Raw genomic sequence first — 359,647 nt, 5'->3', positions numbered from 1 at the left:
TTCTTCTGAATTAAAATTAGCCATAAAAAACACCCCGTAAAAGTTAGATTGATGTCTAACTTTTACGGGGCAGTTCACTTGATCAATGCCTCTGTTTGTTTAAGTACCATTACTTTCATTCAGAAAAAACGCCAATATGACAGCTTGTAATTTATATTTTTTGAAACTTTTTTTGGATCGGATACCATACAATATGAAATAAAATATGTACAATGATTGCGGAAAAAATGCCTGCCTCCAAAAAAGCCCATCCAGTAAAGACACCGACCCATATATTTCCGAGAATCGTATAGATATACATGGATGGCTTTGGTTCCGATGATACCATCTTAATTGAAGGTAAATGAACCAGGGAAAAAGTATACTTGAAATACCAATTGCGATAACCAGAGCAGTCCTATTTAACGGTTCGACAATAAATTGTAAGAGCCATAAAAGTAAACTCATTATTCCCCAACGGAAAATAATTTCTTCAACGAATCCTCATATATGCCAGGCACACAAATAGCAACTGATAATATAAACAACTCTAAAAAGGTCATTCTTCTCCTCCTTATGAAAGATGCCTATCCAGTTACTATCCATAAAAGTGTCTTAATCCTTCTTCCGCTAACCTGCCCATTTACTTCAATAAGAAGTTCCGTTAGTTGAAGAGTACCCTTAAATAGATGTTCAATTGAAAAATTGATGAATGCCAAATTTCAAAGCAAAAATAGAGATATCTACAGTGTTTTTTTAAAAATTCATTAAGTATAGATGCCAGTCTTTCTGGAGCCTCTATATTTATTTCGTAACCCGCATCCATAACTGTCGCAATTTCTGGCTTTGGGATTTGTTCTGCTAGTTTCTTTGCTGCTCTTTTATTTGCTTTATCCTTTTCTCCACATAAAACTAAGGTATTGCATTGAACCTTTTTAAGTTTTCTAATTGCTTATTCAACAATCGCGCTTAGATTGTGGCGAATCTTAACTCAACATGTAAGTTCAATCATAGGATTGCTAATTATTTCATCTATCTAATAAGTTCCTTTTTGTAATAATAATCCATAATATGGATAAATAATAAATGATAATTGTTGCTATTATAATATAAGATAATGTTGATACTGAAGTGGGCGCCCATACAATAACAAACTCCCAAGTCATTCCCAATAATAATTCAGGAGCTATCTTCATAAGGACGAAAATCGCTGTTACAAATAAAGAATGGAAAATTAACAGAAATAGTCTCTTCCCTTTTAATGATGACCAGGATCGTTGTTTTCTTTTAAATTTCCATAAGTTTCTTAGTAATAAAATACTAAAAACTATTCCTAGAAAGCCTATAATTAAACATAGAATGGTTACGACTCTATCTAACTTTTGATATCCGTCAGTATGATTCAAGTTAGGGTTATTCCCTTCCCATAAATCCATCACACCTTGACCTATTTCTGTTGTAAATGTTGTATCCATATTCGATAAAACTGCTACCCCTATTTGTTCATCAGGATGCATGATAAAATAAGATGAAAATGTTGGATTTGCCCCCTCGTGCCATATGTATTGTTTATCATTCTTTTTCTCAACGCTCCATCCACTTGCATAATGGGTGTCTTGAGCCATAGGCTTTACTGACTGATCAGGGATGTGCGATTGTTCGATCGTTTGTTTGCTAAACTTATCGTTTTGGATGGCTCCTAACTGTAGATTTAGCCACTTTGCAATATCGTTTGTATTGCTGACAATATAACCAGCAGGTATATTCCCACGATAAATAGGTGGTGTATATTCTTGCTCTCTCATGAATCCAATCTTATAACCAGTTGCCAAAACATCGGACTGTACTTGATGTAAGCCAACATAGGAATTATTCATCCCAATTTGTTTTAATATTTGTTCTTTTATATATAAATCATATGGTTGTTTTGTAACATTCTCAATAATAAGTCCTAATACATCATAATTAATCGTTGCATATTCGAATGAACTGCCTGGCTGACGATTTAATGGTTCTTCAAGCAAGGTTTTTACAGTTAATTCAAGTGCCTTCTCTTGATTACTTTCAGGAATATGAATAATAGAGTTTGAAGCAATCCCGCTCGTATGATGAAGCAATTGATTTATTGTAATGACCTGAGGTTTTCCTTTGTATTCCAACTCTAGCCATGGGATATATTTACGTACCTCATCAGTTTTTTTTAATAACCCTTCTTTTTCTAATTGTAAAATGGCTAGACCTGTAAATGCTTTCGATGTTGATCCCAATTCAAATACGGTATTAGGCGTAACGGGTATTTTCTTCTTTACATCAGCGTACCCAAAACCTTTTTGATAGACTGTTTTACCCTTCTCCACAATAACTAATGATATTCCTGGAATTTGACTTATTCCCCTTTGTTCCTCAACAAATTGTTCAATCTTATCAATTTTATCATTTGAATCTGCATAAGTTATTGGAAGCAATGCATTTAGTCCTAGAATTATAGCGAGAACTAGAATTATTCTTCTCATTTTTTTCGCTACTCCTTTTAATATAATTTTCCATAATATATACAATGGCATAATTTTATCCATAACCTTGAGTAAATTTATATCTTTTTACTATTTATTAAATAACATAATGGAACAAAGCCCTTTCTTTTACCATTCAATTAAGCTGGCCACTTTATTAAAACCTTACAATACATTGCTAAATTAATAAGATAAATAACCATTTTGTCAGGTATGATATTTAGAACCTACCCCGATTGTTAAATACCTACCGATAAGTAAAATCTTTTAATAAACTTTGAATAGAAAGAAGATACAGATTTATAATTATTGATTTTTTGAGCTACCTCTTTTTCAAGTTTAAAAATTTCCATAAATTCATACCCCGTAATGTTGCATTTCTATGATTTAACTATTCGACAATCTTATTGAGCTAACCTGCCCTGTTTCTACAATAAGAAATTCAACATAAAAAGACATTAATCCTTCTTGGATCAATGCCTCTGTTTGTTTAAGTACAATATTCTACAAACTAAATATTTTTGAATGTTTAATATGAATGTTGACTAGAAATAGCAGCTTAGTTATTATACCCTATTTTTTCTTTTATCCATTAGTAGTAAAAGTGACAGCACCACTATACTAAATATCACTATAAACAGAAATGACAAGTATAGAGTCATGAATCCATTAAATGTCTCATCGAACATTAAAAGAGCGACGTCTTTGTCATACATACCACCCATGGATATATATCTAGTCACTTCAAGATAAACAACATGGAAGATGATACTCATCCATATTGTTCCTGTATATCTTCTATATAACTGTAGGGCAATTCCAAATGTGAAGAGCAATATAATATAATCTATAGTTATTATAAATGGCTCACTAAAGAATATTGACTCCAATGCCATCACCGTAACCGGAACACAAATGAAGATTAACGGCTGTAAAACTAACGAGATGATGAAGCGAAATTTCTTATGCAATTCTTCAAAGATTAGTCCACGGATAAAGATTTCTTCTGGAAATGCTTCATACATAAATGCTGTCACTGTATTGACTAAAACAGAAATTATAACACTTGTTGTCAGGTTCACGCTGACATTTTCAATTCCACCAAATAAATAAGCTGTTATAATTCCTGTTATGACTAATATAAAGGGCAATGCGATTCCAACGATCAATCTAGATGTTGAATTTACACCCTTAAAGCCAATATTTTTAATCAAGTCCGGTTTTTGTCTTTTAAATATATAAAGTACTATAAGCGTTAACCCCGTAAAGATTACTCCTTGTAAAAGCATGCTTATTTGTCGATCCATATCTTGAGTTTCCTTCAAATATTGCCCGACATTACCCGAAACAAAGAGAAATAATGAAACGAGTACAAAGTACAAAAGCAACCGACTAATACTAAATTTCATAGAATTCAATTGAATGCCCCTTTTTAATAATGATGTATTGTTATAAGCTATGTATTAACCAAGCTCTATATTTACAGTTTCTTAATGTTAGTGACTCAAAATCAAACTTTCTATGAATATCTAATTTTAGAAAGGATTCACTCAACCTTGTTCCATTGAATGACCGGATTGTTGAACAAAAGTTGAACTACACTCTAGAACTAATCCGCCCCTTTAGCCGCATTAGAAAAAACCGTCATTTTGACAGCCTAATCTTTCGTTATTACCCGAATTTGTATAAGTACGTTTAATTGGATAACTACCAAAAGGTAATTCCACCATCATAACCAATCTTTCACATATGTAATAAGTCCTAAAACGGCACCTAAACTAGAGGCAACAAACACAATAGCTATATTGTTAGATTTACTTTGACTAAACTTCCTATTACTCATTCTGATACCACCTCCCAGCAATTTACATTACTATACCATTTATATAATTATTTGTTTATCTATCTCCTTTTTTAACTAACCTACCCATTTTTCAAAAGATAATTATTCCAAATTTAACACCCTTTAATTTTCCAATAAATGTTATCATTTAAATGTAATTTTTTAAAAAGGAGGGAAACTTTTGACAACTACTACAAATGACAAAGCCATTATAAAAGAGATAACAATTGATGCACCTTTAAAATTAGTATGGTATGCGTGGACAATTTCTGAGAGGGTTTCTGAATGGTTCGCACCTGAAACCATCGTAGAAGCTAAGGAAGGTGGTGCATACGAACTTTATTTTATACCTGGAAATAGTACAGGTATGAATACGAAAGGTTGTATAATCACTAAACTCATTAATGAAAAAGAGTTGCAATTTACCTGGAAAGGTCCAGATCAATTCGAGAAATTAATGAACCAAAAGAATGAATTAACGAATGTTAATGTAAGGTTCAAATCACTTAACGATGATTCTACAAAGATAATTGTTGAACATACTGGATTTAAAGATAACGAAGACTGGAGCGAAGCCATTAACTGGCATCAAGCTGCCTGGTCAGGAGTTCTTGGCAGTCTAAAATCCGCCCTCGAAAAGGGCGAAGGGAATTTATGTTGCCAACCCCCAAAATAAATATTTACAAAAACCATCTATATTAAAGTATTAGATGGTTTTTTTACCGCCCTGTTTATTAGAAAGTATGAAAAACACTATTAGAATTCATAGCAAGCTCCTAAATTAGATCATCCATTTTACGGAAAATAATAAAAGCTTATTCAACTACTACCCCTTTTCTCCAATAAAGATTTAAATAAAATAAAAGCCTTCTGACCAATAGCTAATATCTATATCTCCGATTGAAGAAAAAAATCACATAAAGGCTTGCATATTTTTTGTGCAGACATACGAATTAGTAATTCTCTTACAGAAATCTTGTTAACCGTGTATGTTTCAATAATAAATTTAAACATATTATAGTCCAGATAATTCTCTTCCAGCTTTAAATTAACCTTTGGAAACTGTCTATTCATGGAATCATAGATGACTACTGCTATAGCAGGTTGTGATTTTATCACAGAGATATTTGGTATAAAAGTTAAAAGGAAATCGATTTCATCTTCACTTAATTCCTTTTGCTCTAACCATTCTGTTACTGTTAAATCATTCATATTGTTTACCCCTATATTGTAATTAGTTAGGTATATCCTTAAGATAACAATGTCCTTTTTGGATTTCCTTCTTCCGCTAACCTGACCCTTACCTTTCTTAAGGAGTTCAACAAAAAGCTGTATATGGAGGAATATGTTGATTCCTTGCATGTTTCATTTAAAACGAATAGAGCCATAATGCTTTCGACTCTCAAAAAGGAATGCAATAATACTTTCATAATAAGGTATAAATTTTTTTAGTTCGATCAGCTCTAAGATTTCCTCTTTTGAAGCCCATCTCACTGCTTGCACCTCATCAGTCTGTAACGTCAATTCATTCAAATCTAAGTCATATTCAATTAAATAATAATCATCAAATCCACGTTCAAAGTTAATTGTAAATTGTGGACGTATCTTTTCAAAGTCATAACGAATACCCAACTCCTCGAATAACTCTCTTGAAGCAGCCTGCTGACTTGTATCTCCTGCCACAGCACTACCGCCACAAGTAATATCCCAAAGATTCGACCACCCTTGCTTATAGGACTGACGTTGTTGAATGAGCATTTCTCCATTTGAATTAAATATACAAACGTGTATGACCAAATGGAACTCATCTGGTGTCATATCTTCTCCACGAGTTATTTGTTTGCCTATTTTATTACGGTGTTTATCATATAAATCCCATTTTTCCATCGCTAAGCTCCTTAATGTATTTTTGCAACGAGATTCTTAATTTTTTCAATAATATCCTAATTGTTGAACCAAAATGAACTACACTCTTCAACTAACCTGCCTATGCACTTCCATAAGAAATTCAACGCAATAAGGTATTAATCCTTCTAGGATCAACACCTCATAAGTTTTAATAATTATGAAATAGAAATGTTGTATATATAATCAAATAATCCACAAAGAAAAAAAGCTGTCTAAATGACAGCCCTGATTTTAAGATTTTCATCCGTTAATTTTAGTACATTACAGTCATTTAATGCTTTATCATCAATAAATTCCAATCTTAAGCTTCACTTTTCCATTGTCATTTTCATACACATCTAACACAAACATTTTATAATCGCCGTAATTCTCATCAAAGAAATCTCTTGCGCTTTTTGGCATATAACAAATTTCTTCATAGTCTATTTCTAACGTGTCTTTGTCCTTTTCAAAATCATAGCCCGTATTCACTTCATTACCTACGTTATAAATCTCTGTAGTAGCAAATTCATCCTTATGAGTGACAGTGAAAGTTTTAAGGGGTTTACTGTCCTTATAATAGTCCCATTCTGTTCGATCAGCTTCATTACAATACTTGCATTTTCTGTAGCCCATTTTTTCTGCTTCATCTGTTGTTATTGCTTTCCATCCTTTAAAATTTTCTTGATATTCAGCAGGCCAGTTTTTAAAACAATTAACGTGTGTATGATACGTTTTCCCGCCGTCAGATAACAAGCAAAGATGGGTGTCATTAAGTGTTAAGTTAAGGTTATATTCCTTAGTTGTTCCATCTGAAAATGTAACGGTAACGGTTTCTTTTTCCAGCTTTTCAATCGGGCTTGATTGTTCAACTGATTCAATAGGTTCAACGGGCGCTTGCTCTTGTTTTAAAATTTCAGCGTGCTGTGCAGTCTCATTTTTTGGTGGCATAACGGTCTGTATAGGTTCTTGTTTTATTGGTTCAGCCTCACGCGTCGTTTGTTGATCTCGATTTACTGGGCTTTCTTTTTGACGCTTAAAATATAGATACGCCGCCAAGCCCAAAATCAAAAGTAAAATACCAAGCATTTATCACATCTCCTCAAATATAATTACCATTTCGGTACATACTCGCACTGAAAATTTGTCCATGTTGAAAAAAGCAATTCTATTATTTAGATTCTCCTTTGATATCCTATCTTATGAGTTCTTTTATTAAGCCCTGTTTGTTTGATACTTCGTTGATCTTTACCAATCCAATTATATGCCCATTATAAAAAGGCATTGACCTTCTTGGATCAATGCCCTGTTTGTTTAAATACATTTATTCTCAACATCTAACAATTTAATCATTGTTTACAAGAATACATCCTTTTTTTTGCCTATAGAAGACATAGCAAAGATAAATGGTGTAAAAAATAAAAGAGTAATTGCAAGTATTCCGTATGCAGCACCTTCAAAACCTCTTACTTGAAAGCTAATGATAAAAATAACAACAGAAGTTATTAGGGATAATAAAGGTGGGATTTTTACATAAGAGCTTTGATATTTCTTAAGAAAATAAGTTATAGCAATAAGGATAAGGCCACTAATTACACCTAAACTAACCGGGACAAAGACTAACATAATAAACCTCCTATAAATTTCCATTTAAAGATAATTAATATTAACACAATAATCTGAATACTTAAAGTTGTTTTTTCCATACTCTTTGACCTATTTAGTGAAAAAGGGAAAATTTAAATAAACACATTAGAATACGAAACGTAATAACATAAAGATTGAATTATTAATACTCACCTCCTTTTAGCATATGTTTACAGCAAAGAGACTGGTATAATAAGGAAGGTGAAATATTGAAAAATCTGAATTTCGGGGTGTGTAAATAAATAAACAGAGAAGAGGTGGAATGGTTGGACGATAAAATTTATGATTTATCCAAACGAATAAGATATATGGAAGAAGAGTTAGTGGAGTTAAAAAAAGAGTTAAGGATCATACATAATGAAGTTAATCTTAATGTGGAAAACAAAAGTGAAAAGGTTGAGATAAAAAGAAATTACAAAAATCCTGAAATAAAACCAGAAAAAGAATTAATTAGCTTTGAAGCGATGATTTCAACTTGGTTACCCAGAATATTTATATTCGTGTTTATTTTAGGTGTTATTTGGGCTTTTATGGCAGCATCTGAAAACGGATGGATTAATCCCGTGGTTCGCGTAATAGTTGGTTTCTTATTAGCTGGATTCTTATATATGATTGGAGAAAGGCAATATAAAAAGGCGAAGAATACGTTAGGCATCGTATTGTTAGGCGGAAGTATAATTGTTTATCTTATATCTGTCTTCTCCGGTAATGTTTTGTACCACATTATCCCATTCTATGCGACTGTATGTTTATTAGCGCTCGGAATCTATATAGGAGTTTATCTATCAAGAAAATACAAATCTCAATCCTTGCTTACCATTATAGGAGTAGGTGCTTATTTTTACCCTTTCCTATTTGCAGGAGACAAAGGGAATGAATATGTATTTTATGCATACGAAACTGCTGTATTTATAGGATTAATACTAGAATCTCTTAGAGGGCAATATAAAATCACTTGGAATGTAGCAAACTATGCATTTATGTTCACTGTATTATTTTTTGGAATAGTAGGCAGTGGGGAAATTTCAATCTTAACGTTCCTAACGATCGCTATTCAGCATTTCTTTATTATTTATTTAACATTTAGAACAACCAACATATTTGATAAAAATATGTATATTCCAGCTATCACGATCGGTTCATTATTCATGCTCTTAATCGGAGTTGATGTGTTTGATCAAACACCAAGCTACCAATACACGTTCTATTCCATAATGGCCATCATATATTCTTTGCTTAGTTACGTAAAAAATAAAAATCACACTGAACTGAAAAACATTTTCTTTGTTACTTCGATGTTCTACTTATTTATACTGCTAAACGATATAATGATTGATCCATCATCAAAATTAATCTTATTTACGCTGCAAGCCATATTGGTTTATTATTTTGCTCAAATAAGGAAGAGTATTTTAGGGACAATAGCTAGCGTAATACTGCTATTTTCCGTATTAGTACAATTATTCGACAAGCCAGGAAATATGCTATCACTAGAAACTGTTGTTGCATGGATGATCATAATCAGCTTCTTCTTTGTTCTCTATATAAAAGAAGCAATCACAAAAATCTTCGACAGAAATATAATGAAATCCACCTTACCCTATATAATAGAAGTATTGCTGATCGTCTTTATAAGCAAAATGACATACTATTTCACAGACGGTTCTTCTCTAATGATGATGAATACCAGCTTATCATTATCCTGGATCATTATCGTTGGAGTAACATACGGATTATTTAGTTACTTCAAGGAAAAGGTTTGGAAAAACATCGGCTTACTATTCTTGTTTATTACGCTATTAAAAGTTACTTTCTACGATCTATCTGGTATAGATGTAGTTTGGAAGGCGATATTATTTATCATACTTGGCGTAATTGGGCTGCTTATTTCTAAGGTGTTTTATACAAAAAAATGAGTGGGATTTCCCTTTGCTTTCGTTTTAAAAAAAGGTTCAGTCAAAATTTCTGACTGAACCTTTTATGCTCATAATCGAGCCTATTGAATGATGACATTCATCATTGGGTTTAAATACTGATTAGGACTTTTCAGCTGATAGCTATTTGTACTGCTGGAATAATCAATAATAAGCTTTTCATCCAAAAAGATTTCATGATATTTATTTAACCATACAGGATAGGCGTTGGTTTCCCATTCTACTTCCTGAGAAGTAGTTTCTTTAACAAAATATAAATTGGTTACACCGCTTACTACACAGCCACAGCCTTCTGTTTCATACTTCAAGCAAAAAACGCCTTCTTGGTCTGTCAGCTTGTCTTTTACCTTTTCTAACGCTGCGTCTGTCCATGTAATTTCCATTGTTGTCCACCATGCTTTCTCTCTATTTATCTCATAGGTTCCCGTTTTCACTCAACCGGCAAACCTCTTAATAAGCTAAATTCATAATAAAAAAAAGCAGCATTCAATGAATACTGCCTCTATGTTTTAAAAATGAACGTTCAGTTTAATGAACTGCTCTCGTATGTTTTTGTATTAAACTTTGTAAAGCCGCCACTGCTTCATCGCCAGTATACGTACCTTTATAGCTGAAACCGTTTTCTTCGCAATATTTCTGCCCTAATGCTACAGCATCTTCTTTAGTCATTTCTTTTTTTAATTCTCCTATAACCATTCCATAAGGTGCTTGATAAATCGTGCTGTATTTTTCTTTTTCCATTTTCTTTTACCCCTTTTGTTTTGATATCCCATGGCAAAGTTATCAGAACCGAAATCGATGTTAAAATTTATTATCTGTATATTTCTCACTTCTAGGTCTATATACATAGTAAACTTTTTGTGGTAATTTGTCTAATATTTGCGTTTTCATTTACTCATTATTGGGTAATAGGGTTTATTTAGGAAGAAAGAGAAGAGCCATAACCAACATATGCACAACCTTATAGCGAATTGCTTGGCCATCAATCCTTCAATTGTACATCCACAATTTCCTGATAAAATACAAAACAAGCATCTCCATCCTCATCAACGAGATGAAGTTTTTGAGCCTGTTCATTGCAATAATGTATGCTTCCTTCCACCGTCCCGTACCGGCGACTGGCTGTACGGTAATAGCGGATCGCCACCGGCTTATTATATTCCAAGGCCTCCATAATTATCGTGTTCATCGCTTCCACTTGCTGTTCATCAAGCTCATTCCTTGTTTCATAGCTGTCCTCATGTGCCCATTCTCTAAGCATTGTTACATGCTCCGGCAGCATCATTGATGTCCATTTCATTTTTCCGCGATCTCGAATCATTCCCTGCAGCCTCCATTTCACTTGTCTGTTATGCTCTATGTCCTCCGACCAAAGTACTGCGATGCTTGGCCGTTCCTGCCTCTGTATACGATACGGCACGTAAAATCGCATTGGATCCAAATTTTTTACGCATTCGATCCATCACAAAGCCAAGCTCACGTTTGCGCCAGCTATCCTGGTCAAATAGACTGATTTGCATCTCTCGATCGGGGATAACATTTGAAAGTGTAATAGAAATTTTCCTAACTGTTTTGCCTGTATAAAACCGTTCAAACAAGGTTAAGCACATTTCATAAATATCCATCGTAATATTGGTCGGTGTTTCTCTTGTCATAGAGCGATGAAATCCACCTCCAAATTCATCCTGGCTATAATAAATCCCCAAGCTGACGGTTCTGCCCGCCATCCCGCTTGCACGTGTTCTTCTTGCTACTTCCTCACTTATTTCCAGAATGACATGCTTGATTTCCTCAGGCTTTTTATAATCACGCAGTAAAACCTGACCTTTTCCAAAGCTGATTTGCCCTTCCATAATCGGAGCACCGATATCCGATAAATCAACACCCCAGGCATGGTGGTACAATTGATTGCCCATAATGCCAAACTTCTTTTCAAGCGTCTCCAAATCATAACGCGCCAATTGACCGATTGAAAAAATCCCCATTCCATTCAGCTTCTTTTCCATCGGCTTTCCAATTCCCCACATTTCGCTCAAGGGGAATAAGGGCCATAATTTTTCTGGTACATCCTCATAGGTCCATTGGGAGATTCCTTTTTTCTTGGCCTCCAAATCAAGACACAGCTTAGCAAGCAGCATATTCGGACCGATCCCAATCGCGCATGGAAGCTGGAATTCCCGATCGATTTCATCCTGGATTTTTTCAGCAATTTCTACGATATCTCCCCATAGACGAGTCGTCCCATCCACCTTTAAGAAGCTTTCATCTACACTGTACGTATGAATCGCACTTTTAGGTACATATCGATTGAATAAACGGCTGATTTCAGTAGAGATACGTAAATACGTTGCCATACTAGGATTAACCTTTATAATGCGCGGATCATCCGGAATCTCAAACAATCTCGAGCCTGTCTTAATGCCAAACTCTTTCTTCATTTTGGGAGATGAAGCCAGCACCACACTGCCGCTCCGTTCCGTATCACTCACCACAGCCAAATAACATTCAAGCGGATCCAGTCCCATCATCACTGCTGAACAGCTGGCAAAAAAACTTTTCATATCCACGCACATAACATAATGATGCGGTAAAGTACTGTAATCAATCATGTTAAAACCTTCTTTTAAATAGAATGTATGTTCGTCTTTATTATATTCTTTATGATAAGCGAATATACGTTCGTGTTCAATGGAAAATTATTTACAATTTATGTATAAGAGCATGAAAGCGTGCAAATACTTTAAGACAACAGACATAGTTCACCAGAAAAATTTACGAAAACGTTTTAAAAACAGTCCCCAAATGCATTCATCTACTATTATTTTCACTTTTCTCCTTTTCAATTCGCTCATAAATAAGTAAATTCGAGCAATTATTTTGAGTTTAGCTCAATTATTACGAAAATCGCTCAATTCCACTCCATTTCCGCTCAATTATATGGAATTCCGCTCAATTAATATCAGTTCCCGCTCAATTCCGGTGAAAATCGGCTGGATTACTAGACTAATCCGGCTTATACAGCCGTTTAGTCACTCAATTTTGACTCGTAAGTCTCGAAAACTCTTAATTTTAGCCTTTTTACAAAAATAATAGAAAAATTGAGTAATAATCTATTTGAAGGGTCATATAGAAGGATGATGAATGAACTATGTTGGTTATTTCATCACGCAATGCTTTCAATCATATAGAAAAAATATGTTAGAGCCATAATCAGCAAATCCTAAAGCATAATGAATTCAAAATCTTCGAAAAAGGTATATAATAGCAGTGTAAGAGTGATTTTCATTGAAGTAATCTGATATATTTTCCAGAAAAATAAAAATAAAAGGAGAATGATCACATGATTGTTGTTCAAAACAAAATTAAAACCAAACCAGGTTTCGCAGAAAAAATGGCAGGCCGTTTCACTTCCGGTAACGAATTAGATAAATTCAAAGGATTTGTTAAAGTAGAGGTTTTACTTACAGAGGGCCTGACAGAATATGATGAGATGAGCGTCAATATGTACTGGGAAGATGAGGAAAGCTTCCTTGCCTGGAAAAACAGCGACTCCTTCAAAAAAGCGCACAAACGTCCGGAAGGCAAACCGGATGAAGCTAAACAGGACTCTCCTATGTTAGGAAGCCAACAAACTACATTTAGAGTAGCATCCGTAAAAGAAGCAGCTCCAATAAACTAATTTATACGAAAAGATCTTTCCATAAACACTTGGAAAGACCTTTTTTGTGAATGAACTGTTTACCTTTTTAGTAAAGTGTTTCTTTAAATTTCTCCGGCTTTTTTACATAGCCTTCAATGATAAATCCACATTCCGTGCAAATCATGTATTCGATCTCTGAACCTATACTCACTTTATTTTTGGGGTACATGACTCCATATCCGGTATGTTTCCCGATCCCCAGCTCTTTCTCACCACATTGATGACATTCTTTTACTTTAGAATGCTTCACGTTAGTCCCTCCACTCGAAAATCTCATATCATTTTCTCCATAAGGAAAACGCCACAAACTGCAGTACATTACTTTTCGCCGTTTGAGAAAATCTAGGCTAGGATTTTACTTTCACAAGACGATGCTCTTCAAAAAAAGCCAAAACCCTGCGATACACAGCGATTTCATTCTCCTTTTTAGAAAATCCATGTCCTTCATCCTCCATGACCATATAGGAGATATCCCTCCCCTTTTCCTTAAGAGTCTCCACAATTTGGTCTGATTCCGCCTTTACAACTCTTGGATCATTGGCCCCTTGGATAACAAGCATCGGCTTTGTCATCTGCTCAATATAGGTAAAAGGTGAGTATTCTATCAATTTCTCGCGATCTTTTTCGGGGTGGCCTACCCAAGTATCCATGATTGGTTTCCAATCTTCCGGCACTGAATTAATAAAGGAAAATAAATTGGATGGCCCACAAATATCTACCACTGCCTTAAAGTAATCAGCATGGCGTCCATGTAAAAGCAATGACATGTATCCACCGTAACTGCCTCCGATCAGGAAGATATCACCTTTCTTCGTATATCCACGGTCAATTAGCCAATCCAGACCAGCAATAATATCCAATCGAGCTCCTGCACCCCAGGCACGCTCTACCATTTTGGTGAATGTTAATCCATATCCAGTGGAACCACGGAAGTTAGGAGTAAAAATACTATATCCATTATCTAGAGCATATTGAAAGAATGGACCAAACCCTTTCCGAACTGCAGACTGTGGTCCCCCATGAACCCAAAGAATCGTTTCTCCTTTATCATTTTCTGGTTTTGCTTTATAAAATAATGCTTCTATTTGGAGACCGTCAAAAGATGGATACGTAATAATCTCGGGCTCTACTATTTCCTCCTTCTGAATACCAGATAGGGTATTGTCCGTAATTGTGACCCATTCATCCTCACCAACCTGCTTAAAAATATTTGCAAGTGTGTTTGAACTTTTTCCGAGCAAATAAAGGGAACCAGAATTAGAAACAACCTTTTTCGTTAGGAGGTCACATGGTGGGTTCAATTTCACCCATGCTTGATTCTCAATATGATAGGCATATAAATAATCCCGCACTCCTTTTTCAGCAGTAATATAGACTATTTTGTTTGTCTGATCGTATGTAAGATTGGTGAAGCTCTCCTGTGGCAATTCTTTAAGCTTAGTAAACTCCTTGGTTTCCAAATTAAAGCTTGCTAAATAAGAAAAATCCGCATCATAATCCGTGATTAAATAGACCTCCTGATCCGAAACGAAAACAGCTTCACTAACGGTATGCTCCTCATTTGTTGGCGGAGTCAGCAGGATATGTTCATCCGCTTTTTTCACATAATATAGAGAATTAGTATTAGAAAATTGTTTGGTATAGAGAATAACGGATTCATCCTCACTCACTTCCGCTAGAATGGTACTGCCTCCGTTCCCTTCCAATACTTTCGTCTCTTCCCCCGTGTTCATTTGTAAGCAATAGCTACTGAGGAAGGACGCATTTTCCTTGGTAGATGTATAGTACAATCGCTCGCCGTCCTTCGAAAGGAATGGATGAAAATTACGTGTATTCTCCTGGAAAACTAGCTCCTTCAAGGCACCGCCATATGTCGGCATGGCATAAAATTGAGTATTCTCATCACCGTCATGATCAAAGCCAGCTATAACGAATCTTCCTTTTGGGTCATACAGTAAATACTCAGATGGCTGATCATTGAAGGTCAGCCGAGATGGAAAGGCATTAGGCATATTCATCGCCCAAAGATTATACTTTCCACTAATATTAGTACTGATGATAATCTGTTTTTCATCCGGGCTGACAGCAAAATCAATTATTGAAACGGTTCGCAGCAATTGTTCTACATCTGGCTTTGGAAATGTAAACATAAACATACTCCTCATATTCATTTTTTGTGATACACAATCAATCTAACCAACTTTATGTAAAACATATGAAAGATAACGACTTACAGCGAATAGTTGTCCTTAAATCTTGGACTTAATTCACTCCAGACATCAAATATATGACCATCTAAATCATAAAAAACAAAATTCCTTCCTGGGTGCCCTCGATCTTCAATGTCCCCTACCCTTACATTCTTCTCCGTTAATTCCATATGAAGCTCTGTTAACTTTTCCAATCCATCTACTTCAAAGGTAATCGAAAAACGTTCACTTCCATGCTTGTCTATAAAATTAGAACTTTCGCCATCTGGTGCATGAACAAGGAAAAAACTTTGATTTGCAAGATTAATAATCGCTTTATCCTCATCTTTATAGCTTAATTCTGCTCCAAGCTTATCTACATACCATGCTGAAGACTCTTTAACATCCTTTACAGGAATATAAAATGTACCAACTCTTATTAACTTATTTTTCATGCCATCCTCCCTGTAATCAATCTGGTCATTACCAATCCTTCGCCATAATGATAAATCGATATGATTCTCCTCTTATGTCATTCATGAATTCTCCCACTTGTTGAAATCCTTCTCTTTCATACACTTTAATGGCCCGGTGATTAAAGTCGACTACGGCCAACTCTAAATGGTCATAGTGAAAAAGGGATCTCCCTCCCTTGCTCCACAATGGCATGGAAGAAAGCAGGGCCATGTCCTTTTCCAGTCATAGATGGCTTCATCTGAATTCCAACTGCCAGTATCTCCGCTTCGTCCTCATCACTTACATCAAAAAACTCGCAGTTACCTACAAGCTCACCACATTCATTTACTACCGATAATTCCCGTTCTTTTTGAACACTTTGCCTAAAGCCATCTATCTTTTCTTGCTGAATCGAATTATCGTAAAACGAATACATATCATCGTACGTCCATGATAAAAAGTCCTCTATATCCTCTTCGGTACGTTTTCTTAATAAATACTCCATCCTTTTTGCCTCTTATCTGATTGTATTAGGTTGCTATATTTCTTCGTTCATATTTTCAAAGAAGCCTAAACGATTTCCCCATGGGTCTGTAAATGTGGCCCATTTAACCGGTACTTCTTCACGGGAGTAGATTTCAAAAAAATCAATATGCAGCTCTTCTATCATTCTTTGTCTTTCCTTTTCTATAGATGTAACCTCAAGCCGAAGCGGACCACTTCCTTCTGCCGGTGTCCCTTTAGCGACTTGCAGCCAGCCCCCGGGAATTATCTCCCACTCCGCAAAATCATCATGCGGCACAAAATCTGGTGCCCTGTTCAAAAATACTTCATACCATCTCCTGCCTTGTTCAAAATCAGCCACACGGACCTGATAGGTCATTTCAGCTACCAAGAATATTTCACCTCCCTTAATAGTTCATAATATTGCGAAAATTTTATATAGAATTTCTGAGGAAATATACACATAGGTGATAAATGATTAATTTACTCTTAACTTAATAGATTCGTGCGGAAAGTACCTACATCAAAATGGTATAATATTCTAAAGTGAGGTGGATTTTATGTTGAACATCGGTGACATCATTTTTCAGTTAATCTCAATTTTAGTTGTTATCTTTTTTATTGTTATGATTATATCTTTCTTTCGTTCTTCAAAAAAACGGAAGGAACAGCTAGATCGAATTGAAAATAAATTAGATAAACTGTCAGAGCAATCAACTAAAAATCAGCTCGGTTTATAAGCCGGGCCTTTATGTTTTTCTTTGCGGGATCATTTTATAAAGCTATTACTAAACACAACCAAGACAGCTACTAGTTCTTTTTACTCAAATCAAAACGAGTTATTTCCTCCTTGCCCAAGGATACAATTAAAGTTGCCTCCAGTGCGTTCTCTTTTAAGTGTTCTATCTTGTCTACAGAAGGTACTGGAAGAACTTCCGCTGTTTTTTCTTCAACGCCTAAATCATAATGGATGGTGAATTCTCCTGTTTCTTTTACTTCAATAGTAGCAGTATAGGAATAGCCCAAGCCCAAGCCTGAACCATCATAATCTGCCGGTTCAAAAATATTAAAGCCCATCACTTCATTAGAGGCGGTTACTAATTTTTCGGCAGGTTCAATCCTAGCCTCCAAGCCTACTCCTTTACTTACGTCTCCAACCTTTTTATTCCCTACATTTTTAATCACAAATGTGTAATACAGGGACGTGGGCACGACTTCTTTTCCTGCGTTCTCACCTTCTTGCAGAATAGTGGAGCCTGTTTCATTTTTATCATTCACAATATCTGCTTCTGCACTGACCAGTTCTAGACGTGTGTTCGTGGAGCAAGCGCTAAAATGCTGATAAAGACAAATAGGAACGTAAACAACAAACTAAATCGTTTCATGCAACCTCCTTTTTCCTGCCTATATGTTTGATAGGCAGATCTTAGAATTCTTCACACATGGTTAGATGAATAGCGATTGCTGCCAGGAAACTGCTTGATCTTTTTCCAGGCTTCTACCGCATCTTTGGGCTACTTCCCTTGATTGTCCGGGTCAGCAAAATAGTCATGGATGAATTGATTGTATTCAAATTGTGGGGAAATTTTTTTCGTATAGGATGGATCTTTTTTTCGTTTTTCTTCCTCATACCAGGCATTCACCGCCTCACGGTAGGTTTTTCCAGTATAATTTTTAAAATATTCCTGGATGTGGGTAGTAAAATGAAATGTAGGAATGACCGTTTGAAAAAATGCTCTTACTTCTTGACTGCAACGGTGATTTTCTTTGATGATTGTATCGAGGCTTAAGATTTTTTCTGGTGTTTGTTGTTTTACATAGGCCTTTACTTTTCTAATCGGCTTTTTTATTTCTCCTGTTTCAAGAAAGGATTCGATTGGAAATCTCAATCTTTGAGCCTGAAACAGCAAGTCCATTTTCTCTTCAAAATGATTGCAACTCTTCCTTCAACCAATAAAAATCCCTAAAACTTTGGACACTACTACTTCTAGTAAGCTTAGGTCTCAGCAGGATTCACCTCCATATATATCCATTTAATTATAGAAAACTAGTACTTATAAATCAACGTACATACCGAAAATGAATTTTACTAAAATTAACAGGATAAATATATTAGCCACGTTTTTAATTATATGCTATAATCTAGTCAACCTTTAAAACTGTTATACTATTTTATGCTTTACTGTTTCAATTGCCTTGCTCTATTCGCCTTGAGCAGGGTATTTTTTTTATTTATTGATCTACAAAAAGCGAGAGCTAAATCCATGTTTGTAAGGAAGGCTGCTAATGCCTATAGGATTTTAACACGCTCACCTTTTTTCCCTAATAATACAGATAATTCAATAAAAATATACGGATAAGCTAAAAGTGTCAATTCAAGGAACCCATACCCAAATAACACAGAATTCCCATCTGCATAATAACCGCTATCAATCATATATTTACCGATTAACAAATAACTAATAAAAGATAAACTAACAACAGCAAGCCAATCACGTTAAATTTAAATTTGTAGATCGTATAGCCGTCACTGGTAAATAAATTAAAGCCAGGAAAATTAAAAAGAAAAAAATATACAATGGTTCATAAACTCCCACTAAAGCACCTCGTTTTATTAACAACTTAATTCAATCTAGATACCACAAGTCCTCTTCTAATTACCATAATATTGAAATAAGAGATACCCTATTTTAATCAATAGCATAACGCTGACCTTTAATATAGCCTTACATACAAAGAAAAACAGATCCTGTAACCAGGATCTGTTTTATTTATGTGTCGATCAGATTAGTTTTTTTGAACGTTAGTAGCTTGTGGTCCACGTTGACCTTGTTCTACTTCAAAAGTAACTTCTTGACCTTCGTCAAGTGTTTTGAAACCTTCACCTTGGATAGCTGAGAAGTGTACGAATACATCGTCTCCACCTTCGCGCTCGATAAATCCGAAACCTTTTTCTGCGTTAAACCATTTTACTTTACCATGTTCCATTTTTTGTTGCCTCCTAGTGTGCTAACACACAATTGTATTACTATCCTTGCTTTTCGATCGTAAGACGACAATAATTGTTCAACTTTCAACCGCATCAAACAAAAATAATTCTACCTAATAATAACAGGTTCTGGACGGAAGTGCAAACGATTACCTCAATTATTTTTAAATTTTTCTTCAAATCATGATTTTTTTGAAACTCTTTTGCGAAATTATACCTATTAAAGTGATGGTAAATAAAACAAATCATCAAAAATCACTTTTACAAAGAAGGTTCAACGTTCATTATATAATGGTATATAGTGAAGAAAAGGAGCTGGTAATAATGGATCAAAGCTATAAAGCGTTAATCGTAGATAAACAGGATGAACAAACAGCAATCAAATTTATACAAAAACCGTTACATACCCCACAAGATGGCGAAGTTCTCATAAAAGTAAAATATTCAGGTGTAAATTACAAGGATTGCCTAGCTACAATTCCCAATGGAAATATTGTGACTTCCTACCCGATGGTACCAGGCATCGACCTAGCAGGTACGATTATTTCGTCGACTGACACTCGCTTTAAGGAAGGTGATGAGGTAATTGCTACGAGCTACGAAATCGGTGTATCCCGTGATGGAGGATATGCGGAATATGCTTATATTCCTGCTGATTGGATTATCTCACTGCCACAAGGGCTCACTCTCAAAGAAGCCATGATCATTGGTACAGCTGGATTTACCGCTGCATTATCCGTCCAGCGCCTGGAGGAAAATAAGGTAACTCCTGATCAAGGTCCTGTAATTGTCACTGGAGCTACAGGCGGTGTAGGCAGTTTCGCGGTCTCCTTCTTAGCAAAACTCGGATTTACCGTTGAAGCCAGTACAGGAAAATTAGAGGAAGCTGAGTACTTAAGATCAATCGGTGCTGCGAATGTGATTTCAAGGGATGAAGTATACAACGGTAAGGTTCGCGCCTTAGGAAAACAGCGTTGGGCCGCTGGGGTTGACCCTGTTGGCGGGGAACCTTTAGCATCTCTATTAAGCCAAATTAAATATGGTGGTTCTGTTGCGGCTAGCGGACTGACGGCTGGCACGAAGATTCCCTCCTCCGTATTCCCATTTATATTAAGAGGGATTAATTTATTAGGCATCGATTCTGTACAATGCCCGATGAATACACGCCAACAAATTTGGGAACGTTTAGCTACGGATTTAAAGCTCAATCAGTATGAGAATCATATCCAGCAAGAAGTGACGCTCGAAGAACTGCCAAATGTATTTCCTGTCCTTCTAAAAGGTGAAGCACGCGGCAGAACAATCGTTGTGTTCCCGGATTAAAGGACTCTATTCAACACCAATTCTATCTACATTTATCAAGTTCTAAATTAAAGGCTGTTTTCGCATTGTTGCTCCTGACTTTAAAACGGTAAATATCCATTTTGTGGTACCATTAAACAAAGAAGCTTTTCAACAACCTGACAGGTCAATCCAATATCCATGTAGAACTATTTTTATTTACGTTTAAGGAGTGACACTAATGGAAACTTATAAGCCTGAGGTTGAATCGGATTTGGTAGTGATATTTACAGATGGTTTACCATTTATCCTTTTGATGATATTGAGTGTAATTGCTATTGTATATATCGTTAAGATGATTAAACATTATAAAATGGCCAAATATAAACAACGTCGTGACCGAATTGAAAAAAAACATAAATAAGGATGATTGACCTCTTTCTTAATAGTGTTAACTGGGACGAACTTATAAACAATCCTGAAAGACGAATAATATCTAAATTAATGTTACTAGACTTTGTTACTTATTTAAGAGTTAAGTTGGAGGAAAAGGTCCGTTCCATTCCACTAGATATGAATAATGGTATGCAGAATGAACCAATCAATTGAAAACAAATAAAAACCCAAAATAGTAGGCGAATATCCATTAAAATATCACCTACTTTTTTGGGTTTATCCTTATCTGAAATACTTATGTCCTAGCCTCTTTTAGTTAGGCTTTGTTAAATTTAAATGTTTATTTTTATATAATAGTTAGGAGAACCTTCGTTTGTCTTGGTCCCCTAAAATGTACTCTTAATTGAAATGAATTATCTTTAACTTCAAGAATTTCTTATCATAACGTGCTCGTTCAATTAAATGATTGTACCATTTTAATGCTTTTTCTGACTCGCCATTTTCAATAAAGCATTCAATAATTTTCTTGTAATTTGGACTAAATGGATACTGTTCGTTTTTACATAGATTTAGTGCAGATTCAAAATATTGGCTTGAAAGATTCGGCTCTTTCAAATCTTTATACATTAATCCAATATAAATATAGCCACTTCCTATTTCTAAATTTGAAAATGGTTGATTTGTAACTTCTTCCATAACTTTAATTGCTTTTCCTCTCAACCCAAATAATTCATAAAAATTAGCTTTTCTAACGTAACTGTCATATGTTTTGATATATATTCACCTTATCTCTTTTACTTTTCTTTATCAAACTGCAAAATTTGATGAGTGTATAAAATTGCTAAACGCCTTACTCATACTTGAAACCTCCGACACGAATGTTTGTTCTTATTATAGTAACATTTTAGGAAGGCATCAAATATTAACATCATTTATGCATGTGAACTATTAGAAAAAATTTCGGAACCAGTCGAAAAAGAACCAATGCGCTGGGTAGATTTTAATAACTTAGAAGAGCATCTTTTCCACGAACATCATTTATACTTAATAAAACAGTACTTAAATATTCTATAATCAATCACTATACATATATACTTCATGACTATATCTCCTTTTATTGACTCATCAAATTTGTTCCAACATTCCAGTTCTAAAGAAGTCGCGTCAGCTCCCACCTTAATTAACATTCTATTTTTCATTAATAATTTCCTTCTTGTTCAAACCGTACATCATGATTGCAAAAAAATTATCCGATTTTCCAACCGAGGAAATAAGTTGTTTAATTAGCACATTTTGCTAACAATTGTTATAATGTTTTGATGTGTAAGAAAAGTATCTAAAAATCACCTTTTGAATACATATCTTGCAAATATTAAAAAATAGGTGGTAAGAACCATGACAGAAAACAAACCATACAGAGTTTTGCTTTATTATTTTTATACTCCAATTGAAGATCCAGCTGCATTCGCGGCAGAACACCTTGCGTTTTGTAAGGGGATTGAACTGAAAGGCCGTATACTTGTGGCCAAAGAAGGAATTAATGGTACGGTTTCCGGTACCGTAGAACAAACAAATGCTTATATGGACAAAATGAAGAACGATCCTCAATTCGAGGGGATTGTATTCAAAATAGATGAAGCGGACGGTCATGCGTTTAAAAAAATGCATGTGAGACCACGTCCTGAGCTTGTTCATTTATCTTTAGAAGATGATATTAATCCGAACGAATTAACTGGACAATACTTAAGCCCAAAAGAATTTTTCGAGGGCTTACAGGATGAAAACACAATTGTTTTAGATGCGCGTAATGACTATGAATATGAACTTGGACATTTCCGCGGCGCCATCAAGCCAGACATTGAAACGTTTCGCGAGCTTCCTCAATGGGTTCGTGATAATAAAGAAATGTTTGAAGGAAAACGCGTACTAACCTATTGTACAGGCGGTATCCGTTGTGAGAAATTTTCCGGTTGGCTAGTAAGAGAAGGATTTAAAGATGTCGGCCAGCTCCATGGCGGGATTGCCACATATGGGAAAGATCCGGAAGTACAAGGTCAATTATGGGATGGACAAATGTATGTATTCGATGAAAGAATCGCTGTTCCAATTAACCAAGTAGAGCACGTAATCGTCGGGAGAGATCACTTCGATGGTGAACCGTGTGAACGCTACGTTAATTGCGCAAACCCTGAATGTAACGATCAAATTCTTTGCAGTGAAGAAAATGAGCATAAATATATGCGCAGCTGCACAGATGAATGTCGTGTACATCCTCGCAATCGTTATGTTGTAGAGCATAACTTAACTGAGGAAGAGGTTGCAGAAAGACTGCGTAAACTAGAATTAATATCAGCTGAATAATAAAGATGGAGACCTTTCAATTGAGAGGTCTCCTTTTAATTATACGATTATATGCTTTTCATCAGCGCCCTATTGTAATTACCCTATTCCGCTCTCAATCTCATCATAATAGCGAAAATTATTGTTCCTGCAGTACTTTTTGCGGGGCTAGCTTACCTAAGTTATCATAAATCTCAGCCGCCATAATCTTATAGCCTTTTTCGGTCAGATGGATTCCATCATCACTGATTAAATCCTTCAATGGACCTCTGCTTTTAATCGCATTTCTCACATCAATCAAGAAGACATCCATTTCATCTGCTATATTTTTTACGGTTCGATTATACTTACTGTGCCAGTAGGCTATTCCCCCCACCTTGCAGATCCATTGACTGACTTCTGTACCGAAACGCTTGGATATCGTCTGATAGTAACGAGCCGGATCCAATGGAGGCAACGTGGTTAAAACCGGTGTAATTCCGTTTGATTTTAATTTGATAATAAGCTCTTTCAAATTATTAGCATACCTTGATAGAGTTACTTTTGGCTGATGCTCGTCGTTCGGTTTAGCCGCTACTTCCTTCCAAACAAAGTCACAATCATTCCCGCCAATCCCAATAATCACATAGGTAGGTTCTTCTTGAATAACATCCTTTTCAAGTCTGGCTAAAAGTAAATCAGAGTTATCATTGAATACTCCCTTATTGATCACTTCTGCCTCGCTAATCTCTGAATTCAACTTATCCTCCGACATAAACTTTTGTAAATAAGCAGGATAATTATTTCTTAAAATTCTCAAACGACCCTTAACATAGGATACTCCCCTAGTTAAACTATCACCAAAGCATATTAATTTCATAGGCCATCCCTCATATCTTTTAGTATATTCTGTGTTGCAAAGCATGATGTTTCTTTGTTACTTTAATTATATCAAGAAAATTTAAAAAATTAATTGATTAATGTTTATATTCTTTTAGATAATTTGCCAATAAACAAATAGTAAATGAGTGAATGAATATGAATCCAACCATATAAGTAGATTCTTTTATTTAGCAGCCATTATTCTATGTATCATTCTCGGATTGGCTTCCCGTCTATACAGGTCGATGCTGCATCCATTTTTAGCTCAGCATGCCGGAGATGCTTTATGGGCAATGATGGTCTATTTTGGGTTTCGATTCCTTTTCGTTCAAAAGAAACCATTCACAGCTTTTTGGTTCAGTACCCTGTTCAGCTTCGGAATTGAATTCAGTCAGCTCTATCAACCAGCATGGATCAACCAAATACGAAATACTACCATTGGGGCTTTAATCCTCGGTAAGGGATTTCTGTGGATCGATTTACTGCGGTATACACTGGGCATTATGATAGCAGTAATCCTAGATTGGTTGAAAATTAAATCAAGTAAAACAAATGAATGATAAATTCAATCGGCTACCTTTCCTCCTTCCACTTGCAAAGTACTGATTCTTTCCATGCCAGTCATAATGGGTTTCGCACGTGCGATTAATGTTCGTGTTGCTTCGAGACCTAGCGAGGCTTGATGAGATTCTGCATCCCTCCAAACCTCATAAACAAATACAGAGTTTGGGTTATCTTCCGAACTATTAACTAAATAAACCTCACAGTCATCGAGGTTCTTCATCGATTCTGCCGCTTCCAGCAAAATGTCTACCATCGTGTCCCTCTCTCCCTCTGCCACCTCGAATCTGTTAAATAACCCAAATTTACTCATAACACAACCTCCCATTTATAAGCACTTCTATTGCTTAACCTGCTATAGACATCCTATATAATAATCTGTCTATGTGATAAATCCCCTTCCAGGATGATGTTAAAACCATCTTCTTCTATCTTTACAACAGTAAGACTCGTATCATGGATAAAAGGAGGATCCCATAGGCTTTCAATAGAGGCGTTTTTGAAAATAGAATAGAAGCATTTTATGACAACGGAGTGAGTAACAATCAGGATATTGCCTGACTCATATTCATGCTGAATTCGATTCAATACGTTCATCGCTCGTTCTTTAACCTCCTCAAACGTTTCCCCATTTAGAGGCTTATATAAATGAGGATTGTTCCAGAAAGCATCAAACTCCATTGGATAGGTAGCCCTGATGGCTCCTTGTGTTTCTCCCTCCCATTCTCCCATACTAATCTCTTGTAAATTTTCATCATAGACTAGCGGAATGTCCCGATCACCCTTAATATATGTTGCTGTATCTGCTGCTCTGCCACTCGGGCTTGAATAAATAGCTGTTAAATCAATATCCTGCAACCCTTTCCCAAGTGATACCGCATTTTGGACACCCTTTCCTGTTAAGGGTGAATCTAATCTTCCTTGCATTCTTTTCTCCGTATTCCAAACTGTTTCTCCATGCCTTGTTATATAAAGTGTAATCAAATTTCCCATCCCCCTAAATCAACTCTACTCTGCATTCTGTATAGTTTCTCATTGCTATTCTTGCAGATTCCTTCCTGGCAGTAAATCTACTTCATTTATTCTATCCTTCATTGCCAAACCCCTCTTGGAACCAGAAATAATATGTAACCCTCCATAGCTTAAAATGGTATTATTAGTTTATTATTTTAATATTTTCCATATCGGAGTGATACGATGCAGTTAACTATGAAAGCAACCAGTGATCATGTACAAGTCTTATCCTACCTGCTTGCTAAAAATCCAGCCTCCCAGTATGAACGGTCCAGTAAAGGACATTTAGTTCGTCTTTTTTATAGTAGATTTGAAGAAAAAGAAGTCGAGGTCACTATATTTGTTACACCCGATCCAATTGAGCTGTTGGATCACCATTCCAATCAATATGAAATCACACATTATATAAATGATCGTGAATTTTCCGTAAGCAGTATCTTCTGCTCGTTTATACGTAATGCTCTCGGAACTGCCCTGAATGGACAACCGAAAGAGGAATATAGACAATGGGTCAGCCATGCTTTTCCTTTCCAATTTACCCTTGGACCTGTTTCATCAGAACTAACGGATCAAGAAATAGAACGTTTATTTAGTCCGCTCGGGTTTGAAATCGCCATTACACATGGTAAAAATACGTCCTCTCCAACTAAATCGGCAAGAATGATCACCCTGGATGGATTAACAACCCTGCAAAATGCTTTAAGACAGCTATTTGTCCTCATCCCTGTGCTTGATAACTATAAGCACTATTATATAGACGAGAAGGAAGTTGAAAAGCTTCAACGTTATGGACAAGGATGGCTTGAGGATCATCCCATGAGGTCATTCATTTTACAAAGGGCCTTACGATTCAAAGAATTATATGAACCAACAGAGGCATCTAAAAAGCTGGATAAGGAGCAAAAAACTCCATCCAAACCATCTCTGGCTGCCCTTCGCTATGAAAAAATACTGAAAACAGTCAGTGAACTTGATGATAAAGGTACGATTGTAGATATGGGTTCAGGTGAAGGAAAGCTTTCTCTAAAACTAGGATTTTTGGATGGAGTTAAAGAAATCCTGGCAGTCGAGCCATCTGAACATATGACATTACAAGCAATCAAAAGGTTCGAAAAAGTGGAAGGTAAGGCAGGATTCCTTTCTCCCACACTGATTTGGGGTTCGCTTTTTTATTATGATGAGCGTCTAAAGAATAAGGATTGCATGATTTTATGCGAGGTCATTGAGCATATTGATGAGGCACGTTTACCCAAAATCATGAGAATGATCCTGGAGGATTATCGGCCAAAAACCCTTATGATCACAACACCAAATAAAGAGTACAACGCTGTATATGACTTACATGAACACTTCCGCCATTCCGACCATCGCTTCGAATGGTCGAGGCAGCAATTTGAGGACTGGTGCAGGATGAACGTTGCCAATCAGCCATACAATCTTCAGTTTCAAAAGATTGGCGATATTCATGAACAGTATGGCTCACCTACTCAAATGTGCATTTTCAAACGAAAGGAAGGCCAATCAGATGAACATTAACATACCAAGTGCCGGGATTATCCTTTTAGTCGGTCCGTCCAATTCCGGTAAAACAACTCTGTTATCCAAATTAATCAATGATCAAACACTCCTCACTTCCGAGGTTGTCAGTTCAGATACTTTCCGGCAAATCGTTGGGGATACCGATTTTATAGATTGGAAGAACCGCTCCAAAACAGAAGCAGATTATCTAGTGGAACACTATCATTCCATCTCAAAAAAAGCATTTGAGGTCATGTACTCTGTCATAGAGGCTAGATGTCAGTTAAATAAGCTAACTTTCATTGATGCCACTCATCTTAAGGCCGATGACCGAAAGAAATATATTGATATTGCCAGGAAGCACCACTTGCCCATCATTGCCCTCATACTGGATACGGATCAACAAACACTTCTTGAACGGGATGAAAAGCGCGAGCAGCCAAGAGGAAAACGACGAATTAAACAGCAATACCAGACCTTCAAAAGCGAAAAACGTTTTATCAAAAAGGAAGGCTTTCGAGCAATCTATGCAATTAAGGATATAAATGAAGTCTCTCTTCACAGGCTGGAAAATCCGCTATATATGGAGGTCGGCAGCGGCCTTGATCTAATTGGTGATATACATGGCTGCTATGAGGAAATGATTGAATTACTTGAAAAGATGGGTTATCAAGCTCAGGATAGTGGCTTATACATTCATCCAAATGGCAGAAGATTTGTGTCTGTTGGAGATATTATGAGCCGTGGCCCCTACTCGTTAAAGACGATGCGATTTTTCGAGTGTCATATTGAACATGGATTGGCATACATGATTGATAGCAATCACGGCTGGAAAATCGCCCGCTGGCTGGATGGGCGAAACGTTACCCTAAAGCATGGAGATGAGCAGACGGCAGACGAGTTTAAACAATTTGAAGACAAGTACGGCTCTGAAGAAGCAAATCTACTTAAAAATAAGATGAAGAAGATGCTGATAGAGGCCCCTTCCCATTATGTGTTTCTTCAAAATGATGTACCTGTACTGGTTTGTACTCATGCAGGGATAAAGGATGACTATATCGGCAGACAATCTCAGGAAATCAGTGATTTTTGCCGTTATGGAGATACGGACGGCTTTGATGAAGCTGGAAAACCGCGCCGGAAGGATTGGTTTGTTAATCATAACAGCAGTCCCCTCATTATATGGGGTCATGATCCGAAACCTCAGCCCCTGCGCATCAATAACACGATAAATATCGATCAGGGTGTTGTTTTTGGCGGCCAGCTCACTGCCTTCCGTTACCCGGAGGAAAAATTCGTCAGCGTAAAAGCCGGGCAGGATTATTCAAACAGCGACGACAGCCCTTTAATGGAATGGGAAAGAAATCGATTAAATCCGCCTAATATCGGCAGCTTTATAAACGGGTATTCTGTACTGACAGAAGAGTTCGGTGAAGTAAAATTGTATAAGGAGCATGTGAAGGCTGCGATTGATACAGTTTCCCATTTCACCATCCCTCTAGAGAAATTACTCTATATTCCGCCAACCATGAGTCCTACTCCAAAGCCCTCTCAGCTGCCGGATTATTTAGAGCATCCGAGGGAAGCGATTGATTATTATCGCAGTCATGGTGTTCAAAGAATGATTGCAGAGAAGAAGCATATGGGCAGCCGTGCTGTTTTATTACTATTTAAGGATCAGCCCTCCGCTCTTCATTATGTTGGATATGAAACGCTTGGCGTTATTTATACACGAAGAGGCCGACGTTTTTTTGATTCAATCACTGAGGAGAAAGTGGTTCATGAATTACATTCTGATTTGATCAATCATGGCTATTTCGAGAAATATGATACAGATTTTGTTTTGCTGGATGCGGAAATTATGCCGTGGAACCTGAAAGCGAAGGAGCTTATCCAAAACCAATATGCGCATGTTGCTGAAAATGCCATCATGGATCGCGATTCTCTCAAAAACAAGCTAGAACAGGCAGTATCAACCAATTCCGAGCTGCACGGATGGCTAAACGAATATACTGAAAAATTGGCAAATGCGCAGAATTTCAAGGAAGTATATGAAACCTATTGCTGGGAAGTCGAGGATATACACCAGATTCAGATTGCCCCCTTTCATGTCCTGGCTCACAGTAAGGATACTTTCTTTGACCAACCGCATCTATGGCATATGCACATGAATCGTGAATTCGCCGCTCTATCCAAATTCTTTATAGAAACCGAATTTAAAGTAATTGATAGCGAGGTGAGCGAGCAAGAAGTCATAGAATGGTGGAGGGAAATGACTGAGGAAGGACAAGAAGGCATTGTCATCAAGCCTGAAACTTATATTGCAAAGGAACGAGGCAAGCTGTTGCAGCCCGCTATTAAAGTAAGAGGCAGAAAATATTTATCAATTATTTATGGGATGGATTATTTATCCCCCGCTAATCTAGCACGCTTGAAAAATAGAAACACCTCCAAAAAACAAAAATTGGCGTTACGTGAATTTACTCTCGGAGTAGAAGGCATTCGCCGCTTTGTTAACGGAGATTCCCTGCAGCGCGTACATGAATGTGTCCTTGGTACGCTCTCTCTCGAATCAGACCCGGTCGATCCAAGACTGTAAGAGTCATAACGAAGGAAGATGAACCTGTTGTGAGTGACAGGTTCATCTTTATTTAATTAGCCAATGATATTACCTATTACAATTTGTATTTCCGATTCTACCATTCAGGAGTATAATGAGGGATACAAATGAAAGTTATAGTAGAAAGAAGTGTAAGTATGGAGAATCAAGCAAAAGAGAAAAAGCTCGGCATTTTAGCTGGCGGCGGAGCTTATTTTTTATGGGGATGCCTCCCGATTTATTGGAAATTAGCCGGTGATGTATCTGATTTGGAAATCCTGGCACACCGGATTTTATGGTCCTTTGTGTTCATGGTGCTGCTCGTCTTTTGTTTCGGAAAGACAAAGGATGTTTCTGGGGAAATCACCACCATCCTTAAACAGCCTAAATTGACGTTGGCAATCACGCTGGCAACCCTATTAATCTCAGCCAACTGGTTTATCTTTATTTTTTCAGTCAATAGCAATAATATCTTATCCGCCAGCATGGGTTATTATATTAACCCAATTGTCAATGTAATACTGGCAACCATCTTCTTAAAGGAAAGACTAAGCAATGGCGAAAAAATAGCTGTTTTATCTGCGGCAATTGGTGTGATTATTCTAACATGGAACCAGGGCTCTATCCCATGGCCTGCTATATGCATGGCAATGACCTTTGGATTATACGGGCTCATTAAGAAAATGGTTCAAATCAATCCATGGACAGGCTTAACACTGGAAACGATGATCATCGCACCGTTCGCACTCATTTATCTGTTATTCTTTGCCGAGCATTCCTTTTTATCGTACAGTACCCAAGTTGATTTAGTCCTTGTGGGAGCCGGTATTGTAACCGCAATTCCGTTATTGCTGTTTGCAGAAGGAACGAAACGAATCAGCTATACAATGATTGGATTTTTACAATATTTAGCTCCAACCCTCATGCTAGTGATGGCTGTCGTGATCTACGATGAAACATTCACCCTTATTCAAGGCATATCCTTCCTGTTTATCTGGATTGCCTTAATCATCTATACAGCATCCAATCTGTTCAGATCCGCAAAGAGCAGAAAAGCAGCAGCGAATTAATGTATTTCGTATGAATGGACCGGTGGAGGAAACTGAGATGTTACCTTCACCGGTTTTTCGTTTGCTGCGTAAGAGTGGCTTAACGTGCGATGCCCCCGTTGCTGGCTAAATAATGTTCCGGATGCTATTTTTCTATTGAATTCTAACTAGTTTGCCAGTTTTCAAGAGATAATTCCCTCTATTAGGCCGATATAAGGCATAGAATTCAAATAATCAAGCCGATTTCTATTATAATTGCGCGGATTATGAGCATAATTGAGCGAAACTTCTTATAATTGATCGATTATAACCATAATTGAGCGGAAACGGCTTGGAATTGAGCGAATCTCATTTTTATGAGCGAAATTATAAGCATTCGAGCGAAAATTTTACCGATTGAGCGCACATAACAGTGATTGAGCGAATCTATCAAACTATACTCTGATTCCCCCCTCTTTAGACGACAAAAAAAGAGATGTCGATCAGCCCCCGAAAGACTAATCGAACATCTCTTTTTAGTATCCCGCTTAAAAATAAGCCAGCTGATATTGTTCATAATACAGCTCAAGTTCATCTACAGTAGTTTTATAAAGAGGCAGCGGATCGGTTTCATCTCCATCAAAAATAAAGTCTAAATCCTGGTCGCTTACTTTTTTGAACATGAAGGACGTATCCTCCACATCTGTAACCACTTTAATATATTCCGAGTCGGAGTCTTCTATGTTCAGTTCCAATACAAGCTCTTCCTCTTCATCATACATAACAAGATACCCCATATTACGATCGGCACCCGTTATGATTTCGAAAAAGTATGGACCATATTCCTCTCCATACCCATCCAGCTTCTCCTCTTCCGTACCCTCTACTCCCCAAACTCCATCTATATCTGCGAGGGATAATGTCTTGCTGTAGACCAGCTGATTACCGTAATAAATCCTCGTATAGGATTCCGCATGGTCAAATGTCTGCAGTTCATCGGTGTCATTAACACTTACGGATTTTATTTGGCCATCCTCTGTATTGTAAACGACATGGTCCACATAGGACACGAAACCGGTGACATCATCCGCTATTTTCTTTCCATCCAGAATTAAAGAATGAGTAGCAGATAAATAAATAATTTTATCATCTACAATGGACCAGCAAAGCCGGCTGCTGGAATCCATCATCACATTAGGGGCAATTTCCTCAGGAACACCTGAATGTTTCACTTTATACATCGCCTGTGTCTCATCTAAATAATAGATATCGTCATTGAGTATAAAGAAGTCTACAACTCCCTCTGCAAGTAAATCAGATTTCTGATCTTCCATCTCCTTTATGAGCAATTGCTGATTACCATTTAAATAAATATAGGAATCATCCTTCATTTTATAATCGAGAACATCAGAAGCGACTCGAACTGCTTCATTTTCAGCAGATAGGCTGTAAAGCTCCCCTATATCACCCTGATAATCTGCTAAATAGGAATAATGCCCAGAATCATCAACCTGAAATCCCCCGTAATCATGGCTATCTGCATGAAGATGGACATTCTCAGTCTTTTCTAAATCCCTGATGTATAATTCACCATCATCCGTACTGATGAGTAACCTGGTACCCCCCTCTGATTCCTGGAAATTAACCACTCTTGAAGCGATTTTTTCTTCACCGCTATCTTTTGTAAAAACATATAAGTCCATATTTTCATTGATATAGAATAATCGTTTACCGTCTATAGATAATCTGTATTGGACAATATCTGAACGGACTTTCCGAGGTTTACTCTCATCAAAGATCACGTATAACTGACTATTTTCATCAGTCAAATAGGCAAGAGTGCTCTCATCAAAGGAAAGCAGATACGGTATTCTGCTGGCAGAAACCTGTTTAGCTATTCTTTTTTTCTGCCCATCTTTATAGCTGTACAAATCATCGTCACCATTTATATACATGAGCCCACGATGCTCATCCCGATAATGGATTGTATCCTCCCTAACATTTGAATCAACCTTTTCGATATCAGACTCATGTTCTTTCATATACAGGTCCGTACCTTTTAACATAATATACGCATCATCATTCACTTCATGCTCCCGATAAGTGGAAGTACCATTCTTGTCCGAACAACCTGTAAGAACAATCAATAAGCATAGAGAAAACAACATCGATGGTATCTTAATAGCCAAAGAACTCCCCTCTTCCAAATATATTAATAGATAAAAAAATTATATCATAATAATAATTATTATTTTAATATTATAAATAATTATAATATTACATTCTGGTTAGAAAGCAGAGGTTCCTGAAGAAATTGTTTGGCTTAGCAATGATCAGATGACCTACACCAGTCTTTATTAAAAGCCTATACACATTTTTTAATCATCTATTTCGTTACATTTAGCTTACTTTCCCCAGGCCGATGAACGATGTTTTTTGTTTTGAAAGAGTATGGTATAACTAACAATAGAGATAGAAAGAAGGAGTATAGATATGAAGTGGAATCAGCAAACCATTAAAATCAATAATAAACTAAGAATATTAGAATCCATTCGAGATAATGCACCTATATCAAGAGCTGATTTAGCGCAAAAACTCGGCCTGACAAAGGGCACGGTCTCCACCCTGGTCAACGAGCTTTTGGAAGCGAATATCTGTTATGAAACGGGTCCGGGGGAATCGAGTGGCGGCAGGCGTCCGGTCATGCTTCTCTTTCAACATTCCACTGCTCATGTGATTGGTATTGATATTGGAGTGAATTATATACTTGGGGTCCTTACAGACCTTAAAGGCAACATCATTAAAGAATTCAAACAGCCAGCTATGAATCCAAACTATGACGAAGCTGTACAGATTATAAATGAGTTAATTCGTTCTCTCCTCACTTCAGCTCCTGCTAGTACCTATGGAGTCGTGGGGATTGGGCTGGCTGTTCCAGGAATGGTAAACATAGATGGGGAACTTCTGCTCGCTCCTAATTTAGATTGGAAACAGAAGCAATTAAAGAACCAAATTCAGGACGAATTTAATCTGCCAGTCATAATCGAAAATGAAGCAAATGCAGGGGCCTTTGCGGAGAAAATGATAGGTCCCGGACAATCATCAAACAATACGGTTTATATAAGTGCCGGAATTGGAATAGGAGTTGGAATGATCTTAAACGGTGAACTCTACCGTGGATCCAATGGATTTGCCGGTGAAATGGGCCATATGATTATTCAATATGATGGATTGCCCTGCTCATGCGGAAGCAAAGGATGCTGGGAATTATACGCTTCTGAAAAGGCATTGATTAAAAAGGCTTCTACCCTACTCCCATCAAATAAAGAATGGACACTCGAAAAATTAATTGAACAAGCAGAGAGCGATAAACAGATCCAAGCAATCTTTACAGAAACAGCAAAGTACCTTGGAATCGGTATTGCCAGCATCGCGAACACGTTAAATCCCGAGCAAATCATTATCGGAAACCGCCTTGCTATGGCAAAGGATTTATTGAAAAATGAAGTTGAACATGTCGCACGAGAATGTGCACTGGATGCTTCCAAATCCCAGCTGCGGATTCAGTTTTCCAATTTATCCATCTATTCAGCTGCACTTGGAGTCTCAGCCTTCGCAGTTGAAAATTTTATCCAATTGGTTTGTAAACAATCAAAGGTTAACCTATAAGGTTGGCCTTTTTTATTGCCTCCCGTAACAAAGTTGATAAGAATGATCAAGTAGAAGTATATTCCACGGTTAGGCTGGCAAGAAAACACTTGGACTAACAAAAGCCATTCTAAAGAAAACTATACAGTCAAAAGAAAAGCACAGAAAAAAGAACTGTATGAACGGTCACCGCAAAGGATAAAGCCCGCAAATATCAGTTCTAAGGCAACTAAAAAGTCGCAAGACAATAACTCTATTATGTTGACGCAGACGCTTGTATGCGCCCTTTTTATGTACCTAAAAAGGAATATTTACATCCTTCTATTCAATAACCAACATGTTGGACTCATCAAATTGCCACATCTCACCATATGCCACTTCCCAATAATATCCGTCCGAATCTGTAAAATAACCGCCATATCCGCCCCAGTCTGTTTTTTCAGGCTGTTTCACAATTTTCGCGCCAACCTGCTCCGCTTTTTCCATAACACGGTCTACCTCCTCGGCTGATTTCGCATTATACCCTAGCGTAATTCCTGAAAAAACAGAAGTTAAATTTGGCGGATTATTCTTATCAAGATCACGCGCTAAATCCTCCAATGGATACAAAGAAATACAGGACCCTTCATTTTTAAAGAAAATTACATGTGGACTAGATTCCGGACCAATCATGGACATGTCAAAGCCCAATTCTTTATAAAATCGATGGGATTCTATAATATTCCGTGTTCCAAGCGTTACCAAGTTTAATCGATTCATTGTTTCTCCTCCTAAATGGTTTACTCTATTAGTTCGATATCTATTAGGCTTTTCCTGTTAAAAATAGATAAAAATAAAACCTGCTTCGCGAAGCAGGCCTTTTTTTCTTCCTTATGGATTTTTCACATTAAAGGTATCTCCATCCTCTAAATTCCCGGAATTAAATCCTTTTTAATAGATAAAATAATAATCACCGGATCCAACTATTGCAGAAACACCACTTTCTGTTTTATCTACAGCCAATACACCATCTACATATTCCAGTTCATTCAATGTACCATGTTCATGAATTGTAACGTTTACTGATTCAGGAAAAATGATTCTACCTGTAGTATTAGCAGGTATAGATACTTGTATATGATAGCCACTATCATGTTTTTCCCAACTGGATCTTATCGTTCCATACATCGTTTCAAGCTCTCCTTTAGCGTAGCTTAAACCGTCGTTTGGTAATGGATTAATTAAACTATTTTTATAGGCACATGAATCATTTTCCATATCAATTCCCGCTACTTTTCGATATAACCAATCTCCTATGGAACCATATGCATAATGATTAAAGGAGTTCATTTCATCGCTCCAAAAGCTGCCGTCTTCTTTTATTCCATCCCAATGTTCCCAAATCGTTGTAGCCCCTTTAGTAACTTGATAGAGCCAAGATGGATAATCCCGTTGAAATAATAATTTATAAGCAACATCGGTATATCCATGTTCCGATAAAACTAAATTCAAGTAAGGCGTTCCTACGAAACCAGTAGTTAAATGATAGTTTGTATCTTCAAGCAATGTGATTAATTTATTTATAGCTTTATCCTTTGCTGTCCCATCAATTAAATCAAACATTAATGGCAGTAGTTGTGCAGTTTGGGTTGAAACGGCAATTCTTCCTGAAGGAGTTATAAACTCATTGGAAAATTCTTTCAGTATGTTTTCATATAAAATTTTATATTCCTTTGCATCTGAAAGTTTACCAATAATTTCTGCAGATTTTTGCAGTAAATGAGTTGAGTAAGCATAGAACGCTGTAGCAATAAAATCTTTATCAGTCGCACCAATACTGCTATCAGGTTTAGAATCTAATGCTAGCCAATCCCCAAAATGAAATCCTGTGTTCCAGAGATACTCGTTTTCTCCTTCTTTTCTGATGTATTCTATCCATGCCTTCATGCTATCATACTGTTCTTCCAAAATACGAGTATCCCCATAACATTGATAGATTGTCCATGGGCATATAACGGCAGCATCTCCCCATGCAGCTGACTCATTTTCATCACCTTGTAAAACATCAGGAACAACGAATGGAACACTGCCATTTTCTTTTTGATCAGCCTTCAGGTCCTTAAGCCATTTTGTAAAAAAAGGAGCAACATTTCTTAAATAAGAAGCCGTTCGGATGAACATCTGTGCATCACCGGTCCATCCCAATCTTTCATCCCTCTGTGGACAATCTGTTGGAACATCTAGAAAATTTCCTTTTAATCCCCAGTTAATATTATGCTGCAATTGATTAATGAGTGGATCTGAACATTCAAAATAACCTGTTTCAGCCATGTCTGTATGCAAGACTACACCTATAAAATCCTCTAATTTAATGCTGTTTTCATTAAAACCAATCAGTTGCACATATCGAAACCCTTGAAACGAAAACGTTGGTTCATACGTTTCTACCTCGTCACCTTTACAAATATAACGAATAGTTTGTTTAGCTGTACGCAGATTGTCAACATATAAATTACCTTCATGGTCAAGAACTTCAACATGTTTTAGCTGTACTTCCTGTCCTTTGTGACCACGAATACTAAATCTGATCCATCCAACCATGTTTTGTCCCATATCAATTACCACTTCTCCTTTAGGAGTAGTAAATAACTTGATTGGATTAATATAATTTATTGCTCGAACAGGTTCAGTATATTGAGCAACTAGATGTGTTTTTGGATACGTGATAACCTCAACTGCCCCCCAATTATCATCATTATATTCCGCAGTACTCCAAGATGGATCATATTTTCTAGCATCATAGGTTTCACCATGATATATCTCAGAATAACGAATTGGCCCCTCGTTTACCTTCCAATTACCATTTGATATAATTTCTGTTGTTGTTCCATCCTCATAGGTTACCTTTAATAAAAACAACAAGGCTAATCGATTCCCATATATATGTCTTTTATGCTCCCAAGCCAGGTTGCCTTTAAACCACCCATTGCCAAGGAATGCTCCAACAACATTTTGTTCACCTTCATTCAGAAGATGGGTTACATCATAGGTCTGATATTGCAATCTTTTATTATAGCTGGTCCATCCTGGTGTAAAATATCTATCCCCAACTTTTCTTCCATTTAAGAATAAAGTATACAATCCTAAAGCTGTAGTATAAATTCTTGCTGACTTAACATTCTTTTCAATAACAAAATTTTTCCGTAATACCGGACATTCTTTTCTATCGGGCGAAAAAACAGATAAGGGTGGGCTAATCCATTCAGCAGTCCAATCATTTTCTTGAAGTAAACCCATTTCCCAAAAGGCCGTCTCTGACCATTCTGATTGTTCATCATTACTCCAAATTTTAATTCTATAATAATATCTTTTTTGAGAAGATACAGTTAAATCTTTTAATTCAATATGGATACTATCCGAGGATGTTATTTTACCTGAATCAAATACTAGTTGATCAAAACTTTCATTAAAAGACACTTGTATTTGATAGTCAGTTTGAAAGACTCCTCTTTTATCAGATGAAATTTTCCAGCTTAATCTTGGTTTATGAATATCCAATCCTATAGGATTATTTGCATATTCACAACTAACTTCTCTAATTAAAATCATGTTTTATCCACTCCATTATTTTTAGTTAAAAATCTCAATTGGACAAACTATTTAATTGCTCCTGACGTCATACCGGCAACAATCCGTTTATTAAAGAAGATAAATAAAATTAATGGCGGGATTGATATTAATAGAATATTTGTAAATAACAAATTCCATTGAGTGCTATATAAACTCATAAAGTTATATAACGTTAACTGTAAAGTTGCATTTTCAGATCCAGGAAAGAAATATAAAGGATTTACGAAGTCATTGTACACACCTACTGCAGTTAGTACGATAACCGTTGCTGATACTGGTTTTAGCAACGGGAAAATCACTGAAAAGAAAAGCCTGAACTTACCGCATCCATCAATCAGTGCCGCTTCATCCAATTGCCTTGGAATAGTAGCCATAAAGCTTCTATATAACATAATAGTAAATGGAAGATTCAAAGCTACCTCAACAGATACAATACCGGGTAAAGTCTTAAACAGCCCCAGACCGTCAAGGACCCAAATGGTTGGAACAACAGCCGGAGGGATAATTAAACCCGCTAATATTAGAAAATTGAACAAAGGCGTCCATTTGCTTGTTTTCCGATGTAAAACATACCCAGCCATTGCCCCGAATAAGATTAATAGTAGTATTGAAAGAACGGTGATAATCCCACTATTCATAAAAGCTCGAACAATCATACCATTCTCTGAAGCAAATACTTCTTTAATATTTTCTATTAATTGAAAACCTGATGGCCATGATAATGTCAACAGAGCTGCTTCTTTCGCACTTTTTGCTGCATTTACAAACACAAAATAGATAGGAATTCCGAAAATGATAAGTGTCAAAATCACAGCAAAGGCTTCCGTTAAAAATTGTAAGATTCCCCTTCTCTTCTTTAAAAACATGAAATGAGTATGTTTTTTAGCTGGCTGATCTTCAACATGAATGATAGGTTGACCTGAAGCATCTTTTAGTTGTTTATTCATTACAAATCAACCTCTTTTCTATTCAAAAATGTATACAGAGGAAAGACAAGTATAGAAACCAGTATGAACAAAATAACATTTCCAGCTGTTGATAAACCATAAAAACCGGCCTGATATTGTTTGTAAATGATAGATGCGATTAAATCCGTACTGAATCCTGGCCCACCTTTGGTCATAGCCCAAATTAGATCAAACGTTCTCAACCCGCCAATAAAGGAAAGAATAATGACGGTATTCATTGCTGGCCGACTTAAAGGTACAGTGATACTCCAAAATTTATGCCAAGCATTCCCCCCATCCATTTCCAGAGCTTCAAAGTAATCCTCAGGAATTGACATAATTCCAGCTATAAAAATAACCGTTGCTATTCCCACACCCTTCCATACATCAACTAAGGCTACTGATATAAGTGCCAGGCTCGCATTTCCTAACCAGTCAGGCCCAATAATGCCTATAATTTCAAGAGTTTTATTAATCGCTCCCTGTGATGGATGCATCAAGGATGAAAAAGCAATTCCCACTGCTATCGTACTTAGCAGTGCAGGAAAAAAAATCATTGACCGAATAAAACTGATTGTTCTAAGCTTTCTACTTAGAAAAACTCCCAATAACAAACCAATCACTACCTTTAATCCACTAGTGACAACAGCATAAACGATGGTATTTTTAAAGCCTATATTTAGAGAAGGCTCAGAAAGAAATGTTTTAAAATTCTCTAATCCTATGAATTTCCAATCTGTTAATGTCCACCATGTCATACTAAAAAAGAAGGATAGAATGGTTGGCAACAAAAAGAAGATAAAGTAGATGATGGCGGCTGGCACTAAAAAATAATAACTATATGTACGTGCATTAATCTTATTCATTTGCAACACATCCTCATTGAAATGATTTAAGTAATCCCGCTGTTAATAGCGGGATTACCATCCAAAAACCTACCAGCCTTCAATTCCTAATTGCTTAGCCTGCTTGGCAACATCTTTATCATAAGCCTTAGCCCCTTCGAGAGCTGATTTAATGCCACTTCCTACTTCTGTCGTGATCTGTTCCAAATTCGGACCCTTAATAGGTGATAAAAATTCAAGAGCTGGTGTGGTCTTGCCCTCTTCAAAATATGGTAGTATATCATTCACCATTGGATAAACATCATCTGGCAGTTCTACGTCTTTAACTGCTAAAGGACCATCAATGGAGACTGCAGACATATAAGCATCTACACCTTCTTGTGAAACAAAAACTTCCATCCATTTTTTAGCTAATTCTACATTTTTTCCGTTTTTATTGGCATAAATAGCAGGTGGCATCCATACAGTAAATCCATTTACTTCTGCGTTATCAGATGGCTGAGGAAATACCCCAATATCATCAATCGCTTCTGGATGATTTTCTGCAACTGTATAGATTAAACCAGACAGCTGAGGATAATGAACACCCGTACCTTCAGCCAGCATCTTTACACCAGCTTCATATTTTGTTGAAAGAAAATCTTTATTTAGAAATCCTTTTTCATAGACTTCCTGTAATTTTTCAAATCCTCGTAATGCTGCAGGTGTATCAGCTACTTTAGCTTTATTAGCTGTGTATAATTCCGGAAAATCAGATTCCTCGGCTATTACATTGTAATTATCTTCGAGGAAAATCATTTGGGAAGTTGATGTATCTTTATAAGTACCAATTACTGCAGTAAGACCAGCAGCTTTAATTTTTTCATTATTATTCATCAATTCATCCCATGTTTTAGGAATGGAAAGACCTAATTCTTTATAGACTCTCTTATTATAGAGCCAGCCCCCAACACCAACGGATGAAGACGGAATACCATAGACTGCTCCATCTATAGAAACAACATCCTTATATGAATCCATAATATTTTCTGCGAATGGTTCCTTACTGATATCCACAAAATTTTTCTTTGGATTTAATGCTTGTAACAAAGAACCGGAGTTATACAATAACAAATCTGACATATCCCCTGTAGCTAAACGAGTTTTTACTAAATTATCTCCTTCAGCACCGCTTGGGGACGACTCGAACACTGTCTTGATCCCATACTTCTCCTCAACTATATTAGCAATTGCCTCCACTCCCTTTTTTGTAGTTGAGTTTGGGATTAATAAAGTTACTTGTTTGGATTCAGATCCACTTGAGCTATCATTACACCCAGCCATTACGCTCACGATCAGTGCAATGATGATTAAGAATGATATCCTAACTTTCATGATAAAGCCTCCTTTTTTTGCTTCAGGCAAGATTGTTCCCTCCCTATTCCTTACAACTATTGTTCATAATAATTGTAAGGGCTTACACAAATGTTTCATAGTTCGCTTAATTTGTATTTATGTACTATTTTTTTTGAAATGGCCAAATAAAATAAACCCACCTCGTCGGTGAGTTTATATCCCCTGTTTTCTATAATCTCCTGGTTTTTCTCCAAAATATTTCCTAAATGTCTCTGAAAAGTGTCTATAGCTATGGTATCCCACTTTTTCACTTACCTCTGTTACTTTTTGACCGTCTGACAGTAACTTCTTAGCTTGCTCCATTCTTATCTGAGTCAAGTATTTAATATAGGGCATGCCTACTTTCTCTTTAAACAAAACACTAAAATAGGTAGAATTCAACCCTACATACTCAGCAACTTCCTGCAGGGTTAAATCTTTATAATAATATGTCTTTATATATAACCGAGCTTTATCTACTTGACTCATATTCTTAACAAGCTGCGAATCTTTTATTAAGGTTAGAATCATTCCCATTTGTTCATTCAACCAGTTGAACATCTCTTCCCTTGTGCCTAAATGTCTAATTTCCTGTTGTGGAAAATAATCTAACTTATTTAGCAATTCCAAATGAAGATTCAAATCTTCTGCAACTTTTAGGCATAAGTAAACTAGTTTTAAAATTTCACTTTCGATTAATTCCAGATGGCAAGTGGTCAAATATAATTGCTGAATAAACTCATTTACATGTTTATTCATTTCTTGAGATCTACCTAATTTAAGGTTTAATAAAATAGGTTCAATAATACAATCAAGATTAATCGATACATTCGAACTTTTTATCATTTCATCAAAATAAACAAACCCGGTCTTTGAATTAAATATTCCATATTTTAAGGCTCGAATCGCTTCATTATAACTTTTATCAAGGCTGCTTATTCTTGTATATGTATGTCCGACTCCAAACGTAATTTCTGGTGAAATATTCCTAATTCTGTTTAAGGTTTTGTTGAAATTTTCCGTCATATGATAAATAACCATACATCTATGATTTTCATTTCTGACTTGAACAAATATTTCTTCATCAGATTGTTGGATAAACGGAACCATTTCTTTATAATCATATGCAAGGGCAGTTAAGCCAACAATTTGGTTTGAATTTACTCCAAAAGCCTCCTCCCACTTACGAAGTGCCTGATTCCCTTCATACAAAATATCCATAGTAGCGTTCTCTAATCTAGTACTTTTATTAACTTTAATTTTTGATTCCATATTCCTTTGATTATTATAAATTTTTATGCAGCGCTGCAGAACCTCTTCAACCATCTCTATGGTTATCGGCTTTTCTAAGTAATCTATTACACCCAGTTTAATAGCTTTTTTTAAATAGTCGACATCATTAAAACCACTAAATACAATACAAATCGTCTCAGGGGATTCCTTGAGAACTTTTTCGATGAACTCCAACCCTGTACATCCCGGCATTCTAATGTCCGTAAATATAATATCTGGCTTATGTGTATGATATAAGTTTAAAGCCTCCAGCCCATTGTTCGATGTTCCTATTAGTTCAACATTATAACTTGACCAATCAATTAAATTTTTCAAGCCTTCGAGAACGATATATTCATCATCGCAGACCATTGCCTTAAGCATCAAGATCATCCTCCAGCCTATCTTTATATCTAATCTCGATTATCGTCCCAATATCTTTTTCACTTTTAATAGTTAACGAACTATGCGGTCCATAGTATAACAATAATCTTTCCTCTACATTATTCAATCCAAATCCTGGTTTAATGCTATGCAAATTCGAGATACCAACTCCATCATCCTCAATCGTAAATACAACATAGTCTTCATCCAACCGACCTGTCAGAATAACTGTACCAGTACCTAATTTTTGTTCCAATCCATGGTATACAGCATTTTCAATAATTGGCTGTAACAGTAGCTTTAAAATTTTCTTATGCATTAATGATTCTTCAACTTTTTCAATGTACTGGAATTTATCTTTATATCTTAAGTTTTGTATGGTCAGAAAATGCTTGATATGTGTCAGCTCTTCCTCGACAAATATGAAATCTTTTCCGTTACTTAAGCTGATTTTAAAACTTTCCGAGAGAGCCAGAACCATCTTGGCAATATCATCATTTTTTTGAAGAGTGGCCATCCAGTAAAGTGAGTCTAAAGTATTGTATAAAAAGTGGGGCTTTATTTGAGCTTGTAATACTTGTAATTCCGCCTCTTTTGCTTTTAATTTCGATTCAATTAATCTACTGTTTAATTTTTCATTTTCAGAAGTAACCTTTTTAAATGTTTCTCCAATTATCTCTATTTCATTTTTTTTGTGGGATAAGTCTTCACCCCAAATGGATATCATATTTTTTAAATTTATGACCGGCTTGGTCATTTTTCCTGATGCAACAAACGAAAAGAAGAATGATAGAATCACCATGATAAATGAAATGATTGCTGTGACCCACCTAATGTATGATGAACTGGCGTATAGATCATCATTCTTAATAATATTTACAATATTCCAACCTGTTGTCTCGTTTTTAATGCTACTCACTAAATATCCATTTTGTTCAATACCAATAAGCTTTTCTTCTAGATTTTCTGCTTGTACTTCTTTATAATCATTAGCCTTAGACTGAGTATACACTTGCTTAATTTGACCGATCTTTTCATCATAAATCGTGATACTATTAGCTCCTCTTTTTTTAAACATTCTATTAAAAATAGCTTTATCAACATTGACAACAAGCATCCCTAATATTTCCTCTTCAAATACATTACTGGAATTCAGAATGAGTTTTGCAGAAGAAAATGTATTCTCCGAAAGGCTATTAAGTACATTATGACTAAAAAACATGGACCTCCCTTTCGCTTCCGTTGTCAGTTTAAACCAGTCATTATACTGAATATATTTATATACACCCGGCTTATCGTACATCCCCATACTAATAGTATTTCCGTAACAAACTGAGCGTTGATTAGCATCAAATAAACAAATAGAGGATATATTCTGTGTATCAATAAAGTAACTATTTATTAATTTTTCCAATCTCTTCACTGTACTTTGATCCAATGATAATTCAGAATCTTTATCAACCAAGGCACCTTTTTTTAGTTCATTCTGAATCGTTGAATTCCAGGTAATGATTCTTTGCAAGTTAATAATATTAGTGAAAATTAAATCAGTAGTTTGAGAATAAGTCGCTAAATGATTTTCGGTAGCATTGATTTGATGATTTGCTAGTGTGTTTTTCGAAATATTCAAAGAAATTACACCAAGAATAACTAGAGGAATGGTTGATCCAATAACCATTATTAGAAAATAGGAATATCTTACTTCATTTAATTTACTCCAGCCCGCTATTTTTTTGACAAATTTAAACATACGTTCACCCCCAATAGGTCAAAAAAGGAAAACGCTTACAAAAATATTGTATATTCTGCATTACTGTAGTATATAATTATAACCGTTCTCCCAACCTTTTTAGGCCCCGATAGTAATACTTAAAAAATAATCTATATTCCATTTTTCATACGAACATTTTTATCTAAACATTCTCACCGATCCTCCACCAAAATATAGACAGCTTTCATTGATCAATGGATTCCAACTACTAGAGCCACTTATATAATTGTTTATAACCGGAATATGTTTTAAATTTTTTTGCGTAATCCATTGTACAGCCTGAGTCATTCTCGGAACGATTGTACTTTTAGGTATGATAGAAGCATTACTTCCCGTTAATAGACTTACTTATCAATCTGCTTTTTCGGCGAACTGAATAAAATAACAGTCACTGATACTCTAATGTAAATTCACTAAAACGTAATACCAATGTTCGACTTCTCTGCACAATAATATTTTCTGTATCAGTAGACAACTCCAGTTAATGAACGTCTATACTCTCTAATGGCCATTGATTTGTATAAATATAAGTCCAAATTCTCACCTAGGACGATTATGGACTCTACTGCACCGTTTCTATTGATACTTGATAGAAATTTGTATGAATATGTAGGTCGCTCCTATATTTCAAAGAACTCATAGTTAAGCAATTACTTACTTTTGATAAATATACCATAAGATACACTTCTTAATACAAAAAATTACAAAACGACTATATTTATATCTGTTGGCTTTTAATCTTTTAAATCAATAAACAAAATCGTTATCTGGATTATATATTTTATATTTTCCTGAATAGATGCTACTGGTTTACATTCAACTTACCCCAAAAATATACATGTAATACAAAATAGGTAAATGTCAAATTTAACAGAAATGAGTTCGATACAATAACGAACTCATTTCCAACCCGCTGACTAATGAAATAACCGTGTCTATCTTTTAAATGTCACCACAAAAAAAGAATTTCTCCCTTATGGATTTTTCACATTAAAGGTGTCCCCATCCTCTAAATTCCCGGATTTATATCCTTTTTTAAACCAACGCTTCCGTTGTTCAGATGAACCATGAGTAAAGCTCTCCGGAACCACATACCCTTGAGCTCTTTTTTGGATTGTATCATCACCAACGGCACTGGCTGCTGTGATAGCCTCCTCCATATCCCCTTCCTCAAGTAAATCCATACTCTCAGCATGATGAGCCCATACACCGGCTAAGTAATCAGCCTGCAATTCAAAGCGTACTGAATAGTCATTCGAGCTTGTACGCTGCTGATTTTTATCGGTTTCCAATAAGGTTTGTACATGGTGGCCGACTTCATGGGCGACAACATAGGCCATCGCAAAATCACCCGGTGCTTGAAACTCCCTTTTCAGCTCATTATAAAAGCTTAAATCTATGTAAAGCTTATGGTCTCCCGGGCAATAGAATGGACCGACAGATGACCCAGCCGTTCCACAGGCTGATTGAACACTATCATTATAGATAACAAGAGTAGGCTCTTCATATACCAAGCCCTCCTCTTTAAAAAGCTTAGTCCAAACCTGCTCAGTATCAGCTAAAACGACCGATACAAATTCAGCGAGCTCCTCTTCTTCCTGTGTTCCAACGTACTCTGTATTTGTAGTATTGGTAGATGTGCTTCCTCCCAGCTGATTTAATAGTTCAGTAGGATTTCCACCTAAAAATGTAATCACCAACAATAGTATAATACCGCCAATCCCACCGCCGATGATCCCTTTACTGCCCATGCCTCTGCGGTCTTCCACGTTTGTACTGGCTCTTCTGCCCTTCCATTTCATACAATTTCCTCCCAATCGTCTCTAATCCTATTTATTGCTTATACCCGTAATTGAATGGAAGTAATTCATGAGATTAGTAGATTAGCTTATTTCCTAATGTAATGAAGATGGGCCAAATCTCTCACTCTGTCCATAATTCCTAGTAATATTCTATTATTTTCTTTAGAAATTATTAAATTGAGTACTAATTTACAACAAAGGGTATATATTTTATATATAGAAAAGTACAAAAAATCAATAATAAAGGATGTTTAAAAATGAAAGCATTCAAAGTGGGGAGACCGGTATTTATTATTGAAAAAGGAGAAAAAGTAGAAGGAGTAATTGCTCAAATAGACAATGCCAAGCAAATAGCCACTGTCTATTTTAGAAAACCAGTTTATAACCTAAGAAAAAGAACATTCCGTTATGAATATTTGCATAGTTTAGACGAAACTGTCCTAACATCGGACGACTATTTAGACCTTATGAATCTGGCAAAGTCTTTGGGCCAAGAAGAGCTTTACGAAGATTTTATGACAGACTTAAGAAATCTTAATACACACTAACCCCGGCTTACTGATCTCACATCTTAAGATTTACACCTCTACTAAACAATCTACTATCATAAATAGAATTTATACTACCTTCTAAATTTAATAGAGATATTTCCCACCTTAGTTGGGCAAGGATTAGTAAGCTGGAATCATTATTATAAAGTGAATTTTTACATAAGACCGCCGTATAGATGGATCACCATTTATATAAAATTCATAAAATAAGAAAAACCAGCTTGAGTAAATCCACCCAAGCTGGTTTTCTATTAATTAGTATTCACTTACTCTGAAGGCTTAATGTTTTCTTTTCCAAACATACAAGCCGCTACCAGCGATAAGGAATACACCTAAAACCAACAGAATATTTAATGTAGATTGGCCAGTTTTAGGATTTTCAATGAAGTTTTGCACCACTTCCATAATAGTTGGTTCTTCTTGATCTGCAGCTGTGTCATCTTGAACAAATCCTAGAACCTCTTCATTTGTAGCTACTTTAACTGTTACAGAACCTTCCTCAACTATTTCCTCACCATTCACAACCACCTTCGCTACCGCAACGTTCGTTAATTCACCAACGTCCTCTGCAGTAGCCACATGTTTGACTGTAAAGGTTTTAGTTTCGTCTGCTTCCAGTTTTTCAATAACCGTATCGAGACCAACCATTTCGTCGACTACGTTCACATCAGCCAAGACGTGTTTGCCTGTGTTCGTAACAGCAATAGTGTATGTGATAGTTTCTCCGACTTTAACCTCTTCTTTATCCGCTTCTTTTTTCACATCAAGAGCGTAAGTAGGATCAACGATGACTGTTACTTCATCACTGATTGGATCCATACCGTCTACAATCGCTGTTATTACATTTGTATACGTTGTATCAGCAAGGTCTGTTTTCGGAATCACATAGTCAACTGTATACGTAGCTCTTTCGCCAATCTTAAGATTAATTGGACCTTTATAGCCTTCAAGTTCCAATTGTCCAATACTAGCATCGCCATTTTTACTGAAGATGCCTTCAAGTTCGATTCCTTCCAAATCAATGTCACCAGTATTCTTCACGGTGATTGTATAATGGATGGTTTCACCTTGTTTGTACTGTTGTTTGTCTGTTGTTTTGGACACTTCAAGACTAGGTGTTCCTTTGGTGTTTTCAATTGGCATTTCAACTACGGATTGATCATCAATTGTAACTGTCCATTTTTGTCCTTCTTTGAAAATGTATCCTTTAGGAGCCTTCGTTTCTTTTAATTTATATTCTCCATATGGCAAGTTCTCAAAGAACGCTACCCCTTCTTTATCAGTAGTTAGAGTTTGGACATTTCCATCTTTATCAGTAAGCGTAAATTCTGCTCCTTCCAAGACTTTCGTGTCATCTGCAGAATCGACTTTAACTACTTTCAAATCCCCAACCGGCTCATAATGATTAGTGAAGGTTACTACCCTTCTATTGTTTTCACTTACCACGATTTGAGCTTCAAGCGCTTCTACGGATTCTTCCGTACCGCTGACTTGATAGCTTGTTCCAAGATAGTTATAAGATTCGTTACTGTAAGCTTGATCAGGCTTAATCTCTTTGATGGTATACTTGCCAGGGTTCAAGCCTTTTAGTACCTTACTATCTCCGGCAAGTATGATGATTTCTTCAGAACCATCTGGGCCTGTAATAATGAAGGTAAACTCAGCAGCATCCAAGTGATCCTTAGATATTCCAGTCACCTCTTTATTCACCAATACGCTACCAAGCTCATAGCTGTTAGTGATGTCGAAATCCTTAACTGTTGCTTTGTATCCAGGAACTGGTTCCTCAGTCACAGTGTACTTGATTTCCTTACCATCAGCGTACTTATCAAGATCTTTGAAGGTATACTTCCAGTTGCCTGCCTCATCAGGTGTCACTGTTGCGCTATCGATTTTCTCTTCGTTAGCAAACAAGTTCACCGTAATAGATTCTGGACGTTTGCCATCCTGATCCTTGTTGTCATCCCATGTTTTTGTACCAGAGATGTTGAATTTCTCAGGTGTATGAGTGTTGGTGATGTTATAGCCATCAACGACTGTATCGTACTCAGCAACTGCTTCCTCTGTCAAAGTGTACTCAATTTCTTGGCCTACCTTACCTTCCTTATATTTCGGAAGGTTGGTGAAACTGTACGTCCACTCATCTTCTTCAGTCACAGTCTTGCTGCCAATTTTCTCACCGTCAGCCAATAGGTTCACTGTGATGCTTTCAGGGCGTTTTCCGTCTTGGTTGTTGGCATCATCCCATGTTTTTGTACCGGAAACGTCGATTGTTTCAAGTTCATGAGTGTTGGTAACCTTAAATCCTTCAGCAGCATCTCCCGTAATCGCATCGGTGTAGCCTTGTGGTACGTTAGACTCAACTACAGTGTAGGAAATCTCTTGACCACCATCCCTGTACACATCGAGTTGGGCAAAAACGCCAGTCCAATTATTTTCATCATTCAACTCAATTGTTTCGCCTGTGTCTTTACCGTCCGCAAATAGACTCATAGTGACTTTATTCGGACGAACTCCATCCTGGTTGTCCGCGTCATTCCAAGTCTTATTCACTTTCACTGAAGTCTGTTTCGGCAGATGAATGTTATATACTTTATAACCTTCTTTTGCATCTCCAGTGACAGTATCGGTGTAGCCCTTCGGCACTTCGGGTTCAACTACTGTGTAGTCAATTAACTCTCCACTTTCATTGTACTTATCTAGCTCAGTGAATGTGTGAGTCCAATCATTTTCACCATTCAATACAATATTCTTACCTGTCTTACTACCATCAGCCAACAGGCTCACCGTTACTTCCTCAGGGCGAAGTCCGTCCTGATTATCTGCATCGTCCCAAGCTTTGGTCACTTCTACTGAAGTCTGCTCAGTATTGGTTATTACATAACCCTGAGATGCGTTTCCAGTAATAGATACACGATAGCCTTCGACATCAGACTCAGCTACGGTATAGATGATTTTCTTTCCACCGTCCTTATATACATTAAGCTCAGTGAAAGTATTGGTCCAGTTATTATCAGGGTTCAACACAACAGTCTGGTCTGTTTCTTTTCCATCAGCCAGCAGACTCACCGTTACTTCCTCAGGGCGGTGTTTGTCCTCATTGTCCCCGTCATTCCAAACTTTAGTTACCGTAACAGAAGTTTGCTCAGGTGTATAGGTATTAATAATTGTCGTTCCTTCAAACTTGGTACTATAATCTTCAACCCTATTCTCAGTTAGGCTATAGGCAATTTCATTTCCATTTGCATACTTATCAAGATTATTAAAAGTATACTCCCAGTTGTCCTCAGCCGTTACTGTAACAGAGTTGAGCAGATTACCGTTTGCCAACAAGTTAATAGTGACAGATTCTGGACGTTTTCCATCTCGATTGTCTCCATCATCCCAGATCTTCTTACCAGAGATAGAGGTTTTCTCCACCTCATGGGTATTGGTCAACTCAAATCTCTTGGCAGCATCTCCACTAATTGAAACCTCATAGCCTTCAACAGCGGACTCGGCTACGGTGTAGGTGATTAATTCCCCATCCTCATTGTATTTATCAAGTTTGAGGAATTTATCTGTCCAGTTATTTGTATCATTTAACTGAACGGTTTTACCTGTTTCAGCGCCATTAGCTAACAAGCTCACCGTGATTTCGTCAGGGCGAATTCCGTCCTGGTCATCCTCGTCATTCCACGTTTTGGTCACTTCCACTGAAGTCTGCAAGGTATTGGTTAACACATAACCATCGCTCGCGTTTCCAGTGGTAGATACCCGATACCCTTCCACGTTTTCTTCACCTACGGTGTAGTAGATTTCTTTCCCATCCTTATCGTATTTATCAAGAGCAGGGAATTCATCTGTCCAGTTATTATTATCATTTAATTCAACGGTTTTACCTGTGTCCTTACCATTAGCCCACAAACTTACCGTTACTTTTTCCGGACGGAGGTTATCCTTGTTATTCGCATCAGACCAAACCTTGTTTGCTTTTACTGAAGTCTGCTCGATATTCGTTATCACATAACCCTCAGTCGCATTTCCAGCAATAGATACTCGATAGCCTTCGACTTCAGACTCAGCTACCGTGTAGTTGATTTCTTCCCCATTCTCATTGTATTTATCAAGTTTGAGGAATGTGGCTTTCCATTCATTATCACCATTCAATTCAATGGTTTTTCCCGTTTCATCCCCATCAGCCAGCAGACTAACTGATACTTTTTCTGGACGAAGCTTGTCCTTATTGTTGCAATCATTCCATACCTTCGTTACTTGAACTGAAGTCTGCTCCGTATTGGTTATCACAAAACCTATGTTTGCATCTCCAGTAATGGATGCTCGATAGCCTTCAACTTCAGACTCAGCTACGGTATAGGTAATTTTCTTCCCGCCGTCTTTATACACAGGAAGTTTGGTGAATGTGCTGGTCCAATTATTCTCAGGGCTTAGCTCAACAGTCTCGCCAGTCTCTTCTCCATCAGCCAGCAGCTTCACGGTGACTTTGTCAGGGTGGAGATTGTCCGCTTTTTGCCCGTCATTCCATGTTTTGGTCACCGTCACAGAAGTTTGCTCAGGTGTGTAGGAATTGGTAATAGTTGTCCCGTCAATATCAGTGCTGTAGTCTTCAACCGCATTTTCAGTTAGGCTATAGGTAATCTCATTTCCATTGGCATACTTATCAAGGTTATCAAAAGTGAATTCCCAGTTGGTATCAGCTGTTACTGTTTTAGTTCCAATGAGATCACCGTTGGCAAATAAGTTAATAGTTACAGATTCAGGACGCTTTCCATCCTGATCGTTGCTATCATTCCAAATTTTCTTACCAGAGATTGCGGTTTTCTCCACCTCATGGCTATTGGTTAACTCAAATCCATTGGCAGCATCTCCACTGACTGAAACCTCATAGCCTTCAACAGCAGACTCAACTACTGTGTAGCTAATCTCCGTTCCATTTTCAGAGTATTTATCAAGCCCATCGAAAGTAGCAGTCCAGTTGTTATTACTATCTAACTCAACAGTCTTGCCCGTCGCATTTTCATTAGCCAGTAAGTTCACCGTTACTTTTGTAGGTCGAATTCCGTCCTGGTTGTTTGCGTCATCCCAAGTTTTCGTCACTTCCACTGAAGTCTGCAAGGTATTGGTTAACATATATCCATCAGTAGCATTACCGGTGATAGATACCCGATATCCTTCCACATTAGACTCAACTACGGTGTAGGTGATTACTTCCTCATCCTTATTGTATTTCCTTAGGTTTTTAAAAGTAGCAGTCCAGTTATTTTCTTCGTTTAGTTCTACGGTCTTATCCGTATCTTGACCATCAGCAAATAACTTAACTGTTACCTTTTCAGGACGGAGCTGACCTTCATTCTCGTTATCATTCCAAACCTTGCTGACATTGACGCTCGTCTTCTCTGGTCCAGTAATGGTTGTTGTAACTTCATTTGTGACTGTATCATCGATTTGCCCAGAGTTACGAATAATATATTGATTTTCACTATCGAATAGTGATTCTTCCACATTAACCGTGGCTTTAAAGCTTATTTCAGCACTACTATTAGCTGCCATTTCTCCAATTGGGATTGTTAGAACTCTAGAATCTTTATCATAAGTAGCAGTATTGATACGGTTTCCATTCAAAGTTACTGAATCTGTGTCTAATGTTAATCCTGGATCAAGCGTATCTGTCAAAGTAACATCTGTTGCTCTCTTTTCACCTGTATTAGATGCAGTGAAGGTGTACGTTAGCTTATCTCCGTTTAACGCCTCAGTCGTATTGACACTCTTCTTTGCACTCACATTAGGTTCAAATTGAATAGATGTCGTAATTTTTAAGTTAGACTGAGTTGTGTGTCGTTCCATATAGAAAAAGTCAAAATCGTAATCTTCTTCTTCTTTAAGACCCAACTGATCCAACTTTATGGTGGCTGATTGTTCTTCGTGAACACCGCCCAAATCTATAACGCGCTTACCGTTTATAAAAACCCATACATCATCATCACCCGTAAACGTAAACTCTTCTCCACCTTTATAGGTGAACTTCGTATGCATTTCCAGAGTGAAATGATAATTATGGTTTCTACCTTCATTTTCTAACAAAAGTCCATCAATTGGATAAAACCGATTACTTGAATAACTATATGTTCGCTCACCTTCTTTTTTCAGCGGCAAATAGGTTGATAAAGTCTCGCTCTTCTCTGAGTCATTAAATAAATTATCAAACATAGAGTAGAGTTTAGCATCAGATAAATTGGGTGCCCCAGAATAAAACATTGATCTTGTATAGTCAAGCATATTCTGATTAAAAACTGGCTTTTTATCATCACCAATATCTACATTGACCAATTCTTTTTTACCGGAAGTAGAGTTTAAACTCATTTCGAATAGATACCCATCCGCATTAAAATCGCGAATCGTAATAGGTAACCGAATAGCTCCAGTGTCTGATAAATTTGCATTAGATTCATATGATTCTCCATCATTAGGTTTTATAAAACTTAAGGCACCATTTTCATCATCTGTAGATGTTGAGTTATCACCTTCAGTTGACTCCTCTTCACTGCCTGCACGGTCTTGAACAGTCTCTTCCATCTCATTTACCGCTTGAATAGCAGGAGCTTCATCTTTCGTAATTTCTTCAGTTCCTTTTTCATCTTTATCTTCAATTTCTTCCTCTGTTACTACTGCTGGTTCTTTTGATACATCAGTTCCACCCTCAGTTAAATCTGGGGTACTTTCTTCAGCAGTTACTCCTTCTTCCTCGGTTGTACCTTCTGTTGTTTCATCAGTTGTCACTTCTGGTTCTGGTGATGTGACCTGAATCGCAACAGATTGAGTACCTCCGTTCTGAGCAGTTAGTTGTGGCATGTAATCACCAGCTGCATCAGCTGATACTTGCACTTTCACAACTTGATTACTTTCTTCTTTCCAAGTAAAACTTAAGGATTGAGCATCTTTATTACTGATATCAATAGTGTCTTGACCTTCAGTAAATTCCTTAATACTCAAGCCAGTTGGTACAGAGAATGTTAATGTACCAGAATCTTCTCCACTGTCAGTAAGTGTCGCTGTTAACATATCTCCTTCTTGAGCAGATGGTTTGTCGAAACTGATTCCAACAGTTGTACTGTCAGCATTAACATACTGAGTTACCGGAGTTAAAATCGTTTGCACAAGAAGAAAAAGCAATGTCAGAATTGAAAATGCTCTTTTTCTCGTGCGTTTTTTCATGTAGTACCTACTCCGAGTCGATCTCATGATTCACACACCCTTATGAAGTTTTTTGGAGCAGCTTTTAAGCTCTATTTAATAAATTTCGCAAAACATCTCCCCTCATTTATATTATTTACTAGAATAATAGTGAAAATAATAACTATTCTAATAAACTATTCACATCATTATATTATCAATTTTCCAACAATTTAAACTAATGTAATTATTGACAATAGTTATATTAATATACAATTAGAGATATAGGATTAAGTTAATGAAACATGCGGAAAACATAGTGTCGAAGGGCTAGTTAGGAGGTTATGTTTTTTTAAAGGATTGATGAAATTTTTACAAATTAGTGACAAATAAACTTGGCATTTCAATCTCTTATAGATAGATTGCAAATTTTGATTCATTGCGGACTCCTTTTATACATGCAGACAAATAAAAAAAGCCTTATTAAAGGCTTTTCAAAAAGAGCTATCTATCCTTTTATACGCATCATTTAAAATACACGGTTATACTTTCTATACTGATAGATTTTTATATAGCAGCATTAATTGACTTACTGTGTCAACTTATTATCAATGTACTCTTTAAATTCCTGCAATTCCTTTTCCTCCGGCCTGTTGCCATCCATAACCTTCTGTACTGTTTCAGCTACCAGTTTAGGCAGTGTATTAATTGCCCACTCACCCGCTTCTTGTTTAGAAGTAATGATTCCTGCTTTTACATACCAATACACCCTAACCATATTTAGCACACAATACTTCGGATCCTTCTCTAAATTAACAAGACACTTCCGATAATCTTCCATTATGGATGAAAGATAATCACTTTGGGGAACTAGCGGGAAAACCTCTTCAATTGGAGGACCCTCAAGGCAAATCCCACGTCTATGAAGAATAGTAATATGAGCAGCTAAGTCTGGATCTTTTATGTCTGCCTGATTAAGATAGTAGTCTGCATCCTCTTCATACTTTTCTCTCCAATATTCACTGTAATGGAAATCATACGGACAAGGATGCTGCCAATTCCTTAGTTGATCTTTGTTTAAAAAACTGACTTCAATCGGAAATGGTTTTCCGGAATTGGATAGAAAATAAGTAACTAACTCTTTTTTAGCGTCTAAGGTTAGTGGATTTTCAGTCACTACAATAAGGTCGATGTCACTGGACTGCGGACTAAATCCATCCATAGCTAATGAACCATGAACATAGAACCCTTTAAAATTATCTTGAAGACTTTCTTTTATTTGCTTTAAAACCTTATAGACATAATCTTTTATTTCGGTTGTGCTAGTTTCCCATGAATAAATCATACTTACACCCCTCAATGAATTATTTACTCTTACTCTATTTTTTTGGTAATCTTGCTCACACTATCACATTATCTTTAATCAAAAAGCGAGTCAGACCGCATTTTCATGAAAATTTTTCCTTTCCATACTTACACAATAGTATAAAAACAAATAAATATCCATTAAAGATTGGATAATAAGGCTACCAAAAAACACAAATCGTCTATTACGGACACAAAAGGGCCAAACTATTTATGATTTAAATCGAAAAATCGATAGAAAGAGTTGGTATTACGTTCATTCAGGTATCATTCGAGTAAACATGAATGGGATTAACTTAAATAATGTTTGCTTCCATTCAGTTGCTCTAATGTTCTTATAGCTAAACTCGAAATTAGTTTCCCGCTACCTGCAAAGCTTCACCGTTTAACGTAAAAGCTGGATACTGTCACTCTTGCAGACCATCTACACCCATCCACATAAAGAATACCGTCTACACTCCCTTATAATACGTTTTTTTATTTCCACCCACTTTCTCCTGTCAATGGACAGGAAGGTTCAACTTTTGTTAAGGTGAATATGAAACTAAATAACCAAATCATAAATGATTAAAAAGGTAAATCAACGAATTAACAAATTCTATCAAGAGTTCATCATAATATGGACTCTTTTTTCTTAATTTTTTGTATTTATGAAAAGGACTCTATTTTATATAATTTTAAAAAGAATGTAGTGTTTAAATCATATAAAAATCTGTGAATTTAAAGGAAGTGTTACTATCTTTAGTGTATTTTCTACATTTAAGATACCAGGAGAAAAAAGCGAGGAAGTTATAGATATTTATAGAAACCGTTCTCGGAAAGTTGATGAGGCTCCCGGATTCATTGATTTTTTCCTCTTGCAGAATGAAAAACATCCTGATGAATTGACCGTTCAATTACTGTTTGAAGAGAAAGAGGATTATCTTAACTGGGTGAGGAGCAGCCAATTCAAAGAGATTCACGACTTAGAGAAAAAGTATCCTGATCAAGAATTAGCCGGTGTTATACCTATAGTGACAAAATATAAGGTGGTCTGCAAGTAATGAATACAACTCTATTCATTGAACAAGTGACAGAACGAATCTATGCACTCGATCCATCCTTACAGGAACGCTATGGCGATAAAGGAAAAGACAAATGCCGGGCAGATAACAAACATCATCTTGATCATCTGCAAACGGCCTTTGAATTAGATAATGCTAAGGTATTTACTGACTATACACTCTGGTTAAATGGGATCCTGCAAAAATACGGAATGAAGATACAAACACTGCTGGATAATTTCGTGATATTAAAAGAAGAGTTGGAGCAAATTTCTGATATGCAAGATATAAAAAAGAAAATGTACCTATCCTATTTAACAGATGCTATAGACATTCTTGAGTGCGAAAAAGCCAAAGAGGAGGCATAACTATATGCAATCGATTATCGATTTCACCAGCATCTTACTTTCTGGCAATTACAATAAAGCCTGGGATTATATTAAATCTCTTAAACATCTTTCAACTTTAGAAACTTATGATCAACTCCTAACACCTGCCATGCAGCGAATTGGAGACTTATGGGAAAACAATGAGATTACAGTAGCCGATGAACATATAGCGACAGCAACCTGCGATTTTGTTTTATCCAGATTGGCGTTTGAGCACAATCTTAACGCAACACCTACTAAAATGAAAAAAGCAATGTTCCTTTGTTTAGAAGGAGAGCAACATTATATTGGTCTAAAAATGGCTGCTCAATTATTCGAGGAAAATGGCTGGGAAACCAAATATTTTGGACCGAATCTTCCCCTTGAATATGCGCTACATACTGCCATCGAATGGGAGCCAGATGTCATCGGACTTTCCTTGACCATTGTAACCCATTTACCAAAGTTGAAATCATATACAGACAGCTTCAAGGCATTATCTATGCCTCCGAAAATCCTTATAGGCAGCAGATTGGGCAATAAATATGATTTAAAAACGTACTCGAGCGGAGATCCCATCATCGTAACGGATTTATCGGATATAGAGACGTGGCTAAAAGATTATTCTATAGGAGAGACAAAAAATGCAATGTATTGACACACCACTACCACTTCCCTATATAGTAGTAGACTATAACGGAAAAATTCTGCAATACAATTCTCTGTCATCTAATCTATTTAATTTGGACACCTCAGATATTTCAGGAATTATTGATGATGAAAGCATGAATAAGCTTGTCAAAGCAAGTTTATCGAATGAAAGTACGCAACAAATAGAAGTGAATGTTCATACGAAGGAGTCCTCGCTGGTCTTATTTGATGTATATCTGTCAGATGACTCAACCGGAAGAATGCATATTCTTTTTGTATCCAAGGAAAAGAGCAATCAATTATATCTTGATAAAATTATAGAATTGCAGGAAAGACTGGCACACACAGATTTTGAATTACTCGAGCAAAAAGAAAAACTGGAAGACGTACTGATGCGATTAAACAAACTTTCCGGGCCCTTTATCCCTCTGTCCAATAAAATGTGCTATATCCCTTTATTCGGGGACATAACATCTGAAAAAATCAACTTGATATCCGAGCATGTCCTCCACTCAGTCTTTAATGGAGAGTATCAAAATATTCTAATCGATTTAACCGCTGTTGGTGAAGTACAAGATGATGGTATCAAAAAATTAATCGACCTCATCCGTACGCTTCGCTTTATGGCAGGAAGCAAGATCCAGCTAATAGGCATTCAACCAAGACTGGCAAAGGTTCTCTCTACCTATGAACTTGAAAGTATAGTTGAATTCAAATCATCCCTGAAGTATATCTTACAGAATGAATATGCATGATGATTAACAGCATTTATTATAACCAGTCTTTCATGCCAATCTCCGAATAATTACTATAATCAAAGATACCCTTCAAAAAAAAGGTAGATCAGCAACAAATTATGCTAATCTACCTTTTTGAACAAACATATAACTATTAAATTTCATTTTTTAAAAAGAATAAGAGTATTGATATGTCTTCCCGTTCTCTATCTTAACTGTGACAACAACTTGGCCTTGGTTTTTGGGGATTCCAGTAGTAAATGTTAAACCCATTCCCCAACTACTAGATGGCGCAATCTCAGTATTTAGTCCAGCCTTGATTATGTCATCAGCAGATTTAGATGTAAATAGAGAGCCATTCTTATAAACTTGGACTTTCTCTACATATACTTTATCGGATGTGTCTAAGTTCATCAATTTAAATGAAATGCTCTTGATTACGTCATTAACACTTGATGATCCAAAGGATGAGAAATATAGAGTTGGTTTATCTGAAATAGTGATAGTTACGGTCCCACTCTTTCCATCGGCAGTTGCAGTAATCGTTACCGAACCTTCCGAGATGGTCTCTAGTATACCATCTTTACTAATAGTGGCAATAGATTCATCACTGCTCTTCCAGGTAACTTGTTGATTTGTAGCATCTGTTGGTGTAATATCCGCTGTCAACTGCTGCGTTTTACCTGTTTTCATTTTAGATGGTCCGTTGATAGTGATATTGGAGACAGGGATTTTTTGAACTGTCACAATTTTTGTGGCTTCCGCAGTGTTTCCTGCAGCATCGGAAACCGTATAAGTAACCGTGTATTCACCTTCTTTTTGTGTATCAACTGAACCAGCTGTCAATATTTTCGAAGTGATGTCACCATCGTTATTATCGGAAGCGGAAACGCCATTTAATACGTTAAATTCGGTATATAGACCGATGGTTACATCCGATACTCCCGAGAAAACTGGTTTAACATTATCAATCACAGTTACAGTCCTATCTGCAGTTACAGTATTTCCAGACTCATCTGACACTGAATATGTTAGCTTATAGCTTCCAGCCTTGTTGATATCGACCGTGCCATCCACTTTAATTTTAGAAGTTATATCTCCATCACTGTTATCTGAAGCGGTTATGCCTTTTAATGGATTAAAATCTTCTCCAAAATTAATTTGAATATCTTCCACACTGGAAAGAACAGGAGCAGTACTATCAATAACTGTTACAGTACGTTTTACAGAGACGTTGTTTCCAGATTGATCGGAAACTGAATACGTAAGAGAATAGATACCTGCTTTTTCTACATTAACTTCGCCTTCAACCTTAATTTCAGAAGTTAAATCCCCATCATAATTATCAGTTGCCGCAACACCTTTCAAAGAATCAAACTTTTGACCAAAAGGAATCTCGACATTTTCAACACCCTTGATAACAGGAACAACCTTATCAACAACCGTTACATTACGTTCTTTAGTTACTTTATTGCCTGCTTCATCAGAAACAGTATAAATCAGCTTATAGGGTCCAGTTTTATTGACATCAACTGTACCTTCAACTTTAATCTTGGAAGTTAAATCCCCATCGTTTTTATCAGAAGCAGAAACACCTTTTAAAATATCGAACGTTTCTCCAAGAGCAACTTGGGTGTTATTAACCCCTGTAATTACTGGCTTAACATTATCTACAACCTTAATGGTACGATAAGCCGTTGTTTTATTTTTAGCTTTATCTGTAATATCGTAGGTAAGCTTATAAGATCCTGCTTTTTTCGTATTTACCGTTCCAGATATTTTAATATTTTTAGTAATATTGCCATCAACATTATCCTTCGCAGTTACACCAGCACGTGGATTAAAAGAAGTATCTATGTTAATAGATTTATTCTTTGCACCAGATATAGTTGGTTTAACAGTGTCCTTTTTAACAGTAATCTTGCGTGTAACAGTTCTCTTATTTTTTGTCTTATCTGATACAGTATAGGTTAGTTTGTATGTTCCTATTTTGTTAGTATTAACTTTTCCAGTGACTTTGATTTTTTTAGTGATATTACCATCTGCATTATCTTTGGCAGTAACACCGGTAAGAGGCTTAAATGTTGAGCCAGCGTAGATCGCCTTATTGGAAACTCCGGAAATGGTAGGTTTGGTTGTATCTTTCTTTACTGTAATAGTTCGAGTGACTATTCTTTTGTTATTCGTCTTGTCTATAACAGTATATTTAATTTTGTATTTTCCGACTATTTTAGTGTTTACTTTTCCACTTACTTTGATTTTGGAAGTGAGGTTCCCATCGGCATTATCAGTAGCTTTGACACCTGTTTTGGGATTAAAAGAATACCCTTTGTATACGGTCTTATTTGATACTCCAGTGATTATTGGTTTAGTCGTATCTTTCTTAACTGTCACAACACGCTTTACTGTACGAGTGTTCTTCGCCTTATCAGTTACCTTATATGTTAGCGTGTATTTACCCGTCTTTTTTGTATTCACCTTTCCCGATATTTTGATACGGCTTGTGATGTTTCCATCAACATTATCTTTCGCTACAACCCCTTTTTTCGGATTAAACGAGTGGTTTAAGTAAGCGGTTGTATTCTTTGCCCCAGTAATGGTCGGTTTAGTCTTGTCGGTTGCTGCATTGACAAAATTCGGAGAAAAACAACTGAAAAATAGAGCTAAGCTTACTACAACCATTAACAACCTTTTTTTCTTGTGCATCTTAAACACTTCCTTTCTTCGTTTGGCAGGTAATTAAAATTATCCGTGCATCTGATAAAGTACATACCTGACTTGCTTTAATTATATCATTATAATTAATTATAGATATAATGTTATAAATACAACCACTATTCAGATTACTCTGTATACTAGAATATAAACAAAAAGTGAGATAGGTTATCCCATTCCACTTTTTACTTGCTGTCTTATTTAAATCACTTCAAATCATCCATCTTATCCGTCATTCATTGAGTGCTTTGAAAGCAAGCGGAAATATCCTAGTCATAAAATTAATAATACATTAAGAAATCGAGCGGATCTGTTTCTACTCTACCTCTTATTTTTGAATTCAGTTTCACTTTGAAGGCAAGCAATATGTTATACGAAAAATGAATCATAAATACGTCCAAATCGAGGATGTAGTAGCTACAGAGAATACAGGTGTACCCAGTATAGAAGTATTTCGTAGGAAAGTATCTCTTGCATATTTTAAGAGAATATCAGGATAGAGTTTCGAAGGATTAATAAATTTCCTCTCCATCTTCTTCTGACAGTAAGATATAGTTTTCAGATATGATATTATATAAAAAGATAAACGATAAAGGATGTATGACGAATGAAGAAAAAAGTTAAAGTTGTTGGCGCTGTTATGGAAAATGAAAAGGGCGAGATTTTATGCGCTCTACGTTCCCCTGAAATGGCATTACCAAATCTTTGGGAATTTCCAGGAGGTAAAATCGAAGAAGGTGAAAAACCTGAAGAAACACTAGTTAGAGAAATTGAAGAAGAACTTGAATGCCAGATTGAAGTAGGAGAATTAGTAGCAGATATTGTTCATGAATATCCTACCTTCATCATTAATCTCATTACATACAAAGCGAAAATTACAGTTGGTACTCCGATTGCAACAGAACATGCCGAACTAAGATGGGTACCACTTAAGGATTTAAGAACGTTAGAATGGGCACCAGCTGATGTTCCAACTATTGATGCATTATTAGCCTAGTAAACAAAACAAGGGAAGTGGTCATCCACTTCCCTTGTTTTTATACTTTTTCCGTAAACTCCGTATACAAACTAGCTGGAACTTCATGTTCGAGTTCCATTTTCACTGTGATAGGCTTTTCTCCCTCAAACTCTACCGTGTTCCCTTTACCAATATAAATATAAGGCTCGGTTTTCCCGTCGATCGTTTTATATTTCCTTACAAATAAATGAAGTGAAACCCCTCTGTCTTTATTATAGACGATGTTTTTGCCTCGATCAGATGTTGGGGCTGTGCTATTCGGTGTTTGCCATTGGAAATAGCGTTCATTAATAAATTCATCGTGATAATTAATACTTTCCTTAATATCCGCTTCCTTATGCAAATCAATAAACAGGAAGTAATCATTCCCGTTAGCTAGTAAACCCGATCCCCTAAAGGCACTATGACTCTTCCGATAGTTAGAAAGTAAAGCCGCATCAGCCATCTGATATTGTTCATACAGCTTGAAATGAGGGACTCCATAATACTCTTCTTTAAATTCCTTTTCATATCTGAAAATTCCATAATGGATGATATCTTCTATAAATGGTCTATATTTCTCATTTTCTAAAAGACGTTGATAAGCTGGAGTTTTCGTTAACTGACCATTCACCAGTGAAAACAATTTGAAATTACGCTTTTTCTGAGCTGGATCGTAATAATCTTGATTCCAGCATTCAAGCGCATGTAAGACACTATCCTCATTCACATCTTTCACATGCTTTAATATCTCTTGTTTAGCTTGGTCTATAGAAAGCTGATCATGATCTAATAAATATTTCGCTATCACAAATTCATACACTCGTTTAAGCGGAAGCTTACTAGATAGTTCTTTTAAGGCCCCTTCAAATGAATCATTTAATAGCAAATTCTTCAACTGTTCATTTTTTTCTACTTTGGCAACAAACTGCAAGTACGTCTTCTCTCGATCAATAAATTTAATAGGATTAGGAGAACCATCGTACTTCATATAATCCATTAAATATAAAGGAATATGACCATTATTCATTTTCTTAAATTCGAAATACTCTTCCTTCAAATACTGTAAGGAATTGAAGTTTTCCTTATCAATTTGTGCTAAGATCCGTTCCTGAGAAATTTTATCCATTTGGATATGCGTACAGCCTGGAATATTAGCAAAGCCCGTTGCAATCGCTACTTTCAAGCTTTCCTTATCATAATAGCGACTTCCATTTAACGCGATCGCAATCAAGAAGGTTTTACTATGGTTACCGATAAAATCTAACACCGTTAAGAAATTCTTATCCTTATATTTACGGAGCCCTCGACCAAGCTGTTGAATAAACACGATTGGTGAGTTTGTAGGACGCAGCATAAGAACTGTGTTAACAGAAGGAATATCAACACCCTCATTAAAGATATCGACTGTAAAGATAAACTCTAACTCATCATTGTCATCTTCTAGCCTATTAATAAGTGCTGCACGTTTATCTGATTTATCATCACCAGACAAACAAACACTTGGGTAGCCCCTCTTATTAAATTCCTCCGCCATAAACTTAGCATGCTCGACCGTTACACAAAATCCAAGTCCCTTTCTTGCTAGACCGTCAAAGCCATAAAAGTTCACTTTCTCAATGATAAAATCAACCCGTTGATTGACCTTTAATCGCTTCGTGATTTCAGCCACATCATCAATATCCACGTCGCTCAAATCAACTTCATCGATATCTGTGATCCCGAAATAGTGAAAAGGAATAACTAAATCATCATCAAGTGCTTCATGTAAACGAACCTCTAACGCCACATTATTATCAAACAGATCAAATACATTTTGCTGATCGCTTCTTTCTGGAGTAGCCGTCATTCCTAGCGTAAATTGTGGAGTGAAATAATTAAAAATCACTTGATAGCTAGGACTAGTCGCATGATGTGCCTCATCAAAAATAATATAATCAAACTCATCTGGACGATAATCTTGGTGGTACTTTGAGATCGTATTGATCGTCGAAAAAATATAATCGGCATCCTTTTGCTTGGTATTCCCTGTTAATAAGCCGAAGGATAGTTTTTCATTAGGTAGGAGCTTTTCAAATGTCTCCTTTGCTTTCTTTAAGATTTCTTCACGATGGACAATAAAGAGTAATCTCTTAGGCTTAAAGGCTTTAACATCAAAAGCAGACATATAGGTTTTCCCGGTACCAGTTGCCGCAATCACTAATGCCTTTCTCTCCCCATAGGAGCGAATCCGCTCTAAATTCTCCATAGCCCGTATTTGCATTTTATTAGGTGTGATATACTCTGCTTTCTCATAAATGAATGATTGATTATTCGTAAAATCACTCAACTTACTCAAAAAGTCCTCATACTTAGCAATAAATGCATCATCTGCTTGAGTACTACTATTCCATAGAACTTCATATTCATTTAACACATCCTGAAGAAAGTGTGTATCTTCCTTCACAATCATTTCCACATTCCATTCAATATTACTCTTCAATGCACTCTGGGTAATATTCGAGGATCCTATAATAATCTTATAATAAGCTTCATACTCAAATATATAGGCCTTCGTATGAAACCCGACTGTCTTATCCGTTTCAAAAACCTTCAAATGAATATTCTCAAATTCGTTAATTCTCTTAAGCGCCTTAGCTTCAGTGAAATTCAAATAAGTAGACGTAATAATCTGTCCACGAACGCCTCTATCTTCAGCTTCTTTAAAAGCCTCCAACAAAAGCTGCAACCCACTAAAATTAATAAACGCCACACTAAAATAAAACCGTTTACATTGATTTATTGAAGAAATAAGTTCATTTAATAAATTTCCTTTATCTGAATTAACAATAAGCTTTTTCTCGATTTTCATGGATGTCTCCTGACTTTAAGTATTATATAAACTAGCACTTTTACACTAAAAGGAATCTACAAGATATTTTAAGAAAAGAGGGCCATATTGCACAGTATTGATGAGAGGATACTATATAGATCTTAAACAAATAATTAATGAATATTAAAAGCGGTTGAATCGTTAAATAAACTCATATACTCTAGAGCAGACATATTTAATAAATATTTATAAAACTTTTTCATTTCAACTCGTGTAGAGAAATTAAAAGCAGATAATTCGCTGGTTAACTCAAATGTTATACCTTCACTCTTTCTCTCCATTAAATAAATCCTTAATACAACAATATTATTTTCATTTTCTGACAAGAAAGCCCAACCCAAGGTATGCACATCTGGCGAGACAATCACACCCTCAATATTGCACCTCTCGATAATATCATTTGGGAAATTCACACTTAAATCATTCATAAATATCCCCTTCCTTTAGAGCATTATTTTTAACCAAGGTAATATAAAATAAATACAGCGCAGCCTTATAAAAATGCATAGTTGAATTGATAGTAAAGGTATTCATGATATGTTATTCTGCAAAAGAACAATAATTTCTTTTTATAATATGAGAACTGTTAATTACTTCAATGATTTTTATTTATATAACTCTTCATCCTCACAATTATACTACAAAAAAGTTTTTATATGTAAAATTTTCTAGATTCGTCTATGCTAATTTTTCGAAGTTAGAATTAACATCATGTTTATATTATCCCTTAATCAAAAAAGTCAAAGAAAAAATTGTCAGTAGGACATTACCCTTTCCTAACAAGTATGTACTCGTAATGCATCTTGACAAAAACCTCTGCCTAAGTAATATGACAATAAAATACTCCCACTCAGGAATAAGATACACCTTTATTATCGCTTGTCCTATATTTCACTAATAATTTGATTTATTACTAGATTGAAAAATTATAATAGATAAAAAAATAATAAAAAAACTGGGAATCTATTTAAGTATTCTCCAGCTTTAATTCTTTCTTTTACTACAAACAATATCCGACACTTAACATGTCTTGTTTGAATAGTAAAGATTAAAATATAGTCTTTATTTATGTATTACTAAATGACTTCTTAGGTGAGTTTAAGTTATACTTAAGTTATGAATTAATACTAATGAGGTGATTTAAAATGTCAAAAAAATTAGGCCAACCTATTAAACTTGAAGAAAAACAAAGAAAATATACATTTCCTAATAACCAAATAGTTATATTAACAGACGTAATTGAGTTAATTGTTAGTGAATCAGGTAACCACAGAATTAAAACAAAAGATAAAAAACTTCATATTATACCTAATGGATGGATACACATTGAAATTGAGAGTGAAGATTGGACTGCATAACCCTTATTTTTTATTTAAAAAAACATATAAGTATGTGGTTATTAACCCTAGTGATATAACTGGAATAATTGTATACCAATTATTTATTGTGCCTGTTCTTAAGATAAATATTATTATACTAGCAGAAAGGCTTCCAAGAGATGTAAGACCTCCAAATAACCACTTCTTATATGGTTTTCTAATTATATCAAGATCTAGGTTAACATTAAATTCCTTATTTTCCTCATATTCAGTCGTAAAATTTAGATAAGTTCTTAACTGATTATATTCTATAAACTTTGTAAAAATATCAAGATAAGAAGAATCTATTTTAGTTCCAATTTTTGACCTACCATTATGATGAATAACATCATCATCATATCCAATTTTAATTTCATTTTTCCCCTCTGATAAATCATAGAAGAATAGTCTTAAAGAATATCTTCCTTCCTCTTTAACCACTATCCGGCTTCTAACCTTATCACTATTATTAACAATAATTTTTTTATCTCCATCCGATATACTATCTATATGGAAAAACAACACATCTTTCGGAAAATAATTTTCTACTTTTTTTATCAGATCAATCCATCTTATTTTTTTTAGTGATTTTATAGGTACTTTTGTAAGAAACGAACCTCTTGTTCTCTCTTCAATTAAGTCAATATCTTCTTTAGAGCAATCTTTAAATTCACCTAAACTTAGGTAAAAATTCACTTTATTTAGGTCATTAATAATTTCGATATCAACTATAGTGCATTCTCTAATTGGTATAAGTTGGTCCCCGTCTTCACTTTTATAATAGTAAAAAATCATTGCTTCTTTACCAGATAACACTTCATTATTTTCTATTTTTTCCCTTAGGTTGCGATCTAGATCTGATAATTTATAACGAAAAGGAATAATATATCCTTTTGGTAAAGCTATTGACCTATATACATCTTCTAAATACAAATCTCGATAATTCGAACTTAAAAAGATTATCTTATTTTTCATGTTTCCCCCTATGTTATTCTAATAGGTTATCTTGATCTCACGTACAATTTCAAATTCTCCATTTACATATTCCATTGACAATCCTTTAAGTTTCATTCCGTTTTTAACACAACTCATAATTTTCTTATAAAATGTCTCATCCTTTTTATTTAAGCTTATTTCCTTAGTTATAGAACTTAAACTTACTATATAATACTCAATAGAATAGCCGAGTCTTATTAATGATTCCAATTGATCAAGCTGTCTAGTTGCACGTTCGGACTTTATAAGAGGAAAAATACTCGAGCGCCTTGTAGAAATAAGACCTTTTATTTCAATTATTGTATTGACATGATTATCTTGATTAATATTTATTAAATCAGCTTTATAACCATTAACTTTATATTCTCTTTTTATACAAAATTGTTCTTCTTTTCCCGACATCTCCTTTACTAAGTATGAAGAAACAATATCATTTACCATATTTAAATTTAATAGAACATATTTATTATAATATTTTACAGCATATAATGAGTATTTTGTTCTACAACCCTTAGATCTATTTAATTTTAATAATACTGTTCTCCCTTTCAAATTAAGATAATTTTCCAACCGCGAAGAACTTGGAACATAGCATTCCTTTATTTCCCCATTAATTAAAACATCACATAAAAATCTATTTTTGTTTTCTCTGATAAACTGTCCCGTTAAAAATAAAGTATCCGTATTCATTAACAATTTCAAGCTCCTCTAAATCAAACAGTTATTTATTGTCTATAAAGCCCTTTAGGATCTCTCCTAAAAGGCTTTATTCATTATTATTAATTCAGATACTTTTTATCTAGATACTCTTGAAGTTGCTCTTCACTTATAAATAATCCTTGAAGTCTTCTTAAGTTACCATTAAGGGAATACAACATATCTCCTTTTCCAAGTAAATCCTCTGCTCCTGAAGCATCCAGAATTGTTCTAGAATCTTGATTTGCTGGTAAACTAAAGGAAATTCTTGTTGGTACATTAGCCTTTAGTCTAGATGTTACTATATCGGCACTAGGTCGTTGGGTTGCTATCACCAAATGAATTCCAACATTTCTAGATCTTTGTGCTAGCCTTATCATATTCCTTTCAAATTCCTCTTTGTTACCTTCTAGATCAGCAACAGATACTAAATCTGCATATTCATCAATAATAACTAATATTGGCTTTAAATGATTGTCTGGATTATTTAAATTATAGGTGAATATATCTCTGTTTCTAGATTGTCTAAGTAAATTTGTTCTTCTAGGCAATTCATTTTCAACTAGATCATTTAAAATTTCCACCGCATCTTCGGCCTCAATAATGACTTCTCCATTTCTTAAATGTGGTAGTCCTTCGAAGAAAATAAAATCAGTTTGTTTAGGATCAACTATTACAAGTTCTAATTCATTCTCATTATACTGGGATATAAGGCTAACAATTATACTATATAAAAATATTGTCTTTCCAGAACCTGTTGAACCTGCCGTAAGGAGATGCGGTGCTTTTGCTATGTTTAAAAACTCTATCTCACCACTAGGATCCTGACCCAAAATAACATTTAAGTTTCCTACATCGTTTTTAGGTAAAATATCTAAAAAGTTCAGTAAGCTCACCGACTCAGTTTCTTCTCTAGGAACATCTACATAGATATAATTAGTACCACGTTCATTGTCTATTAAGATCTCATTGGTAGCCTCAATTTCCCTAGCTATATCGGAACGTACTCTTAAAATTCTCTGAAGTGTTTCTCCTGGACGTAACCTTACTCTAAAGCGTACAAATCTAGAAGCAATAAGGGCTTTTGTTGGATCAACTTCCTGAACATCTATTGAGAAGTCCTTCATTGCCCTCTTGATAGCAATCGCGGTTGTTTCTATGAATTTTTTCAAATCATCATCTTGTGTTTCATTATTAGCAGTTCCTATGATGACAGTAGTATCTTCATCATTCGATGAGTAGTTACGTGCACTCTCTTTTTCATTATGATGATTAATCGTTTTTTCAGGCTTTCCAATATTTATCTCAATAGGTTTGTCTGATACCTTTTCCTTTGTTTGTTCTATTCCTATATCTGTCATTGTATGTTTTCCTACTGCTTTTTCTTCTGTAAAACTTTTAGTAACTGAATCAGTACTTTGATTATTTACTACTTGGATATCCCTATCATTTTGACAGTTTGATAAAATATTATCAATTACATCATCTTTAATTTCATATAATACTATGTCTTTTTCAGATACACACTTTATACCTTCCTTATTTGTTTGACCCTGAACATTGAAGCAGACATGAAAAAGACTTAATTTAATATTTACTTTAATATTTCCTGAAAAAAGATCATTAATAAAACTTGTCCACATCTTCTTTTTTGATTTATTTAATCCTAAGCTATGAAGAACCTTAAATACCTGATATCTTAATAGTTCTCTTCTTGAAACACTGGTTATTTTATCAGATTCAAAGAATATTTCGTGGATAATTTTGTAAACAGAATTTAATTGTTCAATAGCCTCTCCTTTAATTTCATTTATCTCTGTACCATCTTCAAATACTATGTTATCAACTGTATATGCTTTATAGGTTTTTACCTCTATAATTTCTATCTCAGCTTGAAATTCATTAACCCTTTTTATTCCTATTAAATCAGAAATTGTATTTTCATCTCTCTCACTTAACCATTTTCTTGCTAAATCAGCATCAAGACTCGCTAAGATACTATCTTGATTCATTTGCTTATACCAGAAAGAAGAAATGGCAGTACCTATAGCACCTTTACTATGATTTTGATCAAATGCTTGATTTGTAGATAAGGATGCTATATTTAATATACCTTTTTCATTTAAGGATTGTATTTCTTTTAATACTAATTCTAAACAACTAGCCTTAGGGTCATAGTTACCTATTTCTCTTATTATGCTATCAATACCACTAGTAAGTTTAGCCCAACTTTTAGAATAAACTCCTACTTCTCTATAAGATCCTGATTGATAGTAAATACAATTTTCCGATCCAATTGTACTTAATTCAAAATTTTTTAAATTTGAATCAGCTATGACAAGCCATTCCGATGCGCTAATTATTTTTTCAAGTATGTCTTTTATACTTTCTGTATTAGCTATTACAGTATTGTGCCACCCTCTAGGCCTATCATTTAACCTGGCAACTAACTCATGATGATCAGAAAATATATTGCCATCAGATGATGGAATTATTTCCAAACGATCTGTCATAGGATCATATTGAAACACCTTTGGTACACACAAAGGGTGAATTCTTAGATTTAGCCTGCTTTCAGTTTTCACTTCACTTACTGTTCTTTTACTTGGATCGAATAGAACTACCAAATGGTATTGCATTGGTTTAAACTTTGTCACCAATTTTTCTAAATCATATGTTTTTGAATGTATTCTCAAACTAAATGCATTACTTTCTCCAAACAATGATAATAAACCTTCATCAACTTTTTCGAGGTTTGTCCAGTGCTGCGATGTCTCCTTTGTTTTAAATAAGTCTACATGCGCTCCTCTTAACGTATGGTTATTAATTTGGTCCTTTAATAATTCAAGCACACTTTTTGAGTCTGGAGGATTAATAAATGCAATTCTTAAGCCATTTTTACTATGGGGATATAAACTAATGAACTTGGTTATTGTTTTTTTGACCGCATCTAACCCATCGGATACTTGGTTAACCTGTTGTTCACTGGAGTATATTGGCATTCTACCAACCTTTCCAACCTCTGCTATAACCTCATCTTTTGAATTAGAAATCATGCTACTAATGAATACAGTGATTAATGGGTTTGGAATATCGTCAGTAGCTCGAATTAAAAACTCTTTATCTAATTCACTTAGATTAGAAGAGGTCTCACGTAGTCTTCTTGTTAATTCAACATACTTCCATAGATAAAGAGGGTTTAATGGGGATAAAATTGAATGGTATTTTTCTCCCCCAAGAATATAAATCATATCAAGTGTATTAACTGTTGCAACTAATTCTTTTGTACCTGGTGCACTATATGATGAAAACTTATTAAAGTTACTCCTTAATACCTTTATAAAAAGTGTATAGGAATCTATATAGTCGATCAAATTATTATAAGTCTCATCAGACTCTACAATCTTCAATATAGGTGAATCAGCTAATCTATATGCATATTTAGAAATTAATTTTCTTTTTTGAATAAATGAGTCGAATAATGCTAAAACTTCTGTAGCTTCCTCGTTAAATTCCTCAGTTAATAACTGAAGCTTTTCTCTTATTTTTTCAATATAGTCTTCGCTAAATTGATATATTTTATTTTTACTTATAGAATTCAACACATCTGTAGGGGTTTTTGCTTCTGTCCTTATAATTCCTCCAAAAGAATCCTCACCTATAAATGCATTAATAAGGTTGAAAATCTCTGGAATAAAATCCACCTTTGATTGAATCCCATTTTCTGTTCCAACTGTAATCGTCTCTTTCTTTCCTTTTTCCCAGACCTTAAAATGCTCTTCTATTTGTTCCAGTATATCTTTAATTTGTTCCCCTTCACGCTCAATTATTAGGTCTACACCGACTGAATCAGGGTTAGTAGGAGTTTTAGTTTTCGGTTGGTCTTCTTTACCTTTTTTCTCCTCTTCACGTTTCCCTCCTTTTTTTCGATCCTTTTTCTGTTTATTTACATTAGTTAATAAATTTATTACCTCATTTAAAGTTAGATCTTTTAAATTTTCATTAGAGCGCGTCTTGTAAAAAGCTAATATATTTGCTCTTATTTTTGTTCCACCTGTAATTTCACTTGATTGTAAAGCTCTTTGATCACCTTTATCTAGTTGGCGAAGACGCTGAACAATTCTGTGGTTTTCAATCAGTTTACTCCTTATACTTTCGATATTGGTACTCTCAAAGAGTGATTCATCAATTAATAAACCTAACCTAAAAAATTGATAAACAGACTGCTTGGGTATATCCTCGCTTAATTGAATTAAATATTGATAATAATCCACTAATCTTTCTAATGATATAATACTTCTAATACTATTATGCCTAAAAGACTTCCATAGTCTTACAATATTATTATTAATTAATTTGAATTCTTCTTGAGCTACATCACACAAAGAATTATATAGCTCATTGATTTCTACTTTTTCAAACCATAATAATGAAGATAATTTAGGAACAAACCTTTTAACTATAACAACTCTCGTAGAAGTAATATCTTTGTTATGCCTAAACTTCTCTGCCTCTTCGACAGTATAGTATATATCTGAATTAGACCCAAAAATACGCTTTAATTCCTGTTGCTCATCTTGAGTAAATCCAACGAAAAAAATATACGGTTTCTTTAAATCTTTTTCATTTACTTTTGATAATAATGTATCTATAAAAATATCATAGCTATAACTAGGTAAGTCCATAAGTATAATTCCATGTGCTTCATTTCTTATCTTATTAACAACTGTACCAGCAAGCAACTCAGCTATTATACTTTGAATTGACATTATACTCTACTCCCCCTAAACACTTAGTATTGTTACACCATCTGCGTACCTTCTTGCATATCCCATGGATATATATATATCAGCTATTTTTTCAGCATTTATTGTCAATCCACCTGCTAAATCGCCAGGAATGTTTTGACTAAGGTTCCATCTAGCCAACTGTTTTAGATCATCATCTGGATTAGCACCAATAATAATTCCATAATGTTCCCACAGCCTCTTTCCATACTCAGATAGTTGAACTTTTTCACCTTTCTTTATAAGACTAAGGAGAATGATTTCAAGAATAATTGGGTCTGGTGAAAATCTCTTTCTACCTCTTCCTCCAGCTCTAGGTGCTAACAAACCAATTTTCCCCCCTAATGCAGAGATAAACACTGATGGATCAGTTGAGTAAACATCAGAAAATATTAAAAACCTAGTTGCTTTTATGAATGAATCAAAAACATTTTTATTCTGCTCATAGAATCCCATAAATAGCTTTTTATAATCTTCTCTTTTTTTGTCCTCAGAAGTAATATTTTTCTTTTTACTACTGTCGGCTAATGGAGTCTCTTCAATTTTCTCCAAAACTTCTTCTATAGAAAGCATGTGATATTGTTCTTCTCTAAAAATTAGTTCTAATGATTTTTCAAAATACTCTTCTATTCCAAGTCTAGAGAGTAAAAGTGTCTCCTGGCTTGCAACCTTTATAGTCTCATGCTTTCCATCTGCATCAAAAAGTAAAGGAATTCTATCTTCTTCTTTATATTTTTCTGAAATATCAAGCACCCTAGAGGATAAGTGAATTATTATTGCAAAGCAGGAAAATAACACTATTCTTTCTAAAAAAATTAATTTATTTCTTTTTTCACTTTCATTCGATGCGATGGTATCAAAAGCTTCTCTTAACCTTAATTCTATCCCTGATAGAACTATATCGCTTTCATTTAAACTGAATCCTTTACTTAATGAACTATCTATGCTTACTAGTGGCTGCGCTAGTCTACTAATTTCATCATCTTCGTTATTAAGATGTTCCTTTATCAATTTTAGGCAAGGTGAGACTTTACCATTTATTTTAGTATTTAATATCTTATACAAAAACTCAGGGATTCCAAATTCATTTTGAACAGCTTTAGTTACTTGAGATTTAGAAGCAATTGTCAACGTAGAAAATTTCAAGCTGGGCGTAGCAGCATTGTCTGCATTAAATATTAATTCAATAAAGTATCTTAGCTCGTTTAGCTCTTCCAAGGTAATGTCTTGGTCTAAAACATCTTCATAGTCTTTTTTTATTTTCTCGGCTGTATTAACTTCTTTTCCTTGACTAAATCTCTTAGACCATTCATTTAATGATTTTATATTATATTCTTCTCCTATAACATGCCGAAAAAGACCATTCGCTATATGCACTGGTTTTATTTGGTTAGAAACCGGTTCATATCCAATATGTTCAAGAACTTCCTTGCTATATCTTTTAAGTCTGTTGTTAGTCAATTTACTCACCCACGTTTTGGTTGATATTTATTATCTCTAATAGATAATTTATAAGAATAACTATTGGCCATGTCTCTAATAGTGAATTCATTTGATCGAATCCTGCTTTGGAATGATGCAAGTTCATTCATAAATCGATAAAGTTTAAATTTGTAATTGTCGGGTACTATTTGAGGAGGATATCCTTCACTTATAAGATATAGCATCCTATATAATTTAAGATCTATTTTTAGATCAACTGCTTCCTTATATTCCCTTGGACCATAAACTCTGAAAATAAAATGGTCTGGAGCATACTCTATGGTTTTAAGGTAGTCCGGAAGACCAGGTACTAACAGAACAATATCATTTAGAGAAAAACTCTTATTTGATATTGCTACCTCCGGATGATTCCTAAGTTCATATTTATGTGTAATCCACACTTTTAATTTTTCATCCTCAATTTCGTCCGGATTAAAGAATCTATTAATTGCTAATACGACCTGCTTTATCATATCTAATTCCCTATCACTTGCTTGCCTTAATAAGTCAAAAAAAGCAGTATATTCTGTTGGGATTAATTTAAACAAATCATCCCCTTGCTTATTTTCAAAGAAGAACTTCCTTTTTATTGAAATAAATAATTCATTTGCTTCTTCTTCAGTCTTAGCATCGATAGGGTTCTTTGAAGGTGGGTCAAAAATCCATCCTTCTTTCAACGTACCATTCCATAGACCTTCATCAATTTCTGGATGAGAAAAATGATACGGATCAAATTGTTTAATATTTTCGAATAATTCATTCTCTCCATTAAACATTAAATTAAAATATTTATAATCTTCTTCCTTCCTATTTTCACAATTTAACCCAGCAGTAATAATAAAGGAAAAGAACCCTAATACATCTCTCATTACAACATGTGTTCCAGTATTCCCAAGCATACTTAAAACTTTTATTAGCCTCTCTTGAACTATTGTGTTTCTTAGTGCATTGAGGTTATATGGCGCATCACATTTATTATTAGACATACAATCACTACATACATTGCTAATTTCAATAATTCTATTTAGAGAATTGGCCAATACTTCCTTTTTTAATAGATTTCTACTATTCAAATCTAAAATTATTACTTTTGAACTACCGTTATCTACTTTGAAATCATTGTTATAAATCACAGAATTATCCTTAAGTTCTAGTATTTCTTTATAATAAGGAAACCGTTCTTTTAGTTGATCTAACATGGAAATTAGTGGATATTCATTAACAGCTATTATACAAGGTCTATCATTATTAATTGCTTCATTTAAATTATCGAGAAATTCCTCATAATCTTCGACCTCATTTATATCAAGTTCAACAAAAGCATCATTTTCATCTAATAATTCCTTTAAAGATCTAATTAAATGAGTTTTCCCATCACCTGGGTTACCAGTCAAAAGTATAAATTTTTTCTTTTTGATATACTCTTTCAGAATATTTTCTGCAGCCGTTTCTACATGTATCTTCTTAATATCTTCCTCTTCAAAAACTTCAGCATAACTATTTCTATTGTTGTAAATTTTTGAGATAAAATCCATACTAAAATTCAATTAAACATCCTCCCCTCGTTAAATATAACTGCTAAGCAAAATAGACTCCTTCTTAAACCTAGAAATTCGACCTATCAAGTCCACATTATCGAGTCTATTTAATAGCCAGCGTTTTCTCCAATAGTTGATTATTTCTTCAGTATACTTATCCTCATTACCATCTAAAGGAAAATAATAGTTTAATTTATCTTCTTCCCCAGTTAAATATTCTTTAGAATTGGATGCTAATTCAATTCCATAAACAATCCTCTTAGTATGATGTTTTATGAATTGTTCTGGGATACCTAGGCTAGATAATCCAGTCCTCATTAATCTCATTCTCGGACTAGTTCCCTCACCAAAAACGTTATTTATTCTTCTTCCGCCTTCAATCTCATAGAGCATTTTATTAATCAATGTACTTGTTTGATTTGTAAAAAAGACTGAGCCAAATCCTTCTGTTTCACCTAATTTTTTGTATTCTAATTTACCATTAATTGCAGGTAATTTAATTCTGTTATATTGACTACTCCCCATATGATATAAAGAAGTAGTACCTAAAAATGCTAGTTGCGAATCTCTAACAACCTTTTCTCCCTTCATTCTCGAAGCAATTTCACTTACTTGACATGCATACCGTTGATTATAATCTCTAACTACTGATGGACTTATAGCTAACATACTTACTAACTTTCCACCCAGCAATTCATTATAAGGCGGGATAGATCCACAAACAATTATTTCCATAATATTTGAACCAATCTTCCTTTTACGGTTAGCTTGTAGCGCTATGTTTATCACTTTGCCACCTTTATAGGATATCAATTTCTTAAGTATCTCAACTGGATTATTAAAATCTTTCTCAAATTGTTGAATGATTAATTTGGAACTAAGAAGTTTAGATAGTTCTTGAGCCCTCTTCTTTTTAAATAAGGGCGATTGAGACTCTAATTGCCAATCCACGCTTCCAGTAGTTCTTTTATTATTAAATTGATTTCCCCTTAAGTATTCAACTAATTTTTCGAGTCTCATGATTACTTCTTCACTAGGATTAGTTATTTCATCAAAAGTTATGAGACCTTCAATATTAATTTCATTAATTGCCTCAAACAAGAATTTCTTGAGATTCAGGAGTATTTTTCTACTTTCTTCATTCACTCTGTCTTCAAACTCTTGTACTGTCTCAAGAGGAGTAACTTTTTTCACATTTCTTGTTAAGCCCATTTCCCCTTTCAACATGATTTCAAATTCCTCTACATGTTCCTTTATTTTCATTTTTTGTTTAATGCTATCTAACGTCCATCCAATGTAATTGTCTCTTTTTGTTAAATGTAAAACTGTATTTCCGAGCGCGGTAATACCAATAATCGGATGAAACGGTTGAGCGGCGTCTCTTATTAGATAGAACATTTTCCTTCCTGGAGTAGATTTGTATGGAATAGACCATGTATATCTAAAATATCTCCATATATCCATTAACTTATATCCAGTGAATGAACATCTTTCATTGGTTACTAACTGTATATACGGTGATATCACTGTTTTTGATATTTCATCTCGTTTATTAATATCTTTTTCTTCACTTATCTTTCTTAATCCTTGGCTTAACAGATTACTGTCACCTATTAGAAAAGTAATGTCAATTTCTTTGTCTTTATATCGTTTTTTCTTTTCCATTCTTCTTATAAATTTTTCTACACTGTCTATCTTGAGTTGCGCATTTCGTTCAGTCTGAAGTTGACGTCTTAGAAAAATTTTACTGTCATTGTTATTTGAACTGGGTGGAGCGAGTTCTATAAGATTATCCACTCTTAATCTTATTCTCCAACCTTGTGCTAGTAGATCTCTTAGTACTGATAATGCAGACAAAAATCTAAGTCCCTCTAAAGGATTATCGTTATTTATTATTAATTTCTGATTTTCATTTAAAATTTCGCCAAGTTTTATTGTTCTTCCATTAGGGAATTCCTCTAAAATCTCTTTTACTATTTTTAAAAATTTCATCTTATATGAATCTGCAAGAATCGGGTTAAATATAGTAAATTCGTCATTATCATTGTTTTCTTCTTTTAAATACTCATTATTTGTTTCCTGTATTATATTATAATTAAACATTTATTTATCCCTCCATAAAACAAACATACATTCCCTTAATATTCTACACATTTCTATGTCTATTATAAAGGAGAAAGAAAACTAACAAAGATCACTCACTATTATTATATAGTAAAAAAATATCTTTTTTTATAAATAGTTACATTTACCCAAAAAATAACAAACCATTATGCTGCAAACTAATTGTCTTATTATCGCTCGCAAAATTTCAAATACCTTATTGTTTATAAAAAAGACGGCACACAGGATATTCATTACCCTCTTTACCGTCTAAAATTGAAATAGCCAACACATTTAGAAGTTTGCTTTGTTTAAAAATCAATACGATACTACTTTCCAGGTGTTTTGAATGTTCATCTAATCACCAATAATTTTTCTTCTCAAAATAAACCTGCAACCGATAATCACAAATCTCTTTTGTAAACTCATACACCTTTCTTTCTTCTTTTTTATCTATATCAAACAGCAGAGAAAAAATTCCTTCTTCAAATTCAATTAGCCCTTTCGAACTCCCGCTCCACTTCCTCATTGGCATTTTTTCAATTAGTGAAGCAACTTTTCCTTCATCATAATTCCATAAGACTTTTGTAGTTTTATCATTAAAATCGATGTGTTTTCTGTATTCTTTTTCAGTTAAATAATAATGAAAAAAGGGAGCAACTTCTTTGGCATTTATTGGTTTCATCCATTCATTCGGGCCTCTTTTCAGCATGGCTAATAACAAAACCATCTTATAGCTCTTCGACATCCCAGTTGATTCTACCTCATAAAACCAATTGGCATATTGATCAACCACTTTTCTTTCTTCTTCAGTCAGTTCCTCAGCCCACTTTAAAAAAGCAAAATACGATTTAAACTCCTGTTTGAACAACTTGCTATCTTCGGAACCATGCATATGCATTTCCAAGTAAGTTGGTCTTCTACCGAGCTCTGTCTTCACTTGCAAGTAGCTATTCAACAGCTGTTCTTTTCGCGGCATTTTCTTTTTAGCCATTTCATCAATAAGCTTTCTTGCTTCCAGTTCTAAATGCATTTCACAACCCATTGGTAGAACTGGCAGTTGCTTATTCTTTTTCGTTTTTGATTCCTGAGGAAGATAAAACATGGACTGCTTAATATCTGCATTTCGATAGTTGGCAATTAAATCAATGATTATGCAATGGCTTTTCCCATCAGCCAAACGTAGACCTCGGCCGATCTGCTGGGTAAAAACAGTCAACGACTCAGTTGGTCGCGCAAACAACAGAGTATCTACTCTTGGGATATCAACACCTTCATTAAATAGATTGACCGTCATGATGGCATCTAGTTGTCCCTCGTTTAACTTTCTGATTGCTTTTTCACGCAATCCGGATGGTGAATGAGAATGCAAACTTACTGTGCGGTACCCTCGTTTATTAAAGTAGTTGGATAAGAAATCAGCCTGTACAATACTGGAACAGAAAGTTAATGTTCTCGATTGTTTATATTGTTCCCAAGCATCTAGTATCTTTTCTGCAATGCTTTCCTTTAGCTGAACTTCAGCCAGTTGTTCGGCATCATACTTATTTCCTAACCATCTGATTTGAGAATAATCTGTTTCATCATAGACACCGTAATAATGAAAAGGTGATAGCCATTCCTTTTGAACCGCTTCAATAAACTCAATCCGGTAGGCAACGTTACCATCACAAATTGCATAAATATCTCGATAATCATTTCGATCTGGTGTGGCTGTAATTCCAAGTAAGAAATTTGGTTGAAAATAGTCTAGTACTTTTTGATAGGAATGAGCCGCTGCGTGATGAAATTCGTCAACAATGATTAAATCGAATTCTTCGGGCGAAAATGTCTCTAAATGCCTTTTCCTGCTCAAGGTTTGTATAGAAGAAAAGATTACATCCGCTTCAGTATTTTTTTCCTTTCCATTATATATACCGGTTGTTACATACGGGATCACATTCTTAAAGGCGGATGATGCCTGGTTCAGGATCTCTTCCAAATGGGCAATAAATAAAATCCGTTTGAATTGCTTTGCAAAAAAGGCTGCCAAGTAGGTTTTACCAAGACCGGTTGCCATCACAATCATTGCTTTGTCATAGCCTTCTTCCTGTATTTTCTGTAATTCCTCCAGTGCAGGCTTCTGGGCAAAACGAGGAACAATGACATTATATACTTCAGGTGGTTTAATGACTTGACTAGAAGTAGTTGAATTCCCTCTAGGTATGTCCTCTTCAGGTAAAGTTAAATCAAGTTCTTCCTGCTGGGTCCATTTAGTCTGTAGCTGCGGATGTTGATTGTGGAATTCTGTGTATTCAGCTTGATACTTTTCCAGAGTGATTTCATTCAATGGTACCGTGGCTGGATTATGAAAGACCTCAAGAAATTTAGTGATAACTGACTCTACTGCATCATCTTCAGCTTCTCCGGCAACTGCCAGATTCCATTCAACACCTTTCGTCAAGGCAGATTTGGACATATTGGAACTACCAATATAAAAGATCCCTTCATCTTCGTTTTCAAAAATATAGGCTTTAGGATGGAAGGAGATCCCCTCACTCTTCCAGATCCTCGTTTCAATATCTGGATGAATATTCATCAATCTCCTTAACGCTTCCGGTTGCGTAATATATAGATAATCACCAGTACAAATTTTAATATCAGCCCCGTTTTCAGCAGCTATCTTTAATAGAGGCTCAAGCAGCTTAACACCTGAATTCATAACAAAGGATGTGAGGATATAACAAGATTTCGCCTGGCTGATACTCTGTGTAAGATGGTCTAGTAAATCATGGGTAATTAATTGAATCTTGCTCAATCTTCTACCTCGATTAAGAAAATTTTATCCTCGAATCCGCCACGTTTAGCTGCTTTTTTCACACGAACCTCTTCCACCTTATTGAAATCAGCTCCATGGCATTTGCTTAATGCATGAATGATCTCCAGCAAATCAGCAAGCTCCTCTATGGCACTCTCATCATCTTTCGCAGCCAAATACTCCTGTAGCTCTTCATGACTTTTCTTTCTTAATTCCTTAATATATTCTTCATTATCTAATACTCTCATCGAGAATGTTTTACCTGTTTCTTCTATTATATTTGGGATTAAATCACGGACTAGTTTGTTGTGTATAGGCATAGTCAATTTACTCCAATCAAAAAATTATATATATAAATAATATCATTTATTTAATCTATACGGGATTCTATATAGCAAAATAGAACCTCTATCTAATTGAAGGTTCTATTTTGCTCATAAATTCTCTTTATTACGCTTCATATCAGCAATTTGATTTACTTGTATATACTAAAAATAAGGGCGTATTTTATTTAATAAAAGCTAGTAAAACTAGCATTTGACTAAAATATGCCCTTCCCTTAGGAGCAAAATTATTATATTAATTAGACTCCGTCTTATGAATCAACCTTGAAGATTATTTTTCGTCTCTTATATTTTCATTTAAACAACATATTGCCTCTATTACTAACAAAACATCAAATTTTACCACTACAGTACACTTGAGTTATATTGTTGTACTTAAACTTATACTTCCCTTTTCTCATTTTATAAACTTTGACTGAAAAAAAGGATTATATCAGGCATAATAAACAGACCCCAGAATAGTATTTTCTTTAAAGAGTCAACTCTGTTCTGAAATCTTTTCAACTATTTATATTTACCCTTTTTCTCGGCAACTTCTTGATTCGTACGGAAGAATTCATTCGGCTCATAAATATTTTTAGTATCTTTCAAACGCTCTTTTAAATACAATTCTAGTTCTTTATTCGTACAATATACGAAGCAGCCTTTTTGACCTCTCGTCAGGAGCGTTCTATAAGTATTTCTTATAATCTCATCAGCAACCTTTGCAGCTTCCTCCGGTTGTTCTTTCATCATTTTCTTTATACCTTTTAATGAATTATCGGTTCGGGCTCTTTTCGTATAATCCGTTCTTACTTCATTACCTTCTACAAACAGGTCATCACCAATGATAACACCGACATAATCAAACTCTAACCCTTGAGACGTATGGATACATCCCACTTCATTGACGGATTCGGGATCAATAGCCCAACTATCGGAATTAGCCAAATTCCAGCTCATACTAAAACCATGTTCCAGTAATTCAATATCATGAATTTCCGAATTAGCCTTGCCTTCCTTCTTCCAATCCCAACAGTATCCTGCTAGTAAACGAGCTTTATTGTTAATTTTGTTCAATTTAAAGATTTCATCCTTCATAGCAACCGGGTCGCTGTATACTCTAAAGTCATAATGACTCCCCATAAAATGATCATTTGCCGTACGTCTTATTTGTAGAACATCATCAATCCAAGCCAAATAACCATCCGATCCGTTGCAACGGAATTGAGATTCTAATACGGCATAAGATACATCAGCATTATAGTATTCAGCAAATTTTTTTATCGTCGAGATACTGCCAGCATCCTTCAATGTAACACGTTGATGTTCATCGATAAAAAAGATTGATAACTTAGACGCATTTATGATTTCCTTCATTTGATTTTCACCAAGGTTGTTAAACATACCCGATTTCTCATTTAAACGATGAGCCTCATCAACAATTAATACATCAAAGCCATTTGAGGCTGCCTCAATATAACTGCCTGATCCCTTAAATAGATTATCAATATGCCCCTTGCGGAAATCCCCCTTTAGCTTCTTCGCATATACATTTCGAGGAGCCGCATTCTTGGTTACATATTGACACACCATGTTCTTAGCTGTTAACTCAACTAAAAGATTGATTGCTAATACGGATTTACCTGTTCCCGGTCCCCCTTTAACAATCAGCACATGCTTCGTATTGGTTCTTTGAGCTTCTGCTGCAAGGGTTTTGGCTGTTTCAAAGATAACCTTTTGATCATCAATCATTACGAATTCCTTGTTTCCCTTTAACATATTGACTAAGGAATCCTGTAATGATTTTGAAGGCCTAATCCGACCGTTTTCAATTTTATATAGATTTTCCTTATTATCGCCGAATTTTATATAGCGCTTAATAAATTCACGTAGCTTTGCAGCGTCACCTTTTCTAAACACTGGAGCTTTCTCAATATAATACTGATAATAATCATCTATTATGGGATCATTGTCTTCTTGTAGCTTTATATAATTATGCAAATAGGCACATGGATACAATTCCACCTGACCATCCTGGGCATTTTCATTATAATCTTCTATTAAGGCAGCATATGACCATGCTTGATAGGAAGGATGCGTCGTTTCTCTAAGGCCACCACCTAAAACGGTTTTGACAATCGCTTCCTTGCCTTCAACCTTCTCAGCTTCCTGCCATTGCTTTAATTCGACAATCACAATTGATTGATTCTCTTCTTCATCACTCCCAGAAATAAGAAAATCAACGCGCTTTGAAGTATAAGGTATCTTAAATTCAATTGCTACACCAGCATTATCTGGTATATCCGGATCTAAGAGCACCAAATGCATATTCTTTAGGGAATTATCCCATGACCTTAATTCACTCTTATTGATTCGACCAATTTTATCAGTATAATTTTTAACAATATTATCTACGAGTTTATCTTCAAATACATCTTGCATAAATTCACTTTTTAGAGCTTCATATACAATCATTAGAATCCACCTTTTCCCTCTATCAGATGTACACTGTTCATTATACTCAATATAGTATCATAAAATATTTATCCCCTACCAAGATACTCCCAGAATCAATCGCACAAAACTATACAATAAAAGAACTGTGATAACTTCTGCATTTAACATTGCAAACGCTAGAATTTTTTTTGCTTCATAATATAATTTGATGCAAGAACGTTAATAATAGGTTTAAACAACCTCCACACTCTGCCCAAAATTTACTAAGCCTCCTTGTAAAACATACGCATGAAAAAGCACCTCCTTTTTGCTACGTTAACCAGACCGGAGGTGCCGACTTTTTACATTCGATATTTGGTTTCAAGCTTATATTAAACCAAGGGTAGTTAAACGGTTGTTTCAATAATCATTTATAGTAACTACTTTTCTCTTTATCCATACTCCTTACTTAATTCTTTCTAATTTATGAATAGCTAATATATTGCCTTGTTTATCATATTCTACTTTTAAATCAGTTGGGTTTTCTATCAAATCATCAATCTTTGTCAATAATTTATTCCCTTTATTGATTTCATTCCTATTCTGAACAATCTTCTGTTTTAGGATATTCACCTCTTTTTGAAGATCTTGTTTTTTATTTTTAAGATATTCACTAGGTTTAAATCTGATATTGAATTTTACATCAAGAGAATTGATTTTATTATTAAGTATATTAATAAAATCCTTTTCAAGTTTTTCAATATCAGTCATATAGTATTCAATATCATCAATCCTTACCTCATATGATTGAGTGTCTGGCAGAATATCTGCTTTTAAACTCATACAAACATTCATTAATTCAATATTGCCATAACACAGTTCTAATGCCTCATTAAATCTTTTTGAGATTAATTTTATACTGTCTATTATGGTTTCTACCTTGAATGATGCCTGAGGTTGTACATTATTTATTTCATATATTAAATCATTAATGATATTTATAAAATATTGAATATCTCTATAAGTTTCGTTGATAATATTTTCAATAATATGGTAATTAGATGATTCAAATCCATATGATTGTTGAAGAATGTCAGGCATTAAAGACTTCAAATACTTAATATTACCTTGTATTTTCCCTCTTTTCTCTTGACTAATATTTCTTACTAAAAAATCGACTTTTCCATCTATCTTTGTTAACTGTTTATTTATCCTATCCAAATGTTCTTGTGAGGTTATAATTGTCATTGCACCAAAAGCTAGATTAGCCAATTGGGCAGGATTTACTTTTTTAACCTCCTTAATCTCTTCCCAACCATGTGCTCTTATTTTACCCCTATTATCCACAGCCATTGTTCTGAACTCATTAATGGAACCCTTCTTGTTCATTAGATGTAGTTCCCCAGTTTTAATTTTTCTCATAACATCGTTATTAAACTTTATAACAATTTGATTCTCCTTCTTTATAATTTCATTAGTATGTGGAGTTAATTTTATGATATTTTCAACTTGCTCTTTTAATTTATCAGTAAGCCTTATAGAATTTAGGGCCGGTTTATATTCTTCAATCATAGATTGAGAATAAGGTTTAATTTCCAATACGGACACATCTTCCTTAATTTCGTACTTTTTAGTTTCTCTATTATTTTCCGTAAAAACAGTACTAACACTAGCTTTATTTTCTACCTCTTTACTCCGTTTCATTAGAAATAAACAAATTAAAGAAATGGTTATTACTAAAAAAATTATTAAAAGTAAAAATGAATCCATATACATTCCCCTCTGCATAGAGTGTTTAATAATTTATATCCTTAGTTCAGTTAATTATTTTTATATTCCACATTGAATATAAAATATGTATCCGATAGATAATATATTTCTTTTATTCAACTGCTTCCATTTCTCCGTTCAAGAGCGCTTCCGTTTGCATCTCTCCAGAAGTCTGTAAATAATCATTCAATGTATTAAGATAAGTTTTGGTTTGTTCCTCACTATAAATATTATCATAATGGTTTCGGTGAGCATTTAAGTAGTTAGCACGCTCATGCACATCTGCAAAGTTGTTATTTTCCCACTGTGCTTTTTCTACCGGACCCATATTTGCCGGGTTTGCTTTTGCTTCTTCCTTAGCTCTCGCTTCGGCTTCGGCCTTTGCCTTAGCTGTAGCCTCCTCTTTAGCTTTACGTTCAGCTTCTTCTTTCTCTTTGGCAATTCGTTCTTGTTCTGCTACCAACTCTTCTTCAAATTTCACTTTCAAACCTTCCACTTTTAAAGTACGCTGACCTTCCAATGCAGTATCCTCCAACTCTGTTAGATCAACGTATTCATTATGAACCTCCCCTTTAACTGATTTGGCTTCCTGTCCACTACAACCACTGATGATCACCATCATGGCTACGCTTCCTATAATCACTTTCAAACATCTGCTTGTTGACATTGAAATCAATTCCTTTCTAGAAAATTTCTCAGCTTGCTTCATCTATCCAAAGACTAGCATTATGCAAGAGACTGTATACAATTCGGAACTGCTTGTTACGCTTTATTACTTCTATACCACTTATAATCATTAGAACTCGTGTCACTTTTTACCTACGTAACAAGTTGAATTTTTGATGTTGTAGTGACAAGCATTTATACATATAACTCGATGTAGCCTATAAGCTTATATGTTGAATCTAATCTTTTTCCTTACACAACAAAAATCGATTTGTATATTTTTCTAAAAATTTAAATAAAAATGGCAAGCGTTTTCTTAAAGTGTTAGTATATGTTCATCCAAGGTCTTCCATCTGGTTCAATCAAAGGCTAATCAATTAAAATTGGAGGGATTTTCAAATGAAAGTAACAATAATCGGTGCTGGAAGTGTTGTTTTTGCCAAAAGACTTATTTCAGATATTCTTAGTTATCCAGAATTAATAGGGACAACCTTCTCCTTAATGGACATAAACGAAGATCGATTGCTAACTGCAGAAAAAATGGCGCTTTCTTTAATCGAGCAAAATGGAAACATCGCAACAGTAGAAGCTCATCAAAATCGACGAGATGCATTAAAAGGTGCCAGCTATGTGATCAATCTCATACAGGTCGGTATGCATGAATCCACCTTAATTGATTTTGAAATCCCTAAAAAATACGGGCTAAAACAAACCATTGCAGATACACTTGGAGTAGGCGGAGTATTTAGAGCACTGCGGACCATTCCGGTTGTTTTAGATATCTGCAGGGATATGGAGGAGGTTTGTCCGGATGCTCTATTACTAAACTATACAAATCCAATGGCTGCACTTATCCTTGCCATTGAAAAAGCGACATCCATTAAAACAGTAGGTCTCTGTCATAGCGTACAAAACACCGCGGGAGAATTAGCTGGATATCTGAATCTTCCAGCAGAAGAACTGGAATATAAGGTTGCAGGAATCAATCATATGGCATGGTTCTTGGAATTAAAGCATAAAGGAAATGATCTGTACCCTGCTTTGTTTGAGGCAATGAAAGATCCGGCCATTTATAAAAAGGATAAAGTACGCTTTGAAATGATGAATAGACTGAACTACTTCATCACAGAATCAAGTGAACATCTTTCCGAATACACACCTTATTTCATAAAAAGAGATTCACTTATTGAGGACTTCTCTATTCCAATTGATGAATATATCCGACGAAGCGAAGCTAATTTAAAGCATTTTGAAGAAACAAAAGAGAAAATTGAAAATAATGTTCCCTTTAATACAGAGGAAAGTCACGAATATGGGGCTCCGATTATACACTCCATGGAAACGGGTGTTAACCGTGAAATATGGGGAAATGTATTAAATACTAATTTAATAACGAACCTGCCAACCAATGCCTGTGTTGAGGTCCCTTGCCTGGTCAATAAACGCGGAATTCAGCCAACCTATATTGGCAATCTGCCTCCACAGCTCGCCGCTATGAATATGACAAATATCAATGTACAGCAGCTGATTGTAGAAGCCGTTCTAACAGGTGATATTGATTATGTTTATCAAGCAGTTATGTTGGATCCTCACGCCTCCTCCGTCCTGTCGTTAGAAGAAATTTGGGATATGGCGTCCGAATTACTGGAAGCACATAAACAGCATTTACCGAAGTTCACTAAAGGGCGACATTTACATTATAAAAAATCAGTTACAGCTTGATAATAGAAATAATGACTAGAGAAGGAACATGAACTCATGTATCCTTTCTCTTTGTTATTGTTTACTCTAAATCTACTATGATTTAAAAGCTCAAATTATCCTATATATTTAGCCATAGAAAAACTGCATCCCAATTATTATATGTGTCTAACAATTGGGATGCAGGCACCTATAATACAATCAAGTGCTTTTCATAGTTCTTTATTATATCCCCAAGTCTTACTGGATTGGTCCCATAAATTCCGTAATAATAAGAATATGTTCTCTCAATTTGACTTTTTTCAAGTTTTCCACTTTTTCTGCTCCACCTAAACCTAATAAAGGAGTGTAACCAAAACACTCGTCAAAGTTAGGGGCACTGTATTTACTAAGCGCCTCAGGATAAGGCTGCCACTTTAATTCATCGTTCATGAAATTATTATCCTCTAAGTCCTCAAAAAAGAATTCAAATCCAGATGAAACAACATTAACATATCCTTTTCTAAAGTTTAGTAAATTCACATACTTACCTTTTTCCCATACTATAATATCACCCATTGCGGTTGTAAAGATGGGAATCGCCTGCTCATACCTTAAATAGCTTTTCTCTAAAGTATCTAAATAATCGTCTGGATTAATAACTTTTAAAAAGCCTTTTGAAAAAGTACCAAAACCATATTTTTTCCATGTTTCTATTAATTCCTCAGGAAGTATATCCTTATATTTTAATATAACATTTTCATCAACTGTTTCATGTTTTATAAAATCGCTAAATATAGTTTCCAAATTACATACCATCCTTTGATTATTGAGTTAGTTTAACATTTAAATAAGTATTCTTTAACTGCTCAGGTGTCATCCCCTTTGCAATTCCCCCAATTTGTTCATCAACGAGATCAATTCTATATTTCCATTGTGAACCTATCGAAGAATTTACTCTTTTATCCCCCAAACTTTATAAAAACCAAAAGCACTTGTATCTAAAAGGAAATCAAGTGCTTGCTTTTATACATTAATCTTAAAATAAAGAATAAAGTAATATTTAATTTTGTAATTGTAACTCCCTTAAAACTTTTGTACGTAAATCACTCGCAATATTCTCGTTATTGGAATGATCCAATAAAGAATTTATTTTCTGAATAAAGATATCCGAATTCTCTATACACTTCCCGAAACAGTCAATAAAATGGTCTACTAACGAGTCATCAACTAAAGCAATTGGTTCTGGGTAGTATTTAACCCCTTCTTTTTCAAATGCCTTTCTACTAGTATAAGCCACAGCATCAATAATACAGTTCCATGCTATTATATCTACTTCATTATCTGACATCTCTTGAATAATAGTTATACCATTATCCTCATTATCCAATAATTCATAAAGACTATCCCCTATATTTTCTTTATCTTTTACCCATCCCCAACATTTATATATAACTTCCTGAGCTAAAATTTGGTCTTCCTTTTGTGAAAATACCGACAAAACTTTCTCTGAAAGTCCAAGAAAAAATATTACTTTACCATCATCAGATAAACTTTCGAATTTTGTATTAGTCATGATTAACCTCCAACTAATCAATATACGGGAAAAGGATACATTTAGCCATGTATCCTTTCTCTTTGTATTGAATCACACAGTTTCCCAACTGAACAACATCTTTATCGTCTTCTTCTTCATTAGAAAGACCTTGGGACTTATATCTGTTTTTGCAAATTCAATCTGCATACTTCTTTCGCATATCCTCAAGTAATAAATAAGGACTTGTAAACATCTCAAATGTTTTTAATCCACTCCAATAAATACTGGACGGCTTTCTCTTCAGCCTTTTACATGCAAGTGCTTCGATTATCCAATTGCATTTTCATCAGATTCTTTCAATAGCTCTATTATGTCGACCTCACGTTTAGCCGACTCTGATAAGATTTATAGTCTTTTATTTTACTGTCCTCTAATTCCATCAATTAATATTTACAATTATACCAAAATGGAAATATCCATACAAAAAGCTCCGTGGAGCACACATTATTCCTTTGATATCGTTGCTTCTGAGCAGTCTTTGTTTATGAACCAATTATTATGTCTATGGTTATACTCTTTCAATCATACAAAAAAACTAGAAGAAATAGCCGCCTTTCTTCTAGTTCAAAAACATAAATATATTGAATGCAAATACGTATTATAAACAATTCTTACAACTATCCAACTCATTCTAAATATACTTTACATCTTCATTTTTATTAACATGTTTTCTTCTACTCTTATGGGTTGCTATATCTGCGTATCTTGTCGTAATTGGTAATCTACTATTTTTCTCCACGAAATGTAAAGTTATTTCTATTGAACTCTCTAAATCTATCCAGTTACCACATGAAATAAAAATGGGTTTTACATCTTTTCTCGTTCTTAACACCGCTCCATATACTTCTCCATCAACTTTAATATAAGTAAAACTCCCTTTTTCATTTTTAGGCATTTGAAAATCCGTATTTTTTATCTTTAGATAGCTTTTCGCAACACCTATCGTAGGTTTATTTAAATAAAACGAAGCATGTGTTGCGATTCCCATATTCCTATAATGAAGATAGCCATTTCCATCGAACATATAAAGATCTGGTTGACACTGTAGTTTTTTCACTGCTTTAACCACTAAAGGGAGTTCCCGAAAAGCTAGATATCCTGAAATATACGGCACATCTATTTGCCCCGAATATTCTACTTCTTCTATAATTTGTTTTGTAATATAGTCTATGACAACAATACAACAAACTCCATAATCTTTCTTACCTTCTGACCAATATGCAATATCAATTCCAGCCACAAAATGAATATCAGCTAAATGAAAATTATTATTTAATGAAATCATCGGAATCCATTTTTCTTGTTCCTTTTTGAACAACTCTTCTTTTCTCATTTTTCACTCACTTCACTAACATAGATTTGATAAAATTTCATTGTTTGTTTGTATCTTTCATTTCTTCCACTACTTTGCCGTCTATACCAAATTTTTTAAAACTAACTAACCTTCCTGAAACTCTATATTCTATTAATCTTATAACACCATTTTCATAAAATTCTTTTTGTACACCTTCTAGAGTATTTTTTTCTATATGTTTGAATTCTTTGACTTGTCCATTTGAATAAAAATTTACCATCTGTCCGTTCTTAATTCCATCCTCGACCATATAGTAATTTGCTAAATTACCATTTTCATAACAATCATAAATGATTCCAGTAAAAATATGCTCATTATTATCATGATCATATTCTACTATAAAAGAATCGTAGTCATCTCCTCCAAATCCAAAATTTTCTCCAAACTTCTTACCATTTTTCAAAACGTATTCTTGATTTAATATTTTATCTTCCATATTTAGAAACCTCCGATATTACTTCAAATTCCTTCAATAAATATGAACAATGTGGACAACACTTGAACATAATTCCACCAGGCTTATTCTTATTAATTCCTGTTCTTATAACATTTACAGTTAAATCTTCTATTCGTGCTTTAGGATTCATCTTTAATGCTTCATTTACAGCTAAAACCTCTGCGTGCGAGCCAGCTCCCTTACTTAGATGGCTATAAGAATCAAACACTTCTTTTGGCATGTTATCAAGTCGTTTTTGTAGTAAAGGCACTAAATCTGGAACTGCACCATCACTAGTATTTATGGCATAGTAATATTTCCTGGTTTTTTTATCATAAACACCTGCTAAAGCTGGTCCCATTTTATCTTTTCCAAAATTCGGGCGACCGTTGTATATTTGCTGAAGTCTTTCCAATTCACTTTTTGTATTAGCACGTAAATTAATTCGTTCATTAATTTGTTCAGGTGTTAACTTACCAAATTTTTCATGAAGTTTATCCAAATGATTTGCATATTTCCCTCTTTGAAGCTTTTCAGCTTTACCAGTACCTTCAGACTTTAAATTAATCCCCTCAAACCGACTCAAAAAATCCTTTAGATTAGTTTCGACCTTATGTGTGTTTTCAGCCGTTTCTTTGATTCGAATTACGGTACCGTCCGGAGTTACAGCTTGTCTTCCGAAGTTTAAATTATTCCTCGTCCAGGTAACGGAGGTATCAACCACTTTACCGACATCGACGAGATCTCGAGCCACTTTATTGATGGCAACATTTTTAGCATCATTTAAAGCATTTGTCGCACTCCGCAACCTGGTAGTGGCATAATTAGAAGCCGAATTGACCAGTCGCTGGACATGATGAGCACCGGCATTGATTTTAGCACCGGGCGTTCTTATTCCTAATTGTCCCACATGATCTCCCAAGCGGGCAAGTTCGGCTCCCTTGGCAAATTTCGATACTGCCCCAGCTGCAGGGATGATATCTAGCGGCGCTAACAGCCCACGAGTCCAGCGCTCGGATGTGCTCATTTCCCTGCCAGACACCCAGTCCTTCCCTGACACGGCGGAACTGACTTCCATAACGCCATAAGCCGCCCCTAAGGCAATCCCGGCTGGAGGACATACTAGTGATACTCCCACAATTACGACCAAAGCGGCAATCCCTGCCCAGAACTCTTTGTTTTCCTGTTTGTCCCTGATGGATTCATATTCAAAGGCCCGACTGTTGACCGCTGCCATTCGATACTCTTCTGCGGATATCTCCTGATCTGGATTGGCGACCTTCCATTCTTCAAACTGTTGTTTCATCTGATCCGCATAAAAGTTGCCACCGCTCAATAAATCATCGATGCCTACCTCCGTTTTCGGCACTTCCATTTGAGTAGTGCTTGCTCCATAGCCATACTGCACCATCTCTTTGGCGCCGATTCGATTCCCAGTGCTATAGTTCGAAATGGAAAGATCTCTTACCGCTTGGACGAAGTTATCCATGTCCTTATAGAACGGCTCATCAATCGTCCGGTCCACAATATCCCCGACTTTCCCGCTAAAGCGATGTAATACGGAGAAATCATCGGCTAGGCTATTATAGAGACTTTTTTGACTCGTATGCTGAAAGGAAATCGCTCCATCACCATCATATTTCGAAATATCTCTTTCTGCATCTTCTAGTACTTCATTGACATCTTTTAAATGATCGAACATTCCCTTCCCAAATCCATGACCCAACAAATCCCTCAATCCTGCTCGCATTTTCTCCCAATCGGCAGGAATATATTTCACATCCATTGAAGACCCCTTTCCTCAATTTAATAGGTCCTGGTTGTTTCTCTGAGATGATTCGTTCTGATTAGACAGTCTTCTATCTTTTATTCTCCATTTGGTAATTTATCCCTTCTAACCCCTCGCAAAATACCCCTTTTTACCTACTATATAAATAAAAGTTATAGGACAAACAACTTAGCATTGCAAAAAATCTGTTAAAAAGTCATTTTCATAAACGTTTGAACAACTCCATTCTTATAAACTTCAATATTTTACTCGGTTGCTCAGAATGAAGGGATGCAGTTCACAATCAAGTGCTTTTTACGCTATATATTCTTCATTGTTAGTAACTTTCTTATTATCCTTCTGAATCCTCATATAAAGTAATAATATAGGAACCAATACCCAGGATATCTATACGGTATCCAACCTGGAGCTTTCTGCTCTATAACCATCTAATCGCCATTCACGTATACTTTACATTCTGAGAAAAGACAAAGGATTGTTAAGAATTGTAAAATCGAATGCTGGTTCACATAGGATTTGTTTGCGTACTATAAGATGAATTAGGATTTTCAGAGTTAAATATCAATACCACTCAAATAAAAAAGCACCAATTCGGTGCTTTTGCAATGCAGCCAGCCGGACTTCCGGCATTACCACATCCCCTAATATCCTGTATTAATCATTCTGATAAAATCATCTAACGTATGCTCTTGAAGGATCATAATTCGAGGTAATTCCATTCTGTTACTTTTATCTGTACTAAGTCCTCCTCCTACTTTGAAAGCACCTTTGAATCCCAGTTCTTTCAGAATAGAAATTGTTTCGGCATTATAGTTTCCGTAAGGATAGGCGAATACATTTGTTTTCCTGCCCGTTAACTCTTTTAGAGCAATCGTGGCATCATCAATTTCTGCGTATTGTTCCTCCCTGCTTAAATCTGCAAGGTACGTATGTGTGACCGAATGGTTTTGGATATCAATTCCATTCTCCATAACGGTTAATATCTCTTCCGCAGTCATATTCCAGCTGCCATTCACCCAATCGGAAACTGTGAATTGAGTTGCCTTCATTCCATATTTCTGTAAGATTGGATAAACATATGGATAAAAATCATCTGAATTATCATCGAACGTCAGCAGAATTGGCTTTTTAGGCATAGCTGCTTTTTTATCAAGGATGTTGAAGTACTGCTTCATTGTTAATGTCCTATAGCCGTTTTTATGAAGATATGCCATATGCTTCTCAAATTCTTTGAGATTGAATTGATACGGATTGGCAGGATCCGGATTAGGCTTCACTACATGATAAAGCAAAACAGGGATTTTAACGTCATTTGATTGCTTTGCGCTTGCTGTTGATAAAAAGTATGAATTCACACTTAGTAAAAATCCCACAGCAAAAAACAGACCAATTACTTTTTTCATCAATGCTCACCCTTTCGCATATTAATCACAACGATACAGCCCTAGTTAATAATCTACTTATTACTTCTTATTTAATGGCTTCTTAAAAATGGATAAATCAATTGATTCAGCCATGGCTTTTAATCCCAGGTCATTGGGGTGCAAGGCGTCTCCACTGTCGAACTCTGCTAAAAGTTTTTCGGGATTTTCTGGATCAGCCAACACATAATCAAAATCAATCACCCCGTCAAATACACGGTTGTTGCGGATCCATTTATTCACTTCCTGACGAGTTCTCTCCCCTTCTTCGGTGTAATAATTCCCTTCATCATAGCCCTTGAAGGGTGTCAATGTACCGATATATATCCTGAGTCCGTGCTTATGAGCCTGTTTTGCAATTTCCTTCATTCCAGCAATGATTTTCTTCGCATCATACACATGCGGTTCATGACCGATATCATTGATTCCTTCTAACAGGATAATATCCGTAACCCCAGTTTGCGAGAACACATCTCTTTCAAGTCTAGAAAGGGCTTTTTCACCAAAGATAGGGGAATCTGTCAGTATTCGATTGCCGGAAATCCCTGAATTAAGGACGGAAAAGGTTTGATTTTTAATCTCGTGGTCTAGACGATCATTTAAAACATCCGTCCAACGGCGATTTTCATTTAAAGTCGATAAATAGCCATCCGTAATTGAATCACCTAACGCCACAATCACCCGTGGTTTCTTATTAGATTCAGCCCTTACATCCACTCCTGATAACCAAAACCATGAATCAAAGGTTTGTGTGAAGGAATCTCCGCTCACTTCGCTTGAGTAATCTCCTTCTTCTGAAATATAGGTTGTTTGATTAGAAGTATTATGCCAAGTCACTGGACCGCTATCACCACGGAGATGGACACTAATTGTTAAGTCCATTCCATCCTTAACCTTAAAAGGGATGGGATCACTGTAAACCATTTTTCCTTTTGGAATGGTGACAGATTTTTTTCGATCAAAAGTAAGAGGTTTCACTGATCCGGCAACTACTTCTGAACTTTTTTTCGTTTTCGCGATTGTAACCTTTGCAAATGTTAACGGTTTTTCACCAAATTCATTGGACAAACGAACCCTAACGGCAGAACCTGATGCATTGGGATGGATAACCATACGGATGGTTTGATTATTAAATCCTTTTCGTGAAATACCACCATCCCAATCAACTGTTTTCCAGGCAGCTACTTGGCTGGCAGACCATGCACCGACCCACTGTTCACCCTTTCCAGGCGTTTTAGCCTCTATCGGGGAACGTGTAACAGAGGGAAACAAACCAGCTACAATGACTAATATGACAATAATAAAAATAACGAGCTTTTTTCTAACCAACTGTTTATCCTCCTTAATCAGTGATTCTATAAGATTTTCTTCGCTTGGTATTCCCGCTTCCAAATTACCTTAGAAATGGTCTATGAATATGTTTTAGATGTTTCATGTCTTCCTTCTAAAAGCATCTCACTCCTCCTTAGCCATTTAATAGTCAAACAGTAAAGTAAGGACTTTCGAAATCGCGTAGTTAGTTGGTAATTATTCCCTTATACTTAGATTATAACTTCTTAAATCTAACTTTATCCACTTAACAAGCTAAGATATCAGACTTTACTGATAAAAGAGGAAAATAGAACCAGACTCCTTTGAGTATTTAATAGTTCTAAAGAATTTTCCACCTTCCAGCTTAATCTCAAGAGAGATGAATTCGATTCAGATATAACAAGTTTGAACAACCATGAGGCATCCTGAATTAATCTTTTATAATCTATCTATACCTATATTCTGAATAGTAAATGGACTAAGCAGAACCAAAAAATGCATTCACTCTCACCACATTGCTGCAGTAGAGTGAATGCATAGCATCATAATTTTTCATCTAACACAGGAACATTCAGTTTGCTAAACCTCATAATTTGATAGGCGTAAAATAATCCGACACCTGCTGTTGCTGATAATCCAATGATTATGGATAAATCATAATCCAGTCCAAACCCTTCCGGTGCAACCATCAGGTAAGTAAAAACTACGGCTGTCATAAACAAAGCTGGTAAGCCTGAGATCCAATGTAACTTCGCTTCTTTTAATAAATACGAGGTAGCTACCCATAGCATGACAGTCGCTACCATTTGGTTTGTCATACCTACATACCGCCATAAAAACTGATAATCAATGGTTGAAAGGTAAAAAGCCGGAACCGTGACCGCGACTGTTGCCAGAACGGCTACCGTTTTTGGAGTGCCTTTTACACGGGAGCCAAGGAAATCAAGAACAATCATTCGAGCTGACCGCAGGGATGTATCCCCTGTTGTGATCGGAAGAATAATCACACTCAGCACAGCCAGCAATCCACCTACAGTACCCAAGAGTCCAATTGAGATTTCATCGACAACTCCGCCTGGACCAACGGATGTCATAACCTCTCCAAGACCGCCGGTTCCTCCGTAGAAACTCATTCCAGCTGCACACCATATTAAAGCAATGATTCCTTCCCCAATCATAGCTCCATAAAATACTTTCCGGCCTTCTGTTTCTTTTTTCAAGGTACGTGAGATAATCGGACTTTGTGTAGAATGGAAACCGGAAATAGCACCGCAGGAGATTGTCACCATTAACAACGGCCATACGGGTAATTCCGTTGGATGCAGATTGGTAAAAGACAATTCAGGCATTTTAATATCTGAACTTATTAATGAGATTAAAACGGCACCTGCCATAATCAATAACACAGCACCGAATAAAGGATAGATCCGACCGATAATTTTATTGATCGGTAAAATTGCTGCTAAAAAGAAATATATAAAAATAATAATAACCGCCACTATGAATGTTATGCCTGTTTTAGCCGCAATAACAGCTGCAGGTCCCGCTGTGAAGGCAGCCGCTACTAAAATCATCAACACAACTGAAATAATGTCTGTGAATACACGCATAACTTTTCCTAAATATTTTTGGACGAGGGTAGGAAATTGCGCTCCTCCATGACGAACGGAGAGCATTCCAGCAAAGTAGTCATGAACAGCACCCGCAAAAATGCATCCAAGAACAATCCAAACCATCGCCACTGGACCATATAAAGCTCCTGTGATTGCCCCATAGATTGGACCCAAACCGGCAATATTCAATAATTGAATCGTCCAGCCCTTCCAAGCCGGCATCGGCACATAATCCATATTATCTGCTTTCGTATAGGCCGGTGTCGGGGTTTGGTCATTCACAACAAACACTTTTTCCACAAACTTACCGTAAACGATATAAGCCACTATTAATAGAGCAATTGAACCTACGAGTGTAAACATGAAGACCCTCCCAAAAAACGTTTTATTTACCAGATAACACGAATTATATACTAGATATTTTAATTCTACAATTATTTATCTGAAAATTATGTATATTTAGACAACAAACCTCTATTTCTTAATATGTCCATCTTTTCTATTGAAAAACTGTAATACGGAGAAATAATCAGATAGATTGTTATCGAGACTTTATTGATTCGCATGCTGAAAGGGATTACTGCATCCATATCATATTTTTGCAAGCTCTATTTATATGTTTTATAGGATAAATAACATACTATTGCACAAAAGAAGACCTGTTCAAAAAGTCATATTCCTAGACTTTAGAACAGGTCCTTCTTTACTTATTAGTCTCTTGCATAAGTAATAAATCCATCATTCATCCCTGAACGAACCACTCTGACAAAGCTATAATGTGCCGGACAAAGATTTATCCACTATGCAATCCAATGCAAATAATTATTTTAATCGCTTCACATTCAATAACTCTTCAATCGGCATTTCGTAAGCACGGTTACCTAATTCTTTTTTTAGCACTTCATTGGCATCATATTCTTCAGGTGTAAATGAATCCTCGCGGCCTTTTTTCAAATAGTCATAGAAAATAGGCGGTAAAAAGTCTTCTTTTAACGAAACTTCAACAGATTCCCCATTTTGTCTTGTAAAAATATAAGCATAGCTAGTCGGACGGTATGGATCGTATTGAGCAACTGGATAATTCACATCCACTGTATAGACCCCTCTCGTTTTACAACGAGTAATAAACTCGAATACATCACGGAATCCAGGTCCCCCGTGCCCCGATTGAACGGAAAGATCATTCCGATTCGGAATTTCATCTCCAAACAATTCCTGAAAGGCTGCTTCCACTACACGGAACCCAACCCCTAACGCCATATAAGCCGCATAGCCATGATACTTTTTAATATCTTCAAATGAAATTTCAATTAAATCATTGCGATCATAAATTTTAATTGTACGCATATTTAGTCCCCTATTCTTAGTTGTTCTCGCAAACTAATTATAGGTAATTTAGAAAAATCACACAAATTATACGCAGGCAATGATTTTTTCTTTTGAAATGCCTAAACAATTTCTTTTAAAGAAAACCTAATTATCAACTCCTTAGATGTCTTTCCAAGATCTTTTCTCATCTTATAATTGTTCTTGACCTTCTCCAAATTTATGTCACCCCACGATGGATTTAAAAATTTATTTTGTCATAGTTAATAACCAATATTAAATATAAATATTTGTAACATCCATTTTAAATCGAGAGAGACTAAAAAAATATAAATCTAACAAGCTATTATAAGCAAAATAGCAGTGGTTGCGTATAGCATGCAAATCAAATCCTTTCAGTAAAAACAAAAGAGACGACTACCGAAGTAATCGCCTCATACAAACTATTATTTTTTCATTGGTGTAAATGATGTACTAGCCTTATACGTTTTCTTATTATAGGTTGAAGTTACATCAACTTTAACTTTATATCCAACTGCAGCTTTTCCTATTTTTACGGAAAGAGGAGTACCTACTTTACCATCATAAGTAGTTTTAGTGCTCTTATAATGGAATACGGCTTTATATTTAGTACCTTTTGGTAAGCCTGAAGTGTTCAACTTTACCGTACCGTACTGTTTAGGTTTAGCGTTGTCAACTGAAGCTTTCATTTTATAAGTTGTAGATGTTGTTGTGCCACCACTAGCAGAAGGTTTTGTATTAAATGTGAGTTTACTTCCATCTGTGGTTGCAACAATAGATCCTTGCTTATCAGTACGATATACATCTACTTTATTTTTCTTCAGTCTATCCAAAATTGTTTTCGTAGGATGACCATAATTATTACTCTTCCCAACACTAATCACCGCATATTTTGGCTTAACTTTTTTTAAGAAATTCTCACTTGTAGATGTTTTAGCACCGTGATGGCCAACTTTTAAAACATCTGCTTGTAAGTTTTGCTTAGAGTTAATCATATCTGTTTCTGACTTTGTTTCAGCATCACCAGTAAATAAGAATGATTTTTTACCGTATGTGAGTTTTAAGACTGCACTCCAGTTATTCAAGTCAGATTTTCCATAGGTTTTAACAGGAGCAAGGAATGTAGCTTTTACACCTTTTAGCGGTACAGTTAATCCTTTTTTGACTTGCTTGATCTTTAAGCCTTCTTTTTTAACTGCTTTCAGGAAATCCTCATATACCTTTGTTGTATGAGCCACTTTCGGAGCATATACAGATTTAACTTTATAAGCGTTTAAGACATCATTCATGCCGCCCATATGATCAGCGTCAGGGTGAGTAGAGATTAATACTTCAATATCCTTAACCTTCTGTTTCTTCAAATAATCAATCGTCTTCTTCCCATTACCATTGCCAGCATCAATAACGATATCATCACCATTGGCAGTCTTAATATAAATAGAATCTCCTTGACCGACATCGATAAAATGGACTTTCATCTGCTTGGTTGCTGCATCTACTGGTTGAGTGATGAGCAAGGTTGATAAAGCAAGAGATATGGACATCAGCCAAGCAACAAGCTTTTTGTTCATTTAGAACGTTCCCTCCTTAATATATTATTTTGAAATAATATATTACTATTATAAAGGATAAATTACTAGATGATTTTTATTAGGGAGAGGGAATAAATAAAATAGCACCTGAAAACAGATGCTATTTATACGTATTATTTAATTTTTACATTTACAAAATACATGTATTTGTAGACCAAGTGTTTTGAACATCAGGCTCCATCTTTAATAGTTAACCTTTTAATATCAAAGATAATTCCCTAACGTTTAAACAGGTCCTGAATGAAATTAGAAGTCCATAGAAATAGGGTTGTAAACTTAATCTTTACTGACATCATCTAGACCCTCTTTAATAACTTTTTTGCCCTTTCAATTGCCTGTTTCATGTCTTTTACTGGATTCTTCATTAAATTTCCATGCCCGACTGCCAGTAAAGAAGGATTATAATCCAACAAATTTTCAACGGACTCGATTGCTTTTTCTTTATTCCAGGTTGCCATTGCCGGGAAAGGAAAACTCCAGCGTATATCACCAGCTACAGCTATTCCGCCTTTTGTTTGAAGGGCATCTCCAACTATTAAACTATGATCCCTAACATCTAAATACGACATCATTCCTGGGGTGTGACCCGGGGTATGAATGGCAACTAACGATCCAATCCGATCACCATCCTTTAATAGAGTATCCGGATTTGTCTTTATATTTTTGGGAATACCGCCTTTTATAGGCATATTCCCTTCACCTTCCTCTAGCGATACATCTCCTTTGAGAATTTTCAACTCTCGTCTAGGAATTAATACTTCAACGTCTTGAAGCTGCTGAGTAAGTCCATCAAGAGCTCCTACATGATCAGAGTGTGCATGTGTTAACACTATTTTCTTAATCGGCTTTCCTATCACCTTTGCTGTCTTTATAATTGCTTTTTTACAAAAGGGAAGTCCTGCATCGATTACTATCAAATACTCCTCTTCTTCGATAAGATAACAATTAACTGGAAAAAGATTTGGCATAAAGGAAAGCTGGTAAAGATTATTTATCTTTGTTAGTCTCATCAAATCTCCTCCGACTAATATTTTGGCATATGTAATGAATCTAAGGAGAAACAAGGTGGGTCATAAGAATTAGGAAAGAAACTTTTTGGGAGGTAAAATATAATTCCGGCGATTAGAACAAAATGTGAGCAGTACATCGTGATTTGCTGGGATAAGGAGAGTCTTGGACGAAAGATTTGCTCCATATCAGCGCTACGACTGAGGGAATCGCGGCAACAAGGGCCGTAAAAGTCTGGAGACCAACTTAATCCCAATGAAAGAGGTAATCAGACGGTAATAGGATGGCTCACATCTTTTCAGGAGACAGTTTGTGATTGTCTCTTTTATTCTATCTAGTCTATTAACGCCCAATCGTTGAATAACAGGACATACGTATTTGTCGAGAACATTTGTATAGATTTACTCGCTAGATTGATTAATTTTACTCAGAAAACTCAATGACCTGTCGCAACTCAATTTGACCTTCACCAAATCCTTGTGGATCAGGCATTCGCTTGGCCCATTCGATGGCTTCTTCCCTAGACTCCACATCAATGAGTATAAATCCCGCAATCAATTCATTCGTTTCCGAAAATGGCCCATCGGCGACCACTGGCTTTTCTCCCGGCTTAGGATATGAAAGGCGAATCCCATTTGAACTTGGATGAAGTCCCTTCGCCATAACCCGCACGCCAGCCTTTACTAATTCCTCATTGTAGGTTGACATGGCTTCCCTGAGTTCTTGGCTTGGAAGATTGCCAGCTTCTGAATTCTTTGAAGCTTTAACAATAATCATAAACAGCATGAAATAGCCCTCCTTCATTTATTAAGGGAAAATCCCCTGATTGTCATTGTTCATACAATGAATCTGCTCTTCGAAATCAATTACTATTAATATTCAATAAAGTCAAAGGATATCCCTTCGAACACGCTTGTTTATACCAGCGGAATAATCACCCCTCCATAAAGGAAAGCACACACAATCACAAAGGCGGGGTGGATTTTAAATTTGCCTAAAGCGAAAAAGGCCAGTGTGGCAATAAGGATGGAATGAACCCAGCCGATTGCCTGTAAGGAATCCACCGCCAGGCTGTAGGTTAGGAGCAGCATCATGATGGCGATGACCGGCTGAACAAGCAATGACATCCCCTTCACGACAGGTGATTGTTTATATCGTTTTAGCAACTTTAATAATAAAATCAAGGCAATGGCGGATGGAACGATCGTGGCAAGGAGGGCCGCTATAAAGCCTGGCCAGCCAACCACCTCAAAGCCGACGAAGGCGGCAATCTTTGTGGCGATGGGCCCTGGCAACGAATTACCGAGTGCGAGCATGCTTGAAAACTCCTCATTTGTCATCCATTCATTTCGGGTTACTATTTGATCATACATAAGCGGAATCGAAGCCGGACCCCCTCCATACCCAAGAAGGTTAGCGATTAAAAAGGCCAAGAATACATAATAAATGGATAAGATCATGAGCCAGACCCCTCTCTTTTCGATTCATTCGGTTCTTCTTTTCCATTCCTCGTTAACCGTCCCTTCACTTTAAAATGAAACGCTCCGTAAAAGAGGAAAATAGCAATGACGATCCCCGGATGGATTGAAATAGTTTGCAAGAGAACAAATGATAAAATAAAAAATAGAATCCCGAGCAGCCAGCCGAGTCCCTTAACCGCTTTTTCACCAAATTCATAAGCCATTTGTCCAAGCATCACAGCCACGACAGGCATAACAGCACCAATCATTTTCTGTAAAATCACAGAATCACTCAGCTGATTGATAAAAGCAACCAAAAAGACCATCGCCAAGCAGGTCGGCAGAACATGCGCCATTACACTGATGAAAGCCCCCATCCAGCCCTTGACCTGATAGCCTAAATAAGCGGCCATCTTCGTGGCAATCGGACCGGGAAGCGTATTGGCAATGGCCAGCGTATCACCGAACTCTTCATCGTCCAGCCAATGATACCGCGTAACCGCTTCGTACCTGATTAACGGAATAACGGAAGGTCCCCCGCCAAAGCCCAATATGCCCGTCCTCATCATCCCGATTATCAATTCCTTGTATGCATTTCTCATGAGCACATCCCTTTCCACTTCCAAATTACACATTCCTCTAAACGAACCAAACTGCTTATCTGTGTATCGCTATGTACTGTTTACGTAACGGTAAAATGGGTTTCCCAAATAACTTGAGAAACCCGTGGTACTTTAACTGCCTCGATACACTTGATATCCAAAAGGCGAAACAAGCAACGGGACATGATAATGGGAAGAGCCGTCCGCCACACCAAAACGTACGGCCACCTCGTTCAAAAAGGCTGGTTCCGGCAACTCCACCCCCTTCTCACGAAAATAATCCCCTATGTAAAAAACATATTCATAGGTACCGACCTGTAACCCATTTTCCTGTTGATAGGGCTGGTCCAAGCGCCCATCCTTATTTGTATAAAAGGTGTCTAGTAATCTACGTCCATTTTGTGCTTCGTAATAAAATAATTCAATTTTTGTATGTTCTGCTGGTTTCCCGTGCATTAAATCCAAAATATGTGTACTTAACCCACTCATTCCTGATCTCCTTTTCCTATCCGTTTTGGGCTGATGTTTGTTCATAGGTTACCGATGAATCCTTTAGATGCTCATGCGTGACGGTGAACACCTGGAATCCAAATGGAGGCCTTGGCTCTGTGTAAACCTTCCCTTCGGAGCCTGGAATGGATTCGACAACTGGATCCCATGTATGATTTTGAGATTCAAAGGTTACTTGTAGCAATTGCGGGAAACGTTTCAGGATTGTGCTGCCAATTTCATAGATTAAATTTTGAATGGATGGAGTCTCCATGCTGTGGAAAACGGAGGTAGAGATATCAATGATTTGCTCTGGAGCTACATATTTTTCCGGAATTGTTCCGAAAGCATCTTCTTGTTCTTTGTATACCCAATGTAAATTTAAATAGATAAATAGAGGTCTGTTACTATCCTCAGGAAGAGTCGTATATTCATCACGCACAAAACCTACAAAGGAATTCCCCTTCACTTTAATTAACTGCAAATCTAAAATGGAACTGCTTTGTTCATGAATCTCCATTCCAGACTCTGTCCGGACCACTTCCACAGAAGCACGTGAGCGTTCATTCCGTGATTGTTTAAAAACCACATTACTTGCTCGAATCCCATCTTTCGTGGATTCGGATACTGTTTCAAAAGGAATATCCTCTGCCAAAATAGATACATGGTCAATATGTGAATACTGATTCAAAAAAGCTTCTGATACATAGGCAGCAAATCCTTCTAATGTAGAACCAGTATATGTACCAAGATGTCTTTGAATGAAGTTTTTCATTGAATCTGTAGCGACTACAAGTGAATTATCCCCATCTACAAATGAAGGAATAAACGCTTTTCCGCCAATTGCCACCTTCACCTTTGTTCCAAAAATAATATTATCTCGTCCGCTAAACTCTGATTCTGGTATTTTTTTAATGCCTGTTAAGGGAGTGGCATATGTTCGATAAGCGAATACATCCCCTTTGCCATAGCTTAACGTTTTTTCTCTTAATTCGTTTTTCATCCTCATTTTCCTCCTTCACTGAATGATTTCGTCTAATCTAAATTGAGCGATTTTATATATTTCATGGAGTGCGGCTTGAAACTCCTCTTCTCGATCATGATTCACTCTTTCCTTCATTGCCCGGTAAATATCTTCCTTACCCCTACCGCGTACCGCTATGATGAAAGGAAAGCCAAATTTCTTCATATAGACTTCGTTCGTCTCCATGAATTGCCCATATTCTTCTTCATTCAAATGCTGTAATCCAGCCTGCTCCTGTTCTTCTGTTGAAGCCGCACTCATTTTAACCCGATTCCCCAAATTTGGATGGCTTTTAATCAGCTGCAGCTGTTGCTCAACTGAAGCCTGCTGAACAATTGCAATCATGTGATTATGCAGATCTTTTTTAGATGAAAACGGCTTGGCATCAGCTGCCTTCCTGGCAATCCATGCTGAATGTTCAAAAACATCCCCTAATATGGAGGTAAACTGATCTACATGGCTATTATTGAGCTGCTCTATTGTCCACATCCAACACACCTCTTTTTAAATCACCTTTTTCAAATCTTAGAAAAGTTAACATTTGATGTAATATATATTTACATAATAATCAGAATAATTTGTTGTGTCATTGGCCAATGTAGACAATTTTTATGAAGAATACTAGTTACTATACCTAATCTAAGAGTGATTTTATTTTTAAGGCTAACCGTATTCGAAGGGCCATATCGCTATCCTTTATGTCACCACCGATGAGATCAGCGCATTTTTCCAGCCGATAAACAACTGTATTCCGATGCACATATAAACGTTTGGCAGTTTCAGAGATTTGGCACTGTGTATCCATATAAACAGATAATGTTTGCAATAAGGTCTGCTCTTCTTCTTTACTGACTGATTCAAAGCCACGTAATGTATAGTTGTAAAAGCTGTTCAAATCCTCTTGAGGTACAGCCCTCAAGAGCTCAAGGATATCCTTCATCCGATAGGATTGGATAAATTCCTTTTTCTTTGAAAATATCCCATCCTTTAAGGCTGCCTCAGCTTCCTTATATGCATTCGGGACATACAATAAATTTTGACATAAGCTGCTCACGCCGAATGAAATCGTCTCATTATAATAGGTAGAAATATTTTGTTGTATCTCACCCAAAACGAGCTCGAGCAGACTGTTTACTTCATCGTAAAATTGATTGGCCGCATATAAAAGGATGCACTGCTCACCCTTTGTGAAAAAATGAATCGGTGTACGCGAATCAATTAATTCCTCTTCCACGAATTCAAAAATAAGTTCAATTTTTTGCTGGTGCTTCTTAAATCCAATCTGGGCATTCACCTGATCCAGCTTACCGACCACACAAATATATCGATCATTTTGATGAAGCGTAAATTCCTTTGCACGATTGATCACTTCCGTTTCAGAAGAAAAAGTCCCTTCCAAAAAATGATAGAAGAAATCATTACGAATACTTCTATTAAATTGATTCAATGCGGTTTCCTTCATCAAAGCAAAGGATAAAACATTCACTGCCTGTTCAATAATCAGTGAATTTAAACGGTCATCTCCCTTTAGCTCATCCGACACAAGCAGGTACCCTCCCCGCCCTTCTCCCATATAAACCGGGAACGCCGAAAACGTCTGTCTTGTCGTTAACATCGTAAACGAAAATTTTGTTTGCTGATTAATCGGAAAGATATAGCCCTTTTTTTGCATGGAGCTTAAAAACGCAAATACATTTGTTTGGGGAGCAGAATAAGATAACGGCTTCAGATGTTGATTGATCAGCATGATAGGGAAACCAATCAAATCCGATAAGCTCGAAAGCAATTGATTTACACCTTTTCCTCGCATGATCAATTGAGTGAATTGCTTATGTATCTCCATGGCATAGGTCAATTCGTCCGTTCGCTGGTCCAATATGACACAAAATGCTTGATAAACGATTTCACCCAGTGTGATTGAAGCCGGTATTTCTATAATTGGAATTTCCAGTGCATTCGCCCTTGCAAAGACCTCATCCGGAATTTCCTCTAGATATCGTTTTGTCTTTACCCCCAGAGCTGCACAATTTTTCTCCGCCATCGCTTCTACAAGTTTCCCTAGCAATAAGGGCTGATCCTTAAAGTGATAGCCGGTAGTAATCAGGAATTCATTCGGTCTTAAATACGAGATGATATCAGGGGCATCCATCATATTGACGGTTTCAACTTCCCTGTAGGAACCTTTTTCTCCGGCTAATATTTTCATATCCTTGAGTGCAGGAATCTTGGTTACATCGCCCACCTTCACAACTGGATCACCTCGTTAAAGTTTTCTGAATATTCATTTATTATAGCATGTGTTTACAAAATTAGTTAAAGTGCACGAAAACAATTTGAAAGTTGCACACTAATGCCAATGAAGTTTATCTGAATATTCAGTACCATGATAGTACAGTAATCATGTAAGGATTTATCACATGATATAAAGAAGGGACGTTAGATGATGGCTATGCAAATGAATAAAGATCGTGTAGTCGCATGGATTGAGTGGCTCGCTCATTTTGGTAAGACTGAATCGAATGGAGTAACAAGACTGCTCTATTCAACAGCCTGGGCAGAAGCACAGCATGCCCTGAAAGTGAAGATGAATAATATTGGACTGAACTCCTATTTTGATAGTGTCGGCAATCTGTTCGGCTGTTTACCAGGAACTGCCAGTGATGGCAAAACTATTTTAACCGGTTCGCATATCGATACAGTCATTGATGGAGGGAAATACGATGGCGCCTATGGAATTATCGCAAGTCTTCTTGCAGTGGAGTATTTACAAAACAAATATGGGAGACCTAAGAAAACAATCGAGGTTGTCTCATTTTGTGAGGAGGAGGGCAGTCGCTTTCCGATTACCTTTTGGGGATCGCGCAGTATCAGTGGTCTATATAGCATGGAAGATGCAGTCAACTTAAAAGATTCAGAGGGCACCTCTTTAATCGAAGCTATGGATGCTGCCGGGTTTAGCAGTGAACAGTACTCTTCCCCCGCTCGTACTGATATTGAAGCATTCATTGAAATACATATCGAACAAGGAATCGTTCTTGAAAAAAACAAAAATCATATAGGGATTGTCAGCCATATCGTCGGCCAGCGCCGTTTTACGATTACGATTCATGGAGCCAGCAATCATGCTGGTACAACGCCTATGAACTATCGGAAGGATGCCATCGCATTGGCAGCAGATTTCATCCATTTCACTACTAATTTAGCGAGCGTTGACTATTCCGATTTAGTCGCAACCTTTGGCAGGCTGCTCGCAAAGCCGAATGTTCCGAATGTCATTGCAAAAGAAGTTCAACTTAGCCTGGACATTCGCCATTACGAAGAGGACGCTCTCGACCAGTTCTGCGAACGAATCTTCACCTATTTAAGGGAGAAAGCTGCTAATTCCGACTTCAAATTGACGCTTCTTCAATGGATGGATGTAAAGCCAATTTCCATGAGTCCGGACCTCAACAAAAGCATTGAAGAAATTACGGTCTCTCAACATATCCCCTATCAATACATCGTAAGCGGAGCAGGACATGATTCACAGGTATTCGGCTCTATATGTCCGACCGCCCTTCTATTCGTTCCAAGCGCTGGCGGAATAAGCCATTCGCCAAAGGAATATACAAAAACAGAGGACTTAGAAAAAGGGATTGAGGTTTTGACAGAGCTACTTTATAAATTGGCTTATTAAACCGCTCTCCCTCATTTTTAACTAGACTTTAAGAAGGAGTGAAAGTATTGCGTTATTCTGACTTAAACACACCACTTCGAACGATCATGACACCAGGTCCTGTCGAGGTCGACCCCCGTGTCTTACGGGCCATGACGACACCGATTGTAGGCCAGTTCGACCCTTCCTTTACAAACATCATGAATGAAGTAATGGATATGCTCCGTCATGTTTTTCAAACAAAAAATCAATGGGCTTTTCCGATTGACGGTACCTCCCGCTCAGGAATTGAAGCCATTTTATGCAGCATTATCGAGCCCGGCGACAAGGTACTCGTCCCTATTTACGGGAGATTCGGTCACCTGCTCGTTGAAATCTGCAAACGGTACGGAGCTGATGTATATACAATGGACTGTCCTTGGGGTGAAATATTTGATCCTGAAGCCATCATCGCAGAAATTAAAAAAATCCAGCCAAAAATCGTGGCTATGGTGCATGGGGAAACCTCAACAGGGTGCCTGCAGCCTTTAAAAGAAATCGGGCTTATCTGCCGTGAACTGGATATTCTCTTCGTAGTCGATGCCGTTGCTACCATTGGCGGCGTTGATGTAAAAGCGGATGAATGGTGCATAGATGGCTTGATCGGCGGCACACAAAAGTGCTTGTCCGTACCTTCCGGCAGTGCTCCAATCACCTATAACAGCCGAATCGAACAGGTACTTCTTCGTCGCAAAAAGGTCGAGCAGGGGCTAGAGACGGCGGAGGATCGAAAAATGACACGGTCCGGCTTGATTATTGCCAGTAATTATTTTGATTTAAGCATGCTCCAGGATTATTGGGGTCCCAGACGCCTAAATCATCATACCGAAGCAACCTCCATGCTTTATGCCCTTCGCGAAGGCTTGCGACTCGTTCTGGAAGAAGGCCTTGAAGAGCGCTTCAGCCGCCATGCATTCCATGAAAAGGCATTGGTATCCGGCATTGAGGCGATGGGCTTAAAGCTGTTCGGGAATAAAGAAAATAAATTAAAGACTGTTACGTGCATTGAAATCCCAGCTGGTATAGATGGCGAATCAGTTCGCTCTATGCTTCTGAACGAATTCGGGATTGAAATAGCCTCCTCCTTTGGCCCCCTTCACGGGAAAATTTGGCGCATTGGAACAATGGGCTATTCTTGTCGCAAAGAAAATATTTTAATTGTACTTGCTGCCCTGGAGGCCGTCCTTATTTCCCATAATTGTAAAGTTAACCGGGGTGAGGCTGTACAGGCGGCTTTAGAAGTCTACGGTGCGCTGAAATCTACCCCTGAGTCCATTGCAAAGGCGGGAATCCAATGAGTTCATTTGATTTGATTATTCGCAATGGTTTGGTTGTGTTGGTTGATGGAGTACGAAAATTGGATATTGGCATCAAGAACGGAAAAATTGATAGGATAGCTCCTCAAATTAAAGAAATCGGATTGGAGGAGCGTGATGAAACCGGGCATTATATCTTCCCTGGCATGATTGATGTACATGTTCATTTCAGCGAGCCCGGGCGTGCACATTGGGAAGGCTTTGAGACTGGATCGCAAATGATGGCTGCAGGCGGATGCACCACATATTTTGATATGCCTTTGAATGGAATTCCTTCTACTGTAACGAAAGAAGCCCTGTTAGATAAAATCACGATTGGTCTTGAAAAATCCATCACCGATTTCGCTTTATGGGGTGGTTTGGTTCCTAGTAATCTTGGAGACTTAGAGGATTTAGCCAATAATGGGGCAATTGGCTTCAAAGCCTTCATGTCCGCAACCGGCAATGATGAATTCGAACGAGCAGATGATATCACGCTTCTTCAAGGTATGAAAACAATCGCTACTACCGGAAAAGTATTGGCACTGCATGCTGAAAGCGCACCGATTACCGATACATTAACAGCGGAAAAATTACAAAGTGGTCAAATCACCGCAAATGATTACTTGAAAACTCGACCGATATTAGCTGAAGCTGAAGCAGTTGAACGGGCCATCACCTATGCTGAATTAACCGGCTGCCCCCTCCATTTCGTCCATATAACCAGTGCAAGGGCAGTTGAAAAAATCGAAGCTGCAAAGAAACGCGGATTGAATGTCACGGTTGAGACTTGCCCCCATTATATTCTATTTAATCATTACGATTTAATCGAAAAAGGAGCAATCGCTAAATGCGCCCCCCCTCTGAGAGAGCCGGATGAGCAGAAAAAACTGATTTCATTACTGATTGAGGGAAAATTTGATATGGTATCCTCCGATCATTCCCCTTGCCCCTTTGAACTGAAGGACCCATCCACTCACACTCTTTTTCAAGCATGGGGAGGAATCAGCGGCGGACAATTTTCATTATTGGCCGTAATTGAGCTCGCTTTAAAATATAAACTCCCCTTCCCTCAGGCTGCACAATTAACCGCCAAAGCCCCTGCTGCACGATTCGGTCTATCCGAAACAAAAGGAGAAATCAAGGAAGGAATGGATGCTGATTTTGCGATTATTTCCACGACTAAAACTCACACAGTCGATGAAACTAATTTTTTCGCCAAGCACAAACAGAGCTTATATATGAACCATACCTTTCCATGCAGTGTAATGACGACCATCCAGAAAGGAAATGTACTTTTTGATAAGAGTAGCTTTTCAAAAGTGAAGCCCCATAAGGTTACATTCCACAAGGGCTTAGAGGACAACATACCTTGTTTGTAGAATATGTAATGAAATACATGCCGGGAGGAACGAAACGATGATGAATGATGATGCAGTTGTCGGGACAAAGTCAATGGTTGTCAGTCCCCATTATTTGGCCTCGATGGTCGGGGATGAAATCCTGCAAAAAGGAGGCAATGCCTTTGATGCAGCTGTGGCAGTCAGTGCCTGCTTAGCTGTTGTTTATCCCCATATGACCGGGATGGGCGGTGATTCTTTTTGGCTGCTTTATGATGCCAAGGAAGAAAAAATGGTGTCCTTTAATGGCAGCGGGCGTTCCGGCTCACAGGTGACAAGAGAAAGATACAAAGGGCAGGATGCCATACCGATACGGGGCATCGAAAGTGCCATTACAGTACCGGGCATGATTGACAGCTGGGATCAAATCCTTGGAAAGTACGGGAATCTCACCTTAGCGGATGTCCTTCAGCCTGCGATTGAATACGCCGAAAACGGCTTTCCTTTTTCAAAAAGTCAATACGAGAACACAGTCACACATTTCGACCTGTTAACGAGCCTATCAGATACAGCGAAAATTTTCGTACCGAATCATACAGTCCCTGCTATCAATGAAAAATTTGTACAAAAAGAGCTCGCCCGTACGTTGAAATTAATTGCAGAAAAAGGTCGGGATGAATTTTATAAGGGCGAACTTGCCGAGCATATCATTGCAAGCCTTCAGGAAAAAGGTAGTTTATTAACATTAGAGGACTTTTCCTCTCATCAGGGAGATTGGACGGAGCCGATCCATACGACTTACCGTGGCTATACCATGTACCAGGTCCCTCCTAATTCACAGGGATTTGTCGGATTAATGGCCTTAAATCTATTGGAGGATTTTGATTTTGGACATATTGAGCACGATTCCTATGAGTATTATCACATTCTCGTCGAAGCCTTAAAGCTTTGTTTCAGAGACCGCAATAAAGAACTGACTGATCCTGACTGCCATACAATCCCGCTTGAGCGTTTGCTTTCGAAGCAATATGCCAAACGAATCGCCGAGGAACTAGATTTGGAGGATACATGCGATATTGATACAAGACCGGTAGGCCGGGATACGGCACACGCAGCCGTCGTTGACAAGGACGGGAATGCAGTCTCCTTTATCCAAAGCCTATATTTTGAATTTGGTTCAGCCGTTGTAGCAGGAGATACCGGCATTTTAATGCAAAACCGAGGCTCGTTCTTTTCATTGGACTCATCTGAAGTAAACTGCCTGGAGCCAAGGAAGAGAACATTCCATACATTAATGCCAGCCATGGCATGTAAGGATGGAAAACCAGCCATTGTATATGGAACACAAGGTGGAGAAGGCCAACCGCAAACCCAAACACTTATTGCTACTAGAATGATTGATTATGGTATGAATCCGCAGCAAGCCATTACCGCACCGAGATTCGTTTGGGGAAGAACTTGGGGCGATCCTACACGGGAATTAAAAATCGAAGGACGTGTCAGCAAAGATGTAACAGACCGCTTAAAAGCTGCCGGTCATATCGTTAATGTAGTAGATGATTTTCACCAGGCAATGGGACATGCCAATGCCATCATAGTTGATGAACAGGGGTTTTTGCACGGTGGAACCGATCCAAGAAGTGACGGAGCCGCAGTCGGACGCTGATTTAAAGGTACATAATTACTAAAAGGAGGTCACCAATGGAGGATCAATGGAATGCTTTTATCAATAAGAATATCACCCTGCCCCCATTACAGTCCGGTCCTTTAGATTTTCATACGTTTGCCATTAAAGATGTATTTGCGATTAAAGATTATAGCAGTAGTGCCGGAAATCCTGATTGGTTGCGTACGCACCAGCCGGCTGCACAGAATGCATCGGTCATAGAACAGTTGCGATTCAATGGTGCCTCACTGCACGGAACTACTCAAACTGATGAGCTGATGTACAGTCTGAACGGAGAAAATGCCCATTATGGCACACCGGTAAATCCGAAATCTCCGGAGCGGATACCTGGAGGTTCCTCAAGCGGTTCTGCCGTTGCCGTTGCTTCTCGATCAGTCGATTTTGCCATCGGAACAGACACTGGCGGATCTATTCGCATTCCTTCCTCCTATTGTGGGATTTTTGGATTTCGCCCAACTCATGGTGCTGTTTCTATGAAAGGATGCATTCCGTTTGCCAAAAACTTTGATACGGTCGGTTGGATGGCAAATGACGCCGAAACACTACAAAGAATCGGTGAAGTATTACTTACCGATGAGAAAGCAGAAGATATCAGCTTCAGTAAACTGTACTATCCAATAGAAGCCTGGAGTCTGCTGGAAGAGCATATACGCACAGCCTTTAGCCCTGTTTTATCATCCTTGGACGAGAAAGTTGACCGTGCAGAATGGCTGGCGATTTCCGTTCATGGCTTGGAGGAATGGGCAGAAACATTCCGCATTATTCAAGGAATCGAAATATGGGAGGAACACGGTGAATGGATTCAACAAGAAAAGCCTGCTTTTGGACCAGGAATAGCAGAACGCTTCGAAATGGCCAGTACATTGAAAAAAAGCGATGCCATACAATGCCTTGAAACACAAAGAAAGATTCGTTCTTTCTTATCGAAGCTTTTGGACCAGGATGGTTTGATTGTCCTTCCTACCGCTACTGATGCAGCACCCTTATTGAACACCAATGATAAAACGATGCAGCGTATCAGAGTGAGAAACATGCAGCTCACGTGCATCGCAGGACTTGCGGGATTGCCGCAAATCACCCTGCCACTTGTATCGCTTGATAACAAGCCGATTGGTCTATCACTTATTGCCAATCACGGACAGGATATACCATTGTTAAAATGGGCCTCTTCCTTCGTGAAATCGACGGTAACAGGCTACGGATACTTATAGAAAAGACCCATTCTAATCATTTACTATTCTCTCATTAGCTTAAAAATAACTATTGTAGAGTTATGTTAAACCATTTATTTTTAGCTCTACTAAACAAGAGGCTTATTACATTTGATTCGTAATGAGCCTCTTAAAAGTTATTTAAAATTGAAGTGACAAGGAGATTAAAGCCAGGTAATTCTTATTGGACTAAAGCCCCCGATAGTTCAATTAGTATTTAGATAATCTAATACAATATCAACTCTTTCATTGACTGAATAATCCCCTTCAATTTTTAATACTGGACAAGATAAGTCTGCCATCCAATGCTCGTGCAATTTTTTACTTCTAACTTCCATTCCCGCACTATCATAAAGAGAAGCCCACTCTAAAAAAGTTTTCGATTGTTCATATTTGCTTCCGCCAATTAATATTTGACTTCCATAACGCTCATATTCCCTCTTCTTTAACCTTTCAAGTCTTATATCTTGCGGAACCCATAAGAATATAACAAGGTCAAAATAACTTTTAAAGTTATCACCCCAACCACACACTGCACCAGAAAGAATCCAGTTTTCATTAAGTAATAAATCTTTTTCAAGTATTTCTCTTCTTTTAGGTACTTCTCTTTGTTTAGTAAATTTAGTTGTCCAAAAGTAGTCATCGGTATCAAGATGTGTATGAGGTAAGACCTTTGATAATGAAGAACCGAGCGTTGAGGTACCAGAACCAGAAGCTCCCAATATGTGTATTTTTTCTTTCATTTTCCCCATCCTTAATCATAGGCTTCTTCAACTCTTCTGCCCCTTTAGTGGCATAGCAAATAGAGGTGATCACATAATTTGTTATGATAAAGATTTAACTTGATTGTTTGCATTTCTTTAAACGAATGTCGCGCCTTATTTCAAGAATTCCTATAATTCCACATACTAATACGCCAAACCCTAATATGCTTGTGAGAATCCAATTGTTTCCCCAACTAATAATTACACTACCTAAGCAACTTAGAGCAATAATGAATGCTCCATATTTTGCTCGCCATTTTTCTGATTTTAATGGTTTTTCACCTTTCAAAGTTATTCACCTCATACTAATTAGAAATTCTATGATTATTCTTCATCCCTAAGTATTTCATCAGTTTAAATCTAAAATCAAATCGTTAATGAATTCATAGCCTTCCTACAAAGCAAAGTTAAATTGCAAAGTGGATCGGTGAGTATGGATTATATTGATAATAATGGTGTGAATTTAGATGATGAATGGAATAAAGAGTTTTAGTCATAATAATAAGTAACGAAAAAAAGAGCTTCGTGGATTTTCAAAGTTCTTATTTTGTGTGCATTGATTGCTTGTCAGTTATTTGTAGTTTATTGAGAGAAATAGTGTTCGATAACCTTCCCCCTTTACATCCATAAGAAATTCACCAGCCAAAAAGGTAGGTATCCTTCTTGAAATACTACCTCCGTCATCTAATATCCATTCTTAAAATCATCTACATTCCAATTCCATTTTGCATTTATGGTATCCAAAAATTCTTGAATTCTTTCCTCTGATAAATCTTTTGCTCCGTTTAATTTATTGGCATATGATTTTAATACCCAAGTATCATCATAAGACTTTTTTGGTGCTTTCCATTGAACCCCAAATATATATTCCTTTTCATCTATCTTCACTTCAATTGACAGTATATTATGCCCCTGTAATATTAAATTTCGCATCTCCATAACCGTACCACCTCCATTAACAGATCAATATACGTATCCATTTCTACATTCGGCTAGCACACCCGGTTTCTATAATAAAAAATTCAACAAAAAGAGCATAAATCCTCCTTGATCAACACCCCTGTTTGTTTAAGTGTATTTACTAACAAAAACCCTATGAAAGACTATTTAACATTAAGAAATAAATCAAAATGTAAAAATGTTTTGACATTTAACAGGATAATGAATACAATATTAAATGTAAAATAGTTTTTACATTTTGCAAGGAGGGAACTGAATGATGGATTGGAGCCTTGTTTTGTTTTTAATGTTTTTTGCTATATGTATCATACTGATTGTGACGACTCTTGTGTCATTGCCTAAATTAGGTGATGAAAGGACAATTTACATTAAAATGAAAGCACAATCATACACGTTTACAGTTGTAATCGGTATAGTATTGTTAGAGATTGTTGAATCAATTTATATAACAACTTGGACAGACAGCTCTTACGAAGGTATAAGCCCGGTAAGTTTTCTTGTTACGATTTCGGTTATATATTTAATCTCATTACTATTCTCTAAGAAGAAATATGGTGGTTAAATGAAAAATCGTATTAGAGAATTAAGAAAATCAGTAAAGCTATCTCAGGAAGAACTGGCTAAACTTTGTAATGTAACAAGACAAACCATAAACGCGATTGAAAACGATAAATATGACCCTACTTTACAATTAGCTTTTAACATAGCCTCCGTACTGAATACCACAGTAGACGAGCTTTTCATAAATGATAAAGATAGAAAGTGATTATAAAGACCTTGTATCGAGGTCTTTTATTATGCACAATTCTTATTGAGCTAAATTGTCCCTTTAGCTTCACAACAAAAAAGTGCTGATCCTCATATACATAGTGATAATTGATAAACTGATTAGTTCCTCCCCAGAACACATACCAATCACCTTTTATCGGCATAATATATTTATTCCTTGTATATTTCTGATCAGTTTCAGGATGAGTGATAAAAGGAGCAAGAGACATACTGTAAATTGTATTATTTTCTCCGAAGGATACACTTATAACTTTTTCTCTGGCATTATCTAACCAAATATACTGTTTAATACCTTCTATTAAATTAGTAACCATTTCTAATGTATACGTTTCGACTCCAGCATTAAAATCTATTCCATATTCAATGAATTGTTGTAAAGGTACAATGTTTTTAAAATCAATTGTTGTTTGGTGATATAAGGTTGAATACATTCCTTTCAGAAAAGATTCTCCGAAATCCTCAGGTGAAACTTTAGATAATTCTGCTTGATTCTCCTTCAAACTAAACTCCTCCAATTCTTTATAAACCTACCTAATGTTGTTCTTATGCTGGAGATTTCCTTTAATAAATCTAGACTGTCTGGCAGTATGTACTTTTACAATATTCTTCATTCATTAGAAAAATCCTTCCTCCTCTAAACTGCCCGGTAGCTGCATAAAAAAAGAGCTGTTTACAGCCCGTGAAATAGGAGTAACAACCCTGTTGATCATTTATAAAAGTTCCTTATTTTTATTATAAGAGCGTTTTAATGAAATATAATTGATGAGGAACATCACTACACTTCCGAATAATATAAAGCCTATTAGTTCACTCCAAGCGCTAATACTTGAAGGCATATCAACCAATAGTAAATACAGTATAGTAAAAATAACAAAAAATGTAACTGTTTTAGTAAAAATAACTCTTAACTCTTTCCTATAAGCTACTTTTGTTGCAACCTCCGTATATTCAATACCAGCTGCAATATACCTTCCAAATATATAAAAAACGAATATGGATATGGCCAATAGTAAAATGATCTCTAAGTCTATAGAAACAAATTTGTTTAAAAACATTGTTAGTACAAGGAAAAGGAAAAGAAGTACCCCACCCTCCGCGAAGAAATATAGCATCCTTTTTTCCTTATATTCATCAACAGGCATTAAAAAAGAAATCCAGGATTTCATCAACTCTCTACCTCCCAAAATAATTCATCTAAGGTTTTATTAAGTTCTTTTGCTATTGCAACACAAAGATGAAGAGTCGGATTATATTCCCCCTTCTCAATCAATCCAATAGTCTGCCTCGTCACCCCCACTTTACTCGCTAATTGTTCTTGGGTCATTGAAATTTTCATCCGTGTAATTTTTACATTATTTTTCATACATTCCACCTTACCTATGTAAGATATAGTTTACATATGCAATTTATACCTTACATTAGATTTATATATAAAACAATATAAAATAAAGAAACAAGCTCTCTACAACCATTTGAGGTTTAACATTAAAAGGCATTAATCCATCTTCTTGTATCAACACCCCTCTAACTCTATTAGAAAATATAGAATTTAATCAGTTATTTTTGCCCATCCCATTAAGCAAAGCCCATGGGTAAGGTCTTTTATTTCCTTAAAGCCCGCATTTCTCTTTTTGAATCAAGATCCCAAAGTTAACATTCCCATGTCCTATTCCATACCTTATTAACTTCTTTTAAATTTGTATTATCGAAAGTTAATTTATAAATATCTGGTATATCCAGACCTTTCCAGAAATTAAAATCATATTTTCTATCAAAGTAACTCATTATAAGTACCATTAAATTCCCGTGTGTTCCTATTGCGATGTTTTTACCTTCATACGTTTTTAATACCTTCAATCCTTAAACACTTCTTTCCTCAGTGTATTTTTAATACACAATTCAGTTTCACCATATATAACCAATAGATAAAAAGAGAATTTTGAGTTCGTTTACATTTTGAAGCTACTAACCTACCTCTTTACTTCCATAGTTATTTCAACTTAAAAGGGCAATACTTCTTTTTGATTCAACAGCGTATTAGCCAATTAGAACTCCCTACCCAGAGTATCTAAAGTTAATACTTCCCTTTCGGATATACTTTTTTAAACCGTTCACATACAACTAACATATTTGGTGAAAATTCTAGATCGTATTCTTTTAATTCCTTAGTAAAAAAAATTTCATGTGCATCCCACCAAAAATGATAATCTCCCTCACCTTCTGCTAAAGAGAATTCCTCTGTTACCTCATTCATTGGGATAATTTCAACGGATTGAATTTCAGTGACGGCCACTGGCACATCCTGACCATCTAAAACAATATAAAATTCACCGATTTTAGGGAGCTCCTCTTTTTCTAACTCATAAAACACAAAGCCAGAAGTTGTTGCCGTCTTTTTTCCTTCAACAACTAAATCGGCCAACCAATCAGCGGAAGTCCCAAATTGAAAAGCCTCTTTGTATTCAATACCTCGCATATCTTCTTCAATGCAAAAGTCATTCCAAAATTGTTGTATCCTATTCATACATGATCATCCTTAAATTCAGTATTTTCTCTTTCGGTAATCGCTTTCATTACTTGTTCTCGAAACTTTTAACCAGTCTAATGAACCAGTACAAGATTATCCAAGGCAGAATGAACTTTGTAGCCCATTCTATTACATTAGGAAACAAATACGATATATTAATATTTAAAAATGAGAGTACTACAAAAAGTGCCAATAAAACTATGGTACCAATAATCAAATTTTTCATTATACCTACTCCCCCTTCTTATGGTTAAGGGAATATATTCGGGAAGATAAATACAAATACCTTTATCAACGAATCTGTCCTTAAAGAAAGAGCGCTATGTTTACTCAGCTCCTTAATGTAGTGAATATTCACCTTCGTCCAAGAATATTTAAATTAAATACTAACCTTGGATTTTATCACGCCTGAATCGATTACCAATCGAGGGGGCGACGTTGCTGCCAGCTTTTTAAGATCTTTATACAGTCATATTTTTTATTTCGAACGATAAATCTTTTACACTATGGACGTGCGTTTCTCTTTTTAATCTCATCACTTATTTCCATCAAGGTAAGCAAAATCAAAAAAAGCATCATAAAATTAACTAGTTCCTCTGTAAAAAATGCCAATATAGCAATTAACACAATCGAAAACCAGAAATATTTTCTGTTCATAAAATCATCCCCACTTTTCTTTATATACTTATAAATTCGACACTAAATAAGTGTCTTCCTTCTTCTGCTAACTTCTCCATTTAGGAGCAAAAAAAAGACTCAATCATTCATCTATATAAATTGATTGAGTCAATGAAAATAAATTTTTAATCCTTATCTTCTTTTAATGATTTACGTAATTTTTTTAGTTCTTCTGTTTGATCAATTATATTGTTATTCAAAACTCTTAAGGCATTATATATCGCAAAAATCCCTGCAAATAATAGACAAGCCAGCAATAAATCCATATTTCCCACCTTCTTTAGCTGATATTTAAAAGACTATATAGGATCATTGATATTTACGTAAAATATAGATTTGGTTTGGAATATTTCATGAATGCAGATAAAATAAAGAAAAACGAAAGGAATCAATCATATGAAAAATCAAATCGATGAATTAACTTTATTATTGTTATATTTAACCTCTTTTAAAGATGATTATGGATTAGGTGAAGCTCAAAGAAGTTGGAAGGGATATCCCTTTGAATCTCTAAATGAATTATCGGAAAAACGTTTCATTATCGATAGTAAACGTTCAAAATCTGTTTATTTAACAGATGAAGGTATCGAGGAAGCTAAGAAATTAATAGAGAAATATCATATAAAAGACCACTGAGGAAATTCTCTCTAAGGAGAATTCCTAAAAAAACCACTTTATTTCGCAATCCCCGCTGCTTCAACCTGTGTTCTTCTTTATTAATTTTTAGATGCCTTTATGATAAAGGTCGCAGGCACTAATTGGGCTCTTTGACTTGAATACCAACTTGAAGGGTTATCTGAATCGATGTTTTTAGGCAACACAACATCATCGATTACGTTTTCAATTGTGAAGCCAGTTTTTATCAGTGTATTAATATATGTACTTAGTTTGCGATGGTAGATTACAACGTTGTTATGCCATGCCTCATTGTATTCTGGACCCTCAATATTGTAAGATTTTCTAAAAATAAAGGACGACTGTGAATAAGTCAAACGATTGTGAATGGGATGCTCCCAACTAAAAATGAAAATACCACCTTGCTTTAAATAGCTATGTATATGTGACAATGTACGATGTAAATCAACTGTCCAACCCAAAGCATAAATAGAATAGGCAATATCGAAATAATCATGAGGTATTCCTGGATTTTCCTCCATTGGTGATTCAAATAATGATACTTTCCTCTGTTGATTGCACAATACGTTATATGCGGTATCTATTTGTTTTGTCGAAAGATCTAATCCCCATAGTTCTTTAGCACCTTGGTTACCCATATATTGCAACGAATGCCCACTTCCACACCCTATATCTAACACTTTACGATTTGTAATTGTATCAAATAATTTAAGGTGTGCTTCATTTAAAGAGTAGGGGCCATATTCAGGAAGAGCAGTTCTTCCAAAAAAACGTTCAGCTGACTTTTCCCAACTTGCTTTATTCATATTCAAAATTTCAGTCTTTGTATACAAGGACTCCACTTCCTTTAACTATTAAATAATTGAAACTTAATTCATTTTCTCTTTCAACTATTAGTTCTACAAAAAGGAATATAACCCCTTCTTTCGCTAATCTTCCCCCAATATTTTCATATGAAGTGCAACACAAAAAGACATTAATCCTTTTGGATCAATGCCGCTGTTAGCTCAATATTTATAAGCTTTCTTCCTAAACTAAGCTTTCTTCCCTATTTTATGATAAAGAGACATGATGATCCAAATAACAGTTGGTAAGGCGATTGCTCCGATAATCATTGCCGCTAATATGCTAACTGAACGGTCACCGGCGTATATCAATATAAAAACTGCTATTAGAAAGAAAAGGACTGGTATAGTTTTATAAAGATTAACTAATCCTTTCTTTTCTTTTATCTTCCATTTATTATTGTACGTTGCCATAACAGTCATAGCTGCTGGTATGGCAATGGCAGTAAAAACGATTGCGGTTGCAATAAGTATAAATTGCAATATGCCAGAGCTTATCATTGTTCCAACCCATATAAGTAGTGTGATTAAAACGACCGGTATCGAAAAATAACTTAAAGATCGAGCTGAACTTTCATACTTTTCAACAGCAGTGTCCCGGTCACTATAAATCGGTTTTGTATTGGGTTTTGCTCGAAATAAATGTATATCTCCTGTTGAGGCAACATGTGTCCATCCAGAGGCTGAAAAAAGGTCAAAATATTCATCATCTTCTTTTAAAGATCGATAATCGACACTGTAGATATAATCTGAGCTTTCTCCTTTTTTTAGTGTATAACCCATAAACTTAAAATCACTGACATGCCATCCCTTCAAAGAATACCGTCGTAATTTCTCCATGTCTTTATCCTCAGCAAAAGCTAATCCCTCTGACACTATATACTTTGTTTGCCTCATTCTTCTCCCTCCTTCAATCCCATTTCTGCTAATTGAATCATCTGTTTTCGTATTATTACATCTTCCTCTAATACTTCTCTGCCCTTGTCAGTAAGCAGATACGTTTTACGCCTTGAATCCGACCCATCATACAAATAAATCCATTCTTGTTTTAATAGCTTTTTGATAATCGTGTACATGGAAGCAGGCCCTACATTAATTGCCCCATTTGTTGTTTCTTCAATTAAATTCATAATTGCGTAACCATGCCTTGGCTTAGTTAAAGCAGCCATAATATAAAACATTGAATCAGTTAATTGTTCCGTTTTCTTCAAGGTATCACCTTCTATATCCTTTTAAGATATATCATAATGTGATATATCTATTTAAGTACAATATATCACTTTGTGATATATATGTCCATACTTATATCACAAAACGATATATTAAAGTTTGATAATTGACCTTTATAATCAAAAAGGGTCCATATAAATCGTGCTTTGTTTTCGAATATATAATTCTTAATGGAATATGACAAAGGAATGTATCAGAAAGTTTTGTAACACTGAGGATACATGATCTTTTTTCATTAGAGTTATTAATTGTGTTATTTCCCTTTTAGGAAGTGAGATCAGTGAAATTTTTGTATTAGATTAACTAAAAACCGACTCTAATTAAAATGAGTCGGTTTTCTATTTTGTATCATCTTAAACTAAAGCCCCCGTTAGTGGAACAAGTGTATGTTCTATTGGATTTTGACATTAGTAACCACAATACCAATTAAAAGCCATAAAAAATATATTGCAAATATGTAATAGAAATAACTGTCTGGAACTAAAGGAAAAAAAACAGATATAATACCAAGTCCAATTAATAATATGCCCGCATACTTTGAAAGTTTCTTTTTATCTTTTACTTGACCTTCCACATATCCTGCTAAAATATGAACTTTTCCCTTTCCCCAAATGAAATATGCAAGCAAAAAATGAAACCCTGCAATGATAAGACCAACATAAAGCTCCATCATTTCTCCTCCTTTTATCCGGCATTTGTATTATATGTCTTTATAATATTACTTCTTCCGCTAACTTGCCCCATTTGTTTCTTAAGCAATTCAGCAATAAAGGGCATTTATCCTTATTTGATCAAGCCCCCGTTAGTTCAATATGAAACTGTCCCAAATAGCTTCTTCCACTACAAAATATTCTTCATGGGAGTATGCAGCTAATATGCATTTATCCTTATGGTAAAACATTAAGTCTTCTGGCAGTTCAGGACTATTCCAATCAAACAGGGAATGACAACGCTCTTTCAAAAAGTCTCTTGTAGCATTATTCATTTTAAAATAATAAACATATGCTGTATCTTCAGAAAGTCTTGTAGTTTCCCATTCTTTTTGTATTCGTCTTTCGATTAAATGTTCTTCAATATCGATTATCAAATTATCAATAAAGGCAAGACGCTCTTCTTCAAATTTCAACAACCGCCCATCTTTCACAAAAGCAAAGCGATTCTCTAACAAAGTTAACGAAGTCGATGTACCAAAAGAAGATGTTTTACAATCAATAAAAATGGGGATTAGTCGATCGGTAGAAGAACAACGACCTAAGATAAGGAAAAAATCTATTTTAAAGACTTGGATTATGACAACTGCTGCTGCGGTAACCCTGATGTCTTCTAGCTTCATCGTCCCTTCTTTTTCAAGAGTGTTGGCGGATGCACCAATAATCGGAGGTTAGTATGCAAACTTTAACGATATGGTTGGGAGGAACTTAGAAAAGCAAAATCTGGTGAAGGAGCTCAATCAGACCTTTACAAGCAATGGTGTAGATGTTGCGTTAACAAGTGCATACTATGACGGATATCTAATTGGAATTACGTTTGATGTGAAAGGGAATCTCCAGGAGGATGTAGATGGCTATTATTATGCATTATATGAATTGTTTAATGGTGACCCGCTAGCCGATGAGACAAAGGAAACGACTACTTTGACAAAAACGAAAGATGGATATACAGGACATATCCGAATTGTTTATCCATATAAGGACCTGCCTAAAATTGATACCATTCCCATTTCCTTTGAAGAAATAGGAATGAACAAAGGCAATTGGCAATTTGATGTACCTGTGCAACAAAACCCAGTCGAGGAATACGTGTCTGAAAACAAAGAAAGCACGAATCCAGAGGGCGATGTGGTATTTAAAGTGGATTCCGTAAAATCCTTAATTCTCATATGTTTTATTGATTTTCATCTCTTCTTTCTTTGATATGGTTCCTTTGCCCAATCATAGAATGAAAGAAGTACGAATGCTATGAAACTCACCGCTATGTTTTCAACCCAATTAATCTCTTTTTTAGTAATATAATCCCAACTAATTGATATTACAAAATAGATTATGGGGAAGCTAATGTTCTGTTTAAAAATATTGATTTAGCCACCAACTTTCATTTATTCATTTTGTAGATAATTTTCGTTTGGTGTTCGCTGATAATAATATCTTTGTATCCCTGCTTAAATCGACGTCCCTGTTACTTGAATAAGATATTATATTTTCAATCTTGCTTTGATCTAAGAATTATTCTATTCTCACTATATTTTGAACAATAATACTTGCAATCTCAGATTTTGATAATGTCCCATCTACAATGAGGTCTGAATTCGGCTTTGTCGTATTTAACATATCTAGATACCCCTGCCTTCCTCTATGAATGTAGTTATCTAAATCCAGCATTATATCCTCGCCAGAACTATCTTTAAAGTCTCGAAGTATTCTCCGTGCCATTGCTATGTCCAGTGGCGTATCAATAAACACTGCAAAATCAATTAATTCTCTTGTTTTAGTATGTAAATAAGCAAATGGGAAATCTAAAATGATGTAATCTAGTGGTTCAATAACTAACTTCTTTATATCTCTAATGAGTGGCGATAAGTCCCAAGCATCAGGATTACAACCATTATCAATCCACTCAATAATATTATCAGGGCTATTAAAATCATAATCATCAAAAGATATTGTTTTACTATATTGCAACCGCTCTTTTAGGTATGAGGTTATTGTTGTTTTGCCACCACCCGAAACCGCAGCAATTGAAATCACAAACGGAAATTTCCTTTTCATAAATTCCTCCAACTTTTCGAATGTCTTATTTCGACTATTTCTGATTGATCTAATCTGTCCTGTTATTTTCATAATGATTTCGACAAAAAAGGGGAAGAATCCTTTTTTCGCTAACCTGCTCCTTTACTTGATTAAGGAGCTCCATATAAAAGTAAATCAATCCTTCTTGAAACACCGCCCGTGTTAACTCAAAATTTTGAACACTACGGAGCAAATTCGATTTGACCAGTAAGCAATAAGATGATGGCAATTAACCAGTAGATGATTTCAGATAAAGAAAGGATTAAGGCTATAATAGGAATTAGATTGTTTTCTGTTTTCTTCACTATCCCTGCTATAGATAAATAAACACCGAATATAGTAAGAGAAAGTATTATATAATCACCATACGTATTCCCTGTATTGGCTATTCTTGTAGCTGGTACAAAAACAATAAAGAAGCAAATTACCCCAACGATAAGAGAAACATAACTAAGAATACTGTACTTCTTAGTTACAGCAGTTTGGATTCCCAAATATACACGTCCTTTATAATATGAATTGTCTGTCAGTATATAATACTATTTATTCGTCACCTTCCATTTAAAGCCTTCTTCCGCTAAACTGCCCTTTTAGCCGCATAAAAAAAGAGCCAATTAAAAGCCCATAAAGTGGAGTAAATCCTATTAGTTCAATATTTCTTACAAACTTTGTGGAAGTTTTACTCTATATCCTGTATGTTAGAGCATCGCTTTTTAAGTTCAGTAATAAACTCTTTTTTATCCCTAGGTGAAATTTTTATACTTCCATAAAATGTTGTTTTATTGAAAATTTCAATCGCATCCCTTGATGACAATACTTTATGTCCTGAAAAAATTGCAGTTGTAGGTGATACCTTTGTTATATTTTTGTATGGAATTCGATATTTAAAAGGCCCACCTTTTATAAAAAGATAATCTTTTTCGAAAATATACTTAGCTGAAAAATTAGTCCATAAAAGAAAACTTATCACAAGGAGAAATGTTGAAATCAATACTATAACAGCTATTAAATTATTTCGAACTTCTTCAATGAATAATGGAAATAATGAGCCCGAAGCAATGATGAGTACCACGAGCATCATAAAATTAACAAAAAACGCATCTACTTTTGAACGAAAAACCATTGAGTAAGCGCACCTCCAAATTATATGTATGCAAGAAACTAAAGATTGCTCTCAAATATACTAATATTATACTTAATTGATAAATTTATAACGATCTCTTATCAACTTCATTATCTCAATAAGATAACCTTATTGAACTAACATGCCCCTTTTCTTCCATAAAAAATTCAACGTAAAAAGCATTATTCCTCCTTAGACCATTGCTCCCATAAGTTTAATTAAGTTTCTTCACAAACTTAATACGTTTTTATTCAATATAGGAATGCTCCCTGATATTTTGAGCGAAACTCTTAATATTCCTTACTTTCGAAAAGTATCAGCAACTATATTACTAAATTCTCTGAGGTAGTAAAGGTAATTATCTCCGCCATAGTTATATCGTTTGTTATACATCTTCGCAACGACCACTCTGTATTCAGGAATGACAAGGACAGTTGGACCTGTTATCCCTATTATTTGATAGGATCCTTCTGGAACCCTATCACCGAGCTCACTATGGGCAGCTGGAATTCCCTTTACATACCAAAACAAGCCATTTTGAGGAAGTTTATGATCTTTGTAAAAAGGGCTTTGGACTTGTATGGCAATTTCAATCACTTCGCTTGGAACAATTTGTTTACCCTCTGCAAACCCTTTGTTTAAATGAAGATTACCCCATTGGGCAAACTCCCGAGTAGAAGTATGTAAGTTTGACTCCGTTCCATCATCAAAATTCCCCAAATTGAATGAACCTTCCGAATCTGGATCATCAATTTGTTTAACTAATGAATCATTCTCTGTCGTTTGCCAGGCTGTTTCTTTAAAACCTAAAGGTGAAAATACCCTTTCTTCTAAAAGGTCTGGAAAATTCATATTAAATAGACGGTTTACCAGCCTCGTCATCATTAACACATTGATTCCTCTATAAGCCCAACCTTGCCCTGGTTCAAACTCTCGATAAATAGTACCATCCTCTTTTTCATGTAACCCGTGTGAGTAAGTGACTAATTGCCGTATTGTGGTTTTTCCGAGCAATTGTTTATCCATTTCCTTGAAGTAATCTATCGCGTAGTCATCAAGGCTTTTGATTTTCCCCTCATAAAGAGCATATGCAACGACTAAACCAAGGTAGCTCTTTCTTGCAGAAGCAACATTAAATTGCGAACATTGGGTAATTGGAGCTGATTCAGGAGAATTAGAATGATAACCATCATAGTGTTCCAGTATTACTTCGTTATCTTTTAAAATATATAATGAAGATGCACTGCTTCCGTTTTTTTTCTTTATTTCGTCTACCCAGTTAATTAAGTTTTCAAGTTCCTCCAAATAAAACATCTCCTTGATCTCCCGCTAAACTGCCCTTTACTACCATAAAGAGTTCAACGGAAAAAGACATTAACCCTTCCTGGTTCAAAGCTCCATTTTTTTTTGAAAACAAATTATTTTTAAATCTATTTATCTACGTTATTGCTTCTCTCATTATTCAGAAGATAAATCTTTTTAAGCGTTGAATTTATATTATTTAAAGCAATAAGAATAACACCCAGCATAACAAATGTTACTATTTCCCCAGTAAACCAGGATAGTATTCCTAAAATTACAGCATAAAGTATATATAGCGAATTACTCATGTATTCAATATCCTCCCAACCAAAATAATTTAGTTATTCAAAAATTCTGTTTAATTGTAAAATCAGATTGAATCCTTATTAAGCTAACTCGCCACGTTTCTACAATAAGAAATTCAACAAAAAGAGCATTAATCCTGCTTGGATCAACACCCCGATAGTTTACAATTATCAGCAACCTCTGTTAAGTTATCTAAAAACTTTGATTATGTGTAAAAATTATACTTTGACATCGTAAAAAGTATGGAGATTATTTCAAGTAAAATAAAAATGCCATTTGATATTTTATTTCAACTTATTTATTCATTGAGTTCATTAACTGGAAGAAGTATTCAGGTTTATGAGTCTTATTTAGGCTATACCAAGAATCTAATGTATCTGGTGCAAATACATCTAATTTTTTCAGTACTTCCATCGCAAATTCTAGTGGAGCTATTCCTGATGCAGTAACTAAATTCGCATTAGATACCACAGATCTCACCTCATAGAACTTTTCTCCTTTATAGTTAGGACATACCATTTTAGTGTATTCTAAATTATTACTTGTATGCTTTCTACTATTTAAGTATCCCATATTCGCAAGGGCCTCAATTGCACCACAAATTGCAGCAACAATAGTGCCAAGCTTTAAAGCTTGGCCAATCCTTTCCAAGATAGGTTGATGAATTTCTTCATTCCAAGTAGTCCCTCCTGGTAAAATTAAAAGATCTTTACTCTCAAGAGTACATTCATCAAGGGAAATATCTGGTTTTATGCTCAGTCCTCCCATAGTAGTAATCATTTCTTTATTAGCTCCTACTGTAATTACCTTTAAAGGTAATAAATCTTTTTTAAAATATCTTCCTGAGTTTAGTTCAGCAATTAAATATCCATATTCCCAGTCCGACATTGTATTAAATACATATAGAAAAACTCTTTTTGTTTGCATCTAATAACACTCCAATCATAAATTTTACACATCAAAAGCAATCTCACCTAAAAGAACATACGTTCCCATACAGATAATCGTATACCATATTTAACCAAAAGTCTATTTCTTATTCAACTAACCTGCTCCCTTAGCTACATAAAAAATGGCTACTCAATAGCAGCCTTAACTAAAGGATTCAATTTTCATTTTAATTTCTCAGGATTCATAATCTTTATTGACAACACATCTCCGCAATTCAAGCAAACATTGTATATTTTTCTCTGAACCGATAGTAATTTTTTTATCTAAGGGACGAAGATTAATATAATCTATATTTATTCAATACCACTTACTATTAAGTTAGCTCTTTCAAAAGGTTGATAGGTTTCAACATAAATGTCTTCTGATAGCATCCAATCATTTTCCCACCTATCACGTGCTGTTTCTCCGTCTCTTTCAAGACCTCGTGAAAGCCTTGTTTCTCGTGGGCATTCAACCCAAACCGTAAAATCATACTTATTAAAAAATTCCTGACGTATTGCGTAAACACCTTCTATTATGACAATCCCGCCAATCGGTACAGTATGCCATTCTGTTAAACCATCCATTGCCCAATCATATCGCTGATAATGGCCTTCTTTATTTTGAGCTATGGGTTCAAGAACCTGATTTAAAACACGCCTCCAATCATAATCTGCACCTATAGGCTTGTTCTTTGGAAGTGTTTTTAGAAGTTGAGAAGATGGTAAATAAAAATCATCCATATGCACAACAGTCGTATTTAATAATCTATCTTTCAGCTTACTAGCGAGTGTGCTTTTTCCAGAACCACCACAGCCGTCTATCCCAATTAACAAGGTTGATTGTTTTTGAGGAACTGAATTGATTATCCTAACCAATTGTTCAAAATCATTACTGCCTTTAAGAGTTTTATCATGCATAACATCACCACCCTAAATTGGAAAACTGTTTTGTTAATCCTTCTTCCGTTAATAGCCCCTTAGCTGCATAACAAAAAAGAGCTGGTCACAAGCTAGCTCAAAAAGGATTCACGAATTTTTCTTTATTTATTGTTTAATCTCATAAACTAGAATATCAAATAATTTTTCGTCAACATAAAGCAATATTGCCCATTCCCCCGGCTCTGGTATTTTCACACTTGAGGGTATATGTGCATCTGCCCCGTTATTTTCTCCACCAAGCCCCTTTGTCCAACCATCCGTTAAAATTTGGTGGACAGTTTCAGTTTCTTTATGAAATCCAACAACAGTTAACTTTGCCTGATTAACATTTTCAATTCCCCAAAGATGCCACATCCACTTTTGACCATCTAGGCTTGGCATATCTGCACCTATAACACCTGATTTGTTTTCATTTCCAACCATTCCTCTGTCACCAAATTCTACAGCTTTTCTATCCCAATCGATTTTTTCAAAATCACTTTCTCGAACAAAATCAGGAATATCATCAGGTAAAATTGTCTTACTATCAACTGTTTTTTCTGATGTACAACCTACAGCAATAAAAAACATACTTAAAAAGATCACCATCATAGTCATTCTTCTTTTCACAGAATCACTCCTTGGAAATTTTAGATTCTGATTTCTCTAACCCAACTTAATCTTCCACCATTAAAGAACCCCTCCCTTTTGATAGATTTATCTAGATTTTCGAATCATTTATTACCTTCAATTCTAATGTGTATGGAATAATTTGTAAAACTGGTTTTGGTAGATCAATTTTTATTCTTAACTTATGTTCACTATAAGACCAAAATGCCGCTTACCAAACTTTGATTCCATTGCCCAGTAGCATAACCCATAAGCTATCCTCATTATTTCTATAAAGAAAAAGACATCTTAAAGATATCTCTATTTCACTGCTATTTTTAGAACCATCAAATCCTCATCATAATATCGGCCATTATCCTTTAAGGCATTTCTTTCTTTACCATAAACCTCAAATCCCAATGACTTATATAATTTCTTTGCATAGTCATTATCAGATACAACCGTTAAATTGATTTGCTCCAATCCTTCAGAGTTCTTCGCTCTACTGATAAGTTCATTCATTAATAGTTTTCCTAAACCCTGACCTCGATTGCCTGGAGCTATGTACATTCCATAAACATTCCCTTTATGCCTGGTTTTGAGATTATCCTCACGCATAAAGGTAACAATACCAACTAAAGATTTTCGATTATCAAAGGCACCTAATATGTACTTGTCCCTTGTTGGTTTTATTCGTTCCTTTACCATTTCTAATGAAAATCTCTCCTCTCTTTCATAGTTTGAACCGTATGCTTCCGGGTTCATTTTTAATGCATTCAATCGCACTTTCTGATATAAATGAGCATCGGACTCTTCTAAAATACGAATATTTATCACTACTCACTCCTTTAACATGAAATTTGTATAATCCATTCTATTTGTCACTCCTAATCTCCTTCTTTTCTAAAACAACACTTTTAATCTACAAAAAAGCTTAAACCCTTAATCTTACTGGGCCTAAGCTTTGCAAAGTTTCACGTATCATTTCCTCTCCTTCTAGAAGGAAATATACTTCATGCACCTTTCATATTCAAGCCATCCCAAATGTAACTCCCTGTTCCTTTAGCAGCTTTCTATAAGCGATACTCAATCGGTCTCAAACTAGATGCAATTCAGCCTGGAGATCAAGCGGCAGCAATTCTAGTTTTTGATTTTCAACGATAATCCACATGGTCATTTGAAGTTTACTTCACCAAATTTCTTACTAATATCGGTCATTTCAACAGCATATAGAGGTTGTCTCAACGGGTATCACCTCCGCTTCCTATTTCTCTTTTTTGCTTAAGCATTGCACGGCTCTAATGATGCCACTGTATCCCGTACATCTGCATAAGTTTCCTGCCAGGCCTTCCTTAATTTCACATTCATTCGGAGAAGGATTCTCTGCCAACAGACTTTTAACAGCCATGATCATTCCGGATGTGCAATACCCACACTGAAAGCCGCCTTCCTGCAAAAAAGCTTGCTGAACCTCATCCAGGCCATCAGTTCCGACACCCTCGATGGTTTGGATTGTTTTCCCGTTCACTTGAAAGGCCATCAATAAACAGGAATTTGCCAATTCGTCGTCCACCAATACTGAACAGGCACCACACCTGCCAATTCCACAGGAAATTTTTGTACCTGTCAATTGCAGGTCGTTTCTCAGTATATCAATCAACATATCTGTCGGGTTAACCTCCAAATCGTATGAGTTTTTATTAACGGTTATATGAAGGGGCATTTTTTGTTGATCATTCACGTATATGAAGGTTTGAAGCTCATCTTTTTTTACACCCATTCAATCATCCCCCTTAATTCAATAGCTTCTAATAGTTCTTCAGAAGAAATCGGAAGTGTTCTGATCCGATATCCGATTGCATCATAAACGGCACTGATGATTGCCGGTGTAATCGAAATGGTCCCGATTTCACCAACACCTCTGGGACCGTAAATATCCCCTTCATACAGTTGTTCAATCGCAGTTATATTTGTCTCAAAAGGAACATCAGATATACCAGGAATTAAGTAGGTATCGAAATTTTTTGTTACATATTGTCCATCTATCATCTTGGCTTCTTCCATAAGCGTATAGCCCAGTGACATTACTCCTCCTCCTTCGATCTGGCCACGGTAACCATTCGGACTGACGACTGGCCCTGCAGCAATCACATGTTCCACCCCGGTGACCTTAATCTTTCCTGTTAAAAGGTCTACCTCCACATCCACTTTTATGCCACCGAATGAATATAAAAAATGGCCACCTGTTACGGCATCGGGTGTTGTCGGAAAATGAAAGCTCGTTAACACGGTGGAATCCTCAACTAATTTTTGAGCCAATTGTTTAAAGGTAATCAATGGTCCAGCATCACTATTTATCTGCCAAATACCTCCTGAGCCGATGTATAAATCCTCCACAGGTATCCCTGTAATGACAGAAGCATTATGGCAAAGCTTATTTTTGAATCGCTCCTTCATCCGTTGTACCGAATGCCAAACCATGCTTGTTCCCCGCGATGCAGTCGAGGAACCTGATACAGGTACGAGCGCTGTATCACCGATTATGATTTCAATATCATGTTTTTGACATCCGATCTCTTCCACTACAATATTTTCAATAACCGAGAGCAGCCCTTGTCCGCACTCTTCAAAACCAAAGGAGATTTCAATTTTCCCTTTTTGATTCAATCCTATTTTTCCTCCGGCCGCATCCAATCGACCGAACCCTAATCCTCCACCATGCATGGAAATGGCAATACCGCTGCCTTTTCGTTTCAAAGCGGAGTCAGCTTTTGACGTTTTTTCCTTTTCATACTTACTTTGCAGAAATTCAAGTACATCTGCCGCTCCACTTGTTGGTGCAATTCTCTGTCCTAGCGGACCCAAATCAGTCGCCTTCCTCAAATTGACCCTTCTGATTTCGAATGGATCGACCTGCAGAAACGAAGCGAGTCGATCCATTTGTCCCTCTAATGCAAATGTGATTTGATTGCCGCCAAAACCTCTGAATTCCCCAGACAAGCCATTATTGGTAAATACAGACCAACCTTCCGTGTCTATGTTTGGGATACTATAAGGGCCAGTAGCATGTTCAACGGCAAAATCAAGGATGGCGGGACCAAGGGTTGCATAAGCCCCCGTGTCTGCAATGATGCGAGTTTTATGGGCCAATATCCTCCCATTTGTATTCGTGCCAGTTTTCATTGATATTTTCATAGGATGTCTTTTTAAGCCTGCATGAATGGATTCCGTTCTGGTATTGTGGATTTTAACCGGACACCCGGAAACAAGTGCAAGCAGCGCCCCATATGGCTGAATATTTAATTCATCCTTTCCGCCGAATGATCCACCCATCGGACTTGATATAATACGAATCATGCTCTCCGGTAATCCTAAAATTCTCGAAAGCTGAAACCGATCCTTAAATCCGTGCTGAGTACCAGCATAAACAGTGATTCCTCCATCATCCTCAGGTACAACAACACCGCCTTCTGTCTCCATATAAGCATGCATTTGTCTCGGAAGCTCATAGGTTTCTTCTACAATCATATGGCAGTTCTCAAAGGCAGCCTCTGTATCACCATTTTGATAAGATGCGTGATGAAGAATATTACCTGCCGAGTGAAGCTTGATGACATCCTTCTGCATTGCTTTTTCCGGACAATCCAAGATTGGCAGTTCCTCGTATACTACTTCTATTAGCTTTACTGCTTCTTCAGCAATAGAAAGAGAACAGGCAGCCACTGCTGCCACTGCATCTCCCACGTAGCGCACCTTTTCCTCACACAGTACTGGCTGATCAGGTATGACAATTCCAAATCGGTTCATCCCTGGGACATCCTTATGTGTAATGACCGCCTTTACTCCAGGCAGCATCTCAGCTTTTTCGGTGTTAATGGAGGTTATTCTAGCATGGGGAAATGAACTTCTCAGTACTTTGCCATATAACATATTGGGAAAAGACAAATCCGTTAGATACTTTAGGCTACCTGTTACCTTTGATAAGCCGTCCGGTCTGACTCTTCCCTCTCGTTCCGCTTTATTGAACTTCATTCCTCCTCACCCCCTCCTATACAATTGCATCTGAGCGAAGTCCGTTTTTCAGCTCAGCAATTATAAGATTAGCAGCTACCTTTTTTCGATATTCAGCTGTCACAAAAGCATCGTTAACAGGCTTGAATTCATCACAAATCGTACGATATACCGCTTTCCAATCAATTTTTTCTGGTTCCTTCCCTCTTAACAATGCTTCTGTTCGTTCTAATAAAATCGGTTTATTATCTCCTCCGCCAGCCGCAAGTCTTACTTCACTGACTGTTCCTAAATCGGTTTTCACTATCATGCCGGATACAGTAACGATGGCAGCTATGAAGGATTCTCTTCTGCCTATTTTCTTGAAAAATGAATTCTTAGCAGGTGAATCAGACATAACAGGTATTACGATCTGTATAAGCAGTGCATCCTTATCCCTTTCACCTTGTTTAATCCATTCCCATAGATTGATTTTTTTCTCTCCATAGGGAGTAAAGAATATAAGGTCGGCTTTCATCGCCAATAATAAAGGGATAAGGTCTCCTATTCCCCCCATTATATTTCCACCAATAGTGCCCCGGGTACGAATAGCTGGAGAAGCAATTAATCGAACAGCATCATCAATTATAGGAAACACTTTTTTGATAATCGGATGCTTACGACACTGAGCTAAGGTGGTGAAGGCTCCTATAACCAACGAACTCTCTTCATCAAAAACGTGTACCTTTTTTAATGAAGAAATCGAATCTAAGCTAATAAGATGTTCAGGCCTACGATGATCGTTTTCCCACCCAATTTGCAGCAAAGTTCCTCCAGATATAAAACACGCATCCGAACCAAGCCGTCTCATTTGTTCCACTGCACCTTCCATGGTATGGGGCAACCAAACTGTTGGAGATTGCAATTTGGATTGTTCATTGTGATCAATCACGTATACCCTCACCTCTTTTCTCTTAAATGGTGATATATTGTTAGTTTCATTTACATTTCATGTTATATTAATTAACATATTAACAATTTCTCCATTTCCTGTCATTGTATGTTTTGCACTATTCTTTCTTTTTTTATAGTCAATTTAACTAAACTAAAGCATGAATTTATGGTTCTTCCCTCCCGCAAGCAAGCGGTAACCGTAATGAGAGGAACCCGAACTCTTTCCTGCCTATAAATACATACCATTAGCTAATACTGTGTAAGGATATCTAACATTCATTTCCAATTGTATCTTTACAGTAAGTGTTGCTATGAAGGGAATTCGTAAAGTAGCATTTAATGTGTAAGAACATGCAGCGATGATACATATTTCGGATAAGGCTTATCCCCTCCGCCCAACTGTCATCAAATCCTCCTTTACCATCAATTAATCATTCAGCAAATCAACTACGTTTTCTTACGAAAAGACGCTAATTTGTATTTACACAAATAGAAGGCCAATGGCTGCCAAGCAAACGTCAGCCATCATTTCCATGTGCATTCCACCTCCTTAACCGGAGTAATTATTTCTTTTATATGGAATATCCATGTACAAAATGACCATTATAAAATTGCAATGCAGGCAGAAATGACTCATATGCTTTTGACAACGAATCTCACAAGATACATTGCCTATAAATTAAATAAAAGAGGACCCTTTATTGGTTTCAAGGCCCTCTTCTTAATATCTCTGACTATGATTAAATGAAGCTATTTCTGGATTTTCACGGAAGTGTATACATCGGGGAGTGTTTCATAGTGTTTCCATAAACCTTTCTTACACCTTTGATGCACCTTACCGGGGCATAGGTGTGGGATAGATGCTTCATAGGTGTTTTTCCACACCTTTCTTACACCCTTGATGCACCTTTATCGGGGCATAGGTGCGGGATAGCTGTTTCATAGGTGCTTTACCACACCTTTCCGACACCCTTGACGCACCTTTACCGGGTCATAGGTGTGGGAAAGGTGCTTCATAGGTGTTTCCCTACACCTTTCTTACAACTTTGATACACCTTTACCAGGGCATAGGTGTGGGATAGATGCTTCATAGGTGTTTTCTCACACCTTTCCTACACCCTTGATGCACCTTTACCGGGGTATAGGTGTGGGATAGATGCTTCATAGGTGTTTTCTCACACCTTTCCTACACCTTTGATGCACCTTTACCGATCCACCATTTATCTATTACTTTTATGTACAAGCCCAATTCCAACATTCTCATAATCTTCTGGTGTATCAATATCCATTCCCCATATACTTTCTGAAAAATCAATTAATTTAAGACAGTCTTTATTACTATTGATGATACTTCGTCCACCTTCATCACCCTTTATGTTCGCAAAATGTTCAAACATGTTGCGGTTAAACAAAATTGGGTGTCCTTGCTTTCCTGCATAACGGGGTCTGACAATGCAAACACCATTATCCTTTTCATTCTCATATTCAGTTAATAACGATTGGACTACCTGTTCATGAACAAATGGCTGATCCCCAAGAAAGATGATGACTGCATCGACTTGGTTGGCCAATGTTTTTATTCCGAGCTTAAGAGAAGACGCCATCCCGCTTTTATAGTCTGGATTATAAATAAATGTAATTTGCGGGCAATCCATCATAACAGTTTGAATTTCTCCCATATAATGTCCTGCAATGACGACAATCGGATCTAATTTTTGTTGCAGTGCCTGTGCTATAGAGTGATAGATGATTGGAGCTCCGTTCAAGGGTAAAAGCAGCTTTGGCGTCCCCATTCTAGTCGACATTCCTGCCGCCAATATGATAGCTCCTGTTTTATTAGCCATGTATTCTCTCCTTGCCATGCAAAAATCGGGGGATGCGCGCTGCTCTTACACTCATTAATTCCGATACTATACTAATGGCTACTTCATCGCTTGTTTCTGCCCCGATATCCAAGCCGACTGGTGAATGGATTGGTCCGCTATCGAGCCGATAGCCGATGTTGGCAAGCATTTCATTCGTTCGGTAAATCGGTCCAAGCACCCCAATATATCGTGGATTTCTTTTAAGCGCGAGCCTTAAAGCCGCTTCATCCTTTGCTTGCTGATGATTCATTATAATCCACCAACTATCCTGAAGCTGTCCCTCTTCAATTTCTTCCGGTTCTTTAACGAGATGAACGGCATTCGGAAAGTTTTGATTTTGATTTAAATGCGAACGGATATCTAAAACGGTGACCATAAATCCGGCTCTTTTTGCCAAATCTACGACCGGTATAGCATCTCGACCTGCTCCTGCTATAATTAGCTGTTCGCTCGGTTTTATCGAATCAATAAAAAAACGCCTACCATCTTGCAGAAGAATTTCTGCTCGTGCTTGTCTATTTTTGACTATTTTTGCTTGATTGACCACTTCTGTAGGGATTGAATCATCCCCAAACAAATCTCCGTTTTCTTCCACTAACATAGATTTTCCAGAATTCATATCAACCAAAATGGTGAAGGCTTTTTCCTCAGACAACAATTCATTTACTTTTTTCCAAAAATCATCCTCTGGGAAAATAGGAAGAAATAAAAATTCCAGATTACCTTTACAGCCAATGCCTAAGCTCCAAATTTCACTTTCACTCAGGTCATATTGGTGAGTCATCGCCGTTTTTGTTTCGAATACTTTTTGTGCCCATTCGTATAAATCACTTTCCAAACAGCCGCCGCTGATTGTCCCGTACATTTGTCCATCAGATGTCATGACCATCTTCGTTCCAGGCAATCGATATGCCGAGCCTTTCACTTCCGCCAGAACGACTAAAACTACCTGTTCTCCGCGTTTCCAGGCTAAGGTAATTTGGTTAAACAGCTCTTGAAACTCATGTAATCGAGACATTCATCTTCCTCCTTAACCAAATTTCACAAAAAGTGGAAAGTTTATTAGATTATGATAGCAACCACACTATAAATATGTCAATTCTGTTAAAAACAGTAATTCTATTTGCAGGTTCATAGTTTTCTTAACCGCTTAATTGGGATACAGGAGATTTATACATAGTTATTTCCAGTACACTGCTGTCTCTTTTCTCATAAACAATTCATCTATTTCATATTTTATGTTTAACACTATTTATATAGGGAAAATAATTTTATTGAGGACTATTCCGGTTCAGAAGCAGTGGCTGAACGGTGCCTCAAATTCTTTATAATACTACGAATGGAGGAGACATGAAGAATATTTTTAAAATAGCCAGTGCATTTATGGGAATTATCATAGGTGCCGGTTTTGCATCAGGACAAGAAATTTTACAGTATTTTACTAGTTTTGGAATGAAGGGAACGATTGGAGCCTTTCTCTCGATCCTATTGTTCGGATATTTGGGAATGGTTTTAACTAAGCTGGGCAGCCGGCTTCAGACAGACTCACATAAGGAAGTTATTTACAAAATCAGTGGACGTTACCTCGGCGTTCTCATCGATTCTATCCTCGTATTTATCCTTTTTGGAATTGGAATTGTCATGATTTCTGGTTCAGGGTCTATTTTCAATCAGCAGTTTGGGTTGCCAAGTTTCGTTGGCATCATTATCATGACGATTCTTATTTTAATCACAATCCTTTCCAACGTAGACCGGGTTGTAAAAGTTATTGCTATGATAACTCCTTTTCTCATATTAGGAGTGGTCGTATTATTTATACATAGTATGATGACCATGGATTATTCTTTCTCGGAACTCGACTCTATAGCGAACGAACAGCCTTCAGCTACAAATCATTGGCTGGCCTCTATCATTAATTATGTTTCACTTGCAATCGCAATGGGAGCATCCATGACATTAGTAATGGGTGGTGATGAACCTAAGGAGAAAATTGCTTCGATTGGAGGATTGGCGGGAGGTATAGGGGTAGGCATATTAATTGTCTTGCATCATCTAGCCATCTTCGCAAAAATTGATGTTGTAGGGCACTTGGATATGCCCTCTTTAGGACTGGCCAATCAAATATCACCGCTTTTTGGAGTTCTCTATTCCATCATTCTATTCGGCATGATTTTTAATTCAGCTGTCAGTATGTTCTTTTCGTTTGGCACACGCTTCTTTACTCCAAAAACGAAAAAATACAACTGGTTCGTGATTATTTCCGTACTTGTTGCCTTTGCTGCAAGCTTCTTGGGATTCAAGCAGTTAGTTTCCTTTTTCTACCCACTGTTTGGATATCTGGGTATGATTTTAATTGTTGTACTCATTATCGCATCAATTAGAATGAAGCCTTTGAAGGATAAAACTGATTAATTTGTATTAGTTACGTGTCTAATAAAAGAATGAGAATTGCATTCTTCTGAAAAAACACAAAATCCACTGTAATAGAAAAAGAGATTCGTCAAATTTGATGAATCTCTTTTTCTATTTTGCTAATTTCACCTGTTAACTTCACCATTTACTTCCAATTATCAATTCAAATTTAACTGAGTATATTCGATTTTTCTTAAGTATCATCTGGAAATTATTAATTATAGATATTTCACCCTGAATATAGCATCTCTGCTTCCCCTCTAACCCTAACTAGCGGTTACTTCATTATAATTTTAAAAAGGATTGTCCCCTGCTATGTAGGTTTTCGGTCATTTAAGTTCACTCCTCTTTAATCTTCCGCTCATATTGGCCACGGGTTTAATCCCTAAAGAATTGGTTCCACTGATTATCATGCTATTATTCATTTTCATCCATATATATTAAAAATCTGACCAGGTATATAAATGATGTAGCACTATTTCCAATCTCTTCCTATAATAAAGGAAGGAAGATCAATAAACATAAGGTTGGAGGTGAATTATGAGGATTGAAATCCAGTTAGATAGTGAGTGTGAAGATCCCAAAATCGTTATACATGCTAGTGAGATGACAAATGAAATTTCAAGTTTACTTGAAAAACTTTCAGGCAATGAATACCAATCACTGATGGGTTATAAAGATAATGAAATTCTTTTAATACAAATGGACGATATCCTGCGGATTTATACTGAAGGTCAATATGTTTATGCACAAGTAAATAATAAAAAATTGCGCTTGCGACAAAGATTATACCAATTAGAAGAAATGGTCCCTCGCCAACAATTCATCAGAATTTCAAACTCTGAGATTGTCAATTTTGAAAAAGTTAAAAGCTTAGATATGAGTATAAGCGGAACGATCACTCTGAAATTCTATTCCGGCGATCAATCATATGTCTCGAGGCGTTATATTAATAAGATAAAAAAACATTTAGGAATATGAGGTGATGAAAATGAAGACAATTATCGTAAGAGGGGCAATAGGATTTCCGCTAGGCGTTTTTATATCAACCTTTATAACCCTTTTCATTTCACTTGGCATTGGGGATGGGACGTTTTATGCTGTAGTACCCAGCTTAATAGAGACCATGGGTACAGAATTAAATGCCTATCTACTGCAATTTATTTTAAGCGGATTATTAGGTGTTGCTTTTGCTGCAGGCTCTATCATTTTTGAACATGATAATTGGAGTCTTACAAAACAAACAACCCTACACTTTTGCATAGTTACCATCGCCATGTTTCCTGTCGCCTATTACTCCCATTGGATGGAGCATTCCTTTATAGGATTTTCACTTTACTTCCTTATCTTTGTGGTCATTTATTTAATGTTCTGGGTCATTCAGTATCTATTTTGGAAGCGAGAAATTAATCGTTTGAATCATTCATTAAATAAACCATAGACATCCACTATAGGATTACAGTTTTCCCACTAGCAATAAGACCTTCTAACTCCTATTAAAAGCAGTTTTAAAATCTATAAAAGCACCTCAATAAGATTTGTACATTTCCATTTATTCTTACAATAAGAAAAGGTGACCCTATTCTCAGGGACCAGTCGCTAGCTGTGTCTTTTAAGTATAACAATTAAGTTTCCAGTGATCTTTAAAGTTAGAGAAAATACGAAAAACAGCCTTTCATAAAAAAAGATGACCTCTAACACTTTTCTTTAGAGTCATCTTTTTTACGTTTATTAGCCAATTTCTTTCCCAATTTCTCTGCAAACGACCTCTCTCTATACTCTGTTTATATAATTTTCGTAGGCTTGAATCCATGTTTTTGCCATTAACATATTACCTGCAGAATTTGTATGAACTCCGTCAATAGTCAGTTTATAGTCAGTGCTCGATTGTAAATACTGGATAAATACCTCGTGAGTGGGTACAAGAATCGCTCCATAGTTTACTGCCAGTTTTCTGACTATTTTGCTGTAAGCTACTAATTTTTGGTTCCCTTCTGTTTCTGCATCTTCCTCTATGATTGTTGGTTCCATTAAGATGATTACTGCCTTCGTTTTTACCTTTAACTGAGTCAACAAATCGTTATAGATTTCTTCGAATTGCTCCGGATATACCTGTTCCTTTCCAGGATGATCAAGCTGGCGCCATACATCATTAATACCAATAGAAATAGATACATAGGCTGGTTCTTCCTCAACAACATCCTTTTGCCACCTGTCTGCCAGGTCAGTAATTCGATTTCCTCCAATTCCTCTGTTCAACACAGTAAATTTCTTTTTTGGATAGGAGGTAATTAAATAATCATGAATCAGACGTACATATCCAGTGCCAATATCCTCAGGATCTCCTTCACGTCCCCATTCTGTTATGCTATCACCTATAAAAACTATTTTATTACTATTATTCATGATCTATTTTTCCCCCATTCATTTATTCAAAAATTAATCCGTGTATAGTGAAAGTAAGTTCAGAGTACACAGGAATTAAATAGCACTTGCCTTTGTTTAATATCATTAATTACGTTCATTTTAAACTTTATAGATCTACTTGTATATCCTGGTAAATTTAAAACAAAAATAGATTAAATATCCTTGGCCGTGCGGATGAATGAATACTCGCAAATATACAATTATTGGTTTGACATTGTTCTACAGGGGAATTGTGTAATAAAAGAATGCATAAGGAGGAATAGAAATGCTAACATTTTTACCTAGTAAGGACCCTTCTACTATTGCTGTAGAAATGTATGGGAAATCGACTGAAGAAGATGCACGTAAATTAGATAACTTTGTAAAAGAAAATTTATTGGATGGTAAGGAATTCAATTTACTAGCTGTCATTGATAACGTCGATGGAGCCAGCCTTAAAGGTCTGGCAGAAGGAATCAAATTCGATACAAAACGAATGAATCAATTTAACAAGATTGCCATTGTAGCAGATCAGAGTTGGTCCAACATGATTGCAACGCTTAGTAATTTGGTACCGGGCATTGAAGCTAAGCATTTTGACTCCGATCAGCTCGATGATGCTTGGAATTGGATACTAGGTTATCAACAACAAAGTGACGATCCAACAAATGTCATTCTTTGAAAAAGACATTAGTTAACTCCCTTCAGTTTTTCAGGAGTTATTTTAGTTGATGTGATGGATTTAATAGCTAATTATAATCCTTTGATTCAGTTATAAATCAACGATCCTTAAAAGGGAGTAAACTTCTACTATATTACTTTCTTTTTTCTAATGAAAGCAGAGACTTCTTAACATTCATCAAAATTAGCTAAATTATGTAAATATAATGATATTTAATCCTAAATAATGGACAAACGGAACATTTATTTGGTAATTTATAAGTGTAGGATAATATGCCTAATAGTAGAAATTAGGCGCTGAGGGGGAATGCCATCATGGCACGTATGGAAGGTAAAGTTGCTATAATTACTGGAGCCGCTCAAGGTATGGGCGCGGCACATGCTCGTAGATTAGTAGAAGAAGGCGCTAAAGTAGTTCTAACAGACCTTAATGAAGAAAAAGGTCAAGCTACAGCTGCTGAACTTGGGGAAAACGCTTTATTTGTAAAACAAAATGTTACTAGTGCTGAAGATTGGGCAAAGGTTGTAGAAGAAGCTGAAAAAGCATTTGGAAAAGTCGATGTCTTAGTTAATAACGCTGGTATTACAATGGCAAAATCTATTTTAGACATGACTGAAGAAGAGTATCGCCGTATCGTTGATATTAACCAACTTTCTGTATTCTTAGGAATGAAAACTGTTATTCCAGCCATGCAAAAAGCTGGCGGTGGATCGATTGTTAATATCTCATCCATGAACGGAATCGTTGCTGGTGCTATCGGTTATACCGATACTAAATTTGCTGTACGTGGTATGACAAAAGCAGCTGCAATTGAATGTGCAAATTACGGTATTCGTGTAAACTCTATTCACCCAGGTGTCATTGCTACACCAATGGTTGTACAAGAAGATACAAAAGCAGCCGTAGAAGCATTTGCTAAACACATTCCTCTTAAACGTGTGGCTCAATCTGAGGAAGTTTCTAACTTAGTGCTTTACCTGGCATCTGATGAGTCCAGCTACTCAACTGGCAGTGAATTCATCATTGATGGCGGTTTAACAGCACAATAAAGTTTTAAGGCATTAATTTAATACTTATACCAAAAAGCCAAAACCATCTAGGTCTTGGCTTTTTGCTTTTTATTACTACTAAAAAGCAACAGGAAGTGAATCAATTCCCTTTGAGGAAAGGGCAAATTGCCATTGAATTTCCTCCTGAGGTACATTCAGTCTTAATTCAGGGAAACGTTTTAATAGGGTAGTAAATGCAATATCTCCCTCTACTCTTGCAAGCGGAGCTCCTAAGCAGGTGTGGACACCATGTCCAAAGGCTAGGTGATGATCTATTTTCCGCTTCACATCTAAACCTTCTGAATCAGTAAATACTTCCTCATCTCGGTTCGCGGCTTTTACCGTCACAAGAACCATATCTCCTTTTTTAATTTTTTTGCCGCTTATCTCTACATCCTCTTTTGCAAAGCGCGGACCCACACTTGTAGATGGACCGTTAAAACGTAATAATTCCTCTACAGCTGATGGTACTAAACTGAGATCGTTTTTTAATGCTTCAAGTTGTTCAGGATGCTCAAATAACAACATGGATCCCGTTGCAATTAAGTTTGATGTGGTTTCATGCCCAGCAAAAATTAATAAAGTAATCATTGAAATTAATTCTGATTCTTCAAGACGTTCTCCTTCTGCTTCAATAGCAATTAGCTGACTAATTAAATCATCAGAAGGATTGGCCCTCTTTTCTGCAACCAGGTTTTGAGTGTATTCTCCAAACTCCTGTAAATGGGCTGCTACAGTAGGATCCTGTCTCCCCCAGCCCATCCCCTTCGCAATTGCAGAGGACCAGATATTGAGTTTTTCACGATCTGCATATGGCACACCCAGCATTTCAGAAATCACATTAATTGGCAATGGGTAAGCATAGTCTTTTACAAGATCCATTTCACCTTTAGATTGAACTTTATCAAGGAGTTCATCTGCAATTTCTTGAATACGAGGTCGCAATCCTTCCATATATCTTGGGGTAAATGCTTTTGAGACCAACATCCGTAATCTCCGATGGTCCATACCATCAACAAAAAGCATTGATTTGCCGGTAAAAAATGTGTCAGGTGCTGATGTATCTACCTCGCTATAAATTTTATCTCTAAAACCTTTTTCTCCATCAATAGAGGAAGGATCTACAGTAAATTGTTTGTGGTTTTTAAGGATTTGGACTGCCTCATCCATATGTACAACCATCCAAGCTTGACGATCTGCTTCTCCCAAAGGGTTGGGAATAGACACGATCGGCCCAAGCTCGCGCATTTTGGCAAATACAGAAAACGGATCTTCATTACTCTTCCCACTTAATACACCCAGAACCTGGTTGGAAACCATTTCTTCTGTCTTATTCATCAATCTACCTTCCTTCCATTTTTTCTTTTAGCCTTACATATTCTTAATGATTGCAAGCTCTCATACAATACTCTATTTTTAGTACTCTAATTTGTGTACTATTTCTTAGGATACTATTACCATACTATAGAGTAAATGCGAGTAAAGTACTTTTTTAATATAGGTAGAATGAATGTGCAGCTTTAAAAAACCCTTGCGATTCATGTGTAAATATATCTCTTTTAAAATAAATACTTTTGCTCACCTAGATAAAAGGTCATGGGTTAAAAAACTTGAATTTATAAAAAAAGACCTGTACAAAAGCCTTAATAGGCATTTGTACAAGTCATAATAAGGAATTAGCTAAGCTAGATCCCATTTCATCAAATCAAATCGTCCCTCTCCACTAAAAAGAATTTCTTTTTCCTTTAGCTTAGGGAAATAACGGGCTGTGAATGTTTCTTCTCCTTCATTAATAAATATTTCTAATGAAGAGGTATCTATAAATATTTGCATCGTCTTTAGGTTATCCAATTTACACGTTCTTGACTCTATTAAATTTGTTCTTACATTTCTTCTTTGTAAGCTTACTTCACTTTTTTCTTGGTCATAGATAAAAATAGCCTCGTTGCGGAAGTTTATTCTAAACTCATTTCCTAACAATTGAATGGATTCTATTTTTAATTCCAAACAATCCCCTGCTAGAGTTGCAGACTTTCCATTTTTCTCATCTATAACTAGATTAGGAATATAAACTTGATTTTTCCGAAACTGATTTAATTCCATTACAGGAGTCTGATAAACTTTTTCGTTTTTAAGAGTCAGTACTCTTGGCAGTGTTAAGGCATGCAGCCATCTATGAGAAACCGTAGGATGATGAGCTTCTGCCTCATCGGTTATTCCCATCCAGCCGAACATAATTGTTCTTCCCTTATCATCAACAAATGTTTGCGGAGCATAGAAATCAAATCCTCGATCTAGTTCCGTAAAAGGACCATGCTTGAACAGATGGTTTTCATAATCTAATTCTCCTATGAAATACCCAGACTGAAATAGATTATTATATACATGTTCTATTGGCTCAATCCCTTGAGGAGAAGTGAGTAAAATATCCTTTCCATTTAAATGAATGAGATCTGGACATTCCCACATGTATCCGAAATCCTTTATATCATTCATCTCATCGCCAGCCATTTTCCCAGCTTCATTCCAATGATATAAATCCTTTGAATAATATAAAACAATTGCTCCCTTATTAGCTAATGTCTGAGCACCTACTACCATGTACCAGAGGTCACCATGCTTCCAAACCTTTGGATCACGAAAATGAGCCGTATATCCTTCTGGAAGATTTATAACAGGCCCATATTTAGTGAATTTTATGCCATCAGCTGAGACCGCAAGACACTGATACGTTTCGCGAGTGCCATCATCTTTCTTTACGTTTCCCGTATAAAAGAGGTAAAGCTCACCATCTGATTCAACCGCACTGCCAGAATAACAGCCATTTTTTTCATACCACTCACTTGGGGCAAGTGCAATCGGCTGCGCATCCCAATGAATTAAATCCTTTGATGTATAATGCCCCCAATACTTAGCTCCATGTGCTGTATCAAAAGGATTCCATTGATAGAAAACATGATAGATTCCTTTAAAATGTATTAAACCGTTCGGGTCATTTAACAGCCCAACTGGAGGCATCAAATGATAATTTAATCTATATGGATCTTGGTCAACCAATGGTTTATATTTACTCACTTCTTCATTTGCTTTTTGAATAAGGAGATGTTCTCTTTCTGACATAACAGAACCTCCTGCTGTGTATTTTTTAATTAAGAAAACAGGAAAAGGCAAGAGTAAATCCTGCCTTCTTTTTATGAAGCCTTTTCAATTTGTTCCTTCACTTTATCTGAATAACCGAACATCCAGGTAAGGATGAAAGCAACAGCAATGGAGACAAGGTTAACTAAAATATATTGAAGTATTTGTCCATTCAAATACAGCAATGTCCCTGGTATAACTGTAATAGCCATTCCTGTAGCTTTAAGTCCTAAAATCGATGCCAGAAATCCTCCTGCCGCTCCACCAATTAAACCCATGATAAATGGCTTACCATATCGCAAATTGACCCCAAATATGGCTGGTTCTGTGATTCCTAAAAATGCGGAGATGGATGACGGATAAGCGAGTGCTTTCAATTTAGTTGATTTTGTTTTAAGAGCTACAGCGAGTGCTGCTCCACCTTGGGCAGCAGTAGAACATGTAACAATTGCGTTATATGGGTTATTCTTAAATTCAGCCAACAACTGAATCTCTAGCATATTAAAAATATGATGAACCCCCGTGATGACAATCAGCTGATTAAGTCCACCCAATAGAATACCGCTAATTCCAAATGGCCAGGACAGAACCTCGGTTGCTGCTGTGAGAATTCCTTGCTCTACTACATGGAAAATAGGTCCAACTACGAATAAAGCCATAATACTCATAATCAGCAATGTCAAAAATGGTGTAACAATTAAGTCCAATGCTTCAGGTACCCGTTTTCTAATCAGCCTTTCCAATTTTGCTCCTATGATACCGGCGATGAAGGCTGGCAAAACAGAGCCCTGATATCCGACAACTGGAATAAAACCTAAAAATTGAAGAGGCTCAACACTTCCGCCTGCAACTCCCCATGCATTTGGCAGCGATGGGCTGACAAGCATTAATCCCAGTACCAATCCTATTATCGGAGTTCCGCCAAACACTCTAAATGTAGACCAGGCAATAAGAGCTGGCAAAAAGATAAATGCGGTATCTGTCAGTATTTCTGTATATAGTAAAAAGTTCTTTGAAACATCGGCCGGCTCCATTCCGAAAAAGGCAAGAACCTGTTCCTGCATAACTAAGCCGCGCAATCCCATAAATAAACCGGTGGCCACCAATACAGGGATGATTGGAACAAACACATCTCCAAATGTTCGAATCGCTCGTTGGAACCTTGTACCGCTTTTCACAGCTTCTTTTTTCTGATCTGAGACTGAGGATGTATCAAGTCCAAGCTGGGAAATTTCTTCATAAATTTTATTAACGGTTCCTGTTCCAAAAATGATTTGATACTGTCCTGAATTAAAGAAAGCTCCTTTAACCTTAGCAATATCTTCTACCTGTTTCTGATTGATTTTTTCTTTATCATTTACCATAATTCGAAGCCTTGTTGCACAATGAGCGATTGAATGAATATTTTCTCGGCCTCCAACTGCTTTAATAACCTCTTCTGCTATTTTGCGATTTTCAGACAATTCCTTCACCCCTGTTCAAAATATAGTATTCTTCTGTACGAAAGTTATGTTTTCTTTGTGGAATCGATTACATAAAACTCATCAGAAATAGTTAACGTGTTCTGATTAATATACCGTATTGAATTATTCTCCAAGATGAGCCTACCTTTTTTATACAAAGCTAGTAATCTTCTTTCATTAGCTTGAATCTACAGCCTAGTATACTTGTCCGTATATGGAATCGATTCCACAAAGCATAAAAAATATGTAATCGAAATATTTTGAAAACGATTACACATCTATTATATGCTTTCTCTTTCGACAAGTCTATATGTAATTTTCCTTTTTTCTCCATTAAGTACTTTTCTTTCTATCTCGCCCAATATCATCAAGGCTGATTCACGACCGGCATCTTCAATAGCAAAATCTACTGTGGTCAATGATGGGGTAATGAATCTCGATAGCTCGGATGCCCCCATACCAGCTACAGCAATATCACCGGGAATCGATAAGCCATATTGTTTAATTGTTTGCATCGCACCAATCGCAAGTCGATCTGTTACCGTTAAAACAGCTGTTGGTTTTATTCTGGACTCATTGATAATTTGCTTCATGCATTCAGAGCCTGATTCAACATCAAAAATCCCTTTTTGCACCCAACTTTTTTCAACTTCTAAATTTGCTTCTTTCATCGCATCAAGGTATCCTTTTTTTCTTGAGACACCAACGGCCTGATCCGTTTCATCTACTCCTATAAAGGCGATTCGTTTATAGCCTTTTTTGATTAAAAGATTCGTCATATCCTTTGAGGCCTGATAATCATCATATAAAACATTGGTTAAGCCCTCCACGGATTGACCGACCATTACAAAGGGAATGTTCAACTGATTGATTTCTGCAAGTAATTCCTCATTACAATTGGTTGCAGACAAAATAATGCCATCTACATGCCTTCCTTTTAAAAGTCTCAAAGATTCGATTTCTTTCTCGGGGTTTAAATTGGTATTCGAAAGCAAAATCTGATAGCCCTTATTTGAGAGGATCTCATCTATTCCAGAAACCAGTCTGCTAGATGTTTCTGTACTGATTTTTGGGAGGATTACCCCAACTGCTTTCGTCTTTTTCGTTCTTAGCGATTTTGCATTCTCACTCGGAATATAACCTGTTTTTTTAATGACCTCTTCCACTCTTTTTTTTGCTTCTTCACTTACATAACCGGAACTATTCAATACTCTTGAAACAGTTGTTCGAGAAACATTCGCCCTCTCAGCAATTTCCTTTATCGTAATCACAGACAGTTCCTCCTGACCCGTAAAAATCCACATAATTTCATTCCAACTATATCTTTTCTGGGGGTTATTGTCTATTCAATTTCTACACATTATAGAGTTATTAATTCAAGAAATTTAAAGCTAAATATCCGCCTTTGAAAGGCCTATTGTTATTAAAGATTTCACTTTAGATTTAACTTTCTAGCCAATATAAGTAAAAAACCTTGAAAGGCCAGTTATAGCCAATCAAGGTCAATTAATTTTTACTACTTCCAATTAATCCATAAGCCTCAATTAAATCAATATAATATTCATTATTATTGAGAAATTTCCTGAAAAATTCTTCTACCGATTCAGCTATTTGAATATCGAAATAAAATATTGGATTATTAGCTAATTGTAAATCTAATGAAATATATACACCCTCGTTCACTTCAAAAAAAATAAGTTTATCTACATCATCAAAAAGTTCAACTAAATCTGAATCCGATTCAAAAATACCTTCTCTTAATCTAATATCTGCTACAGCACCGGGTCCCAATATTCTATTAATTGCATTAGCACTTTGACCTTTAATAAAACCATAACCAACTTCTAAATATAATTGTTTTAAATCATCTGGAAAACTAATGCCCATTCTTTGTTCAGCTTTTAATATATCATCTTCAGATATCTTATATGTTTTATTTTCCAGTTCATTAATAAATCCAAAATCAGCCATATGCTATATATAACCAATTAAAGTTTACTCGTTTTTGCTTCTACAAACCACTCATTAAAAATATGACTGGCAGTTTTAACCTCATCATGTGTATATACTAAATCATATTTATATTCCGCTTTAAAATTTCCACTCTTAACATCGTATATTAATTTCATTTCTGTGGGCATGTCTCGATGATATTCTTTACACAACGTATTTATTTTTCCAATATCTTCATTCAAGATGTCTAATACCATAAAATTTCGATCTGCAGATACATCGTATTCTTCCTCACCATTTATTGCATCATTCAATTTATGAGGCTCTACGTACTTACCGTTAATCAAATAAAAAAAATCGCTCGCAGTAACCCCTTCCTCACGGGAAGCATAAACATACACTTTCTCAGCTTTCCCCTCCACATATTCCATACAAATAGATATCATATCTGCTTGCAATTCACTAAATTTGTCCTCAAATTCTTTCATACTGTTATTCACTCCTTAGATCAATTTTCAAGAACTCTAGAAAACCTTTTACCATCAATTGTATATATAACTTTGAATTTATTAGGACGTATATCACTACCAGAATAAACCATTTCCACATCAACCGTAACCTTTTTGGGAGGTATTTCTTTTAAAGCTGCAGCCCATTCATCTTCAATTTTCTTATATTGCTTTAAATTTACATCAGATAATTGCGACACCAGATTGTCAAGTTTAGGTGATCCACCAAACCTATCACCTGCTAAATGCCCAACATGATCTTGTCCTTTTACTTTACCTAATAAATCTCACAATGAATACACAATTAGATTACACAAAAACTAGTAAGCTACATGAAAAAGCACTTGTTCTCTCCTAGTTGTTTAATGCGATTCTTAAATAAATTCTGGTCTTTTGGAAATATCCATAAAAAAGAAACCTTGCATAAGTAATGAAAACTCAATCAAGGTTAGTAATCAGTTAGTTCATTTTATTAAATTATTTTCTTTTTTAATCTGTTCAAACCACAATCTAGCAATAGAACTTGCAGTTTTATTAGTATCATCATGTAGAGTTAATGATTTTGAGTTTTATCCCGACATAGAAATCTATGATATCAAATTCTGCCCTATGCTTAGCTGTTTCTATTGGCGACATTTTTTTATATTCTTTATTTCTTAAGGCTGCCTTCAACTTCTCTATTTGGTTTTTAGGTAACTCCCTACCTGTTCGTCCTTCTATATCTCTAATATATTTTTTTATTGTATCAGAATCTATTTTATTACCCGTACCCTTGCCAGCATCCACACCATCACTAACACCCAACCTACTACTCTCCCTATTCTCTAAGACATGAGTATTTTCAACCTTTCTATTAACATGTATCCCTGCGCCAAAGTCATCAGCAAGAACCATTGTTCTAGTAGAAAGGATGTTTTTGGTGGCAGTTATGGCTCTGTCTGCTGCTTGTGCCACTTCTATTACATCATTGGATGATTTGTCCTTTTACTTTCAGTAAATCTCACTGGCGAATACACAATTAAATTACACGCTCTGTACATAAACTAGTAAGCTATATGAAGAAAAAGCACTTGTTGTCATAACTAAGACAATCAAGTGCTTTCAAGAATACTTTTCCTCAAATTCTTTCATCTTTTCTATTAAGTCTAAATCCTGCGGTTCTTTATTTTTATTCACATATTTATGTTCGAAATATTTAACCCTATCTGTTGGACCAAAGCCACTATCATGCCAATTAGTATAATCAAAATGAATATTCAAATTACTTCCATTTTTAACTTAAATTAACTGAAAACCAAGGTTCTTGCTCATTATCTATAAAATGTTGTTGGAGGCTTACAGTTAATTCAAATAACTTGTGAAGTTCTTTATGATATATTTTTTACCCACATTATAATAATTAGGAATATAATGTGAAAAAACACACTGATTCTCACCTTTTGGGTTAAAAAAGAAGAAAACTCCTCCCTTCCTGTTGCCTAATAAGGCAATCAAGTGCTTTTAGTTAATTCTGTAACATCCTCCCTAATATTACTGTACTGGTCCCATAAATTCAGTAATAATGAGAATATGTTCCTTCAGTTTAACTTTTTTTAGATTCTCTACTTTTTCTGATCCACCTAAACCTAATAGAGGTGTATAGCCGAAGCACTCATCATAATTCAATTCACTATATTGTCTAAGGGCTTCAGGATAAGGTTGCCAAGACAAATCTTCATCTTTAAATTCCAAATCATTAATATTTTGAAAGAAAAATTCAAATGTAAACATAATTGTCTTAACCACACCATACCTGTAATTAAGTAGTCTAACATAACCATCTGACCAAATAACCAGGTCACCCATACCTGTAGCAAACAACACAACTGAATCCTTGTATCTTTGACTACTTTCTCTCAAGATCTCTATAAATTCCTCTGGATTTACACTTTTAAAATACCCTTGCATAAATGTCCCGAATCCATAATTTCTCCAAAAATCTATAATTTCATTTGGTACCAGTTGCTTATATTTTTCAATGATTTCACTCGGAACTTTATTATGCAATTTAAAGTCTTTTAAGTATTTTTCCATTTAAACTCCTCCCACTAATGTGTTAATTTCACATTCAAATAAGTATTTTTTAGTTGTTCAGGTGTCATACTTTTTGCTAATTCCTTGATTTGAGCATCAACAATATCAATCCTATACCGCCATTGACTACCTATTGATGAATTTATTCTCTTATCTCCCAAACCTCCTATTATCTCTGCCTTTCCTCCTGCTATCTGGTCTGGGTTGTGAAGTACAGCTTGAGTATCTAACCACTCCTTAGCTTGTTTCTTAGCTTTCGATAACGTCAATCCTTCTCTTTGTAGTTCATTTATCTTTTGTACATAAGCTTCTTCCCTAGCAGCTTGTTGTGCAGCGTTACCCTCAATTGCCCGCCCTTGTTCAATATACTTCTCACGATTTTTTAAATACTTATCAACAGTAAGTTCATTCATACCTTTTTCTTGGTCTTTCAATTGTCTCGAAAACTCTTCGGAGTTATGTTTATCATTTCTATTAAAATTAACTTCAACTTCTTTTATTCTTGGTATATCATCCAAATGCTTTATATTACCCTTACCAGCATCCACACCATCACTAACACTAAACCTACTCCTCACCCTATTCTCTAAGGCATGAGTATTTTCAACCTAACTATTAACATGTATCCCTGCTCCAAAGTCATCGGCGAGAACCATTGTTCTAGTAGAAAGGATGTTTTTGGTGGCGATTATGGCTTTATCTGATGCTTGTACCACTTCGATTCCATCATTGGCTAATTTATTTTTAACAGCATTTCCTGCACTATGTATTACAGACAAAATGGGGTTATCGTTCCATTACATTCTTTATCGAAATAAATTTTTCATTATCCCATATAGTTCTGCTTGGAGGCATACGCGGAACACACAAATAGATTACACATCAAAAAGCACTTGTCACTTTTCCAAGTAGTCAAGTACTTCATAGTAAAACTCTTAATAATATCTTATAACTCAACTATTAAATATTTTATAGAACGAACAAAAAGCAAATTTTCAATTTACTTCTCAAATTGGATTATTCGGATACTCATTAAAATATCTATTGATCAACTCTTTGCTCTCAATATTTTCTGGTACATTTCCTAAATATTTATACTCCCAGATAACTAACTGGTCATCAAAGCTATAATTTGTCTCAAACCAGTTGGTATAATCATAATGAATGTTAAATTTACCATTGTTATCCAACGATAAGGTAAATGAAAACCATAGCTCTTGTTGATTATCATCGAAAACTTTTCTTAGTTTGTCACTCAGCTCAAATAGGTTTATTTCCTTTTGCCTATACTGCTCTTTATTAACGTTAAATTCAAAAGGAATTTCTAAACTATATTTATAGTTTTGTTCATCTTGGGGAGTGTTATAGAAGAAGTAAGTGCCTCCTCCGGTTTCTGAAACTTGAGCATACATATAGAATTTAATCCATTTTTCTGGAATCATTTCATTAACTGTTTCGGCAATTTCTCTATATATTTGGGTCATTTCCTTTACCATAGTCAAACAATATCATCCCCTTGGTTGATTTTTAATAACTTTTTTATACTAACTAGTTCATCTTTACTTATTAGATGTAAAAAAGGAAAAACTCCAACTTTCTTCTTTATCTTTTACTTCACCATTAAAACTTTATATTCACAGATAAAACATACAAATCCTATAAAAAACCGTCATTTTGACTTTCAATTTAATCTTTTTCTCTTCTGTCTCCACTTAACAAGGGGCTATTCAAATAAAGTAAAAAACCTTGAAAGGCAGTTATAGGCAATCAAGGTCAATTAATTTTTACTACTTCCAATTAATCCTAATCCTCAATTAAATCAATATAATATTCATTATTATTGAGAAATTTTCTAAAAAATTCTTCTACCGATTCAGCTATTTGAATATCGAAATAAAATATTGGATTATTAGCTAATTGTAAATCTAATGAAATATATACACCCTCGTTCACTTCAAAAAAAATAAGTTTATCTATATCATCAAAAAGTTCATCTAAATCTGGACAGATTCAAAAATACCTTCTCTTAATCTAATATCTACTACAGCCCCGGGTCCCAATATTCTATTAATTGCATTAACACTTTGACCTTTAATAAAACCATAACCAACTTCTAAATATAATTTTTTAAATCATCTGGAAAACTAATGTCCATTCTTTGTTCAGCTTTTAATATATCATCTTCAGATATCTTATATGTTTTATTTTCCAGTTCATTAATAAATCCAAAATCAGCCATATGCTATATATAACCATTAAAGTTTACTCGTTTTCGCTTCTACAAACCACTCATTAAAAATATGACTGGCAGTTTTAACCTCATCATGTGTATATACTAAATTATATTTATATTCCGCTTTAAAATTTCCACTCATATAAAACTAATAAGCTATATAAAAAAGCACTTGTTGTCTATACCTAAGACAATTTCAAGTGCTTTCTAGATTACTTTTCCTCAAATTTCTTCATCTTCTCAATCAAATCTATGTCTTGCTGTTCTTTATTTTTATCTACATATTTATATTCAAAATATTTAATCCTATCTGTTGGACCAAAATTGCTATCATACCAATTAGTATAATCAAAATGTACATTCAATTTGCTAGCATCCTTAACTATTAATGAAACTGAAAACCACGGTTCTTGGTCATTCTCAATAAATATCTGTTGAAGGTTTACAGTTAGTTCAAATAACTTGTGAAGTTCTTTATTATATGTTCTTTTATCTATATTGTAATATCTAGGAATATAGTGTGAAAAAACATTCTGCTTCTCACCTTTAGGTGTAAAGAAAAAGAAAACTCCCCCATCCCTTTCTTTTACTTCTCCATTAAAATAGAAATTATCCCATTCAACAGGAATCATATCGCTAACCTGTTGAGCGATTTCATTATATAAATTGTTAAGCTTTGATTCAAAACTCATCTTCTCATCCCCCTGATTTATTTGCAATCTCACGTATAACTGGAAATTGACCTTCTATTTCATATTCAACAATGAAGCTATCTGGTCGCATAGAATAATTAGTGTAAATGGGTTCAATGCTAAGAGAGACTTTCTTAGGCGGAATCTCTTTCAGTGCATTAGCCCACTCTGTCTCCATTTCATACCATACCCCACCTCTTCTATTAATCTGACTGTTTTGTGGTATAAGATTATCTATATCTGCTGGTCCATTAAACTGCGCTCCAATTAAGTGACCACCATCATCATCTGGCAATCTATCTTTTCCTCCTACATTTGCCTGAGCATATTTATTTCTATCAGCCTTTTTCAATATGAGTTCAGGAGCCTCAACATTAATAATACGTCCAAAATCATCAGTAGTATATGTGTAATTATCATTTGTTTTATACCTAGTATTAGGGATAAGCTGTTTTTTACCATTCTGACCTTTTATTATGTGCTCTCCAAAGTCAATTTCCCTAACTTCATTAACACTACTACCTATACCCTTACCAGCATCCACACCTTCACTAACACTAAACCTACTCCTCACCCTATTCTCCAAGGCATGAGTATTTTCAACCTTACTATTAACATGTATCCCTGCGCCAAAGTCATCGGCGAGAACCATTGTTCTAGTAGAAAAAATGTTTTTGGTAGCAGTTATGGCTTTGTCTGCTACTTGTGCCACTTCGATTACATCATTGGCTAGTTTATTTTTAACAGCATTTCCTGCACTATGTATGACTGCTTGAGCACTTCTCAAACGTGTTGCTGTGTTCTGTGCAGCTTGTTCTGTTAAATTTCTAATGGTAGCTGGTGCAGAAGGGATTGCTTTTATTCCGTTCCTTACTCCTAATTCTCCCATATGCCCACTAAGTTGAGCAAGTTTAGCTCCCTTGGCAAATTTGGAGACAGCCCCTGCTGCAGGAATGATATCAAGTGGCGCTAACAAACCCCTTGTCCAGCGTTCGGATGTGCTCAATTCTCTTCCTGATACCCAGTCTTTCCCTGACACCGCGGTACTGACTTCCATCACTCCATAAGCCGCTCCTAAAGCAATTCCGGCTGGAGGGCATACTAATGAGACTCCTACAATCACGACCAATGCTGCAATTCCTGCCCAGAACTCCTTGTTTTCCTGCTTATCACGGATAGATTCATATTCAAAGGCGCGTGAGTTTACTGCAGCCATTCGATATTTATCCTCAGATATCTCCTGGTCTGGATTGGCAATCTTCCATTCTTCAAACTGTTGTTTCATCTGATCAGCATAAAAATTGCCACCGCTCAATAAATCATCGATGCCTACCTCCGTTTTTGGCACTTCCATTTGACTCGTGCCTGCTCCATAGCCATATTGCACCGTCTCTTTGGCACCGATTCGATTGCCGGTTGTATAGTTCGAAATGGAAAGGTCTCGCACAGATTGCACAAAAGTATCCATGTCCTTATAGAAGGGCTCATCAATTGTCCGGTCGACAATATCCCCGACTTTTCCGGTAAAGCGGTGCAAGACAGAGAAATCATCGGATAGGCTGTTATAGAGGCTTTTTTGACTTTTATGATGAAAGGAAATTGCGCCATCCACATCATATCTGGCAATATCCCTTTCAGCATCCTCAAGTACTTCATTGATATCCTTTAAATGGTCAAATACACCTGAACTAAACCCACGGCCCACCAAGTCACTAAGTCCCGCTCGCATTTTCTCCCAGTCGGCGGGAATATATTTCACATCCATAGAAAACCCCTTTCCTAAACTTTACAGATCCTTGTTGATTCTCTAGGATGATTCGTTCTCATTAGACAGTCTTCTATCTTTTATTCGCCAACTAGGAGTATTTCCCTTTCGTTGATTTACAAAATATATCTTTTTACCCAATAAACAAACTCCATTTATAAGGCTAATGACTTACCATTCTATAAAAAAAGACCTGCACTAAAGTCGTTTTTACAGACTTCCTGAGCAGGTCCTTCTCAAAATCTTATGTTTCATTTATAAAGTTAATTCGTCTTCTGTGCGCAAAAGTTATAAAAGCAATCACAAAGGTTTATGATTTTATCTTTACTGACTAGGACATTCACCCATTTTTTCGGAATATTCTCCATCCTGTGATACATGCCAGCCATCGTTCCTGTAATAAAAGCAACCGTATCAGTGTCACTGCCCAAGTTTACCGCTTCAAGAACGGCAGCTTCATACGTAGGATGCTTAAAAAAGCACCATAAAGCTGCTTCAAGCGAATGAACAACATAACCATCGGAGCGAATATCATCACGGTCTGCTTCGAGCAAGCTTAGATTAAAGATTCTTTCATATGAAGCAAACTCCTTTTGATAGGTATCCTCTGCTGCGAGCTCTTCTTGGCATGTATTTAACGCCATTTTCAAGGAATCTAAAGGTGCGTGATTGCCGTACATATTCGATAAAAACTCTACGTAAATAATTGTACCGAGTGTAGATCTTGGATGGCCGTGCGTGATATGCGCAATCCTCTCTATTTCCTTTTTCCTCGTTTGGAAATCAGGCTCTTTCGATAATGTGAATACGAGTGGCACTATACGCATAAGCGCGCCATTGCCATTATCATATTCCGTTTTTCCACCACATTGAACAGCCGGTACACCTTGCTTATACCGACTAATAGCATTTGCAGTTGCGATGCCGATATCGAACATTTCACCATATGGAGTCCAATACCCTTTTTCTTGGTAGGCAACAAACCGGTTCATCAAATCATTTTCATCTTTTTCTGCAATTAAATTTTCAATCAGGCACATCGTTAGTGATGTATCATCAGACCATGTTCCAGGAGGCATATTATAAGTACCATAGCCGATCATATCTGTAATGCCGGCATTTCTAGCTTTAAATTCTACCGGTACACCAAGAGCATCCCCAATAATCCCGCCTATAATGGTTGAATATATCTTATCTTTCATTGTATCTGCTGGAACTCCATCTACTTTTCTTGTCATATGGAATCCTCCCTCATACTGTCTTTTATCTCATTTTACCAAACTAACCTTTCTTCTATAACGGGATTTCCCAAAAACTTAATTCCATTTCCTTCAATTTGTGAAAATAGAATGAATATGTTAATATATCAGAATACTTAATTTTTGGATATCCCTCCAAACTACCATAAAAGAGGACTGATAAAATGAAACAAAGTTTATACCTAGCAGGTGCATTTGTAGGAGTCATTGTTGGAGCGGGATTTGGCTCCGGCCAGGAAATCATGCAGTTTTTCACGAATTTCGGCTTTTACAGTATACCTGCCATTTTGCTGGCAACTGTCTTATTTTCCTTTATTGCCATGCAACTTTCTCAACTGGGCAGCCATATGCAAGCCACCTCACATAAAGAAATCATCGAGGTTCTCTGCGGACGTTTTCTTGGTCAAGCACTGGATATAATTTTATCGTTCTTTTTATTTGGCGTTGGTGTAATTATGATAGCGGGCGCAGGATCAATTGTTGAAGAACAATTTGGGATTTCTGCCATTTGGGGCTCACTGTTTATGACGGTTATTACCGTCCTGACCATGCTATTGAAGGTAGAAAAAATCATCTCTATCATTAGCTCAATCACACCATTTTTATTAGTTATTATGATTTTTATATCAGGATACGCCCTAATTAAAAATGGAATCACTCCAATAGACATAGAGCGTAATGTTGATTTAGACAAAGCAGCGGCTTCAAATTGGTTCATGTCCGCATTACTTTATGTATCCTTTAATGTTGCTGTCGGTTTCTCTATGCTATCTGTTATTAGCGGTACGTTTAAAAATAAAAAACAGGCAGCTATTGGCGGAATCATGGGCGGTATCCTGCTTGGTGTACTCATGCTTCTGATTAACATAGGTATGATGACTGATATGGCTAATATGCAAATTGTAGAAATGCCTACTTTATTTTTAGCTAATAGTATTTCACCTTTAATTGGGAACCTGCTATCTATTATTCTATTAGCTATGATTTACAATACATGCGTGGGAATGTTTTATGCATTCACAGTGAGGATCATTCCTAAAGGACGCTTATTTCATCCTTCAGTTGTGATTGTCGGAGCAATTGGTTTTGGTCTTAGCTTTGCTGGGTTTACTACATTGGTAAACACTGTATATCCAATCATGGGTTATGTCGGATTTATTTTACTCGCAGCAATTGGCTGGTCCTGGATTAAATCTAAGCACCATGCTCCTGAAATCAATCGGATAAATTCAATAGCTGAAAAAGAAGAAAAAGCAGTATAAAACATTAAAATCCCCGTTCCATTTATGGCGCGGGGATTTTAATGTAATAAATGAATATATCCCTACAATCTCTCCAGTTTTATTGCTTTAAAGATTGGGGGATAGGATTCCATACCTTGGCTTATCCATACTTTCACCCTTTGTCCGTTTTTTAGTTCACCTCTATAATCACTTTGATGGATGGATAGACGACCAACGTCTTTATATTTGACGAGTATCTCCCGGATTGATAAATCCACGTCCTGATTCTCAAAACCTGGATCCAGCACAATGAAAACAGTATCACCTTTGCTAATGATAATCGTCCCTTCTTTTCCAGGTGAGTCGGTTTGTCGTTTAAGTTCATACATATAGAGGACGATGAGAAGCAATAAGGATAACCCGATATATAGGGCAACCTTGGTCGTAATCTTCAAGATTCCACCTCCCTTACCGATCTATTATCAATACCTTTATTCTATTATTCCTAAAATTCCCCTCTTCACTTTTTTAATTAAGTATATAATTTAATAAAGGGGGAGCTGTAATGAATTGTTTAGGCTGTAAATTAGCACATAAAGAAGAAAATGTTCATGTAGTTTTTGAAGATGATTATGTTTGTTGTATTTTAGATATTGATCCTTATAATGAAGGACATGTTTTGATTTTACCTAAAAAACATGTTCGATACTTTGATGAATTTGACGAACATACGGCAAGCTCCGTGATGATGGCAGCAAAGAGGCTATCAAAAGTGATAAAAATCTTGTTTAATCCTGATGGTATTACAGTCTGTCAGAACGGTGGAGTATTTGATGAATTAACACATTTTCATATGCATGTAGTTCCGCGGTATAAAGGACAAAATTTTGCAGATTTCTATTCTGAAGATGGAGAAACAATCGTAGAAAAGGAACATGACTTAGAAGAGATGAAAAGAAGAATCACTGAAATGCTAAAGGTTTTGGATTAATTTCCACTACCTTTTGGTTTATTCATTCCATTATACTACACCCCGTTTTTTTCTTCTTTTTTTAAACCAAACTAAACTTAATAGATTTTAGTATCATTCCTGCTATCTCTTCATCTGTGCCCACCCATTGGTGAGTAATTATGTTCACTTTCTCATTCCTTCTACGCTTCATTTTGTGTGATACTCTTTCTTGTTTATTCCCAAATGACATATACATTTTTTTTAAATATAATGATAGGCGAGGTGAAAATATGATAACCAGAAATGGATGTCTGTTGATTGAACAAGGATTAATGAGGTTTCTCCTATTGTGAAGGCAGCATACCCATTGCGATTCCACCTCATAGTTAATCTTAATTTTTCTAAATACCATTTAATCGAGTAGTCTAAATCACTTACCTCTAAAAATACGGTATCAATTCTCTTTACCAGTCCTTCCATTCTTCCACTCCTTCTAATTATTGACCATGATTAAATTCCATAAAAGAAAGTGTATTTCCTACCCAAAAATTTAAATGGCCTCCGAAAGTTAGAATTGAAATCTGACTTTTGGGGGCCGTTTCTAGATAGCCCTTTGAATTGAAAGAAACATCTGCTTTTTACTGCACAAATGAATCAGTCTTGTTCTTTAGCCCTCTGTGTATCCCTAATATTTTTTTGAACAGTTATGGCAGCGAATACGCTTAAGACAAATGACATACCATAAAATCCTTTTTCACTTAGATCAATACTTCCCGCATTATAAAGGCCGATGCCCATTAAGGCGATAGCAACAATTAGAGCAAACCAGCTAATTCCATAATAGATGGCTGTCACAGGTATATCCTCATCTCGATCTCTAACCGCTTTTTGTAATGATACTGCTGAATAAAGTCCAAATACTAATACTGCAAAATAATACCCTTTTTCATTTAATTCCATAGATGCATTAAATAACCCTATTAGATAAGCAACAACCCCAACTAATAATGCCGCCCAGGTAGCACCTTTAAAAGCTGCCGTCGGTTCCCCGGGATGTCTTTTCTTTTTGGAAACACTTTGTTCGTTATCTAATAAATACTCATTCTCATTAGACACTGAACCCTTCACCTCTTCTCTATATAAATAATAACTCTGATAAGCAGAATTCCGCCTCCATATCTATTATATAGAATATTCTTACAAATTAGTACATATTATCCTTTTAATTGTTCAGTACCTTCACAAGGACCTATTATAAAATACGAATATTCATCATCCTGGTAGAATAACCCAGCCTTTTAACCTCCATCAAAAGTAGTCATGCAAATAAAATAAAGTTGCAAAATAAAAAGTTCAACCAGTCTTGTTCTGGTTGAACTTCATTATTTTACAGCTTTATCTAAAAATCTCTGAGAATCTCACAGGCCTTATAATTTAACTGTCTCTGCTTTATTCACTTTTCTCTTATGGATTTTCTTCATTACAAATCTAGCAATCGGCTGCGCTACTATTAATTCAATCCAAAATGCCACACCGAAATTCCTAAACCAGCTCAAGAAGAAATTTTGAATTGGTTCTAGGCTGATTTGTTTTGAGCCAACCCATGTGCCGATAATGGTTAAAAGGACGGATAGAACAGTTACATTGAAAAATGTATTCATTAAAACTCTTGCATTGAATCCATCTGTTTTACCTATGAATTTAGGCATTATTTTACCAACCACAGGTCCAGCTACGAATCTCACCAATAAAACCACAATGATCCACATAATTGGAATGATCTTTAAGGTTTCAAGATAATTTTCTTTACTGAAACCACGTTCCAATCCCATAATAATTGGTGCAATCGTATTTACTGAGATGATTGAAATGATGAGCATAAATAATATGCCTTCTCTTGCGTTTTGTGGCAACCTATCTTCTCTATGCATATATACCCTCCGAAAATGAAAAATTCAGATGGCAGACGTATCAACAAGACATATATTTTTGGCATATCGACTACACCAATATCTCTACACACTGATTTAAACATATTACCATGTTAGGTAAAAAATTTTCAAGCACCAATTTTTTACTTATTTAAAGACTATTCGTCTTTCCCATTCGCTCTTTAATAGATTCCAATTATACAAGTGAACCATTTCAAGAGTTTAACTGCAAATCAATGGGAGATGTCTGAATTAGATTTGTAGCTTATTGTAGGATACTATATAGCCGTTTAAATCCTTGATTATACCTGATAATTCACCGGATGATTGATTTGCTTCATCTATAATAGCGGTTATTTCTTTTAAATCCTTTTCCGCTTTTAACGCTGAGTAAATCTTTTGCTCCAAGCTAAGTACTTCTTCATATTGATCAAGGGCTAGATTATATGTATTTAACAGTTTAATCAATGAGTTATGGAGACTCATATACGTTTCTTTATTTACTTTTTGATCTATTTTACTCAGTAGTTCCTCTGATTCCTTAATTTGTATTAATTGGTTTTCTACCAATGATTTGTCCTCGTCAACCATTAGTTTACACTGATTGATTGTCTCTTCAGCCTTACTTATTTGGTTTTCAGCCTTTTTTAGATTATCTGCTCCATTCTTTACTGTCATTTCGTATAGGGATTGCAGCTTATTATTTTCGGTATTAAAAAGCTCGCCATAATTCATATTAGACTTAAAATCCCATGCGACTTGATTATGAACCTTTAAATATTTTTCATCATACTTTTGTATTACTGGCAGAATTAAAACAGCCATTACCATAGTGATTACAATTATAGCTAGATATATACCTATTTTCTTTCTAATCATACGATTCCTCGACTTTATAATCTCTTATCTTTATGGAAGTTTGCCGGAAAGTGTTTTGACTCTTCGTATCTTTCAAATTCGTAGCCCGCTTCCTTTATACTTTTAATTATTCCTGGCAATGCCTCAATGGTACCTTTCTTTTCATGAATCAAGATAATTTCTTCAGATTCATTTAATTGCTTCAGAATTTCTCCTTTAATTTTTGAAGGATTCTCTTGCAGCTTCCAATCTTTTGAATCGATTGTCCAATCCCACATTTTTAACCCTGCGTGTGCAGCTTGATCTCGCAATTTCTTATTTAACCCTGGAGATGATCCATATGGACACCTGAATAAAATCGGCAAAATATTTACCTGTTCTTTGATCAATTGTTGCGTTTCCATCACTTCGTCTACAATTTTCCCCTTTTTGTACAATCTATTATAATCATGGCTCATTGAGTGCATTCCGATATAATCTCCTCGGTTGACATATTCCTTCGCCATATCCGGGTATTTCTTTATATTATTTCCGATCAAAAAATGAGTAGCAGGTATTTCAAATTGATCGAGTATAGCAATTAAATCCTTTGTATAAAGACTTGGACCGTCATCAATTGTTAAATAAACTACTTTTCTCTCTTTACCATTTAATCTTTTAGGCACTTTTTTTACGGTCCTTTCATATGTAACTATGTTCAGTTCTGGATGCCCAGATTGATCATTCGTTTTGTCAGCCAAACTGGAAGTCGGTTTGACCCAGCTCATTACGGTTATGGATAGCACAATAGTAACCAAGATTATTGCAAAATTACGCATTCTTTACTCTTCCTTTATAAATCTTTGTCTAACTCCTATTATATTACAATTCTTTTTCTTTTGTAATATTTTAGTAATATATCAGAAAAATAGATTAATTAAATAAAGCCACTAGCCTTTGTTTGGGTAGTGACTGTTTCATACTTATTTATTTTTTAGATAATCTCCCAAGTAAAAAAGCACCTGCTGTTATGGCAAGAACAGTATTGGTTTTTTTCGTGAAAACTTGTTTTGTTACAAGGCTAATGTTTTGAGGTCTTTCAGCTAAACGTCTCATAAAATAACCGTACCAATCCGTTCCAAAAGGAACATATGTACAAAATTGATATCCCTCTTTAGCCAACTCAATCTGCATATCTGAACGGAAGCCGTATAGCATTTGGAATTCAAATTTTTCAGTTGGAATTTGATGTTCTTTTACAAATTTCTTTACATGGTTTATTACGTTGTGATCATGTGTAGCAATCGAGGTAAACTTTCCATTTAATAGATGGTATTCAATTAAATTAATATAATTTTTATCAATTTCTGCTTTTGTTTGGTAAGCCAATTCGGCCGGTTCCTTATAGGCGCCTTTTACAATACGGAGCCGAAAGTTTTTATATTTTTGTATATCATGTTCAGCACGATAAAAATATGCTTGAATAACTGTTCCAACATTTTCATATTTTTCTGAGATATCATCTAACATATCAAAGGAAGCTTGAAGTCGTGAATAATTCTCCATATCAATATTTATAAAAATATCATATTTTGAAGCTGCTTCAACAATTTCTAAGAGAATGTCTCGACAGAAATCCATTTCTATATCCAATCCCAATTGAGATGGTTTTAATGAGATATGAGCATCAACTTCATTTTCATGAATGGCATCAATGACTTGAAGGATTTGATTCTTTGCATTCACAGCCTCTTCTCTGTCATCGACAAACTCCCCAAGGTTATCAACCGTACAAGAAATTCCATACTTATTTAACTCTTTTATACTTTCAATTGTTTCATCTATATTTGTACCGGCAACCACGGTTTGCGCACCCATTTTCAATCCGTATTTTTGAGCTGTACGGTTTAAGAATTGATTTTCTGAAAGAGCAATAAAGAAATCCTTAACGATCATTATGAACACCCCTTGTGTTAGATAAATAACATGAAATTATTAAAAAAAGGAATAAACGCTTATAAAACTAAAACTTATATTTTTATATAGCCTTTATTAAAGCGCTTACTTATTTTAATATATTCATAATATAGTAAATTCTGAAATATATCTATAAGAATACTCAAATTTTTACAATTGCTTCTTTCTTGCATAGGGGCTAGCTGAAGTTATCCAGCCATATGGCTGGATAACTTATTTTAGATTATTAACTGCATGTTCATTAAGGCTAATTAATCGCTTTTTATCTTAGTTCACCCGTACCCTATCATTTATAAAAATCCAACCATTCAGTCCAAAATGAATCCATTCCATTTTTAAATGATCCAAATTATTCCTATATCTCAATTTTTAAACCAAGATACATTTTTTCCAGTCGGATGGTATATATTTAACATCCATAAACTATCCCCCGAATTTTGCCCATATTTGCTCGGCCAAGGCTGAATCTGTCTGAATCATGGTATTAAGAATATCGAATACTAGTGAGGAGGCCCGGTAATAATGATCAAATAAATCCTGTATTTTTATATTCGCCTCTGCATATACTTCCATGGCCTCTTTTGCTTTTCCATCCGTATAAAATTTGACGCTTCCGAGTTTTTCAATATTAGGTAAAGCCCTGGTTTCAATTTCTGTGAAAATTTCGTTTAAGTAGGTGATTACTTCCATCAACTCATCCGGATTCATCAGAACCATCTGACTGGAGCCTCCGCCACCATCACTCATTTGTACATTAGGCATATTCTTCACTCCTCTTATACGGGAAGTCCATTTCATCAAACAACATCTTTAAAAACCAATATTGACTGGCATGATAATATTTCTTGTTGATGATATCCACCATAATTAGCTTTTCATCCTTCTTAAAGATAAACCATTGCTGGTAGTATTTCGGGTTAAATTTGTTTTTTGGCTCTTCCTCTAAATGAAAGAGTTCAAGATTCATAAACATACTTTCCGGTTCATACTCTTCCACCTCATGTCGTTCCTGATGCAGTAATTCCTTTTGCTGAAATTTCTTTTCTTCATCCTTCGGCTCTCTCAAAATAAGTGGAATTTCATCACTTAACATTTTCAATACAATCGCCTTTGAAAGAACGCGAAGCTGATAGTGCTCGCTTTCTTCCATTTCAATTAATAAAATTAATTCATCCTGATTCTTTTCCTGAAAAGCGAACATCAAATTATTAATTCGGACATATTTTTTACTTTGATGGTACATTTCTACGGCTTGTATAATAAATGCACCGCCGCGAGTAATTTTTCCTTCAGTCGTCAAGATTTCTTTGTCTATTAATCTCTGATAGGCCTCCTGAAAGACTCCATCCCCTTTTAGCTGATAGATTTCTTTCTCAGGTAATCCAAAGAGAGCTTTTCCTCCGAAGGCTGCTGCCAATAAATACAACTCAGGTGCTGTAAATATTTTCGTTGTCTCTTCACTCATAGATTTTTTACTTCCTTCACTGAGCTATCCTTCAGAAAATCATCCAGATAGCCGTCCAGATTATTTAATGCTTTTGTTTGTTTCTTGACGGTCCCCTTCATCTCCTGATGGTACTTTTCGATGATCTCAAGATAGGTTAAAAAGGAGTCCCGGGCTTTACCGTTCCATTCCGCTTTGTTTACATAGGAGAGGAGCTGCTTACAAGTTTCATAGGTTTGGTCAATTGATTGCTCTAATGCTTTTGCAGCTGTTTTGGCTTCATTAAGCTTATCTTCATGAATAATCACTTTCCCCATTAAAATAATCCCTCCAAAAACTCTTTTTCTCTCCTCAACTGTTCTTCCGCCTCTTCTGCTGCCTTCTGCTTATAATAGAGGTACTTATCATACGCTTTCTCTTTGGCACGAACTAATGACTTCCTTTTATCCTTATCATTGTTAAAGTACTTCAGTACTTTAGCATTCAATTCTTCCCTTTTAGTGTCGAAATCATTGGATGGAATTTTCGAGTTGGAAAGATTGGGTACCGAGCCATTATAGGAATCATAAGATGAATCGGCTTTAGAAACATGCTTGTCAAAATCCGATATAGCATCCTGCAATTTGGTATATAACCTCTCATAGTCATCTCTTTTCCCTTCAGACGGTGTTCTGACCAACCAATTAAACACTTACCTTCACTTCCTCTCTTTTTTGGTAAGGAGCAGCAATTTTTATTTTCTCGGCTTTGCCGTGCTTAATAAAATATGCCTCATAAGGTAGTAAGTTTTGCTCACGGTATGGTCGATTGATCACTTCCAGGATGTTTTGATCTGTAATTCGGCCAATTAATACACCAACTTTTTGTTTTTTCATAATGGTTATAATGTCATCGTACTTTCTATCGATTGCTCCAAAGACCGCACCGAGGATAAAGTAAATACCAACTCTTCCACCGTTTTCAATTAATTTGGCAAGTGTTGTTTGATTCATCATCGACATGGTATCGACTACGAAGACTGCATCTGTAATCAAAATGACCATCGGACGGAGCGTATTCAAGAATTCTTTCCTCGTAATATTTCCTCCTGCAGCTGTCTGAGCCTGACGGAATGCGTCTTCTCTCGCTTCAAATAGTTCCTGCAATTTTTCAGTCACGGAGTCCATTTCTCCTGCTTGATCGGCATATAAATCCACTCTATCTCGATATCTTCTAAAACTGCTAGAGGCATTATCAAACATGCCTACATCAATGGCATTGTTCCGCGGAATGCCTGATAGCAATGTTAGGAATGTATTTTCAACCGAGTCCATCATATCTCCGAGAACTAATGTATTCGAATCTTTTATGACATCGATTTCAATTGGTTCCACATTTTCAAAATCAACTGCAAACGGGATTCCTCCTCTTTGGAGCATTTCCATTGATTGTTTCTTTTGAATTAATGCTTCAAATTCCATAATCTCCGGAACCATTGGAATTGGAATTGGCAGGCTTCCACTCCAACCTTTAACCATCTCGGCACTTTCCCTATGTATCTCTTCAATGATTGCCAGTGCTTCTTCACCTCGTACAGGAAGAGCCGTTTGAAAGGCAGTAGGTTGTTCCAATTTAACTAAGCCTCGTCCTGGGATTTCCTCTATCTTTAAATCTGTTTTTCCGACAATACTTCTTGTCTCTGTTTCATCAATTAAATACAAAGGAATTTGATGCTTAATATTTGCCAGTATTTGCGCACGCAATACATTTTGCCTCCCTGCGCTCACAACCATATGAACACCGACACTGACGCCTTCCCTGGCAATCTGTGTAATAATTCTCTCCATTTCCTCGCGATAAGGTGCGTCCACGATGGAGTCAAATGTATCAATCAGCATGAGAATGGTTGGAACTTCTTCTCCGCTCGCCCTCTCATACATATGTATATTTGCCACTCCATATTGGCTGAGTTTCCGTTTTCTCTCTTTTAGCTCTTTCTCTAAGCGTCTTAAAAGCTTTCCAATTTTAATCTCTTCATCAACCATAAACGTATCTGCTGCATGTGGTAAATCCTTTAGTGGAAGCAATCCATTAGTACCTAAATCAATTAAGTAGATGTGAAGCCTTTCTGGATTATGCTGCCTTGCCAGGTCCATCGCAATCGTTTGTAAAAATGTTGATTTGCCGAAACCTGGACTGGAGAATACAGCAATATGTCCATCCCTTGAAAGATTCAACCTTAACGGCTCCTGAGACTGCATTTCAGGAATATCCAGGAAACCAAACGTAACTTCGAGCGGTTTCTTCTCTTCTGTCCAAGTTTGTCGATAGTCCAGTGGATGCAGATTAGACAAGAAAATTTTCTCCTCTAACGGAGGAAGCCACGGCTTCGGTAACTCTTCAATATCATGTCGAGTGGCATAATCTCTGATATGATCCACAACGGCATCCAATTCGGTCGGCACAGTAGTAATCTCTGTCTTTTTAGATAACCCGCTTAAATCCTGAGAAATAATATCGTATTGCCCGAGTTCATTAATAGCGTAGATGGTCGCATCCATCCAATCTTCATCTGTTTTTTCAGGTGTATAGTTGGCACCGCTCCATGCACTTTGGAATAATTCATAGATTTCATTATTACCAACCTGTAAATAGGCACGTCCTGGCAAAGTTATTTCTGCCGCATCAGGTGTTTTAAGAATTTCATTGGAATCAGAGCTGTTTTGGACCTTAAGTGCCAATTTAAATTTAGAGTTGGACCAAATTTGATCGTCCACTACCCCGCTTGGTTTCTGAGTGGCCAAGATTAAATGGATTCCTAATGAACGCCCGATACGCGCAGTGGATACCAATTCCTTCATAAATTCTGGCTGTTCTGATTTTAACTCCGCAAATTCATCCGAAATTAAGAATAGATGTGGCATCGGCTCTTGTACTTCACCTAATTTGAACAACTTTTGATATTGATTAATATGGTTGACGTCATGCATCCCAAACAGTCTCTGTCTTTTTTGTAATTCTGCTTTAATAGAGGCTAATGCACGCATGGATTGTGCTCCATCCAGATTCGTGATTGTTCCCATAAGGTGAGGAAGATCTTTAAATAAATTGGCCATCCCTCCACCCTTATAGTCAATCAGCAAGAAGCCAACTTCATATGGGTGAAAATTAACTGCCAGCGAGATAATATAGGATTGTATAATTTCTGATTTACCGGAACCTGTTGTCCCTGCAACAAGACCATGTGGACCATGAGCCTTCTCATGCAAATTCAGATTGACAATATCTTCTTTCCCACGCAATCCCAGTGGTACTGCCAGGCTTTTATAGGTTTCGTTTTCCTGCCAACGCCGATGAATTTGCAAATCCTCCACTTTCTCCACACCATACATTTCAAGAAATGTAACTGCTTCCGGAATTGAATTCTTTAAGTTTTGCAAATGGTTGAGCGGTGCAAGAGCCCTGGACATATCTTCTTTATTAAAATCCTTAGGGAAATGATCTGGTTGAAAGCGCCTGTTAACGAGTTCACCTTTTTCCAGAATGATATTCCCGGTCATGGAATCCCTAATATCCACAACAGTCGTCACATGCTCAGGCAATGACTGCATAACATCCTGTACAAATACAACAGAGACCCCTAAATCGCTTGGATCTTCATTTAAATACTCCATTACAGAATGATCGAGCACCATTTTTTCATCTGTAATGAGCACAACGAATCGCGGGGAGAAGTAGATTTTCTCATTGTTATTCTTTTCATCCACCTGTAATTTTCGATCTTTAATGATTTGGTAAAGTGAATTTAAAACTTGATCACGGGTGCGCTCATGGTAAACAAATCCTCTCACATTAATTCCCTGAATGCTTGCATGGGGCAGCCAGCGCATCCAATTCCATTGATCCTTTTCTTCCTCAGGGAATATGGTGATAAACTGCACATCATGATAACTTTGAAAAAGGGCTGTTTGCATAACGAGCAATTGAAGCTGCTCGACAACGAGATGCCGCTGCCCGATATATCCAACCGGTCCATTCATCAGGGAAGTGATCAACGGTACACCCTTGATTTCTTCATACTGTGAACGGAGCTTGCGTGCTTCGTCCATTAACTCGTCCTTTTCCTGTATGAATTCCTCTACGCTTAACTCGACCTCAAAGCTAGTCTTCACATTACCGATTCCAACTCGATACATTAAAAAATCATGATGAAACATGTTTTTTTCATAGATTCTTGAATTGACATTCACAGCCATGTCTCTTATTTGTTCAATGCTTGGATAATGATAATTCAATGCATGACGCTGGTTATTACTCGCTTCATACAATTCCTTGGTTTTATTTTTCAAATAATCTCGGTAACTGACATCCCGCTCCTTTGTTTCGGCTCGGTAGTCTTTTAAGCTCTTAATATATGAAGTAATGGAAAAAATAACGGTTACAATTGTCATAGAAAGCATGACGATCAAATAAATTCCGCTTCCATTAAACATCGATACGATTACACATGCAGCAACCATGACAATCGGCGGTACAATGATACGGGCTATTTGTTCACTTGGCTTCCGCGGTTTAGGAGAGGGTCTGGCTATTTGCCGTTTATCCTCCGGTTCCCTGTAGATAATTCGCGGTGAACGGTGGTAATCTGGATAGTCAGGTGAGTAACTTAAAGGTTGTTCAAATAAACGCACTAATTTTGCTGCTTGAATTACATCATGACCAATTATCTCAATCGCGTTCTTGCCTAATTTGATTAACATCCCTTCTATATAAAGCTGATCGCCATCCTCAAGGGTGATTTCTCCATCTGCTTTTGTAAAGTTATGATAAACCGAGCCTTTCATTATACTTATCCTAAAAGGGTTAATCACTTTATCCCGGTGAAGGATAACCTCGCTCGATCCCCCACTGATTTGAATATCATCATAGTCTTTGGGCCCTATTGAAAAACTGGTTCGGCTAGATGTATCATAGAAAATCGGATTAGATAGATCTATCAGTCTCATAGAGATCTTCCCATCCCCCTCATCCGCCAGGATTAGATGCTCATCCAGCTGCAATTGTCGCCCATCCAACCAGCATGATTGACCATCCCAATCTATACACTTTGTATCCATCATTCCTGCACAAGTAATCGTATGACCGCCATCATTCCCCAGCGTGATTTTCTGAGGTACTTCCTCCGATAAGTGGCATTTATGCAATTGTTCTTTGTAGGACATCAGTAATAATCGTTGTGCCATCTATCTCTCCCTCTCTACTTACAAATAAAAATGAATTGGATACTCTACGATTGACATTCAATCGTTATCCAATTAATCTTTTGCATTATTATCAGCCTTGTCGGTTTTGCTTGCTTCCTTCTCTGGAGTTTTTTCATTTTCTTCCTTATTAACCGGTTGCTTCTCCTCACTAGGAACTTTCTCTTCCATAGGTTGTGCTTCTTCCACAGGAATAGAGCTGTCTACAGGTGTTGCCTCTTCTACAGGATCATCATTGGTCACACTCTGAGGATCAAGTCCACTTTTCTCTGCATATTCGTTTAATTGTTCCTCATATTTTTGTATCTTTTCCTCACGTTCGGTCCCGCTAAGGTCAGGATCATTCTTAGCTGCTTCAATTTGTTGAAGAAGCCCATACAATATTAATGTCGGGTCATCCACATACATGGCCAAATCCATAGATTCAGTAAAATTTCCACGTCCGTTATAAACCCAATATAATAAATAATTTTCATCACTCTTCATGCTGATGTTTTTCATGATGACTTCCTTTTGCTCCGGGCTTAACATCTTTTTTTCTGTCTGAATATAAGAATAGGCCAATATATATTTTGCGGAGTATGGTAAATCCTCTGGTTCATTGCTCTCCAGCTCAGAAATTACATTCCCATAGTCATTTGTTAAAAAATAAGTATGTGCCTGCAGTAAATGATTTTGCTCCGGTAATCTATTAAAAAACAGATAGATCAGCGGAATGATTAAAATGACAGCCACCGCAATCATGGAGAATGATAATTGTTTAAATAAACGGAACTTTTTTCGGGGTACCAGCTGCAAATTTTTTTCAGATTCTGCTTTTTCTTTTATATAATTTGCCTCCAGCAGGGTTATTAACGCCTCCAAATGCTCTGCCCCAGATATTTGTTTCTCAAAATCAGTATCTGTTGCATTATGTATAGATCCTGTATAAAGCTCATCAAAATTAAACTTTTTTGAAAACATGGCAACCGCTAAACACTTATACTGCTGAAAGAATGACGCTTCGTCCACCTCAAATGGTGGCACTAAATCCCTGATTCCGCGATGAATAATAGATGGCATCAAATTATCATCCCAAATAAGATTATCCGGGTGCATGAAAAATGTAATTCTCGTAGAAAGGAATTTATGTAAACGCGCTAGATTACATAACAAACGCAATTTATCAGTCCGATTTAAGGCCTGTACATCCTTCCAATGTTTGTCCCCCTGTTTCAAAGTATAAAAAAATGTATATGTATCATCATCCTCATCTACCTGTGCTGGTATAAAATAATCCCTATTCTCTGTCAGCAGCGAAAGATGGCGTATATCTTTCACGCGTGTTTGCGATTTTGGCATTCTCAATGCCCAGCGATCATCCAGAATAGTAAAATGAAAAGTATTGGACTCCATATGAATTTCTTTTTCTTGCATGTCCTTTAACTCCTTTAACGACCTGTTTTTTATAAAACTACCAATATATCACCATCTGTAACTGGATAATCAGATAATCGGTCATCATCCGTTAACAACAATGACTTTGCAGGTACTTTTAACGTATATAAACCTTCATTTTCAACATTAATTTCCAACGTTTCCGTTAAATTAGCCAGTAACTGTTTTACCGGTTGATGAACAGGAATTCTCAAATCATATCGTCCAAACTGTTTTTTAGTAAAATCGACTGTTACGTTAATATGAGTAACACCAGGCAACACTGCATCTCCTCTCAACTCATCATGTTTTTAACTACCGTGTATATTCCGCCACAAATGAATAAGACAATTGCTGAGAGAGAAGCCAGCAGGGTCGGTCCAATCTTTTTATCCTTTTCTTCATCCTCAGCCGCTATAATAGGTACTTCATAACTTTCGTTAAACAAAGAGACCTTTGTTTCATTAAAAGCTTTATTTGCTTCCACTTCTAAAATAAATAAAGAGTCCTTCAGATCTTCCTTTTCTTTTTCTAATTTCATTTGATTTTCTTGGATTGTCTTCCGGGTTTGTTCTTTGAACAGACCCGGAATCCTTTTTTCCAATTCGTTTTCCTCATATTGCTTCGAATCTTTTTTTACTGGTTCATCATCCTGACTAATTCTGTCCTGTTTTACATTCATATTTCCATCATGATCCAGGTCCCCTTCAGCTTGTACAGGAACACCCGCAACCAGAATTAATCCGGAAATGAGGATAAAACAGTAATTAACTAGCTTTAATCGATTCAGGATCCTCTACCTCCCTGTTTCCTGAGAATTTGTTTACCACAAATAAATTCAAAGCAATTCCCAGTACGATTCCTGCTATCAAACTAATAATGACCCATATATTTAAATCAGATCCCTTTGAAAAGGCGACAAGTAACTGTTCTATATGCTGCAATGGAGAAAACTCCTTCAATTTAGCAGCAGCAGATAATTTATCAAAATGCAATCCAAGCGCGTCCGCAAAAAACAGATACATACTGAACAGAGCTAGCAAAATAAACATTCCTGCCATTTTCAGCTGTCTTAACAGATAGGTAGCAATTACGGTCATTGAAAGCATAACGAGCGTGACCAAACCGATCCACTGAATAAAATAACTCTGCGACATATTTAAGAAATAGCCGGATAGCAAACTAATCAAAAGTCCTTCAACCAAGCCCACTCCAGCAGTCAACAGTGTGATTGGTAGATTACTGCTCCACAAAGCTCGTTCTGTCTCAAATGAGTCTTTTGAAAGTCGCTTTTTCTCATTGTTTGATAGGACATAAGCTGAGAACAAAGCCACTATGAAACAGATCAAAACCATAAAATACGGATGAAATGTCTCTTCAATTGTGATAATTCCGCCATTTTTCGTTTGAACAGGATTAGCAAGGAATTTAAGTAAATCTTCATTTTGGCGATCTCCAATCCGTGAATTGGCAAGAACACCCGCAAAGTTTTGCGCAAAGTTTTTATCATCTGATACTTTTTCGGACATATCACCAAGCAAGTTATCCGCATTTTTTACAAGAGTTACACCACTCACTTGAATGTCTTTTGCATCTTTTTCTAAATCATCAAAGGTCTGATAAACACCATCAGCTGATTCTTTATTTCCCCTTGATTGCGTTACCAGTGACTCGCTCATGTCCAATAATGATTGAAGAGCATCATCAAGAGTAAGGACCATATTCTGCTCTTCACCCTGTTTGGATATAATAGTGGATTGATTATCAAGCAAATTCAAACTCTGCTCTCTCCACTTCTCTACATCAGTAAGTGTTTTGGATAGTGAATCATTTAATACTTCGGCTTCAGCCATTGTTTTTGCGATTGAATCAGCAAGCTGCTCGGAATTTTTGCCAGCCTCGTCAACAATTGCAAGGTAAGAGTCGATTTTGGCTTTCAGTTCCGCTGTTTCTCTTTTCACTTCTGATAAAATCTGTTGTGACATATAGCCAGATAAAACATCAACTAGATCCTGTTTGTTGAACAGGTAATAGAGTGAATCTGGTGTTGCACGATCTTTAAGATTTTCGCCAGTCGATAACCAATTTGTTTCATTTCCGCTAATACCAAAGTAAATATCATAAAGCTTGGCTAAACGATAATATTCTTTTAGTGACTCATTGACGCTTTTAATTAAGGTACTCGTATTAATGGTTTTTATTGGTGACAATATCTCATGAGAAATCGTATTATTTTCAATTAAGACTGGCTCCGGTGTTGGTTCAGGATCATTGTCTGGTTGACCTGGTGTTGGATCAGTGTCTGGCTGATCACCAGATGGTGGGTCAGTACCTGGTTGGTTACCTGGTACCGGGTCAATACCCGGTTTGTCATCCGGTGTTGGGACAGTACTTGGCTGGTCACCTGGTGCTGGGTCAATGCCTGTTCCAGGTTCTGTATTACCATCGCCTGCAGTTGGGTCAGTTGTGGTATCTTCTATTGCATCAGGAGCATTGCTTTTCTCATCAGTACTTTGTTCTGCTTGTTCTTCTTTCCCTTTCACAGCAGTGGTTTGAATGATATTTAATGAAGCAGATTCAGCCGGTTGTTCAGCTGGTGGAGTACCCGGTATTTCAGTATCGGGAGCTGACTCAATAGGTTCATCAGGTGCTGGTTCAGGATTCTCCGGTGCTTCCGTTTCCGGCTCATCCTCACCGCCATTTGCATCCTCTTGGGCAATTTTCCATTTCCATTTAATCGGCTGAAAAATATCAATCTTATCTGCATCGCCTCTTAATTTAACATCCATTTTTACTTTAAAAGTGCCTTTAATAGATCTTGGCAAATAAACACTGCCATCCTCGCCCGGTGAATAATTTTTTGGAAATCTACCCGGTAATTTGAGAGTTAACGTCTCCAGTGAAAACCCATCCGGCAAGGTAATAGTGAATTTCTGATCTTTTTTTCGATTGGCAGGTATCTCAACTTCATCCGTTAATGTAATACCATTTTGTCTTAAATCATCCTTAATTGAATTGATCTTATCAATTAATGGAAGGTTTCCACTTGATGGGTTAGGGGTAGGATTAAACTCAGATATATATTTATTAGTTATATAAATAATATCTTTCAATTGCTTTGATGCCTCATCATCTAATGTTAAATCGTCAATTTGTCCGGCATCTAATGTTGGTATTCTCAGAATTTGATTTGCGATGGCTGCTTGCATATTCGAATTGGGCACATCAAAGAAAGTGGACATACTTACTGTCTCATTAGAGTTTTCTTTAATTGTTTTACTCAAATCTTCTTTTACTTGCTGTTTTAGTTTTTCATCCTCTGTATTTAATGTAGCTAGTAATTCATCATTAAAAATCCCCAACTGCTCTTGAGTGCTAGCCAAATGGTTCTTGATAGCTGTTGACTCTGTCAGTATATTGGCAGCTGCATTCATTTCATCCTGCTTGAACTGATCGTTAATCTTTTGGTTAGCTGATACTAAATTTGTAAATTGAGCAATGACATCCCCGCTGTTCATGGTTTGGTCTAATTGACTTAATTGATTTCCAAAATCAGCTGCCATCGTGCCATTTGTTTCATTCAATTGTGCGAATTGCGTGTATTGATCATAGTAGGTCTGGTTAGCTTGTACGCCATTTCCGAGGGTATCCTCAAATGATGCAAGGATTTCTTCTAGTCCTTCAAAACTTGTTTTTGAGGCTACGGCTCCACTCTGAATTACATCAAACTGTGAGGTATAATTGCTGAGAGGGTTATGAATAGAGCGATTAAAAATGCCTGTATAATGTTCTTCTTGGTCCACTACTTTTTTAACATTGTCCTGCGCTTCCTGCAGATTTCCGATTACACTTGCAAAATAAACATCTATGATTTGTTTATTAAAATTATTTAAAATTGAGCTGGCAGTTTTCTCCGCCTTTTCTTTAATAATTGTATTTTCCGAGGCATTAATCTTATAATTCAGTGTCACTTTTTCTGGAGATTTAGAATCTATACTGAGTGCTTTTTCAGTAAAGTCATTGGGAATAACAATCATCATATTATACGCATTTCGTTTAATACCACTTTCCGCTACTCCACGACTGACAACATACCAATTATGAGTATTCTCTTTTTCTATACTTTTAACAAATTCACTGCCAAAATCATATTTTCTTTCATTTAAAATGGACCCCTCGTCCTCATTTACAAGGGCAATCGTCATTTTTTCCTCTGCTTTTTTTTCATCAATCTGTGAAGTTTGGACCAAGCCAAGGTATGAGATAGCTCCCGTTAATGCAATGATTAATGCAAGAAACAGCAAAAATCCCTTTTCTATCTTATTCATGCCAACACCCCTGATTATTTCTTTTATGTACAATGTCTAATCATTTTATCTTTCTATAAAGATAGGATCCTATTAGATGAGCAAAAGCCACACAAATATAAGCGTGGCCTTTGCACCCAGGAATCATAAAAATACTGGAAACAACTTATTGAAGACCGAAGTTTCTAGCCAATTGCTCGTCATGTTGTCTAACAGCTTCAGCTGTGTTATCCAATTGAGTATTAATCTCCTGTAAAAGGGTCGCAAAATTTTGAACCTTTGGAGCAAGCTGATTAAATTGTTCATCAAACTTACCGAATGCTTGACCTTCCCACTCAGCAGCCAAGTCTCTTTGGACATTTGTTAAATCCCTTAAAATTTGCTCGATTTGCTGCGAGCTGTTTCCATACATTTTTGCTCTTTGTTTCAGTTGCTCTGGGGTCATACGAATTTGTCCTGACATTAACTAAACACTCCTTTTCATTTTCCTTATATTTTTTCTAAGTATGGGTACTGAGAGAAAGGCACACTGCTACTTTTGTATAAGAAACCAGAAAAATGGCACAACATCCTCAGCATTTACAAATATACCCATACTTTTTACAATTTTAACCTCAAATGACAAATATTTTATAAAAAATCCAAAAAATCATTCTAAATGACTAGCATATTTTTTGGGAATTTGAATTTACCTAATTAAAAATAGGTCTTTTTGACTAATTCATAACAAAAAAGGCAGGATATTTAGCTAGTGATCAAGACTTTTTTTGCTATTTACTTTAGGGATTAATGAGGAAATTATCCTCTTTTATCTATTAGAATAGGTCCATTCGCTATAATAGAAATCTATCCATAACATTACAAAAAGACCTATTCTCATAGAGTAAGATCTTCCGGCTATAAACATTTCATCATAATCAGATTTCATCTGACCTAGATTTTTATAAACCCTCACTTTATTTGATGTCGTCACAAAATTGAAACTCCGGATTAGATCAGATAGGTTGAAATGAGAGGTAAAGAGATTATGATAGATGTTGGCTAGATGAATACAATGATGTATTTAGTCCCTGATTTAATCGGTAATATATTATCCTTATCATGATTTATGTCCTATTTTTCCATCAACTTAGTTTGTTTTATAGACTTACTAAGTTGAATGCTTTTATAATAAACTTTAACACAGCTATGTAACCGCTTTCTAATTAAATCGAAAAGGAGATTAGAATATGACCAACAAATTAGCACGTAAGTTTCTTAGTTTCGGATTAGCTATTGCTCTTGTAACTCCTGTCTTTTCCACTGATATTGCCAGTGCTAAGCCATTAAGTGCTTTAAAAGCTTCCCCTTTATATGAAAGGTACGAAGATTCTTTTACGATTGGGGCTGCTGTTGAACCCGATCAATTAAAGGGCAAGAGTGGTGATGTATTAAAACGTCACTATAACAGTATTGTTGCAGAGAACGTAATGAAGCCAATATCCATCCAACCAGAAGAGGGGAAATTCAATTTTAAAGAAGCTGATAAAATTGTGAAATTCGCCAAGAAAAATGATATGGATGTTCGTTTTCATACCCTTGTATGGCATAGTCAGGTACCTGATTGGTTCTTTATTGATAAGAAAGGGAATAGCATGATAGAGGAAACCAATCCAAAACAGCGGGAGAAAAATAAGAAACTTTTATTACAGCGTTTAGAAAAACATATAAAAACAATTGTGAAGAGGTATAAACATGATGTGGACTCTTGGGATGTTGTAAATGAAGTGATTGACGAATATGCTTCTAACGATCAGAAACTGCGCGAATCCCCATGGTATCAAATTACGGGCACAGATTATATTAAAGTAGCATTTAAAACCGCTAAAAAATATGCAAAAAAGGATGCAAAACTGTATATTAACGACTACAATACAGAGGTAGAACCCAAGAAGACTCATTTATACAATTTAGTTGTTGAGTTGCTGGACCAAAGAGTCCCTATTGACGGGGTTGGCCACCAAGCTCATATTCAATTAGGCTGGCCTTCTATTGCAGAAACAGAGGAATCTATTAATCGTTTCGCCCTTCTTGGTCTGGATAATCAAATAACTGAGTTAGATGTTAGCTTATACGGTTGGCCACCAAGACCAGCTTATCCTTCATATGAGGAAATTCCAGAAGAAGAGTTCCAGCGTCAAGCTGCCAGGTATAATGAGTTATTTGAAATGTATGAGAGATTAGGAGATAAGATTAGTAACGTGACATTCTGGGGAATTGCAGATAATCATACATGGCTAGACGACCGTGCCGAGGAATATAATAATGGTGTTGGAAAAGATGCACCGTTTGTCTTTGATCCGGATTATAATCTTAAGCCTGCTTATTGGGCAATAATGGACTAGAATAGATACCGAGAATAGTATAGTAGAAGAATCTTTAGGTACCTACTATAGAGGATGGGACATAACTTATAAACGATCCTGAAAAGACGAACGATATCTAATTGACTTTGTTACTTATTAAAGAGTTAAGTTGGAAAAAAAGGTCGTTCCATTCCACTAAGTTTACTAATGGTATACAGAAGTAACCAATCTATTGAAAACAAATAAAAATCCGACCTATTAGGCGAAATCACCTAATAGGTCGGATTTATCATTGACTGAAATACTTATATCTCAGCCTCCTTTTAGTTTCAGTATATACATTCTTTTAATTAACCTGTTATCATTGTTTTATCTATAAATGTCTTTTTTTACCTCAAAGGATTAACCTGCAAGCTTTCCAATCTGAAGCTCATACATTTGATAATACTTTCCTTTTAATTCCATGAGTTCATCATGGTTTCCTCTCTCCACAATTCTTCCTTTATCAAGAACAAGGATTTGGTCAGCACTTTTAATAGTAGAAAGACGGTGTGCAATAATAAAAGTGGTTCTACCTTTCTTTAGCACCTCCATTGCTTCCTGAATCAAGCTTTCTGTTTCTGTATCGATACTGGATGTAGCTTCATCAAGAATCAGGATGGCCGGATTAAAAGCCAAAGCTCGGGCAAAGGATATTAATTGGCGCTGTCCTGATGAAAGAGTACTCCCTTTTTCAACTACCGGTTCATCAAATCCATGTTCAAGATTGGCCAACACGCGGTCAGCTCCCACATCTCGTAACGCTTTTTCAGCTACTTCTCGCGAAATTTTTGGATCATCAAGTGTGATATTCGAAAGGATGGTTCCAGTAAACAAATATGGATCCTGTAAGACGATTCCCATATGCTCACGCAAGGTTTGATGAGGGATATCTTTCAATTCTGTCCCGTCAATTCGGATAGCCCCCTCCTGATAGTCATAAAATCTGAATAACAGATTCATAATGGAGCTTTTCCCTGATCCTGTATGCCCCACTAGGGCTATTGTTTCACCCTGACTAGCCTCAAACTGAATATCCTTTAATACTTTTTCTCCTTCTTTATAGCTAAAAGATACATGGTCAAATTCAACATGCCCTTTAAAACGTGGCTTACGTTGATCTTCAACATCAATACCTTCCTCATCCAGAAGCGCAAATACACGTTCACCGGCTACCATCGCCTGTTCAAAATTTGCAAACTGATTGACAATTCCTGATATTGGGTGGAACAGACGATTTAAATAATTCACCATCGCGTATAAAACGCCGAGACTGACGACTGATTCACCAGATGCTGCCATACCTCCGAAATACCAAATAAATAGTGTTAATGTAATAACACGCAAAGCACCTACAAGATTTCCGTTTAACAAGGAATTTAATTTTTGCATTTTACTTTGGTATACATAATGCTCTGTGTTCAGTTTTTCAAATTCCTCTGTTGTTTCTTTCTCCCGCTTGAATGCCTGAATGATATTCATCCCGTTTATGGATTCGTTAATCATGGCATTAATATCACTTATACGCGCCCGAATGACCCTATTATACTTTGTCGCAAATTTACGAAATAATAATGTCCATGCAACGAGCAGCGGCAAAATAATCAATGTCACCATTCCAAGTTTTACATTAAGTAAAAATAGAGCAATGATAATTCCGATAATATTAACCGTACTTGAGAAAAAGTTAGCTAAAACCCTTACATAAAGCTCCCGAATTGCTTCGGTATCATTTGTAATCCGTGCCACTACCTTTCCTGCCGGTAAATTATCAAAGTAGCGAATCGGCAGTCTTTGAATCTGAGCAAAAACGTCCTTTCGCATTGTTTGAATAATTCGATTCGCTGCTTTTTGTAAATAATAGCTCTGCCCATATTGAAAGAAGAATGCCACAATCATAATTCCGAAATACAGAGCAAGCAATTGCATTATACGGCTGATCTCTGGCTGATAAAACGCCATGATTTGTGCTCCTGACAATTTCTGAGCCTCATAGGTTGCTCTTTTTTCTCCGCTAGTAATCACCAGCTGACCATCTTTATAGGATCTTTTCCCATCAAACTCTATCGGTTGGTTCAGGAATAAAAACGTCGTCCCAACCTGATGGATGGCAACCTCACTTCCGGTCCATTCCCCATCCTCTACATAGGTCTCACGTTTATAAGTGCTCCCCTGATAGTGAACGGCATCCTTTGTATCCTTCGTTTCTACCCATGGAGATTCAATCCCCATGATATGGTTGTCTATCATGTTTTTCCCGATATAGGGTCCGATTAAGTCGGCCCCTACCGAGATGGATAACATCATTAGTGCAAGGATAATGGTTCCTTTACACTTCACTGCATATTGATATAAACGTTTTCCCGTCTTCCAACCGGATTCCGTTTGTTCCAAATGTTCGTTCATTAGGCGCTCACCTCCTTGTTTGCTTCAATTTGCTGGCGATCAAATTGTTCTTTATACCAGCCCTTCTTATTGAGCAACATTTCATGTGTGCCTTCCTCAATCACCACTCCATCATCCAGTACAATAATCCAGTCTGCATGCTGTACTGCCGATAATCTGTGAGTAGTGATTATCGTCGTTTTGTCGCTTCGTTCATTCCGAATATTTTCGATAATCGTTGTTTCTGTCTTGGCGTCCACTGCAGAGAGGGAGTCATCGAGAATCAGAATCTCCGGATCTTTAATTAACGCCCTGGCTATTGAAATCCTTTGCTTTTGTCCGCCTGATAAAGCAATTCCTTTTTCCCCAACCAGCGTCTCCAGCTTGTTCGGCAGTCTCTCTATATCTTTTTCAAAATCTGCGAGGCGAACTGCTTTCCAGAACTCTTCATCAGTTGCTTCCATTTTTCCAAATAAAATATTCTCCCGAACTGTTTTAGAAAATAAAACATGGTCCTGCGGTACATATCCAATCCATTCCCGAACATCCTCAAGATTTTGTTTTTCAATCGGTACATCGGATAGGGAAAGAATTCCGTTCCCAGCAGGATATTCCCGCAGTAATTGTTTCACAAATGTTGTTTTTCCGCTGCCGGTTTTTCCGACAATCCCGATTGTATCCCCGCTGTCGATTTTGACATTGATATCCGCTAGATTATCCACCTTTGAAGAAGGATAACGGAATACTACTTGATCAAATATAACATTCTCCAGTTCCGGAACCTCCACTGGATTCGGATCATTTTTGACATCCTCCTGAGAAGATAGTGTTTCGTTCATGCGATCGAGAGAGGCATTTCCTCTTTGCATGACATTAATTAATTCGCCAATGGCAATCATCGGCCAAATCAGCATCGATAGATATACGTTAAAGGTTACAAGCTGCCCAATTGAAATGGCTTGAGCGAATACTAGATTGGCTCCATATCCAAGACTGATTAAATAACTGATACCAATAACGAATGTGATAACCGGATCAAACATGGCATCTACTTTCGTTACTTTCATGTTTTTCTCATATACATCTTCTGTCATCTCTTCAAAGCGTTTTTCATCCGCTCGTTCCTGTACATAAGCACGAATGACACGGACACCCGCGACAGATTCAAGGACCTTGTCATTCAGTTCACCAAAAGCATCCTGTGCTACTGTGAAGTGCTCATGGATTCGCTCTCCGCCCTTTTTTACTGCCCATGCCATAATCGGCAAAGGTAAGATTGCGGCAAGCGTAAGTTCCCAACTAATTGTAATGGCCATTGTTACTAAAATCGCAATCATATACAAGGTAGAATCCATTAACGTTAAAATACCGAATCCTGCTGTAACGGATATAGATTTAAGATCATTGGTTGCTCTCGCCATTAAATCGCCTGTACGATTCTTTTCATAGAAGGTTGGTGTCATTTTTAATAAATGACCTATAAATCCTGAGCGCAGCTTCCGCTCCAATACATACGCTCCACTAAATAACTGGTAATTCCATATATAAGTTAGTATATAGAGGGTGACCATTAACCCGATCATCCACCAAACATAGGTCATGAGTGTCTCCTGATTCATTTCCCCAATACTCATGTCATCTATGGCCATCCCAACAATCATCGGTGGCAAAACCTCCAGCACATTTACGATATTTAATAACGCGATTGCGACTGTATACCGAATCCAGTGCTCTTTAAAAAACCATCCTAATTTCTTTAAAACCGAAAACATTCCATCTCCTCCTTTGTCTTAACCGAAGAACATTTTAATTGCTACGTGCTGTTTGCCTGTATGTCCCTTAAAATTTTTACATTGATCACATTAGATACCATTTTTCTTCCTCCTTTTTTGAATGCAACTTAAAATTACCAACAAAAAAAGACTGCAACGATTACGTGTTGATACTTCCTCCAATCAAAAGAAGATTCGAACGTAAAAACGTCCAATCTTTACTTTTGAGTTAGACAAAAGTATTCACGGCAACGTGCAGTCTTTTCGTTTAAAACGTGTTAAATCTTATTTAAACGGGAGGACTGCACAAAACTCATATCGACTCGATGATACGCTACAACAATCACTGATTTTCTCATCATACAGTCCTCCTTTCATTGATAACTAAATTGGTAAGTCTTTACACAGATTACTACTATTTGAATTGTTAGTCAATTACAAATTTAAAATATTTTCCGAAATTTAATTGCATGTTCGCTCAGTGAATTATTTTTACAAAAACATCCATACTACCTTGCATTAAACAGTACCATGTGTAATACTATAGTTACTACTATACAATGTATAATAGCGAAGGAAAGGAGGCTTTACGATTGAATGTCCAATTCAAAAAGGGCGTTTTAGAGCTTTGCGTACTTGTTATGTTAAATAACAAGGATCGTTATGGATATGAGCTCGTTCAGGGGATTTCCGATAAATTTGAAATTTCCGAAGGAGCCGTCTATCCGCTTCTCAGACGACTTACCAAAGAAGAATATTTCACGACCTATTTACAGGAATCTACAGAGGGGCCCTCTCGTAAATACTATCATCTAACAGAAAAAGGCCGGGATTACATGAAGCAGCTGGTAAGAGAATGGCAAGCATTTTCCACAGGTGTTAATCAAATTATTGAGGAAGGTGAAGTACAGTGAATCGGGAACAATTTTTGCAACAATTATCTAACCATCTTAGTGCCCTGCCTAAAGAGGAACGCAATGACATCTTAAATGATTATAATGAGTATTTTGAAAATGGTTTATTAGAGGGCAAGTCCGAGAGTGAAATATCAGATAATCTTGGTTCTCCTGAATTAATCGCAAAGGAATTAAATATATCGAATACATTTGCCGAGATAGACAGGAAGATGACCTTCTCAAACGTCTTTGGTGCGATTGGATTAACAATTGGACTGAGCTTTCTGAATCTAATTTTTGTCCTTGGTCCTGCCATAGCTCTTGGAGGTATATTGTTAGGCGGTTGGGGGGCAAGTATCGGTCTCATATTATCACCATTCCTCCACCTGATTGGTATTATATTGGGTTTCAATCAGGCCTATGCATTTGAAGTTTTTCTTTCAATCGGGTTTAGCGGTTTAGGAATTCTCCTCTTGTTTGGCATGTATTATGTAACCATCTTTAGTTCTAAAGTGTTTATTAAATATTGCAAATGGAATGTTTCTGTTGTAAAGGGAGGTATGAAGCATGTATAAAAAGTGGCTGATTGTAGCTGGAATACTCATCGTTATTGGCTTTTCAGGAGCATTGCTGACTGCAAAATCGTTTTTTTCACTTCAAAATGAGAATGACAAACAAACGAAGCAGTTTCGAAGTTCAGAGATACAATCGATTGATGTCAATAATACCGTAGGGACAATCAAGCTGGCCGAAACATCTGGAGATGAAATTATTGTTGAGACAATTGGGTCTAAAATGTCCAATCCTATAAAAATAGAAGAGAATGGTGAAACCCTATCCATTACAAACGAGGCGGATCATACTATTTCTCTCGGTGTTAATTTTAAAAAATCATCTGAGAATATTACAGTTTATTTGCCAGGAAAACAGTATGACAGAATCTCAGCTTCAAATGAAGTCGGAGAAATTACAATCTCTCAGGTTAATGCAGCACACTTAAATGCAGAATCAGAAGTTGGGAGCATTCATATAAGCGATGTAACCTCCACTTCAATAATCGCTTCTTCAGAGCTAGGGAACATTAAGATACAAAAATACAGCGGCAAGCTCCAGGTCGATAATGAAGTTGGCTCGATCGATATTTCGACTGATGAAATCACTGAACCGCTTATCGCCAAAAATGAACTTGGAGAAATCGAATTAACAATTAATCAGGATCCGAAAAACATCTTAATTTCAGCAGACTCTGAGATTGGCAGTAAACGTATCTTTGGCAAAAAAACCGGAAGTTATATGAGTGGGGATGGAAGCATTACAGTTCAACTGAGCACGGAGACCGGCAGTATTCGTGTTACTGATTAATGAAAAACCCGATAAAACCTTCAAGGGCTTTATCGGGTTTATTTTCAATTCTATCAAACAGCTGTTTTAGCCTGATTTTGAGCTGCATCCACAAGGATGAACACCGCTGACAATAAGTGCATAATCATTCCAATGCCAGGAATGAAGCCAACAACGGACGTTACAATTCCCAGTATATTTCCGTTAGCTTTTATTCCGGCTTTATATGAAAAGACTACAATGATGATGTGGAAAGCAAGCATAATAAATAAGGGTACCCATGCCATGCTTAGGATAATCGTTCCGCCAAGAACAGGTATACCTAATAATGCTTCCATACCGCCTGATACCCATTTTAAAATATTAATCATTTGACGACTCATTACTAGCCACCCTCTCTCTTATATATTTTTTAAAATATTATTCTATAATAACTATATTTACTATATACCCATTAATCTAAATATTATTAACTATATTTCTTATAAACATGTTTTATGTTTGTATAATTTTTATCCTTTATCACTATGTACATTCATTTTTCCCGTAAGCATCTAACACGTTTTATGCGGGGAGATTATAATATATTTTGGACAGTTGGTGCAGGACACCAGTTCTTCGCTATGTTACGGAAATACTAATCTTTTATACAAATGACCGGATTTAGTTTCAAAACGTTGCAGGAACAAAGAAATCCACCTTTTTCAGGTGGATTTTCTCTTAATCATTTTTTATTAAACTGACCTCGCCCGAGCGTTTCAACCGTCCTCGGAATTATACTGTAAATCTTGCTTCCTGCATTCATCCAGCCTGGAGCATTAATTTCTCGCTTATTTTTTAGCATGACATTCGTGATTTTTTCGGCCAGTTTGACCGGATCAATCATCAAACGTTCAATGTTTTTGATATATGTACCCTCTTTATCTGCGATATTAAAGAAATTCGTTTTAATCGGTCCTGGATTAACGGATGTAACAAATACATTCTCCGTATGCATTTCCATACGTAAGGCATTCGTAAATCCAAGAACCGCATGCTTCGTTGCTGAGTAAACACTCGATTTAGGCGTCGCCATTTTCCCTGCCTGGGAAGCTATATTGATAATGTGGCCTGACTTCTTTTTCACCATCGCAGGCAGTACCATTTTCGTACAGGCAATGAGTCCGACGACATTTGTATTGATCATAGATTCTGTATCATCTAGACTTGCGTCCAACACTTTTTCAAAAATTCCAAAGCCAGCATTGTTCACTAGAACATCAGTATCTCCCACTTCATTCTTTATACGGGCAAATGTCTGTTCAACAGCCTTCCGATCGGAAACATCCAATGTATATACATAAACCTCGCTATTAAAATCAGTCATTAATTCTTTACGGATTTTTTCTAATTTATCCAAACTCCGTGCTATTAAGACCAATCTGGCTCCACTTTTAGCAGCGTGCCTGGCAATTTGTTCACCTAACCCGCCGGAGGCACCGGTAATCGTAACAATTTTCCCGCGAATTCGTTCATTCATATACTTCACTTCCTCATTAATGGTCCATTATTTATTATAATACCATACGACACCATCAACCATTTCACTTTCTATTTCATGAAGACTATCTAGATAATCGAGCTGTCCCAATGTCTCAAACAATGCCAGTGCCGGGTCTCTCCTAACAGCCTTCGGAAATAATTGTATAGCTAATTCCAGGACGTTCCGACGGTCTTCTCCAATGAGGCTTTTAACATGAAATGCCCGCTCATGCTGATTTTTTAAACGTTTCTCAATTAGCTGGTATGGTTCAGTAATGTCCTTTCCATGCCCTGGATATACGATTGTCAGTCTTTCATTTTGCAATCGACGCAAGCTATCATTCAACTGCAGCTGCGGCTTCAATCTCTCCCGCTGTCCCCTTTTCGGTACCTCCAGAATCGGATTAGGTGAAATTTTACCCAATAATAAATCTCCGCCAATCAGCACACCTGACTCTTCATGATAAAAGGATAAGTGACCCTGGGAGTGACCAAAGGTTTCCATTGCTCTCCAGCCAGGATGGCCAGGAATCCAATCTCCTTCTTTCAAAAAATGTGTGAGCGGTTTTGAACCTGAATACGTATATAGGGATTCTACATCATTGGCATGTTTCATAAATTGCGGCGGTACACCAAATTGCTTTGCCATACTTGTAAAATATTCTTTTTGTTCCTTCATAAATGCTGGATCCCTCTTAAGATGCCGCTGATTATCTTCATGCCCATACAATGGAGCTTCTTGAAATACATCAATTAATCCACAGTGGTCAGAGTGGTGGTGGGTTAATATTACCTGTTCAATATCAGATAGCCTATATCCCAGTTCCTTTAACTGCCGTTCAAGTGCCTCTTTTGCTTCTTTTGTTTTAATTCCGGCATCTACCAGAGTTAAAGCATCTCCTTTTAGGAGATACGTATTTACATCTCCGACAGCAAATGGAGTCGGTATAATAATTTTTTCAGCTATCCTTGTAATCGAACTCATCTCATTACTCCCTGTTATGTATTTTAGTAATTATTTTTACATAATTTGTATGAAAATTCCATCATAAAGTTTGAATATTCTTGACACACAAGCTATTTTTTTGCATAATTTCTATTAATATCAAATAAACATACTTATACAAGCGTTCGAGAAAGAATAGTAAATCATGTATGGCGTAAGAGAGTGAAACCCGTTGGCTGTAAGGTTTCATCGCCCACTGATGATTGAACCTGCCTTTCGAGCTGTCAGGCAAACCTGGCCGTCCGACCTGGCGTTATCCGGTATAAAGATGCAAGCATTCTAGAGCCGAATGCTCGCAAATTAAGGTGGTACCACGGAAGAATAGCCTTTCGTCCTTTACAGGATGAAGGGCTTTTTTATTTTTACAAAGGAGGCAGGAGCATGAATAAAAAAGTCGCATTTCTTGGAGCCGGTTCTATGGCTGAATCATTGATTGCAGGCATTGTAAAAAAAGGGACAACTACACCCGGAGATCTTTGGGTCTGCAATCGGAACAATGATTCTCAATTAGAACGCTTGAAAACAAACTATGGCATTACCCCATGCCGCAACATGTCCTCCCTTTTAACTGACGCAGATATCATCCTGCTAGCCGTTAAACCGAAGGATGTTTATACAGTCTTACAGCAAGCAAAACCTTATCTAACCAGTACGATGATACTGATATCTGTTGCCGCAGGAATTTCTACTCAAAGCATTGAAGCCATCATAGAGAATCCTATACCAATCATTCGTGCTATGCCAAATACATCTGCGGCTGTTGGAAAATCTGCAACTGCTATTTCAGGAAATACCTATATGAAACCAGAACACCTTACACTGGCTAAAGAAATATTCAAAACGGTAGGGATGGTCGTTTTTACAGAAGAAGAGAAAATGGATGCGGTTACAGGCCTTTCTGGAAGCGGACCAGCATATATTTATTACTTAATTGAAGCCATGCAGCAATCGGCACAACAAATTGGTCTTGATCATCAGGAGGCTCAAGCTCTGATCATTCAAACGTTAATGGGCGCTGCCGAAATGGTCCACTCCTCCGATAAATCTCCTCAAATGTTGCGTTACGAGGTAACAAGTCCAGGCGGAACCACTGAAGCAGGTATCCATATTCTTGAACAACATGGGGTTAAGAAAGCCTTTATTGAATGTATTCAAGAGGCTACCCTCCAATCAGAGCGCATGGGCAAGGATTTGGGGAATAAGATAAAAGAAAAAATCCTATATGAGTAAAATAAATAATTATGAGATGAAACGTGTGCGTATCTATTACAGCACTTCTCTGAGCCCATTCAAAAAATGGTCAATCAGTACATCTAACGGGAGGATTTTACTATCCTCTCTTTTTTATTACTATATTACCACTCCAGTAGGCTTTAACATTCAGCCCAGCAAATGTTAGAATCCATCTCTCTCTTCAAACATGATGAAATAATGATTGAACTTTTAAGGCCACCTCCACCGGTCTTACGTCAATAGATGATAACTTTTCAAGACCCACCCATATGGGCAGGTACGTTCCTCTCCCTCTTGTTTTGTTTGTATATTCATCACCTTGTCCAGTGCCTAAAGTTCCAGATAAAATTTCTGCCTTGTAGAAGTATTGGTTATTTGCGTTATATTTTACTTTTGAAATACATTCATTAACATTTACACCTACCCCCAGTTCCTCCATGGCTTCCCTTTTAGCTGCATCCTCAGGTGTCTCACCATTCTCTATGCCTCCTCCAGGAAAAACATAATAAACAGAGGCATTCCAACTTCTTTTAATAAGTAAGACCTGATTGTTTTCTATAATTACCACCGAGCTCCGATCTCTCATAGCCATTCTCCTCTCTGTTTACGAGTATTTTTTATATAAACCCCTGACTTAAATCAAAATGAAGCTGACCTTTTAACATTCGTGACATATCAATAAGTTAAAGAGGAATTTTCTAATGCTAATTTTAAATCCATTAATTCTCTAAGTATGATGGCTACTGAAATTTAGGCTGTCCCAACTTTTATTTTTGTCCAATCCATATACTAATTTAAACCATATGATGGCTATGTAATGGGAATTCGCTCCCATTATTGCAGCAATGAACAGGAGGTGTCTGTATTGAGTGATTCTTATGGTGGTAAAGGTGTAGGAAGCTTTGCTTTCGTTGTTGTACTTTTCATCTTGTTAATTATTGTCGGTGCTTCTTATGTTGGAGGCGGCTACGGCGGTTACTAAGTAAGATAAGGGGCATGTACTCGGGGATTCCCGGGTTACATGCTCTCTTCCTTTTATTTGAAGCATTTGATTAGTCACCCCTTAATCCCTACTGTTATACTTGGTTACTGAAAGGAGTTGTCATCAATGACTAAATCATTATTATTTGAACCATATACACTTAAAAATATAACTCTTAAAAATCGGATTGTCATGTCACCGATGTGCATGTACTCCAGCTACGAACGTGATGGAAAAGTACAGAACTGGCATATGACTCATTACGCAAGCCGAGCTGTCGGCCAGGTTGGTTTAATCATCGTGGAAGCAACTGCCGTTACTCCACAAGGTAGAATCTCTGATCAAGATTTAGGCATTTGGAGTGACGATCACATTGAAGGTTTACATACGCTAACTGCCATGATGAAGGAATATGGCACAGTACCCGGGATTCAGCTCGCTCATGCAGGGCGAAAAGCTGAGCTTGAAGGTGAAATTATTGCACCTGTTTCTTTACCTTTTAATGAAAAAATGAAAACTCCTAGAGAAATGACCAAAAAGGATATTGCCGATACAGTTGAAGCCTTCAAACAAGCCGCTATTCGTGCCAAAAAGGCAGGATTTGAGGTTATCGAGATTCATGGTGCACACGGATACTTAATCAATGAATTCCTGACTCCTGCCGTTAATACTCGTACCGATGAATATGGCGGATCAGCAGAAAATCGTTATCGATTCCTAAAAGAAATCATTACTGCCATTAAATCTGTTTTTGACGGCCCATTATTCGTCCGAATCTCCGCAAAGGATTATCACGAGGACGGATATGAACCGGAAGATTATATTCAATATGCCCGTTGGATGAAAGAAGACGGAATCGATCTTATTGACGTAAGCTCTGGTGGTGTGATGTCAGTGCCGGTACCAAGCTTCCCAGGCTATCAGGTCCCAATGAGCGAGACAATCAAGCATGAAGCGAACATTGCTACAGGTGCCGTCGGATTGATCACATCTGGCGTACAGGCAGAGGAAATTTTACAAAACAACCGTGCTGATTTGATTTTTATCGGCAGAGAATTATTACGTGATCCATATTGGCCTAAAAATGCTGCCAAGGAACTGCGTGCTTCTGTTGATGCTCCTGTGCAATACGGTCGCGGTTGGTAATTCCCTTCCTTCGATTAAATCATTGTTTTGATTTAATAAAATACAAGAAACTAATTAAGAAAGAGTATCGTTTTTATAGAAACGGTGCTTTTTCTTTTTTTTAATCTTAAAATTCGACAGGAGAATACAAAATAACAACGAATTTATTAATAAATGAGTTCAGTGGAGGGTTACGTATGAAATACCTAGAAAAAGAATTCTCAAGCGAATTAAAAGAAAAGATCAAAACGATTGAAGCGGACTTAAGTGACTTAATAGAAAAACTCTCGAATGAATATAAGCTTGCCTTTGCACAGAAAGGTTTAGATCTTGAAATTGCACTTGACCGAACAGGAATTGATCCTTTTATTCCTATATACAGTTCTTCGATGACGATGGGGATTTTTGGTGAAGATGAACATCTAGAATTGTATCGAATACTTATTTGGGAATGCCACCGCTATTTTTTAGGAATGCCAATTTCTAAAAATATACCCGGAAGTAAGATTCTAAGGAACCTGTTGGATGAATCCATTGAAGATCTTAAACTGGAATTAGGTGAGTACCTGTTGGAACAATTGGATAAGGAGCTGTAGAATTAATTTTCTCCTTCACATCAAGTACCAAAGGGGCAGACATAAAAATTCTTAGTCCCTTCTTTACTTATCAAACCCCTATTTTTTCATTTATAACTCCACATTTTTTCTCCGCCAGATGATTTCCTTTACAAACAAGGGACAAACATTTCTTCAATACTCTTATCAGAATTTATTTTCACAACAATTACATCATTTTCATGTTAAGACAAAAAAATGAATGCCGATAGTTAATTGAAGACCATTGTGACTTTCCTAATTGATAGGAGGAAGAATATATTGAAAACGAAAAAAGCTCGTTCAATCAAGATTAAATTATTGATGTTAACTTTAACAACGTTAATCATTCCTGTTATCGTTATCGGTATCAGCGTATTTTTTATCTCAAAAGATCAATTGATTGAAACAGAGAAAGAAAATCTCCAAACAAACACTGATATGACAATTGGAATGATTGGACTCTTACACCAACAAGTAAGTGCCGGGTATATTTCCTTAGAGGATGCACAGCAACAATTAAGTGAAGAGATTCTGGGAGAAGAAGAGCAAGTTTATCAAGGCTATGATTTTGGAGAAGATGGAGAACTATCTGCAATCGACAAAGATGGCACTCTTACCTTACATACTAAAAACGCAGATACAAATTATAAAGACCTTAAAACAAACGGAGACAAACCAGTAGACCAGCTGATACTTGAGAAAGGTGAGAATGGGGCTTTCATATCGTATCCTTCCAAAAAGGGTGATGTTGAAAAAATAGCTTATGTTAAAAAAGAACCTTATTGGGAGTGGACGATTATATCCAGCAAACCCGTCGCAAAAATTACGTCTAAATCATCTGAGCTTGCCTGGTTAGTGGCTGTAATATCGATTGGCTCTGTCATCATTGCCAGTTGTACTGCTTACTTCTTTTCTGGAAAAATAGCCAAACCGATTTCACAGGTTAGTAAGGGCCTAAATCGGATTGCGACCGGAGACTTTTCAATCTCTCCATTAAAGAATAAAAGCAAGGATGAATTAGGACAATTGGCTAATGATTTTAATACGATGGTAGATAACACAAAAATACTGATTACACAGGTTAACCATTCAACTGAACAAGTTGCAAGAGCTTCCGAAGAACTGACTGCAAGCTCGGAGGAAACAACTCACAGCACTGAAGAAGTATCCAATTCAATTAATCATGTTGCCGATGTGTCTGATTCTGCCAATACTCGACTTCAGGAAAGTGTACACGCTCTTGAGGAAGTGACAACCTCTATCCAGCGTCTGGCAGGTGTATCAAACGAAATCTCCGAAACAGGCAGCAAGGTCGTATCAAAAGCAAATCATGGGAATGAATTATTATCCAGGACCATTCAGCAAATAGAGTTTATTTACAAGAAAGCCACTGAAAGCGAAGAAATACTGAAAATGCTGGATACCAGTTCCAGTGAAATCAGCAAGATTTCAGGAACGATTTCAGCCATTGCCGATCAAACAAACCTTTTAGCATTAAACGCGGCTATTGAAGCAGCCAGAGCTGGAGAACATGGAAGAGGCTTTGCTGTTGTCGCAGATGAGGTACGAAAGCTTGCTGAGCAATCTCAATCCTCGTCCAGCCAAATCGTCAACCTTATTAAAGAAATCCAGTCAAATATGGAAGGTTCGATTTCATCCATGTATGAGGTCAAGGCTGAGGTTGAAGAAGGGATGTCTGTTATCAATAATACTGAAGAGGCTTTCAAAGAAATTGTGGCTTACATGGTTCAAATGGAACAAGAAGTGAATAGCATGGCCGCTTCAGTCCAACAGATTTCGGCCAGCTCCAACCTTGTATCGGATTCCATTAATCAAGTAGCAGAGGATATATCAAGTGTGTCGGTGCATACAACTAATATAGCTGCCTCTACTGAAGAACAGCTTGCAGCCACCGAAGAAATCAGCCTGTCCTCAAGCTCTCTATCCAAGCTCTCATCAGAGTTACAGGAGCAGATGGCGAAATTTAAATTATAACGAAGGCTATGGAAATAAACCTGAACAATACTAGAATTTAAATAAAACCTCTCTCATATATGGTCGCGCCATTCTATACGGGAGAGGTTTTGGTATCTAGTATATCATTGTACTCAAAGTCATTTCTCTTCCAAAATCTCTATCCATTCTCCATCTCTATAAATCCAATTATCTTCTGTTAGAATTCTAATTTCTCTTTCGTACTTTTCTGCACGTTGATAATCTTTTTCCTGTGGGTTAGGAATTCTGGATAAGTCACTGTTTTCTTTTAAATCCGCTACTTTAACTAATCGACCAAGCTCATTTAATTTGGCGCGATATATATATGCTTCCCTCTCTTCTCCTTCCCTTCTAGTCACAGAATCAATACCAGCTAAAATTTTTTCTGAAAAGCCATATTCCCTTAAATCATCAAGGGTAAGCTCTGTATCCTCAACAATATCATGCAACACTCCGACAATTTTCTCTTCTGCCGTGCCTAACCTATTCATTACAGCTAATGGATGATTAATGTATGGATTGCCACCCTTATCAAATTGATCCTTATGATACTTTTTAGCTAATTTAATAGCTAAGTCTAATAACTCCTCAGACATACTAATCCGTCCCCCATTCTTTTTTAAATATTATATTAATATTATAACTTCATTTGGAATGAAATAAGAAATGGGTCACTTTCATTAAATTTCATAGAAAAATAACATTTCTCTTATATCAAGAAGAGAATATTTATTATTCCTATATATGTACACTATAATTGTATTACATTTTCTTACAAAGGAGTTTTTGATTAAAACTAATAAAACTACGCCTCCCTGACAAAAAAAGATAGCAGGATATACGGCTTCCTGCTATCTCTACTATTAGTTTACCGATTTATTTTTAAAGCTTAAAAACTGAAAAATCTCTCGCTATTTCAGTATTGGCAAAAACAGCTTTGGCCTCATTAACAAGCTCTATTTCATCATCCATAGTAAATCTGGAACTGATGTGAGTGAGGATTAAACGTTTTGCACCAGCTTTAACAGCGCATTCTGCTGCCTGAATGGTAGTCGAATGAAAATAGTCAGTGGCCATTTCTTCCTGTCCCTTTTGAAAAGTAGCTTCATGAACGATGCAATCAGCCTGCAGTGCCAGGTTGACAGTATTTTCACAAGGGCGGGTATCACCTAATATGGTAATAACTCTGCCCGGCTTAGGTGTTCCGATATAATCTCTGCCATCTATTATGCGGCCATCCTCCAATTGGACCGTTTCACCTTTTTTCAGCTTGCTATATAATGGGCCTGGCGGAATTCCGGCTTCTTTTAATAAATCAGCCCGTAGTTCTCCGGGTTTATCTTTTTCGACGATTCGATACCCATAGCTTAAAATAGCATGATCTAAAGGCAATACCTCTACTCTGAATGTCTCATCCTCGAATAAAAGACCATCTTCTACTATTTCCACGAATGACAGATCATATTTTAAGTGAGTTTGGCTCAAACGCAAGGATGTTTCCACATACTCTTTGATTCCTACCGGTCCATAAATGGTCAGCGGTTCTATCCCCCCCTGAAATGAACGGCTGCCAAGTAAGCCAGGCAGCCCATATATATGATCACCATGCAGATGCGTGATAAATATTTTCTCTATTTTTCTCGTTTTTACAGGCGTGCGTAATATTTGATGCTGAGTCGCTTCCCCACAATCAAACATCCAGCTTGCCCCTCTCTCTTCATTCATCTGCAGGATAAGCGAAGATACGTTTCGCTGCTTAGCCGGTATGCCGGCTCCTGTTCCTAAAAATACGAATTCCAATCTAATTCCTCCAGCCTATTTGAATACATCTATTTTACAGCACTCTTCATCTTTTTTCAGCCCTTGATAAAATCCGAATACTTCTACATTTTTAATATAGCGATAAAACATTTTATTTTCTCCGTTTTTATCTGTAAACTAAGTATAGATGGAGAAAATTCAATCCATTGATAAACAGTTGGATTAGAGATAAAATAAACTATCGTAATTACCATATAAGGAGAGGTTCTGAATGCCCACTATTGACAAACAATCAGGATTAATATTGATATTTGGGGCTACTGGAGATTTAGCGCAACGGAAACTTTTCCCTTCATTATTCCGTCTATACACGAAAGGCAGACTATCTTCAAACTTCGCCTGTATAGGAATTGGCAGACGCGAATGGACAACAGATCGTCTTAAACAACATATCCAGGAAGCGATTGCCGATGAGCATGGCACTGATTCAGAGAAGCTTGAATTTGCCGGCCATTTCTACTATCAATCACTGGATGTAAGCCAAGCAAATGTATCATATGAAGAACTACGCATCCTGGCAGACCAATTGGATGAAAAATATGAGTTAAATGGAAATCGACTATTTTATCTTGCGATGGCACCTGAGTATTTTGGACCGATTGCCACAAGATTAAAAGAAGATGGATTGACTAATACAGCAGGATATAAACGCTTAGTGATCGAAAAGCCTTTCGGCCATGATTTTAAATCAGCCGAGGAGCTTAATAATCAGTTGCGTTGTTCATTCTCTGAAAATGAAATTTACCGTATCGATCATTATTTAGGGAAAGAAATGGTTCAAAATATTGAAGTGATTCGCTTTGCAAATGCATTTTTTGAACCCCTTTGGAATAATCACTACATAGCCAATGTCCAGATTACCTCTACAGAAACACTTGGAGTTGAAGATAGAGGCAGATATTATGAGAACAGCGGTGCCCTTCGGGATATGGTTCAAAACCATATTATGCAAATCGTTTCATTGCTTGCGATGGAGGCTCCGATTAAATTAACGACTGACGAAATTCGCAGTGAAAAAGTAAAAGTGCTTCGCTCCCTCCGTTCTATAAAGGAAGATGAAGTGGATCAATACTTTGTGCGCGGTCAATATGGTGAAGGTCAAGTCGGTGACAAACTTTTACCAGCATACCGTTCCGAAAATATGGTTGACCCAGAGTCCAATACAGAAACTTACGTAGCTGGTAAATTATTATTTGAAAATTTCAGATGGGCCGGTGTACCGTTCTATATCCGTACCGGTAAGCGGCTTGCGGCGAAGTCTACACAGATTGTCGTACAATTTAAAGACGTGCCGATGAATCTGTTTTATAGAACTGAAGAGCAGCTTAACCCTAATTTACTAGTTATTAATATCCAGCCTGAAGAGGGAATCACGCTTCACCTTAATGCTAAAAAAGGCGGAAAAACACCAGTTAAATTAAGCTTCAGGACTTCCAAATACGACCGATTCAATACCCCTGAAGCCTATGAACGCCTGCTTTTCGATGCGATGCGCGGAGATGCAACAAACTTTTCCCATTGGGATGAAGTTGCCTTGTCCTGGAAGTTCACAGATGTAATTTCTCGTGCATGGGAAAGTCAACCTGCTGGATGTTTCCCTAATTATCCATCCGGTTCAATGGGACCAGAGAGCGCAGATGAACTGCTCTCAAAAGATGGCTTCCATTGGTGGGCAATTGAAGAAGAAGACGAGTAAATTAAAAATAAAGTTGTGGAGGAGAAACCAATATGAAAATTTATGATGTTTCTATGCCAATTTATACTGGAATGCCCGTTTATAAAAATATTGAGGACAAACAGCCAGTTTTCAACACTGTAACAAACGGACATGTTACCGAATCCCGCATTACTCTTGATGCCCATGTCGGAACTCATACAGATGCCCCGCTTCATATGATGAATGATGGTGCTACTATTGAAACAATTGAACTTGAACGTCTCGTTGGTAAGTGTAAAGTATTTGATTTAACTCATGTAACAGGGTTAGTTGAAAAAGAAGATCTTGAGTCTTTACCTATTGAAAAAGGTGACTTCATTCTTTTAAAAACAAAAAACTCTTTCGATGAAGAATTTAACTTTGAATTTATCGCGCTGGGAGAGTCTGGTGCGAAGCATGTGTCTGAGATTGGCATTAATGGGGTTGGTATCGATGGGCTTGGCGTTGAACGCGCTCAACCTGGACACCCTACTCACCGAACCCTGTTTGCAAACGATGTAATTGTTATTGAAGGCTTGCGTTTGAAAGATGTCCCTGCCGGTGAATACTTTATGGTCGCAGCACCGCTTAAATTGGTAGGCATTGATGCTGCTCCATCTCGTGTATTATTATTGGATGGTATGCTTTAATAAATGATTAAATCCACTTTCGCGTGCGAAAGTGGATTTTTTGATGTAGGCCCTCATAAAAACCTTTTACGAATTTCCGGTGAAGGCAGCATACACTGATCTTTCTTACCGAACCATTTAATTCTGTTTCTCGCAATTAAATCATACACTCTATCTCTAATAGTTCTTGGAACCAGCTTAAAGACATACAACATACTCCATAAACCCGATAAATGTTTACATATCCTTAAGGCAGCCGAAGACTTCATATAGTATTTGTGATTATCTGGTTCAAGTAAAATTATACTGTCTATTTCATCAGGAACTTGATAATCGTTTAATAACTGTCGTCCTGCTTCACTCTGCAGGGAGGCAAATGCAAAAATTCCTTTCGGATCTCTTTTAATGATAAATTGAACACTCTTATCGCAGAAATTGCATTCCCCATCAAACAATACTATCATCTTCATCCTCCCCCCTTCTCAAATGTCCTTTAGTTTATATTTATAATGAAGTTGCCCTCTTTATTGTGATATAGACAATTTTGTTACCTCGAAATATATATTCTTCTATTTGATTATACTAAATCCATCCTATTATTAATTGGATACACCTCAAATTTAAAAAAGAGTTGTCATTTTGATAGTTTTCGATAACTTTATGATACATTATGATTGATTATGAATGAATTTGATTGATTTTTATTTATAAACAAATTATATTTAAACGGTAGGGAGGTGATTGGATTGCTGACTTCAGAAAGACAGCAATATATCATCGAGAAAATCAACCAAAATGGCTTTATCAAAATACAGGAGCTAGTAAAAGAATTACATACATCAGAATCGACAATTCGCAGAGATTTAAGCCAGTTGGAAGACATGTCTGTTTTAAAAAGGGTTCATGGCGGAGCTGAACTTGTAAAAAAACGCAGTATTGAACCAACAATCCTGGAAAAATCATCTTTCAGAACAACCGAAAAAGAAGCGATCGCCAAAGAAGCTGCGAATATGATTGATGATGGAGATTGTATTTATCTTGATGCCGGTACAACAACCCTTGCGATGATTCCATTCATTCAACATAAACCCATTACCGTTGTCACAAATGGAATCATGCAGGCAGCCGCACTTCAGGAAAGCGATATTATTACGTATTTAATTGGTGGCCGCATTAAGAAATCTACAAATGCAATAATTGGTAGTCAGGCTGTCAATAATATAAGCAACTATCGGTTTGATAAAGTTTTTCTCGGTATAAACGGCATTCATCCAGATTGGGGCTTCAGTACACCCGACCCTGAGGAAGCCATATTAAAAAGATCAGCCATCGATTTATCGAAAGAAGCTTTTATAATAGCCGATTATAGCAAATTTGATGAAACATCCTTTGCAAGAGTGGCTGAATTGAATCAAGCAATCATTATTACCAGTGGGATGGATTCAGCCAAATTGGCTAAATATAAGATGAATACAAAAATAAAGGTAGTGAAATCATGATCTATACCGTAACACTAAATCCATCGGTAGACTTCATCGTAGAGGTCGATCAATTTCAACTTGGCGGCTTAAATCGAATGCGCAAAGAAGCTAAATATCCAGGAGGAAAAGGAATAAATGTTTCACGTATCCTCTCTCGAATTGGTTCAAAAACAACCGCACTTGGTTTTAGCGGTGGATTTCCGGGTGGATTCATTCTCGATGCTTTGAGAAAAGAGAACGTACCTGAAGCTTTTATCCATGTTGATGAAGATTCCCGAATCAATATAAAGCTAAAAACTGGGCAAGAAACTGAAATTAATGGATTAGGGCCCTACATAAGCGCCGAAAAAATGGACGAACTCCGTCAAATGCTTTCAAACATGACTAAGGAGGATATTCTCGTTTTGTCAGGCAGCATCCCTCCTTCCATTTCGCCAGATTTGTATCAGCAGTTAACAAGAGAATATGCAGCACAAGGCATTCAGGTAGTCGTAGATGCAAGCGGAAAAACCTTACTCGATGTTGTAAAAGAACACCCTTTTCTTGTGAAACCAAATCATCATGAACTTGGGGAACTATTTGATACGAAAATAGAAACAACCAAGGAGGCCATTCAGTACGGTAGTATTCTTGTTGAGCAAGGTGCTAAAAACGTGATTGTTTCTATGGCAGGCGAAGGAGCTTTACTTATTAATCGAGATGGAGTTTATACAGCTACGATTCCAAAAGGAGATGTGAAAAACTCTACTGGTGCAGGCGATTCTTTAGTAGCTGGATTTATTGGGAAGTGGGACCAAACGAAAGATTTACAAAAAGCATTTCAATATGGAGTTGCCTCTGGAAGTGCAACTGCATTCAACTACGACCTTGCCGAAAAAGAACATATCGAAGCTCTTCTCCCGCAAGTTGAAATTCAAAAACTATAAGGAAGTGAAACCATGAGAATCACAGACCTGTTAAAGAAAGATACGATGATCCTGAATCTTTCATCCAGTAACAAAAAAGACGTTATTGATGAACTTGTCAGCAAACTAGATCAAGCAGGCAAACTGAAAGATCGTAAAGGATACCATGAAGCAATCATGAAACGTGAAGAGCAAAGTACAACCGGAATCGGTGAAGGGATTGCGATTCCCCATGCTAAATCGGCAGCTGTTAAGGAAGCGGCCTTATGTTTCGGGCGTTCCATTGACGGAATTGATTATGAATCATTGGACGGACAGCCCGCTCGCCTGTTCTTTATGATAGCTGCGCCGGACGGAGCAAATGATACTCATCTTGATACCTTATCAAAGCTTTCCTCTATGTTAATGTATGATGATTTCCGTCAGGCTATTTTGAAAGCTTCTTCAGAGGATGAAATCCTCTCTATTATTAATGCCAAACAGAATGAGCTTGAAAATGAAGATTCAAAGGATCAGCCTGCACCGGATACTGCAGAGGCCAATGAAGAAGGTTATGTGTTAGCCGTCACTGCCTGTCCAACTGGAATAGCGCACACCTATATGGCAGCTGATGCCTTAAAAGCAAAAGCGAAAGAAATGAATGTAAATATTAAAGTAGAAACAAATGGTTCCACCGGAATCAAAAATCCTCTTACCTCTGAGGACATTCAAAAGGCAAGTGCGATTATTGTTGCTGCAGACAAAAACGTTGAAATGAATCGTTTCAATGGCAAACATGTGATTCAAGTTCCTGTAGCACAAGGAATCCGCAAGCCAGAAGAACTAATTAACCGTGCCCTAAAACAGGATGCCCCAATTTATGAAGCCAAAGGCGGATCCACTAATCAGGATAGCGGGAATCAGGAGAAAAAAGGGATAGGCGCTCAAATATACAAACACCTCATGAACGGTGTAAGTAATATGCTTCCATTTGTTGTCGGAGGCGGTCTCTTAATTGCCCTTTCCTTCTTATTCGGCGGAATTAAACCGACCGATACAACGTTACCTGGCTACAATGAATTTGCGGCAGCACTTAACACCATTGGCGGAGGAGACAAGGGTGCGTTCTTCTTATTAGTACCCGTACTTGCCGGTTTCATTGCGAGCTCGATTGCAGATCGCCCAGGTTTCATGCCCGGTATGGTCGGCGGATTATTGGCTGCAACGGCCGGCGCAGGCTTCCTTGGTGGATTAATCGCTGGTTTCCTTGCAGGGTATGTGACTCTTGGCGTGAAAAAAGCTTTCAATTGGCTGCCAGCTTCTTTGGAAGGTATCAAACCAGTACTGCTATATCCTTTATTTGGCCTATTAATCACCGGCCTAATTATGATATTCATCATTAATGACCCGGTTGTGGCCATGAATAAAGGGCTGACTAATTGGCTTGAAAACTTAAGCGGTACAAACGCAGTATTCCTTGGTTTAATCGTTGGCGGTATGATGGCTGTTGATATGGGAGGTCCTATTAATAAGGCTGCTTTCACATTTGGTATAGCAGCAATTGCTGCCGGCAATGGTGTCCCTCATGCAGCTGTTATGGCTGGGGGGATGGTACCACCGCTTGGTATCGCACTATCCACTACATTCTTTAAAAATAAATACACTGACTCGGAACGTAAGTCTGGTCTTACAAACTATGTTATGGGTGCTTCCTTCATCACGGAAGGAGCAATCCCCTTTGCAGCAGCAGATCCAATTCGAGTCATCGTCAGTTCTGTAATAGGCGCTGCCACGGCTGGAGCCTTATCTGCAGCATTTGGCTGTTCGACTCCTGCCCCACACGGTGGTATCTTCGTTGTTGGATTAATAGATAATCCTTTTATGTACCTTCTAGCCATCCTGATCGGTTCACTTGTAACAGCAGTACTTTTAGGCTTCTGGAAAAAGAATGCAACTATTAAGGATGTAGCATAAGCAAAAAAGAATGACCTGGATTCTCTTAAGGTCATTCTTTTTTATATAATTGCCTTACCTGTCCAAACTACTATCTAATTTTTTTGATGACGGCTGAGCTTAAGTCTTCGTTTTCAGCAATCGTTTTTTTATCGGTCGATTATGTGAAACAAGAATTCGTGTAGTAACTATCATTATTTCTAACCGGCTTATAGCTGTATAAACAGTCTAATGGTTCACCATCATAAAATTAACATCGAATATACACTCATTTAAATTTGTACGACTGCAATCAGATTATTCACTTTCCCCCTCTCAGGTATTAAATCCCTCCTATTGTTAATTATTCTAAAATAATAAAAAATAGTAAGTTTTATTTCTAAATTTTATTTATCTCATATTCTTACAACATCGAAAATTAGTACTTATAACTTTAATCTAAAATTTTACTATGCTAATATAATAACGATATTGTATTTTATCAAATAGCTAGTAAAGGAGTTGATTAAAATGAAGCATATAAAAGTTGTGACTCTCACTGCAGCTGCAATCATGTCGACTGCTTTTGCTCAAGAAGCCTCTGCAGCATCGACATATACAGTTAAAAAGGGAGATACACTTTCTTTTATTGCCTCAAAATTCAAAACAACGGTTTCGAATTTAAAGAAGTTGAATGATTTGACGGGTGACATTATTTATCCAAACCAAGTCATCACAGTATCTAGCAGTACATCATCATCCGGTATTACCGAACGTTCTACCAGTTCTAAAACTTACACCATTAAATCTGGAGATACATTATCAGCAATAGCTGCTAAGCACTCTACGACTGTAAGTAAACTAAAGAGCTGGAATGATTTAAAGAATGATCTCATTTACCCTGGTCAAATTATCAAAGTGGCCGAAGGTGCTTCCAGTTCCTCCTCAAACACCGGTAATTCGTCTTCCGGCAGCACCTCAGTGACTTCCAATCAGACGTATACGGTGAAATCAGGAGACACATTAAGTAAAATTGCCCGTGAATATTCAGCCACGGTCAGTCAGCTTATGAACTGGAACAACCTATCGAGTACGGTTATTTATCCGAATCAAACATTAAAGGTATCAAAGTCTTCAACTACTTCTGGATCTAGCAGTTCGAGTTCTTCTAGTTCGTCCAACAGTAGTTCATCTGCTACTACTTATACGGTGAAATCTGGCGATTCTTTAAGCAAAATTGCCAACAAGTATTCGATTACAGTCAGTCAACTTAAGAGCTGGAATAACCTGTCCAGTACGATTATATATCCAAATCAAGTGTTAAAGGTGTCTAAGCCTTCTACTACTACTGGGTCAAACAGCTCTTCAAGCTCTTCCGGCAGTACTGCTACTTCGACGACCTATACAGTTAAGTCGGGAGATACACTAAGTAAAATTGCAAAAAAATATTCTATGACTGTTTCACAAATTAAGTCGATGAATGGTTTAAAGTCCGACATAATTTATGTGGGGCAAAAGCTGAAAATTTCAAAGGCAGCAAGTGATTTGCCTTCTGTTTCCGAACCTTCAAGCGGGTCTTCTTCCGCTCAGGAAACGATAGGAAACCCAGCTTTTACATCTAAACTGATATCCATCAGCAAAAGCTTTATCGGCACAAAATATGTGTGGGGAGGAACAACACCATCTGGGTTCGATTGCAGTGGTTTTCTTTATTATGTCTTTAATAAAGCAGGACACTCTATGCCAAGATACACTGCTGAAGGCTTCTTTAATCGTTCCTATTATGTAAGTTCTCCTCAGCCTGGGGATCTCATTTTCTTTTCCGGTACATATAAGAAAGGAATCTCCCATTTAGGCATCTATCTAGGAAATAATGAATTTATTCATGCTGATAACAGCGGAGTACGTATTACTAGTACAAACAACAGCTATTATAAAAAACATTTTGATAGTTATAAGCGATTATACGCTAATTAAGATTCAGCGAGCGGGTTCTATTACCCGCTCGCTGTTTTTTCACCAATAGACTCGCCTTCCCTCTAATGGTAAATTAATAATATATCTGCACTACAAATAGTGATTCTAATAGAAAGGTTGTTAAGTATGAGTCACATATATAATGAAAGAGAAATAATAGAACCTGTCCATTTATGCGATGAGAAAGGTAATTTAAAACCTGATAGCGTAGGCTGGTCGAGAAAGCCTCTTATCAGCGGAAATGTCACCAGACACTTTCTTCGTAAAAAGAAATGGAATTATTGGTGTATTACAAATAAAGATGTTCTTTTTTCAGCTACAATCAGTCATTTAGATTTCGCAATGGTTTGCTTTGTTTATTATCTGGATTTAAACACCAATACATTTTTTGAGAAAACTGCCTTATTTCCTTTTAAAAGTAATAAAGCGCTCCCTGATGATGTATTGGCAAGCACTAAACTTACATCCAAACAAATGGACATCGATATAGTATGGGAAAACAATCGTTTTCTGCTAAACGTGGAGATTCCTAATTTTAACGAAAAGCCGTTACTGGCAAATTTTGAAATCACTTATCCTGAAACCGATTCGTTGAGTGTTGTCATTCCCTGGAGTGATCAAACATTTCAATTAACAACGAAAATGCACTGTCTTCCTACTAAAGGGACGCTGACTATTGGGTCTAAAACCTATCAATTTAATCCTGCTGAAAGCTATGCCAGCTTAGATTACGGACGGGGTGTCTGGCCAAGAAATTGTACCTGGAATTGGGGTATGGCTTCAGGCAACCAAGGAAATGATGTAATTGGTCTGAATTTCGGCGGACAATGGACTGATGGGACAGGCTTTAATGAAAATGCCGTATTAGTTAATGGACGGCTGACAAAAATCAGTGAGGATATGAAGTTTCACTATAATAAACATGATTTCATGCAGCCATGGAGGATTGACTCTCTGGCGACAGATTGTGTGAGGCTCACTTTTACACCTCTATATGAACGCATCGCCAAGACAGATGCTATTATAGTTAAATCAGAAGTACATCAAATGGTAGGCCACTATAACGGAGAAATACGCTTACCGGACAACACGATCCTGACAATCCAGCAAATGCTTGGCTGTATTGAAGAACACATAGCATTATGGTAGATTGATATTCACTTATTCAAATACAACTATACGAATGTGTATATATTAAAAGTTGGTTTCATGTTTCATATTTTTTTCAATCAAGAACGTTAGCTTACCTAACTAGCAATTGAGTTGACAAATATAAGTGACACCATTACAATTTACTTGTTACTTACTAAAAATAAGCATAACATATAATAATAACTTTATTTATAGAACTGTGGGGGATTTACTTTGTCAAATCTACATAAAGACTTATCAACGATCATTAAGGAACGTCATTCAATCAGACAGTATGATGCTTCTTTTAAAATTTCCGAAGAAGAATTAAAAAGCATCCTTGAAGAAGCTACTTTAGCTCCATCTTCTAGCAATATGCAAGCTTGGAGCTTTATCGTAGTTAAAGATGAGGATAGAAAGAAAGATCTTGCCTTATATGGTAACAATGCAAAGGTGGCTGAAAATGCATCTGCTGTTATTGCTGTCCTTGGGGATACTGAAATGTATAAAAAAGCAGATCAAATCTACGATATGATGTTTGAAGCAGGCTATGTTGACGAAGAAAATAGACAAAGGCTCGTTAATGATGTTAAACGGGTCTATCCGGGTGCACCTTTAGAAACAAGAGCTAATATGGCAAGCTTTGATGCCGGTCTAGTTTCCATGCAATTAATGCTGATAGCGAAAAATCGCGGGCTGGATACCATTACTATGGGCGGCTTCGATAAAACTGCTTTTGCTAAAAATTTCAATGTGGATGAAAGATATATTCCATTAGTATTAATCGCAATTGGTAAAGCAGAGGGTGATCATTACTTTAAAACCGTACGCTTACCTGTAGAAGATATTACTACATTTATCTAATTAAGATGATATAAGGATAGAGCTGTCACACTAGTTGGCAGCTCTATTCTTCATTTTTTCATACCAATATAAAGTAAATGTGAAGAAGTACCGAGCAGGGATGGTTCCGTTGAATACTCAATCAACAGGTCTACTATTTTTCCCATTTCGCCTTCACCCTTCTCTCTCCAATAATTCCACTGATGATTCGTAACCATAGAACCTATATTAGATCCTATTAGCGCTACTTTTTCAAATCCACTTGATTTCATAAATGGATCTATATCTTCTACACGATAATAGTATGCACCCGTAAATCTCCCACTTTCTGCGTGATTAAAACAGCCGGTCTCGGTAAACTTTCGAATGGCTTCCACCGTGTTGTTTGGTCGCCAATTTTCAGGAGACATGAGTGAATTTAACATATGCTTTACTCTTGGCATAAATGCTACGAAAACAAGGCCTTTTTTCTTGGTTACGCGGTATAATTCTTTTACTGCCATCAATCGATCATCCTCCTGCTGCAAATGGTATAGTGGCCCAAGCATTAATGAAGCATCGAATTGTTCATCTTCTATTGCAGACAGGTTTCTTGCATCCATGTTATAAAACCCATCAAATCGGTCAAACAGTCCCAATTCCCGCGCTTTATCTTCAGCAATATCAACCAAGCTCGGTGTCAGATCCGTCAGGGTAACGCGATAACCCTCTTCAGCCAATTTAAGCGAATATTTCCCTGGGCCTGCTCCATTGTCCAAAACAATACCTGGTGGAGTTAAATATTTTTTAATATAATGCCAATTCACCTGAAACTCAATTGGTTCCCTGTCTAATCTGCCCCACTCATCAAATCCCTTATAGTATTCAACAATCTCTTTCATACCGATCCCCCTTTAAATCTGTAAAACGTTTTGAATACCTATGTTCAAGAAAGAGAGCTTAAAACCCTCCTAATTGTAAAAATATTATTCGTGAAGCAGAAAAACAACCATTCCCTCTATGCTTGTGATTTGTGATAAAGAACTAAAATAGATTAGAAAATTAAATTCCGGCAAAAAGGAATAAATGCCATAGAAGCACACATTAACAATCAATGACTTGACTCCAAGTCTACTGAATGAACCTACTACTAGTAGAGAATAAACCTATATTACAGAAGATTTCTTTTCTGTTCTTCCATAAAAAAAGCCGCTCAAATTGACTCCAATTGAGCGGCAAAAACATTAACTTTTTGAACTGAATCCTTATCTAAATTCCTTTTAATTCATCCATACTCTCATCACTGATATTAATTGCTCCAGGTTAATTGGTTTACTGATATAGTCTGACGCACCTGCCGCCAGACATTTTTCACGATCACCCTTCATTCCTTTTGCTGTTAAGGCAATAATCGGCAGTGATGCAAACTCTGAATTCTGACGGATACGTTTCATCGTCTCATATCCGTTTAGTTCAGGCATCATAATGTCCATCAGGATCATATCAATCTGGCAATCCTTTTTTAGAATCTCCAAGCATTCGATTCCACTATGAGCGACTAAGACTTCCATTTTCTTTTTTTCAAGAACTGCTTTTAGTGAATATATATTACGCTGATCATCATCTGTAATAAGAACTCTTTTTCCATGGAGTATGTCCAATTGTATATCATCATTTATTTCTTTAGCCGCAGCTACTTCAACAATCATTTGATTATATTGATTTTCTTGATTTACATTCTGATTCTGTAGATACGGTATATAAAGAGTAAACGTACTACCTTTACCTACTTCACTTTCAACAAATATATGACCGTTAAGCAAATCGGATAATTTTTTGCAGATTGATAAACCTAAGCCTGTTCCACCGTATTTTTGTACAGTAGATCCGTCTCCCTGTTGAAAGGCCTCAAAAATGGTTTGTTGCTTATCTTGATGGATTCCTATACCTGTATCCATTACAACAATTTTTATCCACTCATCAGATTGGGACATATCATGGTTAGCTTTTTTATCACATGTATGGTTTATTTTTTCCAACTTCACAGACACTTTTCCTCGTTCTGTGAACTTAATAGCATTGGATAGTAAGTTTTTTACGATCTGCTGAATTTTTTGTACATCTGTATAAAAATAGGAAGGTAGATTCTCATCTATTTCAATTGTGAATCCAAGTTGTTTTCTTTCGGCTTGTGGCGAAAATATATTGAAGGTTTCAACTAACTCACTGATGTTCATTTTGCTATATGTGATTTCAGACTTTCCAGCTTCTATTTTTGAAAGGTCAAGTATATCGTTAATTAAAGATGTTAAACTATTTGCAGCCGAATAAATATATTCAATATACTCTTTTTCCTCTGCTGAAAAACAATCACTATCTACGTCTATTAGCATCTCTGCAAGAATTAAAATACTATTTAAAGGAGTACGAAGTTCATGGCTTATATTCGCAAGAAATTCAGATTTATAATTTGAGCTTTGCATTAATTGTTCATTCTTAATTCTTAATTCTTCCTGGGACTTTTCGAGTTCCTTCGTTTTCTGTATAGCTTCTTGCTCACGTTCTTCCAGAAGTTCATTTATTGTCATTAATTCTTCTGACTGTGAATGAAGCTCTTCCGTCTGAACCTGCAATTCCTCAGTCATTGCTTTTGATTCATTTAGCAAGCATTCAATTTCCATTCTATTTAGAACACTGTGTATGGCCAAACCGAGAGATTCATTCACCTGCTGAATGGCTTGGTATTGTATATCTGAAAAGCCAGTTATACTTGCAAATTCAAGAACCCCAATCGTGTTGTTTTCATAAATGATTGGGACAATTAAGAAAGCTTTTGGTTTTGCCTCACATAAGCCCGTTGAAAGTAGTTGGTAATCTTCCGGGATATCTTCTAACATAACTATTTTTTGATCAATAGCAGCCTGCCCAATAATCCCCTCACCAACTTTAAATTGATCTTTTCCACCGTCACCATAGGATGCTGCACGATAAAAACATGTTTCATCAGCTTGACCCCTCAAATAGAGCGCCCCAATCGAAGCACCTACTAATGGTGCAAGCTTCCCTTGAAGACGTTTTGCAAATTCATTTATATCAAAGACACTTTGTGTTAAGCTTGTTATTTCATTAATTTTTGATAGTACCCAGTTCTGTATCTTGATATCTTTCAAATACGCTTTCTCATTTTTATTGTAGATTTCTAAAGACACGGACATATTATTAAAAGCTTCAGCAATCAGACCTATTTCATCATCCGTTTTTACTTCAAGCCTGTGGAGGGTCGATGGATCATTTAAATCAATTTCTTTCAATACAGTTGTTATTTGTTTTAAGTCCTTTGTTGTTGAACGAATAACCCAGTATCCAATTAACCCAATTAACCCGCAGGAAGTTATTGTTAACAAGAAAACAACCTGACACAAATGATTGTACTTTTCACTTGCCCGTTTAAATGCGCCCTCCATCATCTCCTCTTGATAGCTAATAAACTCTTCTATTGACTCTGTTAGCTTAGAACTTGATTCCTCTATTTTCTTCCAATTTTTACTAACGTACTCATTGTCTTGTATTAGTTCCATTATGATTATTCGTTCGTTTTCTTTGTATATACGATATAGGGATGCGCAATCCATTAATATTTCCCTAGCTTCCTCATTTAGTGTCATACCATGGATTTTTGCAAAATGTTCTTCAATCTTGACATGATTTTCAGCAAGTTTATCTTGTATAGTAGCTGATGTTACTCCTGATAGATCATTCGCAATACTCCCAACCAACATTTTTGATGAACTGACGTTCTTTTCTATCTCATAAGTATAATTCACTTTTTTATATCGATTTTCTACAATTTCTAATAAGTCCTCACGGGAGCTATTTAAATTCTGGATGGTCATTACCGAAAAGAGTACGATTACCACCATAATCAGGATTATAGAAATTTGGAATCTCCTTCCAAATCCTAATTTACTGCTAATCATCATCCTCATCCTCTACGCTTAGTATTCAACCTAACTATTTTAATATCCTAAGTTTTCTATTTATACCGGTATTATTAGCCAGTTCATACAAAATACTGTATGACTGATTGAACAACAATCAACAAGCTATATATAAGAAAATAGTAATCAAAAAAAGTGAGCAACTTCTCTGTATTCCAATATTACAGCTTTTATTTTGAAAAGAAATACAGTTTTTTTGGCGACGTTTCGAATTTGGATAATGAGATAAAATGGAGGTGTTTACTTTGCGAAGCGTTGATAAAAAAGAAATCGTTAAAGTATGGTTTCGGGATGTATTTACGGACGGGAATACAGATATTTTAAAAGATATTGCATCAGCGGATATGGTTACTCATTCTCAGGGAAATGACGAGGGCTATGTCGGTTATCGAGCACTTTAAAAATTGGCTATCCTGGTATTGCACCTCTTTTTTGAGCGCGAATGGACCGTTCATGACACGATTGAAGAAGGGGGTAAAATCGTTGCATGCTATAGCGGATATAGCATTTATAAAAGCGGATTACTCGATATTCCTTCTGAAAATCAACAGGTTAAAGAAACGGGTATCATCATATTTCGAATCGAGAATGGTAAAATTGCCGAACAATGGTGTGAAATGAGTGATTTACAGCTTATTCAGCAGTTAGGAGTTAAATTTGCTACAAACTAAATTATGTAGAGCTATTCTTTTAAGAATTTCCACTGAATGGCTCTTTTAATCCATTTTTTTCGATTTGTTCCATATAAAAACAGCGGATTTTAACCGTATCCACTGTAATATAGTAATATTTTGGTAGTAGAATTTAATAATTAATTAGATGAATTAACACTTCTGATTCTTTTTTGTAAAAAATATTGATGATGTCCTTCTGGATGATTTTCAATCACTCCAAATACGGAAAATCCGTTTTTCTTATAGAAGCCTGGCGCTTGAAAGCTGAATGTATCCAACATCAGAAGTGTACATCCTTTTTCTATTGCATAGTTTTCAACTCTTGCCAGAAGCTCTTTCCCTACTCCTTTTTGTCGCAATTGATCGTCAATCCACAGGAAATCAATCTGCATTCTTCCCCAGCTGTAATGAGCTGCGATTCCGCCCTGTATATGATTGTGGTCGTCCTTTACCACATAGGTGACTTTCCCATAAGCTGTATTATTATGCTCCGGCAGTTTTTGGCGATTAAAATCAATTAAATGTTCCCGGATAAACACTTGATCTCCTTCGGTGCCGAGCTCTATTTTAATCACTCAAACAACCTCTCCTTCTTAATCAACGAGTCCTTTATACATTAGTATATCGTCCACATACTGGCCATTCAGAAAAAATTCTCCCTTTAATACCCCTTGCTCAATATAGCCATTCCTCTTATAGAAAGAAATAGCTGGTGTATTTGTGGACAATACTCTTAAAGAAATTTTTCGAATCCCACGCTTCTTCCCCTCTTCATCTAAAAACTGCAGTAATTTACTGCCTATACTCTTTCCCTGAAAGTCAGGATGGACACCAATCGCCATTTCCCATACATGACAATTGCTCTCCAGTGGAGTAGGATATTTAACAGACATATAGCCCGCAACTCTCCCGTCCTCAATTGCGACAAACATGCTTCCCGGCGGAAAATGCTGAGCATAATCGGCTACTGATTCCCAAACAATCGGCATCGGTGTATTTGTATAATTCCAAATCAAATTTTCAAGTTCTATTAATTGTTCGTAGTCCTCAATTCGTGATGAACGTATGACCATTTAATCTAATCCCCTTTTCAACCATCTATCCTATATTTTACTCTTTAAACGCTTAAATGATCTATCAAAGTCAAAAAGCATTGCCACCCTCTAAGGAATGACAATGCCATGAAAAGGATGTTATCCTCTCTATTTCGTTAATTCTAGGAATTCATTTACATCAGCAATTGCAAGATCCACACCAGCCTGCCAGAAATCTGGTTTCGTTAGGTCTACACCTAAATGTTTCATCGCAAGCTCCTCTGTTGTCATAGCAGCTGTATCCTGCAATAATGCAATATATTTCTTTTCAAATGACTTACCTTCTTTTAAAGATAAGTGATAAATCCCTAAGCTAAACAAATATCCAAACGTGTACGGGAAATTATAAAATGGCACTTCTGCAATATAGAAATGCAATTTACTTGCCCAGAAGGTTGGATGATATTCACTCAGAGAATTTTGATATGCCTCTTTTTGTGCAGATGCCATCATTTCGTTTAAGCGCTCAACGGAAACCAATCCATTTTTGCGTTCTGTATAATAATTTTTTTCAAAAATAAAACGGGCATGAATGTTCATGAACATAGCAATCGCATTTAGTATTTTGTTATCGAGCAATGTGATTTTTTCTGCATCAGATACAGCAGCACGGACACTGGCATCAGAGCAAATTTGTTCAGCAAATGTAGACGCTGTTTCAGCGACATTCATCGCGTAATCTGTATTAAAGAATGGCTTATCATTTAATACATGGCTGTGGAAAGCATGGCCCAGTTCATGAGCAAGCGTTGCCACACCGCTTGGTGAGCCTGAATAGGTCATAAAGATACGTGATTCATTTGTTTCAGGAAAGCTTGTACAGAATCCTCCAGGACGCTTGCCAGGACGGTCCTCTGCTTCAATCCACGCCTTTTCAAATGCTTCCTGGGCAAATTTAGGCAATTCATCACCGAATTTCGCAAAATTATCGATGATAAACTTTGCTCCCTCATCAAATGTGTAATGCATCGGTTCCGTTGTTACGATCGGTGCATCAACATCTACCCAGCTCAATTTCTCTTTACCTAAAAGCTTTGCCTTACGGTTAAGAAACTCTACAAAAGGCTGCTTATTTTTTGCAATGACATCCCACATTACATCCAATGTTTCTTTCTTCATTCGGTTATACTGCAAGGGCTCTTTCATAAAATCTTCAACACCATGCATTTTATAATTAGCCAAACGGAAGCCGCCTAAATGATTTATCGTGTCAGCAAACAATGGTGCTTTTTCTCCCCAGGCTTTTTCCCATTTCTTAAAAATTTCCGCTCGGACTTCTGGATTAGGATCATCGTGCATCTTATTAAAAGCTTGGCCAGCTGATAAATTAACCGTTTCTCCATCTTCATTTGTATAAGGAATTTCAATCATTTTTACAAGTGAATCGTAATGGGTACTCCACCCGACATATCCATCTACGCGCAATGCGTTAATGAGTGCTTCTTCGGCTTCCGATAATTGTTCCTTACCATGTTCCCTTTGCTCATTAATATAGAAAGCTATTTCACTGATTTCTGGGTGTTCGATGATTTCTTGCCAGACAGCATCATTTATTTGGACAAGTTTAATTGTAAATCCGGTAAAAATTGTTTCGAATTCACTTATTAATGTGTATACTTCTCCATTTAATTGATCTGCCTTTGTATCATGGACATTTTGGGCAGTAGCACATTCAAGAAATGCCGATACCTGATAGATTGCTTTTTGCAGTACCTCTGTTTGTTTTAATATAGAAACAATCTCTTTGGTACCGCTAACGTCTGAAGGAGCCTGCCAAGCTTTTACTGCCCCTTTGTATGTATTTAACAGCTCTTTGATTTCAGCTAATTTTGATAGTAATTCAGGTGACTCAGAGCCATTTGGAAATATGTTATCCAAATTCCATGTTAGAGAGTAATTCATTCAAAAACCTCCTGTCTTTTCACAATTTTCAGTATACAACTTTTATTACCAGTTGGATATATATTTTCCTCAATAATAGTACTGTCTCCCATATGCTATCTACTCATCCTCTTGAACCTCTTGATTGGTTACCCTTTTTAATATATAAAGTAAAACTTTTTATCTATCCAATATTTTTCCGTATAATGAGAGTTAATACAGCACGAAGAAAATAAGGAGACAGGTTATGGGATATTTTCAATCAGAGGAGACTTATCAATTATTAAATGCAGTAGGAGAAAATATTTTTATTTGTGATGATCAATTAACCATCATATTTATCAATCGTTACGCTGACAAATTAATTCAATGTCTAAGTCCTTTTACCGGTTTTTCAAGTAAGGAAGAATATATCGGGAGAAACATAGCAGAATTTGATCCAGGGGGGAACTGCAAGAGGACAATACTTGAAAACGAATCCTTCCCCAATACCATCAGAATTATATTTTTCGATAAATACACAGCTAAGATTGCAATAAGTCCCTTTACATTCAACAATGGTTCAACAGGTTATATGCTCACTTGGAAGGATGTAACCGATTATGAAGAAGAAATACATAAAGGGCATTCGATGATGGAAGAAATGTATGCTCCTATCATCAAAACAATTCTGGATGATGTACTTTTAATGCCCATTACTGGATTTTTGTCTGAAGATCGTCTTCATAAGATCAAAGAGAAGGCTTTATATGAAAGCTCTGATAAACAGGCTTCCTATATGGTGATTGATTTTACTAGCGTAACTTCACTGGATGACGAATATATTGTGGCAGAGCTGGAGGTCATCTCTCAATCCCTTGCTTTATTGGGTACAGAAGCTATATATACAGGCCTGTCCACTACTCTTGTCCGCCAAATCGTAAACCAGGGAACAAAAATAAAGAATGAAACATTTGCTACGTTTAATCAGGCTATGAATCATATCTGCAAAATAAAAGGCTACAAGTTGGTAAAATATTAATCTTGATCTTCCTCTTCAGCTTGATTTATTAAAATCAAGCTGTTCTTTTTGTCAACTGATTTGCAAACGAATGACAATTCGTTTGCGCAGCTTTTGTGACAATATTGTTTCATAAATTTGAATTAATTATAGTAATTTTAGTTTAGTTATAGATATTTGCAAATTATAGGACTATTATATCTAATATAAACAAGGTCATTGTAAATTTAACTAATTATTAATATATACATAGGGATAACCTACCAAACAATTTAAACTATTTAAGCCAACTCTTCATTCACGCAAAAATAATTAGTTACTTTTATAATAGAGGTGACAGCACTTTATAAATGATTTTTTTTTCGTCTGTTTTGTGAATGAATGAACAATGCATAAGAATTGAAAGGTGTGACAAGTAAATGGAAGTATTAGATCTCGCCCGTTTTCAGTATGCAGCAACTACTATTTATCACTTCTTCTTTGTACCACTATCCATTGGATTGGTATTTTTAGTTGCTATTATGGAAACATTGTATTTTTTTAAGAAAAAAGAAATTTATTTGGACATGGCAAAGTTTTGGGGAAATATCTTTCTCATATCATTTGCTGTCGGAGTAGTTACAGGAATTATCCAAGAATTCCAGTTTGGAATGAACTGGTCAGAATACTCCCGCTTTGTCGGAGATGTATTTGGTGTTCCATTGGCTATTGAAGCCTTACTGGCTTTCTTTTTAGAATCCACATTCATTGGTGTATGGATGTTTGGACGTGACCGATTGCCAAGATGGGTGCACTTACTATCCATATGGCTTGTATCGATTGGTACAATTTTTTCTGCCTTGTTTATTCTCGCTGCGAATTCTTTTATGCAGGAACCCGTTGGGATTGCAGTGGAGAATGGAAAAGCAGTACTAAAAGATTTCGGGGCTTTTATCACAAATCCTCAGCTGCTTGTTGAATTTCCTCATACTGTCTTTGGAGCTTTTGCTACTGGAGCATTCGTAGTCGGGGGTATCAGCGCATTTAAAATACTGAAAAAACAAAACATAGAGATCTTTAAGAAATCATTTACAATTGCAATGATTGTAGCAATGATTTCAGGACTGGGAATCGCCTTTACTGGTCACTGGCAGGCACAGCATTTAATGTCCTCACAGCCTATGAAAATGGCAGCGAGTGAGGGTCTATGGGAAGATAGCGGTGACCCGGCTAGCTGGTCGCTAATCGCTAATATTGATGAAGAAAATCGTGAAAACAAATGGTCTATTGAAATCCCTTATGCCTTAAGTATCTTAGCCTATAACAGTTTTGAGGGATCTGTAGAGGGAATGAATACACTCCAGGAGAAATACACGGAGCTTTATGGTGAGGGAGATTATATTCCACCCGTTGAAGCTGTATATTGGAGCTTCCGCATTATGGTAATTGCCGGGGTAATAATAATGGGATTAGCAGCATTGGGGCTGTTATTCTTAAAGAAAAATATCCTAGTGAATCAATCACTCTATTTAAAAGCTATGGTTGGCGCAATTGCCCTTCCATTTATGGCCAATACAGCAGGTTGGATTATGACTGAAATCGGTCGTCAGCCTTGGACAGTCTTTGGTTTATATACGACAGCACAATCTGTTTCTCCAAATGTAACAGCAGGAGAGCTTTTAACATCAATCATTGTATTTTTAGGAGCCTATACCATTCTTGCTTTCGTATTAATCACTCTGATTGTGAAAGAAATCAAAAAGGGTCCATATCATACAAACGATACAAAACCAGATGTAGATTTATTTGACAAGGAGGCCTTTGGAGCATGAGTTTAAATGAGTTATGGTTTATCCTTGTAGCAGTATTATTTGTTGGTTTCTTTGTTTTAGAAGGATTTGACTTTGGTGTTGGAATGTCAACTCGTTTTCTCGCACGTAATCAAAAAGAGCGGAATCAGTTGGTTTCTACCATCGGGCCTTTCTGGGATGCAAATGAAGTATGGTTGATTACTGCAGGCGGTGCTATTTTTGCGGCATTCCCTGAATGGTACGCAACCATGTTCAGTGGGTACTATCTACCATTTGTTTTATTCCTGTTGGCCTTAATTGTACGAGGAGTTGCTTTTGAATTCAGACATAAAGTCCATGAAAAGTGGATCAGTTTCTGGGATTGGATGATATTTGTCGGCAGTATCATTCCTGCATTTGTGCTGGGTGTACTATTCACCAGCCTTGTACGCGGTATGCCAATTGATGCATCTAAAAATATGTATGCAGGCTTTGGAGATTATTTTGATCTCTACTCAATTGTTGGCGGAATTGCGATGATTGTGTTATGCCTTGTGCATGGTTTAACATTCATCGGCATTCGGACAGAGGGACAGATTCGTGATCGTGCACGTTCTTTAGTATCAAAAATATATTTAATTCTATTAGCAGGTCTGATAGTTTTCGCTGTACTAACCTATACAATGACTGACTTATTTGAAGTACGGCCGCTCGCTATACCATTATTCCTGGTCGGTGCAGTAGTAACAACCGTATTAGGTTATGTATTCTCAGCAAAAAAAAGGGAAGCTTTAGCCTTCACTATGACGGCTTTAACTATGCTATTTACTGTTACGATGTTATTTGTTGGTCTGTTCCCAAGAGTAATGGTCAGTTCAATTAGTTCCGAATATAACTTAACTATTTTGAATGCTTCCAGTGGACCATATACCCTTAAGGTGATGACCATCGTAGCATTAATATTACTTCCCTTCGTTCTTGGCTATCAAATATGGAGCTATTATGTATTCAGAAAGCGTATTTCTGATAAGGAACCGGTGAGTCATTAATGATAAACAAAGAGATTTTATCTATAAAAGGAATAAAGAGCACCATGACATTCCTATTCGTGATTTCTTTAGTACAGGGGATTGCCATTATTATTCAGGCCATCTATCTTGCTGAAGGAATTACAAACTTATTTAATGGGGAAAAGCTGTCTGAACAGCTTATCCCCTTCCTTTTATTCGTATTAGCTTTTTTGGGGCGACACCTTTTGACTTTTATTCGTGATAAATGGATGGATCGCTTTGCCTCCGAATCAGGTACAGCGATGCGAAAAGAATTATTGAAGAAATTATTTGAATTGGGCCCGCGATTCACCCAATCTGAAGGAACAGGCAGCTTAGTAACGATGGCTTTGGAAGGTGTTTCCCAGGTTGAAACGTATTTAAAACTGTTCTTGCCCAAGATGATGAGTATGTTCCTGATTCCTCTCTTAATTGTTGGGTATATACTGACGCTTGATTTGACTTCTGCGGGAATTGTAATCATTGTACTCCCTATTCTTTTATTCTTTATGGCTATGCTTGGTATTGCAGCAAAACGTAAGGCTGATAAACAATATGAATCCTATCAGGTCCTTTCCAACCATTTTGTTGATTCCTTACGAGGTTTGGAAACTTTACGACTTCTGGGCTTAAGTAAAAAGTACGATCGAAATATCCAAAACATAAGTGAACGTTACCGAAAAGCAACGATGGGGACATTGCGAATTGCTTTCCTTTCAACATTCGCGCTCGATTTCTTCACCTCCCTTTCAGTCGCTATTGTCGCCTTATTCCTGGGTGTTCGGCTTATGGAGGGTGCAATTTTATTAGGACCGGCACTTACGGTATTAATCCTTGCTCCTGAATACTTTTTACCGATTCGGGATTTCGGAACAGATTACCACGCTACTTTAGACGGAAAAAACAGTATGTCTGCTATTCAACGGATTATTAATTGGCCGCTTGATCTAAAACAAAAACAAAATACAACATTCTCTACTTGGTCAAATCAGGATTCCTTAACCATTAGCAACTTGACAGTCCAACACATGGAATCCAATCAATCCGCTCTGAATGACCTATCATTTTCATGGAAGGGATACGGCAAAATCGGTATTATTGGTGCAAGCGGTGCCGGAAAATCTACCTTAATTGATGTGCTTGGCGGATTTTTAAACCCTACCTCATGCACGGTCACTATTAACGATCAGTCCTATTCCTCTTTTAAAGAAATGAGTTGGCAGGATCAATTACTATATATTCCGCAGCATCCTTATCTATTTAATGATACTGTGCGAAACAATATTACATTTTACACTCCAACTGCCAGTGAAGAGGAAATTCAGTTGGCTATTGATCGAGCAGGATTAAGAGAAGTTGTTAATTCCCTACCAAATGGATTAGATGAACAAATTGGAGAAAGCGGCCGTATGCTGAGCGGCGGTCAGGAACAACGAGTTGCTTTAGCACGGGCATTCCTTGATAAAAATAGAAAAATTCTCTTATTTGATGAGCCAACTGCTCACCTTGATATAGAGACGGAATATGAATTAAAGCAAAATATCGTTCCTTTATTTGACGATCATCTTGTATTCTTTGCGACTCATCGACTTCATTGGATGACAGATATGGACCAAATCATTGTTTTAGATCAAGGACGTATCGTTGAAATCGGAAGTCATGATGAGCTATTAAAAAAAGAAGGCCATTATTATCAATTAATGAAAGAACACTTAGGGGGAAATGAGGTGCACCATGGCTAAGAAAAAAGACTATATATCCATTCTCAATAACTCTTGGGTTGGTCCTTATTTATCCCAAAATAAGTGGCTCTTAACTATCGTAATCGTACTTGGTATTGGCACGTTCTTTAGCGCAGGTGCTTTAATGTTTACATCTGGCTATTTAATATCTAAATCTGCCACTTTACCAGAAAACATCCTCCTTGTGTATGTACCGATTGTCCTGGTAAGACTGTTTGGAGTATCAAGGCCAGCCTTTCGTTATGCTGAACGCTTAAGCAGCCATAGCCTTGTTTTAAAAATACTATCGAGTATGCGTGTCCGTTTATATCAGGCACTTGAACCGGATGCTTTAGATTTCAAATCCCGATATAAAACCGGTGATTTGCTTGGTGTAATGGCTGATGATATTGAGCATCTTCAAGATTTATATATTAAAACAATCTTTCCATCTATCATTAGCATCGGTTTATATATGTTAATTGTGCTGGCTCTAGGATTCTTTTCTATTCCTTTTGCGCTTTTAATGTTTCTATTGTTATTCGTCCTGATTATTTTGTTCCCTCTCATATCACTATTAGTGACGAGAGCAAGACATGCACAAATGAAAAATGCAAGAAATGGACTATATCAATCCCTGACAGATGCTGTTATGGGAATTGGTGATTGGATGATTAGTGGCAGGCAGTCCGATTTTATCGAACGTTATGAAAAAGATGAAAAAAAGGTTGATGTACTTGAAGCGAAGATCAATCAATTTCAACGAAAACGTAATTTTCTTTTTCAAGCTGTCATATTGGTTATTACTGTGGCACTTGCCTGCTGGATTACCTTACAGGTGGAAGCCGGACAATTCTCTCCTATTTGGATTGCAGCTTTTATTCTAGTAGTGTTCCCATTAATCGATGCTTTTGCCCCATTATCCGATGCTGTTAGCCAGGTCTCCAGTTATAAAAGTTCATTGGAGCGAATGAACGGCTTACAGGAAGCAAAAGAATTAACGGGATTAAAAAGCGATGAAAACACAAGTGGATTTGATGATTTGAAGGCACAACCTGCATTGCCTATCACCTTTGATCAGATTAGTTTTTCTTATTCTTCTACGGATGAAAAGGTATTGAAGAATTTAAACTTTGCCATACAGCCTGGCGAAAAAATTGCGATGCTGGGTAAAAGCGGAGCTGGGAAAAGTACAATCGTAAAGCTTTTATTAGGTGCATATAAACCTCATCAAGGAAAAATCAGTATAGGAGATAAAGATATTTCTCTTTTAGATTCTCAAATTACAAGCTACATTTCTGTACTGCATCAGAAACCACATTTATTTGATACTACCGTTATGAATAATATACGGCTGGGCAATCCAAATGCCAGCGATGAAGAGGTATATGAAGCTGCTAAATTAGTTAGGATGCATGATTATATAGAATCTCTTCCAAAGGGGTATCAAACGCGTATGCATGAATTGGGAGGACGTTTTTCAGGCGGAGAACGACAGCGTATTGCGCTTGCGAGAATACTTTTACAAAAAAATCCGATAGTTATTCTAGATGAACCAACTGTCGGTCTTGATTCGCAAACCGAACGCAGCCTCCTTGAAACCATATTTAAGACGTTAAACGGTAAAACAATTATTTGGATTACCCATCACTTAATGGGTGTGGAAAAAATGGATAGAGTTCTGTTTCTTCAAGACGGGGAAATCAGTATGAACGGTTCTCATAAAGAACTTCTTCAAACAGTGCCCCATTATTCAAAACTCTATAAATTGGATATGCCACAACTAAATAAGTAAAACAAAAGCGCTTGAGACGATAGTCGTCACCAGGCGCTTTGTTTTTATTCTGCCGACAATTTCTCAGCTTGACTCCAATTTACCAGTCCATCATCTTCATCGAATTCAATCATGACATCCACAACGCCTTTTTCCGCTAAGATTTGTTTTTTCAGACGATCTTTAATATCGTCCATATCGGCAACCGTTAAAGACGGATCAATTTCAACACAGACTTCCACATGGAAATCCTCGCCTTCTTTAATTACGACTACCTTCTGTACATCCTTGATATCTTTATCAAGAAGAACCAGATCGCCAATATATTGCTCCATCAGTTCATCAGCTTCACCAAGGGCACCGGCTGCATTGTCAAGGAATACTTTACCCACTACAAACAACATCATCATTCCGATAAGAATGGAGGCAATTCCTTCAGCAGCATGCAGATTCGTTAAATGTGAAATGACAATCGCAATCATCGCTAAAACCCCACCTGAAGTAGCAACTAGGTCTTCCAAAAACACTAGTCTTGTTGCAGGCTTCGCTTTACCAAAATAGCTGAAGCTTTTATATAGGAAGGACAAGCCTTTCGCTTCCACTCCGACTTCATGCATAATTTCCTTCATTGCTTTTACTAAAACAAAAACTTCTAGAATTAAACTGATGCCTAAAACACCGATACTCACCCAAAAATAACTGGATTCACCGGGGTGCATAATATGCATATATCCTTCTTTTATCGTTTCATAAGACATGATTCCTACTATTAATACCGCTCCTAAAAGAACCAGATTTACTAAGCGGCCAAATCCATTTGGAAAACGTTCTGTCGGTGCTTTTTTACTTAAAGCTGACCCGATAAACACAAAGAATTGGTTAGCTGAATCTCCCAAACTATGAAGCGTCTCCGCGAATAATGCCACATTACCAGTAAACATATAAGCTGCACCCTTCATAATAGATATCACTAAGTTAACGATTGCTGCTGTAATTGCACTTGTATTTCCTTTTTTTAGTAACTGAAATAATTCACCCATAGACCCTACTCCTTCAATTCAAATTAGATACATGCAGATAGAAAAACTGGATATGTAAAGATTAGGCAAGCCTCTGTAATGAAAACTAGTAAGCTATTCCATTACTACGAGGATTTAAAATAGCATAAAACATTGTGGATCACACTTCATTAAAAACCTCTGTTACGTTTTTTTCTTCACCTCCTGATCATTTATCTGCTGACCTCAATTACCTCATCATTTTATTCCCCATCTCTAGTGTATTTACACTAAATTTGAAGAAACAATCTAAATGAATTTATTGATGCTTTTTACTGGATTTGTCATCAACACAGGCGTATAGTTACCTAGGTAACTATTTTTGAGGTGGTGGTACACTTGTCTATTTCCGGGCACCAGTATTTTTTTCATCAATATTTACAGACAGCTCGATTATTTACAAAACGATTGAATGATCAATTAGCCAAGCATAACCTATACCATTCACAATGGGCGATTATTTATTATTTAAAGCACTATGGACCTTCCACCCTCGTGGATATTAGTAATTATTTGAATGTGGAAAAGCCCACTATTACTAGAACCGTTTCCAGACTGCAAGAGCGGGATATTATCGAGCAAATTCCAAGTGATAATAAGCGGGAAAAAAGAATTCAATTAACAGAGGCAGGAAGTCAAATTTATATCACCTGCATACACCATGTCAGTGAATTTGAAGAAAAAGTAATGTCAAGTGTATCAGAGGATGAACTAAAAATCATGATGAAGATCCTTGGCACAATGCAGAATCAATTACAGCATGAATAAGGATGTGACTATAAATGGAGAAACCAAGACTTTGGACAAAAAACTTCCTATTAATCTCTTCAGCGAATTTATTTATCTTTTTAACATTTTATAGCTTAATGGTTACCTTAACACTTTATACAATTACTACTTTTCATACGAGCCAAAGTATAGCTGGGCTCGCTTCAAGTATATTTGTTATCGGGGCTGTGCTAGTAAGGCCTATTGCTGGCAAAAGAATTGCCCTGGTCGGAGCAAAAAAAATGCTTACGATCAGTCTAGCCTTATTTTTAGCAGCAACTATTCTCTATTTCATGACTTCAAGTCTAGCACTCTTACTAATCGTTCGATTAATCCATGGTATTTCATTTGGTTTTGCGTCAACCGCTACAGGAACACTTGTGGCCGAAATATTGCCTTCATCCAGAAGAGGGGAAGGGATGGGATATTTCGCAATGAGTACAAACCTGGCTATGGCCATTGGACCGTTTCTAGGCTTAATGATCAGCAATTCCTTTTCTTATACAATTGTCTTTTCGGTTGCCGTTGTCTTTGCTTCGTTAAGTTTTATTGCCACTCTTTTCTTGAATAATCCAAAGATGCAATATACAGCTGAGCAAGTCGAATCAATGAAAGGTCATAAAATAAGTGATTACTTTGAGCTGGCCGCACTGCCAATTGCTATTACAGCTGGAGTCATTGGATTTACATATTCGAGTATATTATCTTATTTAACTTCCTATTCTCAGGAGCTTAATTTAGTATCGACAGCAGGCTTCTTCTTTGTCATGTATTCTATTTGTCTAATACTGACACGGCCATTTACGGGAAAATGGTTCGATATATACGGTGAAAATACAGTAATCTATCCCTCTCTAATTTTGTACACAATCGGGTTAATCGTTTTAAGTCAGACAAGCCACAGTATTACATTGCTTTTAGCAGGCGCTATAATCGGTGTAGGGCTTGGCACTTTCCAATCCAGTGCACAAACTGTAGCAATCAAAATGGCATCTCCCCACCGGATTGGGCTCGCCACCTCCACATTCTTTGTCATGTATGACATTGGGATTGGTATCGGACCATTTGTTCAGGGATTTTATATCCCGGTTTCCGGTTATAGCGGGCTTTATTTAACAATGGCTGTTATCTCATTTATAGGCATAGGCCTTTATTATGTAGCTCATGGTAAAAAAGCTACCCAAGCTTCAAGAGTTACTCAATATTAATTGAAAAAGGATCGATTCAGCTTGTTCATAGCTTGCTTGAATCGATTTTTTCTATAAATGATGTTTTAACCATTCATTTGTATTCATTCCTGTCTTTTACATGCTTATTTCAATAAAAAAAAGCTCAAAAAAACCATTTATTAGCCAAACAGATAAGAAATTATCTTAGTCTACAGCTTTCCCTGAATATAATTGAGCATTTTCCATAATAATTGCGCGAAAATGAAGATGAATTGAGCAATTTTTAAATATATGAGCGAAAACAGTACTTAATTGAGCGATTTAGGAATATTTCAGCGAATTTATTTATAATTGAGCGATTTCCTCTTTCCATAATTTTTTAGTTATATAGCACTCTTTCTCCCTAACTATAAAAATAGGACACACGCCTAACGTAATGTATTTTTTTATCCCCATAAAAAAGCTGTCCAATCAGTTACTCGGATGAATGATTGGACAGCTTTATAATTCACTTTATGTTTCTGCAAGATTCCCGTTCAATAAATTGAATTGGAACCGTCACTCTCTTTGGAAATGTATTTGGATCCTTTATTTTTTCAATTAAACTGTTCGTTGCTTCGACACCAAGGCGTGATATATGTATTTCTATTGATGTCAGTGGCGGTCTCGAGTGCTGAGAAAGAATTTGATTATTAAAGCCGATAATGGAAAGGTCTCTTGGAACATGGATATTGAGTTTTTCCAAATAACTTAAAATTTCATATCCAGTCAAATCATCCTGCGCAATGATAGCGGTTGGCATAGACTTAGAATGAATTAGATTTGCTAGTGATTCAAAACCCTTATTATTAAATTGATGTTCGTCAATCAGATAATCCCTGCAAAATGGTAGTCCACTCTCTTCCAACGCCTCCCTGTATCCTTTCAAACGATCAATCGTAACAGCAAAGTTTTCATTTCCTCCAATAAATGCAATATTCTTGTGTCCCATTTCTATCAAATACTTTGTAACATCTTTAGCAACTGTCACATTGTCATTATCCACATAGGTAATACTTTTTTCATGCATCAAAGGTCTTCCAATTACGGTAAATGGGAAATTAACTTGCTTTAAAAACTCAATCACTTTATCATTTTTACGTGAATACAAGAGTATTAACCCGTCTACCCTTTTTCCTTGAACCATAGAAACAACTTCTTCATAGATACCTTCTTCGGTATAACTGGTTGATAAATACAAACCATATTTTTGTTCATTCGCACTTCGGCTAATGCCACGTAGAACGACTGAGAAGAAAGGATTTTTAAATGCTTGATAGGCAGTGTCAGGCATAATTACTCCTATAGCCTGTGTACTTTTACCAGCTAAGCTTTGAGCCTGAAAATTAGGGGTATACCCCATCCGATTCATGATTTCCCGGACTCTCCGTTTTGTTTGAAGACTGATATGCGGGCTATCCTTTAGGACTCTTGACACAGTTGACGGTGCTACATTCGCTTCTCGAGCAACGTCTTTAATTGTTACATCCATCAGAGCCACCCCTCAATTCGTAAATCCTATTTCACTGCACCCTCAGCTACACCTTTAATAATTTGTTTTTGTGCAAAGAAATAGCCAATGATGACAGGAATAATGGCTAAAGTTAACCCGGCTAGAGCAAGATGCCATTGTTTTGTATATTCCCCAAAGAAGAAGAACATTTTCAATGGAAGAGTCTGCATTCCTTCTTGGTTGATGACAAGGGACGGCAATAGATAGTCATTCCAAATCCAGATCGTATTTAAAATACCGACTGTAATAGAAATTGGTTTTAGCATTGGGAAGATAATATGCCAGAAGATTTGCCATTTGTTGGCTCCATCTATGGTAGCCGCTTCATCAAGCGACTGGGATATACTTTTTAATGTTCCATGATACAGGAAGATCGACAAGCTGCAGCCAAAGCCAATATACATAAAGATTAAGCCAGCACGATTCAGCATTTCAAACTTTCCAAATACCGTAATTAGCGGAACCATAACGGATTGGAAAGGAATCAGCATCGCCGCTACGAAAATAAAGAATAAAAATGTACTCATCTTACTTTTATTCCTCGACAGGGCATATGCAGCCATCGAGGAAAAGATAATAATCAACCCTACACTTACAACTGTAATTAACACTGAATTAAATAAAGTTGTAAGGAAATCTAATTGTTCAAATGCTTCCACATAATTATCAAAATTAAGTGCTTCCGGAAGGCTTAAAACATCTGTAAACATTTCCTTCTTTGTTTTAAACGAGTTGACAATCATGATATAAAATGGAGAGAGCCAAATTATGGCCAGGATAAGCCCGACTATTTCCAATGGCCAGTTATGCTTTTTACGCATTACAATTCAACCTCCCTTTTCTTGTTGATGTACACTTGTGTCAAGCTGATTGATGCGACAATTAAGAAGAAAATAACCGCTTTTGCAGAGGCATATGCCATATCACTCTCACTAAAGGCAGTCTGGAATATTTCCATGGCGACCATTTGGGTAGAGTTATAAGGTCCACCAGCTGTTAGGCTTAAGTTTTGATCATATAATTTAAACGTATTGGACAGCGTCAAGAACATACTAACGGTAAATGCCGGTGCTACGAGCGGGAATATGATTGCGCGTAGTTTTTGAAAATAGTTCGCTCCATCAATCTCGGCAGCTTCAGTTAATTCTTCTGGAACGCCTTCAAGATAAGAGATATAGATAATCATGATATACCCGGCCATTTGCCAGCTCATCAGGATGACTAATCCCCAGAATCCAGTATTTGTAGTCGACAACCAGCCTTGTAAACCTTCATAACCAAGGGCCACACCAACTGCGTCAAATGCTTTGGTGAAAATAAACTGCCAAATGAAACCTAAAATCAGTCCACCAATCAAGTTTGGCATAAAGAAGATTGTACGTAAGAAATTATTTGATTTTATCTTTGAAGTCACAATTAAAGCTAACACTAAACCAATCACATTAATTAAAATAATCGATACAATTGAAAACTTAACTGTGAACCACAAAGCATCCATGAATTCTTTTTCTTGGAATATATCAATATAGTTTTGGAAACCTACAAAAGCCGTTATTTGAATTCCATTCCAATCCGTAAATGAATAGAAAATCCCAAGTCCAAGCGGTACAAGAACCACCAGAAATAGCGATACCAGAACCGGTGCAAGAAATAACCAGTAGGAAAAACTGCGAGTACGCATCATTACCCCTCCAAAATTGTGACGATATTTACGACCTTATCCAATATCTATGTATTGAGCAAAACAAAGTAGTCCAACACTAACTACTTTGTTTCGCCGTTTAATCCCTTAAGGAATCTTATCGAGATTCCGTCCAGGATTTTTGTGATTCTTTAATTAATTCATCCCATGTCATTTCATCACTTAAATATTTTTGGATGTTAACACCCAATTTATTTTCACCCCAACCAGTTGGATAGCCCATGAATACCCAGCCAATTGTTTTTCCTTCAGTCGCATACTCATATACTTCTTTTGAGATTGGATCGGAAATTTTACTAGAATCATATCCTTCATAAGCTGGAATGAAGCTGAAATCCTCCAACACAGTCTTTTTACCTTCTTCAGATGTATATAGCCAATCCAAGAAGTCTTTGGAAGCTTCAATCACTTTTTCATCCATGTTGCTGTTTACTCCCCAGTACATTGGAATGCCAACTGGAAGGGAATCTTCTTTATACCCTTCTACAGGTATTGGAAGTATACCAACTTTATCTTGTGCAAACTTTTCATCAATACCAGCGATAGAGCCATATACCCAGTTACCTTGTTGAATCATAGCTACTTTACCAAGCGAGAAGTTTTCTTCTACTTGTTGTGAGTAATCAAGACTTACAGTTGGTTGAATAGAATATTTATTGGACAAATCAATATATGCTTTATATTGATCGCCATATTTAAAATCAACCTTGTCAGAATTGTAGGCATTCATAATATTTTCATCAAATTCTGGAGAGATAAAGACATTGGAAGCATGCAGCCCTGTAATCCATTTTTCTTTTCCTGGCAATGCAAATACTTCCTTAATACCAAGGTCAGATTTTTTACTGTCAATCGTTTCAACCGCTTCTTCAAGCGCTTTCATTGTTTTAATTTCTTCAGCTTTAATTCCAGCTTTTTCAAAGATCTCTTTGTTATAAAGCAATCCGTATCCTTCTTGGTTATATGGAAGGCCAAGTACTTTACCATCTGCAGAAACACCATCGAGAGTCCCATCTAATGCTACTTTGGATGCCTCAGTATCGGATAAATCAGCTAATTTATCCTTCCAATCCTCAACATCCTGTGGTCCTCCGACATTGTAAATAGCAGGTTCCTTACCAGATGCAAATTTTGATTTCAAAGCTGCACCGTAATCTTCGCCGCCTCCAACTGTAGTAATATTAATTTCTACATCTGGATTTTCTTTTTCATATTTTTCAGCAACATCTTCAAATTGATCTTTAAACTCTACCTTAAACTGAAATACATCGATTGTGACTTTGTCTTTACTTTCAGATGAGGAGCTATCTGATGAACATCCCGTTAAGATAGCTGCTGCCAATAGCGAAGCTGATAAAGCACCTGCATACCATTTTTTACGTTTCATTCTTTTACCCTCTCTTCTCTCTATAAAATTTGATTGATGTAAACGTTTTCTATACTATGTAAGTGATCAAGAACCTTATTCTTGCAAACTACTAATTATTCCAGATTACGAAAACGTTTGCACAAACCTTTCTTTTCCAATTTACCATAAGAATATATACATCACAAACATTTATTGCAACTTTTTTAATATTTAACCAAATACACTTTATCAAAAAGTCAAAAAAAATTCACTTGTTGTGCAAACGGTTTCTTATATTACTAGTATTTATGAATGTGAACTTTCGTTTTTTTAACCAGATATGAAAGTTTCATCCACACTATTTGGTCTCTTATTTCTCCAAAAAAAATAGACCATCCAGTCAATATGATTATTGATCTGAACCGACTATTTTTTAAATTTCTTTTTCTCGATTGCATAACCATATTCGGCTATCGGCTTTATTTCAATAACTGTACACTCCTTAGTGATACTCAACATTTTTGGCGATTGTCTATATTTTTCAGCACGATATTTGGCTTTGTCCATAATATAATCAGTCAATCCGATACTCACCTCTCCATAATTTCACAATCAGTTCCATAAAAATGACCACAGGCTGCTTTCTTTTCAATCCAGATGGCATATTCTATATTTTCCAGACGATCAGATAAGGCATGATGAAGTATATACATGCATTGCTGGTCAATAGCATCAAACTCATGAGTATAACTCCAGAGAACCGTTACAAGGACGGTGTCAAAATGCCGATACGTATAAATCAGGGAATTTTTTGATGGTCCATATACAGTCGTTTGTTTATTCTTTATACAAGGCTTATCTTTATCTGCTGATATATAAGCCTGGTGTTTCCATTCTTCCGGTAAAGCCTGCCACTCATATACCCCCCAATTAATTCCTATCCTAACCTGCTCCCAGTATTCCTCCGCCATTATTTCCAGATAGAAAGCCAGTGCCTCTTTATAATCTGCCCAGCCGGCTTGTTCATTATAGAAACGGTAGAGACTCATTTTATTGTTTTCGGCATAGATATTAGAAATGATTTTTAATCGTGCATATTGAAAAATTTCGACAGGGACTTGTTCCTCCGAAGGATCTTCATCCTCCAGCTCTATCTCAAACTGAAATAATCTGAAGCTCTTTAAACTCCTCGTTGCTAAAGGTACAAATAGAAATAGTAGTATCCAAATAATCAGCAACAATAATCCTCTACCCATAATCCGATTTGCATCCGATGTTACAATATTGGTCATCAATGCTACGAACCAACCTTTATCAAGGTTAGACAATTCCGTTACCATGAGCAGCTGTATCGGATTTATCAAAACTTCATGATATGCCATCACTAAACTTGCCAATGTCCAGCCGGCAATACTAACTAACCCCAATTGATAAAAATATAGCATTCCTTTCTTGGCTATCGAGCGAAATAACTCTACGCATCCTTTCATTCGAAACCATTTTTTCATCATCATCAATTCCTTTATAAGGATTTTACTAATGGCAACTACCTAAACCGGGATAGTAATGAATAATTAAATAGTGTAATTGATTCTCTGTATCTGATAGATCAGTCGGCTTTCGGACTCAGTTGGCTGGTTTTCCGTTCAATTCGGCTGGATTCTTCTATTTATCAGTAGTTTATACTTGTTTTGGGCTGATTTCAGCTCCGCATCAGTAGATTTTCCCCTGCTTAAGATGAATTCCCCACAAGTTTGTTGTTTTGCTTCATTCTATTTATACTTTCATCTGCCAGCACCTCCTTAGTTTTACAGATTCATTAAATTCCAGATCAGATTACACCATTCTCTAAAGGATTTCCCTTATCAATCAGCCTCCCAAAAATCGGGAGGCTAATTCGTAAGTTACAATTATTATTGTACTCTCGCAAACCCAAAACCGGATGCATAATCATCACCTGTAGCGGCTCCATATCCACCTTTAATATCAACTAACTTCGCACGTCTTTGTAATTCAGCGCGCAGCTGTGTATGAGAGTATCCTGTATTGGAAGCCCATATTTTTGCTGCCAATCCGGATACGTGTGGTGTTGCCATTGAGGTTCCACTGATTGTATTATATCCACCCGTATGCCAGGTAGATTCTACTGCAGAACCTGGAGCAGAAATTTCAACATCCTTTAAGCCAATTACATAATCACCATCTGTGGATGGGTTACCTCTAGAGGAATAGTTAGCGACACGGTATGTTCCATTTTGCTGAACATTTTCAAGAGCTGCTACAGCTACTACATTCGCTAAAGCCCCCGGATATCCGATTGTATTGGCAGAATATCCGCTATTACCAGCCGCCGCGATTATTAGAACACCTTTTCCATAAGCATATGTTACAGCACTGCTAATAAGAGAGTTATTAGAGCTAGAACCAAGTGACATTGAAATAATTACTTTTGAACCTGTAGAGGAAGCTTGGTCTGCCGCATGTCTGATTGCTGCTGCTATATCATCTGAATAACCGGATCCATCGTCACCTAAAACTTTGTAGGCCCATACTTTGGATTGAGGGGCAACACCATATACGCCAGTTCCATTACCAGCCACAGTTCCGGCTACATGGGTACCATGACCATTCCCATCAGCACAGGAGCCATTCACAACCGTGCTGCTTGTTTGAGTGAAATCCTTACATTGTTCGATATTGGATGAAAGACTCGCATGCGTTTTTAACACGCCTGTGTCTAAAACTGCTACTTTAATTCCACTGCCGCCTGAGGTAGAAGTAAGAGAGCTATTATTATAGATTGCTTTAATTCCCCATGGCACTCGGGTTGTAGGTGCAGAAGTAGCTTTTTGTATAGCGGTAGCAGCAATTTTAAATTCAGGTACTTTTTCTACTTCGATATTTTTATTTTCCAATAGTTTTTGATATTCTTTTTCAGAAACATCTGTCGTAAATCCTTGATTGCTGAAGTCTCGGTGTGTCCCCATATTTTTCTTTACTTTTGTTTTTTCTGACTGAGATCCTTGAATCAGAACACGATAGGTTTTCTCCGAGCTTACATCTTTTTCCTTTACAGTCGACCTCTCCTCAGCATTTGTTCCTGAGCCAAAAGATAAAGCCATTGATACACTTAGGACAACTCCAGCAAATATCTTCCTTTTTTTCATCTTTCAGTCTCCTCTCTTTTTTTGAATTTTCTGTGAACTTTTCTTGTTGTATCGTTATTATAGTGGCTATTTTTTTCTTTGAACACGGAACAAATTGACTATTAATTCAGAATTATTATTTTCTATTTTGTCAAATAAAAAAACTTTCCCAAGTTATCAGATTAGTTTTTGTGACAAATTACTATATTTTTTGCGCTTTTTCTTACCTATCGACATTTTCCCATCCTATTTGCGACCTATTTGGCGGTTAACCCAAACGGGTGTTTGTACCTAGTGAAATTATATTTTCCCAATAAAATTTATGTAAAATTTAGATAATTTTATAATCCGCTAATTTAATTGTGAAAAAATGAAAACAAAAAAGAACTGATTGAATGGACAATCAGTCCTTTTGACCCTCTCTAAAATGACACCATTTATACGATTGGCGGCAAAATGGGAGCTTTTCTTTTCATCTATTCTCCTCCTTAACTAGTAGTCTGTATAAATATATTGCAAGGCCTTCTGAAACTTTCCTGATTTCTTATAATAATCAGCCAGAATTTTACTAACACTGCGTATATCATTATAATGAGATTCCCCATTATATAGATAAGGAAGGGTGTACTCTTCTAAATAGCTAATCGCTCTTTCTTCTTCTCCCTGAATCATATATAAATAATAATTTGGCAGCATTTGATATATTTTAGACCCGGTTTCATGAGCTTTCTTCTTTAAGTGATGTAAATACTCTTTTGCCTGTTCCCATTCTCCCAAATAATAAGAGATTTCTGCCAAAGCATAAAGGCTCACCATAGAAGATTGGGCATTCTCCGCTTCACAATTTACAGCTTTATAATAATAGTCTCTTGCTTCACTCAGCTCTCCTTTTTTCTGCTTTAAATAACCAATATTATGATAGGCAATCGATAAAGTTGCCGATTCATTTAGAATCTCAGCATTTCTTTTCACATGTTTATAGCACTCTGCTGCCACCTCATAAATACCTGTATCAGTATAACTAATGCCAAGAATCACAAGCGTATGCATAATTCGCTTTATATTATATTGGGTAGTAAAGGCATTTAGTGCCTCGTTAGCATAAAAGATAGCATGCCCGTGCTGTTCCATGTGACATTTAGCAAGTGCCAGATGGTAATATACATCCGCAGAAACACTCATCCCATCCCTGCTTGCAGAAACTAATTCCTCTAAAATTTCATTGGCCTGTCTGTACTTATTTTGGATGAGCAGACAAATAGCGTGATAATAATGAAGCAAATATAGCTCCTGATAATTTAAATTCTTCTTATGTTTATCGAGCCATTTATAATGTTGAATGGCTTTTTTAGTATCCTTAATAAATAATAAGTATCTCATTTTATACAATTCATATAAAAATAGATGTGGTGTATAGGCAATGAAATCTACCAAATCATCTAACTTCCGATCAATCTCTTTTGCCTCTTCAATCTGAAAATAATTGATGCATTCAATCCATTCATCCAGCAATCTTTTCACCGTATTATTTTGTTCATAAACATTCGTTAAATCTGCTCCTAAACGTTGTAATAATAAATGAATCGTTTGATCATTTGCTTCCTTTTCATTATGTTCTATCTTACTTAGATGAGGTACAGAACATATGCCTTCGACCAGCTCACTTTGAGTTAATCCCTGCTTAGTCCGATAATATTTAATCAGCGAACCTACTTTCATGCACCCACCCTCTTCCATATGTTTCCAATATTATATATTTAAAAGTCAAGTTCTAACATACATCCTGAAACCTATTTTTATAATTTTCGTTCCCTATTTTTCATCATTTACCGACACACAGGCTGATATTAGTGGCGATTTTAGTCAGTAAAAATAAAAGAGGCTGGGACATAACTTATAAACGATCTTGAAAAGATGAACAATATCTAATTTATCGACTTTGTTGCTTATTAAAGAGCTAAGTTGGAAAAAAAGTCCGTTCCATTGCGCTACAGCCACTCACTTTCCGCGGGGAGGAAGCTGAGCCTCCTCAGCTACGCCTGCGGGGTCTCAGCCTTTCCTCTATTTCCCGCAGGAGTCGGTGGCTTCCGCTCCATTCCACTAAGTTTAATAATGGTATACAGAAGTAACCAATCTATTGAAAACAAATAAAAATCCGGACTATTAGGCGAAATATTTATTAAAATATCACCTAATAGTTCGGATTTATCATTGACTGAAATACTTATGTCCCAGCCTACATTAAATATTTCTTAGCCACATTCATTCTTTTTCAGCATGGTTCTCCATTTGTGTAATCTTCTCCCTTTAATTCTTACTTGTTCTAAATCAATCGGAAGGATATAACGATACTAACGAAATAATTGTCTCCTTCCCGAAGTATAAGCGCTCCCTTCCTAAAATTTATTTTGAAAGCAAAAATCCACCTTGTCTATTGGCAAGGTGGATTACTGATTATCTCCAGTTTTTCACTTCAGCTTCTGTTTTTCTCACGTGTTCCATTATTTCCTGAATACGAACCCGTTTATTTTCCCAGCATTTTGGACTTAAATCAACCGGGTATTTTTCCGGATTAAGGAACCGTTTATATTCATCCCAAAGCAAGTCCAGGTTATCCTTGGCAAACTGCTGAATAACCGTCAAGTCTGGGGTTTTATACACTAATTGTCCATCCACAAAGATGTTTTCATGCAGTGGTATTGCATCAAAATTTGTTACTTCCTTGCTAATGAAGGTATGTACAGGATGGAACATAGTCAATATTTTCTCAGAAGCAGGATTTTCATATTCGAGTGTAATATAATCCCCTTCTGATTTATTTGTTTCTTTATTAATAATCCGATACACATTCTTCATTCCAGGAGTAGTCACTTTTTCAGGATTTGCACTGATTTTGATCGTATCAACCATATCACCATTTTCATCTTCAATGCTGACCATTTTATATACAGCTCCTAAGGCTGGCTGGTCATAGGCCGTAATCAGTTTGGTTCCGACACCCCACATATCAATTTTGGCGCCCTGTGCTTTCAGGTTCAGGATTGTTGCTTCATCTAAGTCATTGGAAGCTGTAATTAACGTATCTGTAAAGCCTGCTTCATCAAGCATTTTGCGCGCTTTTTTAGACAAGTAAGCTAAATCCCCGCTATCCAAACGAATGGCTTTGAATTTAATTTTATCGCCCATTTCCTTCGCTACTCGTATGGCAGTTGGCACACCTGATTTTAATGTATCAAAGGTATCAACAAGAAAGGTGCAATCATAATGTGATTCTGCATATTTACGGAAGGCTGTGTATTCATCCCGATAAGCCTGAACAAGCGCGTGCGCATGAGTTCCTACTACCGGAATGCCGAATTTCTTGCCGGCTCTGACATTACTGCTTGCCTGAAATCCTCCGATATAAGCGGCTCTTGTTCCCCAAATAGCTGCTTCAGTTTCCTGTGCTCTCCTTGTACCGAATTCAAACAGGGATTCACCACCAGTTACTACACTCAGACGTGATGCTTTTGTTGCAATAAGAGTTTGGTAATTAATAATATTCAATATTGCTGTTTCAACCAGCTGAGCTTCTGCAAGCGGAGCCTCAATTCGCATTAATGGCTCATTTTCGAAAACGAGCTCGCCTTCTTTCATGCTTCTGATGGTCCCTGTAAAACGCAGTTCTTTTAAATATTCAAGGAATGCTTCGTCATACTTAAGCTCTTCCCTTAAATATTGAATATCACTTTCCGTAAATTTTAAGTCTTTAATATATGTAATCACTCGTTCAAGTCCGGCAAATATTGCGTAACCGTTCTTAAATGGGTTACGCCTGAAATACACATCAAATACCGCTTTTTTATTATGGATTCCATCATTAAAATAGGTTTCCATCATATTAATTTGGTATAGGTCTGTATGTAAAGCAAAGCTGTCGTCCGGATAATGTGTCATCAAACTTCCTCCTTCAATTACAAAACACTGGCTCCCAATGTATTTTCAAAATGGGATAAAGCCCACTCATGACCTGCTTCATTAAAGCTCGCCACTCCATTTTTATGTACAACTATTTTAAACCCTTTATTATAAGCATCCACTGCTGTATGCAAAATACAGATATCTGTACAAACTCCGACTAAATGTAATTCCGTGATTCCACGTTCACGCAATTTAATTTCCAAATCAGTACCAGCAAAGGCTGAGTATCGTGTTTTATCAATCCATAGCAGGTTCTCTTGTCCAATATTAGTATTATACACATTTTGAAGATTTCCAAATAATAAACGCCCTTCGGTACCACGTATATTATGCGGTGGGAATAATTTGCTTTCAGGGTGGAATGGATCATTCTCATCGTGCACATCAATAGCAAATACAACAAAATCTTTGTCCTCAATGAATCTTTTTGTTAAAGAAACAATGTACTCTTCAATTTCCTGTCCAGGTTTACCGCATGTTAATTTGCCATCATCTGCTACAAAGTCATTTGTATAATCTATATTGATTAAAGCTTTCATCTCTCCACTCCCCTATCCAATTTTCCATCAAATCCGCTTATCATACGTATAGAATATCAAATTGTATTCCAAAATGCCTACTTTGATTTTAAAGAAAGTTAACAACAAATAAAATAAACAGTGCTTTTTGATACGAACACAGTGGTTATTCAAATAGTATCAATCCTTTAAATCTTTAAAGTCGACCCTAAATCCATATCGCCATACAAGAATAGCTGTGATCAGCAAGACTCCCCCATATCCATATAAACCATACTCAACCTTGCTTATAAGAAAGTGAACTCCGGCAAATACGCCAAGAATTAAAAGTAGGAAAACGGTCTTTATAGCCTCATTCTCCTGTGTTGCAGAAGTTGGTTTAGAAAATGGCAATATAATTGTATATGTCCTGAACGACAGGACTGCCATTATAAATAACGTAAAGAGACCAATCATTAGATCCCAAAAGATATCACTTCCATATATAAGAATAAATAGAAAGCTATATGCCAAATAGATGGGAAGAACATACTTGGCCATGACTGCATGCCATGTACCTATAAAGATAGACTTTGCACTCCGTAATGGAGAGGCCCTGTATATCCATGATCCTTTATAGGAATTTGTATATCGCAGTGCCATCGCAATAGTTGGAATCATAAGCGCGCAAAAATAAATTGTATAATATCCACCGCTATTTTGAATACCTTTCCATCCATTTTCCCCAAATTGATTAATTAACGTAATAAACGGAAAAATAATAACCATTCCAATAGATGGATATACCTTCAGCTTAAACGCCTGTTCATTTTTCATGAGGTTCTTTGCGAAATGATAAAAGACTCGTTCTTCTTTATTTCGTAATAGGAACATTGAAAAATGACTGCGTTTCTTTTTCGATAAGGCCCCTGTATGATTAGTTAACTTTTGTAGATACTGTTCAAAGTTTTGAACATTCTTAATATAAATAATGACAGAAATAAGTGGTACAATCACTGCCAAGCTGATTAAGAGAATATATTGCCATGCAAAATTCCCATTAAGTATTACCTCAAATGGAGCGGCATACCAAATAGGCGCAAGAGCGTAGCTCCACCAAGTTGGTGCAAATTCAACTTGGCTATCAACAAGGTCGAATATTCTCACCATCATTTGATAGCCAATAATCATTAAAATAGACAAGGAAATTTGTACATAACTGATAAAATCTTTTAATTTCTCGCCATCAAAATACTTTAAAATAACCAAGTAGATTAAAGCAGTAAGCAAGACTATCCATATATCAATCAATATAATGACCAGCAAAAATAAAAGACTAAAGCCAATTCCTTGAGTAACAATAGCAGCAATCAACGCAGGCGCAATAAATATAATGGTTATTGTGCCAAGGTAAATAATAATATGTATCAGCTTTGCCACCGAGACCGTTCTCCCATCAACCGGTCTAGACAATAAAATAGACTGATCCCGTATATCAAGCATCACATGGGAAAAATCAGATATTAAAGATGTCATGATAAAGAACATAAAAACAGCAAACAATAGACTCATTTGGAAAAAATAATTTTCACCCATAATCATAAAAGGAATCAAGATTAGACCCATAAGCGCATAAACCCATAAGGATTTCAAAAACTGATTTGAATCCTTACCAGTATTTCCAGACTCATCATTCATCAAAGTGGGAACTCTTCTCGCGTCCATTGTAAGCTTAACCTGAAGAATTCTTCTCATAACCGGATAATCAATTCCCATCCACTGAAATAGCTTCTGTCCTCTATCCAACACACGCAAACTCATAAATTTTTTCATCTATTAATCCTCTTTGACGACAGATACAATATCTTCGGCAATTGAACGATGTTGGGTAAAACCGGTTAGCTGGTTAAATATTTCTTCAAGAGTTCCTTCCTTGCCAACATCCTGTAATTCTGCAAAGCTTCCATCTGCAACTATTCTGCCTTCATGCAGTAAAATAATTCGATTGCTAATTTTCTCGACAACATCCATGATATGTGAGGAATAAAAAATAGTTTTCCCCTCACTTGCCAGCAGACCCAGTAATTCTTTGATGATCATAACGCTATTTGCGTCGAGGCCGCTTAACGGTTCATCTAAAAATAAAATATCTGGATTATGAAGAAGGCTTGAAATTAACAGAACCTTTTGCTTCATCCCTTTTGAATAACTATTTATTCGTGAATCATACATTTCTTCAATGTTTAATAGCCTCATTAATTTAAAAGCCTTCTGGTCAGCCTGCTCATAAGACAAACCATATAGCTCGCCTATAAAAGTCAAATATTCTCGTGCAGTCAATACATCATATAAATCCGCCAATTCAGGCACATAGCCAATTCTATTTTTATAGGTGATCCTATCCTCAGAAAGCTCTTTATCAAAGATCTTCACTGAGCCTGTATAGTCTGTAAGGAGTCCGAGTAATATTTTAACCGTTGTTGTTTTTCCTGCCCCATTGGGACCTATATATCCGATAATTTGTCCCTTGTTTACATTAAGATTAATTCCTCGAAGAACTTCTTTCGACCCATAATGCATTTGAAGATTACTAATAGAAATCACCTGTTCAGCCATTTTCATTCTCCCCAAAGACCCATTTTGGTTTAGTATAACAAAACGGGTCTTTAATTTACATAATTTTCCGATTTATCCTTTTCAGGTATTACTTCTGGAATGCTTCATGATGCACCTAAATGCCTGTAAAGTTAACCTAAATCGATAATGATTCAAAAGCTTGAATAAGATCATCAATCAAATCATCTGCATGCTCAATCCCAACAGAATAGCGCAGCAAACAATTACAGACCCCATTTTGTGTCCGCACTTCCTCAGGGATATCCGCATGTGTTTGTGTAGCAGGGTATGTCATTAAGCTTTCTACTCCACCCAGACTTTCAGCAAAGGATATGATTTGAAGGCTTTTTAAAAATGGATTGACCCATTCCTCTGATTTTAGCCGGAACGATATCATCCCCCCTTTACCAGGATAAAGGACATCTGTCACTTCTTCTCTTTCTCTTAAAAATCTGCTGATTTTCTTAGCATTTTCCTCATGCTGCCTCATCCGTAGGCTCAATGTTTTCATTCCTCTCATCACAAGCCAGGAGTCAAATGGGGGCAGCACGGCTCCTGTGGCATTTTGATATTCCTCTAAAAGCGCACCAACCTCTGCACTCTTTGAGACAATTAAACCTGCCAACACATCATTATGTCCTGCTAAATATTTGGTGGCACTGTGGACAACAATATCTGCTCCCTGCTCAATCGGTCTTTGTAAAATGGGTGTATAAAACGTATTATCTACGATGAGCAGTAGATTGTTAGATTGGGTCAATTGAGCAATTTCTTTAATATCCATTTCCTGCATAAGCGGATTTGTCGGAGTCTCTATAAAGAAGGCCTTCGTATTTTCCGTAATGGATTCAGCAAAATCTTCATATGTTTGGCAATAGGTAAACTTGATGCCATATGTCTTCCATATTTGTTCAAATAACCGGTAGGTCCCTCCATAAAGATCAGCAGAGACGGCTATTTCATCGCCTGGAGAAAATAAGCATAGCAATGAGTGAATGGCAGCCATGCCTGAACTATAGGCAAATCCCTGTTCACCACCCTCTAGCTCGGCAATTGCTTCCTCTAATAATTTTCTGGTTGGGTTCCCTGTTCTTATGTAATCAAACCCTGTTGATTCCCCTATTCCGTTATGGCGATAGGCTGTGGAAAAATAAACTGGCGGATTAACAGTACCTGTTTGTGTTTCACTTCGATTGCCTATTTGAGCTAAGAGTGTTTCAATTTTAACTGTTGTCATATGTATGACTCCTCTCTCTTTATTAATCCCCAAAATACAGTTATTCTGATTTACCTTCGTCCGGCTCTTATACACCATCATATGTTGCGAATTTCCTCAATCTGCTCATTTTGCCAGTGAATGAAAAATAGGCTTATAAACGAAAAAAGTCTTCAAGAAGAAGACTTTTCATTAAAATGAGCTCCTTCTTATCGGCCAGGAATGATTCTTCCTGCAGGAATTAGCACCTTTCCATATTGGCGGTTGCTGAGATTTCACAGGGCCTGTCCCTCCATCTCTCTTGATAAGATTTTTCAGAATATTTATTTAACTATAAATTTACAGTCCCACTGCTAAAAAAGCAAGTTATTTCTGCCTTTATTGTCCAACTTTTTAACAAAGGTATATAATAAATCTATCCATAAAAAGGAGTGATTCGAAACCATGAAAGCCAATGGTCAGGAAATTTTCCAGTACATAAAAAACCTTGTATCCATTCCAAGTCCGAGCGGCTATACAACGGAAGTGATTGATCATGTAGCAAAGTTTTTACAATCTCAAGGAATACCTGCAGTAAAAACAAATAAAGGTGCCCTATTGGCAACAATCAAGGGGCAGGATGATACAAAGCACCGTTTTCTAACAGCCCATGTAGACACATTAGGTGCTATGGTGAAAGAAATCAAACCAAGCGGACGTTTAAAATTATCAATGATCGGCGGATTTCGCTGGAATTCTGTGGAGGGCGAATATTGTAAAATCCATACTTCTGAAGGGAAAACGTATACAGGGACAATACTATTAAACCAAACCTCAGTCCATGTTTATCAGAAAATGGGGGATATTAAACGCGAGGATGCAACGATTGAAGTTCGAATTGATGCTGTGACTAAAAGCAAGACGGATACAGAAGGTTTGGGTATTTCCGTAGGTGATTTTGTTTCCTTCGAGCCACGCGTTGAATTGACAGACAATGGATTTATTAAATCCCGTCATTTAGATGATAAAGCGAGTGTCGGCATTTTAATGTACATCATTAAACAGCTAAAAGAAGAAGGTATCACTCTTCCCTATACAACTCATTTCTTAATTTCAAATAACGAAGAAATTGGCTATGGCGGAAACTCCAATATTCCTGCTGAAACCGTTGAATACCTAGCTGTAGATATGGGAGCCATTGGGGATGGACAATCTACGGATGAATACAGTGTTTCCATTTGTGCGAAAGATTCAAGCGGCCCCTATCATTATGGCCTTCGTCAGCATTTAGTCGCGTTAGCAAAGCAGCACAAGATTGATTACCGTGTAGATATATATCCTTTCTACGGTTCTGATGCTTCTGCTGCCATCCGTGCCGGTTATGATATCAAACACGGATTAATTGGACCTGGCATTGATGCTTCACATGCTTTTGAAAGAACCCATATCAGTTCTATTGAACATACTGCTCATTTAATCTGGAATTACTTACAATCAGAATTAGCCTAATTTCATACTTAATGTTAACCCATCACTATTTAACGTGATGGGTTTTTATTACAATAACCGTTTTATTTTTCCATAAGCAGCCTTGGCCTCAGCATATCCTTGATTGTATAGCTTTTTCAGCTTTTTAGGGTTACGCTCAACACGGCTGACATCTGATTTCACTAATGGACGAATAATAACGACAAGTCCCTTTTCCTCCTGTTCCTCCAAATAGCGGATCGTATCATTGTAAACGATATGCCGTTTGCGAAGGGCCTTTAGCAGCCCTTGATAGTTCTTATATTTTCTTTTTCCAAGCCAATCAAACGACGACGCTTTCATATAGCCTTTGTTCCCGGTGAGCACAACGATATTTTTTGTATTCCCATCTGCTTGGGATTTTTGAATCGGTATTGGATCGGCAACTCCACCATCAAGCAACATCCTGCCATCATAAGAGATTTCCGGAGCAAAAAAAGGAATCGAACTGGAAGCGCGCAAAATCGTTATAATATCTTTTGTAAGGTGCTCTTTTCTGTAGTATACTGGTTCGCCTGTGACACAATCGGTAACACCGACGACAAACTGTTCCTTTGCTTCACAAAAAGCCTTCATATCAAATGGAACCAGCTCATTTGGAAGTTTATCGAAAATAAAGTCCATTCCAAATAATTCACGTTTTTTCAGAAAACGTTTATAGGATAGGTATTCCGGATGTGAGACATAATCAATATTCGCCATATAATTACGGTCTATTTGCCGTGAAATATAAGAAGAGCCATTACATGCACCGGCTGAAACACCAATTGTATATGGCACATATATATCCTGTTCCATCAAATACCGCAGAACTCCAGCTGTATATAATCCTCTCATTCCGCCGCCCTCTAGAACAAGACCTGTATTCTGCATAATAAGTAAACTCCTTTCACAGAGAATCCTTATTATTTTGCCTTCACCTATATAAATCAATTACACGTTTCAAAACTATTTCAGGGAATTTTTTACTATTCTATTGACAGTTTTAGTGTATTAACTGTATAGTACACATATCAGGTGTATGAACCACATAGTACACACACTAATAATTGGTTAAAAGCCATAGGAGATGAATTCATGAACATCATCTTTAATAACCGGGATCCTGTATATTTACAAGTTGTCCGTTACTTCAAAGAACAAATAGCTACCGGTCGGCTTGCAAGCGGAGATGAGATTCCTTCTCGACGTGAGCTTGCCAATCTTCTAAAAATAAACCCCAATACTGCTCAAAAAGCGTATAAGGAAATGGAGGAACAGGGATTGATTCACACAGAAAGGAATTTCCCAAGCCGGGTCACAACTGACAAGGTCATATTGTCAAGCGTTCGTCAGGAACTCATTGTTGAAGCCGTTGACACCTTTGTTCAGGCAATTAAACCGATTCAATTACCGGTAGATGAATTGTTGAGTATTGTCAAAGAAAAATATAATGCGGAACAAGAGTAAGGAGGGGATCTCATGTTAGAAGTAAAAAATGTAACGAAAAAATTTGGAAGAAAAAAAGTATTGGATGAAGTATCATTTACAGCCAACAAAGGGGAAATCACGTGTTTAATCGGTATAAACGGTGTTGGTAAAACAACGATTATGAAATCCATTATGGGCCTTACCCCTATTAATGGTGGAGAAATTCTTATAAACGGAGCTAATAGAACGAAGGATACGTATGAGAAAATCACATTTATTCCAGATACGTTCACGATGCTTTCGAACTTCACCATTATGGAGGCAATGGATTTTATGAATGATTTTTATGAAAGCTGGAACCAGGATCGTGCCGATGAATTATTGAGCTTTTTTAAATTGGATGAAAACGTAAGGATTTCAACATTATCTAAAGGAAATACCGCAAAAGTGAATTTGCTATTAGGATTGGCCCTGGAAGTTGATTATGTTCTTATGGATGAACCATTCTCCGGTATCGATATTTTCAGCCGTGAACAAATAGCAGATGTTTTTACAAGCCACCTGATTGAAGATCGCGGCGTTATCATCACAACCCATGAAATCAACGATATTGAACACCTCATTGATAAAGTTGTTTTGTTAAATGACGGAGTTGTTTATAAAGAATTTAATGCAGAAGAGGTTCGGACTAACGAAGGTAAGTCTGTCGTAGATGTAATGAGAGAGGTGTATAGAGGATGAATCGCTTTTTTAAGCTTGTGAATATGGAGTTAAATCGATTTACAAAAATTTCATTTGGATTGATCATTGCTGTTTTTATAATACAGGTTGCCGGGTTAATCATTGAAGCTAACATCTACATGAGTGATGCTAATAAATCATTAACGAATGGTGTCCCTATAGAAGTCTTTATTGAAGAATTTGGTTATTACGGAATGGACAATTATGTGAATTCTATTTGGTTTAATGGTCCGATTGCCTTATGTGCAGGTGCCATCTTCTTATATATCTTTCTAATTTGGTACCGTGACTGGTCCGGTAAAGGTCCTTTTATCTATCGTTTATTAATGATTCCTACATCACGAATGAATATTTATTTTTCAAAATTAACGGCTCTAATGCTACTTGTACTCTCTCTAGTATCTACCCAGTTGATCCTCCTTCTAATTGAATCAAAAATTTTGAAATGGTTTATATCAGCGGATTATTTAAATGAGGTATCTATCGGTAGCTTAATCAAGGGATCATCATTTATTACGATTATTCTTCCCTCTACCTTCACAGAATTCGTTTTATATTATGGTGCAGGATTTATTGCTTTGTGCATCCTGTTCACGGTTATATTGCTTGAGCGCAGTTTCAAATGGAAAGGGATTATTCTTGGCATTCTGTATTGTGTAGCTGTTGTAGCTGTATTAGTAGCACCTATTATTTTAATTGAATTATTAGGATTAGGTAATTACGTTTATACATCTGAGCTAATCATCATTGAAAGCGTTACAGCCAGTATTTTAGGTATTATTTCCATTTTACTCAGCCGCTATTTATTAAATAAGAAAATAACTGTGTAAGGAGAGGAAAAAATATGAAAAAATATCAAAATTCTATTCTGATCCTGCTTGTTACCCTACTATCCATTTCAGTATTTTATATAAATCAGGCCTTTTCTTCCTCCACCCTCCCTGATTTTTACGTCAAACAAATAAATGGAGATACTAAAATCTTAGACACATTAGCATTGGAAGCAGATTATCAAGTAGGTGGATTCACAGAAACGTTTAATGTAACGAAAGAGGGATCCACTTATCGATCTGAATTACCTTTTTTTGAGCAGGTGGACTACGGGGAAAAATATTTAGAAACAGCGGAATTGAAAGATTTAGCAGATCAGTATCCTTCCTTTATGAGAGGAAAAATTTATAGTACCCAGTTGTATAATGATACGACTAAAGTAATTTTTGTCAACTCCAATTTTGACTATTCATCTAGACGAGGAATGCATAATTTTAGTTTAAAAATTGATCAACTTGATAAGAAAACAGAGGAAACGAAATCATTTGAAGTCGATTTGCCAAATCAAGGGGATATCTCGTATATCGAAATCCTTGATACTCAAATTTTTATGAATGAATTACGCGTAATGATGCGCCAAAGTTTAAACGAGAGCGAGAAAGAAACACTTCATGAATATACAATTGACCTTAAAAAGGAGAAAATAGTTGACGATAATTCCATTTTGATAACTGAACAACCAACGGAGCAGCAAAGTATTTATATAACCAGTTTAACAGATACTAACCCGACGCAAGCTCGTACTCATTTTACATTTCAGATAGATAAGACTATCCATACAGATGAAAGCAGCCAAACAGTTAGCCGTGACTTATATGTATACAACTATAAAACAAGTAAATTAGATAAGTTGATCCTTCCGAGTGATTTAACGAAACAACTATTACAAGAAGATGATTTTAGTTTTAATATAGCTTATGATCAAACTTCATTATATGCTTCAGCTATTAAAGATGAGAACGGAAAGAAAATAGTTGCTATGGTTAAATATGATTTTGAGAAACAAAAAATCACAAGGGACCATAAAATCCAAGTTAACTCAGAGATGATTGATCACAATATAAATGTATATCACAACAAAATGATTCTCACTTATAGAGGGGAAAAATACAAACCTTATATAAGCATCTTTGATTTCGATGAGGGAAAATCCATATTCGAGGGAACGATTGAGACAAAAAGCAACAATCAAAAGATAGCCTATGAGGATCTCTATTTATACCAGGTCACTGGTCTATAATGTAAACAAAGTCTAAAATTCTTTTGTTTTGTCCACTTCAAAAAGGGAATACAATAACCAAAAGATGATTTGGAGGAATTTCCCATGTACTATGTTTATTTTGAAACGGAGCCAAGGCTTTTGCATGAAGGAACGAAATACAACGTGGAGGTTCCTACCCGAGAGTTACAGGATCAAATAGCCAGTGACCTTGAAAAATATGGAGAGGTATTCAATGTACAAAAATTAGATGCCCCTGTGGATCAATTCCCTGTGCTGACAAAAGAAACCTATAAACGAAATATTTAAAAACGGAAAGGTGAATGGCTAGTGAGCCATTCACCTTTCTTCACACCATTTGGAGATGCAATTTTATCAATCTGTTTTACGTGCGTATTTAAATGGGAGAATGACATATTCACATGTACCGACTATATCATCTTCATTTATGTAGCCCAATCCATTACGGCTATCCCGGCTGTTTAACCGATTGTCTCCCATCACAAAATAATAATTTTTAGGAACCTTTACTGGATCAAAGTCACCTGTTTTATTCATTTTCAGTAAATCAACTTCTCCCTGTTCATCAGGCAGATAGGGTTCATCTTTTTGCTTGCCGTTGATATAAAGTGAATCATTCTTATATTCAACCTTTTCGCCAGGCAACCCTATAATCCGCTTTACATAGTATTTATCATTTTCTTCATCTCGAATGACCACTATATCCTGATGATCAACTGAACCGCTATACGTCGCTAACTTATTGACCAAGACTTTTTCATTATTATAAAGTGTTGGTTCCATTGAGGCTCCTTCTACAATAAAAAAGGAGATGATGAATGTTTTCACAAGGTAAGCTAAGACGATTGCAAATGCGATAGAGATAATCCAACTTCCTACTTCAGTTTTAAATAACTTCCTCAACCGCAGTCTCCTTCTTTCAAGCATGATTCCTCTATTGTCTCTACATTTAATTCTTATATTTTATACCCATATAATATGCTAAGATACCTACAAACGATATTACATTTTCATTACGATTAATTTACGTCTACTAAGGGAATACAATAACATCCATTCTTTTCTTTCACGTGAGGAGTGAAACTCCAGTATGTTGCACTTATCAAAAAATCATGATCCAAATAAAAATGAAATTCTTTTGTCTAAATGGCTCCCTTCAAACCAAACTGCAGCAAGTCTGGCAAAAGAGACGTTTACATTACTTAATGAAAAATTAAATAAGTTTTCCCCTCTTTCCATGCCTAATCGGAAGCCACTAAGGGATTTAAAATATGCTTTTCCCCGTCTTTTATTGACAACAAGCAGACAGCCTGAGATAAAAAATCCAGCTGGCTGCACGATCTTGAACGGTCATCCTTATCCAGAATGGAAAAAGAAATTGGATGAAGAGTATCAGCATTTGAATCAAAAGATCCAGGAACAGATTAATGTAACCGACTATGGTGCTGTTGGTGATGGGATAACAGATAATACAAAAGCGTTTGAGGCTGCTCTTGGTAAAGGAAAGCGAATGGTTTATATTCCAGAAGGTGTTTTTATTGTTAAGGGAATAAAGCTTCCCTCCTACACATGTCTTATAGGAGAAGGAAAAGATAAAACGATTCTTAAATTAGCCAATGAATCACCAAAAAAAGCCATTCTTATTACAAACTCCAGTCCAATTCGTGGTAATCATCATATCCTCGTACAGGGGATGACACTTGACTGGAATGTAGAAAGACTTCCGCAAAGTGAGCGAACCAGTTCTGGTAATAACCGCTCCAGCTGTTTAACATATGCACATGTCTCCTATGGATGGGTGAAGGATGTTGCAGCCCGAAATGCAGGATTGCACTGTTTTGATGTTTCGGCTGCCTACTATACCTATTTGGGCGATGGCACACGTTCGAGATGGCCGAGCCAATATATATGGTTAGATCATCTTTCTGGCTATGGATTTGGAGATGATGGAATAACAACACATCATAGCAGCCATATTCTGATTACAAACAGCCATATGTGTGATCCAAGCGGAAGAGCTCATATGAAGGGATTCTCTAATTCAAATGGGTTTGAGCTGGATGATGGCTCTGACGATGTTTGGCTGATTAATAATTCTTCAACCAGATGCTTTGGAGGAGTTGAAATCAAGGCACATCATACATCATCAGCTGCTTCCAATGTCCATATAATCGGACATATATCAATCCATGATAATCGCTCCTATAACTTTAGACATATTGGCCACCATCTCGAATCAGAACCACAGTCTAAATCTGCCTTTAATATAACGGCGACAAATATCGTGGCAATTGCACCGATATTCACTGATCTATATGAAGGCTCAGCTCCAAGATGTCTAGTCGTATCAGCCTATCAAAATGTGGTTATTAACCATTTCACTCTGCTCGGAGATTCGAATTATGATTATCAAAGGAATCCAATGGTTTCCATTCAATATAAATCTCGTCATATCACACTGACAAATATAACAATAGAAAATTTCCAAACTGCGGGTACGGATATAAAAATAGTTGGCGGCAGGCAGCATACCGATGACATTCGTTTAAGTACTATTTCCATAAAAAACTCAGCTCCAACTGCCATCGATATTGGTAAAGGCGTAGCAAAAGCAACTATATCAAATGTACAGGCTGAATCAAAGATTGGAGATATCGCAATTAAAAATGCCAACCATAATGCCGAGCTGAATGGTATTCATACGGTTGGATATAAGACACCCATTTTGGTTAAGTCTAAAAATTTAATTAAAACTTAAACTTCTAATTCTAATCCTCCACCTCTTCGCATATACATTTACGATCTTTCCTGTAAAATGTGTGAAGAGGTGACTATTTCGTGAATCGGATTGCAGAAGTCCTCAATCAACTCCTTTCATCAATTAAAGACCTAATAAACGATATATTGACTTTTATTTATTATAGCGGGCTGCTCTTCATCATTGGCTGGACACTTTATCAATTGTTATGGGGTGATGTGAAACCGCTTCCCATTTCAACTGCCGTTCCTCCTACATGGTGGACGGAATATGTGATTAAACCACTGATCTCCTCCACCTTTCTGCTAACCATATTGAAGGGAATCTTCTTATTATCAGTCTGGATTATACTATTTTTAATTATTCCAAGTACAACGAGGCAACTCAAACGTTTCAAGCTATTCCAAATGGAGTTTGAAGTGGAGGATAAAGAAACTGCAGCGGTTGCCTTTATAGAATTGCAAAGCTCAAAAGCAACCCTTCTATCAGCAATGTATTCAGATGCAAGCATAGGAAAATTATTCACATTCCTTGATGAAGAAACGATGGAGGTGAATTATTTTTCCGCACTTGATTACTTTTTGGAGGACTTCAAAATCAGTTATAAACAAAGATATAATATTGCCTTTGAATGCGAAACCAAGGATTTACATCAGCTTATCGGAGTCGAACGGGAATATGCCATACTTTCAAAAGAAACCGGCGATCCCGAGGTGTTAAACTGGGAAGCTCCCCTTGTAAAAATAAAGAAAAACAGACTTGTTTTCCTTTTCAACTATCGTGGAACTGATAAGGTGACCATATTGTCCAGCTATTCTTCTCAATTTGATGTCATTGATAAACAAAACATTTTATTTTTGCATTATGCCCTGATGTATCAAGCTGAAAATATTGAATATGCCCTTATGGTTGAAAAAGAAGAATGGCCCTTTGCCAAAACCCCTACTTAAAGGGGTTTTGTTTGTTTACAAAAAAATGCCCTTATTCACATGGTAATAAGGTCATAGTTTAATATAGATGCTCATATAAGATGTCTGTTATTTTGGAACTGTTGCGAATACTTCTTTAGCATATCCTGAACCACTTTGTTATTGGATGCCAGTTCTGTTGGATCTTTTGCGCTTAACTTCCCCACTTGCTTTTGGCTAAAGGGCTTAGCAAACTTCTCTCCTTTTTTATAACGATCATATAAATTTTGGATATTGTCCATAATGGTTCCCCTCCCATCATAGTCCTCACTTATATATATTCAGTTCTTTGGAAAAAATCGCCATCTATTTGTCTAGCTAACTAGTATTTTTTTTGTGCGTTGATTTTCTGTCATAAAAGGTAATCCTATATAAAGTTTATTTTACTGTTTTAAATTCGTATAAATTGTGATAGGATAAAAAACTGTTTAGTGAACACGAAAAAATGTTATTTGGTGTTTTATTATGAGATATAGTACGATGATATTGGCATTTACAGCAAACAGGTTATATTATGAATCAATACACTAACTTTACAAAGAAGAAATGGAGATTAAATAAATATGCAGCAGAGCAAATCTTCAATCCACTCATTCCGGCAAATATTCTTCCTATACATAGGTTTTATCATTTTATTTGCCTTTTTGTTATGGATACCCCAGTCCAATTCCACCGGGTTTTCTATAATGGATTCTCTATTTCTGTCCACAAGTGCCTTAAGCGTTACAGGACTTACTACAATAGATGTAGGAACAGAATTAACCAGGGTGGGGCAATCCATCTTAATGGTGGAAATGCAGCTTGGCGGAATCGGGATTGTTGTATTAATCAGTTACCTGTTTGTCGTGATGGACAAGAAGATTACGGTATCAAGTATGCTACTTTTATCCAAGGACCAAAACCAGTCAAAACTAAGTTCCATTACATCTCTTGGAATTTCGGTTTTAGTCATTGCGTTATTAGTAGAAACGATTTGTTTCTTTATATTATTAGGGGAGGTACGACCCCGATATGATGATTTTTGGGATGCGGCATTCGTTTCAGCCTTTCATGCAGTAGCAAGCTTCACAAATTCCGGATTTGATTTATTCGGTGATAGCCTGATTTCATTTAAACATAATCATCTTTTCCTAATAACAACGGCTATAACAATCTTCTTAGGAAGTCTGGGCTATCCAACATTGGTAGAGTACTTCTTATCTTTTAGAAGGAAGAAAAGTTTGTTTACAAAGATTAATATAAGACTTCATTTTCTCCTACTATTTATCGGTATGGCTATATTTTTCTTATTGGAAACAAATAATTCGTTTAGCGGACTTTCCATTTGGGAAAAACTATCGAATTCATTGTTTTTTTCAGCGACAGCAAGAAATGGCGGGCTGACAACCATAGATGTCTCCCAAGTAACCATTACAACGTTTATGTTTCTAACCTTATTTATGTTTATAGGAGGAGCCTCTTCAAGTACAGGTGGCGGTATAAGGCTGACAACCTTTGCTGTATTACTTTCAAAGGTATTGTCAGTGGCAAAGTCACAAAAAGAGGTTGTCATTTATAAAAAAACCATTGCTCAGGAAGCAGTCGATAAATCCTTTATGGTTTTCTTTACTTTTATGGCATTGTTTTTTGGTTCTACGATTTTATTGACCATGCTACAAACGCATCCTTTAGAACCATTGATGTTTGAAGTGCTATCTGCCCTGACAAATACAGGCTTATCATTTGGGATTACATCTGAATTAACACCTGTTTCAAAATCGATTTTAATCATGTTGATGATTATCGGCCGCATAGGAGTTTTTAGTTTTATATATACCATCTTTAAAGTAGAAAAAGTTAAAACAAGATATTTAAAAGAAGACTTAGCAGTAGGCTAAAAAGGAGATACTTTTCATGAAATCATACTTAGTCATTGGAGCAGGAAGATTTGGTACTGGCATCGTAAAAGAATTATACAAACAACATTGTGAAGTAATTGTTACGGATCGCAGTGAAAAAAATCTTGAGAGTCTAGATGAATATTCGACTCATGCGATTGTCGGTGATTTCCGTGATCCGCTTGTGCTCGATGAACTGAAGATTGACCAATTCAATGCGGTCTTTGTTGCAATCGGCTCTGATGCCTTTTCAGCTATATTAATTACAAAAAAACTAAAAGAACGAAAAGCAAAAAAAATTATTGCCAAGGCTAACAATCGAGAGATCGGTGAAATTTTAAAAAGCCTTGGTGCTGATCGCATCATCCTTCCTGAGGAAGAAGCTGGACGGAAAGTGGCACGTCAGGAATTATTAACAGGAGTCATTGAATATATTGAAATCACGAAGGATATTTCTGCAATTGAAATGCAAGTACCTGAAACAATGCATGGAAAGTCGTTGAACGAATTGAATTTTTCAAGAAAATTCGATATTACGGTGTCCTTAGTCCTTCGTAACGGACAGCCAATATTATCGCATTTTGCAGATCTCAAATTACAAGAAGGCGACGACTTTTTACTGATTGGCTCAAATACCAGTATTGAAAAGTTCAAAAAGAAATATAAATAAAGGTGGGGTGCTATGTTAATCGGGCATGTGAAGGCAATTATGCGCCATCCTGTTAAATCCTTTACAGGTGAACACGTTCAGGAAGCTAATTTAATGCCCTATGGTCTTTATGGGGATCGCAGTCATGCTTATATAGACAATAGCCGTACAAATAAGTTTCTGACAATCACTCAGGCTCCGATCATGGCAAGTTACCAGGCATCCTTTATGGGTCCTGACAGCTTAGATGCCTATCCACCAATCGAAGTGATTATGCCTTCAGGACAAAGAGTAACGTGGAATCACCCTGAATTGATTAAGGAGCTCGAAGCGGCAGCAAACAGGAGTATTACTCCTGTACAATTCACCCCGAATGATGTGCCACTTGGGGCAATAGAGGAAGAACATTTATTGCTCGTAACAGATGCCTCTCTAAAGGAATTAGAAAGGCAAAAAGGAAGTCTGATAGACTATAAACGGTTTCGCCCTAACTTGGTCCTCGATTTAACTGAAAAGCAACCATATATAGAAGATACCTGGTTTGGAAGACGTCTTTTGATTGGTGAATCGGTTGAAATACAAGTTAACCGACATTGTGAAAGATGCATGATTATTACCATTAACCCTGAAAACAGTGAGAAGGATCCTTCTCTATTAAAAATCATTAATAAAACTCGTCAGAATTGTTTCGGTGTATATGCCTCCGTCCTTAAAACCGGAAAAATTCGTAATGGTGATAAGGTACAATTAGTTTAAGATTCTATTATTCTATACTAGTTGTTAGCTCAAGAATCATAGTAATAAGCATAAACAAGGGAACCCTTTTGGTTCCCTATTTTACTAATTTTAATGATTTCTTATTGGTAGATTCGTGTTTAGACTATCCGCAATTAATCACCAGTATCAGGAATAAAAATTCCTTAACTTTCAGGACAATTGCACTGTTTTGTCTTTGCCATAAACTACTTATTAAATACACTTTTCTCCCTGTATCCCTTTCTCCCCCACTATGATCCATGTTGAATTTTAATAGAAAACCCATATAGAAATACTAGATAGTAATAAAAAAAGAATCCAAATGGATTCCTTTTTTTCAAACCTATTCATTTTTTAATCTGATTAGTAAGCAGACCATCCTGCATCCGCTGCCAATACTACACCATTAATATAGGAAGATTCATTGCTTGCCAAGAAAAGGGCAATGTCTGCAATTTCTTGTGGCTTAGCAGCACGAGGCATTAAACTAACACCACGCGTTGCATATTGTAATCCTTCCATATCCATACCATCCACTGAACTGGTTAACCCAGTCTCAACTTGGGCCGGTGCGATTCCATTGCAACGAATACCTTGCGGGCCATAATGAGATGCAATATTTTTAGTCATGCCTGTAACTGCATGTTTAGCCGCAGTATACGTAAATCCGCCACGTCCACCAGTTAAACCGGTAATGGAGGAAAGGTTCACGATTACGCCGCTGCCCTGAGCCTGGAAGTATGGCAATACTTTACGTGTACCGCGCATTACACCGCCAACATTAATATCCATTACGCGGCTCCAAACTGCATCTTCTACATTATGAGCAGCCTGCATTTTGTCTAATACACCTGCACAGTTAACTAAAATATCTACGCGACCAAATGTGGCCACAGTTTCTTCCACCATTTTTTGAACATCTTCTTCAACTGCCACATTGACTTTTACACCCATTATCTCAACATCTTGCGCTTTAAATTCATTGACAGTAGCTTGCAATGCTTCTTCATTGAAATCGGCGATTACCAGCTTTGCCCCTTCTTCCGCATAGCGTGTCGCAATTGATTTACCAATACCATTCGCTCCACCTGTAATAATGGCTACTTGGTCTTGCAATCTTCCCATTGTTCATCCTCCTAATCACCGTTAAATTAATTGGCAGATTCATGTATGGATCATAAATCAGGGCGATGAATTCTATAACTTACTGTTATGATAGATTAAAGTTCCAGTTTTATTTATAGAAACACAGCATTTGATATTCCAATATATCAAATCCAGGAAGTAACTTTTAAGAGATTCATCGTTCAGATACCAATCTTGACTTGTTAAAAGCTCCAACATTTCCTCTGCCTTATCAACTTTTGTTTAGCATTATGTATCTTTCTATTACAATTAAACTATACATGATATTTTTTTTAATTTCAAAAGATTCTTGATATATCATAATAATTTGCACTGAATAATAACCTTCGAGCCTCAAAATCAAAATATAGCCATATCTGCAAAGGGAAGTGGCTTTGTTTTATTTTTTATTCTCTATTTTAGATGAAAATATCCAGCTAAAATTATCTAAAAAATAAACCTCTATTCATAGATAACTATTATTTTAATAAACTAAAATATTTTTCTAGAATAATGAAAACGGATTATTTTACGTGTTAATAGGGTATTAGATAGTTGTAGCATTTATGTAGTATAAACATAGGAAAGATGAGGTGTCAGGTGTCATGTATAAAGAGTTAGCGGATATTTTTTCTCTCATTGAGGACGATATGCTATTAACGCGATGAGTACAGAAATCTCACCGGACAAACTGGCGGACTGTTTACTTACGATCTCAGAGTATGAAGGATATACATTCCATTAGAAAAAACCTTGAGATGACACTGCATATTTTCTCTTGGGATGAATATAATTTTGAACTAAGTCATCCGGTTTATGTAGCATTCATAGGTGTACATATGTTGTTATAGAGTTTCAGAATATAAGTCTGTGGAAAATTAATTTTATCATGTAAAGGAGACTGCCTTATGGGTTTCTGGTCAACTGTTTTCGCAATCATAGTCGCATTGGTTCTTTTCTCAATATGCGGTTAAATAAGAGACAAAAGAAGGATTTGTTATTTTTCATTGTGCCGCTGATCCTTTTTCAAATGAATGAATTAATTAAAGCGGATGTACAAATTCCTGTCCTCGGATATCTGCTGCGATGTCATTTCAATGACTACCTAGGAGGCATCTCCTTTGCAGCATACCTGAACTTTGTTCTGTCTCTAAGTAACTGGACTTCGTTTCAGCTAACCAAGATCCATCACTTCCTCGTTGCCGGTTTATTTTGTGGAATCTGTTGGGAGGTCATAACTCCTCTATTTATAAAAACGAGTACCGGTGATGCTTGGGATATTATTGCGTATATCTTGGGGATGCTGACATACTGGTATTATGGTAGAAAATTGGCATCTAAAAACAAATAAATAAGTACGATGATAAATGTAAAAGAGACGACCAAATGGTAATGACTCCTAAAATTTAGAGTGAAAAACTAAATTTTGGGTCGATACAAAGGATCGTCTCTTTGTAGTTTCTTTTATTTTTTACTAATATCAAATTATAGCTTCATGAGTAGGAACGTCTCGCAAATGATACTATAAAAAAATGATGGCCCACAGAAAATGATGGCGGGTTCTTCTTACTTATCCGGCGTGAAATTCACCAATAGTGAACACCATAATAATTTCAATCATATCTGCAGAGCACTTCTTTAAGATAAATGGCTAATTTCCTGTTCTATTCAGGATAGCCTTCTGTTCAATTAATTGTTTAAACTCTTTATCCAATGCACTGTACTTAGAATCGCTGGATGTTAATAAACTCAATTGACTTAAAACCGCAGCTAATTTTGTCTCTACGACCATAAGTTCTTCTTCGATATTCCTATTCATTGCAGGTATTTGTCCGGCCGGATTTCGATTGTTTCTTTCAACGCGGTTAATGATTTTTTCATCAATAACCAACAGCTTGTTACATAGACGTTCAATTAAATATTGATCATGTGACACAATTACCAAGGTCCCGGCAAAGGTTGAAAGAGTCTCCTCCAATTGTTCTCTGCTCGGTAAATCGAGATGATTAGTCGGTTCATCCAGTATCAACAAGTCATAACCTTCCATCAGCATTTGAACTAGCTTGATTTTCGTACGCTGCCCCATCGATAGGGAGGAAATCGGTTCGTCTATTTGTCTTGCTGTAATCCCGAGATTCGCCAAGTACGTTTTTGCCTTAAATATCGAATCCCTTTCATAAAGTCCAAGTGCTTCTATTGGTTTCTTATGAACCGGGAGATCACCAACATCCTGACTTAAGTAGCCGATTTTCAGAGTAGGACTTTTCCATAACTCTCCGCCGCTGATGGGCTCTTGATCTAGAATCAGCCGAATTAGCGTTGTTTTCCCCGCGCCATTAGGACCAACGACGCCAATTGACTCCCCGTGTTTTATATAAAAATAACTGCTTTGGAAAACTGTATGATCTCTATATTGCTTTTTTAAATCCTTTGCCTCCACTATCCGTTTACCGCGCTTGTCCGCCGCCTGAAAATCAAATTCAATCTTTACTTCATCAGCAGGCTTTTCTATTCTTTTTTTTGTAAGTTCCGCTTCCAGCCTTTTTCGCTTGGATTTAACCTGTATATCCTTCTTCTTGGCCTTAACTCGGTAATATTCTTTTTTGCCCATTAATTTTCTTTCAGAGGCAGTGCCATGCTTCGTTGAATCACGGTGTGCCTTTTCTGACCAATTCTTCAATTGATTCATTTGCGCTTCTACCCGTTTGATTTCTTTCTGTTGTTGATCATATTGATGCTGCTGAATTCTTCTGTTTTCTTCTTTTTGTTTCTTATAAGCACTGTAATTGCCAGTGTACTCATGCGCAATACCATCCTCAATTTCATATATACGTTTAACAGCCAGGTCCAGGAAGTATCGATCATGTGAGATGATAATGGCCGCACCTTGATAGGATGCAAGCTCCTCTACCAGCCAAAGAATCCCATCAAAGTCTAAATGATTGGTTGGTTCATCCAGAATTAATAAATCAGGTTTGGTTGACCAAATATGTGCGAGTGCAAGCTTTAAACGTTCTCCCCCGCTTAAATGGTCCAATCGTTCTTGATTCCACAACTGTGACCCTTCTAATCCAAGCTGACTCGTCAGCTCAAACATTCCAGCCTCAGCCCCGGTCTCCAACATGGATTGAAAGATACTGGCTGTATAGTCAATTGACTGCCGCAGATATCCTATACTGACATGATCTTTCCCAAAACTAATATTCCCTTTATCCGCTTGAATTGCTCCTGTCATAATATTGGCTAACGTTGTTTTACCTGCCCCGTTATAGCCAATCAGCCCAATTCTATCCCCAGATTCTATAATCATATTTATATTCTTTAAAATCGTTCTTTCACCATAGCTTTTTTGTATTTCCTTCAGACTTAGCATATTCATTCTCACCTCTTAAAATTAACAACTAAAAACCCCAACAGAAGCCTATTGGGGTGTGAACATCGTTTATCAACAGAGGTATACAAATATGAATACAGCTATGGCAGCTGAATCCTTTATTTATACTCTATTCAATGAAAGAACGTGTTATGGGCACACTAATCCAATTTTCAGGCTTCTGTTTTTATAAAAAAACATCGCAGAAAACAAGATTAGATTCTCATCGTCCCAATATCAGTCCTTTACCATTTATTATTTACAGTATATGCCAGCTACTTGAACGATGTCAAATGTTCTAAAACTATTATGACTTTTCAGTCACTGAGGATTTGCTAAAATCTATTTCCTAGTATGGATTTCATTCCCATGATTATACATAAAAAAAGCAGCTTAAAGAACAAGGATCTTTAAGCTGCTTTATTGATATTATTTAGATTCCATCCACTCAGTATGGAAAATGCCTTCTTTATCTACACGCTCGTATGTGTGAGCTCCAAAGTAGTCACGTTGTGCCTGTAATAGATTTGCAGGCAATGTTTCTGCACGGTAGCTGTCATAGTAGGACAATGCTGCTGTAAAGCATGGTACCGGAATACCAGCCTGAACAGCTGCTACAATTACTTCACGCAACGCTTCCTGATAGCTTAATGCAATTTCTTTGAAATAATCGTCCAAAAGAAGATTCTTAAGGTTAGGATTGCGATCATAAGCATCTTTAATCTTTTGAAGGAATTGGGCACGAATGATACATCCGCCACGGAAGATCATCGCAATATCACCATACTGAAGATCCCAGTTGTATTCGTCAGATGCAGCTTTCATTTGTGCAAAGCCTTGAGCATATGAACAAATTTTGCTCAAATATAAAGCTTTTCGAATTGCTTCGATAAATGCTGCTTTATCTCCGGCAAATGGTTTAACTTCAGGACCTGATAATACTTTAGAAGCTTCCACACGTTCTTCTTTCAGCGCAGATAAGAAACGTGCAAACACAGATTCAGTAATGATTGGCAGTGGTACACCAAGATCCAATGCACTTTGACTTGTCCACTTTCCAGTTCCTTTTTGGCCCGCTTTATCAAGGATCACATCTACCATCGGCTTACCGGTTTCTTCATCTTTTTTCGTAAAGATGTCAGCTGTGATTTCGATTAGATAGCTATCAAGTTCACCTTTATTCCATTCGGAGAAAACTGCATGAAGTTCATCAGCATTAAGCCCTAGAATATGGCGTAATAAAGCATAGGATTCGGAAATCAATTGCATATCTCCGTATTCAATTCCATTGTGAACCATCTTCACATAATGGCCAGCCCCATCCGGCCCAATATATGTACAACAAGCATCATCGCCAACTTTAGCAGAAATTGCTTTTAGAATTGGAGCTACAAGCTCGTATGCTTCCTTTTGTCCTCCAGGCATAATAGAAGGACCTTTTAATGCTCCCTCTTCACCACCGGATACACCAGTCCCAATAAAATGGAAGCCTTGCTTGCTTAATTCTTCATTACGGCGCTGCGTATCTTTAAAGAACGTGTTACCGCCATCAATCAGGATATCCCCTTTATCAAGATAAGGAGTTAATTGGGCAATTGTTGCATCAGTTGCTGCTCCCGCTTTAACCATGATTAAGATTTTACGCGGCGTTTCCAATGAGTTTACAAATTCTTCGATTGAATAGGTAGGATGAACATTTCTGCCTTCCGCCTCTTTCATCATAGCATCTGTTTTTTCAGGTGAACGATTATATACTGAAACGGAATATCCACGGCTTTCAATATTAAATGCTAAATTCTTACCCATTACGGCAAGACCGATTACACCGATTTGTTGTTTTTCCATCTGTAAACATTCCTTTCATTGATTTATTCGCTATATTAAATCGTATTAACTTTAGCAATTTTACACTATTTTCGCAAGTGCTATGAATTAGTTTCCCTTGTCATTACTAGGTTTGGGACGTTTTAAGAAGTCCTTGCTAAAACTGGTATTAGCATCCACTTTATTGTTATCTATTTCTATCCCTTTTCGGATAATTTTATCCCCAAACTTTTTGGTTAGCTTTTCCACAGTCGTATCCAATTTCACTTCTTTTTCATCCTGATCAAAAGAAAAAATGTCCAATTGCTTAATTGCTTCCTGCTGTTCCACTACTTCATTTGCTGTTACCCCTAATAGCCTAACTGGATTTCCATTCCAATGCTTTGAAAAAAGATCTCGTGCATGGCTATATAGATCTTCAGCCTTATGAATAGGATTTTGAAGGGTTTTACCTCGAGTTACTGTTTTTCGATCCTTATAACGAATCATTATTTGAACTTTTATGGTCAGCAGTTCCTTCTTCTTTAACCGAGCAGAAACTTTTTCACTCAAACGATGCAGGACTTCAAATAATTCCTGCTGATTTGTTACATCTCTTGGTAATGTGGTTGAATTCCCAACACTTTTAAAATCATATATCGACTCAGGATCTACCACACGTCTGTCAATGCCATTAGCTCTTTCTCTTAATCGCACCCCATTAATTCCAAGCAGCTTTTTAAGCGAAACCTCATGTGCATTGGCCAAATCACCAATTGTTTCAATTTTTATTGATGATAGTTTTTCAGCTGTTTTCTGGCCCACTCCATGCATCTCTCCAACCGGTAGATGCCATAGTTTAGCCTGAACTTCACGCTTTCTAAGAATCGTAATTCCCATTGGTTTTTTCATATCTGAAGCTGTTTTCGCCAAAAACTTATTTGGAGCTATACCTATACTGCAAGGCAAATCCATCGTTTCCATAATCCTTTTTTGGATTGTCTGGGCTATTTCAACTGGTGATCTTTCCCCACAATAATCGGTAATATCCAAATACCCTTCATCAATCGAAACTGGTTCTACAAGCGGTGTATACATCCTCAACAAATCAAAAATACCTTGAGAGGCAGCTCGGTACCGGTCGAAATTAGGTTCCATCAGGATAAGGCCGGGACACAGCTTCTGCGCCTGCCAAATAGGCATAGTCGTTTTCACTCCATGTTTACGCGCTGCATAGCTGCATGTCACGATAATCCCTCTTCTTTCTTTTGCATTCCCGGCAATCGCCAACGGCTTGCCTTTCAATTCGGGATTATGTGCCATTTCAACTGAAGCGTAGAAGCTATTCATATCCACATGTAAAATGACTCTTCCGCCTTTTTTTACTTGACGTTGTTCCATCTCTTAAACCCTCTTATTCCCTTATATTCACTGTTTATCCGGCACTAAACAATATTATGTAAAATGGCCACCGGAATAATCCAGTGGCACCTTGAACGAACACTATTATTTAGATGGACTTGCTACTTCTTCAATAATCGCAAGTACCATTTCACCAAGTTTATTAAGCTCAGCAATTGGCATTTTTTCGCTTGTTGTATGGATATCCTCATACCCTACCGCAAGATTAACTGTAGGAATGCCGTGTCCAGCAATGACATTTGCATCACTGCCTCCACCGCTATGCTGAAGTTTTGGTTCACGACCGATTTTAACGGCTGCTTTTTTAGCAACTTCCACCACATGGTCACCATGGTCATATTTGAAACCAGGGTACATGACCGTTACTTCCACTTCAGCAGAACCGCCCATTTCTGCAGCTGTTGTTTCAAAGGCATCTTTCATTTTCGCAACCTGAGCTTCCATTTTCTCAGGGATTAGGGAGCGCGCCTCCGCTAGAATTTCTACGTGATCACAAACGATGTTTGTTTGAGTACCGCCCTCAAAGCGGCCAATATTAGCAGTAGTTTCTTCGTCAATTCGTCCAAGCGGCATTTTGGCAATGGCTTTAGCCGCAATTGTAATCGCAGAAACACCTTTTTCCGGTGCAACGCCTGCATGCGCTGTTTTACCTTTAATAACAGCCTGAACTTTAGCTTGTGTCGGTGCTGCAACAATAATGTTACCAACCGCTTCATCACTATCCAATGCAAAACCATATGTAGCTTTAATAAGAGAACGATCCAATACCTTTGCACCAACTAAGCCGGATTCTTCACCAACTGTAATGATGAATTGGATTGTGCCATGCTCAATATTGTTTTCTTTTAATACACGGATAACTTCCAGCATAACAGAAAGACCAGTTTTATCATCTGCCCCAAGAATAGTCGTGCCATCAGTTACTACATAACCATCTTTAATAGAAGGTTTTACACCGTTACCAGGAACAACCGTATCCATATGGGATGTAAAATAAATCGTATCAACGCCTTCTTTAGTGCCAGGCAGTGTACATATTAAGTTACCTGCTCCAAAGCCGGTAAGTTCCTTTGCATTGTCCTCGTAAACGTCTAGTCCAAGAAGACTGAATTTATCTTTTAAGATTTTTGCTATTTGTCCTTCATTTTTTGTTTCAGAATCAATTTGTACTAATTCTAAGAATTCTTGTAATAATCTCTCTTCATTAATCAATTGTCTTCCTCCTATCAGGAATAAGTTACTTTATAAGTATACCGATGTTTTTGTCATAAGAAAAGAGCAGGCGCTTGACATCTGTCAGACAGTTTTTCCCTTTGCAAATGATAATTTTGGGTAATTCTCTTTTTCAGGAATGAAGTGTACGCTTAGTATCATTTAGAATTCACAAGTCTTTTATTCAGCTTTCTAATAATCAGATAAAGTTGGTCTTTATTATAAAATATAGTCTAAAAGAAAAGAGCCCTTAATAGGACTCTTCAATTGATTAAAGCGGAATATTTCCATGTTTTTTTGGCGGTCTTGACTCTTTTTTTGTTCGAAGCATCTCTAAAGCCTGTGCCAATTTAATTCGGGTTTCTCTTGGATCAATAACATCGTCGACCATTCCTTGACTGGCCGCTACATAGGGATTGGCAAATTTTTCACGGTATTCTTCAATTTTTTGTTGGCGTACGGCTTCAGGATCAGGGCTATTATTAATTTCCTTAGCAAAAATGATATTGGCTGCACCCTGTGGCCCCATCACAGCGATTTCAGCATTCGGCCAAGCATATACAAGGTCGGCTCCAATCGATTTACTGTTTAAGGCTACATATGCTCCCCCATATGCTTTTCTTAAAATGACCGTTAATTTTGGCACAGTTGCTTCTGAATAAGCATACAAAATTTTTGCACCATGCCGAATAATTCCTCCATGCTCCTGTTTAATTCCCGGGAAAAATCCCGTTACATCCTCAAATGTAATAATTGGGATATTAAACGAATCACAGAAACGGATAAATCTTGCAGCTTTATCGGAAGAATTGATATCGAGTCCTCCCGCCATATATTTCGGCTGATTACATACCAAACCGACAGTTTCACCTTTAATTCTTGCTAATCCAATCACTAGGTTACGGGCAAAACTCTCTTGAATTTCAAAGAAGGAATCCTGATCGACTACTGCACTTACAACCTTCCTAACATCATAAGGACGGATACCGTCATAAGGTACCAATTCGGCAATATCAGGGCAATAATCATTTTGCTCAGTCCATTCACTTACCGGAGGTTTTTCTTCATTATTTAAAGGCAGATAAGAAAGCAATTTCCTTACCAAACGTAATGTTTCTTCCTCAGTTTTTCCTTCAAAATGTGCATTTCCACTAATAGAATTATGGACTTTCGCTCCGCCCAAATCCTCTGCACTAATTTTTTCCCCAGTCACGGTTTCTATCACTTTTGGACCGGTGATGAACATCTGGCTTGTTTGATCCACCATAAAAACGAAATCAGTAATTGCCGGAGAATATACGGCACCACCTGCACACGGGCCCATGACAACTGATATTTGCGGTACAACTCCCGAGTAGATAACATTGCGATAAAAAACCTGACCATATCCATCCAGCGAGGTGACGCCCTCCTGAATTCTCGCTCCACCGGAATCATTTAATCCTATTATTGGAGCTCCGTTTTTAGCAGCTAAATCCATAATGGATGATATTTTCTTAGCATGCATCTCACCTAGCGCTCCGCCAAATACAGTAAAATCCTGAGAAAAAATATAAACTGGCCTTCCATCAATTTTGCCATAGCCGGTTACAACCCCATCGCCAGGCCCTTTCATTTGATCCAAACCAAAGTCTCTGTTGCGATGTTCAACAAAAGCATTCAGTTCAACAAAGCTATTATCATCCATCAAAATATCGATTCTCTCTCTAGCTGTCAATTTTCCTTTTTCGTGTTGTTTTTCAATCTTATCCCATCCGCCACCAAGCTCGATATCATTTTTTCTATCATACAGTTCGGTTATTCTTTCATACATATCCACTATTTTATTCCTCCCGTTCCGGTTTCTCTAGAACCTCTACTAAAACTCCCTGTACCGACTTAGGATGTATAAAAGCTACTTGTGTATGATGTGCTCCGGGTCTGGGTTCTTCATCAATCAATTGAATGCCATTATCCTTTATTTCTTTAATTCTTTCTTTAATATCACTCACTTCAAGCGCAATATGGTGTATGCCTTCCCCTCTTTTTGCAATAAATTTTGCAACAGCACTTGATTCATTCAAGGGCTCCAATAACTCTATTCGTGTATTACCAGTGGATAAAAAAGCTACCTTAACTCCCTGGCTCTCGACTATTTCTTCCCCTTCATTTACCATACCAAAAATCCCCTCATATAAAGGAAGCGCTTTCGAAATGGAACGAACAGCAATACCGATATGATCAATTCCCTTTTGCATACAAATCCCCCTTTATTTGCCTATCTTAAATAATAGAACATTCTTATAATTCTATAAAGATATTTTGCTCAAATAGTGAATGAAATTTTTTTAGACTTGAGGAGTTTCGCTAAACATAGTAGTATCAAATAGAAGAATGTAAAAGGAGTGTAGCTCTATGTCTAAAAAGCGTACACAGAAGATAATCGTTTATATTATGATTTTTACGATGGTCGCGGTGACCTTATTATCCGGTTTGTCAGCTTTCCTATAAAAAATAAACCTCATCTTTTTTCTCTTCACGGAGAGTCAGATGAGGTTTTTTCGTTTATGGCATGAAATAGTCTCGCATAAAAAGAAGCAGGCTCTGAATTATCATAGATGTACACCTTTGTACCAAGCGGAACTAATTCAAACAATGCTTGGACTTCTTGATTTTTCATCCGGATACAGCCAGCAGACACCTTTTTCCCAATCGAATCCTCTTGGTTCGTACCATGAATTCCGTAATTTCTCCCATTCGTTTTACGAGCATCAAACCCCATCCATCTGGAGCCGAGTGGGTTTCTTGCATCATTACCAGGAATCGCCTTTTTGGAGTATTCAGGGTCCTCAAATTTTGTAATAATCGTAAATAGGCCCTCTGGTGTATCTTCATTATTCTTTCCAGTAGCAATCGAAAATTGATATTTTTCCTGATTATCAACATAAAACACCAGCTGATTGGTTTGTTTATTAATTACGATAAACGGATCCCCGGGAATTGGGTTGGGCCCTAAAGGCCATATTGGAGACATTACTTGCAGTAATAACCAGAGTGACATCCATTTCATAAAAAACACCCATCCTTTTATATTTTAGGATGGGCTCTGAACCTTGTTTTCATTCATTTCTTTTCTTTAGAATTTGGCAATGGTTTCACTGTACTTTTGATTATTAGGTAGTCTTTCAATTCTTTAATAAGTTGGAATAGTGCAGCCCGCTTCTCAAAGTCATCGAATGATGTTGGAATTTCTTTCTTTTTAACTTCCTTCACTAACTCCTCAAGCATTTCCATGTATTCATTAGCTGTGTTATGATGATGAACATTATCGCTTAAAAATCCAATGTATTCACCAAGTTCATGACTAACCTCGTCCCCAGACAAATCCATTTTAGCAGCTAAAGGCAGTATTCTCTTTAAAATACTTAATTGTTTTTCACGGAGTTTAAAATAGTGATAATACGAGGCATCATCGACTCTTTTATGATTTTCTTCCTCCAGAGCTGCATAGTAAACCGCTTTACGAATTAAATTTTCTGCATCGATAATCTCTTTACCGCTCCAGGCACTGTTCCCTGTCACCAAATAATTACTTAATTCCTTCAAAATAATACTATAGAGCTTTTCAATATCCATTCGGTATTTTTTTAGCTCCCGCTCCATGTTCGGCATATAAAAGTTAACCAGAAAAGCAACTGTAATCCCAATGACAACTAGTAAAAATTCATTAAGTAAACTTGACAATGTAATCGAATTAGAAGCGTATAAGTGCAAAATAATGACACTGCTTGTCACAATACCGCCTGAAATGTTTAATGCAACAGTTGTCGGGATAAAAAACAATAGCATTAATCCAATTACAGGGGGTGTATATCCGAGAAGTTCAAAAAATGCAAAGGAATAAACCATAGCCAATGAACAGGCAAAGAAACGCTCACCGGCAGCCCTGAACGATCGTTTTTTTGTTCTTTGAATACACAATATAGTAATGATTCCGGCAGAAGCAAAACTATGAAGACCAATAATTTGTGCTATGTATATAGCAATTGGAGTCCCTATAGCCGTTTTAACGGTGCGATACCCGATTTTAAACATAGTTTATGTAGTCCCTCTCATGCGATTTAATACAAAAAAGATGCTCTGAAATCAGACCATCTTTTTATTAATAGCATAAACTTTTTAGAGTACCTTTTGCAAGAAGTCTTTAGCACGTTCTGATTTAGGGCTCGAGAAGAACTCTGCCGGAGGGGCATCCTCTACAATCACTCCTCCATCTAAAAATAAAACTCGATCGGCTACTTCCTTGGCAAATCCCATTTCATGTGTCACAATCGCCATTGTCATCCCTGAAGTTGCCAATGATTTCATAACTTCTAGCACTTCTTTGACCATCTCAGGATCAAGCGCTGAAGTGGGTTCATCAAACAGCATGATTTCAGGTTTCATGGCTAAGGCTCGCGCTATGGCTACCCTTTGTTTTTGACCGCCGGAGAGGCGTTCAGGATACACATTTGCTTTATCTTCCATTCCCACTTTCGCCAATAGTTCCATTGCTTCCTTTTTAGCTTGCTCTTTCTTGACTTTGCGGACCTTCATTGGTGCGTACATAATATTTTCCAAAACCGTCTTATGAGGAAACAGATAAAAGTGCTGGAATACCATACCTACATTCTGACGCATCGCCAACACATCTGTTTTTGGTGCAGTAATCTCCTCACCCTTTATCCAAATCTGTCCGCCAGTTGGTTTTTCCATTAGGTTCATACAACGAAGAAATGTTGATTTACCGGAACCAGATGGTCCAATTACAGCAATCACTTCTCCTTCTTTTATCTCTGTGGAAATCCCCTTTAGAACTTCCAGCTTTCCATAGCTTTTATATAGCTCTTGTACTTTTATCATCAGTGCTGCAACCTCTTTTCAAGCATTTTTCCGATAAGCGTTAAAATCATAACCAATACGTAATAGATTAAACCTGCAAACAGAAGCGGCTCTAAATATTGGAAGGTTTGTCCCCCAACTTGGTATGCGCGTCTCATGATATCCATTACTCCAATAGTTGTGACGATTGCAGATTCCTTTGTAAGCGTAATGAATTCATTCATTAAGGCAGGTAAAATATTTTTATATGCCTGCGGAAGAATGATATTGGCCATCATGCTGCTGTATGGAACACCAAGTGCCATTGCTGCTTCCCTTTGACCCTTATCTACCGCAAGAACCCCCCCACGAATAATTTCAGAAATATATGCAGCCGAGTTTAAAGAAAACGCTAGAACTGCTGCCCAATACCCTTCAATTTGAAAACCAAATAATTGCGGTGAAGCAAAATAAATAATCATTAATTGAAGAACTAATGGAGTACCCCTAAATATAGATGTATAAAAATCTGATAACCAAATGAGCGGCTTAATTGTAGTGATTTTGCATAGAGCTATAATGGTTCCAAGCAAGAAACCAAACAATGCAGCCAATGCTGCTATTTGCAATGTCGTATATACACCTTCCAGTATATAGGGCATGGAAGGGATAATATCTGTAAAATCAAGATTCATGTACTTTCTCCTATCACTGTTAATAAAAAGAAAATTTCAGAAAGGGGTTCTCCCTTTCTGAAATTATTATTCAGCGTCTCCGCCAAACCATTTTAGAACTAACTCTTCAAGTTCACCATTTTCTTTCATCTTTTTCAACTCTTCATTAAATTGATCGCGCAACTCACTGCCTTTTTTGAAAGCAATGGCAGATCCAACTTCTTCTGCATCTCCTTCAAGAAGGAATCCTGTTAAATCTTCATTCTTATCAAGATACCCTTGTGCCACTAAATCTTCAATAATAGCCGCATCAAAACGTTCAGATTTTATTTCCTGTACCAATTCAGGAATTTTGTCACGGTTTTCAACTGTCATTTTTGTTGTTTTAGCTAATTCCTGAGCTTTTTCTTCTTGAATAGAACCCATTTGTACCCCGACAGTTTTATTTTCCAGATCTTTAACTGATTGGATTTTGTTATCTTTTGAAGTGACAATCATATGGTTCGCTGTGTAATAAATATCAGAGAAATCCACATTCTTTTCACGCTCCTCAGTTGGAGTCATCCCTGCCATAACAAAATCAGCTTGTCCATTTTTCACAGCCGTTACTAAACCGCCAAAATCCATATCGACAACTTCTACTTTATAACCAAGTTTCCCAGCAATCGCTTTTGCCAAATCTACATCAAATCCGATAATTTCATCACTTTTCGCTGTATCAATGTATTCGAATGGTTTATAATCAGCCGATGTAGCCATTTTTAAAACTTTTTCATCTTCAGAACCATTTCCTGACTCGTCAGAACTTCCGCAAGCCGTTAATACCGAAACTGCTAATACTGCTGTCAATAAACTAAGCAACCATTTTTTCATTGTCCTTTACCCCCACTATAATGTGTTTTTCATGATGATAGTTTTCATTTCCTTACACAATTAAACTATCAAACTATATTTTAAGATTTAATAAATATTATATATATGCAACAAAATGTATTTTAACACATAAAATCCGTTTTGCAAAATATTTAATTATTATGTATATATAATTAATTTTTCTTGAGTTTTCACGCGTTAAACTAAAAAAGAAGTATCAAAAAATGATACTTCTCCCATAACATTATAATAAAATTATATACAGAATTTTATTATATTTAGACATTTTCATTCTTATCTTTTTTGAGCTTATTTTCCTCTTTTCACCTGAGGTAAGATCGATTAGACTTCTTCACAATATTCATCAAACATTTTTAACAGATTTTCAATTACTTCTACAGGTTCATGCCCTTCAATCTCATGACGCTCAATCATTTTAATGATTTTTCCATCTTTTAAAAGAGCGAATGATGGAGAGGAAGGCGGATAGCCCGTAAAGTATTCTCTTGCTCTGGCAGTAGCTTCTTTATCCTGACCGGCAAAAACCGTTACCAATTGATCCGGTCTTTTATCATAATTCACTGCATGATAAGCAGCAGGACGAGCAATACCACCTGCACATCCACAAACAGAGTTAACCATAACAAGCGTTGTTCCCTTTTTGCTTAGAGCCTCATCAACTTCTTCTACAGTTGTTAATTCTTTATAACCTGCATTCTGTATTTCCTGACGAGCCTGGCGAACCACGTCATTCATAAATAAATTAAAATTCATGCTCACTTAAACATCTTCCTTTCTAACGTAGCTACCCTTATAGTATCAGAGCTGCAACTTTTTATAAAATATTCCAGATGATAGGTTTAGTTTACATACACAGGGGAATAGTATCTTTAATTAAGATGACCCCCTATACTCCTAAACTTTTGGATAGCCATAAGGCTATCCATCTTTTTTATGTACTACTCTACATTTTACTTATCCTTCGAAAAAAAATACAGATGAAATAATTCAGCAGCTGCTTTTGAAACTATTTTCTCGCCATCTCTGACACTTGCTTCGATAATCGGTAATAGTTTCTTAACAGCTTTATCGGTATAAAAATGATCAATGATTTGCTGTTCTACTTCACTCTCAAACCATTTTGTGACCTGCCGTTTTCGCCTATTCGAAAATTCACCTGACCCCTTTGTAAAAATGGAAAATTCTTTAATGGCCTCCCAAATTTCATTCAGTCCCTTTTTATGCAAGGCCGAACAGGCAAACGTTTTGACCGTCCAATCCTTTGTAGCCGGTATATGATCATGAAGGATGTGACGGTATTCCTCTTTCGCTCGCAATGCTAATTTTTCATTTTCCCCATCAGCTTTATTAACAGCTATTCCATCGACAAGCTCAAGGATGCCCTTTTTCATTCCTTGCAGTTCGTCTCCTGCACCCGTAAGAGTCAGCAGCAGAAAAAAATCTACCATATCCCTGACATCAGCTTCACTTTGTCCCACTCCAACCGTTTCTACTAAGATCACTGAATATCCGGCAGCCTCACAAATCATCATGCTTTCTCTTGTTTTACGGTGCACACCGCCTAATTTGCCTCCCGATGGGGTCGGTCGGATAAAGGCATTTGGGTGTTTCGAAAGTTCTTCCATCCTAGTTTTATCCCCAAGAATACTACCTCCGCTGATGGAAGAGCTGGGGTCAATGGCAAGTACGGCCACTTTATACCCAAGCTCACATAAAAATAGTCCCATATTCTCAATAAATGTACTTTTTCCTGCCCCTGGAACCCCGCTAATGCCAATACGAATTGAATTCCCTGTAAAGGGGAGGATAGATTGCAAAATCTCTTCAGCCTGCGGTCGATAAACGTCCCCTTTGCTTTCAACGAACGTAATCGCTTTTGATAATGCTTGTAATTGTCCGGCTTTTAAGTTCCGGACAATCTCATCTGTATCAACGGGCTTCGTATGGACTCTCTTATACTTCTTTCTTGCGTATTGCTGATTATGGTCTGTCATGACTGGACACTTCCTCATACCCGAGCCTTTTATAAATTTCATTTACTATTTTGATAGCCGCTTCCGGTATGACGGTTCCAGGACCAAATATAGCTGAAGCTCCATGCTCGTATAAATAGTCATAGTCCTGCTCCGGTATGACACCTCCTGCAATAATGACGATATCCTCCCGGCCAAGTTTTTTTAGTTCACTGGCCAACTGAGGCAACAATGTTTTATGCCCTCCGGCTAAAGAACTCATCCCTATGACGTGCACATCATTTTCAACTGCCTGTTTAGCAGATTCCTCCGGTGTTTGAAATAAAGGACCCATATCGACATCAAAGCCAAGATCGGCATAAGCTGAGGCAACTATTTTGGCCCCTCGGTCATGGCCGTCCTGACCCATTTTGGCAATTAATATTCGGGGACGGCGACCCTCATTTAGCAAAAATTCCTCTGTTAATTCTCTAACTTCATTGATTTTATCCAACTCCCGATAATGGGAACCATAGACTCCGCTGATTGTTCGGATAACAGCACGGTGGCGACCCGATACCGCTTCTACCGCATCCGAGATTTCACCAAGAGTTGCTCTCGCAATGGCTGCCTCAACAGCCAATTCCAACAAATTACCTTCCCCTGACTGTGCAGCTTCAGTCAAAGCATTCAGTGTTTTTGTAACTTGTTCCTGATTACGCGTATCCTTAATCGTTTCGAGTCGTTTAATCTGCTGTTCGCGGACCTTTGAATTATCAATTTCAAGGATATCAAATTCTTCTTTTTCTTCTGTCCTGTATTGATTGATTCCTATCATGATTTCTTCACCTGAGTCAATTTTTGCTTGACGGCGGGCAGCAGCTTCCTCAATCCTCATCTTTGGAATACCGGATTCAATTGCTTTCGCCATGCCACCAAGCTGTTCGATCTCCTCCAAATGTGCCCATGCTTTCTCAATTAAACGATTCGTTAAGGACTCGACATAATAGGAACCACCCCATGGATCAATAACATTTGTAATTCCGGTTTCCTCCTGCAAGAATAACTGCGTATTCCTGGCAATACTGGCTGAAAACTCTGTCGGCAGCGCAATCGCTTCATCAAAGGCATTTGTATGTAAGGATTGAGTATGCCCGAGTGCTGCTGCATGTGCCTCTATTAACGTTCTGGCGATATTATTGAAGGGATCTTGTTCAGCAAGGCTCCAACCGGATGTTTGCGAATGTGTTCTAAGTGCAAGCGATTTTTCATTTTTCGGATTAAATTGCTTCATAAGTTTTGACCATAAAAAGCGAGCCGCTCTTAGCTTAGCAACTTCCATAAAATAGTTCATACCGATACCCCAAAAAAACGATAAACGTGGGGCAAACGTATCAATAGGTATGCCTGCTTTCAATCCTGTTCTCACATACTCAATTCCATCAGCCAGTGTATAGGCAAGCTCCAAATCTGCAGGTGCTCCTGCCTCCTGCATATGATAGCCAGAGATTGATATACTATTAAATTTCGGCATATGAGCGGAGGTATACTCAAAGATATCGGCAATAATTTTCATAGACATAGCTGGTGGATAAATATACGTATTACGTACCATATATTCTTTTAAAATATCATTCTGTATCGTTCCGGTAAGCCGTGATGAATCTACGCCCTGTTCTTTTGCTGTAGCAATATAAAATGCCATTATCGGCAATACGGCACCATTCATTGTCATCGAAACAGACATTTTCTCTAGTGGTATACCGGAAAATAGTATTTTCATGTCTTCTATCGAATCAATCGCAACTCCCGCTTTCCCAACATCCCCAACCACACGCGGGTGATCAGAATCATAGCCTCGATGAGTCGCTAAATCAAATGCAACCGATAGCCCTTTTTGTCCCATCTCCAAATTCCGTCTGTAAAAAGCATTTGATTCTTCAGCAGTAGAAAAGCCTGCATATTGGCGAACTGTCCACGGGCGGTTTACATACATCGCTGCATATGGCCCCCGTGTAAAGGGAGCAATCCCCGGAAAGGACGGTACATGCTCCACCAGTTCTATATCATCCCGATTATATAGAGGCTTTAACGGTATTTGCTCATTTGTTTCAAAGTCAGGAATATCCGAACGTATATCTGCTGAATCTGAAACGAAATCCTCATGGACAGACTGCCAATCTATTTGTGAAAAATCCGGTTTTTTCATGCCTGTACCCCCTGCCTTGATGACAATATGGTTAATAGTTCAATCATATTTGTATGTCGGTCAATTTTCTTCCAATTAAATTCCTTGATAGCCAAATCAAAATTCCCCACTGCATAAATATGCATATTGCTGTCTACTTTTAAATTGGATAATGGCGTATTCAGGTGATTTTCATCACCGCATATCAGGATATAGCTCCCCTGGCAACCTCTTATTATCTCTTCCAGCATTTCTTGATGTACTATTCCGGTTCGCTCTGTATAACTCAGACCCCCAGCCGCCAATACTTCTTTTGAAAGATCAATATATGGCTTAGATTGAGAGACGCTACCCAGTCCAATCACTATGATTCTTTGCTGTTGCTCCATCTCACTGCCCCAGGTCAAATTCATCGATCGAATAGCTTCAAATTCTGATGCTAAACGGATTGGTTTAAGCGGGAATATTTCTTTTTCTCCCTTTTGAAGGCTTTGCGTTTCTATTAAATTCTGCGTGAGATCCGGTCGTTCTTCTTTTGGATTTGCATACACATTTATACCAACCATTTTTTCCTTCCTAATGGCTACCGCTGATAATCTGTTTTTAGCTAGCTCTGCTAACTCCCCTTGTATTTGCCCATTCTTTAACTCTGAAAGAATACCGCCTTTTTTCTCCAGTTTATTAAACTGATCCCATGCCTGCTGACACAGTTCATCTGTTAAGGCCTCCAAATAGTAGGAACCTCCGCCTGGATCAGCTGTTTTCATTAACATACTCTCTTCCCTAAGAATATGAGGAATATTTCTTGCCAGGCGTTTTCCAAGAGAACTCTTTTCTTTTTGCAATTGATCGAATGGGATGACCGTGAGATACTGACAGTTCCCAATTACAGCTGCCAATGCTTCATTTGTTGTACGAAGGAGATTTACATAATGATCAAACCCGGTTTTATTTCTTAATGAGGTCTGTGCATGGATGTCCATTTTAAAGATGTTTTCCTGACCATATGCCTTACCAACCGTAAACCAAAGCTTTCGCGCGGCACGAAGTTTGGCAATTTGCATAAAAAAGGAGGAATCAATCGAGAATGAAAAAATCATTTTTTCTGATGTTTCTTGTGCTGATAAGCCTGCCTGCATGCCTTTAAATATATAATGTGCACCAAGTGATAGCGAATACGCAATCTCTTTGACGGCATCAGCACCTGATTCATGATAAGGCTTACTATTGACCAAAATAGTTTTAATGGCTGGGGATGATAGATTCCAGTTCTTTATATCGTGAAACCAATTAGATAAGGCATTGGTTTCTTTAGTAGGGATAGATCCACTTTCAGCCCATTCAGTGATTAGGTCTCGTACCACTGCTCCTTGTTGATCAGAAACGCCGTTAACCTCAGCTAATTTTTCCATAATGATTTCCTGCCGGTTACCAGAACCAGCCTGTAGAAATAAAGGATGATCCTCAATCGGCAAATTATTCAATAGATTGATGAGTTCTTCCATGTCCATTTTGTTTACATCAAAGGAAATCGTATTTTGCCCATTCTCCAATGCCTCGAGTATAGTTCCCTTGATATCGCTTCCTGACGCCACTTGGCACATTTTTAGCGGGTGATGATGATAGCCATTTTCATAGATTCCTCTTGTATAAGGAGGTTTGCCGGGTACTTCGTCTTTTTCTGAATCCAAATTGTAAAGCGGTTTCAAAATAATTTTTTCAAACGTTTGAGTGTGTAATGTGTCCAGTTCTTTTCCCTTTAAAGATTTTAGAACTGCTTTTTCCCACTCTTCCACTGTCGCTTGTTGAAACCTATCATTCTTTGCATCCTTTATATTCATAGCTTGCTTTCTACTAAAAGAAAGCTCCCTCCCCTCGCCAATTAACGAAATAGTATGTAAATTAATCTTACCATGCAAATGGCCCTTATCTCCAATAAAAGGAAATACAATCTGAATCGTCTCAAGTCCTTACTTGATCATTTCACCAATACTTCTCCATTAAAGTATTTGACCAGTTGGGTTGAAGAACTCTTCCTTTTGGCAAAAACTCTTTCATTACAGGCTTAATATCTATGATAGGGGTACCATCCAGAGCATCCAGCCCCTTAACAGTAAGTACTCTCTGTTTAACTCCCATCAATTCAACGATGGTGATTCCAAGCTTATTCGGTCGATTCTTCCCCCTTTGTGCAAAGATGCCTACCTCGGGAAATTCTTCGTTATTTCGGGGATGTCTGACCTCATACTGAATGTTCTTATCATCCACTTTGTCAAAATAAAAAATAATTTCTAAATGAGAAAACTCGTGTATACCTTTTAAAGCCGATTGATTTATATTCTCGGCTAGTTCAATTGACGATACAATAGCACCCCAATCATCATCCACCATTTCTTTCCTGCCATTCTTTACAAATGCTATTGGTTCTATCAGATAGTCCATATCTACATCCCCTTTATCAGACGTTTATCAATATCTATCATTTCTTCAACTCCCAGAAAAATTCCTTTAAGATAAAAGAAAAAGATCGATGAATTCACAAGTATAAAGTTTGTCCATTCTTCAAAGGAACTTCATAGTTTCCATCTAATCTAGTAATTTATTTCTTGGGAAATGATTCAAGCAAATATAAAGAAGACACACATACTGTGTGCCCTTATGTTTTCTATTAATATAGCGGTGTATTTTCGCTCGTGATATTTTCCAGGATATCTTTCACTCGAGCCAAGAATTTCCCGCATACCAATCCATCTAATACACGGTGATCTAGCGATAGGCATAAATTAACCCGATCGCGGATAGCAATCATATTGCCGTGCATGACAACTGGTTTCTTAACAATGGACTCCACCTGCAAGATTGCTGCCTGTGGATGATTTATAATTCCCATCGATTGGATGGATCCAAATGAACCAGTATTATTCACCGTAAAGGTACCGCCCTGCATATCCTCAGACTTTAATTTACCGGAACGGACCTTTTCAGCCAATTCATTAATTTCACGTGCAATACCTTTAATTGTTTTTTCATCTGCATATTTAATGACAGGAACATACAACGCTTCATCTGTCGACACAGCAATCGAGATATTAATATCTTTTTTCCTGACGATTTTATCTCCAGCCCACATTGAATTCATTTCTGGAAACTCTTTTAATGCTTGAGCAACCGCTTTAACAAAAAAGGCAAAATAAGTTAGATTATAGCCTTCCTTTTGCCTGAATTCCTTCTTAAGTGAATCACGGTATTGAACGAGATTGGTTACATCCGCTTCCACCATTGTCCATGCATGCGGAATCTCATGTTTAGAACGCACCATATTTTGCGCAATAGCTTTCCTTATACCAGTTACAGGTATTTCTCGATCTCCACTTTCTATCTTCCTATCACTGTCTGATGATTTTTGCTTTAGACCCAAATCAGGCTCAGATATCTGAGTATCCGCTTCCGGTTCAGCCTTCCCAGTGATAACTTGCTCCTTAGCAGCAGTGCCGCCCTCCACAGCTTTCAAAATGTCTTTACGGGTAATTCGGCCGCCAGCTCCGCTTCCAACCACATTTTCGAGGTTAATCCCATGTTCCTGTGATAATTTTAATACGGCCGGAGAATAACGCCCTTTATTGGATTGGTCGGTCTGAATTAGCGATTCACTTTTTTCCTCAGAACGATTCTTTTCTTCCTTTGGTGCCTCTTCAGAACTACCAGACTCTCCTGCTAGTTGGATACTGCACATGACTTCTCCAACAGGAAGTGTCTCTCCCTCTGCTGCAATCAGATCTTTAATTACTCCAGTGAAGGAAGATGGAACTTCGGCATTTACTTTATCCGTCATTACTTCAGCTATTGGGTCATATTTATTCACTCGGTCACCGGGCTTTACAAGCCAGCTCGAGATCGTCCCTTCCGTTACACTCTCTCCAAGCTGTGGCATTTTCATCTGTTCTATTGGCATTCGCTATTTATCTCCTTCCGCAATCAGTTTAAAATTCTGCTAATTCTCTCATGGCTTTTTCCACTTTTTCCGGGTTAACCATAAAATATTTTTCCATAGTTGGAGCATATGGCATCGCTGGAAGATCCGGACCTGCTAAACGTTTAATTGGTGCATCCAGCTCAAACAAGCAGTTCTCGGCAATGATCGCCGCCACCTCGCTTATAATGCTGCCTTCCTTCGTATCTTCCGTTATCAACAGCACTTTACCAGTTTTGGAGGAAGCCTCGATAATCGCTTCCTTATCGAGTGGATAGACGGTCCTTAAATCTAAAACATGCACTGAGATTCCATCCTGAGCTAATTTTTCAGCAGCCTGAAGCGCAAAGTGAACACAAAGTCCGTACGTGATAACCGTAATGTCATCACCTTCTCTTTTTACATCCGCTTTGCCTATCGGCAATACATAATCATCATTGGAGACTTCCCCTTTGATCAGACGGTAAGCACGTTTATGCTCAAAGAAAAGTACAGGGTCTTCGTCACGTATTGCTGCTTTTAAAAGCCCTTTTGCGTCGTATGGTGTGGATGGCATGACAATTTTTAATCCAGGCTGGTTGGCAAAAATGGCCTCTACTGATTGTGAATGATATAAGGCACCGTGTACCCCACCACCGTAAGGAGCACGGATGACCATTGGACAATGCCAATCATTATTGGACCGATAGCGGATTTTGGCAGCCTCAGAAATGATTTGGTTTACTGCCGGCATAATAAAATCCGCAAATTGCATTTCTGCAATCGGTCGCATTCCATACATTGCAGCTCCGATTCCTACTCCCGCAATAGCTGATTCAGCCAGAGGTGTGTCAATTACTCGTTCTTCACCAAATTGCTCGTACAGTCCGTTTGTAGCCTTAAACACTCCTCCTTTTCTGCCAACATCTTCACCAAGGATAAAAACTTTTTCATCTCGTTCCATTTCTTCTTTCATCGCCATGGTTATGGCATCGATATATGAAATGACAGGCATGGTTTACTCTCCTTCCGTCTCAGCATATACAAACTTCAAAGCATCTTCTGCTTTTGCATACGGAGCATTTTCAGCGTAATCTGTTGCTTCATTTACGATTTTCATGATTCTTTTATTGATTTCTGTTTCTTTCTCTTCATCCAAAAGGTCAATTACCTTCAAATACGTCCCAAATGTGAGAATCGGATCCTCTGTTTTTGCCTTTTCCACTTCATCTCGGGCACGGTAGCTTCGATCATCATCATCACTTGAGTGCGGAGTAAGCCGGTAGGATACAGTTTCAATTAAAGAAGGGCCTTCCCCGCGCCGGGCACGGTCAGCAGCCTCTTTAACAGCTTTATACACTTCGAGCGGATCATTGCCATCTACTGTGACACCAGGCATCCCATATCCGATAGCTCGGTCTGACACTTTTTCACAGGCTAATTGTTTTTCAATTGGTACCGAAATCGCGTATTTATTATTTTCAACCATAAAAATAACAGGGAGTTTATGTACACCGGCAAAATTGGCTCCTTCATGAAAATCTCCCTGATTTGATGAACCTTCACCAAAAGTTACAAATGTAACCAAATCTTTCTTTTCCATTTTTCCAGCCAATGCGATTCCGACCGCATGGGGAACTTGAGTGGTAACTGGCGATGATCCGGTTACAATTCGATTTTTCTTCTGACCAAAATGACCTGGCATCTGCCTGCCGCCGGAGTTGGGATCTTCCTGCTTGGCAAATCCTGAGAGCATTAGCTCAGTTGGTGTCATACCAAATGTTAGTACTACCCCCATATCACGATAGTACGGCAGTACATAATCCTTTTCCCTATCAAGGGCAAAAGCTGCTCCAACCTGAGCTGCCTCCTGACCCTGACACGAGATTACAAATGGAATTTTCCCAGAGCGATTTAACAACCACATTCTTTCATCTATACGCCTTGCCATCAGCATGGTTTCATACATTTCCAATACCATTTCGTCCGTTAACCCTAAGTCTTCATGCCTGTTTTTTGTCATTTAGTAAACCTCCTCAAAGCCTTGCTCAAAATTTTTACGAATGAATTGCTTTTCCATCAACAGCCAAAGCAGCTTCTCCAATCACTTCAGACAATGAAGGATGCGGATGAATCGTATGAGCAACCTCCCAGGCTGAAGCATTTAACACAAGAGCCAATCCTGCCTCAGATATCATATCTGTTACATGCGGGCCAATCATATGTACACCTAATAAATCATCCGTTTCTTCATCAGAGATCATTTTCACAAAACCGTCCGACTCTCCGAAGACCAATGCCTTACCAATTGCTTTGAACGGGAATTTTCCAATCTTAACCTTATGACCGCGCTGAATAGCTTCATCTTCTGTTATTCCTACACTTGCTGCCTCAGGACTACTGTATATGCATCTGGAAATAAAATCGTATTGGATAGGATGAGGGCTTTGGTTCGCCATATGCTCCACTGCAGTGATTCCTTCATGACTTGCTACATGAGCCAGTTGCATGCCTCCAATCACATCACCAATGGCATAGATATGTGATTCCTTTGTTTGATAAAACTCATTAACAGCTATTACACCATTTTCAATTTGTATGTCTGTGTTTTGGAGACCTATCCCTTCAACATTTGCCTGGCGACCAACCGATACAAGAATTTTTTCAGCCTTATAGTCCTTTTTTTCACCGTTTAGTTCTGCGGATATGGATACGCCCTGTCCTGTTTGCAGCGTTTCTGGCATTACTTTTGCTTTAGTAACAATCTTAATACCCTTTTTCTTTAAGATTCTTTGCATCTCTTTCGAAATATCTCGGTCTTCTGTTGGTATTAGACGATCTGCGTATTCCAGTATAGTTACCTCCACTCCAAAATCAGCCATCATGGATGCCCATTCTACTCCAATAACTCCTCCTCCGATAACAAGCAAGGAAGATGGTAGTTCGGATAGCTGTAAAGCTTCATCTGATGTCATTACAGATTCACCGTCAATTTTTAAACCTGGCAAGGATTTTGGTCTTGAACCTGTTGCAATAATGACATTTTTCGGTATTAACATTTCATTTTCCGTTCCATTATTCATCTCAACAGAAATGGTCCCTGGCATAGGCGAAAATATGGATGGTCCGAGAATGCGGCCATATCCTTCATATAAATCGATTTTTCCTTGTTTGATTAGATGGTGCACACCTTTGTGGAGCTGTTCAACGATTCTTTCTTTTCTTTCCTGTGCCTTAAGAAAATTTAGACGAGGTTCGGCTACTTCCACACCAAACTCTCCTGCATGTTTGATAGTTTGGTAGACCTCAGCACTGCGTAAAAATGCTTTTGACGGTATGCATCCTGCATGGAGACAGGTTCCGCCTAGCTTGCCCTTTTCAACAATAGCTGTTTTCAAACCTAGCTGGGAGCCTCTTATGGCTGCTACATAGCCGCCGGTGCCACCACCCAAAATGACCAAATCATAATCAGTTGCCATTTAAAATCCACATCCTAACATCTATATTCAGTACTTTATATTTAAGAGAAACACACTTTCGATAACTTCATTCGTATTCTATACTGGTCTTACCACATGGTCAGAGGTTATTAAGTTAAACCGCATTCAGCAGCCGAATACAACCTACACATTTAGGTGCCTAATTAGTGAACAAGAGTCCGCAAGTTTACACGTATACGGACTCTTCATTCACAGGTTACTTTAACGGCGACGATTTAGTATATGGCGGCCGTTTAATAAAAACTGGCTTCTGGATTGTTTTAATTGTTCAATTCTCTCCTCAGCCATACGATCCGCTGCAACATAGGTCGGAATGCCGTCTCTTTTAGCAATCTCAATCACTCGTTCAATATTGCTATATATACCCTCTACTTTTTTCAATGCCCGGTCCTTGTTATAGCCATATAATTCATCTGCGACATTAATAACCCCGCCGGCATTAATCACATAATCAGGTGCGTAAATGATACCCATTTCATGAATGGCATCTCCATGACGAGTTTCCTTTAATTGATTATTAGCTGCACCCGCAATTACTCTTGCTTTGATTCGCGTAATAGTTTCATCATTTATAGTTGCACCGAGTGCACAAGGTGCATAGATATCACAATCGACACTATATATATCTTCAGGATCCACTGCTTTTGCTCCAAAGTCCTCCACAGCACGATTCACAGATTCTTTATTAATATCTGTCACTATTAATTGTGCACCCTCTTCATGCAGATGCTTACAAAGATTATAGGCTACGTTTCCCACTCCTTGGATAGCGATTACCTTTCCTTCCAGTGAATCTGTTCCAAATGCTTCTTTTGCTGCTGCCTTCATTCCTCTGTATACGCCAAATGCAGTGACAGGGGATGGATTGCCTGATGAACCAAAAGCAGGTGAAATACCCGTTACATAGTCCGTTTCTTCATGGATAATGTCCATATCAGCCACTGTCGTTCCTACATCCTCAGCTGTAATATATCTTCCATTCAACCCTTGAATATAACGACCAAATGCACGGAACATTTCTTCATTTTTATCTTTACGTGGGTCACCGATAATAACGGTTTTACCTCCGCCAAGATTCAGGCCGGCAGCTGCATTTTTATACGTCATTCCCTTCGCTAATCGAAGAGCGTCCTCTATTGCAGCATCCTCTGTATCATATGTCCACATTCTTGTGCCGCCAAGCGCAGGTCCGAGAGTTGTATCATGTATAGCAATAATAGCTTTTAAACCAGATTGTTTATCCTGTACAAACAGCAATTGTTCATAATCATATTGCTCCATATATTTAAAAATTTCCATTTTTTCATTTCCCCTCTCTATCTTCGGTCCAACCTTTACTTTTAACTGATATTTTCACATTTCAAGATTATTTGGATATTTAGGGTGTAAATTCTAAATCGGACTTGAACTTGCCTCCTCTGTAGACTTGTTAAGAACAGCACAGTTGCTGTAAAACTCAAGCCATATCATCTTGGCCCTTGTTTTGGACCACCCATAGTCTTATAGATGCAAGAATCGTGCCAACATGAATTTTGTTGAATAACTAACCTTTTTAGAAGAATCCTTTTTTCATCGAACCTGCAAAAATTTGCACACATGAAAAATTCAGCATGCAAATTTATTCAAGTCTAAACTTTTGCAATTTATAATAAAAATTACGAATCGATAAACCCAGATCACGGCTGGCAGCAGTTTTATTCCCATTATGCTTTTCTAAGGAACGCATAATAATACTTTTCTCCACTTCATCTAATTGATCTGCTAAGCTTTGTTTATCATTTAAGGTAGGCCTTTTTTCGATTGTATGGTTAGGAGAACCCTCTGCAGCTTTCAATAATTTTTCAGGTAAATGCTTCTTTTGTATAATTTTTTCATGCTGATCCATAAAAATTATGGCTCTCCCTAATATATTCTCTATTTCCCTGACATTTCCAGTCCAATCGTATTCTTGAAGCATGATGAGTGCCTCACCGCTTATATCCTCAATACTACGGCCATACTCCAAATTTAACTTTTTGATTAAGTGGACGCATAATGGAGGAATATCTTCCTTACGTTCCCTTAATGGCTCAATATATATAGGCATTCTATTAATTCGATAATATAAATCTTCTCTAAAGTTTCCATTTGCAATCGCTTTCTCGAGATTGACATTGGTCGCTGTTATGACACGCACATTAATGGAAATAGGCTTAGTTCCTCCTACACGAACTATTTCATTCTCCTGCAAAACGCGAAGAAGCTTCGCCTGCATATTTTGAGAAAGCTCCCCAATTTCATCAAGAAATATGCTGCCATTATTGGCTTCTTCAAACAGTCCGCGTTTACCGCCTCGCTTTGCACCCGAAAAAGCTCCATCTTCATAACCAAATAACTCACTCTCCAAAAGCGACTCCGAAATCGCTGCGCAATTCACGCGAATGAATTTATTATATTTTCGATCACTGGCATTATGGATTGCATGGGCGAATAGTTCCTTACCTGTACCTGATTCACCCCTCAATAATACGGTAACTGGCGTACGGGCACATAAACGCGCCTGCTCTATTGCCAATTTCATCTCTTTAGATTGGCCAATAATATCGTCAAATGTATATTTGGCTTCTAGATTACGAATGATCTGTCTCGCCCTTTTCAGTTCCTGTGTTAGGCTTTGTATTTCGGAAAGGTCATGAATAACGCCAACGCTTCCCTTCAAATGACCATTCACCATAATCGGTGCTACATTAACCACCACATCCCGGTTCGAAGCCCCTACCTTCATTCGTACGCCGCGGACAGGTTTTTTTGTTTTCAAAACCTGCATATGCATACTTTTACCTTCAGTAATATCTGCCGTAGCCGGCTTCCCCAGAACGTCCTCTTCGGTCAACCCGGTAATTCTGGTATAAGCAGGATTAATTAAGAGTCCATTCCCATCCTCATCCACTACAGTTATGGCATCTTCACTCGAATGAATAATGGCTTCGAGCATGTTTTGAATATGCTTTAAATTTGTAATTTCCTCTGCTAAGCTTGTAAATTCCGTGATTCCTTTAAAAACGGCCAAAGCTCCCAGTAAACCGCCTTCTTCATTCTTGATAGGCATTCTGGTTGTTACCACATCTAAATTTTTATCCAAATGAGCCCGTTGATTGCTCTCCGTTTTTCCTGTTTTGAGGATTTCAGGAAGACGGGATGCAGGAATAACTTTATGTATGTGCTGACCGATTGCTCGTTCCCTGGCAACACTGATAATCGTTGCTGCAGCCTGATTAAAAAAGATGATGTTCTCTTCTGTATCAATAAGTACCATCCCATTATCGGTCGCATTCAAAACTAATTCATGTAAATATGCCTCTTCTTTGGACTTCCTAATTAAACTTTCTTTCTCTTGAATCAGATTGGCTAACAGAAAGGCAATCTGCCCGTGAACCAAAAGAGTGTTATTACTTTTATGGCGAGCTATATCCTGGTAAACTCGCTCATCCCCTGTCACTTCAAAAATGATATCCGAGCCATCATTGATAAAATCTACCCAGTCACTGCCTGTTTTTATATGATTTTGTTCAGCTAATTGAAGTCCCGCTGCATTCGAATGACGATCCACCACTCCTATGACCTGATAGTCCTTTGCCTCAAGCAAAATTTTTAAAATGGATAGTCCTCCAGTGCCCGCCCCAATAATCACAACTGTTTGCAGGGCAATCTCCTCCTTTTGAAGTGAGGGTACAGAATAGTGCAAATTTTTTCATTGTTTCCTCTATCATAAGTTATTTGAATAAACTTGACAAATTTTCTATATTTTATAAAGTTGAAGATAGAAATACACTTAATCAGGACGTGATGAATTGCAACGGATAATTGCCTTTGCGCTTTTATTGATTCCAGGACTTCTAACCGCCCTCGGAATTAAATGGATGAGAGACATGATTTTTGGCAGACTCAACCCAATGCTACCTGCCCTTTGGGTACAATTTTTATTAGGTTTAGTATTATTTATTGGCGGACTTTCTTTTATTGCCGGATTCGTGTTTTATCGCGATCGAAAACGTAATAAAGTTCAAGATCGATTTAATGAGAAACCTGTACGTAAATGAATCTCAGGTGATCATAACAGGCATATCATCATTAGGTTTTTAAGGGTGCCAATAGACGTAACAAATTAAAGACCAAATCCTATAGTGATTTGGTCTTTAATCATGACATCCTCTTAAAAGCGCTGGTTATTTAAGTTAATCGCTATAATGGGATAAATATGCATTAAAAATGAAATACGCAGAAGTAAGGAATAGATGTATTCGTGTGGATGTAACGGAATGACAAAAACACAGCTAAATGACGTATGTGTTGTTACTAATGACTAAAAAAGCGGCTGGGACATAACTTATAATCAATGCAGAAAGACAAACGATATCTGTTTCTGTTGCTTGTTAAAGAGTTAAGTTGGAGAAAAAAGTCCGTTCCATTGTACAGCCACTCGCTTTCCGCAGGGAGGAAGCTGAGCCTCCTCGGCTACGCCTGCGGGGGTCTCAGCCTTTCCTCTGCTTCCCGCAGGAGTCGGTGGCTTCCGCTCCATTCCACTAGATATGAATAATGGTATGCAGCATGAACCTATCTATTGAAAACAAATAAAACCCAAACTAGCCGGCGAATATCCAATTAAAGTATCACCTAATAGTTCGGAATTATCGTCAACTGAAATACTTATGTCCAAGCCTCCATATTGAACAAACTTTCCAATTAATTCAATGAAATGTAAAACAACTTTATTTAATGTTGAGCTTTCAGAAAATCAAATGTTACACTTTATGAAATCCTTTTCAATTTATATAAACTAACAGCGTGAACAATATAGGTTCCAGTTAATATGAACCATATAGCCATTTTGTAACCATCAAAAGAAAATGGTGTTATATATTCATCAATTAAAAAAATAAAGAACCATCCTAATATGAATAGCGGGAAAGCAATTGAGTAAGATGTGTTTAATATACCTTTCCCTCTCTCATCCTTACTTTCTTCTCCAAATTGGAATTTCACACTAAAGATTACAGAACCAAAAAAGACTAATATATACGCGATTATAGCGATAAGCAGAAACACCGCCATTATAACCCCTCCCCTTTTTTTCTATACTGGAATACTTCATTAATCCCAACATTAAAAGCTTCTGCAATATCAAAGGCTAGCACTAATGACGGGGTGTAGTTACCTTTTTCTATCGAAATAATTGTCTGTCTACTTACCCCTACGCTTTTAGCTAAATCCTGTTGAGTCATTTTTCTTTCGGCTCTTAGAATACGAATTCGATTTAATAATAAATATCCCTCTCCTCCCACACAAGCCCTCCTTTGTAAATATATGTTAAGTTAATTGTAAAACTAATTTTACTAAAAGTAAAGTTTGTTTTACAATTTAGTTTAAAATTGATAATCTTCTTCCGCTAGTCTAATCGTTAACTGAAGAAGTATATGTGAAAAATACAACATTATATACGAACAAAGCCTTTTAGAAATATGAAAAAAGCGAACCATTTAGATTCACTTTTTATGGCACATACCCGTTTTTGTTATTAAAGACGTTTAATCTCCTCCACCACCACCGCCATCGAAACTTCCTCCGCTATAGTCAGAGGAATGATCATCACGATCAGAATCAAAAAATGCCCAAAATCCAGACGAAGGCGCATCATCTGAAGTTTTTGAACTTGCTACCTTTGTTTTAGGCTTTTTAGGTATAGGTCCTCTTCCTCTACAATATTCGTTTTCCATTTTTAGAATACCTTTTTTTCATACTAAAAAACGAACGTATACAATACGTTCGTCTGTTATAAATGCTATTCACGAAACACGATTCCAAGCTCAACTATATCACGATTTGAAAGGCTCCAACCGAAAGATACTTATAGCTATATCCTACTTTAGTTGATCTATTTATGTACTCTCATATATCTTATTTTAAACCAAAGGCTGCCCATCTAAGATCTACTTATATGATTTACCTTCTTGCAAGTACTTTTGGTAGGCCTCTTTTACTTTGTCTTTCTTTGGCTCATCTTGTAAAAGATAATTATGTACCTTAGTTATAAGGTATAAGCTTCTGACAAGACATCCTAATACTATGCCCAAAACAATTATACCGCCATTTAAGTAGCCAAATACCGCAAAGGCAAAATACCCTATAAATATACAGCCTGCGATACAGAGTAACACTATCATTTCATCATCCCCTAATGATTTACATGGATAAATATACCACAAAAAAAATACATAGGCTCAGATGAAATTATTGATATTGGTTCCTAAGCTGAATCGCTTTTTCTGGATCATCCGTAATAAAGGCAGTGCATCCTACCTTAAATAATCGCTTCATATCTGCTTTGCGGTTGACCGTATAAGGCCTGACTGCAATCCCAGCTTTCATAGATTCCTCAATGATTTCATTAGGTGCTGCTTTGTATTTTGGATGAATCCCTTTCGCTTTTATCGAGCTTGCATAAATCCAGGGCATATATAGTCCATCTGAGTATAATGGCGCTGTTTCAATCTCAGGAGCCAATCGATGACAATAGACCATACTATAGTGATTAAACGAGGACAAAACCGTTCTCTCCTCCATGTCATACTCACGAATCATTTCAATCACTTTCTCTTCCATGCCTGGATAAGGAAACACCCCATTTTTTAATTCGATATTCAATAGTAAGTCATTTGTAGCCAACCAATCCATAACTTCCCGAAGAGTTGGTATACTGGCGAATTCCACAGTTTTGGAGTTATTGGCAGCATTGAGCTTTTTAATCTCTGTAAGAGTAAAATCACGAACATTTCCTTCTGAGTCTGTCGTACGGTCAACCGTTTGATCATGGATGACAACAAGCTCACCATCTTCCGTTAATTGTACATCCAATTCAATCCCATCTGCACCTGCATTAAAGGCTTCGATAAAAGAAATCATCGTGTTTTCCGGATACACAGCAGCATATCCTCTATGTCCAAATATTAATGTCAATATTCATACCTCCGTTTTAAAACATATAAAATTTCTATTCCCTATATCATTTTATTTCATGCATCTATTTTATAGGACAGGAATTAGAATGCAAACTAACAAAAAAGGGGGAATAGGAAATTTTCTCTGGAGGTAATTATTAAACAGTATTCCGATAAAGGTAGCTGTACTTTCGTTTTCAATTTCTACAGGATTAGGAAAATCCGTAAGGCATAGGGCTAGGGGAGTCACATGAATTAGGGGTTAAAATGATATTGGATAAACTTTTAAGGCCAATATAGTATTTATAAGGTTGGATAATCAGGAAGAAAAGAAGTACCCATGCAAAATTCATTTCACAGATACCTCTTTAATGAAAATAAACCAAACATTTGGTACATAAGGTTTATTTATTAATTTAATCCTACCACTTAGAGTTAGAACAGACTCTTTAAGTATGCCACTTATATGTTTAAGATGCTTTATGCTCAAGTCGAAGCTTATCTGCGACCATTGCGATAAATTCACTGTTTGTTGGTTTCGCCTTCGTCATACTGACTGTGTAACCAAATAATGAGGAGATGGATTCAATATTTCCTCTGCTCCATGCAACCTCAATTGCATGTCGGATAGCACGTTCTACGCGGCTCGCAGTAGTGTTGAATTTTTTCGCAATATCCGGATAAAGCACTTTAGTAATCGAACCAAGTAGTTCAATGTCGTTATAAACCATAGAAATTGCTTCACGCAAATACATATAGCCTTTAATATGCGCAGGTACCCCAATCTCGTGAATAATGCTCGTTATACTTGCATCTAAGTTTAGAGGCTTAGATTCCGCTGGCTGACGTGGTGTATATGTGCTTGATCTTGCTATACCGGCACCCTTTTCACCTGTTTGTCTAATATGATTAACAAGGTTATCCATATCAAATGGTTTAAGTATAAAATATGACGCTCCCAGTTCAACCGCTTTTTTCGTAACATCTTCCTGGCCAAAAGCAGTTAACATGATGACATTCGGAACACTCGTTCCTTTTTGAGAATCTTTAATTCGCTCCAGAACGGCCAGACCATCCAAATGTGGCATGATAATATCAAGTACTAAAACATCCGGTGTTTGCTGTTCAAGCATGCTTAAGCAATCCTGTCCATTATGGGCAACCCCTATAATCTCCATATCCGGCTGTTCTGATATATACTCTTCCAATAAAGCAACAAGTTCACGATTGTCATCAACGATACATACTTTTATTTTTTTCAACCAGATATCCTCCTCAGAACATTTCCTTTATTTTCTATCATTTCTAATCTTTATTCTAACCGAGATATTCGACATTGCAATATAAAAAGCATTGAAAAAATGAAAAATACTTAAAATTATTAATTAATACAAGTTTTGCTCCTGATTCCTCTTTATTTCGACTGTTTTCGTCTTAACATGCAGATAATATTATACAATTGTCGAAAAATCTCCACGCCAACTACTAATAAAAGGAAAAAGCAGGCTAAATTACCCTGCTTTTTGATCCTTTTGATAGATATTAATACCTGCTTCATTAAGCATCCATTCAATATGAACTCCGTATCCGCTTGTTGGGTCATTAACAAATACATGCGTGACTGCGCCAATAACCTTCCCTTTTTGTATAATTGGACTCCCACTCATTCCTTGCACAATCCCGCCAGTTTTGCTTAATAAATCTTTATCGGTAACCTTTAATACCATTCCTTTAGTTGCCGGAAATTTTTGTGGAATAGTACTGATTATCTCTATATCGAATTTTTCCACCTTATTTCCGTTCACAACTGTATAAATTTCTGCTGGTCCTTCTTCGACTTCATTTGATAAAGCAATTGGCATTGGTGTATCATTCACTCCATTGTCCACTTGCCGATTCAGCCGTCCAAAAATACCGAATGGAGAATTACGGTTTATATTCCCGATTACTTCCCGATCAGCTGCAAAACGAGCCAGCTTTTCTCCCGGATTTCCATTGCTTCCTTTTTCTATCGAGGTAACGGTTGACTTAACAATTTGGCCATCCTTCACTACAATTGGCTTTTTTGTATCCATATCAGAAATAACATGACCTAAAGCCCCATATTTTCTCGTCTGTGGATGGTAAAAGGTCATTGTACCTATACCCGCAGCTGAATCACGAATATACAAACCCAATTTAAATACTTTTTCATTCTTATCCTTTAAAGGAGATAATTGTTTGGTCAATTTTACATTATCGCGAAATATATCTACCTTTAGCGGTTTATTATTCTTCTCAAATTCCTGAACGAAAGGAGCCACATCCTGCATTTTGGTAATTGGTTTCCCGTTTATAGCAGTAATAATATCTCCAACTTGAACTCCTGAGATCTCACCTGGCGAAAGATTGCCTTTCTCGGTTGCTATTTGATGATGGCCTACCACAAGGACACCCAATGTATTCAATTTCACTCCAATGGATTGCCCTCCCGGTATTACCTTAAAATCCTTTAAAACCTCTATATCAACCTTTTTAACAGGAATACCTGCAATATTAAAAACAACTTGGTTATACCCATTTTTTGAGCCCTTAATATTCAGGGCCTTGGAACGATTATCAATTAAAACTCCAGAGTTTGCAGAGACCACTTCTGCGTTAAGGAACTGGCTTTTTTCAAATGACTTATTTTGTCCTTCAAATAAAGTAAGTTTGGTGGGAATTTCAAAATATTTTTGCATTGGGTGGCTAAAAATAACGGCTAACAGCGAAACAAGGAGAAATACACCGAAACATTTTCTTATTGATATCGATTTCATCCATTCACTCTCCTCGTTTCTATGGCTACCCTTATAATTTTGCCGAGAGGGAATGACTTTATAACAAAAGTACAAAATAAAAAGCTACCCATTATGGATAGGAATAACAATGGTAAAATATTTACATAAGATAATTTTAATGCGGAGACAATAGTATTGAAAAAAACTGAGGAGAACGCTCCTCAGTTTGTCTTTATATTGTATTTAATTTGATCTGCCTGATTGAGCATTTCTTTTACATGCTCTTCTGTTAAAGCTGTTAATTCTTTACCGGATATCATTCGACCAATCTCTATTACTCGTTCCTCTTTTTCAAGAGGTTTGACATTCGTTTTTGTACGGCCTTCCGTAATTTCCTTAGAGATAAATAAATGAATATCTGCCATAGCTGCTACCTGCGGCAAGTGACTGATACATAATACCTGCGAGCCTTCCGATACACGGTATATCTTTTCGGCTATTGCCTGTGCAACTCGTCCGCTTACTCCAGTATCTACTTCGTCGAAGATAATCGACGTGATTCCCTGGTGTTGAGAAAAGATATTTTTGATAGCCAGCATAATACGTGAAAGTTCTCCACCGGAGGCAGTTTTGGAAAGCGGCTTTACAGGCTCACCGGGGTTAGCAGAAATATAAAATTCCACCTGATCTATCCCGTTCTCACCAATTAGATTGGATTGATCTTGTCCAGAATGATGGAAATACACTTCAAATACGGCTTTATCCATGTATAGCTCTTTTAGTTCACGGTGGATTGCGTCCGTTAGAAGATGTGCATATTTTTGTCTCAGCTCTGACAGATTTGTGCCCTCTAGGATTACTTCTTTCTCCAATGCCGATAGCTGGCTTTTTAATTTTTCAAGATGTGTTTCGCGATTCAGTATCGTATCAATCTCTTCTTCAATGGTTGCAGCATACTCCAGAATGTCCTTTATCGTCTTACCATATTTCCGCTTCAGATGATTAATTTCATTAAGTCTTGCGTCAATATCATGAAGCCTTTCGGGGTCAAACTCTAATAAATCCAGCTGTGAACGGATCGAGCTTGTTGCATCCTCAAGGATATAAAATGCATTTTTCACTGATTCAGACAAATCTTTATATTGTTCATCAATATGTTCAATCCCTTGTAGGTCTGTCATTGCGTTACCTACCCAATCAAGTCCTCCATTCTCATTATTTAAGGACATATAGGAATTATGCAGACTTTGATGAACCTTTTCAAAGTTACTCAGTTTATGCTTTTCCTCCATTAAACGCTCTTCTTCATCAATCTCCAATTCAGCCTTTTGTATCTCATCAAATTGAAATTGTATTAAATCAAGCCTGTGTGCCATTTTCTGCTCATTTTCACTTAATTTTTTCATTTGCTGACGTGTTTCATTATATTGCTTATAAAGCTTCCGATATTCAGTCAGAGATTGTTTAATATCCTGCTCACCAAATTGATCCAACAAAGGGAGATGAAAATCCGGATCCATTAACTCCTGATGTTCATGTTGCCCATGAATATCAATTAATTTTCTCCCTACCTCTCTTAAGGTTGAGATTGTAACCATTTTCCCATTGATACGGCATACACTTTTTCCTGAGGTATACATATCTCTTCTGATAATAATTATATTTTCTTCAGATTCAATCCCAAATTCTTTTGCTTTCTCTATGGCTGGATGTAATGAATCCGGCAACTGAAACAAACCTTCCAGTTCAGCTTTTTCTTCACCATGTCTTATGAATTCAGACGATCCGCGCCCACCGGCCAATAGCTGTACTGCATCAATAATAATAGATTTACCGGCACCTGTTTCACCAGTAAGTACAGTCAGACCTTTATCGAGAGAGAGCGTTTGCGATTCAATGATGGCGAAATTACGAATGGAGAGTTCCAATAACATCTTTCATCCCAACTTTCTTAAAGCATATCAAGAAAACGCTTTGATATGATTTCAGCATCTTTTTCATCTCTGCAAATAATTAAACACGTATCATCTCCGCAGATCGTTCCGAGGATTTCTTCCCAATCCAAATTGTCCATTAACACACCAATTGCCTGAGCATTACCTGGTAATGTTTTCATGACCAATAGATTGTTGGCTGAATCAATTCGCACAAACGCATCTACCAATGCACGTTTAAGTTTTTGAAAAGGGTTGAAGCGCTGATCTGCTGGCAGGCTGTATTTATAGCGTCCATCCTGCATCGGTACTTTTGCAAGATGCAGTTCTTTAATGTCTCTTGACACAGTCGCTTGCGTAACATTTACCCCTTCCGCTCTTAAAATATCCACTAAATCATCTTGTGTTTCAATATTATTATTTGTAATGATTTCACGTATTTTTATATGTCTTTGACCTTTATTCATCTAGTTTGACACCCCTCAATATAATGCCTTCCATACCTAATGTTAGCGGATTTTGTCACAAAAGTACATGTATTTTATGTATTTTTATGCAAGGATTGCATAAAGAAATAACCCCCATGGCAAAGCCACCGGGGGATTAAACATTTCACTTATCTTCGCCTTTATTCGTTTTTAGCGCTTCGTGTGCCGCTTCAACTACCTGCTCAAGATTCACGACTACATCTTGTCTACAATCGGAACCTTCGCCTGGCCAGTATAAATGGAATAGAAATTCGATATTTCCATCCCCGCCTGTAATGGGGCTAAAAGTAGCTTCTTTTAGTATATAGCCTTCCTGGATAGCAAAGTCTCGAATTTGCTCCACAACTTGAAGATGTACTTTTTTATCACGAATGATTCCTTTTTTCCCAACCTGCTCACGACCAGCTTCAAATTGCGGTTTTACAAGACTTACAACATCGCTTCCAGGTACAAGAATTCGTTTTAAAGCCGGTAAGATAAGCTTCAATGATATAAAAGAAACATCAATTGTAGCAAATTCCGGTAGCCCTTCAGTGAAATCTTCAGGTACTGAATGACGGAAGTTCGTTCTTTCCATCACGACTACCCGCGGATCCTGTCTCAGCTTCCAAGCCAATTGGTTATAACCGACATCAACTGCATATGATTTTTTTGCACCGTTCTGCAGGGCACAGTCTGTGAACCCTCCTGTCGATGACCCAATATCAATCATTAACTTATCCTTAACGGAAATAGTAAATGTCTCCATAGCCTTTTCCAGCTTGTAGCCGCCTCTTGATACATAAGGCATTACTTGCCCTTTTATGGATAGCGGTGCATCGGTTGCTATTTTTTCACCAGCCTTGTCCATTCGCAGGTCGTTTGAATAAACAATGCCAGCCATCACTGCTCTTTTTGCCTTTTCTCTTGTTTCCGCTAATCCACGTTCAACCAATAATACATCTACACGTTCTTTTTTCATATTTAATACGCCTTTTTCGTCACTTTATAGGTCATCTTAGATAATTTTTCTACCACTTGATCTGTTGTTAGGTTAATATCATGGAGCAATTTACCAACGCTGCCATGTTCTATAAATTCATCAGGTATTCCTATTCTTTCGATATAGGCTTTATGGAATCCATTTTCCTCAGCAAATTCGAGTACTGCACTGCCGAAACCACCCTGAAGAACAGCTTCTTCTATTGTTAGGATTGGCAAATTGGCAGACATTAATTCAGCAAGCATTTCATGATCTAAAGGCTTTATAAAACGTGCGTTCACTACCTTCACATGAATATTATCCTTCTGGAGTCTATCAGCTGCTTCCATCGCCATTGGGATAGTCGTGCCGAATGTTAATATGACAGCGTCATTACCTTCACGCAGGACCTCCCAAGTACCAATCGGGATTGTTTTGAGCTCCTCATCCAGCGGAACACCCAAACCATTTCCTCTTGGGAATCGCATAGCAATCGGACCATCATTATATTGAATAGCCGTATTCACCATATGCTGTCCTTCATTTTCATCTTTAGGCATCATAATGACCATATTAGGCATAGGACGCAAGAAGGAAATATCAAATACACCCTGATGGGTTTCTCCATCTGCTCCCACAAGGCCAGCCCGATCAATTCCAATGAAGACATTTAGATTTTGTCGGCATATATCATGGAGCACCTGGTCATAAGCACGTTGCAGGAATGTAGAATAAATCGCTAAGAATGGCTTCATTCCCTGCGTGGCAAGTCCTGCAGCAACAGTAGTCGCATGCTGTTCCGCGATTCCGACATCGAACATTCGGTCAGGGAATTCAGAAGCAAATCCGAGCAGCTTCGAACCTACCGGCATTGCCGGCGTAATCGCTACAATCCGCTCGTCCTCTCTGGCCAATCTTCTAACCGTCTCACTGACAAGTGCACTCCATGCCGGAGGTGCATTCAATTCCTTGATTATATCGCCTGTCTCGATTTTATATGGACCCGTACCATGCCATGTACCAATCGCATCTGTTTCCGCTGGTTTATAACCTTTTCCTTTTTTCGTAATCACATGCAAAAGGACAGGACCTTTTGTTTTTTTAGCATATTTTAGGTTTTCAGACAAATCTTCAAAGTCATGTCCATCAACCGGACCTAAATAAGTAAAGCCCAATTCCTCAAAAAACATTCCGGAAACAACCAGATACTTCAAACTGTCTTTTATACGTTCAGCTGTATTAGCAAGCTTGCCGCCCACAGCCGGTATTTTTTTAAGCAGTTGTTCCAGCTCATCTTTAACATAGTTGTATTTGCCTCCTGTCCGCATTCTTCCGAGAATAGAATGCAGGGCACCTACGTTTGGAGCAATGGACATCTCGTTATCGTTTAGAATAACAATCATATCTTTTTTTTCATGTCCTATATGGTTTAATGCTTCAAGGGCCATACCACCTGTTAAAGCACCATCACCAATAATAGGAATGATAAAACTTTTTTCTTTTTTCAAGTCACGAGCAATCGCCATACCCATTGCAGCTGACAAAGAAGTTGAGCTATGACCTGTCTCCCAAACATCATGCTCACTTTCATTCATCTTTGGAAATCCACACAGCCCTTTGTATTGACGGAGTGTTTCAAACTGACATGCCCGCCCTGTTAATATTTTATGAACATAAGACTGATGACCGACATCCCACAGAAATTTATCCTTTGGGCTATTAAACTCCTTATGTAAGGCGAGCGTTAACTCTACTACACCCAAGTTTGGCCCAATATGCCCGCCAGTAACAGATAGTTGTTTTATTAAAAAATCCCTAATATCCTGTGCCAAAGACTCCAATTCCGCATTGGACATCTTTTTAAGAAAAGATGGGTCTTTTATGGATAGCATATCCATCAGGATCACTCACTTTCATTTCTTTTTCTTTTGAGTCTCTTTCCCTTATTTTCTTTTATTATAACAATTTGGAAATGTTTCTCGAGAATGTACAATAATTTGCCCACTGCAAATATAATATCCTTTGAATATCGAATAGCAAGGGTTTTACCCATTGCTTTACCGCCGACTGTCAGTGCTGCGATTAGACTCGTTAAAATAATCGAACCAACACTTTCAGCTACAGACGCCTCTTCCCAGTTAAAGCTGATTGATAATTGTACAATCACAATCGCAGTTGCTGTTCCACTAACAATACCCGAAATATCCCCGATTACATCATTGCAAAAGCTTGCAAACCGATCGGCATTTCGAATGATCCGAATAGAATGCTTCGCACCATGTACCCGATTGGAGGCCATAGCATGAAATGGAATTTCATCAGCAGCAGTAGATGCAATACCAATCATATCAAAGAAGATACCAATAAGTACAATGCTAAGAACAATCGCCAAGCCACTTATCCAACCAACGCCATTTAAAGCTATGGTAGAAATGACTGTAAATATAGCTGCAAGAAGAAATGTAATAACGGTAATCGTAACTGTCCATCTAGCTGATTCTTTCAGTATTTTTTTCATATATTTATACTCTAACCATCCTATATGCAAAATAAAGCCTGCTATCAGCAAGCTTTTAAGTAAATTTTATAGGAGAGTGGTCATATAGGAAGTTAATTTTACGGCTTAGGTCCAGTAGGATTTCCCAGTCAGTTACCGAATGTCGCCATATCGGCGGTTCCCCTTTAAACCTGACTCAACTGCGTTTCCGTCAATTGGACTGGATTGCCACTTAGTCCGTACCTTAATCCTTCATATATGTCATTGAACAGTCTAGGAGATTTCCCCGACAGCCCTTAACCTATTCTTTAGCCTCTTTTGCAAAGCCGATTTCATGCGATGGCAGTAGATATATCAATGGCCAACTGATGTATATACGCTCCTTTCGCAATCCCCTCAAACTTCACTCAAGGCAGGCTACGCTGCACACAGTTTCCTGTTTATGCAGGTTTTCCAATATTCTCATTTATTTCAATCAGAATAAAGCCTCCGCGAAACCAGGGTCAACGCCCACATGCCATTGTGGATCGCCCTAATTCCTTACTTCCTGAATCGACCCAAAGCTGGGCGCCCCGAGCCAATCCAAGAACCATCATCGATGTGCCCTTTAGTGAATTTTTAGGCTCACTCTCCAGAAAGGTAGACCGACTAGAATACTGCACCACTCTTAGATACCAAAAAGTATAGCATACATCATTATTCTAGGTAAGTGGATTTGGATGGAAAACGTTCCAAATCAATGGTCGCGTTTCGCTACCAAATCAACAAATTTCAGTAATAAGGTCTCATTAAAATCAATTTCGGAAAGTAATATTCTTGCTGATTGAATATGCTTATCGAGCATAATTTTAGCTTTGTCCATTGTTAAAAGAGATGGATATGTACTTTTATGATTAGTAACATCGCTTCCTACAGGTTTACCAATTACACTTTCGGAACCCTCAACATCAAGGATATCATCGCGGATTTGGAAAGCAAGGCCAAGATGGCGGGAAAACTCCCTTAGCTTCTCCTTCTGTTCCAAGCTTGCTTCTGCAAGTATAGCTCCGGCCATAATGCTGTATCCAAGCAGTTTTCCAGTCTTATTTTCATGAATATACTCAAGGCCTTGTAAATCAACCCCATTTTCCTCTGCTTCTATATCGGCCACTTGACCCCCAACCATGCCCTCAGCCCCGGCTGCTCTCGCCAATTCAAGAACTAATTCAAGTTTGATTGACGGGTCTATTTCATATTTAGATTGATTGGCAATGACTTCAAATGCCAATGTAAGGAGTGCATCGCCCGCCAGGACTGCCATTCCTTCTCCAAATACCTTATGGTTCGTTGGCTTTCCTCTTCTTAGGTCATCATTATCCATACATGGGAGGTCATCGTGAATTAATGAATACGTATGTATCATTTCAATGGCACATGCTGTATCAAGGCCAATCTTCCCCTCTTTGCCAAAGGCATGTAAAACAGCCAGCACTAATAGAGGCCTTAGTCTTTTTCCGCCGGCTTCCAAAGAATAACTCATTGCCTTTTGGAGAGTTGACGGGGTATTTAAATTATAGACGATTTCTTCCATCCTTGACTCAATTTCATGTTTATTACTGTTTAAGAAGGAAGCAAACTCTTCCATGTTACTCCTCCTCATCAATGGAAAATGGCTTAAACGCATCTTCTTTCATAATTAACGTTAATTGCTCCTCAGCTGTTTTAAGCTTATCATGACACCATTTCGATAACTCCATTCCTTCTTTATAAAGATTAATGGACTCCTCCAATGGCACTTCTCCATCCTCGAGTCGCGCTACGATTCCTTCCAGCTTAGACATTGCCTCTTCAAATGTGATCGCAACCTCTTCCTTTTTACTCATATCAATCACTCTCCCTAATATCATTAACCGTACAGTCGATTTCACCGTCTTGCACAACAACTGTTATTTGATCGCCTATTTTTACAGACTCAGTTGATTTTATCAAGTTATCTTCATCTTTATAAACGAGTCCAAACCCCTTTTCCATAATCTTAAGAGGGCTGACTGCCTCAAGAAGCGTTACCGTATTCAAATAATCCCGCTGTTTACTTTTAACTGTATGGACAGCCGCACGAGTCATGCGAGACTCCATTTGTTCGATTTCACGTATTTTTCTCGATATCGTATTCAATGGAATATTACGCTCCACCGCTTTTGTGAGTGCAAGCAATTGATCTTGTTTACGTTCAAAATAGAGCTTGCTATTCCGCGAAATGCGCTCTGCCACTCTATCCAGCTGCTCTAGTTTTTGTTGATATAACAGGTGTGGATATTTGAAGGCATATGATTTATGAATAGCCGACAAGCGATTTCTCTCCGTCTCAATCCGCTGATGAGAGTAGCGAATCAGTTTCGTTTCCATTATGGAAATCCGTTCTGCTATATCACTTACCCTTGGCGCCGCCATTTCTGCTGCCCCAGTAGGTGTAGGAGCTCTTAAATCAGCTACGAAATCACTGATTGTTGTGTCTGTTTCATGCCCTACAGCTGAAATAATCGGTATTTTAGAAGCATAAATAGCTCTTGCTACCATTTCTTCATTAAATGCCCATAATTCTTCAATAGATCCACCGCCCCGACCGACAATTAAAACATCAATCGGATACTCATTTGCTTGTTCAATCGCTTTTACGATAGAGGGTGCTGCCTGTTTCCCTTGGACCAAAGCCGGAAAAATCAAAATTTCTCCAATTGGATAACGCCTCTTTAAGGTCGTAATTATATCGCGAATTGCAGCCCCAGTAGGGGACGTAATCACTCCAATTTTAGCCGGAAACAGTGGGATTGGCTTTTTATATATTCTTTGAAAGAGGCCTTCTTGCTCGAGCTTTTTCTTCAACTGCTCAAATGCAATAAAGAGCTCTCCAATCCCATCAGGCATCATTTCTTTTATGTACATTTGATATCCGCCGGTAGGTTCATAAACACGTATTTCTCCTCGCAACAGAACCTTCATCCCGTTTTCAGGAGTAAACGCGAGCGATTGTGCTGATTTAGCAAACATCACCGCATTAATTCTTGATTTATCATCCTTTAATGTTAAGTACATATGACCGCTGGAATGCTTTTTAAAATTTGATATCTCTCCCTTTACATAAATATCCGCAAGATTAGGGTCTGCATCAAATTTGCGTTTAATATACTTGGTTAAGGCGGCCACAGTTAAATATTGATTTTTCTCCATTTTAGACATGGCCTCCTTCTTCGAATTATTTATTTATACATAAATAAGCTGCCGTAAATGTTATTATAGCAATTTTCGGCAGCTTTTTATAATCATACTCTTTATTATTTCACAAAGATTTTTTAGCAACTTGGACCGTATTATACATGAGCATAGTAATTGTCATCGGACCAACACCACCGGGAACAGGCGTGATATAAGATGCTTTTTGTATGACATCATCAAAATCGACATCACCGCATAATTTATTCGATTCATCCCTGTTCATACCAACATCAATTACTATAGCGCCTTCTTTTATATCATCCGCTTTGATCATTTTAGCAATTCCCACCGCTGCAATCAGGATATCGGCCTGCTTAGTAAAATTTCTCAGATCGACTGTTTTAGAATGACAATAGGTTACGGTCGCATTCTCATTTAAAAACAGCTGTCCGACAGGTTTGCCGACAATATTACTTCGACCCACAACCACAACATGTTTACCGGCAATCTCAATCCCTGTTTTTTGAACCATTTTTAATATCCCAAATGGTGTACAAGGCAACAACGTCTCCTGCTTGGTCATCATTCTGCCAATATTGATTGGGTGAAAACCATCTACATCCTTAGCAGGATTAATTGTTTCAATTACCCGTCTTTCATCAATATGCCCCGGTAAAGGTAACTGAACTAAAATACCATGGATATCCGGACGATGGTTCAGCTCTACAAGCTTATCCAGAAGCTTATCCTCGGTAATAGTTGCGGGGTAAGTAATCAACTCCGATTTCATACCCAATTGTTCACATGCTTTTTCTTTATTTCGCACATATGTTTGCGATGCCTGATCGTCACCGACCAGAAAAACTGCAAGGCCTGGTATAATGCCGCTTTTCTTTAATAATTCAACTTCACTTGCAATCTCTTCGCGGATTGTTGCTGATATCGATTTCCCGTTAAGTATCTGTGCCGGCATGACAGCAGTTCCCCCTTAAAATCTAATCATCTTTTCTATTTTTATAAAGATTCTTTGATCTTGGATAATACTGCATTAATAAACTTCGGAGACTGATCATCCCCAAATAGTTTAGCTAATTCGATTGCTTCGTTAATGGCCGCATTCTGCGGAACTTCTTCATTGAATAACAGTTCATACGTAGTTATTCTTAAAATATTACGATCTATATTAGAAAGACGGTCCAATTTCCAATTCTCTAAATTGGAGCTAATAAGACTATCTATCTTTTCCAACTGATCTGTCGTTCCATTTACCAATTGAACCAAATATGGATCTGCCTCTGATTCTTCCACCACATGTTCTATAGCTAGTTCTCTTTCTACTTTCCCAACGTCTATTTGAAAAAGAGCTTGAAGAGCTTTTTCTCTTGCCTCTCTGCGTTTCATGAATAATTCTTACTCCTTTACTTTCGAAAAGTACACTAAACATTGTGCACCTCGTATCATATATGAAATCATACCACATCATGACAAGTAAAGGTAGTATAGTAACATCATTTAAAGAATGACATTTAGTGATTTTACTGTTAACTTACCTGCAGATGCGAAAGACATCTTAGGTCCCCCATTATTTCCCTTATAGTGAACTATATACAAAATCAACTATTTTTTGTTTATAAATAATAAAAGCACTCAGTATGACTGATTACCTACCCCAAGAATGTTAGATGGATACCTAACTTAATACAGGGAAGTTCAGTCCTGAGCGCTTTTATTGTCGGTGCGTCAGTGCCACGGGAGGCTGCCTAAACACCATGAGTTATACAATTTAGATAGTATCCTGGTAATCTGATTCAGCTTTTGCTGTTTCAAATTGAATGCCAACAATATGAATATTCACTTCAGTTGCTTCAAGAGCAGTCATATTCAATAAAGTTTGACGGATATTCTCCTGTGCTTCCTGAGCCACTTTCGGGATAGATACACCGAATTTCACAAGGCAATAAACATCGATTTTAATGCTGTCTTCATTAAGTTCAACTTTTACACCTTTGCCATGATTCTTTTTACCAAGCTTTTCTACAACACCTGAAGCAAAATTACCTCGCATTTGGGCAATTCCTTCTACTTCACTTGCTGCTATACCAGTGATCACCTCAATAACTTCAGGGGCAATTTCAACCTTACCCAATCCATCATCATAGCTCTCTAAATCTACTGTTTGATTTTGTTCCATGTCATACACCTCCAAATCTTCTACCTCTATTATGGATTCATAACGTCATAAGTTTCAAGAAATTTTGTGTTAAAATCTCCAGAAACAAAAACATCATGGTTCATTAACCTTAAATGAAAGGGTATGGTTGTTTCAATACCTTCGACTACAAATTCTGATAATGCACGTTTCATTTTTTTTACAGCTTCGTCTCTCGTTGGAGCATGGACAATCAATTTTGCTACCATTGAATCATAATATGGAGGAATGAAATAGCCTGTATATGCTGCAGAATCAACCCTTACACCAAATCCACCCGGGGGTAAATACATTTCCACTTGACCCGCTGACGGCATAAAATTTTTATTTGGATTTTCCGCATTGATTCGGCATTCAATTGCCCACCCGTTAAATTGAACATCATTTTGCTCAACCGATAATTTTTCACCGGAGGCTACTCTGATTTGCTCCTTTATTAAATCAATTCCAGTGACCATTTCTGTAACAGGATGTTCAACTTGAATCCTTGTATTCATTTCCATGAAATAAAATTTCCGCTTGTGATGATCAAAAATAAACTCAACTGTTCCCGCTCCGATATAATCAACAGCTTTTGCTGCAGTCACTGCCGCTTCGCCCATTTCGGCTCTCATTTCACTATCAATTGCAGGTGAAGGTGTTTCTTCTACGAGCTTTTGCATTCTTCTTTGAATTGAACAATCTCTTTCACCCAGATGTATGACATTTCCAAAGCTGTCCCCTAAAACCTGAATTTCAACATGGCGGAAATCTTCAATAAATTTTTCAATATATACACCGGGATTGCCAAAAGCAGTTAATGCCTCCTGGCGGGTAATGCGAAAACCTTTTAGCAGATCGGCTTCATCTCTTGCTATTCGAATCCCTTTACCGCCGCCCCCGGCGGTTGCTTTAATAATGACTGGATATCCGATGTCTGAAGCCACTTGAATGGCAGCATCTTCATCATCCACAATTCCTCTCGAACCTGGCACTACCGGTACACCGGCCGCGCGCATGGTCTCTCTGGCTACATCCTTGGTACCCATTTTTGAAATGGCATCCGCGGACGGGCCAATAAAAATCAGATGACATTCTTTACACATTTCGGCGAAATCAGCATTTTCAGCTAAAAAGCCGTAGCCTGGATGAATAGCATCACATCCTGTTAGTTTTGCCAGACTGATTATATTCACCTTATTTAAATAACTGTCCTTAGAGGCAGTGGGCCCAATACAGTAGGCTTCATCCGCAATTTGTACATGCAGGGCAGTTTTATCAGCTTCAGAATAAACAGCTACCGTTTCAATATCTAATTCCTTGCAGGCGCGGATAATTCGAACGGCAATTTCACCACGGTTTGCAATTAGTACTTTCTTTATCATGAGTCGGTTCCTCCTATTCGGCTTTTACTAAAAACAGAGGTTGACCGTATTCAATCAATTGGCCATCTTCCACCAATACTTCCACAATCTCACCGGAAACTTCAGCCTCAATTTCATTAAACAATTTCATCGCTTCCACTATGCAAACAATTGTATCCTTCTTAACTTTATCACCAATTCTTATGTATGGGTCTTCATCAGGCGATGATGCTCCATAAAATGTGCCAACCATTGGCGAAGTAATCTTGTGAAGGTTGGATGGTTGTTCTGTTTTTTCTCCCACAACAGGCGGTTTCTCTTCTATACTCTCAGATTGAACCTCTTGTTTTGATACAGATTGTACTGCCGGTGCAGCCAGTACTGGTACATCTGTTGGTTGTATACTGTTTTCTAATCCAGTACTTTTAATAATTTTTATTTTCGTACCCTCTTGTTCAAACTCAAACTCATTAATAGTTGTTTGGTTAATTAATTTTATAATTTCTCTTATTTCCTGTACTTTCATCAGGAACCACCCCTCCTATTTATGACCAGATACTAATATAATACTATAATAGCTGGTAGAAATTCAATTTTGATAAATAGATACCCCGTTTGCAAGTTTCTAATTTTTGTTAAACAGATTATTAAAAAATCCTGTTATTCAGTCTGTATACCTATACAATCCTTACTCCAGTTAGGCAATGAAGTGAGTTTATTACTACTAAAAAAGCATTTAAATGTCACTATTAAAATCTACTATAGATCTTTTTAGAAGCTTTTCTACTTTTAATTCCTCCTCTGCTTTCTCTTAATGACAGATTATTTACATGTTCGATAAAAACACCTCACAATCCTTTTTATTTCCATATAAAATTTTTGGATTGTTTACAATAACTCATACCCACACCTGAGATGGGCTACGTTAAATATCTGTAAAACTATATAAACAGAATTATCCCAGCCTGCTTTTAAAGAGTTTCCTAATCTCTCGGGACATATTCCAGATAATCGAAGATTACCTAAAATCATTTTCAGATTTCGCCAGCTTGTCCGACTCCATTTTTATTTACTGATGGATACACACTAGCTTCCTGCCAATACTAACATTTCGAAAACCACCAATTCACCTGATTACGCACCATCGTATGCTGGCAGATGTGATTTGAATGATCAATTGGTCCTGAATCTTTGCTTACACCAAAAACGATATCGGCAGCTCACCGATATCGTTTTATAGATTGGTACTATTTTTCCGGTTGAAATTCAACAGCAACTGCATTTGTTTTACCAATTTCTTTTGTGACCATTTGGATAATTTCATTTGCAGCCCCTGCATCCTGTTTATCAGCTTTTACAGTAATTTGAATTTGATCACCATCAGCCCTTACCAATGCGTCTTTATAACCAAGTGCAATAATCATCGTCTCTAGCATATCCTCTTTTGTGGACATTTCGGCCAATGCCTCAATCTGTGCGTGCGCTTCCACTCTCTCTTCTTCCGACAAATCGCTTGAAGCTACTTTATTGGTCAGTTCCTCTTTCTGCCTGCTTCTTTCATCATTCAGATCAATTCGCATCGCTTCAAATATGGAATCACTTGATTCATTTGTTATAACTGTGGAAGACTCTTCATTTTCAGTTGAATCTTTAGATGAATTTGTATCTGTATTTGTTTTTTCTTTCGTAGTCTGAGTATCCTGCTCCTGATTTACCGCTGTATCCTGTGGTGTTGTTATATAATATACACTTAGCACCGCCACCAGACTTAACATCGTCAATAACCATACTGTTTGCTTTCTTAACAACATATTTTTCCTCCTTAAAACCCTTATTTTTTAGCTGTTACTGCTACACGGTGACTTGGTACATCCAGCACCCTGGTTACCGCATCAATGATTTCTTTTTTTATACGAACATCATCTGCTCCCTTTGCCACAATTAATACTCCGCGAATAGCCGGTTTCTTCGTTTCTCTAACCAGGGGAACCTCTTTATCCCCTTCGCGTATAATTACAATCTTTTCATCTGTTGAAAAATCCTCAACCTTTCTCTGCCCGCCATCACGGTCTGTTTCTTCTGTTGTTTGGCGCTGTGCGACTGAATTCTTTTCATAAACCTTTGTTTCAGTTGCGTCAATATTAACAATAACGGATACATTTGATACCCCTTGCATCGTTTCCAATGTACCCTTCAATTCACTTTCATACATTTTTTCAATATCTCCGATTGATCCAGACTTTTTTGATGAAGTTGATTTCCAGGTCGTGACCGCTTCCTCTTCTTTCTGATCTTGGGTAGAACTCGCTTGAAAAACTTTATTTGTTTGTCCATTTTCAGAGGTGGGTTTATTCGTAAACATGCTTGCCACCATCAGTAATATACCGGCAATTAAAATAATGGCAAGATACCGATATGTTTTCTTTTGCTTGCCTCCCTCATCTCCTTTGGACAATAAGTCCTTAATCTTTTGAATCCAATCATTTTTCAAAGCCCATCACCCCCTTCATTTAATCCGATTACAATTTTATTTGAATCAATCCCCCATATATTAGATAGTATTGTGGATAGTTCGGATGACGGTACATCATTCATATTGGTTTGTTTCTCATCAATGTTAATATCGATTTTTTCTACTGGCTGGACAACTTCTGAGCTGGACTCTTGGCTTTCTGCCACAAATACGTGTATGGCTTCAATATTTTCTACATTCATTTCTCCATTCTTATCCAAAAGTGTAATTGTAATATCTTGAATGGCATAATTACTTTGGTCCATCAGCTCCTTTTCTGCTTCATTTTTTAATTGGACAGCCATATGTTCCAATATATATGCCTGCTGTGTCTCTTCTATTTCTCTTTTCTTACTTTCCATTGAATTTTCTAATTTCGGATTTTTCCATGTACTGCTCTGCATGATTTTTTCCTGAATATTACTTGTAAAATTTTTATTAAAAATAGATAGAATAGGAGCGATGAAAACAGCGATCAAAAGTAACCCGATAACTAGCTTTGTATATTTCTGCATGGTCGAGTTTGGAAGAAGCATGTCCAAAATGATCGCAAATAAGATAAAAACGATTATATTAGTTACCCAGTCAGTTAATATACTCATTCATTCAGCCTCCTATCGAACCATCATCGTGATATTTCCTGCAGCCACGATTACAGTAACGGTCAGGAAGAACATAAGGCTGACAATGGCCAATGCAGCGAAAACGAAGATGATATTTTTACTGATAATCTCAAGACACTTAATCATCTGCCCAGCTCCAAGCGGTTGTAAAATCGCTGCAGCCACCTTATAGACCATGGCAATCAACAATATCTTTAAAGCTGGAAAAGCTGTCATAATCAATAGAATGACCACACCCGCTATCCCAACTGTATTTTTTAAGAGGAGAGATGCTCCAATTACGGTATCAGCTGCATCGGTAAACATCCTGCCAACTACCGGAATAAAATTCCCAGTCACAAATTTTGCTGTTCTGATCCCAATTCCATCCGCCACTGCAGTTGATACTCCTTGCACAGAGATCACTCCTAGAAATACGGTCATGAAAATACCTAGCAATCCCACACTCCAGGTTCGTAATAAACCAGCTAACTGAGTGACCTTGTAATGCTCAGAAAGCATGCTGACTATGCTTAGCAGAGTCGATAGAAATAACATCGGCAAAACAATATATTCAATTAATGCTCCGCTCGTATTCATTAAAAACAGGAGCATCGGATGAAAGAATGCTGATGACAGTACACCTCCAGAGCTTGCAATTAGCGCAAGCAATAAAGGGATTAAGGCAACCAGAAAATCCGTGATGGCGGCAATCGTATCTATCACATAATCAACTGCTACATAGAAGCTATTCAGTGCAATAATCATCAAAACCATGAAGACTATTGCATTTGCCACTTTACTGACAGATGTTTTTTCAAAAGTGCTTTGCAATGTTTGCAGAAAGACACTGAATACAGTCAATAAAATGAGTGTTCCTAATAATTTCCCATTAGCAATAATTTCATGGAAAATGAATTTGAGAATACCACTGAGCCATTCTTTTAAAGAGAATTTTTTCTCTCCACTTATAAAATCTACAAAGCTTCCTTTTTGGGACTCAGGCAAAAAACCTCCATATTCCTCGTATACCGAATCCCAAAATTGCTTTAAATCATCAAGAGGAATATCACCCACATTAAATGTTTCAACAGCCTGCGTTTCTTCTGAAAAATCAGTAGAGGTGGGAGAGGCTTGAGTTGTTTGGCCATTGCTTAAGCTAAGAATTAGAAATAGAATGATGATACTTGTCCACTTTAATTGCTTCATTTATTCTTCAGCCCCTTTAAACCTTTCACCACAATGATTAGTTAGGAATCATCTGAATGACGCTTTCAATAATGACCGTTAAAATTGGAATGGCCATCGTGAGGATGATAATTTTTCCAGCCAATTCAATTTTTGAAGCAATTGCACCCTGCCCAGCATCTTTTGTTATTTGTGATGTAAATTCAGCAATATAGGCAATTCCAATGATTTTCAAAACTGTTTGTAAGTAAACCATATTCACATTTGCATTAACGGCCAATTGCTGAATCATTTGAATGATTTCATAGATTTTATCTATCAGAAAAAGAAATATAGCGCTTCCGACAAATACAACAAGTAAGAAAGCTAAATTTGGCTTTTGTTCCTTGATGATCATTGCCAGAAATGCTCCAACCAGTGCAACACCCGTTATCTGCAACATTTCAATGGCTCATCACCCCAATATTCCTATTGAAATAAAAACACGGATTTAATTCGATCAATCAACTGACCTACCACCTGTGCCACATTAAATAAGATATAAATAAAACTCACCAATATGACCCATTGTGAATATTCCTTCTTGCCCACCTGATCAAGAATCGTATGAATGAACGCAACAATTAGCCCGACCCCTGCAATTTTAAAAATAATATCGATATCAATCCCCATAACCCACTATCCTCCCTCTCGCTACATCATTAAAATGGCAATGAGCAGACCTGCAAAAAAACCTAGACTTCTGGCCATTTTGTCGTATTTCACCTGCTTATCAACGGCATCTGCTTCCTCCCTCTCGAGATGAACCAATGCCAACTGAATTTGTTTTTGCTGGCTCTCGCGATCATGTCTACCTAATGTTTCTCCGAATTGGAGAAGGATATCTATTTCTTTTTGCTGTAGTTCTGATTGATTTCTTACCACTTCAAGACTTTCACCCCAGGCTGCCGACACAGATTGATTGGCTGAGCCGAGCCTGCCTGCAAAGTCCGTAAAAAGAATCGAAACTGGAGCAGGAATTTGTTTTGACAGTGTTAATACAGCTTCTTTTAAGGGAGAATGTCCATACATAATTTCAGCTTCCAAAATTTGAAGTGCCGCTCGTAAATCACGAATATGTTTAGGTCTGGTGATTAATTTTTTAGAAACCTCAAAGCCGATAAGGGATGTAGCTATAACAATTAAAACTGCACCTAAAATTTTAATCATACTCTCACTCTTTCCCCATCAAATAGCACCTTGCCTGTACGATCTTTTATTTTTGATATACACCCTGGACGATCTATTCGCTTGAGTTCCACAATTCTCTCAAAATTAGCTTCCTGTACGATGTTTTTCATGATGGGCCTGGCTAATATATCATCAAGCGAATGTCCATGTGCCGTTATAAAGAGCGTTATACCAGCGTTTACGGCTTCCATCATCGCCTCAGCATCTTCCATTCTTCCGATTTCATCAGCAACAATGATTTCCGGGCTCATAGATCTAATCATCATCATCATTCCTTCAGCCTTTGGGCAGCCATCAAGCACATCTACTCTAATACCGAAATCCATTTGTGGAACTCCTTGAACACATCCAGCAATTTCAGATCGCTCATCTACAATTCCCACCTTCATCGCACGAATCGGATAGGAGCGATCTCCACTGGAAGCATAGCGGGCTAAATCTCTTAAAAATGTCGTCTTCCCCGTTTGCGGTGGTCCGATAATCAGAGTCGATAGCCAGCGATTATGATATAAATACCGAACCCATTCATTTACCAACCCCTTCTTTTGTCTGGCAATCCGGATATTAAAAAAAGTGATATCTCTAAGTCCCTTCACTCTTCCATTTTCCAGAATAACTCTCCCTGCCAAACCAATACGATGTCCTCCCTGAACGGTTATATAACCGCGTTTTAACTCTTCCTCGAGCATATAAAAGGAAAACTGGCTGACTTTATTAAGAAATAAATCTGCATCCTCCCGTAATACAGGCTTATGCCCATACGAGATTCCATTTCCGAACATGACTTCAAGCGGTCTTCCAACTCTAATTCTTATTTCTTCAATATCCCCTGGGTTTTTGGCTATTTCTTTCAACTCAGCGCCAATAGCCGGAGGTAATAATTCAATGATTGAATCCATATCTCTCCCTCGCCTGGTCTGTCATTATTTAAAATGTATTCATGGACAGGCCGTTTATGACTTTTTTAGAAACAAAGAGGTTATAAACTGAAAAGGGAACCAAATTAATTGGCATTAAAAGTGAGGAACCTTGTCCTGAATTTTAGAAACCGGAATTTACAGAAGAGGGCTGAAAACAAAAAAACTCCCGGGAATTTACTCCCGGGAGTCTTACACCTATTTATTAACCTCTGGATACATAAGAAGCATCAGAAGTGTTGATGATCAGCTTGTCACCTTCATTTACAAAGAAAGGAACTTGAACAGTAAGACCAGTTTCAACAGTAGCTGGCTTCGTGCCGCCTGATGCTGTATCACCTTTGATACCTGGTTCTGTTTCAGTTACTACCAATGTAACAGTTGTTGGAAGCTGAACGCCAAGTGTTTCCGTTTGGAACATCATGATAGAAACTTCCATGTTTTCTTTCAAGAATTTCAATTCATATTCGATTTGCTTAGATGACAATTCGATTTGATCATATGTTTCGTTATCCATAAACACATGATTATCACCACTTGCATATAAGTATTGCATTTTACGATTTTCGATATGTGCTTTGGCAACTTTTTCACCAGCACGGAACGTTTTCTCCTGGATAGCACCTGTACGAAGATTACGTAATTTAGAACGTACAAACGCAGCTCCTTTACCAGGTTTTACGTGTTGGAATTCGATTACTTGCCAGATACCGCCATCCACTTCGATTGTTAGACCAGTTTTAAAATCATTAACAGAAATCATACAATATAGCCTCCTACAGCCTTATAAAATAAGTAAATCTTTCGTTGAATGAGTAAAGGTTTCGTTAGAATCCTCCGTAATAAGGAGATCATCCTCGATTCTTACCCCTCCAACTCCAGGTAAATAAATACCAGGTTCACAAGTGACAGTCATGCCTTCTTCCAAAATAATATCTGATTTAGCAGAAAGTCCAGGACCTTCGTGCACTTCAAGTCCAATTCCATGTCCCAGGGAATGACCGAAGTATTCTCCATATCCTTTGGCAGCTATGATATCTCTAGCAAGAGCATCTGCTTCGCGACCTGTCATACCCGGTTTAATATGCTCCATTGCATATAACTGAGCTTCCAGGGTAACATCATAGATTTTCTTTAATTCATCAGTTGGGTCACCGACCGCCACTGTACGTGTAATATCAGATATATACCCATTATAAAGGGCACCATAATCCATTGTGACAAAATCGCCATTTTCTATTACTTTTTCTGTTGCAACACCGTGCGGCAATGCAGAACGTGCACCAGAAGCGACAATGATATCAAATGATGATGAAGTAGCCCCTGCTTTACGCATAAAGAATTCTAATTCATTAGATACTTCTATTTCAGTTAAACCTGGACGTATATACTCAATAATATGTTTAAATGCAGCATCTGCTATGTCTGCTGCTTCCTTTAATATCTTAATCTCTTGCGGTGTCTTAATCAAGCGCAATTTTTCAACAACATTGGAAACAGGAACAAGTTCACCTTCCACAACTTTTTCATATACCTTATAGGTAGAATAAGTAAGGTCATCCTGTTCAAACCCGATTTTTTTTGCACCCATTTCCTTCAATTGAGCCGCTATCTCATCTTGAATTGGTCCGCTGTGTTTAACAATCTCAAATCCAACCGCCTGTTTGCCCGCTTGCTCCACGTATCTAAAATCTGTAATAAATTTTGCATCCTTCTGGGAAATCACGACTACTCCCGCTGTTCCAGTAAAATTAGAAATATATCTACGGTTATATGGGTTTGTAATGATGATAGCATCAATATGTTCCTGACTTAATCTTTCACGCAATCTCTGAATTTTTTCCATTGAATAGACCTCTCCCTCATGATTAAGTAGTCAATAAAGCACGTAACGCCAATTCATAGCCATTCAACCCAAGACCTACAATTTGACCCTTCGTTACAGGGGCAGTGACAGATTGATGACGAAATGGTTCTCTGGCATGGACATTTGAAATATGTACTTCTATTACTGGAACTGAAATAGAGGCTATCGCATCCCGTATCGCATAGCTATAGTGCGTAAATGCCCCTGGGTTTAAGATAATCCCTGAAGCCGAATTTGTTTCTGCCTCATATAGTCTATCTATGATTGCTCCTTCGTAATTGGATTGAAAACACACCAATTGCGCCCCGAGTTTTATAGACTGATTTGCTAACTGCTCTTCAAGATCTGCAAGAGTCGTCCTTCCATAAATCTCGGGCTCCCGAAACCCAAGGTAATTTAGATTTGGTCCGTTGATTAAATAAATTTGTTTATCCATAACCAGGCTCCCGTGTTTTAAAGTGATACTTTCAATTTTAACACAAGAGTGAAAAATACGACTACCTATTACTGGACGGAATCCACTTTTACTTCCTTTCCTTCCTCTGCCTCTAGTTTCCGTTCATGATATTCAAAGCTGATGGAGTAACCGACAAATAGTCCGTATAAGATAAAGATACATAAGGTCGTTACAATGGTATCCGCAGACAGTTCCCCAACCGTTTTCATCCCTGGAAATAATGGCCTTAATACAAGAAATGAAAGACCCCACAGAGCAATCCCATATACAATACCAATCCAATAAGATTGCAGCTTACGAAAAATAAAGGAGTAAACATAAGCAAAGAGCATAGAAATAAGACACAGGCATAAAATTGACAGTACCACGCCCATCCACCCTTTAACAAAATCGGCTTTCACCCATGTTCGAAGAAGAAAGGTTGGGCCTATTTCCGTAAAATGAAAATAGTGACAGATTTGAAAAATCGCACCCCAAAGTAATCCTCCATAAAATCCAACCGAATTAATTACACCATAATAGCCCATCGGCTTTTTCAGCTTTTCTTTTGCTGTTTCCATAATTCAATCACCTCATAAATGCTAGTATGTGCGAAACAGACAAAGTTCATAAGAGAAATGGAAACAATCACTAGTGAAATAGAGAAAAATTCTGTAGAATAGATAATATAGACAACTTAACCATTATGGAGTGATGAATAAATTGGATAATAAGCCAATCTACGGCGGACAGGCTGTATTAGAAGGTGTAATGTTTGGAGGCAAACATTGTACCGTTACAACCATTAAACGAAAAGATGGATCTTTTGATTCCTATGCACTGCCAAAAACCAGCCATCCCCTGCTGGTAAAATTAAAAAAGATTCCGTTTCTGCGTGGGATTGTAGCATTATTGGAATCCAGTGCAATAGGCTCCAAGCATTTATCTTTCTCTACAGATCGATATGACGTTGACCCGGCGGATGACCATAAGATTGAAGAAGAAGAAACATCTAAACTGGGTATGATTTTGGGTGTAGCAGGCGTTGGGATTTTATCCTTTATACTCAGTAAATTACTTTTTACCGTAGTACCAATATTTTTGGCTGTTATTTTTAAGAGCATAGCACCCGGAGAAACAGTACAAGTATTATTAGAAGGTTTTTTCAAACTCACATTATTATTACTATATATCTATATCGTATCGTTAACACCGCTCGTAAAAAGAGTCTTTCAATACCATGGGGCAGAACATAAGGTTATCAACGCATTTGAAAGCAATAAGGAATTAACGGTGGAAAATGTTCGTAACGCATCTAGATTGCATTATCGATGCGGAAGCAGCTTTATTTTATTTACCGTATTTGTTGGAGTTTTTCTATATATGTTCGTTCCTTCTGATGTCCTTTATATTCGTATTTTAAACCGAATTGCCTTAATTCCAATTGTTCTTGGTGTATCATTCGAAGTACTGCAGTTAACCAATAAAGTACGTAACGTTCCTGTATTGCGCTTTTTAGGTTACCCGGGACTATGGTTGCAGCTTTTAACGACTAAGGAGCCAAGCGATGAACAAATTGAGGTAGCCATCGTATCATTTAACAAAATGCTAGAAACTGAAAATAGCTACAAACAAGGTTTACTCGAAGAAAAAATAGTGTAAAGAATAATAAAAGAAAAATAATTTCCTTGCTTATTGTTTATTTTTTCCTAAATATGCCAATGATGCTCTTAAAGGAGGTGCTTTCTGTGAATCGTAAGAATTCGATGATTTTTATTTATATCCTTCTTGGTTTCGCAGCTTTGGGGTTGATTTCAACTTTGATAAATAACCCGTTCCAACTAATCAAAAACGTACTCATTGGAGCCGCTGTTGTTGGGTTGATTTATTTTGTTTTTACACGATTCAGGAATGGTAACTCGGGTGGAGAATATCAGGCATACAGGAAAACAGCCCGAAAAACAATTAAGAAGAAACGTAAACATGAAATGATTAAAACAAAAAGAAGCAAACATAATACACATGGATTAACCGTCATTTCTAAAGAACAACTAATTAACAGACCTAAGAAAAAGTCAGATGTCAAACTGACTGTCATAGAAGGAAAGAAAGCACGTAAAAAAAACCGGGCCCTTTTTTAAAGAGTTCGGTTTTTTTATAGTTTCTTTAAAGAGCAATATATGATTGAAACTTTAACCTTATTTCACTAAGGGGTAAAATTAGAATAATAAGCTAGGGTGATTATAAAAAAGGATAATCCAACTTACAGATTATCCTAAATTGACTTATTTAAATTCTCCACGATATAACCATGGAAAAAGGCCGTCTAAAAATCGTTCAGTTGCCGGCATAAAATAAGAACCATAATGATAGTCAGGATCAAGGGTTGTAATAATCCAAGTGCCTTTCGTTGATTGTTCATCTATATACAGTACAGATCCACCATCTTCTGTAGCTATAAGAGTAATAGCATGCTCAGGCGGCCAAAATACTCCGTGTTGATGCCATGTTGAATCCTCGAGCGTAATATACTTAAAAAATTCATGGTCATCATTTTTAGTAACTAACCCACTATTTGAGTTTTCTTCAAGCCACCACCAAAAATTTGTCTGGCGTTCTTCCCATTTTTGATTAGGGAGCCATTCCCATGGCTGTGGACCCATAGCCACAATAATACCGCCCTGATCTGCAAACTCATAGAACTTCTCTTTATTATCAAGCAGTATTTGACCATTTAATTGAGAAGGAACAATCAACACATCAAATCCTGTTAAATCAAAATCTTTCAATTCAAGCTGATAAATAAGAGAGTCTATGAATTGCGCATACTTTGGCTCATGAAACGTTCTATAATGCGGGGCATGCCCTCCATAAATCACAGCTATTTTTCTCATTATGCCTCAACTCCTTTGGTGCGTACTAATTCTTTCTTAAGTACCTCTATAAATTGAGGAGTTATTTGGTTTGTTGTGTTTTTCCGCTGACCATATCCTAATAAACTCCTGCCAGCATGAACAATAACTGTCCCATTCGTTGTTTCACGATCAATGTACGTAATAGCCTTACCATCTGTAAATGTTAGGCAAATCTCCGCATGTTTCGGTGGCAAATAAAAACCTCTTGCAAAGAAACCTGCAACGCCCTTCGTATATACCATATCCTCTACTTTTACACCTTTAAAAATCGGTGAATTTTCAGGAACCTCTACTAGGTAATCCTGATAGCCGCGAACCTTCTTCGGCATCATTGGTATACAGCCAGGCAGCCAAGCTCTAAATAAGTGACCACAAAAGACAACAATCTTTCCTTCGTTTAAAAATTGCTCTATTTTTTCTTTATGTTTATACAAATACTCCTGATCTGCAAAATCAGTAATAACCAAAACATTGTATGGATCCAATTCTATGTTTGCAAACTCGTACTCCATTAATTTAGTATGCTGACCGGATGATGCATCTGCTTTATAACCAAATGCGTGATTCGGACATAACTCTAGTATTCTAAGTTCCATTGTATACCCTCCTTGAAATCTAGCTTCAGGGCCTAGCCGCTCGAGGTCGTAAGAATAGCCACTACGGGTGACAACAACACTCTCCCTGCGTGCCTCTTCTTACGCTTGTCGCGGCTGAGCAAGGCCCTTCAGCTTTTTATGTAATCTAGCTTCAACAGCTAGAAGCTCAGGATGTAGGTCATGAAGACGTTGCCACACGACGTGGCGCTTTTAGTCTTCGTTCCTTAAATCAGTCGTTTCAGCTTTTTATGTAATCTAGCTTCGACTCCTAGGAGCTTGAGTCATAAGCAAATACTCTGCGGGGAAGAACTTTCCCTTCGAGTATTCGTCTTATGCTCTTCGCTCCTGTTCAGTCGTCTCAGCTTTTTGTTTTCAAAGTAGTAGCATGCTTCTACTAATTTTTTTGTATATGGATGTGTTGATTGGTATAGAACTTGAGATGGGGGTCCGCTTTCGACAATGGTTCCTGACTCAAGTACCATCATTCGATCTGCTACATTACCGACAGACTGAATTCGGTGCGTAATGTATAAAACTGACATATGAAATTCAACCTGAAATTTCTTTAAAAGGTTGATGATTAACTTTTCTGTTTGCGGATCAAGGGCAGATGTTATTTCATCAGCTATTAAAAGCTTAGGATTCATTAATAATGCTCTAATAATAGCCAATCTCTGCTTTTGCCCTCCGGAACATTGGCTTGGTTTTTTTGCTAATAATTCCGTAGGCAAGTCTGCCTTTGCCATTAATTCTTTTATTTTCTTTTTTATTAATTCTGGCTTTTCTTTTTTAAGGACAAGCGGTTCCATTAAACTTTTCTCCATTGTCCAAAACGGGTTAAAGGAACGCTCAGGATTTTGGTAAATATATTGAATCGTACAACATGGCTCTTTTTCGACAAGACCGCTTGTCGGTGACTGAATCCCCATAATGATTTCAGCCATTGTAGATTTACCCGATCCTGATTCTCCTATCAAACAAATAAATTCATTGCACAAAATCTCATAATTGATTCCCCGAAGCACAGCCTGATTTTGGTAGCTTTTATTTACATCTTGAACTCTTAACATTTATTGCACTTCCTTCATCAGTTGTTTATTACTTAAACTAAAAATCCGATCCGAGATTGCATACGCTACATCTAAATCATGCGTGATAAATAATAGACTGATCCCATGTGAACGGACTTTTTCCTCCAAGAGTTCTACTATTTCTTTTTTCAATATAGGATCCAGCGCACTTGTGCATTCATCTGCAATCACAAAAGCTGGTTTATTTACCAAAGAGAGTGCGATTAGAGCCCGGCTCAACATGCCGCCTGAGCACTCATGCGGATACTTGTCCAAAATGTTTTTATTTAACGCGACTTCCTCAACACTCTTCTCAGCTTCCACAAGACTTATACCGGTTTCTAAAAACTGTTCTTTTAATTTTAATACTGGATTAAATGCCGCCCGTGCATCCTGATAGATAAATGAGCATGTTTTCCAATAGTGCTTTTCCCTAAAGGATTTCCCTCGAACAGATTCACCGTCATATGTAACATCGCCAACCCAGTTCTCAGCCGGCAATAATCCGTACAAAGCTCTGGCTATCGTTGTTTTTCCACTGCCTGAAGGCCCTATCAAACTCACAATCTCTCCTCTTTTGATCGTAAACTCGATATTTTCAACAATAGTTTTTCCATCGTAGTTGACTGATTCCAAATAGCAGTATAAATCCCTGGGTTTATCACCAGCAGCTAGTGTGACTGGCTGTTTTTTTTCTTTTCGTGGTCTTATCTGTTTATCTTCCAATAAGAAAGCAAGCGAAACCGATGTGATGAGCAGCATAATCACTGGCGGCAATACAATCCATGTCCATTGGCCAGTTAAGAAAATAGATGTTTGTGAGAAAGCGGTATTTAACATGCTTCCCCAAGTTATCACATTCGGGTCACCTAAACCTAAGAATGCTAAACCTGCTTCTGTCAAAACAGCAGATTGAAATGTCATCACAAATTTAGTCTTTATAATTGGCCGTAATTGTGGCAAAATATGAGATTTCAATACATAAAAAGAACTGCCACCAAACAGCGCCGATGCTTTTACAAATTCTCTTTCTTTTAAAGTTAAAACAGAGGATCGAATAATTCTCATATAACCCGGCCACGATAATAGACTTAAAATGATAACAAGCTGAATTACGCCTGAACCCGTAAAAGCAACAACCAATAATATCAAAAGCAAATTTGGAAGCACTAATAAAATATTGGCCAGCCCGTTAATGAATTTATCGAATTTTGGCAAATATCCTGCTGCCAGTCCCAGCAATACACTTAAAACTGTCGAACAAAGAGCAATACAAAGTCCAATTAAGACACTCGTACGTGTACCATATAATAATTGGCTAAATATATCCTGACCTAAACGGTTTGTACCCAGCCAATGCTCAGGTGAAGGTGATTCAAACAATCCTCCGCTATAATCCATTGCTGAATAAGGAGAAAGTAATGGACCAAACAATGCCAACAGCATGACCAAGGCTAAACAAAGTAAGGGGAACTTATAGAACTTTTTCAACATGTTTGCCCCCTCTAACGCGTGGATCTAATTTAGGATAAATAGAATCTGCCAGTGCATTGCAAATCAAAATCATAACAGCAAATAATAAAAACAGACCATGCATCAATGGGTAATCCCGTGAAAGAATGGACTCTTTTAATAACTGTCCAATTCCCGGATAAGAAAATAACGCCTCTACAAAAATTGCTCCTGTAAAGGTGTAGCCAATTCTTATCATAATCAGAGTAAATATAGGTATTAAAACATTTTTAAACGTATGTCTGAATACTAAACGGATTTCCCTGACGCCCTTCATCTTGGCAAATTCAATGTAAGGTGAGGAAGCTACCTGAATCGTTTCATTACGCACGAGTAAGTAGATCCTTGTCAGGCTTACCATGGTTAATGTTACTATTGGCAAAATGGCATACTTAGCAGCATCTTTAAATTTCCCCCACATTGATTCGCTGTCCATAAACGGTGTATGTGCTCCGCTCATTGGAAGCATATCCAGCATTACTCCAAACACAATAAGCAATAGCATACCGAATAAAAATTCGGGTAAAGCGCCAACCGCAAGCATTGTTGACATAAATGTTTTATCACCTTTTTTATGATGAATCCAACCTGATAACAGTCCTAAAAAAATACCAATTACAATGGATAGAACAGAAGAAATTCCGACAATCCATAGCGTGTAAGAAATATGATCCATTATGATATCATTAACAGGCAATTTATAAGTATATGAAAATCCAAAATCAAACTGTACGATGCCAACTACATAATCAAGAAATTGTTCGGCCAATGAATCATTCAGCCCATAATATTCAATCATTGAATTCTTTTGTTGCTCTGTTAAGGTTGCACCGCTTTCCTGCCCCTCCAAATATTCAAGAGGTCCCCCCGGCATTAGTCGAGGGAGGAAAAAGTTTAAAAGAATCAAGATAAGAAGAAGAGAACCGTACAGCTTAAAAATTTTAATCATATTCAATAAACGCTGCCTTGTTATCTGTTAATGGGATTCCATCTGAAATACCACCATATGTGTTAAACCATCCATCAAATTCAGTAGCATCATAAACAAAGTAGAACGGGCGATGGTAAATCACTAATGTAGGCAGCTCTTCAGCTAAAATATCCTGCATGGAATTAACTGTTTCGTTACGCTCTTCCCCTTCTTGAGACAGTTGTTTACTAGCCAACTCGTTAAACTCTTGATGATTGAATACAGCATTGCCAGCATATGCATTGCTTGCCTGACCAGAGAACCATAAGCGGAGGAAATCAGGATCCCCACTTAATCCAATGTGCCCTGTTAAAGCCATATCATATTTCCCTTCACTCATAGCAGTTGTAAAAGTAGCTGTATCTACTGTTTGAATTTGCAATTTCACCCCTACATCAGCAAGCATTGATTTCATTAACTCGGCTTCCTGAGGAGTAGAAGAAACCAGAAGTTTTAAGCTAAGCTCTTTTCGAACACCATTTTTATTTTTTTCATATCCCAGTGAATCCAACATTACATTTGCTCGATCCACATCATAGTCATATTTTTTTACCTCTTCATTAAACCAATCCGAATCAGGTGGAATTACCCCTCCGCTACCAACAATGGTTTTGGAATTCCCCAATACTTTTTCTGCTATTTCACCTCGATTAAGTGCATAGGCAATTGCTTGACGAAGCCTTTTATCACTTAACTGTTCATTTTCCAAATTAAAAACAATACGAACTGCGCTTCCTGTTGGATTGCTTTGAAGTGCTTTAAACCCTTGTTCTTCCATTTGCTTCACTTCTGTATAGTTATGCGTCATGCCCCCGGTTATTTCGCCTTTTTGCAGGGAAAGCATTTTATTCTCTACATTCAAATATTGAACTTCCTTAACCGTCACATCACCTTTGAAATAATCCTCATTTGCCAGGTAACGATAATTACCAGTCGAGCTGTTATAGCTATCAAGAACATATGGACCTGTACCGATTAATGCATTTTCTTCCGTATATTCCATTGGATTTTCGATTTCTGACCAGATATGCTCTGGCAGAATTGGAAGGATTCCAGCAATTTCAGTGATAAACGGGGAATACTTCTCGGTCAATGTGATTGCAACTTTATGATTAGAAATTTTCTTTAGTGAAGCTATTTTAGACATATCTGCATTCCACTGGAACGCATGTTTTTTAAAATAGTTATATGAAAAGACAACATCATCTGCGGTTAATGATTCTCCATCATGAAACTGCACATCTTTTTCTAAATTAAACGTATATGTTAGCTTGTCCTCAGATACTTCCCAGGAAGATGCCAGCCAAGGAATTACCCCTGTATCATCCTTCCAAGTAAGCGAGTCAAAAATGAAACTGCTCCGCAAGTATCCTCCGGGTCCATTTGAGGTAAATGTAAATGGAGATGGGAACCCACTATCTGCCCATGCAATTTTCACGGTCTTATTTTTTTCAGATTCCATTGAATCTGTATTTGTATTTGGTGAAGAGCCACCACCTGAACATCCTGCGAGCAGGATGAATAATGATAGTAGTAAAAATGAAATCCTTTTCATCCATACAACTCCCTTTCAACGTATGATGGTTATTATCATATAACAGTTGATAATGATTATCAATATCATTATTTTAAAAAATTGTAATCGTTTCATAAATAAGAAAAATGTCCTACACCAAATACAATTTACAATGGAAAATATTACAAATATAGATTAAAGCTTTTTTAATTATCTCTCAAAATTATTATATCAACATATTCTTAGCGTTTATAATTTAAGGGCCACTCTTTTTGACACAAAAAAAGCACCCTACTATTAGTAGATGCTACAAAGTGTACTTATTTTTTGTTTTATATCATCTGATTCGGTAAACCCAATCCTTAAGGAAATGCTTAGCCGCTTCTTTGCCTTGATCAATTAATACCAGTCGCTGATTATCGGAAATAGAAAACTCTATAAATCCAGCCTCTTTAATTGGTATAAACACAATGTTTTTAACGAATTTTCTTGAAATATATCTGGCATCATGAGCATTCCTCATCGTTTCAAATAAAGATGTAAAAAGTTCAATTGCATTAGTAATATCACGCTCATGGACCATTGCCTGTTGCTTTTCAGGTACCAGCCTTAATCCCAGCACCGGTCTCTCAGCGATAACGTTTTCCTGATCAAACAGCCACATAGGAAAATTACTTAAAACCCCTCCATCTACTATAATTCTCTTTTCCCCTACTGTTCGAAGCGTAATCGGCTGAAAGAAAAAGGGGACAGAGCAGCTCATACGAATCGCTTTCGCCACTGAAAACTGATTGGGGTTTATATTATATTTCGGCAGATCATCCGGCAAAACGATCAGTCTTCCATTTGTAAGATCCGATGCAATAACCCTTAATTGCTTATCAGCTAAATCGGCAAATGTCCTAATATTTTTCCTAGCCAACACCTCTTTAATCCATAGCTCTAGGGCATCCCCTTTGTAAAGTCCCATACTCCAATATAATTTAAGCCATTTGGCTAATGGAAAGCGTTTGTTTTTTTTCGTTTCCAACAGCTTCGTTAATTTAACGCTTTTCATAATTTCATTAATTTCACTCCCTGAATACCCCGCTGCAATAAACCCGGCAATGATTGCTCCTGCACTTGTTCCGGCTAACCTCTTAAACCGGTATCCCTGCTCTTCTAATTCAATTACTGCTCCAATAAGAGCAAACCCCTTTATGCCTCCTCCGGAAAACACTCCGTCAATAAACAAAATAAACCCCTCCCCCTTACTTACTCATTTTTAATCTGGGAGAGAGAGGTTTAGAACATATTAAGTAAAGTATTGTATTTCTGCATTCGGAAAGAATTCTTTGATGGAATTTTCTATATGAGTTTTCAAAGCATTCGCTTCTTCATCAGGATAGACATATTTCCCTATACCGTATTTACCCCATTTATACTTACGCTTCGTTTCATCCATCTCAAGCTTTGTCTTAGGATAACGTGCTTGAATAACTTTTTTTGCTGGCTTTGTAAAGCGATGCTGGATGAGCTCAAAGCTGATTTTCATCATGGACAGCTCTTCACCTAACGCATGCCTCAAACGATCAAATAATTCGTAATATCCTTCTTCCCAGCCTTCATGCATATATATCGGAGCGACTATAAACCCAAGATGATATCCGGCTGCTGCCACTTTTCGAGCAGCCTCCAAACGTTCATCAAACGAAGAAGTTCCTGGCTCAAAATTTTTTATAACATAACGGGAGTTAATGGAGAAACGGAAACTGGTTTTCCCATTATGTCTGGCATCGAGCAAATGATCGACATGATGAAATTTAGTTACAAATCGTAATCTCCCATATTCAGTACTGCCGATAAAATTAATCGTTTCCTTTAAGGAATGCGTGAGATGATCAATACCTACTATATCAGACGTACACGCTGCCTCAAATCGCGTGATTTCCGGCGCTCTCTGTTCCATATATTTACTTGCCTGCTCAAATATCTCTTCTAGATTCACATACACTCTAATATAAGGCTTACTGCCAAGGGTTGTTTGTAAATAACAATAATGGCAATGCCCCATACATCCTGTAGCCAGCGGAATCGCATACTCTGCAGAAGGCTTTGATGTATCAAATTTTAATGTTTTCCGTATTCCTATCACCATCGTGGATTTGGCTATTCGATATTTTTGCAGTTCATTATCACCTGGCAAATCACGAATCTGATTGTGGGATGTGGTTTGCCTAATTTCCACTGGCAGGCTCTGAAATTTTTCATATAAAGCCTTTCCTAACGGATATTCCAATGCTTTAGGTTCAAAATAAACTAATTGAGGAATAAATGGTTTCATGTTTTTCACCTACTTAACAAGTAGTGTATACAGAAATAAAAAAAAGGATGGCGTTAATCTTTACCATCCTTTTATCATTTATATCAATTTTTTATTTACAATCCACATTTAAGCTGAGCACCGCAGTTCGTACACGTATTACATCCACCAAGTTCTTCTACTTTACCTTGACGGCAAACCGGACAAGTATTTCCAACTTCGCTACCAATCGTTACACTTGTTGATTCAAGTGCATCAATTGTGTCGACAAGAACAACATGCTGCTTCGTATGTTGCGGCTGAGTGGGTTGATCCGTATCGTTTTCAGCCTTTAACGTTAATACCTGTGTATCACGACTTCCATCTACGTATACAGTACCGCCCTTAGCTCCGCCTTTATATAGACGCTCATACACTCGCTCTACCTGTTCAACGGAATATCCTTTCGGCGCATTTACCGTTTTACTGATGGAGCTATCGATCCAACGTTGGATAATGCATTGTACATCAGCATGTTTCTCAGGAGTTAAATCCATTGCAGAAATAAACCAAGAAGGTAGATTATTGCTATCTGCATTAGGATTGCGACGTAAATATTCTTCTACTATATCAGCTTTCACTTCAATAAATTTACCCAAACGTCCACTTCTGAAATATGTGAATGAGAAGTATGGCTCAAGACCTGTAGAAACACCTACCATTGTACCGGTGCTTCCAGTAGGAGCAACTGTTAATAGATGTGAGTTACGGATACCATATTTCATAATTCCTTCACGAATATGTTCAGGCATTTTTTTCATATACCCTGTATTAATAAAACGTGTGCGTAATTCTTTCGTTTCTTCCTCGGATTCACCGACTAAGAATGGGAAGCTGCCTTTTTCTTTCGCGATTTCAATAGATTCCTCATATGCTGCAGTTGCAATTGTTTCAAATACACGATCAACAAGCTTATTTCCTTCTTCAGAACCATATTCTTTTTCACAATAAATAAGCATATCATGCAGACCCATTACACCTAGGCCAACACGTCTTTCCCCTAGAGCCTGTTTTTTATTGGCTTCAAGGAAGTATGGAGTTGCGTTAATGACATTATCCTGCATGCGCACGCCCACTTTTACCGTTTGTTTCAGTTTCTCCAAATCCACTTGTTTGCGATCTTTATCTGTCATTTCAGCCAGATTGACAGCAGCCAAGTTACATACAGAATAAGGAGCCAATGGCTGTTCCCCACATGGGTTCGTCGCAACTACTTTTTGACCGTACGCTTTAGCGTTTGTCATATCGTTTGCATTATCGATAAAGAAAATGCCCGGCTCCGCAGAATAAGTCGCACAAATATTGATTAAATTCCATAACTCGCGCGCTTTAATTTTACGATATACACGCACGGCATAGCCTAGTTTTTCCCATTCGCGTACATCACCGCAATCAGCCCATTTTTCATTATAGGCTTTCATATCAACTTCATTATAGGACTCAACATCCGGGAATCGAAGTTCATATTCTCCGTCATTTTCTACAGCTTCCATAAATTCTTTTGTTAAGCACACTGAAATATTGGCACCTGTTAAAAAGTCTGGATTATGAACAGTATCATTTCCACCAGCAGCAAGTTTTTCTTCTGCTTCTTTAATGATTGCCTCATTAAATCCGCCAAATCCAGAAATGTTTTTATAATTGACTATGCCTTGATACATGGCTTCCTCTTGCATGGTAAGCGGAGTGAATTTTAATTTTTCAGATGCATGTTTACGAATTACTTCATCCTCGCTGACTTCCATTAAAAAGCGCAAAATTTTAGGGTTTTGCATTTTTGAGATGATAAATTCTACGATATCCGGATGCCAATCAGACAGCATAATCATTTGAGCGCCACGACGGGAACCACCCTGTTCAACCAGGTGAGTTAATTTTGCAATATCATCCAACCAGGATACTGCTCCTGAGGATTTTCCGTTTACACCGCGAGCAAGCGTATTTCTTGGACGTAATGTCGAACCATTTGTACCGACACCGCCTCCGCGGCTCATGATTTCCATCACATGTTTGCGATGTTCAGAAATTCCTTCACGGCTATCATTAATAAATGGCATTACATAGCAGTTAAAGTAGGTTACTTCGGTTTCAGAGCCGGCTCCATAGAGTACACGTCCTGCCGGGATAAAGTTCGTTTGGACCAATTCATTATAAAACTTATCAAACCATTCCTTGCGTTTCTCTTCCGTTTCTTCAACTTCAGCCAGACCGCGTGCATTCCGTTTTGCAATCTGTTCATAATATATTTCAAGCGGTTTTTCAATCACGTCGAGTGACTTACAAATCAGACCGGTTTTAATTTCATCATGCTTGTCCAAGGAGGAGCGGAATTCTTCTTCAACCAATACATGTGCTTTCTTGGCTTCCCAATCAATATGTTGGATGTACCCAAGTCCACGGGCAGGAAATTTCGGATCTTCTTTAATGGTAAGTACTACAAAATCTCCATCACTAAGTGTCAATTTTTCCGTATCTTTGAAGGAATAGCGATCTATCATCACAAGCCTTGAAACACCCTTATACGTCTTATTCATGTCTGGAGTAATAGGAAAAACTTGTGGAAATAGGGCTATATCTTTATTTAACCTTTCGACATTTATAGACAACTTGCGATTTGTTACAGTAGGCAATTTGATCTCTCCTTCAACCAATAATATAATCTCTTTTTTATTTATCTTTGTTAAGTTCTTAAATGAATATCTCTACGTTATCATAGCCTACATATTAATTCAACATATAGTATTTGTATTTTTATAATTCATACCACATATAGTATTTGGAGCACCTTCTATCAAAATTGTCAATTCTTATAATTTTACAAAAAATAAAGAAAATCAAAGAATTAATCTTCTTTTCACCTATTTTTGAACCAAAACAAACAAAATCTCAGCTTGCATATTACTAAGCTTAACTATGCTTCATATAACAGCGTTTTTGCATTTTCGACACAAATATTTTTTCTTAAAAATTAAAATTTTGTCCATAATGCACGATACTTGATTTATAGTCGTTTGTAAACTTATTGTCCTTTCAAATAAAGCAAAACTATATAGATATAACCGTTATCTTGGTTTCTAAACCACTGACCAATTCAGCTTGCAGGTAGACAGGTATAATATCCATCCTGGATGCCTATAATTTTTTAACTACAAATTCGTAAACTATTACCAGAAAATTTTTTTGCCAGACAAATATACGAACTGTATAATAGAAAAGTGAACAGAAAGAGAAAGTGGGGATTGAATTGCCAAAGTCATTAATCGTATTAATTGTACTGGCTGTATTGATCATTGGATATTCCATCTACAGTTGGTTCTCCAGCAAAAAAATGGTTACGACATTGTCCCAAGAGGACTTTAAAGCTGGCTATCGAAAAGCTCAGTTAATAGATGTTCGTGAGCAAAAAGAATTTGATGGCGGACATATTTTAGGCGCCCGTAACATACCTTCTACCCAATTGAAAATGCGAATGAAGGAACTCCGCAAAGACAAACCTGTTTATCTATATTGTCAAAGCGGAATGAGAAGCACACGAGCAGCTCAGATGCTATATAAAAAAGGCTATCGTGAACTTTATCAACTCGAAGGCGGCTTCAAGCAATGGAAGGGTAAAATTAAATCCAAATAAAACCAAAGAGCCAATGCAGGATGCACTTGGCTCTTTATAATTAAATGGATATTTTTTAAGATTTCGTTTTATTACTACTGTTAAATTCGCTGTTAAATTCATCTACCAGATTCTCTGCTGCTTTTTTATATAGCTGGCTCATATGAGAAAGGGAAGCAATCATTAATAATTTCTCAAAATATTCAACATCGCCATTGAACTCATCCAGATTGCCACCTAAATGTACCCCTTCTTCTTTTGCCTCAGAGATACTCTCCAGAATGTCTTCTTTAAATTTATGAGCATTATGATCAGTCAGGCGCAGAAAGCTGGAATATAGTTCATCAAGCTGCAAGTCTTCCTCTACTATCTTAGTGTTCAAAGGTCCAAGAATCGTTTTAATGTCACTTATAGACAATGTCCCTTTTAACTGATAAATCAAGCTGATTACTATTAAATGCCGCTTGGAATATTTTTTATTTTTAATAGGAAAAAATACTTTACCCTTGGCATAATTATTGATCATCGTCTTAGTTAAAACTTTTTCATCATCATTCCGCTTAGACATTTTGAATTTACTCTCGAATAATTGAATGACTTGATCCATATATAAATCAATGTCTGGTATATCCTCTAATGTGATTTTATCTTGCAATCCCAGTTGATTGATAAGTTCTTCATTGTTTTTCATTTTGTAACCTCTGTTTACTAATAGTAATTTCTATTATACATTAACCAATCAAATACTGTAAGGATGAGGATTTTTTAGACTTTTATCATTAATTGGAATGCTTGGCAATCTGCTCTATCTCATAGGAAGCAACCAAATTTATGCCCTTATTATCCTGCAGCGTACAGATATACATAGCCTGTGCTAGCACTTTTCCTTGTACTGGCTTATATTTCTTAAGAGGCCCTTTGAATACAAACGGGCAAACTTTACTTACTGAAGCTGCCAATCCCTCTCCCAGTCTGAATTCCTGCCTATCCCCCAATAAAAGTGATGGCCTAAAAATGGTCAGACTGTTTAATTGAAGCTGTTTTAATGCAGTCTCCAGTTGCCCTTTTGTTTTGCTGTAAAATACATGGGATTTTTCATCAGCACCCATTGCAGAAATAATTAAGAATTGACGAACATGGTGCTGTTTAGCATTCTCTGCAAGCATCAAAGGGTATGTATAATCGACTTTCCTAAAGGCTTCTTTTGTCTTTGCTTTCTTAATGGTTGTACCCAAACAGCAGAAAATACAATCGACATCACTTGGTAGTGGTTCCCGATCCAGTTGTTCAAAATCTGGAAAACTCTCTCTAAGCTTTGAATGTTGAATACCCATGCTTGTCCTTACCCATACAATTACCTTCGCAAATTCATTTGAATCCAAAAGTGTTGTCACCAATTCTCTACCAACTAATCCGGTTGCCCCAATTACTAATCCTACTTTACCGGTCATCTAATTCCTCCATAACCCTTATTTTCATTTCCTCTATTATAATCTATTTTCATCATGCATGAATTCCATTAAGATTGAGAAAATAACTATAAATCCATAAGAGGGAGGATGAAATATATGAAAGAAGAAAGCACTCATGAATTTGTAGAAAATTTGCATGAAAAGCAACAAAAGGCTGAAAAGAACCAAGCTAAACAAGGATACGGACGTCCAAGCAAAAAACTTCCTAATAAACAGCATTAATATCTTGTAAATGTATGCCATGAGTAATTTTCCTCATGGCTTTTTACTGATTTACCTACTTTTCGGCTTCACTTCTGGCTACTCCTATTAATGGTAGCATTTCCTCGAAAAATCAATACTTTCATTCGCATAGATATCCCTGTTAAATATATAACTACTTAAAAAATCTAACGTTGCCCATTCTTATTCACATTGCAGGTTAGTGGAATTAGACAACCTTATATATTCATATCTTAGGAAAAATTGATTTGGGTGTGATTGAAGAATATGAATACACATAATCAAGTTGTTTTCTATACGATTAGGTGGTCTACCATTAAAAAATTTTTAGTACTAGATTTTATAACAGGCACAGGTATTTATTATGCATTTAAAATTATTTCATCCAGCGTTTTAGTTGGTGTTTTAGGAAGTATTATTTGTACCGAAGGGATTAAACGGTTACCTGGCAAACTAATGCGTTGATTGGAAAGGGTTAAGAATCATTTTACTGTTCGTAAAGATTCTAGCTAGTTATTATGTTTTTAATATAAAAATAGCCCCACCAAAAAGGAATTAGCTTTTTTGTTATTGGACTAACGCTCTTTCAGTTTAAGTAATTTTTATCACAGACAGAACCCTCCTATTGACTAGGAGGGCTTTTATTCCTATAGTCTAGATGCCTACTCACCTACCATCCCATCACCATCGTTATCACGCATATAAGGATACAACCAATGGTCACTCGTTATAGGCATACTAAAACCTGCATCTTTTGCTTCTTTAATCGTCACTTCACCATTACCGTTCGTATCGACACTAGAAATGTTTCCGCCTCTATTTGAACTGGTTGAGTTTTTACTTGAACTGGTTGGGTTTTTACTTGAACTGGTTGATTTAGAAGACTTGCTTTCTGTTAAACCAAGTGATTTGTTTACTTCATCCGGGTTAACATTGTCAAATTTATCAACAACTTTATTGCCCTTGATGGTATACGTATACTTATAGCTTGAAGGAACCTGTGTTTTTGTATTCGGATAGGTGATAATTGCTTCAAAATTTGTCGCACCACCTGCATCACGAATCACTTTTTCCATGTATGCTTGGTCACCATACCTGTTCAATGTGCTTTCTTGTGGGGTAATATTATAAGCATTCGATACCCCTCCTAAAGAGTCCGCTATGATATGTCCTTCATCAAAATTATCACTTTCAACACCCGGAACTTTTGCCTCATCAGAGTAGTATCTACCAGACGATGTTACAGGCTCGCTACTGTCATCTTGTAGAATAATCTCGTCCGCAATGACACGTACTAGTTGCCCGTATTCATTAGTAAACGCCCAATATTTACGATTCCCATAGCCGATATCCACAACAACATTAGGTTCACGATAACCAGATAAATCGCCACCATCAACTTTGATAAGTTTGTACCCTGAGAACTGTGTCTCCTCTTTTTTCTTAGCCTCCGCTTCCGCCTTTGCCTTAGCTTCTGCTTCCGCCTTTGCCTTAGCCTCTGCTTCTTCCTTTGCCTTAGCCTCTGCTTCTTCCTTTGCCTTAGCCTCCGCTTCCGCCTTTGCCTTAGCCTCTGCTTCTTCCTTTGCCTTAGCCTCCGCTTCTTCCTTTGCCTTAGCCTCCGCTTCCGCCTTTGCCTTAGCCTCTACTTCCGCCTTTGCCTTAGCCTCTGCTTCCGCCTTCGCCTCAGCCTCTGCTTCCGCCTTCGCCTCAGCCTCTGCTTCTTCCTTCGCTTTAGTTTTTTCTTCCACTGCTTTAACCGTTCCTACTTCTTGCTGTTGCTCTACCTGTGCGCTACTACCAGCAAACTCTTCTAATGGAGCAATTATTGAACTTAAAGTAATACATAGTATCGCTGCAGCGCCAAAAATCATTACTACATGCAATTTAGTCCTTTTGGCTTCAGGAGCTCTCTTCAAAACATAGCTCGGTTTAATTAAGCCCACAAATAAAGCTGTGATAGATACTAGAAATAGGATAAGAAGCAAACTATCAATTACTGAAGGTGACAGTATCCCAATAAAAGATACTGCTATTGCGCCCCCAAAAACCCGCCACACATATGACTTATTTCTTTTAGTTTCAGGAAGCCATGAAAGAACAACGTTTGGATCCTTCAAACCCACGATTAGACCCAGAAAAGATATTAATAACAGTCCAACCAACAAAGCCATCTTTCTTCCTCCTTCTATTTTTGTAATTAATATTGAAAACAAATAGGCTTTTATAATTGCTCATATTCTTATTTACCACTTTGCAATCCGAACTCAATCTAGATATTATTTCCATATAGTAATAAAGAGGGAAAATCAAAGAAGAGGCATTCAAAATAAATACAAAGGTTTACGTTTTGAGGTCTCTTCTAAAAATACTCTGTAGTAATAGCCTTTTTGATATCATAAATGGCATAAAGATAAAAAAACACGCCTTAAAACGGCGTGTTTTCTTTATTGTAAATTTCACTTCTTCTTTAACTAATCCTCCAATAATTTATTAATGCTATCTGCAACCAACTAAGTTCGTTCTTTACACTCCCTCCAAGTAGCATATAGCTTCATTTTTTATACAAGATCTCAGTTCACCTAGCCCTATATATATCTATATAAAAGTAGGGGGTAACAGTCAGCGGAGGAAATCCATATCAATCCCACATCGCGTATATCCTACCCTGGATACTGATACCTTATAAAAGTTCAACCAGAAAGTTCTGGCTGAACTATATCATATGAACCTTACCAACTTTCCCTTCCATACGAAAACCACAATCTTTACGAAACAGCCTTTTGTTAAGGTTCTTTATAGTGACCCATTAACTTTTTCATAACAAAAAGGAAGGATACAAAGCTACCCTTCCTTTATATATATTTTTCTCTCATGTAGATTTATTCAGCTTTCATATCAACTGCTTTTTTTCCTTCCAATATATCCAGACTTAACTGAACTGATTCTCCGATGGCCTTTTCTATATCATCTGGTTGTACACCAAAGTGGTCAACAATTGTCTTTTTATCAATGAAAAGATTTTTAGTAAAGATTTTTGCAAATTCAGCCGTATCCAATCCCTGTTCTATTCCCGTACTCTTTTGTTTTTCTGCTTTCGCCTTCATCGCTTCAATATAATTAGAGGCAGGAATTGTTATGATTTCTTTATCTGGTGTTCCCATGTATTTATGGAAGATGGTCAGCATTTCTTTCCACTCCATATTATAATAGCCGACCGGGTAATTACCTGTCTTCCCATATATTAAGGCACCAGAAATGCACTCCCCGATCTGCTTCGCTGTCACCATGGTTGTTCCTCCTTCAGGATACATGACAGCTTCTCTCATATTTTGAATCTGTTCAACAAGGAACACCCAAACAGGCTTACGTCCCTGCTGGCTTCCAAAGACATATGGAACCTCCAAAACGGCTACACTCATATCATCATCCCCGAAGGATAAAGCCATATTAGCCTGATCTACACGGCTTCTTATATATGGATGGTGCTTAGTCAGTTCATACTCGGGTAGTTCTCTATTAAAATAAGCAAAATATGAACCCAGTACAACTGAATGTTTGACACCGCATTCCTTTGCTATTCTTAAGAGCCGTTCTAATGGTGTAATATTATATTTTTCAAAAAATGAATAGATTGGTGATGGTGCCTCTATTCTTTCATCTACACCTGCCGCAAAAACAAATCCGTCACAGCCTGTTAAATATTTACGAATCTCATCATCTGTCAATGTTAAATAATTTCCCAAAGTTATCTCCATTTCTTCAGGAAGGTTACTGCCTTCAGGGATGGGTGGCAGTGACAATGTTGCCACTTCATGCCCTTGTTCAATTAATACCCTTGCTCCTTCAGCTCCTAATAAGCCCGTACCGCCAATCATAAATACTTTCATGTTGGTTGCCTCCTCCGTTTCATTCTTCTAAATTTTATCATTTTACATAGTGGTATATTTGACCAAAATTGTATTTTATGTGAAAGCTTATACTCACATTTCCCTTTACCTTAAAATGGTAAACAAAAAAAGCTCACAGGTAGAACGCTAATAGATTCCGTTTTGATGTGCTTTTTGAGTAATGACACTAGAAATGACGTATGAATCGTCATACGTCATTTTCCTTATTTATTAATGTTTTTAGCCTATTTTATCGTTTTTGACATAGCAATTGACATTATATTTTATATTGGACAATAACGGCACTGTTAAAATGCACTGCCATTATTGTTGTCAATTTTATTGTCACTTTAACTTCCAGTATTATCCTTCTTATTCAACTAAGGACCAGAATAGTTCTGTAAATTGCCTAAATGAATATAACTATAACAAGGAATATAGGATTTTTCCGAATGGACTAAACCAAATAACAATGTAGGATAATATGCGGTTGTAATGAACACATATTTTGAATGGAGGTTCTTATTTGTGACACAAACGTCAAAAGCTATTCCTGGTGCTGTAGTACGAGGAACTGCATCTGGTGTATTTTTTATGGCTTTTTTCGGTACTCTATGGGCATACACAGGGATTATGGGACTACAAGGATGGGGAGTTCAATTATTGATTGGTGTAGCTGTTACCATAGGTATGGTGCTGTTCATCGGCGGTGTTTCATTAATGCGCGCATCTCGAGAAGTGACAAATCAGGTTTCAAAAGCAGACTTAGGGCGTGGAAAGCGTACAAGGTTTTGGTTTAACATTATTTTTGCGACAGAGGGTTTGGCTATAGCAATTACGATTGCTGTCAGTAACGCTACTAATCACTCCGAACTTATACCTGTCGTTATCGCTATTATTGTCGGTGCTCATTTTCTCCCATTGGCCTCTCTTTTCCAAGTCAGACTCTATTATTTTACAGGTACACTCCTTTGTTTACTTGCTATTATTACATTACTGTTTGTACCTGAGAAAGTCACACTGGGAGAACAACAAATCAATGCGTTTATGTCTGTAGTAGGATTTGGCTCTGCCTTAATCTTATGGGGAACTGGTGTTGCAATATGGCTTATAGGTAGAAGGTTGCTAGGTATCGTCCCAAAATAAATATCACAATTGTACACTAAACTAAAAACAGAGTAACTTCCTTCTCCAACTATGGACTTTAGTTAAAGAAGAATGGGGTATTTACAACAAAAGAAAACTCGCCATTTTTATGAGCGAGTTTTCTTTATTTTATATCATTTACGATATCAAAAGGACTGACGTTTCTGAGCATTTTTTTAGAAAAGAACCTCTCCCTTTAGTAGAACACCTGCCAAGCCTATTCCTCAATTTCCTGAAGCATAACACTCTCCACATAATTCACAAATCGACGTAAATCCTGAGCCAGTTCACGATTTATTTGGCCTTCTTCATACATTCGCTGAATGTCAGCTCGTTCAGCTTCAATAGCTTTGAAACGTAATTCTTCTTTTTGCTGATCCTTCATACTATTATTTGAACGGGCATTATTTGGTTGCTTCAGTTTATCAATAATTCTTTGATACTCATAAATGATCGATGAAACATGTGAATTGTTCGTTTCCTCCACATATTTTTCTAGACTTTCAATGGCAGCTTTTGTCGCCTGAATCTGAATATCTCGCATATCATTTAACAAGACTGCTGTCTTTTCGTTTTCCTTGGTTATCACACGCTTATATTGCTTATACTTCCTATATAATTGACCAAAAAGAGTCGTTATTTTGGACATGAAATTCTCTGTGAGTAAATTTTCTCTTATATCCAAGGACTTCTCGAGTCTTTTCACGATCTCTTCACTTACAGAACCATCAGCAGCAGCCTCCTGGATATAATGTCTTTCTGCTCTTAAACCAACTAAGCGAGCCTCTATTCTCTCTTTTTGCGATACCTTAATAAATTCTAAATCCTTATTTTCATAGCGAATTTGCTCAATCATCTTTTTATATTCACCAATTAACTCATAACCAGCGGATTGATTCTCCGGCTCTAGTTCTTCTTCAATCCGCTTTATGGCAGTCCTCAATATCTTTAATTTCATCTGAGCATCTAAAAACTCTTTCTCTTCATCACTCTCTGGTTCAATGGCTTTTTTACTGATCAAAGGCAATAGAATAGTCGCAGCTAAAAGAGTAAATAAAATAACACCGCCTGCTATAAATACAATTAGAGAACGTTCAGGAAATAAATCTCCAGTTGCTACAAAGTATGGCATTGACAATACACCTGCCATCGTTATTGCACCGCGTACGCCGGTCAATCCGGTTAGAAGGGCCACTTTCCAGCTGGGCTTTGATTGTTCTTTGCGGTTAGTTATGTAATAACCCATGCTTAAGAAGCAGTAGGACCAAACAATTCGGATAATCATGATAGCCAAACCAATCGCCAGGACATAACCGAGCACAAGCCAATTGCTGATTAGAGGATTCTCTACCGTTGCTCTCATAGAAGAAGGCAAACTCAAGCCCAATAATAAAAACACCACTCCATTGAGTACAAACAAGATGATCGACCACATATTCTCAGTGACCACCTGTTCCTCCGCACTTTTCATTCCAGTCTTTTCACTTAAACTGGAATGAACAATACCTGCAGCTACTACAGCAATTACACCAGAGGCGTGCAGGACTTCTTCTGAAACAATATAAACAATAAATGGCGTGACAAATTGCAGCAAAGAATAAAAGGTAACATCCTGGATCCCCTGTCTTCTTAGTGAATAACGGATTAGAATAGCTAATAATCCGAGGATAATACCAGCAATCGCACCAACAATGACCACATAAACAAAATCGGCAGCTGCCTCCTGTAATGAAAAATAACCTGTTACAACCGCAGCAACTGCATAATTAAAGGCAATTAAACCAGACGCATCATTAATCAACGATTCGCCTCGAACAAGACGTAAAATAATCGTCGGTAAGTAAATCCTTTCGGCAATACCGTTCACCGCTACTGGATCCGTTGGAGAAAGGATAGCTGCTAAAGCAAAAGCAGCGGCCAACGGAATACTGGGAATAAGCCAGTTAATAAAATACCCACCAATTATAGTCGTTAAAAAAACAAGAATAAATGCATTGGCCAATATTGGCCAGCGCATTTTCCATAAATCATCGCGTGGAAATCGACGTCCATCATTAAATAATAGTGGTGCAATAAATAGGAGCAAAAACCATTCCGCTTTTAACTCAAATGATAGATCCTGTATGAATAAAGCAAATAAAATCCCCAAAGCTATTTGAGTTAAAGCCGTAGGGATGGATGGAATATAGTGGCTAATAATATTCGATATTAAAAGCATCACTAAAAGCAATATAATTGATAAAAGTAAATCCATTATTCTCCCTCTAACTCGATATTATTAATGTTTACATTCTGCCACAAAAGGAAGCTACTTATTACCATACCCAATCAGTTATGCAGGAAACATTTCTCTTTAATCGGATTCATTACTGCGTTGTAATCGATCTGCTTCAATCTTGTATCCAAGTTCCCTTAACTCACTTAAAACGAACTTCCTGACTTCTTCATCTTCCATTATAATGCCAAGAGTTTGTGCATCTCTGACAAAAGCAAGTTTATTTTCTACGGAAGCTTTCTGAAAGTATGCCTGTAAATCTTGAACGTCTATTTCTACATCCTCTTCTAATTCGTATTTATCATGTGTGATTGGTTGATTACTTATCGGAACCACCCCAATCCCGTCTTGAGTATGTATAGCAATTTGCTGTTTTCTCTCCTTAAATAGATTCTTATAATATGACTTTACATCTTGAATAACCGTACAATTTAATGATTCCTTTAATTTTTCAAGTACATATTCCCTTTCTTGTAAAAACTCTTCTTCATCATATTCGAATTCTGCTTCGTCTTCACTTTCTTCCCCTTCATCAGCCATTTCAATTGAAAGAAAATTCCCGATTTCGATCGCATCCTTCATCGTGAAAAGGAGATTCGTAAATTCCTTTAAATTACGAGCAGCCAAAAAAACAGCTGATCCAAAATCCATAGGACTAACATAAACCACATAGGCCTCTTCCAAATCGGTAACAGCTCCAAAATCAGTCAATAAACCAAAATGAATTCCATCCGCTCCGGTAGACGCAAATGTAATAACATCGCATGGTGTTACGAAATAATTTTGATCCTCCGTGTCCAGCATTAGTCCAAGTGAATCTAAAGAATACCCGACTTCTTCAAGATTGTCCTGCAGTTTCTGTAACCTTTGAAAAGTGGGTGGCATCTGTTTATAATGTCTAACAATATCCACGTAACTACCCCCTTTGTATTGCCTTCTCTATAATTATAAAGGAAAATATTTCTAACTGGGATAAATAACAGAAAAATCTAACTACCCTATTTAAGTAAGGACAATTTCAAAGTACAGGAGGCTTAGATACTTGGAAGATCATATACAAAATCTAATTAATTAATTACCCAAACTTAAAGTAGGACAAAGATTTATTCTTGGTATTGACGGCCTCAGTCGTTCCGGGAAGACGACTTTTACCAAAAGAATGAAACAGCTACTAGAGGAACAGAGCCTATCATTTTACCTTTTTCATAGATGATTTTATTGTAGATAAAGATAAACGTTATCACACTGGTCACGATGAATGGATTGAATATTACTTTTTGCAATGGGACACCGAGTGGTTAAGAGTTAATTTTTTCAATCAATTAAAGGAAGCATCTGAGATACTCCTGCCTACATATGACCCCACCACTGATAAGCAAAAATGGCAAATGTGCCAGATTCCAGCAACTTCCCTCATCATCATTGAAGGTATATTTCTGCAAAGAAAAGAATGGAGAGCATTCTTTGATTATATAATTTTCCTGAATTGTTCCAGAGAAACAAGATTCAGCCGTGAAAGTAAGTCTACACAGGCGAATATTGATAAATTTCGAAATCGATACTGGAAAGCAGAAGAATATTATTCGAAGACAGTTACCCCAGCACGAGCTGATTTGGTTATCGAGAATGAAGGTTAGATCAGAAAGGATATGTTCTAATTAAAATAGCCCTGCCGAATGATTCGGAAGGGCTGTTTTAGATCGGTGAGCACTCTATTATTATTCAAATGCCTCATATACCTTTAATTTTTTTCCTTTAATAGTTTTATTCTTCATCGCCTGTAATACGACGGGACCTTTATTATTCAAAATTTCAACAAATGTAGCCTGATCTTGAATTGTGATAATTCCAATGTCCTCAGCTGCTATGCCTTCAATTTTTGCGATTGTTCCAACAAAATCAACAGCACGCAATTTCTTTTTCTTGCCGCCATTGAAAAACAGCTTCATTATCCCACTGTTTAATTCGGTCGCTTTATCTTCCTTTATCTCATTTGCAAACATTTTCGCATCGAAATCCGGCCTGCATTTTTCTACTTCTGCTTCACTTGGCTCCTCTTTTACCGGAATAGCAAAGCCTATATATTCTTCTGTCTCTCTCAACAATTCTTCATCTCTAGGAGTTACAAAAGAAATAGCTACTCCCGTATGTCCCGCACGGCCCGTTCTTCCCGTCCTATGTACATAGGATTCCTTTTCCACTGGAAAATCATAATTCAACACATGCGTAATATTATCAATATCTATTCCGCGCGCAGCAACATCGGTGGCAATTAAATATCGAAACTCACCCCGTTTGAATTGGTTCATAACATCAAAGCGATCCTCTTGATACATTCCACCATGAATTTTACCGCATGAATACTCCCATTTAACCAATGTATCAAACAGATTATTTACCTGTTCCTGTGTGCGGCAAAAAACAATGCAGCTATCCGCATTCTCAATCGTTGTAACTTTCCTTAGCAGTTCCGCTTTGTTTTCATGCTTGACCCTATAATAAGAGTGTTCGATCAGCTGAGTCGTCATCTCTTTTTTATTAATTTCAATAAAGACTGGTTCTTTTAGATATTGATTAGATAGCTTTTGAATATCATCCGGCAATGTTGCTGAAAACAACATGCTGATTCGTTCCTTAGGTAATTCATTTATTATCGCTTCAACCTGATCAATAAAGCCCATATTCAACATTTCATCTGCTTCATCAATTACCAGATAGCGCAGTTCACCAACGTTTAATGTTCCTTTTTGAATATGATCTAACACTCTGCCCGGTGTTCCAACGACAATATGATTTTTTTGCTTAAGCTCCAGCTGTTGCTTGGCAAATGGTTGCTTTCCATAAACAGCTGCTGCTTTAATCCGCTTAAATCGACCAATATTCGTTAAATCGTCCTTCACCTGTGCAGCCAATTCTCTGGTCGGTGTTAGGATAAGTGCCTGAGGTTTATTTTCGATCCACTCTATATGATTACAAATCGGGATTCCATACGCAGCTGTTTTCCCACTGCCAGTTTGTGCTTTTACGATAAGATCCTGATTACCAATCGCAATTGGAATCACCTTTTGCTGGACCTCTGTCGGTTGAAAATAATTCATTTTACTTAATGCCCGAATAATTTCGGGACTTATGTCAAAATCATTGAAGCTATGTTCAGTCATGTATGTTCCTCTTTTTCGGTTACTTAGCTGATTCTCCACTTGAGAGATGCTTTTATCCATTATACCTGATTTGCACTGATTAATCGAAATTAGAAGGATAGTCTAATCTCAGGTTCCCGTCATTTTAAGGCACCTTTTAATAGTAGAATATTTATTGGACAGCCATCCCACCCGATAAAAAAGCGATATTATTAGAGTATCACACCCGTAAAAGAATTAATTGTCTATTTACCTATCCCATTCATGTACTAAAACACTGTATAATAATGAATCTCGCCAGCCCATTCTCATGAGCAAATGGTCGCGAATGATGCCTTCCCTAACCATTCCTGCTTTTTCTAACACCTTCGCTGAACCTATATTTCTTGGGTCACAGGTTGCAAAAATACGATGCAGGTTCAGTTCCTTAAATCCAAAGTCAATTAACAAACACGCAACTTCTGTAGCCACTCCTTTTCTCCAGTAATCCGAATTAACAATATAGCCAATTTCTCCAGCTTTATTAGTGAAACTTCGTATAGTAAGTTCTCCAGCCCCAATCATATTTCCATTATAAATAATTGCGAAGACAAACCTTGCTCTTGTTTTTTTTGTTGAATCCTCGATTACTTGGCTCACAAATTTTTTCGATTCTTCTTTCGTATTCGGTCCCCATGGCTGATACTTACAAACGATATCTTGTGATGCGTATTTATGTACATCAACCCAGTCACTACTAATCATTTCTCTCAGCATGATTCTTTCATTTGAAAGGCAGAATGTATTTTCGATCGTATTTCCCTTCCTATCCTGAACGACAGATTATTCATTCTTCTAAAAAAGCAGCTATCTAGTCATGATAGCTGCTTAAAATGTATTCTTATTAATTTTGATATCTCAATACAGGCTTACGAGCAGCCAGTGCCTCATCCAAACGGCTGATTACCGTTGTATGCGGTGCTTCCTGTACAATTTCCGGATTCTCCTCTGCTTCTCTGGCAATTTGAATCATAGCATCAATAAAGCCATCCAGTGTTTCTTTTGATTCTGTTTCTGTTGGCTCAATCATCATGCATTCTTCCACATTCAAAGGGAAATAAATGGTTGGAGGATGATAGCCAAAGTCTAGCAATCTCTTGGCAATATCAAGAGCCCGTACACCAAGTTTCTTCTGACGTTTTCCGCTAATCACAAACTCATGCTTACAGTGCTTATCATATGGAAGATCATAATACTCCGCCAATCTTCTCATCATATAGTTTGCATTTAAGACAGCATACTCTGTTACTGCCTTCAATCCGTCTGGTCCCATAGACCGAATATACGTATAGGCACGGACATTGATTCCAAAATTTCCATAGTACGGCTTTACTCTGCCAATTGATTGCGGACGATTGTAATCAAGCTGATAGCCATTCTCTTCTTTTACAATAAGCGGTTTTGGTAAGAACGGAATTAACTCCTTCTTAACCCCAACCGGCCCTGAACCTGGTCCACCGCCGCCATGTGGTCCAGTAAATGTCTTATGCAAGTTAAGATGAACAACGTCAAATCCCATATCACCCGGTCGAGCCTTGGATAGGACAGCATTCAGATTGGCACCGTCATAGTATAGTTTCCCACCGGCATCATGAATAATTTCGGCCATCTCGATGATCTGTTCTTCAAAAAGTCCCAGTGTATTTGGATTTGTAAGCATCAAAGCTGCTGTATCTTTCCCTACAACATTCTTCAAATCTTCCAGATCAACTAAACCATCCGGCCCTGACTTCACGGTAACAGTTTGCAATCCCGCAACTGTGGCTGAGGCAGGATTCGTACCATGAGCAGAATCAGGAACAATTACTTTTACGCGGTCAAAGTCACCATTCGACTCATGATAGGCGCGAATCATCATTAATCCCGTCCACTCTCCATGCGCTCCCGCAGCCGGTTGCAAAGTGACTTCGTCCATACCAGTGATTTCCTTTAGACTTTGCTGCAAATCATACATTAACTCTAATGAACCCTGTACAGCTTCTGCGTCCTGCAGGGGATGAACATGTGCAAATCCATTTAGACGGGCAACATTTTCATTAATTTTCGGATTATATTTCATAGTACAGGAACCGAGCGGATAGAAACCGGAATCAACGCCATGGTTTCTTCTCGAAAGTGCCGTATAATGACGCATGATATCCAACTCGGATACTTCAGGCAGCTTTGGTTCCTCAGTTCGAATGAACTCCTCAGGCAAAAGATCGGTTAAGGCTGCCTCCGGAACATCCATTTCCGGCAACGAATAGCCGATACGGCCCGGCTTGGTTTGTTCAAATATTAATGGCTGATCCTGTTTATTCATGAAAATCCCCCAATTCCTGTGCAAATCTATCAATCTCTTCTTTTGTACGCAGCTCCGTCACTGCCACAAGCATATGATTGGTTAAAGCAGGATAATCATTAGCTAAATCGTAACCACCAATTATGCCTTTTTGGAGGAGCATTTTATTAGCTGCAGCTACAGAACCATTTAACTTAACAACAAACTCATTGAATGAAGGTCCTTCAAAGGTAATTTCAAGTCCACTTGCTTTTACTTGTTCCTTTGCATAATGCGCTTTTTGAAGATTTTGAAGCGCCATCTCCTGCACGCCTTTCTTACCTAACGCAGTCATTGCCACAGAGGCTGCGAGAGCATTTAATGCCTGGTTTGAGCAAATATTTGAGGTCGCTTTATCGCGGCGAATATGCTGTTCTCTCGCCTGCAGGGTTAATACAAACCCGCGCTTCCCGTCCTCATCAACTGTTTGGCCAACCAAACGTCCAGGTACTTTTCTCATTAGCTTAGAAGTAACTGCGAAATATCCGCAATGAGGTCCGCCAAATGCAGCCGGAATTCCAAAAGGCTGTGCATCCCCAATGACAATATCTGCACCGAATTCACCCGGCGGTTTCAGAACACCCAATGAAAGTGGGTTACTTGAAACAATTAACATTCCTTTATGTTCATGAACAATTTGTTCAATTTCAGCTAAGTTTTCGATTCGGCCAAAGAAGTTTGGATATTGAGTAATAAAACCAGCCACCCCTTCAGTCATCATACCCGCCAATTGTTCTGTATCCGTTACCCCGTTTTTACAGGGAACAACTTCAAGCTCAAGATATTGGCCTTTTGCATAAGTGGATAAAACAGCCCGTGATTCTGGGTGCACTGCCTCTGAAACAAGCAGCTTCTTACGGCGTGTATGTCCTGCTGAGAGCATGGCTGCCTCGGCCAGAGCAGTTCCCCCATCATACATGGAGGAGTTCGCCACATCCATTCCGGTCAGTTCACAAATCATCGTTTGATATTCAAAAATAGCCTGCAATTCTCCCTGGGAAATTTCCGGTTGATAAGGTGTATAAGCGGTATAAAACTCTGATCTTGAGATAACGTGATCAACGATGACCGGCATGTAATGGTCATATACTCCCGCTCCAAGAAAAGAACTATGGGTCCTGAGATTGGCATTTTTCTCGGCCAGCTCTGTTAATTCTTTCAGAAGTGATGATTCAGACTTTGCTTTTTTTAGCTTGTATTCACCCTTAAACCTTACTTTTTCAGGTATATCAGAAAATAAGTCATCGATTGATTCTACACCAATCGCTGTTAACATCTGTTCAGTATCCTGCTCTGTCATTGGTAAATAACGATGCTTCATTTTTTTACTCCTCCTGCCTGAGTGCGTTTATAAAATGGAGTACTAACAATTTTCGCCTTTAATCTTTTTCCCCGTATCTCAACCTCGACTACTTCATCAAGGTTAGCGAATTCTACATTAATCAGGACAAGGCCTACGTTTTTCTTTAAGGTTGGGGATTGTGTTCCAGTGGTCACTTCTCCTATTTTTTCATCCTTAACGAAAACCGGATACCCATGTCTCGGAATACCGCGGTCAATCATTTCGATTCCGACAAGCTTTCTAGGGGCACCATTTTCCTTCTGTCCCTTTAAAACTTCCTTACCAATAAAATGTTCTTTATCAGTTTTTACAGCGAACCCAATTCCTGCTTCGATAGGTGAAATCTCTGGTGATAGCTCTTGGCCATATAAGGGAAGTTTTGCTTCAAACCGAAGCGTATCTCTTGCCCCCAGTCCACATGGAACTAACCCCTTATCCTTACCGATTTCTAAAAGATCCTTCCAAAGTTTCACTGCATCTTCGCTCTTACAGTACAATTCAAATCCATCTTCTCCGGTGTAGCCAGTTCTTGAAACCAGTACACTAATGCCATTTATTATGACATCTTCACGAAAAGCAAAGAAACCAATGGTATCGAGATCCACTTCTTCTACAAGGTTCTGTAGAATATCAGCAGCAAGCGGTCCCTGTATGGCCAATTGTCCTATTTGTTCCGATACATTTTTTAGTTCCACATCTTCGCTGACATGCTTTTCTAGCCATTCAAAATCTTTATCAATATTAGATGCGTTCACAACTAACAAATAATCATCTTCATCTTTTTTATAAATAATCAGGTCATCAACCGTTCCGCCATCCTCATAGCACATAGCGGAATATTGTGCCCGGCCCGTTTTCAGCTTACTGACATCGTTGGTCATCATGAGCTGCAAAAACGGTAGTGAGCCAGCACCCTTAACGATAAATTCGCCCATATGTGATACATCAAAGAGGCCTGCTTTTGTACGTACTGCTTCATGCTCCTGTTTAATGCCTGAAAATTGGACAGGCAATTCCCAGCCGCCAAAATCAATTGTTTTTCCTCCATACTCCCTGTACACACTGATCAACGGAGTCTGCTTTAATTCTCCCATCCTTACCCTCCTAAAAAGTTCGTTATATACGGATTCTCTTGCTAGTTATGACATTTAAACGATTGCTTGTTAACTTATTAAGTAAAACGCCGCTTTTCCGCATTTGACCGAGGTGATATACCCTTCAGTGATCCACGAAAAAAAGGACAGAAACCTCCCTAATTAGGGGGCTCTGTCCTGATACCTGAAAGTTTACCGCCGGATAACGTACTTCGGCGTTTCCTCTTGGGTGGCTTCACAATAAAGGAAGCGCTCTCCAGAGATGCGTCCAGCAAGAGTCTCTGTACCTGAGAGATTCATGGTTTCACCATTTGCTCCTTCGGTGCCGCAGTATGCGGTCTCTCCCCTTGCCTTCATTCGCTCATATAATTATGTAAATTGGTCATACTAAACAAAAAGCAAGAGATAAGCCGTTTTCTAAATAGTCTTACATTTATATCCTACCATCAACAATTATCAGGTGGCAACAATTACGTTATCTCTGATGAATGAATAAGAAACTAAAAAAATTGTCAGTAATACCTCAGCTTTATTGCGGTGAAAAATCGTTTAGGGGTCGGCTTAATCAATTCCTTATAAATGTCCGTCAACCGCACAAGGCGTTAATCAGATTTTAGCCGAAGATTACCCTTCTACTGTTATTTTGGAATTGATAGTAGCACCTATCTGAGACGGAGATTTCTATAAATTACTATCAAACATTAATCTAACTAGCTTAAGTAAAGAAAGTTGGGATTCACATTGAGTTTAACACCAAAGGTCTATTTTGATGAAGATTGGGAAAAGGAGCTTGAAGAAAAGATTATGGAGGACGGCCCATGGTGCAGCTACTCTCTTTTTAAACTCGGATTGGAGGCCGAAAAGCATAATCTGATTCCAGATTTCAACGGCCTCCTTGCACCAAAGCATTTATCAGGATTTACACCTTTAAACCATCAGCTCGAAGCTGCTACCGAAGTCATTGAAAGAATGAATGGTAAAGCCATATTGGCTGATGAAGTGGGTCTTGGCAAAACGATAGAGGCCGGTCTTATTTTAAAGGAATATATGATTCGGGGCCTGGCAAGCAAAATACTAATACTAGTCCCAGCCTCTCTCGTATCCCAATGGGCAAAGGAGCTTAATCAGAAGTTTCACATACCTGCTGTCATATATAGAAAGGGGTATGGGTGGGATTCTGAATGTATAATCACTTCCATAGATACTGCTAAACGAGAGCCTCATCGTTCTGCCATATTGGAACAAACCTATGACATTGTCATCATAGATGAAGCTCACAAGTTAAAAAACAATAAAACCAAAAACTATGAGTTTGTACAAAAAGTCCAAAGAAAGTTCTGTCTACTATTAACGGCAACCCCTATTCAAAACAAGCTAGAAGAAATTTTTTATCTTGTATCATTGCTTAAGCCAGGGCATTTAGGAAGCTATGCCAAATTTAATGAACGCTTCTCTGCTAAGAAACGTTCATTAAAGGATGATGCTTATTTAAAAGAATTGGTTAATATGGTGATGATTCGAAATAAACGCCAGGATACCGGCATTGAATGGACAAAGAGAAAGGTTGAAACCATTTTTATAGATTTCACCGAAAAGGAGCAGGCTCTATATGATGGAGTTTCTTCATTTAGGAAAGAATTGCCGGAGGGTATCGGAAGTACATTTTCTTCTTTAATCCTCCAGCGTGAGGCATGCAGCAGCAGAGAAGCCGTCTACTTTACGCTGAAAAATATGCTCGATCGAAACCCAGATGCCGGACTAAGCTTTAAGGAAGCCATACATAACCTTATCAACCTGGTCGAACTGGTTGATGGCAATTCAAAAGCAAAAAAAGCGCTTGAATTGATTCATTCCATAAAAGATAAGGTTATCATTTTTACCGAGTATCGAGCCACACAATTATATTTGCAGTGGTTTCTTAAGCAAAATGGAATCAGCTCTGTTCCATTCCGCGGCGGATTTAAACGCAGTAAGAAGGACTGGATGAAGGAACTATTTGAAAAACAAGCGCAAGTCTTAATTGCTACAGAAGCAGGTGGAGAAGGAATTAACCTGCAGTTTTGCCATCATATTATAAACTTTGATTTACCTTGGAATCCGATGCGCCTGGAACAAAGAATCGGCCGAATTCACAGACTTGGACAAACAGAAGATGTCCGAATCTATAATTTTGCGACCAGAAATACTATTGAAGATCATATTATGAAAATTCTCTACGAAAAAATTCAATTATTTGAACGCGTCGTAGGAGAACTTGATGATATTTTAACAAGGCTGGAGGTTAAGAATCTTGAAGAGCATTTAACCGATATCCTCAATAAATCAAAAACAGAGGGTGAGATGAAGGTTAAAATGGATAATCTCACTTCTCTAATACAGCTTGCTCAAGATTTAAAAAAGGAGATGCCATCACATGCAGCAACAGGAAATTCTTGAGTTTCTCGTTCAATTTTTCACAGCCAATCAATGTGAAATCATCAATCAAGGGCCAGGTCATCTAACTGTGCAATTGACGATTGATATGGATAAAGAACTAATGAACCGCCCTTTTTATTGGCATTATCTCGAGAAAGTTGGCGGAGTGCCCAATCCGATGAGTTTAACGTTTATCCTCGATAAAGAGGCAGCTCCTCCTGATTTAAAAGGGGAATTCATACATTTCGGATCCCCTCGCCTGCACCAAATATTCGCGTCTGCCCAAAGACTATCTAAGCATATCCGTTTATTTGAGGAGATTAAAATGACTAGTGGTCAGATGCCTTTATTTCCCTGGTTAGGTGTAAATGTTAATATCTCCTATGAATGCGACCGAAAAAAGGATTTATTCTTTTCAATAGGATTAAACCTGATCAACGGTCTTTTTGTAGAAAATTTCATTGATTCAGCTGATAAACTGTCACTTACACCTAAAATATCTGACTATACATTTACCCTTACACCCATTATTCGTTATCAAAGCGGATTGCATCGTATCAAAACTTACATCCAAAATAAAATTAATCAGGATGACCATGGGTGGGCTGATGATGCTCTCGTGCGCTGGAATAAAGATTTGAGTTTGCTGAACCATTTTTATGAGGACAAAAAAGAAGAGGAAACTCACATGTATGACCTTGAAAAGGAAGCATTGCGAATGCAATACGAACCCAGAATCCGTGTCAGCATCATAAATGGCGGACTTTTTTATCTTAGCGGTCAGGCTATCTAAAGGGACCTAATAAAGCTCAGGCTGGTTATTCGCAAAACATAATTGAGTATCAATCAGAGGCAGCCAATTAAGGCATATGTTTTCAATGATACTCATCAATGTTCTCAGTTTGGTGAGCATTCTATCGTTCCATTATTTAATCATTAAAGCTATGAATCGAAATGTAAAAAGGCGAACCTGCTTGCCCAGTTTCAGAATATATGGTGTTACTTCAATACTTCTAAATAGAACTTCTAATATATAGCTGCCATACCGAGGCAGCTATTTCAATTAATACAGCATTCTCCTAATCCAACGTTTCCACCTCCTTTCAATTTATCTCTTAACATTCAATAAATTTCCCTATAATTATGTTTTTATGTAAAATATAGGAGATTAAGAACGACATAAACATCTCTGCTATTTTCATCTGAGTATATTCATCCGTTTTTTCTACTGATACTTTTGAATGATATGGAGGTACAAGATGAAGAAAATTAGCTATCAATTAATTTTAATTTTGCTTTTTCTACTTTTTATATTGACAGCTGGATGCTCACCCAATGACCAAGATAAAGGGAATGATGTTGAGACTACTGCCAAAGCAGTTAATCCATCTGAGAAAAAAAGCTCAGAAGCTGCAATCCCAAAAGCTGATGCCACGTTTGAAGGAATGATGACTCAAGAGCAAGGAATATTAATGAAAGAAATAGTCAATAAGAAATTGGACGGAAAAACCGGTTGGGATGCTCAACCCTATTTAAACTATTATAATGATACATTTAAGAAAAACAGCGAGACGACCATTACCCAACACATAAAAGAACATAAGGAACTAACCGATGAAGAACTTTATGACTATTTAATTTATGCTATTGGCACCGGGGAATATCAAACATACTATGATCAATTAAGAATGTATGATCCAGGCCTTAAAGCTCCTGAACTACCAACAGGATCAGCAGAAGAAAAAGAAGAGCAACAAACACCTGAAAAAACGAATGTGGTTGTATTACTTGATGCCAGTGGAAGTATGAATGCAGAAGTTCCAGGCGGAAAGAAAATTGATATAGCGAAAGACGCCATTTCTACCTTTATATCTTCTCTTCCACAGAATACAAATACATCGCTTCTTGTATATGGACATGAAGGAACCGGTTCCGATGCAGATAAAGCAAAATCGTGCAGTAAAATTGATACAGTTTATCCTTTAAAACCATATGCTCAGACAGAATTTCAAACCGCTATGAATAAATTTAAGGCAAGCGGATGGACTCCACTTAGCCAAGCTATCAGTAAAGCACAAGAGATCCTTACAAACTATAGTGGTGAATATAATAATACGATTTATATCGTAAGTGATGGAATTGAAACATGTGATGGGGACCCCGTAAAGGCTGCTCAATCATTACACGGTTCCAACATCCAGGCAACCGTTAATATTATCGGTTTTGATGTAGATGATGAAGGCGTCCAACAGTTAAAACAGGTAGCCGAAGCTGGTAAGGGTGAGTTCATTCGGGTTAGCGATAAATCTGAATTAGATGCCCAAATTAAAAACAAATGGTCCCCTTCTATCTTTGAAATATCCGGAAAACAGGCTGTTCATGCATTTGATATGCTTGATGCACGAAAAGAAATTATCAACCTAGCCAATTCACTGAATTCTTTATCTACTAATGAAAAAAGCAGAATAGAAGGAGCTATCCAAACCCTTCATACTGAAAAACTGATAAGCGATTCTATCCAAAAGGAAATACTAGCTAAAGCTTCTGACATGCATAAAATACGAGCAGATGGTATTGAACAGCTTAAGAACAAAAAAGAAGAAGAATTAAAGGGCATTCAGGAGGATTATCAACAATAAATAGATGAATGGAAAAAGCAATGGGATTAATCATTTATATATAATAGTCAATTAATTAATAATGGAGTAAGCCATATATATGTGTGGCTTTTTGTTTGATGGCATGAATATGACTTAATCTAAGATGAAGATATAAAAAAGAATACAAAAAAGCAGTGGGTTCAGCAAATCCACTGCTTTTTCAAACAAGCATGATTTATTACGCCTTACGTTTAAAGAGCATTTCAATCGATAACGGAATGATTCCGAACCAATGGCTCATTAATGGCGGCCGATCATCTCTATGATTACGGCGTTGCTCTTTACGTACTTCCTTTGGCTGCTTCATATACACTAACCACTGAATTGTTAAAAATTTTACATAATCATTTGTTTTCATCAGACATTCACCCATCAGAAGTATCTCCATTTATCATGGGTGTTATTCATTAATTTATAAGAAGTTAGCTAGTTTATGGTGATTTTCATTAATATCTCTTCTGTAATCTCCATTTTTGTTTTTCCGTCCGTATGAACCTGTAAATCAGCAGCCAGCTTATATAGGTCAACCCTCTTTTGATAAAGCTGCACGATTTGTTCCTCTTTATTTCCGGACAATAAAGGGCGTGATGAATCAGTCTCGAGCCTTTTTATTATTTCTGTCGGATTGGCATGGAGCCAAATAACAGTTCCCTTCTCCTTCATATAATTCAGGTTGTCTTCCCTGAGAATGATTCCCCCACCTGTCGCGATGATACAATTTTCGACAGGCAATGATTGCAGTGCCTGCTGTTCTAGGTCCCTAAATCCATCTTCACCTACTTCATCAAAGAGCTGTGGAATCGACCTTCCTGTTCGTTCAGCTACCGCCTGATCACTATCATAAAAGGGAAAACGCATTTTTTCGGCGAGAGCCATACCCACAGTTGTTTTCCCAGCTCCCATAAATCCAATTAAATAAATGGCATTCATCTTGTTCCCCCTAACTATCTAACCATTTCACTACTTTCTTTGCTTCAGTTGAGTACGTAATCGTCTCCCGTCTCACCTTATGATCCGTCTGAATATCCAATGAGATCTCATAGAACCCTCTCTCAAGCGGTTTTATATGATAGGCTATTCTTCCATTATAATAAATCCATTCCCCTTTTGTCTCAGGAATACCATCACCTTCAAGCATTAAGATTGCAGCATGTGTACCCGCATCACCCAGATAAGTGGTGATTAACCATTCGGTTTGATATTTATGATAATTCACTTCCTGAGCCATATTTCCTATCGAATACATACAAATGATAAAAATAACCGAAAAAAACAATAAAGCAACAGGCATAAAGATCCCACGTTCATTTTTAAGAAGGTTCAAATTTATATCGTTTGAACAGCCGTTTTTCATACATATCACCATTTATAAGAGTCACAGATATTAGCAGTGACTCTCCTTCTTTTTTTAAATGATAGCTCTTAATTTCTTGAAGGACCATTTCATGTCCAGCACCATTCACTCGCCTTCTTACCATATTGTTATAGATTTCATATGTTATTTCTTCCCCACTTTTATCAAGTAAAAGGATATTGCTTTTAGGTACTCCAAAGTCTTTTGTCTTTTGAAATTCACGATCCAATTGACGTATAAAGATATTCCATTCCATCCTTGCATTTGTGTTGGTATCTTTGACATGCCAGTCTGTTATGCTGGTAAGTGCACTTGTCATAAACACACTTAATAACGAAAATAAACCAAGGGCAAATAGTATCTCTACCAAAGTAAAGCCATCATTTTTCAGGCAGCTTTTCATACACTTTCTGTAATTTGTCCTTTGAGTTGCTATACTCTGCAAAATAAACGTCCCCTTCAAGATAAAAAGTATAGGCTTTCTCCTCAATCTCTGCTTGTCCAGTAAATAATGGACGGCCGTTTATCTGATAATCATTTAGATTTTCAAACAATCTATTAAGAGCGGCTTCCTCCATTCTTAAGTCATTCTTTAGTGTAATGCTTTCCATATATGCCGGAAGCAATAAACAGCAGCATAAGATGAGTATGCCAAACGAAATCAGAAGGTCCAAGATAGCGTAGCCATGCTCTTTATACTTTTGATATATAAAATCTCCCCCTCCCTAATTGAAAGACAAGCTTGTATATCGTTTTTCCGTTCTTATCTGTTAGATTGATTGTTGTCGGGCTTTGGATATTGCCTGCTGGAATATAGGTAACTGGCACATTGCCAACTTTTTTAAACTTGATCGATTCAGCCTTCTGAGTGGATATAATATGACTGTTTGTTTTGTATGAGTATGCTGAATATTCATTTTGATCCGTCATAAATCTAAGCAAGACATATGTGTTATTTTCCATGGCATAGACTTGCGCATAGTAAAGGTCCTTCTCGAGTTGGTTTAAAAATGCTTTTTGTTCATACGTTTCAAACATTTTACTAGTAACCGCACTTGCTATGGTCAGCATTAACGTCAGACATCCTAGTACAATCAACACCTCTATTAACGTAAACCCTTCTTCATTCTTTTTCATTTTTATTGTTCCTGAAGAGTTACAGTCCCATCATCCGCAATCAATGCAGTTTTCCCCTCAGGACATTTAACATCCTCTCTTAAAAATCCTGAAGAGATAAGCTGCTCCATCGTGGGAAGCGTACCTTCCTTTAATTTATAAGCTTGCACCTGTCCCTCCACCATCTTGACATATGCCTCGCATCCCTTGCTATTAACTGCTTCCTGATTTTTCATTACATTGGGCACTGTAATAATCAAAAGAACTGATATAACCAACATGACAATTAGCATTTCAATTAAGGTAAAACCTTGTTCGTTTTTATATTTCATCAAAAACACCGTCCTATATCGTATTCATTAATGAAATCATCGGCATTAAAATTGCCAAATACAGAAGGATCACTAAAATGGCAACAAGGCCAAACATTAACGGTTGAACCACCTTTATATATTTTTCAGTCTGTATCTCCATCTCATTTAACAGAAATATGCTGTAATAAAGTAGTTCTTCGCCTAATAAACTATTTTTTTGCCCATGGCTGATTACTCGCTCAAAATCATTCATAAAGATTTTAAAAGTTCCACAAATGCTTTCCAATGAATCTCCCTCTTGAAGACTTTCAATCATATGATGGGTTATTTCCTTAACTAGGCTTTTGGGGTCTTGCCTACTCATAATCGTCAACGCATCGATTATAGAAATACCGCCCTTTAATAATGAGCCTAGTTGCATAGAGAAATAATATGTCGTGGAAAGCCTTCTAAATGAACGCAGAAACGGAACTTTATTCATCAGTAATTCCTGTTTTATTTTGGATAGTTTTTTTAAATAATAGTGGTATATAAGCAAATGTATGGTTAGGAGCACGATGGTAATAAATGGAAGATTGTTAACGAGGGTAGCCAATAATATTGATAGCTTTAAGAATATATTTGATTCCTGCCCTACGCCCTGATACATACTTGAGAATTTGGGCAGCAAATAATTTGTAAATACTTGCAGCAAGGCAAATGTAAAAACGAGTAGGAAGACTGGATAATACAATAAATTTTTTAATTTTGCCCGATCCTCACTTTTCTTAAGCCATATTTCCCCTCCATTCTTCAAGGATTTGGATAGCTGTCCGTGTTTTTCACCGTAGGATACTAAACCAACCAGCTCTTGTTCAAAATTCAACCATTCTAAAAAGTCCCTAAAAGTATGGCCATCTTTCAATAACTCCAAAGCATCCTTGATTTCTTCTCGATATTTCTTTTTTCCATGAATAAGCGAAAATTCAATACCCTCATAAAGAGTAAAGCCATTATCCAATAAATCGCCCAATTCCTGAAGAAACCTCGCCTGATCCCTGCAAGACCATCGGGACTTTAGTTTACTCGTCATGCACCCACCTCTCATACTCTTTTTGATCCACAAATCCATAGGCAACAGCCTTGCTGATGAGAGAAGATAGATCCGGATAATGAAAGTTCACATCATCTCCCTCCATCTCTGCCCAAACCTTCGCCAATTCATTGCCATAAATCATTTCATGTACACTTACCCGCCCCCTGCTCTTTTCCATAAGGCAATATGGTGAGCATTCACCCTTACAAAAAGGACAGTGCAATTCCAATAATCTTTGAGAGGTTACTCCTAAAAGAGTTTGTTTTGCCTCCTCCCTGTCTATCCCAAATTCCAAAAGCCTTCTAACCGCACCTAATACATCACTGGCATGCATTGTTGTTAAGATTAAGTGTCCTGTTAAAGCAGCGCGCACCGCTATTCTGGCCGTTTCGGCATCCCTGATTTCTCCTATCATGATAATGTCTGGATCGTGGCGCAGAGCAGCTTTCAAGCCTACAGAATAGCTGATACCGGCTTTTTCATTAATCTGGACTTGAATGGCATCATCGGACTGATGTTCAACAGGGTCTTCCAGTGTAATAATATTTCGGTTAACGGTATTTTTGGCATGATGCAGCATGGAATATAAAGTCGTAGTTTTCCCACTCCCAGTCGGTCCACAAATGATCATTAATCCATGGGAATGTTTAAGCATAGATATTAACGTAGTTGACATTTTTGGAAATAAGGAGATTTCTTCGATTGGGAGAGTTTGTAAGCTTGGAATAATACGAATGACGAGTGATTCAGAATATGGGGTAGGCAAGGTGGATAATCGGAGGCCAATCCATTTATTTGAAACAAACATCGTTAAGGCCCCTGACTGAGGACGTCTTTTTTCGCCTATATCCATCCCGGCCATAAATTTAAAATGGGAGATGAGTCGTTCTGCTCTGTCTCTTTGGTAACTGCCTTCTGGAAATAAACGATTGTGAATCCGATAGTAAAGATGGGTTTTCTTGCGTTGAGGAACAATGTGGATATCTGAGGCTTTGAACTTTACTGCTTCAGTTACAACTTTTTCAGCTAGCTTATCGATGGTGAGCAATTCTTGTTTCACCTCCTTATATGTTACTCTCTTAATGGTATTAGACATTAATTTCTCAATACCTGCTGAAATTATGAAAGTTTCGAAATCTGTCACAATTCGTCGTTAATTTGGGTAATTTTTCATAATCATGAAATATTTCATTCCTTTTATTCTGTTAACATATTTACAGATAAATTTTAAAATTAAGATAGTACTATATACATGGTAAATTATTGACTTATCAAAATGTGGCTAAATTACAACATATGTTTCCAAAGAGTCAGAATAGTCATGAACAGCATATCAATGCTTAATTGACTGTATTATAATGGAATTATTAAGGAGCGCGAGGTGGACCACAATGGACCAAACATTAAAGATTACCAATGTATTATCAGATCCGACCAGATACTATATTTATCAGCATATAGCTAAAAGGCATAGCGAGGTGACGGTACAGGAAATTGCGGATATATTTGAGATTCACCCCAATGTTGCGCGTTTACATTTAACAAAGCTTGAAGATGTAAATATGCTTGTTTCTGAAACTAAGAAAACAGGAAAAGGTGGAAGACCAAGCAGATTATATAGATTATCAGATGAGGTCATACAATTAAACTTCCCATACCGCGATTACCAACTGCTTTCAAAAATAGCCCTTCAGACAATGTTCTCACTGGGAGAGGCAGGGAAGGAAGCATTATTCAATACAGGAAGATTATTTGGGAAAGATCTGGCCGAACAGCATATGAAAGGAATTGGAGAAAGTCAGGACAGTCTGTCTTTCGACCACAAGCTTTCTATCATAAAAGATGCCTCGACTACTGCCGGGTTCTATCCGGAATTCGTAACAGCTGAGGATCATTCAACCATTTTCTTTAGAATACATAACTGTCCTTTTAAAGAAATTGCCTTTGAGCAAAAAGAAGCCGTATGCGGAATGCATTATGAGTTTTTACGCGGTATGTTCAGTGTCCTTTTTGATTCAATCGAATTAATAGAAGAGGAAAATATGTTTGATCATGCAGGTTGCCATGCTTGTACATACAAGATGCTCGCTGGAAATTAATCGCACAATTCAGTCATTCTATTTTAAGATAGTTTACATTCTTTAACAATATCCTTATAATAGTAGTGATGGAATTATAAGGGGATAAGGGAGGTTAAGGAATGGACAGAATGTTCAGAGTATGTGGTTTCTGGACTGGAATTATGGCAGTCATGTTCTTTGTTGGCGGTATGCATACTACATCACTCATCTTTTTCGGTCAAACAGGTTTCTTTGTTATTTTAAGCTATTTAAAATTATCTGAAAGAATGTACTTATATGTTTTCGGTGCTTATTTAACCGTTTTCTTTGCAGGGTTCACCTATTGGACAACGTTCATGATGACTCCTGGAGCGGGACATTAATTTAAAGTAAAACCTTGATTGAGCTAGAGCAATCAAGGTTTTTTTATGTTTTTGGACTGAACTAAAACACTGAAACTATCACTTATCCAGTCTCCAAGAACTAATTGTTTAATTTGTCTGTTGCGCCTGGCGGTGGGAGAAAAAGGATTGGTATCCGCATGTGGGACCAGCTCCCCCAATATCCCTTCCTCTAATAAAAATGACTGTTGTCCTCCCCAGTACTCCAGATCAAGCCCTATCCTTTTCCCCGCCCATTTAAGCAATGAAAAATTGACGGTACTCGTTATATCCGTTTCTCCTGGATGTTCAAGAATTGAGCCTATTAATTGATGGTCCTTAAACCCTCTTAAGGTACCATTTTTTCGGGCAGGTATATAGAAATCCTCCATATCCATTCCATAATCTATCGTCATAAGATATCCCCTCTTCATTTTATCAATCATTTGCTCGTAGGCAAGCATCATTGGGCATGGCACCTCTATTCGATTGATAAACTCCGGAATATCCAACTTCTCTATAATGGATAAAATCATCTGATTATGGAGATCTCTGGCCGTTTCAAATAGCTCTCCATTCTTTACTGTAATGCCTGCTTCTTTCCACTGTTTCTTATCTTTAATTAAAACATGAACAGGAAAAGCATCAAAAAATTCATTTGAAAAAATGAAACCTTCAATTACCGGCATATCCTTGATGGAATCTAACAGACGAATTCTATCATCCTTTGCTGCCATATCTAAAATCAATTCTCGATGATAGGAACTGGATTCAACAATATAATAAATTGCATTAGATGCCAGCTCTGGGTTGTCCAGTTCCAATCCCCTCAAAAAATCACATGCCATCTTCCCGGTGCCACCGCCAAGCTCACATATAGTGGGAGGTAGGTCGGATTCAATTAGCTTCCTTCCTGCCCATTTACCTATAAATTCACCAAAGACAGGGGACATACTCACCGAAGTATAGAAATCACCGCTACTCCCAATTTTATCTTTTCTCCGTTGGTAATAACCATATACAGGATGATACAATGCCAACTCTATATATTTGTCATAAGGTAAAAATAAATCTTCTGTTTCCTCGATGGACCGAATGATTATTTTTTTCATAAATTCACCTAATTTTGTAAATATTTCCACAACAGGCGTTGACATCGTATTATCTCTATTGTAAATTTATGGTATAACTTAAAATGGCCCCTCCCATTTTATAGGAATACCCCCTGACCCTCCTTAACTAATTGATAAGGGGGGTCAATTTATTCACTTTTATCTTAAAAAAGGATTATGATTTATCTCATCTTCAATAATGGTTTCCGGCCCATGCCCGGATAAACAAAGCGTATCTTTTGGAAGAGTTAATAATTTATTATGAAGACTATTCATTAGCTGTTGATGATTTCCACCAGGTAAATCGGTCCTGCCTATACTCATTTGGAATAATGCATCTCCTGAAAATACAAGCGCCTCGTCCTTATCATAATAAGATACGCTTCCTGGTGAATGTCCAGGTGTAAACAGTACGTTAAAGGTGAAATCCCCAATTTTTAGAATACCTTCCTCTGAAATCACATTTTCTGCTGGAGCAGCCTTAATCTCACCCAGTTGGAAAAACTGTGAACCGTTCAATGCCGGGTTTGTTAACCATTCTGTTTCTTTTTTGTGCACATAAACTGGAATACTAAAGACTTCCCGTACCCTGTCCACTGCCCCTATATGGTCAAAATGAGCGTGAGTTAAAAGAACTGCAATTGGTTTCCATTTCTTTTCACGAATGATTTGAATCAGCTTTTCCGCTTCCTCGCCCGGGTCGATGATTAAACATTCACCATCCTGCTTGGCATATAAATAACAATTTGTTTGCAAAGGCCCTAAAGGAACTCTTTTCCATGTTTTCTTCATGTCTTTCCCCCTGAAGTATCAGTTTAGTTTCTTTTATTTTACACAAGTGATGCTTTTGTATAAAGAGTCTTATACTGTATTGTCCCTATTCCTTCCAAATCGCCTATAATATCTCGACAAATAATCTGAAAAGAATTAAAATACTATTGAATGCATTTATTTTACAATTTAATGATTTATTGGGTTTTATTACTTAATAATTCCAGGGGAGGTAAATGAAATGGGATTGGTAATTATTTTTGGTTTAGTTGCCATTTTGGCTGTTTTCGCATTAATCAGCGCCTTTAAAAACAAAAATTTCCTTGGGCTAGTATTCGCTTTGGGTACTGCCGTTGTATTTGGCTGGTTCGCCATCATGACCTTCATTAGAGACGGCTATCCTGCTGTACATTAATTGTATACGCTGTACATCTGAAAAAGAGGAATCCTTTAAACAGGATTCCTCTTTTGCGTTCAACAGTTCCCTATCTTCTATAAATAAAGACACGCATTTAAAATTGGTTTTGTATCCCGATAAATTTGTTCAAATTGTGATAAAGGAAGAGGATTGATTCCTTTACCCAGCTCTAATGTAAATCCCGGCTTCTTGAACTGATCAATAAACCAATCCTTAAAGCCTGCATGGCTATCAATATAGCGAACGGCCTTGTAGCCTGATCTTGCAGCAAATTCCCTCGCCATAACAGAGGTGATTTCCGGTTCTTTTTTCTCATACCCCCAATAAAATTCTTCTCCCTGAGTGTGCAGAGAAACTACACGATCGAACCCTTCCTTCTGCACAAGTGCAACCAGTGATTTCACTTCACTTTCTGTTAATGGCTCGATTCCAGGAAAATCTCTTGCTGCAGGATTTTTGGGCCGTTTTCTCTTTTTCTCAATCTCCCAGTTTGCCGGAAATTGATTATTTAAATCAATTCCTCTAATATTCGCTTTCCAGCCTAAAAATTCTTCTCTTCCACCATTCATCCTGATTAGATCTTTTTTCATTTTTTCAGATGGACCATTTACTACTAGATCCACACCATCAGGATTCACCATCATAACAAGAGACAAATCACACTCCAGGAATAGCTCCAGTGCTGAACATTCTCCTAAATTTGTCCCCATCGTTAATGCCAGTAAATAATCATTCAGCCACTTCATTAAAACCAAGCTGGTAATCCATTCATTCGCATGCATTGAGGCATTCATATGGACTTTTTTCGGACCAACGCCTATGCGCATTTCCCAAATATCCTGGCCAAGTTCAGATTTCCCGATAGAGTTCATCTGCAGGAAAGGATAGATTGTTGTAAGAATTTCCATGTCGTTCATGCATTTACTTGATGAATATGGACAAGTGTGATCCACAATACTATGTTGAATTTTCACTGGTAATCTAACAGATTTCTTCGGGTTCTCTTCCATACTCTCCAATGAATTAGCTACCTGAATTCTTTCGCGTTCTACAGGGTGTGTGATATCCAAGGTCGATAACCTTTCCTCCCTTGTCCAATATCCAGGTATATGAACCATATCGCCAACAGATAGCTCATTATTACTAATATGTAAATTACATTCCCGTAAAAGTGCGATTGGTATAGAATACAAAACTGCCAATCTCGATAATAAGTCAGGCTTCTTTATGATGACTTCCATAGAATCACATCCTTTTCTACTCATTTTATGAATACTCCAATCAAAAAATACAGAAGCTAACAGATATTATGTATAGATTCGTAAAAACCGGCTGATTATAGATGTCTGTTACTGAATAAACCTAATTCAGCATGCCATTTAGCGGGTTATGGGCTGGGGAAAGGCGGGGTGTAGATGGGGCATAGGTGTTTCATAGGTAGTGAATAGCTGCTTCCCTACACACTTCACCCTCCTTTCAGGCACCTTTACCCGGGTGTAGGTGGGGCATAGGTGTTTCATAGGTAGTGTATAGCTGCTTCCCTACACACTTCACCCTCCTTTCAGGCACCTTTACCCCGGTATAGATGGGGCATAGGTGTTTCATAGGTGGGACATAGCTGCTTTCCTACACACTTCACCCACCTTTCAGGCACCTTTACCCCGGTATAGCTGGAGCATAGGTACTTCATA

At 37.0% G+C, this 359,647-nt stretch carries 325 protein-coding genes, 9 pseudogenes and 3 riboswitches; of the genes and pseudogenes, 87 read left to right on the top strand and 247 right to left on the bottom strand.

Features of this window, described 5'->3' with window-relative positions:
• Positions 1-1,007: 1,007 nt before the first annotated feature.
• A complete protein-coding gene (locus AC4D4A_RS13120; RefSeq protein ID WP_490996316.1) occupies positions 1,008-2,492 on the bottom strand; it encodes a serine hydrolase domain-containing protein in 1,485 nt (494 codons plus the stop codon).
• 566 nt (positions 2,493-3,058) lie between these two features.
• A complete protein-coding gene (locus AC4D4A_RS13115) occupies positions 3,059-3,901 on the bottom strand; it encodes a CPBP family glutamic-type intramembrane protease (RefSeq protein WP_490996333.1) in 843 nt (280 codons plus the stop codon).
• A 615-nt stretch (positions 3,902-4,516) separates the two neighbouring features.
• On the opposite strand from AC4D4A_RS13115, the gene AC4D4A_RS13110 reads away from it, so the two are divergent.
• Complete coding sequence (locus AC4D4A_RS13110) at positions 4,517-5,011, top strand: SRPBCC family protein (RefSeq protein WP_490996315.1); 495 nt, start codon at positions 4,517-4,519, stop codon at positions 5,009-5,011.
• Between the two features lie 212 nt (positions 5,012-5,223).
• Here the strand turns inward: AC4D4A_RS13110 and AC4D4A_RS13105 are convergent, their stop codons facing one another.
• The 4 genes from AC4D4A_RS13105 to AC4D4A_RS13090 form a co-directional block, all read right to left on the bottom strand.
• The gene (locus tag AC4D4A_RS13105) at positions 5,224-5,547 is read right to left on the bottom strand and encodes a hypothetical protein (protein ID WP_490996314.1); all 324 of its coding nucleotides are present in this window, start codon (positions 5,545-5,547) and stop codon (positions 5,224-5,226) included.
• 153 nt (positions 5,548-5,700) lie between these two features.
• Positions 5,701-6,222, bottom strand: a complete 522-nt coding sequence (locus tag AC4D4A_RS13100) for an NUDIX hydrolase (RefSeq protein WP_490996313.1) — start codon at positions 6,220-6,222, stop codon at positions 5,701-5,703.
• 306 nt (positions 6,223-6,528) lie between these two features.
• Positions 6,529-7,311 carry a hypothetical protein gene (locus AC4D4A_RS13095; protein WP_490996312.1) on the bottom strand — a complete coding sequence of 261 codons (783 nt, stop codon included), beginning with the start codon at positions 7,309-7,311 and terminating at the stop codon, positions 6,529-6,531.
• 267 nt (positions 7,312-7,578) lie between these two features.
• Positions 7,579-7,848, bottom strand: coding sequence for a YesK family protein (locus tag AC4D4A_RS13090; RefSeq protein ID WP_490996311.1), 270 nt, complete (start codon positions 7,846-7,848; stop codon positions 7,579-7,581).
• Positions 7,849-8,135: 287 nt separating this feature from the next.
• Between AC4D4A_RS13090 and AC4D4A_RS13085 the strand changes: the two genes are divergently transcribed.
• Positions 8,136-9,785 (top strand): DUF2339 domain-containing protein, encoded by a 1,650-nt coding sequence (locus AC4D4A_RS13085; RefSeq protein ID WP_490996310.1) that lies wholly within the window; start codon positions 8,136-8,138, stop codon positions 9,783-9,785.
• Between the two features lie 80 nt (positions 9,786-9,865).
• Here the strand turns inward: AC4D4A_RS13085 and AC4D4A_RS13080 are convergent, their stop codons facing one another.
• The 4 genes from AC4D4A_RS13080 to AC4D4A_RS13065 all read right to left on the bottom strand — a co-directional run bounded on the left by AC4D4A_RS13080 (position 9,866) and on the right by AC4D4A_RS13065 (position 12,412).
• Positions 9,866-10,186: an iron-sulfur cluster biosynthesis family protein gene (locus AC4D4A_RS13080; RefSeq protein ID WP_490996309.1), complete on the bottom strand. Its 321-nt coding sequence runs from the start codon at positions 10,184-10,186 to the stop codon at positions 9,866-9,868.
• A 145-nt stretch (positions 10,187-10,331) separates the two neighbouring features.
• Entirely contained in the window at positions 10,332-10,544 is a 213-nt protein-coding gene (locus AC4D4A_RS13075) for a hypothetical protein (RefSeq protein ID WP_490996308.1), read from the bottom strand.
• A 241-nt stretch (positions 10,545-10,785) separates the two neighbouring features.
• Entirely contained in the window at positions 10,786-11,124 is a 339-nt protein-coding gene (locus tag AC4D4A_RS13070) for a YolD-like family protein (RefSeq protein ID WP_490996307.1), read from the bottom strand.
• Between the two features lie 28 nt (positions 11,125-11,152).
• Positions 11,153-12,412, bottom strand: coding sequence for a Y-family DNA polymerase (locus AC4D4A_RS13065; protein WP_490996306.1), 1,260 nt, complete (start codon positions 12,410-12,412; stop codon positions 11,153-11,155).
• Positions 12,413-13,143: 731 nt separating this feature from the next.
• Between AC4D4A_RS13065 and AC4D4A_RS13060 the strand changes: the two genes are divergently transcribed.
• Positions 13,144-13,482: a heme oxygenase gene (locus AC4D4A_RS13060; protein WP_490996305.1), complete on the top strand. Its 339-nt coding sequence runs from the start codon at positions 13,144-13,146 to the stop codon at positions 13,480-13,482.
• 67 nt (positions 13,483-13,549) lie between these two features.
• Here the strand turns inward: AC4D4A_RS13060 and AC4D4A_RS13055 are convergent, their stop codons facing one another.
• The 5 genes from AC4D4A_RS13055 to AC4D4A_RS13035 form a co-directional block, all read right to left on the bottom strand.
• Positions 13,550-13,753 carry a transcription initiation factor TFIIIB gene (locus AC4D4A_RS13055; RefSeq protein WP_490996304.1) on the bottom strand — a complete coding sequence of 68 codons (204 nt, stop codon included), beginning with the start codon at positions 13,751-13,753 and terminating at the stop codon, positions 13,550-13,552.
• A gap of 97 nt (positions 13,754-13,850) precedes the next feature.
• Positions 13,851-15,653 carry a S9 family peptidase gene (locus AC4D4A_RS13050; RefSeq protein WP_490996303.1) on the bottom strand — a complete coding sequence of 601 codons (1,803 nt, stop codon included), beginning with the start codon at positions 15,651-15,653 and terminating at the stop codon, positions 13,851-13,853.
• A gap of 80 nt (positions 15,654-15,733) precedes the next feature.
• Positions 15,734-16,147, bottom strand: a complete 414-nt coding sequence (locus tag AC4D4A_RS13045; RefSeq protein ID WP_490996302.1) for a VOC family protein — start codon at positions 16,145-16,147, stop codon at positions 15,734-15,736.
• A gap of 170 nt (positions 16,148-16,317) precedes the next feature.
• The gene (locus tag AC4D4A_RS13040; protein ID WP_490996301.1) at positions 16,318-16,653 is read right to left on the bottom strand and encodes a GNAT family N-acetyltransferase; all 336 of its coding nucleotides are present in this window, start codon (positions 16,651-16,653) and stop codon (positions 16,318-16,320) included.
• 33 nt (positions 16,654-16,686) lie between these two features.
• Positions 16,687-17,043, bottom strand: coding sequence for a VOC family protein (locus tag AC4D4A_RS13035; RefSeq protein WP_490996300.1), 357 nt, complete (start codon positions 17,041-17,043; stop codon positions 16,687-16,689).
• A 169-nt stretch (positions 17,044-17,212) separates the two neighbouring features.
• Between AC4D4A_RS13035 and AC4D4A_RS13030 the strand changes: the two genes are divergently transcribed.
• Positions 17,213-17,392, top strand: coding sequence for a DUF4083 domain-containing protein (locus AC4D4A_RS13030; protein WP_490996299.1), 180 nt, complete (start codon positions 17,213-17,215; stop codon positions 17,390-17,392).
• Between the two features lie 70 nt (positions 17,393-17,462).
• Here the strand turns inward: AC4D4A_RS13030 and AC4D4A_RS13025 are convergent, their stop codons facing one another.
• From AC4D4A_RS13025 to AC4D4A_RS13015, 3 genes and pseudogenes are all read right to left on the bottom strand, one after another.
• On the bottom strand, positions 17,463-17,930 hold the full coding sequence (locus AC4D4A_RS13025) for a hypothetical protein (protein WP_490996298.1): 468 nt from the start codon (positions 17,928-17,930) through the stop codon (positions 17,463-17,465).
• A 158-nt stretch (positions 17,931-18,088) separates the two neighbouring features.
• Positions 18,089-18,659 (bottom strand): annotated as a pseudogene (locus tag AC4D4A_RS13020) (DUF6434 domain-containing protein).
• A 780-nt stretch (positions 18,660-19,439) separates the two neighbouring features.
• Positions 19,440-19,640 carry a cold-shock protein gene (locus AC4D4A_RS13015; protein ID WP_066107773.1) on the bottom strand — a complete coding sequence of 67 codons (201 nt, stop codon included), beginning with the start codon at positions 19,638-19,640 and terminating at the stop codon, positions 19,440-19,442.
• A 325-nt stretch (positions 19,641-19,965) separates the two neighbouring features.
• On the opposite strand from AC4D4A_RS13015, the gene AC4D4A_RS13010 reads away from it, so the two are divergent.
• Entirely contained in the window at positions 19,966-20,964 is a 999-nt protein-coding gene (locus tag AC4D4A_RS13010) for an acrylyl-CoA reductase family protein (protein WP_490996297.1), read from the top strand.
• A gap of 199 nt (positions 20,965-21,163) precedes the next feature.
• Positions 21,164-21,346 carry a hypothetical protein gene (locus AC4D4A_RS13005; protein ID WP_490996296.1) on the top strand — a complete coding sequence of 61 codons (183 nt, stop codon included), beginning with the start codon at positions 21,164-21,166 and terminating at the stop codon, positions 21,344-21,346.
• Positions 21,347-21,717: 371 nt separating this feature from the next.
• Here the strand turns inward: AC4D4A_RS13005 and AC4D4A_RS13000 are convergent, their stop codons facing one another.
• On the bottom strand, positions 21,718-22,014 hold the full coding sequence (locus AC4D4A_RS13000; protein WP_490996295.1) for a tetratricopeptide repeat protein: 297 nt from the start codon (positions 22,012-22,014) through the stop codon (positions 21,718-21,720).
• 699 nt (positions 22,015-22,713) lie between these two features.
• Between AC4D4A_RS13000 and trhO the strand changes: the two genes are divergently transcribed.
• Positions 22,714-23,679 carry an oxygen-dependent tRNA uridine(34) hydroxylase TrhO gene (gene trhO, locus AC4D4A_RS12995; RefSeq protein WP_066107775.1) on the top strand — a complete coding sequence of 322 codons (966 nt, stop codon included), beginning with the start codon at positions 22,714-22,716 and terminating at the stop codon, positions 23,677-23,679.
• A 118-nt stretch (positions 23,680-23,797) separates the two neighbouring features.
• On the opposite strand, the gene AC4D4A_RS12990 is transcribed toward trhO, so the two are convergent.
• Positions 23,798-24,517: an SGNH/GDSL hydrolase family protein gene (locus AC4D4A_RS12990; RefSeq protein WP_490996294.1), complete on the bottom strand. Its 720-nt coding sequence runs from the start codon at positions 24,515-24,517 to the stop codon at positions 23,798-23,800.
• A 148-nt stretch (positions 24,518-24,665) separates the two neighbouring features.
• Between AC4D4A_RS12990 and AC4D4A_RS12985 the strand changes: the two genes are divergently transcribed.
• Positions 24,666-25,079 (top strand): ribosomal maturation YjgA family protein, encoded by a 414-nt coding sequence (locus AC4D4A_RS12985; RefSeq protein ID WP_490996293.1) that lies wholly within the window; start codon positions 24,666-24,668, stop codon positions 25,077-25,079.
• A gap of 5 nt (positions 25,080-25,084) precedes the next feature.
• Here the strand turns inward: AC4D4A_RS12985 and AC4D4A_RS12980 are convergent, their stop codons facing one another.
• Both AC4D4A_RS12980 and AC4D4A_RS12975 read right to left on the bottom strand, forming a co-directional pair.
• Positions 25,085-25,393, bottom strand: coding sequence for a putative quinol monooxygenase (locus AC4D4A_RS12980; protein ID WP_490996292.1), 309 nt, complete (start codon positions 25,391-25,393; stop codon positions 25,085-25,087).
• A gap of 53 nt (positions 25,394-25,446) precedes the next feature.
• Complete coding sequence (locus AC4D4A_RS12975) at positions 25,447-26,064, bottom strand: histidine phosphatase family protein (RefSeq protein WP_490996291.1); 618 nt, start codon at positions 26,062-26,064, stop codon at positions 25,447-25,449.
• A gap of 213 nt (positions 26,065-26,277) precedes the next feature.
• On the opposite strand from AC4D4A_RS12975, the gene AC4D4A_RS12970 reads away from it, so the two are divergent.
• From AC4D4A_RS12970 to rarD, 3 genes are all read left to right on the top strand, one after another.
• Positions 26,278-27,630, top strand: a complete 1,353-nt coding sequence (locus tag AC4D4A_RS12970; RefSeq protein ID WP_490996290.1) for a 3' terminal RNA ribose 2'-O-methyltransferase Hen1 — start codon at positions 26,278-26,280, stop codon at positions 27,628-27,630.
• Positions 27,620-30,211, top strand: a complete 2,592-nt coding sequence (locus tag AC4D4A_RS12965; protein ID WP_490996289.1) for a polynucleotide kinase-phosphatase — start codon at positions 27,620-27,622, stop codon at positions 30,209-30,211. Before AC4D4A_RS12970 ends, AC4D4A_RS12965 begins: the two co-directional genes overlap by 11 nt.
• 158 nt (positions 30,212-30,369) lie before the next feature.
• The gene (rarD, locus tag AC4D4A_RS12960; RefSeq protein WP_490996332.1) at positions 30,370-31,281 is read left to right on the top strand and encodes an EamA family transporter RarD; all 912 of its coding nucleotides are present in this window, start codon (positions 30,370-30,372) and stop codon (positions 31,279-31,281) included.
• Positions 31,282-31,787: 506 nt separating this feature from the next.
• Here rarD and AC4D4A_RS12955 read toward each other — a convergent pair.
• Positions 31,788-33,428 carry a hypothetical protein gene (locus AC4D4A_RS12955; protein WP_490996288.1) on the bottom strand — a complete coding sequence of 547 codons (1,641 nt, stop codon included), beginning with the start codon at positions 33,426-33,428 and terminating at the stop codon, positions 31,788-31,790.
• A 304-nt stretch (positions 33,429-33,732) separates the two neighbouring features.
• On the opposite strand from AC4D4A_RS12955, the gene AC4D4A_RS12950 reads away from it, so the two are divergent.
• A complete protein-coding gene (locus AC4D4A_RS12950) occupies positions 33,733-34,908 on the top strand; it encodes an ROK family protein (protein WP_490996287.1) in 1,176 nt (391 codons plus the stop codon).
• 300 nt (positions 34,909-35,208) lie between these two features.
• On the opposite strand, the gene AC4D4A_RS12945 is transcribed toward AC4D4A_RS12950, so the two are convergent.
• The 8 genes from AC4D4A_RS12945 to ypfJ form a co-directional block, all read right to left on the bottom strand.
• Positions 35,209-35,646 (bottom strand): VOC family protein, encoded by a 438-nt coding sequence (locus AC4D4A_RS12945; RefSeq protein ID WP_490996286.1) that lies wholly within the window; start codon positions 35,644-35,646, stop codon positions 35,209-35,211.
• Between the two features lie 171 nt (positions 35,647-35,817).
• Positions 35,818-38,475, bottom strand: coding sequence for an alpha-L-rhamnosidase (locus AC4D4A_RS12940; protein ID WP_490996285.1), 2,658 nt, complete (start codon positions 38,473-38,475; stop codon positions 35,818-35,820).
• A gap of 47 nt (positions 38,476-38,522) precedes the next feature.
• On the bottom strand, positions 38,523-39,362 hold the full coding sequence (locus AC4D4A_RS12935; protein WP_490996331.1) for a carbohydrate ABC transporter permease: 840 nt from the start codon (positions 39,360-39,362) through the stop codon (positions 38,523-38,525).
• Between the two features lie 80 nt (positions 39,363-39,442).
• Positions 39,443-40,309 carry a carbohydrate ABC transporter permease gene (locus AC4D4A_RS12930; RefSeq protein WP_490996284.1) on the bottom strand — a complete coding sequence of 289 codons (867 nt, stop codon included), beginning with the start codon at positions 40,307-40,309 and terminating at the stop codon, positions 39,443-39,445.
• A 69-nt stretch (positions 40,310-40,378) separates the two neighbouring features.
• A complete protein-coding gene (locus AC4D4A_RS12925; RefSeq protein ID WP_490996283.1) occupies positions 40,379-41,662 on the bottom strand; it encodes an ABC transporter substrate-binding protein in 1,284 nt (427 codons plus the stop codon).
• A gap of 174 nt (positions 41,663-41,836) precedes the next feature.
• On the bottom strand, positions 41,837-43,318 hold the full coding sequence (locus AC4D4A_RS12920; protein ID WP_490996282.1) for a response regulator: 1,482 nt from the start codon (positions 43,316-43,318) through the stop codon (positions 41,837-41,839).
• The gene (locus tag AC4D4A_RS12915; protein ID WP_490996281.1) at positions 43,311-45,068 is read right to left on the bottom strand and encodes a cache domain-containing sensor histidine kinase; all 1,758 of its coding nucleotides are present in this window, start codon (positions 45,066-45,068) and stop codon (positions 43,311-43,313) included. The genes AC4D4A_RS12920 and AC4D4A_RS12915 overlap by 8 nt, the downstream gene beginning before the upstream one ends.
• Positions 45,069-46,063: 995 nt before the next feature.
• Positions 46,064-46,891, bottom strand: coding sequence for a KPN_02809 family neutral zinc metallopeptidase (gene ypfJ / locus AC4D4A_RS12910; protein ID WP_490996280.1), 828 nt, complete (start codon positions 46,889-46,891; stop codon positions 46,064-46,066).
• Between the two features lie 257 nt (positions 46,892-47,148).
• Between ypfJ and AC4D4A_RS12905 the strand changes: the two genes are divergently transcribed.
• The gene (locus tag AC4D4A_RS12905) at positions 47,149-47,439 is read left to right on the top strand and encodes a hypothetical protein (protein WP_490996279.1); all 291 of its coding nucleotides are present in this window, start codon (positions 47,149-47,151) and stop codon (positions 47,437-47,439) included.
• 282 nt (positions 47,440-47,721) lie between these two features.
• Here the strand turns inward: AC4D4A_RS12905 and AC4D4A_RS12900 are convergent, their stop codons facing one another.
• Together AC4D4A_RS12900 and AC4D4A_RS12895 are read right to left on the bottom strand one after the other, a co-directional pair.
• The gene (locus tag AC4D4A_RS12900) at positions 47,722-54,654 is read right to left on the bottom strand and encodes a Cna B-type domain-containing protein (protein WP_490996278.1); all 6,933 of its coding nucleotides are present in this window, start codon (positions 54,652-54,654) and stop codon (positions 47,722-47,724) included.
• Between the two features lie 547 nt (positions 54,655-55,201).
• Positions 55,202-55,957 (bottom strand): aminoglycoside adenylyltransferase domain-containing protein, encoded by a 756-nt coding sequence (locus AC4D4A_RS12895; RefSeq protein WP_490996277.1) that lies wholly within the window; start codon positions 55,955-55,957, stop codon positions 55,202-55,204.
• A gap of 757 nt (positions 55,958-56,714) precedes the next feature.
• On the opposite strand from AC4D4A_RS12895, the gene AC4D4A_RS12890 reads away from it, so the two are divergent.
• The 4 genes from AC4D4A_RS12890 to AC4D4A_RS12875 are packed head-to-tail and all read left to right on the top strand — an operon-like array spanning position 56,715 to position 58,794.
• Entirely contained in the window at positions 56,715-57,020 is a 306-nt protein-coding gene (locus AC4D4A_RS12890) for an antibiotic biosynthesis monooxygenase family protein (protein ID WP_490996330.1), read from the top strand.
• Complete coding sequence (locus AC4D4A_RS12885) at positions 57,020-57,388, top strand: hypothetical protein (protein ID WP_490996276.1); 369 nt, start codon at positions 57,020-57,022, stop codon at positions 57,386-57,388. The genes AC4D4A_RS12890 and AC4D4A_RS12885 overlap by 1 nt, the downstream gene beginning before the upstream one ends.
• 4 nt (positions 57,389-57,392) lie before the next feature.
• The gene (locus tag AC4D4A_RS12880; protein ID WP_490996275.1) at positions 57,393-58,046 is read left to right on the top strand and encodes a cobalamin B12-binding domain-containing protein; all 654 of its coding nucleotides are present in this window, start codon (positions 57,393-57,395) and stop codon (positions 58,044-58,046) included.
• Positions 58,033-58,794, top strand: coding sequence for an STAS domain-containing protein (locus AC4D4A_RS12875; protein WP_490996274.1), 762 nt, complete (start codon positions 58,033-58,035; stop codon positions 58,792-58,794). The genes AC4D4A_RS12880 and AC4D4A_RS12875 overlap by 14 nt, the downstream gene beginning before the upstream one ends.
• Before the next feature lie 150 nt (positions 58,795-58,944).
• On the opposite strand, the gene AC4D4A_RS12870 is transcribed toward AC4D4A_RS12875, so the two are convergent.
• Entirely contained in the window at positions 58,945-61,458 is a 2,514-nt protein-coding gene (locus AC4D4A_RS12870; RefSeq protein ID WP_490996273.1) for an immunoglobulin-like domain-containing protein, read from the bottom strand.
• A 640-nt stretch (positions 61,459-62,098) separates the two neighbouring features.
• Here AC4D4A_RS12870 and AC4D4A_RS12865 point away from each other — a divergent pair.
• Entirely contained in the window at positions 62,099-62,488 is a 390-nt protein-coding gene (locus AC4D4A_RS12865) for a (deoxy)nucleoside triphosphate pyrophosphohydrolase (protein WP_490996272.1), read from the top strand.
• Between the two features lie 40 nt (positions 62,489-62,528).
• Here AC4D4A_RS12865 and AC4D4A_RS12860 read toward each other — a convergent pair whose 3' ends face one another.
• Positions 62,529-65,339, bottom strand: coding sequence for a DEAD/DEAH box helicase (locus tag AC4D4A_RS12860; protein ID WP_490996271.1), 2,811 nt, complete (start codon positions 65,337-65,339; stop codon positions 62,529-62,531).
• A gap of 134 nt (positions 65,340-65,473) precedes the next feature.
• The gene (locus tag AC4D4A_RS12855) at positions 65,474-65,788 is read right to left on the bottom strand and encodes a hypothetical protein (protein ID WP_490996270.1); all 315 of its coding nucleotides are present in this window, start codon (positions 65,786-65,788) and stop codon (positions 65,474-65,476) included.
• Between the two features lie 717 nt (positions 65,789-66,505).
• Between AC4D4A_RS12855 and AC4D4A_RS12850 the strand changes: the two genes are divergently transcribed.
• Positions 66,506-66,718, top strand: coding sequence for a hypothetical protein (locus AC4D4A_RS12850; RefSeq protein WP_490996269.1), 213 nt, complete (start codon positions 66,506-66,508; stop codon positions 66,716-66,718).
• Between the two features lie 3 nt (positions 66,719-66,721).
• Here the strand turns inward: AC4D4A_RS12850 and AC4D4A_RS12845 are convergent, their stop codons facing one another.
• The 11 genes from AC4D4A_RS12845 to AC4D4A_RS12795 all read right to left on the bottom strand — a co-directional run bounded on the left by AC4D4A_RS12845 (position 66,722) and on the right by AC4D4A_RS12795 (position 86,316).
• Positions 66,722-67,693, bottom strand: a complete 972-nt coding sequence (locus AC4D4A_RS12845) for a hypothetical protein (RefSeq protein WP_490996268.1) — start codon at positions 67,691-67,693, stop codon at positions 66,722-66,724.
• 18 nt (positions 67,694-67,711) lie between these two features.
• A complete protein-coding gene (locus tag AC4D4A_RS12840; RefSeq protein WP_490996267.1) occupies positions 67,712-68,404 on the bottom strand; it encodes a DNA/RNA nuclease SfsA in 693 nt (230 codons plus the stop codon).
• An 89-nt stretch (positions 68,405-68,493) separates the two neighbouring features.
• A complete protein-coding gene (locus AC4D4A_RS12835) occupies positions 68,494-73,179 on the bottom strand; it encodes an FtsK/SpoIIIE domain-containing protein (RefSeq protein WP_490996266.1) in 4,686 nt (1,561 codons plus the stop codon).
• A 15-nt stretch (positions 73,180-73,194) separates the two neighbouring features.
• Positions 73,195-74,658 (bottom strand): hypothetical protein, encoded by a 1,464-nt coding sequence (locus AC4D4A_RS12830; protein ID WP_490996265.1) that lies wholly within the window; start codon positions 74,656-74,658, stop codon positions 73,195-73,197.
• Between the two features lie 5 nt (positions 74,659-74,663).
• Positions 74,664-76,226 carry an ATP-binding protein gene (locus tag AC4D4A_RS12825; protein WP_490996264.1) on the bottom strand — a complete coding sequence of 521 codons (1,563 nt, stop codon included), beginning with the start codon at positions 76,224-76,226 and terminating at the stop codon, positions 74,664-74,666.
• 18 nt (positions 76,227-76,244) lie between these two features.
• Positions 76,245-78,320 (bottom strand): Druantia anti-phage system protein DruA, encoded by a 2,076-nt coding sequence (locus AC4D4A_RS12820; RefSeq protein WP_490996263.1) that lies wholly within the window; start codon positions 78,318-78,320, stop codon positions 76,245-76,247.
• 361 nt (positions 78,321-78,681) lie between these two features.
• On the bottom strand, positions 78,682-81,117 hold the full coding sequence (locus AC4D4A_RS12815) for a DEAD/DEAH box helicase family protein (RefSeq protein WP_490996262.1): 2,436 nt from the start codon (positions 81,115-81,117) through the stop codon (positions 78,682-78,684).
• Positions 81,114-81,437, bottom strand: a complete 324-nt coding sequence (locus tag AC4D4A_RS12810; protein WP_490996261.1) for a nucleoside triphosphate pyrophosphohydrolase — start codon at positions 81,435-81,437, stop codon at positions 81,114-81,116. The genes AC4D4A_RS12815 and AC4D4A_RS12810 overlap by 4 nt, the downstream gene beginning before the upstream one ends.
• Positions 81,438-81,965: 528 nt before the next feature.
• The gene (locus AC4D4A_RS12805; protein WP_490996260.1) at positions 81,966-83,918 is read right to left on the bottom strand and encodes a DNA/RNA helicase domain-containing protein; all 1,953 of its coding nucleotides are present in this window, start codon (positions 83,916-83,918) and stop codon (positions 81,966-81,968) included.
• Positions 83,919-84,344: 426 nt separating this feature from the next.
• Positions 84,345-85,649 (bottom strand): hypothetical protein, encoded by a 1,305-nt coding sequence (locus AC4D4A_RS12800; RefSeq protein WP_490996259.1) that lies wholly within the window; start codon positions 85,647-85,649, stop codon positions 84,345-84,347.
• A gap of 112 nt (positions 85,650-85,761) precedes the next feature.
• Positions 85,762-86,316 carry a hypothetical protein gene (locus tag AC4D4A_RS12795; RefSeq protein WP_490996258.1) on the bottom strand — a complete coding sequence of 185 codons (555 nt, stop codon included), beginning with the start codon at positions 86,314-86,316 and terminating at the stop codon, positions 85,762-85,764.
• 398 nt (positions 86,317-86,714) lie between these two features.
• On the opposite strand from AC4D4A_RS12795, the gene AC4D4A_RS12790 reads away from it, so the two are divergent.
• Positions 86,715-88,037 carry an alpha-glucosidase/alpha-galactosidase gene (locus tag AC4D4A_RS12790; RefSeq protein ID WP_490996257.1) on the top strand — a complete coding sequence of 441 codons (1,323 nt, stop codon included), beginning with the start codon at positions 86,715-86,717 and terminating at the stop codon, positions 88,035-88,037.
• A 219-nt stretch (positions 88,038-88,256) separates the two neighbouring features.
• Here the strand turns inward: AC4D4A_RS12790 and AC4D4A_RS12785 are convergent, their stop codons facing one another.
• The 18 genes and pseudogenes from AC4D4A_RS12785 to AC4D4A_RS12700 all read right to left on the bottom strand — a co-directional run bounded on the left by AC4D4A_RS12785 (position 88,257) and on the right by AC4D4A_RS12700 (position 107,286).
• Entirely contained in the window at positions 88,257-88,802 is a 546-nt protein-coding gene (locus tag AC4D4A_RS12785) for a T6SS immunity protein Tdi1 domain-containing protein (protein ID WP_490996256.1), read from the bottom strand.
• Positions 88,803-88,821: 19 nt separating this feature from the next.
• Positions 88,822-88,968: pseudogene (locus AC4D4A_RS12780) on the bottom strand (polymorphic toxin type 15 domain-containing protein); the annotation flags it as partial.
• A gap of 90 nt (positions 88,969-89,058) precedes the next feature.
• Positions 89,059-89,571 (bottom strand): Imm6 family immunity protein, encoded by a 513-nt coding sequence (locus tag AC4D4A_RS12775; protein ID WP_490996255.1) that lies wholly within the window; start codon positions 89,569-89,571, stop codon positions 89,059-89,061.
• Positions 89,572-90,223: 652 nt separating this feature from the next.
• The gene (locus AC4D4A_RS12770; protein WP_490996254.1) at positions 90,224-90,925 is read right to left on the bottom strand and encodes an endonuclease V; all 702 of its coding nucleotides are present in this window, start codon (positions 90,923-90,925) and stop codon (positions 90,224-90,226) included.
• A 37-nt stretch (positions 90,926-90,962) separates the two neighbouring features.
• Positions 90,963-91,382, bottom strand: coding sequence for a toxin-antitoxin system YwqK family antitoxin (locus AC4D4A_RS12765; protein WP_490996253.1), 420 nt, complete (start codon positions 91,380-91,382; stop codon positions 90,963-90,965).
• Positions 91,372-93,168, bottom strand: a complete 1,797-nt coding sequence (locus AC4D4A_RS12760) for a YwqJ-related putative deaminase (protein ID WP_490996252.1) — start codon at positions 93,166-93,168, stop codon at positions 91,372-91,374. Before AC4D4A_RS12760 ends, AC4D4A_RS12765 begins: the two co-directional genes overlap by 11 nt.
• Before the next feature lie 644 nt (positions 93,169-93,812).
• On the bottom strand, positions 93,813-94,574 hold the full coding sequence (locus AC4D4A_RS12755) for a polysaccharide deacetylase family protein (RefSeq protein WP_490551228.1): 762 nt from the start codon (positions 94,572-94,574) through the stop codon (positions 93,813-93,815).
• Between the two features lie 60 nt (positions 94,575-94,634).
• Positions 94,635-95,921, bottom strand: coding sequence for an SGNH/GDSL hydrolase family protein (locus tag AC4D4A_RS12750; RefSeq protein WP_490996251.1), 1,287 nt, complete (start codon positions 95,919-95,921; stop codon positions 94,635-94,637).
• A 524-nt stretch (positions 95,922-96,445) separates the two neighbouring features.
• A complete protein-coding gene (locus AC4D4A_RS12745; RefSeq protein WP_490996250.1) occupies positions 96,446-97,879 on the bottom strand; it encodes a carbon starvation CstA family protein in 1,434 nt (477 codons plus the stop codon).
• Positions 97,880-98,338: 459 nt separating this feature from the next.
• Entirely contained in the window at positions 98,339-98,863 is a 525-nt protein-coding gene (locus AC4D4A_RS12740) for a hypothetical protein (RefSeq protein ID WP_490996249.1), read from the bottom strand.
• Between the two features lie 734 nt (positions 98,864-99,597).
• Positions 99,598-100,407, bottom strand: a pseudogene (locus tag AC4D4A_RS12735) (ComEC/Rec2 family competence protein); the annotation flags it as partial.
• A gap of 344 nt (positions 100,408-100,751) precedes the next feature.
• Positions 100,752-101,465, bottom strand: coding sequence for an MBL fold metallo-hydrolase (locus AC4D4A_RS12730; RefSeq protein ID WP_490996248.1), 714 nt, complete (start codon positions 101,463-101,465; stop codon positions 100,752-100,754).
• 421 nt (positions 101,466-101,886) lie between these two features.
• Positions 101,887-102,249 carry a YciI family protein gene (locus tag AC4D4A_RS12725; protein WP_490996247.1) on the bottom strand — a complete coding sequence of 121 codons (363 nt, stop codon included), beginning with the start codon at positions 102,247-102,249 and terminating at the stop codon, positions 101,887-101,889.
• 131 nt (positions 102,250-102,380) lie between these two features.
• Complete coding sequence (gene chrA / locus AC4D4A_RS12720) at positions 102,381-102,923, bottom strand: chromate efflux transporter ChrA (protein WP_490996246.1); 543 nt, start codon at positions 102,921-102,923, stop codon at positions 102,381-102,383.
• Entirely contained in the window at positions 102,920-103,525 is a 606-nt protein-coding gene (gene chrB / locus AC4D4A_RS12715; RefSeq protein ID WP_490996245.1) for a chromate efflux transporter ChrB, read from the bottom strand. Before chrB ends, chrA begins: the two co-directional genes overlap by 4 nt.
• A 132-nt stretch (positions 103,526-103,657) precedes the next feature.
• Positions 103,658-104,014: a hydroxyisourate hydrolase gene (gene uraH / locus AC4D4A_RS12710; RefSeq protein ID WP_490996244.1), complete on the bottom strand. Its 357-nt coding sequence runs from the start codon at positions 104,012-104,014 to the stop codon at positions 103,658-103,660.
• A gap of 16 nt (positions 104,015-104,030) precedes the next feature.
• Positions 104,031-105,527: pseudogene (pucL, locus tag AC4D4A_RS12705) on the bottom strand (factor-independent urate hydroxylase).
• 145 nt (positions 105,528-105,672) lie between these two features.
• Positions 105,673-107,286: a PucR family transcriptional regulator gene (locus AC4D4A_RS12700; RefSeq protein WP_490996243.1), complete on the bottom strand. Its 1,614-nt coding sequence runs from the start codon at positions 107,284-107,286 to the stop codon at positions 105,673-105,675.
• A gap of 192 nt (positions 107,287-107,478) precedes the next feature.
• Here AC4D4A_RS12700 and allC point away from each other — a divergent pair, with 192 nt between their 5' ends.
• The 5 genes from allC (at position 107,479) to AC4D4A_RS12675 (ending at position 114,265) form a co-directional block, all read left to right on the top strand.
• A complete protein-coding gene (allC, locus tag AC4D4A_RS12695) occupies positions 107,479-108,714 on the top strand; it encodes an allantoate deiminase (RefSeq protein ID WP_490996242.1) in 1,236 nt (411 codons plus the stop codon).
• Between the two features lie 86 nt (positions 108,715-108,800).
• A complete protein-coding gene (locus AC4D4A_RS12690; RefSeq protein ID WP_490996329.1) occupies positions 108,801-110,030 on the top strand; it encodes a pyridoxal-phosphate-dependent aminotransferase family protein in 1,230 nt (409 codons plus the stop codon).
• Positions 110,027-111,409 (top strand): allantoinase, encoded by a 1,383-nt coding sequence (locus AC4D4A_RS12685; RefSeq protein ID WP_490996241.1) that lies wholly within the window; start codon positions 110,027-110,029, stop codon positions 111,407-111,409. The genes AC4D4A_RS12690 and AC4D4A_RS12685 overlap by 4 nt, the downstream gene beginning before the upstream one ends.
• A gap of 37 nt (positions 111,410-111,446) precedes the next feature.
• The gene (gene ggt, locus AC4D4A_RS12680; RefSeq protein ID WP_490996240.1) at positions 111,447-113,033 is read left to right on the top strand and encodes a gamma-glutamyltransferase; all 1,587 of its coding nucleotides are present in this window, start codon (positions 111,447-111,449) and stop codon (positions 113,031-113,033) included.
• Positions 113,034-113,068: 35 nt separating this feature from the next.
• Positions 113,069-114,265: an amidase gene (locus AC4D4A_RS12675; protein ID WP_490996239.1), complete on the top strand. Its 1,197-nt coding sequence runs from the start codon at positions 113,069-113,071 to the stop codon at positions 114,263-114,265.
• Positions 114,266-114,471: 206 nt separating this feature from the next.
• On the opposite strand, the gene AC4D4A_RS12670 is transcribed toward AC4D4A_RS12675, so the two are convergent.
• The 3 genes from AC4D4A_RS12670 to AC4D4A_RS12660 all read right to left on the bottom strand — a co-directional run bounded on the left by AC4D4A_RS12670 (position 114,472) and on the right by AC4D4A_RS12660 (position 115,968).
• Positions 114,472-115,008 (bottom strand): ATP-binding protein, encoded by a 537-nt coding sequence (locus AC4D4A_RS12670; RefSeq protein ID WP_490996238.1) that lies wholly within the window; start codon positions 115,006-115,008, stop codon positions 114,472-114,474.
• A gap of 94 nt (positions 115,009-115,102) precedes the next feature.
• Positions 115,103-115,318, bottom strand: a complete 216-nt coding sequence (locus AC4D4A_RS12665; RefSeq protein ID WP_490996237.1) for a hypothetical protein — start codon at positions 115,316-115,318, stop codon at positions 115,103-115,105.
• A gap of 395 nt (positions 115,319-115,713) precedes the next feature.
• Positions 115,714-115,968 carry a hypothetical protein gene (locus AC4D4A_RS12660; RefSeq protein ID WP_490996236.1) on the bottom strand — a complete coding sequence of 85 codons (255 nt, stop codon included), beginning with the start codon at positions 115,966-115,968 and terminating at the stop codon, positions 115,714-115,716.
• 277 nt (positions 115,969-116,245) lie between these two features.
• On the opposite strand from AC4D4A_RS12660, the gene AC4D4A_RS12655 reads away from it, so the two are divergent.
• Together AC4D4A_RS12655 and AC4D4A_RS12650 are read left to right on the top strand one after the other, a co-directional pair.
• A complete protein-coding gene (locus tag AC4D4A_RS12655; protein WP_490996235.1) occupies positions 116,246-116,551 on the top strand; it encodes a hypothetical protein in 306 nt (101 codons plus the stop codon).
• A complete protein-coding gene (locus tag AC4D4A_RS12650; RefSeq protein WP_490996234.1) occupies positions 116,552-116,755 on the top strand; it encodes a helix-turn-helix transcriptional regulator in 204 nt (67 codons plus the stop codon).
• Here the strand turns inward: AC4D4A_RS12650 and AC4D4A_RS12645 are convergent.
• The 7 genes and pseudogenes from AC4D4A_RS12645 to AC4D4A_RS12615 form a co-directional block, all read right to left on the bottom strand.
• Positions 116,730-117,278, bottom strand: coding sequence for a hypothetical protein (locus tag AC4D4A_RS12645; protein WP_490996233.1), 549 nt, complete (start codon positions 117,276-117,278; stop codon positions 116,730-116,732). The genes AC4D4A_RS12650 and AC4D4A_RS12645 overlap by 26 nt on opposite strands.
• A gap of 210 nt (positions 117,279-117,488) precedes the next feature.
• A complete protein-coding gene (locus AC4D4A_RS12640) occupies positions 117,489-117,947 on the bottom strand; it encodes a DUF3278 domain-containing protein (protein WP_490996232.1) in 459 nt (152 codons plus the stop codon).
• Entirely contained in the window at positions 117,944-118,141 is a 198-nt protein-coding gene (locus tag AC4D4A_RS12635) for a helix-turn-helix transcriptional regulator (RefSeq protein WP_490996231.1), read from the bottom strand. Before AC4D4A_RS12635 ends, AC4D4A_RS12640 begins: the two co-directional genes overlap by 4 nt.
• A gap of 287 nt (positions 118,142-118,428) precedes the next feature.
• A pseudogene (locus tag AC4D4A_RS12630) lies at positions 118,429-118,629 on the bottom strand (histidine phosphatase family protein); the annotation flags it as partial.
• Between the two features lie 223 nt (positions 118,630-118,852).
• The gene (locus AC4D4A_RS12625; RefSeq protein WP_490996230.1) at positions 118,853-119,302 is read right to left on the bottom strand and encodes an ASCH domain-containing protein; all 450 of its coding nucleotides are present in this window, start codon (positions 119,300-119,302) and stop codon (positions 118,853-118,855) included.
• A gap of 507 nt (positions 119,303-119,809) precedes the next feature.
• Positions 119,810-119,962: a hypothetical protein gene (locus tag AC4D4A_RS12620; protein ID WP_490996229.1), complete on the bottom strand. Its 153-nt coding sequence runs from the start codon at positions 119,960-119,962 to the stop codon at positions 119,810-119,812.
• A 146-nt stretch (positions 119,963-120,108) separates the two neighbouring features.
• Positions 120,109-120,249, bottom strand: a complete 141-nt coding sequence (locus tag AC4D4A_RS12615) for a hypothetical protein (RefSeq protein ID WP_490996228.1) — start codon at positions 120,247-120,249, stop codon at positions 120,109-120,111.
• A gap of 130 nt (positions 120,250-120,379) precedes the next feature.
• On the opposite strand from AC4D4A_RS12615, the gene AC4D4A_RS12610 reads away from it, so the two are divergent.
• A complete protein-coding gene (locus AC4D4A_RS12610) occupies positions 120,380-120,619 on the top strand; it encodes a DUF6429 family protein (protein ID WP_490996227.1) in 240 nt (79 codons plus the stop codon).
• Between the two features lie 80 nt (positions 120,620-120,699).
• Here the strand turns inward: AC4D4A_RS12610 and AC4D4A_RS12605 are convergent, their stop codons facing one another.
• The 5 genes from AC4D4A_RS12605 to AC4D4A_RS12585 all read right to left on the bottom strand — a co-directional run bounded on the left by AC4D4A_RS12605 (position 120,700) and on the right by AC4D4A_RS12585 (position 124,027).
• Positions 120,700-121,425, bottom strand: coding sequence for a class I SAM-dependent methyltransferase (locus AC4D4A_RS12605; protein WP_490996328.1), 726 nt, complete (start codon positions 121,423-121,425; stop codon positions 120,700-120,702).
• A 228-nt stretch (positions 121,426-121,653) separates the two neighbouring features.
• Positions 121,654-122,361 (bottom strand): DUF2812 domain-containing protein, encoded by a 708-nt coding sequence (locus AC4D4A_RS12600; RefSeq protein WP_490996226.1) that lies wholly within the window; start codon positions 122,359-122,361, stop codon positions 121,654-121,656.
• Positions 122,358-122,675: a PadR family transcriptional regulator gene (locus AC4D4A_RS12595; protein WP_066104469.1), complete on the bottom strand. Its 318-nt coding sequence runs from the start codon at positions 122,673-122,675 to the stop codon at positions 122,358-122,360. The genes AC4D4A_RS12600 and AC4D4A_RS12595 overlap by 4 nt, the downstream gene beginning before the upstream one ends.
• A gap of 410 nt (positions 122,676-123,085) precedes the next feature.
• Positions 123,086-123,364, bottom strand: a complete 279-nt coding sequence (locus tag AC4D4A_RS12590; protein ID WP_490996225.1) for a DUF3784 domain-containing protein — start codon at positions 123,362-123,364, stop codon at positions 123,086-123,088.
• Between the two features lie 132 nt (positions 123,365-123,496).
• Complete coding sequence (locus AC4D4A_RS12585; protein WP_490996224.1) at positions 123,497-124,027, bottom strand: hypothetical protein; 531 nt, start codon at positions 124,025-124,027, stop codon at positions 123,497-123,499.
• 103 nt (positions 124,028-124,130) lie between these two features.
• Here AC4D4A_RS12585 and AC4D4A_RS12580 point away from each other — a divergent pair, with 103 nt between their 5' ends.
• Complete coding sequence (locus AC4D4A_RS12580) at positions 124,131-124,607, top strand: DUF4179 domain-containing protein (RefSeq protein ID WP_490996223.1); 477 nt, start codon at positions 124,131-124,133, stop codon at positions 124,605-124,607.
• A 309-nt stretch (positions 124,608-124,916) separates the two neighbouring features.
• On the opposite strand, the gene AC4D4A_RS12575 is transcribed toward AC4D4A_RS12580, so the two are convergent.
• The 13 genes from AC4D4A_RS12575 to AC4D4A_RS12515 form a co-directional block, all read right to left on the bottom strand.
• Positions 124,917-125,459, bottom strand: coding sequence for a nucleoside/nucleotide kinase family protein (locus AC4D4A_RS12575; RefSeq protein ID WP_490996222.1), 543 nt, complete (start codon positions 125,457-125,459; stop codon positions 124,917-124,919).
• A gap of 203 nt (positions 125,460-125,662) precedes the next feature.
• Positions 125,663-125,974, bottom strand: a complete 312-nt coding sequence (locus AC4D4A_RS12570) for a hypothetical protein (protein WP_490996221.1) — start codon at positions 125,972-125,974, stop codon at positions 125,663-125,665.
• A 185-nt stretch (positions 125,975-126,159) separates the two neighbouring features.
• Positions 126,160-126,603, bottom strand: coding sequence for a PH domain-containing protein (locus AC4D4A_RS12565; RefSeq protein WP_490996220.1), 444 nt, complete (start codon positions 126,601-126,603; stop codon positions 126,160-126,162).
• A gap of 300 nt (positions 126,604-126,903) precedes the next feature.
• Positions 126,904-127,917, bottom strand: coding sequence for a serine hydrolase domain-containing protein (locus AC4D4A_RS12560; protein WP_490996219.1), 1,014 nt, complete (start codon positions 127,915-127,917; stop codon positions 126,904-126,906).
• Positions 127,918-128,505: 588 nt separating this feature from the next.
• Complete coding sequence (locus AC4D4A_RS12555; RefSeq protein ID WP_490996218.1) at positions 128,506-129,138, bottom strand: type 1 glutamine amidotransferase family protein; 633 nt, start codon at positions 129,136-129,138, stop codon at positions 128,506-128,508.
• Positions 129,139-129,455: 317 nt separating this feature from the next.
• The gene (locus tag AC4D4A_RS12550; RefSeq protein ID WP_490996217.1) at positions 129,456-130,061 is read right to left on the bottom strand and encodes a uridine kinase family protein; all 606 of its coding nucleotides are present in this window, start codon (positions 130,059-130,061) and stop codon (positions 129,456-129,458) included.
• A gap of 126 nt (positions 130,062-130,187) precedes the next feature.
• Positions 130,188-130,691 (bottom strand): DUF4871 domain-containing protein, encoded by a 504-nt coding sequence (locus tag AC4D4A_RS12545; RefSeq protein WP_490996216.1) that lies wholly within the window; start codon positions 130,689-130,691, stop codon positions 130,188-130,190.
• A gap of 300 nt (positions 130,692-130,991) precedes the next feature.
• A complete protein-coding gene (locus tag AC4D4A_RS12540) occupies positions 130,992-131,507 on the bottom strand; it encodes a GNAT family N-acetyltransferase (protein ID WP_490996215.1) in 516 nt (171 codons plus the stop codon).
• A gap of 427 nt (positions 131,508-131,934) precedes the next feature.
• Positions 131,935-132,450 (bottom strand): (2Fe-2S)-binding protein, encoded by a 516-nt coding sequence (locus AC4D4A_RS12535; protein ID WP_490996214.1) that lies wholly within the window; start codon positions 132,448-132,450, stop codon positions 131,935-131,937.
• Entirely contained in the window at positions 132,441-134,702 is a 2,262-nt protein-coding gene (pucD, locus tag AC4D4A_RS12530; protein ID WP_490996213.1) for a xanthine dehydrogenase subunit D, read from the bottom strand. The genes AC4D4A_RS12535 and pucD overlap by 10 nt, the downstream gene beginning before the upstream one ends.
• A 16-nt stretch (positions 134,703-134,718) precedes the next feature.
• Entirely contained in the window at positions 134,719-135,612 is an 894-nt protein-coding gene (locus AC4D4A_RS12525; protein ID WP_490996212.1) for an FAD binding domain-containing protein, read from the bottom strand.
• Between the two features lie 1,222 nt (positions 135,613-136,834).
• Positions 136,835-137,458, bottom strand: coding sequence for a nucleotidyltransferase family protein (locus tag AC4D4A_RS12520; protein WP_490996211.1), 624 nt, complete (start codon positions 137,456-137,458; stop codon positions 136,835-136,837).
• On the bottom strand, positions 137,451-138,497 hold the full coding sequence (locus AC4D4A_RS12515) for an XdhC family protein (RefSeq protein ID WP_490996210.1): 1,047 nt from the start codon (positions 138,495-138,497) through the stop codon (positions 137,451-137,453). Before AC4D4A_RS12515 ends, AC4D4A_RS12520 begins: the two co-directional genes overlap by 8 nt.
• 332 nt (positions 138,498-138,829) lie before the next feature.
• Here AC4D4A_RS12515 and AC4D4A_RS12510 point away from each other — a divergent pair, with 332 nt between their 5' ends.
• The 3 genes from AC4D4A_RS12510 to AC4D4A_RS12500 all read left to right on the top strand — a co-directional run bounded on the left by AC4D4A_RS12510 (position 138,830) and on the right by AC4D4A_RS12500 (position 141,332).
• Positions 138,830-139,891, top strand: coding sequence for a YkvI family membrane protein (locus AC4D4A_RS12510; RefSeq protein WP_490996209.1), 1,062 nt, complete (start codon positions 138,830-138,832; stop codon positions 139,889-139,891).
• 540 nt (positions 139,892-140,431) lie between these two features.
• Positions 140,432-140,872: a LytTR family DNA-binding domain-containing protein gene (locus AC4D4A_RS12505; protein ID WP_490996208.1), complete on the top strand. Its 441-nt coding sequence runs from the start codon at positions 140,432-140,434 to the stop codon at positions 140,870-140,872.
• 10 nt (positions 140,873-140,882) lie between these two features.
• Entirely contained in the window at positions 140,883-141,332 is a 450-nt protein-coding gene (locus AC4D4A_RS12500) for a DUF3021 domain-containing protein (RefSeq protein WP_490996207.1), read from the top strand.
• A gap of 332 nt (positions 141,333-141,664) precedes the next feature.
• Here the strand turns inward: AC4D4A_RS12500 and AC4D4A_RS12495 are convergent, their stop codons facing one another.
• On the bottom strand, positions 141,665-142,297 hold the full coding sequence (locus AC4D4A_RS12495; RefSeq protein ID WP_490996206.1) for an SGNH/GDSL hydrolase family protein: 633 nt from the start codon (positions 142,295-142,297) through the stop codon (positions 141,665-141,667).
• Between the two features lie 286 nt (positions 142,298-142,583).
• Here AC4D4A_RS12495 and AC4D4A_RS12490 point away from each other — a divergent pair, with 286 nt between their 5' ends.
• Both AC4D4A_RS12490 and AC4D4A_RS12485 read left to right on the top strand, forming a co-directional pair.
• Complete coding sequence (locus AC4D4A_RS12490; protein WP_490996205.1) at positions 142,584-142,979, top strand: SpoIIAA family protein; 396 nt, start codon at positions 142,584-142,586, stop codon at positions 142,977-142,979.
• Positions 142,980-143,293: 314 nt separating this feature from the next.
• The gene (locus AC4D4A_RS12485; protein ID WP_490996204.1) at positions 143,294-144,028 is read left to right on the top strand and encodes a glucose 1-dehydrogenase; all 735 of its coding nucleotides are present in this window, start codon (positions 143,294-143,296) and stop codon (positions 144,026-144,028) included.
• 78 nt (positions 144,029-144,106) lie between these two features.
• On the opposite strand, the gene AC4D4A_RS12480 is transcribed toward AC4D4A_RS12485, so the two are convergent.
• From AC4D4A_RS12480 to AC4D4A_RS12395, 18 genes and pseudogenes are all read right to left on the bottom strand, one after another.
• Entirely contained in the window at positions 144,107-145,366 is a 1,260-nt protein-coding gene (locus AC4D4A_RS12480; RefSeq protein WP_490996203.1) for a cytochrome P450 family protein, read from the bottom strand.
• 342 nt (positions 145,367-145,708) lie between these two features.
• Positions 145,709-147,148 (bottom strand): glycoside hydrolase family 32 protein, encoded by a 1,440-nt coding sequence (locus AC4D4A_RS12475; RefSeq protein ID WP_490996202.1) that lies wholly within the window; start codon positions 147,146-147,148, stop codon positions 145,709-145,711.
• 71 nt (positions 147,149-147,219) lie between these two features.
• On the bottom strand, positions 147,220-148,629 hold the full coding sequence (locus AC4D4A_RS12470; protein WP_490996201.1) for a sucrose-specific PTS transporter subunit IIBC: 1,410 nt from the start codon (positions 148,627-148,629) through the stop codon (positions 147,220-147,222).
• A 281-nt stretch (positions 148,630-148,910) separates the two neighbouring features.
• Positions 148,911-149,900: a LacI family DNA-binding transcriptional regulator gene (locus tag AC4D4A_RS12465; protein ID WP_490996200.1), complete on the bottom strand. Its 990-nt coding sequence runs from the start codon at positions 149,898-149,900 to the stop codon at positions 148,911-148,913.
• Between the two features lie 235 nt (positions 149,901-150,135).
• A complete protein-coding gene (locus tag AC4D4A_RS12460; protein WP_490996199.1) occupies positions 150,136-150,600 on the bottom strand; it encodes an SMI1/KNR4 family protein in 465 nt (154 codons plus the stop codon).
• A gap of 17 nt (positions 150,601-150,617) precedes the next feature.
• On the bottom strand, positions 150,618-151,070 hold the full coding sequence (locus AC4D4A_RS12455) for an immunity protein YezG family protein (protein ID WP_490996198.1): 453 nt from the start codon (positions 151,068-151,070) through the stop codon (positions 150,618-150,620).
• Between the two features lie 20 nt (positions 151,071-151,090).
• Positions 151,091-151,345 (bottom strand): annotated as a pseudogene (locus AC4D4A_RS12450) (DNA/RNA non-specific endonuclease); the annotation flags it as partial.
• A 340-nt stretch (positions 151,346-151,685) separates the two neighbouring features.
• A pseudogene (locus AC4D4A_RS12445) lies at positions 151,686-151,862 on the bottom strand (LXG family T7SS effector ribonuclease toxin YxiD); the annotation flags it as partial.
• A 330-nt stretch (positions 151,863-152,192) separates the two neighbouring features.
• Positions 152,193-152,351 (bottom strand): immunity protein YezG family protein, encoded by a 159-nt coding sequence (locus AC4D4A_RS12440; protein ID WP_490996197.1) that lies wholly within the window; start codon positions 152,349-152,351, stop codon positions 152,193-152,195.
• A 13-nt stretch (positions 152,352-152,364) separates the two neighbouring features.
• Positions 152,365-152,469 (bottom strand): immunity protein YezG family protein, encoded by a 105-nt coding sequence (locus tag AC4D4A_RS12435; protein WP_490996327.1) that lies wholly within the window; start codon positions 152,467-152,469, stop codon positions 152,365-152,367.
• 152 nt (positions 152,470-152,621) lie between these two features.
• Positions 152,622-153,164, bottom strand: coding sequence for a T6SS immunity protein Tdi1 domain-containing protein (locus tag AC4D4A_RS12430; RefSeq protein WP_490996196.1), 543 nt, complete (start codon positions 153,162-153,164; stop codon positions 152,622-152,624).
• Positions 153,165-153,178: 14 nt separating this feature from the next.
• Positions 153,179-153,664 (bottom strand): polymorphic toxin type 15 domain-containing protein, encoded by a 486-nt coding sequence (locus AC4D4A_RS12425; RefSeq protein ID WP_490996326.1) that lies wholly within the window; start codon positions 153,662-153,664, stop codon positions 153,179-153,181.
• Positions 153,665-153,772: 108 nt separating this feature from the next.
• The gene (locus AC4D4A_RS12420) at positions 153,773-153,943 is read right to left on the bottom strand and encodes a hypothetical protein (protein ID WP_490996195.1); all 171 of its coding nucleotides are present in this window, start codon (positions 153,941-153,943) and stop codon (positions 153,773-153,775) included.
• 228 nt (positions 153,944-154,171) lie between these two features.
• On the bottom strand, positions 154,172-154,660 hold the full coding sequence (locus AC4D4A_RS12415; RefSeq protein WP_490996325.1) for an immunity protein YezG family protein: 489 nt from the start codon (positions 154,658-154,660) through the stop codon (positions 154,172-154,174).
• Positions 154,661-155,419: 759 nt separating this feature from the next.
• Positions 155,420-155,536 (bottom strand): annotated as a pseudogene (locus tag AC4D4A_RS12410) (DUF600 domain-containing protein); the annotation flags it as partial.
• Positions 155,537-155,609: 73 nt separating this feature from the next.
• Complete coding sequence (locus AC4D4A_RS12405) at positions 155,610-156,089, bottom strand: immunity protein YezG family protein (protein WP_490996194.1); 480 nt, start codon at positions 156,087-156,089, stop codon at positions 155,610-155,612.
• A 4-nt stretch (positions 156,090-156,093) separates the two neighbouring features.
• Entirely contained in the window at positions 156,094-157,854 is a 1,761-nt protein-coding gene (locus tag AC4D4A_RS12400; protein WP_490996193.1) for a DNA/RNA non-specific endonuclease, read from the bottom strand.
• A 263-nt stretch (positions 157,855-158,117) separates the two neighbouring features.
• Positions 158,118-159,092, bottom strand: a complete 975-nt coding sequence (locus tag AC4D4A_RS12395; protein ID WP_490996192.1) for an ADP-ribosylglycohydrolase family protein — start codon at positions 159,090-159,092, stop codon at positions 158,118-158,120.
• Positions 159,093-159,277: 185 nt separating this feature from the next.
• Between AC4D4A_RS12395 and AC4D4A_RS12390 the strand changes: the two genes are divergently transcribed.
• Positions 159,278-160,375, top strand: a complete 1,098-nt coding sequence (locus AC4D4A_RS12390) for a YkvI family membrane protein (protein ID WP_490996191.1) — start codon at positions 159,278-159,280, stop codon at positions 160,373-160,375.
• 62 nt (positions 160,376-160,437) lie between these two features.
• Here AC4D4A_RS12390 and AC4D4A_RS12385 read toward each other — a convergent pair whose 3' ends face one another.
• On the bottom strand, positions 160,438-160,791 hold the full coding sequence (locus AC4D4A_RS12385) for a DUF3221 domain-containing protein (protein ID WP_490996190.1): 354 nt from the start codon (positions 160,789-160,791) through the stop codon (positions 160,438-160,440).
• 110 nt (positions 160,792-160,901) lie between these two features.
• Between AC4D4A_RS12385 and AC4D4A_RS12380 the strand changes: the two genes are divergently transcribed.
• Positions 160,902-161,327 (top strand): HIT family protein, encoded by a 426-nt coding sequence (locus AC4D4A_RS12380; protein WP_490996189.1) that lies wholly within the window; start codon positions 160,902-160,904, stop codon positions 161,325-161,327.
• 222 nt (positions 161,328-161,549) lie between these two features.
• Here AC4D4A_RS12380 and AC4D4A_RS12375 read toward each other — a convergent pair whose 3' ends face one another.
• The 16 genes from AC4D4A_RS12375 to AC4D4A_RS12300 form a co-directional block, all read right to left on the bottom strand.
• Complete coding sequence (locus tag AC4D4A_RS12375) at positions 161,550-161,768, bottom strand: VOC family protein (RefSeq protein WP_490996188.1); 219 nt, start codon at positions 161,766-161,768, stop codon at positions 161,550-161,552.
• Positions 161,769-161,942: 174 nt separating this feature from the next.
• Positions 161,943-162,404, bottom strand: coding sequence for an inner membrane protein YiaA (gene yiaA, locus AC4D4A_RS12370; protein ID WP_490996187.1), 462 nt, complete (start codon positions 162,402-162,404; stop codon positions 161,943-161,945).
• 311 nt (positions 162,405-162,715) lie between these two features.
• Positions 162,716-163,219, bottom strand: coding sequence for a DUF2798 domain-containing protein (locus tag AC4D4A_RS12365; protein WP_490996186.1), 504 nt, complete (start codon positions 163,217-163,219; stop codon positions 162,716-162,718).
• A gap of 252 nt (positions 163,220-163,471) precedes the next feature.
• Positions 163,472-164,098 (bottom strand): YkyA family protein, encoded by a 627-nt coding sequence (locus AC4D4A_RS12360; RefSeq protein WP_490996185.1) that lies wholly within the window; start codon positions 164,096-164,098, stop codon positions 163,472-163,474.
• Positions 164,099-164,112: 14 nt separating this feature from the next.
• A complete protein-coding gene (locus AC4D4A_RS12355; protein WP_490996184.1) occupies positions 164,113-164,895 on the bottom strand; it encodes a polysaccharide deacetylase family protein in 783 nt (260 codons plus the stop codon).
• A gap of 148 nt (positions 164,896-165,043) precedes the next feature.
• Positions 165,044-166,012: a proline dehydrogenase family protein gene (locus tag AC4D4A_RS12350; protein ID WP_490996183.1), complete on the bottom strand. Its 969-nt coding sequence runs from the start codon at positions 166,010-166,012 to the stop codon at positions 165,044-165,046.
• A gap of 444 nt (positions 166,013-166,456) precedes the next feature.
• Positions 166,457-166,795 carry a hypothetical protein gene (locus AC4D4A_RS12345; protein WP_490996182.1) on the bottom strand — a complete coding sequence of 113 codons (339 nt, stop codon included), beginning with the start codon at positions 166,793-166,795 and terminating at the stop codon, positions 166,457-166,459.
• On the bottom strand, positions 166,788-167,498 hold the full coding sequence (locus AC4D4A_RS12340; RefSeq protein ID WP_490996181.1) for a DUF5081 family protein: 711 nt from the start codon (positions 167,496-167,498) through the stop codon (positions 166,788-166,790). Before AC4D4A_RS12340 ends, AC4D4A_RS12345 begins: the two co-directional genes overlap by 8 nt.
• The gene (locus AC4D4A_RS12335) at positions 167,495-167,794 is read right to left on the bottom strand and encodes a WXG100 family type VII secretion target (protein ID WP_490996180.1); all 300 of its coding nucleotides are present in this window, start codon (positions 167,792-167,794) and stop codon (positions 167,495-167,497) included. The genes AC4D4A_RS12340 and AC4D4A_RS12335 overlap by 4 nt, the downstream gene beginning before the upstream one ends.
• The gene (locus AC4D4A_RS12330) at positions 167,794-168,168 is read right to left on the bottom strand and encodes a hypothetical protein (RefSeq protein WP_490996179.1); all 375 of its coding nucleotides are present in this window, start codon (positions 168,166-168,168) and stop codon (positions 167,794-167,796) included. Before AC4D4A_RS12330 ends, AC4D4A_RS12335 begins: the two co-directional genes overlap by 1 nt.
• The gene (gene essC / locus AC4D4A_RS12325; RefSeq protein WP_490996178.1) at positions 168,161-172,699 is read right to left on the bottom strand and encodes a type VII secretion protein EssC; all 4,539 of its coding nucleotides are present in this window, start codon (positions 172,697-172,699) and stop codon (positions 168,161-168,163) included. The genes AC4D4A_RS12330 and essC overlap by 8 nt, the downstream gene beginning before the upstream one ends.
• 72 nt (positions 172,700-172,771) lie before the next feature.
• Positions 172,772-174,133, bottom strand: coding sequence for a type VII secretion protein EssB (gene essB, locus AC4D4A_RS12320; protein WP_490996177.1), 1,362 nt, complete (start codon positions 174,131-174,133; stop codon positions 172,772-172,774).
• Positions 174,134-174,162: 29 nt separating this feature from the next.
• Positions 174,163-174,414, bottom strand: coding sequence for an EsaB/YukD family protein (locus tag AC4D4A_RS12315; protein WP_490996176.1), 252 nt, complete (start codon positions 174,412-174,414; stop codon positions 174,163-174,165).
• A gap of 14 nt (positions 174,415-174,428) precedes the next feature.
• A complete protein-coding gene (gene essA, locus AC4D4A_RS12310; protein ID WP_490996324.1) occupies positions 174,429-174,869 on the bottom strand; it encodes a type VII secretion protein EssA in 441 nt (146 codons plus the stop codon).
• Positions 174,870-174,900: 31 nt separating this feature from the next.
• Positions 174,901-178,461 carry a type VII secretion protein EsaA gene (gene esaA / locus AC4D4A_RS12305; protein WP_490996175.1) on the bottom strand — a complete coding sequence of 1,187 codons (3,561 nt, stop codon included), beginning with the start codon at positions 178,459-178,461 and terminating at the stop codon, positions 174,901-174,903.
• A 145-nt stretch (positions 178,462-178,606) separates the two neighbouring features.
• Positions 178,607-178,903 (bottom strand): WXG100 family type VII secretion target, encoded by a 297-nt coding sequence (locus AC4D4A_RS12300; RefSeq protein WP_490996174.1) that lies wholly within the window; start codon positions 178,901-178,903, stop codon positions 178,607-178,609.
• A 766-nt stretch (positions 178,904-179,669) separates the two neighbouring features.
• On the opposite strand from AC4D4A_RS12300, the gene AC4D4A_RS12295 reads away from it, so the two are divergent.
• The gene (locus tag AC4D4A_RS12295) at positions 179,670-180,824 is read left to right on the top strand and encodes an endo-1,4-beta-xylanase (RefSeq protein WP_490996173.1); all 1,155 of its coding nucleotides are present in this window, start codon (positions 179,670-179,672) and stop codon (positions 180,822-180,824) included.
• 363 nt (positions 180,825-181,187) lie between these two features.
• On the opposite strand, the gene AC4D4A_RS12290 is transcribed toward AC4D4A_RS12295, so the two are convergent.
• Together AC4D4A_RS12290 and AC4D4A_RS12285 are read right to left on the bottom strand one after the other, a co-directional pair.
• Positions 181,188-183,230 carry an ABC transporter ATP-binding protein gene (locus AC4D4A_RS12290; RefSeq protein WP_490996172.1) on the bottom strand — a complete coding sequence of 681 codons (2,043 nt, stop codon included), beginning with the start codon at positions 183,228-183,230 and terminating at the stop codon, positions 181,188-181,190.
• Positions 183,230-184,981, bottom strand: a complete 1,752-nt coding sequence (locus AC4D4A_RS12285) for an ABC transporter ATP-binding protein (protein WP_490996171.1) — start codon at positions 184,979-184,981, stop codon at positions 183,230-183,232. Before AC4D4A_RS12285 ends, AC4D4A_RS12290 begins: the two co-directional genes overlap by 1 nt.
• 593 nt (positions 184,982-185,574) lie before the next feature.
• Here AC4D4A_RS12285 and AC4D4A_RS12280 point away from each other — a divergent pair.
• From AC4D4A_RS12280 to AC4D4A_RS12270, 3 genes are read left to right on the top strand one after another with little or no spacing between them, the layout of a single operon-like run.
• Positions 185,575-185,895, top strand: coding sequence for a PadR family transcriptional regulator (locus AC4D4A_RS12280; protein WP_490996170.1), 321 nt, complete (start codon positions 185,575-185,577; stop codon positions 185,893-185,895).
• Positions 185,892-186,452, top strand: coding sequence for an HAAS signaling domain-containing protein (locus tag AC4D4A_RS12275; RefSeq protein WP_066104661.1), 561 nt, complete (start codon positions 185,892-185,894; stop codon positions 186,450-186,452). The genes AC4D4A_RS12280 and AC4D4A_RS12275 overlap by 4 nt, the downstream gene beginning before the upstream one ends.
• A complete protein-coding gene (locus AC4D4A_RS12270; RefSeq protein ID WP_490996169.1) occupies positions 186,445-187,239 on the top strand; it encodes a DUF4097 family beta strand repeat-containing protein in 795 nt (264 codons plus the stop codon). Before AC4D4A_RS12275 ends, AC4D4A_RS12270 begins: the two co-directional genes overlap by 8 nt.
• Positions 187,240-187,292: 53 nt before the next feature.
• Here AC4D4A_RS12270 and AC4D4A_RS12265 read toward each other — a convergent pair whose 3' ends face one another.
• The 3 genes from AC4D4A_RS12265 to AC4D4A_RS12255 form a co-directional block, all read right to left on the bottom strand.
• On the bottom strand, positions 187,293-187,601 hold the full coding sequence (locus tag AC4D4A_RS12265) for a hypothetical protein (RefSeq protein WP_225983600.1): 309 nt from the start codon (positions 187,599-187,601) through the stop codon (positions 187,293-187,295).
• A gap of 341 nt (positions 187,602-187,942) precedes the next feature.
• Positions 187,943-188,737 carry an SDR family NAD(P)-dependent oxidoreductase gene (locus tag AC4D4A_RS12260; RefSeq protein WP_490996168.1) on the bottom strand — a complete coding sequence of 265 codons (795 nt, stop codon included), beginning with the start codon at positions 188,735-188,737 and terminating at the stop codon, positions 187,943-187,945.
• 27 nt (positions 188,738-188,764) lie between these two features.
• Positions 188,765-189,724 (bottom strand): MBL fold metallo-hydrolase, encoded by a 960-nt coding sequence (locus AC4D4A_RS12255; RefSeq protein ID WP_490996167.1) that lies wholly within the window; start codon positions 189,722-189,724, stop codon positions 188,765-188,767.
• Between the two features lie 402 nt (positions 189,725-190,126).
• Here AC4D4A_RS12255 and proC point away from each other — a divergent pair, with 402 nt between their 5' ends.
• Positions 190,127-190,975: a pyrroline-5-carboxylate reductase gene (gene proC, locus AC4D4A_RS12250; protein WP_490996166.1), complete on the top strand. Its 849-nt coding sequence runs from the start codon at positions 190,127-190,129 to the stop codon at positions 190,973-190,975.
• A gap of 184 nt (positions 190,976-191,159) precedes the next feature.
• Here the strand turns inward: proC and AC4D4A_RS12245 are convergent, their stop codons facing one another.
• Positions 191,160-191,570 (bottom strand): NUDIX hydrolase, encoded by a 411-nt coding sequence (locus AC4D4A_RS12245; protein WP_490996165.1) that lies wholly within the window; start codon positions 191,568-191,570, stop codon positions 191,160-191,162.
• 273 nt (positions 191,571-191,843) lie between these two features.
• Here AC4D4A_RS12245 and AC4D4A_RS12240 point away from each other — a divergent pair, with 273 nt between their 5' ends.
• The 4 genes from AC4D4A_RS12240 to AC4D4A_RS12225 all read left to right on the top strand — a co-directional run bounded on the left by AC4D4A_RS12240 (position 191,844) and on the right by AC4D4A_RS12225 (position 195,676).
• Positions 191,844-191,960, top strand: a complete 117-nt coding sequence (locus AC4D4A_RS12240) for a YjcZ family sporulation protein (protein WP_077248053.1) — start codon at positions 191,844-191,846, stop codon at positions 191,958-191,960.
• Between the two features lie 126 nt (positions 191,961-192,086).
• Positions 192,087-193,106, top strand: a complete 1,020-nt coding sequence (gene namA / locus AC4D4A_RS12235) for an NADPH dehydrogenase NamA (RefSeq protein WP_490996164.1) — start codon at positions 192,087-192,089, stop codon at positions 193,104-193,106.
• 176 nt (positions 193,107-193,282) lie between these two features.
• On the top strand, positions 193,283-193,681 hold the full coding sequence (locus AC4D4A_RS12230; RefSeq protein ID WP_490996163.1) for a hypothetical protein: 399 nt from the start codon (positions 193,283-193,285) through the stop codon (positions 193,679-193,681).
• A gap of 279 nt (positions 193,682-193,960) precedes the next feature.
• Positions 193,961-195,676 (top strand): methyl-accepting chemotaxis protein, encoded by a 1,716-nt coding sequence (locus AC4D4A_RS12225; protein WP_490996162.1) that lies wholly within the window; start codon positions 193,961-193,963, stop codon positions 195,674-195,676.
• 119 nt (positions 195,677-195,795) lie between these two features.
• Here AC4D4A_RS12225 and AC4D4A_RS12220 read toward each other — a convergent pair whose 3' ends face one another.
• Together AC4D4A_RS12220 and rnz are read right to left on the bottom strand one after the other, a co-directional pair.
• The gene (locus AC4D4A_RS12220; protein WP_490996161.1) at positions 195,796-196,272 is read right to left on the bottom strand and encodes a GTP pyrophosphokinase; all 477 of its coding nucleotides are present in this window, start codon (positions 196,270-196,272) and stop codon (positions 195,796-195,798) included.
• A gap of 286 nt (positions 196,273-196,558) precedes the next feature.
• On the bottom strand, positions 196,559-197,476 hold the full coding sequence (gene rnz, locus AC4D4A_RS12215) for a ribonuclease Z (RefSeq protein ID WP_490996160.1): 918 nt from the start codon (positions 197,474-197,476) through the stop codon (positions 196,559-196,561).
• A gap of 232 nt (positions 197,477-197,708) precedes the next feature.
• On the opposite strand from rnz, the gene zwf reads away from it, so the two are divergent.
• Positions 197,709-199,193, top strand: coding sequence for a glucose-6-phosphate dehydrogenase (gene zwf / locus AC4D4A_RS12210; protein WP_490996159.1), 1,485 nt, complete (start codon positions 197,709-197,711; stop codon positions 199,191-199,193).
• Between the two features lie 32 nt (positions 199,194-199,225).
• Positions 199,226-199,843, top strand: a complete 618-nt coding sequence (locus AC4D4A_RS12205) for a cyclase family protein (protein ID WP_490996158.1) — start codon at positions 199,226-199,228, stop codon at positions 199,841-199,843.
• A gap of 53 nt (positions 199,844-199,896) precedes the next feature.
• Here AC4D4A_RS12205 and AC4D4A_RS12200 read toward each other — a convergent pair whose 3' ends face one another.
• Positions 199,897-200,292 carry a thiol-disulfide oxidoreductase DCC family protein gene (locus AC4D4A_RS12200; RefSeq protein ID WP_490996157.1) on the bottom strand — a complete coding sequence of 132 codons (396 nt, stop codon included), beginning with the start codon at positions 200,290-200,292 and terminating at the stop codon, positions 199,897-199,899.
• Positions 200,293-200,568: 276 nt separating this feature from the next.
• Here AC4D4A_RS12200 and AC4D4A_RS12195 point away from each other — a divergent pair, with 276 nt between their 5' ends.
• The 6 genes from AC4D4A_RS12195 (at position 200,569) to AC4D4A_RS12170 (ending at position 208,091) form a co-directional block, all read left to right on the top strand.
• Positions 200,569-201,321 carry a DeoR/GlpR family DNA-binding transcription regulator gene (locus AC4D4A_RS12195; RefSeq protein ID WP_490996156.1) on the top strand — a complete coding sequence of 251 codons (753 nt, stop codon included), beginning with the start codon at positions 200,569-200,571 and terminating at the stop codon, positions 201,319-201,321.
• Complete coding sequence (pfkB, locus tag AC4D4A_RS12190) at positions 201,318-202,229, top strand: 1-phosphofructokinase (protein WP_490996155.1); 912 nt, start codon at positions 201,318-201,320, stop codon at positions 202,227-202,229. The genes AC4D4A_RS12195 and pfkB overlap by 4 nt, the downstream gene beginning before the upstream one ends.
• A gap of 12 nt (positions 202,230-202,241) precedes the next feature.
• Positions 202,242-204,161, top strand: a complete 1,920-nt coding sequence (locus AC4D4A_RS12185; protein ID WP_490996154.1) for a PTS fructose transporter subunit IIABC — start codon at positions 202,242-202,244, stop codon at positions 204,159-204,161.
• A 489-nt stretch (positions 204,162-204,650) separates the two neighbouring features.
• On the top strand, positions 204,651-206,096 hold the full coding sequence (locus AC4D4A_RS12180; protein ID WP_490996153.1) for a C40 family peptidase: 1,446 nt from the start codon (positions 204,651-204,653) through the stop codon (positions 206,094-206,096).
• Between the two features lie 126 nt (positions 206,097-206,222).
• Positions 206,223-207,245, top strand: coding sequence for a DUF2804 domain-containing protein (locus AC4D4A_RS12175; RefSeq protein WP_490996152.1), 1,023 nt, complete (start codon positions 206,223-206,225; stop codon positions 207,243-207,245).
• A 216-nt stretch (positions 207,246-207,461) separates the two neighbouring features.
• A complete protein-coding gene (locus AC4D4A_RS12170) occupies positions 207,462-208,091 on the top strand; it encodes a nitroreductase family protein (protein WP_490996151.1) in 630 nt (209 codons plus the stop codon).
• A gap of 50 nt (positions 208,092-208,141) precedes the next feature.
• Here AC4D4A_RS12170 and AC4D4A_RS12165 read toward each other — a convergent pair whose 3' ends face one another.
• Together AC4D4A_RS12165 and AC4D4A_RS12160 are read right to left on the bottom strand one after the other, a co-directional pair.
• Positions 208,142-208,951, bottom strand: coding sequence for a class I SAM-dependent methyltransferase (locus AC4D4A_RS12165; RefSeq protein WP_490996150.1), 810 nt, complete (start codon positions 208,949-208,951; stop codon positions 208,142-208,144).
• 378 nt (positions 208,952-209,329) lie between these two features.
• Positions 209,330-212,026 carry an ATP-binding protein gene (locus tag AC4D4A_RS12160; protein ID WP_490996149.1) on the bottom strand — a complete coding sequence of 899 codons (2,697 nt, stop codon included), beginning with the start codon at positions 212,024-212,026 and terminating at the stop codon, positions 209,330-209,332.
• 266 nt (positions 212,027-212,292) lie between these two features.
• Between AC4D4A_RS12160 and AC4D4A_RS12155 the strand changes: the two genes are divergently transcribed.
• Positions 212,293-212,448: a hypothetical protein gene (locus AC4D4A_RS12155; RefSeq protein WP_490996148.1), complete on the top strand. Its 156-nt coding sequence runs from the start codon at positions 212,293-212,295 to the stop codon at positions 212,446-212,448.
• Between the two features lie 3 nt (positions 212,449-212,451).
• Entirely contained in the window at positions 212,452-212,718 is a 267-nt protein-coding gene (locus tag AC4D4A_RS12150) for an ester cyclase (RefSeq protein WP_490996147.1), read from the top strand.
• Between the two features lie 140 nt (positions 212,719-212,858).
• Here AC4D4A_RS12150 and AC4D4A_RS12145 read toward each other — a convergent pair whose 3' ends face one another.
• The 3 genes from AC4D4A_RS12145 to AC4D4A_RS12135 form a co-directional block, all read right to left on the bottom strand.
• Positions 212,859-213,296 (bottom strand): GNAT family N-acetyltransferase, encoded by a 438-nt coding sequence (locus AC4D4A_RS12145; RefSeq protein WP_490996146.1) that lies wholly within the window; start codon positions 213,294-213,296, stop codon positions 212,859-212,861.
• 18 nt (positions 213,297-213,314) lie between these two features.
• Positions 213,315-213,794 (bottom strand): GNAT family N-acetyltransferase, encoded by a 480-nt coding sequence (locus tag AC4D4A_RS12140; protein ID WP_490996145.1) that lies wholly within the window; start codon positions 213,792-213,794, stop codon positions 213,315-213,317.
• A gap of 129 nt (positions 213,795-213,923) precedes the next feature.
• Positions 213,924-215,717: a M3 family oligoendopeptidase gene (locus AC4D4A_RS12135; RefSeq protein WP_490996144.1), complete on the bottom strand. Its 1,794-nt coding sequence runs from the start codon at positions 215,715-215,717 to the stop codon at positions 213,924-213,926.
• A gap of 226 nt (positions 215,718-215,943) precedes the next feature.
• On the opposite strand from AC4D4A_RS12135, the gene AC4D4A_RS12130 reads away from it, so the two are divergent.
• The 5 genes from AC4D4A_RS12130 to cydC all read left to right on the top strand — a co-directional run bounded on the left by AC4D4A_RS12130 (position 215,944) and on the right by cydC (position 223,030).
• On the top strand, positions 215,944-216,717 hold the full coding sequence (locus AC4D4A_RS12130) for an STAS domain-containing protein (RefSeq protein ID WP_490996143.1): 774 nt from the start codon (positions 215,944-215,946) through the stop codon (positions 216,715-216,717).
• Positions 216,718-217,115: 398 nt separating this feature from the next.
• Positions 217,116-218,507: a cytochrome ubiquinol oxidase subunit I gene (locus AC4D4A_RS12125; protein WP_490996142.1), complete on the top strand. Its 1,392-nt coding sequence runs from the start codon at positions 217,116-217,118 to the stop codon at positions 218,505-218,507.
• On the top strand, positions 218,504-219,514 hold the full coding sequence (cydB, locus tag AC4D4A_RS12120; RefSeq protein ID WP_490996141.1) for a cytochrome d ubiquinol oxidase subunit II: 1,011 nt from the start codon (positions 218,504-218,506) through the stop codon (positions 219,512-219,514). Before AC4D4A_RS12125 ends, cydB begins: the two co-directional genes overlap by 4 nt.
• Before the next feature lie 2 nt (positions 219,515-219,516).
• Positions 219,517-221,256: a thiol reductant ABC exporter subunit CydD gene (gene cydD / locus AC4D4A_RS12115; RefSeq protein WP_490996323.1), complete on the top strand. Its 1,740-nt coding sequence runs from the start codon at positions 219,517-219,519 to the stop codon at positions 221,254-221,256.
• A complete protein-coding gene (cydC, locus tag AC4D4A_RS12110; protein WP_490996140.1) occupies positions 221,249-223,030 on the top strand; it encodes a thiol reductant ABC exporter subunit CydC in 1,782 nt (593 codons plus the stop codon). Before cydD ends, cydC begins: the two co-directional genes overlap by 8 nt.
• A 44-nt stretch (positions 223,031-223,074) precedes the next feature.
• Here cydC and AC4D4A_RS12105 read toward each other — a convergent pair whose 3' ends face one another.
• Complete coding sequence (locus AC4D4A_RS12105; RefSeq protein ID WP_490996139.1) at positions 223,075-224,049, bottom strand: cation diffusion facilitator family transporter; 975 nt, start codon at positions 224,047-224,049, stop codon at positions 223,075-223,077.
• A 357-nt stretch (positions 224,050-224,406) separates the two neighbouring features.
• On the opposite strand from AC4D4A_RS12105, the gene AC4D4A_RS12100 reads away from it, so the two are divergent.
• On the top strand, positions 224,407-224,835 hold the full coding sequence (locus tag AC4D4A_RS12100) for a MarR family winged helix-turn-helix transcriptional regulator (RefSeq protein WP_490996138.1): 429 nt from the start codon (positions 224,407-224,409) through the stop codon (positions 224,833-224,835).
• 14 nt (positions 224,836-224,849) lie between these two features.
• Positions 224,850-226,043, top strand: a complete 1,194-nt coding sequence (locus AC4D4A_RS12095; RefSeq protein WP_490996137.1) for an MFS transporter — start codon at positions 224,850-224,852, stop codon at positions 226,041-226,043.
• 469 nt (positions 226,044-226,512) lie between these two features.
• On the opposite strand, the gene AC4D4A_RS12090 is transcribed toward AC4D4A_RS12095, so the two are convergent.
• The 13 genes from AC4D4A_RS12090 to AC4D4A_RS12030 all read right to left on the bottom strand — a co-directional run bounded on the left by AC4D4A_RS12090 (position 226,513) and on the right by AC4D4A_RS12030 (position 242,062).
• Complete coding sequence (locus tag AC4D4A_RS12090; RefSeq protein ID WP_490996136.1) at positions 226,513-227,535, bottom strand: LacI family DNA-binding transcriptional regulator; 1,023 nt, start codon at positions 227,533-227,535, stop codon at positions 226,513-226,515.
• Between the two features lie 26 nt (positions 227,536-227,561).
• A complete protein-coding gene (locus AC4D4A_RS12085; protein ID WP_490996135.1) occupies positions 227,562-228,377 on the bottom strand; it encodes a carbohydrate ABC transporter permease in 816 nt (271 codons plus the stop codon).
• Positions 228,377-229,237 (bottom strand): carbohydrate ABC transporter permease, encoded by an 861-nt coding sequence (locus AC4D4A_RS12080; protein ID WP_490996134.1) that lies wholly within the window; start codon positions 229,235-229,237, stop codon positions 228,377-228,379. Before AC4D4A_RS12080 ends, AC4D4A_RS12085 begins: the two co-directional genes overlap by 1 nt.
• Positions 229,238-229,355: 118 nt before the next feature.
• Positions 229,356-230,645 carry an ABC transporter substrate-binding protein gene (locus AC4D4A_RS12075; RefSeq protein WP_490996133.1) on the bottom strand — a complete coding sequence of 430 codons (1,290 nt, stop codon included), beginning with the start codon at positions 230,643-230,645 and terminating at the stop codon, positions 229,356-229,358.
• Between the two features lie 387 nt (positions 230,646-231,032).
• Positions 231,033-231,188 (bottom strand): hypothetical protein, encoded by a 156-nt coding sequence (locus AC4D4A_RS12070; RefSeq protein WP_490996132.1) that lies wholly within the window; start codon positions 231,186-231,188, stop codon positions 231,033-231,035.
• 8 nt (positions 231,189-231,196) lie between these two features.
• A complete protein-coding gene (locus AC4D4A_RS12065; protein WP_490996131.1) occupies positions 231,197-232,114 on the bottom strand; it encodes a hypothetical protein in 918 nt (305 codons plus the stop codon).
• Positions 232,115-232,519: 405 nt separating this feature from the next.
• Positions 232,520-233,773, bottom strand: a complete 1,254-nt coding sequence (locus AC4D4A_RS12060) for a S8 family peptidase (protein WP_490996130.1) — start codon at positions 233,771-233,773, stop codon at positions 232,520-232,522.
• Positions 233,774-234,244: 471 nt separating this feature from the next.
• On the bottom strand, positions 234,245-235,471 hold the full coding sequence (locus AC4D4A_RS12055) for a helix-turn-helix domain-containing protein (protein ID WP_490996129.1): 1,227 nt from the start codon (positions 235,469-235,471) through the stop codon (positions 234,245-234,247).
• Between the two features lie 735 nt (positions 235,472-236,206).
• The gene (locus AC4D4A_RS12050) at positions 236,207-237,688 is read right to left on the bottom strand and encodes a nicotinate phosphoribosyltransferase (protein ID WP_490996128.1); all 1,482 of its coding nucleotides are present in this window, start codon (positions 237,686-237,688) and stop codon (positions 236,207-236,209) included.
• 17 nt (positions 237,689-237,705) lie between these two features.
• Positions 237,706-238,251: a cysteine hydrolase family protein gene (locus AC4D4A_RS12045; RefSeq protein ID WP_490996127.1), complete on the bottom strand. Its 546-nt coding sequence runs from the start codon at positions 238,249-238,251 to the stop codon at positions 237,706-237,708.
• A 159-nt stretch (positions 238,252-238,410) separates the two neighbouring features.
• Positions 238,411-240,042 carry an ABC-2 family transporter permease gene (locus AC4D4A_RS12040; RefSeq protein ID WP_490996126.1) on the bottom strand — a complete coding sequence of 544 codons (1,632 nt, stop codon included), beginning with the start codon at positions 240,040-240,042 and terminating at the stop codon, positions 238,411-238,413.
• Positions 240,043-240,045: 3 nt separating this feature from the next.
• On the bottom strand, positions 240,046-240,831 hold the full coding sequence (locus AC4D4A_RS12035; protein WP_490996125.1) for an ABC transporter ATP-binding protein: 786 nt from the start codon (positions 240,829-240,831) through the stop codon (positions 240,046-240,048).
• Positions 240,832-240,961: 130 nt separating this feature from the next.
• Positions 240,962-242,062 (bottom strand): methionine biosynthesis PLP-dependent protein, encoded by a 1,101-nt coding sequence (locus tag AC4D4A_RS12030; protein WP_490996124.1) that lies wholly within the window; start codon positions 242,060-242,062, stop codon positions 240,962-240,964.
• A gap of 185 nt (positions 242,063-242,247) precedes the next feature.
• Positions 242,248-242,352: riboswitch (SAM riboswitch) on the bottom strand.
• Positions 242,353-242,485: 133 nt separating this feature from the next.
• On the opposite strand from AC4D4A_RS12030, the gene AC4D4A_RS12025 reads away from it, so the two are divergent.
• A complete protein-coding gene (locus AC4D4A_RS12025) occupies positions 242,486-243,529 on the top strand; it encodes a M42 family metallopeptidase (protein WP_490996123.1) in 1,044 nt (347 codons plus the stop codon).
• Between the two features lie 48 nt (positions 243,530-243,577).
• On the opposite strand, the gene AC4D4A_RS12020 is transcribed toward AC4D4A_RS12025, so the two are convergent.
• The gene (locus AC4D4A_RS12020) at positions 243,578-244,420 is read right to left on the bottom strand and encodes a patatin-like phospholipase family protein (protein WP_490996122.1); all 843 of its coding nucleotides are present in this window, start codon (positions 244,418-244,420) and stop codon (positions 243,578-243,580) included.
• A 204-nt stretch (positions 244,421-244,624) separates the two neighbouring features.
• Between AC4D4A_RS12020 and AC4D4A_RS12015 the strand changes: the two genes are divergently transcribed.
• The 5 genes from AC4D4A_RS12015 (at position 244,625) to AC4D4A_RS11995 (ending at position 248,057) form a co-directional block, all read left to right on the top strand.
• Positions 244,625-244,996 (top strand): GntR family transcriptional regulator, encoded by a 372-nt coding sequence (locus tag AC4D4A_RS12015; RefSeq protein ID WP_490996121.1) that lies wholly within the window; start codon positions 244,625-244,627, stop codon positions 244,994-244,996.
• A gap of 12 nt (positions 244,997-245,008) precedes the next feature.
• On the top strand, positions 245,009-245,698 hold the full coding sequence (locus tag AC4D4A_RS12010; RefSeq protein WP_490996120.1) for an ABC transporter ATP-binding protein: 690 nt from the start codon (positions 245,009-245,011) through the stop codon (positions 245,696-245,698).
• On the top strand, positions 245,695-246,528 hold the full coding sequence (locus tag AC4D4A_RS12005) for a hypothetical protein (RefSeq protein WP_490996119.1): 834 nt from the start codon (positions 245,695-245,697) through the stop codon (positions 246,526-246,528). Before AC4D4A_RS12010 ends, AC4D4A_RS12005 begins: the two co-directional genes overlap by 4 nt.
• Positions 246,529-246,542: 14 nt before the next feature.
• On the top strand, positions 246,543-247,769 hold the full coding sequence (locus tag AC4D4A_RS12000) for a hypothetical protein (protein ID WP_490996118.1): 1,227 nt from the start codon (positions 246,543-246,545) through the stop codon (positions 247,767-247,769).
• Between the two features lie 84 nt (positions 247,770-247,853).
• A complete protein-coding gene (locus AC4D4A_RS11995; protein WP_490996117.1) occupies positions 247,854-248,057 on the top strand; it encodes a hypothetical protein in 204 nt (67 codons plus the stop codon).
• Positions 248,058-248,123: 66 nt separating this feature from the next.
• Here the strand turns inward: AC4D4A_RS11995 and lepB are convergent, their stop codons facing one another.
• Positions 248,124-248,672, bottom strand: coding sequence for a signal peptidase I (gene lepB, locus AC4D4A_RS11990; RefSeq protein ID WP_490996116.1), 549 nt, complete (start codon positions 248,670-248,672; stop codon positions 248,124-248,126).
• A 187-nt stretch (positions 248,673-248,859) separates the two neighbouring features.
• Between lepB and AC4D4A_RS11985 the strand changes: the two genes are divergently transcribed.
• Positions 248,860-250,527 carry a glycosyl hydrolase family 28-related protein gene (locus AC4D4A_RS11985; protein ID WP_490996115.1) on the top strand — a complete coding sequence of 556 codons (1,668 nt, stop codon included), beginning with the start codon at positions 248,860-248,862 and terminating at the stop codon, positions 250,525-250,527.
• Positions 250,528-250,607: 80 nt separating this feature from the next.
• The gene (locus AC4D4A_RS11980) at positions 250,608-251,477 is read left to right on the top strand and encodes a hypothetical protein (protein ID WP_490996114.1); all 870 of its coding nucleotides are present in this window, start codon (positions 250,608-250,610) and stop codon (positions 251,475-251,477) included.
• 71 nt (positions 251,478-251,548) lie between these two features.
• On the opposite strand, the gene AC4D4A_RS11975 is transcribed toward AC4D4A_RS11980, so the two are convergent.
• The gene (locus AC4D4A_RS11975) at positions 251,549-251,737 is read right to left on the bottom strand and encodes a hypothetical protein (protein ID WP_490996113.1); all 189 of its coding nucleotides are present in this window, start codon (positions 251,735-251,737) and stop codon (positions 251,549-251,551) included.
• Positions 251,738-252,058: 321 nt separating this feature from the next.
• Between AC4D4A_RS11975 and AC4D4A_RS11970 the strand changes: the two genes are divergently transcribed.
• The 3 genes from AC4D4A_RS11970 to AC4D4A_RS11960 are packed head-to-tail and all read left to right on the top strand — an operon-like array spanning position 252,059 to position 254,777.
• Entirely contained in the window at positions 252,059-253,372 is a 1,314-nt protein-coding gene (locus AC4D4A_RS11970) for a TrkH family potassium uptake protein (RefSeq protein ID WP_490996112.1), read from the top strand.
• 16 nt (positions 253,373-253,388) lie between these two features.
• On the top strand, positions 253,389-254,042 hold the full coding sequence (locus tag AC4D4A_RS11965) for a potassium channel family protein (RefSeq protein ID WP_066104829.1): 654 nt from the start codon (positions 253,389-253,391) through the stop codon (positions 254,040-254,042).
• 12 nt (positions 254,043-254,054) lie between these two features.
• Positions 254,055-254,777: an MOSC domain-containing protein gene (locus tag AC4D4A_RS11960; RefSeq protein WP_490996111.1), complete on the top strand. Its 723-nt coding sequence runs from the start codon at positions 254,055-254,057 to the stop codon at positions 254,775-254,777.
• Positions 254,778-255,140: 363 nt separating this feature from the next.
• Here the strand turns inward: AC4D4A_RS11960 and AC4D4A_RS11955 are convergent, their stop codons facing one another.
• From AC4D4A_RS11955 to mce, 7 genes are all read right to left on the bottom strand, one after another.
• The gene (locus AC4D4A_RS11955) at positions 255,141-255,902 is read right to left on the bottom strand and encodes a glucose 1-dehydrogenase (protein WP_066104838.1); all 762 of its coding nucleotides are present in this window, start codon (positions 255,900-255,902) and stop codon (positions 255,141-255,143) included.
• A gap of 1,651 nt (positions 255,903-257,553) precedes the next feature.
• Positions 257,554-259,281, bottom strand: a complete 1,728-nt coding sequence (gene abc-f / locus AC4D4A_RS11950; RefSeq protein ID WP_490996110.1) for a ribosomal protection-like ABC-F family protein — start codon at positions 259,279-259,281, stop codon at positions 257,554-257,556.
• Positions 259,282-259,704: 423 nt separating this feature from the next.
• Positions 259,705-261,120, bottom strand: a complete 1,416-nt coding sequence (gene gnd, locus AC4D4A_RS11945; protein ID WP_490996109.1) for an NADP-dependent phosphogluconate dehydrogenase — start codon at positions 261,118-261,120, stop codon at positions 259,705-259,707.
• An 87-nt stretch (positions 261,121-261,207) separates the two neighbouring features.
• Positions 261,208-262,479 (bottom strand): DNA polymerase IV, encoded by a 1,272-nt coding sequence (locus tag AC4D4A_RS11940; RefSeq protein ID WP_490996108.1) that lies wholly within the window; start codon positions 262,477-262,479, stop codon positions 261,208-261,210.
• A gap of 105 nt (positions 262,480-262,584) precedes the next feature.
• Positions 262,585-263,712 (bottom strand): M20/M25/M40 family metallo-hydrolase, encoded by a 1,128-nt coding sequence (locus tag AC4D4A_RS11935; protein WP_490996107.1) that lies wholly within the window; start codon positions 263,710-263,712, stop codon positions 262,585-262,587.
• Between the two features lie 271 nt (positions 263,713-263,983).
• On the bottom strand, positions 263,984-265,534 hold the full coding sequence (locus AC4D4A_RS11930; RefSeq protein WP_490996322.1) for an acyl-CoA carboxylase subunit beta: 1,551 nt from the start codon (positions 265,532-265,534) through the stop codon (positions 263,984-263,986).
• Position 265,535: 1 nt separating this feature from the next.
• Positions 265,536-265,949 (bottom strand): methylmalonyl-CoA epimerase, encoded by a 414-nt coding sequence (mce, locus tag AC4D4A_RS11925; protein ID WP_490996106.1) that lies wholly within the window; start codon positions 265,947-265,949, stop codon positions 265,536-265,538.
• A 157-nt stretch (positions 265,950-266,106) separates the two neighbouring features.
• Here mce and prli42 point away from each other — a divergent pair, with 157 nt between their 5' ends.
• Complete coding sequence (prli42, locus tag AC4D4A_RS11920) at positions 266,107-266,202, top strand: stressosome-associated protein Prli42 (RefSeq protein WP_139063836.1); 96 nt, start codon at positions 266,107-266,109, stop codon at positions 266,200-266,202.
• A 25-nt stretch (positions 266,203-266,227) separates the two neighbouring features.
• Here the strand turns inward: prli42 and AC4D4A_RS11915 are convergent, their stop codons facing one another.
• The 16 genes from AC4D4A_RS11915 to AC4D4A_RS11840 form a co-directional block, all read right to left on the bottom strand.
• Complete coding sequence (locus tag AC4D4A_RS11915; protein ID WP_490996105.1) at positions 266,228-266,761, bottom strand: L,D-transpeptidase; 534 nt, start codon at positions 266,759-266,761, stop codon at positions 266,228-266,230.
• A gap of 53 nt (positions 266,762-266,814) precedes the next feature.
• Complete coding sequence (locus tag AC4D4A_RS11910) at positions 266,815-267,786, bottom strand: aromatic acid exporter family protein (RefSeq protein ID WP_490996104.1); 972 nt, start codon at positions 267,784-267,786, stop codon at positions 266,815-266,817.
• Between the two features lie 84 nt (positions 267,787-267,870).
• Positions 267,871-268,593, bottom strand: a complete 723-nt coding sequence (locus tag AC4D4A_RS11905) for an amino acid ABC transporter ATP-binding protein (RefSeq protein ID WP_490996103.1) — start codon at positions 268,591-268,593, stop codon at positions 267,871-267,873.
• Positions 268,593-269,246 carry an amino acid ABC transporter permease gene (locus AC4D4A_RS11900; RefSeq protein WP_148630084.1) on the bottom strand — a complete coding sequence of 218 codons (654 nt, stop codon included), beginning with the start codon at positions 269,244-269,246 and terminating at the stop codon, positions 268,593-268,595. Before AC4D4A_RS11900 ends, AC4D4A_RS11905 begins: the two co-directional genes overlap by 1 nt.
• 66 nt (positions 269,247-269,312) lie before the next feature.
• Positions 269,313-270,098 (bottom strand): transporter substrate-binding domain-containing protein, encoded by a 786-nt coding sequence (locus AC4D4A_RS11895; protein WP_490996102.1) that lies wholly within the window; start codon positions 270,096-270,098, stop codon positions 269,313-269,315.
• Positions 270,099-270,440: 342 nt separating this feature from the next.
• A complete protein-coding gene (locus AC4D4A_RS11890) occupies positions 270,441-270,878 on the bottom strand; it encodes a BrxA/BrxB family bacilliredoxin (RefSeq protein ID WP_490996101.1) in 438 nt (145 codons plus the stop codon).
• A 191-nt stretch (positions 270,879-271,069) separates the two neighbouring features.
• Entirely contained in the window at positions 271,070-272,113 is a 1,044-nt protein-coding gene (meaB, locus tag AC4D4A_RS11885) for a methylmalonyl Co-A mutase-associated GTPase MeaB (RefSeq protein ID WP_490996100.1), read from the bottom strand.
• Positions 272,100-274,280 (bottom strand): methylmalonyl-CoA mutase, encoded by a 2,181-nt coding sequence (scpA, locus tag AC4D4A_RS11880; RefSeq protein WP_490996099.1) that lies wholly within the window; start codon positions 274,278-274,280, stop codon positions 272,100-272,102. Before scpA ends, meaB begins: the two co-directional genes overlap by 14 nt.
• Positions 274,277-276,178, bottom strand: a complete 1,902-nt coding sequence (locus tag AC4D4A_RS11875) for a methylmalonyl-CoA mutase family protein (RefSeq protein ID WP_490996098.1) — start codon at positions 276,176-276,178, stop codon at positions 274,277-274,279. Before AC4D4A_RS11875 ends, scpA begins: the two co-directional genes overlap by 4 nt.
• Before the next feature lie 64 nt (positions 276,179-276,242).
• Complete coding sequence (gene tsaA / locus AC4D4A_RS11870) at positions 276,243-276,701, bottom strand: tRNA (N6-threonylcarbamoyladenosine(37)-N6)-methyltransferase TrmO (RefSeq protein ID WP_490996097.1); 459 nt, start codon at positions 276,699-276,701, stop codon at positions 276,243-276,245.
• 226 nt (positions 276,702-276,927) lie between these two features.
• The gene (locus tag AC4D4A_RS11865; RefSeq protein ID WP_490996096.1) at positions 276,928-278,211 is read right to left on the bottom strand and encodes a dihydrolipoamide acetyltransferase family protein; all 1,284 of its coding nucleotides are present in this window, start codon (positions 278,209-278,211) and stop codon (positions 276,928-276,930) included.
• 28 nt (positions 278,212-278,239) lie between these two features.
• The gene (locus tag AC4D4A_RS11860) at positions 278,240-279,223 is read right to left on the bottom strand and encodes an alpha-ketoacid dehydrogenase subunit beta (protein WP_490996095.1); all 984 of its coding nucleotides are present in this window, start codon (positions 279,221-279,223) and stop codon (positions 278,240-278,242) included.
• A gap of 3 nt (positions 279,224-279,226) precedes the next feature.
• Positions 279,227-280,231 carry a thiamine pyrophosphate-dependent dehydrogenase E1 component subunit alpha gene (locus tag AC4D4A_RS11855; RefSeq protein ID WP_490996094.1) on the bottom strand — a complete coding sequence of 335 codons (1,005 nt, stop codon included), beginning with the start codon at positions 280,229-280,231 and terminating at the stop codon, positions 279,227-279,229.
• A 34-nt stretch (positions 280,232-280,265) separates the two neighbouring features.
• Positions 280,266-281,687 (bottom strand): dihydrolipoyl dehydrogenase, encoded by a 1,422-nt coding sequence (gene lpdA, locus AC4D4A_RS11850; RefSeq protein WP_490996093.1) that lies wholly within the window; start codon positions 281,685-281,687, stop codon positions 280,266-280,268.
• A 222-nt stretch (positions 281,688-281,909) separates the two neighbouring features.
• Positions 281,910-283,007, bottom strand: coding sequence for a branched-chain amino acid dehydrogenase (bcd, locus tag AC4D4A_RS11845; protein ID WP_490996092.1), 1,098 nt, complete (start codon positions 283,005-283,007; stop codon positions 281,910-281,912).
• 319 nt (positions 283,008-283,326) lie between these two features.
• Entirely contained in the window at positions 283,327-285,390 is a 2,064-nt protein-coding gene (locus tag AC4D4A_RS11840; RefSeq protein ID WP_490996321.1) for a sigma-54 interaction domain-containing protein, read from the bottom strand.
• Positions 285,391-285,538: 148 nt separating this feature from the next.
• On the opposite strand from AC4D4A_RS11840, the gene AC4D4A_RS11835 reads away from it, so the two are divergent.
• Positions 285,539-285,787, top strand: a complete 249-nt coding sequence (locus AC4D4A_RS11835) for a DUF2627 domain-containing protein (protein ID WP_490996091.1) — start codon at positions 285,539-285,541, stop codon at positions 285,785-285,787.
• A 709-nt stretch (positions 285,788-286,496) separates the two neighbouring features.
• Here the strand turns inward: AC4D4A_RS11835 and AC4D4A_RS11830 are convergent.
• The 32 genes from AC4D4A_RS11830 to AC4D4A_RS11675 all read right to left on the bottom strand — a co-directional run bounded on the left by AC4D4A_RS11830 (position 286,497) and on the right by AC4D4A_RS11675 (position 313,398).
• Positions 286,497-286,799, bottom strand: coding sequence for a hypothetical protein (locus tag AC4D4A_RS11830; protein ID WP_490996090.1), 303 nt, complete (start codon positions 286,797-286,799; stop codon positions 286,497-286,499).
• A complete protein-coding gene (locus AC4D4A_RS11825; protein ID WP_490996089.1) occupies positions 286,799-287,029 on the bottom strand; it encodes a helix-turn-helix transcriptional regulator in 231 nt (76 codons plus the stop codon). Before AC4D4A_RS11825 ends, AC4D4A_RS11830 begins: the two co-directional genes overlap by 1 nt.
• Before the next feature lie 243 nt (positions 287,030-287,272).
• Complete coding sequence (locus AC4D4A_RS11820) at positions 287,273-287,461, bottom strand: hypothetical protein (RefSeq protein WP_490996088.1); 189 nt, start codon at positions 287,459-287,461, stop codon at positions 287,273-287,275.
• 213 nt (positions 287,462-287,674) lie between these two features.
• On the bottom strand, positions 287,675-287,908 hold the full coding sequence (locus AC4D4A_RS11815; protein WP_490996087.1) for a hypothetical protein: 234 nt from the start codon (positions 287,906-287,908) through the stop codon (positions 287,675-287,677).
• 67 nt (positions 287,909-287,975) lie between these two features.
• Positions 287,976-288,701 carry a glycerophosphodiester phosphodiesterase gene (locus AC4D4A_RS11810; RefSeq protein ID WP_490996086.1) on the bottom strand — a complete coding sequence of 242 codons (726 nt, stop codon included), beginning with the start codon at positions 288,699-288,701 and terminating at the stop codon, positions 287,976-287,978.
• Between the two features lie 451 nt (positions 288,702-289,152).
• The gene (spo0A, locus tag AC4D4A_RS11805; protein ID WP_490996085.1) at positions 289,153-289,944 is read right to left on the bottom strand and encodes a sporulation transcription factor Spo0A; all 792 of its coding nucleotides are present in this window, start codon (positions 289,942-289,944) and stop codon (positions 289,153-289,155) included.
• Positions 289,945-290,193: 249 nt separating this feature from the next.
• On the bottom strand, positions 290,194-291,480 hold the full coding sequence (spoIVB, locus tag AC4D4A_RS11800) for a SpoIVB peptidase (RefSeq protein ID WP_490996084.1): 1,287 nt from the start codon (positions 291,478-291,480) through the stop codon (positions 290,194-290,196).
• Between the two features lie 182 nt (positions 291,481-291,662).
• Complete coding sequence (gene recN / locus AC4D4A_RS11795; RefSeq protein WP_490996083.1) at positions 291,663-293,375, bottom strand: DNA repair protein RecN; 1,713 nt, start codon at positions 293,373-293,375, stop codon at positions 291,663-291,665.
• 17 nt (positions 293,376-293,392) lie between these two features.
• A complete protein-coding gene (gene ahrC / locus AC4D4A_RS11790) occupies positions 293,393-293,842 on the bottom strand; it encodes a transcriptional regulator AhrC/ArgR (RefSeq protein WP_066104923.1) in 450 nt (149 codons plus the stop codon).
• Positions 293,843-293,987: 145 nt separating this feature from the next.
• Entirely contained in the window at positions 293,988-294,824 is an 837-nt protein-coding gene (locus AC4D4A_RS11785; RefSeq protein WP_490996082.1) for a TlyA family RNA methyltransferase, read from the bottom strand.
• 2 nt (positions 294,825-294,826) lie between these two features.
• Positions 294,827-296,722: a 1-deoxy-D-xylulose-5-phosphate synthase gene (gene dxs, locus AC4D4A_RS11780; RefSeq protein WP_490996081.1), complete on the bottom strand. Its 1,896-nt coding sequence runs from the start codon at positions 296,720-296,722 to the stop codon at positions 294,827-294,829.
• 5 nt (positions 296,723-296,727) lie between these two features.
• Positions 296,728-297,342, bottom strand: coding sequence for a hypothetical protein (locus AC4D4A_RS11775; RefSeq protein ID WP_490996080.1), 615 nt, complete (start codon positions 297,340-297,342; stop codon positions 296,728-296,730).
• A gap of 715 nt (positions 297,343-298,057) precedes the next feature.
• Entirely contained in the window at positions 298,058-298,945 is an 888-nt protein-coding gene (locus tag AC4D4A_RS11770; protein WP_490996079.1) for a polyprenyl synthetase family protein, read from the bottom strand.
• A gap of 1 nt (position 298,946) precedes the next feature.
• Positions 298,947-299,183, bottom strand: a complete 237-nt coding sequence (gene xseB, locus AC4D4A_RS11765) for an exodeoxyribonuclease VII small subunit (protein WP_066104937.1) — start codon at positions 299,181-299,183, stop codon at positions 298,947-298,949.
• A 1-nt stretch (position 299,184) separates the two neighbouring features.
• Complete coding sequence (gene xseA / locus AC4D4A_RS11760) at positions 299,185-300,528, bottom strand: exodeoxyribonuclease VII large subunit (protein ID WP_490996078.1); 1,344 nt, start codon at positions 300,526-300,528, stop codon at positions 299,185-299,187.
• Positions 300,529-300,637: 109 nt separating this feature from the next.
• Positions 300,638-301,486 (bottom strand): bifunctional methylenetetrahydrofolate dehydrogenase/methenyltetrahydrofolate cyclohydrolase FolD, encoded by an 849-nt coding sequence (gene folD, locus AC4D4A_RS11755; protein WP_490996077.1) that lies wholly within the window; start codon positions 301,484-301,486, stop codon positions 300,638-300,640.
• Between the two features lie 41 nt (positions 301,487-301,527).
• Positions 301,528-301,914 (bottom strand): transcription antitermination factor NusB, encoded by a 387-nt coding sequence (gene nusB / locus AC4D4A_RS11750; protein ID WP_490996076.1) that lies wholly within the window; start codon positions 301,912-301,914, stop codon positions 301,528-301,530.
• 382 nt (positions 301,915-302,296) lie between these two features.
• On the bottom strand, positions 302,297-302,704 hold the full coding sequence (locus tag AC4D4A_RS11745; RefSeq protein WP_066104947.1) for an Asp23/Gls24 family envelope stress response protein: 408 nt from the start codon (positions 302,702-302,704) through the stop codon (positions 302,297-302,299).
• 29 nt (positions 302,705-302,733) lie between these two features.
• The gene (gene accC / locus AC4D4A_RS11740) at positions 302,734-304,086 is read right to left on the bottom strand and encodes an acetyl-CoA carboxylase biotin carboxylase subunit (protein WP_490996075.1); all 1,353 of its coding nucleotides are present in this window, start codon (positions 304,084-304,086) and stop codon (positions 302,734-302,736) included.
• Between the two features lie 13 nt (positions 304,087-304,099).
• Positions 304,100-304,594 carry an acetyl-CoA carboxylase biotin carboxyl carrier protein gene (gene accB, locus AC4D4A_RS11735; RefSeq protein WP_490996320.1) on the bottom strand — a complete coding sequence of 165 codons (495 nt, stop codon included), beginning with the start codon at positions 304,592-304,594 and terminating at the stop codon, positions 304,100-304,102.
• A 718-nt stretch (positions 304,595-305,312) separates the two neighbouring features.
• Complete coding sequence (locus AC4D4A_RS11730; protein WP_490996074.1) at positions 305,313-305,876, bottom strand: SpoIIIAH-like family protein; 564 nt, start codon at positions 305,874-305,876, stop codon at positions 305,313-305,315.
• 20 nt (positions 305,877-305,896) lie between these two features.
• Entirely contained in the window at positions 305,897-306,556 is a 660-nt protein-coding gene (gene spoIIIAG / locus AC4D4A_RS11725) for a stage III sporulation protein AG (RefSeq protein ID WP_490996073.1), read from the bottom strand.
• Complete coding sequence (gene spoIIIAF / locus AC4D4A_RS11720; RefSeq protein WP_490996072.1) at positions 306,553-307,179, bottom strand: stage III sporulation protein AF; 627 nt, start codon at positions 307,177-307,179, stop codon at positions 306,553-306,555. The genes spoIIIAG and spoIIIAF overlap by 4 nt, the downstream gene beginning before the upstream one ends.
• 12 nt (positions 307,180-307,191) lie before the next feature.
• Positions 307,192-308,388, bottom strand: a complete 1,197-nt coding sequence (spoIIIAE, locus tag AC4D4A_RS11715; RefSeq protein ID WP_490996071.1) for a stage III sporulation protein AE — start codon at positions 308,386-308,388, stop codon at positions 307,192-307,194.
• A gap of 37 nt (positions 308,389-308,425) precedes the next feature.
• The gene (gene spoIIIAD, locus AC4D4A_RS11710; RefSeq protein ID WP_066104967.1) at positions 308,426-308,809 is read right to left on the bottom strand and encodes a stage III sporulation protein AD; all 384 of its coding nucleotides are present in this window, start codon (positions 308,807-308,809) and stop codon (positions 308,426-308,428) included.
• 26 nt (positions 308,810-308,835) lie between these two features.
• Positions 308,836-309,039 (bottom strand): stage III sporulation protein AC, encoded by a 204-nt coding sequence (gene spoIIIAC / locus AC4D4A_RS11705; protein ID WP_049670184.1) that lies wholly within the window; start codon positions 309,037-309,039, stop codon positions 308,836-308,838.
• Between the two features lie 21 nt (positions 309,040-309,060).
• On the bottom strand, positions 309,061-309,576 hold the full coding sequence (gene spoIIIAB / locus AC4D4A_RS11700) for a stage III sporulation protein SpoIIIAB (protein ID WP_490996070.1): 516 nt from the start codon (positions 309,574-309,576) through the stop codon (positions 309,061-309,063).
• On the bottom strand, positions 309,573-310,496 hold the full coding sequence (gene spoIIIAA, locus AC4D4A_RS11695) for a stage III sporulation protein AA (protein WP_490996069.1): 924 nt from the start codon (positions 310,494-310,496) through the stop codon (positions 309,573-309,575). Before spoIIIAA ends, spoIIIAB begins: the two co-directional genes overlap by 4 nt.
• Positions 310,497-310,719: 223 nt before the next feature.
• Positions 310,720-311,277: an elongation factor P gene (gene efp, locus AC4D4A_RS11690; RefSeq protein ID WP_066104976.1), complete on the bottom strand. Its 558-nt coding sequence runs from the start codon at positions 311,275-311,277 to the stop codon at positions 310,720-310,722.
• A 21-nt stretch (positions 311,278-311,298) separates the two neighbouring features.
• On the bottom strand, positions 311,299-312,360 hold the full coding sequence (locus AC4D4A_RS11685) for a M24 family metallopeptidase (protein WP_490996068.1): 1,062 nt from the start codon (positions 312,358-312,360) through the stop codon (positions 311,299-311,301).
• 22 nt (positions 312,361-312,382) lie between these two features.
• A complete protein-coding gene (gene aroQ, locus AC4D4A_RS11680; RefSeq protein WP_490996067.1) occupies positions 312,383-312,817 on the bottom strand; it encodes a type II 3-dehydroquinate dehydratase in 435 nt (144 codons plus the stop codon).
• Between the two features lie 68 nt (positions 312,818-312,885).
• Positions 312,886-313,398, bottom strand: a complete 513-nt coding sequence (locus tag AC4D4A_RS11675; protein ID WP_490996066.1) for a YqhR family membrane protein — start codon at positions 313,396-313,398, stop codon at positions 312,886-312,888.
• A gap of 133 nt (positions 313,399-313,531) precedes the next feature.
• Here AC4D4A_RS11675 and AC4D4A_RS11670 point away from each other — a divergent pair, with 133 nt between their 5' ends.
• Positions 313,532-314,479 carry a DUF1385 domain-containing protein gene (locus AC4D4A_RS11670; protein ID WP_490996065.1) on the top strand — a complete coding sequence of 316 codons (948 nt, stop codon included), beginning with the start codon at positions 313,532-313,534 and terminating at the stop codon, positions 314,477-314,479.
• 86 nt (positions 314,480-314,565) lie between these two features.
• On the top strand, positions 314,566-314,958 hold the full coding sequence (locus tag AC4D4A_RS11665; RefSeq protein WP_490996064.1) for an SA1362 family protein: 393 nt from the start codon (positions 314,566-314,568) through the stop codon (positions 314,956-314,958).
• Positions 314,959-315,102: 144 nt separating this feature from the next.
• On the opposite strand, the gene AC4D4A_RS11660 is transcribed toward AC4D4A_RS11665, so the two are convergent.
• From AC4D4A_RS11660 to AC4D4A_RS11620, 9 genes are all read right to left on the bottom strand, one after another.
• The gene (locus tag AC4D4A_RS11660) at positions 315,103-315,711 is read right to left on the bottom strand and encodes a hypothetical protein (protein ID WP_490996063.1); all 609 of its coding nucleotides are present in this window, start codon (positions 315,709-315,711) and stop codon (positions 315,103-315,105) included.
• Positions 315,711-316,328, bottom strand: a complete 618-nt coding sequence (locus AC4D4A_RS11655; RefSeq protein WP_490996062.1) for a phosphate starvation-inducible protein PhoH — start codon at positions 316,326-316,328, stop codon at positions 315,711-315,713. The genes AC4D4A_RS11660 and AC4D4A_RS11655 overlap by 1 nt, the downstream gene beginning before the upstream one ends.
• A 281-nt stretch (positions 316,329-316,609) precedes the next feature.
• Positions 316,610-317,398 (bottom strand): ABC transporter ATP-binding protein, encoded by a 789-nt coding sequence (locus AC4D4A_RS11650; protein WP_490996061.1) that lies wholly within the window; start codon positions 317,396-317,398, stop codon positions 316,610-316,612.
• Entirely contained in the window at positions 317,399-318,892 is a 1,494-nt protein-coding gene (locus AC4D4A_RS11645) for an ATP-binding cassette domain-containing protein (RefSeq protein ID WP_490996060.1), read from the bottom strand.
• Positions 318,873-319,760 (bottom strand): ABC transporter permease, encoded by an 888-nt coding sequence (locus AC4D4A_RS11640; protein ID WP_490996059.1) that lies wholly within the window; start codon positions 319,758-319,760, stop codon positions 318,873-318,875. The genes AC4D4A_RS11645 and AC4D4A_RS11640 overlap by 20 nt, the downstream gene beginning before the upstream one ends.
• Positions 319,761-319,851: 91 nt before the next feature.
• A complete protein-coding gene (locus tag AC4D4A_RS11635) occupies positions 319,852-321,435 on the bottom strand; it encodes an ABC transporter substrate-binding protein (RefSeq protein WP_490996058.1) in 1,584 nt (527 codons plus the stop codon).
• A gap of 298 nt (positions 321,436-321,733) precedes the next feature.
• A complete protein-coding gene (locus AC4D4A_RS11630) occupies positions 321,734-322,630 on the bottom strand; it encodes a patatin-like phospholipase family protein (protein WP_490996057.1) in 897 nt (298 codons plus the stop codon).
• A gap of 60 nt (positions 322,631-322,690) precedes the next feature.
• Positions 322,691-323,719, bottom strand: coding sequence for a spore photoproduct lyase (gene splB, locus AC4D4A_RS11625; RefSeq protein WP_066105011.1), 1,029 nt, complete (start codon positions 323,717-323,719; stop codon positions 322,691-322,693).
• Between the two features lie 95 nt (positions 323,720-323,814).
• On the bottom strand, positions 323,815-326,367 hold the full coding sequence (locus AC4D4A_RS11620) for a vitamin B12-dependent ribonucleotide reductase (RefSeq protein ID WP_490996056.1): 2,553 nt from the start codon (positions 326,365-326,367) through the stop codon (positions 323,815-323,817).
• Positions 326,368-326,981: 614 nt separating this feature from the next.
• On the opposite strand from AC4D4A_RS11620, the gene AC4D4A_RS11615 reads away from it, so the two are divergent.
• On the top strand, positions 326,982-327,365 hold the full coding sequence (locus AC4D4A_RS11615; RefSeq protein WP_490996055.1) for a rhodanese-like domain-containing protein: 384 nt from the start codon (positions 326,982-326,984) through the stop codon (positions 327,363-327,365).
• 55 nt (positions 327,366-327,420) lie between these two features.
• Here the strand turns inward: AC4D4A_RS11615 and AC4D4A_RS11610 are convergent, their stop codons facing one another.
• A complete protein-coding gene (locus AC4D4A_RS11610) occupies positions 327,421-328,035 on the bottom strand; it encodes a DUF1836 domain-containing protein (protein WP_490996054.1) in 615 nt (204 codons plus the stop codon).
• Positions 328,036-328,123: 88 nt separating this feature from the next.
• On the bottom strand, positions 328,124-328,795 hold the full coding sequence (locus AC4D4A_RS11605; protein ID WP_490996053.1) for an NAD(P)H-binding protein: 672 nt from the start codon (positions 328,793-328,795) through the stop codon (positions 328,124-328,126).
• A 117-nt stretch (positions 328,796-328,912) separates the two neighbouring features.
• Between AC4D4A_RS11605 and AC4D4A_RS11600 the strand changes: the two genes are divergently transcribed.
• Positions 328,913-329,038: a DUF4023 domain-containing protein gene (locus AC4D4A_RS11600; protein WP_077248062.1), complete on the top strand. Its 126-nt coding sequence runs from the start codon at positions 328,913-328,915 to the stop codon at positions 329,036-329,038.
• Positions 329,039-329,700: 662 nt separating this feature from the next.
• Here AC4D4A_RS11600 and AC4D4A_RS11595 read toward each other — a convergent pair.
• Together AC4D4A_RS11595 and AC4D4A_RS11590 are read right to left on the bottom strand one after the other, a co-directional pair.
• Positions 329,701-330,786, bottom strand: coding sequence for a DNA/RNA non-specific endonuclease (locus tag AC4D4A_RS11595; RefSeq protein ID WP_490996319.1), 1,086 nt, complete (start codon positions 330,784-330,786; stop codon positions 329,701-329,703).
• A gap of 1,131 nt (positions 330,787-331,917) precedes the next feature.
• Complete coding sequence (locus tag AC4D4A_RS11590) at positions 331,918-332,925, bottom strand: NAD-dependent epimerase/dehydratase family protein (protein WP_490996052.1); 1,008 nt, start codon at positions 332,923-332,925, stop codon at positions 331,918-331,920.
• Positions 332,926-333,453: 528 nt separating this feature from the next.
• Between AC4D4A_RS11590 and AC4D4A_RS11585 the strand changes: the two genes are divergently transcribed.
• A complete protein-coding gene (locus tag AC4D4A_RS11585) occupies positions 333,454-334,071 on the top strand; it encodes a DUF7010 family protein (RefSeq protein WP_490996051.1) in 618 nt (205 codons plus the stop codon).
• Between the two features lie 217 nt (positions 334,072-334,288).
• Here AC4D4A_RS11585 and AC4D4A_RS11580 read toward each other — a convergent pair whose 3' ends face one another.
• The gene (locus tag AC4D4A_RS11580; protein WP_490996050.1) at positions 334,289-336,325 is read right to left on the bottom strand and encodes a Na+/H+ antiporter; all 2,037 of its coding nucleotides are present in this window, start codon (positions 336,323-336,325) and stop codon (positions 334,289-334,291) included.
• Between the two features lie 99 nt (positions 336,326-336,424).
• The gene (locus tag AC4D4A_RS11575; protein ID WP_490996049.1) at positions 336,425-337,258 is read right to left on the bottom strand and encodes a hypothetical protein; all 834 of its coding nucleotides are present in this window, start codon (positions 337,256-337,258) and stop codon (positions 336,425-336,427) included.
• Positions 337,259-337,451: 193 nt separating this feature from the next.
• Between AC4D4A_RS11575 and AC4D4A_RS11570 the strand changes: the two are divergent.
• A pseudogene (locus AC4D4A_RS11570) lies at positions 337,452-337,983 on the top strand (kinase).
• Between the two features lie 81 nt (positions 337,984-338,064).
• On the opposite strand, the gene AC4D4A_RS11565 reads toward AC4D4A_RS11570, so the two are convergent.
• The 5 genes from AC4D4A_RS11565 to gcvT all read right to left on the bottom strand — a co-directional run bounded on the left by AC4D4A_RS11565 (position 338,065) and on the right by gcvT (position 344,281).
• Positions 338,065-339,507 carry a DEAD/DEAH box helicase gene (locus AC4D4A_RS11565; protein ID WP_490996048.1) on the bottom strand — a complete coding sequence of 481 codons (1,443 nt, stop codon included), beginning with the start codon at positions 339,505-339,507 and terminating at the stop codon, positions 338,065-338,067.
• Between the two features lie 228 nt (positions 339,508-339,735).
• Positions 339,736-340,242: a GNAT family N-acetyltransferase gene (locus tag AC4D4A_RS11560; RefSeq protein ID WP_490996047.1), complete on the bottom strand. Its 507-nt coding sequence runs from the start codon at positions 340,240-340,242 to the stop codon at positions 339,736-339,738.
• Between the two features lie 127 nt (positions 340,243-340,369).
• Entirely contained in the window at positions 340,370-341,827 is a 1,458-nt protein-coding gene (gene gcvPB, locus AC4D4A_RS11555) for an aminomethyl-transferring glycine dehydrogenase subunit GcvPB (RefSeq protein WP_490996046.1), read from the bottom strand.
• Positions 341,820-343,166 carry an aminomethyl-transferring glycine dehydrogenase subunit GcvPA gene (gene gcvPA, locus AC4D4A_RS11550; RefSeq protein ID WP_490996045.1) on the bottom strand — a complete coding sequence of 449 codons (1,347 nt, stop codon included), beginning with the start codon at positions 343,164-343,166 and terminating at the stop codon, positions 341,820-341,822. The genes gcvPB and gcvPA overlap by 8 nt, the downstream gene beginning before the upstream one ends.
• Positions 343,163-344,281 (bottom strand): glycine cleavage system aminomethyltransferase GcvT, encoded by a 1,119-nt coding sequence (gcvT, locus tag AC4D4A_RS11545; RefSeq protein WP_490996044.1) that lies wholly within the window; start codon positions 344,279-344,281, stop codon positions 343,163-343,165. Before gcvT ends, gcvPA begins: the two co-directional genes overlap by 4 nt.
• Before the next feature lie 170 nt (positions 344,282-344,451).
• Positions 344,452-344,543, bottom strand: a riboswitch (glycine riboswitch).
• 3 nt (positions 344,544-344,546) lie between these two features.
• Positions 344,547-344,638: riboswitch (glycine riboswitch) on the bottom strand.
• A gap of 447 nt (positions 344,639-345,085) precedes the next feature.
• On the opposite strand from gcvT, the gene AC4D4A_RS11540 reads away from it, so the two are divergent.
• From AC4D4A_RS11540 to AC4D4A_RS11530, 3 genes are all read left to right on the top strand, one after another.
• A complete protein-coding gene (locus AC4D4A_RS11540; protein WP_490996318.1) occupies positions 345,086-346,717 on the top strand; it encodes a DEAD/DEAH box helicase in 1,632 nt (543 codons plus the stop codon).
• The gene (locus tag AC4D4A_RS11535; RefSeq protein ID WP_490996043.1) at positions 346,695-347,489 is read left to right on the top strand and encodes a YqhG family protein; all 795 of its coding nucleotides are present in this window, start codon (positions 346,695-346,697) and stop codon (positions 347,487-347,489) included. The genes AC4D4A_RS11540 and AC4D4A_RS11535 overlap by 23 nt, the downstream gene beginning before the upstream one ends.
• 466 nt (positions 347,490-347,955) lie before the next feature.
• Positions 347,956-349,335 carry a vWA domain-containing protein gene (locus AC4D4A_RS11530; RefSeq protein ID WP_490996042.1) on the top strand — a complete coding sequence of 460 codons (1,380 nt, stop codon included), beginning with the start codon at positions 347,956-347,958 and terminating at the stop codon, positions 349,333-349,335.
• A gap of 199 nt (positions 349,336-349,534) precedes the next feature.
• Here the strand turns inward: AC4D4A_RS11530 and AC4D4A_RS11525 are convergent, their stop codons facing one another.
• From AC4D4A_RS11525 to comGA, 9 genes are all read right to left on the bottom strand, one after another.
• On the bottom strand, positions 349,535-349,714 hold the full coding sequence (locus AC4D4A_RS11525; protein WP_490996041.1) for a YqzE family protein: 180 nt from the start codon (positions 349,712-349,714) through the stop codon (positions 349,535-349,537).
• A 68-nt stretch (positions 349,715-349,782) separates the two neighbouring features.
• On the bottom strand, positions 349,783-350,286 hold the full coding sequence (locus AC4D4A_RS11520) for a shikimate kinase (protein ID WP_490996040.1): 504 nt from the start codon (positions 350,284-350,286) through the stop codon (positions 349,783-349,785).
• Positions 350,287-350,296: 10 nt separating this feature from the next.
• The gene (gene comGG, locus AC4D4A_RS11515) at positions 350,297-350,647 is read right to left on the bottom strand and encodes a competence type IV pilus minor pilin ComGG (protein ID WP_490996039.1); all 351 of its coding nucleotides are present in this window, start codon (positions 350,645-350,647) and stop codon (positions 350,297-350,299) included.
• Between the two features lie 19 nt (positions 350,648-350,666).
• The gene (gene comGF, locus AC4D4A_RS11510) at positions 350,667-351,113 is read right to left on the bottom strand and encodes a competence type IV pilus minor pilin ComGF (RefSeq protein WP_490996317.1); all 447 of its coding nucleotides are present in this window, start codon (positions 351,111-351,113) and stop codon (positions 350,667-350,669) included.
• Positions 351,091-351,384, bottom strand: coding sequence for a hypothetical protein (locus tag AC4D4A_RS11505; RefSeq protein ID WP_490996038.1), 294 nt, complete (start codon positions 351,382-351,384; stop codon positions 351,091-351,093). Before AC4D4A_RS11505 ends, comGF begins: the two co-directional genes overlap by 23 nt.
• A gap of 19 nt (positions 351,385-351,403) precedes the next feature.
• Positions 351,404-351,847: a competence type IV pilus minor pilin ComGD gene (gene comGD, locus AC4D4A_RS11500; protein WP_490996037.1), complete on the bottom strand. Its 444-nt coding sequence runs from the start codon at positions 351,845-351,847 to the stop codon at positions 351,404-351,406.
• A 2-nt stretch (positions 351,848-351,849) separates the two neighbouring features.
• Entirely contained in the window at positions 351,850-352,158 is a 309-nt protein-coding gene (comGC, locus tag AC4D4A_RS11495) for a competence type IV pilus major pilin ComGC (protein WP_490996036.1), read from the bottom strand.
• A gap of 13 nt (positions 352,159-352,171) precedes the next feature.
• The gene (gene comGB, locus AC4D4A_RS11490; RefSeq protein WP_490996035.1) at positions 352,172-353,212 is read right to left on the bottom strand and encodes a competence type IV pilus assembly protein ComGB; all 1,041 of its coding nucleotides are present in this window, start codon (positions 353,210-353,212) and stop codon (positions 352,172-352,174) included.
• Positions 353,202-354,311 carry a competence type IV pilus ATPase ComGA gene (gene comGA, locus AC4D4A_RS11485; RefSeq protein WP_490996034.1) on the bottom strand — a complete coding sequence of 370 codons (1,110 nt, stop codon included), beginning with the start codon at positions 354,309-354,311 and terminating at the stop codon, positions 353,202-353,204. The genes comGB and comGA overlap by 11 nt, the downstream gene beginning before the upstream one ends.
• A gap of 295 nt (positions 354,312-354,606) precedes the next feature.
• Here comGA and AC4D4A_RS11480 point away from each other — a divergent pair, with 295 nt between their 5' ends.
• Both AC4D4A_RS11480 and AC4D4A_RS11475 read left to right on the top strand, forming a co-directional pair.
• A complete protein-coding gene (locus AC4D4A_RS11480) occupies positions 354,607-355,314 on the top strand; it encodes a helix-turn-helix transcriptional regulator (RefSeq protein WP_490996033.1) in 708 nt (235 codons plus the stop codon).
• A gap of 101 nt (positions 355,315-355,415) precedes the next feature.
• The gene (locus AC4D4A_RS11475; protein WP_066105073.1) at positions 355,416-355,658 is read left to right on the top strand and encodes a DUF2626 domain-containing protein; all 243 of its coding nucleotides are present in this window, start codon (positions 355,416-355,418) and stop codon (positions 355,656-355,658) included.
• Positions 355,659-355,690: 32 nt separating this feature from the next.
• On the opposite strand, the gene AC4D4A_RS11470 is transcribed toward AC4D4A_RS11475, so the two are convergent.
• Together AC4D4A_RS11470 and AC4D4A_RS11465 are read right to left on the bottom strand one after the other, a co-directional pair.
• Positions 355,691-356,812: a class I SAM-dependent methyltransferase gene (locus tag AC4D4A_RS11470; protein WP_490996032.1), complete on the bottom strand. Its 1,122-nt coding sequence runs from the start codon at positions 356,810-356,812 to the stop codon at positions 355,691-355,693.
• Between the two features lie 114 nt (positions 356,813-356,926).
• On the bottom strand, positions 356,927-357,559 hold the full coding sequence (locus tag AC4D4A_RS11465; protein WP_490996031.1) for an MBL fold metallo-hydrolase: 633 nt from the start codon (positions 357,557-357,559) through the stop codon (positions 356,927-356,929).
• A gap of 220 nt (positions 357,560-357,779) precedes the next feature.
• Between AC4D4A_RS11465 and AC4D4A_RS11460 the strand changes: the two genes are divergently transcribed.
• Entirely contained in the window at positions 357,780-357,953 is a 174-nt protein-coding gene (locus AC4D4A_RS11460) for a DUF2759 domain-containing protein (RefSeq protein ID WP_490996030.1), read from the top strand.
• Positions 357,954-358,030: 77 nt separating this feature from the next.
• On the opposite strand, the gene AC4D4A_RS11455 is transcribed toward AC4D4A_RS11460, so the two are convergent.
• Positions 358,031-359,221 (bottom strand): M14 family metallopeptidase, encoded by a 1,191-nt coding sequence (locus AC4D4A_RS11455; protein WP_490996029.1) that lies wholly within the window; start codon positions 359,219-359,221, stop codon positions 358,031-358,033.
• Positions 359,222-359,647 lie beyond the last annotated feature (426 nt).

It is taken from the genome of Pradoshia sp. Z5_111, assembly GCF_058267535.1.
This window is presented reverse-complemented; position numbering and strand designations above follow the sequence as displayed.

Coding starts and splice junctions, on each gene's coding strand:
- AC4D4A_RS13120 (WP_490996316.1), bottom strand. CDS start 2,492: ATGAGAAGAATAATTCTAGTTCTCGCTATAATTCTAGGACTAAATGCA.
- AC4D4A_RS13115 (WP_490996333.1), bottom strand. CDS start 3,901: ATGAAATTTAGTATTAGTCGGTTGCTTTTGTACTTTGTACTCGTTTCA.
- AC4D4A_RS13105 (WP_490996314.1), bottom strand. CDS start 5,547: ATGAATGATTTAACAGTAACAGAATGGTTAGAGCAAAAGGAATTAAGT.
- AC4D4A_RS13100 (WP_490996313.1), bottom strand. CDS start 6,222: ATGGAAAAATGGGATTTATATGATAAACACCGTAATAAAATAGGCAAA.
- AC4D4A_RS13095 (WP_490996312.1), bottom strand. CDS start 7,311: ATGCTTGGTATTTTACTTTTGATTTTGGGCTTGGCGGCGTATCTATAT.
- AC4D4A_RS13090 (WP_490996311.1), bottom strand. CDS start 7,848: ATGTTAGTCTTTGTCCCGGTTAGTTTAGGTGTAATTAGTGGCCTTATC.
- AC4D4A_RS13080 (WP_490996309.1), bottom strand. CDS start 10,186: ATGGAAATTACATGGACAGACGCAGCGTTAGAAAAGGTAAAAGACAAG.
- AC4D4A_RS13075 (WP_490996308.1), bottom strand. CDS start 10,544: ATGGAAAAAGAAAAATACAGCACGATTTATCAAGCACCTTATGGAATG.
- AC4D4A_RS13070 (WP_490996307.1), bottom strand. CDS start 11,124: ATGATTCGAGATCGCGGAAAAATGAAATGGACATCAATGATGCTGCCG.
- AC4D4A_RS13065 (WP_490996306.1), bottom strand. CDS start 12,412: ATGATTGATTACAGTACTTTACCGCATCATTATGTTATGTGCGTGGAT.
- AC4D4A_RS13060 (WP_490996305.1), top strand. CDS start 13,144: ATGATTGTTGTTCAAAACAAAATTAAAACCAAACCAGGTTTCGCAGAA.
- AC4D4A_RS13050 (WP_490996303.1), bottom strand. CDS start 15,653: ATGTTTACATTTCCAAAGCCAGATGTAGAACAATTGCTGCGAACCGTT.
- AC4D4A_RS13045 (WP_490996302.1), bottom strand. CDS start 16,147: ATGAAAAATAAGTTAATAAGAGTTGGTACATTTTATATTCCTGTAAAG.
- AC4D4A_RS13040 (WP_490996301.1), bottom strand. CDS start 16,653: ATGGAGTATTTATTAAGAAAACGTACCGAAGAGGATATAGAGGACTTT.
- AC4D4A_RS13030 (WP_490996299.1), top strand. CDS start 17,213: ATGTTGAACATCGGTGACATCATTTTTCAGTTAATCTCAATTTTAGTT.
- AC4D4A_RS13015 (WP_066107773.1), bottom strand. CDS start 19,640: ATGGAACATGGTAAAGTAAAATGGTTTAACGCAGAAAAAGGTTTCGGA.
- AC4D4A_RS13010 (WP_490996297.1), top strand. CDS start 19,966: ATGGATCAAAGCTATAAAGCGTTAATCGTAGATAAACAGGATGAACAA.
- AC4D4A_RS13005 (WP_490996296.1), top strand. CDS start 21,164: ATGGAAACTTATAAGCCTGAGGTTGAATCGGATTTGGTAGTGATATTT.
- AC4D4A_RS13000 (WP_490996295.1), bottom strand. CDS start 22,014: ATGGAAGAAGTTACAAATCAACCATTTTCAAATTTAGAAATAGGAAGT.
- trhO (WP_066107775.1), top strand. CDS start 22,714: ATGACAGAAAACAAACCATACAGAGTTTTGCTTTATTATTTTTATACT.
- AC4D4A_RS12990 (WP_490996294.1), bottom strand. CDS start 24,517: ATGAAATTAATATGCTTTGGTGATAGTTTAACTAGGGGAGTATCCTAT.
- AC4D4A_RS12980 (WP_490996292.1), bottom strand. CDS start 25,393: ATGAGTAAATTTGGGTTATTTAACAGATTCGAGGTGGCAGAGGGAGAG.
- AC4D4A_RS12970 (WP_490996290.1), top strand. CDS start 26,278: ATGCAGTTAACTATGAAAGCAACCAGTGATCATGTACAAGTCTTATCC.
- AC4D4A_RS12965 (WP_490996289.1), top strand. CDS start 27,620: ATGAACATTAACATACCAAGTGCCGGGATTATCCTTTTAGTCGGTCCG.
- rarD (WP_490996332.1), top strand. CDS start 30,370: ATGGAGAATCAAGCAAAAGAGAAAAAGCTCGGCATTTTAGCTGGCGGC.
- AC4D4A_RS12950 (WP_490996287.1), top strand. CDS start 33,733: ATGAAGTGGAATCAGCAAACCATTAAAATCAATAATAAACTAAGAATA.
- AC4D4A_RS12945 (WP_490996286.1), bottom strand. CDS start 35,646: ATGAATCGATTAAACTTGGTAACGCTTGGAACACGGAATATTATAGAA.
- AC4D4A_RS12940 (WP_490996285.1), bottom strand. CDS start 38,475: ATGATTTTAATTAGAGAAGTTAGTTGTGAATATGCAAATAATCCTATA.
- AC4D4A_RS12935 (WP_490996331.1), bottom strand. CDS start 39,362: ATGTTTTTAAAGAAGAGAAGGGGAATCTTACAATTTTTAACGGAAGCC.
- AC4D4A_RS12930 (WP_490996284.1), bottom strand. CDS start 40,309: ATGAATAAGATTAATGCACGTACATATAGTTATTATTTTTTAGTGCCA.
- AC4D4A_RS12925 (WP_490996283.1), bottom strand. CDS start 41,662: ATGAAAGTTAGGATATCATTCTTAATCATCATTGCACTGATCGTGAGC.
- AC4D4A_RS12920 (WP_490996282.1), bottom strand. CDS start 43,318: ATGCTTAAGGCAATGGTCTGCGATGATGAATATATCGTTCTCGAAGGC.
- AC4D4A_RS12915 (WP_490996281.1), bottom strand. CDS start 45,068: ATGTTTAAATTTGTCAAAAAAATAGCGGGCTGGAGTAAATTAAATGAA.
- ypfJ (WP_490996280.1), bottom strand. CDS start 46,891: ATGAAATGGAAGGGCAGAAGAGCCAGTACAAACGTGGAAGACCGCAGA.
- AC4D4A_RS12905 (WP_490996279.1), top strand. CDS start 47,149: ATGAAAGCATTCAAAGTGGGGAGACCGGTATTTATTATTGAAAAAGGA.
- AC4D4A_RS12900 (WP_490996278.1), bottom strand. CDS start 54,654: ATGAAAAAACGCACGAGAAAAAGAGCATTTTCAATTCTGACATTGCTT.
- AC4D4A_RS12895 (WP_490996277.1), bottom strand. CDS start 55,957: ATGATTTATTCATGGGAAACTAGCACAACCGAAATAAAAGATTATGTC.
- AC4D4A_RS12885 (WP_490996276.1), top strand. CDS start 57,020: ATGAATACAACTCTATTCATTGAACAAGTGACAGAACGAATCTATGCA.
- AC4D4A_RS12880 (WP_490996275.1), top strand. CDS start 57,393: ATGCAATCGATTATCGATTTCACCAGCATCTTACTTTCTGGCAATTAC.
- AC4D4A_RS12875 (WP_490996274.1), top strand. CDS start 58,033: ATGCAATGTATTGACACACCACTACCACTTCCCTATATAGTAGTAGAC.
- AC4D4A_RS12870 (WP_490996273.1), bottom strand. CDS start 61,458: ATGGTTGTAGTAAGCTTAGCTCTATTTTTCAGTTGTTTTTCTCCGAAT.
- AC4D4A_RS12865 (WP_490996272.1), top strand. CDS start 62,099: ATGAAGAAAAAAGTTAAAGTTGTTGGCGCTGTTATGGAAAATGAAAAG.
- AC4D4A_RS12860 (WP_490996271.1), bottom strand. CDS start 65,339: ATGAAAATCGAGAAAAAGCTTATTGTTAATTCAGATAAAGGAAATTTA.
- AC4D4A_RS12855 (WP_490996270.1), bottom strand. CDS start 65,788: ATGAATGATTTAAGTGTGAATTTCCCAAATGATATTATCGAGAGGTGC.
- AC4D4A_RS12850 (WP_490996269.1), top strand. CDS start 66,506: ATGTCAAAAAAATTAGGCCAACCTATTAAACTTGAAGAAAAACAAAGA.
- AC4D4A_RS12845 (WP_490996268.1), bottom strand. CDS start 67,693: ATGAAAAATAAGATAATCTTTTTAAGTTCGAATTATCGAGATTTGTAT.
- AC4D4A_RS12840 (WP_490996267.1), bottom strand. CDS start 68,404: ATGAATACGGATACTTTATTTTTAACGGGACAGTTTATCAGAGAAAAC.
- AC4D4A_RS12835 (WP_490996266.1), bottom strand. CDS start 73,179: ATGTCAATTCAAAGTATAATAGCTGAGTTGCTTGCTGGTACAGTTGTT.
- AC4D4A_RS12820 (WP_490996263.1), bottom strand. CDS start 78,320: ATGTTTAATTATAATATAATACAGGAAACAAATAATGAGTATTTAAAA.
- AC4D4A_RS12810 (WP_490996261.1), bottom strand. CDS start 81,437: ATGCCTATACACAACAAACTAGTCCGTGATTTAATCCCAAATATAATA.
- AC4D4A_RS12805 (WP_490996260.1), bottom strand. CDS start 83,918: ATGATTGTATATGAAGCTCTAAAAAGTGAATTTATGCAAGATGTATTT.
- AC4D4A_RS12800 (WP_490996259.1), bottom strand. CDS start 85,649: ATGGATTCATTTTTACTTTTAATAATTTTTTTAGTAATAACCATTTCT.
- AC4D4A_RS12795 (WP_490996258.1), bottom strand. CDS start 86,316: ATGTCAACAAGCAGATGTTTGAAAGTGATTATAGGAAGCGTAGCCATG.
- AC4D4A_RS12790 (WP_490996257.1), top strand. CDS start 86,715: ATGAAAGTAACAATAATCGGTGCTGGAAGTGTTGTTTTTGCCAAAAGA.
- AC4D4A_RS12775 (WP_490996255.1), bottom strand. CDS start 89,571: ATGACTAATACAAAATTCGAAAGTTTATCTGATGATGGTAAAGTAATA.
- AC4D4A_RS12770 (WP_490996254.1), bottom strand. CDS start 90,925: ATGAGAAAAGAAGAGTTGTTCAAAAAGGAACAAGAAAAATGGATTCCG.
- AC4D4A_RS12765 (WP_490996253.1), bottom strand. CDS start 91,382: ATGGAAGATAAAATATTAAATCAAGAATACGTTTTGAAAAATGGTAAG.
- AC4D4A_RS12760 (WP_490996252.1), bottom strand. CDS start 93,168: ATGGATGTGAAATATATTCCTGCCGATTGGGAGAAAATGCGAGCAGGA.
- AC4D4A_RS12755 (WP_490551228.1), bottom strand. CDS start 94,574: ATGAAAAAAGTAATTGGTCTGTTTTTTGCTGTGGGATTTTTACTAAGT.
- AC4D4A_RS12745 (WP_490996250.1), bottom strand. CDS start 97,879: ATGTTTACACTCGTAGGTTCAATTGCTCTATTAATAGTGGCTTATATC.
- AC4D4A_RS12740 (WP_490996249.1), bottom strand. CDS start 98,863: ATGCGTACAATTAAAATTTATGATCGCAATGATTTAATTGAAATTTCA.
- AC4D4A_RS12730 (WP_490996248.1), bottom strand. CDS start 101,465: ATGAGACTAACAAAGATAAATAATCTTTACCAGCTTTCCTTTATGCCA.
- AC4D4A_RS12725 (WP_490996247.1), bottom strand. CDS start 102,249: ATGCTGTTTATGATTATTGTTAAAGCTTCAAAGAATTCAGAAGCTGGC.
- chrA (WP_490996246.1), bottom strand. CDS start 102,923: ATGATCTTATCCATTTATTATGTATTCTTGGCCTTTTTAATCGCTAAC.
- chrB (WP_490996245.1), bottom strand. CDS start 103,525: ATGAGAAATGCATACAAGGAATTGATAATCGGGATGATGAGGACGGGC.
- uraH (WP_490996244.1), bottom strand. CDS start 104,014: ATGAGTGGGTTAAGTACACATATTTTGGATTTAATGCACGGGAAACCA.
- allC (WP_490996242.1), top strand. CDS start 107,479: ATGATGGCTATGCAAATGAATAAAGATCGTGTAGTCGCATGGATTGAG.
- AC4D4A_RS12690 (WP_490996329.1), top strand. CDS start 108,801: ATGACACCAGGTCCTGTCGAGGTCGACCCCCGTGTCTTACGGGCCATG.
- AC4D4A_RS12685 (WP_490996241.1), top strand. CDS start 110,027: ATGAGTTCATTTGATTTGATTATTCGCAATGGTTTGGTTGTGTTGGTT.
- ggt (WP_490996240.1), top strand. CDS start 111,447: ATGATGAATGATGATGCAGTTGTCGGGACAAAGTCAATGGTTGTCAGT.
- AC4D4A_RS12675 (WP_490996239.1), top strand. CDS start 113,069: ATGGAGGATCAATGGAATGCTTTTATCAATAAGAATATCACCCTGCCC.
- AC4D4A_RS12670 (WP_490996238.1), bottom strand. CDS start 115,008: ATGAAAGAAAAAATACACATATTGGGAGCTTCTGGTTCTGGTACCTCA.
- AC4D4A_RS12660 (WP_490996236.1), bottom strand. CDS start 115,968: ATGGAGATGCGAAATTTAATATTACAGGGGCATAATATACTGTCAATT.
- AC4D4A_RS12655 (WP_490996235.1), top strand. CDS start 116,246: ATGATGGATTGGAGCCTTGTTTTGTTTTTAATGTTTTTTGCTATATGT.
- AC4D4A_RS12650 (WP_490996234.1), top strand. CDS start 116,552: ATGAAAAATCGTATTAGAGAATTAAGAAAATCAGTAAAGCTATCTCAG.
- AC4D4A_RS12635 (WP_490996231.1), bottom strand. CDS start 118,141: ATGAAAAATAATGTAAAAATTACACGGATGAAAATTTCAATGACCCAA.
- AC4D4A_RS12625 (WP_490996230.1), bottom strand. CDS start 119,302: ATGAATAGGATACAACAATTTTGGAATGACTTTTGCATTGAAGAAGAT.
- AC4D4A_RS12620 (WP_490996229.1), bottom strand. CDS start 119,962: ATGAACAGAAAATATTTCTGGTTTTCGATTGTGTTAATTGCTATATTG.
- AC4D4A_RS12615 (WP_490996228.1), bottom strand. CDS start 120,249: ATGGATTTATTGCTGGCTTGTCTATTATTTGCAGGGATTTTTGCGATA.
- AC4D4A_RS12610 (WP_490996227.1), top strand. CDS start 120,380: ATGAAAAATCAAATCGATGAATTAACTTTATTATTGTTATATTTAACC.
- AC4D4A_RS12605 (WP_490996328.1), bottom strand. CDS start 121,425: ATGAATAAAGCAAGTTGGGAAAAGTCAGCTGAACGTTTTTTTGGAAGA.
- AC4D4A_RS12600 (WP_490996226.1), bottom strand. CDS start 122,361: ATGAGGCAAACAAAGTATATAGTGTCAGAGGGATTAGCTTTTGCTGAG.
- AC4D4A_RS12590 (WP_490996225.1), bottom strand. CDS start 123,364: ATGGAGCTTTATGTTGGTCTTATCATTGCAGGGTTTCATTTTTTGCTT.
- AC4D4A_RS12585 (WP_490996224.1), bottom strand. CDS start 124,027: ATGAAGCTAGAAGACATCAGGGTTACCGCAGCAGCAGTTGTCATAATC.
- AC4D4A_RS12575 (WP_490996222.1), bottom strand. CDS start 125,459: ATGAAAAGGAAATTTCCGTTTGTGATTTCAATTGCTGCGGTTTCGGGT.
- AC4D4A_RS12565 (WP_490996220.1), bottom strand. CDS start 126,603: ATGGTTTTTCGTTCAAAAGTAGATGCGTTTTTTGTTAATTTTATGATG.
- AC4D4A_RS12560 (WP_490996219.1), bottom strand. CDS start 127,917: ATGTTTTATTTGGAGGAACTTGAAAACTTAATTAACTGGGTAGACGAA.
- AC4D4A_RS12555 (WP_490996218.1), bottom strand. CDS start 129,138: ATGCAAACAAAAAGAGTTTTTCTATATGTATTTAATACAATGTCGGAC.
- AC4D4A_RS12550 (WP_490996217.1), bottom strand. CDS start 130,061: ATGCATGATAAAACTCTTAAAGGCAGTAATGATTTTGAACAATTGGTT.
- AC4D4A_RS12535 (WP_490996214.1), bottom strand. CDS start 132,450: ATGGGTGTAAAAAAAGATGAGCTTCAAACCTTCATATACGTGAATGAT.
- pucD (WP_490996213.1), bottom strand. CDS start 134,702: ATGAAGTTCAATAAAGCGGAACGAGAGGGAAGAGTCAGACCGGACGGC.
- AC4D4A_RS12520 (WP_490996211.1), bottom strand. CDS start 137,458: ATGGCTAATAAAACAGGAGCTATCATATTGGCGGCAGGAATGTCGACT.
- AC4D4A_RS12515 (WP_490996210.1), bottom strand. CDS start 138,497: ATGTCTCGATTACATGAGTTTCAAGAGCTGTTTAACCAAATTACCTTA.
- AC4D4A_RS12510 (WP_490996209.1), top strand. CDS start 138,830: ATGAAGAATATTTTTAAAATAGCCAGTGCATTTATGGGAATTATCATA.
- AC4D4A_RS12505 (WP_490996208.1), top strand. CDS start 140,432: ATGAGGATTGAAATCCAGTTAGATAGTGAGTGTGAAGATCCCAAAATC.
- AC4D4A_RS12500 (WP_490996207.1), top strand. CDS start 140,883: ATGAAGACAATTATCGTAAGAGGGGCAATAGGATTTCCGCTAGGCGTT.
- AC4D4A_RS12495 (WP_490996206.1), bottom strand. CDS start 142,297: ATGAATAATAGTAATAAAATAGTTTTTATAGGTGATAGCATAACAGAA.
- AC4D4A_RS12490 (WP_490996205.1), top strand. CDS start 142,584: ATGCTAACATTTTTACCTAGTAAGGACCCTTCTACTATTGCTGTAGAA.
- AC4D4A_RS12485 (WP_490996204.1), top strand. CDS start 143,294: ATGGCACGTATGGAAGGTAAAGTTGCTATAATTACTGGAGCCGCTCAA.
- AC4D4A_RS12480 (WP_490996203.1), bottom strand. CDS start 145,366: ATGAATAAGACAGAAGAAATGGTTTCCAACCAGGTTCTGGGTGTATTA.
- AC4D4A_RS12475 (WP_490996202.1), bottom strand. CDS start 147,148: ATGTCAGAAAGAGAACATCTCCTTATTCAAAAAGCAAATGAAGAAGTG.
- AC4D4A_RS12460 (WP_490996199.1), bottom strand. CDS start 150,600: ATGGCTGATTTTGGATTTATTAATGAACTGGAAAATAAAACATATAAG.
- AC4D4A_RS12455 (WP_490996198.1), bottom strand. CDS start 151,070: ATGAAAGAATTTGAGGACAAATTTAGTGAATTGCAAGCAGATATGATA.
- AC4D4A_RS12430 (WP_490996196.1), bottom strand. CDS start 153,164: ATGGAAAAATACTTAAAAGACTTTAAATTGCATAATAAAGTTCCGAGT.
- AC4D4A_RS12415 (WP_490996325.1), bottom strand. CDS start 154,660: ATGGTAAAGGAAATGACCCAAATATATAGAGAAATTGCCGAAACAGTT.
- AC4D4A_RS12405 (WP_490996194.1), bottom strand. CDS start 156,089: ATGAGTTTTGAATCAAAGCTTAACAATTTATATAATGAAATCGCTCAA.
- AC4D4A_RS12400 (WP_490996193.1), bottom strand. CDS start 157,854: ATGGATGTGAAATATATTCCCGCCGACTGGGAGAAAATGCGAGCGGGA.
- AC4D4A_RS12395 (WP_490996192.1), bottom strand. CDS start 159,092: ATGACAAGAAAAGTAGATGGAGTTCCAGCAGATACAATGAAAGATAAG.
- AC4D4A_RS12390 (WP_490996191.1), top strand. CDS start 159,278: ATGAAACAAAGTTTATACCTAGCAGGTGCATTTGTAGGAGTCATTGTT.
- AC4D4A_RS12380 (WP_490996189.1), top strand. CDS start 160,902: ATGAATTGTTTAGGCTGTAAATTAGCACATAAAGAAGAAAATGTTCAT.
- AC4D4A_RS12375 (WP_490996188.1), bottom strand. CDS start 161,768: ATGGAAGGACTGGTAAAGAGAATTGATACCGTATTTTTAGAGGTAAGT.
- AC4D4A_RS12365 (WP_490996186.1), bottom strand. CDS start 163,219: ATGCATAGAGAAGATAGGTTGCCACAAAACGCAAGAGAAGGCATATTA.
- AC4D4A_RS12360 (WP_490996185.1), bottom strand. CDS start 164,098: ATGATTAGAAAGAAAATAGGTATATATCTAGCTATAATTGTAATCACT.
- AC4D4A_RS12355 (WP_490996184.1), bottom strand. CDS start 164,895: ATGCGTAATTTTGCAATAATCTTGGTTACTATTGTGCTATCCATAACC.
- AC4D4A_RS12350 (WP_490996183.1), bottom strand. CDS start 166,012: ATGATCGTTAAGGATTTCTTTATTGCTCTTTCAGAAAATCAATTCTTA.
- AC4D4A_RS12345 (WP_490996182.1), bottom strand. CDS start 166,795: ATGCCTAATGTACAAATGAGTGATGGTGGCGGAGGCTCCAGTCAGATG.
- AC4D4A_RS12340 (WP_490996181.1), bottom strand. CDS start 167,498: ATGAGTGAAGAGACAACGAAAATATTTACAGCACCTGAGTTGTATTTA.
- AC4D4A_RS12335 (WP_490996180.1), bottom strand. CDS start 167,794: ATGGGGAAAGTGATTATTCATGAAGATAAGCTTAATGAAGCCAAAACA.
- essC (WP_490996178.1), bottom strand. CDS start 172,699: ATGGCACAACGATTATTACTGATGTCCTACAAAGAACAATTGCATAAA.
- essB (WP_490996177.1), bottom strand. CDS start 174,133: ATGCAAGAAAAAGAAATTCATATGGAGTCCAATACTTTTCATTTTACT.
- esaA (WP_490996175.1), bottom strand. CDS start 178,461: ATGAATAAGATAGAAAAGGGATTTTTGCTGTTTCTTGCATTAATCATT.
- AC4D4A_RS12300 (WP_490996174.1), bottom strand. CDS start 178,903: ATGTCAGGACAAATTCGTATGACCCCAGAGCAACTGAAACAAAGAGCA.
- AC4D4A_RS12295 (WP_490996173.1), top strand. CDS start 179,670: ATGACCAACAAATTAGCACGTAAGTTTCTTAGTTTCGGATTAGCTATT.
- AC4D4A_RS12290 (WP_490996172.1), bottom strand. CDS start 183,230: ATGAACGAACATTTGGAACAAACGGAATCCGGTTGGAAGACGGGAAAA.
- AC4D4A_RS12285 (WP_490996171.1), bottom strand. CDS start 184,981: ATGTTTTCGGTTTTAAAGAAATTAGGATGGTTTTTTAAAGAGCACTGG.
- AC4D4A_RS12270 (WP_490996169.1), top strand. CDS start 186,445: ATGTATAAAAAGTGGCTGATTGTAGCTGGAATACTCATCGTTATTGGC.
- AC4D4A_RS12265 (WP_225983600.1), bottom strand. CDS start 187,601: ATGAGTCGTCAAATGATTAATATTTTAAAATGGGTATCAGGCGGTATG.
- AC4D4A_RS12260 (WP_490996168.1), bottom strand. CDS start 188,737: ATGAATGAACGAATTCGCGGGAAAATTGTTACGATTACCGGTGCCTCC.
- AC4D4A_RS12255 (WP_490996167.1), bottom strand. CDS start 189,724: ATGAGTTCGATTACAAGGATAGCTGAAAAAATTATTATACCGACTCCA.
- proC (WP_490996166.1), top strand. CDS start 190,127: ATGAATAAAAAAGTCGCATTTCTTGGAGCCGGTTCTATGGCTGAATCA.
- AC4D4A_RS12245 (WP_490996165.1), bottom strand. CDS start 191,570: ATGGCTATGAGAGATCGGAGCTCGGTGGTAATTATAGAAAACAATCAG.
- namA (WP_490996164.1), top strand. CDS start 192,087: ATGACTAAATCATTATTATTTGAACCATATACACTTAAAAATATAACT.
- AC4D4A_RS12230 (WP_490996163.1), top strand. CDS start 193,283: ATGAAATACCTAGAAAAAGAATTCTCAAGCGAATTAAAAGAAAAGATC.
- AC4D4A_RS12220 (WP_490996161.1), bottom strand. CDS start 196,272: ATGTCTGAGGAGTTATTAGACTTAGCTATTAAATTAGCTAAAAAGTAT.
- zwf (WP_490996159.1), top strand. CDS start 197,709: ATGCCCACTATTGACAAACAATCAGGATTAATATTGATATTTGGGGCT.
- AC4D4A_RS12205 (WP_490996158.1), top strand. CDS start 199,226: ATGAAAATTTATGATGTTTCTATGCCAATTTATACTGGAATGCCCGTT.
- AC4D4A_RS12200 (WP_490996157.1), bottom strand. CDS start 200,292: ATGAAGATGATAGTATTGTTTGATGGGGAATGCAATTTCTGCGATAAG.
- pfkB (WP_490996155.1), top strand. CDS start 201,318: ATGATCTATACCGTAACACTAAATCCATCGGTAGACTTCATCGTAGAG.
- AC4D4A_RS12185 (WP_490996154.1), top strand. CDS start 202,242: ATGAGAATCACAGACCTGTTAAAGAAAGATACGATGATCCTGAATCTT.
- AC4D4A_RS12180 (WP_490996153.1), top strand. CDS start 204,651: ATGAAGCATATAAAAGTTGTGACTCTCACTGCAGCTGCAATCATGTCG.
- AC4D4A_RS12175 (WP_490996152.1), top strand. CDS start 206,223: ATGAGTCACATATATAATGAAAGAGAAATAATAGAACCTGTCCATTTA.
- AC4D4A_RS12165 (WP_490996150.1), bottom strand. CDS start 208,951: ATGAAAGAGATTGTTGAATACTATAAGGGATTTGATGAGTGGGGCAGA.
- AC4D4A_RS12160 (WP_490996149.1), bottom strand. CDS start 212,026: ATGATTAGCAGTAAATTAGGATTTGGAAGGAGATTCCAAATTTCTATA.
- AC4D4A_RS12140 (WP_490996145.1), bottom strand. CDS start 213,794: ATGGTCATACGTTCATCACGAATTGAGGACTACGAACAATTAATAGAA.
- AC4D4A_RS12135 (WP_490996144.1), bottom strand. CDS start 215,717: ATGAATTACTCTCTAACATGGAATTTGGATAACATATTTCCAAATGGC.
- AC4D4A_RS12130 (WP_490996143.1), top strand. CDS start 215,944: ATGGGATATTTTCAATCAGAGGAGACTTATCAATTATTAAATGCAGTA.
- AC4D4A_RS12125 (WP_490996142.1), top strand. CDS start 217,116: ATGGAAGTATTAGATCTCGCCCGTTTTCAGTATGCAGCAACTACTATT.
- cydB (WP_490996141.1), top strand. CDS start 218,504: ATGAGTTTAAATGAGTTATGGTTTATCCTTGTAGCAGTATTATTTGTT.
- cydC (WP_490996140.1), top strand. CDS start 221,249: ATGGCTAAGAAAAAAGACTATATATCCATTCTCAATAACTCTTGGGTT.
- AC4D4A_RS12105 (WP_490996139.1), bottom strand. CDS start 224,049: ATGGGTGAATTATTTCAGTTACTAAAAAAAGGAAATACAAGTGCAATT.
- AC4D4A_RS12095 (WP_490996137.1), top strand. CDS start 224,850: ATGGAGAAACCAAGACTTTGGACAAAAAACTTCCTATTAATCTCTTCA.
- AC4D4A_RS12090 (WP_490996136.1), bottom strand. CDS start 227,535: ATGGATGTAACAATTAAAGACGTTGCTCGAGAAGCGAATGTAGCACCG.
- AC4D4A_RS12085 (WP_490996135.1), bottom strand. CDS start 228,377: ATGCGTAAAAAGCATAACTGGCCATTGGAAATAGTCGGGCTTATCCTG.
- AC4D4A_RS12080 (WP_490996134.1), bottom strand. CDS start 229,237: ATGCGTACTCGCAGTTTTTCCTACTGGTTATTTCTTGCACCGGTTCTG.
- AC4D4A_RS12075 (WP_490996133.1), bottom strand. CDS start 230,645: ATGAAACGTAAAAAATGGTATGCAGGTGCTTTATCAGCTTCGCTATTG.
- AC4D4A_RS12065 (WP_490996131.1), bottom strand. CDS start 232,114: ATGAAAAAATGGTTTCGAATGAAAGGATGCGTAGAGTTATTTCGCTCG.
- AC4D4A_RS12060 (WP_490996130.1), bottom strand. CDS start 233,773: ATGAAAAAAAGGAAGATATTTGCTGGAGTTGTCCTAAGTGTATCAATG.
- AC4D4A_RS12055 (WP_490996129.1), bottom strand. CDS start 235,471: ATGAAAGTAGGTTCGCTGATTAAATATTATCGGACTAAGCAGGGATTA.
- AC4D4A_RS12050 (WP_490996128.1), bottom strand. CDS start 237,688: ATGACACATTATCCGGACGACAGCTTTGCTTTACATACAGACCTATAC.
- AC4D4A_RS12045 (WP_490996127.1), bottom strand. CDS start 238,251: ATGAAAGCTTTAATCAATATAGATTATACAAATGACTTTGTAGCAGAT.
- AC4D4A_RS12040 (WP_490996126.1), bottom strand. CDS start 240,042: ATGAAAAAATTTATGAGTTTGCGTGTGTTGGATAGAGGACAGAAGCTA.
- AC4D4A_RS12035 (WP_490996125.1), bottom strand. CDS start 240,831: ATGAAAATGGCTGAACAGGTGATTTCTATTAGTAATCTTCAAATGCAT.
- AC4D4A_RS12030 (WP_490996124.1), bottom strand. CDS start 242,062: ATGACAACAGTTAAAATTGAAACACTCTTAGCTCAAATAGGCAATCGA.
- AC4D4A_RS12025 (WP_490996123.1), top strand. CDS start 242,486: ATGAAAGCCAATGGTCAGGAAATTTTCCAGTACATAAAAAACCTTGTA.
- AC4D4A_RS12020 (WP_490996122.1), bottom strand. CDS start 244,420: ATGCAGAATACAGGTCTTGTTCTAGAGGGCGGCGGAATGAGAGGATTA.
- AC4D4A_RS12015 (WP_490996121.1), top strand. CDS start 244,625: ATGAACATCATCTTTAATAACCGGGATCCTGTATATTTACAAGTTGTC.
- AC4D4A_RS12010 (WP_490996120.1), top strand. CDS start 245,009: ATGTTAGAAGTAAAAAATGTAACGAAAAAATTTGGAAGAAAAAAAGTA.
- AC4D4A_RS12005 (WP_490996119.1), top strand. CDS start 245,695: ATGAATCGCTTTTTTAAGCTTGTGAATATGGAGTTAAATCGATTTACA.
- AC4D4A_RS12000 (WP_490996118.1), top strand. CDS start 246,543: ATGAAAAAATATCAAAATTCTATTCTGATCCTGCTTGTTACCCTACTA.
- AC4D4A_RS11995 (WP_490996117.1), top strand. CDS start 247,854: ATGTACTATGTTTATTTTGAAACGGAGCCAAGGCTTTTGCATGAAGGA.
- AC4D4A_RS11985 (WP_490996115.1), top strand. CDS start 248,860: ATGTTGCACTTATCAAAAAATCATGATCCAAATAAAAATGAAATTCTT.
- AC4D4A_RS11975 (WP_490996113.1), bottom strand. CDS start 251,737: ATGGACAATATCCAAAATTTATATGATCGTTATAAAAAAGGAGAGAAG.
- AC4D4A_RS11970 (WP_490996112.1), top strand. CDS start 252,059: ATGCAGCAGAGCAAATCTTCAATCCACTCATTCCGGCAAATATTCTTC.
- AC4D4A_RS11965 (WP_066104829.1), top strand. CDS start 253,389: ATGAAATCATACTTAGTCATTGGAGCAGGAAGATTTGGTACTGGCATC.
- AC4D4A_RS11960 (WP_490996111.1), top strand. CDS start 254,055: ATGTTAATCGGGCATGTGAAGGCAATTATGCGCCATCCTGTTAAATCC.
- AC4D4A_RS11955 (WP_066104838.1), bottom strand. CDS start 255,902: ATGGGAAGATTGCAAGACCAAGTAGCCATTATTACAGGTGGAGCGAAT.
- abc-f (WP_490996110.1), bottom strand. CDS start 259,281: ATGAATATGCTAAGTCTGAAGGAAATACAAAAAAGCTATGGTGAAAGA.
- gnd (WP_490996109.1), bottom strand. CDS start 261,120: ATGGAAAAACAACAAATCGGTGTAATCGGTCTTGCCGTAATGGGTAAG.
- AC4D4A_RS11940 (WP_490996108.1), bottom strand. CDS start 262,479: ATGGAACAACGTCAAGTAAAAAAAGGCGGAAGAGTCATTTTACATGTG.
- mce (WP_490996106.1), bottom strand. CDS start 265,949: ATGCAAAAGGGAATTGATCATATCGGTATTGCTGTTCGTTCCATTTCG.
- prli42 (WP_139063836.1), top strand. CDS start 266,107: ATGTCTAAAAAGCGTACACAGAAGATAATCGTTTATATTATGATTTTT.
- AC4D4A_RS11915 (WP_490996105.1), bottom strand. CDS start 266,761: ATGAAATGGATGTCACTCTGGTTATTACTGCAAGTAATGTCTCCAATA.
- AC4D4A_RS11910 (WP_490996104.1), bottom strand. CDS start 267,786: ATGTTTAAAATCGGGTATCGCACCGTTAAAACGGCTATAGGGACTCCA.
- AC4D4A_RS11905 (WP_490996103.1), bottom strand. CDS start 268,593: ATGATAAAAGTACAAGAGCTATATAAAAGCTATGGAAAGCTGGAAGTT.
- AC4D4A_RS11900 (WP_148630084.1), bottom strand. CDS start 269,246: ATGAATCTTGATTTTACAGATATTATCCCTTCCATGCCCTATATACTG.
- AC4D4A_RS11895 (WP_490996102.1), bottom strand. CDS start 270,098: ATGAAAAAATGGTTGCTTAGTTTATTGACAGCAGTATTAGCAGTTTCG.
- meaB (WP_490996100.1), bottom strand. CDS start 272,113: ATGACAGACCATAATCAGCAATACGCAAGAAAGAAGTATAAGAGAGTC.
- scpA (WP_490996099.1), bottom strand. CDS start 274,280: ATGAAAAAACCGGATTTTTCACAAATAGATTGGCAGTCTGTCCATGAG.
- tsaA (WP_490996097.1), bottom strand. CDS start 276,701: ATGGACTATCTGATAGAACCAATAGCATTTGTAAAGAATGGCAGGAAA.
- AC4D4A_RS11865 (WP_490996096.1), bottom strand. CDS start 278,211: ATGCCAATAGAACAGATGAAAATGCCACAGCTTGGAGAGAGTGTAACG.
- AC4D4A_RS11860 (WP_490996095.1), bottom strand. CDS start 279,223: ATGCCTGTCATTTCATATATCGATGCCATAACCATGGCGATGAAAGAA.
- AC4D4A_RS11855 (WP_490996094.1), bottom strand. CDS start 280,231: ATGACAAAAAACAGGCATGAAGACTTAGGGTTAACGGACGAAATGGTA.
- lpdA (WP_490996093.1), bottom strand. CDS start 281,687: ATGGCAACTGATTATGATTTGGTCATTTTGGGTGGTGGCACCGGCGGC.
- bcd (WP_490996092.1), bottom strand. CDS start 283,007: ATGGAAATTTTTAAATATATGGAGCAATATGATTATGAACAATTGCTG.
- AC4D4A_RS11830 (WP_490996090.1), bottom strand. CDS start 286,799: ATGGCGGTGTTTCTGCTTATCGCTATAATCGCGTATATATTAGTCTTT.
- AC4D4A_RS11820 (WP_490996088.1), bottom strand. CDS start 287,461: ATGGAAAACGAATATTGTAGAGGAAGAGGACCTATACCTAAAAAGCCT.
- AC4D4A_RS11815 (WP_490996087.1), bottom strand. CDS start 287,908: ATGATAGTGTTACTCTGTATCGCAGGCTGTATATTTATAGGGTATTTT.
- spoIVB (WP_490996084.1), bottom strand. CDS start 291,480: ATGAAATCGATATCAATAAGAAAATGTTTCGGTGTATTTCTCCTTGTT.
- recN (WP_490996083.1), bottom strand. CDS start 293,375: ATGTTATTGGAACTCTCCATTCGTAATTTCGCCATCATTGAATCGCAA.
- ahrC (WP_066104923.1), bottom strand. CDS start 293,842: ATGAATAAAGGTCAAAGACATATAAAAATACGTGAAATCATTACAAAT.
- AC4D4A_RS11785 (WP_490996082.1), bottom strand. CDS start 294,824: ATGAAAAAAGAACGTGTAGATGTATTATTGGTTGAACGTGGATTAGCG.
- dxs (WP_490996081.1), bottom strand. CDS start 296,722: ATGGATATGCTATCCATAAAAGACCCATCTTTTCTTAAAAAGATGTCC.
- AC4D4A_RS11775 (WP_490996080.1), bottom strand. CDS start 297,342: ATGAAAAAAATACTGAAAGAATCAGCTAGATGGACAGTTACGATTACC.
- AC4D4A_RS11770 (WP_490996079.1), bottom strand. CDS start 298,945: ATGGAAGAGTTTGCTTCCTTCTTAAACAGTAATAAACATGAAATTGAG.
- xseB (WP_066104937.1), bottom strand. CDS start 299,183: ATGAGTAAAAAGGAAGAGGTTGCGATCACATTTGAAGAGGCAATGTCT.
- xseA (WP_490996078.1), bottom strand. CDS start 300,528: ATGGAGAAAAATCAATATTTAACTGTGGCCGCCTTAACCAAGTATATT.
- folD (WP_490996077.1), bottom strand. CDS start 301,486: ATGCCGGCACAGATACTTAACGGGAAATCGATATCAGCAACAATCCGC.
- nusB (WP_490996076.1), bottom strand. CDS start 301,914: ATGAAACGCAGAGAGGCAAGAGAAAAAGCTCTTCAAGCTCTTTTTCAA.
- AC4D4A_RS11745 (WP_066104947.1), bottom strand. CDS start 302,704: ATGGAACAAAATCAAACAGTAGATTTAGAGAGCTATGATGATGGATTG.
- accC (WP_490996075.1), bottom strand. CDS start 304,086: ATGATAAAGAAAGTACTAATTGCAAACCGTGGTGAAATTGCCGTTCGA.
- AC4D4A_RS11730 (WP_490996074.1), bottom strand. CDS start 305,876: ATGTTGTTAAGAAAGCAAACAGTATGGTTATTGACGATGTTAAGTCTG.
- spoIIIAF (WP_490996072.1), bottom strand. CDS start 307,179: ATGAGTATATTAACTGACTGGGTAACTAATATAATCGTTTTTATCTTA.
- spoIIIAE (WP_490996071.1), bottom strand. CDS start 308,388: ATGAAGCAATTAAAGTGGACAAGTATCATCATTCTATTTCTAATTCTT.
- spoIIIAD (WP_066104967.1), bottom strand. CDS start 308,809: ATGTTGCAGATAACGGGTGTTGCACTGGTTGGAGCATTTCTGGCAATG.
- spoIIIAC (WP_049670184.1), bottom strand. CDS start 309,039: ATGGGGATTGATATCGATATTATTTTTAAAATTGCAGGGGTCGGGCTA.
- spoIIIAB (WP_490996070.1), bottom strand. CDS start 309,576: ATGATTAAAATTTTAGGTGCAGTTTTAATTGTTATAGCTACATCCCTT.
- spoIIIAA (WP_490996069.1), bottom strand. CDS start 310,496: ATGGATTCAATCATTGAATTATTACCTCCGGCTATTGGCGCTGAGTTG.
- efp (WP_066104976.1), bottom strand. CDS start 311,277: ATGATTTCTGTTAATGATTTTAAAACTGGTCTAACAATCGAAGTGGAT.
- AC4D4A_RS11685 (WP_490996068.1), bottom strand. CDS start 312,360: ATGGAAAAAATTCAGAGATTGCGTGAAAGATTAAGTCAGGAACATATT.
- aroQ (WP_490996067.1), bottom strand. CDS start 312,817: ATGGATAAACAAATTTATTTAATCAACGGACCAAATCTAAATTACCTT.
- AC4D4A_RS11675 (WP_490996066.1), bottom strand. CDS start 313,398: ATGGAAACAGCAAAAGAAAAGCTGAAAAAGCCGATGGGCTATTATGGT.
- AC4D4A_RS11670 (WP_490996065.1), top strand. CDS start 313,532: ATGAATAAATTGGATAATAAGCCAATCTACGGCGGACAGGCTGTATTA.
- AC4D4A_RS11660 (WP_490996063.1), bottom strand. CDS start 315,711: ATGAGAAAAATAGCTGTGATTTATGGAGGGCATGCCCCGCATTATAGA.
- AC4D4A_RS11655 (WP_490996062.1), bottom strand. CDS start 316,328: ATGGAACTTAGAATACTAGAGTTATGTCCGAATCACGCATTTGGTTAT.
- AC4D4A_RS11650 (WP_490996061.1), bottom strand. CDS start 317,398: ATGTTAAGAGTTCAAGATGTAAATAAAAGCTACCAAAATCAGGCTGTG.
- AC4D4A_RS11645 (WP_490996060.1), bottom strand. CDS start 318,892: ATGTTGAAAAAGTTCTATAAGTTCCCCTTACTTTGTTTAGCCTTGGTC.
- AC4D4A_RS11635 (WP_490996058.1), bottom strand. CDS start 321,435: ATGAAAAGGATTTCATTTTTACTACTATCATTATTCATCCTGCTCGCA.
- splB (WP_066105011.1), bottom strand. CDS start 323,719: ATGAAACCATTTATTCCTCAATTAGTTTATTTTGAACCTAAAGCATTG.
- AC4D4A_RS11610 (WP_490996054.1), bottom strand. CDS start 328,035: ATGAAAAACAATGAAGAACTTATCAATCAACTGGGATTGCAAGATAAA.
- AC4D4A_RS11605 (WP_490996053.1), bottom strand. CDS start 328,795: ATGACCGGTAAAGTAGGATTAGTAATTGGGGCAACCGGATTAGTTGGT.
- AC4D4A_RS11600 (WP_077248062.1), top strand. CDS start 328,913: ATGAAAGAAGAAAGCACTCATGAATTTGTAGAAAATTTGCATGAAAAG.
- AC4D4A_RS11590 (WP_490996052.1), bottom strand. CDS start 332,925: ATGAAAGTATTTATGATTGGCGGTACGGGCTTATTAGGAGCTGAAGGA.
- AC4D4A_RS11580 (WP_490996050.1), bottom strand. CDS start 336,325: ATGGATTTACTTTTATCAATTATATTGCTTTTAGTGATGCTTTTAATA.
- AC4D4A_RS11565 (WP_490996048.1), bottom strand. CDS start 339,507: ATGACTGAACATAGCTTCAATGATTTTGACATAAGTCCCGAAATTATT.
- AC4D4A_RS11560 (WP_490996047.1), bottom strand. CDS start 340,242: ATGCTGAGAGAAATGATTAGTAGTGACTGGGTTGATGTACATAAATAC.
- gcvPB (WP_490996046.1), bottom strand. CDS start 341,827: ATGAATAAACAGGATCAGCCATTAATATTTGAACAAACCAAGCCGGGC.
- gcvPA (WP_490996045.1), bottom strand. CDS start 343,166: ATGAAGCATCGTTATTTACCAATGACAGAGCAGGATACTGAACAGATG.
- gcvT (WP_490996044.1), bottom strand. CDS start 344,281: ATGGGAGAATTAAAGCAGACTCCGTTGATCAGTGTGTACAGGGAGTAT.
- AC4D4A_RS11540 (WP_490996318.1), top strand. CDS start 345,086: ATGGAGGACGGCCCATGGTGCAGCTACTCTCTTTTTAAACTCGGATTG.
- AC4D4A_RS11535 (WP_490996043.1), top strand. CDS start 346,695: ATGCAGCAACAGGAAATTCTTGAGTTTCTCGTTCAATTTTTCACAGCC.
- AC4D4A_RS11530 (WP_490996042.1), top strand. CDS start 347,956: ATGAAGAAAATTAGCTATCAATTAATTTTAATTTTGCTTTTTCTACTT.
- AC4D4A_RS11525 (WP_490996041.1), bottom strand. CDS start 349,714: ATGAAAACAAATGATTATGTAAAATTTTTAACAATTCAGTGGTTAGTG.
- AC4D4A_RS11520 (WP_490996040.1), bottom strand. CDS start 350,286: ATGAATGCCATTTATTTAATTGGATTTATGGGAGCTGGGAAAACAACT.
- comGG (WP_490996039.1), bottom strand. CDS start 350,647: ATGCCTGTTGCTTTATTGTTTTTTTCGGTTATTTTTATCATTTGTATG.
- comGF (WP_490996317.1), bottom strand. CDS start 351,113: ATGAAAAGCTGCCTGAAAAATGATGGCTTTACTTTGGTAGAGATACTA.
- comGD (WP_490996037.1), bottom strand. CDS start 351,847: ATGAAAAAGAATGAAGAAGGGTTTACGTTAATAGAGGTGTTGATTGTA.
- comGC (WP_490996036.1), bottom strand. CDS start 352,158: ATGAAATATAAAAACGAACAAGGTTTTACCTTAATTGAAATGCTAATT.
- comGB (WP_490996035.1), bottom strand. CDS start 353,212: ATGACGAGTAAACTAAAGTCCCGATGGTCTTGCAGGGATCAGGCGAGG.
- comGA (WP_490996034.1), bottom strand. CDS start 354,311: ATGTCTAATACCATTAAGAGAGTAACATATAAGGAGGTGAAACAAGAA.
- AC4D4A_RS11480 (WP_490996033.1), top strand. CDS start 354,607: ATGGACCAAACATTAAAGATTACCAATGTATTATCAGATCCGACCAGA.
- AC4D4A_RS11475 (WP_066105073.1), top strand. CDS start 355,416: ATGGACAGAATGTTCAGAGTATGTGGTTTCTGGACTGGAATTATGGCA.
- AC4D4A_RS11470 (WP_490996032.1), bottom strand. CDS start 356,812: ATGTCAACGCCTGTTGTGGAAATATTTACAAAATTAGGTGAATTTATG.
- AC4D4A_RS11465 (WP_490996031.1), bottom strand. CDS start 357,559: ATGAAGAAAACATGGAAAAGAGTTCCTTTAGGGCCTTTGCAAACAAAT.
- AC4D4A_RS11460 (WP_490996030.1), top strand. CDS start 357,780: ATGGGATTGGTAATTATTTTTGGTTTAGTTGCCATTTTGGCTGTTTTC.
- AC4D4A_RS11455 (WP_490996029.1), bottom strand. CDS start 359,221: ATGAGTAGAAAAGGATGTGATTCTATGGAAGTCATCATAAAGAAGCCT.